398 protein-coding genes, 30 pseudogenes, 2 CRISPR repeat arrays, 4 riboswitches and 3 other annotated features are annotated in these 382,756 nt (G+C 33.9%); of the genes and pseudogenes, 327 read left to right on the top strand and 101 right to left on the bottom strand.

The features are described 5' to 3' along the window. A partial coding sequence (locus ACIQ7L_RS02740; protein ID WP_400566289.1) for an RNA-guided endonuclease InsQ/TnpB family protein occupies nt 1-286 on the top strand: 286 nt, incomplete at its 5' end. 197 nt (nt 287-483) lie between these two features. Beyond that, nucleotides 484-720: pseudogene (locus ACIQ7L_RS02735) on the top strand (DM13 domain-containing protein); the annotation flags it as partial. A 195-nt stretch (nt 721-915) separates the two neighbouring features. Here ACIQ7L_RS02735 and ACIQ7L_RS02730 read toward each other — a convergent pair. Next, the gene (locus ACIQ7L_RS02730; protein WP_400566343.1) at nt 916-1,143 is read right to left on the bottom strand and encodes a hypothetical protein; all 228 of its coding nucleotides are present in this window, start codon (nt 1,141-1,143) and stop codon (nt 916-918) included. Between the two features lie 204 nt (nt 1,144-1,347). Here ACIQ7L_RS02730 and ACIQ7L_RS02725 point away from each other — a divergent pair, with 204 nt between their 5' ends. The 17 genes and pseudogenes from ACIQ7L_RS02725 (at nt 1,348) to ACIQ7L_RS02645 (ending at nt 17,426) form a co-directional block, all read left to right on the top strand. After that, nucleotides 1,348-1,773, top strand: coding sequence for a Cif family virulence factor (locus tag ACIQ7L_RS02725; RefSeq protein WP_400566288.1), 426 nt, complete (start codon nt 1,348-1,350; stop codon nt 1,771-1,773). Nucleotides 1,774-2,166: 393 nt separating this feature from the next. Beyond that, entirely contained in the window at nt 2,167-3,516 is a 1,350-nt protein-coding gene (locus ACIQ7L_RS02720) for a DUF4026 domain-containing protein (RefSeq protein ID WP_400566286.1), read from the top strand. 454 nt (nt 3,517-3,970) lie between these two features. Beyond that, on the top strand, nt 3,971-4,786 hold the full coding sequence (locus ACIQ7L_RS02715) for a YwqG family protein (protein ID WP_400566283.1): 816 nt from the start codon (nt 3,971-3,973) through the stop codon (nt 4,784-4,786). Between the two features lie 499 nt (nt 4,787-5,285). Then, the gene (locus ACIQ7L_RS02710) at nt 5,286-5,654 is read left to right on the top strand and encodes an Imm3 family immunity protein (RefSeq protein ID WP_400566281.1); all 369 of its coding nucleotides are present in this window, start codon (nt 5,286-5,288) and stop codon (nt 5,652-5,654) included. Nucleotides 5,655-5,757: 103 nt separating this feature from the next. Beyond that, nucleotides 5,758-6,123 (top strand): hypothetical protein, encoded by a 366-nt coding sequence (locus ACIQ7L_RS02705; RefSeq protein ID WP_400566278.1) that lies wholly within the window; start codon nt 5,758-5,760, stop codon nt 6,121-6,123. Next, complete coding sequence (locus ACIQ7L_RS02700) at nt 6,086-6,712, top strand: SUKH-4 family immunity protein (RefSeq protein WP_400566276.1); 627 nt, start codon at nt 6,086-6,088, stop codon at nt 6,710-6,712. The genes ACIQ7L_RS02705 and ACIQ7L_RS02700 overlap by 38 nt, the downstream gene beginning before the upstream one ends. A 52-nt stretch (nt 6,713-6,764) precedes the next feature. Beyond that, nucleotides 6,765-7,316 (top strand): SUKH-4 family immunity protein, encoded by a 552-nt coding sequence (locus ACIQ7L_RS02695; protein ID WP_400566274.1) that lies wholly within the window; start codon nt 6,765-6,767, stop codon nt 7,314-7,316. A gap of 102 nt (nt 7,317-7,418) precedes the next feature. Continuing rightward, nucleotides 7,419-7,925, top strand: coding sequence for a cytoplasmic protein (locus tag ACIQ7L_RS02690; protein ID WP_400566273.1), 507 nt, complete (start codon nt 7,419-7,421; stop codon nt 7,923-7,925). A 75-nt stretch (nt 7,926-8,000) separates the two neighbouring features. Next, entirely contained in the window at nt 8,001-8,501 is a 501-nt protein-coding gene (locus ACIQ7L_RS02685; RefSeq protein ID WP_400566271.1) for an Imm6 family immunity protein, read from the top strand. Between the two features lie 35 nt (nt 8,502-8,536). Beyond that, entirely contained in the window at nt 8,537-8,944 is a 408-nt protein-coding gene (locus tag ACIQ7L_RS02680) for an immunity 22 family protein (RefSeq protein ID WP_400566341.1), read from the top strand. Between the two features lie 215 nt (nt 8,945-9,159). After that, nucleotides 9,160-10,002, top strand: coding sequence for an SDR family oxidoreductase (locus tag ACIQ7L_RS02675; RefSeq protein ID WP_400566269.1), 843 nt, complete (start codon nt 9,160-9,162; stop codon nt 10,000-10,002). Nucleotides 10,003-10,331: 329 nt separating this feature from the next. Beyond that, nucleotides 10,332-11,782 (top strand): annotated as a pseudogene (locus tag ACIQ7L_RS02670) (RNA-guided endonuclease InsQ/TnpB family protein). A gap of 348 nt (nt 11,783-12,130) precedes the next feature. Then, on the top strand, nt 12,131-12,931 hold the full coding sequence (locus ACIQ7L_RS02665; RefSeq protein ID WP_400566267.1) for an ABC transporter ATP-binding protein: 801 nt from the start codon (nt 12,131-12,133) through the stop codon (nt 12,929-12,931). Next, nucleotides 12,916-14,790, top strand: coding sequence for a hypothetical protein (locus ACIQ7L_RS02660; RefSeq protein ID WP_400566265.1), 1,875 nt, complete (start codon nt 12,916-12,918; stop codon nt 14,788-14,790). Before ACIQ7L_RS02665 ends, ACIQ7L_RS02660 begins: the two co-directional genes overlap by 16 nt. Nucleotides 14,791-15,170: 380 nt before the next feature. Next, nucleotides 15,171-15,689: a DUF6609 family protein gene (locus ACIQ7L_RS02655; protein WP_400566262.1), complete on the top strand. Its 519-nt coding sequence runs from the start codon at nt 15,171-15,173 to the stop codon at nt 15,687-15,689. Between the two features lie 365 nt (nt 15,690-16,054). Then, nucleotides 16,055-16,627 (top strand): histidine phosphatase family protein, encoded by a 573-nt coding sequence (locus ACIQ7L_RS02650; RefSeq protein WP_400566260.1) that lies wholly within the window; start codon nt 16,055-16,057, stop codon nt 16,625-16,627. A gap of 409 nt (nt 16,628-17,036) precedes the next feature. Continuing rightward, a complete protein-coding gene (locus ACIQ7L_RS02645) occupies nt 17,037-17,426 on the top strand; it encodes a hypothetical protein (protein WP_400566257.1) in 390 nt (129 codons plus the stop codon). Nucleotides 17,427-17,593: 167 nt separating this feature from the next. On the opposite strand, the gene ACIQ7L_RS02640 is transcribed toward ACIQ7L_RS02645, so the two are convergent. Continuing rightward, the gene (locus ACIQ7L_RS02640) at nt 17,594-18,901 is read right to left on the bottom strand and encodes a condensation domain-containing protein (protein ID WP_400566255.1); all 1,308 of its coding nucleotides are present in this window, start codon (nt 18,899-18,901) and stop codon (nt 17,594-17,596) included. Nucleotides 18,902-19,541: 640 nt separating this feature from the next. Between ACIQ7L_RS02640 and ACIQ7L_RS02635 the strand changes: the two genes are divergently transcribed. Beyond that, nucleotides 19,542-19,874: a zinc-ribbon domain-containing protein gene (locus ACIQ7L_RS02635; protein WP_400566253.1), complete on the top strand. Its 333-nt coding sequence runs from the start codon at nt 19,542-19,544 to the stop codon at nt 19,872-19,874. Between the two features lie 45 nt (nt 19,875-19,919). On the opposite strand, the gene ACIQ7L_RS02630 is transcribed toward ACIQ7L_RS02635, so the two are convergent. Both ACIQ7L_RS02630 and ACIQ7L_RS02625 read right to left on the bottom strand, forming a co-directional pair. After that, complete coding sequence (locus tag ACIQ7L_RS02630) at nt 19,920-20,030, bottom strand: YjcZ family sporulation protein (RefSeq protein WP_400566250.1); 111 nt, start codon at nt 20,028-20,030, stop codon at nt 19,920-19,922. 244 nt (nt 20,031-20,274) lie between these two features. Beyond that, on the bottom strand, nt 20,275-20,829 hold the full coding sequence (locus tag ACIQ7L_RS02625) for a PRK06770 family protein (RefSeq protein WP_400566339.1): 555 nt from the start codon (nt 20,827-20,829) through the stop codon (nt 20,275-20,277). A gap of 993 nt (nt 20,830-21,822) precedes the next feature. Between ACIQ7L_RS02625 and ACIQ7L_RS02620 the strand changes: the two genes are divergently transcribed. From ACIQ7L_RS02620 to ACIQ7L_RS02575, 10 genes are all read left to right on the top strand, one after another. Continuing rightward, complete coding sequence (locus ACIQ7L_RS02620) at nt 21,823-22,266, top strand: hypothetical protein (protein ID WP_400566247.1); 444 nt, start codon at nt 21,823-21,825, stop codon at nt 22,264-22,266. 34 nt (nt 22,267-22,300) lie between these two features. Then, a complete protein-coding gene (locus ACIQ7L_RS02615) occupies nt 22,301-22,819 on the top strand; it encodes a SecY-interacting protein Syd (RefSeq protein ID WP_400566245.1) in 519 nt (172 codons plus the stop codon). 27 nt (nt 22,820-22,846) lie between these two features. Beyond that, entirely contained in the window at nt 22,847-23,536 is a 690-nt protein-coding gene (locus ACIQ7L_RS02610; protein ID WP_400566242.1) for an SMI1/KNR4 family protein, read from the top strand. A gap of 66 nt (nt 23,537-23,602) precedes the next feature. Beyond that, the gene (locus tag ACIQ7L_RS02605) at nt 23,603-23,995 is read left to right on the top strand and encodes an immunity 22 family protein (protein ID WP_400566239.1); all 393 of its coding nucleotides are present in this window, start codon (nt 23,603-23,605) and stop codon (nt 23,993-23,995) included. Between the two features lie 33 nt (nt 23,996-24,028). Next, complete coding sequence (locus tag ACIQ7L_RS02600) at nt 24,029-24,739, top strand: endonuclease V (RefSeq protein WP_400566238.1); 711 nt, start codon at nt 24,029-24,031, stop codon at nt 24,737-24,739. A 421-nt stretch (nt 24,740-25,160) separates the two neighbouring features. Further along, nucleotides 25,161-25,352 (top strand): DUF378 domain-containing protein, encoded by a 192-nt coding sequence (locus tag ACIQ7L_RS02595; protein WP_097899810.1) that lies wholly within the window; start codon nt 25,161-25,163, stop codon nt 25,350-25,352. 205 nt (nt 25,353-25,557) lie between these two features. Then, nucleotides 25,558-26,640 carry a 3-phosphoserine/phosphohydroxythreonine transaminase gene (gene serC / locus ACIQ7L_RS02590; protein ID WP_400566235.1) on the top strand — a complete coding sequence of 361 codons (1,083 nt, stop codon included), beginning with the start codon at nt 25,558-25,560 and terminating at the stop codon, nt 26,638-26,640. Between the two features lie 12 nt (nt 26,641-26,652). Then, complete coding sequence (locus ACIQ7L_RS02585; RefSeq protein ID WP_400566232.1) at nt 26,653-27,825, top strand: 3-phosphoglycerate dehydrogenase family protein; 1,173 nt, start codon at nt 26,653-26,655, stop codon at nt 27,823-27,825. Nucleotides 27,826-27,838: 13 nt separating this feature from the next. After that, entirely contained in the window at nt 27,839-29,086 is a 1,248-nt protein-coding gene (locus ACIQ7L_RS02580; RefSeq protein WP_400566229.1) for a DUF1015 domain-containing protein, read from the top strand. 346 nt (nt 29,087-29,432) lie between these two features. Continuing rightward, the gene (locus ACIQ7L_RS02575; protein ID WP_400566226.1) at nt 29,433-30,206 is read left to right on the top strand and encodes a GNAT family N-acetyltransferase; all 774 of its coding nucleotides are present in this window, start codon (nt 29,433-29,435) and stop codon (nt 30,204-30,206) included. A gap of 232 nt (nt 30,207-30,438) precedes the next feature. Here the strand turns inward: ACIQ7L_RS02575 and ACIQ7L_RS02570 are convergent, their stop codons facing one another. Further along, the gene (locus tag ACIQ7L_RS02570) at nt 30,439-30,822 is read right to left on the bottom strand and encodes a DUF2568 domain-containing protein (RefSeq protein WP_400566223.1); all 384 of its coding nucleotides are present in this window, start codon (nt 30,820-30,822) and stop codon (nt 30,439-30,441) included. Between the two features lie 165 nt (nt 30,823-30,987). On the opposite strand from ACIQ7L_RS02570, the gene ACIQ7L_RS02565 reads away from it, so the two are divergent. From ACIQ7L_RS02565 to ACIQ7L_RS02510, 12 genes are all read left to right on the top strand, one after another. Beyond that, on the top strand, nt 30,988-31,659 hold the full coding sequence (locus ACIQ7L_RS02565) for a response regulator transcription factor (protein ID WP_400566220.1): 672 nt from the start codon (nt 30,988-30,990) through the stop codon (nt 31,657-31,659). A gap of 1 nt (nt 31,660) precedes the next feature. Continuing rightward, nucleotides 31,661-33,037, top strand: coding sequence for a sensor histidine kinase (locus ACIQ7L_RS02560; protein WP_400566217.1), 1,377 nt, complete (start codon nt 31,661-31,663; stop codon nt 33,035-33,037). A gap of 112 nt (nt 33,038-33,149) precedes the next feature. Further along, nucleotides 33,150-34,214: an ABC transporter permease gene (locus ACIQ7L_RS02555; protein WP_400566214.1), complete on the top strand. Its 1,065-nt coding sequence runs from the start codon at nt 33,150-33,152 to the stop codon at nt 34,212-34,214. Then, a complete protein-coding gene (locus ACIQ7L_RS02550; protein WP_400566211.1) occupies nt 34,214-34,885 on the top strand; it encodes an ABC transporter ATP-binding protein in 672 nt (223 codons plus the stop codon). Before ACIQ7L_RS02555 ends, ACIQ7L_RS02550 begins: the two co-directional genes overlap by 1 nt. A gap of 115 nt (nt 34,886-35,000) precedes the next feature. After that, nucleotides 35,001-37,310, top strand: a complete 2,310-nt coding sequence (locus ACIQ7L_RS02545; RefSeq protein ID WP_400566209.1) for an AAA domain-containing protein — start codon at nt 35,001-35,003, stop codon at nt 37,308-37,310. Between the two features lie 86 nt (nt 37,311-37,396). Next, nucleotides 37,397-37,501, top strand: a riboswitch (SAM riboswitch). 92 nt (nt 37,502-37,593) lie between these two features. Then, nucleotides 37,594-38,790: a M20 family metallopeptidase gene (locus ACIQ7L_RS02540; RefSeq protein ID WP_400566337.1), complete on the top strand. Its 1,197-nt coding sequence runs from the start codon at nt 37,594-37,596 to the stop codon at nt 38,788-38,790. A gap of 239 nt (nt 38,791-39,029) precedes the next feature. Further along, nucleotides 39,030-40,277, top strand: a complete 1,248-nt coding sequence (gene iscB / locus ACIQ7L_RS02535; RefSeq protein ID WP_400566206.1) for an RNA-guided endonuclease IscB — start codon at nt 39,030-39,032, stop codon at nt 40,275-40,277. Nucleotides 40,278-40,670: 393 nt separating this feature from the next. Next, nucleotides 40,671-41,249 (top strand): GNAT family N-acetyltransferase, encoded by a 579-nt coding sequence (locus ACIQ7L_RS02530; protein WP_400566204.1) that lies wholly within the window; start codon nt 40,671-40,673, stop codon nt 41,247-41,249. Between the two features lie 526 nt (nt 41,250-41,775). Then, complete coding sequence (locus ACIQ7L_RS02525) at nt 41,776-42,405, top strand: YdcF family protein (protein ID WP_400566201.1); 630 nt, start codon at nt 41,776-41,778, stop codon at nt 42,403-42,405. 470 nt (nt 42,406-42,875) lie between these two features. Continuing rightward, the gene (locus ACIQ7L_RS02520) at nt 42,876-43,076 is read left to right on the top strand and encodes a hypothetical protein (RefSeq protein WP_400566199.1); all 201 of its coding nucleotides are present in this window, start codon (nt 42,876-42,878) and stop codon (nt 43,074-43,076) included. 355 nt (nt 43,077-43,431) lie between these two features. Then, entirely contained in the window at nt 43,432-44,652 is a 1,221-nt protein-coding gene (iscB, locus tag ACIQ7L_RS02515) for an RNA-guided endonuclease IscB (RefSeq protein WP_400566196.1), read from the top strand. A 363-nt stretch (nt 44,653-45,015) separates the two neighbouring features. Next, complete coding sequence (locus tag ACIQ7L_RS02510; RefSeq protein ID WP_400566194.1) at nt 45,016-45,897, top strand: aminoglycoside 6-adenylyltransferase; 882 nt, start codon at nt 45,016-45,018, stop codon at nt 45,895-45,897. A gap of 226 nt (nt 45,898-46,123) precedes the next feature. Here ACIQ7L_RS02510 and pssA read toward each other — a convergent pair whose 3' ends face one another. Next, on the bottom strand, nt 46,124-46,615 hold the full coding sequence (pssA, locus tag ACIQ7L_RS02505) for a CDP-diacylglycerol--serine O-phosphatidyltransferase (protein ID WP_400566191.1): 492 nt from the start codon (nt 46,613-46,615) through the stop codon (nt 46,124-46,126). Nucleotides 46,616-46,936: 321 nt separating this feature from the next. Next, nucleotides 46,937-47,026: riboswitch (SAM riboswitch) on the top strand. 59 nt (nt 47,027-47,085) lie between these two features. Here pssA and ACIQ7L_RS02500 point away from each other — a divergent pair. From ACIQ7L_RS02500 to lepB (ACIQ7L_RS02425), 16 genes are all read left to right on the top strand, one after another. Further along, on the top strand, nt 47,086-47,904 hold the full coding sequence (locus tag ACIQ7L_RS02500) for a MetQ/NlpA family ABC transporter substrate-binding protein (protein ID WP_400566190.1): 819 nt from the start codon (nt 47,086-47,088) through the stop codon (nt 47,902-47,904). A gap of 14 nt (nt 47,905-47,918) precedes the next feature. Beyond that, nucleotides 47,919-49,079, top strand: a complete 1,161-nt coding sequence (locus ACIQ7L_RS02495; RefSeq protein ID WP_400566188.1) for an acyl-CoA dehydrogenase family protein — start codon at nt 47,919-47,921, stop codon at nt 49,077-49,079. Nucleotides 49,080-49,084: 5 nt separating this feature from the next. Next, on the top strand, nt 49,085-49,846 hold the full coding sequence (locus ACIQ7L_RS02490; RefSeq protein ID WP_400566185.1) for a methionine ABC transporter ATP-binding protein: 762 nt from the start codon (nt 49,085-49,087) through the stop codon (nt 49,844-49,846). After that, nucleotides 49,836-50,498 carry a methionine ABC transporter permease gene (locus ACIQ7L_RS02485; protein WP_400566183.1) on the top strand — a complete coding sequence of 221 codons (663 nt, stop codon included), beginning with the start codon at nt 49,836-49,838 and terminating at the stop codon, nt 50,496-50,498. The genes ACIQ7L_RS02490 and ACIQ7L_RS02485 overlap by 11 nt, the downstream gene beginning before the upstream one ends. 542 nt (nt 50,499-51,040) lie before the next feature. Then, nucleotides 51,041-51,718: a copper homeostasis protein CutC gene (locus tag ACIQ7L_RS02480; protein ID WP_400566182.1), complete on the top strand. Its 678-nt coding sequence runs from the start codon at nt 51,041-51,043 to the stop codon at nt 51,716-51,718. Nucleotides 51,719-51,745: 27 nt separating this feature from the next. Beyond that, a complete protein-coding gene (lepB, locus tag ACIQ7L_RS02475) occupies nt 51,746-52,300 on the top strand; it encodes a signal peptidase I (RefSeq protein ID WP_400566179.1) in 555 nt (184 codons plus the stop codon). 152 nt (nt 52,301-52,452) lie between these two features. Beyond that, nucleotides 52,453-53,223, top strand: a complete 771-nt coding sequence (locus ACIQ7L_RS02470) for an IclR family transcriptional regulator (protein ID WP_400566177.1) — start codon at nt 52,453-52,455, stop codon at nt 53,221-53,223. After that, nucleotides 53,220-53,927 carry a 5-oxoprolinase subunit PxpB gene (gene pxpB, locus ACIQ7L_RS02465; protein WP_400566175.1) on the top strand — a complete coding sequence of 236 codons (708 nt, stop codon included), beginning with the start codon at nt 53,220-53,222 and terminating at the stop codon, nt 53,925-53,927. Before ACIQ7L_RS02470 ends, pxpB begins: the two co-directional genes overlap by 4 nt. Beyond that, nucleotides 53,924-54,913 carry a 5-oxoprolinase subunit C family protein gene (locus tag ACIQ7L_RS02460; RefSeq protein ID WP_400566172.1) on the top strand — a complete coding sequence of 330 codons (990 nt, stop codon included), beginning with the start codon at nt 53,924-53,926 and terminating at the stop codon, nt 54,911-54,913. The genes pxpB and ACIQ7L_RS02460 overlap by 4 nt, the downstream gene beginning before the upstream one ends. A 20-nt stretch (nt 54,914-54,933) precedes the next feature. After that, nucleotides 54,934-55,692, top strand: a complete 759-nt coding sequence (pxpA, locus tag ACIQ7L_RS02455; RefSeq protein WP_400566169.1) for a 5-oxoprolinase subunit PxpA — start codon at nt 54,934-54,936, stop codon at nt 55,690-55,692. A 20-nt stretch (nt 55,693-55,712) separates the two neighbouring features. Beyond that, the gene (locus tag ACIQ7L_RS02450; RefSeq protein WP_400566167.1) at nt 55,713-56,408 is read left to right on the top strand and encodes a DUF969 domain-containing protein; all 696 of its coding nucleotides are present in this window, start codon (nt 55,713-55,715) and stop codon (nt 56,406-56,408) included. A 1-nt stretch (nt 56,409) separates the two neighbouring features. After that, on the top strand, nt 56,410-57,372 hold the full coding sequence (locus tag ACIQ7L_RS02445) for a DUF979 domain-containing protein (RefSeq protein ID WP_400566164.1): 963 nt from the start codon (nt 56,410-56,412) through the stop codon (nt 57,370-57,372). Between the two features lie 15 nt (nt 57,373-57,387). Next, entirely contained in the window at nt 57,388-58,035 is a 648-nt protein-coding gene (gene pcp, locus ACIQ7L_RS02440) for a pyroglutamyl-peptidase I (protein WP_400566161.1), read from the top strand. Between the two features lie 69 nt (nt 58,036-58,104). Then, complete coding sequence (locus ACIQ7L_RS02435; RefSeq protein WP_400566159.1) at nt 58,105-58,821, top strand: NAD-dependent protein deacylase; 717 nt, start codon at nt 58,105-58,107, stop codon at nt 58,819-58,821. A gap of 578 nt (nt 58,822-59,399) precedes the next feature. Continuing rightward, on the top strand, nt 59,400-61,535 hold the full coding sequence (locus tag ACIQ7L_RS02430) for a peptidoglycan D,D-transpeptidase FtsI family protein (protein WP_400566158.1): 2,136 nt from the start codon (nt 59,400-59,402) through the stop codon (nt 61,533-61,535). Between the two features lie 114 nt (nt 61,536-61,649). After that, on the top strand, nt 61,650-62,171 hold the full coding sequence (lepB, locus tag ACIQ7L_RS02425; protein ID WP_400566156.1) for a signal peptidase I: 522 nt from the start codon (nt 61,650-61,652) through the stop codon (nt 62,169-62,171). A 44-nt stretch (nt 62,172-62,215) separates the two neighbouring features. On the opposite strand, the gene ACIQ7L_RS02420 is transcribed toward lepB (ACIQ7L_RS02425), so the two are convergent. The 4 genes from ACIQ7L_RS02420 to ACIQ7L_RS02405 form a co-directional block, all read right to left on the bottom strand. Next, nucleotides 62,216-62,977, bottom strand: coding sequence for a class I SAM-dependent methyltransferase (locus tag ACIQ7L_RS02420; RefSeq protein ID WP_400566155.1), 762 nt, complete (start codon nt 62,975-62,977; stop codon nt 62,216-62,218). Nucleotides 62,978-63,615: 638 nt separating this feature from the next. Beyond that, on the bottom strand, nt 63,616-63,819 hold the full coding sequence (locus ACIQ7L_RS02415; protein ID WP_097898969.1) for a DUF1657 domain-containing protein: 204 nt from the start codon (nt 63,817-63,819) through the stop codon (nt 63,616-63,618). Nucleotides 63,820-64,212: 393 nt separating this feature from the next. Further along, the gene (locus ACIQ7L_RS02410; protein ID WP_400566153.1) at nt 64,213-64,752 is read right to left on the bottom strand and encodes a GNAT family N-acetyltransferase; all 540 of its coding nucleotides are present in this window, start codon (nt 64,750-64,752) and stop codon (nt 64,213-64,215) included. A 248-nt stretch (nt 64,753-65,000) separates the two neighbouring features. Continuing rightward, on the bottom strand, nt 65,001-66,464 hold the full coding sequence (locus ACIQ7L_RS02405; RefSeq protein ID WP_400566152.1) for an amino acid permease: 1,464 nt from the start codon (nt 66,462-66,464) through the stop codon (nt 65,001-65,003). Between the two features lie 112 nt (nt 66,465-66,576). Next, a riboswitch (Lysine riboswitch) is annotated at nt 66,577-66,768 on the bottom strand. Between the two features lie 723 nt (nt 66,769-67,491). On the opposite strand from ACIQ7L_RS02405, the gene ACIQ7L_RS02400 reads away from it, so the two are divergent. From ACIQ7L_RS02400 to ACIQ7L_RS02385, 4 genes are all read left to right on the top strand, one after another. Then, nucleotides 67,492-67,947 (top strand): GNAT family N-acetyltransferase, encoded by a 456-nt coding sequence (locus ACIQ7L_RS02400; RefSeq protein ID WP_400566151.1) that lies wholly within the window; start codon nt 67,492-67,494, stop codon nt 67,945-67,947. A gap of 264 nt (nt 67,948-68,211) precedes the next feature. Beyond that, the gene (locus ACIQ7L_RS02395) at nt 68,212-69,015 is read left to right on the top strand and encodes a VOC family protein (protein ID WP_400566150.1); all 804 of its coding nucleotides are present in this window, start codon (nt 68,212-68,214) and stop codon (nt 69,013-69,015) included. Nucleotides 69,016-69,139: 124 nt separating this feature from the next. Beyond that, nucleotides 69,140-69,814 carry a nucleoside/nucleotide kinase family protein gene (locus ACIQ7L_RS02390; RefSeq protein ID WP_400566148.1) on the top strand — a complete coding sequence of 225 codons (675 nt, stop codon included), beginning with the start codon at nt 69,140-69,142 and terminating at the stop codon, nt 69,812-69,814. A 391-nt stretch (nt 69,815-70,205) separates the two neighbouring features. Next, entirely contained in the window at nt 70,206-71,195 is a 990-nt protein-coding gene (locus tag ACIQ7L_RS02385; RefSeq protein WP_400566145.1) for a hypothetical protein, read from the top strand. Nucleotides 71,196-71,284: 89 nt separating this feature from the next. On the opposite strand, the pseudogene ACIQ7L_RS02380 reads toward ACIQ7L_RS02385, so the two are convergent. After that, a pseudogene (locus ACIQ7L_RS02380) lies at nt 71,285-71,554 on the bottom strand (transposase); the annotation flags it as partial. A gap of 171 nt (nt 71,555-71,725) precedes the next feature. After that, on the bottom strand, nt 71,726-73,168 hold the full coding sequence (pdxR, locus tag ACIQ7L_RS02375) for a MocR-like pyridoxine biosynthesis transcription factor PdxR (RefSeq protein ID WP_400566143.1): 1,443 nt from the start codon (nt 73,166-73,168) through the stop codon (nt 71,726-71,728). Between the two features lie 127 nt (nt 73,169-73,295). Between pdxR and ACIQ7L_RS02370 the strand changes: the two genes are divergently transcribed. Next, complete coding sequence (locus tag ACIQ7L_RS02370; protein ID WP_400566141.1) at nt 73,296-74,207, top strand: DMT family transporter; 912 nt, start codon at nt 73,296-73,298, stop codon at nt 74,205-74,207. A gap of 38 nt (nt 74,208-74,245) precedes the next feature. On the opposite strand, the gene ACIQ7L_RS02365 is transcribed toward ACIQ7L_RS02370, so the two are convergent. After that, entirely contained in the window at nt 74,246-74,692 is a 447-nt protein-coding gene (locus ACIQ7L_RS02365; RefSeq protein WP_400566139.1) for an NUDIX hydrolase, read from the bottom strand. Nucleotides 74,693-75,425: 733 nt separating this feature from the next. Here ACIQ7L_RS02365 and ACIQ7L_RS02360 point away from each other — a divergent pair. Continuing rightward, nucleotides 75,426-75,812 carry a spore coat protein gene (locus tag ACIQ7L_RS02360; protein WP_400566137.1) on the top strand — a complete coding sequence of 129 codons (387 nt, stop codon included), beginning with the start codon at nt 75,426-75,428 and terminating at the stop codon, nt 75,810-75,812. A 312-nt stretch (nt 75,813-76,124) separates the two neighbouring features. Here ACIQ7L_RS02360 and ACIQ7L_RS02355 read toward each other — a convergent pair whose 3' ends face one another. Together ACIQ7L_RS02355 and ACIQ7L_RS02350 are read right to left on the bottom strand one after the other, a co-directional pair. After that, nucleotides 76,125-76,352: a hypothetical protein gene (locus ACIQ7L_RS02355; RefSeq protein WP_400566136.1), complete on the bottom strand. Its 228-nt coding sequence runs from the start codon at nt 76,350-76,352 to the stop codon at nt 76,125-76,127. Further along, complete coding sequence (locus ACIQ7L_RS02350) at nt 76,349-77,458, bottom strand: response regulator aspartate phosphatase (protein ID WP_400566135.1); 1,110 nt, start codon at nt 77,456-77,458, stop codon at nt 76,349-76,351. Before ACIQ7L_RS02350 ends, ACIQ7L_RS02355 begins: the two co-directional genes overlap by 4 nt. A gap of 304 nt (nt 77,459-77,762) precedes the next feature. Between ACIQ7L_RS02350 and ACIQ7L_RS02345 the strand changes: the two genes are divergently transcribed. The 8 genes and pseudogenes from ACIQ7L_RS02345 to ACIQ7L_RS02310 all read left to right on the top strand — a co-directional run bounded on the left by ACIQ7L_RS02345 (nt 77,763) and on the right by ACIQ7L_RS02310 (nt 81,795). Further along, nucleotides 77,763-77,921: a hypothetical protein gene (locus ACIQ7L_RS02345; protein ID WP_400566132.1), complete on the top strand. Its 159-nt coding sequence runs from the start codon at nt 77,763-77,765 to the stop codon at nt 77,919-77,921. Then, nucleotides 77,911-78,150: pseudogene (locus ACIQ7L_RS02340) on the top strand (transposase); the annotation flags it as partial. The gene ACIQ7L_RS02345 and the pseudogene ACIQ7L_RS02340, both read left to right, overlap by 11 nt. A gap of 167 nt (nt 78,151-78,317) precedes the next feature. Beyond that, nucleotides 78,318-78,518: a hypothetical protein gene (locus tag ACIQ7L_RS02335; RefSeq protein ID WP_400566129.1), complete on the top strand. Its 201-nt coding sequence runs from the start codon at nt 78,318-78,320 to the stop codon at nt 78,516-78,518. A gap of 478 nt (nt 78,519-78,996) precedes the next feature. After that, nucleotides 78,997-79,608 carry a lecithin retinol acyltransferase family protein gene (locus ACIQ7L_RS02330; RefSeq protein WP_400566127.1) on the top strand — a complete coding sequence of 204 codons (612 nt, stop codon included), beginning with the start codon at nt 78,997-78,999 and terminating at the stop codon, nt 79,606-79,608. A gap of 206 nt (nt 79,609-79,814) precedes the next feature. After that, complete coding sequence (locus ACIQ7L_RS02325; RefSeq protein ID WP_400566124.1) at nt 79,815-80,177, top strand: hypothetical protein; 363 nt, start codon at nt 79,815-79,817, stop codon at nt 80,175-80,177. A 398-nt stretch (nt 80,178-80,575) separates the two neighbouring features. Further along, nucleotides 80,576-81,229 (top strand): response regulator aspartate phosphatase, encoded by a 654-nt coding sequence (locus ACIQ7L_RS02320; RefSeq protein ID WP_400566335.1) that lies wholly within the window; start codon nt 80,576-80,578, stop codon nt 81,227-81,229. Between the two features lie 60 nt (nt 81,230-81,289). Continuing rightward, nucleotides 81,290-81,640: a hypothetical protein gene (locus tag ACIQ7L_RS02315; RefSeq protein WP_400566123.1), complete on the top strand. Its 351-nt coding sequence runs from the start codon at nt 81,290-81,292 to the stop codon at nt 81,638-81,640. Then, a complete protein-coding gene (locus tag ACIQ7L_RS02310) occupies nt 81,637-81,795 on the top strand; it encodes a hypothetical protein (protein ID WP_400566121.1) in 159 nt (52 codons plus the stop codon). The genes ACIQ7L_RS02315 and ACIQ7L_RS02310 overlap by 4 nt, the downstream gene beginning before the upstream one ends. Before the next feature lie 432 nt (nt 81,796-82,227). Here the strand turns inward: ACIQ7L_RS02310 and ACIQ7L_RS02305 are convergent, their stop codons facing one another. Then, nucleotides 82,228-82,524 carry a hypothetical protein gene (locus ACIQ7L_RS02305; protein ID WP_400566119.1) on the bottom strand — a complete coding sequence of 99 codons (297 nt, stop codon included), beginning with the start codon at nt 82,522-82,524 and terminating at the stop codon, nt 82,228-82,230. 84 nt (nt 82,525-82,608) lie between these two features. Next, on the bottom strand, nt 82,609-82,812 hold the full coding sequence (locus ACIQ7L_RS02300; protein ID WP_400566118.1) for a helix-turn-helix domain-containing protein: 204 nt from the start codon (nt 82,810-82,812) through the stop codon (nt 82,609-82,611). 139 nt (nt 82,813-82,951) lie between these two features. On the opposite strand from ACIQ7L_RS02300, the gene ACIQ7L_RS02295 reads away from it, so the two are divergent. Beyond that, complete coding sequence (locus tag ACIQ7L_RS02295; RefSeq protein WP_400566116.1) at nt 82,952-83,077, top strand: hypothetical protein; 126 nt, start codon at nt 82,952-82,954, stop codon at nt 83,075-83,077. 1,142 nt (nt 83,078-84,219) lie between these two features. On the opposite strand, the gene ACIQ7L_RS02290 is transcribed toward ACIQ7L_RS02295, so the two are convergent. Beyond that, a complete protein-coding gene (locus tag ACIQ7L_RS02290; protein WP_400566114.1) occupies nt 84,220-85,197 on the bottom strand; it encodes an ornithine cyclodeaminase family protein in 978 nt (325 codons plus the stop codon). Between the two features lie 318 nt (nt 85,198-85,515). On the opposite strand from ACIQ7L_RS02290, the gene ACIQ7L_RS02285 reads away from it, so the two are divergent. The 7 genes and pseudogenes from ACIQ7L_RS02285 to ACIQ7L_RS02255 all read left to right on the top strand — a co-directional run bounded on the left by ACIQ7L_RS02285 (nt 85,516) and on the right by ACIQ7L_RS02255 (nt 91,865). Next, nucleotides 85,516-85,986 carry a GNAT family N-acetyltransferase gene (locus ACIQ7L_RS02285; RefSeq protein ID WP_400566112.1) on the top strand — a complete coding sequence of 157 codons (471 nt, stop codon included), beginning with the start codon at nt 85,516-85,518 and terminating at the stop codon, nt 85,984-85,986. A gap of 569 nt (nt 85,987-86,555) precedes the next feature. After that, nucleotides 86,556-87,302: pseudogene (locus ACIQ7L_RS02280) on the top strand (YveK family protein). Beyond that, entirely contained in the window at nt 87,292-87,996 is a 705-nt protein-coding gene (locus tag ACIQ7L_RS02275; protein ID WP_400566111.1) for a CpsD/CapB family tyrosine-protein kinase, read from the top strand. The pseudogene ACIQ7L_RS02280 and the gene ACIQ7L_RS02275 overlap by 11 nt, the downstream one beginning before the upstream one ends. Nucleotides 87,997-88,053: 57 nt before the next feature. Next, nucleotides 88,054-88,821 (top strand): tyrosine-protein phosphatase, encoded by a 768-nt coding sequence (locus ACIQ7L_RS02270; protein ID WP_400566109.1) that lies wholly within the window; start codon nt 88,054-88,056, stop codon nt 88,819-88,821. Nucleotides 88,822-89,263: 442 nt separating this feature from the next. Next, a complete protein-coding gene (locus ACIQ7L_RS02265; RefSeq protein ID WP_400566107.1) occupies nt 89,264-90,070 on the top strand; it encodes an SGNH/GDSL hydrolase family protein in 807 nt (268 codons plus the stop codon). A gap of 174 nt (nt 90,071-90,244) precedes the next feature. Then, the gene (locus ACIQ7L_RS02260; protein WP_400566105.1) at nt 90,245-90,712 is read left to right on the top strand and encodes an NUDIX hydrolase; all 468 of its coding nucleotides are present in this window, start codon (nt 90,245-90,247) and stop codon (nt 90,710-90,712) included. A 169-nt stretch (nt 90,713-90,881) separates the two neighbouring features. Then, nucleotides 90,882-91,865, top strand: coding sequence for a DUF4003 domain-containing protein (locus ACIQ7L_RS02255; protein WP_400566103.1), 984 nt, complete (start codon nt 90,882-90,884; stop codon nt 91,863-91,865). A gap of 213 nt (nt 91,866-92,078) precedes the next feature. Here ACIQ7L_RS02255 and tet read toward each other — a convergent pair whose 3' ends face one another. Next, nucleotides 92,079-94,064, bottom strand: a complete 1,986-nt coding sequence (gene tet / locus ACIQ7L_RS02250) for a tetracycline resistance ribosomal protection protein (RefSeq protein WP_400566101.1) — start codon at nt 94,062-94,064, stop codon at nt 92,079-92,081. Nucleotides 94,065-94,353: 289 nt separating this feature from the next. Between tet and ACIQ7L_RS02245 the strand changes: the two genes are divergently transcribed. The 3 genes from ACIQ7L_RS02245 (at nt 94,354) to ACIQ7L_RS02235 (ending at nt 95,815) form a co-directional block, all read left to right on the top strand. Then, a complete protein-coding gene (locus tag ACIQ7L_RS02245; protein ID WP_400566100.1) occupies nt 94,354-94,782 on the top strand; it encodes a MarR family winged helix-turn-helix transcriptional regulator in 429 nt (142 codons plus the stop codon). 27 nt (nt 94,783-94,809) lie between these two features. Next, on the top strand, nt 94,810-95,448 hold the full coding sequence (locus ACIQ7L_RS02240) for a nitroreductase family protein (RefSeq protein ID WP_400566097.1): 639 nt from the start codon (nt 94,810-94,812) through the stop codon (nt 95,446-95,448). Between the two features lie 67 nt (nt 95,449-95,515). Beyond that, nucleotides 95,516-95,815 (top strand): putative quinol monooxygenase, encoded by a 300-nt coding sequence (locus ACIQ7L_RS02235; RefSeq protein ID WP_400566094.1) that lies wholly within the window; start codon nt 95,516-95,518, stop codon nt 95,813-95,815. 61 nt (nt 95,816-95,876) lie between these two features. On the opposite strand, the pseudogene ACIQ7L_RS02230 reads toward ACIQ7L_RS02235, so the two are convergent. Then, a pseudogene (locus ACIQ7L_RS02230) lies at nt 95,877-96,086 on the bottom strand (DUF4018 domain-containing protein); the annotation flags it as partial. 88 nt (nt 96,087-96,174) lie between these two features. Further along, the gene (gene iscB / locus ACIQ7L_RS02225) at nt 96,175-97,422 is read right to left on the bottom strand and encodes an RNA-guided endonuclease IscB (RefSeq protein WP_400566092.1); all 1,248 of its coding nucleotides are present in this window, start codon (nt 97,420-97,422) and stop codon (nt 96,175-96,177) included. A gap of 665 nt (nt 97,423-98,087) precedes the next feature. On the opposite strand from iscB (ACIQ7L_RS02225), the gene ACIQ7L_RS02220 reads away from it, so the two are divergent. The 3 genes from ACIQ7L_RS02220 to ACIQ7L_RS02210 are packed head-to-tail and all read left to right on the top strand — an operon-like array spanning nt 98,088 to nt 99,702. Beyond that, the gene (locus ACIQ7L_RS02220; RefSeq protein ID WP_400566089.1) at nt 98,088-98,411 is read left to right on the top strand and encodes a PadR family transcriptional regulator; all 324 of its coding nucleotides are present in this window, start codon (nt 98,088-98,090) and stop codon (nt 98,409-98,411) included. A 1-nt stretch (nt 98,412) separates the two neighbouring features. Continuing rightward, nucleotides 98,413-98,949: a DUF2812 domain-containing protein gene (locus tag ACIQ7L_RS02215; RefSeq protein WP_400566086.1), complete on the top strand. Its 537-nt coding sequence runs from the start codon at nt 98,413-98,415 to the stop codon at nt 98,947-98,949. Between the two features lie 24 nt (nt 98,950-98,973). Next, nucleotides 98,974-99,702: a CPBP family intramembrane glutamic endopeptidase gene (locus tag ACIQ7L_RS02210; RefSeq protein WP_400566083.1), complete on the top strand. Its 729-nt coding sequence runs from the start codon at nt 98,974-98,976 to the stop codon at nt 99,700-99,702. 51 nt (nt 99,703-99,753) lie between these two features. Here ACIQ7L_RS02210 and ACIQ7L_RS02205 read toward each other — a convergent pair whose 3' ends face one another. Then, the gene (locus tag ACIQ7L_RS02205; protein ID WP_400566081.1) at nt 99,754-100,002 is read right to left on the bottom strand and encodes a DNA alkylation repair protein; all 249 of its coding nucleotides are present in this window, start codon (nt 100,000-100,002) and stop codon (nt 99,754-99,756) included. Between the two features lie 369 nt (nt 100,003-100,371). On the opposite strand from ACIQ7L_RS02205, the gene ACIQ7L_RS02200 reads away from it, so the two are divergent. From ACIQ7L_RS02200 to ACIQ7L_RS02105, 20 genes are all read left to right on the top strand, one after another. Further along, nucleotides 100,372-100,755, top strand: coding sequence for a VOC family protein (locus ACIQ7L_RS02200; protein WP_400566079.1), 384 nt, complete (start codon nt 100,372-100,374; stop codon nt 100,753-100,755). A 13-nt stretch (nt 100,756-100,768) separates the two neighbouring features. Beyond that, nucleotides 100,769-101,311 (top strand): GNAT family N-acetyltransferase, encoded by a 543-nt coding sequence (locus tag ACIQ7L_RS02195; RefSeq protein WP_400566077.1) that lies wholly within the window; start codon nt 100,769-100,771, stop codon nt 101,309-101,311. Further along, nucleotides 101,308-101,895, top strand: a complete 588-nt coding sequence (locus ACIQ7L_RS02190; RefSeq protein WP_400566075.1) for a kinase — start codon at nt 101,308-101,310, stop codon at nt 101,893-101,895. Before ACIQ7L_RS02195 ends, ACIQ7L_RS02190 begins: the two co-directional genes overlap by 4 nt. A gap of 152 nt (nt 101,896-102,047) precedes the next feature. Further along, the gene (locus tag ACIQ7L_RS02185) at nt 102,048-103,091 is read left to right on the top strand and encodes an ArsR/SmtB family transcription factor (RefSeq protein ID WP_400566073.1); all 1,044 of its coding nucleotides are present in this window, start codon (nt 102,048-102,050) and stop codon (nt 103,089-103,091) included. 94 nt (nt 103,092-103,185) lie between these two features. Continuing rightward, on the top strand, nt 103,186-104,400 hold the full coding sequence (locus ACIQ7L_RS02180; RefSeq protein ID WP_400566071.1) for an MFS transporter: 1,215 nt from the start codon (nt 103,186-103,188) through the stop codon (nt 104,398-104,400). Between the two features lie 424 nt (nt 104,401-104,824). After that, nucleotides 104,825-105,701: direct repeats of the CRISPR family, unit length 29 nt; unit sequence GGTTTATCTGAACGTAGTGGGATATAAAG. A 655-nt stretch (nt 105,702-106,356) separates the two neighbouring features. Further along, a complete protein-coding gene (locus ACIQ7L_RS02175) occupies nt 106,357-107,280 on the top strand; it encodes a helix-turn-helix transcriptional regulator (protein ID WP_400566068.1) in 924 nt (307 codons plus the stop codon). Nucleotides 107,281-107,377: 97 nt separating this feature from the next. Beyond that, nucleotides 107,378-108,079, top strand: a complete 702-nt coding sequence (gene cas6, locus ACIQ7L_RS02170; protein WP_400566067.1) for a CRISPR-associated endoribonuclease Cas6 — start codon at nt 107,378-107,380, stop codon at nt 108,077-108,079. Further along, nucleotides 108,079-109,830 carry a Cas8a1 family CRISPR/Cas system-associated protein gene (locus ACIQ7L_RS02165; RefSeq protein ID WP_400566064.1) on the top strand — a complete coding sequence of 584 codons (1,752 nt, stop codon included), beginning with the start codon at nt 108,079-108,081 and terminating at the stop codon, nt 109,828-109,830. The genes cas6 and ACIQ7L_RS02165 overlap by 1 nt, the downstream gene beginning before the upstream one ends. Further along, nucleotides 109,820-110,713 (top strand): type I-B CRISPR-associated protein Cas7/Cst2/DevR, encoded by an 894-nt coding sequence (cas7i, locus tag ACIQ7L_RS02160; protein ID WP_400566062.1) that lies wholly within the window; start codon nt 109,820-109,822, stop codon nt 110,711-110,713. Before ACIQ7L_RS02165 ends, cas7i begins: the two co-directional genes overlap by 11 nt. After that, complete coding sequence (gene cas5b / locus ACIQ7L_RS02155) at nt 110,710-111,408, top strand: type I-B CRISPR-associated protein Cas5b (protein WP_400566059.1); 699 nt, start codon at nt 110,710-110,712, stop codon at nt 111,406-111,408. Before cas7i ends, cas5b begins: the two co-directional genes overlap by 4 nt. A 53-nt stretch (nt 111,409-111,461) precedes the next feature. Further along, the gene (gene cas3 / locus ACIQ7L_RS02150) at nt 111,462-113,684 is read left to right on the top strand and encodes a CRISPR-associated helicase Cas3' (RefSeq protein WP_400566058.1); all 2,223 of its coding nucleotides are present in this window, start codon (nt 111,462-111,464) and stop codon (nt 113,682-113,684) included. A gap of 63 nt (nt 113,685-113,747) precedes the next feature. After that, on the top strand, nt 113,748-114,239 hold the full coding sequence (gene cas4, locus ACIQ7L_RS02145) for a CRISPR-associated protein Cas4 (protein WP_400566056.1): 492 nt from the start codon (nt 113,748-113,750) through the stop codon (nt 114,237-114,239). After that, on the top strand, nt 114,239-115,222 hold the full coding sequence (gene cas1b / locus ACIQ7L_RS02140) for a type I-B CRISPR-associated endonuclease Cas1b (RefSeq protein WP_400566055.1): 984 nt from the start codon (nt 114,239-114,241) through the stop codon (nt 115,220-115,222). Before cas4 ends, cas1b begins: the two co-directional genes overlap by 1 nt. 4 nt (nt 115,223-115,226) lie before the next feature. After that, nucleotides 115,227-115,490, top strand: coding sequence for a CRISPR-associated endonuclease Cas2 (gene cas2 / locus ACIQ7L_RS02135; protein ID WP_400566054.1), 264 nt, complete (start codon nt 115,227-115,229; stop codon nt 115,488-115,490). 228 nt (nt 115,491-115,718) lie between these two features. Continuing rightward, nucleotides 115,719-116,854: direct repeats of the CRISPR family, unit length 29 nt; unit sequence ATTTTATCTGAACGTAGTGGGATATAAAG. A 235-nt stretch (nt 116,855-117,089) separates the two neighbouring features. After that, the gene (locus ACIQ7L_RS02130) at nt 117,090-118,136 is read left to right on the top strand and encodes a DUF2332 domain-containing protein (protein WP_400566051.1); all 1,047 of its coding nucleotides are present in this window, start codon (nt 117,090-117,092) and stop codon (nt 118,134-118,136) included. A 297-nt stretch (nt 118,137-118,433) separates the two neighbouring features. Continuing rightward, on the top strand, nt 118,434-118,874 hold the full coding sequence (locus tag ACIQ7L_RS02125) for a LytTR family DNA-binding domain-containing protein (protein WP_003198186.1): 441 nt from the start codon (nt 118,434-118,436) through the stop codon (nt 118,872-118,874). Between the two features lie 12 nt (nt 118,875-118,886). Further along, entirely contained in the window at nt 118,887-119,357 is a 471-nt protein-coding gene (locus ACIQ7L_RS02120) for a DUF3021 domain-containing protein (protein ID WP_400566047.1), read from the top strand. Continuing rightward, nucleotides 119,358-120,080, top strand: coding sequence for an ABC transporter ATP-binding protein (locus tag ACIQ7L_RS02115; protein ID WP_400566045.1), 723 nt, complete (start codon nt 119,358-119,360; stop codon nt 120,078-120,080). Between the two features lie 2 nt (nt 120,081-120,082). Continuing rightward, complete coding sequence (locus ACIQ7L_RS02110; RefSeq protein ID WP_400566042.1) at nt 120,083-120,808, top strand: ABC transporter permease; 726 nt, start codon at nt 120,083-120,085, stop codon at nt 120,806-120,808. A 90-nt stretch (nt 120,809-120,898) separates the two neighbouring features. Continuing rightward, a complete protein-coding gene (locus ACIQ7L_RS02105) occupies nt 120,899-121,453 on the top strand; it encodes a hypothetical protein (protein ID WP_400566041.1) in 555 nt (184 codons plus the stop codon). A gap of 311 nt (nt 121,454-121,764) precedes the next feature. Here the strand turns inward: ACIQ7L_RS02105 and ACIQ7L_RS02100 are convergent, their stop codons facing one another. Beyond that, nucleotides 121,765-122,868, bottom strand: a complete 1,104-nt coding sequence (locus ACIQ7L_RS02100; protein ID WP_400566038.1) for a lactonase family protein — start codon at nt 122,866-122,868, stop codon at nt 121,765-121,767. A 460-nt stretch (nt 122,869-123,328) separates the two neighbouring features. Here ACIQ7L_RS02100 and ACIQ7L_RS02095 point away from each other — a divergent pair, with 460 nt between their 5' ends. The 4 genes from ACIQ7L_RS02095 to ACIQ7L_RS02080 all read left to right on the top strand — a co-directional run bounded on the left by ACIQ7L_RS02095 (nt 123,329) and on the right by ACIQ7L_RS02080 (nt 127,174). Continuing rightward, complete coding sequence (locus ACIQ7L_RS02095; RefSeq protein ID WP_400566035.1) at nt 123,329-123,904, top strand: sigma-70 family RNA polymerase sigma factor; 576 nt, start codon at nt 123,329-123,331, stop codon at nt 123,902-123,904. Beyond that, nucleotides 123,894-124,868 (top strand): hypothetical protein, encoded by a 975-nt coding sequence (locus tag ACIQ7L_RS02090; protein ID WP_400566032.1) that lies wholly within the window; start codon nt 123,894-123,896, stop codon nt 124,866-124,868. The genes ACIQ7L_RS02095 and ACIQ7L_RS02090 overlap by 11 nt, the downstream gene beginning before the upstream one ends. A gap of 151 nt (nt 124,869-125,019) precedes the next feature. Next, entirely contained in the window at nt 125,020-125,601 is a 582-nt protein-coding gene (locus tag ACIQ7L_RS02085) for a TetR/AcrR family transcriptional regulator (RefSeq protein WP_400566030.1), read from the top strand. A 19-nt stretch (nt 125,602-125,620) separates the two neighbouring features. After that, nucleotides 125,621-127,174, top strand: coding sequence for an MFS transporter (locus ACIQ7L_RS02080; RefSeq protein ID WP_400566029.1), 1,554 nt, complete (start codon nt 125,621-125,623; stop codon nt 127,172-127,174). A gap of 505 nt (nt 127,175-127,679) precedes the next feature. Here the strand turns inward: ACIQ7L_RS02080 and ACIQ7L_RS02075 are convergent. Beyond that, nucleotides 127,680-129,158: an Lsa family ABC-F type ribosomal protection protein gene (locus tag ACIQ7L_RS02075; protein WP_400566026.1), complete on the bottom strand. Its 1,479-nt coding sequence runs from the start codon at nt 129,156-129,158 to the stop codon at nt 127,680-127,682. A 1,173-nt stretch (nt 129,159-130,331) separates the two neighbouring features. Between ACIQ7L_RS02075 and ACIQ7L_RS02070 the strand changes: the two genes are divergently transcribed. Together ACIQ7L_RS02070 and ACIQ7L_RS02065 are read left to right on the top strand one after the other, a co-directional pair. Further along, the gene (locus tag ACIQ7L_RS02070; RefSeq protein WP_400566023.1) at nt 130,332-130,889 is read left to right on the top strand and encodes an isochorismatase family protein; all 558 of its coding nucleotides are present in this window, start codon (nt 130,332-130,334) and stop codon (nt 130,887-130,889) included. 133 nt (nt 130,890-131,022) lie between these two features. Next, nucleotides 131,023-131,559 (top strand): GNAT family N-acetyltransferase, encoded by a 537-nt coding sequence (locus ACIQ7L_RS02065; protein WP_400566022.1) that lies wholly within the window; start codon nt 131,023-131,025, stop codon nt 131,557-131,559. Nucleotides 131,560-131,663: 104 nt separating this feature from the next. Here the strand turns inward: ACIQ7L_RS02065 and ACIQ7L_RS02060 are convergent, their stop codons facing one another. Next, nucleotides 131,664-132,092 (bottom strand): YndM family protein, encoded by a 429-nt coding sequence (locus tag ACIQ7L_RS02060; RefSeq protein ID WP_373605232.1) that lies wholly within the window; start codon nt 132,090-132,092, stop codon nt 131,664-131,666. Nucleotides 132,093-132,254: 162 nt separating this feature from the next. Between ACIQ7L_RS02060 and ACIQ7L_RS02055 the strand changes: the two genes are divergently transcribed. The 6 genes from ACIQ7L_RS02055 (at nt 132,255) to aroA (ending at nt 142,637) form a co-directional block, all read left to right on the top strand. Further along, nucleotides 132,255-135,782 (top strand): DUF4020 domain-containing protein, encoded by a 3,528-nt coding sequence (locus ACIQ7L_RS02055; RefSeq protein WP_400566020.1) that lies wholly within the window; start codon nt 132,255-132,257, stop codon nt 135,780-135,782. Between the two features lie 110 nt (nt 135,783-135,892). Then, nucleotides 135,893-136,130, top strand: a binding site (T-box leader). Nucleotides 136,131-136,185: 55 nt separating this feature from the next. Then, nucleotides 136,186-136,420 (top strand) — a binding site (T-box leader). A gap of 139 nt (nt 136,421-136,559) precedes the next feature. Beyond that, complete coding sequence (locus ACIQ7L_RS02050; RefSeq protein WP_097894735.1) at nt 136,560-137,636, top strand: bifunctional 3-deoxy-7-phosphoheptulonate synthase/chorismate mutase; 1,077 nt, start codon at nt 136,560-136,562, stop codon at nt 137,634-137,636. Between the two features lie 9 nt (nt 137,637-137,645). Then, nucleotides 137,646-137,880: a binding site (T-box leader), on the top strand. A 52-nt stretch (nt 137,881-137,932) separates the two neighbouring features. After that, on the top strand, nt 137,933-139,105 hold the full coding sequence (gene aroC, locus ACIQ7L_RS02045; protein ID WP_400566017.1) for a chorismate synthase: 1,173 nt from the start codon (nt 137,933-137,935) through the stop codon (nt 139,103-139,105). Nucleotides 139,106-139,121: 16 nt separating this feature from the next. Continuing rightward, nucleotides 139,122-140,222 (top strand): histidinol-phosphate transaminase, encoded by a 1,101-nt coding sequence (gene hisC / locus ACIQ7L_RS02040; RefSeq protein ID WP_400566015.1) that lies wholly within the window; start codon nt 139,122-139,124, stop codon nt 140,220-140,222. Next, nucleotides 140,215-141,315 (top strand): prephenate dehydrogenase, encoded by a 1,101-nt coding sequence (tyrA, locus tag ACIQ7L_RS02035; protein WP_400566013.1) that lies wholly within the window; start codon nt 140,215-140,217, stop codon nt 141,313-141,315. Before hisC ends, tyrA begins: the two co-directional genes overlap by 8 nt. Before the next feature lie 17 nt (nt 141,316-141,332). Further along, nucleotides 141,333-142,637, top strand: a complete 1,305-nt coding sequence (gene aroA / locus ACIQ7L_RS02030) for a 3-phosphoshikimate 1-carboxyvinyltransferase (RefSeq protein ID WP_400566010.1) — start codon at nt 141,333-141,335, stop codon at nt 142,635-142,637. Nucleotides 142,638-142,687: 50 nt separating this feature from the next. Here the strand turns inward: aroA and ACIQ7L_RS02025 are convergent, their stop codons facing one another. Further along, nucleotides 142,688-143,224 (bottom strand): hypothetical protein, encoded by a 537-nt coding sequence (locus ACIQ7L_RS02025; protein ID WP_400566008.1) that lies wholly within the window; start codon nt 143,222-143,224, stop codon nt 142,688-142,690. A 387-nt stretch (nt 143,225-143,611) separates the two neighbouring features. Between ACIQ7L_RS02025 and ACIQ7L_RS02020 the strand changes: the two genes are divergently transcribed. From ACIQ7L_RS02020 to ACIQ7L_RS02005, 4 genes and pseudogenes are all read left to right on the top strand, one after another. Continuing rightward, a complete protein-coding gene (locus ACIQ7L_RS02020) occupies nt 143,612-145,237 on the top strand; it encodes an ABC-F family ATP-binding cassette domain-containing protein (RefSeq protein ID WP_400566005.1) in 1,626 nt (541 codons plus the stop codon). 867 nt (nt 145,238-146,104) lie between these two features. After that, entirely contained in the window at nt 146,105-148,069 is a 1,965-nt protein-coding gene (gene ltaS, locus ACIQ7L_RS02015) for a lipoteichoic acid synthase (RefSeq protein ID WP_400566003.1), read from the top strand. Between the two features lie 346 nt (nt 148,070-148,415). After that, nucleotides 148,416-150,071: pseudogene (locus ACIQ7L_RS02010) on the top strand (BglG family transcription antiterminator); the annotation flags it as partial. Between the two features lie 11 nt (nt 150,072-150,082). After that, a complete protein-coding gene (locus tag ACIQ7L_RS02005; protein ID WP_400566000.1) occupies nt 150,083-150,805 on the top strand; it encodes a PTS transporter subunit IIC in 723 nt (240 codons plus the stop codon). 54 nt (nt 150,806-150,859) lie between these two features. On the opposite strand, the gene ACIQ7L_RS02000 is transcribed toward ACIQ7L_RS02005, so the two are convergent. After that, complete coding sequence (locus tag ACIQ7L_RS02000; RefSeq protein ID WP_400565998.1) at nt 150,860-151,687, bottom strand: peptidoglycan-N-acetylglucosamine deacetylase; 828 nt, start codon at nt 151,685-151,687, stop codon at nt 150,860-150,862. 265 nt (nt 151,688-151,952) lie between these two features. On the opposite strand from ACIQ7L_RS02000, the gene ACIQ7L_RS01995 reads away from it, so the two are divergent. From ACIQ7L_RS01995 to ACIQ7L_RS01970, 6 genes and pseudogenes are all read left to right on the top strand, one after another. Next, the gene (locus tag ACIQ7L_RS01995; RefSeq protein WP_400565996.1) at nt 151,953-152,633 is read left to right on the top strand and encodes an aspartate/glutamate racemase family protein; all 681 of its coding nucleotides are present in this window, start codon (nt 151,953-151,955) and stop codon (nt 152,631-152,633) included. A gap of 356 nt (nt 152,634-152,989) precedes the next feature. Continuing rightward, nucleotides 152,990-153,673, top strand: a complete 684-nt coding sequence (locus ACIQ7L_RS01990) for a DNA alkylation repair protein (RefSeq protein WP_400565995.1) — start codon at nt 152,990-152,992, stop codon at nt 153,671-153,673. A 15-nt stretch (nt 153,674-153,688) separates the two neighbouring features. Further along, nucleotides 153,689-154,390, top strand: a complete 702-nt coding sequence (locus ACIQ7L_RS01985; protein ID WP_400565993.1) for a nucleotidyltransferase domain-containing protein — start codon at nt 153,689-153,691, stop codon at nt 154,388-154,390. A gap of 15 nt (nt 154,391-154,405) precedes the next feature. Then, nucleotides 154,406-154,977, top strand: a pseudogene (locus tag ACIQ7L_RS01980) (GNAT family N-acetyltransferase). A gap of 79 nt (nt 154,978-155,056) precedes the next feature. Continuing rightward, nucleotides 155,057-155,557 carry a GNAT family N-acetyltransferase gene (locus ACIQ7L_RS01975; RefSeq protein WP_400565991.1) on the top strand — a complete coding sequence of 167 codons (501 nt, stop codon included), beginning with the start codon at nt 155,057-155,059 and terminating at the stop codon, nt 155,555-155,557. Then, nucleotides 155,548-155,727, top strand: coding sequence for an N-acetylmuramoyl-L-alanine amidase C-terminal domain-containing protein (locus tag ACIQ7L_RS01970; RefSeq protein ID WP_400566334.1), 180 nt, complete (start codon nt 155,548-155,550; stop codon nt 155,725-155,727). Before ACIQ7L_RS01975 ends, ACIQ7L_RS01970 begins: the two co-directional genes overlap by 10 nt. Before the next feature lie 34 nt (nt 155,728-155,761). On the opposite strand, the gene ACIQ7L_RS01965 is transcribed toward ACIQ7L_RS01970, so the two are convergent. Further along, nucleotides 155,762-156,259, bottom strand: a complete 498-nt coding sequence (locus tag ACIQ7L_RS01965; RefSeq protein WP_400565989.1) for a sunset domain-containing protein — start codon at nt 156,257-156,259, stop codon at nt 155,762-155,764. Between the two features lie 170 nt (nt 156,260-156,429). Between ACIQ7L_RS01965 and ACIQ7L_RS01960 the strand changes: the two genes are divergently transcribed. After that, complete coding sequence (locus tag ACIQ7L_RS01960; RefSeq protein ID WP_400565986.1) at nt 156,430-157,368, top strand: DMT family transporter; 939 nt, start codon at nt 156,430-156,432, stop codon at nt 157,366-157,368. 139 nt (nt 157,369-157,507) lie between these two features. Continuing rightward, complete coding sequence (locus ACIQ7L_RS01955) at nt 157,508-157,915, top strand: GNAT family N-acetyltransferase (RefSeq protein ID WP_400566332.1); 408 nt, start codon at nt 157,508-157,510, stop codon at nt 157,913-157,915. A 131-nt stretch (nt 157,916-158,046) separates the two neighbouring features. Here the strand turns inward: ACIQ7L_RS01955 and ACIQ7L_RS01950 are convergent, their stop codons facing one another. Continuing rightward, nucleotides 158,047-158,502, bottom strand: coding sequence for a hypothetical protein (locus ACIQ7L_RS01950; protein ID WP_400565985.1), 456 nt, complete (start codon nt 158,500-158,502; stop codon nt 158,047-158,049). Nucleotides 158,503-158,574: 72 nt separating this feature from the next. Here ACIQ7L_RS01950 and ACIQ7L_RS01945 point away from each other — a divergent pair. Further along, nucleotides 158,575-158,937, top strand: a pseudogene (locus ACIQ7L_RS01945) (AAC(3) family N-acetyltransferase); the annotation flags it as partial. Between the two features lie 388 nt (nt 158,938-159,325). On the opposite strand, the gene ACIQ7L_RS01940 reads toward ACIQ7L_RS01945, so the two are convergent. Together ACIQ7L_RS01940 and ACIQ7L_RS01935 are read right to left on the bottom strand one after the other, a co-directional pair. Further along, nucleotides 159,326-160,402 carry an RNA-guided endonuclease InsQ/TnpB family protein gene (locus tag ACIQ7L_RS01940; protein WP_400566330.1) on the bottom strand — a complete coding sequence of 359 codons (1,077 nt, stop codon included), beginning with the start codon at nt 160,400-160,402 and terminating at the stop codon, nt 159,326-159,328. Nucleotides 160,403-160,523: 121 nt separating this feature from the next. Further along, nucleotides 160,524-161,252 (bottom strand): CPBP family intramembrane glutamic endopeptidase, encoded by a 729-nt coding sequence (locus ACIQ7L_RS01935; protein WP_400565983.1) that lies wholly within the window; start codon nt 161,250-161,252, stop codon nt 160,524-160,526. 297 nt (nt 161,253-161,549) lie between these two features. On the opposite strand from ACIQ7L_RS01935, the gene ACIQ7L_RS01930 reads away from it, so the two are divergent. From ACIQ7L_RS01930 to ACIQ7L_RS01910, 5 genes are all read left to right on the top strand, one after another. After that, entirely contained in the window at nt 161,550-162,392 is an 843-nt protein-coding gene (locus tag ACIQ7L_RS01930) for an AAC(3) family N-acetyltransferase (protein ID WP_400566328.1), read from the top strand. A 3-nt stretch (nt 162,393-162,395) separates the two neighbouring features. Then, the gene (locus ACIQ7L_RS01925) at nt 162,396-163,106 is read left to right on the top strand and encodes a phosphopantothenoylcysteine decarboxylase domain-containing protein (protein WP_400565981.1); all 711 of its coding nucleotides are present in this window, start codon (nt 162,396-162,398) and stop codon (nt 163,104-163,106) included. 238 nt (nt 163,107-163,344) lie between these two features. Further along, the gene (locus ACIQ7L_RS01920; RefSeq protein WP_400565980.1) at nt 163,345-163,818 is read left to right on the top strand and encodes a tetratricopeptide repeat protein; all 474 of its coding nucleotides are present in this window, start codon (nt 163,345-163,347) and stop codon (nt 163,816-163,818) included. A gap of 14 nt (nt 163,819-163,832) precedes the next feature. Beyond that, nucleotides 163,833-164,900, top strand: a complete 1,068-nt coding sequence (locus tag ACIQ7L_RS01915; RefSeq protein ID WP_400565977.1) for a hypothetical protein — start codon at nt 163,833-163,835, stop codon at nt 164,898-164,900. Between the two features lie 214 nt (nt 164,901-165,114). Continuing rightward, nucleotides 165,115-165,207 carry a putative holin-like toxin gene (locus ACIQ7L_RS01910; protein ID WP_001289319.1) on the top strand — a complete coding sequence of 31 codons (93 nt, stop codon included), beginning with the start codon at nt 165,115-165,117 and terminating at the stop codon, nt 165,205-165,207. A gap of 239 nt (nt 165,208-165,446) precedes the next feature. Here the strand turns inward: ACIQ7L_RS01910 and ACIQ7L_RS01905 are convergent, their stop codons facing one another. Next, on the bottom strand, nt 165,447-166,274 hold the full coding sequence (locus ACIQ7L_RS01905; RefSeq protein WP_400565976.1) for an HNH endonuclease: 828 nt from the start codon (nt 166,272-166,274) through the stop codon (nt 165,447-165,449). A 149-nt stretch (nt 166,275-166,423) separates the two neighbouring features. On the opposite strand from ACIQ7L_RS01905, the gene ACIQ7L_RS01900 reads away from it, so the two are divergent. Beyond that, nucleotides 166,424-167,509: an AI-2E family transporter gene (locus ACIQ7L_RS01900; protein WP_400565974.1), complete on the top strand. Its 1,086-nt coding sequence runs from the start codon at nt 166,424-166,426 to the stop codon at nt 167,507-167,509. Between the two features lie 173 nt (nt 167,510-167,682). Further along, on the top strand, nt 167,683-168,249 hold the full coding sequence (locus tag ACIQ7L_RS01895) for an AAA family ATPase (protein ID WP_400565973.1): 567 nt from the start codon (nt 167,683-167,685) through the stop codon (nt 168,247-168,249). 530 nt (nt 168,250-168,779) lie between these two features. On the opposite strand, the gene ACIQ7L_RS01890 is transcribed toward ACIQ7L_RS01895, so the two are convergent. The 5 genes from ACIQ7L_RS01890 to ACIQ7L_RS01870 are packed head-to-tail and all read right to left on the bottom strand — an operon-like array spanning nt 168,780 to nt 169,603. After that, entirely contained in the window at nt 168,780-168,920 is a 141-nt protein-coding gene (locus tag ACIQ7L_RS01890) for a YrzI family small protein (RefSeq protein WP_400565971.1), read from the bottom strand. Nucleotides 168,921-168,947: 27 nt separating this feature from the next. After that, nucleotides 168,948-169,088, bottom strand: a complete 141-nt coding sequence (locus tag ACIQ7L_RS01885) for a YrzI family small protein (RefSeq protein WP_400565969.1) — start codon at nt 169,086-169,088, stop codon at nt 168,948-168,950. 29 nt (nt 169,089-169,117) lie between these two features. Continuing rightward, a complete protein-coding gene (locus tag ACIQ7L_RS01880) occupies nt 169,118-169,261 on the bottom strand; it encodes a YrzI family small protein (RefSeq protein WP_400565966.1) in 144 nt (47 codons plus the stop codon). A 30-nt stretch (nt 169,262-169,291) separates the two neighbouring features. Then, a complete protein-coding gene (locus tag ACIQ7L_RS01875) occupies nt 169,292-169,435 on the bottom strand; it encodes a YrzI family small protein (protein WP_400565964.1) in 144 nt (47 codons plus the stop codon). A 27-nt stretch (nt 169,436-169,462) separates the two neighbouring features. Further along, nucleotides 169,463-169,603, bottom strand: coding sequence for a YrzI family small protein (locus ACIQ7L_RS01870; protein WP_400565961.1), 141 nt, complete (start codon nt 169,601-169,603; stop codon nt 169,463-169,465). 484 nt (nt 169,604-170,087) lie between these two features. Between ACIQ7L_RS01870 and ACIQ7L_RS01865 the strand changes: the two genes are divergently transcribed. From ACIQ7L_RS01865 to helD, 5 genes are all read left to right on the top strand, one after another. Continuing rightward, nucleotides 170,088-170,465: a GntR family transcriptional regulator gene (locus ACIQ7L_RS01865; RefSeq protein ID WP_335361052.1), complete on the top strand. Its 378-nt coding sequence runs from the start codon at nt 170,088-170,090 to the stop codon at nt 170,463-170,465. Continuing rightward, a complete protein-coding gene (locus ACIQ7L_RS01860) occupies nt 170,462-171,337 on the top strand; it encodes an ABC transporter ATP-binding protein (RefSeq protein WP_400565958.1) in 876 nt (291 codons plus the stop codon). Before ACIQ7L_RS01865 ends, ACIQ7L_RS01860 begins: the two co-directional genes overlap by 4 nt. After that, the gene (locus ACIQ7L_RS01855) at nt 171,334-172,002 is read left to right on the top strand and encodes a DUF4052 family protein (RefSeq protein ID WP_400565955.1); all 669 of its coding nucleotides are present in this window, start codon (nt 171,334-171,336) and stop codon (nt 172,000-172,002) included. Before ACIQ7L_RS01860 ends, ACIQ7L_RS01855 begins: the two co-directional genes overlap by 4 nt. 52 nt (nt 172,003-172,054) lie before the next feature. Continuing rightward, a complete protein-coding gene (locus tag ACIQ7L_RS01850) occupies nt 172,055-172,522 on the top strand; it encodes a CcdC family protein (RefSeq protein ID WP_400565953.1) in 468 nt (155 codons plus the stop codon). A gap of 268 nt (nt 172,523-172,790) precedes the next feature. Then, a complete protein-coding gene (helD, locus tag ACIQ7L_RS01845) occupies nt 172,791-175,148 on the top strand; it encodes an RNA polymerase recycling motor HelD (RefSeq protein WP_400565950.1) in 2,358 nt (785 codons plus the stop codon). Between the two features lie 255 nt (nt 175,149-175,403). On the opposite strand, the gene ACIQ7L_RS01840 is transcribed toward helD, so the two are convergent. The 4 genes from ACIQ7L_RS01840 to ACIQ7L_RS01825 form a co-directional block, all read right to left on the bottom strand. Continuing rightward, the gene (locus ACIQ7L_RS01840; protein WP_400565947.1) at nt 175,404-175,895 is read right to left on the bottom strand and encodes a hypothetical protein; all 492 of its coding nucleotides are present in this window, start codon (nt 175,893-175,895) and stop codon (nt 175,404-175,406) included. Nucleotides 175,896-176,177: 282 nt separating this feature from the next. Next, nucleotides 176,178-176,999 carry a type II pantothenate kinase gene (coaW, locus tag ACIQ7L_RS01835; RefSeq protein WP_400565945.1) on the bottom strand — a complete coding sequence of 274 codons (822 nt, stop codon included), beginning with the start codon at nt 176,997-176,999 and terminating at the stop codon, nt 176,178-176,180. A 55-nt stretch (nt 177,000-177,054) separates the two neighbouring features. Next, a complete protein-coding gene (locus ACIQ7L_RS01830) occupies nt 177,055-177,453 on the bottom strand; it encodes a 3-hydroxyacyl-ACP dehydratase FabZ family protein (protein ID WP_400565944.1) in 399 nt (132 codons plus the stop codon). Nucleotides 177,454-177,525: 72 nt separating this feature from the next. Beyond that, entirely contained in the window at nt 177,526-178,725 is a 1,200-nt protein-coding gene (locus ACIQ7L_RS01825) for an LL-diaminopimelate aminotransferase (RefSeq protein WP_400565942.1), read from the bottom strand. A gap of 278 nt (nt 178,726-179,003) precedes the next feature. Here ACIQ7L_RS01825 and ACIQ7L_RS01820 point away from each other — a divergent pair, with 278 nt between their 5' ends. After that, nucleotides 179,004-179,591 carry a hypothetical protein gene (locus ACIQ7L_RS01820; protein WP_400565940.1) on the top strand — a complete coding sequence of 196 codons (588 nt, stop codon included), beginning with the start codon at nt 179,004-179,006 and terminating at the stop codon, nt 179,589-179,591. A gap of 170 nt (nt 179,592-179,761) precedes the next feature. Here ACIQ7L_RS01820 and ACIQ7L_RS01815 read toward each other — a convergent pair whose 3' ends face one another. Continuing rightward, a complete protein-coding gene (locus ACIQ7L_RS01815) occupies nt 179,762-179,941 on the bottom strand; it encodes a flagellin (protein WP_400565938.1) in 180 nt (59 codons plus the stop codon). Between the two features lie 693 nt (nt 179,942-180,634). Between ACIQ7L_RS01815 and ACIQ7L_RS01810 the strand changes: the two genes are divergently transcribed. After that, entirely contained in the window at nt 180,635-180,823 is a 189-nt protein-coding gene (locus tag ACIQ7L_RS01810) for a hypothetical protein (protein WP_400565935.1), read from the top strand. Between the two features lie 57 nt (nt 180,824-180,880). Here ACIQ7L_RS01810 and ACIQ7L_RS01805 read toward each other — a convergent pair. The 4 genes and pseudogenes from ACIQ7L_RS01805 to ACIQ7L_RS01790 form a co-directional block, all read right to left on the bottom strand. Continuing rightward, nucleotides 180,881-181,271 (bottom strand): annotated as a pseudogene (locus ACIQ7L_RS01805) (IS3 family transposase); the annotation flags it as partial. A gap of 121 nt (nt 181,272-181,392) precedes the next feature. Beyond that, complete coding sequence (locus ACIQ7L_RS01800) at nt 181,393-181,755, bottom strand: DUF3914 domain-containing protein (protein ID WP_400565933.1); 363 nt, start codon at nt 181,753-181,755, stop codon at nt 181,393-181,395. A gap of 155 nt (nt 181,756-181,910) precedes the next feature. Then, nucleotides 181,911-182,098, bottom strand: a pseudogene (locus tag ACIQ7L_RS01795) (hypothetical protein). A 43-nt stretch (nt 182,099-182,141) separates the two neighbouring features. Continuing rightward, nucleotides 182,142-182,345 carry a hypothetical protein gene (locus ACIQ7L_RS01790; protein ID WP_400565932.1) on the bottom strand — a complete coding sequence of 68 codons (204 nt, stop codon included), beginning with the start codon at nt 182,343-182,345 and terminating at the stop codon, nt 182,142-182,144. Between the two features lie 136 nt (nt 182,346-182,481). On the opposite strand from ACIQ7L_RS01790, the pseudogene ACIQ7L_RS01785 reads away from it, so the two are divergent. The 13 genes and pseudogenes from ACIQ7L_RS01785 to ACIQ7L_RS01725 form a co-directional block, all read left to right on the top strand. Further along, a pseudogene (locus ACIQ7L_RS01785) lies at nt 182,482-182,733 on the top strand (phage terminase small subunit-related protein); the annotation flags it as partial. A 61-nt stretch (nt 182,734-182,794) separates the two neighbouring features. Next, the gene (locus ACIQ7L_RS01780) at nt 182,795-183,139 is read left to right on the top strand and encodes a cupin domain-containing protein (RefSeq protein ID WP_400565930.1); all 345 of its coding nucleotides are present in this window, start codon (nt 182,795-182,797) and stop codon (nt 183,137-183,139) included. Nucleotides 183,140-183,448: 309 nt separating this feature from the next. Then, a complete protein-coding gene (locus ACIQ7L_RS01775) occupies nt 183,449-183,724 on the top strand; it encodes an RRXRR domain-containing protein (protein ID WP_400565928.1) in 276 nt (91 codons plus the stop codon). A 214-nt stretch (nt 183,725-183,938) separates the two neighbouring features. After that, nucleotides 183,939-184,475 (top strand): restriction endonuclease, encoded by a 537-nt coding sequence (locus ACIQ7L_RS01770; RefSeq protein ID WP_400565925.1) that lies wholly within the window; start codon nt 183,939-183,941, stop codon nt 184,473-184,475. Between the two features lie 259 nt (nt 184,476-184,734). Continuing rightward, entirely contained in the window at nt 184,735-186,675 is a 1,941-nt protein-coding gene (locus ACIQ7L_RS01765; RefSeq protein ID WP_400565923.1) for an S-layer homology domain-containing protein, read from the top strand. 696 nt (nt 186,676-187,371) lie between these two features. Next, nucleotides 187,372-188,157 carry a class I SAM-dependent methyltransferase gene (locus ACIQ7L_RS01760; protein ID WP_400565920.1) on the top strand — a complete coding sequence of 262 codons (786 nt, stop codon included), beginning with the start codon at nt 187,372-187,374 and terminating at the stop codon, nt 188,155-188,157. 72 nt (nt 188,158-188,229) lie between these two features. Then, on the top strand, nt 188,230-188,418 hold the full coding sequence (locus tag ACIQ7L_RS01755; protein WP_400565917.1) for a YvzF family protein: 189 nt from the start codon (nt 188,230-188,232) through the stop codon (nt 188,416-188,418). Between the two features lie 64 nt (nt 188,419-188,482). Next, nucleotides 188,483-188,665, top strand: a pseudogene (locus ACIQ7L_RS01750) (nucleoside hydrolase); the annotation flags it as partial. 528 nt (nt 188,666-189,193) lie between these two features. Further along, entirely contained in the window at nt 189,194-189,442 is a 249-nt protein-coding gene (locus ACIQ7L_RS01745) for a GlsB/YeaQ/YmgE family stress response membrane protein (protein WP_400565914.1), read from the top strand. A gap of 94 nt (nt 189,443-189,536) precedes the next feature. Beyond that, complete coding sequence (locus tag ACIQ7L_RS01740) at nt 189,537-189,932, top strand: cytosolic protein (protein ID WP_400565912.1); 396 nt, start codon at nt 189,537-189,539, stop codon at nt 189,930-189,932. Between the two features lie 159 nt (nt 189,933-190,091). After that, nucleotides 190,092-190,943, top strand: coding sequence for an aminopeptidase (locus ACIQ7L_RS01735; RefSeq protein ID WP_400566326.1), 852 nt, complete (start codon nt 190,092-190,094; stop codon nt 190,941-190,943). A 126-nt stretch (nt 190,944-191,069) separates the two neighbouring features. Then, nucleotides 191,070-191,705 carry a class I SAM-dependent methyltransferase gene (locus ACIQ7L_RS01730; protein WP_400565909.1) on the top strand — a complete coding sequence of 212 codons (636 nt, stop codon included), beginning with the start codon at nt 191,070-191,072 and terminating at the stop codon, nt 191,703-191,705. Between the two features lie 180 nt (nt 191,706-191,885). Further along, the gene (locus tag ACIQ7L_RS01725) at nt 191,886-192,305 is read left to right on the top strand and encodes a GNAT family N-acetyltransferase (protein WP_400565907.1); all 420 of its coding nucleotides are present in this window, start codon (nt 191,886-191,888) and stop codon (nt 192,303-192,305) included. A 216-nt stretch (nt 192,306-192,521) separates the two neighbouring features. Here the strand turns inward: ACIQ7L_RS01725 and ACIQ7L_RS01720 are convergent, their stop codons facing one another. Further along, nucleotides 192,522-193,724, bottom strand: coding sequence for an MDR family MFS transporter (locus ACIQ7L_RS01720; RefSeq protein WP_400565906.1), 1,203 nt, complete (start codon nt 193,722-193,724; stop codon nt 192,522-192,524). A 48-nt stretch (nt 193,725-193,772) separates the two neighbouring features. Here ACIQ7L_RS01720 and ACIQ7L_RS01715 point away from each other — a divergent pair, with 48 nt between their 5' ends. The 4 genes from ACIQ7L_RS01715 to ACIQ7L_RS01700 all read left to right on the top strand — a co-directional run bounded on the left by ACIQ7L_RS01715 (nt 193,773) and on the right by ACIQ7L_RS01700 (nt 197,802). Then, on the top strand, nt 193,773-195,563 hold the full coding sequence (locus ACIQ7L_RS01715) for an SgrR family transcriptional regulator (protein ID WP_400565904.1): 1,791 nt from the start codon (nt 193,773-193,775) through the stop codon (nt 195,561-195,563). A gap of 159 nt (nt 195,564-195,722) precedes the next feature. Beyond that, complete coding sequence (locus ACIQ7L_RS01710; protein ID WP_400565902.1) at nt 195,723-196,346, top strand: YhbD family protein; 624 nt, start codon at nt 195,723-195,725, stop codon at nt 196,344-196,346. Between the two features lie 13 nt (nt 196,347-196,359). Then, on the top strand, nt 196,360-197,070 hold the full coding sequence (locus ACIQ7L_RS01705; RefSeq protein WP_400565900.1) for a polymer-forming cytoskeletal protein: 711 nt from the start codon (nt 196,360-196,362) through the stop codon (nt 197,068-197,070). Nucleotides 197,071-197,094: 24 nt separating this feature from the next. Continuing rightward, the gene (locus tag ACIQ7L_RS01700; protein ID WP_400566325.1) at nt 197,095-197,802 is read left to right on the top strand and encodes a cytoplasmic protein; all 708 of its coding nucleotides are present in this window, start codon (nt 197,095-197,097) and stop codon (nt 197,800-197,802) included. Nucleotides 197,803-197,973: 171 nt separating this feature from the next. On the opposite strand, the gene ACIQ7L_RS01695 is transcribed toward ACIQ7L_RS01700, so the two are convergent. Then, the gene (locus ACIQ7L_RS01695) at nt 197,974-198,294 is read right to left on the bottom strand and encodes a hypothetical protein (RefSeq protein ID WP_097898245.1); all 321 of its coding nucleotides are present in this window, start codon (nt 198,292-198,294) and stop codon (nt 197,974-197,976) included. A gap of 384 nt (nt 198,295-198,678) precedes the next feature. Then, a complete protein-coding gene (locus ACIQ7L_RS01690; RefSeq protein WP_400565898.1) occupies nt 198,679-199,110 on the bottom strand; it encodes a GNAT family N-acetyltransferase in 432 nt (143 codons plus the stop codon). A gap of 247 nt (nt 199,111-199,357) precedes the next feature. Here ACIQ7L_RS01690 and ACIQ7L_RS01685 point away from each other — a divergent pair, with 247 nt between their 5' ends. Both ACIQ7L_RS01685 and ACIQ7L_RS01680 read left to right on the top strand, forming a co-directional pair. Further along, nucleotides 199,358-200,218 carry a DegV family protein gene (locus ACIQ7L_RS01685; RefSeq protein ID WP_400565895.1) on the top strand — a complete coding sequence of 287 codons (861 nt, stop codon included), beginning with the start codon at nt 199,358-199,360 and terminating at the stop codon, nt 200,216-200,218. Nucleotides 200,219-200,268: 50 nt separating this feature from the next. Next, nucleotides 200,269-200,346 (top strand): annotated as a pseudogene (locus ACIQ7L_RS01680) (ribonuclease); the annotation flags it as partial. A 79-nt stretch (nt 200,347-200,425) separates the two neighbouring features. Here the strand turns inward: ACIQ7L_RS01680 and ACIQ7L_RS01675 are convergent. Next, complete coding sequence (locus ACIQ7L_RS01675) at nt 200,426-200,860, bottom strand: Lrp/AsnC family transcriptional regulator (protein WP_400565893.1); 435 nt, start codon at nt 200,858-200,860, stop codon at nt 200,426-200,428. Nucleotides 200,861-201,002: 142 nt separating this feature from the next. Between ACIQ7L_RS01675 and ACIQ7L_RS01670 the strand changes: the two genes are divergently transcribed. From ACIQ7L_RS01670 to ACIQ7L_RS01650, 5 genes are all read left to right on the top strand, one after another. Beyond that, nucleotides 201,003-202,277, top strand: coding sequence for an APC family permease (locus ACIQ7L_RS01670; RefSeq protein WP_400565890.1), 1,275 nt, complete (start codon nt 201,003-201,005; stop codon nt 202,275-202,277). Nucleotides 202,278-202,416: 139 nt separating this feature from the next. After that, on the top strand, nt 202,417-202,587 hold the full coding sequence (locus tag ACIQ7L_RS01665; protein ID WP_400565887.1) for a hypothetical protein: 171 nt from the start codon (nt 202,417-202,419) through the stop codon (nt 202,585-202,587). Nucleotides 202,588-202,812: 225 nt separating this feature from the next. Further along, a complete protein-coding gene (locus tag ACIQ7L_RS01660) occupies nt 202,813-203,565 on the top strand; it encodes a WecB/TagA/CpsF family glycosyltransferase (protein WP_400565885.1) in 753 nt (250 codons plus the stop codon). Between the two features lie 50 nt (nt 203,566-203,615). Further along, the gene (locus ACIQ7L_RS01655) at nt 203,616-204,611 is read left to right on the top strand and encodes a phosphotransferase (protein WP_400565884.1); all 996 of its coding nucleotides are present in this window, start codon (nt 203,616-203,618) and stop codon (nt 204,609-204,611) included. 22 nt (nt 204,612-204,633) lie between these two features. Beyond that, a complete protein-coding gene (locus ACIQ7L_RS01650) occupies nt 204,634-205,335 on the top strand; it encodes a 5'-methylthioadenosine/adenosylhomocysteine nucleosidase (RefSeq protein WP_400565883.1) in 702 nt (233 codons plus the stop codon). Nucleotides 205,336-205,484: 149 nt separating this feature from the next. On the opposite strand, the gene ACIQ7L_RS01645 is transcribed toward ACIQ7L_RS01650, so the two are convergent. Continuing rightward, nucleotides 205,485-206,129 (bottom strand): alpha/beta family hydrolase, encoded by a 645-nt coding sequence (locus ACIQ7L_RS01645; RefSeq protein ID WP_400565882.1) that lies wholly within the window; start codon nt 206,127-206,129, stop codon nt 205,485-205,487. A 221-nt stretch (nt 206,130-206,350) separates the two neighbouring features. Between ACIQ7L_RS01645 and ACIQ7L_RS01640 the strand changes: the two genes are divergently transcribed. Continuing rightward, the gene (locus ACIQ7L_RS01640) at nt 206,351-206,851 is read left to right on the top strand and encodes a DinB family protein (RefSeq protein WP_400565881.1); all 501 of its coding nucleotides are present in this window, start codon (nt 206,351-206,353) and stop codon (nt 206,849-206,851) included. Between the two features lie 61 nt (nt 206,852-206,912). Here the strand turns inward: ACIQ7L_RS01640 and ACIQ7L_RS01635 are convergent, their stop codons facing one another. Beyond that, nucleotides 206,913-207,326, bottom strand: coding sequence for a hypothetical protein (locus ACIQ7L_RS01635; protein WP_400565878.1), 414 nt, complete (start codon nt 207,324-207,326; stop codon nt 206,913-206,915). On the opposite strand from ACIQ7L_RS01635, the pseudogene ACIQ7L_RS01630 reads away from it, so the two are divergent. Then, a pseudogene (locus tag ACIQ7L_RS01630) lies at nt 207,325-207,576 on the top strand (invasion protein); the annotation flags it as partial. The gene ACIQ7L_RS01635 and the pseudogene ACIQ7L_RS01630 overlap by 2 nt on opposite strands. 201 nt (nt 207,577-207,777) lie before the next feature. Continuing rightward, on the top strand, nt 207,778-208,008 hold the full coding sequence (locus tag ACIQ7L_RS01625; protein WP_097898252.1) for a hypothetical protein: 231 nt from the start codon (nt 207,778-207,780) through the stop codon (nt 208,006-208,008). Between the two features lie 410 nt (nt 208,009-208,418). On the opposite strand, the gene ACIQ7L_RS01620 is transcribed toward ACIQ7L_RS01625, so the two are convergent. Continuing rightward, nucleotides 208,419-209,345 carry an aldo/keto reductase gene (locus tag ACIQ7L_RS01620; RefSeq protein WP_400565876.1) on the bottom strand — a complete coding sequence of 309 codons (927 nt, stop codon included), beginning with the start codon at nt 209,343-209,345 and terminating at the stop codon, nt 208,419-208,421. 299 nt (nt 209,346-209,644) lie between these two features. Here ACIQ7L_RS01620 and ACIQ7L_RS01615 point away from each other — a divergent pair, with 299 nt between their 5' ends. The 8 genes and pseudogenes from ACIQ7L_RS01615 to ACIQ7L_RS01580 all read left to right on the top strand — a co-directional run bounded on the left by ACIQ7L_RS01615 (nt 209,645) and on the right by ACIQ7L_RS01580 (nt 216,158). Continuing rightward, the gene (locus ACIQ7L_RS01615; RefSeq protein WP_400565875.1) at nt 209,645-210,001 is read left to right on the top strand and encodes an FtsB family cell division protein; all 357 of its coding nucleotides are present in this window, start codon (nt 209,645-209,647) and stop codon (nt 209,999-210,001) included. 554 nt (nt 210,002-210,555) lie between these two features. After that, nucleotides 210,556-210,882: a DUF3870 domain-containing protein gene (locus ACIQ7L_RS01610; protein WP_400565872.1), complete on the top strand. Its 327-nt coding sequence runs from the start codon at nt 210,556-210,558 to the stop codon at nt 210,880-210,882. A gap of 69 nt (nt 210,883-210,951) precedes the next feature. Then, on the top strand, nt 210,952-212,004 hold the full coding sequence (locus tag ACIQ7L_RS01605) for a dipeptide epimerase (protein ID WP_400565870.1): 1,053 nt from the start codon (nt 210,952-210,954) through the stop codon (nt 212,002-212,004). Between the two features lie 61 nt (nt 212,005-212,065). Then, on the top strand, nt 212,066-213,067 hold the full coding sequence (locus ACIQ7L_RS01600; RefSeq protein WP_400565868.1) for a C40 family peptidase: 1,002 nt from the start codon (nt 212,066-212,068) through the stop codon (nt 213,065-213,067). Nucleotides 213,068-213,090: 23 nt separating this feature from the next. Further along, a complete protein-coding gene (locus ACIQ7L_RS01595) occupies nt 213,091-214,713 on the top strand; it encodes a peptide ABC transporter substrate-binding protein (protein ID WP_400565866.1) in 1,623 nt (540 codons plus the stop codon). A 193-nt stretch (nt 214,714-214,906) separates the two neighbouring features. Further along, complete coding sequence (locus tag ACIQ7L_RS01590) at nt 214,907-215,365, top strand: DinB family protein (RefSeq protein ID WP_400565863.1); 459 nt, start codon at nt 214,907-214,909, stop codon at nt 215,363-215,365. A gap of 84 nt (nt 215,366-215,449) precedes the next feature. Continuing rightward, nucleotides 215,450-215,575: pseudogene (locus tag ACIQ7L_RS01585) on the top strand (helix-turn-helix domain-containing protein); the annotation flags it as partial. A 55-nt stretch (nt 215,576-215,630) separates the two neighbouring features. Then, nucleotides 215,631-216,158 carry a GNAT family N-acetyltransferase gene (locus tag ACIQ7L_RS01580; protein ID WP_400565862.1) on the top strand — a complete coding sequence of 176 codons (528 nt, stop codon included), beginning with the start codon at nt 215,631-215,633 and terminating at the stop codon, nt 216,156-216,158. An 81-nt stretch (nt 216,159-216,239) separates the two neighbouring features. On the opposite strand, the gene uptA is transcribed toward ACIQ7L_RS01580, so the two are convergent. From uptA to ACIQ7L_RS01560, 4 genes are all read right to left on the bottom strand, one after another. Beyond that, nucleotides 216,240-216,845: an undecaprenyl phosphate transporter UptA gene (gene uptA / locus ACIQ7L_RS01575; protein WP_335359180.1), complete on the bottom strand. Its 606-nt coding sequence runs from the start codon at nt 216,843-216,845 to the stop codon at nt 216,240-216,242. A 202-nt stretch (nt 216,846-217,047) separates the two neighbouring features. Further along, entirely contained in the window at nt 217,048-217,707 is a 660-nt protein-coding gene (locus ACIQ7L_RS01570) for a PspA/IM30 family protein (protein ID WP_400565859.1), read from the bottom strand. Nucleotides 217,708-217,709: 2 nt separating this feature from the next. Further along, entirely contained in the window at nt 217,710-218,288 is a 579-nt protein-coding gene (locus tag ACIQ7L_RS01565; RefSeq protein ID WP_400565858.1) for a hypothetical protein, read from the bottom strand. Nucleotides 218,289-218,894: 606 nt separating this feature from the next. Further along, a complete protein-coding gene (locus ACIQ7L_RS01560; protein WP_400565855.1) occupies nt 218,895-219,659 on the bottom strand; it encodes a DUF1836 domain-containing protein in 765 nt (254 codons plus the stop codon). Nucleotides 219,660-219,917: 258 nt separating this feature from the next. Here ACIQ7L_RS01560 and ACIQ7L_RS01555 point away from each other — a divergent pair, with 258 nt between their 5' ends. The 3 genes from ACIQ7L_RS01555 (at nt 219,918) to ACIQ7L_RS01545 (ending at nt 221,445) form a co-directional block, all read left to right on the top strand. Next, nucleotides 219,918-220,367 carry a hypothetical protein gene (locus ACIQ7L_RS01555; protein ID WP_400565852.1) on the top strand — a complete coding sequence of 150 codons (450 nt, stop codon included), beginning with the start codon at nt 219,918-219,920 and terminating at the stop codon, nt 220,365-220,367. Next, the gene (locus ACIQ7L_RS01550) at nt 220,355-220,663 is read left to right on the top strand and encodes a YxcD family protein (RefSeq protein WP_400565849.1); all 309 of its coding nucleotides are present in this window, start codon (nt 220,355-220,357) and stop codon (nt 220,661-220,663) included. Before ACIQ7L_RS01555 ends, ACIQ7L_RS01550 begins: the two co-directional genes overlap by 13 nt. Nucleotides 220,664-220,857: 194 nt before the next feature. Continuing rightward, complete coding sequence (locus ACIQ7L_RS01545) at nt 220,858-221,445, top strand: DUF6609 family protein (protein ID WP_400565847.1); 588 nt, start codon at nt 220,858-220,860, stop codon at nt 221,443-221,445. A gap of 82 nt (nt 221,446-221,527) precedes the next feature. On the opposite strand, the gene ACIQ7L_RS01540 is transcribed toward ACIQ7L_RS01545, so the two are convergent. The 4 genes from ACIQ7L_RS01540 to ACIQ7L_RS01525 all read right to left on the bottom strand — a co-directional run bounded on the left by ACIQ7L_RS01540 (nt 221,528) and on the right by ACIQ7L_RS01525 (nt 225,072). After that, nucleotides 221,528-222,757: an NAD(P)/FAD-dependent oxidoreductase gene (locus ACIQ7L_RS01540; RefSeq protein WP_400565844.1), complete on the bottom strand. Its 1,230-nt coding sequence runs from the start codon at nt 222,755-222,757 to the stop codon at nt 221,528-221,530. Then, the gene (locus ACIQ7L_RS01535) at nt 222,754-223,086 is read right to left on the bottom strand and encodes a (2Fe-2S)-binding protein (protein ID WP_400565842.1); all 333 of its coding nucleotides are present in this window, start codon (nt 223,084-223,086) and stop codon (nt 222,754-222,756) included. Before ACIQ7L_RS01535 ends, ACIQ7L_RS01540 begins: the two co-directional genes overlap by 4 nt. Then, a complete protein-coding gene (locus tag ACIQ7L_RS01530) occupies nt 223,083-223,355 on the bottom strand; it encodes a (2Fe-2S)-binding protein (RefSeq protein WP_400565839.1) in 273 nt (90 codons plus the stop codon). Before ACIQ7L_RS01530 ends, ACIQ7L_RS01535 begins: the two co-directional genes overlap by 4 nt. 73 nt (nt 223,356-223,428) lie before the next feature. After that, on the bottom strand, nt 223,429-225,072 hold the full coding sequence (locus tag ACIQ7L_RS01525) for a sigma-54 interaction domain-containing protein (protein ID WP_400565836.1): 1,644 nt from the start codon (nt 225,070-225,072) through the stop codon (nt 223,429-223,431). A 235-nt stretch (nt 225,073-225,307) separates the two neighbouring features. Here ACIQ7L_RS01525 and ACIQ7L_RS01520 point away from each other — a divergent pair, with 235 nt between their 5' ends. The 6 genes from ACIQ7L_RS01520 to ACIQ7L_RS01495 all read left to right on the top strand — a co-directional run bounded on the left by ACIQ7L_RS01520 (nt 225,308) and on the right by ACIQ7L_RS01495 (nt 232,779). After that, on the top strand, nt 225,308-226,483 hold the full coding sequence (locus tag ACIQ7L_RS01520; RefSeq protein WP_400565834.1) for an NAD(P)/FAD-dependent oxidoreductase: 1,176 nt from the start codon (nt 225,308-225,310) through the stop codon (nt 226,481-226,483). Continuing rightward, on the top strand, nt 226,480-227,517 hold the full coding sequence (locus ACIQ7L_RS01515) for a proline racemase family protein (RefSeq protein ID WP_400565832.1): 1,038 nt from the start codon (nt 226,480-226,482) through the stop codon (nt 227,515-227,517). Before ACIQ7L_RS01520 ends, ACIQ7L_RS01515 begins: the two co-directional genes overlap by 4 nt. Further along, nucleotides 227,514-228,467: a proline racemase family protein gene (locus ACIQ7L_RS01510; RefSeq protein WP_400565829.1), complete on the top strand. Its 954-nt coding sequence runs from the start codon at nt 227,514-227,516 to the stop codon at nt 228,465-228,467. The genes ACIQ7L_RS01515 and ACIQ7L_RS01510 overlap by 4 nt, the downstream gene beginning before the upstream one ends. 229 nt (nt 228,468-228,696) lie before the next feature. After that, the gene (gene dapA, locus ACIQ7L_RS01505; protein ID WP_400565826.1) at nt 228,697-229,596 is read left to right on the top strand and encodes a 4-hydroxy-tetrahydrodipicolinate synthase; all 900 of its coding nucleotides are present in this window, start codon (nt 228,697-228,699) and stop codon (nt 229,594-229,596) included. Between the two features lie 95 nt (nt 229,597-229,691). Continuing rightward, the gene (locus tag ACIQ7L_RS01500) at nt 229,692-231,176 is read left to right on the top strand and encodes an aldehyde dehydrogenase family protein (protein ID WP_400565823.1); all 1,485 of its coding nucleotides are present in this window, start codon (nt 229,692-229,694) and stop codon (nt 231,174-231,176) included. Between the two features lie 112 nt (nt 231,177-231,288). Then, a complete protein-coding gene (locus ACIQ7L_RS01495; RefSeq protein ID WP_400565820.1) occupies nt 231,289-232,779 on the top strand; it encodes an alanine/glycine:cation symporter family protein in 1,491 nt (496 codons plus the stop codon). Between the two features lie 161 nt (nt 232,780-232,940). Here the strand turns inward: ACIQ7L_RS01495 and ACIQ7L_RS01490 are convergent, their stop codons facing one another. Continuing rightward, nucleotides 232,941-233,747, bottom strand: a complete 807-nt coding sequence (locus tag ACIQ7L_RS01490) for an alpha/beta fold hydrolase (RefSeq protein WP_400565819.1) — start codon at nt 233,745-233,747, stop codon at nt 232,941-232,943. A gap of 196 nt (nt 233,748-233,943) precedes the next feature. Here ACIQ7L_RS01490 and ppaC point away from each other — a divergent pair, with 196 nt between their 5' ends. After that, a complete protein-coding gene (gene ppaC / locus ACIQ7L_RS01485; protein ID WP_400565816.1) occupies nt 233,944-234,876 on the top strand; it encodes a manganese-dependent inorganic pyrophosphatase in 933 nt (310 codons plus the stop codon). Nucleotides 234,877-235,108: 232 nt separating this feature from the next. Here the strand turns inward: ppaC and ACIQ7L_RS01480 are convergent, their stop codons facing one another. Further along, nucleotides 235,109-235,444 (bottom strand): YrdB family protein, encoded by a 336-nt coding sequence (locus tag ACIQ7L_RS01480; RefSeq protein ID WP_400565813.1) that lies wholly within the window; start codon nt 235,442-235,444, stop codon nt 235,109-235,111. Nucleotides 235,445-235,710: 266 nt separating this feature from the next. Between ACIQ7L_RS01480 and ACIQ7L_RS01475 the strand changes: the two genes are divergently transcribed. The 3 genes from ACIQ7L_RS01475 (at nt 235,711) to ACIQ7L_RS01465 (ending at nt 239,369) form a co-directional block, all read left to right on the top strand. Continuing rightward, entirely contained in the window at nt 235,711-237,408 is a 1,698-nt protein-coding gene (locus ACIQ7L_RS01475) for a M3 family oligoendopeptidase (RefSeq protein WP_400565811.1), read from the top strand. Nucleotides 237,409-237,593: 185 nt separating this feature from the next. Then, complete coding sequence (locus ACIQ7L_RS01470; protein ID WP_400565809.1) at nt 237,594-238,805, top strand: peptide ABC transporter permease; 1,212 nt, start codon at nt 237,594-237,596, stop codon at nt 238,803-238,805. A 114-nt stretch (nt 238,806-238,919) separates the two neighbouring features. Further along, nucleotides 238,920-239,369, top strand: coding sequence for a DUF6884 domain-containing protein (locus ACIQ7L_RS01465; RefSeq protein ID WP_400565806.1), 450 nt, complete (start codon nt 238,920-238,922; stop codon nt 239,367-239,369). A 407-nt stretch (nt 239,370-239,776) separates the two neighbouring features. Here the strand turns inward: ACIQ7L_RS01465 and ACIQ7L_RS01460 are convergent, their stop codons facing one another. Then, nucleotides 239,777-239,941 carry a hypothetical protein gene (locus ACIQ7L_RS01460; RefSeq protein WP_170958117.1) on the bottom strand — a complete coding sequence of 55 codons (165 nt, stop codon included), beginning with the start codon at nt 239,939-239,941 and terminating at the stop codon, nt 239,777-239,779. 85 nt (nt 239,942-240,026) lie between these two features. Between ACIQ7L_RS01460 and ACIQ7L_RS01455 the strand changes: the two genes are divergently transcribed. Then, nucleotides 240,027-240,407: a hypothetical protein gene (locus ACIQ7L_RS01455; protein ID WP_400565803.1), complete on the top strand. Its 381-nt coding sequence runs from the start codon at nt 240,027-240,029 to the stop codon at nt 240,405-240,407. 80 nt (nt 240,408-240,487) lie between these two features. Here ACIQ7L_RS01455 and ACIQ7L_RS01450 read toward each other — a convergent pair whose 3' ends face one another. The 3 genes and pseudogenes from ACIQ7L_RS01450 to ACIQ7L_RS01440 all read right to left on the bottom strand — a co-directional run. Next, nucleotides 240,488-240,847, bottom strand: coding sequence for a cytoplasmic protein (locus tag ACIQ7L_RS01450; protein WP_400565802.1), 360 nt, complete (start codon nt 240,845-240,847; stop codon nt 240,488-240,490). Nucleotides 240,848-241,534: 687 nt separating this feature from the next. Continuing rightward, nucleotides 241,535-241,684, bottom strand: a complete 150-nt coding sequence (locus ACIQ7L_RS01445) for a hypothetical protein (RefSeq protein WP_400565799.1) — start codon at nt 241,682-241,684, stop codon at nt 241,535-241,537. Between the two features lie 86 nt (nt 241,685-241,770). Then, nucleotides 241,771-242,043 (bottom strand): annotated as a pseudogene (locus ACIQ7L_RS01440) (APC family permease); the annotation flags it as partial. 206 nt (nt 242,044-242,249) lie between these two features. On the opposite strand from ACIQ7L_RS01440, the gene recQ reads away from it, so the two are divergent. The 9 genes from recQ (at nt 242,250) to ACIQ7L_RS01395 (ending at nt 250,511) form a co-directional block, all read left to right on the top strand. Next, the gene (gene recQ / locus ACIQ7L_RS01435; protein ID WP_400565797.1) at nt 242,250-244,367 is read left to right on the top strand and encodes a DNA helicase RecQ; all 2,118 of its coding nucleotides are present in this window, start codon (nt 242,250-242,252) and stop codon (nt 244,365-244,367) included. Nucleotides 244,368-244,391: 24 nt separating this feature from the next. Next, on the top strand, nt 244,392-244,778 hold the full coding sequence (locus ACIQ7L_RS01430) for a gamma-glutamylcyclotransferase family protein (RefSeq protein ID WP_400565794.1): 387 nt from the start codon (nt 244,392-244,394) through the stop codon (nt 244,776-244,778). Nucleotides 244,779-245,002: 224 nt separating this feature from the next. Next, the gene (locus ACIQ7L_RS01425) at nt 245,003-245,749 is read left to right on the top strand and encodes a class I SAM-dependent methyltransferase (RefSeq protein ID WP_400565791.1); all 747 of its coding nucleotides are present in this window, start codon (nt 245,003-245,005) and stop codon (nt 245,747-245,749) included. 136 nt (nt 245,750-245,885) lie between these two features. Then, a complete protein-coding gene (locus ACIQ7L_RS01420; RefSeq protein WP_400565788.1) occupies nt 245,886-247,982 on the top strand; it encodes a HelD family protein in 2,097 nt (698 codons plus the stop codon). Between the two features lie 88 nt (nt 247,983-248,070). Continuing rightward, nucleotides 248,071-248,403 carry a DUF952 domain-containing protein gene (locus ACIQ7L_RS01415; protein ID WP_400566323.1) on the top strand — a complete coding sequence of 111 codons (333 nt, stop codon included), beginning with the start codon at nt 248,071-248,073 and terminating at the stop codon, nt 248,401-248,403. An 82-nt stretch (nt 248,404-248,485) separates the two neighbouring features. Then, a complete protein-coding gene (locus ACIQ7L_RS01410) occupies nt 248,486-248,896 on the top strand; it encodes a GNAT family N-acetyltransferase (RefSeq protein WP_400566321.1) in 411 nt (136 codons plus the stop codon). Between the two features lie 49 nt (nt 248,897-248,945). After that, a complete protein-coding gene (locus ACIQ7L_RS01405; RefSeq protein ID WP_400565787.1) occupies nt 248,946-249,347 on the top strand; it encodes a GNAT family N-acetyltransferase in 402 nt (133 codons plus the stop codon). Between the two features lie 25 nt (nt 249,348-249,372). Then, entirely contained in the window at nt 249,373-249,726 is a 354-nt protein-coding gene (locus ACIQ7L_RS01400; protein ID WP_400565784.1) for an MmcQ/YjbR family DNA-binding protein, read from the top strand. Nucleotides 249,727-249,893: 167 nt separating this feature from the next. After that, nucleotides 249,894-250,511, top strand: coding sequence for a DUF4241 domain-containing protein (locus ACIQ7L_RS01395; RefSeq protein ID WP_400565782.1), 618 nt, complete (start codon nt 249,894-249,896; stop codon nt 250,509-250,511). A gap of 268 nt (nt 250,512-250,779) precedes the next feature. On the opposite strand, the gene ACIQ7L_RS01390 is transcribed toward ACIQ7L_RS01395, so the two are convergent. Continuing rightward, a complete protein-coding gene (locus tag ACIQ7L_RS01390; protein WP_400565780.1) occupies nt 250,780-252,426 on the bottom strand; it encodes an ABC transporter substrate-binding protein in 1,647 nt (548 codons plus the stop codon). 97 nt (nt 252,427-252,523) lie between these two features. On the opposite strand from ACIQ7L_RS01390, the gene ACIQ7L_RS01385 reads away from it, so the two are divergent. From ACIQ7L_RS01385 to ACIQ7L_RS01370, 4 genes and pseudogenes are all read left to right on the top strand, one after another. Continuing rightward, a complete protein-coding gene (locus ACIQ7L_RS01385; RefSeq protein WP_400565777.1) occupies nt 252,524-253,777 on the top strand; it encodes an MDR family MFS transporter in 1,254 nt (417 codons plus the stop codon). Nucleotides 253,778-253,886: 109 nt separating this feature from the next. Then, nucleotides 253,887-254,021 (top strand): annotated as a pseudogene (locus ACIQ7L_RS01380) (histidine phosphatase family protein); the annotation flags it as partial. Between the two features lie 173 nt (nt 254,022-254,194). Next, nucleotides 254,195-254,836, top strand: coding sequence for an HAD-IA family hydrolase (locus ACIQ7L_RS01375; RefSeq protein WP_400565775.1), 642 nt, complete (start codon nt 254,195-254,197; stop codon nt 254,834-254,836). A gap of 84 nt (nt 254,837-254,920) precedes the next feature. Beyond that, nucleotides 254,921-255,820: a phosphotransferase enzyme family protein gene (locus tag ACIQ7L_RS01370; protein ID WP_400565772.1), complete on the top strand. Its 900-nt coding sequence runs from the start codon at nt 254,921-254,923 to the stop codon at nt 255,818-255,820. A gap of 323 nt (nt 255,821-256,143) precedes the next feature. Here ACIQ7L_RS01370 and ACIQ7L_RS01365 read toward each other — a convergent pair whose 3' ends face one another. Further along, entirely contained in the window at nt 256,144-256,512 is a 369-nt protein-coding gene (locus ACIQ7L_RS01365) for a GRAM domain-containing protein (protein ID WP_400565770.1), read from the bottom strand. Between the two features lie 359 nt (nt 256,513-256,871). On the opposite strand from ACIQ7L_RS01365, the gene ACIQ7L_RS01360 reads away from it, so the two are divergent. From ACIQ7L_RS01360 to ACIQ7L_RS01345, 4 genes are read left to right on the top strand one after another with little or no spacing between them, the layout of a single operon-like run. Then, on the top strand, nt 256,872-257,774 hold the full coding sequence (locus tag ACIQ7L_RS01360; protein WP_400565767.1) for a hypothetical protein: 903 nt from the start codon (nt 256,872-256,874) through the stop codon (nt 257,772-257,774). A gap of 25 nt (nt 257,775-257,799) precedes the next feature. Then, nucleotides 257,800-258,192: a ribosomal maturation YjgA family protein gene (locus ACIQ7L_RS01355; RefSeq protein ID WP_400565765.1), complete on the top strand. Its 393-nt coding sequence runs from the start codon at nt 257,800-257,802 to the stop codon at nt 258,190-258,192. 35 nt (nt 258,193-258,227) lie between these two features. Then, nucleotides 258,228-259,157 carry a phosphotransferase enzyme family protein gene (locus tag ACIQ7L_RS01350; RefSeq protein ID WP_400565763.1) on the top strand — a complete coding sequence of 310 codons (930 nt, stop codon included), beginning with the start codon at nt 258,228-258,230 and terminating at the stop codon, nt 259,155-259,157. Between the two features lie 53 nt (nt 259,158-259,210). Continuing rightward, nucleotides 259,211-259,375, top strand: coding sequence for a hypothetical protein (locus ACIQ7L_RS01345; RefSeq protein WP_400565761.1), 165 nt, complete (start codon nt 259,211-259,213; stop codon nt 259,373-259,375). A gap of 127 nt (nt 259,376-259,502) precedes the next feature. Here ACIQ7L_RS01345 and ACIQ7L_RS01340 read toward each other — a convergent pair whose 3' ends face one another. Beyond that, nucleotides 259,503-259,823: a 2Fe-2S iron-sulfur cluster-binding protein gene (locus ACIQ7L_RS01340; RefSeq protein WP_400565759.1), complete on the bottom strand. Its 321-nt coding sequence runs from the start codon at nt 259,821-259,823 to the stop codon at nt 259,503-259,505. 147 nt (nt 259,824-259,970) lie between these two features. Here ACIQ7L_RS01340 and ACIQ7L_RS01335 point away from each other — a divergent pair, with 147 nt between their 5' ends. Then, nucleotides 259,971-260,669: an RNA polymerase subunit sigma-70 gene (locus tag ACIQ7L_RS01335; RefSeq protein ID WP_400565756.1), complete on the top strand. Its 699-nt coding sequence runs from the start codon at nt 259,971-259,973 to the stop codon at nt 260,667-260,669. A 21-nt stretch (nt 260,670-260,690) separates the two neighbouring features. After that, nucleotides 260,691-261,272, top strand: a complete 582-nt coding sequence (gene clpP, locus ACIQ7L_RS01330; RefSeq protein ID WP_400565753.1) for an ATP-dependent Clp endopeptidase proteolytic subunit ClpP — start codon at nt 260,691-260,693, stop codon at nt 261,270-261,272. 53 nt (nt 261,273-261,325) lie between these two features. On the opposite strand, the gene ACIQ7L_RS01325 is transcribed toward clpP, so the two are convergent. Further along, the gene (locus tag ACIQ7L_RS01325; RefSeq protein WP_400565751.1) at nt 261,326-262,183 is read right to left on the bottom strand and encodes a glycine betaine ABC transporter substrate-binding protein; all 858 of its coding nucleotides are present in this window, start codon (nt 262,181-262,183) and stop codon (nt 261,326-261,328) included. A gap of 208 nt (nt 262,184-262,391) precedes the next feature. On the opposite strand from ACIQ7L_RS01325, the gene ACIQ7L_RS01320 reads away from it, so the two are divergent. From ACIQ7L_RS01320 to ACIQ7L_RS01270, 11 genes and pseudogenes are all read left to right on the top strand, one after another. Next, complete coding sequence (locus ACIQ7L_RS01320) at nt 262,392-263,597, top strand: quaternary amine ABC transporter ATP-binding protein (RefSeq protein ID WP_400565748.1); 1,206 nt, start codon at nt 262,392-262,394, stop codon at nt 263,595-263,597. Then, nucleotides 263,590-264,429, top strand: a complete 840-nt coding sequence (locus ACIQ7L_RS01315) for an ABC transporter permease (protein ID WP_400565746.1) — start codon at nt 263,590-263,592, stop codon at nt 264,427-264,429. The genes ACIQ7L_RS01320 and ACIQ7L_RS01315 overlap by 8 nt, the downstream gene beginning before the upstream one ends. Nucleotides 264,430-264,893: 464 nt before the next feature. Next, nucleotides 264,894-265,190 carry an ArsR/SmtB family transcription factor gene (locus ACIQ7L_RS01310; RefSeq protein ID WP_400565744.1) on the top strand — a complete coding sequence of 99 codons (297 nt, stop codon included), beginning with the start codon at nt 264,894-264,896 and terminating at the stop codon, nt 265,188-265,190. A gap of 210 nt (nt 265,191-265,400) precedes the next feature. Continuing rightward, nucleotides 265,401-265,880 (top strand): HIT family protein, encoded by a 480-nt coding sequence (locus tag ACIQ7L_RS01305; protein WP_400565741.1) that lies wholly within the window; start codon nt 265,401-265,403, stop codon nt 265,878-265,880. Continuing rightward, nucleotides 265,858-266,706, top strand: a complete 849-nt coding sequence (locus ACIQ7L_RS01300; protein WP_400565738.1) for a PP2C family serine/threonine-protein phosphatase — start codon at nt 265,858-265,860, stop codon at nt 266,704-266,706. The genes ACIQ7L_RS01305 and ACIQ7L_RS01300 overlap by 23 nt, the downstream gene beginning before the upstream one ends. Nucleotides 266,707-266,849: 143 nt before the next feature. Then, nucleotides 266,850-267,212, top strand: coding sequence for a DUF4181 domain-containing protein (locus ACIQ7L_RS01295; RefSeq protein ID WP_400565737.1), 363 nt, complete (start codon nt 266,850-266,852; stop codon nt 267,210-267,212). 349 nt (nt 267,213-267,561) lie between these two features. Then, on the top strand, nt 267,562-268,572 hold the full coding sequence (locus ACIQ7L_RS01290; protein WP_400565735.1) for a DUF4885 family protein: 1,011 nt from the start codon (nt 267,562-267,564) through the stop codon (nt 268,570-268,572). A gap of 363 nt (nt 268,573-268,935) precedes the next feature. Next, complete coding sequence (locus tag ACIQ7L_RS01285; RefSeq protein ID WP_400565732.1) at nt 268,936-269,484, top strand: GNAT family N-acetyltransferase; 549 nt, start codon at nt 268,936-268,938, stop codon at nt 269,482-269,484. Nucleotides 269,485-269,778: 294 nt separating this feature from the next. Further along, nucleotides 269,779-270,000, top strand: a pseudogene (locus tag ACIQ7L_RS01280) (phosphotransferase enzyme family protein); the annotation flags it as partial. 240 nt (nt 270,001-270,240) lie between these two features. Beyond that, nucleotides 270,241-270,393, top strand: a pseudogene (locus ACIQ7L_RS01275) (DUF2809 domain-containing protein); the annotation flags it as partial. 552 nt (nt 270,394-270,945) lie between these two features. Next, nucleotides 270,946-272,010, top strand: coding sequence for an alpha/beta hydrolase (locus tag ACIQ7L_RS01270; RefSeq protein ID WP_400565730.1), 1,065 nt, complete (start codon nt 270,946-270,948; stop codon nt 272,008-272,010). A 185-nt stretch (nt 272,011-272,195) separates the two neighbouring features. On the opposite strand, the gene ACIQ7L_RS01265 is transcribed toward ACIQ7L_RS01270, so the two are convergent. Continuing rightward, entirely contained in the window at nt 272,196-273,041 is an 846-nt protein-coding gene (locus tag ACIQ7L_RS01265) for an oxidoreductase (RefSeq protein ID WP_400565728.1), read from the bottom strand. A 176-nt stretch (nt 273,042-273,217) separates the two neighbouring features. On the opposite strand from ACIQ7L_RS01265, the gene ACIQ7L_RS01260 reads away from it, so the two are divergent. Both ACIQ7L_RS01260 and ACIQ7L_RS01255 read left to right on the top strand, forming a co-directional pair. Continuing rightward, complete coding sequence (locus ACIQ7L_RS01260) at nt 273,218-273,955, top strand: helix-turn-helix domain-containing protein (protein ID WP_400565727.1); 738 nt, start codon at nt 273,218-273,220, stop codon at nt 273,953-273,955. After that, on the top strand, nt 273,945-274,547 hold the full coding sequence (locus ACIQ7L_RS01255) for a GNAT family N-acetyltransferase (protein WP_400565725.1): 603 nt from the start codon (nt 273,945-273,947) through the stop codon (nt 274,545-274,547). Before ACIQ7L_RS01260 ends, ACIQ7L_RS01255 begins: the two co-directional genes overlap by 11 nt. Before the next feature lie 62 nt (nt 274,548-274,609). Here the strand turns inward: ACIQ7L_RS01255 and ACIQ7L_RS01250 are convergent. Next, nucleotides 274,610-275,104: pseudogene (locus tag ACIQ7L_RS01250) on the bottom strand (Mur ligase family protein); the annotation flags it as partial. A gap of 242 nt (nt 275,105-275,346) precedes the next feature. On the opposite strand from ACIQ7L_RS01250, the gene ACIQ7L_RS01245 reads away from it, so the two are divergent. The 7 genes from ACIQ7L_RS01245 (at nt 275,347) to ACIQ7L_RS01215 (ending at nt 281,220) form a co-directional block, all read left to right on the top strand. Then, a complete protein-coding gene (locus ACIQ7L_RS01245) occupies nt 275,347-276,123 on the top strand; it encodes a DeoR/GlpR family DNA-binding transcription regulator (protein ID WP_400565723.1) in 777 nt (258 codons plus the stop codon). A gap of 453 nt (nt 276,124-276,576) precedes the next feature. Next, nucleotides 276,577-277,320, top strand: coding sequence for an RNA-guided endonuclease IscB (gene iscB, locus ACIQ7L_RS01240; protein WP_400565721.1), 744 nt, complete (start codon nt 276,577-276,579; stop codon nt 277,318-277,320). Nucleotides 277,321-277,338: 18 nt separating this feature from the next. Beyond that, on the top strand, nt 277,339-277,824 hold the full coding sequence (locus tag ACIQ7L_RS01235) for a hypothetical protein (protein WP_400565719.1): 486 nt from the start codon (nt 277,339-277,341) through the stop codon (nt 277,822-277,824). 438 nt (nt 277,825-278,262) lie between these two features. Beyond that, nucleotides 278,263-278,472, top strand: coding sequence for a DUF6366 family protein (locus ACIQ7L_RS01230; RefSeq protein WP_400565716.1), 210 nt, complete (start codon nt 278,263-278,265; stop codon nt 278,470-278,472). 110 nt (nt 278,473-278,582) lie between these two features. Beyond that, complete coding sequence (locus ACIQ7L_RS01225; RefSeq protein WP_400565713.1) at nt 278,583-279,128, top strand: GNAT family N-acetyltransferase; 546 nt, start codon at nt 278,583-278,585, stop codon at nt 279,126-279,128. 354 nt (nt 279,129-279,482) lie between these two features. Then, a complete protein-coding gene (locus ACIQ7L_RS01220; RefSeq protein ID WP_400565710.1) occupies nt 279,483-279,725 on the top strand; it encodes a DUF3977 family protein in 243 nt (80 codons plus the stop codon). Nucleotides 279,726-280,047: 322 nt separating this feature from the next. Then, nucleotides 280,048-281,220 (top strand): NAD(P)/FAD-dependent oxidoreductase, encoded by a 1,173-nt coding sequence (locus tag ACIQ7L_RS01215; RefSeq protein WP_400565708.1) that lies wholly within the window; start codon nt 280,048-280,050, stop codon nt 281,218-281,220. 440 nt (nt 281,221-281,660) lie between these two features. Here ACIQ7L_RS01215 and ACIQ7L_RS01210 read toward each other — a convergent pair whose 3' ends face one another. Next, the gene (locus ACIQ7L_RS01210; RefSeq protein WP_400565706.1) at nt 281,661-282,278 is read right to left on the bottom strand and encodes a TetR/AcrR family transcriptional regulator; all 618 of its coding nucleotides are present in this window, start codon (nt 282,276-282,278) and stop codon (nt 281,661-281,663) included. Between the two features lie 161 nt (nt 282,279-282,439). Here ACIQ7L_RS01210 and kynU point away from each other — a divergent pair, with 161 nt between their 5' ends. The 8 genes from kynU to ACIQ7L_RS01170 all read left to right on the top strand — a co-directional run bounded on the left by kynU (nt 282,440) and on the right by ACIQ7L_RS01170 (nt 291,146). Continuing rightward, complete coding sequence (kynU, locus tag ACIQ7L_RS01205; protein ID WP_400565705.1) at nt 282,440-283,726, top strand: kynureninase; 1,287 nt, start codon at nt 282,440-282,442, stop codon at nt 283,724-283,726. Nucleotides 283,727-283,729: 3 nt separating this feature from the next. Continuing rightward, nucleotides 283,730-284,359 carry an arylformamidase gene (gene kynB, locus ACIQ7L_RS01200; RefSeq protein WP_400565702.1) on the top strand — a complete coding sequence of 210 codons (630 nt, stop codon included), beginning with the start codon at nt 283,730-283,732 and terminating at the stop codon, nt 284,357-284,359. 38 nt (nt 284,360-284,397) lie between these two features. Continuing rightward, the gene (gene kynA, locus ACIQ7L_RS01195; protein ID WP_097899734.1) at nt 284,398-285,237 is read left to right on the top strand and encodes a tryptophan 2,3-dioxygenase; all 840 of its coding nucleotides are present in this window, start codon (nt 284,398-284,400) and stop codon (nt 285,235-285,237) included. Between the two features lie 145 nt (nt 285,238-285,382). Beyond that, nucleotides 285,383-285,610, top strand: coding sequence for a hypothetical protein (locus ACIQ7L_RS01190; RefSeq protein WP_400565699.1), 228 nt, complete (start codon nt 285,383-285,385; stop codon nt 285,608-285,610). 517 nt (nt 285,611-286,127) lie between these two features. Further along, nucleotides 286,128-286,769: a TetR/AcrR family transcriptional regulator gene (locus tag ACIQ7L_RS01185; protein WP_400565697.1), complete on the top strand. Its 642-nt coding sequence runs from the start codon at nt 286,128-286,130 to the stop codon at nt 286,767-286,769. 1 nt (nt 286,770) lies between these two features. Then, complete coding sequence (locus ACIQ7L_RS01180) at nt 286,771-288,081, top strand: MFS transporter (protein ID WP_400565694.1); 1,311 nt, start codon at nt 286,771-286,773, stop codon at nt 288,079-288,081. Beyond that, nucleotides 288,066-290,384, top strand: a complete 2,319-nt coding sequence (locus ACIQ7L_RS01175) for an ABC transporter permease (RefSeq protein WP_400565692.1) — start codon at nt 288,066-288,068, stop codon at nt 290,382-290,384. Before ACIQ7L_RS01180 ends, ACIQ7L_RS01175 begins: the two co-directional genes overlap by 16 nt. A 3-nt stretch (nt 290,385-290,387) precedes the next feature. Beyond that, a complete protein-coding gene (locus tag ACIQ7L_RS01170) occupies nt 290,388-291,146 on the top strand; it encodes an ABC transporter ATP-binding protein (RefSeq protein WP_400565690.1) in 759 nt (252 codons plus the stop codon). 221 nt (nt 291,147-291,367) lie between these two features. Here ACIQ7L_RS01170 and ACIQ7L_RS01165 read toward each other — a convergent pair whose 3' ends face one another. Next, nucleotides 291,368-291,820, bottom strand: coding sequence for a YrvL family regulatory protein (locus ACIQ7L_RS01165; protein ID WP_400565688.1), 453 nt, complete (start codon nt 291,818-291,820; stop codon nt 291,368-291,370). A gap of 362 nt (nt 291,821-292,182) precedes the next feature. Here ACIQ7L_RS01165 and ACIQ7L_RS01160 point away from each other — a divergent pair, with 362 nt between their 5' ends. The 3 genes and pseudogenes from ACIQ7L_RS01160 to ACIQ7L_RS01155 all read left to right on the top strand — a co-directional run bounded on the left by ACIQ7L_RS01160 (nt 292,183) and on the right by ACIQ7L_RS01155 (nt 294,059). Next, nucleotides 292,183-293,100: a serine hydrolase domain-containing protein gene (locus tag ACIQ7L_RS01160; RefSeq protein ID WP_400565686.1), complete on the top strand. Its 918-nt coding sequence runs from the start codon at nt 292,183-292,185 to the stop codon at nt 293,098-293,100. Beyond that, a pseudogene (locus tag ACIQ7L_RS28150) lies at nt 293,072-293,197 on the top strand (Pr6Pr family membrane protein); the annotation flags it as partial. The gene ACIQ7L_RS01160 and the pseudogene ACIQ7L_RS28150, both read left to right, overlap by 29 nt. A 145-nt stretch (nt 293,198-293,342) precedes the next feature. Beyond that, nucleotides 293,343-294,059, top strand: a complete 717-nt coding sequence (locus ACIQ7L_RS01155) for a hypothetical protein (protein WP_400565684.1) — start codon at nt 293,343-293,345, stop codon at nt 294,057-294,059. Between the two features lie 300 nt (nt 294,060-294,359). Here the strand turns inward: ACIQ7L_RS01155 and ACIQ7L_RS01150 are convergent, their stop codons facing one another. Together ACIQ7L_RS01150 and ACIQ7L_RS01145 are read right to left on the bottom strand one after the other, a co-directional pair. Beyond that, nucleotides 294,360-294,599: a hypothetical protein gene (locus ACIQ7L_RS01150; protein WP_400565682.1), complete on the bottom strand. Its 240-nt coding sequence runs from the start codon at nt 294,597-294,599 to the stop codon at nt 294,360-294,362. 314 nt (nt 294,600-294,913) lie between these two features. Beyond that, nucleotides 294,914-295,246 carry a DUF3889 domain-containing protein gene (locus tag ACIQ7L_RS01145; protein WP_097899724.1) on the bottom strand — a complete coding sequence of 111 codons (333 nt, stop codon included), beginning with the start codon at nt 295,244-295,246 and terminating at the stop codon, nt 294,914-294,916. Nucleotides 295,247-295,391: 145 nt separating this feature from the next. On the opposite strand from ACIQ7L_RS01145, the gene sleB reads away from it, so the two are divergent. The 10 genes and pseudogenes from sleB to ACIQ7L_RS01095 form a co-directional block, all read left to right on the top strand. Continuing rightward, on the top strand, nt 295,392-296,156 hold the full coding sequence (sleB, locus tag ACIQ7L_RS01140) for a spore cortex-lytic enzyme (protein WP_400565679.1): 765 nt from the start codon (nt 295,392-295,394) through the stop codon (nt 296,154-296,156). Between the two features lie 15 nt (nt 296,157-296,171). Next, on the top strand, nt 296,172-297,512 hold the full coding sequence (gene ypeB, locus ACIQ7L_RS01135; RefSeq protein WP_400565677.1) for a germination protein YpeB: 1,341 nt from the start codon (nt 296,172-296,174) through the stop codon (nt 297,510-297,512). A gap of 26 nt (nt 297,513-297,538) precedes the next feature. Then, nucleotides 297,539-298,135 carry a YhcN/YlaJ family sporulation lipoprotein gene (locus ACIQ7L_RS01130; protein ID WP_400565675.1) on the top strand — a complete coding sequence of 199 codons (597 nt, stop codon included), beginning with the start codon at nt 297,539-297,541 and terminating at the stop codon, nt 298,133-298,135. A gap of 118 nt (nt 298,136-298,253) precedes the next feature. Further along, nucleotides 298,254-298,607, top strand: coding sequence for a hypothetical protein (locus tag ACIQ7L_RS01125; RefSeq protein WP_400565673.1), 354 nt, complete (start codon nt 298,254-298,256; stop codon nt 298,605-298,607). Between the two features lie 25 nt (nt 298,608-298,632). After that, nucleotides 298,633-299,127 (top strand): GNAT family N-acetyltransferase, encoded by a 495-nt coding sequence (locus ACIQ7L_RS01120; protein ID WP_400565671.1) that lies wholly within the window; start codon nt 298,633-298,635, stop codon nt 299,125-299,127. Between the two features lie 126 nt (nt 299,128-299,253). Then, nucleotides 299,254-300,315, top strand: a complete 1,062-nt coding sequence (locus ACIQ7L_RS01115) for an aromatic acid exporter family protein (protein WP_400565668.1) — start codon at nt 299,254-299,256, stop codon at nt 300,313-300,315. Between the two features lie 110 nt (nt 300,316-300,425). Further along, nucleotides 300,426-300,968 (top strand): DUF1697 domain-containing protein, encoded by a 543-nt coding sequence (locus tag ACIQ7L_RS01110; RefSeq protein WP_400565667.1) that lies wholly within the window; start codon nt 300,426-300,428, stop codon nt 300,966-300,968. 466 nt (nt 300,969-301,434) lie between these two features. After that, entirely contained in the window at nt 301,435-302,586 is a 1,152-nt protein-coding gene (locus ACIQ7L_RS01105) for a ParM/StbA family protein (protein WP_400565666.1), read from the top strand. Between the two features lie 22 nt (nt 302,587-302,608). Continuing rightward, the gene (locus ACIQ7L_RS01100; protein ID WP_400565665.1) at nt 302,609-302,953 is read left to right on the top strand and encodes a hypothetical protein; all 345 of its coding nucleotides are present in this window, start codon (nt 302,609-302,611) and stop codon (nt 302,951-302,953) included. 281 nt (nt 302,954-303,234) lie between these two features. Continuing rightward, nucleotides 303,235-303,459, top strand: a pseudogene (locus ACIQ7L_RS01095) (DUF1697 domain-containing protein); the annotation flags it as partial. Between the two features lie 90 nt (nt 303,460-303,549). Here ACIQ7L_RS01095 and ACIQ7L_RS01090 read toward each other — a convergent pair. The 3 genes from ACIQ7L_RS01090 to ACIQ7L_RS01080 form a co-directional block, all read right to left on the bottom strand. Then, on the bottom strand, nt 303,550-303,954 hold the full coding sequence (locus tag ACIQ7L_RS01090) for a hypothetical protein (RefSeq protein ID WP_400565663.1): 405 nt from the start codon (nt 303,952-303,954) through the stop codon (nt 303,550-303,552). Between the two features lie 112 nt (nt 303,955-304,066). Further along, nucleotides 304,067-304,771, bottom strand: coding sequence for a class I SAM-dependent methyltransferase (locus ACIQ7L_RS01085; RefSeq protein ID WP_400565661.1), 705 nt, complete (start codon nt 304,769-304,771; stop codon nt 304,067-304,069). Nucleotides 304,772-305,273: 502 nt separating this feature from the next. Then, on the bottom strand, nt 305,274-305,702 hold the full coding sequence (locus tag ACIQ7L_RS01080; RefSeq protein WP_097897570.1) for a cell wall hydrolase: 429 nt from the start codon (nt 305,700-305,702) through the stop codon (nt 305,274-305,276). A gap of 263 nt (nt 305,703-305,965) precedes the next feature. On the opposite strand from ACIQ7L_RS01080, the gene ACIQ7L_RS01075 reads away from it, so the two are divergent. The 18 genes from ACIQ7L_RS01075 to ACIQ7L_RS00990 all read left to right on the top strand — a co-directional run bounded on the left by ACIQ7L_RS01075 (nt 305,966) and on the right by ACIQ7L_RS00990 (nt 324,444). Then, nucleotides 305,966-306,991, top strand: a complete 1,026-nt coding sequence (locus tag ACIQ7L_RS01075; RefSeq protein WP_400565658.1) for a homoserine dehydrogenase — start codon at nt 305,966-305,968, stop codon at nt 306,989-306,991. Between the two features lie 169 nt (nt 306,992-307,160). Then, nucleotides 307,161-307,883: an MBL fold metallo-hydrolase gene (locus ACIQ7L_RS01070; RefSeq protein WP_400565657.1), complete on the top strand. Its 723-nt coding sequence runs from the start codon at nt 307,161-307,163 to the stop codon at nt 307,881-307,883. Nucleotides 307,884-307,974: 91 nt separating this feature from the next. Then, nucleotides 307,975-308,080: riboswitch (TPP riboswitch) on the top strand. 181 nt (nt 308,081-308,261) lie between these two features. After that, nucleotides 308,262-308,951, top strand: coding sequence for a thiaminase II (gene tenA / locus ACIQ7L_RS01065; protein WP_400565655.1), 690 nt, complete (start codon nt 308,262-308,264; stop codon nt 308,949-308,951). A gap of 314 nt (nt 308,952-309,265) precedes the next feature. Further along, entirely contained in the window at nt 309,266-310,033 is a 768-nt protein-coding gene (locus ACIQ7L_RS01060) for a DUF3959 family protein (protein WP_400565653.1), read from the top strand. Between the two features lie 143 nt (nt 310,034-310,176). After that, nucleotides 310,177-310,803, top strand: a complete 627-nt coding sequence (locus tag ACIQ7L_RS01055) for a BREX system Lon protease-like protein BrxL (protein WP_400566319.1) — start codon at nt 310,177-310,179, stop codon at nt 310,801-310,803. A 137-nt stretch (nt 310,804-310,940) separates the two neighbouring features. Then, the gene (locus ACIQ7L_RS01050) at nt 310,941-311,180 is read left to right on the top strand and encodes a hypothetical protein (RefSeq protein ID WP_400565652.1); all 240 of its coding nucleotides are present in this window, start codon (nt 310,941-310,943) and stop codon (nt 311,178-311,180) included. Between the two features lie 132 nt (nt 311,181-311,312). Continuing rightward, the gene (locus ACIQ7L_RS01045) at nt 311,313-311,840 is read left to right on the top strand and encodes a DUF6933 domain-containing protein (protein ID WP_400565651.1); all 528 of its coding nucleotides are present in this window, start codon (nt 311,313-311,315) and stop codon (nt 311,838-311,840) included. 56 nt (nt 311,841-311,896) lie between these two features. Then, a complete protein-coding gene (locus ACIQ7L_RS01040; protein WP_400565648.1) occupies nt 311,897-312,313 on the top strand; it encodes a DUF3995 domain-containing protein in 417 nt (138 codons plus the stop codon). Nucleotides 312,314-312,383: 70 nt separating this feature from the next. Beyond that, nucleotides 312,384-313,388 (top strand): DUF1835 domain-containing protein, encoded by a 1,005-nt coding sequence (locus tag ACIQ7L_RS01035; protein ID WP_400565646.1) that lies wholly within the window; start codon nt 312,384-312,386, stop codon nt 313,386-313,388. A 200-nt stretch (nt 313,389-313,588) separates the two neighbouring features. Continuing rightward, entirely contained in the window at nt 313,589-314,005 is a 417-nt protein-coding gene (locus ACIQ7L_RS01030) for a hypothetical protein (RefSeq protein ID WP_400565644.1), read from the top strand. A 158-nt stretch (nt 314,006-314,163) separates the two neighbouring features. Beyond that, nucleotides 314,164-315,399, top strand: a complete 1,236-nt coding sequence (locus ACIQ7L_RS01025) for a cytochrome P450 family protein (RefSeq protein WP_400565642.1) — start codon at nt 314,164-314,166, stop codon at nt 315,397-315,399. Nucleotides 315,400-315,671: 272 nt separating this feature from the next. After that, entirely contained in the window at nt 315,672-316,955 is a 1,284-nt protein-coding gene (locus ACIQ7L_RS01020; RefSeq protein WP_400565639.1) for an MFS transporter, read from the top strand. Nucleotides 316,956-317,043: 88 nt separating this feature from the next. Further along, complete coding sequence (locus tag ACIQ7L_RS01015) at nt 317,044-317,199, top strand: DUF1540 domain-containing protein (RefSeq protein WP_400565636.1); 156 nt, start codon at nt 317,044-317,046, stop codon at nt 317,197-317,199. A 252-nt stretch (nt 317,200-317,451) separates the two neighbouring features. Then, nucleotides 317,452-318,306 carry an HAD family hydrolase gene (locus ACIQ7L_RS01010; protein ID WP_400565633.1) on the top strand — a complete coding sequence of 285 codons (855 nt, stop codon included), beginning with the start codon at nt 317,452-317,454 and terminating at the stop codon, nt 318,304-318,306. Between the two features lie 323 nt (nt 318,307-318,629). Further along, nucleotides 318,630-320,417, top strand: a complete 1,788-nt coding sequence (locus tag ACIQ7L_RS01005; protein WP_400565630.1) for an ATP-binding protein — start codon at nt 318,630-318,632, stop codon at nt 320,415-320,417. A 326-nt stretch (nt 320,418-320,743) separates the two neighbouring features. Next, the gene (locus ACIQ7L_RS01000) at nt 320,744-321,901 is read left to right on the top strand and encodes an agmatine deiminase family protein (protein ID WP_400565627.1); all 1,158 of its coding nucleotides are present in this window, start codon (nt 320,744-320,746) and stop codon (nt 321,899-321,901) included. Between the two features lie 619 nt (nt 321,902-322,520). Then, nucleotides 322,521-323,498, top strand: a complete 978-nt coding sequence (locus tag ACIQ7L_RS00995) for an agmatine deiminase family protein (RefSeq protein WP_400565625.1) — start codon at nt 322,521-322,523, stop codon at nt 323,496-323,498. 127 nt (nt 323,499-323,625) lie between these two features. Beyond that, the gene (locus tag ACIQ7L_RS00990) at nt 323,626-324,444 is read left to right on the top strand and encodes a MerR family transcriptional regulator (RefSeq protein ID WP_400565622.1); all 819 of its coding nucleotides are present in this window, start codon (nt 323,626-323,628) and stop codon (nt 324,442-324,444) included. A gap of 54 nt (nt 324,445-324,498) precedes the next feature. On the opposite strand, the gene ACIQ7L_RS00985 is transcribed toward ACIQ7L_RS00990, so the two are convergent. After that, nucleotides 324,499-324,663, bottom strand: coding sequence for a gamma-type small acid-soluble spore protein (locus ACIQ7L_RS00985; protein ID WP_400566316.1), 165 nt, complete (start codon nt 324,661-324,663; stop codon nt 324,499-324,501). A 252-nt stretch (nt 324,664-324,915) separates the two neighbouring features. Between ACIQ7L_RS00985 and tyrP the strand changes: the two genes are divergently transcribed. The 5 genes from tyrP (at nt 324,916) to ACIQ7L_RS00960 (ending at nt 330,657) form a co-directional block, all read left to right on the top strand. Next, the gene (gene tyrP, locus ACIQ7L_RS00980) at nt 324,916-326,355 is read left to right on the top strand and encodes a tyrosine-tyramine antiporter (protein ID WP_400565620.1); all 1,440 of its coding nucleotides are present in this window, start codon (nt 324,916-324,918) and stop codon (nt 326,353-326,355) included. 74 nt (nt 326,356-326,429) lie between these two features. Continuing rightward, complete coding sequence (gene tdc / locus ACIQ7L_RS00975; RefSeq protein WP_400565618.1) at nt 326,430-328,292, top strand: tyrosine decarboxylase; 1,863 nt, start codon at nt 326,430-326,432, stop codon at nt 328,290-328,292. A gap of 271 nt (nt 328,293-328,563) precedes the next feature. Continuing rightward, on the top strand, nt 328,564-328,671 hold the full coding sequence (locus tag ACIQ7L_RS00970; protein WP_097897552.1) for a YjcZ family sporulation protein: 108 nt from the start codon (nt 328,564-328,566) through the stop codon (nt 328,669-328,671). A gap of 300 nt (nt 328,672-328,971) precedes the next feature. Continuing rightward, the gene (locus ACIQ7L_RS00965; protein WP_400565615.1) at nt 328,972-329,406 is read left to right on the top strand and encodes a MarR family winged helix-turn-helix transcriptional regulator; all 435 of its coding nucleotides are present in this window, start codon (nt 328,972-328,974) and stop codon (nt 329,404-329,406) included. 54 nt (nt 329,407-329,460) lie between these two features. Then, on the top strand, nt 329,461-330,657 hold the full coding sequence (locus ACIQ7L_RS00960) for a serine hydrolase domain-containing protein (RefSeq protein WP_400565611.1): 1,197 nt from the start codon (nt 329,461-329,463) through the stop codon (nt 330,655-330,657). A 136-nt stretch (nt 330,658-330,793) separates the two neighbouring features. Here ACIQ7L_RS00960 and ACIQ7L_RS00955 read toward each other — a convergent pair whose 3' ends face one another. Then, the gene (locus ACIQ7L_RS00955) at nt 330,794-331,675 is read right to left on the bottom strand and encodes a protein kinase domain-containing protein (protein ID WP_400565609.1); all 882 of its coding nucleotides are present in this window, start codon (nt 331,673-331,675) and stop codon (nt 330,794-330,796) included. A gap of 138 nt (nt 331,676-331,813) precedes the next feature. Here ACIQ7L_RS00955 and ACIQ7L_RS00950 point away from each other — a divergent pair, with 138 nt between their 5' ends. The 7 genes from ACIQ7L_RS00950 to ACIQ7L_RS00920 all read left to right on the top strand — a co-directional run bounded on the left by ACIQ7L_RS00950 (nt 331,814) and on the right by ACIQ7L_RS00920 (nt 337,326). Further along, entirely contained in the window at nt 331,814-332,341 is a 528-nt protein-coding gene (locus ACIQ7L_RS00950; protein WP_400565607.1) for a GrpB family protein, read from the top strand. Nucleotides 332,342-332,468: 127 nt separating this feature from the next. Further along, complete coding sequence (locus tag ACIQ7L_RS00945) at nt 332,469-332,999, top strand: hypothetical protein (RefSeq protein WP_400565605.1); 531 nt, start codon at nt 332,469-332,471, stop codon at nt 332,997-332,999. Nucleotides 333,000-333,011: 12 nt separating this feature from the next. Beyond that, complete coding sequence (locus ACIQ7L_RS00940; protein ID WP_097897547.1) at nt 333,012-333,686, top strand: response regulator transcription factor; 675 nt, start codon at nt 333,012-333,014, stop codon at nt 333,684-333,686. Beyond that, nucleotides 333,683-335,098, top strand: coding sequence for a HAMP domain-containing sensor histidine kinase (locus tag ACIQ7L_RS00935; protein ID WP_400565602.1), 1,416 nt, complete (start codon nt 333,683-333,685; stop codon nt 335,096-335,098). Before ACIQ7L_RS00940 ends, ACIQ7L_RS00935 begins: the two co-directional genes overlap by 4 nt. Nucleotides 335,099-335,524: 426 nt before the next feature. Then, nucleotides 335,525-336,124: an undecaprenyl-diphosphatase gene (locus ACIQ7L_RS00930; RefSeq protein ID WP_400565600.1), complete on the top strand. Its 600-nt coding sequence runs from the start codon at nt 335,525-335,527 to the stop codon at nt 336,122-336,124. A 195-nt stretch (nt 336,125-336,319) separates the two neighbouring features. After that, on the top strand, nt 336,320-336,751 hold the full coding sequence (locus tag ACIQ7L_RS00925; protein ID WP_400565598.1) for a hypothetical protein: 432 nt from the start codon (nt 336,320-336,322) through the stop codon (nt 336,749-336,751). A 122-nt stretch (nt 336,752-336,873) separates the two neighbouring features. Then, on the top strand, nt 336,874-337,326 hold the full coding sequence (locus tag ACIQ7L_RS00920) for a YrhA family protein (RefSeq protein WP_400565596.1): 453 nt from the start codon (nt 336,874-336,876) through the stop codon (nt 337,324-337,326). Between the two features lie 129 nt (nt 337,327-337,455). Here the strand turns inward: ACIQ7L_RS00920 and ACIQ7L_RS00915 are convergent. Both ACIQ7L_RS00915 and ACIQ7L_RS00910 read right to left on the bottom strand, forming a co-directional pair. Further along, nucleotides 337,456-337,782, bottom strand: a pseudogene (locus tag ACIQ7L_RS00915) (IS4 family transposase); the annotation flags it as partial. Between the two features lie 73 nt (nt 337,783-337,855). Next, nucleotides 337,856-338,242, bottom strand: coding sequence for a carboxymuconolactone decarboxylase family protein (locus ACIQ7L_RS00910; protein WP_400565594.1), 387 nt, complete (start codon nt 338,240-338,242; stop codon nt 337,856-337,858). A 159-nt stretch (nt 338,243-338,401) separates the two neighbouring features. Here ACIQ7L_RS00910 and ACIQ7L_RS00905 point away from each other — a divergent pair, with 159 nt between their 5' ends. The 3 genes from ACIQ7L_RS00905 to ACIQ7L_RS00895 all read left to right on the top strand — a co-directional run bounded on the left by ACIQ7L_RS00905 (nt 338,402) and on the right by ACIQ7L_RS00895 (nt 340,442). Further along, nucleotides 338,402-338,776 carry a MerR family transcriptional regulator gene (locus tag ACIQ7L_RS00905; RefSeq protein ID WP_400566314.1) on the top strand — a complete coding sequence of 125 codons (375 nt, stop codon included), beginning with the start codon at nt 338,402-338,404 and terminating at the stop codon, nt 338,774-338,776. Between the two features lie 719 nt (nt 338,777-339,495). Continuing rightward, nucleotides 339,496-339,687: a hypothetical protein gene (locus tag ACIQ7L_RS00900; RefSeq protein WP_400565591.1), complete on the top strand. Its 192-nt coding sequence runs from the start codon at nt 339,496-339,498 to the stop codon at nt 339,685-339,687. Then, a complete protein-coding gene (locus ACIQ7L_RS00895) occupies nt 339,687-340,442 on the top strand; it encodes a hypothetical protein (RefSeq protein WP_400565589.1) in 756 nt (251 codons plus the stop codon). The genes ACIQ7L_RS00900 and ACIQ7L_RS00895 overlap by 1 nt, the downstream gene beginning before the upstream one ends. A 387-nt stretch (nt 340,443-340,829) precedes the next feature. On the opposite strand, the gene ACIQ7L_RS00890 is transcribed toward ACIQ7L_RS00895, so the two are convergent. Continuing rightward, a complete protein-coding gene (locus tag ACIQ7L_RS00890) occupies nt 340,830-341,594 on the bottom strand; it encodes a DUF975 family protein (RefSeq protein ID WP_400565587.1) in 765 nt (254 codons plus the stop codon). A 534-nt stretch (nt 341,595-342,128) separates the two neighbouring features. Here ACIQ7L_RS00890 and ACIQ7L_RS00885 point away from each other — a divergent pair. Next, nucleotides 342,129-342,206: pseudogene (locus ACIQ7L_RS00885) on the top strand (IS6 family transposase); the annotation flags it as partial. 111 nt (nt 342,207-342,317) lie between these two features. Next, a complete protein-coding gene (locus tag ACIQ7L_RS00880) occupies nt 342,318-343,541 on the top strand; it encodes an MFS transporter (RefSeq protein ID WP_400565584.1) in 1,224 nt (407 codons plus the stop codon). A gap of 552 nt (nt 343,542-344,093) precedes the next feature. Here ACIQ7L_RS00880 and ACIQ7L_RS00875 read toward each other — a convergent pair. Continuing rightward, the gene (locus ACIQ7L_RS00875; RefSeq protein ID WP_400565581.1) at nt 344,094-345,260 is read right to left on the bottom strand and encodes an oxalate decarboxylase family bicupin; all 1,167 of its coding nucleotides are present in this window, start codon (nt 345,258-345,260) and stop codon (nt 344,094-344,096) included. 310 nt (nt 345,261-345,570) lie between these two features. Here ACIQ7L_RS00875 and ACIQ7L_RS00870 point away from each other — a divergent pair, with 310 nt between their 5' ends. Both ACIQ7L_RS00870 and ACIQ7L_RS00865 read left to right on the top strand, forming a co-directional pair. Next, nucleotides 345,571-346,371, top strand: coding sequence for a VOC family protein (locus tag ACIQ7L_RS00870; protein WP_400565580.1), 801 nt, complete (start codon nt 345,571-345,573; stop codon nt 346,369-346,371). A gap of 142 nt (nt 346,372-346,513) precedes the next feature. Further along, the gene (locus ACIQ7L_RS00865; RefSeq protein ID WP_400565578.1) at nt 346,514-347,233 is read left to right on the top strand and encodes a DUF4386 domain-containing protein; all 720 of its coding nucleotides are present in this window, start codon (nt 346,514-346,516) and stop codon (nt 347,231-347,233) included. 7 nt (nt 347,234-347,240) lie between these two features. Here ACIQ7L_RS00865 and ACIQ7L_RS00860 read toward each other — a convergent pair whose 3' ends face one another. After that, nucleotides 347,241-347,825 carry a Crp/Fnr family transcriptional regulator gene (locus ACIQ7L_RS00860; protein ID WP_400565575.1) on the bottom strand — a complete coding sequence of 195 codons (585 nt, stop codon included), beginning with the start codon at nt 347,823-347,825 and terminating at the stop codon, nt 347,241-347,243. A gap of 638 nt (nt 347,826-348,463) precedes the next feature. On the opposite strand from ACIQ7L_RS00860, the gene ACIQ7L_RS00855 reads away from it, so the two are divergent. The 8 genes from ACIQ7L_RS00855 (at nt 348,464) to ACIQ7L_RS00820 (ending at nt 353,532) form a co-directional block, all read left to right on the top strand. Next, nucleotides 348,464-348,784, top strand: coding sequence for an ArsR/SmtB family transcription factor (locus ACIQ7L_RS00855; protein ID WP_335361102.1), 321 nt, complete (start codon nt 348,464-348,466; stop codon nt 348,782-348,784). A gap of 78 nt (nt 348,785-348,862) precedes the next feature. Beyond that, the gene (locus ACIQ7L_RS00850; RefSeq protein WP_400565572.1) at nt 348,863-349,795 is read left to right on the top strand and encodes a DMT family transporter; all 933 of its coding nucleotides are present in this window, start codon (nt 348,863-348,865) and stop codon (nt 349,793-349,795) included. Between the two features lie 563 nt (nt 349,796-350,358). Continuing rightward, on the top strand, nt 350,359-350,733 hold the full coding sequence (locus ACIQ7L_RS00845; RefSeq protein WP_400565570.1) for an isochorismatase family protein: 375 nt from the start codon (nt 350,359-350,361) through the stop codon (nt 350,731-350,733). Continuing rightward, nucleotides 350,699-350,896 (top strand): cysteine hydrolase family protein, encoded by a 198-nt coding sequence (locus ACIQ7L_RS00840; RefSeq protein WP_400565568.1) that lies wholly within the window; start codon nt 350,699-350,701, stop codon nt 350,894-350,896. Before ACIQ7L_RS00845 ends, ACIQ7L_RS00840 begins: the two co-directional genes overlap by 35 nt. Nucleotides 350,897-351,185: 289 nt before the next feature. Beyond that, the gene (locus ACIQ7L_RS00835) at nt 351,186-351,773 is read left to right on the top strand and encodes a GNAT family N-acetyltransferase (RefSeq protein WP_400565566.1); all 588 of its coding nucleotides are present in this window, start codon (nt 351,186-351,188) and stop codon (nt 351,771-351,773) included. 229 nt (nt 351,774-352,002) lie between these two features. Further along, complete coding sequence (locus tag ACIQ7L_RS00830; RefSeq protein WP_400565563.1) at nt 352,003-352,458, top strand: CcdC protein domain-containing protein; 456 nt, start codon at nt 352,003-352,005, stop codon at nt 352,456-352,458. A gap of 80 nt (nt 352,459-352,538) precedes the next feature. Continuing rightward, on the top strand, nt 352,539-353,042 hold the full coding sequence (locus ACIQ7L_RS00825) for a DUF3189 family protein (RefSeq protein ID WP_400565561.1): 504 nt from the start codon (nt 352,539-352,541) through the stop codon (nt 353,040-353,042). Nucleotides 353,043-353,319: 277 nt separating this feature from the next. Further along, on the top strand, nt 353,320-353,532 hold the full coding sequence (locus ACIQ7L_RS00820) for a hypothetical protein (protein WP_400565560.1): 213 nt from the start codon (nt 353,320-353,322) through the stop codon (nt 353,530-353,532). A 135-nt stretch (nt 353,533-353,667) separates the two neighbouring features. On the opposite strand, the gene ACIQ7L_RS00815 is transcribed toward ACIQ7L_RS00820, so the two are convergent. Continuing rightward, a complete protein-coding gene (locus tag ACIQ7L_RS00815; RefSeq protein WP_400565558.1) occupies nt 353,668-354,384 on the bottom strand; it encodes a hypothetical protein in 717 nt (238 codons plus the stop codon). A gap of 611 nt (nt 354,385-354,995) precedes the next feature. Between ACIQ7L_RS00815 and ACIQ7L_RS00810 the strand changes: the two genes are divergently transcribed. From ACIQ7L_RS00810 to ACIQ7L_RS00790, 5 genes are all read left to right on the top strand, one after another. Then, nucleotides 354,996-355,349 (top strand): VOC family protein, encoded by a 354-nt coding sequence (locus ACIQ7L_RS00810; protein WP_400565555.1) that lies wholly within the window; start codon nt 354,996-354,998, stop codon nt 355,347-355,349. A gap of 86 nt (nt 355,350-355,435) precedes the next feature. Continuing rightward, nucleotides 355,436-355,891, top strand: a complete 456-nt coding sequence (locus ACIQ7L_RS00805) for an NUDIX hydrolase (RefSeq protein ID WP_400565552.1) — start codon at nt 355,436-355,438, stop codon at nt 355,889-355,891. Between the two features lie 169 nt (nt 355,892-356,060). Next, nucleotides 356,061-356,528, top strand: a complete 468-nt coding sequence (locus ACIQ7L_RS00800; RefSeq protein WP_400565550.1) for a GNAT family N-acetyltransferase — start codon at nt 356,061-356,063, stop codon at nt 356,526-356,528. Nucleotides 356,529-356,660: 132 nt separating this feature from the next. Continuing rightward, the gene (locus tag ACIQ7L_RS00795; protein WP_400565548.1) at nt 356,661-357,089 is read left to right on the top strand and encodes an HXXEE domain-containing protein; all 429 of its coding nucleotides are present in this window, start codon (nt 356,661-356,663) and stop codon (nt 357,087-357,089) included. A gap of 221 nt (nt 357,090-357,310) precedes the next feature. Then, nucleotides 357,311-357,853: a GrpB family protein gene (locus ACIQ7L_RS00790; protein WP_400565546.1), complete on the top strand. Its 543-nt coding sequence runs from the start codon at nt 357,311-357,313 to the stop codon at nt 357,851-357,853. Between the two features lie 105 nt (nt 357,854-357,958). Here the strand turns inward: ACIQ7L_RS00790 and ACIQ7L_RS00785 are convergent, their stop codons facing one another. Continuing rightward, a complete protein-coding gene (locus ACIQ7L_RS00785) occupies nt 357,959-359,404 on the bottom strand; it encodes an aminotransferase-like domain-containing protein (RefSeq protein ID WP_400566311.1) in 1,446 nt (481 codons plus the stop codon). Nucleotides 359,405-359,562: 158 nt separating this feature from the next. On the opposite strand from ACIQ7L_RS00785, the gene ACIQ7L_RS00780 reads away from it, so the two are divergent. From ACIQ7L_RS00780 to ACIQ7L_RS00735, 10 genes and pseudogenes are all read left to right on the top strand, one after another. After that, a complete protein-coding gene (locus ACIQ7L_RS00780) occupies nt 359,563-360,468 on the top strand; it encodes a DMT family transporter (RefSeq protein WP_400565544.1) in 906 nt (301 codons plus the stop codon). Nucleotides 360,469-360,652: 184 nt separating this feature from the next. Continuing rightward, nucleotides 360,653-361,117 carry a GNAT family N-acetyltransferase gene (locus ACIQ7L_RS00775; RefSeq protein WP_400565542.1) on the top strand — a complete coding sequence of 155 codons (465 nt, stop codon included), beginning with the start codon at nt 360,653-360,655 and terminating at the stop codon, nt 361,115-361,117. Between the two features lie 67 nt (nt 361,118-361,184). Then, a complete protein-coding gene (locus ACIQ7L_RS00770) occupies nt 361,185-361,628 on the top strand; it encodes an NUDIX domain-containing protein (RefSeq protein ID WP_400565541.1) in 444 nt (147 codons plus the stop codon). 414 nt (nt 361,629-362,042) lie between these two features. Beyond that, nucleotides 362,043-362,363, top strand: coding sequence for a heterocycloanthracin/sonorensin family bacteriocin (locus ACIQ7L_RS00765; RefSeq protein ID WP_400565539.1), 321 nt, complete (start codon nt 362,043-362,045; stop codon nt 362,361-362,363). An 83-nt stretch (nt 362,364-362,446) separates the two neighbouring features. Beyond that, nucleotides 362,447-362,566, top strand: a pseudogene (locus ACIQ7L_RS00760) (GNAT family N-acetyltransferase); the annotation flags it as partial. A gap of 37 nt (nt 362,567-362,603) precedes the next feature. After that, nucleotides 362,604-363,050, top strand: coding sequence for an NUDIX domain-containing protein (locus tag ACIQ7L_RS00755; RefSeq protein WP_400565537.1), 447 nt, complete (start codon nt 362,604-362,606; stop codon nt 363,048-363,050). A gap of 464 nt (nt 363,051-363,514) precedes the next feature. Continuing rightward, nucleotides 363,515-363,766 carry a heterocycloanthracin/sonorensin family bacteriocin gene (locus tag ACIQ7L_RS00750; RefSeq protein ID WP_400565535.1) on the top strand — a complete coding sequence of 84 codons (252 nt, stop codon included), beginning with the start codon at nt 363,515-363,517 and terminating at the stop codon, nt 363,764-363,766. Nucleotides 363,767-363,933: 167 nt separating this feature from the next. Then, nucleotides 363,934-364,962 (top strand): serine hydrolase domain-containing protein, encoded by a 1,029-nt coding sequence (locus ACIQ7L_RS00745; protein WP_400565532.1) that lies wholly within the window; start codon nt 363,934-363,936, stop codon nt 364,960-364,962. 31 nt (nt 364,963-364,993) lie between these two features. Then, a complete protein-coding gene (locus tag ACIQ7L_RS00740; RefSeq protein WP_400565530.1) occupies nt 364,994-365,137 on the top strand; it encodes a hypothetical protein in 144 nt (47 codons plus the stop codon). Nucleotides 365,138-365,439: 302 nt separating this feature from the next. After that, nucleotides 365,440-366,648: an L-lactate MFS transporter gene (locus tag ACIQ7L_RS00735; protein WP_400565528.1), complete on the top strand. Its 1,209-nt coding sequence runs from the start codon at nt 365,440-365,442 to the stop codon at nt 366,646-366,648. 49 nt (nt 366,649-366,697) lie between these two features. Here the strand turns inward: ACIQ7L_RS00735 and ACIQ7L_RS00730 are convergent, their stop codons facing one another. Beyond that, on the bottom strand, nt 366,698-367,033 hold the full coding sequence (locus ACIQ7L_RS00730) for a permease (RefSeq protein ID WP_400565526.1): 336 nt from the start codon (nt 367,031-367,033) through the stop codon (nt 366,698-366,700). A gap of 255 nt (nt 367,034-367,288) precedes the next feature. Here ACIQ7L_RS00730 and ACIQ7L_RS00725 point away from each other — a divergent pair, with 255 nt between their 5' ends. From ACIQ7L_RS00725 to ACIQ7L_RS00710, 4 genes and pseudogenes are all read left to right on the top strand, one after another. Beyond that, nucleotides 367,289-367,729: an NUDIX hydrolase gene (locus ACIQ7L_RS00725; protein ID WP_400566309.1), complete on the top strand. Its 441-nt coding sequence runs from the start codon at nt 367,289-367,291 to the stop codon at nt 367,727-367,729. Nucleotides 367,730-367,749: 20 nt separating this feature from the next. Further along, a pseudogene (locus ACIQ7L_RS00720) lies at nt 367,750-368,013 on the top strand (DNA polymerase III subunit beta); the annotation flags it as partial. A 45-nt stretch (nt 368,014-368,058) separates the two neighbouring features. Continuing rightward, nucleotides 368,059-368,307, top strand: a pseudogene (locus ACIQ7L_RS00715) (alpha/beta fold hydrolase); the annotation flags it as partial. Between the two features lie 59 nt (nt 368,308-368,366). Then, complete coding sequence (locus ACIQ7L_RS00710; RefSeq protein ID WP_400565523.1) at nt 368,367-368,699, top strand: hypothetical protein; 333 nt, start codon at nt 368,367-368,369, stop codon at nt 368,697-368,699. A gap of 214 nt (nt 368,700-368,913) precedes the next feature. Here the strand turns inward: ACIQ7L_RS00710 and ACIQ7L_RS00705 are convergent, their stop codons facing one another. Further along, on the bottom strand, nt 368,914-369,702 hold the full coding sequence (locus ACIQ7L_RS00705) for a LysR family transcriptional regulator (protein ID WP_400565521.1): 789 nt from the start codon (nt 369,700-369,702) through the stop codon (nt 368,914-368,916). A gap of 120 nt (nt 369,703-369,822) precedes the next feature. On the opposite strand from ACIQ7L_RS00705, the gene ACIQ7L_RS00700 reads away from it, so the two are divergent. The 8 genes from ACIQ7L_RS00700 to ACIQ7L_RS00665 all read left to right on the top strand — a co-directional run bounded on the left by ACIQ7L_RS00700 (nt 369,823) and on the right by ACIQ7L_RS00665 (nt 375,523). Continuing rightward, entirely contained in the window at nt 369,823-370,371 is a 549-nt protein-coding gene (locus ACIQ7L_RS00700; RefSeq protein WP_400565518.1) for a DUF4865 family protein, read from the top strand. Between the two features lie 44 nt (nt 370,372-370,415). Next, nucleotides 370,416-370,829, top strand: coding sequence for a tautomerase family protein (locus ACIQ7L_RS00695; protein ID WP_400565516.1), 414 nt, complete (start codon nt 370,416-370,418; stop codon nt 370,827-370,829). Further along, nucleotides 370,829-371,137 (top strand): carboxymuconolactone decarboxylase family protein, encoded by a 309-nt coding sequence (locus tag ACIQ7L_RS00690; protein ID WP_400565514.1) that lies wholly within the window; start codon nt 370,829-370,831, stop codon nt 371,135-371,137. The genes ACIQ7L_RS00695 and ACIQ7L_RS00690 overlap by 1 nt, the downstream gene beginning before the upstream one ends. A gap of 585 nt (nt 371,138-371,722) precedes the next feature. Then, nucleotides 371,723-372,181 (top strand): hypothetical protein, encoded by a 459-nt coding sequence (locus tag ACIQ7L_RS00685; protein ID WP_400565513.1) that lies wholly within the window; start codon nt 371,723-371,725, stop codon nt 372,179-372,181. A 67-nt stretch (nt 372,182-372,248) separates the two neighbouring features. Further along, a complete protein-coding gene (locus ACIQ7L_RS00680; RefSeq protein WP_400565510.1) occupies nt 372,249-372,596 on the top strand; it encodes a DUF6843 domain-containing protein in 348 nt (115 codons plus the stop codon). Further along, the gene (locus tag ACIQ7L_RS00675; RefSeq protein ID WP_400566307.1) at nt 372,503-372,949 is read left to right on the top strand and encodes a nucleotidyltransferase domain-containing protein; all 447 of its coding nucleotides are present in this window, start codon (nt 372,503-372,505) and stop codon (nt 372,947-372,949) included. Before ACIQ7L_RS00680 ends, ACIQ7L_RS00675 begins: the two co-directional genes overlap by 94 nt. A 452-nt stretch (nt 372,950-373,401) precedes the next feature. Further along, the gene (locus tag ACIQ7L_RS00670) at nt 373,402-374,430 is read left to right on the top strand and encodes a hypothetical protein (protein ID WP_400565508.1); all 1,029 of its coding nucleotides are present in this window, start codon (nt 373,402-373,404) and stop codon (nt 374,428-374,430) included. A gap of 115 nt (nt 374,431-374,545) precedes the next feature. Beyond that, complete coding sequence (locus tag ACIQ7L_RS00665; RefSeq protein WP_400565506.1) at nt 374,546-375,523, top strand: helix-turn-helix domain-containing protein; 978 nt, start codon at nt 374,546-374,548, stop codon at nt 375,521-375,523. Between the two features lie 488 nt (nt 375,524-376,011). Here ACIQ7L_RS00665 and ACIQ7L_RS00660 read toward each other — a convergent pair whose 3' ends face one another. The 7 genes and pseudogenes from ACIQ7L_RS00660 to ACIQ7L_RS00630 all read right to left on the bottom strand — a co-directional run bounded on the left by ACIQ7L_RS00660 (nt 376,012) and on the right by ACIQ7L_RS00630 (nt 380,196). Beyond that, nucleotides 376,012-376,734, bottom strand: a complete 723-nt coding sequence (locus ACIQ7L_RS00660) for a hypothetical protein (RefSeq protein WP_400565503.1) — start codon at nt 376,732-376,734, stop codon at nt 376,012-376,014. Beyond that, complete coding sequence (locus tag ACIQ7L_RS00655; protein ID WP_400565501.1) at nt 376,731-377,513, bottom strand: ImmA/IrrE family metallo-endopeptidase; 783 nt, start codon at nt 377,511-377,513, stop codon at nt 376,731-376,733. Before ACIQ7L_RS00655 ends, ACIQ7L_RS00660 begins: the two co-directional genes overlap by 4 nt. After that, a complete protein-coding gene (locus ACIQ7L_RS00650; RefSeq protein ID WP_400565498.1) occupies nt 377,506-377,862 on the bottom strand; it encodes an XRE family transcriptional regulator in 357 nt (118 codons plus the stop codon). The genes ACIQ7L_RS00655 and ACIQ7L_RS00650 overlap by 8 nt, the downstream gene beginning before the upstream one ends. Nucleotides 377,863-378,056: 194 nt before the next feature. Next, nucleotides 378,057-378,206 (bottom strand): annotated as a pseudogene (locus ACIQ7L_RS00645) (DUF1963 domain-containing protein); the annotation flags it as partial. Between the two features lie 6 nt (nt 378,207-378,212). Continuing rightward, a pseudogene (locus ACIQ7L_RS00640) lies at nt 378,213-378,777 on the bottom strand (DnaJ family domain-containing protein); the annotation flags it as partial. Between the two features lie 176 nt (nt 378,778-378,953). Then, complete coding sequence (locus ACIQ7L_RS00635; protein ID WP_400565495.1) at nt 378,954-379,325, bottom strand: YxiJ-like family protein; 372 nt, start codon at nt 379,323-379,325, stop codon at nt 378,954-378,956. A gap of 19 nt (nt 379,326-379,344) precedes the next feature. Beyond that, on the bottom strand, nt 379,345-380,196 hold the full coding sequence (locus ACIQ7L_RS00630; protein ID WP_400565493.1) for a patatin-like phospholipase family protein: 852 nt from the start codon (nt 380,194-380,196) through the stop codon (nt 379,345-379,347). A gap of 190 nt (nt 380,197-380,386) precedes the next feature. On the opposite strand from ACIQ7L_RS00630, the gene ACIQ7L_RS00625 reads away from it, so the two are divergent. Continuing rightward, a complete protein-coding gene (locus ACIQ7L_RS00625) occupies nt 380,387-380,764 on the top strand; it encodes a PH domain-containing protein (RefSeq protein WP_400565491.1) in 378 nt (125 codons plus the stop codon). 165 nt (nt 380,765-380,929) lie between these two features. Here the strand turns inward: ACIQ7L_RS00625 and ACIQ7L_RS00620 are convergent, their stop codons facing one another. From ACIQ7L_RS00620 to ACIQ7L_RS00610, 3 genes are read right to left on the bottom strand one after another with little or no spacing between them, the layout of a single operon-like run. Continuing rightward, nucleotides 380,930-381,400: a GNAT family N-acetyltransferase gene (locus tag ACIQ7L_RS00620; protein WP_400565488.1), complete on the bottom strand. Its 471-nt coding sequence runs from the start codon at nt 381,398-381,400 to the stop codon at nt 380,930-380,932. A 7-nt stretch (nt 381,401-381,407) separates the two neighbouring features. Beyond that, nucleotides 381,408-381,929, bottom strand: a complete 522-nt coding sequence (locus ACIQ7L_RS00615) for a YfiT family bacillithiol transferase (protein WP_400565486.1) — start codon at nt 381,927-381,929, stop codon at nt 381,408-381,410. Nucleotides 381,930-381,961: 32 nt separating this feature from the next. Continuing rightward, a complete protein-coding gene (locus ACIQ7L_RS00610) occupies nt 381,962-382,483 on the bottom strand; it encodes a GNAT family N-acetyltransferase (RefSeq protein WP_400565484.1) in 522 nt (173 codons plus the stop codon). Nucleotides 382,484-382,756: the final 273 nt, after the last annotated feature.

The following is a 382,756-nucleotide window of genomic DNA, read 5'->3' as shown; positions in this document are numbered from 1 at the left end:
GAAAGGAATGTCGCAAGCACTTAATTTTGGAAAGAGTATCGCTGATAATGGTTGGGGTATGCTCACTTCTTTCTTAGCTTATAAACTAAACGAACAAGGAAAACAACTTGTGAAAATAGACAAATGGTTTCCTTCCACAAAAACATGTAGCAGTTGTGGAAATGTAAAAAATATGTCATTGTCTGAACGAGTATATTCTTGTATATGCGGTGTAAATCTCGATAGAGATTATAACTCAGCTATCAATATCAAAAATGAAGCAATACGCCTATTAGCATTAGCATAAATAGCAATAAAATAACCTTTGGAACAAGGGGGTTAGCTCGGCTGTCTTAGGACTAATTCGTTAGCTATCAAAAGTAACGACTAACCGAGAAGCCCCCACTTCAAACAGTCCGTTAGGACGTTAAGTGGCGGGTGGTTCACCAGAGCCTTTGTATTAAAAACAACATCTTGAATAAAGCATTATATACAAAAGAAATCAATTTTGAAACTTCTAATGGTCCAGATGTTCGAGTGGTATTGCTTCCTGTGAAAAGTTTAAAAAATAATGAAGATGTTAAAAACTATCAGTATATTGAATTAGGTAAGTTAAAGGGAAACAAGGGATCTCAAAACTATGAAATTCCTGAAGACGTAGATATCGATGCATATGGTTTAGTTTCTATATGGTGTAAGAGATTTAATGAAAATTTTGGTATGGCTCATTTTGAGAAATAAAAAGAGATATAGGAAAATATTGATATGCATATAGGCTACAAGGTCATTCAAAAAAGAATGTTAATGATATTGTAAATTTTATAACTATACAGGTGTCAATATATAAAAAACAAATATAATTACTAAAGCACCTTCTCTGAAATCAAGGTGCTTTTTCTTTTTCAAACAAATTCATCTCATTTATTAGAAAACATTTTACCTTTTAGGTTGTTTAAAAAAATTAGATGCAATACAAAAGATTATTCCTAAGATAAGAACACTAAAAGATAATATCTTATTTGTATGTTCAAACAGATTAATTCCATTAATTACATTAAGCATCACAAGTCCCCAAAACACTAGGATTAATCCGAAAACAAAGAATATTTTTCCTATTCGAGAATATTTTTCATAATATCCTCCTTGTTTACCTGTATATACCAATCGTATCGTAAAAAACAAATAGTATATAATCAATTAATATAATCTAATTGATTAGTAGTCGATGTATCTAGCACCTAGGAAATCTCCTTTAAAAATCTAAAAAGACTTTTCACTTACATAATCTGTCTTATCGGTAATATTCGAAACATTCAGTTTTTTGTGTTAATATATTTGGTGAACTGTATTTCATGAGGAGGTTTTTAAATGTCTTCTACAACAACTTTAATTGAAGATTTCCAGAAATTTTTTATTCGTTATCAAAAAGTATGGAATGGTTGTAACGCAAGGGATATGAATGCCTTTATGTCAACGGATATAGCAGTACGGTGGGTAGGACCTGGGCCTAGTATTTCGGATTGGGGGTACGAGGAAACTAGTAATGGTTGGGTACAAGCATATAAACATTATGAAGGTCATGATCCGAAATGGCACTTTAAAGAATTGCATATTACACCTGCATCTGAAAATGAAGTAATTGCAACGTTTTGGGTAACCTTTGAAATGGACGGAGAATTTATAGATGTAGTAAAATTATTCGTTCAGAGATTCAGGAAAGAACAAAATGATGAATGGAAATTAATAAGAGAGTATTGTGAACACCTAAGTTCTGAATTTTTTACCTCAAACTAATTTTCATTCTTTATGGAAAAGAAGCATGAATGAAGAAGTTGAAGAGGAAAAGTTTGATGACTTTCATAAGTACCTCTATTATAGATTAGATGAAATGTTAGATTAGTATAGATATGAACGATACATGATAAAAATAAGTGAGGTATGAGCGATTGATCTAAAGATTAATCGTTCTATTTATATTAACTTTCTACTGAATATACTTCAGTGAAAATCCTGTAAGAAGGATAAAATTTTGTGTTACTGATAAAAAAATAATCATGAAAGTAAATTCAAAAGTGGAAATTTAATTTATATGGGAAGTTGTATACGAGGAATAATTTGTGATTGGTAGTTATAATTAATTAAATTTTTAAGGTATAATCAATCAAATTTGGATGGGAGAGAGTGTGAATGGAAGTGCAAACGGAAGAATATCGTGCAGCAATGAAAGGAACGTTAGAACGTCATTTTTCGGATATGATTGCTGTTATACCAGAAAAACTTACGCTGGATCAGTTGAAACGACGATTAGAAAGTGTTGCTACAACAGTAGACGAGTTGAAAATTGTTTATAGTGATGAGACGAGCCTTTTTGCGGAATTGCATATGGATGAGGAAGTTATACCGTATGAAATACATATTGATGTAACGAGAGATGCAGAAGAATACAAACTATACAACAGACAAGATTCCACGATAATAGATGATATTTTTGAAAGTGCTTCTCTAGGAACTGAAATCTTTACACGTACGCTTTTTGCAGGTGATGTGCTCAGTTGTTTTTACCACCAATTGCAATTTTTATGGCAGCTTGCACCTGACTTATTATTTGTCATTGACTCGAGTGCAGCAATGAAAGTACTATCTAGAAGATACATTGAATATCACGTTAAAAATGAATTATTACCCGACATCCCTGACTTATATGTCATTCATTCAGTTTATGAAGATGGTAAAGATGGCGAACCTACGCAATATTGGTTTCATACACATGGGCTTTTAAGAGCGGGAGTAACGGAAGTGGAATTAATCATCCCAAACCGTATTTCTTCTTACTACGGTATTCCCGACCTCTTTCAAACATTTGCTAATAACGCAATTGAAAATGGACATGTCCCGATTAACGAGCCTGTAATTATAGCACAAAGTCAGCAAGGTACGATACATACCGTAGCCGTTCCGTGGGAAAAAGGCCTATCTTATATTGGGCATAAAACGAGTATTACGCAATTAACCTCGATTGAAGAGGAAGAAGCATCCATTCAACCAACGGATGCAAATAAATTATTTCTTGGAGGTATGGACGCTCGGGACGAATACCATCAGCTTCCATCTGTTGTATTGTTTTATTTTAATGCGGAAGAAGGATATATTGAAAGCTTTTTCAACGAACAAAAAGAGAATACAGGATTGATGTTCTACAAAACAAATGCTGAAACAGATCGAATGGCTTACAATGCGAAAAGCAGCTTTGGGTATTTCGCCAACATTTTTAACATTGAACAAAACAATGAGAATTTTCATTTCCTTTCCAAATTTGGTATTCATTATGAAGAAGACAAAAGTGAACACATGTGGTTTGAAATGAAGAACATTACAGAAGACAACATCAACGGAGTCCTCATTAACCATCCATATTTTATTGAACATATGACTGAAGGAACTTCATACAATCTAGATTTCGAAAACTTAACGGAATGGGTCATGTATGCAGGGGATGAAGTTATAAAACCTAGCAACTTATATTTGTTTTTTGAATAAACAGCCTTCTAAAGCACGGATGCTTTGGAGCCTTCAATGATTAGAAAATTTTTTGCTCAAGCTATGTCTTTTGTTACTCCATTGCAGGGTCTAAATAAGCTTTAGAACTTCGTAACGACAAGGAGTTGGAAGCATCGACTAGGCACCATTATATCCGTATAAGGGGAAGTTGAAGCCGGTTCATCCCGTATTAACGGGCGGTAATACTCCCATCTCAAAATTCTAAGATCGTTCCATTTGAAAATAGTGGCCACGGTTTATTTATAGAAGAAAGAGTGAAGATGAATAGGGAGCTTTTGCAATTTGTTATGTCATGAGAAAGGGAAAGCACAATTTCTATTTGAGAAATTGTGTTTTTCCTTGCAATTAATTTAGTGAATATTATACAATTTATATAAGGAACGTACGTTCTTTTTATCGTGTGAGAAAACATATTGAAAGGGGATGGATTTATTTGAAAACTCATTTTGAATTTCCGTTGATTTTACAGCCATATAAAGATGAATTAGAAAACACAATACGATCGTATATACAGGTTACTGCGCATAAAGGGAATACCTCTTTGTCTCAAAGTAAATTTGGAGGTTATCCGTATCTGCCATTAACAGCAGAACATCCAAAAGATGAGAATGGGAAAGTCATGATGCTATTAGCACAGCTGAATTTTACAGATATTCCAAAACTAGAAAATATGCCTGAAAAGGGAATTTTACAGTTTTTCATTTCATATGAAGATGATGTTTATGGCATTGACTTTGATGAACAAACGAATCAGAAAAATTTCCGAACAGTATACTATGAAAACGTTATTACAGATGAGTCCTTGCTTGTGACGGATTTTGCTTATATGGATGAGATTGATAAAGATATGCTTCCATTTACAGAAGAGTACAAGCTGTCCTTTCAATTAAAATACGAAGCAATGAGTATGACTGATTATCGTTTCGAAGAGTTAATTGAGGGAGTCATAGACTTAGATGAAGAAGTGGAAGTCGATGGAGAAATTTTTGATATGTGGGATGTGTGTGGTGAGTATTTAAGTGGAGCTGGGCATAAAATAGGAGGATATCCGTGCTTCACACAAACTGATCCGAGAGAACGAGAAACAAATTATTCTGGTTACGATATTCTTCTTTTACAAATTGATACAGATGATGGAGAAAATGATATTATGTGGGGAGACTCAGGTGTTGCAAATTTCTTTATTAAAGAAGAAGATTTGCGAAACTTAAACTTCTCTAATGTTTTGTATAACTGGGATTGTTGTTAAAACGATTATTTATCAAATACAACCCCGACCATGATAACAGGTCGGGGTTACGATATTATTTTCAATTTCTCCTAAGATATCTTCTTTTTTTCTTTTTTAATACCACTAGTAATTGTTTCGTCTAAATTCTCAAATCACTTTAAATCCTTACTTGCGTGCGAAGAACATCCAGTGATAATACACAAAAACATTGCAAAGATTCTTTTTTTATATCAAAACTCTTTATCAAATATCTTTCCATAAAAAATATATTCTTTCATATTCTAGTGGCTAGTGAGTATCCATAAATTTTTAAATAAACAGTAGTAAAAAAACTTGATTGGACAATGCCTTTCAAGTTTTTTGATTTGAAAATTGCTAGGATTGTAAAATGTAGTGGTAGACAATCAAGATGATAGGCGAACAAAGCATGGTGATTTTAAATTAGATTTAGCTTTTCATGTCTAAACAATTACTTCAAATTTAACATGATAATTAACACTTAATGGAGGAATCTAAAATGGAAAACTGGGAATACAACGAATTGTTTGAAGCCATCAATGAAACCTATAATGATTTTTTTACTATGAATAGAGGACAGAGAGATGCAATTGCGAGAACTTGTTATGAGTATATAAATCTCGGAGAAATAGAAGACGTAATTGTTGATACAGCTGTAGGTGAAATATTGTTATCTCATGACAAAGTTTTCGTTGGGTATATAAAAGGTATAACAAAGAGATTAAGCAAGTTTAATCCACTAGATGCAGTGGGGGAATTAACACAAGAAGAAATAAGAGATTTATCTAATAGAATACATAAAGTATTGGAAGGTCTTGAAGAAGTAGAGATTGATTATAATCCTTCAGCACTAAAAAGAATAACATGATTTATTCTTTTTGATACTGAAGAGGAAGTATTTGAAGATAAACGAGTAGTAGAAAAGCTTTATCTTTGTTTTACTGAAAATAAACTCGAAAGCGGGAATTTGAGTGGGGAGCTATTTTATTAAGATAGATGAGTTTGAATATCCAGAAGCATATAGAAAAGCAATTGAATTACATTTAGTGGATTTTGATTTATGGTATATGATGGAATCGGCGCAGGCAACAAGACGCTTTCTTGATTTGAAAGAAAGGTATCCAAATAGAAAATTAGTTCCTTTTGCTAGAAGAGATGATAATGATGACATTGCCTGCTTTGAATTTGGAAAAGGACAAAAGGTGCAAGTGGTTCATGACTTCGCTACAGAAGGATTTGAACAGAGAAAGGAATTCGGTGATTTTTGGGAATGGCTTGAGTTCGCGATTAGGGAAATGATTGATTTCAATAGAATGGAAGAGGAGTATTATTGCTAGACGAAAAGCTATATTTGCATGGAAGGAAGAGTTTAAATTGATGAATCCCAATGAATTTCGAAAAAGATGGAACCAAAAAGTATATCCATTCGTTCATTATGAAGAAGATAAACTCAAAAATTTAGATATACCTGTAGCATGTAAACATTTTTTATTAAAGGCTGGATTACCTGAATCTGCAGCGCCGTTTTTGAATTTTGAATCAACAAAAAATGGAAGCTTATTAACCTTAAAGGAAAAATATAATGTAGATGTAAGTTATGAGAGGAATATATATTTAGGGTTTACAGGTGAAGGAAATATTTTATCCATTAAAGAACCTTCAGGAATAGTCGTATATGTAGATCATGAAACAATGGAAGAAGTATATGTAAATCAATCCATACCCCAATTAGCTGAATGTATTTTGGAATATAGTGAGTTCATAAAGAGAATAAAAGAAGCTAATGGTAGACATGCATATTTGAATAGAGAATGTAAGAAGGAAGATTTAGAAGTTATGATAGAAAAATTCATTGAAATTGATGGGGATTGCCTGAATCATAATAGCTTTTGGAATGAAGAGATAAATCTTTTTCATAAAGATTAGGACTTATAAAGAGGAGAAGGAACCTGCATGAAAAAAGGAAAGGGGTATTTAGATGATTTCACCTAAAGAGTTTTGTGATAGATGGAATGAAAAAAGAGACGGGCCATTAAACAAATTGGATGGAGATATGTTGCGGCATACAAATTTCTCTAATGATACGAGAAGGTTTTTAAGTGCAGCTGGTCTTCCGGCATCGGCTACTCCATTTATAGAGTTTGATAGCGTAACTGAACCAATGCAGAATGTAAATCAAAAATTTGGCATGCCAAAAGATTTTGAGTTTTATTGGTTGATAGGAACAACTGGTTCTGGAGATCCTCTTTGTATTGATGAAAGAACAAATAAGGTAGTCTATTTACATCACGACAACAACTATGAAGAAATTTTCATTAATTCTTCCATTCATCAATTTGCAGAAAGCCTTCTATTGTTTTCGAAGTTAATTGATGAAGCGATCCAATTAAATGGTGAATTTGCTTTTTTAGATAATGAAATTCCTGAATCAGTGTGTAGCTGGTTTGAAAATGAATTAAAGCGTATCGATCAAAAGGCTGTAGAAAAGAATACATTTTGGTATGAGGAACTTGAAAATCTCGCTGAATAAAGGCGTGAATTTTATGAATAGTTAAGAAAAGGATTTGTAATAATACGAGTCAGTGAATGAGGAGTATTATGTTTAGATGTTAAAGGAAAGAGGCGGAAATAAATGAAGTATGGGGAACACACAAAATTAGTAGAAGAAGTAATCGAGTTTATACAAAAACAGAATTTATTCGATATAAGAAATACTGAGATATATTCTTTGTTAAATGATATAGAAGTTATTCATGATTTTAATATTGCACAAGAATTAGCTTGGTCTCAAGATTTAGATATGGTTCAGATAGTCTGGGATGATATCAAATCTGAAGAAAGTGCAAATGTATTAGAAGGGACTTATAATCCAAGCATGGAAACTCAAAAAGATATGTTATATGAAGTTTTTTCTAATGTACAGAACTATTCTCAGGATTTCATTTCTATAAGTTATATAGATATTTTTGAAGAAGTAGAAAGAGACTTTGAGATGTGTGCACTAAATCGTTTAGTAAATGGAAAAACGGATAATTTTTATGAGAGGATTTTTAATGTCTATAAACTTGGTGGCTGGCCTTGTGGGTGGAAAGGTGAGTATCCAAAAGGAAAAATGATAGTTTATATACCTGAAACATAATGAATATGAAATAATCTATTTTGACGAACGGTGAGTAATTAGATTTAGAAGTAAAGCTTTAAAGGAGCGATCTCATTGTTAAATCGTTTTAAAAATTTAAATGCTGATAAACAAGCAGGTTTTCTACTAGGGTTAAGTGAAATAGTGATTGATGTATTGTCACACTCTTCTGGATATGAAGAAGCTAAAGAAACAATGATTATTTGTTGGGAGTGGCGTGAATACAAACAAAAATCAGGAGATAAAATCTATTACTTGCTAGACGATGGAACAGAATTTTCTGGATTATTTATACGAATGGAAATGGATAAAGGGAATTTGCAAGAGGCTGTTTGGAATTGTATTGTTGATGCGGTAGCTTATACTGATTGGCAAGCATATTTACATCAAAAAGAAAAGTACTTACCTTCTCCAATCGAGAATGTAGATGAAGATTTAGTACAACATTTTTTAGATAATTTTCATGAAATCAAAAGTATAAACAAAGAGTTAGTAGAGAAGTTCATTTTATATTGTGAAAAGATTGAACGAGTAGACAAAGAAAGTACTATGAAATATCTAAAAAGCTTTTTATGAAATGTGAAATTTGAAAAGTTTGAGGAGGGATTAATATCGAAAATCCAGGTGTAATGTCTCTATGGCTAGGGAATTTCAAGAGTAAAGAAATGTTGCAAAAATATGTGGAAATAAAATTTGATGAACAGGGAGATAGAATCCAATCACAATTTATGAGAGATTTTCAAATTGATTTTATAGATTACAATGAAGACCTATTGGAAATCGCATTTATTGATATTTCAACCACCTCTTTGCAGTTGTTGTTAGAAGGTGCGTCTTATAATGAAAGAATTGTATCTCAATTCATAGATTATTATGGTAAACATATGTCAGAGAGTTATAACGCAGTAATTAAAGTTTATGATTTTGAACATAACGAAGATATTGAAGAAGTGAACGTTGTTGAAAATGGACAACTTGTTTTTGCTGGTGCGGCTGTTTATGAAGAGTGGGGAGAATAATATTGTCGAATGTATTTTTATTATCAAAGTATACTGCGCTTATAATGTAATGAAACGTCTATAGACTAATAATAAGAGTATAATAGTGTGTTTTGTTGAAAAAATCCTCACCTCGAAAACAACACCTTCACTTCCTCTATTTAATTTTTTGAAAAGGATATATTTTCCCGAATATCATAATACATTATAGAAAAATGCCGAGAGGGGTGTATGTGATGGGTTTCCCGCCTCAACAACAAAGTAAACCTGGCATTGAATCATTAATGATACCCAGACCTATATTTGATAACCCCAATTACAAACCAGCAGGTAAGCTTATAAATAAGGTAGCGCTTATAACTGGTGGGGATAGTGGAATTGGGAGAGCTGTCGCTGTAGCCTTCGCGAAAGAGGGGGCAGACATAGCAATCTCATACCTAAATGAACACAGCGATGCAAAAGAAACGGAGTTCTATGTCAAAAAGTACGGACGTAGTTGCATTACTATTCCAGGTGATATTGGGTATGAGCAGCATTGCCAACAAGCAGTAATGCAAACAATTTGCCAATTTGGCCGTATTGACATTTTGGTGAATAATGCCGGTGTACTATACATAAGGAACAGTCTACTTGATGTAGATTCGAACCAACGAGCAAGTACCTTTCACACAAATGTTTTTTCTCAGTTTATTCTTACGAAAGCAGCTTTGCCATATATGAATTCAGGAAGCTCCATAATAAATACAACATCCCTTAGTGCCTATGATGGAGATCAAGATGCAATTGACTACGCAGCATCTAAAGGGGCTATTGTTTCATTTACACGTTCGCTGTCATTGTCACTAGCATCGCAAGGGATTCGAGTTAATGGTGTGGCCCCAGGACCAATTTGGACTCCATTAATTCCATCTTCCTTACCTCCAGAATGGCTTGCCACATTTGGAGACCATGTTCCTATGCAGCGAGCCGGTCAACCGTTTGAAGTGGCACCTGCTTATGTATTCTTGGCTTCCGATGATGCCTCTTACATATCAGGACAAATTCTGCACGTGAATGGTGGGGAAATTTTAAATGGATAAATACTTATAAAATTGATATTAATTGTTATTATTCAAAATAATTCATAGTTTTTTAGATGTTTAATGATATATTTGTAGATTTGAAAGAAAGTCGAGATATTTATAAAAAGATGCGAAGTGTCACCCCTTTTGGATATAGTTTGTCTAAAGGGGGCTTTTTGTCGGAAAATTGGCAAGAAAACTCCATCTTCAAAACGTGCAGGGCATAGCCCAGTTTAAGGTGGAGATGAATTGCCATCGAATTTGTAAAAATATTTTTGTAGCACGGCGAATATATGTTCTTTTTGGCTATTTTGTAGTATCATGAAGAAAAGAAGGTGGTGAACAGGATGACAAAAGGAAAAGAATATGCAACCTATCAAATTTGGATCAAGAAAGGTCATAAATTGTACGCCTACTTCATGGAAATGTGTCAAAATGCAAAAAAACTCTACAATACAACAAACTTCTACATTCGCCAAGTGTATACGGCTTTACGTACAGAGAAAACTCTACAGCCCCTTCAACAAGGAGTTCTCCATACATTACAAGCATATATGAAATCATAAATAAAAATCAACTTCATGCGTATCAAAAACGTGTGCAAAAGCAGAAAGAAAAGCTGGTAGAAGAACGGAAAGAAATCAAATGTAATCTGTTTACGTTACCGACAAAAGAGAAATCATTCCTATCCTATAATTTCCTAGATTGTTTGTTTAAAACAATGAAGCAACAAGACTATATAAATCTACCATCGCAAGTGAATCAAGCGGTTATGAAGAAGTTATATCAAAATTGGAAATCATTCTTCGCTTCCATGAAAGCATATCAGAAACATCATTCCACTTTTACGGGCAGACCTCGCATTCCCAAATATATCAAATCATCTATGAGAGAAGTTGTCTTCACGAATCAAGTATGTAAACTCCAAGATAAGTACATTCGTTTTCCAAAAACAAGCATAAAATTAAATATAGGTAAATTGTTTGGACGGATTGATAATCTCAAAGAGGTACGTGTTTCTTCTGCTTATGGGAAGTTTAAAATTGAAATTGTGACAGAACAATCTGAGCCAGCACTTAAGCATGTGGACAATAATCGCTATATGAGTATTGATTTAGGGATTCATAACATTGCAACTATCACAACGAATACAGGAATCATACCTGTGTTAGTAAAGGGCAATGTGATCAAAAGCATCAATCAATACTACAACAAATAAAAGGCGCGTTTACTGAGTATTCTTCGACATGGAAAAGAACCCAAAGAAGGACCACATACATCAAGGCGTTTAGAGAGGCTTCATGAAAAACGGTTTGTCAAAATAAAAGATCTCTTTCACAAAATGAGTTGCCATATTGTTCATTTCGCAGTTCAACATGAGATCTCTATGATTGTCATTGGGAAAAATACATCATGGAAACAAAGCAGTGATATGGGAAAAGGACAGAATCAATCCTTCTGCCATATCCCGCATAATCTATTCATTGAAATGATCAACTACAAGGCGAAGCGACAGGGCATAATGGTACAAGTCGTAGAAGAATCGTATACAAGCAAGGCATCCTTTCTAGACAATGATGAGATTCCTACTTACGGTGAGAAAGACATTCCTGCATTCAGTGGAAAACGTATCAAACGTGGCTTGTATCGTACGAAAGAGAACAAACTACTGAACGCAGATGTGAATGGTTCCTATAATATCTAAAAAAAAGCAGTTCCAAAGGCATTTGCCGATGGAATAGAGGGGTTGTGCCATCAGGCAGCTGTGTCAACTCCACTCGTGTTAAGCATCTCTTGAAGGTGATACACGAGAAACCTCCACTTCAAGATCCGGAGGAGATAAGTGGCGGGAGTTTTCATATAATCTTATAGAAAAGCCCAGTTTGACAGATCATTCTACATTCAGTATAGATGCAAATAGTCCTCATTTTATATTACAGCATACGGAGTGTAGACATTTTTCAGAAGATGAATTGTTTTATAATCAGTATGGAATTTGGGCGTTGGTAAAAAAAGAGTAGTATAAAATGATTACGTGTATTGTAGATAAATGAGTACAGGAGAGTAGAATGGATATAGAACTTGTAAAAGCGCTGGATTGTTATCCATCGAAAAGAAATAAAATCCTGAAGGAGGAACTAAGGTTATGAAAATCTTTGAATCAAAATCATTGGAAACCACATTTGATGAATCTTCTCCAGCGCTACAGCTTCTCAATCTGTATAAACGATTCGGCGAGTCTATTGCAGTTAATCATATTGACTTGATGGTACCAAGTGGTTCATTCTACGGAGTGGTTGGACCAAACGGAGCAGGTAAGACTACTTCATTGTCAATGGCTGTAGGATTACTAAGACCGGATGGTGGGGATGCTAAAATTTTTGGGGTCGATGTCTGGAGAAATCCAACACATGCTAAAATGTTGGTTGGAGTACTGCCAGACGGGCTATCTATGCCAGAAAGGCTTACTGGACGCGAACTATTAACATATATAGGGCTATTGAGAGGGCTGGATGCTAAGAAAGTCGCTCATCGTACAGAGGAACTACTTACAGTACTAGAATTGAACAATGCTGAGCAAACGCTAGTTATCAATTACTCTACTGGAATGCGTAAAAAAATCGGGCTAGCTCTTGCACTTCTTCATGCTCCAAAGTTGCTTGTTCTCGACGAGCCGTTTGAGGCCGTAGACCCTATTTCTGCAGCTACTATTAAAAAGATTTTACAGAGATTTGTTGCTTCAGGTGGTTCTGTAGTATTTTCTAGTCACGTTATGGCGTTGGTTGAACAACTGTGTGACCACGTCGCTGTTATCACCAAAGGGCGCGTGGCTGCGTCAGGAACAATGGATTATGTTTGTGGTGAACAAAGTCTTGAAGAAGCGTTCGTTCGGTTAGTAGGCAGTCGTACCGCTCAGGGAGGGGAATTGCCTTGGTTAGTGTATTAGTCCGAATGAAGTTAGCAATACTTAGGCATTCGATGAATGGAGGTAGAGCCGTCCTCTTGATTATGGGTGGATTATTTGGCCTATTACTAGCGATTGGAACTGTCCTGCTTTTTGGCTTTTATCCTACCGTATCGAAGGATATTCTTTACATTGTCTTTGCAGTATGGACTATCGGTTGGATAATGGGACCGATGCTCACCGGTGGAGATGGGCTATTACGTCCGGAATATTTCATGCTGCTCCCACTCAACTCATATAAACTGACTAGGGCATTACTTGTTGTAGCTTTTATAGGATTGGGACCACTGATTAGTCTAGTAGCCTTTATGGGTCTCTTGTTGTACGCAGCACGGCTTAATCTAGGGGCAATTATAGTTGCTGTTCCGGCAATTATTTTACAATTAGTCTTTGTAGTGCTGCTATCAAAAGTAGTGATTAGTATCATGGGCGAGACGATGAAATCTCGAATCGGTATGGAGATTGGAGCGATGCTCATTGGTTTTATTATAGCGTTTTTAAACGTAGGTTGGTATGCACTTTCTGCCATCAACTGGATAACAACAAAAAATTCTACTGTACTGTACATCTTCCCGTCGAGCTGGGCGATACTTGCTGTAGATCAGGCTAGTCAATCAAATTGGGTATTCGCTTCTGTTTCTTTAATTGTTCTGACAATACTTTGCGGACTTCTGTTATATATATGGGCGAAATTATTGACAAGAAGTACGGCGACAAATTTTACAAAAATCAAAGGTTGGAATACTGCAAAAAATCATAGGAACGTTCTCCGAATCCTTCCAGAAACTAAAATAGGAGCAATAATGACTAAGGAACTACAATGTTGGATAAGAGATCCACAGCGTGGTCGTTTTCTCCGGATGGGTCTATGGACAGGGCTGTTCTATGGCTTCCTAGTTACGATTGCTGGTATACCTGGCTTAATGCCGTGGGCAGGAGTAATTATGATTGTTTTCACAAGTATGTTTGCCTGTAATTTATATGGTTTTGATGGGAGTGCATTGTGGCTGACATTGGTGACTCCTGGTGCAGAACGGATCGATGTACGCGGTCGACAAGGAGCTTGGTTACTGGTTGTCGGTCCAGTTGCCATTGTAGCGACAGTTATTTTCACCACTTCTAGCGGACTTACTTGGGTTTACCCATGGGTGTTCGCATTAATTCCTGCATTACTTGGTGGAGCTGCAGGTCTTATTGTATTGTTTTCGGTATTTAACTTAATCCCTATAACAGATCCTCATCGCCGAGGGCATGGTACTATTGTATCCGGTGACGATATGAATGCTGGGAAAATGTTTATAACAACTTGGCTTATGATGGTGGTGGTACTAGCAACTGCTATACCTGCTTTGGTAGTTGTATGGATTGGGACATTGCTTCATTTAAATTTCTTACAATGGATAGGTGTACCTACTGGCATTTGTACTGGAGCGTTTTTTGCCTGGTGGTTTGGCCGCATTGCTTATGTAAAGCTTGAATCAAGTGGTCCTGAATTACTAGGTAAAATGAAGAATGGCATGAAAACTCGGCGAGAAGATAGTGAAAAGAAAGTACAAAATAAAGCGACTGAATTACCTAAGAAAAAACTTGCTGTTGTTGTACTTCTTGTATTTATCGGTATCTTTTCTTTAATTCATCAAAGTATAGTACCACTCGTTTTTGAAATACTTAGTATAGACGAAAAAGTACGTCTTTTCTTTCTTCCACGTTATCTTCCACATATGGTTCGAATTCCTGTAATCATTGTATTTGCTGTATTAGGTATAGCTTCCTTGTATAAAGCTATATTAATCAAGAAAAAACATGTAAACGAACATCAGAAAGTAAACGATGGCATATAAATAGAAATTGTGATTTTTATAAATTTATTCAAGTTAATGTAATCACAAGCGAATCCAGACAAAATTAAAAGGCATAAGCCAGTATAATACCGAGCTCATCCTCAACAAGCTGCCTAACGCAATACCTGTCTAACTTTATGGGGGCACTTCATTGAGGGTGTCTTTTTTTTTTTTTTTTTGCGACAAAAGTTGACTTTTATTTTTCTATTCGACGAATTGTGACAAAAAAGTTACAACTCTATTTGTTATGATGTTCCAGAAATCTTATATTTTATTATTCGAAGCGAGGTAGAAGAATGATGGTATGAATTTAGCTAAATTAGCTCATAGAGGTTCATTTAATACAAAGACTTGAAAGGTTCGAAGAAGGAGAATAAGACATGGAAACACAAACACAAACCTATAAATATCCTAGACAAAAGATTAATGGAATTTGGTTAATAATTTCTGGAATAGCCACGTTTTTACTTTTAATAAAACATAACGGCTATCCAGATATTCGGCCTTTTATTATTGTTTATGCATTAGGTATGATTTGGCAACTAAACCCTAGAACCAGGAAGAAATTAGCAGTTGGTTCTGGAACACAGGGGCAAAAAAAATGGTCTAATTTTTCAATGATTCTATTGACTATTTTAGTTGTTCCCATTTTTAATTTTTTTTCGGATGATTATAGAATTTGCTGGTTATTAATTCTTTTAGCTGTAGGCATTCATTTTTTAACTTTCATTCCAGTACATGGGAAATTAATGTTTTTTCTAGCAATCAGTTTAACAATCAATGCAATCATAGGATTATACATTACTAACGTAAGTCTAGATGTCTTTTTTGTAATAGATGGCCTAATAAAAATTTTATTTGGTGGTATTTTTATTAGGCTAAGTCCTATTAATTTTTAAAAAAATGAGGATCACTACAAAGCAGAATCCTCATTTTTTGTCTAGTAGAGGTAGTGACAGGGGTGTTGTCATAGAACGCAAAGTATAATTAAGAACCCTGTCACTACCCAAAATACTCGGAAGAAATGAACCATTCCACTCGAACAAACTTGAAAATTACAAAAAGAGGAGTTTAATAAAAATAAGTTTACATAAATTATCAATTAACGTTTTAAATGTAGAGAAGGAATTGTAAAGAAACGTATTTAAGATATCGCAGGCAGAAGGATTTATAGTGAGTATTAGTTATGGTCATTGGGAAAGTTCTTTTTAATTAATATAAGATATATATGGAATAAAGAAACCTAAAAAAATTGGAGGTAATTATGAAAACTTTCATATATATGGTGAGACATGGAGATTCACCAAAATCTGGAAAAGAAAGAACAAGAGGATTAACTGAAAAAGGAAAATTAGAAGTTCAACGAATAACAGATGTATTACAAGGTGAGGGAATTGACGTTGTTATCTCAAGTCCATACAATCGTTCAATTCTAACTGTTCAGCAGTTAGCGAAGCAAATAGGACAAGAAGTTTTAGTATTTGAAGACTTAAAAGAGAGAATTTTTATTGCTGAAGAGGAACGAATGTCGGATAAAGAATTATTCCCTTTGATAAAAAAGTCATTCTTAGACCCCGACTTTTCTTTAACGGGAGGAGAGTCTAATGTCGACTGTCAGAAACGTGCTATAAAAGTATTAAAAGAATTATTAAACACCTATCGAGGACAGAAAGTAGTACTAGGCACTCATGGAGCTGTTATGACTTTGGTGATGGGGTATTATGACAGTAAGTATGATTTGAATTTTTTACTACAGACGTCAAAACCAGATATATACAGAATGGAATTCAATGGACAGGAATTGGTGGAGGTTAAAAGATTGTGGGAAATTTCATAGATTGACTTTCTTCATCCATAGCTTCTCCCAATGACGTGTATTATAAACAATAGGGTTACTGCGGTAACTCTTTTTCTTATGGCACTGACGGGGGATTAAGTTCAACAATCTAAAAAATTCGGTTCCTTAGCGTATACTATCCGCGTTTTGGCGTCAAGACCCCTATATGTAGTTGCGTTAAGTTCGTAGGGTTTAGCCACCACACGACTAGCCAGCACTCACACCCAAAAACAAGGGTGAAAATCTTTTTAAAGTATATATACTTTGTTTGTTATTACATATCATAGTAAAATTTCAATAAGTTGACAGATAATCGTCTATGTTCCACTCTAACGGGTTGGGAATGACAATTTATTCCCCTGCTAACGACTGACGAAGTCGAAAAGTTTTTTGGGGTTGGGGTGATTTTATGAAAAAGATAATTGGATTAAGTTTTATTCTATTTTCTGGCATCACATTATCTGGATGTTCAGCTATAACAGAAAATTCCTTAGAGAAAACTGGAAACGGGAGTGTTAAATTATTAACACCAACGATTACAACAAAAGATAATCAATTAGAATTTATGGCTGAGGGAATTGATGAAAATAAAGTGACCTTTATTTTTGTTGCCAATAAAAAAGTATTTGAACAAAAAATAAAAAATGATGAGCCCTACAAACTTAACATTAAGGATATCAAAGATGCTCATAGGACGGACTACAAGCCAAAAGTTCAACTTTTGCAAACTAAAGATGATACTGAAAATGGAGACATGGTAAACTTTAAACAAGTTAGATATACAGTTGAAAAAGATTAGTTTTATAGTTATTTAATTTCAATTTGATGAACAAAAATACCAATCCATTTGTGAATTGGTATTTTTTTTAGGGGGTATTTTATTTTATTAGCTTGATAGCGATGGGGGCGAGCCCCTAAAATACAATTCCGCTAGAAATTTTTGCGCTATATTCTCTTTTATTTTATTTATGATAGTTGATTAACAACGCTTTCTAAAAATTTGTCTACCTTTTCTTTTGATGTATCCGGCGTATGATAACCAATCGTAAATGTAAGTCTTCCATTATAAAAGCTTGCACCCATTGAAAAGAATGGCGCATACATAATGGGTGATGTCATATACCCGTCCTCAGCTTGAACTTCACCAAACTGAATAGGTTCATCAGCGATCACCCCGAAATTTGTCAGCAATGGCAAAGCCATCCCCATCTGTAAAGCCTGTTCATATTGCTGATTATACATTTCCTTCACCACAGATAGCTTCATACCTGCCAATAGCTCCATTCCTGCTGCTGAAGAAAGACCTGGATTTTGAGACTTTATTTTATCCATTGATTGTTTAATTCGAACGAGAGTCTGCTTAAATGATTCATCATCTTCCATTTTAATCACTGGCATTTCCATGCCGGATAAGTTGCAAATAGCACCAGTTGTATAATTAGGCAGATATCGACGTAAATCAATTGTTAAACCGATCATTTTTTCTGCGGTGCGAGGTTCTGCATACACAGTGAAATGTGATAAAGATCGGAAGTATGCAGTCATGATTACATCATTCAAGGTAGCCTGTTGTGCTTTTGTCCATTGGGTTAGACGTAGAGTTTGCTCATGGCTTAACCGCCGTACGGACATTTGGGGGGATTTATTTTTGTTGGGTTGAGATGGAAAAGACCATAACGATGCCTGTTGTTCTTTGTTAGGACGATACGCACTTTTTACGTCCGATATTCCAGCAAATTTGAATACATGTGATTGATCTCGAAAACTCTCATTTCCCTCACCAAATTCTTTTATAATTTGATCCTTAGATCGTTCCAAGGAAAGTTGAGTATAAATTGCTCCCAGCAAATTAATATATTCCTTGACTCCTGCACCATCTGAACATAGATGAGATAATTTCACAATTAACATATCTGTTGTAGTGCCTCGTAATAATTTTGTTTGAACCATAGGCCCCTGAATACGATCACCAGGTTCCTTAATAAAATCTATTGCCATTATTTCAATTTCTTGATTATTTCCTTCTGCAAAAAAGCAAATAGGTGAGTTAGTGCCAGATGAATGTTCCTCCCAGTAAGGAATATCATTTTCTACAAACCGGCTGTTCAAAACCGGCTGCAATTGTAACGTTATCCTTACTGATTGCTCAAGTATTTTCTTTGATATACCTACAGGAAAATAAAGAACTGCATTAATTTGTTGATCTGCAGAATAAAGACCTAATAAATAATTCATTCGATCTTGAGGTGTTACTGAATACTTTCTTTGTTCCATAATTTTGTCCCCCTTTTAGGACTTTTTTGGTATAACCTTATTCTCCATTTAGTTGTAACTTTTCTAGTCATTTTTCTTCAAGAGCTAATAATTCTTATTTTCGAATTTTTTCACGAAAGCATCTTTTCCGTACTGGTTCCATTCTTTTTGCAGCTCTTTGTAGGTGATATACCCATTATTTTATTGTTATTAATACTTCCTATCTCTTTCGAGAAAATCAAACGAAAATCAATTTAGTTTACATATATACAAACATATTACAATGATGTTTGGTAATTATCAATAAAATAAATAAATTATTTTTATGTCTGTTAATAAAAATCAATAAAATAATATGTTTAGGGGTTACTTCATAATATTAGGTTGATGGGCATGGGATAGTACCACATCGCTATCAAGCTAAGAAATGCAAATGCCCCCAAAACGAGAGAATTGACATCTTCATGTGAAAATGTACGATTTTTTTGTTTTGGGGTGTTATAAAATTCTTAAGTTGATGGGTATGGGGTAGTATTAACAAAACGTTGTTATCATTAAATTTTATATACTGTTCATAAACTAATAAAAATAAGAAGTAGATTAATTGGAATATGATGGTGTGATATGTATGTTTTCGGATATTAATTTCAGGGGGGATTTTATGAAATATTGTACTCAATGTGGGAATGAAAATGATGACGGCAATAAGTTTTGCGGACATTGTGGGGAGGATTTTGGTCATAAAACATTTAGGGGAGATGTTATGACTAATTCAAACTCAAATAATAGTATCGAAGTTTTTTCTTTAGTTGGTTTTATAACTGGATTAATAGCTTGGTTTATTAACTTGTGGGGGCTTGTTGGAATTACAGCTATTGTATTTTCAGTGTTGGGCTTAAATAAAAAAGTGATAGGTACTAGTAAAGTATTTGCTATTATCGGAATAGTTTCTGGAATAATCAATGTTTTGTATGCTTTTATGATACTTGCTTAAAATTAAAGAAAAGACACTCTTATGAGTGTCTTTTCCGATAGTTTTTTAGCAGAAGCAAGCAGCCCCAACTATGATTAATAATATAAAGAGGACAACGAGTAAAGCGAACCCTCCAGCAAAGCCACCACAACCGCCACAACTACCACCAAAGCCCATAATAGTTCCTCCTTTAGATAAGAGGACAAAACAAGGGGTCACACATGTATTTTAACGGATTCATTTTACTTTATGTTTTTACGTATTAATTGAGCAGGTCCTTTTGAAAATAAAGAAAAGACACCCACAGGTGCCTTCCTTCGACTTGAGATCACATCTATGTATTGAAGAAATTTAGAAAAGATAAATACAAAAAGGAAAGCTTCTAACTATAATTTATAGATGTTTATTATTCTCCAACGTACTAAAGATCTCCTGATTTATGTAAAGCGGCTGTTACTTCATCACCGAAATTATTTAAAGAGAATGTTTGCTCTTCTATTGGATCCATTTCTGTAGCTTCACCTATCTTGCTGTCTTGAAGTTCACAGAAATAGTTATGTTCTTCTACGATTTTACTAAAATCTCTATTTACCCATCTTTCAGTGATTACTAATAGTTCTTCTTTGATCTTGAAATCATTTTGGTTTAGAATGCTTCTTACTTTTTCTGCATTCTTTTTAGACATAGGAGTTGCTCCCCGTCCGTCATTCACTTTTACTTTTTGATGAGTCATGCTATGCATTGCTGAAATAACTTCTTCTTCAGTAGAACTTTTAGTGATGTGAAGTTGTGCATTTGAACCTTCAATTTCTGCTTCATTCGATGGTGGTGCTTCTTTATAATCAGACTCTGCAAAAGCATGCTTCTCACTATCCATTGGTACTTCAGCAAACTGTAACATTCCATAAGTCATACCAGATGCAAGTACTATTACCCCTATAATAGATCCTAGCCAATACGTTAGCTTCTTGTCCATATTCATAATATAGTTCCTTTCTTTTTTTATAGCTGAATAGAATATCTTCTTGTATGTTAACAAGTTATTGGATAAAAAAGGATGATTTCTAACTCTCTTTAACAAAAAAATATAATAATATTATTATATAAAATTTTCAAGATTTTAGGTAGAAAAAAAGACACCCTCACGAGTGCCTTCCTCTGACTTGAAAACCATCTTAATTTTAAATAATACATTTGGTATGTTTTTTATTTATAGTGGTCACCCAGACCAAAGGTTCACTCCTTTACCTGCACGCTGTGTGTGGGGACTTTTTCATAAAGGGGTAGCGTCCTGAAAATGCGGATTTACAACGTTAAGTTGTTTATATCATTAACAACAATAAGGATTTTGAGATAAGTCATATGAGACACTCGCAAGCTTTAATTGAAGCAAAATCAGTTAAGTGTTAATAGAGTAAGCTGTTGCGATACCGGCAAGAGATATTCTTGTCTTTTGTGATTGTAACGCTAGTAATGGAATTGAAAAAATGAAAAATATAATAGAAAAGGTTTGGGAAGACGGCGATCATTTACTCGTTGATAAAATTTTAGTGAGAAGTGAGGGGAAATGGAAATATTTATAAGCGATTCCAAACGCTTATAAATATAAGAGCTTTTCTTGATAAAAGAGAAGATGGATATCATAGTATTGTACATGATTATACAAAGAATCCATTTAAGAAGTGATTGGCATCATGGTCAAATAGAAGACTAGGTAAATGGAAGTTATCATGTTACTGGGCTTAGTACAGAAGGAATAGACAGAAAAGGATTAACTTTAACACCTAAATAATGTGTATAAGACTCTTGCTCTTGTAGGAGTTTTTTATTTTTATACAAAACTTAATAAAAATGCTTTTCTTATAAAACGACAGTATACCATAATCAAATTATGGAATGTTATAATTTAGGGAAATATAGTTTCATGGTCTTACTATATGAATGAGAATTCAAATAGAGAGGTGAGTACATGACGAATTGCTATTTTGAGTTTCTAATACACAAAGAAGCTTACTTTCATAAATTAAGAGAATTTTTTTACAAACTTAAGGAAGAGAAAGAAAAGGAGATGATAGATTCCAGTGATTCTATTTGGTTAGAGTATTTTGGGGATGACGTTTTAAAACAGTTTTGGTGGCCGACTGAAGAAGAATTACATAACCACTGGATTTTATGGGAACAAACCCCTGTTGAAGAACGTTTAAGGGAACCTAAGCTTGAAACACCATGGGATTTTGAATCTATGATTAATGCGTTTGCTTGTGGGGAATATGAATTGATATCTTGTGAAAAGGCATCAAACAATATTGGAAGAATTGAATTTTATCCCTATGCATGGCCATATGGAGGCAGCGATGTGTTTAGAGCGTTGATTGAGTATAGTGGATTTGAAATTATCGATGAGAGTGTATAAGTAGAGAATAAATAATGGTTTGGGAGAAGTAAAAATGAAAGAAGAAATGAAGCAGTATTTTCATAAATTACTTAAGGAATGGAAAGACTATAATCATTCATTACCAAAATCTGTGTGGATAGAAGAAGCAGAGTCCTTTATATATGAAGGGGAACCAGATACAGAGGGATATATCTTTTGGAAGCCTGTAGAAAAAGATGTAATTCATGATTTTTCTGATACAGAAAAGAAATTAGCAGTACAATTACATCATTCGATTAAAGAATACTATAATTCTTACTGGTTTTTTGATTTAGCTGGTAGTTATTTAGAGTATGGAATTGAGCTAAATCCTGTTATACCAGGAATTGAGGTTCGAGACTTTTATACCTCTTTACAAGGGTATAAAGAAGCACATCATAATGAGTTAAAGAATATTCCTATAGGTATAGAGCCTAATGGGCTTTTGGTAGTTGTAGATAATGAAAATGGACAAGTGAAGATAGAAGATTATGAAAGAGGAAGTTTTGAAGTTATTAGTAATAGTCTAGCAGAACTCATTTCAATGCTTTAAATGTAGAAATGAAAGGGGGATGGTTATATGGAACAAAAACTTGCATTTCTAAGAAAATATAAAAGAAATGTAAAGCTTCAATCAATAGATAAAATACATCATAAAGCCATACCTAGTATTTGGTATGGAATTTTTAAAGAACACGATAGAAACAAGAGAATAAAAATGGTTTTAGAGATTTGGAGAACATACGTAGGGAAAGAATTAAGAAACACAATCTCATATTTGGAAGAGCACCTTTTCAATGTGGAGTTACTAGAAAATAACGGTATGTATTCGATGTTATATACACTGGAGACGCCGGATGGTGAGATAGCATATTATGAAGCAGGAAATCCTATGGATAGATTTCATAATAAAGTGCTAGAAGTTTCATGGGGGAGAATTCCCATTTCAGTTCGAGAATTTTATGAAAAAGTTCATAATGGATTTTATTATTATGCGAGCGGTGCTATGGGATTAGTGTCTTTGGAATGTGTTACTTATTTTGATGATGATGAGTGGGGAATTATTGAAGAATTAGAGGAGCCCTTACAAATTGATTTGAAAACAACTTTTGGATTTTTTAAAAGTGGAATGGGCGGTTATGTAGCCATTGACTATAACAATTGCAAATATGATAAAGCTACATTATGGTTTACAAACGATCAGCCAGAATATAATGTTAATTTCTGGGATGTAGTAGATGAATGGATCGTGATTGGTTTTGAAGTATAGTATGTAAAAGGTTTAAGAATAATTTTTGTGTGCTGAAAAAATTATAGATGAATGGAGTTTGTATGCATGGAAAAAGAAGGTGTGGTCTCATTATGGCTAGGAAATATGGAGTCTCAAGATTTTTTAGAGGATTATTTCAGTATAAAATATACAGATGATGGTGATTCCATACCATCACCATTTATAAAAGACTTTTATATTTGTATGTATGATATTGATGAGGACTTTATTGAAAAAGAGTTTTATTTAGAACGAAGTGATAATCTAGAAGCCTTACTAGCAGGGTGCTCTTATGAAGAAGTTGTGATACCACAGATGAAAAAATGTGCTTCAAATATATTAGAAATGAAATACAACACAATTATTATGATATATAACTATGAATATAGTGGTGAAATAACAAATAAAAACGAAGATTTTTATACAATGAAATACATAGGGGCAGTTACATATCAATAATGCAACAAAAATAGAAAAAAAGAGGATGAGAACATGGAAGTTAGAGAAGTACATCCATTTCATTTAAAAACAGAAGAGGAATTTTCTAAAGTTCAAGATAGCTTAGTGAGTCAAATTGAATTGAAAAATAACTTTCACTTAGAAGATGTGAGATTAATAGCTGGGGTAGATTTAGCTTATTGGGAAAAAGAAGATAAGCACTATGGGGCTTGTTGTATCGTGGTTATTCATTATCATACGAAGGAAGTAGTGGAGAAAGTTTATAGTTATGGTGAAGTAATGGTGCCGTATATATCAGGTTTTTTAGCGTTTCGTGAGTTACCGTTAGTAATAGAGGCAACCAAAAAGCTTACTTCTGATCCAGATATATTTATGTTCGATGGAAATGGTTATTTACACTATAAACATATGGGGATTGCGACACATGCTGCTTTTTTCTTACATAAGCCTACAATCGGTGTAGCGAAAAGTTATCTTAAGATTAAAGGTGTTGATTTTATTATGCCAGAGAATAAGGTGTTTGCTTTTAGCGATATTATTATCGATGAAGAGATATATGGAAGAACTCTAAGAACGAAAGAGAATGTAAAACCGATTTTTGTCTCTTGCGGAAACAATATAGATTTAGATACGAGTATTCAAATTGTATCGAATCTAATTGGAAAGGAAAGTAGATTACCAATTCCAGTTAGATTAGCAGATTTAGAAACACATAAGGTAAGAAGAGACAAGAGTGAAAAATGAAATATTATATTCATCAGTATACATACAAATTGAAAAAAACATTTCTGTTTAGATGGCCAAGAGCATCTGGCCATGAAGAGCGGCAGTCAGGGTCTTTTCTTGCCACATGCAAGGGTGAAAATAAAGGAAGAAAGCGAGCACAGGTCATGTTTTCTTTTGTATAGCAGCTACTTATATGTTGAAAGATTAAAGTGGATTTGTATATCGATATAAAAAAGGATAGGGGAACTATCCTTTTTTTGTTTTTAATAGTACGAATTATAACCTACGCATGCGTATCCATTTTACAGCAAGGAAGCTGAGGTAGTGATTAAGGACTGATATAAAAAAATTTAATTAAAAAATAAGCAAGTTTTGGAATTCGTTACATATATTTTAGTGAAAGGCCTTTCACCATTTTATCACCTAGGGGGCAATCATAATGAAATTTTTGTCTTACCTTACAATAATTTTGGTGATTCTTGGCGGTTTGAATTGGTTGTTTGTGGCGTTTGATTATAATGTGGTCGAAAAGCTGTTTGGTTCTACACCAGCTCTTGTTGATACTGTTTATTGGCTTTTTGGTCTTTCTGCTCTTTATCAAATTTATGATCGGTTCTTTGCGAACAGTTAATTCCTATATATATGATTAGGGTGTTAAGCGAGATACAATGCTTAACACTCTTTTTGTATGTTTATGAATAAAACTGTATTTGCAAACGGTTCCATTGCGTCTTGCACCGTAATAAAGCGAAACAAATTGACCGTATATTTTATATGGTGTATAATTCAGAAAGTTTAAAAATTAATAAATATAGAAATAGGGGGGCATGCGGGTAATGGAAAGAGTTTATAATTTTTCGGCAGGACCATCTATACTCCCTTTGCCAGTTTTAGAAAAAGTGCAAAAGGAGCTTTTGAATTATAATGGGACAGGCATGTCCATAATGGAGATGAGTCACCGATCTTCGCATTTTCAAAATATTATAGAAGAAGCAAGTAGTTTGCTTCGTGAATTGATGCACATTCCTGATAACTATGATGTTTTATTTTTACAAGGAGGAGCATCCTTACAGTTTTCAATGGTGCCACTGAATGTAATGAATGAACATAAAAGGGCTGGATATGTACTTACGGGATCATGGTCTAAGAAGGCGTTGCAAGAGGCAGAGAAAGTAGGAGAAATCAAAGTCATTGCTTCTTCTGAGCAAGAAAAATTTACAACCATTCCCCGTATAGATGCTTCAATGATTCATCCGGAGCTAGATTATATACATATTACAACGAATAATACAATTGAAGGAACAAAATATGTGGAACTGCCGCAATTAGAAACAATTCCACTTGTTGCTGACATGTCGTCGAATATTTTATCGGAAGAATATGATGTTGAGAAGTTTGGTTTAATCTATGCGGGAGCGCAAAAGAATTTAGGACCAGCAGGATTAACAATTGCGATTATCAAAAAGGATTTAATAGGTAAAGCGAATGCTTCTTGTCCGGTTATGCTAAACTATGAAACTTATAGTAAAAACAATTCCTTATATAATACACCGCCATCTTTTAGTATTTATGTGACGAAGCTTGTATTAGAGTGGCTGAAAGAGCAAGGCGGAGTATCTGCAATTGAAGAACAAAATAGAAAGAAAGCATCACTTCTTTATCGCTTCTTGGATGAATCGAAATTATTTACTTCACCGGTGGATCCTAAGTATCGTTCCCTTATGAATATTCCATTTACAACACCATCAGAAGAACTAAATGAACAATTTTTACAAAAGGCTAAGGCGCTTGGACTTGTCACATTAAAAGGGCATCGTTCGGTCGGCGGTATGCGCGCTAGTATTTATAATGCTATGCCGATAGAAGGCGTTCAAAAATTAGTAGATTATATGAAGGACTTTGAGCTAGAGAATAGATAGGGAGATGGAGCTATGTTTCGCGTTCAAACGTTAAATCAGATTGCTGAAAAAGGTTTACAAATTTTTGGAGCAGATCAATATAAAGTAGGCGAAGGAGTAGAGCATCCAGACGGAATTTTACTGCGTAGCTATTCTTTGCATCAAGAAGAGTTTTCAAAGGATTTAAAGGCAATTGCAAGAGCTGGAGCGGGTGTGAATAATATTCCTGTAGAGCGCTGTACGGAAAAAGGAATTGTTGTATTTAATACACCAGGCGCAAATGCAAATGCGGTAAAGGAATTGATCATTGCGAGTCTGATTATGTCTTCTCGTAATATTATAAATGGAGTTGGTTGGACAAAGGGATTAGAAGGTGAAGAAGTCCCGCAACTTGTTGAAGCAGGGAAAAAACAATTCGTTGGATCAGAGATTGCTGGAAAGCGCTTAGGGATTATTGGACTTGGTGCAATTGGCGCACTTGTCGCAAATGATGCGTTATCTCTTGGAATGGATGTTGTAGGTTATGACCCATACGTATCAGTTGAAACAGCATGGCGTCTATCTACACAGGTACAACGTGCGTTTAGCTTAGATGAAATCTTTGCAACATGCGATTATATTACGCTACATATTCCGCTCACAGATCAAACAAGAGGAATTATTGGAGAGTATGCGATCAAAACGATGAAAAAAGGTGTGCGCCTATTTAACTTTTCAAGGGGAGAACTTGTGGACGAAGTGGTTTTAGAAAAAGCATTAAAGGAAGAAATCATTAGTCATTATGTAACAGACTTTCCGAATGAAAATGTAATAAAAATGAAGAATGTAACGGCAACACCACATCTTGGGGCTTCTACATATGAGTCTGAAGAAAATTGCGCTGTAATGGCAGCACGCCAATTGCGAGACTATTTAGAAACAGGAAACATCCGTAATTCAGTAAACTATCCGAATGTAGAACTCCCTTATGTCGGAAAGAAACGCATTACCATTATGCATCAAAATGTTCCTAACATGGTAGGACAAATTTCAGGGTGCCTAGCGGAGCATCACATCAATATTGCGGACATGATTAACCGCAGTAAAAACTCTTGGGCCTATACGATGATTGATATTGATAATGGGATTGATGATATAATAAAAGAAAATGTTGTTGAAAATATAAGACAAATCACAGGCGTTGTAGCCGTTCGAATGATTGTGTAAAGGAGAGAGAAACTTGGCAACAATTCGACCATTTCGAGCCATTCGTCCAGTAGCAGACAAAGCTGCGCAAGTTGCAGCGTTACCATACGATGTATTAAATAGTGAAGAAGCAAGAGAAGTAGCAAAAGGGAATCTATATTCGTTTTTACATGTTGATAAAGCAGAAATTGACTTAGATCCGGCTGTTTCCCCATATGATAATCGTGTATATGAAAAGGCAAATGAAAACTTACAACGCTTAATAAGCGAAGAAGTACTGATTCAAGATGAAGAGCCGTGTTTTTATATTTATCAACTGACGATGCAAGGGAGAACTCAGTCTGGAATTGTTGTTTGTACATCAATTGATGAGTATACCGATAATACAATTAAAAAGCATGAGCGAACTCGTCATGAAAAAGAACAAGATCGCATTCGTCATGTAGATGTATGTAATGCCAATACTGGGCCCATTTTTTTAACATACCGTACGAAAGAAACCGTAACAAAGTTAATTGCAAATTGGCAAGAGAATCACGCACCAATTTATCAATTTACTGCGGATGACGGTGTGGAGCATGTAATCTGGAAGATTGCAGAAAGCGATGCAGTTTCTGCATTGGTAGAATCATTTGAAGAGATTCCTTCCTTATATATCGCGGATGGACACCATCGTTCAGCATCTGCTGTAAAAGTAGGGCTTATGCGCAGGGAACAATATCCGAACTATACAGGGGAAGAAGAATTTAACTTCTTTTTATCTGTTTTATTCCCTCATGATGAATTATCGATTTGGGATTACAATCGTGTCGTGAAAGATTTAAACGGTCTATCTGAAGAACAATTTTTACAGCACATTTCACGATATTTTTATGTGGAAAAGGTAGGAGTATCTCCATATAAACCAACTGAACCAAAATCATTTAGTATGTATTTGGATCATCTATGGTACAAACTAACTGTGAAAGAAGAAACATTTGATATTCATGATGTTGTAAAACGGTTAGATGTATCTATTTTACAAGATCATCTGTTAAGTCAAGTGCTACAAATTCACGATCCACGTGCAGATGCACGGATTGATTTCGTTGGTGGAATTCGAGGTTTAGAGGAACTAGAGCGTCTTGTAAATCGTGGTGACTATAAGGTGGCATTCGCATTATATCCAACATCAATGGAGGATTTATTAATGATTGCGGATGCGGGAGAAGTTATGCCACCGAAGTCAACTTGGTTTGAACCGAAGCTTCGTAGCGGACTGATTATACATTCTTTAGAATAGATAAAAAGACAGCATACTTTGTAAAGACAAGTGAATGGACTTTCTTATTATAAGAATAGTAAAGTGTCTTTCATGTTACACATTATATTAATTTAAGTACATCACTTATAAATCGTGGTGTACTTTTTTGTTTTTAAAACCTCTTAATGACCTCATTTACTACAAAAACCAAACAACAATACAAAATGGACGACTAATCATTTTGTATTGTTTAAGAAAGGAAAAGTTTGGATTTCCCCTATCTCTTATTAATAACGAGCAGTTTAGTTTTATAAAGTTTATATATCTAAAATATGATAAAATAGCATTGATGTAAAATTATAAATTTTTAGAAAGAAGGAATTAAATGATTTATGAAGCAGATAACAATGTAAGGAAAAAGTTAGTACCTATGTTTGAAAATATTGATAGTACTATTGTTCTTTCGTATCTCCAAGGACATATGGGAAATGCTTGGGTAGACAACCTTGAAAATCCAACTGTCGCTCAAATAACTGTCGGGATTTTTGTATTTTATGCTGGAAATCCCAACACAGAGGAAGCTGAAGAATTACTTCATAATCTTCCTGATTTTACTCTTGCAATTGTTGATTCGGATGAATGGAAAAATCGGATAGAGACTGTTCACAAAGGATCAATTGAGAAATTTCAGCGATTTAGATTTAAAAAGAACCTTGAGGATTTAGATAGCGTACACATACAGAAACTACTGTCTGCATTACCTGAAGAATACGAAATGAAAAGAATTGATAAAAACATAGCAAAAGCCTCGTCATTCCATGAACTTTCAGAGGACTTCATAAGTCAGTTTGATTCTATTGATGATTTTATTGATAGAGGAGTAGGTTATGCTATTTTAAATAAAGGGCAAGTTGTTTCTGCAGCAACATCATTTAGCATATATGATGATGGAATCGAGATTGAAGTTGCTAGTCACCCTAACCATAGAAGAAAAGGTTTAGCAACCATTGTAGCCTCTGCACTGATATTGGATTGTCTAGATAGAGGGAAATACCCTAGTTGGGATGGAGCTAATTCTGAATCTGTTGAACTAGCGAAAAAGCTGGGATACACTTTTAAGGAATCATATGATACTTATTTTATTGATCATAAAAAGTGAACAAAATGAACTGTAAATAATTGTACCTAAACTAAAGGGTGCGTTCGTATTATAAGATACTAAAATGTTGTTGTAGTAAATGAGGTCATTTGTAGTACAAAAGAAGGATAGAAATAGCAGATAATACTTCTGTTTTCCTATCCTTCTTTTTTTACTATATAATGTGTGACATTAATATAATAACATTTAAATATAAAGGGATTTAATCATTTACTTGACTTTTAATAAAATATTACGTGCTGTCTTTTTGTTTGAATGACTGTTTTACTAGCCATCTAATACGTTGAATGGAAGCGGTATAATGTATAATGATGAAAAAGAGGAAAATGTAACTATACATTTTTGAATAGCTGAAAAATAATGCTAAAAAACCTGCAAAAAATATTACGCATTCAATGATTAATCTTGAAATGCCATTTACAGCTACTGGTGCCTTGCCATTTCTGCTAGGATCGTTAGGGACAGCAAAAGTCCCCCAAGTTACCATTATTACAATAGGTAGTGAAAAGGACAGGAAGATTTTTGCAAATCCATGAAAATGCGTCCAAAAGAAGAAACTGATTGCAAATAATGCTATCAATCCAAAAAAGTGTAATAGTAAATTAAGAGGATTCATTGTATAAGATTCCTTTCGTTAAGTTTTTAAATTCTTATAATTCAGTTTAATTGCACGGTGTTTTAGTGCGAAAAGTATGATAAAAATCTTCTTTTTCTTGCAAAAAATACAATTGTTTCTTAATGTAATGGTATAGAAGGATAACTAAGGAAGGATTTAACGAATATGATACATATTTTATTAGCAGATGATGATCAACATATTAGGGAATTACTACATTACCACATAGAAAAGGAAGGATTTAAAGTTTTTGAAGCTGAGGATGGAAAGGTAGCGCAATCCGTATTAGAAAAAGAACATATTCACCTTGCCGTTGTTGATATCATGATGCCATTTGTTGACGGATATACTTTATGCGAAGAAATTAGAAAATATCATGATATACCAGTTATTTTATTAACTGCCAAAGATCAATTGGTAGATAAAGAAAAAGGGTTTATTTCAGGAACAGATGATTATATTGTGAAGCCATTCGAACCAGCAGAAGTGATCTTCCGTATGAAAGCTTTGCTTCGTCGTTATCAAATGCTGAGTGCGGACGTTATCACGCTGCACGGGACAACGATTGATAGAAAAAGCTTTGAGGTAAAGTGTAATGATCAAACAATTTTACTGCCGTTAAAGGAATTTGAACTATTATCACAACTTGCAGGTTATCCTGGAAGAACGTTCTCAAGGGAAGAGTTGATTGAACTTGTTTGGGGAATGGATTTTGAAGGGGATGAACGTACAGTCGATGTTCATATTAAACGTCTTCGAGATCGTTTTTCAAAACGAACAGATGATTTTCAAATTAAAACGGTGCGCGGACTTGGCTATAAGTTGGAGTTGAAATAAGATGAAGTCACTGTATTCTAGATTTGTATTGATTTCAATAGGAATTATGCTGGTTAGTAGTATAATTGGCTTTTTATTTACAAATGTCTATTATCAGGTGAAATTAAAACCGTATAATAGTGAAAAAATTTTACGTTATGCGGATGAAGTCAAAACTTTATATGAAAAACAGGATGAGGAAAATCGGGATGCTTATTTACATTCTATTGCGAATTTAGGTTATGAGATTTATGTAGTAGATGATCAAAAACATGGAAAACGTTTTGGAAATGCCTTTCGTACGATAAAGATTAGTGATGCTACAATTGACGAAGTATTGCAAGGAAAAACATACAATGGTGTTTCTACCTATCCAACTCGCTTATTTATAACTGGCTTTTTTGATAATGAATTAATTAATAGTGTTGGGGTTCCGCTGAAAAATGGTGATAAGCAATATGCCTTATTTATTCGTCCTGATATACAGCAGCAATTCGGTGAAATGAGAATTTTCTTAGCTGTATTGCTTGTGTTTATTGTTATATTAAGTATCATTTTTATTGCAATTGCAGCGCGTTATATCGTTCGTCCGATTCGCATATTTACAAAAGCAACTCAAAAGATTGCGAATGGTGAATACGATATTGAATTAGAAGAAGGGCGAAAAGATGAGATTGGAACATTGGCAATGAGTTTTAAAAAAATGACAAAAAGTATAAAAGAATTAGATCAAATGAGACAAGAGTTTGTTTCCAACGTATCGCATGAATTTCAATCTCCACTTTCCTCGATTCAAGGTTTTTCTAAAACGCTACAGTCAGAAAAGATGACAGAAGATGAAAGAAAACGTTATTTACAAATTATTGAAGGTGAAAGTAAGCGAATGTCTAGTTTATGTAAACAGTTACTTACGCTTGCCTCTTTAGATAAAGAGGAGAAGGTCATTCAAATAAAAGAGTTTGATTTGCAAAAACAAATTAAAGATGTCATTTTTATGTTGGAATGGAAATGGCGTGAAAAAGACATAGCAGTTGAATTTGATGTTCCTAACATAAATATAACAGGCGATGAGAATTTACTTCATCAAGTGTGGACAAATATATTTACAAATAGTATTAAGTTTACAGATAGTGGCGGAACTATCGCATTTGCTGCCCGCGAATTAGAAATGAGTGTAGAGATTTCAATCTCAGATAGCGGGATTGGTATGGGGCAAGAAGAGATGGATCGGATTTTTGATAGATTTTATAAGGTGGATGCAGCAAGGGATCGTAATGTTGAAGGAAGTGGCTTAGGCTTATCCATTGTGAAGAAAATTGTTGAATTACATCAAGGGGAAATTTCAGTAGAGAGCACAAAAGGGCAAGGTACGACGTTTCGAATTGAATTACCTAAATAATGAAGAGGCTGCTACAAAAGCAGTCTCTTTCTTTGTAATCTTTTGTTCACATTCCGTTCATATTTCTTTTTTAAGATTCATACATAGAAAGAAATAGGAAGGAGCGAGTGAAATGTTTTTAGCTCTACGTGAATTAAAACAATCAAAGTTAAGATACGGGTTAATCGGGCTCATCATGATTTTATTATCATTTTTAGTCCTTGTGATTTCTGGGTTAGCAAACGGCTTATCGTACGCTAATGCATCATCGATTCAAAATATGGATGCAACAAAATTTGTATTAGCAAAAGATGCGGAAGATAAATTACTTCGTTCACAAATTAAAAAAGAAGATGTGGATGATGTAATGGGGCAAGTAGATGCAAAAGATGCGGTACCATTTCATGTGAAAGTTTCCACCTATGAGAAAAAGGATAGTTCCAAAAAGGTTGACATTGCAATTTTTGCGAGCGAACGTGATACATTTTTAGAACCAAAGATTGTGCAAGGAAAAGCGCTAGGTACAGCGCAAGATGAAATGGTTGCTGATGAATCAATTAAAGAAAAAGGGGTAGATATTGGAGATACAATCATTGATCCCGTTTCTAAAAAAGAATTTAAAATAGTTGGATTTACGAAAGACCAAATGTTTAGTCATACACCTGTTGTCTATGTAAACCAAGACGTATGGGGAAAAATTGCGCAGCCAAATCAAAAAGATTATAGTGCAATTGCACTTCGTACTGATAAAGAAGTGAAAAATGCACATGTGCTAGAGAAAAAAGAAGTTCTCCAAAGTATTCCAGGATATAAAGAAGAACAAGGAACATTAACAATGATTATTGCGTTCTTGCTGGTGATTGCAGCTTTATTAATCGGTGTGTTCTTCTATGTAATTACATTACAAAAAACACAGCAATTAGGTGTACTAAAAGCAATTGGAACGAAAAATTCGTATTTAGCAAATACGTTAGTTGCGCAAGCATTATTCTTATCTGTTGTCGCGATGGTGATAAGCATTGTATTTGTAGAAGGTTTGCAAAGAATTTTGCCAGAAAGTATGCCGTTCTTATTAACAACAACAATGATTGGCCAATATGCAGGAATCTTTATTGTAATTAGTATACTAGGAACACTGATTTCCTTATATCATGTATTAAAGGTGGATGCACTAGAAGCAATTGGAGGTGGCATGTAATGACATCGCTATTGAAACTAGATGGAGTTAGTAAAGTATATGGAGAAGGGAACACAGAGGTAACCGCCCTTCATCCCATTTCACTTAATGTGAAGACTGGAGAATTTATCGGTATTGTGGGGCCTTCTGGTTCAGGGAAAAGTACATTATTATCGATTGCTGGAGCATTATTATCACCATCAAAAGGTAATATTTATATTGGTGAGCAAAATATTACCCATTTATCAGAAAAGCAAATGACAGATATTCGTTTAAGAAAAATCGGGTTCATTTTTCAATTTGCTAATCTTGTTCCCTATTTAAATGTAAAAGAACAATTACAATACATTGCAAAATTAAAGAAAGAAGACCGAAAAGAATCTGAAACGCGTGCGAATCACTTGCTAACAGTATTTGGACTATCTCAGAGAAAAAATCACTATCCACATCAGTTATCTGGTGGAGAAAGACAAAGGGTTGCGATTGCTCGTGCTTTTATGAATAATCCAGATTTAATATTAGCAGATGAACCAACGGCAAGCCTTGATTCAAAACGTGGGCGAGACGTTGTTGAAATGATGAAACGAGAAGTGAAAGAAAGTCAAAAAGCAGCGATTATGATTACGCATGATGAGAAAATTCTTGATGTATGTGATCGGGTATTAACGCTTAGGGACGGAAAATTAGTATAGAAAGTATGAGAAACAGCACAGGAGGATTCCTGTGCTGTTTTGGATTAAAAAAAGAAAGATTGTACGGATAAAAATCTTGCGAATTTTATAGCGTTCTATGATATAGTGAGAAAGTATGTTTGGAGAGAAGGAAGGAGAAAACAGTATGAACACAACTTTGCAAACTCCTTCATTAACGGAAACAATGAAAGAGTGGCATCAAGCGTTAGCATATGAGATTAAACATTGGAAAACGATAGGCGGCAGTAAGCTATCTATTATAAATGGACGTTTTTTATATACAGATTATGAAAGCACAGTGTATGTATTTCAGCTTATTTCTGAAGTGAGCTTACCGGATGGTACACCAATCCGAATCGAATTTGATGGTGAGGAAGCAACAGGAGAAGTGCTATCTGTACATGGATTAGAAATCGAATTGAAATTGAATGATTATATACAAGGCGAAATAAGAGAAGCTACTTTATATAGTGAACCATGGCAATTGTTAGAACAATTGCAAGAGCGTTTAAAAGAAGTGCGAAAAGATAAACAAAAGCGTCAGCGGGTAAAACGTCTCTTGGATGGAAAGAGTACGCCAAAGCATATGGAAAAGATGAAGAATCCGAAGAATGAACTTGCATATCGTTCATTTTATAATGGGGTAACATATGTTTGGGGACCACCAGGAACAGGAAAATCGTACAACTTATCACGCATTATTTCGGCGCATTATCAAAAAGGAAAATCAGTACTTGTGCTTGCTCATAGTAATGCAGCAGTTGATGTATTAATGAGTGAAGTAACAAAGCAAATTGAAAAGAAAGAAAAGTGGACACCAGGAGAAATTGTCCGTTATGGATTTAGTCAACATGAACATATACGTAATCATGAAACATTGTTAGCTTCTAGATTAGTGGAAACAACGAATGGTTCATGGGGAGAAGAAAAACTTTATTTAGAAGAAATGCGACAAGATTTACGTCAAAAAATCTTGTCTTATAAAGCAACTGCTTCTGATAAAAAACGCATGCAAGAAATTGAAGGCGATCTAAGGAAACAAAGGGCAAAAATTAAAGAAGTAGAAAGAGAATATATTGAAAATGCAAAGGTAATAGGTGCGACACTATCCAAATGCGCAATTGATTCTCTTATTTATGAACGGACATTTGATTTAATTGTTGTGGATGAAGTAAGTATGGCGTATGTGCCTCAAATTGCTTTAGCGGCTTCTCTTGGAAAAAGAATTGTTATTTGCGGTGATTTTTTACAGTTACCGCCAATTGCGATGGCAAATCACGAGCTTGTTAGAAAGTGGCTAGGGGAAGATATGTTTTATCATGCCGGCATTGTCCAATCTGTAAATAGTTATGAAACGCATCCAAATTTATTTATGCTGCAAGAACAAAGGCGTATGCATGCGGATATATCTAAATTTACAAACTCATTTATTTATAAAAATAGAGTGTTCGACCATCCTTCTGTTTCGGTGCGCCAAGAATTAGCAAAATTGCAGCCGTTTGCGGACGAAGCGACCGCTTTATTTGATACAAGTTTGATGGGAGCATATTCTATAAAAGATGCTGCCTCTGGCTCCCGTTTTAATATCATGTCAGGGCTAATTGCGGTGCAAATGATTTTAATTGGATTATTAGATGGGATTCAATCGATTGGAGTTGTAACGCCATATCGCGCACAGTCCCGTTTCTTATCAACATGTATAAGAGAAATATTACAAAAGACAAAATATCGAAATACACCTGTTCTAGCAGCAACGGTTCATAAATTTCAAGGGTCTGAACGAGACATGATGATATTTGATACAGTGGATAGTTATCCGCAGGAACGTCCAGGTGTATTATTCTTCGATCATAAGAATCACCGTCTTGTAAACGTTGCAGTAACAAGGGCAAGAGGGAAGTTCATTCAGTTATCGGACTGCCAGTATATGCGGAAAAATCTTTCTAGAAAACAAGCGTTATCTCACTTAACTTCTCACATAGAAAGACACGGAAATGTATATGATCGTACAACATCACGCCCATTGTTAGAACGAAAGATTACAAAACGTCTGAGATGGTTTATGCAAATGAATTTGGAAGAACCGAAAGGATTGTTAAAAGATATCCTATCAGCAAAACAAAAAATTATTATTTCGCTTCCAAGTACAAGGCAGGTAGATAAAAGAGTATGGCAGGCGTTAATGCGTACAGCGGCGCAGGTGACGATATATAGCGATGGACCAATTCCATTAAAAAATGTAAGAGTACAAAGGCAAAATAAATCGTTACCATTTTTATTAATTGATGATGAAATCTTTTGGGTAGGTGCTCCGTTAACATCTCAAATGATGTTTGAAGGAAGTCCAGAATTCCCTTATATATGTGCGAGATTACAGGCGCCTGAAACAATTGGTGTTTTAAAAGGATTTTTGGATATTCGTTAAAATCGGATATGAATTCCTTGACATTTAGTTGGAATAAAACTAGAATAAAAATAATTTAATATAATTTTATGAAAATAAAAACAATTTTCTTATCACGAGAGGTGGAGGGACTGGCCCTATGAAGCCTCGGCAGCGGATTCAATATGAATACTGTGCCAATTCCAGCAAGTGAAAAACTTGAAAGATAAGAAAGAAGGCCATTTTTAAATTTGTATTTCAAGCCTCTTTCTATCTTTTAGAAAGAGGCTTTTTTATGTGTACATTTAAAGGAGGAATGGGAGAAATGGGGACAAAACAAGTAACGTCACACCGTAATGCAATTATTGAAAGTATAGAAAGAAATAAAGAAAAGTATGTAAAAACAAGTCATGATATTCATGCGAACCCTGAAATCGGTAACAAGGAATTCTTTGCATCTAGAACATTAAGTTTACTGTTAGGAAGTGCAGGTTTTCAGCTGCAGCATAATATAGCTGGGCATGAAACAGGGTTTATCGCACGGAAAAGCTCAGGAAAACAAGGACCTGCAATTGCTTTTTTAGCGGAGTATGATGCTTTGCCTGGACTAGGTCATGCATGCGGTCACAATTTGATTGGGACAATTAGCGTTGCAGCAGCGATTGCATTATCGGAGACGCTTGAAGAAATTGGCGGCGAAATTATTGTATTTGGAACGCCGGCAGAAGAAGGCGGGCCAAATGGAAGTGCAAAAGCTAGTTATGTGAAAGCGGGTTTATTTAACAATATTGACGCAGCGCTTATGATCCATCCTAGTGGGAAAACAGCAACGACAAGTCCGTCACTAGCAGTTGATCCACTTGATTTTCATTTTTATGGAAAGTCTGCTCATGCAGCAGCGTCACCAGAAGAAGGAATTAATGCATTAGATGCGATTATTCAACTTTACAATGGCATTAATGCACTGCGTCAACAGCTTCCATCGGATGTGAAAATTCATGGTGTCATTACAGAAGGAGGAAAAGCACCTAATATTATTCCGGATTACGCAGCAGCGCGTTTCTTCATTCGCGCAGCAACACGGAAAAGATGTGCTGAAGTAACAGAAAAAGTAAGAAACATTGCGAAGGGAGCCGCACTCGCAACAGGGACAACAGTAAAAATTAATCAGTTCCAAAACGAAATTGATGAGCTGCTAGTAACGAAGACATTTAATGAAGTGGTTGCTGAGGAATTAGAACAATTCGGTGAAGAAGTAAACCGAAAAGAGCGATGGGGCATCGGCTCAACAGACGCAGGGAATGTAAGCCAAGTTGTACCAACAATTCATCCGTATATCAAAATTGGTCCAGATGATTTAATTGCACATACGAATGAATTTAGAGAAGCAGCGCGTTCCAAACTTGGAGACAAAGCGTTAATTACATCAGCAAAAGCATTAGCTTGCACGGCATATCGTTTAATTACAGAAGAAGGAACGCTTGATCAAATTAAGAAGGAGTGTCAACTACCCGCCACTTAAACGCTAACACGTTTTGAAGTGGGGGCTTGAAAAAAGCCCTAGTTGTCTAGCCTCAGTCTTTCGTGGACTCCGTTCGTAGGTTGCATACCCAAGAATGATTCCCTAGTTCTTGGCTCTATGGTGGCTCTGTAACAGTTCTGATGGGGAAGAAACGGTCAACCACAAGCCTTCTTGCATGAGAAGTTGCCAACACCTACAAACATTGGCGAAGGGAAACAAACTCTTAGGAGGGACAAAACATGCGTGTATTTGTCAAGAATTTACGAGGAGAACCACTTATGCCTTGTAGTCCTCGTAAGGCTCGGCTTCTTCTCAAACAAGGAAAAGCAAAGATTATTAGATATACTCCGTTTACAATTCAATTACAATATGCCACAGGTGAAGCAGTGCAACCTGTCACAATTGGTGTTGATAGTGGAGCAAAGCATATCGGTATTGCGATTACTACTGCAGATAAAGTGTTAGCAAAAGGAACCATCCAGCTGCGTCAAGACGTCAAAGAAAATCTTATACTAAGAGCTACATTACGCAGAAGCAGAAGACAACGAAAAACAAGATATCGAGAAGCACGTTTTCTCAACCGAAAAAAGAAAGAAGGATGGTTACCGCCATCGATTCAAAGCAGAGTGGATAACCAAATTCATTGGATTGAAACATTTCGCTCGTTATTACCATCTCCAAAAGTCATTGTCGAAGTAGGGAAATTTGATGCGCAAAAACTAAAAAAACCTGACATACAAGGAATCGAATATCAACAAGGAAATGCCTTTGGCTTTTGGAATACAAGATATTACGTATTTGTGAGAGATAACTATACGTGTCAAATTTGTAAGAAAAAAGGTGGTATTTTGCATACGCATCATATCATCGAACGATGCAACGGCGGTTCTGATATGGCAGATAACCTTGTAACAGTACATGAAGAATGTCATGAAAAGTTCCATCAAGGGAAGATCAAACATCGTTTCCAAAAGCCGAAACAATATAAAGAAACGGCCTTTATGAATATATTGCGGTTGCAAATTATGAATCGTTTAGATTGTGAGATTACGTATGGCAGTTACACGACACCGAAGCGAAAAGAATTAGGTTTATCCAAAACACATGTAAATGATGCGATTGCGATTACCAACCCAACACAAATACAAGAATATGATCAAAGCGGTGAATTTCGAATTAAGCAATTTAGGAAGAAAAAGCGTTCCCTGCATGAATCGACTGCAAGGAAAGGAAGAAAAACCAAGAATACAAATGCAAAACGGAACCCAAAAAACACACCGTATGTAGATGGAGTTTATTTAGGGGATAAAGTGAAAGTATTTGGACAAGTAGGATTTGTGACAGGATTTACAGGGAAAATGGTATACGTACAAGATATACATGGACAATATATACAAAATCCAGCTAAATCTTATAAGCAAGTGAAGATGTTAGATATGGAACGGATCCACCATACGAACAATTGGCAGTTCTTACAAATCAGTTAGGCTAAGCCTAACCGAAATTCATCCCCACCTTACTGCTGGGCTTTTGCCCGTTACGCGCTTGAAGATGGGGGCTTCTTTCGGGAATACGTTAAAGAGGCGCAGCGAAATCAATAATGTATCTGATAGTCTAAAAGTAGTCTTCTAATTGATTACTTTGTATGTTGAAAGAACGCTCTTAACATTAGTAATTATTATACCAATTGCATATATCTTGTTTGAAAGGTCGAAAAGGACTCGCTTCTGTTATAAAAGCGAGTCCTCTTTATATTGTTATTGAATTTTGAATGAAAGAAAAAATATTTTTGGGGAAAATAAAATAAATTTTAAAGATTTTGAAAGTATTCTCATTTTTTATTATGATATAGCTAGATACATAGAAAAGGAGAATAGTTTATGGAAATAGTAAATGACAGAGCAATGTTACGATTAATGCATGTAAATGATGTCGAAAGTTTATTTAGCATTGTGGAAGGAAATAAAGAAATATGGACGTATTTAATAGCTAAAATGGATAGCTATCAAGATATGGAGCGGTATGTTCAAGCGGCCATAAAAGGTTTTGAAGGAGGAACCGATCTACCATTTGTTGTAGTAGATCAAAAAACGAATAGAATCGTAGGAAGTACACGCTTATATAGTATATCAAAAGAAAATAAAACCGTTGAACTTGGGCAAACATGGTATCATCCAAGTGTACAACGAACAAGTATAAATACTGAGTGTAAGTATATGCTATTGCAATACGCTTTTGAAGAATTACATATGCTACGAGTGCAAATAAAAACTGATTTACGAAATGAAAAAGCACAGCGCGCAATTGAAAGACTTGGTGCTGTAAAAGAAGGTATATTACGAAATGAGAGACAATTGCCAAACGGTTATGTAAGAGATGCAGTTGTATATAGTATGATTGCAAGCGAGTGGCCGGTTATAAAAGAACAACTATTACAAAAACTAGCGGTATATAAATAAGAGATTATGGTTAAATATATAAAACTGTTTTAATTTTCCGACATCTAAATCCCTGCGATGCAGAATAAAAAGTAGTTCACGCTCGTTTGCTCTTTCTGTTTTTACTTCGCATGTGGCGGAAAAATGCCCTGACCGCTTCTATGCATGGCCAGATGCTCTGGGTATGTCGGTTTTTTAATTGATGTATATATAGTAAATTATAAGACGATTCAAAAAGGTATATTTTCATAAAAACGGAAAATATATCTTTTTTTCTTACAAAATGATTACTTCTTTTATATACTTTGGTTTCATCATTCCTTTCTGTGAAAAAATTCGTTACAATGGTGTTGCATGATAATTAAATTCGTAAAAGATGCAAATGAAAAATGATCCGCAAATAAGAATGAATTGACAATCCTCTATTTGAATGAAAACCCTTTAATACACATAGGATTAAAAATTATCTTCTTTCAAATAAACTCAAATAAAATGATTTATATATTGTTTTTTTAGAAGTATGGATGATGCACGGAGGCTAGTATAAATGAAACAAAATAAGAAAAGTAAAAAAAGAAGAGTCTTGCAAGTATTCTTGCTTATAATTAGCTCTATGATTCTATTTGTATGTTACGCGGCATACGATATTTGGAGCTATCGATTTAAAACGGATAAGGTAAATACAGACGCTGCCGTTGTACTCGGCGCAGCTTCTTGGAACGGAAAACCATCCCCTGTATTTCGTGAAAGAATTAATCATGCTATCTCCTTGTATAAGAACGGAAATATAAAAAAAATTATTTTTACTGGTGGTACAAAGTTTGAATCGGAGCTTGAGGAAGCACGTACGGCGAAAGCGTATGCATTAAAGCATGACGTAAAGGAAGAAGATATTTTAATTGAAACAGAATCACGTTTTACAGAAGATAACTTAAAAAATGCGAAGCAGGTCGGTATGGATAATGGGCTACATACATACACGATTGTGAGTGATCCTCTTCATATGAAACGAGCGATGCGAATTGCAAAGCATATTGGGATGGATGCATATGCATCACCAACCCCAACATCAGCATATAAAACATTAGATACAGAAATTCCTTTCTTTTTTAAAGAATTATGTTCGTATATTGGATATGTTACTTCGTTGCCAATACGTGCATTGAAGGGTGAGTAAAGAATTTGTAGTTATAGAAACAGTAATGTGTTTTACAATAGAGATTTCTATTGAGAAATGTGTAAAAAAAGATTCCTAATATAGAAGGATAGGCAAGGTGATTTGTTTTTTTTACCTTATCTATCCTTTTTGTCGTGTCATTCAAAATCTAATCAGGAAATCCATAGAGCATTTCTATTGTGTACTATAATAAAGTCATTTCTGTAGTGCTTAAAGAAAAGAATTCATTTTGAATAATCTTTTTTTAAAATGGATTTCTTTTTGTTTATTGTTAAACAAAGGTTTTAGCCCATCATTTTAATCAAACTTTATCATAAAGTTACATTTAGTGAAGTGGTCTATATAAATGAATTTATGGTAAAATTAGGTTATTAGATTACGACTTACAATACGAAATCTAATATAACGCTGCTCCCACAAATGCTAGAAACGGAAAATAGGAGAAGTGAATAGTTTTGGAGGTTCCATATATGAGTAAGAATAAGAGAAATATGATGATTTCATTTGTAATATCCGTTATGTTCATTATTTTAAGTATTATACCGATAAGCGGTAATCGATACGTATATGCTATTTTAAAAATTGGAGCGATTGCAGGAGCGATTAATATGATTGTAATGAGTACTTTCTTATATTTTCAACGCAAAAAAATGAAGCATTTGCTTCACTAATTTGGAGCTGTAGCTTTATAAAAAAGCTAGCTCTAAATAGGGAAGGAAGGTTAGATCAATGACCCACGCCTGAAGTCGCGGGCTTGCAAAAGCTTGTGATTTTCGGTCATCATTGAACAGCTTAAGTTAAGTTTTACATTGGCTTGTTAAGAAGGTGCATCCTTTTGTGTGCTTCTCCAGCACGATTCGGATGGGGCTTATACGAACCAGAGAGGTGTGGGTATTCCAATCAGCGTATGAGTTTGTTTCCAACTCTTTTTAACATAGGCGAGGAGAGATTTCCGTAAGGGAGCGTGACCACCTCAGGGTGAGGTAACATCATTGTTCTAGCTTATGCTAGAGAAAGGAGAACTCCATGTGGGTTTGTGTATTGAACAAGGATAAAACACCAATCAATCCATGCCATCCGGCAAGGGCAAGAAAATTGTTACGTCAAAAACGGGCAGTGATTCATTGCAAGTATCCATTCGTGATTCGATTAAAAGAACAAATTAATGTTTCAGAAAATAACTATGAGTATGAATGTCGCCTTGATCCAGGTAGTAAAGCAACCGGTGTCGCAATTGTAAAAAATAAAAAAGAAGTCATTGTTTTAGGTGAAATTCACCATAAACAAGGTATATCCGAAGCATTACAATCAAGAAGTGCGATTCGACGAAATAGAAGAAATCGAAAAACAGGGTATCGTCGTTGTAAATGGGCGGAAGCAATTCGTTTATTACAACGATACAAAGCATTAAAAAAATTAAAAAAACCATGTAAAAAACCATCATTCGGTAAAGAGAGTAAAAAAGGATGGATTGCACCAAGTTTACAAGCACGCGTGCTACAAACAGAAAATTGGTTCAAAAAAATCAAACGATATATGCCGATCACTTCAATTGGTATGGAACTTGTAAAATTTGATATGCAAAAAATGCAAGATCCAGATGTAAATGGTGTTTTGTATCAACAAGGTACTTTAATGGGATACGAAGTACGTGAATATTTATTAGAAAAATGGGAGCGAAAATGTTCGTATTGTGAGAAAACAGATGTGCCACTTGAAATTGAACATATCATGCCAAGAAGTCGCGGCGGTAGTGATCGAATTAGTAATTTGTGTTTAGCGTGTAGAGAATGTAACGAAGAGAAAGATAATCTCTTGTTAGACGAATGGTTGCAAAACATCAAAAAGAAAAAGAACAAACGTCATCTTACCATTGTCAAAAACATCCCAATTGTAAAAAAACAATGTAAAACAGGATTGCGGGACGCTGCAGCTGTTAACACAACGAGATGGAAGTTATACGAAACACTACAATCTTTCGGATTACCTGTCACCGTGCAATCGGGTGCGAAAACAAAAATGCAACGTATTCAAAACGATTTACCAAAAGAACATTATTACGATGCATTATGCGTCGGAACAATACCAAACAAATTCAAATGGAGGATGACTTACGTAATCGAATTTCATGCGATGGGGCGGGGCAATCGTCAAATGGCTCGCGTTGATAGATATGGATTTCCTCTTCATCATCAAGATGAGGAAAAATACGATAAAAACGGCAAACGTAAAGGTCATAGGTCATAGGTCATAGGGAACGTAAAAAACTTTGTCACGGATTCCAAACGGGTGATATTATCAAAGCAAATGTAACAAAAGGAAAGAAAAAAGGCACATACGAAGGTCGTGTGTCTATTAGACACAATGGATATTTTAACATCAAAACAAAAACAGATACAGTACAAGGGATTTCGTACGAATACTGTGTACAAATTCATCGAAACGATGGATGGCATTATACAAAAAAAGAAAAAGCATAAACCCTGTCGGATACTCACGTATCCGACGCCATTTCCTCCCACGACTAAAGTCACGGGTATCCATGGCGATTTTATGAAAAAAAACTTAAATAAATTATAATTATTAGACTATATATCGGAGGGGAATTCAATGAGAAATGAACAAGAAATGATGGATCTTATAATAAACATCGCCAAAGAAGATGAACGTATTCGAGCAGTCTATATGAATGGTTCAAGAACAAACCCTAATGTACCAAAAGATATTTTTCAGGACTATGATGTTGTTTATGTTGTAACAGAAACAGCATCTTTTATAAAAGATAAGACATGGATTAATGCTTTTGGAGATTTAATCATGATGCAAGAACCGGACAAAAGTGATTTTGGTAGGGAAATTGATTCCGACTTCACTAGATCTTATGGTTTTTTAATGCTCTTTACAGATGGAAATCGCATAGACCTTCGTATCCAAACAAAAGAAGTCGTGTTGGAAGAGTATGAAAAAGATAAGCTCACTCTTCTCTTAATGGACAAAGACAATTTTCTGCCAGCAATCCCTTATCCTACCGATATAGATTACTATGTCAAAAAGCCATCCAAAGGTGAATACGATAGCTATACAAATGAATTTTGGTGGTGTTTACAAAACGTTGCAAAAGGAATTTGGCGTGATGAACTCCCATATGCAAAACTCATGTTTGAATATACGACGAGAGATTCTTTGGATAAGATGGTTACTTGGTGGATTGGGATACAAGAAGATTTTCAAGTTTCACCAGGAAAGTTAGGGAAATATTTTAAGGAGTATCTTCCAGAATCATATTGGAAAATGTACAAAGAAACCTATTCTAATTCTGATTATGCGAATATATGGGAATCGATATTTGTTACTTGTGAATTATTTAGAATCTTATCTAAAGATGTCGCTGAACATTTTAATTTCACATATCCAATTGATGATGATAGAAATATGACTAAATACCTTACACATGTCAGAAATTTACCTTCTGATGCAAAGGAAATATTTTAAGAAAATGGATGCACCCTGCAAAGTTAGTAGGGTGCTTATTCCATTAACGGGTGTTATCGATTATTTAATCAAAATTTATTTTAAACAGCACATCTTTTTTATAAACGGTGCGACTTTGTTTCAAATCCACAATTCCTCAATCATACTTACTCTTTAATACTTCTATAGCCTTACTCAAATAAACGATATTCCATAAAGTTTTGATGGTGATGGGGCGGGATCCAAATTAAAGTTTTTTAAATCTAATTGGACTTACCATTAAGAGAGCGAGGATTAAGGTAATCCATGCATTGCTATATGAAAACAACCCCATACCAGCCAGTGGTAATCCAGCAGCTGGAATAGGTAATCCCATAAAATATCCAATAGTTGGTTTAACACTAAATTTAGCTAATCTTAAAGCACCCATCGTTGGGAAAAGGATAAATGCCAAAGAAGTTAAAAAAGATGGTGTTGCTATCGAATGAAATAGAAGTGCAGGAGCAACTCCGAAACTAACAATATCAGCTAAGGAATCCAATTCTACGCCAAACTCACTGTTCACTTTTAATTTTCTCGCAATTCTTCCATCAAGAAGGTCTAAAACAGCCGAAAAGAAAATAAAAATGGAGGATACTTCTAAAAAGCCACTTATATTCAAGGTAATTGAAAAAACACCGCACAATAAATTTCCGATCGTAAATAAATTGGGTACAGCTTTTACTATATGATTGAACAAGGTTGTCCCCCCTTAGTTGATCAAACTTCCTATTTATGTAGCATTTTCTATATATTCCCCCGTTATTCTTAAAAATACATGATCACCGTACGCTAAGTAAATTTCGACAAGAAAAAAACGATTTCCTATACGCTAAGGAAAAGCGACTTTTCACTATTCTAATTGTGCAGCGATAATAAAGTTGTTTAATTTAAAATAAAGTCGTTTAAATAGCGGGGCGAAATTGAGGTTTTCTTTCTTTTGCATATTATAGAAAAAAACGTAAAAAAACCTTGTATTTTCATCGGAATAGTGACACAATAGGAACAACAATCCAATATAATCTTATCGAGAGAAGTGGAGGGAACGGCCCAATGAAACTTCAGCAACCTGAAAAAGAATGACAAGGTGCTAATTCCGAGTAGATAAGAGGGGAAAAAATGACAACCTTCTTATATGTAAGGTTGTTTTTTATTAGGAGGGGAAAAGGGATGAAGCGTTTATTTTTTGCACTTGTAAGTATTGTATGTAGTTTGTTTGTTATTACTGGTTGCACACAAACATCAGCGGGAGACCGAAAAGAAATTCGCTTAGGGTTTACACCTGGTCCGTATAGTGATCAAGTGAAAAAAGCAGTACAGCCGTACTTAGAGAAAAAGGGGTATAAAGTTAAAATTGTTGAGTTTAATTCACCAAACGAAACAAATCCAGCGTTAACAAATAAAGATATTGATGCAAATATATTTCAAAGCACCGCTTTTATGGAATCTTACGCAAAAGAAAATAATGCGAAAATTACAGGGGTAATACAAGTTCCTTCAGCACCCCAAGGTGTATATTCTGAAAAACATAAATCACTAGATGATTTGGAAGATGGTATGAAAATAGGGGTGCCAAATGATCCAGTTAATTTAGAGCGTGCATTACGCATTCTAGAAGGAATTGGTTGGGTGAAGTTAAAGGACCATATAAATATTTTAACGATTTCTGAAAAAGACGTGACGTATAAAAAGAAAAATTTCAAACTTGTTCCACTTGAATCGCCGCAAATTCCACGAGCTATGAAGGATCTAGATTACGGTATTATTAACGGAAATCTTGTTATTTCATCTGGACATAAATTAAAAGAAGCACTTGAATTAGAAAAAACACCATCTCAACACCGAATCATTGTTACAGTTCGCGATGAAGATAAAGAGAAACCATTTGTTAAAGATTTAATTGAGGCATATCATTCACCAGAATTTAAAAAAATGATTCAATCTGAAGAACAGTTTAAAGGTTTTGTGTTACCTGATTATTTAAAGTAAAAGGAGGCCTCAATATGGCAATCTCATTTGTAGAAACAGAAGAACAACTTCTTGTGTTAGAGAAGCTAAAGGAATTAATTCCACAGTTTGCAGGAAGAGAGTATCAGCTAAGTGAGCTTGGTTCTTTTCCTTTTGAAAATATTAAAGATTTACAGAATATTGGCTATACAAAACTAACACTCCCAAAAGATGTTGGAGGCGAGGCTATTTCTTTATATGATTTTGTTTTATTTCAAGAAAAAATTGCAGAAGGAGATGGCGCGACAGCTTTATCAATTGGATGGCATCTTGGAATTGTGAAGGAACTTGCTGAAAATCGATCGTGGAAACCTGACATGTTTTCTTGGTTTTGTGAAGAGGTAAAAAAAGGTGCGCTTTTTAACCGAGCTGCAACAGAACGAAATACAGGAAGTCCTACGCGTGGAGGAAAACCAGAAACGTTAGCGGTACAAAAAGGTGATAAGTGGATAATAAACGGAAGAAAGACTTTTACAACGATGGCTCCTGTACTTGATTATTTCATCATATCAGCCAGCATAGAAGGACGAGAAGAAATTGGAGAATTTGTAATTCCAAGACATGAAAAAGGTGTCTTTATTGAAGAAACATGGGATAGTGTTGCAATGCGCGGAACGGCTAGTCATGATCTTGTATTACAGAATGTAGAGATTGCTAATAAGTACTTTACTGATATAAAGGGTTCAAAGACGAAACCAAAAGGAATTGGATGGTTACTTCATATACCAGCATGCTATTTAGGAATTGCACAGTCCGCAAGAAATTATGCAATTGATTTTGCAAAATCGTATCAACCGAATAGTTTAAGCCATCCAATTAGCTTACTCCCTAATGTTAGAAGATTAGTAGGAGAGTTAGAGCTAGAACTCTTGCAAGCTCGTACGTTTTTATATCAAGTCGCAAAAAAATATGATGAGATAGAAGATAAGCAATCATTACAAGCGGAATTAGCAGCAGCAAAATATATTGCGACAAACGCAGCAATATCGGTTGTTGATAAAGCAATGCGAATTGTAGGGGCGAAAAGCTTATCTGAAACAAATCCATTACACCGCTATTATTTGAATGTTCGAGCTGGTTTGCACAACCCTCCGATGGATGATGTAACGCTCTCATTAATAGCGGACGATGCTTTTAAATCAAATGAAAAGGAGTGAGTGAAATGATCACGTTACGTGATATAAATAAAACCTTTCAAACGAAAGAAGGTTTATTTCACGGTGTAAAATCAGTCTCTTTGCAAATTGAAGAATATGATATATATGGGATTGCTGGATTAAGTGGTGCTGGAAAGTCTACATTATTACGTACAATGAATTTGTTGGAAAAGCCAGATTCAGGTGCAGTCATTGTGAACGGCGAAGATTTAACAAAGTTATCTAAGAAAAATTTACGAACGGCAAGACAATCAATCGGTATGATTTTTCAGCATTTTCATCTTCTTCATAATAAAAATGTATTAGATAATGTCGCTTTACCATTAGAGTTAAAATCAGTTTCGAAAGAAGAAAGAGAAAATCGTGTAAGAGAATGCTTAGAGATTGTCGGTTTAAGTGATAAAGCGCATCATTTCCCCGCGCAACTAAGTGGCGGACAAAAGCAACGGGTAGCAATTGCTCGTGCATTGGCAAATAATCCAAAAGTATTACTTTGTGATGAACCAACATCGGCGCTTGATCCGAAAACGACACGTTCTATCTTGCAATTTTTACAAAAGATCAATAGAGAATTAGGCGTTACAATCGTAATCGTAACGCATGAAATGAATGTCATTAAACAAATTTGTAATAAAGTCGCAATAATGGAAGAGGGAGAAGTTGTTGAATCATTTGATTTATATGATCAACAATTAAAACCAACATCAGAAATTGCGAAACTCTTATTAGGTGTAGAGCAAGAAGGAGGCATTGCACATGTTCAATAACATTATTCCATTGCTTCCAGAGATTGGGACATCACTTTTGCAAACATTGTTAATGGTTGGACTCTCTGTTGGAGCAGCAATTATTTTAGGCGTTCCTTTAGGTGTTATTTTATATTTTACAAGTAAAGGACAGATTCTGGAACAGAACATGGTTCATCGCGTTTTAAACGGGATTGTAAATATTATTCGCTCGTTCCCATTTATTATATTACTAGTGGCTCTTGTGCCTCTTACACGGGCGATATTAGGAACGACAATTGGTCCGATTGCTGCAACGATTCCTTTATCAGTAGCAGCAATTCCTTATTTTGCAAGACTTGTAGAACAGGCATTACGTGAAGTGCCAAAAGGAGTAATTGAAGCTGCGGAAGCAATGGGAGCGACGCCGCTTCAAATTGTACGGAAAGTGTTACTCGTTGAAGCGCGTTCGGGTCTTGTATTAAGTTTAACTGTTTTAACAGTAAGTTTTATTTCCTATTCTGCTATGGCAGGTGTTGTCGGAGGCGGAGGTATTGGTGATTTAGCAATTCGTTTTGGATATTATCGTTTCCAAACCGACGTTATGGTTGTTACAGTCCTTATGCTTGTTATTCTTGTCCAGTCTGTCCAATTTATTGGAAATCGAATTGCTGCAAAAATTGATAAAAGATAAGTGTGTAAAAACGGTATACATGAAAATCCATAATTTGTTGTAGCAAATGGCAAAAAACTTATTAGGTTAATGAAGGTTGCTGAAAAAGCGTCTACGTTGAGTGAATAATAGAATTTTTATCAATATACAGAAATTTAAAAGAAGATACCTCATATATAGTGGGAAGTGATCTTCTTTTTCTTTTTTAAGAGAATTTTTCAGTACCCACGGTTAATGCAAGAATGCCTATACTATATACATTTCAACATATAAGTCGCTGTTATGATCCGCACTTGTATTCTCCCTTTGTTTTCCTATATTACCGCCCGTAAAAGCCCGATTGTTGAGGGTTAATAGTGGGGATTTTCTTCATCCCCACCGATTAAAGTTTTACTTTATCTTTGAAATTTGTTTATAATGATAAAAAGATTTTTGTTTTTGAGGTTTTACAGGGATTTTAAAATCTTTCTTTTCTATCTTCTTTTTTATGTTTTATATGAGAAAGCTAGGCTTCTGGTTTGGGCTACTGTATAATGAGGGAAAGTACGAAAAGAGGTAGTTTCATGCTAGAAGTAATTGCAACATGCTTAGAAGATGTGCGGCGAATTGAAAAAGCTGGTGGGAATCGAATTGAGCTTATTTCAGCATATACAGAAGGTGGATTAACGCCAAGTTATGCTTTTATAAAAGAAGCAGTGAAGGCAGTAAACATACCGATCCATGTTATGATTCGTCCACACGCTAAGTCGTTTATATACACAAAAGAAGAAATTGAAATGATGAAAGAAGATATACAAATTGCACAGGAACTTGGCGCAGCGGGCGTTGTGTTAGGTGTTTTAAATGAACAGAATCAAATTGATGAAGGGAAATTAGCAGATCTATTATCTGTTGTAAATGGAGTCAATGTGACATTTCACCGCGCTATAGATGAGGTAGATGATTTAGTAGGAGCGGTAAAGATACTTCGAAATTTTGATAAGGTAACTCATATTTTAACTTCAGGTGGTCACGGAGATATAGTAGAGAATATTTCTGTGTTGTCTGAAATGAAAAGAGAAAGTCAAGGGAATATTGAGTTAATTGTCGGCAGTGGTGTGACAAAAGAGAATATACAACAATTGCTGAATGAAACAGGGATTACACAAGCGCACGTTGGTACTGCTGTTCGAGAAGAAAAATCTTGTTTTACTGAAATTGATCAAAAATCTGTACAAGTTCTAGTGAAATTAACAAAATAATCATAGTGCTAGGGAAGAGGGAAAAAGATGGAGAAAAACAAGAAAAAAGAAATCATTTCATGGATTAAGACACTAGGTATTACATTAGGACTCGCTTTTGTAGTGCGTGGTATTTTATTTACTCCTTCACTCGTACAAGGTGAATCCATGATGCCTACTTTAGAAAATGATGAGCGCGTTATTGTCAATAAAATTGGTTACAATATACAAGGATTGAATCGTTTTGATATTATCGTCTTTCATGGAAAAGAAGGATATGACTTAGTAAAACGAGTAATTGGTTTGCCGGGCGATACAATTGAGTATAAAAATGATGTTTTATATGTAAATGGAAAAGCTGTTGATGAGCCATATTTAGCAGATTATAAAGCGAAAATATCATCAGGGAATTTAACTCCTGATTTTACATTAGAACAAAAAACGGGGAAAACAAAAGTACCTGAAGGTCAAGTGTTTGTATTAGGAGATAATCGCCAAGTTTCAAAAGATAGCCGCATGTTTGGTTTTATTTCTGAGGATCAAATTGTCGGAAAAGGTGAAGCTGTATTTTGGCCACTACAACATGTAAGAACGTTGCAGTAACTGAAGAGTGAAAAGCATTGATATTTTTTCAATGCTTTTTTTTATTGAAAAAATATTGTTTAAATAAAAAGAATATTTTATAATTTTAAATTATACATATGTTTCAAAAAACGGAATTCATGTTCCATATTTCGGAATTTAGGGGAGTTAAGATGAGTATAAATAAAACAGCAGTAAAAACGATGGATATTTTAGAACTGTTTTATGAACATGAAGAGTTGACGTTAACAGAGATGGTTCAGCTTACAGGAATGCCAAAGACATCTGTGTATCGCTTAATTGGTTCGCTTGAAGAAATGGGCTTTTTACAAAAAACAATAAGAGGAAGTTATCAACTCGGTTTCGTATTTTTACGGTTTGGCCAACTGGTGTCGCAACGATTATCAGTACGAAACATTGCAAAGCCTTATATGAAACAGCTTAGAGATACTCTTGGTCAAGCTGTGAATTTAATTATTCAAGACGGTAATGATGCTATTTATATTGAAAAAATGGATGGGGATCAACCGGTTCGAGTATATACAGAGATTGGAAAGAGAGCTCCTTTATATGCTGGAGCATGCCCTCGAATTTTACTTTCCCATTTTTCAGAAGAAGATCAAAGGAAGTATATTGAGGAAACGAAATTAGAAAGATTTGCAGATGGAACAATATTGAATAAAGAACAATTATTGAAGCTGTTACAAACGGCGAAAAAACAAGGCTATACAATTAGTTATTCTGAACTTGAAAATCATACTGCTGCAATTGCAGCGCCTGTTTTTGCAAGTGATGGAAGAGTAATAGCTGGGATTAGTATTTCAGGATTAGCGATAGAGTATAACGAAGCAACTATTCCAAAGTTTATTACAGAAATAAAGGAAACAGCGTACCAAATTTCAAAAGAACTTGGCTGGAGGGAAGAGAAAGAAGGGGAACGATGAAATTTTCAGCTTTAGGAGATCAAGCAGTAGTCGTTACATTTGGGGAAAGTATTCATATGGATATATATGAGAAAGTACAAGAATTATTTCAATCATTAAAACAGAGTCCGTTTGTAGGAGTGATTGAATGTGTGCCATCTTTTGCTTCTTTAACAGTTTATTATGATTTGTACGCATTATGGAAGCAAAATGAAAGAAACATAGCACCTTATGATTATGTATGTGAATACATTAGTGGTTTATTTTATCATAGCAAAAACAATGAGAAAACGAAGCGCAATCACATTTCTATTCCGGTTTGTTACGGAGGGCAGTATGGACCCGATTTAGAAGAAGTTGCAGCATATCACGAACTGCAGGTAGAAGACGTAATTCGTATTCATAGTGAAGCGACTTATTTTGTTTACATGTTAGGATTTACGCCTGGTTTTCCCTATTTAGGCGGTATGCCGAAAGAGTTAGAAACCCCGAGAAAACAAACACCGCGTTTACAAATAGTGTCTGGTTCAGTAGGAATTGGTGGAAGTCAAACAGGAATATATCCACTGGAAACACCAGGTGGCTGGAACATTATCGGCCGAACGCCAGTTTCTTTATTCAGGCCAGGTGAAGATCCTCCTACATATGTACAAAGCGGCATGTATTTGCGTTTTATCCCAATAACAGAGGAAGAATATTTAATCTTAGAGGGGGATAAGAAATGAATGCTGAGGTTTTACATGCTGGAATGTTTACAACAGTTCAAGATTTAGGGAGATACCAGTATCAACAATATGGTGTACCTGTTGGCGGAGCTATGGACCCAACAGCACTAAGGGTCATAAATATGTTAGTTGGAAATGAAGAGGGTGAAGCTGGATTAGAGATTACGGTTATGGGGCCGAAAATTCTAATCAAAAAAACAACATTGTTAGCAATTGGTGGTGCGAATATGGAACCTTTGTTAAATGGAGAGGCAATTCCATTATGGCGGCCAATTGTAGCAAAAGAAGGTAGTATGCTTTGCTTCGGAAAAGCGCAGCTTGGATGCAGAACATACGTAGCATTTGCAGGTGGAATCGATGTTGCAAGTAGTATGGGTAGTAAAAGTACATATGTGCGTGCTGCTATAGGTGGTATAGAAGGAAGAGCGCTTAAAAAGGGCGACCGTTTTCAAATTGGTATACCATCCCAATTTGCTACTTGTATGATAAAGAAATTGCTAGATGAAGAAAGGATAAAAACGAGGTGGGGAATATGTGGTCACGTTTTACCAAAGTATAGTCTTCATCCAGTTATCCGAGTCATCACAGATTTTGAATGGAACCAATTTAAGAAGGAAAGTTTAGAATCATTTTTTACAAAAGAGTATAAAGTATCTAATTATGCTGATCGAATGGGGTATAGGCTAGAAGGTGAGAATCTGAAGAGAATAGAAGAATCTGAAGTTTTATCCAGTGCAGTTACATTCGGAACAATTCAAGTACCATCTGGTGGTCATCCTATTATTTTAATGGCTGATCGACAAACAACAGGTGGATATCCGCGAATGGGCAATGTGATATCGGTGGATTTACCAATTCTTGCACAATTAAAGCCTGGGGACTATGTCTCGTTTGCAAAAATTTCTATAGCAGAAGCAGAGAAGCTTTATATAGAGCAAGAACAAGATTTAAGTCTATTAAAGAGATTCATTGCCTTACAAGGATAGAGTAGGAGGAGAAATGAAACATGGTTACCGTTGATTTGAATTGTGATTTAGGAGAAGGATTTGGTGCATATAAAATAGGAAATGATGATGCAATTCTTCCGTTTGTTTCATCTGTAAATATTGCATGCGGTTTTCACGCTGGTGATCCAACTGTTATGCGTCAAACCGTTGAAAAAGCACTGAGAAATAATGTGGCAATAGGTGCACATCCTGGCTTTCCAGATTTAGTTGGATTTGGGAGAAGAACGATGCATGTTTCACCAGATGAAGTATATGATTATGTTTTATATCAAATAGGAGCATTAGATGGATTTGTAAGGGCGGCAGGAGGAAGAATGCACCATGTAAAACCGCATGGTGCACTATATAATATGGCAGCCAAGGATCAAAAGATTGCGGATGCAATTGCAAAAGCAATTCATCGTATGAATCCAGAGCTGTTTTTGTATGGATTAGCAAATAGTGCATTTATACAAGCTGCTGAAAAATATGAACTAAATCTCGTGCAGGAAGCATTTGCTGATCGTACATATCAATCGGATGGAACATTAACGAGTCGTACAGAAGAAAATGCGCTTATCAAAAATGAAGATCGGGCAATTGAGCAGGTGCTGCAAATGGTGCAAGAAGGACATGTACAAGCAGTTGATGGCACCATTGTAGCTTTACATGCAAAAACAATTTGTTTGCACGGTGATGGGGAGAAAGCAGTTCAATTTGCAGAGAGAATATACAGAACATTTCGATTAAAAGGTGTTTCCATTTGTGCACCAAAATAGAATAAGGGGGTCATACATAGATGTTGAAATTAATTGGGATATTGCTTGTAGCTGTTGGTTTTTTATTTCGTCTGAATACACTGTTAGTTGTTATGGTGGCAGGAGTTGTTACTGGTATGGTTTCGGGGATGAGTTTTTATGATGTCATTAGCATGTTTGGAAAATTTTTCGTAGAAAATCGATATATGTCTATGCCAATTTTATTGACTCTTCCTGTAATAGGAATATTAGAACGATATGGATTGAAGGAAAGAGCAGAAGCTTTAATAACAAAATCTAAAGGTGCTACAACTGGAAAAGTACTGATGTCATATTTTACAATTCGTGAGGCTTCAGCGGCAATAGGACTTAATGTTGGTGGACATGCACAAACAGTAAGACCTCTTGTTGCACCAATGGCAGAAGGAGCCGCGCAAGGCCGTTATGGAAAACTTCCTGAAAAATTGAAAGAAAAGATTAAAGCGAATGCTGCGGCAGCCGAAAATACAGCATGGTTTTTTGGAGAAGATATTTTCATTGCAACAGGAGCAATTTTATTAATGAAAGGATTCTTTGATTCTGTAGGAATGCATGTTGGTGTATGGGATATGGCGCTTTGGGGAATCCCGACAGCACTCTCAGCTTGTATTGTAAGTTGGATTCGATTTAGACAGCTTGATAAACATATTGCAGCGGTTATGAAAAAGGAAGAGCGTCAAGATAAGGAGGCGATATAGGATGAAGCTTATTACACTGGATACAATTTATTATATACTAGGTATCATTGTTGCTTTTGTTGCAATTCGTGTTGCTTTTGATCGTCAGCATCCAAATCGACTTGGTTCCAGTTTATTTTGGGCATTATTCTCTATTACATTTTTATTTGGAAAGATCATTCCATCATTTTATATCGGCTGTATAGTGTTAGCGATGGTTGTTTTAGCGTCTTTAAATAAGGTGACAAAATCTAATGAGAAAGAAGCACCTGCCGAGGAACGTGTGAAACATGCAGAAAAACTAGGAAATAAAATTTTTATGCCAGCTATTTTAATACCTATTTTTACAATTATCGGTACGTTAACATTAGGGAAAATCAAGTTTGGAAATGTATCTCTTGTTGATCCTGAGAAAGTTACATTAATTGCTTTAGCACTTGGAGCATTGCTCGCGTTTGTAGCAGCAATGGGGATTACAAAGGCGAAGATAACAGCACCTGTACAAGAAGGTAGTAGATTGTTGCAAGCTGTTGGCTGGGCAGTTATTTTACCACAAATGTTAGCCGTGCTTGGCGGGATTTTTGCAAAGTCTGGTGTTGGTCAAGTTGTCTCTGATTTAGTAGGACAAGTATTGCCGACAGAATATCCATTTGTTGCTGTTATGGCATATTGCTTGGGCATGATGTTGTTTACAATTGTAATGGGGAATGCGTTTGCTGCCTTTGCGGTTATTACAGGCGGGATTGGTTTACCTCTTATCGTTCAAATGCATGGGGGAAATCCAGCGATTATGGCAGCGCTTGGTATGTTCGCAGGGTACTGCGGAACATTGCTGACACCGATGGCAGCAAACTTTAATATTGTGCCGGCGATGTTATTAGAATTAAAAGATAAAAATGCAGTAATTAAAGCACAAGCACCGATTGCCATCACAATCTTTGTAATTAATATGTTTATTATGTATGGGCTTGTATATCGATTCTAGCAGGGAGTGGTGAAAATGAAAACGGTACTATTAACTGGTTTTGAGCCTTTTGGCGGAGAGGATATTAATCCAGCTTGGGAAGTTGCAAAGCAGCTTAACGAGAAAGAATTTGGAGAGTATAAGATTGTTAGTAAACAAGTTCCAACTGTATTTCATAAGTCCATACAAATATTACAGTCATATATAGATGAACTTAAGCCAGCGATTATTATTTGTATTGGACAAGCTGGAGGGCGAGCCGATATTACAGTGGAGCGTATAGCGATTAATATTGATGATGCAAGAATTGCTGATAATGAAGGAAATCAACCCGTTGATATACCTGTTGTAGAAGAAGGACCAGTTGCTTATTGGTCTACTCTTCCACTGAAAGCTATTGTAAAGAAACTTCGTGCAGAAGGGATTCCAGCATCTGTTTCGCAAACTGCGGGTACTTTTGTTTGTAATCATCTTTTTTATGGGCTTATGCATATATTAGCGAAAAGTGAAAATGAGGCACGCGGTGGTTTTGTACATATTCCGTTTTTACCAGAACAAGCAAGTAATCATTCCGGACACCCAAGCATGTCACTTTCTACCATTACAAAGGGCATTGCATTATTAATTGAGGTTGCGCTAGAGGTAGAAAAAGATATTGTAGAATGCGGCGGGGCAACACATTAAACAAATATAGAACACCTTCTATGGACAACTGGTATAATGAAGGAAGAAATATACATAGAGGTGAGAGTTATGCAGCAATACGAAGAAGTTCGTTCTGTTATAGAAAAGGCAAATAAAATTACAGTGTTAACGGGTGCTGGTGCTAGTACCGAAAGCGGAATTCCTGATTTTCGCTCAGCAAATGGCTTATATGCAGATGCAAACGTAGAGATGTATTTATCAAGAGGATACTATAACCGTAACCCAAAAGAATTTTGGAAGCATTATAAAGAAATATTTCAAATTAACACATTTCATCAATATAAACCGAATCGCGGGCATAAATTTTTAGCGAGATTAGAAGAACAGGGAAAAGATATTACAGTGCTCACACAAAATATTGATGGTCTTCATCAATTAGGTGGTAGTAAGCATGTTATTGATTTACATGGCACACTTCAAACAGCACATTGTCCAAAATGCCAGGCAAAATATGATTTACAATATATGATAGATCATGAAGTACCACGATGTGAAAAGTGTAATTTCATTTTGAATCCAGATGTGGTTTTATATGGTGACACATTGCCGCAATATCAAAATGCAATTAAACGTATATATGAAACAGATGTATTACTTGTTATGGGAACTTCGTTGAAAGTACAGCCGGTTGCATCGTTCCCGCAAATTTCCAAAAGAGAAGTAGGAGCGACAACAATTTTAGTGAATGAAGAGTTAACTGGACAAGAATATAACTTTGACTATGTTTTTCAATTGAAGATTGGGGATTTCATTAAGAAGATGTAGAGAAGTTAAGCAAAAGATGAGATGAATCATATTCATCTCATCTTTTTTGTTACAGAGTTATCCTGAAGTTTATAGGGAATCACTTAATGAATAGATGGAAGGTTTTTTGGGGGAATTAATTTTTCTTTACCATTTCTTTACTATTTCTTATTATCTTTTTAAGAAGTTTATAATATTATATTCATATGTTTAAATGTAATATGTAAATGAGTAAGGTTCACACATTAAAGAATACAAATTTTAAAAGTTTTTCAATTTATTATCTTGAATCGAGTTATCGATATGTAGTGATTAAAAACTGAAAATTTCACCTTTTCATTCTTTTTGGAATAATATAGAATTCTATATATATCATATAAATAAATATAATGACTGTGTATTCATTTATCCCGCATGAATTAGTAGGATCACTCTCACCTCAAAATTTAACAAAGGCAAGGAAGTTAGGTGAGGGTGAATAATCAGTGGGAAGAAAATCTCTACTGATTAAAGTTTTATTTTATAAGCTTCAGTTATGTCCAGTGAACTTGTTTTTAAGATTGTAAAGAAAATGAATAGAATAAAGAGAGGGAAGCTGCATGAAAAAGAAGAAGCAGAAAAAGAAGAAAAGCCATATTCCGTTTCGTCTAAATGTACTATTCTTTTGCGTATTTCTTATGTTTTCAGCCATTATTGTTCAGTTAGGAAAAGTTCAAATTGTAGATGGTGAAACATATAAAAATGTAGTAGAAAAACAGGAAGATTTAACAGTGAGTGCGCCAGTTCCTAGGGGGAAAATTTTTGATCGAGAAGGAAAGGCGATTGTGGATAATAAACCGCTTCGGACAGTTACATATACAAAAATGAAAGGTGTAGACGCTAAGGAAATTTTGAAAACGGCAAGGGAATTAGCAAAGTTGATTGAAATGCCACAGGAATCAATGGACAAGCTAACCGATACAGATAAAAAAGATTTTTGGATGCAATTAAATAAGAAGCGTGCAGATGCAAAAGTAACAAAAGAGGATGAAAATAAATTAAGAGAAAAGAAAATAGAGGGAAAAGAATTAGATAAAAAGGTGGAAGAGCTTAGACGCGAAAGAATTACAGCGGAAGAGTTAAAAGAGCTAACACCAGAGGATATAGAGGTATTAGCAATTAAAAGTAAAATGAATGCTGGATACAAAATGACGCCTCAAATTATAAAAAAGGATGTGAGTCCTAATGAATATGCAATAATTAGTGAGAGTTTAGCGCTTCTTCCTGGGGTGGATACTACAGTGGATTGGGAACGCGAGTATCCTAATGATAAAATACTTCGTTCTGTACTTGGGAGTGTTTCTAGTGCCGATGAGGGATTACCAAAGGAGCAATTAGATTATTATTTGGTCCGTGATTATACCCGTAATGAGCGAGTTGGTAAAAGTTATATTGAAAAACAATATGAAGATGCATTGCATGGTACGAAGGGGCAGTTTAAACATATTACTGATAAAGAAGGGAATCTTCTTCGGATGGAAGAGATTACGAAAGGGAAAAGCGGAAATAATTTAATGTTAACAATTGATATGGATTTGCAGAAGAAGGTAGAAGAAAGTCTTGAAAAAAACTTAAGGGCATTTAAACCGGTGGAACCAATGTTGGATCGTGCTTTTGTTGTAATGATGAATCCGAGAAATGGACAAATTTTATCAATAGCAGGAAAGAAACTTGTAAATAAAGATGGAGAAATACAAGTAGAAGATTATGCACTTGGTACAATGACAAGTTCTTATGAGCTTGGTTCAACTGTTAAAGGTGCTACATTACTAACTGGATATCAAACGGGTGCGATCAAACCATTTACTCATTTTGTTGATGCACCAATGAGTTTTAAAGGAACAAAAGATAAAAAATCTTGGAAAGAGTTCGGTGATATTGATGATTTAAGAGCTTTACAAGTATCATCTAACGTATACATGTTTAACACTGCTTTAAAGATTGCAGAGGTTGATTATGTACCTAATAGTACACTGAACATTAAGCAGGAAGCGTTTAATAAAATGCGATATCATTTTACGCAATTTGGTTTAGGGGTTCCAACTGGTATTGATTTACCGAATGAATCGGCAGGACAAAAGGGGAAAACAGATCAAATCCCGGGTTTTTTACTTGACTATTCGATTGGCCAATACGATACATATACACCACTTCAACTTGTGCAATACATGTCGACAATTGCAAATGGTGGTTATCGAATGAAGCCGCAAATTGTACAAGAAATTAGAGAACAACCAACTAAACCAGAAGACATTGGAAAAGTAGTACAAGTAATGGAACCGGTTGTCTCAAACCGTATAGATATGGACAAAAATTATATCGATCAAGTGAAGGAAGGATTCAGAAGGGTATTTCAAGAAGGAGACGGAACGGGTGTAGCAACGTTTAAAAATCTTCCTTATAAACCAGCTGGGAAAACAGGAACGGCAGAAACTGTTTATGGTGGCGATAACGACATTGGAAGAGATGAAAATGGAACCCGAAAAAAATGCTATAATTTAACTTTAGCTGGCTATGCGCCATATGATGCTGATCCAGAAGTGGCATTTTCAGTTGTTGTGCCGTGGGTAAATGATGATAAATCTGGAGTGAATTCTAAAATTGGTAAAGATATTTTAGATGCATATTTTGATTTGAAAGTTAAGAGAGTGAATGGAAATCCAGTTCCTGTAGAGCAGTCTAATAAAGCACAATAAAAAAATTCTATAAATATAGCTGGAATAATCGCACTTCACTGTACCGAATATGAAATATATTGTACAGTGAAGTGTTTTTTAGATTAGGAGTGTTGGTGGGATGGAGGGATACATATGGAGCGACAGATTAAGAATCGATGGGGGAAATTTGTTCTATTCATATTTGTTATGTTAGTCATCATAAATTCTTTTACTTTGTGTAAAGTAGAAGGGAAATCCATGCAACCAACTTTACAAGACGAAGATTATGTCTTTGTAAATACAGCCGTTACACGTTTCAATTCTCTACATCATGGAGAAATCGTTGTGATTAAAGATAGGGATAACTCTAAATATTATGTGAAGCGAGTTATTGGACTTCCAGGTGAAATAATACAGATTGTAAACGGCAGCCTTTATTTAAATGATAAGGAACAAACAGAACAATACATTAACAGAGAGTTGCCAAATGAACTACAAATATTTTCAGATTATAAAAGGACAAAAATTCCACCAAATAAATTATTTGTAATGGGAGATAATCGCTCTCAAAGTAAAGATAGCCGAAATGGTCTGGGATATATTGAGGAAGCTAGTATTATTGGTAAAGTAGAATTTGTCTATTATCCTTTTTCAAAAGCGAGATTAATAGATTGAACGAGATAAAAACAGCCGTGTTTCATATAGAAACACGGCTGTTTTTATTGATATGTGGCTTGTATTAAGAATCGGTGCTGTTTTACATCAAAATACCCTTTTTGTAAAATTAATTGATGTATATTATATAACTCGTTGTAATATTTTTCAGTAGTAAACTTAGGGATTTGCCAAGGTATTGCTTTTAGATAGTAGATTAAAGCGCCGATGTCATAAAATCTTTGAAGTGGGAACTCTTCTTTTGATTTTAAAATGGTAAAACCATTTTGCTGTAACGCGTTACAGGCTGTTTCTAAAGTCCAATCTGCATATTCTTGATTAAGTGGTACGCTCAAGTGTTCATTGATTTCAGCACAGTCAAGCCCGCCTACTTGTTGGGTAAGAAATATGCCGTTTCGAGATAGAATTCTTTTTACCTCTGAAGCGGCGTATGATTCATGTTGATTTAAAATTAAATCGAATTGTTTATCAGCAAATGGTAAAGCATTATCATTTATTACTTCTACAACTTTTACACCTAAAGATTCTAATTTGTTTTTTGCTATCGGGATATTTGGGGCATAGCCTTCAGTCGCATAAACAGAAGGGGGAAAGGGTTTTAACATTGATAAAAACTCTCCGCCACCTGTTCCCATATCAAGCATAGCATTTGCATTTTGTATAAGCTGAAAGGCCATACTACCATATGACCAAGATAATAACTGACTCTTCATGCGACCAGTTTCTGTAATAAAGGAAAAATCCCACCCACTAAAGCTTGTATTCGCATTTTCTAAAAGTGCTAAAAATAATTTATCATGCTTCATGTTACACCCTCCTGCTCGTTATGTTAAAAATAGAGTAAACGAACATAAATGGAGGACCTCTAATTAAAATATATCGTTGTTATGTTTCGTGTTCTAGTATTTTCATAAGGATTCACTCCTGGTAAAGGTATATTATTTTCTTTTCTAGATTTACAAGTATAATACCTGCTGAAATTGGATTTAATAGAAAATACCCTTGCTTCAAACAAGGGTAGGGTATTTGTTTATTTTTTTATTGATAACCCATATACAAGTGTTTCACTAGGGCTCGTAATACTAAATCCAGTCGTTTTATAATCGAGAACAGGACAATCGAAATGACTTGTCCTATTAGCAGTAATATAATTCATGAGGATTTTTGAATTTTTCAAATGATTTATATTGGTAAACTGACTCATTGATAGTATGTGGAAAAAGTCGGTATTCTGGATGTTAATAATAGTTAACAAAAAGAAATTCGGTTTGCTTACTGTTATATAAAATACGGGAAACTTGTTATTTGTTGAGTTATTACCTGCAGAAAAAGAGCAAAATTAAATCATCTCTTTTCAGTTAGCTTAAAAAAGTATAAATACTTTCTAGATATATACATCTAACCATGAAACGGTCTCTACAAAAAATCTGAAGATTACTGCGTTTTATTGATTATACTGAGGCTCATCTTGCTGAATTTCCTGAACACGTGGTTCTAAAGAATCAATAATTGTCTGCGTTTGCTGAGCTGCATTTTGATACAGTTGTTTTGCTTGCTGATTGTCAGTATCAAGAACAAATCCTTCTAAACATGCTTGAGCACTTTTTAATCCAGAAATAGTTTGTTTAAGCTTAGTAATTACTGTCATAATTAAATTCCTCCTTATAATTATGAATTCACTATTTAGAATAGCTATTTTCTACCAAAAATATGATTTCTAAATTTTGGTTATCTTTATAGAATGAATACATTGACTAAGATTAGAAAAATACTAAACGAATCGTACAGAAAAAGCCATGTTAGATGGATATTAAATACGAAGAGAAGTTGCGCAGTTAAAAATGATTAAACAGTTTGTTTTTATCCATACCGAGATACATTAAATAGGGAAGAAGCTTTTTCTTTGCCAGTAAAAAAGTAGATGCTTCGAGAATAAAGTGGAACTTCCAACAATAGGATTCGCCCCTGTTGGTATTCAGCACAAATAGGAGCAGTTATGCCCCCACCTCTCTTATTTGATTCCTCTATATTTGCTCTTTTATTAATTATCTTTTAATAGCCGGTCATGTAATGTTGAAAGGGTAAGTAACGCTGGCACTGTAAAGGTTTGTGTTAAGCATAAATCATCTTCATCCATTTTCTCAATTTCTTGATATTCAATCTCGTTTTTTTGATAGAATTTTTTCCAAAAAGCCACGGCTCTCGAATTGCTTTTTAATTGGGCCACGTAATATGTTCCCATATGTTGTTTGAAAATCTCTAAAATGGCTTGATCTGCTATTTGTTTTCCTCTATACGGCTTTAATAAGAAAAAATCGTTAATACAAAAGTCTGTTTTAGGGGCTGTAAATGGTACTTTAGCGAATAGGATAAAGCCAATATATTTTTCCTCATATTGAATGAAATACGGGATAAGCTCCTCACGAGTACAAATAAGTTCAAAAGCATCAAATTCAAAAAATCCATTTTCATTTGGATGAAGAGTAGGGGAGAATTCGGATAAATCATGTAAGTATAGAGCATAGAAATTCTTTAGTATTTCTAGTTGTTTTGTGGATACAGCTTCTAATGTGACGTTCATTTTAATCCCATCCTTTTTAAAAATAATTTTTTTGTAATTCATATAAGTCTGGTGCATCAATAATTTGGTAAGGGCGTATATGTAATCTTTCTGTTTCGATTTTGGCATTTACAAACATGTCACACCTTCTTTATGTAAAAATTACACATGTAATCCAATATTCGACATACATGAAATATGTCCTTTGTAGAAAATTTCATTGTAATAAAAAAGCCAGCAAATATGAGATATTTGCTGGCTGTAATCATTTATAGTTCACATTTATCAAGAGGAACTACTTTTGTTTTCTTTGTAAATTTATAACCTAACCAAAGCACAAGGAAGAGTGGTAAACCAATATAGGAAACGAGTACACCATTCCAATCGATCGACTCACCCATAAATGCTCCGTAGTTTTGTCCCAAGATGACAATTGTACAAAGTGTAAATGCGAAGATTGGACCAAATGGGAACCATTTTGCTTTATACGGTAGGTCATTCAAATCTTTTCCTTGTGCAATGTATGCTTTTCGGAAACGATAATGACTAATGGCAATCCCGACCCATGCGATAAATCCGGACATTCCAGATGCATTTAATAACCACACATATACAACACCGTCGCCAAATAAGGAAGCTAAGAATGCGGCACAGCCAACTACTGAAGTTGCGATTAACGCGTTAACAGGTACGCCGCGGCTATTTAATTTACCTAAAAATTTCGGTGCTTTTCCTTGTCTTGCTAAATCCCAAAGCATACGAGTTGATGCGTACATGCCTGAGTTACCAGCAGATAGAACAGCAGTTAAAATAACAGCATTCATAACAGACGCAGCAAATGCAATCCCCGCTTTTTCAAATACAAGTGTAAATGGACTTACTGTTACATCGCTCGCTGCAAGACTATCAGTCGTATAAGGAATCAATAGACCGATAACAAGAATTGCAAAGATGTAGAATAATAGAATACGCCAAAAGATTGAACGAATGGCTTTTGGAATACTGCGTTCTGGATCGGCAGTTTCACCAGCAGCTACACCTAATAATTCAGTTCCTTGGAATGAAAAACCAGCAGCCATAAATACACCGATAATTGCCATGATGCCGCCGTTAAATGGTGCGTCTGCAATAGTAAAGTTTTTGAATCCTACAGGTTCACCACCCATAATACCAAAGATCATCATAAATCCAACGATTAAAAAGATAATAACAGTAACTACTTTAATAAGTGCAAACCAATATTCGGCTTCACCAAATCCTTTAACTGATAAGTAATTTAAAAGAAACATAATGACTAAACAAAGACCGCTCCAGATAAGGGAAGGGGTATTTGGGAACCAAAATTTCATAATTAATGTTACTGCTGACAGTTCAGCGGCAATTGTAATGGCCCAGTTGTACCAATAGTTCCACCCAAGTGCGAATCCAAGCGATGGATCAACAAATCTTGTTGCGTATGTGCTAAAGGATCCAGCGACAGGCATGTATGCTGCTAATTCAGCTAAGCTTGTCATTAAAAAATAAACCATAATTCCAATTGCGGCGTATGCTACAAGAGCTCCGCCAGGACCAGCTGTGTGAATGACACCACCGCTGGCAAGAAATAGTCCGGTACCAATTGTACCACCGAGAGAAATCATTGTAAGATGGCGAGATTTCAATCCGCGCCTTAGTTCACCTTGTCCTTGTGCAGATTGAGTTTTAGAGGTAGCTTGATTTGTTGTGCTATTCATGTTCAACACTCCTTTTCTTGTAAGATAGGAAGGAGCGGGGGAGAAAAATACAAAAAACCGCCAAAGGAATTTGGCGGAACGTTTCACAAATAACCACCCCATCATACCCTTCCGTTAAGATAGCACCCCACGTTTACACGGTATTTTGTAAACGTGACAGTTCTGTTCCTTTCGGAGACAGCCCCAGCTCATATTTCCAGAGAAGAAATATAAACTTCGGCAACTTTTCCTTTCAAACGGAGTCATTGACATTCTCTGTGTCTAATCCGCCTTACTTATAAAAGTCGCAACCTCTACCTCATCGGATTGATGAGGATTTATTTATTGCTATGATTTTTAATATATGGCAATTGTAATTAGTTTCTGAAAATATTGCAAGGAATTTTTGTAGGAAATTATCAACAATAATCGGTTATTGTATAGGAAACGCTTTCAAAACTCCGCCCGAACCTATTGAATATGTAAACAGAACAATGAAAAAATTGTTATACAAATGTTTCGCAAAAAGTAATAGAAAACCCTTTAAATTAAGAGAAAATTCAGGAAATAATTTTCGACAGCGTTGCTTAGAATCATTTTCTGTAGCAAAAATACTGCTATATAAATCCATTTTAATTTTTCGACATCTAAATCCCTACTATGCAGAATAAAAAGTAACCTACACTCGTTTGCTCTTTCCGTTTTTACTTCGCATGTGGCGGAAAAAGGAACTGACCGCTTCTATGTATGGCCAGATGATCTCTCCCACCTAAAAATAGGGGGGGTATGTTGGTTTTTTAATTGATGTATATATAATTGACATAAAAAATAGAGAAGAAAAGTTATCCTCAGTGATTGAAGTTTTGCCTTTGGATTAGGGGGAGTTGCTAAATGAAAGTAAGTGTATTTATGAATAGTTTTAAATTGTTGAATATTCTTTATTTTAAGTGTATGATTAAGGAATCTTAGTTACGAAAGGGGATCGTTCTATGTTTTGTACATCCATTTTTGCCGAGGTGATTACAGTTAACTAAAAGGAGAAATAATAATGAAATTAGAAACGAAAAGACTACATATTATACCATGTACGGAAGAAACGGTTAAAATTGCTATTCAGCAAGGGTACGATAATGGACCGCATATCGCAAATAATGTGCAGAAATTAAAAGAAGATTCATCGTTATTGTATTGGGGCGTTTGGCTCGTTGTTCGAAAAAAGGATGGTATGGTCCTTGGTGATATAGGTTTTAAGGGGAAACCAAATGGGAATAAAGAGGTAGAAGTGGGGTATGGGTTCCTTGAGAAATATTGGAATAAAGGTTATGCAACAGAAGCTGTAGGGGCGTTAATTCAGTGGGCTTTTCTTACATCAAAAGTTGATAGGATAGTAGCTGAAACACTTCATGATAACCATGGTTCTATTCGTGTGTTAGAAAAATTAAACATGAAAAAAATAAGTGTAACAGACACAAGGATTCATTGGAGAATAGAGAAAATGTCATGATTTAGTTGTGAATGATTTCGACAGACAAGAAAATGAAATTTATAATGATAAGAACTACGGCAATGTAGGAAAGCGTAATAATAAATGAAAAAGGGCTCTTTTCCCGCGTGAGAAAAGAGTCTTTGTTTTTTCCAATTAGCATGATATTAAATTTTTATAATGCGCATTAATATCATGAATAAACTGTGTTTTGGGATTTTTTGAAATTGAATGAAATAATAGAGGGGTTATATAATAAAGTACGTAAAGAAGGGGAGAAGGAATATGTTAGCATTTGATCACCTTGTTCATGCTGTTGGGTGTACACCAAAGGAAGCGGAAAAGAGAATGAAGGAGCTTGGATTTCATACGGTACAAGGCGGAGAACATATAAACTGGGGAACATGGAATAGCTTATGTTATTTTGATTTATCATACATTGAATTTTTAGCAGTACAAGATGAAAAGAAAGCTAAGCAAGCGGACAATCCACTAGTTCAGGAAACAGTTGTTAAATTACAAGATGGAGAAGGTATGTTACAAATTGCGATTCGTACAGATCGGATTGAAGAACTGGCAGTTAAGTTTGTAGAAAAAGGATTGAAAATGATTGGCCCATTTGAAGGGAAACGAATGAGAAATGATGGCCGTCTTTTAGAATGGAAAATGTTATTTATTGAGCAGCAAGAAAACGGACCGAAATTTCCTTTCTTTATACAGTGGGAAGAATCTGATGACAGTAGAAGGTTAGATTTACAAAAGGTGGGTGTGATTGCTTCTCATAGCAATGAAACAAAAGAAATTGAGACGATATTTTACGCGGTGAAGAATGTTCGTGAAACAATAGAAAAATGGAAAGAAATGATGGAAGTACAGGTGGATTCTTCTGAAGTTCATCAAGAATGGAATGCAATGTGCCAAAGTGTGTTATTTGAAAATGTAAATGTTCAATTTTGCGAACCGATCGGTGAAGGATTTGTACAAGAACAGTTATTAAAATATGGTGAAGTTCCTTTTGTAATTGAATTTCAAGGATTAAATAAGCAGAAGAGAAAACAACAAATTTTAGGTAGTTTATACATATATTAATTGGGATGATCTATGTGGAAGAGTGCTAAGTATCGCAGATTAAAAGAGAATCAGAAAAAACATATTTCATCAATCAACAATGTATATATGTGTAAATACATAAAAAAGTAAGGGGTACAATAAATTGAAACGTCAAAAACTTATTCATGAAATAGTCGACCATATTTTAACATTAAAACTAGATCATCCGTTAAGAATCGGCATTAGTGGTATTACAGCTTCTGGAAAAACAACATTTGCAAATGAATTAGCGGAAGAAATGACAAAGTACGGAAAAAAGATAATACGAACTAGCATAGATGAATTTCATCACCCAAGAGCGATTCGTTATCTACAAGGAAAAGAGTCAGCAAAAGGATATTATGAGGATGCCCATGATTACAAGGCTATTCGGGAAAGATTACTAGTCCCTTTAGGGCCTGGAGGAAGTTTACATTATGAAATAACATCCCATCATTTAAAAACGGATATTCCTGTACATAATCCGCCTATACTAGCTTCGAATGATATGGTGTTAGTAGTGGACGGGACTTTTTTATTTAAAAAAGAGATAGGGCATCTATTTGATTATAAAATTTTTGTAGATACAGATTTTGATATTGCTAGAAAACGTGGTTCGAAACGAGAAGCAGAGGCCTTTGGAAGCTACGAAAAAGCAGAGGAAATGTTTTTGGCACGATATCACGCTGCTTGTCAAATGTACATAAATGAGCATAATCCGAAAGAATGTGCGGATATAGTTATTATTAATAATGATATAGAAGCGCCTGTAGTTGTCTTTAAAAATATGAAAAAATAAATAACTCAAACTTCGCAGAGTGAAATCGACAAATAAGCCTTGATGTAGTTGGGAAGTCCTGCGATCCACTGCTGAAGTTGACTTTTCATTAGTTTTTGAAATCTCTTCTGTTTGGTAGTGTATTCTCGGCAAATCCACTATACAAAAAAATGAGGTGTTTTTGTATTTATAAAGCTTTTTGTCATCATGATGGGTTATGGGCATTGCCGGGAAGACCTCGCGAAAAGCGATAAATTATTTGGCGTTTTAAAAACCGGCGATATAGGATATTTTGAGAGTGACGATTTTTTTTATTACCGGCCGTAAAAACCGTCTTCTGAAGATTCTAGGAAAACGAATGGGTTTTAGTTAGATCAAAAATCATCGTTCCAGTGAGGTGGAGTTGAAGACCATGAATGCAAATCAAAATCAGCGAATTCTCTATGCGGTTTTCGAGAATGAAATTCAATTACCGATCCTGGATATTACTCATCCCCTTTTCAACGCAAGTATTGATGAACAGGCGTATCATTTGAGCTGTCTCAAGTCAGCCCGGAGCATTGGATCCTTAAAGAAGATGCCTGGCTTTATCCGGAACATCTTTGTGAAAATGTCGAATGTTGACAATTCCTATCTTAGCGGCATGCGTACTTTGCTGTACAAACTTGGCCCCGACTTAAGCCGGGAGATAAAATTAGGTTTCCGGGACAAGTGGGCGGTGAAGCAAACCTCTTTCATGGGACTTCGGATCAGGCTGAGGGATCTTTGCCGGCGCCAGTCGAAAATTTTGCTGCCCCAGCTCAAGCAATTCCCTGAACGGAACCTTTGTTTCTTCAATATCGCTGGGGGGGCCGCTACCGACAGTATCAACACCCTGATTCTAATTCAGGAATCGGACCCGGAATTACTCAAGGGACGGAAGATTGAGATCAACATTTTAGATATCGATACCTACGGCCCAAATTTTGCAAACCGGTGCATCGATGTTTTGAAGCAGCCGGGGGAACGCTTCCATGACCTGGGCATTACCCTCAATATGATTCATTATGACTGGAGCCAACCCGAGGCATTACTAAAGATGAGTTTGGAACGTCCCGGCTGGATTCAGCTCTGTTCATCGGAGGGCGGTCTTTTTGAATACGGTTCGGATTCAGATATCATTGAAAATTTAAACCATTTCTTTACCAACTCCCCGGCGGACGCCCGGGTCACGGGTTCATTAATTTTCGGCCGGGCGCATGTAAATCCGGGATACCTGGGATTTACAGAGTTTATTGGCGTGCAAATCCGATATCTTGGGCTGGAGGGGTTGCAGCGAATTTTAACCCAAACCTCATGGGTTTTGGAAGAATCCCATGAAATTGATACGATCTATATTCTGTTTTCATTGAAGAAAGCGTGACTTAAGTCAAAGATATCTGAATCAATTTCATAATGCACATTGTTAGAAATGTAGACCAGCAGAATTCAAGTAATTTTAATTTTAAAAATTCACGCTGCTTGCTCTTGCAACTGACGGTTTAGACGATCACATGCTAATTTCGTACAATTGTAAACCAAGGTAACCAAGTTAAAATGAGCTTTGGCTTTCTGTCCCGTTCGATGTCTGATGTTGTTCAATTGGAAGAATTCTTTTAGGTACGCATTGACTCTTTCAACTGCAGATCGTTCTTTCGCAATCTCTTTCCAGAGCTTTGAGCCGCGTGCCGGGGCGGTATATTTCCTAAGATCTATAAAGCTTTTTGTCAAGGAACATAATGAAATCTAGATAAAATTAACATGACTCAACCACTGAACCTAATTATTTAGGTGCGAAGTTTGAGTAAATAACAATTAATATCTATTCACAAGAATTACGTAAATGAAAAAGATTCCTTCAAATCTTCTGAAGGAATCTTTTCTATATCTATGGAACACCGATGCAAAATATATTTACTTTTCACAAACTTTGATAGTGGCATGTAACCGAGAGATTCCGTCTTCTATTTGATTGATATCCACTTTTCCATACGATAAACGAATATACCCATCTTTTGCTCCAAAAATACTGCCAGGCATAAAGGCTATTTGTTGTTTTAAACTTTGCATAATCAGTTGTTTTTCATTAATCGGCTGCTTTAATTTCCCCCATATATAAATACCGCCAGCAGGATTTGAAAAAGAGATTTTATCTTGAAGGTAACAATTTAGGGCATCGACAATGACATCTCTTTTTTGAGCTAACTGCCTTCGTAATTGTGTGATATGCGTATCAAATGAAACAGTTTCAAAAAATTGCTGCATAAGCCACTGAGGAAATATACTCATTCCCAATTCCATTTGATGCCGTGCATCTGATAATCGTTCTACTACTGATTGCGGGGCAACAAGCCAACCAATCCGAAGACCGGGTGCAATCATTTTTGATAAAGAATGAACATAAATAACGGTTCCATTCTCATCAATGGACTTTAAAGTAGGGCAAGGCTGTTTATTTTCTAATGTTAGTAAGCTAGACGGATCATCCTCAACAATTGGAATTCGTAAGTCTGCACAGAGTGATAAAAGTTTCTTTCTACGGTTCGGATGAAGCATCGTACCCGTTGGATTTTGGAAATTTGGATTTAAAAAAATCATTTTAATTCGGTGTTTTCGATATAACTCATGAACATCTTCTGGATCAATCCCATGCTCATCAACGGGTAATGGGAAAATACGAATACCTGCAGATTGGAATAAGGGCAACGAATAACAATGTGATGGACTTTCAAAAGCAACGGCATCACCTGGATTTAATAAACATTGAACAATAAGATGAAGAGCTTGCTGAGCACCGGAAGTAATCATAATAGATTGCTCTGTTGCATCAATTTTCAGATGATCCCTCATATATTTTGCTACGGCGTGTCTTAACGGAAGGTAGCCTTGTGGATGATCGTAGCTAAGGGATTGCGTTAAAGGTTGTTCTCGTAAAATAGTTTGTAACTGCTCATGAGGAAATAGATTACAACCAAGCTCTCCATTTGCGAAATCAATTATATTTTCATTTTGCTGCACTTGCTCTCGAATATGGCGAAGTAACGGTAAATTAGGTAAAAAAGTACCGCCTTCTACGAATCCTCTCCAATTTGGTGTTAATGTTGGAGAAACGCCCCACATATGTGTACTCACACGTGTACCTCTTCCAGTTGAGCTTTCCACAATTCCCATAGCACGTAGTTCATTATAAGCAGTTGTAACCGTACTGCGGTTTACATTAAGTTGTAGAGCTAATTTTCGTTCTGAAGGGAGGAAGCTACCAGGTGGAAGCTCTCCGTACATAATACGTCTTTCAATAAAATCAACAACTTGTTGATAAATCGGAATCTTGCTGTCAGTATCTAACTTCCATTCCATTTATAACGTCTCCTTAGTTCTTATCTATTCTCATTATAGCAAATTGGCTGGGTGAAAAAACAGCCAATTGGACGGTGTGATATCCAGCCAATTTTACTATGCTAGGATAGTGGAAGGGGAGATTAGAGTGAAACGATGGCAAATGGAATGGCTCCTAATATCAGTTGCGTTAGTATGGGGAGCGAATTATACAATAGGGAAATATGGAGTGGCGTATATGTCATCCATTCAATTCAATAGTTTACGATTTTTAGTTGCATCTCCGGTATTATTATTGATTACATTTTTTATGGAACGATCGTTACGTATTGAAAGAAAAGACTGGCTAAGATTATTAGTTGTTGGAATCGTTGGAACAACATTGTATCAAACGTTATTTATGCTATCTGTAAAATATACTTCAGCAACAAATGCTTCGTTATTAATTGCGATGTCACCTATATTTACAGGTATTTTAGCAGTATTACACAAACAAGAGCGCTTTTCGATGAAAATTCAAATCGGTTCTCTATTATCTTTTAGCGGTGCAGCACTTGTTTTATTAACAGGACATACGAATCAATCTGAATATGAGTATGCATGGCTTGGAAATTTAATTGGATTAGTAGCTTCTATTGCGTGGGGCTGGTATCCAATTCTTGCGCAGCCGCTTATTACAAAATACTCAGCAATGCGTGTAACTTCTTGGTCTACATTAATTGGCATTGTGCCGCTTGTAATCTATTGTTTATTTAATGTTAGTACATTATCATGGCCAACCGATACACTAAGCTGGGGGTCATTAGGTTATTCAATCATCTTTGCAACAGTTTTTGGACTTGCGATGTGGTATGTTGGTATTAGTAAAATTGGTTCAACAAAAGTAATGGTGTATATGTATCTTGTTCCATTGTTTGCGGTAATTTTTGCGGCATTAACGATTGGAGAAAGAATGAATATGATGCAATTAATTGGTGGACTTGTCATATTTATCGGTTTATATGTTGTGAAAAAAGGAGCGGCAAAAAAGCCAGCTTTCAATTTGAAAAAAGTGAGTTAATGATAAAAATGACCTCTTTCTGTGGAAAGGGGTCATTTTTATGTTAGGAATGATAAGGCCTGTTTCACCGCCCATTGTTGATGTTCATGTATAAGTAGTTTTTGTGCTTGAGAAGGGGAGAGCCATTTTAAAATATGGTCTTCTTCAATTCTATTAGTTTGTTCATTGACCTTGTTACAAATATAGAAATAACCATCGTTTAAATAATGTATATCTTCTTTTTCAGCATAAAAATATCGTTCAGCATTGCCGATATATTGTTGAACTTCTATCTTCCATCCTAATTCCTCTAACAGTTCACGATGTAAGCATAATTCCCGTGTTTCGGTATTTTCCATACCGCCTCCTGGCAAGAAATATTTTGTACCTTTTTGGATAACAGCTACTTTTAAGCAGGACTCATCAAAGATAATCGCATAGCAACTAGGGCGTAAAACATATTGTTTATTCGATTTTTTATAGCCAAAAGATGGTTTTGTATTCATTATTGCAGCTCCTTTTTAATTTAATGTATCAAATATAGGAGTGAATTTAAAAGAGAGAATATTAAGAGGAATACCTAGAAATTGAAAAGTATAGAAGAAGTGAAATAAAAGTTATTGGGATCTTGCATAAATAATGAAATGTTTTATTGGAAGTTGTTTTATATAAATACAAATTGAAAAATCGATATAAAACCTTTCTTTTTAGGTGGGAGAGAGAATCCGGCCATGCATAGCAGCGGTCAGATCCTTTTCCTGCCCCATGCCAAGTGAAAACAAAGAGAGCAAACGAGTGCAGGTCACTTTTTCTTCTTCATAGCCGCGACTTATATGCTGGAAAATCAAAATGGATATATATAGATTGATATAAAAAAATAGAAAGAGGATTCCATCATAAACATTTCATTTCTTTTAGAGAATTCATTTTGAATGGGGGAGAAAGCGTATCATATGAACCAATTGTCTTTCTTTGAAGACATTGACACAAGAGGTGTATAAGCTTGGATGAAAAAGCTGAGGAATCGTAAAGCTCTATGTGTATGGATGGAAAATCAAGAAGAACAAATACAAGTAGGATGTTATCTATTTTGCATAAGCTTAGCTTGATAATGATGCGGTGAAACCCCTAACTTCGTAATTTACGTAGGTACGTGCCGTAACCAAATCTATTCATCTAACATATTATGTGAAAGCAACTTTAAATCTATGAAAAAGTTGCTAAGGAGGTGAATATAGAATGGCATCATTTGAAATTGGAGCAAGATGTCTTTTCAATTTTCGAAACGAACGCTTTTTCCTATTAGTTGAAGATGAAATTAAAGTTCCAGATAAAGGTGTAGAGATTGATCCAGTTAATATCTATGAAATTGATGAACAAACTTTTGATTTTATCAGAGATGAAGGAGATACACCCGTGTGTGAAGCAGTTACTACACTTCCAGCTGTACCACCTGGATTTAAATTAGAACGAAAATGTATTTTTACAGTCGATAATTCATACTTTGCAATCTATGATTTAGAAGACGGAACCGATAACAATGTTATATTAAGCATCAGTGCAGCTTTATTTAACTCATTGAAAAATTCTGGTGTTCGTGAATGTGTACCTCAAAATTTTATTTGAGAAAATAAATTGATGAGACCTCAAATGGAATACTCTTCGAAAAAATTGACCCCTCGTAGTTTTCTACGGAGGATTAAATTGTTATGTAAAAAGTTTTTTTAATTATTAGTGGTTTTTAGTTGTTCACCCTTGTTTTTGGGTGTGAATGCTGGCTAGTCGTGTGGAGGCTAACCCCTACGAACTTAACGTAACCGAATATAGAAGAAAGCCATCGTTTTGATCAATATTTATTCAAAACGATGGCTTTTTATATGCAATGGAACCAAGATTTGAGAGTGATTTTTAATCAAACTTTTATTCAAATCAACAATATTAGCTGTTTTGAAGAGTACCTCCACCGTTACCTTCAGTAGCAACTCCAGTGTGGCCATGACTTTCTAACTTACTAATACCGCCAGTAAGTCCTTCTGAATATAGAAAACTAGATGTTGCTGGACCGGGTAGTCTTCCGTGATCAGCTAGTGGTGAATAGGAAGTTGTAGAAATCCCAACGATTAACACTGCGATAAAACTAATAGACCCAATTAATAATTTTTTCATTTTAATGCACTCCTTTTTGTAAGTGTTTGTTTAGCATCGTACGCGATATTGAAATATACACTTGCTTTTTGGGGATTATCTTCAGTATAAAAATGTTTCGCAAGATATCCTGCATATTCTTCAATAAAGCCATACATTTGTTGTGCTTTAAAATATTCAATGCCTGCCGTAATAACTGATTCTAGGCTAGTCTTATAAATTTCGTCATATAGAGCCTGTATTATGTTGAAATGATGTGTGTATTCAATATCAGCTATTTTAATACCTTCTTTTAAATAGTGATTGGCCTTTTCAACTTGATCTAATTTGAAATATTCTCGTGCTAAGAGAAATAATGTTTTATGATATGGCTTTTCTTTTTCGAGCTCGTAGACTTCTGTTAAATAACGTATCGCAGTTTCTGATAGATTTTGCTGTGCATATAGGAAGCCTAAGTCATATGTAATTAACATAACTAAATAATTTTGGCTATATTTTTTGGCTAAGTCTAAGCATCTAATGAAATATTCTTCAGCTAACTCAAATTGATTTAAAGTGATACTTGCTGCACCTAATGCCATATCACATTCAATTTGATTAATCGCATAATTTGTGTGCTTCTTATATATTTCTTTGGCTTTAGTAGCGTGTTTGATTGTTAGTAATGGTTGCTGCATATGATAGTACAAGACACCTAATTTATAATTAAATTCTGCTTTTTCAATCTCGCTTGGAACGTATTTTAAAAGTTGTTCTGCTTTCTCAAAATAGTCTTTTGCCTCTATATAATTAGCTAAAATTGTATTATGAATGGCTTTGAAAAAGTGAAAATAGTAAGAGAGAAGATTATCTACCGGTGTATCGTAATTTTCAATTGTATCAAAACTGTTTTTTGTAATCTCTGATTGATCAGTTAAAAGCTTGTATTTAAAATCAAGTAGTGCATAGTAAAGCAATAAGTTTTGATTTTGATATTGTTCTACATTTCCATTTTTAAGGTTCGTTATATGTGTATCAATTTCGGCCTTTAAATCTGTTGCTTTTAGTACCTGTCGAGCTGAAATTGCTTGATAACAATCATTTAATAGCTGTGTAACCTGTTCATTTTCTTGTACTGGAACACTCATAATATCCTCCTCATCCCAATGGTATATTTTGTTATTTATTAATAGAATAGCAGAATATAGATGTGATTAAGGTGATATACGGAATTTTTCAATATTATTCTTAAATTTCTGAATATATATCGAAAAATGAAAACATAGGGATCATATCCATCCAGTTAAGGTTATGTTGTAGCTTTATACAAGGTCTGATTATTAATAATAAGGTTTGATTAAAATCCTGTATAAATTTAAAACAGGATTTTTCTTTTTGAATTAAAGAAGTAGGGTAGTGGCGGAATACTTAATAATAGAAAGGGGTCAACTGATGGAAGATTCATTTCTACTTAAAGTTGATGGGAAGGGTATGTCGTTAGAAGATATTGAGGCTTTGTATTTAGGGTTAATTGAATCTGATTATGATATAACAATTGGAGAAATGGAACATTATGTAAATTTCAGCTATGCTTATGTACAAAAAATATAGCGCCCCGGTTCGTGGAACAGAAGCATGGAAAAAGCTTTACAATCAAAGAAGTGCTGTCGAACGAGTAAACGCATACTTAAAAGAATTCTTTCAGTTAAAAAATGTCCGATATCGATCTGGAAAACGAGCAAAAGTACATTTCGATCTTGTGACGCTTGTTTATAATGCCTCAAAGTTGGCTGTAGATCGAATCAATCAAAAAATGAAAGAAGTGAATCAAGCCGCTTAGTATTTTCAAAAAAACATACTTCTAAAATTTTGCCAATCCAACTGACGAAAAGAAACAATTATGAAATTGATTCAAATAAATCCAATTTGGTGTTTTTTGAAAAATGTATAAAATTATTAGTAAAAGGAAGTGTATAATAAAAGTATGGGGAAAGGTGGCGAATAGAATTGAAAAAAGTTATTACTAGTAACATATCGTCTTTTGCTTGTATAGGATTTTTATTACTTTTAATTGATTACAATAATTTAACAACCCTGGAATATGTTTTTATTACAACGAGTGCGCTTGCATTTGTAGCATTTTTAATTAATTTAACAGTGACCTATTTTTGTGAGAAAGAGAAAAAGAAAATACATACACTAGAGTGAAAGCCCAACATTATGGGCTTTTTTTGCAGGATTTTATAAAACAATATGGAAGAATGTGCAATAAGAGGTGTTGCAGCACTATGGAGAATGTAATTATTTATTTTGCTAATGATGTATACAAAAGGCTGGGAAGAAGTAATAGCACGTTAAGAAAATATATAATAAAGAAATCTTAAGAGAGGGTGAAAATCTTCTCTTTTTATACAGGAAATAAATGGTAAATAATTGAAGTGGATCTCTTTATACCATATACTTTAAATATACTTAAGAGTTAGGAGAATAATTAATAACCAGAAGAGCTATCGGCATGAAAGGAAATAAAGGTTTTAACATAATGATTCCTGCAGGAATATATTCAAACGGAGAAGTAATTGATTTGTGCATAGCTGATTTAATAGAGAGAAAGATTTGAGTTTGAAGAAATGGTTAAAGATTATAGACCGATAGATAATAGAATTTATTAATAGGAGAAGTCATGATGAAATCTCAAGATAAAAATCATATTAAACACAAAGTAGGTATGAAATCAAAAATAGCATATAAAGCAAAAGAGTATGTGAAACATAAAACTTTGACAACAACATTAACAGGTGGGATTGTAAACATACCATCTATCGTTAATCCTTTGATTAACAAGATTAAATACCGCAAAACATATACTGAACCAGGATTAGGTGCACCAATCTATTGTGACTTAGGGTTTGGTATGGTGGAACACTCAGGTATTTATATTGGTAACTTTGAAGCTGTACATTTAAATGGAAAAGGATTAATCGAGATAGTAAATTTATTTGAGTTCACCGATCATATAACAACTGTATCAAGAGATATATTTTTCCCAATGGACAAAAATAATGGCACTCCAATCTCGTTTGAGTCTGCTTATCATAGAGCGCTGCGTAATATTGGTCGGTTAAGAAAATATAATATAATCCTGAATAATTGTCATCAGTTTACTAGTGGATGCTTAACAGGTGAATTTGAACAACATGATAAATTTTTAGATTTTATGAAGTGTACAGCAGAAAATATATATGGAGATCAAGTAATATGGAATAGATGGAATTGGATATCTCAGATAGGGGAGTAAAACCTTCCTGTATTTTTTAACTCAATAAGTTTGCACGAAATACCAATGTAATAAATTCTAGAATCTGAGTAAGTAATCAATTTATCTTTTTAGAGTAATATTAAGATTATTTTTTACTTAATGTGTAATCTTTACTTCCGCTTTACAGCATTTTAATAATCATTTGTTAAAATTTTACACGGAAACTAATGAAGAAGATGAGTGTAGTGGAATTGACAATACTATCCGAACAAGAGGTAACGGTCACTATAGTAGAAATATCTCAATGTGAAAAGAAATATTATTTCCGTTTGTATAAAAACAACGAGTTTTTTCAAGTGAAATTTGTTGATGATAAAGACAAGCTTCTAAGCATGTTACCAGTTACAGCAATTGAACGTGGAGTAAATAAGTATAGATTAATAAAAGAAGATAAAAAATATATGGTACGATATGGTGGTTCAACAGGATGGATATTAGTAGAAGCAAAAGGGGATAAAGAATTGGCTTATGTAAGACCGATGACAATAGAGGAAACTCTAGCGCTTCGATATTTAGAAGACAACTATATTGTACATTTAAATCATTAAGCCCTCTCATGTGAGAAGGGCTTTTATAGTATGATTCTATCCTATTGTTACCATGCGTTGGGGTTATGCTGTTCTTAGCTTTTATCATGTAAATAATCTTATTATACACGATTGAATTAGAAATATTAGAAGATGAAATAGTCTTTACTTCAGAAAAGTTAATCATGTTCATACTTATCGGCATGCCCTGATCATGTATGACAGGGCAGCTTATTTAATGATTTTAGGAGACTAAATCCCATGATTTCAGGTGGCTCTTTGTTTGTCTTCTGGAGTTTTCTGATAATTATAGAGAAATATTTTCTTAATGTGCTAAACGATGCCACAATATGGATTTTACTGTTGTGATATAAAACATATAGATACGAACATGCAAAGGGGGAAATCATGTGATTGTAATGAAGGCGAATGAGAAAATTACAAAATTAATGAACGATTGGTACAAAGCTATGCGATCTCAAAAGTTATTGCAAGCAAAAAACTTAAGAACAGAAGTTAAGATACTTCTAGACGAGATGGAGCAAGACCAAACACTTCTTATTTATTACTCTTTACTAGAGTTTAGGTATAACCTTTTAGTAAATAATACAGCGAATCTAGTTAAGCCAGGAGATCATATAGAAGAGTCCACCATTGATATGCTTAATTATTACTACTACCTATTCAATGCTATACATTCAATGAAGATTGGACAGTATAGTGATGCTAGATCCTACTATCACAAGGCAGAAACACTTCTATCACTTATTCCAGATGAATTAGAGCAGGCAGAATTTAATTATCAGTACGCATTATTTAACTACTACTTGTTCCAACCGTTAAACACTATAACATATGGTAATAAGGCAAAAGAAATCTACTCTAAAGAAGTTGAGTATGATATAAATATAGCTTCTTGTAATAACATTTTAGGGCTTGCAAGTACTTCTTTACGGCAGTATGAGTTAGCAGAAGAATACTTTCTTTCGGCACTAGATACAGCGAGCAAACAAGATCAAAAACAACTTGCCTTTATGATCCGCCACAATCTAGGGTTATTGTATTCAGATTAAAACATGCCGCAACTGGCGATTAACTATCTATCTAAATCATTAGAAGGCAGCTGTAAAACAATGTTCTTATTAGCTAAGGAACATTTAAACCTGGGTAATACGAGAGAAGCTGCTGATTATATAGAAAAGGGGCTGCAAGTCAGTAGCGAACAAAATAATATAGAATATTATCATCATCTATCAATTCTAAAAGCAAAACTGCATCATAAACCTATAGAAGAATACGAGAAGGTTGTTGTTGATGGAATTCATTATTTCCAAAAAGAAGAGTTATGGCATTTTGTCCAAAACTATGCTGATGAATTGGCGAACAAGTATTATGATGAAGGTAATCACCGGAAAGTAAGTGAATATTTCCGGGTGGGATACAAAGCTAAGATTGAAATAGAAAAAAGGGGGACTTTAAAATGATGAAAAAGCTACTTATCAGCACCGCAGGACTTTTATTTGCGGGATTTATGCTAGTGGCACCAGTTACTTTAAGTAATACCCATGGTGAAGCAATGACCGCGGTACAAACGTATGAGGTGATTCAATATACTAATACCCATGGCGAAGGAATGTAATATACGTATGGCATATTAAAATAAACAAAAGCCCTTCTCACATGAGGAAGGCTTTTGTTTATTTTTCGTTAAATTGCATTGTTATCACACTTTCATAATATATTTTCCTGTTATCATACGATAACGATATATGGTAAGAAAAGAAAAAAGACTGAAGAACATGCTCTTAGAGCAGAAAGTTCGCCAGTCTTTACAACTCAGAACCACTTCAGACGTTACAACAGGAACACTCGAAGCAAACAACTCAAACTCAAATATAAACAACTAATTAAGTAACTGCATTTCTGGGAGTAGATCGTTGGGGCGGTCTCTCCTGGATGTTACTTAGTTACAGTATAACAACACTTGTGAGGAGATAGTGTAAGTATAGAGGAAATGAATGTAAATTAAAACCGCCATGGTGGTAGGCGGTCTTTTTATCTATCTTTATTGTTATTTTAATGCTTTGTGTCTCTTTATTTTTTCCCTGATGTACTTTGTATTTTGTATAGTGTCACGAGTCATGACGATAATAAAAACGACCATTATAGTGCAATAAAATATTGACCAAGCTGTGCCGAGGTTCGTATCTTTTAACTCATTATCAGCAATCCAGTGATCAAATAACATTCCACCAAAGAAAATTGACAGGAATAGTATACTTTTCTCTTTAAAACCACTTGAAAGGAAAAGAATAAAAAATAAAATAGCAAGGGCTATTATCAAATTTGTATCATTAAAAAGTATCATGTAAATCACCTTCTTTCTAAATTTACCTATATGTCAATTATATCAAATCTAAGGTAAATTTCTCCATAACAAAAGGCGCCTTCATTAGCCTTCCACAATAGTAATTAACTCATTTATATCAGTAATATTTAAAGCCGTTATTATTTTATCGATATGCTCTCTATTTAAAGACTTTCGTTGATTATTATATATCTCACTAATTGCAGCAGGTCTAATACCTGTTATTTCCGCAAGCTCTTTTTGAGTTTTACCTGTCTTTTTTAAAACGCTATCTAAAGTAACATGCACTTTCGGAATATTTATCCTCCTCATTCAAGTTCAAACAAGTGTTTAAACCAAAGTCTCTATTTAAGGTATAAGTTTTGGCAAAAAATTACGCAATAACGTAATTCTGGTTTAGACCATTACTTAACGAGGAGACGAGACTATGTTTGCAAGAATAAACGATTATTTTGGCTTAAATACATTATCAGACTGTACTTGGTATTATGGTGTATTTATTATTGGAACGTTACTGTACCTCATTATCATTTTTATCACTTATATTCTATAACTCTACGAAGAGATTAACCCAATTAACGTAATATCCACAACTAAATAACGGAAATTAGCGGATCAGCCTTCTGTAATCATTCTTTTTAAAAAACGGGATTCACGAGGCTTAGTTTCTTATTGTCTTTTTTAGGGGAGACAGGAGTAATTTCCGAACGTGGGAATGACCTAACACCACGCTAAAAATTTGAACAGATGAGCCTAGCCAATGTCGGAAAGTAAGGCGCTGTGCATTCCAACGCATAACCCTTCCATGTGTGTGTACAAGGCCTAGGCGGTTACGGCCATTAACGGTAAGGAGTGAACTCATGTTGTTCTTATGGGAACAGGGGGCATCGTCAGATATCGCCGAAGTCGGAAGGGGCGTACGCGGAAATCTCAGCCAACGACTGACGCTAGTATGTGCTTTACCCCTTATTCGTATTGATAGTTTTTGTCTTTGCGAGTAGGGGTGAAGCCTGTCCATCGTTTCCTAGACTTTTCTCCTTCCGCTAGCAAAAAGCGTAAAGGCGGTCAAGCTCCGTGCAAGCATGAGTTCGAAAGTAATGGCGTTTAATTTAGGTGGGTGGATATTTTAACGTGTCTTAATTATATAAGACAATAAAAAGGTGAACGGAATAAGAGAGGTTGTCACTGCATGAAAAAAGACGAAAACGTATTTGAAGGTTTTTTCGAGGGGATAAATAATGTTATAAAAATAGTGGGAGAACTAGGGAAATTCGCTGAGGATACACTTAAGAAATTTTATGTTTAACGAATTGTTAATAACGTTGAATAGTGTTCGGGAGAAAAAGAACTAAAGACAACTAATGCATGAGGATTAAGAATTTATAACGAAGAAAAGCAAGAATCAATTTAAATTGAAAATAACAAGACAATGAGTTGATAAATCAGGGGAAAGGAATTATGTTTAGGAGTTAGGGAGGACGAAAGAAGTGAATTTTGGTGACAGCGAAAAAAGAGCGTAGTAACATACGCTCTTATACATTGATTTATTCATTGTAAACGTTAAAATATCGTACTTGTGACGGATAATTATACAAATCGTATTAATATAACGAGTCACTTTAGCGGTCACTTTTTGAGTGATTTACCTCGGTTGCGACGTATATATATATATTTATTTAAACCTATTTTCCCGAGTTACTTTACGGAGGCTTTTTCTATATATTTTCGATAAATCGAACTAGCCACTACTGTATCTAAAAAGGCAACCCCAACAGATTTAAATAAAGTAATTTCATCAGAGTTTGTCCGTCCTTGTTTATGCCCCATAATAATGTCGCCAAGTTCACTGTATATATTTGAAAAATCCCATCCATTTTTTTCGTTTGCGATCAGAAAGTCTCCAGCTTCGTGCCGAACACCTTCTAATGTATCTACAATGATTTTGTTGGAGCGCTGCAATGTTGTGAAATCGAGCTCTTGCATATGAGGTTGATAAGAGCCGATTCCATTAATATGGGTACCGTTTCTTAATTTTTTTCCATCAAATACAGGAGTAGTTGACGTTGTACTACAAATTACAATATCGGCCATTGCAACAGCATCGTCAGCTGATTCTATAATCTCAATTGTTCCGTTCCAATTTGGATACAAGGAGAGTAAATGATTTTTAAATTCAAAAGCTTTTTGTATGGTACGATTAACGAGAAGAATACGAGTGAGAGAACGAACTTCCATAACAGCTTGTATTTGTCCAAGTGCTTGAGCACCACAGCCGATGACAGCACAAATTTTAGATTCTTGACGAGCGAAATGGTTTGTCGCAATACCACTCATTGCTCCTGTGCGAAGTGTCGTTAAATAGGAAGCTTCAATTGTTGCGACATGCTCACCAGTATTTGTTTCTGTTAAGACAATTAAGCTCTGCAGTGCTTTTTTTCCTTTTTGCGTATTTTTAGGGAAGATACTAACGATTTTTGTAGATGCAAATTCGATTGGAGCTACATAAGAGGGCATATAAAGAGAGTTTGCATCTTCTTGCGAGTGCTGTATATTCAGTCTTACAGGTGTTGCAATTTCATTGTTCATATAATATTGAAATGCTCTTTCTACATCTTGTAAGCAATCTTTCATTTTATAAGTGTCTTTTACCATTTCTTCTGTAATATGAATCATTTAGGTAATCCTCCTTTTTAATAGAAAATAGAACTGCCAATTAAACTAGCTATTAAAGCTTTCTTTTGAATCGAACTTTGTTGATTCATCATATTACCTCTTTTCACTTTAAATATTCTAATTATTGAAATATTTTATAAAAAATGTTTTTATATGTCAAAATTTAAAATTTGGAGGAAGTAATATAATTAGTAGCAAATATTATAAAGTGATGTTTTTTCATTAGAATAGAATGATTTTATGTAATAGGGGTTATTTGCATTTATTTAATGGTTAGAGGTATGAATTAGGAAATAATAGAGTGAGAGGAAGAGAGAAATGAAAGTAAGGAACATTCAAGAGGAAGATTACGTAACGATTCATTCCGTTCTTAACGATTGGTGGGGCGGGAGAAATATGGCGGATATGCTGCCGAAACTTTTTTTCGTTCATTTTCAAGAGACAAGTTTTATTATTGAAGAGGATGGGGAAACACTAGGCTTTTTATGCGGATTTTTCTCACAAACATATACAGATGAAGCATATGTTCATTTTATTGGTGTAAATCCAAAGTATCGAAGAAAAGGAATTGCTTCTACATTATATTCTCATTTTTTCGATGCAGCTCGTGCAAATAATCGTCATATTGTGAAAGCGATAACTTCGCCAGTAAATAAAAAATCGATTCAATTTCATCAAGATATTGGATTTGAAATTGAAACAGGTGATGGAGAAATTGATGGGGTATCCGTACATACAAATTATGATGGGAATGGAGGGAGTAGGGTATTGTTTGTGAAGGGGATTTAGCTAAAAGTGATGTTAGATTTATTTTTTTTGACTTTATTCCTCAGACGAGCAGTTCTTTTCCGCTTGTTTGAGGAAGTTGTGGGCCATGGCGGACAGCCCTTTTTTACTAGTAGATCTTTTTATCTAGTTCGATAAATACAGATTATTCGGAATTTTATTGATAAATAATGGTAGCTTATATATAATGACGTTATGAATACTTTAAAACCAAAGAAGTATATAGATAAATAATAAAGCTATGAAAAAAAAGGAATCTTTATCATATTACTGCGACACTTATTGAGGGCAAAGGTTATTGTGAGTGATTATGATAAAAGGGATATGATAGGGAAGATGAAATATTGTAATAAAGAGAAAAAGGAAAAGTATTAAAGGAAAAGCAAATATTAGATAAAGCATCCGGAAAATTACTTGGTGTAGTTCACATGGTAGAAAGCAAGATCAAGTACAGTAGGGGCATTATTACAAGAAAGAGACTGATAAATGATAACTATTTACCAGTCTCTTTCTTGTAATATCTTATATAGATTATATAATTTGATGGGGATTTTAGAAAGTCGGAGGAACTTATGGAGGAAACAATTAGTTTAAAAGAGTTATTTCATATTTTAAGAAAAAGCTTAGCAATGATCCTCGTAATCGCATTTGGTACAGCTATTGTAAGTGCTATCATTAGCTTTTTCTTTATGATACCAATCTATCAATCTTCAACGCAAATTCTTGTGAATCAGAAGAAGTAAGACGGAACAGCAATCCAATTGGGTGAAATTCAATCAAATATTCAATTGACGAATACATATAAAGTTATTATTAGAAGTCCTGTAATTTTAGATAAAGTGAAAGAAAAACTGGGCTTAAATATAACAACTCAAGATTTAAATGAGAAAATTGAAGTTGTGAATGAAAAAGATTCACAAGTTGTAACTGTAACAGCACAAGATAAAGATCCGAAACTAGCTCGTGATATTGCAAATACAGTAGCTGGGGTTTTTAAAACTGAAGTTGTGAAAATTATGAGCGTTGATAATGTCACTATATTATCTGAAGCAGAAGTTGCTAAAAACCAATCTCCAATTAAGCCACGTCCAATGTTAAATGTTGCGATCGCTTTCGTTGTTGGTTTAATGGCTTCAGTTGGTCTTGTATTCTTACTGGAATACTTAGACAACACGGTGAAAAAAGAAGAAGATGTAGAGAATTTACTTGGTTTACCAGTTCTAGGTAATGTTACGCATATGGATGAAGAGATACAAACAGGCAGATTATCATATGCTCCATCATTAAGAAAAGTGAGGGGACAAACAATTGGTTCTTAAAAGTTTATTTAAAAAGAAAAAAAATCATCGTCAACGGCGTCAACTGATTGCTCATCAGCAACCAAAGTCACCAATTTCTGAACAATATCGTAACATTCGTACAAATATTGAATTTGCAGCTGTCGATACAAACTTTCAATCATTAATCGTAACATCTGCAAACTCAGGTGAAGGGAAAACAATAACAGCGGCCAACATGGCAGTTGTTTTTGCTCAACAAGGAAAGAAAGTATTACTCATTGATGCCGATATGCGAAAACCAGCGCTGCATCAAATGTTTCAAGTCGATAACATCTTCGGATTAACGAACGTGTTAACACAGAGCAAACATTTCGAAATGTGTATACAAAAAACATCCGTTGATAACTTACACTTTTTATCATGTGGTCCAATCCCGCCAAACCCGGCAGAATTGCTAGGTTCGAAGTCGATGCAAGAATTACTTACACAAGCCTATAGTATGTACGATTTAGTGATCATTGATATGCCACCAATTTTAGCTGTAACAGATGCACAAATTATGGCAAATCAATGTGATGCATCTGTTCTTGTCGTTCGTAGTGGATCGACAGAAAAAGGAGCGACTGTAAAAGCGAAAGGATTGCTAGAGTCTGCAAAAGGTAAACTATTAGGTGTTGTTCTAAACGATTGTGAACGTGAGCAAAGCTTATATTATTACCATGGTACTAACTAATAAAAAAGACGAGATATGTTAGAAGCATATCTCCCTTCTGAAAGGAGGATGGAAATAGTGATCGATTTACATTGTCATATTTTGCCTAGTATTGATGATGGGGCTCAAACAGTGACGGACAGTTTAGCGATGGCACAAGTAGCGGTAGCGGAAGGAATCCATACAATTGTCGCAACGCCACACCATCAAAATGGAAAATATATAAATGAACGTACTACGATTATTCACCAAGTAAAACAATTAAATCATGAACTGCAACAACATGATATTCCCCTAAAAATCTTACCAGGACAAGAAGTTAGATTATACGGGAATTTATTAGAAGATTATGAAACTGGTAAAATCGTTACTTTAAATGAAACGAATAAAAACATATTAATTGAGTTTCCATCTAATCACGTACCAAGATATGCAGAACAATTATTATATGAATTACGTGTAAAGGGAATAATTCCAATTATCGTTCATCCAGAGCGTAATGCGGAGTTAATCGAGCGACCAGATAAGTTATATAATCTTGTGAATAAAGGTGCATTAACACAAGTAACGGCAGGAAGTCTTATTGGTAACTTTGGGAAAAAAATCAAAAAATTCTCCCTACAACTTGTTGAACATAATTTAACACATATGATTGCATCAGATGCTCATAACACAACATCAAGAGGATTTCACCTGGGAGCAGGATATGACATGATTGAAAGAGAATTTGGGACAAACATCATGAATGATTTAAAAGAAAATCTTTATTTATTGATAAGTGGCAAAGCGATTTATAAAGAAGAACCAGAACAAATTCGTCGTAAGAAATTATTTGGTATTTTTTAAACGAAAATCTGGTGATGTCTCCTAACCGTTATCAATGGAGGCACTCGGTCGTGCTGTGGGTAGAAACCTACCTTAGACGCTCGTCGTTAGGAGTATGATGTGAGGGTGGGTTAGATGCCCATAATTTATTTGCGATAGAACCTCTATCCATAGAGTTATAACTATGACTCTATCGATAGGTTTTTTATTATTATATCAAAATAAATAAATGGAAGGGGCTGAAATTGAAAAAAGTAAGAAAAGCAATTATTCCAGCAGCTGACGGTATTTGGTACGATTATGTTCCAGATCAAGCAAAATAAGATTTAACAAATAAATTAAGAGCACATCTTGAATTGACGAAATAACGTTTATAAACCCAACTCATTTTTGGAAGGAATTGGGTTTATTTTTGCGTGGGTGTATATGAATATTATATGAGATTAATAGATGAGGTGGATCGATGAATAAGAAAGCAGTGCTTGTCCTAGTTATTTTTGTACTGTTTGTCGCTTCTATTGTGAGTGGGAAATTGTACTGGAATAAGAAGGTTGCAAATGCGACAAGGCAAACAAGTGAAGTGAAAGATAGTAAGGAAAAGAAAGAAGAAAAAGTAGAGAAGAAACAGGATGCAAAAACAGCTTTTAATGAAGAATATGCAAAAAAATTACCAGGTGCAGTGAAAGAGAAGTTAAAGAAGGCTGCGGCGGATAAGAAGGTTGTAAATCTTGTTATTGTCGGTGATCAAGCTTCTTCATCTGAAAAAGATACTTGGGCGGCTAAGTTAACAGCTAATTTAGATGCTTCTTATGGTAAAGGTTTATGGAATGTAACGGTGAAGGAATATAAAGATGAAAGTACAGAGGAATTAATTACGAATAAACGTGATAAAGATATTGCAAAAGCAAATCCAGATGTCATTTTGTTTGAGCCTCCATTCATTACTGATAACAGTAAAAGTGGTAATGGAAACTCTGTAGCAAATACACAGAAGTTTATTCAAGCGCTTTCTACTAGTGCAGAAGGTGCTACGATTATGATTCAACCACCAAATCCAGTGTATAATGCGGAAAATTATCCAAAGGCTATTGAAGCGTTAAAACAATTTGCAGCGCAAAATGGTTATACCTATGTGAATCATTGGGAAGTATGGCCGGATCCAACAACAAAAGAGATTCTGCCATACTTACAAGAAGAATTTGGTTTTCCAAGCGCTAAAGGACATGAGCTTTGGGCACAATATGTAACAAATTATTTTGTAGCGAAATAAGTTTATCAGTTTGACCGAGAAGCCCCCTTCCTCTAAACGAAGTGAGGGTGGGGGTAGTTCAATTGTTTGTCAATACGATTACCTAGTTTTTATTATCATCACTTGTAAACAACAACTTGCAAATAAAATAGTTTAGTAGTTCAATCTCAAATTAGATGAAGGTGGCACATAATAATGGATCTTACATTCAAATTAGCAAAAACTTGTTTCAACTACCGAGTCGGTGCAATATGCAAACACAAAAATAAAATTCTTATTCTTCAAAATGAAGGGGAAGATTTCTGGTATGTACCGGGCGGCCGAGTACAAATGCTAGAAAACAGTGCAGTGGCAGTGAAAAGAGAACTTAAGGAAGAACTAGGAGTAAATATTGATGTGAAAAGGCTCTTATGGACGGTTGAAAATTTCTTTACATATGATTCGCAGCAGTTCCATGAAATTAGTTTTTATTATGAAGTGAATTTGCTGGAGTTGCCTGCAAAAGGGGAGGATACTTTTATTCTTGAAGAAGATGGCAGAAGGTATGTATTTCAATGGGTTCCATTAGAACGAATAAGTGAATATAACTTGAAACCGGATTTTCTAAAGGATAAAGTGAAGGATTTACCTATTCATATGGAACATATTGTTAGGAGTGAATAAAAAGAGATAGGAAGACGGGAAGGGAACTTGACTTATAATTAATAGGGGGATTATGGGGAAAATACCAAAAGAAGTATAAGCTTACCAAATCTGCATTAAAAACAATATTCCTAAATATGGAATTATAGTATGATAGAAGAGAAGTACAAGAAAATGAGGGGGGACAGCTATGATTACATTGGAACAGAAGCTGGAGCAGTATACATACATATATGCACAGTTGAAGGGAGAACTAAGGTGGAAAACTAGTGATTCTCGGACAGGGATGATGATTGCCGCTATGTATGCTGGCAGCGATAAGTCGTTTGATCTTGGGCGGTTTTTAGAAATTAGTAGTTATATTAAGGATCAGGTAGGAATGTTTTCATATTTAAAGTCCTATCATCGCTTTGTGGTTGCAGCAACATTAGATATTCACTTTACACATTACAAAGAAGCGTTTCAGCAGTTTCTAGATTTATATGAAAGATTGGTTGCTGGTGGCTTTAGCCGGAGTATATTCACTTATCTGGCAGCAGCTGTGCTTTTACCAGAAGACAAGGGACAGCATGATACACGCATTCAGCGGTCGCTGCAAGTATATAAACGCATGAAAGAGGATCACTTCTTTCTTACAAGTGCAGATGATTACCCGCTCGCTGTTTTACTAGCAGGACAATCAGAGAAAGTAGAGAAGCTTATGGATCGAGTGGAACGTCTCTATCAGAAGCTGGCGGCAGCTGGTATGTACAAAGGGAATAATCTTCAATTTTTAAGTCATATTCTTTCTCTAAAGAAGGATGTCAGTGAAGATATTTTAGTAGCACGATATAAAAACATATGGAACATGATGCGACAAGAAAAGATAAAAGTGAAACAGATGCATTATCCAGCTATCGGGTTACTAGCGTTGCTTGAGGATGGAGAGAAAGAGGTCGCTTCTGTTCAGGCATTCATTGAAAAATTGCAGGGGGACAAGCAATTCCGTTGGCATACGGATGCAAATATTCTTATTGCTATTCAATTATTCGTAAGTCAGAAAGGTACGGAAAGTCACACTGCCAACACAGGCTTACAAACAATGATAGAGGTCCTTATACAGGCGCAGCAGGCAGCTATGATAGCAGCAATTACCGCTTCCTCTGCAGCAACTTCTGCTAGCAGTAGTTCATAACGTGCAATTTGCTGTATAAATGCAAGCGTACCACCGCTATATTTAAGATTTTTCAAAAAGGGTTACATACATCATACTTAAATTAAAAGTCGATTGTCTGCCTGACAATCGACTTTTTCAGTCTATAACTATCTTTTAACAGTTTAATGCTTTTTTTGTATAGTCTAAAACGTTTTTTAATACAATTACTGTCCGCCGGTTTTATATTCTAAATTAATAAGCACGAAGCATATGCAGTAAATAATCTTTTCGATTGAGTGGATTATAATCTACTCGTTTTCGCGTTGGGAAATTTGATTCGATTTTACTATATCCGCAAGGTCTAGAGATAAAGACACCTTCACCTTCCGTAAAAGAGTGCAGACCGCGTTTAAAATTCTCTGTTTTGGCCATCGGTAATGTTCCTGTTAAACAAAAGGAATCATGATGCAATACAGGTTCTGTAAAAGCAGCATGTATTGCCGATAATTTATACAGTGCGTTGCTAATTGAATTTGTAGGAACTGTTAATTCAAACTCATTTACTGGTTCATATACGGTCGTTCCAGCTTGCTTCAAAGCATCCATTAAGACAAGAGGTGTTAGTTTTCTAAAATCACCAGCGATCGTTACCGGACTTGCATAGCCAGTATGCGTTAAAGTTACAACGATGTCGGTAACTTCCCATCCATATAAACCTTGTTTTAACGTTTGGAATACTGTGTCTTCAATCGCTTTATGAAATGCTAAAGGCAATGAGCCAAGCTCGACCTCTAACTTATAAGTAATGCCAGATCCAAAGATACCAGGTTCAACTTGAAAACCAATTGTTGCATAGAAAGGGTTATTTTTTTCGCCCATTATTTCTAGTGCATTTCCGGTTCCAATTGGCTTTTCTATACATACAATTTTTGTATCTGAAAAGGAAACATCTAAATTATATTTTTCCTTTAAAGTTGTTTCTATGACTTCTTTTTGAACTTCGCCAAAAAGTCGAATGTAGATTTCATGGTGAATATCATCTTTCAGTACTTTGATTAGTGGATCTTCTTCAGATAGTTCCATCAGTGCTTGATATAGGTCATGATTCTTTTCTTTTTGTCTTGCTTCAATTGTCGCTTCCATTTGAGGCTCGGCAAAGTGAATTTCTTTTATTCTATGTGACCGTGTACCAATTACATCACCTATTTTAATGGCGCTTAGCCCCCATACTTTACAAAACTCTCCTGCGCTAACAGTAGAGGATTGAACAGCCTTTCCGTTATGAAATATATGAAGATTTTTTATCTTTTCTTTGTGTGAGATAACTTCAGTACGATTCTTTTTTCGATTTATCTCGACGTATTTCCTTACATGTAAGCATCCAGAAAATACTCGTACATAAGCAATTTTTTCTCCAGAAGGTTCTCTTTCAATTTTAAAAACAACTCCCGATAAAATGTTGTCTGAATGATCAATCGAAATGTTTTGTGAAATCATGTTTGAGACACCTTCAAGTAATTCAGGGACTCCCATACCAGTCATAGCTGAACCGAAAAAGATTGGATATACATTTGCATGTTGAATTTGATTCAATAATTCTTCTTTTAGAGTTGTTTCGGTTAATGTTGCACTGTTTACATATGATTCGAGTAAAGATTCATTATAGGGTGCTAAAAGTTCTATGCATTCATCATATATTGTCTCATTGGCATCAGCACGTAATTCGTTTTGAATCATACATGCATGTTTTGTTCCTTCATCCTTCACTTTATATAAAGGGAGTACTTGATTGGTGAGAGCTTCTCTTATTTGTTGGATAACTTTAGTAGTTTGAGCACCGCTACGATCAATTTTATTTACAAATAATATTGTCGGAATACGCATTTTCTGTAGAGTTCTCATTAAAATTTTGGTCTGTGCTTGAATGCCTTCAACTGCTGATATAACCAAAATGGCTCCGTCTAAAACACGAAAAGATCGCTCTACTTCAGCAATGAAATCTGCATGGCCAGGTGTGTCAATTACATTTACTTTGAGATCATTTATAAAAAATGAAACGACAGATGCTTTAATGGTAATCCCGCGTTGTTTTTCTAACTCCATCGAATCTGTCTGCGTACTGCCCTTATCTACTTGGCCAATTTCCTGAATTACATTGGTTTCATAAAGAATACGTTCAGTCAAACTCGTCTTTCCAGCGTCTACATGCGCCACAATCCCTATATTTATTGTTTTCATGTATGATAATCCTCATTTCGTTTTTCATATTGAATTCCTCATTTCTTTTATTAAATTGCCGCATTACAATCACTCTCCAGTCGTTTATAATATCTTCATTATAGGATAATTACCATTATTTGTAACGTGATTAAGTGCGGAATTTTGAAAATTTAGTAAGGGGGATGCGAAACATGAAATAGGGAAAAACAAAATGATTGCATTTTAAATGTTTATCCGTTATATTAATTGACATATCAATTATTGATATGTCAATTAAATGTGCGAATTGTAGTAAAGGAGGGGTAAATTGACAAATTCATGCTCGAAGGAAGCAATTATTTTATATAAATTACACTTTCTTAATAAAGAAGTAAGTTCAAAATTTGAAGGGTGTACAGGGATTAGTCAATCAAGGCTTGAGCTGTTACATCAATTATATGAAGTAGAAGAAATCAGTCAAAAAGCGCTTCAAAAAGAAGTGAATATTGATAATGCTGCGATTACAAGGCACTTAAAGCAGCTTGAAGTAAAAGGAATGATTACAAGACGTAAAAATCCTGATGATAACAGAATTACTCTTGTGAGTTTAACAAAAGATGGCCGAAATAAAATTCATGCCTTTCAAGAAGAGAAAGAGCGTTTTGCAACTTCAGCGCTAAAAGGTTTAAGTGAAGAAGAGCGAGATAACCTTTTAAATATGTTAAATCACATTCAAGAAAATATTAAAGAAGTCTAAATATGAGATAAAAAGGAGATTACATCTATGAGTAACGTAACAAAAACAAATGATTTTACAGAAATTCTTACAGGACGTCGTTCAATTCGCAAATATGATCCATCTGTAAAAATTAGTAAAGAAGAAATGACAGAAATTTTGACAGAGGCAACACTTGCACCGTCTTCAGTTAATATGCAACCATGGCGTTTTCTTGTTATTGACAGTGAGGAAGGAAAAGCAACACTTGCTCCGCTTGCTAAGTTTAATCAGCTGCAAGTAGAGACATCATCAGCAATGATTGCTGTATTTGGTGATTTAAAAAACTTTGATAATGCGGAAGAAATTTATAGTACAGCAGTTGAACGTGGCTATATGCCAGCTGAAGTGAAAGAAGATCAAATGAAAAAACTTTCCGCTTATTTCTCTACAGTTGCACCAGAAGTGATGAAAGATACAGTTTTAATTGATGGTGGTCTTGTATCTATGCAACTGATGTTAGCAGCTCGTGCTCATGGGTATGATACATGTCCAATAGGTGGTTTTGAAAAAGATAAAATCGCAGAAACTTTCGGGTTAGATAAAGAGCGTTATGTACCAGTTATGCTAATCTCAATCGGAAAAGCAGCTGGCAGTGGATATAAATCAGTTCGTCTCCCAATTGACAAAATTGCCCAGTGGAAGTAATGTTATATAGTCACAGGAAAATGATGTGATTTTATAAAGACAAGTGTAATATGAGAGGGGAAACACCATGATTATTATTCACGCAGTATTTCAAGTAGATCCAGCAAAACAACAAGCATTTTTAGAAGAAATTCAACCGCTAATTCATGGTTCAAGAGAAGAAAGTGGAAATGTATCATATGATTTATATAAAGATACTGAAAAAGAAAGTGTTTATACAATGGTAGAGATTTGGCAAGATGCAGAAGCAGTTGCTAGCCATAATGTAAGTGAACATTTTACTTCTTTCGTTAGTAAAGCAAATCAATTTGTAACGGCTCCATTAGATATTCAAGTTTTTGATGGACAACCAGTGCAAAGTAAATAAGAAATTCAACACAATAAGTGACTCCTCGCTAACTCTCTTTTAGAGTAGGCGAGGAGTCACTTTATTTTTTCTTCTTTTTCAATGTTTTTTGATAAGCATACAGTTTATTTACCTCCACTTTAAACTGCTGTAGGAGTGTGGATTCTTCATGATCAGCGTACCTTACTGCATTATATGTTTCTGTAATTACATCGCACTGGATAGAGGCTCCTTCGTTTTTTTGAATTCGCTCCATCCAAGCGTCAACTGTTTCTCCACGTTTCCGATTTAACGTATTTCCGAAAAAAGTCCCCATCTTCAAGCGCGTGACGGGCAAGAGCTCAGTGGTAAGGTGGGGATGAATTTCGGTTAGGCATAGCCTAACTGATGTGTAAGAACTGCCAATTATTCGTATGGTGTATACGTTCCATATCTGACATCTTCACTTGCTTATAAGATTTAGAAGGATTTTGTATATATTGTCCATGTATATCTTGTACGTATACCATTTTTCCTGTAAATCCTGTCACAAATCCTACTTGTCCAAATACTTTCACTTTATCCCCTAAATAAACTCCATCTACATACGGTGTATTTTTCTTGTTCCGTTTTGCACGTGTATTCTTTGTTTTTCTTCCTTTTCTTGCGGTTGCTTCATGCAGGGAGCGTTTTTTCTTTCTAAATTGCTTGATGCAAAATTCACCGCTTTGATCGTATTCTTGTAGTTGTATGGGATTGGTAATCGCAATGGCATCATTTGTATGCGTTTTGGCTAATCCAAGTGCTTTTCTCTTTGGTGTGGTGTAGCTACCATACGTAATGTCACAATCTAAACGATTCATGATTTGCAGCCGTAATATATTCATAAAAGCAGTTTCTTTATATTGTTTGACTTTCTTGAAACTGTGTTCGATCTTGCCTTGATGAAATTTTTGATGACATTCATCATGCACTGTTACAAGGTTATCTGCCATATCAGAGCCGCCATTGCATCTTTCAATAATATGATGCGTATGCAAAATACCACCTTTTTTCTTACAAATTTGACAGGTGTAATTGTCTCTCGCCAATACGTAATATCTTGTATTCCAAAAGCCAAAAGTATCTCCTTGTTGATATTCTGTTCCTTGTATATCGGGATTTTTTAGCTTTTGTGCATCAAATTTTCCTACTTCAACAATCACTTTTGGAGATGGTAATAACGAGCGAAATGTCTCAATCCAATGGATTTGGTTATCCACTCTGCTTTGAATCGATGGCGGTAACCATCCTTCTTTCTTTTTCTGGTTGAGAAAACGTGCTTCTCGATATCTTGTTTTTCGTTGTCTTCTACCTCTGCGTAATGTAGCTCTTAGTATAAGATTTTCTTTGACGTCTTGGCGCAGCTGGGTGGTTCCTTTTGCTAGCACTTTATTTGCAGTAGTAATCGCAATACCGATATGCTTTGCTCCGCTATCAATGCCAATTGTAACGGGCTGCACCGTTTCACCAGTGGCATATAGGAGTTGAATCGTAAATGGTGTGTACTTCACAATTTTTGCTTTTCCCTGTTTGAGAAGAAGCCGTGCCTTACGATTACTGCAAGGCATGAGTGGTTCTCCTCTTACATTCTTGACAAATACACGCATGTTTTGTCCCTCCTAAGAGTTTGTTTCCCTTCGCCAATGTTTGTAGGTGTTGGCAACTTCTCTTATACAAGAAGGCTTGTGGTTGACCGTCCCTTCCCAATCAGAACTGTTACAGAGCCACCATAGAGCCAAGAACTAGGGAATCATTCTTGGGTATGCAACCTACGAACGGAGTCTACGAAAGACTGAGGCTAGACAACCAGGGCTTTTTACAAGCCCCCACTTCAAAACGTGTTAGCGTTTAAGTGGTGGGTAGTTGACTTTATTTATCATATATGTCATCCTCTCAATGATAGAAACTGATATTTCTATATTTTAACAAATTATTCAGAGAATTAACACAAGACTCATTCAAAGAAAGCGATATTGAGATGTCTTTGTTCATAATTTCGGGTCTATTTCTTTTCGAGTTTTTTTAGTTTAACTTATAAAGTTAAACTGAAAAAAACATTTTATCTTCAATATTCTGTTAGTTAGGGATTTATGTTCATAGCATAAACGGCAGGATAAGGCTTGTATATACATATTATTTTTGAAAAACCTTTATTCTTTGTGAATGAAGGCTTTATTTTTGCTTGCATTTTTTGGAATGAAATTATAAAATATCGATACACGATGTATCGATGGTCGATATATCGTGTATCGATGTATCGGAGGTGGTTATAGTGAATAAAAAAGCGCAGAAATATATCCCATTAACAGAGGCGACATATTACATTTTGCTGTCATTGGTAAAACCTATGCATGGTTATGGGATTATGCAAATGGTAGAAGAAATGACGAATGGGGAAGTAAAGCTCGGCCCTGGTACGTTATATGGGAATACAACAAAGTTATTGAAAGAAAAATTGATTGTTGAAGTAGCATCCACAGATAGAAAGAAATGTTACGTATTAAGCCCGTTTGGTAGAGAAGTGTTAGAGCTTGAATTTAAACGGTTGCAACGTTCTGTTCAAAATGGAAAAAGTATTTTAGGAGAGGAAATGTAATATGCAAATTAAGAAGACATTTAAACTTTTTACAGCTTGGAATTTAGAAAAAGAAGAAGAATACTTACGAAAAATGCATCGAGAGGGCTGGGCATTACAAAACTATAACTTGATGTATACATTTAAGAAAACAGAGCCTAAGGATGTTGTGTATAAGGCAGATTTTAAACTTGATTATCGAAATTCAAAAGCAAATCAAAAAGAATACCTTGAAATATATAAGATGTCTGGATGGAAGTATGTAACAAGCTTTACGAAATGGCATTATTTTTGTAAAGAGGTAACTGATGATAACGAACTACCTGATATTTATTCTGAGAAAGAAACGAAAATTGAAAGATTTAAGGATTTATTTAAGTTTTTTGCACTTGTCTTTTTAATTATGATGCCAGGAATATATTCGAGTTTCTTAGGGCCTTCAGCAGCTAAAATTCCCATTTTGATAAAGGGTTTGACAGGTTTTGGGGGTTGTATGTATGTGTATATATTTGTAAGACTATTTTGGAAAATAAGGAAGTTGAGAAAAGGGATTCTTTAAAAATGTAATAAGGAGATTACTGGAATGATCATTTTAACTATATTATTTATATATTTGGCCTTAGGTGACGGGATTGTTGGTAAGTGTTTGTATACTAAGTTGCAAGAAGATATACAAATAAATCGAAATGCACGAGTTTTATTTTATATAAAGACAATGATTTTATTGTGGGGATTAACGATCATTATGCTAATAACATCATACTTGATCGATATTCCATTTGAGGAATATGGGCTGAAATTACCTGATATAAATTTTGTAAGTATCAATTCTTTTGAAGAAAGAGTAATTCCAATATTCATAGGAGTATGTATTGGAACGATCATTTCACTCATTGTTAGGAAGAAAAGTAAAAAGTTTCAAAGCCATACAGAAAAACAAATGAGCACTTTTTCAGAGATGCTTCCGACGAATTATAAAGAATCCATACTCTGGATTTTAATTTGTATTACAGCAGGTATTACAGAAGAGTTATTATTCCGTTCTTTCATGATGAATTACTTGTCGAAATTGTTTCCTGAACTACCGATAATGAGTGTATTAATAATCTCTTCAATTATTTTTGGTTTGGCACATGTTTATCAAGGCTGGAAAGGTGTAATCGGAACAATGATTATAGGTTTCTTATTGGGAGGATTATATGTGATAACAGTATCAATTTATCCATCTATAATGTTTCATATAGTAATCGATTTATTTGCATTCGTTCAATTATTTGTATTGAAGGGAAAAAGAATATTACAGAGAGCTTAGGAATATATGAAGGATAAAACGAAAAAAGTTGCTTGAAAACAAGCAACTTTTTTATGAGAAAGATTGGTTTTGTGCAGGTTTAATAAACTGTTCTGGATTTTCAACTAGTCCACATACAGCACATTGCACACGGTATGTAGGTCCTTGATAGGCCATATGAAAAGCATTCAATGTTTCGTTTGTGTATTCTTCTTCAATTTGACCAGTTTGTGGATTGAGCTTTACTGGTTTTACTTGTTGCTCAAGAATATTAAAGCGAGAGCGGTTTGTTTTACAATTTGGACAAAGCATTGGTTCCATATGTATACACCTCCATTTGTAGCATTTCTTAAATAGCAGGAATTTATTCAAAAAATAAGGTGTCATAGGAGTTTCGTTTGGCTTATGCAGTTGTTGTTAAAAACTTTCTCAATATGAATAAGGATAGTATTGTACCTGAAGATGTTTAAAATTCAGAAAAAATAAAATATAATTAGTGTATGAACTGGTTATGACCAAACCAATCTCCTGTTTTATGCCAACTTGCTTGAGACCGAGAAATCGGTCTTATTTTTTTGTGTAAAGCTAGAAATTTATTGTTTTAAGATTTTGAATGTTACTTTGATTACAAGGTTTTTTCGTGCTATTTGTCGAAATTTTAGAGATATAGATTTGAGAGGAGAGATAATTATGAAACTGAATATGAGATATATCATTTTATATGTAGAGAATTATGAAGAATGTCTACAATTTTACAAAGATATTTTGCAGTTACCAATAAAAGGTGAACATGGTACATACATTGAATTTGATACCGGTGCCACTATTTTAGCGATGAATAGTAGAGAGGACGTAAGGGAGCTAACAGGATTATCAATTCCAAATGGTACATCAGAATCCTCTAACTTTGAAATTGGATTTGTTGTGGAAGATGTTAACGAAACGATTTCGAGATTTAGAGAACAAGGTGTAAAGGTATTAGTGGAACCAATAACGAAACCGTGGGGACAAACGATTGCTTATGTTTCTGACCCAGATGGTAACTATATTGAAATTTGTAGTTCATTAGAGTAGAAGGAGAAAGAAAATGAAGTTTCCAAATATAGAAACAGAGCGTTTAGTATTAAGAGAACTAACATTATTGGATGCAGAAGCAATGTTTCGTTATTTTGAAAAGGAATCTGTTATACGTTATTTCGGAATGGACTCTTTTCAAAATATGGAACAGGTGAAAAATATGATTCAGACTTTTAGAAAAAGGTATGAAGAGGGGAATGTTTTACGCTGGGCGATCGAGTTAAAAGGAACAAATCAATTAATCGGCACATGTGGATTTCATTTAATGAATCAAAATCATAAGCGAGCTGAGATTGGTTATGAACTAGATGATACATATTGGGGAAAAGGATATGCATCTGAGGCTTTACAAGCAATTCTTACATATGGATTTGAAACACTAAAATTAATAAGAATCGCAGCGGTTGTTTATACAGAAAATGAAGCTTCGCATAAATTACTGAAAAAGGCTGGATTTAAAGAAGAAGGATTACTTCGAAAATATATGATTCAAAATGGTGTTGCTCATGATACTGTAATCTATTCATTACTGGAAGAAGAGTGGAAGAGATGATAGATGTAAATGCAGTAGTAAAAGTCATTGCTGAAAATACAAGTAACCGGTTTGTTGTAGGTGTAGATGGTTTAAGTCGTTCGGGGAAAACAACACTAGTGAAAAAACTGGAAGGTGACCTAAAAAAAGAAGGCATTCCGTTTCATATTTTTCATATCGATGATTACATTGTAGAACGTAATAAACGTTATAATACTGCACATGAAGAATGGTATGAGTACTATAAATTACAGTGGGATGTTGAGTGGCTACAGCAAAATTTTTTTAACAAACTAAGGTTGGAAAATCAGTTCAGTCTTCCGTTCTATGATCATAAAACGGACTCATGTAACATGCGAGAAATAATCCTTCCTCGCTTTTGCATTATCGTAATTGAAGGAGTTTTTCTTCAGCGTAAAGAATGGAGAGAATTCTTTGATTATATGGTGTATTTAGACTGTCCAAGAGAACAAAGGTTTCTTCGTGAAAGTGAGGAGACACAAAAAAATATTTCAAAATTCGAAAATAGATATTGGAAAGCAGAGGATTTTTATTTGAAAATGGAATGTCCAAAACAAAGAGCTGATTTGGTTATGAGAGGATAGTGCTTGATACCATATGATCAATGCAGAAAAGACGCATGGATAGTTTTTATCTATGCGTCTTTTTTTATGAAATATTAAAAATTCCAAAATTATAGAAGGTTGAATTCGATATTTGTAGAATTTAAGTAATAACAAAATAAGGAGGGGGAAAAATGGAAGTATTGAATTTGACAAGTAGAAAAAGAGAGACATATGACGTTCAAATAAAGTACTCATTACTTTTTGAATGTGCACTTGGAATCGCGGCGATTACGCATAAAAAACTTATTGATACGTTAGAGAAATCTCAAAGTGAGTGGGAAGAGATTAGAGAAACATTATCAGTTGAGATGTTAGAGCATTTACATTTTGTAGAGAAACATAATACGTGGAAAGCGTTGTTACAACTACTGTATCAAAAAGATTTTACCGATTTATCGCAGTTTATTGAGTATATAAATGCGTTATCAGAAGTGGAGTTAAAGTATATATGTCTTCCATTTGTAGGAGATCAATATCAAGAAGCAAGAAGGGAGGCAGCAAACGGAGAAGGGCAAGCAGTGCAGGAATTAAAAGAGATAACCCGCAATCATCAATTTTTCCTGACTTATATTGAGTTTATATGTAACGCGGACATACAGTTACTCAAAGAACATCTCATTGCTGTTATGACAGGATGGTATGAAGCTGTTATTGAACCTGAAGCAGAAAAACTGTCACTCATACTAAAACAAGACTATGAAATGAAACGCAAAATGAATGAAAAGATGCAGGCAGAAGAGTTTGTTGAATGGGCAACAGGCGGTGTTACATATTCTCCTGAGCCAAGCGTACATCATGTTCTGCTTATCCCTCAGTTAACCTACAGACCTTGGAATATTGAAGCGGATATTGAAGATACAAAAGTATTTCATTACCCAATCGCAAATGAAAGCATAAATCCAGAAGATCCATATCAGCCAAGTTATTTTTTAGTTCATAAACATAAAGCGTTAGGTGATGAAGCGAGATTGCGTATTGTAAAATTATTGTTTGAAAAAGACCGTACATTGCAAGAAATAACGGAACGATTAAATATTGGGAAATCGACAATTCATCATCATTTGAAAATTTTAAGATCAGCGAAGTTAGTTGATATTCAAGATGCAAAGTATGTTTTGAAAAAGAAAGCATTAGAGGCTATTTCGAAAGAATTAGAACTTTATTTGAGTAGGTAATAATGAATGTTCAAGAATTCATTTAATGAGAAGAAACTATCCTTAGAGCATACACAAATAGAAGGAAAGATAAATAGAAAAGTTGGTGTGGCTAGTGGGAAATATATTAAGAAATCGATCATTCTTTTTTATGTGGATCGGTAGTGCAATTTCAGAATTAGGTGGTTCTTTTGGAACTTTCTGTAACTCTATTCTTGTGTATCAATTAACAGGTTCTAAAACGGCATTAGGAAGTATGTGGTTACTGTATCTAATCCCGTCACTCCTTTTACAACTTATAATTGGACCTTTTATCGATAAGTGGAGTAGAAAGTGGATTATGATTTTATCGCAGTGGGCTCGTGGATTTGCCTTTTTACTACCTCTTATAATGCTGAGCGTTAACAAAATAGAAGTTTGGCACGTTTATGTTGTACAAATGATAGTTGGACTAATTACACCTCTTTATGTGCCAGCAAGTCAAGCGATTACACCAACAATTGTGAATAAGGAGCAGTTACAGACGGCTAATGCGTATATTGATGGGATGACTCGACTTATGATGTTTTTAGCTCCTGTATTAGGAGGCGCCATCATTAAGATTGTAGGAGTACCGTTTACTTTATTTTTTGTTTGTGTATCTCTATTTATAAGTGGCGTGTTGTTACTTTTTATGCGGGAAAAAAGAGTACAGCAAGTGATTCGAAAAGCATGGTTAGAGCAATTTCTTGAAGGGTTTACATACTTTTTTAAACAACCAATTATTGTTTGGCTTGGAGTATTTCTTACTTTTGTTCAGTTTGGAGTTGGGGTAACAATGGTTATAAACCTTCCATATATAACGGATGAGTTAGCGGCAAGTTATGCTGAATACGGCTACTTTATGGCTGGATTTCCACTAGGATATGTAATTGGCTCTATGCTAGTTGGGAAAATTAAGTACCAAAGCCGGCGTATATTGATGCTTAGCTCTTTATTAATAGGGGGATTCACATATATTTTACTTAGTTTTAATCACAGTATCTTCTTGGCAATCTGCATTGAAGCTATAGCTGGTATATGTATGGCATTTTTCAATGTTCATAACACAACGATATGTCAACAAATTGTGCCAAATGAAATGATAGGGAAAGTGTTTTCTGTACGATTATTCTTAATCAGAGGTGCAATGCCAGTTGGCGTACTTGTTGGGGGAATATTAAGTGAAATATGGGGTGTTAGAGTACTATATTTACTTATCGGTTCTATTATATGTATCACTTCTTTAGCTGGTATACTCCTCCCATATTTCAAATTTCTTGATAGATGCATTCGAGAAAAATCAGCTTAATTTTGTAAAATAAATATGTAAAAATGTTTTAATTGAAAATAATTATTATATTTAACTTCATTGATGGAAGTGTTAACTTACAAGAAATGGAATGAGTATAATGCTATTTTTCTAAAAAGGTGTAATTTCATTGAGAATAGTTTTTCATATAAGTAAAAAAGTATTATATAGAAATTATTAGGACTTATTTCTTTCAGGATAAATTTGTAATATATTTAGAGTTAGAGGTATATTTATAGTGAAGATTATTTTGCAGTGTATCGATTATTGGGGGATAATGGTTAAAACTCTTGTGTTTCAAGGGATAAATCTTATTCTTGAAAATATGTATGAAACAAGACCGAGGGTATACTGCAAAATTGAGCATTCATAATATAGTAGATGCATTGATTCTAAAGGGAATGATAGAGATTTTTATATAGGGGGTTTATCTGAACGTAGTGGGATATAAAGTATGAATTAATAGCATCATAGTAATACTTCATTTGTGGTTTATCTGAACGTAGTGGGATATAAAGCAAATTCAGATTGATTTTCTTGTTCTTTCACTAAATGGTTTATCTGAACGTAGTGGGATATAAAGTAGCGAATGGAAAGGCGGTAGCGTATATTCGTTTCAAAGGTTTATCTGAACGTAGTGGGATATAAAGAATACACTAGCAATCTTTGCAGACACTTTTGCTGCTAGGTTTATCTGAACGTAGTGGGATATAAAGATGGTCTTTTATCTTCTGTCATATCTAGGAAAGTATGGTTTATCTGAACGTAGTGGGATATAAAGTAGGGTACTTCCAGAGCATGTTCAAAGAGCTGGTGGGTTTATCTGAACGTAGTGGGATATAAAGACAATCCGCTGGCTCTGGTGCTTTTGGTAGCTTGCCGGTTTATCTGAACATAGTGGGATATAAAGTCTGCAAGGCAGTAATCATCGGGATAACCATACTTTGGTTTATCTGAACGTAGTGGGATATAAAGATGAAGGAAGCTTTCGCTGCCGTAATGATACCATTGGGTTTATCTGAACGAAGTGGGATATAAAGCTGGACAAATGAAGAATTAGATGAAAAGGTATGGCAGGTTTATCTGAACGTAGTGGGATATAAAGTTTGGAGGGATGTTCGGGTGAAAGAATTTACAGAGTGGTTTATCTGAACAAAGTGGGATATAAAATGGTTACCAAAGCGATAGGAGAAATCCTCTTCATTTAAGTTTATCTGAACATAGTGGGATATAAAGACATGACAAACCCCATTTGGATACATTTTGTTGTAAGGTTTATCTGAACGAAGTGGGATATAAAGTTGATTAATTGCTGTTTTAATGCTTCTGCATCTTTTGTTTTATCTGAACATAGAGGGATATAATGTTAATTCTGATTTTCTGGATATTAGCATTCTTTTATAAAATAATTTAATAGGTGTAGGTTACGTATTAATTTAAAGAGATACTTGATTAATGGAAATACAAGCCCAAACAAGTCGTTAAAATGCTTCAAAACTAAAAATCAACTGCAAAAATTGAGGGGGTTATTTATGTCCTTTCTACATGTAGTAGATTGAAAGTATGTTTATGTTGTTGGACATGATATAATACATAAATCTATTTTGAAATTTTTCACATGACTAAATTTATTTTCTTATACATCATGCTATTTTTTAATTAGTACTTATATATTTGAAATATATAAGTTAAGTTTGAAACAGCGTGATAGAAATAACGATTTGGGAATAATCGAAATGATTTTTTTACTGTAGTAGGATGTAAAATATTTAATTATTGTATGATGAAAAATTTATCTGAACGTAGTGGTAAGATGTAAAATTAAAAGAAGCTCCTTAAGACAATGATAGTTTTCTTAAGGAGCTTTTTTAATTTAAAAATTTATCAAGATGAAAATACTTACAAGGAATTTATTGGATTTTATACTATAATTAAATATGGAAGGAAGGTGATTGCATGTCTAAAGTTTCTAACTCTCTTCGTATTTTGTTGCTACTTTCAAAGAATGGAAAGATGTCAGGAGAACAATTAGCAAATATGTTAGAGCTAAGTGGAAGGAGTATTCGGAAACATATCGATGACTTATTAATGGCGGGATTTATGATACATACGGTCAGAGGTAGAAATGGTGGATATATTTTAGAAACAAACCCACTTTGGAATAGCTTTTTAGAACAAAAAGAATTAGATAAGTTATCTGAAATAGTTCGTAAACAGTTAACGATTAATCCAAATGATACTGTCGTACAACAATTAGAAGAAAAATTAATTCAATTATCCAATCAGGATGATACTATCGTGACGTCAAGCTATAGTGTTAACATGAATTCTGCGTATGTTTCATTTATTAAGAAACAGCTAAAGCATTGCTTAGATAATCAATTAAAAGCAGTAATTGACTACTATTCTGCTTCTTCAGGACTTACAGCAAGAACAATTCACATTTATCATTTCGTACAACATAATGAATATGAATATTGTATTGCTTACTGCGAGAAGAAAAAATGCTTCTTAACATTTAAATTAAATCGTATTGAGAAAATATTTATATCTGACCAAAGCTTTAGTATAGATCCTTCTTTTTCATTTGAAACATTTCTTGGTACAAATAGTCTATTTAATGATTCTTATGATATTGAGTTGCTTATAAAAAAAGATATATATCTATGGTTTCGTGATACAAAATGGGCAGCTAATCAGCTCATAGAAGAATATAATGGAGACTATTTGTTTAAAGGCACTATGTATGGATTACCTGAAATAAAACAATTCATTTTACGTTTTGGTTCGAGTGTGACAGTTTTAAAGCCACAAGAGGTGCGGAATGAAATTCAAAAAGAAATTAAAAAAATGGAAAATAATTTATTTGTGAAGTATTAGTTCCTAATTTACATGTTAGGATAAAAATGATTTATGGTATTAATAAACTGTTCTGTACAGTTGTGACTAACAATATAGGAAATAAGGGGGATAGTATATGAGGTTAAATATTAAATTACAAACTGATCGTTTTCCACTTTCATATAGGATGATGATGGTCAGTTTTATTAAAGAAGCCCTGAAATTATCTGATGTTGCATATTTTCAACAGATTTATCATTCTAGTAAAGCGAATCGACCATTCTCTTTTGGAATATATGTACATGATTATGAACTGAATGAAACGGAATTTCATATCAAAGGTTATGTTGGATTAACAGTAACATCTCCAGATACCCAATTCATGCTACATTTTTACAATGGTTTGATGCAAATGAACGATTTTAAATATAAAAAATTTAATTTAAAACGATTGAAAGTACAAATGATCAACAGTACCAATATAGATCGAAACCATGTTTATTTTAAGACTTTAGCACCGTTACTTATTCGTGATAAAAAAGCTAAACCAATTTTAATCCATGAAGAAGGATTTGAGAAAGAGCTAAATTATATTTCAAATGCTGTTTTAAAAGATTTTCGTGGATATGGATTGATTCAACCACTCATTTTTACAAGTAAAAATATGAAAAAAGTAGTAGTTAAAGAAAAGATTCATAGTGATGATGAAACTTTATTTTTTACTGGATATCAAGGGATTTTTGCCTTACAAGGTGATATGGAAGATTTGAAAGTACTTTCGGAAATTGGATTAGGGTTTAGGTCTAGTCAAGGATTTGGTGCTGTGGAGGTGGTGTAATGATACTTGTAACGAAAGAAATTCCTTTGGTTGCAGGGGAGTGGACAATATCTCAAGGGTTAGTCGGATATTATCGTATTCTTAAGCATGCAGGTATAAAAGCAAAAATTACTGATGAGGGAATTTTGTTTGATCCTGAGCATTTAAAAAATTTTGAACAGCACTATTTTAACTATTTTTTAGATCGATTCAGTGTGGCAAAGCGTGATGAAAGAAATATCAGAAGAATTTTCTTGAAATTTAAAAAAGAAAGTGAATTACAAGGTAGTAAAGAAGCAAAAAATAGGATACAAGGGTCTAAAAAAATTCTTGATGAAATAATAAAAAAAACAGCCATTGATAAAGTAGAAAAGAAATTTGAGGAATCATCACACAAAAAGAGATTAGTAAAGTATGCCACTGTAATCCGTAATCAAAAGATGTATATTCCAGAGATGAATGAATGGATCGAACAGTATATACAAGCTTTATCAGAACCAAATATTAATCATAAATTGACGTTAAATTATTTTAAAGCAACAGTTTTAGGCACATATTTTGGACAAGTGAGTTTCTTAAATGTACTGCACACTGCAAAAAATATTGAAGAGCAAAAAGCGATTTTTAGAAAGGATTATATTGAAAGTTTACTTGTCGATTTAGAGCTACAACAAGTTATTTTACAAACAGAGTCTTCAGATGAAATTATGACATACATTGAATCGAGTACACATGAAATGGCCAAGCAATTAAAAACTAAGTTTAAAAAGCTGACAATTCAACAAATAAAAGATTATGTATCTAATGAAATAAACGGCTGTAGTTTTTTTGACTCGCAGTGGGCATTTGAACAGTATTCTGAGTCGCATTTTTCTCCTTTATCTATGAGTGCTTCGAAAGCGCTTAACTTTTATTGGAATGCGAATGGTGCATTAACCATCCCAATGAGCAAATTAGCAAAACTGATTTTATTTTGTGCACCTGCTGGAGCCTCAATTGCTGGAGGGAAATCTTTATTTGTCCAACTAGAAGGACGATTTGAACAAATTATTAAAGCAAATGACACATACGAAATAGGGCGTAGTAAAGACAAAGCATTTGATGAAATTATTTTTGACTTAATCGCTGAACAGCAAACCAAAGCAAAACAAACAGGAGATAGCTATTTAATTTTAGAGTATTCTTCAGAATATAATGCGAAAAAAACAGATTTACAATACTTACATTTAACACCAGGCCTATGTTCACTATTTAAAGAAGAAAGTTGTTCCAAATGGTTTAGGAAATTAAATTACGCATTTAGGAGTCAAATAGTCCATTCGTTTTTACGTTATCAAGATCCAAAACTTATTATTCATAATGGTTTACGAGGGAAGTTACAAGAAGAGCGATTAGCAAATGAAATTGTTTATGCTTGTCTATTAAGGCATTACTATTTATTTTTTGTGAAAGGGGAGGGAAATATGAATACTAATTTAGAAACTAGCAAAAAAAGAATTTGGAGTGCTTTTTATGCAGGGTTAGCAATTAAGAAAACGATGGAAGATGGTAAGACACGCTCTATTGCGTATCGTTTGTTAAATGCGGTTCGAGCTAATGACAAGAAGATGTTTTTAGATACAGCAATGCGTTTGTACATGTCAGCAGAAAAGCCACTTCCAGCAGTATTTATGAATATATTAGACGAATCACACATTGATTTTGCGTCTATTGGAGATTCATTCATTGCAGGTTTAATTTCAAAAGAGGAGGAAAAAGCAAATGAACAATAAAGCTTTGACATTAACAGTGATTTTTAAAGCAAGTTCTTTAAACTATGGTGAAGGTACAGCGAATATTTCTGAGTTAAAAAAGTTTCATCGTGGTAACGGAGAAGTATATTCTTTCGCTTCTCGTCAAGCAATTCGTTACGATATCGTACGTTTAGGAAATCAACTATTTAACTGGAATTTAAATGTTGTTGATAAAAGTAAAGGGGTTGTACAGTTTAAAGATGATTGTACAATTGTTGATTCTGTTGAGATGGATTTATTCGGTTATATGAAAACGAAAGCTAAAGAAGGAGCGGATAAGCGTTCAGCTGTGGCGAGATTAAGTCACGCTATTTCATTAGAGCCATATCGTAGCGATTTAGAGTTTTTGAATAATATGGGATTAGCTTCGCGTATTCATGAAAATCCTAACTTGGCTACGTTAGAACAACATGAAAGTTTGTATACTTACACATTAACAGTTGATTTATCCAAGGTTGGAGTAGATGGGGAAATTGAATTACCAGCAGGCGAAAAAGTAAATCGGGTTAAACAATTAATTGAGCTTACAAAATATCTAAATCGTGAAATTCGTGGTCGCCAAGAAAATCTGGCTCCATTATTTGTAATCGGTGGTGTTTATCCAATAGCAAACCCATTTTTCTTGGGACGAGTTTCTTTACAGAACTTTGATTCACGCTTGTTGAATGTAAAGTCATTGGCATCAGTGCTCGAACAAACTGTGTTAGGTCATGATGTACGTGCATGTACCAAAGTTGGCTTAGTTGATGGAGTATTTGCAAATGAAGAGGAGATCTCTCAGCTTACAGACACAGTATCTGTGGAAAAGTTTTATCAACATTTAATAGATGAAGTTGAACAGTATTACAAGGTGTTAGTATGAACGTAATTCGACTAAAACTTTTTCAAGAAACAGCTTGCTATACAAAACCGTTTGCGAACAAGGTAGCGGAAACCTATCCGCTACCTCCGTATTCAACAGTCAAGGGAATGATACATCAACTATTACAAGCGAATGAATTGTTACCTTTACGTTTTTCGATACAAGGAAACTATGAAACAAAACTGATTGATTATCGGAAAAGCTATATGGTGAAAAAGAAATCAGTTTCTATGCCCATTATTTTTGATGGTTTAGCAATAGATGTACCTAAACAAAAGAATATGACTTCTATGCCCTTATACAACCACATGCTTTTTAATGTAGAACTTGTTATTCATATTGCTGGGGAAGAAGCGTTGCTACAACGTATTTATCATCATTTTACGCAACTAGATAAGCATTTATCTCTTGGGCGCCATGAGGATTTAGTACGAGTAGATGAAGTAGCATTTGTGACATTGAAAGAATGTGATGAATACAATTCAAAATATGCGATTTATGCTCCAAAACATTATTATGAAACAGATTTTCCACAAGGTATTCCATATCGTTTAAATTGGACATATAACATCGTTAATGGTATACGAGAGTGGAATAAAATCCCTGTTCTTTATGTAGACGGAAAGTATCCTCATGTAGAAGATGGTAAAATGTTTCATACAGATGGGGAATATCTTGTACTTTGGAATGAATAAAAAAGGTTCGTATTCTTTTTGAAGAATACGAACTTATTTTTGAGGTGATTGTCATGTTTTTAGCAAAATCTAACCCGAAAGAAACATTACGTGAACATACAGATGAATTACGCTCACGCTATAAACTTTTAAAAGAATCTTATGGGCACTATTTTGATGAGCGTATTTGGGATTTACTTCTTTATGCAGTAGATTATCATGATGCTGGTAAAGCTCATGAGCCGTTTCAACTAAAGATAAGGCGTGCACTTGGAGAAGAAGTAGAGTTAAAAAAGACATTGGAAGTACCGCACAACTATTTATCTCCTTTTCTATTACCAGAAGCTGTTTTTTCTTTACCGAAAAAAGACTATCAAGCCCTTATTCAAGCAATTGCATATCATCATGAACGAAATGTCGATCCTAATGATGAATTAATTGAAAAAGCTCTTTGTGATGATCTTTGGCCAAAAATGAATGAGATCAATGAACATTTAAATATTAACGGAGCAAATTTAGAGAAGAAATTTAATCGTATTTTATCCCAACTATATAGACGAATTAAGTATAGTGATAATAAAGCAAATTATGTAGATTATGTTATTTTAAAAGGATTACTTCACCGACTAGATCATGCAGCTTCTGCTCATGCGGATATTGAAATTGATGCAAAGCAAGATTTTAAAGAGCTTGTTGATGCGGGTTTTCAAAAGATTGCTGAAGAAAAGAGAGTACCTGTTGAAGATGTATATCGAGATTTGCAAAAACATGCACATAAACATCGCAAAGAAAATTTAATAATTGTAGCTCAAACTGGCATGGGTAAAACTGAAGCGGCTCTTCTTTGGGCTAGTGATAGTAAAACTTTTTTTACATTACCATTAAGGGTTAGCATTAATGCATTATTTAATAGAGTGTATGAAAAAATGAACTATAAGAACGTTGGCTTACTGCACTCATCATCGATGGACTATCTAACAGAAAACATTGAAGAAGATTGGGAAGTTATTTCAGAGCAATCTCAACATTTTTCAAGTAAGCTGCTGTTTACAACTATTGATCAAATATTAAAATTTCCATTTCTTTATCGAGGCTACGAGAAAGAACTTGCAACAATGGCCTATTCCTCAGTTGTAATCGATGAAATTCAAGCTTATGATCCGAAAATTGCTGCTGTATTAATTCGGGCATTAGAAATGATTTATTTAGTAGGTGGCCGTTTCTTACTTATGACCGCAACACTTCCTAGTATTTATTTAGAAGTGTTGAAAGAGAGTGAAATCATTCCAATAGATGGATTTCAAGTAGATACATTTGTAGATGATAACGTCATTCGACATTGCATTGATGTTATTGAAAAGCCGATAATTGATGATTTTGAACAGATCGTGGAACTAGGAAATCATAAAAAAGTATTAGTTATTGCAAATACAGTGAAACAAGCAATGGAGTTGTATAACAGGATAATAGAACATAGTGAAAATGTTCGTGTTTTCCATTCTATGTATATTCAAAAACATCGAGCCTTGATTGAAAAAGAGTTGCTTCTTTTTGATGAAAATAAAGAAGTAACAGGAATTTGGATAACAACACAGCTTGTAGAGGCATCTATTGATATTGACTTTGATGTTTTATTTACAGAAGCTGCAACGCTAGATAGCTTATGTCAACGGTTTGGACGATGCTATCGAAGAAGACAATACACACATCAACAACCTAATGTATTCATATATACAGCTGATGTGAGTGGTGTGAAATATGTGTATGATGAAGAAATTTTAACAAAATCATTAGATTTATTACGACCTTTCAATCAGAAAATTTTGCTTGAATCTCAAAAAATTGAACTAGTTTCTCAATTGTATAATAGGGAGAATTTAAAAGGAACTGAATTTCTCAAAACGTTTGACGGTGCTTTAGAGCAATTGAAAACATTCGATGATTATACATTATCTTCAAAGGATGCTCAAAAGCTGCTTCGTGATATTCAAGCTGAACTTGTGATTCCTAGAAATATTTACGATGAAAATGTTCATTTATTTGAACAACTTGAAATAGTTGATAAAGATGAACGTATAAAAATACGTCGTGAAATTACAAAACTTACTGTTAGTTTGCGAAAAAATATAATCAGAGGAAAAACATCAAGATTACCTCATAAAGGTACAAAAAAGAATGGTGAAAAATATGATTTGTTACCATGGATTCAAATTTTAGATTTGCAGTATGATTTTGATGAGGCTAGCAAAACAGGTGCAGGTGTATTGTTAGATAAGGAAATAGAGAATTACATTTAATTTTTATAAGTTTATTTAACCGGAGTGGGATGTTATATAACAAATTCTAAATGAGGTGGTAAGGTGAAAGGAACTTACATTCATTACTATTTTGTTTGTCATCGTAAACTCTGGTTATTTGTGCATCAAATTCAATTAGAAAAAGAGAGTGAGAGGGTGATAGAGGGTAAAATCCTTCATGATTCTACATATCAGCGTATGGAACACCGTGAACTCGATATTGATGGAGTCGGGAAGATTGATGGGATTGAAGATGAATATGTTCGTGAAATTAAGTTAACAAGCAAAATGAAAGACGCCGATCGTTGGCAATTGCTTTATTATTTAGCAGAATTGAAAAAACGAGGTGTTATAAAGAAAGGTTTATTAAGTTATACGAAAGAAAAAAGAACGGAGGAAATTCTTTTAACAGAAGCTAATCAAGATGAATTGGAAAATATTAAAAAACGCATTCAAGCAATTATATTAAGTGATAGGCCTCCAAAACTTGAAAAGAAAACCTATTGTTCGTCATGTGCATATTATGATTTTTGCTTTTCTGGGGAGGTAGAATGATGCTTAGAGATTTCTATATTTTTTCAAATGGAAGAATGAAGCGGAAAGATAATACGTTTTATTTTATTAATGAGGAGGAAAAAAAGAAATCATTACCAATAGAACAAATTGATAATTTATATGTATTTGGGCAAGTTGACTTGAATACGACATTATTAAATTTTTTAAATCAGCATCAAATTCATGTTCATTTTTTTAATTATTATGGTTTTTATAGTGGTAGTTTTACACCACGTGAAAGTAATTTATCAGGTTTTACATTAGTCCATCAAAGCGCTCATTATTTAGATATAGACAAACGATTGATACTTGCTAAAGCATTTGTGTCTTCAGCGGTATTCCATATGTTACGGACTTTAAGGGGATATAAACAGATAACTACTGAAATGTTAGAAGATATAATACAATTAATCCCACAAATATCGCAAGCTAGTACAATCCAGCAACTTATGGGCATTGAGGGGCTTATTCGACAACACTATTATTCTATGTTTAATTATATTTTACCGCCTGAATTTTCGTTTCACAAGCGTTCTAAACAACCACCTCAGGATGAGATTAATGCGCTGATTTCATTTGGTAATAGTCTATGTTATACAACGGTCTTATCTGAGATTTATAAAACGCAATTAAATCCAACAATTAGTTATTTGCATGAACCATCATCAAAACGTTATTCATTAAGTCTCGATATAGCAGAAATTTTCAAACCGCTCATTGTAGATCCATTAATATTTACACTTGTTAATAAGAAAATGATTAGCCTAAAACATTTTGAGCAAATTGATGAAATGGTCTTATTAAATGAACAAGGCCGCAAAAAGTTTTTACAAGCGTGGGAAGAAAAATTAGGACAGACAGTAATGCATCGTCGATTGAAACGAAAAGCATCATATAAATATTTCATACGTTTAGAGTGCTATAAGCTTATTAAACATATGATCGGTGACGAATCGTATAAACCTTTAAAAGCGTGGTGGTAAAGAAATGTTTGTAATTATTACTTATGATGTTGGAGAAAAAAGAGTAGGAAAAGTATGTAAGAAATTAAAACAATATTTAACATGGACACAGAATTCTGTATTTGAAGGAGAAGTATCTAAAACACAACTTCTTAAATGTCTAGCAGAATTAGACAATATTATAATATCAACGGAGGATTCTGTTTATTTATATGAAGTGAGTAACCCACGTAACATAAAGAAAAAAGTATTTGGTCTTGAAAAAAGCTATGAAGAGCTATTTCTTTAAAAATAATTTTGTAATATATTAGATAATAGGAAAGATTTTTTTATTAGTAATGATTTTGCAGCGAATCGTTTTATGAGAAGTAAATTGTAAACTCCTTGTTTTTCAAGGGCTCAACATCATTTTTGAAAATGCTTTTGAAACAAGACTATCGATTCGCTGCAAAACTTAAAATCTATAATACAGTAGAATCCTTGATTTAAAAGGGATTTTTAGTCCTTTTTATATAGGATTTTATCTGAACGTAGTGGGATATAAAGCTGTTGGAACTATTGAAGAAGAATTTGAGTTCGAAATTTTATCTGAACGTAGTGGGATATAAAGTATTCAATAAAGACATCTAATGTTTCATTCAAATCTATTTTATCTGAACGTAGTGGGATATAAAGTTATTGATTCCATTGCGAAGAACAGTGTCGCGGGCAATTTTATCTGAACGTAGTGGGATATAAAGTCGCCATACCCTTGCTATGACTGTCCGGTTTCCCTTATTTTATCTGAACGTAGTGGGATATAAAGGTGTATGCCGATGGGTCTTTTCAACTTGTTGGAAGCATTTTATCTGAACGTAGTGGGATATAAAGGGCTTTCGGTGATGCCCAACAAGCCCTTGCTACTGCATTTTATCTGAACGTAGTGGGATATAAAGATCGCAAAAGCTTTCTTTTGATTTACACGTATTCTTTATTTTATCTGAACGTAGTGGGATATAAAGTGATGGATCACGCGAGACTCCTGCAAACGGAGCGATATTTTATCTGAACGTAGTGGGATATAAAGAGACTATTAAACTCAAACGTGCATCGGGGAATGGATATTTTATCTGAACGTAGTGGGATATAAAGTGAGTCACAATATACACGACGATTAACCAAGTTAGGATTTTATCTGAACGTAGTGGGATATAAAGTCCACCCTGCCGCGCGACATGTGTCGATAAAAGCTTGATTTTATCTGAACGTAGTGGGATATAAAGGTGACTCAAACAATGACATTGCGGAAGTGCTTGATGATTTTATCTGAACGTAGTGGGATATAAAGGCATTTAGCATTCTATTGCTTTGTTCGTCTAATTGCATTTTATCTGAACGTAGTGGGATATAAAGTCGTAATACAGCCATAGTTTGTTACTTCCATCCATGCATTTTATCTGAACGTAGTGGGATATAAAGCAGTAATGCAAGCGCAAGCGTTAAAAAGGTTAACCCATTTTATCTGAACGTAGTGGGATATAAAGTCGAAATTATCACAACAAGCAGCAAAGCAAGCAGGGATTTTATTTGAACGAAGTGGGATATAAAGTTTCCTTTAAGCTTTTCATCAGCACAAAAAGACTCGATTTTATCTGAACAAAGTGGGATAAAGATTGATCGTGTATATAGAAAAGAGAAGAGCATAATAACGTAAAAACATATTGTTATGTTTAGCTTGGTATTTAATATAGTAAACTTTTGGTAGGAAAGATTGAGGATATATCAATTTTGTGTGATGAAAAACATCAAGAAAATCCCGTTAATAATCACAATCTTGCTGTATTCCTGATAATTATATTTATGTTAAGATTATTCTGGATATTAAGTTGTATAATGGGAGGGAATCGACTTGCTTACACCAGAACAAATCTCAAACTTATTCAGAAATTTTTCCGTAAAAGAATGTAAAGGATCAAGCGATTTATACGAGCATTTATCATTAAAAATTTCAGAAGATGATGAACTAATTGCATTAGCTTCACACACACAGCCTGGTCAGCCAGTTCCTAATTTGTTACTAGGTGCGGTTCATTATTTATTATTACAAGGGAACGATCATGTTTTAAAAAAATATTATGGAAGTCTTGTTGCAAACCCCGAAAAGAATTTGGAGAAAGCTTTCCAGCAGTTTAAAGACTTTTGCCAGCTTCATAGAGAAGAAATTATCTCTATCTTAAAAACCAAATTAGTACAAACAAATGAAGTAAGACGATGTACGTATTTATATCCGAGTTTTTGTTATATCTTTAATAAAGTTCAGAAACCTTTAGCTTTAATTGAGATTGGGACAAGTGCTGGTCTACAATTGTTCTGGGATCAATATAGCTATTCGTATGGAACAGGAGAGGTATATGGAAATATACATTCAAACGTTCATTTGAAATCAGAAATAAAAGGAGATAATCAGCCATTTTTCTTACAACAGAGTCCGCCTGTCGTAGAAAGGATTGGACTGGATTTACATATCAATGATTTAAATAATGAGGAAGACTATGTATGGTTACGTTCGCTCATTTGGCCTGAGCATAAAGAAAGACTTGAAATGTTTGACAATGCAGCAGCGTGTTTAAAAGAACAATTTGTGAAGTTAATAGAAGGGGATGGGGTGTCTCTTCTTTCAGAAATTGCAGAGCAACTTCCAGAGGATGCGGTAATTTGTGTTTTCCATACACATGTAGCGAATCAAATACCAGAGAATATAAAGCATAAACTAGTGGATCAGATTAAAGAAATTGGTGCAAGACAAGATATATTTCATCTGTACAACAATATGTGGGATAGGGATCTTCATCTTGATTATTTTATTCATGGGAAAGAATATTGTGAAACTGTTGGTGAAACAGATGGACACGCACGGTGGTTTAGCTGGAGATTGGAAGATAAATCGCTTTGTTAGAGTTCACTTGTATATGATGATAATAAAATTTCTGCAGTACTAAAAAAGAATGTACTATATAGAAAAATAAATAAAAATCATTTTTATTTATAATTACATATGTTGAATTAGCACACAGAAGACTTGTCTTCGTGTGCCTTTTTATTGTAAAGATAAAATGCGTTCATGGAGCATCTAAAAAATTATTATATTCGTCTTTTGACCAGTTATTGTGTGAAAACGACCGATTATCGAAATTTTATTTACAGTAACTTAAATAGCTTTTATATTTAGAGCGAGTGAAAGGGATGTGGTGAAGTGAAATTTGAAGTGTCGATTGATCCATCTTATAAAGAACCGAAAATTATTATTCTAACGGATAAAATGACAGATGAGATATCAGATATTATGAAGCGACTTTCGGAAACACATATGGATTCATTAGCTGTATTTTCAGAAAGAGGTGTTGAAATTGTTGAATGTAAAGATATCGTCAGGATTTATACAGAGAAACAGAAGGTATTTCTCCAAACTGCTGCTGGTATCTATACCGTTCGCTCCAGGTTATATGAACTGGAAGAGAAACTAAATAGTCAATTTTTCGTTCGTATTTCCAATTCAGAGATTGTTAACATCAAAATGATTACGAATATGGATATTAGTATGACAGGAACAATTGGCGTGTCATTAACAGGGAATATCAAAACATATGCTTCTCGACGCTATGTTTCAAAAATTAAGAAACTGTTTGGAATATGAGGTGAAAGCAACGTGAAAAATTTATTTAGTCGAGTTGTTGGTGGTTTTGTCATCGGCGTGATTATTGGACAAATTGTACAAATCCTTATTTCGCTTAAATTAGGCCAAGGAGAATATATGCCAGTTGTAGATCATTTTCGCTCTTTCTTTGTTAGTGAGATGACTGCTGTCATCGTACAAATAATGTTAACAGGGATTATTGGCGTTACATTTGCTACAAGTGCCCTTATTTTTGACATAGTGAAGTGGAGTCTAATGAAACAGTACATCGTTCATTTTTGCGTAACAGCACTAGTATGGGGACCAATTGTGATGATACTTTGGATGCCAAAAACGTTCGTAAGCACATTGATTTTTTTTATTAGTTTCTTAGGTACGTATGTTGTCACATGGGCTATTCAATACATGATTTCAAAGAATGATATTAAACAAATTAATGCTGCGATTCAATCAAAAAAATTAGAAGGAAGAGGTGATGAATAAATGAACATTGCTATAAAAAGTCTAACGAAAAAATTTAAAGAGCACACAGTTGTCGACAATCTTTCAATGACAATTGAAAGAGGCGAATTTTTTGCACTTCTAGGGCAAAATGCTGCCGGGAAAACAACAACGATCAAAATGCTTAGTTGTTTGCTTACACCTACAAGTGGCGATGCAATAATGTTAGGAGATAGTATTGTCAAAAAAACTACGGCAGTAAAACAAAAAATAAACATTTCACCACAAGAAACTGCGGTAGCCCCGAATCTTTCTGTACAAGAAAATTTAGAACTCATTGCGAGTATCTATGGCAGCAATAAACAAGAGGCTAAACAAAAAGCAACGGAAATGATGACAAGGTTTGGACTTTCGGAGAGAGCAAAAAATAAAGCAAAAACATTATCAGGCGGGTTGCAGCGTCGACTAAGTATTGCAATGGCACTCATTTCAAATCCAAAAATCATTTTTTTAGATGAGCCAACACTAGGACTTGATGTTCGTGCTAGACGTGATCTATGGAAGGTTTTACTTGAATTAAAGGGTAAAATCACGATTATTTTAACGACGCATTATCTAGAAGAAGTAGAAGCACTTGCTGATCGCGTCGGCATTATGCACGGGGGTAAATTGCATGCACTTGGAACAATTGATGAGTTAAAAGAAAAGACGGGACAATCTTCTTTAGAAGATATTTTCCTTATACTAACTGAAGAGGAGGTCTGACTATGAGATATTTAGCATTTGCTTCACGTAATCGTAAGGAGATTTTACGTGATCCTCTGACGCTTCTTTTTGGGGTTGTGCTTCCGATTATTATCATGTGTCTTTTTTCAATCATGCAGAAAAATATGCCTTTTGACCTTTATAGTATAGAAAGCTTAACGCCAGGCGTGATCGTTTTCAGTTTTTCTTTCATTACGTTATTTTCAGGAATGCTGATTGGTAAGGATAAAAGCAGCTCGTTTTTAATGCGGATTTTTGCTTCACCTATGTCTGCGTCTGATTATATGATTGGATATGCTCTGCCACTATTACCGGTTGCAATTCTTCAAATTGTCATTTGCTTTATTTCAGCATTTTTCTTAGGTTTATCTCTTAATGCGAATGTACTAGGTGCCGTAATCCTGCTCATTATTATTGCGATGCTTTATATTGGATTTGGTCTACTGCTTGGCACGTACTTTACAGACAAGCAAGTTGGTGGACTTTTTGCAATGTTTGTCAATCTCACAACATGGTTAAGTGGTACTTGGTTTAAGTTAGATATGATTGGTGGTGCGTTTAAAACAATCGCTTATGCATTGCCATTTGCTCATGCGGTTGATGCTACACGATTTGCTTTATCTGGTGAATACGGAGATCTTGTTGTACCTGTATTATGGGTAGTGGGCTATACGATCATTATCTTCGTAATTGCTGTTTCGGGCTTTAAGAGGAAAATGAAAAGCTAACTAAATTGTATTCTTGTTTGTTACTTTCCAACCTGACCACTGTAACTATGGACAAATGACCAATATATAATATGTCAGGAGGGATTTTAAATGAATTATGAATTAAACGGTTATCATCGTCAACATTCTGGTGTTCATCCAATTTTAGATCAAGTTTTGGAGAGGTGGACTGGGGAACCAAAAAATACTGTTTACTTGTTAGTCAAGAAATATGGTTTACCTAATGAAGCGAGTTCTAGAAGAATCATTTGGTATAACAATGGTCCTTGGAAGCGTACGATTGTTCATCTTGATACGGTACCTCATAATTTTCCGACTCCCCATCTTGATTATTTGGCACAAACCGTTGATTATAAAGTGCCTGTTCCATTTTTTGATGAATTGGCACAGTTTGATGGCAGTTTATATATAGATCGAACTGCTGGTGAAGCTACGGCTAAATGTGATCAAGAAGCAGCGAATTTTATGGCTTTAAACTTGATGCATGACATTGTTACCAGCAGGCGAAATGTAGAAGATGCAAGACATTTTGCAATTGAAATTGAAAAACGTCTTCGATTACAAGGTCAATCATCACCGTATTTCGAAAGATTCCTATTCCAAAAACAAAGCGGTACTGCTGATCCTGATGTCAGCTATTTTTAAGTCAAACCTAAACGGCAGTGTTAGTTCCGTTATTACATATGTACTATCTTTCTATAAATATTTTACTTTAACTAACCTGCCTTATTAGTACAAAAAGAAAAAGCTGTCAATTGATAGCTTTGTTTTATAACTATGCACTAATTGTTTATTTTGTTTGAGTTTTAATGCTGCAAAATGCACCAGTAACTGGATGATGTAGCCCCCTCTTTTCCATATCTCGTATTTTCTGACCCCTTCGTCTATTTGATAACTATCGTCCCCAAAATCATCTTATATTTTCTATTTTACCAAATATAGTGAACCAAATAGAATTAAAGAACAGCTAAACCTTGCGATCCAAAATAAGGAAAGTTAGTCCAAGCAGCAACCTGCAATCTAATAAGACTACCATCATCTTGGATATGAAATACTGAGACTGTACCCTGATTCCCGTTCAGTGTGTAAAAATAGCGGCCATCTTTACTCACACCAGCATCTATCGGCAGACCTGTAGATGTACCTGCTGGTGTACTGGTAATATGCCCGACAACCGATAGTGCTCCACTTGAATCTATACGATATGTGGTGATTGTGCCACTTAAGGTGTTGGTGGTATAAGCAAATCTTTCATTCCTCGTTGTTACAACCCAGCAAGTGGTCTTCTGGCCGTTCAGTATAGAGCCACTGATAACATTAAGAGTCCCGTTGTCGCTCATTGAATATGATGACAGCGCACTAGAAAAGGATTCCGTAACTAAAAGTAGTCCTGAGGATAGAAAACAAGAGCCGAACGGTCCCTTACCACTTGAATCGTTAATAATTGGACCCGTAACTGTACCATCTTTATTCACATGGAATACACTGATATGGTTTGAAGTAAGCTCGGATACAACGATTTTACTGCCATCTGGAGTGAAGAGAACCTGCGCCGGCTGAGCATTGAAAGTACTGAGAGAATGGGTTGATCCGGGAATAGGAGTAAGGCGTCCGTTATCATCTATACGAAACCCAGTGATATTGGATGCAAAATTGTTAGCGGCATTACCTACATTAGAAACGTAGAGAAAATTACCAAACACATCTACGCTATTGGGCTGAGCACCTCCTGATGGCTTCATATCCACGAGAACAGGTACCCCGCTGTCGATTATCATGAAACTACTGATACTATTGCTGCCTGCGTTAACTGCAAGTAGGAAACGGCCATCACGGGACAAAGTTAAGGAACCTTGTGACGCAAGGGGATCGATGCCATCGTTTGCAGTTGCAGTTGAGACTTCCCTTGTACCAGTACCTCTGCCATAAGTTGGGTAGGAACCTACAAAGGTGAGCATTCCATTCATGTCCCTGTAAAAGGCAATGATTTGATTCGTTACTTCATTATTGGTCATCATATAAACCGTACTCGCACGAGAATATTCGTTCATTGTTTGCATTTTATGACTCTCCTCCTTTCATAATTTTATATGGTTCTTTTTCCATTTCAATTCCAAAAAATGATGCGCATTGGTTTAAAAGATAGATGGATTTTCATCCACTTATCCCACGAACCTGCTCCGTTAGTTCAATAACATAGGCTCTTGTTTTTCTTCTAATTTATATACTTTATCTCACTCTATTCCACAAACTGTAGCGTGTAATATTAGCACACAGAAGGCTTGTCTTCGTATGCCTTTTTATTGTAAAGATAAATAATGCGCTCATGGAGCATCTAAAAAAATTAATATATTCGTCTTTTGACCAGTTATTGTGTGAAAACGACCAATTAGTTGAGACGATACAAAAAATGATTTTGTATTATTGTAATAAATAAATTTTAGTGTAAAATGAACCTTTTGTGAGAAACGAGCGAATATAGTGTGAAAGATTGTTTAGAACATGAGAGGGGAACGTAAATTGGATGAAATAGAATTAAAGGAATGGCTCCAGAGAATGGCCTCTGGGGATCAACAAGCCTTTCAAATTATTTATGAATTTACATGTAAAGATGTTTATAGGACGATTGTTTTTTTAGTAGGAGATAAGCATGATGTAGAGGATATTGTGAATGAGGTATATATCCAAATGTGGAAATCGGTAGCCAACTATGATGTGAATCGGTCTTTTCGTTTTTGGCTACATGGTTTAATTGTTAGACAAGTACAAGATTGGCGACGTAAATCATGGCGACGTTTTCGCATTTTTGAAAAAAAGAAAATGTACGAACAAGATCAGTCTTACATAGTGGATGAAGATATTTTACATAAAGAAACACGTAGTGAATTAGTAGAAGTTGTACAAAAGTTATCGTATAAGCATCGTGAAGTCGTTATTATGCGCTATTTCCATGAATACAGCTTGGATGAAATCGCAGCACTTCTTCATATACCTATTGGTACAGTAAAGTCTCGATTACATACAGCATTGAAGCGTTTACGGTCAGAAATGGAGAATGTTCCAGCTATACAAGGGGGCGAAGCGAATGGATTTTGAAAAGCGGTTAAAAGATGAATTGCAAATGAAAGCGGAAGCGATGGAACCATCTAGTAATCTTCAAAAAATGGTGAAAACCTCTTTTAATACATACCACCAAGAAAAGAAAAAGCGGGGACGATCGATGAAGAAAAAGCTGTTAGTCGGATTAATAGCCGCTGCAATTCTTATACCGACAGGGACTTTTGCAGGACCTACTTTAGTTAGTAAAGTTATTGGCACTCCAGAAGAGGCAAAAGAACAATTTGGTGCAGTTGAAGAAGAATACAAAGAATTCAACGAAATATTTGAAATAGCAAATCAACTGTTCGCAAAAGAAGAGTTCGAAAAATTTTCTAAGCTGTGGAAAGAATCACAAGCATTAAATAAAAAGGCAATTGTAGTTGATGGAGAAAGAAAAAGTCGAAGTACAGCTCGGCTTAGTAAAGAAGAATTGAAAAGATATGATGAAGTAAATGAAGAGCTACGACCTTACGAAGAAAAAATATATGGAAAATTCAAATATACGATAAAAGAAGCACAGGAGCTAGTTAATTTTCCTATAAAATATCCAGACTACTTACCTAAAAATTATAGATTATATGAAGAAGAGGCAAGAGCGGAAATTACGACTGGGAAACCACAGCCACTCATTACGCTGACTTATGTGAAAGGCGAATTGAGTTCAAAAAGTGGTAGTTTTGAAGATGTATTGCAAATCAAACAGTCTGAAATCTTTGAAATGAAAAAGGTACCGTATGAACAGAATTTAGATGATTTTGACGAACGACCTTTTAATCGATTATCAAACTATACGATCGATGGGTGTAGGGTAACATTAGGAGAAAATAAACTTGGAGATATAATTGGTATGAGAATAGTTGTGCCAGCAAAAGATGGTAGAAATGAGTATCAAATCTTTGTCACTGATAGCAAGTTACCAAAAAAAGAGTTAGAAAAAGTATTATTTTCAATGGTGAAATAAATAGCGTAAAGTAGCTATTCAAAAGTTCAATATTTATTATACAATATAGCAGGATATATCATAGAAAAATGAAAGTAATTAGTTACTTTCATTTTTGTTTATGATAATATGTTAGTAATCACTTACTTACATATTGGATGGGGGAATTAGAATGGGAAAGCCAACAGCGAGAGAAAAAGTTATGGAAGCAGCGACTTTATTATTTGGTGAAAAGGGGTATACGGCAACGACAATTCGTGAAGTTGCAGAAAAAGCGGGGGTAAGCGAGTTAACTATTTTCCGCAATTTTAAAAATAAGGAAAATTTATTTCGAGAAAGTATTATTTTGCGAACGACACCAGTTGCGTTGTTAGAGGAAATAGAAGAGCAGTTTACAGGCGATTTAAATAAGGACCTTACAAAGATTGCAGAAACATATATCCAGGTAAACTTACCGAAGTTAAATTATATTTGGGCAGCATTATTAGAATCTAGACAAAATAGTGAAATGAAACGATTACTTCATGAATTAAATTCACATTTAGTTGACCATTTAGAAACATATTTGCAGCAACTTGGGGAGAAGGGGCACATTATTCCATGTAACTATCGCTTAATAGCGAATATGTTTTATGGACAATTATTCTTATATATTATGAATGTCAGTATAACGGAAGAGGATATTCAATTAGAAGAGTATATAGAAGCGTGCGTAAATCTATTTATGAATGGGATTTCATTTAACAAAAATTAATAGAGAGGAAATGGAAAATATGGGGAAACTATTTGCGTTAATTGCACTAGTTACAGGGTTTTTCATGGCAATTTTAGACTCGAATATTGTAAATATTGCATTACCAGAAATGACAAAGACATTTCATACTTCAATTGATACGATTTCTTGGATTGCAAATGGATATAATGTTGCTTTTGTGACCTGTTTATTAATAGCAGCTCGTCTTGCGGATCAATTTGGCCGCAAGAGGCTGTATGTTATTGGTTTATTAGGATTTTCTATTAGCTCATTCATGTGCGGAATAGCATCATCTTTTTATATGTTAGTAACCTTTCGTGTGTTACAAGGAATTTCAGCAGCCATAATTGTACCTGTTGCGATGCCGCTTGGACTTGAACTTGTACCGAAAGAAAAACAAGGTATGATAGGTGGAGTTATGGGGGCTTTTGGCGGGTTAGCTGCAGCGATTGGTCCATCACTTGGAGGGGTTTTAACAGATAAATTAACTTGGAACTGGGTATTTTTCATCAATGTTCCAGTCGGTATTCTTTCCTTAATCTTCGTTTTTCTTTTTATTAAAGAATCTTATGATCATACCGCAAGTTCTAAAATAGATTGGGCAGGTATGGTTACTTCATCATGTGCATTATTTTTACTTGTATACGCTTTGATACAAGTAAATAAAGCGACTTTAAGTCCGCTAAGCATAAGTCTTCTCTTTAGTGTTTCTATTATAAGTTTTATATTGTTTATCTTTATCGAAAAGAAAAGTGAAAATCCGATGTTACCTCTATATTTATTTTCATATAAGGAGTTTTCGTTTTCAAACCTTGCGTTATTTTTTGTAGGCATGGGGTTGATGAACTTTTTATTTATTTTTGCATTTTATTTAGTTCAAGTAGAAGGAATGAGTGAACTTAAGGCGGGAATGATTATTAGTACACTAGCGATTGTATCAATGATAGTTACGGCAATTATGACACCAATCGCTGCAAAACGTGGAAGTAGTGTCATTGGCAGTGTAGGTATTATTGCATTTTTAATTGCTTCGTATTTATTCGGCCATATGGAGTTAAACTTTTCGACTTGGGATTATATTTGGAGGCTTATGATTGTAGGCCTCGGTGCAGGATGTACGCTTGCTCCTTTTACAACAACTGCAGTATTAAGTGTGCCAATTGAAAAATCAGGTATTGCATCAAGCATATCCAATATTTCAAGAACAGTAGGCAGCATTGTAGGCGTAGCGATATTGGTCGTTATTTTAAATCATCAATTATCGGATGAAAAAGAAAAAGTAAATCAACAAGTCATAACAATGGTTCAAAAAAGTAATCAGACAGATTTAGAAAAAGAGAAACTATTGCAAGCAATCCAAACAATTGATAAGCACGAACGGGTAATAATAGAATCAAAAGAGGGAAATGCATTTTATGAACAAATGAAGTGGAAATATAAACATGCGGTTATCCGTAGTTTCAATCAAACATTTTTAATAGGGTCATTTATTTTTCTTTTGGCACTTATTTGTAATGTAGTAGAAATATATATGAATAGAAAGAGGGAGAATAAAGTAAGATCCTTATGTTAAGTAGTTGTTGTTTTAGAATAAAGTTTGTTCAAATTAATGCAAATGACCTTGATAAAAGAACAAAAAGAAAGAGCGTGTTTTGAAAAGGATTGATTAAAACTTGCTCTTAAAATATTCTAACGAATTATTTTTTTATAAATAAGTTTAATCATGTATTGTATTGCTTGTTCAACTACAATACATGTAATTATTAGGGATTAATTGATTAACCTCTAGATAAACCAAGTAGTGACTTTATTTTATATTCACAATTGGTAATATTACACAACTAATCCTGTATCATTCAAACCTAAACATCTTCTTTAATAGTAGGAAAACCTTATGGTCTTATATCATATTCCCATTTATGAGTGCATTCTGTTAATATGTATCCTACTTTTTCTATTAAAAAGCCTAATTTCTCAATTTATTGTGGAGAAATTAGGCTTTTTTCATCACTCCATTAAAGCGCCCTATAGTTTAATGACTTGATTTACTGATTATATCTTCAATCATTCACTTTGAACTATATAGATATAGTTTTTGTTACAACTGTTTGTTGAAATGCCTTATCATGCTCAACAATAATCATTGTTGGATTAAATTGTTGAATAAGCTCTTCAATCTGCATACGCGAATAAATATCAATAAAATTTAATGGTTCATCCCATATATATAAATGAGCTTTTTCACATAAACTTTTAGCGATAAGCAGCTTTTTCTTTTGTCCACCAGAATAATGAGATATATCTTTCTCAAATTGAATTCGGTCAAAATCCATCTTACGTAGGATGGATTTAAATAACGTCTCATCAATTTCGTGCTCTTCAATAAAGTCCGATAACGATCCCTTCAAATGAGAAGTATCTTGTTGGACATAGGAAATGATGAGTCCTGAACCTAAATTAACTGAGCCTGTATGCTGTATTGGATGTCCTAGGATTAGTTTTAGGATACTACTTTTCCCGCTTCCATTCTTTCCATCAAGTACAATTCGGTCCCCTTGTTCAACTATGAAACTAATTGGTTCATTTACTATTTGGTCATCATACTTAACAGACACATCAGCCAAAACAACCAATTCATTTGACTGAAATTTCAATTGTTCTAATTTTAACGACTCAGTTTTCTCCACATTTTTTAGTAATTTTGACTTTTCTTCAATAGCTTTTTGTTGCCTTGATTCAAGGTTCTTCGCTTTCTTCATCATCTTGGCCGCTTTATGTCCTACAAAACCCTTATCTAACTTAGATCCTGAATTCCTTGTTCCATTTTTGGAAGCTTCCACTTGATGAGACCAACTTGCTGAACGCTTTGAAGACTGTTTTAATCTCCCTATGTCTTTTTGTAGACGTTCATTTGTAGCCTCTTCGTGTTCCTGCTGTCTATCAAAATTTAACTTCCAAGAAGAATAGTTACCACTTTGAACTTCAATATTTGCTCTATTTATAGATAATATATGGTCAACGCATCCATCTAAAAAGATTCTGTCATGTGAAATCAAAATAAACCCTTTTTTCTTTCTTAGATAATCAGAGACCATCTTTCGTGCATCAGTGTCTAGATGATTTGTTGGCTCATCAATTAATAGAAATTGACCCTCATTCAAAAACAGTGCAGCAAGCAACACCTTTGTTTGTTCTCCATTTGATAATGTTTTAAATGGCCGATACATGGCCTCGGCATCAACATTTAAATAGGATATTTCACGCAGAAATTCCCAATCTTCTGCTTCGGGACAAATTTCTTCAAGGATTTCATGAGTGAACTTGTTCTTATCCGAAACTGGGTAAGGGAAATAATTAAATTCCACCGAAGAAGTGATTTTCCCACTATACTCATAATTACCTAATAATAAATTAAAGAATGTCGTTTTACCTCGTCCGTTTCTACCAATAAATCCTAGTTTCCAATCCGTATCTATTTGAAAGTTTACACCTTCAAAAATATTATCAAAGCTACCTGGGTATGAAAAAGATAAGTCTTGAACTTTTATCATTGACATAATAATTCCTCCTTTATATAATCAACACTTTTCATATAAAGTCGGAATATCCATCAATTTTTTAATTTCTCCATATAAGTTTGATGGATATTAACGACTTATATAGAGCATTACATGTGTAACAATAGTGTCTGAATTACTCATTTTTCTCTCTCCTTTATTTGTTAAGTTACAGTTACGGATTAATAAATATCAACTTACCTATAAGAGAATAAAAAAATCCTCCCAATTTATAATCGGAAGGATTAGTATTTCACTTATACTTAATAAGTTCTTATTAATCATTGGAATCATGACAAATAAAGTATGAACTGATTTGTAAAAATGGATAGACTAACCCTATATTTTGTAGTTTGAAGTTATTAATTTCAAATTAAAATATATATTAGTTAATCATTATTCATCCATCAGTCCTTTCATAATTCTATTTTTAGAGTAACATTCTTTTTTATGGAATGCAATATCACAATCATCTTCACCTCAAATTACTGCTAACTACTTCTTTAGAATCAACAATGTATATTTCTTTCAAAAAGAACATTAATCAAAATGGATTCTTTTCTTTTTGAATGGACAATTCATGTAATAAAAAATTCAATCCCAATTCATTTAAAAATCTTCGATTAAAGAGATAAAGCAGCGCATCATTTTTATAAACATCGCAACTTTGTTCAAAGATTCGCGTCTTTCTTACAACATCGTGACTTTATTTCAAAACCACAGTAGTGAATAGGAAACAATCAATAAATTTTGTTTACATAATATTATTATGAGTGTAATTCTTAAGGCGGCTATCATTACATGTTTGAACCTACATAAATAGGGGATTATAGAAGTAGAATTGTTGCATTCAAAATGAAAGTGTGCAATAATCAGCGTATTTTCAGTTGGTTCCGCCATTGGGAGCGAATGGATGCTTGTAGCTGGAGCGATTGTATGAACGTATGATTAACAAAGATACAGCTAATATTTAAGGAAACCGAGCTATTAAGTTTAACTCCTGGAGGGATGGAGCAGCTGAGAGGTATCGTCTGATTTATACGGGTTTATCCATTGTATCAAGGCATTAAATCTTTCGAACCTTCCGCAGTGTCACCTTTGTTAAAATTATGAACGGAAAGAAAGTAGAACAGCAAAAGCAGTAATGAACTGATAATAAAAGGAGGAAATGTGATGAACGCACTTAACATTGATTTTCGTAAGACGGCTTTAGTTCTTATTGATTTACAAAAAGGGATTGTGAACATGGCAAATGGGCAAGTTGTTGTAGATAAGGCTGCTCAGTTAGTTAAATATTTTCGTCAAAAGGAAGGATTTATTGCTTTTGTTAATGTAGATTTTCTTGATGGAAAAGACCAATTAAAGCCATCAATAGATCAAGTAACTAATGTTTCGGCTAAACCGCCTGTTGATTGGGCTGAATTCGTACCTGAGCTTGAAGTAGGTTCTCGTGATTATGTTGTTACAAAGCGTCAGTGGGGAGCTTTTTTCGGTACCGATTTAGATCTTCAGCTTAGACGTAGAGGGATTGATACGATTGTGCTAGGTGGTATTTCTACTAACATAGGAGTAGAAAGTACGGCAAGGGAAGCTTTTCAACTTGGCTACCATCAAATATTTATTACGGATGCGATGAAGGCGTTGACTAAAGAGGAGCATGATGCCTCCTGTAATTACATTTTCCCTCGAATAGGGAAGTTAAGAACTACTGAACAGTTTTTAGCGGATTGATTATTCATACTTGTATCATCAATCATCCATTTTTAAAGGTATAATGTATGTTCTCTAAATTGTATTTGCGATCTAATCAGAGGAGTTAACTCAATGAATCTAGAATATTATAATGCGATGAGGGAGGCAGAATATGTTATTTCAAAAAGGGGAATTATCTATTAGATATGTACTAGAAGATGATGCAAATATCATTTCAAAATGGTTAACCAATTCAGAGGTTTTACAGTATTACGAAGGGCGAGATAAACCACAATCTCCAGAAAAAGTTCGTACTCATTTTACTTATAACTCAAAGAGTGACGAGAAAAGATGTTTAGTAGAATACGCTGGAGAACCGATTGGTTATATTCAAATGTACCCGATAGATTCAGAATGGAAAGAGTTATATGGGTATAGGGAAAACCAAAATGTATGGGGGATGGACCAGTTTATTGGAGAACCAATATATTGGAATGGGGGAATTGGAACAGAACTTGTACAAGCTATGGTTACATATATCATCGATGAATTAGGTGCTGAAGCAATAGCGATGGACCCAAGAGTAGCTAATGAACGTGCCATTCGCTGTTATGAAAAGTGCGGATTTAAAAAGGTGAAAAAATTAAAGGAACATGAGCTGCATGAAGGGAAATTAGAAGATTGCTGGATGATGGAATATAACATATAAAGGACAGGTGAAACGAATGAAAGCGTTGCTTGTGTTAGATATGCAAAAGGGAGCCATGTGTGATGAAAAAGGACGTCATTATAGATACAATGACGTCTTTTTTCTTATTTTTTCTTATCCTTATCTAATATGTTCTGCTCTTCAGCGAATTCAGTTCCATATGCGAATCGGCCATTCATATTAATTCTTTCGTTTTTATATCGCTCATGCGGATGAGAAAAACGATGAACAAATACTTCAGATACTGTAAAGACAATAGCGGAAAGAATACTTCCCCACGCAATTTGGATGTAATTGTCCAATAAAATATTGCCAAAAATCCACACGCTTAAATAGGTTAACAAGAAATCACTCATAATGGCAGCTGAGTTGCCAATGCGCTCTAAAATAATTTTATCAACAAACATGTAAGATACAATCGTTACAAATAGACTAAAGGAAATGATTTGAAGAAGTGTGGCAGGAAAAAATAAAGCAAGTCCAAAAGCAAAAGCAATGATACACGATATAAATTTGATAAGCACTACAGCCATATTACTCAACGTGTACACCTCCCGTCTCTACATAGTTTTCCTATAAAATGAGAAGTTCATACACTTCATATTGTTTTGTTGGCTTAAAAAGTTTTTCATGTTGGATCATTTGCTGGAATATTAAAAATATAAACAAAAAATGTTATAGTAAAATGAGAGTATATGACATTTTTAGGTAAGGAGGGAATCCAGATGTGGATTACTTCAGAAGTAGAAATTCCAGAAGAACTATTTGATAATCTTGAGCAAGGAAAACTTGTATTATTTGTTGGAGCAGGAGTTTCTATGAAAGGGAAATCAAACTTACCAAACTTCGATGATTTAGTTGATGAAATTGCTGAGGCTTTATATGTCGAAAAGCGTGAAATAACAGAACCGCATGATTATTATCTTGGGAAAATTGCAAGGACGAAAGATGTACATCAAGCTGCAAAAGATCTTGTAAATGTGAAAGAATCGAAGCCCAATCCATTACATTATGCAATTTTGCGACTTTTTTCAGAGGATACTGATGTTCGTATTGTAACAACAAATTTTGATCAGCATTTTACAACTGTAATTCAAGAAATGAAACGGAGTTTTAATATTTATTATGCACCTGCTTTGCCGACAGGAAGATCGTTTAAAGGTTTAGCGTATATACATGGAAATATTGAACAGGAAAAAGAGAATTTAATATTAACTGATGGTGACTTTGGAAGAGCTTACTTGACAGAGGGGTGGGCAAGAAGATTTTTAGTTGATTTATTTTCAAATTATACAGTTTTGTTCATTGGATACAGCCATAATGATCCAGTAATGAAGTATTTGGCAACAGGTTTGCCGCCGAGTACAAGGCGCTATGCTTTTGTCGCACAAGGTGACAATACCTATCATTGGGAACATTTAGGGGTAAGTCCGATTGTTTACCCGAATAAAGCAAATAATCATCAGGCGCTTGTTAAAGCGGTGAAACGCTGGGCTGAATTAATGGGGGATAATTATATTACAAAAAGAATGCGGATTCGTGATATTGTGACAGTCCCGCCATCGCTTGAACAAGAACAACTATCGTATATAAAGCAATCGACCAAAAAGATTGAAACGCTTAGGTATTTTTTAGAATTTGCTCGAGATTATGAGTGGGTTGAATGGCTTGAGGCAGAGGGGAAACTTCAAAATTTATTTTTGATCAGCTCTCGTTATGATGAAGCAGATGAATTGCTTGCTGAGTGGCTTGTTGAGCATTTTCTTTTCAGTCATCAAAAAGAACTATTCCAGCTTATTTTTAAAAATCATTCCAAAATATCTCCGTTGTTATGGCAAACGATATGTACATATTTAAAAGAAATGAATAGGCCAATGGAACCTTTATTATTTACAAAATGGACGTTGCTTTTATTAGAAACAGCTGAAAATAATAGTCATTCCATAGAGAAAATTTCCTATTTGTTATATAAATGTTCTTTTCCAGAGCATAAAGAAATCAGCATATTATTATTGACATTTATTTTGGACGGGAAAATTAAACTTAAACGTGTGAGAAGATGGGAAAATGACATGCAAGATTCAATTGAATTAGAAGAATCAAGTCGTTTGTCGGTTCCTGTATTTTCACATGTGCAGCGAATTTGGGATGAAAAAATGAAACCACATATTTCGTATTTTGCAGGCCCTATTATGGTCATGGGATTAGAAAAAATTCAGATGCTATCGTTAAAACAAGCGGCATTACAAAAAAGAGACGGTGTTCTTTATAATACGATGGCATTTTCAGAGCATGATTTACAGCCAAAGGACTTCACATTGTTAATTCGGATTGTAAAAGAGTGTCTTACCTATTTATGTGAAAATAACAAGGAAAAGGCTTCGTATTATATCGCTCAAATGATCGGGGCAGATAGTATAGTACAAAAGCGAATTGCGATTGAAGCAATGAGTAAGAATAGATTTGTAACTGCTGATGAAAAATTAAAATGGTTACTAAATCAACGATTACTTTTAGACTTTACATATAAACATGAAGCGTTTCAATTTTTAAAGAAACATTATCCAGTTGCTCTAGAAGAAACAAAGCAAGAAGTACTCCAAAAGGTGATGAAGCAGCTTATAAAAGAAAGAGCATTCGATGCTTGTCTTGTATTAGACTTACTGTATACATGTGATTCAAATAGTAATTGTACAGTAGAAGCGTATAACATCATGAAACAAAAGCATCCTCATTTTTCTTTAGATCGATACAGTGAGAAAAAAGAAGAAGTGTTTGCGCAAAGTATTATATGTAACGTAACAGCGGATGGGTTATTACGGTTGAAAGAGCATGAGATAAAGAAGCAAGTTATGTTATTTTCAAATGACGGTATTTTTGAACAGCGTCATTTTTTAGAAATGTTATCAAAAGCGTGTAAATCGAATACGGATTGGAGTATTTCGCTTGCATATCAACTAGTAGGAGAGCCACAGGTAAGTAATGAGGTTTGGTTCGTTTGTATTCGGGAATGGAGAAATAGTCGGAAGCTGACAAATCAGCAAATACAAAAAATAATTCCACTGTTGCAACAGTTTGTTCGCAACACAGCTTTTCAGTGGTTAATTAGTAGTTTTCTATATGAAATTAGTAATCGGTTAGAAGAATTTGAGGAGAATAGTATACGAGCTGTGAAACGTTTTGCTTTTTCTTTATTTCCTCAAGTCATGAAGAGGGCTGCCAATTTCAAGGTAGGAGAACAGGATTTTTATAATGCGTCTATTCAGCACCCAGTAGGGAAAATGACGTCGGTATTATTAAAGTTGCTCGCGTATGATCACTTATATGACCGAAATATATATGAGTACTTATTTTTATTTGAAGAGCAGGTGCAAAGAGCATCTGAGTGTACCAATTTTATGTTTGCGCGATTAACTGCTGATGTAACATTTTTGTATCATATTGAGAAACAGTGGTGTAGAAAATACCTTTTACCTTATCTCGATTTGAAAAAAGAAAATGAAGCCATAAAGTATGCGTGGGCAGGACTATGTTATACACAAATTAATTTGCCGTTATTTACAGAGATAAAGAGATACATTACATATGCAGTTGCGCATTTAAATTTACTACATCCGCATACAAAACAAGTATTTTTAAAGTGGTTAAGTTTTGTATTTATTAAATGTGTATTATATTGGGGACAGAGAACAGATTGGGTATACCCAATCTTTATACAAGAAAAAGAAAATGACAAAATCAAGTTTATAGAGCATTTATGTTATTATGTAAAAACATTAAGTGTACGAGAACAACAAAAATTTTGGGACTCTTGGTTATCTAGGTTTTTAAGGGAACGTCCAAAGATGAGCATAATAACGGGTAGAGAATATGTCATGTTTTTACGCTTTGTTTTATGTATGAATGAAGTCGCGGAAAAAGGATTACATATCATTTTTAACAGTTTTCCACTCCCGTTAGAACACTACAAACAAGAGGAAACAAAGGAGTTATTTACGATTATTCTTGAAAAGAAAGAAAGCGTGGAATATCATGTACAAACGTATGCAAAATTGTTTTTTGTATTACTACAAACCCTTCAAGAAGCGTATTCTTTTGAAAGTGAAATCATTCAGATAAAAGAAATATTAGTAGCTTCTCAGGTGGAGCATGACTTATTCATATCTATTCAAAATGAAATGATTCGTATTGGCATTGTAATGGCAAATTTACAAGAAGAATGATAGGGGAAGAGCGGAATTTTAAAAAATCAATAAAAAGCTGTTGACAATATTTAAAAGGGCGTTCTATAATACGAATCATACTTATTCAATTTCAAAAACATTTGAATAAACAAAATGTAATGAAGGGATCACAGTAGTGCTTATCTTACTGTAACAGAGAGCTGATGGTTGGTGTGAATCAGTACAGGGATAAACGTGAATTACAGTCCTGGAGCATCTTTTTCGGATTAAAGATGATTTGTATATTCTTTAAAACGGAAAGGCGGTCAATTGATCGTTAACAGTGAAGAGAGGTAGACGAAATAAGTCTACAACTAGGGTGGTACCGCGATAACTATCGTCCCTACTGATTGAATCAGTAGGGACTTTTTGCACTTTTGTGGTCCAACTTGAAAATGAAATATGAAATGCAGTGAAAGGAAAAGGAGTAGTAGTTGTTTCCCTGTAACAGAGAGCTGGTGGTTGGTGTGAACCAGTACAAAGACAAGTGCGAATTACAGTCCTGGAGCATCTTTTTCGTAGTAAAGATAAGAGTCTTTATGAAGGGAAAGACGGTCTAATAGATCGTTAACAGTGAAGAGAGGTAGACGAAATGAGTCTACAACTAGGGTGGTACCGCGATAACTATCGTCCCTACTGAATAGATCAGTAGGGATTTTTTGTACACATAAAAGGCGGTATCGATCTCATAATAAATTTGTATAGCTTATCGATTCAGAAAATAGAGAATTTTTATTCTCTTATTATACTTTTAAAATAATAGAGGAGGATTATAAAATGGCAAATCATGAGTTAGAACAATTACGTAAACAGGTGGATGAAATCAATTTACAATTATTACAGCTTTTAAATAAACGAGGTAAAATTGTTCAAAAAATTGGAGAACAAAAGCAAGTACAAGGTACGAAGCGTTTTGATCCAGTACGTGAGCGTGAAGTACTGGATATGATTGCAGAACATAATGAAGGACCATTCGAAACTTCGACAATTCAGCACATTTTCAAAACAATTTTCAAAGCGAGCTTAGAGTTGCAAGAAGATGACAATCGTAAAGCATTGCTTGTTTCACGTAAAAAGAAAAAAGAAAATACAATTGTTAATGTCAAAGGTGAATTACTAGGAAATGGAACACAAACATTCATCATGGGACCTTGTGCTGTAGAAAGCTTAGATCAAGTTCGCCAAGTAGGGAAAGCGATGAAAGAACAAGGGCTAAAATTAATGCGCGGCGGTGCTTTCAAACCAAGAACGTCACCTTACGATTTCCAAGGGCTTGGGGTTGAAGGATTACAAATTTTACGCCAAGTGGCTGATGAATTCGATTTAGCGATTATTAGTGAAATTTTAAATCCAAACGATGTAGAAATGGCTCTTAATTACGTCGATGTAATTCAAGTTGGAGCGCGAAACATGCAAAACTTCGATCTATTAAGAGCTGTAGGTAAAGTCAATAAACCTGTATTATTAAAACGCGGTTTAGCAGCAACAATCGATGAGTTCATCAATGCAGCGGAATACATCATTGCACAAGGAAATGATCAAATTATATTATGTGAACGTGGTATTCGCACATACGAAAGAGCAACGCGTAATACGTTAGATATCTCAGCAGTGCCGATTTTAAAGAAAGAAACACATTTACCAGTCGTTGTGGATGTAACACATTCAACAGGACGCAGAGATTTATTATTACCTACTGCAAAAGCGGCGTTAGCAATTGGAGCAGATGCAGTCATGGCAGAAGTGCATCCAGACCCAGCAGTTGCGTTATCTGATTCAGCGCAGCAAATGGATATTCCAGAGTTCCATAAATTCATGGAAGAGTTAAAAGGATTCAAAAATAAATTATCGTAATTCCATATTGAATATGCGAAGAAAGGGAAACAGTAGTGCTTATCTCCCTGTTTATAGAGAGCTGATGGATGCTGAGAATCAGTACAAAGATAAGCATGAATTACAGCCCTAGAGCATCTTTTTCGTAGTAAAGATAAGAGTCTTTATGAAGGGAAAGACGGTCTAATAGATCGTTAACAATGATAAGAGGTAGACAAATGTAGTCTACAATTAGGGTGGTACCGCGATAATAATCGTCCCTACTGAGAGCTCAGTAGGGACTTTTTTGTACAAAAAATAATAAAGGGGTAAGAGAAATGAGATATATTACAGCCGGAGAATCACATGGTCCGCAGTTAACTGTTATTTTAGAAGGTGTACCTGCAGGATTATCGTTACAAGCAGAACATATTAATAAGGAATTATTAAGAAGACAAAAAGGGCATGGTCGCGGGAGACGCATGCAAATTGAAATAGATACAGTGGAGATCGTCAGCGGTGTGCGTCACGGAATCACGCTTGGTTCACCGATTACATTAATTGTAAAAAATGATGATTTCAAACATTGGACGAAAGTAATGGGAGCTGAACCGATTTCAGAGCAAGAAAGTAAAGAAATGAAACGCACAATCACAAAACCACGTCCAGGACATGCGGATTTAAACGGTGCAATTAAATATGGTCACCGTGATATACGAAATGTTTTAGAGCGTTCTTCTGCAAGGGAGACAACAGTGAGGGTGGCTGCTGGTGCGGTGGCAAAACAACTTTTAAAAGAATTAGGTGTACAAATTGCAGGGCATGTCCTTGAAATTGGTGGGGTCAAAGCAAGCAATGTAGGCCAATTATCAATAGAGGAAATCCAAACAATTACAGAAAATTCATCTGTTCGTTGCCTTGATAAAGAAGTAGAGCAAACAATGATGGATGCGATTGATAGTGCGAAAGCAAACGGCGATTCAATTGGCGGAGTTGTAGAAGTCATTGCAGAAGGAATGCCAATTGGCGTTGGAAGTTACGTACATTATGATCGTAAACTAGATGCAAAGTTAGCAGGAGCCATTATGAGTATTAATGCTTTTAAAGGCGCTGAAATTGGAATTGGGTTTGAAGCAGCAAGGCAGCCGGGAAGCTCGGTGCATGATGAAATTATTTGGGATGAAGAAAAAGGATACACAAGAAAAACAAATAACGCCGGTGGATTAGAAGGTGGTATGACAACAGGAATGCCGATTGTTGTACGAGGTGTTATGAAGCCGATTCCTACATTATATAAACCACTTGCAAGTGTAGATATTGATACGAAAGAAGCGTTCCAAGCTAGCATTGAACGATCTGATAGCTGTGCAGTTCCAGCTGCAAGTGTTGTCGCAGAAGCTGTTGTTGCATGGGAACTTGCAGACGCATTAGTTGAACAATTCGGAAAAGATCGCATGGAATTAATTACGAAAAATATGATGCAGCATAACAAATATGCAAAAGAATTTTAAAAAGGAGGGATGACGTATGAAGGTAAAAGAGCAATTATCATCATTACAACCATACAAACCAGGTAAATCACCAGAGCAGATGAAAGCAGTGTATGGAGATCATTCTTTTGTAAAATTAGCATCAAATGAAAATCCATTTGGCTGTTCACCGCGTGTTATGGAAGAATTACAAAAATCGTGGCATGAACATGCTTTATATCCTGATGGAGGAGCGCTGGAACTTCGCCAAACGATTGCAGCAAAACTACAAGTTCAAAAGGAAGAAATTATATGTGGAAGTGGACTCGATGAAGTCATTCAAATTATAAGCCGAACGGTGCTCCGCGCGGGCGACAATATTGTAACAGCAGGAGAAACTTTCCCCCAATATTACCATCATGCAGTGATTGAAGGATGCGAAGTAAAAGAAGTTCCTTTAAAAGATGGGATATATGACGTAGAGGAAATGGCCCTAGCTGCCGATGAAGAGACAAAGATGATTTGGATTTGTAATCCGAATAATCCGACGGGCACATACGTTAATGACAGAAAATTAAATGAATTTATAAATAGAGTACATGACGATACGCTAATTGTAATTGATGAAGCGTACTATGAATACGTCGCAGCGAAAGACTTTCCAGAAACAATACCGCTATTGAAAAAACATAAGAACCTTCTTATATTACGAACATTTTCTAAAGCATATGGTTTAGCATCATTTCGCATTGGGTATGCCATTGGACAGGAAGAATTGATTGAGAAATTAAATGTTGTTCGCCTGCCTTTCAATGTTTCTTCCCTGGCGCAAAAGGCAGCAACAATTTCTTGTACTGATGCAGAATTCATTCAGGAAGTTGTTCGTATAAATCGTGAAGGAATAGAGCAATATGAACGTTTTTGTAACGAGAATGAGATTCCATTTTATTCATCTCAAACAAACTTTATCTTTTTGCCAGTAGATGATGCTGGGGAAATATATGAACGATGTGCACATGCAGGTTTTATTATTCGCCCGTTTCCAAACGGTGTTCGTATTACAATTGGGACGAGGGAACAGAATGAGGGAGTGATTTCAGTGTTAAAAGAGCACTTTATCAATAGAAAAAACAAGTTTCGAGATGAGGCAAATGTGTAAAAAAGTTTTATTAATTGGTACAGGATTAATTGGTGGTTCGCTCGCATTAGCGATTAAAAGAGAACATGAAGTAATGATTACGGGCTATGACATTCATAGTGAACAAGTGGAGCGAGCAAAAGAACTTTATGTAATTGATGAAATAGCAAAAGATTTACAAACTGCTTGTGAGGAGGCGGAATTAATTGTTTTTGCCTCCCCAGTTGAAGAAACAACAAAGTTATTACGTCAGCTCGCATTATATGATTTACGTGAAGATGTAATTGTTACAGATGTAGGAAGTACAAAAGGAAAAATCATGAATGAAGCGTCAGCTTTATTACCAGAAGGCATTTCTTTTATTGGGGGACATCCGATGGCGGGGTCTCACAAAACAGGAGTTGAAAGTGCAAAGGCACATTTGTTTGAAAATGCATTTTATATTTTAACACCAATGAGTCATGTAGAAAATCATCGAGTAGAAGAACTGAAAGGATGGTTAAAAGGAACAGGGGCTCATTTTCTCGTATTGAATACGGAAGAACATGATTATGTAACGGGCATTGTAAGTCATTTTCCTCATTTAATTGCGGCGGGCTTAGTGAAACAAGTTGAAAAGCATGCCGGAGATAATCCGCTCATTCATCAACTTGCTGCTGGTGGATTTAAAGATATTACACGTATTGCATCAAGTAGTCCGAAAATGTGGAGTGATATTGTCAGACAAAATCAGGGGCATTTACTGCAGCTACTAGAAGAATGGATTTCAGAAATGGAAGAGTTATATAGAACAGTTTCTAAAGGCGATGCAAATGAATTACAAAACTACTTTGCGAATGCTAAAGAATACCGTGACTCTTTACCAGTTCGAAAAAGTGGTGCAATTCCAGCTTATCATGATTTATATGTAGATGTTTTAGATAAAGTTGGGGCATTAGCCCATATTACAAGTATTCTTGCACAGAAAGAAATTAGTATTACGAGCTTGCAAATATTAGAAGCCCGAGAAGGATTACTTGGTGTGCTTCGCATTAGTTTCCAAAGAGAAGAAGATCGCCTAAAGGCGACGATCGCATTACAAAAAGAAGAATACCAAACATACGAAACAATGTAATAAGGAGAGAATGGCCTATGAAGGAACAAACCGTGCAAAATGTGAAAAACGGATTAAAGGGAACCATTACAATTCCTGGAGATAAGTCTATCTCACACCGTGCTGTCATGTTTGGAGCGATTGCACAAGGAAAAACAATAATTAAAGGTTTTTTACCTGGTGCAGATTGTTTAAGTACTATTGCTTGTTTTAAAGAAATGGGAGTAGAAATCTCAAAAAATGGTGATGAAGTAGTTGTAATTGGAAAAGGATTAGAAGGGTTACAAGAACCTAACAGTGTGTTAGATGTAGGTAATTCTGGTACAACGATACGGTTAATATCTGGGATCCTTGCAAATACGTCTTTTCATTCCTGTATACAAGGTGATTCATCAATTGGGAAAAGACCAATGAAACGTGTAACGAATCCACTTAGACTTATGGGAGCAAAAATTGATGGTAGAGAAGAAGGGACGTTTACTCCGCTTACAATACGGGGCGGTGGTTTAAAAGCAATTGAATATGTTTCGCCTGTAGCAAGCGCGCAAGTGAAGTCGGCCATTCTACTCGCAGGACTGACTGCTGAAGGTGTAACAAGTGTTACAGAGCCGCACATTTCACGAGACCATACGGAAAGAATGCTTGAAGCATTTGGTGTGACAGTAACTCGTGAGGGCAAAACTGTAAAAATTGCTGGTGGACAACAATTAATCGGGACAGATATCCAAGTTCCTGGTGATGTATCATCAGCGGCATTTTTCTTAGTTGCAGGAGCGGTGATTCCAAATAGTAAACTGGTTTTACAAAACGTTGGTATGAATCCGACTCGTACGGGAATTATAGATGTTCTTAAGAGAATGGGTGCTCAGTTAGAAATTCATTCCATTCATAAGGATGCATCAGAACCCGCTGCAAATATTACAATTGAAACGTCATCACTTCAAGGAATTGAAATTAGTGGAGAGATCATTCCAAGGCTTATTGATGAAATTCCAATCATTGCGCTTGCGGCAACACAAGCAGAAGGGATTACAGTTATCAAAGATGCACATGAATTGAAAGTAAAAGAAACAAATCGTATCGATACGGTTGTGGCTGAATTAACAAAATTAGGAGCACGAATTGAAGCGACGGATGATGGGATGATTATTTACGGTAAGTCCGCGCTAAAGGGCGGTACAGTAAGTAGTCATGGGGATCATCGAATTGGAATGATGCTGGCGATTGCAGGTTGTATAGCAGATCATAAAACAGTACTTGAAGATGCGGAGGCCGTTGGAGTTTCGTATCCTACGTTCTTTAAGGAATTGAGTAAACTACAAACTGAATTAGAAAAGGCATAAAATAAAACGTCTATAACAACTATTTTTACTATTGTTATAGACGTTTTCATTTAAATTGACGGGGAAGGGAATCTAGCTCCTTCAAAACGTGTAATACTATCAAGTAAATTGATTGTACCAGCTACGCTAGATATAAAAAATACTTCAACGATGTCCTCACGTTTTAATTGAGTAATGGTAGAAACGGATATGATATTTTTAATCTTGATATTTGCTCCAAAGAAATCATTATCAGCAGCTACCTCATGACCATTTGCTTGAATACTTATTCTTCCTCTGTAGCCCTCATTGAAATTATTCGGTGAGAAAAGAACACTTGCAGTCAATGAGTATACACCTCTTGTTTCAGGAATGAACGTGGATGCAGCTGAGTTGAATTCATTTGCTAAATCAAATTGTATATGAGGATATAAAACTTTAACAGTAGTATTGGCGGGTATTTGTTGAAGGGTAGCCATGTTGATAGCTCTGAATGCAGAGAGTCTTGTGAATTCAGAAGTTTCTTCCCCTGGATCCCTATTCCTTCTTGAGGGAAGTGGATCCCGAGTTGCATTTAATTTATCTATTTTATTAAAGTAAGAATTCATAATGGTTTATTCTTCCCTTCTTTGCTTTCGAGTATATAAATGGAAATAAAAGTGATTTACTTGGCCAAATTATATACCTGAGATTAAAAATTCATTGATAAGTAACTTGTAAGAAAATAAGAAGTTAGGAATTTTCAGTAAGTGTATCGAGGTCTATAATTCATATAATATACAGTGGACAGGATAAAAGTGATGGGTGCGTTTATGATAAATCTGCAATTAGAAAATAAATGAACAAGGGAAGATGGATAAAGCATTTTCTCTTTTTTCATAATAGAAATGTTCGTTCGCTGAAATAGAAAGCCGATTAGATATACCTTTAGATAGCTAAATATGTTATAGTAAATGAAGTATATATATAAAAGTAGCAAAAATTGGAGGAACCACATGATTACAGTAAGTAACGTTAGTTTGCGTTTCGCAGATCGCAAATTGTTTGAGGATGTTAACATAAAATTCACACCAGGTAACTGTTATGGTTTAATTGGAGCAAACGGTGCTGGTAAATCAACATTTCTAAAGATTTTATCTGGGGAAATCGAGCCATCTACAGGTGACATTCATATTACACCAGGTGAGCGTTTAGCGGTATTAAAACAGAACCACTTCGAATATGAAGAGTTCCCTGTACTAGAAACAGTAATTATGGGTCACACACGTCTTTACAAAGTAATGCAAGAGAAAAATGCGATTTACATGAAAGAAGACTTTAGTGATGAAGATGGCATGCGTGCTGCAGAGCTTGAAGGTGAGTTCGCTGAGCTAAACGGTTGGGAAGCTGAGTCTGAAGCTGCCATTCTTTTAAAAGGATTAGGCATTGGAGAAGACATTCATGATAAAAAAATGTCTGAATTAACAGGGGCAGAAAAAGTAAAAGTATTACTTGCTCAAGCACTATTTGGTCAACCTGACATTTTATTACTAGATGAGCCTACCAACCACTTAGACTTAAAAGCAATTCAATGGTTAGAGAACTTCTTAATGAACTTTGAAAATACAGTTATCGTTGTATCCCATGACCGTCACTTCTTAAATAAAGTATGTACGCACATGGCGGATCTTGATTTCGGTAAAATTCAATTATATGTTGGTAACTATGACTTCTGGTATGAATCAAGCCAATTAGCATTAAAACTAACACAAGATGCAAATAAGAAAAAAGAAGAGAAAGTAAAAGAGTTACAAAACTTTATCGCGCGCTTTAGTTCAAACGCATCTAAGGCGAAACAAGCAACTTCTCGTAAAAAATTATTAGATAAAATTACATTAGATGATATTAAACCATCATCACGCCGTTATCCGTTCGTTGGTTTCACACCAGAGCGTGAAGTAGGAAATGACTTATTAACTGTAGAAGGTATTTCAAAAACAATTGATGGAGAAAAAGTATTAGATAATGTGTATTTCACTTTAAATAAGGGTGATAAAGTTGCATTTATCGGACGTAATGATATCGCAATGACAACATTATTTAAAATTCTTATGGGGGAAATGGAAGCAGATAGTGGTTCATTCAAGTGGGGTGTAACAACATCTCAAGCTCACTTCCCAAGAGATAACTCTCAGTACTTCGAGAATAGCGAATATAACTTAGTTGAATGGTTACGTCAGTTCTCTCCACAAGATGAGTCAGAAAGTTTCTTACGTGGATTCTTAGGCCGCATGCTCTTCTCTGGTGAAGAAGTAAAGAAAAATGTTTCTGTATTATCTGGAGGAGAAAAAGTTCGTTGTATGCTGTCTAAAATGATGTTAAGCGGTGCAAACGTATTAACGCTTGATGATCCAACGAACCATTTAGACCTTGAATCTATTACGGCATTAAACAACGGTTTAATCGCATTTAAAGGAACATTACTGTTCACATCTCATGACCATCAGTTCGTACAAACGATTGCAAACCGTATTATCGAAGTAACACCAAACGGCGTAATCGATAAGGAAGCGACATACGATGAGTTCTTAGAGAATGAAGAACTTCAAAAACAAGTGGATGCAATGTATCAAGGAAAATAATCTAAAAAACAAACCCCTCGCACTTAGAATAGAGCGAGGGGTTTGTTTTTTTTATATGTACATCAATTAAAAAACCGACATTTAGGTGTAAGAGAGCATCTGGCCATGCATAGAAGCAATCAGGGCTTTTTCCTGCCACATGCGAAGTAAACGAGAGTAAGTTACTTTTTATTCTTTATAGCAGGGGTTTAGATGTCGAAAAATGAAAATGAATTTATATAAATGAATAGTTGTTTAATGGATAAGGGGCATTATTCAGTAATAGGTGATAAAAAATAGACCATCTTGTCAGCGCAAGATGGTCAGGGAAGGGGACAATTTATGTCAATTTTAATTAGGGATGGAAAGCTGTTCGAGACACTGGGGAATGTCTTATTATTAGGGAGGAACAGCTTCGATAGATATAATATAAAAGATAGATGTGACTTCAATGTGAACTTGAAGTGAAAGGGAAGGGAAATTTAATAGGATTGTTTCATACTTTTTGACTAATAGAAGAAAAAAAGGACGCAGTAAGAAGAAATTTTCTCAGAATGAATAAATTAGCAACAACCAATTCAATTGGTAATTCTGGAAATAAGAATGTTTGCGAAGTGAAGAATAAAAGTTTATAGTGGGGAGTGTCCTAGTAACCGGACGGATTTTTAGAAAGTTAGATAGAAATAAAAAATGTTACAAATGCATTTTATTAAATATATATCAAGGTCAAAAATGTTTGGTAAGAAATAGTTGAATAAATAAAGACTTCAACTTATAATTACTAATATTCTTCATATGGTTAAAAAAAAGAACGAGCTGTATGAAGAAATAAACATAGAGATGGACTTATCAAAAAATAAGCCTTGGATGATTAAAAGAGGTGGAGAGATGAAACAATTATTATTAAAGAGTAAGCGTGTGTTAAGTAATCATTTTGGGTTCTTTATTTTTGCAGTTGTTTTATTCTGGTTAAAAACATATGCAGCATATGTTACAGAATTCGACTTAGGAATATCGAACACAATCCAAAAATTCTTGCTATTTTTTAACCCGCTAAGCTCAGCTGTCCTATTTTTAGGACTTGCATTATTTGCAAAAGGGAAACGATCTTATATTTGGTTAATTATTATTAATTTGTTACTGTCAATTCTTTTATACTCAAACGTGGTATATTACCGCTTTTTCAGCGATTTTATTACGTTCCCGACATTAACGCAAACAAATAACTTTGGAGATTTAGGTGGTAGTATTTTAGCGTTATTACACTTATATGATCCATTGTATTTCTTAGATACAATTATCCTATTTGTGTTAGTAAAAACAAAGTTTGCAGATCCAAAACCAATTCGTGTTGCAAAACATAAATTGTCACTTGTATTTATTACAGGAATTTTGATTTTTAGCATCAACTTAGGTTTAGCAGAAATGGATCGTCCTGAATTACTAACAAGAACGTTTGACCGCAACTACATTGTGAAATACTTAGGTGCGTACAACTATACAATTTATGATGGTATCCAAAGTATGAAAGCATCGACAGAACGTGCTTTAGCAGATGGAGATAGCATGACAGGTGTAAGAAACTATATTACATCGAACTATGCAAGCCCTAACCCAGAGTATTTTGGTAAGGGAAAAGGTATGAACGTTATCTATATTCATTTAGAGTCGTTCCAAAACTTTTTAATTAATTACAAGTTGAACGGACAAGAAGTTACACCATTCTTAAATTCATTTACACATGATGCAAATACACTGTATTTTGATAACTTCTTCCATCAAACAGGACAAGGTAAAACGTCTGATGCGGAGTTTATGTTAGAGAACTCACTATTCGGTTTACCACAAGGGTCTGTATTTACAAACAAAGCTCATAATACGTATCAAGCAGCACCAGCTATTTTAGGACAGCAGGGCTATACATCTGCAGTGTTCCATGGTAACTATAAAACATTCTGGAACCGTGATGATATTTATAAATCATTTGGATTTAATAAATTCTTTGATGCATCATATTATGATATGAATGAAAAAGATGTTGTAAACTATGGTCTGAAAGATAAACCATTCTTTAATGAGTCTATTCCAATGTTACAAACATTAAAACAACCGTTCTATGCGAAGTTTATTACGTTATCAAATCACTTCCCTTATCCGATTAATAAGGATGAAGCGACAATTGAACCAGCAAAAACGGGTGATTCATCTGTAGATACGTATTTCCAAACAGCACGTTATTTAGATGAAGCTGTAAAAAGCTTTATGGATTACTTGAAGCAATCTGGTTTATATGACAATTCGATCATTGTGATGTATGGAGACCATTATGGTATTTCAGATAATCATAATGCAGCGATGTCACAAATCATGGGTAAAGAAATTAATTCATTTGAAAATGCACAATTACAACGTGTACCTTTAATCATTCATGTTCCAGGAATGAAGGGAGGAGTTCAACACCAATATGGTGGGGAAATTGATGTTCTTCCAACGCTGTTACATTTACTAGGTACCGATACAAAGAATTATATCCAATTTGGTACAGATTTATTATCACCAGGGCATCAACAAGTTGTTCCTTTCCGTAATGGTAGCTATGTAAGTCCAACAGTTACTGCGCTTAATGGGAAATATTATGACACAACCACTGGAAAACCAGTAGGGGCAACGGATGAAATCAAACAAAATGAAAAAATGGTTCAACAGAAACTTAAATTTTCTGATGAAGTTGTAAATGGAGATTTATTACGATTCTACACACCAGAAGGATTTACACCAGTAGATAGCTCTAAGTACAACTATAACCATCCTGATAAAAATAAGAAGAAAGTAAAAACTACGCAAGAAGGTTAAAGTAAATAACATATTGTGATAAAATCCTGCTCGTATGGAATACTATCCATACGAGCAGGATTTTTTGTTTTACTAGTTAAAGAGAATTTCTAAAGAATACAAGCAAAACTGTCTTCAATTAAGTATGTATGTTGTAATTTCATATACCGTATTGATACTATATAATGGGCGTATAAAAAAGGTACAATCATTGCACAATGCATAAACGATAATTTGGACTTAATTTTATATGAAATACGAGATACTATATTAGTAGAAAGTGATTTCAATAATCTAATTTTGCAAAGTTAGTATCTATACTTGCAAGACTACTAAAAAACAAGTATAGAAAGGATGTACATCATATATGATATTAGATCATCGCAGTACTGCAATTTTACAGCAAATTATTCAAGCAGATGGTTATACTTCTGTAGATCAACTCATGGAACTACTACAAGTTTCGAAAAGAACAATTTATTACGATATGAAAAAGATAGATGATTGGTTAGTTGCAGAGCATTTAGAACCAATCAAATATATTCGATCATTAGGATACTGTTTAGATGATGAAACAAAACAAACAGTGATTCAAAAATTACATGGATTTACGATGGCTCAATACGATTATTCTCCACACGAGCGAAAAGCTTGGATAGCTCTGTATTTATTAGCGAAAGAAAAAAGAATCTTACTGGAAGATTTAATAGACCTTGTACAAGTAAGTCGTAATACTACACTTGCTGATTTAAAAAAATTGAAAGTAGGGCTAGTGAAGTTTAAGCTTTCCTTACAATTTGATCGTAAACGAGGTTATTATATCGAAGGAACTGAGCAAGGAAAGCGAAGTTTGTTAACCTTTTATCTTTCACAGTTGATTGCAAAGCATGGATGGGAATATTTAATATCACACGTAAAATACATTGTAAACCGTGGAGAAAATGAAAAGGATAGAAAAGAACAAGAGGAACTTCTCCTTATAAAAAACATTCTATCGAATTGCGAAGGATTTTTAGGCGTTCAATATACGGATGAAGTACTTGAAAATTTAAGCGTTTACATGTATTTGTTTCGTAATCGAATTGTTCAAGGGCAATGTGTTGAAATGGAAGATGCTGAAAAAGATGTTCTTCGAGAAACAAAACACTTTGAAGCAGCTAAGTATATCGGAAAGCAGTTTGAGAACGTTTTACATGTGGAATTTCCAAAAGATGAAATTTATTATATTACCACTCATCTGTTGGGAGCGAAAGTAAATGCTCAGCAAAAAGAGTATGAAAAAAATGATGTTCAAGGCATCCGTTATATTGTAGATCGTATGATAAAGGATTTTCAGCATTATGCTTGTGTTATATTTCAAGATTTTACAGGACTGGCTTCAGACTTATATTTACATATAAAACCAGCGTTCTATCGTGTGAAATATGGGATTGAAATAGAAAATCCCTTACTGCATACGATTCAAAAAAATTATGAAGAAGTATATATTCTTACAAGAAAAGTTGTTCACCATTTTGAAGAATACGTTGGAAAACAAATTTCAGAAGATGAAATGGCGTATATTACGATGCATTTTGGTGCTTGGATGAGAAAAGAAGGAATCGTTCCCAATCCAAGAAAAACAGCATTACTCGTTTGTCCAAATGGTATTGGTACATCGCGTATGCTGCAATATCAATTGGAACAATTATTTTCGAGTATCGATATTTTAAAGGCAATCTCAAAGCGAGAATATGAATCGAATGCATTTGAAGTGGATTGTATTATTACGACAACTGAATTGGAGAAGGGGACAGTACCTATTTTTATGGTAAATCCTATTTTGACAGATTCTGAAAAAGCATCATTACTCCGAAAAGTAAATGCAGCCTTATTTGGTGAAGATCAAAATGATTCAGTTGATATTATGATGCAGATCATTCAAAAATATGCGGATGTTATAGATGAACAGTCTTTAAAAAAAGAGCTGAGAGAATTTATAAGTGGTCCAGTGCATTTGAATAGGGAGGAGAAATACAAACCTAATTAGTTGGATTGTTTGCAATGTGTGGGTTACTCTTTCAGAAGAAAAACTTTGCAGATACAGTTTCTGGAACATTAAAAACGATTATGGGCTTCGTCGTATTAGGAGGCGGGGCCACAATATTAATTGGAGCTTTAGATGTTTTTGGTAAAATGTTTGATAAGGCATTCCATATTAAAGGAATCATTCTGAACAATGAAGCAGTCGTTGCGATTGCACAGCAAACATTGGGGAAAGAAACAGCATTTATTATGGTATTTGGGATGCTTGTTAATTTACTTATCGCCCGATTTACAAAATTTAAATATGTATTTTTAACGGGGCATCATACGCTCTTTATGGCATGTTTAATTTCAGCTGTATTTTCTACAACAGGGATGAAAGGATTTTCTCTTGTTATTATAGGATCCATAGTCTTAGGATCACTCATGGTAATTTTCCCGGCATTACTACAGCCATATGTAAGAAAAATTACGGGAATGGATGACATTGCGATTGGATATTTTGGTTCTGTTGGATATTTAGCAGCTGTGTTTGGGAATGCAACAGGGGGAAGACGAGGAGCTATATTAGGATCATTTGTAAATGGATTATTGATTTCGTTCCTTCCAGCGCTATTATTACCGGTATTGGGCGGATTAGGATTCGAAAATACAACATTTGGTGATTCTGATTTTGCAGTCGTTGGGATTTTGATTAGTGAAATTGCAAAATTATTAGGTTCAATTTTCTAAACAATAAAGAAAAAAGACTTGAGTTTCTCTTTGAGAAAATCAAGTCTTTTTCAATTACATACGATTATCGTGCCAGAAGTTTAATGGGAAGTGGTCATCTTCATGATAGCTTTCTAACTCATAACCTTTTTCTTTTAGCCCTTTAATAATAGCTGGTACTGCTTTTACTGATTGTGGGTGAATATCGTGCATAAGAATAACTTCTGTTGGTTTTGTTGCACCAGCAAGAACATTTTGAACAATTTGTGCAGATGCTGCATCGATTGGCATCTTATTATATTTCCAGTCTAAAGAGTCAATCGTCCAGTCCCAAACTTTCAAGCCGCCTTCTACAACTTTGTTACGTAAAGCCTCATTTAATCCTGGCATTGAGCCGTAAGGCGGACGAGTTAATACAGGTGATTTTCCAATAATCCCAGCAATTAAGCTTTGGTCTTCTTTCATCTCATCTACATAATGTCCTTCTGTATAAAGCTTTTTGTAGTTATGTGTCATACTGTGCATACCAACGTAATGCCCTTCAGCTAATTCACGTTTTACAAGATCCGGAAATGATTTAACGTTTGCTCCAATTAGGAAAAATGTAGCTTTCGCATCTTCTTTTTTCAACATTTCTAAAAGTTCAGCAGTATATTTCCCTGGACCATCGTCAAATGTTAAGTAAGCAACTTTTCTAACTTGCCCGTTATATTGCTTAGGTGCTTCCTTTGGAGTAAGAGCTGTTTGAACCTCACTTACAAGTTGAACAGATTTTGTGTCATCTTCCGTACTTGCTCGAGCAATACTTGTTGATCCGTAAATTGCTTCATATAAAAATAATACCCCGACGCAAATCAACAGAGCCCTTTTTACTAGAGTTGTCATTCGAATTCCATTGCGCATAATTTTCCTTCTCTCTATAAAAGTTCTACTCTATTATATTAGCAACTTTAGGTAGGGAAATGCAAAAAAAGATTGTTACAAATGCAAAAAAGTTTGTAAAAAGTATGCAAGATTTTGTCGGTCTTATGGTTATTATTCTTTTTATATAGCAGGTTTTTAAAACGCGAATAAAGAAGTTGATAAAAAACAGCAATTCATTGATTGTACGAATCTAAACTTCATGGTTTTACATCTTATCAATTGAATTAAAAAAGGTGTGATGAAAATGAAAAAATTAGCTTGTTTACATGCTCATCATTCAAATATTGCATACATTGAGAAAGCATTTGCATCATTTGAAGTAGAGCTGCTCCATTTTGTGGATCCAATATTGCCAATGAGAATGCAGGAGGGTGAGCTGGAGACAAATTATATTCAAAGTAAAATGAGAAATCAATTGCAATGGATAGCAGAAAGTAAAGTTGATGCGATTCTTATAACATGTACATACTTTATAACATTTTTACAAGATATGCATGTTCCAATAGAAATACCAATATTAAAAATCGATGAACCATTCTTTAAAGTAATTTGTAATGTACAAGAACCACAAACGATATTATTTACAAATCCTGGTACTGTCCCAGGAACAGTAGAGCGTTTGAAACAATATGCGCAGCAAAGACAGAAATCGATTGATATTCAAATCATAATTGTAGAAGATACTTTTGCGCTCATCATGCAAGGACGGAAGGAAGAGTATGATGATAGAGTGAGTCAATGTATATATCGAATGCTGAAAGATGGGAATCAGGTTATTTCAGTTGCACAATTATCAATGGTAGATGCCGCTAGGAAAGTAGAGAATAGAGTAAATAGAGTAATTGTGAATCCACTGGATGCTTTGGTTGAATACAGTGTAGATCAATTAAATTTAAGGAAAAGAAATGAAGGAAGCAATGAATAAGCAAAATGACAGTTATTTTAAAAAGTAAATGAGATTAACTCTTATTATTCTTTTTAATTGATTATAAGAAAATAAAACCTCGTCCTGAATATACATGAATTCAAGACCTGAAAGCAATGGAGTAGCCTCCTTTCCTTAATGTCTATATAACACTGTGTAACAGGGAAGCGCAATTTCTTTTTTGTTAGGCAAGGTGTTTCGTTGAATCATTTCATAAAAAATGATTCTTGCTTTTTAAGTATATATAATTTCACATACCGTAATGAAAATAAAAATAGGAAAACAGGAAATAGTGTCGAATATATCGTAAGGGTATGTGTAAAGTAAAGGGAAATATGAAAAAAAGAGGTGACTACATGTTGTTAGAAGAGGTCATGCATCAACTTGAAGGATGTGGAACGGAACAAAACCGTAAAATATATATAAACCATGGAGCAAAAGAGCCATTATTCGGTGTTAGTTTTGCAAATTTAAAACTATTAAAGAAGAAAATTAAAAAGAATCATGCGTTAGCCATTTCATTATGGGAAACAAAAAATATGGACGCAATGACATTAGCTACAATGATAGTTGATCCGAAAAAATTCACGTCAGGGCAGTTGGATGAGTGGGTGCAAGAGGTTGATTATTATTGCTTAATGGATGTACTTATGTCAGCTGTGTGTTCGTCTCCAATTGCAATAGACAAAATGGAGGAGTGGACAAAAGCTCAAGATGAATGGATTGGTCGAGCTGGTTGGTCATTACTAGCTAATATTGCTATAAAGGATAAATCGTTAGAAAATGCATTTTTTCTACCATTTTTAAAAGAAATTCAGACTCATATACATACTGAGAAAAATCGAAAAAAAGAGGCAATGAATAGTGCTCTTATTGCGATTGGAATTCGAAATGATGAGCTTGAGCAAAAAGCAACCGCAGTTGCACGCGAGATTGGAAAAGTTGAGGTTGATCATGGTATCACTTCATGTAAGACACCTGAAGCAGAGACATATATTAAAAAGGGGCGAGATAGAGAAAGAAATAAAACAAGAAAATGAAAGAAGGAGAACAGCATGAAGGCAATTGACGCTGTGCAAAAAATTATCGAATCTCAATTTCCAGATTGTGATGTTGCTTTACTAGGCGGCAGTGTTGCAAGGGGAGAAGAAACAAAAACATCGGATCTTGATATCGTTATATTAGATCAAAACCTTTTATCTTGCTATCGAGAATCATTTTTCAGTAATGGCTGGCCAGTGGAAGTGTTTGTACATAACTTTGAAACATATAAAACTTTTTTTGAAAGTGATTGTAAGCGAGGAAGACCTTCTTTACCACAACTAGTTTCGGAGGGAATTATCTTAAAAGGAACTATGCAAATTGTAACAAGTTTAAAGCAGGAGGCAGAGCAATTATTAAATAAAGGTCCCGAAAAATGGACAGAAGAACTTATGAGACAAAAACGTTACTTTATTACAGATGCACTAGATGATTTTATTGGTGCGACAAAGAGAGAAGAAGAATTATTTATTGCGAATCATTTGGCTGATTTAGTGCATGAATATGTCCTTAGAGTAAACGGACAATGGGTTGGTAACTCTAAATGGTTTATTAGGGTACTAAGGAAGTATGATTCATTATTTGCTGAACAATTTGTTGAAGCTTTTGATCATTTTTATAGAACTGGGGAAAAGGTAGGACTTATTGATTTTGTCGAGAAAACATTAGAAAACTATGGAGGCAGGTTGTTTGAAGGTTTTTCTGTAGGAAAATAAGAAAGGAGTGAAAATATGAATGTACCAATTGTCCAATTAAGAGAACTTTCATTAGAAGATGTAGAAGATCGATATCAATGGTCATTAGATAAAGAAGTAACAAAGCATTTAATTGTACCTAATCAATATCCACCCTTTACACGTGATGAGACAAAAAGATGGATTGAGATGTGTATGACCCAGGAAAATGGATATGAGCAACGAGCTATCCTTAATGAAAATGGTTTACATATTGGCTGGGTAGATTTAAAGAATTTTGATAAAATGAATAAAAATGCTGAGTTAGGCATTGCAATTGGTAACAAAGAATATTGGGGACGCGGATATGGTGTTGCGGCATTATACAACATGTTACAAATTGGATTTTATGAATTTGGTCTAGAAAAAGTGTGGCTACGTGTTGATACGGATAACGTAAAAGCGATAAGAAGTTATGAAAAAGCTGGGTTTGTTTGTGAAGGAATTATGAGAAATGATAGATTACGAGAAATGATAGATTACGAGAAGGAACATTTATTAATCGATATCGCTATAGTATGTTGAAAGAAGAATATGAAATTATTAATAAAAAGGAAACAATTACATAATATTATTATGTAAACAAAAATGCAACATGGTATGAATTAACGAATTTATAAAAATTTAATGATGAGAGGATGCATAGAAATGATTCGAGTTTTGTCAAGCTTAGATGCAGTACAATATTGGGATTTACGTTTACAAGCATTACGAGTAAATCCAGACGCATTTGTGACAACTTATGAAGAATCGATGCAAAAAGAAAATCCTGTGGAGGAAGTTGCTCAAAATTTAAATTCAAAAACTAGTTACACATTTGGGGCTTTCAATGACGAAAATCGACTGTTGGGTGTAGTAACGTTACTTACAGAGCAAAAAGCAGCCTATAAACATAAAGGACATCTTGTTGCTATGTATGTGGATGCTCAAAGTAGAGGGGAAGGGATTGCAAAAGCTTTAATAGGAGCATTGGTTGAAAAATCAAGAGAACTAAAAATAGAGCAAATTAATTTAGGAGTTGTTTCAGATAATGAAGCAGCAAAAAAATTATATCGATCAATGAATTTTACAACGTATGGGATAGAAAAAAGGGCGTTAAAAATGAACCATATATATCGCGATGACGAACATATGGTTTTATTTCTCTAAGAGAATGTTTAGAAGGAATATATTTATGCAGCAGAGGTATTAAGAGTTCAATTATTTTCGAGGGAGCAGGAACGACACCTTACCTCTTAACTGAAAAAATGAAGAATCCAGAAATGGACAACTTCACAGCATGGTTAGATGAAAAAGGTTGGTATTACGAGTATATGTAATGTGAAAAACCGACCTTTGCAAGTCGGTTTTTCACTATTTTTTTGATGCTCTATATCCTGCAGCTTTTGCTTCAGCTTCTGAGCAAAACATTTCTTCGGCATTCGTTTTATCATAGAATTGTTGACCAGGCAGATGATAAATTTTTTCACCTTTGCTATTTTTATTACCTTTAATATTACAAGTACCACTTTGCTCAGATGATTGATTTGTTTTCGAATGAGAAGTTGAGGCTGTATCTTTTTTGTTAGTTTGAGATTGTTGTTCTTGTTGTTTCTTCAATTCTTCTTGTTCTTGTTCTTGTTGTTTTTGTTGTTCTTCTTGTTGCTTCTTCAATTCTTCTTGTTTTCGTTCGTCTTCTTGTTTAGTTGTAACTGTTTCTTTTGCTTTTGCGTCCTCTTTTTTTGTAGTGCCCTTGTCACCATTAAAACATGAAGCAAGTAGAATGATTAATAGAATAATAATACCTAAACACCCTAGACATCCACACCCACGGCGTTTTTGCTCTTCTTTCTTATTTGCTACTTTTGACATTTCTCTCCCCCTATGTATTATAATTTCAATATTAAGTATAACAAATATTAAGTAATAATTTTACAAAAAATATGTCACCAAAAAATATGGATTTTCTATTAAGTTATAGCCTATAATAACTTAATAGAAAGAATTATCAGTAAAATAAAAACTGTATAAGGAGTTTTAGGATGAAAGCAATTGCAGCGGGGATATTAGCATCTTTTTTCTTTGCCTTTACATTTATTTTAAACCGGGCTATGGATTTACAAGGGGGAAGCTGGATTTGGAGTGCTTCGTTACGATACTATTTTATGGTTCCGTTACTTTTAATCATTGTTATTTATAGGGGAAATTTAAAGCACCTCTTTCAATATATGAAAAGTAATCCGAAAGAGTGGTTGTTATGGAGTACTGTTGGTTTCGGTCTTTTTTACGCACCGCTTAGCTTTGCGGGTGCATTTGGACCGGGGTGGCTTGTTGCTTCTACATGGCAAATTACGATTATAGCAGGAATTTTATTAACACCATTATTTGCGACAAACTCATTACATAAAAAAATTCCAATGAAAGAATTGATGATGTCTGCTGTTATATTATTAGGTGTTCTTCTTATGCAAGTAGAGCATGCTTCCTCTTTAGGGATTCGTGAAACCATTTTATGTGTGGCTCCGGTAATAGTTGCAGCATTTGCTTACCCACTTGGAAATCGAAAAATGATGCAAGTATGTAAAGGTGAGTTAGATGTTTTTCAACGAGTGCTTGGAATGACACTAGCAAGCTTGCCATTTTGGTTTTTATTGTCAGGATATGAAGTTTCAACAAACGGATTACCATCAAGTGATCAAGTCTTTCAATGTTTTATCGTAGCAATTAGTTCCGGTTTAATTGCTACAGTATTATTCTTCTTTGCAACAGATCTTGTAAAGGATGATCCACAGAAATTGGCTACTGTAGAAGCAACGCAATCTGGTGAGGTTTTATTCGCATTACTAGGGGAACTAATATGGCTAGCGGCCCCAATCCCATCATCTTTATCTTGGATTGGAATGAGCTTAGTGGTTGTTGGAATGATTTTACATAGTTACGTTGCGGTAGTTATGAAGAAAGAAGAAAAAATAACAGTGTGAGTAAATATTAGCTCTTTGAAAATAAAGAACTAATATTTTGATAAGTAGAAAATTTGATTAAGAAAAAGACTTAGGATAGATAACAACAAAATATATCTGAGTTGTCTCTCTTTTTGTATGAAGTGACAAGGTGGCGTACATAATGTTAGAACGTATGCAAAACATAGAGGAAGATTCTGTTGTAAATGTATTAACATATGCAGTTGGGCCTCAGGAATCAAGTTTGCAAAAAGCTATAAGTTTTTACGCGAAAAATAAAAATGCATCATTATACAAATATCAAGAACATGGTTGTGTAGGTATTGAACTTATTGGTAAAAATAAAGCAAGAGTGTGTCATATAGCCGTCTCACCAGATAGTCGTAATAAAGGAGTAGCTTCCGACATGATAAAGAAAATGATTCATGTGCACGGGTTAACGTATATAGAAGCAGAAACAGACTGTGAAGCAGTAGAATTTTATAGAAAGTTCGGATTTATGATTACAAGTTTAGGAGAAAAGTATCAAGGTGTAGAAAGGTTTCATTGCTATTGGGGACAAGAATAGGTATTACTATGTGGGAGTAAGATCTTTTATGGCACGCTATATGCTTGATTTCATTTATATATCAACAATAATTGATATTTTCAAAAAAATGATAAAAGAGATGCATTCCAAATGCACCTCTTTTATCATCTTTACTTTTTGTCTTGTTGTGATGTTATTTCTTCATTTTTTAGCTCAAAAATCTTTTTCCCGTCTTCATTTACAATATCTACAGAGTCTCTTAGTTTATTTACTCCAATATACATAACAGGATTTTTATCTGTACCTTTATTTTTTTCTACGCGTAATACAACAACTGACTTATCGTTTTCATCTTTCACTTCTTTTACTGTAATTTTATCATTTTGATATTTTACTCCAAATGCTAAAAATATCATCATTTTTCCTTCACTGATTCGTTCTATTGAGTGATGAACCAAGTTCGGATCTTCTTGTGCTTTTTCGTATAGATTTGTTGGACCAAAGTTTCCTTCACCATACCTAGATTTTTCTAAAACCCAATAATTTTCGTAATCGCTTGTAAACAATGCACAGCCACCCAATCCGATAATACTCAATAACCAAAAGCTTAATATGAGTTTTTTCATGTAATCCACCTTTTATTATTATTTTTAAAATTTCAACATAGTTATTACTTTTAATATATGAGTTTTTTATATGAGACGATTACAAGAGAGCATTCATTTTCGATTAGTTTTGGTGAGCACTCACCATTAAAGAAAATATATGATTTAGATGGGTATGTATTATTGGTAGGTGTCGGTTACGATTCTAATACATCCATCCATTTATCTGAAATACGTACAGGCGCACGTGAATTGGTAAAAGCAGGGGCGCCTATTATTGAAAACGGCATGAGAGTATGGAAAGAGTTTGATGAAATGGACTATGATTCCGACTCGTTTGTTGAGATTGGAAAAGAGTTTGAACATGCAGGTGCTGTGACAATTGGTAAAGCTGGAAATGCAATGTGTAATTTAATGAAACAACGAGAAATTGTTGGATTTGGTGTACAATGGTTTTGTTCGAATTATTTTCTCTATCGTAATTCGCGCTTGCCTCCATCGGCTTTTAATTTATATGTAAAGAATTACCTATATCCCAGGCTCATAAAAGAATAGTTTACAATGTTACATATTTACAGCATTCGTTTCAGCATTCCCTAGCTTTTTACGATACCACAGTTCACAAGGATACAATAATAGGTGAAAAAGCATGTCAACAACCCGCCACTTAACACCCTTACGGGTCGTTTGAAGTGGGGGCTTGCGTCTGTCAGAGTTCGACAGTGCTTCTATCCTCATAGAGAGCAACTACGCTTATTCCTACCCAGTAGTGCGAACAAGCAACGCTCTCCTACCTTAGTGTGGTGGAACATAAGGACGGTTGACTTCGCCCTTACTACAAGAGCTATACTCCTGTAGTAACTACACCAATACGGTCATCGTTTGACTTGTATTGGCAGTTTTTACAACAGAATGTGTGTAATTTCTTATTACGATTTGCTTTCTCGATATGCCCACATTTAGGGCAGGTTTGAGAAGTATATTTTGGGTCTACGACAATTACCTTCTGTCCGTTCATTTCTGCTTTATATTCCAGCATCTGACGGAATTGGTAGAAAGTCCAAGAGACAGAAACATAGCGGTCTTTCACTCGTACTTTTTCAGTTGCGGAACGAACACCTGTTAAGTCCTCTAAAACAAACATAGTACCTCTAGGGTATTTATCAACGAGTGCCTTTGTAATTTGATGGTTTACATCAGTTACATAACGGTTTTCTCTTGAACCAATTTGTTTTAGTTTTTTACGTGCAGACGGTGTTTGTCTCATTTGCAACTGTTTACGAGTAGCTTTAAACTTACCACGCTTATGCTTAACAACATTTCCGTTGTAGAAAGTAGTTTTACCCTGGCTGTCATAAGTGGTAGCAAGAAAGTTGATTCCTAAATCAATACCGACAATATTTTTTACATCTACATAATCTAATTCAGTAAATTCTTTTGTCATTGGAATGTGTAAGAACCATTTTTTATGTTTGTGCACAAGTTTAGCAGTACCAAACTTCCAAGTATTGTTAAAGTATTTTTTCATAGCTTTGCGTTCATAACTCAACCTAAGACGACCATCAAGTGTATTTACACTAAATCGGCTTTGAGTTAGTGAGTAGTCACGATTCCAAACAAGGTCATATTCTGGAAGTTTAAATTCAATTAAAGACCATTCATGTCCATTTGATTTAGCTGACTTGTATCGAGCAATCACTGTTTTCATAACAGATTGAGCCATTTGACTTTTTAGTCCAAACTGATTTCGCAAATTAGAATAATACAAGTTATTCAATTTTACTTGATTTAGATTTTTTGTTTCAAAGATATGTTTTGATAACCAATTACAAGCCTTACGATAAGCGTTAGTTGTTATCTTTAGGCTTTCAGCTTGATTGCCAGAAACGTAGATTTGTATTTTCGCAGTAATTGTAGACATTACCCTCACTACCTTTCACTAAATATATTATAACAAAATTTTAGTGAAAATAAATAATCTGAATAGGAGGAGGAGAGGTGGAAGTTTCAGATACTTAATATGGTACAAAATCTTACTATTTTTAACGTACCATATTAAGTATCTGACGGCAATTCCTTGGGCTACGCCCTGCACACGATTGAAGTAGGGGTATCCTTGCCGATTTTAGATGAACAATGATAGCGGAAATTAAACCATTCGACCAGAATTGCCAGCCACAAAAAATACCTACCCACAAATTTCCTAATACAGCATAAGAATATAGCCATCTTGATTTTTTCATTCCTTTTACACCTAGAAAGTGAGTGATTGCAAATAGAATACTAGATAGGATAATCCCAAGAATTACAATAATCTGAGTGACATCATGAAAAAGGCTCATCAACGTGATGAAAAGTGGCATAAGACCCCATCGGAAGATGATTTCTTCAACAACTCCACCATATAGGACTCTAGCTCCTAATCCTACACCATGGCGCTGATGTTCAATTTGTAGAAACGTTTCTTTATCAATAACTTTTCTAAAGAATCCATAATACATAATAACATGTCCGAGAGAGCAAATGACTCCAATTAAAACTGCTTCACCAATGTTGCTCGGTAAAATAATATTTTCATCTTGGATCTTTGATAAGAAAAATGCACCCATTCCGGAAAAAAGTAAAACGAGTAAAGTATGGATAAAAAGACTTAGGTAGATAGATGGTGTTTCTGGAGTATTTTCTAACTTTTTGTTTATTTTTTGCTCCGCTAAGCTCATTGTAACAATTCCTGGTATAGCAATGCTGAATACAAAGATCCAGTTGAACATATGCTTTCATCTCCCTTGAAAATAGACTAAGAAAGACCTTTTATGTATGTTGACGCTATGCAAGGTTGTGATAGTCCTTCATAATTTTTCTTTTTTATAGACCGACTAGTCGGTTTCATTGTATAATAGTTACCATAATAATACAAGTGTATATGGAGCAGTGCTATGGAGCAGTTGTCTAGGACGCATAAGCCAGTATGAACGGAATTTTTTAGGAGGTCTCTTTGGCGTTTGGATTAAAAATTAAGAAAAGTATGATAATATATTGATGAGATTTAAAATTCAATTTGATAGTTTATAAGCGTAGAGAAAACCTTATGGGGGGGAGTAATCGTGAAAATAAATGATATAGTAGCGGAAACACAATTACCGAATACAATCGAAACGATAACAAATGATTTACAAACGTTAGGGTTAAAGAAAGGAATGACAGTGATTGTTCATTCTTCTTTGAGTTCAATTGGCTGGGTATCTGGTGGAGCAGTTGCGGTTGTTGAAGCTTTGATGAATGTAATTACCGAAGAAGGTACCATTATTATGCCAACACAAACTTCGGATTTATCAGATCCGAAAAATTGGGAAAGACCACCTGTTCCAGAAAATTGGTGGCCAATTATTCGAGATCATGTTCCAGCATTTAATCCAGATATAACCCCTACACGAGCAATGGGGAAAGTTGTAGAATGTTTCCGTACCTATCCAAATGTAAAACGTAGTAATCATCCATTAAATAGTTTTGCCGCATGGGGGAAACATGCAGAGACGATTACAAGAGAGCATTCGCTTTTGATTAGTTTTGGTGAGCGCTCACCATTAAAGAAAATATATGATTTAGATGGGTATGTATTATTGGTAGGTGTCGGTTATGATTCTAATACATCCATCCATTTATCTGAAATACGTACAGGCGCACGTGAATTGGTGAAAGCAGGAGCGCCTATTATTGAAAACGGCATGAGAGTATGGAAAGAGTTTGATGAAATGGACTATGATTCCGACTCGTTTGTTGAGATTGGAAAAGAGTTTGAACATGCAGGCGCTGTGACAATTGGTAAAGTTGGAAATGCAATGTGTAAATTAATGAAACAACAAGAAATTGTTGATTTTGGTGTACAATGGTTTCGTTCGAAAACTAAATAAGGGATGGTTATGATGAAGGGGAAAAAGATTTTAATTACGAGTGGTGGATGTTTAGAAAAATGGGATCAAGTACGTGGCCATACAAATTTAGCAAAAGGTACGATTGGAAGAATTCTTGCTGAAGAAGCGATGGCAAAAGGTGCATATGTTATATATTTGCATGGCTATTTTGCCGAAAAGCCCAACGGTACAAATGCTCAATTAGAATTACATCCATTTGAGGGGATTATTGATTTACAAAATAAAATGAAAAGCATCATTACACATGAGAAAATCGATGCAGTTATTATGGCGGCTGCTGGATCGGATTGGATTGTGGAAAAAATCTGTGATCAAGATGGAAATACACTGGATATGAACGGGAAAATTTCAAGTGATATAGCACCAATCATCCACTTTCAAAAAGCACCTAAAGTATTAAAGCAAATTAAGCAATGGGATCCAGAAACAGTTCTAGTTGGTTTCAAACTTGAAAGCGGTATCAATGACGTCGAGCTAATTCAACGAGCAAGTGAAAGAATGGAGCAGGCAAAAGCCAATCTTATGATAGCAAACTCGCCACATTCGTTATATTCACGTGCAGCCATTCATCATGTAATTGGAGAAGATGGTCATGTTCAATTATGCAAAGGAAAAGATGAAACTGCGAAAGAGATTATAAATAGGTTAGAACATTTATGTAATCGTGTAGAAGAGGGGAACTTGAGTAGTTAATGCGGAGGAGGAGTCATGTCCTTTGAAAATATAAAGGTAATTTGCACAGTATTACATAATGAAAAGAATATATCAGGGAGAAATATAAATGCAATTATGAATTGCTATAGATAAGGCATACATATCATTTTTACTACAGCAAGAGCTCCTCGTTCGGTGAAACAGTTTCTTTCAAAGTATTACAGAGAATTGAAATGATGGTGCAGCGTATATTTTAGAATAGATAAGGGGGAAGTTTATGGAGCAGTTACTAAAGCAAGCCATTCAGTTACGTAGTGAAAAGAAATATGAGGAGTCAAAGGATATTTTAGTGCACTTGGCAAATTTCACCGATAATCCGGAAGTATTGTATCAGTGCGCTTGTATACATGATGTAATGGGACTTGAAACAGAGGCTGCCCCATATTATGAAAAAGCAATTGCGAATGGACTTACTGGAGAGTCACTCTGCGGGGCATATATTGGACTTGGGAGTACATATCGCTGCATTGGTGAATACGAAAAAGCGATTTCTACATTAGAAGCTGGTTTACAGCGGTTTCCAGAAAATAATGTTATGAAAGTGTTTTTATCAATAGCGAAATATAATATAAAGGCATATGAAGAAGCGATGAAATTATTAATAGAGACTGTTTTGAAATTAGAAGATGTGAAAGAATACGAGAGAGCAATTTTATTTTATAAAGATCACTTGAACAAGATTTTTAAATAAGGGGGTAGGACTACATGAATACATCCATTTCGCGAAAGAAAAGGAACATTTGGATTGGACTTACAGCATTAATTGTATTATCGAATTATTTAGCGTACGCACTTCCTATTGTGCCTGTTATACCGAAAGAAATGGTACTCGGTTCATTATTAGATTTTCTCATTATAATTCCTGTTATCACGTATTTTTTTATTATACGTAAACGCTACTCATTAACTTATATATTCCCCGTTGTAATCGCAGGTTATATTGCTGCAAGGTTTGTCATTCCAAATGATTATTTACAGGCCTTTTCATTTGTGTCTTATATTTTAGTTGCGGGTGAACTCGCGTTTTTAGCTGTAGAGTTATTTATTCTATATAAGATTGCTAGAACGTTGCCGAAAATTATAAAGTTTTATAAACAATATAAGAAAGAATATCCATCATTCTCTTTGGCAATTGATAAGGCATTCGATGCGGCATTAAAAAGAAATAGTGCAGTAAATGTTATCGCTTCAGAATGTAAACTATTGTACTATGCTTTATTGTCTTGGCGTACAAAGGCTCCAGAAAGTCAGTATGTTTTTTCATATCATAAAAAAACTGGGGCGATTCCATTTAATATTGCACTTATTCATGCAATATTAATTGAATCAATTGGGTTTCATTATTTACTTCATCAGTGGAATGAAGTAGTTGCTTGGATATTGCTCGTTGTAAATATATATGGGATTTTATATTTTTTAGCTGAGATACAAGCAATTCGTATAAACCCATATATTATGACGGAAAAAGAAATTGTAATCCAAGTCGGATTTGGAAAGAAAATCGTTGTACCATTTTCTCAAATAGAAGGCATTACCTTTTATAAAGGTGAAGCACTAACTAAGGAAGAAGAAAAAGAAGTATTTGAAGCAACTATAATGGAATTTATAAAGGAACCAGCTACTTTTGAAATAAAATTAAAAGAGCCGTTAACAGCAGAGCTATTGTATGGATTTTCTAAAACAGTAAACCGTGTGCATGTCAATGTAGATGAGGATCGGAAGTTTTATGAAGCAATTGTTGCGAAATTAGAGCAAGGTAGACAGTACGAGTAGAGTTACAAAGTATCATCGTGCTTTTGGTACGTATGGAGTCTGTAAGATCATTATATGTAGTAGAAAAATAGTGAGAAACAAAATAAACCAGCAAGCTAGAGGCTTGCTGGTTTTCATCGTAAACAATTAAAAAATATGGTAAAATTAAGAGGTAACTTATGGTGCGGTTGGTTGTTCAATTATCACTTCTCCGAATAGAAGGGAGGTGATAATCGTGAGTGAAATTGCGTTGTTACTGCAAGGTGGATTATTTCTCGTTGCATTGCTAACGTTTATTGTCGTTTTAATCGACAAGCTCAAAAAATAACAACCCACCTATGCCAATAGAATGTGGGTTGTTTTGTTCGTAAGAAACAAATAGGATAGATGAACAATCCAATCTGTAAAGTTACGTGAACTAGTGTGTAGCCGCACACTAGTCTTTTTTATTTATATACAATATATCATTGTTTTATGTGATTGTATTGTTCTTTTCATGCTTATTATAACATAGTGTCTTTTCATCAAGAAAGGAGACCGTATGTTCTTATTTTGAAATATCTGTATTTAAATGCGAACTTTTGTACTTCTTTCTTTAAATAAATTATCCATATACTGTTTTAAACTCTCAATATAGAATTCTTGATTTTTAACATGGTTCACGCCAACGATTGGAGACGGAAGTTCGTATGTTTTTTGAGATAAATGGACAACAACATCAAAAATATCAAATAGACGGATGAAGCAGAATAAACCATCTTTATCACTCAGTAATATAAAATAGTGATTATCACTCTTTGTATTTAGTGTATTCCATAATGAACTTTTACTTAAATCACGAACAATGTTTTTTTCCTTTAATTCAATAAAATCGGAATTAGTTATAATAGAAGAAATATCAATTGCATCTGGATCATTAAAATAACCATCAATTGTATGAACAGCGAACGTATAAGCCATTTTTAATATGCTCATTTTATATTTTCGATTGTCTAAAAGTAACTCACGTTGAATAGAACTAGCTACCTTTGTTACACGTTCTTCTTTCCAAATTTCATTATGTAGCGAAATATCATGCTTTTTACATAGTTTCATAATCAATGAGTTAGAATAATGCATTTCGGCGTTTGTTTCCACGACGTCTGTTTCAGTTGCTGCTAATTCTTGACCGTGTTCATTTGTATATAGTGGGGAATCAATTTGCTGCTTCATTTGTTCGATTTTATATTGAATGAGTTTATGTCTAATTAATGGGCGATCGACATTTGTTGTAAGATGTTCATGGCAAGAATCGCAAATTGAGTTTGTGAAATAATATCCACATAAAATCTCTGGGATGACGTATTGTTCACTAAGTTCTTTTGTTTCTTTTCTGCAAATGATGCATTGCGTCATATTTATCACCTTTACCTGCAAATTTGTATGTAATCCCATTGTAGTGTATTTAATGATATTTTGGAATATTGTAGATTAAAATATCATGTAAAATTTATGATTATTTTGGTACAATGAAGAGAAGTGCTAGTTTAAAGGAGGACGTTTTTTTGAAATCGAAAGTGCACTTTTGGACATTGGAAGTGCTAATGGTTGTAGGAATCGTATTTATTTGCACAAAAATATCATTTTTATTTCAACCAATTGGCATATTCGTTTCAACATTATTTTTCCCAATTTTAATCGCATTGTTTCTATACTTCATATTTAATCCTGTGTTGGTATTTTTAGAAAAGCAAAAAGTTCCTAGAAATTTAGCGATTTTATTGTTGTATGTTTTTATCATTACATTAACTGCAGTCGCTATTGGTGTAGTTGTTCCAACAATTTCACAGCAGCTAACGGATTTGGTGAAAAACATGCCAACTTATATTAAAGAGGGAAGAGTATACATACAAGAACTATCTCATCATAGGCTATTTGAATGGGTGACTACACAAAATTATGTGTCGATTGAAACGATTGAAAAAAATGCAATTCAATATTTGAAAGAGATACCAAACACGATTACGTCGAGTGCAACGGCTTTATTTGGTATAATCACAAATGTTGCATTAGTGGTGTTTACCGTGCCATTTATCCTGTTTTACATGTTTAAAGATGGACATGCATTTCCAGGAAAGGCTGTCAGTATATTACCAGAATCATACCAGCAAGAAGGACTTCGAATCATAAAAGAAACGAATGAAACCTTATCTGCGTATATTCAAGGGCAAGCGCTTGTTTGTTTATTTATTGGTGCATTTACATTTGTCGGATACTTAATCATTGGTTTACCATATGCCTTCATTTTAGGTATCATAGCGGCATTTACAAATATCATCCCGAACTTAGGACCTTTTATTGGGGCGGCGCCAGCTGTTATTGTCGGATTATTTGTATCTCCAATGCAAGCGGTTTGGGTAATCGTTATTGTTACGATTGTCCAACAATTTGAAAGTAATATTATTTCACCACGTATTATGAGCTCAAAGTTAAATATCCACCCTTTGACAATTATCATATTAATTTTAGGGGTAGGGAACTTTGCTGGAATTATTGGGATGATTTTAGCGGTACCTGCTTATGCGGTAACAAAAACGATTGTCTCAAACTTGGTGAGATTATTTAAGACAAAAAGAAACAATCGAAAATAGAGGATACTCATATGAATCAAGAAAGATGCATCGCTTTTTAAGCGGTGTATTTTTTATTCTAGGAATAATGGGTTTTTATGGTAGCATTTATATTGAGGATACAATATTGCTTCTTCAATTAACGGAGCAGTTTAACGGAATAATTTATGCTGTAACAAATGGAGGTTGAAGTTATGAAACGGTTAGTCATTATTACAGTTGGTAAAACCCATAGTGGAAAAACTACATTTGCAAGGGCTCTAGAAAAAGAGTTAAATAACTCTTTTGTTATGGACCAAGATAACCATGCTGAATTTATAAACACGTATTATAAAAACTTACAACCAAAACGAGGACCTAATACTCTTAAGCATGCTCTCTCAAAGCTAATTGTCGATTATGCCAAAGAACATACTGATTTAAATTTTATTATTTGCAACTCAAATCGAAGTCGAAATGGACGATTGTATTTGCTTGAAGAGTTGTTTAATAAAGATGAATTTATCCGTATCTTGGTTCATTTTGATATTCCAGATGATGTTCTTCATGAACGAGTTACTCAAAGTGGGCGAAGTACCAATATATTTAGGGGTCCTTATTCTAATTTTGAGGAAGTGCTTGTCCGGCAACATGCTGAATCCCTAACAGAAGATGTAACAGACCCAGTAGAAGGTGAAGCAGATCATCTATTTGTAATTAAAGACAACGAGGAAGTTGATTCTGTTATTAAAGAAATTGTTCATATTGCTGAATGTTTATGATTATACCCAAGAACTGGTAGCAATCTTCGGTAGGTCTACTCGAAAGTAATGCATCATGTGAGGGGGAATAAAATTGTTGTCATATGAGGTAATTTGCTGTTGTTGTAGAAAAAAATTTAGAGTTTATGAAGGAACTAGGCAATATAAACAGTTCAAGGAAAATAAGAATAGTGTATTTTGTTGTGAAGATTGTAATCATAATATACGCCTGGATGCCATTAAACACTTTTTTAGATATAGCGGATGAATGGCTAATTGTGTGATATCTAGAAGTAATATGAATGTTCCTTCAACAATTGGCACGATTGTTGAACAAGAAGTAAAAGGGTGATAACTATATCACCCTTTTCTATGGATTTTTACGAATTAAGTGTTTTTATTGTGTAATTTCTATATAATTTTTTGAAGTAAACAGCATTTTAAAAGATCATAGAGACTAGGTGGAATCCCTCTCAATAATCCAAATCATTTCTTTGCAGCGCGTTATTAACATCTCAATCCTCTCCTCTCGTTATATTTAAATTTTGTAATTATAGATGAGTATAGTAGGTGCTTCTACGATCTCGGATATCATCCATAATCTGTTTATATTGCTGTTCTTGCAAAATTTCAGCTTCAGATAAATGTTTTTTCTGAATCGTAATCGTTAAAAAGAAAATATGAAACTTCATAAATAAATTCCTCCTTTCGTAAAGGAATTATAGGTGACTACAATAAGGGATTTGACGTTCTTTTACTTCATCCATAGCCTTTTGAATTTGTTGTTCATGTAATACTTCTTGTTTGGAAAATTTGCTTTTTTGGATTGTAATGGTTAAAAAGAATACTCGGAATTTCATAAGAAGATTGCTCCTTTTACATATAATTTTTAGTACATATGGTTGTAATAAGAAACTTGATGCTCTTTCACTTCATCCATGATTTTCTGGATTTGTTGTTCTTGTAAAATTTCAGCTTCAGTAAGTTTACTCTTTTGAATTGTAATCGTTAAAAAGAATACTCGAAACTTCATAAGAAGATTCCTCCTTTTGTTAATTGTTTTTTAACACATTTGATTGTAATAAGAACTTCTGTGATTTGCTATTTCATCCATAGCTTGTTTTAATTGTTGTTCATGAAAAATTTCAGCCTCAGATAAAGTCTTTTTCTGAAGAGTAATCGTAAAAAAGAAAATGTGAAAAGTCATAAATGAATTCCTCCTTTCGTAAAGGAATTATAGGTGACTACAATAAGGGATTTGACGCTCCTTTACTTCATCCATAGCCTTTTGGATTTGTTGCTGGTGCTGAATCTCACTTTCAGAAAATAGATTTCTTTGAATGGTAATACTTAAAAACAATACGCGAAAAGTCACTGAATGTTGCTCCTTTCTTTAATAAATAATGTAAGAGACTAAAAAATCGCACAAAAAAGCCACAGGAAGATATAGTTTTCCTGTGACAGGGCATGAAAAAGCCACAGGAAAGTATACGACCTCCTGTGGCGAATTTGTTAGTTAAAGAAAATACTAAGCGATTTTCAATTCTCCATTAGGTTGGTCGAACTTATATTCAATTGTAAAACAGATGCAGCGTTTAATTGTAATTTCATCATTTCATTCGACCTCCTTTTAGAATATTTTTCTTATGTTAGTAAGTATATACAATTAATGGATAATTGTAAACATAAAAAGTGAAAATTTTTAATTTTGATGAAAATGTGTATGTTTTGAATGTGAGTTTAACGTATGATACTTCTCTTTTTGAAAGAATTTATGGGAAAATATTGAATGGAAATAGATTCTTGTGGTATGGTTAATTACATAAGTAATGAACCTATGAACCTAAGGTGGTGAAAGGATGAAATCGACACTTGAACAAAATAAGTTAATATACATACAAATTGCAGAAACCATCGAGGCGGATATTTTAAAGGGGATACTGCTTGAAGAAGAACAGGTTCCATCAACAAATCAATTTGCAAAGATGCTGCAAATCAATCCGGCGACAGCAGCGAAAGGGGTAAATCTACTGGTCGATGAAGGTATTTTATATAAAAAGCGAGGGATCGGAATGTTTGTTGCAAAGGGAGCAAAGGAAGTTGTATTAAAGAAGCGGCAAAGTGCTTTTATGACTGAATTCCTACCTAAAGTTTGGGAGGAGGCAAAGGTACTTGAAATTTCTAAAGAAGAGCTAATGAACATGATTCAAATGATTACTAAGGAGGGGAAAGAATGAGAATTGCGGTTGAAACAGAGGGGGTAACGAAAAAATATAAGAAAAAGATGGCTGTAAATGGATTAACCTTTTCATTGGAAGAGCATAAAATATATGGTCTGCTTGGTAGAAATGGGGCAGGAAAAACCACACTACTTCACCTCCTTGCTGGACAAATCGTTTCAAGCAAAGGGAGCGTATCTATACTTGGTGAAAATGTACATGAAAATAGTCACGCATTACAAAATATTTGTTTTGTGAAAGTAAAAGATAAAGTTCATTCGAATTATAAAGTGAAAGAAATTTTTAAGTTATGTAACACGTTTTATAAAAATTGGGATCAAGAATTTGCGGAGAACCTTGCAGCAAAGTTTCAAATTGATGTGAAACAAAAGTACGATAAACTATCACATGGTATGCAAACTGTTGTCGGAATCATTAAGGGATTAGCAAGTAGGGCGCCTATTACTATTTTTGATGAGCCGACTACCGGTTTAGATGCAGCACACCGAGAATTATTTTACAGTATGTTATTAGAGGATTATGGGAATCATCCAAGGACAATTATTTTATCAACTCATTTAGTAGAAGAGGTAGCTCATGTTGTGGAAGATGTACTGATTTTGAAGGAAGGGGAAGTAATTGTTCAATCGACAGTTGAAGATTTATTACAACAAAGCCATTACATATCAGGGCGAAAAGATAAAGTGGATGAATTTATTATAAATAAAAATGTTGTACATCAAGAAGTGTTTGGAAATAAAGAAATTGTCGTTATTTGGGGAGAACTTTCTGAAGAAGATTATCACTTCGTTGTAAGTGAAGGGTTAGAACTTGATGGGGCTTCGCTTCAGAAATTATTTATTTATATAACGGGGGATGGAGTAAGGTGACAATGTTAATGAAGCAACTAAGGTTACATATTAACCATCATTATAAGGCTATTTTAATATTTTGGATTATAGCGTTGGTGGTAAAGGGTACAACAAGTTTAAAAGATTTAGAAGGTATACAAGCAGTGTTTTTACGAGATATGTTTGATAATACCTCCATTGCCATTACAATTTTTATTGTAATCAGTACTTTTTTCATGCAGTTTGACGTATTTCGTATAGCTATTTCTTTTGGTACGACAAGATTACAATTTTTTATAGGGGCAGTTTGCTATATTATTTTGCAATCGGCATTTTTCGCGTTGCTTCAAATACTTTTTTTGCAAGATGTATTCTATGTTATGAAAAATAATGGTTTGTTTCCGAGCATGATTGAACAATTTTGTGTTCAATTCTTACTTTATGTGACGATATCTAGTCTTTTCCAAGTAATAATTATTTTTCAGCAAAGATTTAGTTGGATTGGATTTGGAATTGGTGCAACGCTTTTTTTAAACTTAATAAGCGGATTTTATGGAAGAGGAATAAAGGAATTAATATTTACAAAAAGTGGAGTTTTGATGAATATGTCGTCTTTTATAACAATTTCAATTGGGCTAACAGTGTTTTATTTTATAGTTAGCGGTATATTCATTCGGAAAATTTCTCTGGAACAAACAGTATAAAAAACGATATAGATAGTGATAGATAAATATTTTAGGAAAGAAGGAAAAACGTATGGGAGATACATCTTCGTTAATAACTATGTTTTTATGTATTGCATTATTAATTTTATGGAGGCGCTATCGATCTATGCATAAACCGATAAGAGGAAACGGAAAACGAATTCTATTACCGCTCCTTTTCTTATCACCAGGAATTTTAATGTTTTTTGGTCCTACACATCCGGAGATGCTATACATTAGTTTTGCCATATTATTTGGATTTCTTTTTGCGATTCCGCTTATCATACTTACAAACTATGAGAGAAGAGAAGATGGGAATATTTATACGAAGAAAAGTGTTGCTTTTCTCATTACTTTTATTGGAATTGTAATTCTAAGGTATGGTTCCAGACAATACATTATCGATTTAGATCAACAAACAATAGGGTTATTGTTTTATGTTGTTGCAATTTCTTATATTGTACCGTGGAGAATTGCTTGTTACGTGAAGTTTAGAAAAGTAGTTCGTACAGCTTCATAGAATTAATGTTTTTGGTTTCGTGGAAGGGAGAATAGAGAATGCGTACTATTATAAAAAAGGAGATACAAATTTGTATCTCCTTTTTATTGATTTTTCATATATATGTGTTAAAATAAAAAAACGCTCATTGTTTATTTTTCTAAAAAACTAAATAATTATCCAATTTAATTATAACAAATGAATTGCTTGTTTGTCAAACTTTTAGTTGAATTTTTTTATCACATCAAATAGTGAGCGCCAGAATGATTAGTTGATAAGGAGTGGCGGTATGGAGAAAATAGGGCAAGAGTGGAAGCAGGAACAACATCGTGTGAAAGAAGTTGTCGGCAAGATTGAAAAACATATGGATACGTTAGAGCAATATGCAAGTGTAGCAATGAAAGATGTTGTCCAGATTCGAAAACATTTTTGGGACGATGTAACAGTAAATGTTGATAATGCGAAAGAGGCTGTAGAAACGGCAGCGAGTATCAAGCAACAGGCAGAGTTATTATCTGAACGAGAACAAAGTCATCGCCATGCATATAATCAACTAAAAGGATTAAAAAGATTACAGCAGTCGCCATACTTTGGAAGAATAGATTTTATAGAAGATGGTGAAAGCAGCGGGGAATCTATATATCTTGGAATTCATTCATTTTATGATGAAAGTACAGAGCAATTTCTCGTATATGACTGGCGAGCGCCAATATCAAGCTTGTATTATGACTATTCTCTAGGAAGAGCAAAGTACGTAGCACCTAATGAGACGATTTCAGGAGAAATGACTTTAAAGCGCCAATATGTGATTCGGAATGGCCAAATTATTAGTATGTTTGATACAGGCGTAACAATTGGTGATAAATTGCTACAAGAAGTATTAGGAAATAATGCGAATACACAAATGAAAAGTATTGTATCAACTATACAAAAGGAACAAAATCAAATCATTCGGAATGAAACAAGTCGTTTGCTTGTCGTACAAGGGGCAGCGGGAAGTGGGAAAACATCAGCGGCGCTTCAGCGCGTTGCATATTTATTATATCGTTACCGGGATACATTACATGCCGAGCAAATCGTGCTCTTTTCTCCAAACTCGATGTTCAATAGCTATGTTTCCACTGTACTACCAGAACTTGGAGAAGACAATATGAAGCAAACGACATTCCAAGAATACTTAGAGAATCATATTGAGAAAAATTTTGAATTAGAAGACCCGTTTACACAAATGGAATATGTATTGACAGGAACGAAAGAAAGAAATTATGAAACGCGATTAGATGGAATTAAATATAAAGCAAGTTCTGATTTTATTGAGGTAGTAGATCGCTATGTAGCCTATTTAAAACAAGAAGGTATGTTATTTAAAGATATAAAATTTAGAGGAGAAATCGTAATCTCTAAAGAACAAATAAAAGAACGTTTTTATGAATTTGATGCATCAATAAGAATTCCAAACCGAATAAAATTAATTTCTGAATGGTTATTAAAAGAGTTAAAGCAACAAGAAAAAATAGAGAGAAAAGCATTGTGGGTGGAAGAAGAAATACAGCTGTTAGATAAAGAAACATATGCAAAAGTTTATCGTAAGTTACAGCAAAAACAAGAATATTCCAATGGTACATTTGATGACTTTGAGCGGGAACAAAATATGCTGGCGGCTATTGTTGTAAAAGAACATTTCAAGCCACTCCGAAGACGTGTGAAAAAGTTACAATTTATTCATACACCGGCATTGTATATCCAGTTATTTAAAGATCCGCAGTTTGCTAAGCAACTTGTAGAAGAAAATAAATTACCGCAGAACTGGAATGAAATTTGTAAAGAAACAATAGAAAAAATACAACGTTTTTATATGTCATATGAAGATGCCACGCCTTATTTATATATGAAAGATCAACTGGAAGAATTGCAAAGGAATACATCTGTGCAACATATATTTATTGATGAAGCGCAGGATTATTCTGCATTTCAATATGCGTTTTTAAAGCGAATATTTCCTCATACAAAAATGACAATACTAGGTGATTTTAATCAGACGATTTATGAGCATGCGTCAGAAAATGAATTTTCACAATTAAGTGCGCTGTACGGGGAAGAACTGAGTGAAAAAATTATCCTTACACGGAGCTACCGATCTACAAAGCAAATTATTGAATTTACAAAGCAATTAATTACAGATGGTGAAGAAATTGAACCGTTTCAACGTGAAGGTAAACAGCCAACTATACAGGAAGTGGAAGAAGAAGCGCATCATAAAAAGATTGTGGAGCAAATCGAAAAGTTGCAGCAAAATGGGCATAAAACAATCGCGGTGATTTGTAAAACAGCAGAAGAAAGCGAAGTGGCTTATCATGTTCTACAGAAATCATTACAAGTTCGTCTTATTAAAAAAGAAACAAGTTCGTTTGATACAGGTATTCTGATTATCCCGTCGTATTTATCGAAAGGGGTAGAGTTTGATGCGGTTATTATTTATGATGCATCAAAGAAAAAGTACAGCCGAGAAAGTGAACGTAAATTATTTTATACCGCGTGTACACGTGCGATGCATGAGTTATATATTTATTCTGTAGGGGAGATGAATGCATTCTTACAGTCAGTTTCCACAGATACGTATATGTTAGAGAATGAAAAGATTCAATAAAAAAACTGGCTACTCTATAAAATGAAATTAGTTATTGCAGAGTAATCTCCTACAGGGAATAGGAAAACATATAATGCTCTATGTATTATATTCCTACTGACACATCACTCGACAATGAGGGGTGTGTTTTTTTATGCTTAGACCTCTGTATGACCACATATTTCGTATGAAGTTTCTAGACCCTAGCACAAAAAACTCGCCAAAACGGACGAGTTTTTTGTGTTGGAGCAATACAGACATTTTCTATAATAACTTTTAACACCAAACTATGATTCTATAGGGTGTGGTTTGGGCAGGGATACTTTTTGTGGCAGCTCCATAGATAACAATTAGATTTCGGTTCGTAGGATTTCCTGAGTAGGGTTGCCCATTTGTTAATACTATTTGGGTATATGGAGATATATTTAATTGTAATCGTCCATCACTACTTTTCAGTTGACTATCAAAATAATCTACTTTTACATTCTGATAAGGGCTATCTTTTACCATTATAAGTGCTCGGTATTGTGGCGGATATATAAGAGGAACAGGTGCATTCCTATCATAGTATCCAGTCACTTTATCTCCTACTGCCACCACTGCATGGTCTACAAAGTAAGTTGTGGGTGAAACGACAAAATTTACTATAGTCCCCAATTCGTTTTCTACAGACATTAATTTATAGCAGCCTTCTCCTTCAGCATTTTGCCCTACAATAAAATCACTAATCATGGTAACGGTCCCATGGAAAGAATTAAAACTTATCATTTTCATACCTCCATTGATTTAAGGCAGGCGGCGTCAATATTCCCTAAAAAACAGTAAGTAATTACTTTGTGTACAATATGTAGGTCAAAACCTATATGACTGTGTGGATGCCCATAAAGGTTAGGAAAATGTGATATATAGTGAGAGTAAGGGCTCCATTGTTCTATAAAACCAGGTAAGAGCTAACAATTTTGTAAGCTCTACAGGGGGATTACTAAGAAATAACTATTTTATAAGAAAAGAGAAAGGAAGCTTAGCTCCCCTTCTCTTTTAATAATAAATTTACTTTGTTGTACGCAATAAAGCTCCAATAGCCCCGCTAAAACCGTGATCTTGCAAGAAGATAGGTTTTTTCTTTTGGTGCACGGTATAACTCCCTATAATTTCTTGCAGATGTGAATTGTTTGATAGGGTAGATCCAATATAAACGATATGATCAATACCTTTTGCTTCTGCAAATTGAAGGCTTAACGCAGTGACTACTTCGCCAACAAGACCTTGAAGAGTGGCGAGTAAATCGGATTTGTTATAATGAGATTCACCAATAGCAGCTTTTCCAAAATTACTAGCTGTTAAGTTGCTATCAATAGGGGATAGAATACCGTTATAAATATCTCCAACTGTTATATCGAGATTCTGCCTAGAACCTAGTTTCGTATGTTGCATTACCTCTTCAAAACAGTCTATATTCGTTAATAATTTCGATAATCCCATTATTGTGCCTCCGCCAATACCTGTGCCACCAGCACGAATGTAATTTTGGTTATGGACATAATGAATGGAAGTCCCTGTACCGATATTTGTTAAAACAAAGTCATTTATGGAATGCTTTTCTTTTTCAATGAGATAATGAACGCCTACAAGTGTAGCCTCGAATTCGGCAAGGGATTCTGTTTTATATTTTTCATAAAGTAATGTTTGTAACTGCTCGGCTTTACCGCCAGTTATACACAATCTGTTTATAAAATTATTTTGACTTAACCACTCTTTGATTTTGTTTTGTTCATAGGAGTAAAATTTTTCGAAATGTAATTCATTACTTTCGTTAAAGTAAGCAATTTTTGTTAGTGTTCCTCCCGCATCAATACCGACAGCACTCTCCATCTTTGTACTCCTTATCATTGTATAGTTATCACAATGAACCGCTATCGTTCAATCTTTATTTCGTAATATAAACTAATAGCTTTTCAACTGTAACAATTGCTTTACCGTTTACAGAAGCAATTCCTTTGCCGAGAATAAATCCTCGTTTATTCCGTAGAACTTCATAATGTAAATCCAGCTTATCACCCGGTGCAGCAGTTCCATTAAATTCTACACCGTCTAATGAAGAGAGAAATCCTAATCCATTAGACTCGTTTGTCCCGACGAATGCTCCAAGCTGTGCAAGTGCTTCTACAATTAGTATGTGAGGCATACTGCTTTGATTCTCAGTTATAAACCATTCATTACTTGTTATTAATTTGTATCCTTTCACAGATTTTCCATCCTCAATTTCTGTAATGTTATCAATCATTAAAAAAGGATAGCGATGTGGCAGTGTATCGTTAATATTCATATAAACCTCCAGTTGTAATCTCTAAATGAAAAAATAATAACCCCCTGCTACAAGTAAGCAGGGGATTGATAATTAATTTTTGACTAAATCATTAGCGTTTTCAAGAGAGAAAATGCCGCTATGTTTAATGTTTTCAACAGCTTGTTGTAACATCTTCTTATCTTGGACAAGTGCGATACGGACAAATCCTTCGCCATGTGGTCCGAATGCATGACCAGGAGTTACAACAACATTTGCACGATCCATTAGTGCATAGGCAAATTCTAATGAAGTCCACTCTTTTGGTATTTCAGCCCAGATGAACATACTACCAGCAGGTTTTTCAACATGCCAACCGAAAGAGGCAAAGCCGTCAACTAAAGTATCCCTGCGTTCTTGATAGATGCTGCGGTTTTTCTCGCAATATTCAGCACCTTGGCGCAAGGCAACTGATGCTGCTTTTTGAATTGGCAAGAACACACCGTAATCTGTGTTCGATTTAAATTGTGCAAGTGCACCTACAATTTCTTCGTTTCCAATCAGATAACCAATGCGGCTGCCAGCTAAGCTATAACTCTTGGATAGGGAGTTAATCTCCACGCCAACTTCTTTCGCACCAGGTACAGATAAAAAGCTAATTGGTTTTTTGCCATCATAATAAAATTCAGCATATGCGAAATCATGTACAACAATGATATGATGTTGTTTTGCAAAAGCGATAACTTCTTTGAAGAAATCTTCATGTGCCATTGCTGGAACTGGATTTCCAGGGAAGTTTAATATCATCATTTTTGCTTGTTTCGCAACCTCTTCAGGAATGTCTTGTAAATTAGGTAGAAAGTTATTTTCTTTCTTTAAAGGCATGAGGTAAGATTTTGCACCGGCCATTTGAATACCTGTTTCGTAGGCTGTATATCCAGGGTCAGGAACTAAAATAAGATCTCCTGGATTTGCAAAAACCATAGGTAAATGAACAAGTCCGTCTTGCGAACCCATTAATAGTAATATTTCACGGTTTGGATCTAGTATCACATTGTGACTATTATAATAATATTCAGTTACTGCTTCGTGAAAATCTTGAATACCTGTTAGTGTATAACCGTAATTTTCTTTTCCACTTGCTGTATGTACCATAGTTTCTCTTACAAAATCAGCAGGAGGCATATCTGGATTACCGATACTTAAATCAATCATTTGGTGACCTGCTGCAATTTTTTCTTTTTTATAGGCTGCTAATTCACTAAATATAGAAGATTGAAATGCTTTCATTCTAGTTGCTAACGTGTAAGTCATTAAAACCCCTCCTAAAAGCTGTGTTTTCATCTTTATAGTTTTTATTCTTTTATTATTCTGAAAACACATAAATACATTTTATCACTTTTTTAGGAAAATTGAAATGATTGACATATATTAAACGTTTTAGGGGCAAAGTCTATATTTCGTGTTTAATAATAAAAATTCAATCTTTTGGATTTAGGTAAAACCTTATGTTTATAAGGCTGAAAAATAATGTTTACAGATTAGAAAATAAATTGAAATAAATTTACAATGTGCATGGGAGGTGTTGGCTTATGATACAACAGTTTTTTAAAAAAATATTTGAGCAGTTTTTACAAGAGAAGGAAGAGGAAATAATAGAAAAACTTTGTTTTTGGGTCGTGTATTATTACATAGCAGTTCCTAAATTTATCGTGAATTCTAGTGGTTTTTTGGTACATATCAATCAGGCACACAAGGATTATACGTATAATACAATTGAAGATTTTTTACGGGAGTATAGTGGAGAGAGAAGGGGAGGATTCTATTTAGAAGTGAGAGTTCACTATATTAAATTTGAAGAAATGATTAGGGAGAAGTGCTGTGAAATGATTTATGCGCATTACTTCCCGCGATTTGTTTCTTGCCGGTCATTACTATGTAAAGAGTTATTAAGAGAAATGGGAATAAGTAAAATAGAAATGGAATTAGGAAGTTATGAAACATTAATTTTTAATCATTGTGCAGAAACAAAGAATTGGATCCATGTTTATAAAGAAAACGTGTTAAAGAAATTATTTGTATTGTCACTTCCGTTAATTGTACAAGCTTATTGTGAAAATGTATGTGAATATATGAAGCAGGAAGAAGATCAGAAGTATATTCAGTTTTTAGGATATTGAATAAAGAACTCATAACATAAAAAAGAAACTTATTGAAACTTTTATCATTGTTTCCATTATAACGAGGAATGAGTATAAAAATACACAAAAACCCCGAATCATGGACTTTTTTAAGTGTCCACAATTCGGTGTACAGTTCAATTTGCGACTGAACTTTTTTATAAAAATCTTTATTTGTCTTCAAGAGGTTTCAGAACGCTAGATGAAGGCTGATTAGTTGGAGCTAATACAGATTCTTCACTTGCCGGTTGAAGCGATTGTAGTTTTAGAATCACACCTGCCTCTGTAGCAATTTCGTCCTCTTTTGTTCGACGGCTTGATTTAGATACATTTTCATTCGCTTTCTCCATTTTACATTCCTCCTTATTACATGTAGGTATACAAGCAAAATAATTATTAAAATTTACGGAAGCGTTTTTAGTATTGCACTGATTATGCATAAAATGTATTGAAAAATCTTTTAGTAATAAATGCTGTTGTAACAATAGTATGGGGGAGCTTTGAAATATTATGCGGGATAGAAAATGAAATGAAAATTAAACAAAATAAAAACGCGCTATTTTAGTAACAAACAAATTAAATAGGACCTGCTATTTGGGGACAGGTCCTTTTAAAAAGACGACAGAGAACTATACAAGAAGTTACGTATTTTGGAAGGTTAAGTAGAACAAAAATTTTATTTTATTCTACTTTTTAGTTCACGAAAAAAGGTCCTGCTGTCTCCAGCAGAACTTTTCCTAAAATGGCAAAGAATAAGTCTTACTTTATTCTTCTATAATAGAATACACAAGAGTTATGAGGGATGTCTAGGTCAAATATTTACAATATCATTATTCGAATATAGTATTTTCTGGAGGGGAACTACTTGCCCCAAAGGAGTTGGAGAAGGTTGAGAGTATTCTTGACCTTGAAAGAGATTCTTTACTATTTGTTTTCTCTTTTTCCCCAATCCCCTCTAGAGCTGTCACCTTTCAGTGATGGGTTTTATTTTGAAGGATTTTCCTTTTTTCTGTCGAATCGATAATGTGAAGGGTGGGGATTGTATGGGAGAATCAAAAGCATTTACTGCGGAAGATAAAGAGGTAATTTTTAATAACAATTTTGAAGATGCAATGTCAAAATTGGAAACATTAAGGGAGATAGCTGTAGAGAATGTTAAGTATCAAGAATCCGCTGAAGAACTTTATAAAGAAATTCATCGTCATCTACGATCACTTAAAATGTATAAATAACACATCAAAAGTGTACTGCACCCCAAAAAGTTAGACAGGTTATTTCATTAGGCAAAACTAAAGGGCATGGGCCCGGTATTGTACCGGACTTATGCCCTTTAGTTTTGCCTTAATTCTTTTATGATTATGGTATTCTATATATTTTGCTAGTTCTTGTTTAAAATGTTTTATGCTTTCAAGTTCTTTTCGATACAGAAATTCTGATTTCATGATGCCAAAGAAATTTTCAATTACTGCGTTACGTAACAGTTGCCTTTACGGGACATACTTTGTGTAATGCCACGTTTATTGGGGGAATGACGGTATTGTGTCATTTGATAGTGCCAACCTTGATCAGAATGAATCAGGAGTGTATCTTCGTCAGTTAAACGTTCAAAGGCTTGGGTGAATAAGTTGGTCTTGAGCCAAGTGTATACGTGATAATTTCACCATTAAATAAATCCAAAATTCAATGATAGGTTTCAAATTATAAAGTAACGAATTCGCTGCTTTTTTATTTTGTACGAGAAAAGGAACCCCTAAAGGATTCCTTTTCTCGTACCTTGATATTAAGAATTATAATAACTTAGTTACATCACTTCATTTAATCTAGTTTCATTTACAGGTTCAAATGTATTAGAAGTGTTGCTTGTAGCATTAGCAGTATTAGCTTCTTTGTCTTTTTCTGCACGGAATTTCTTTAGAATCTCTAAAATAATCCATAATGGTACACCTTTGTCTTTTAACATCTTCCATAAATCTACTTCAGTAAACTTATGGCTAGGTTGTTTTGTTTCTTTTTCAGATGATTGAATATCAAATTTAATAGAATCATCTGGTTTGTTGTCTTTAACTTTAGTGGTAGAGAAATTATTTTTATCATTTCCAACAACGTTTGAAGGATTTAATTTTTCAGGTTGATACATTGTATTTACAGACAATCCAATTCTCATTTTTACACCTCCTTTTTAATGATTATTATATATATAAATAAAATGATTTTTTAGTCCTTTGAATAAATTGTAAATAAAAATTAAAAATACCATTTGTATTAGCAATTACAGTAGCTTAACAGCTGCTTTTTATTTTGTATAGAAAAAGGAACCTGTTAAGGATTCCTTTTACACCATGCTGTTCTATAATCTTTGTTTTTAAGTTTCTTTCTAATATCCATAAATGCCAGGATCATTATTATTGTGCATATTAACTTGGGCCAGTGAAACTCTTGGTGGAGCATTAGCCCAGAGAGGAATTCATAAGTGTATAAAAAACAATGATTGGGAACAAGCAAAGCATGAATTTTAAATCTTTTAAATGAAATTTATAATTGCTAATGCTCCTATTGTGTTGAAGTTCTATAGTTTTTCTTGATGATATCTCGCATGTCTCTGATAAAGAATAGCAGGAATAACACACCTATAATACCGCTAATCCAAAAATATGCATTTCCTGTTGTGAATTTGTCATAGAAGGTATAAGCATTCCAAATTATCAGGATTACTGAACATACAGTAGAGGTCACTAATGAACCTAAGCTTCTCATAATCGTCACCTCAATTCGAAATATTAGGATTTTTAATATAATTATACATTTAAGAAACGTAATTTTCAAATGTTGATAAAAGAGAAGGGATTATTGTAATTAAAAATTATAACGGAATTACCGTGAGGTGGTTAATATGGCTAGACAAAGAAGCTCAAATCGTGACAAAGCATTTGAAATTTACAAAGTAAGCAAAGGTGAGAAGCCACTTGTTGAGATTGCGGAAGGGTTAAATCTTAAACCTTCGCAAATTAGAAAGTGAAAATCACAAGATAAATGGGATGAACAAATGAATGGTATCGTTACTAATGTTAAAAATCCTAAAACGAAAGCAAAACTGAAAGAGACGTTAGATGATGAAGAGCTGACCGAAAAGGAAATTATATTCAATATTGCTGACATAATGTAAAATTAAGTAATAAAAGAGTCGGAATGTGGAGGTAAAGTTGATGGAATTATATATTTTTAATAAAGAAGATAGTAATGAAATTGGAAATTATAATTCAATTTCTGCTTTTTATTCAAAAATATTAAAAACAGAAGAAGCAACTAATATAGGCTTTATTCATATTGATCCTGATGGCATTGTTGGTTATCATGAAGCACCTGTTCCACAATTATTCATAGTAGTACAAGGGGAAGGATGGGTAGCAGGAGAAGACGAAAAGAGAATTAATCTCAAAAGTGGAGAAGGAGTACTGTGGAATAAGGGTGAAGGACATTCATCAGGAAGCAAGATGGGAATGACAGCCTTAGTTATTCAATCAAAAAACTTACCAATCCCATCCAAATAATAGGGTGACCGTTCATTAAATTTTTCGTTTTAAGATTGTGGAAAAATGTACGTCAACTACCCCCACTTAAACGCTAACATGTTTTGAAGTGGGGGCTTGTAAAAAGTCCGGGTTGTCTAGCCTCAGTTTTTTGTGGACTCCGTTCGTAGGTTGCATACCCAAGAATGAGTCCCTAGTTCTTGGCTCTATGGTGGCTCTGTAACAGTTCTGATTGGGAAGGAACGGTCAACCACAAGCCTTCTTGCATGAGAAGTTGCCAACATCTACAAACATTGGCGAAGGGAAACAAACTCTTAGGAGGGACAAAACATGCGTGTATTTGTCAAGAATGTAAGAGGAGAACCGCTCATGCCTTGCAGGAATCGCAAGGCACGGCTTCTTCTCAAACAAGGAAAAGCAAAAATTGTGAAGTACACACCAATTACGATTCAACTTCTATATGCCACTGGTGAAACGGTGCAACCCGCTACAATTGGCATTGATAGCGGAGCAAAGCATATCGGTATTGCGATTACCACTGCAGATAAAGTGCTAGCAAAAGGAACCACCCAGCTGCGTCCTTTTTATGTTTTTTATGAGAGATGATATGAGTGAATCTAAAAAACTATGTATAATGCTTTATAGGAGGAGCATCATGAATTTATATTTTATTAATTATTTAGCGTAAGAAACTTCTGTTTGTTTAGAATCAAATTATGAAGATTTTCTTTTAATGTAAGAGTAGAATAGGGATTTATAACTAAATACATTGTTTCATTTTTATATAGGGGTGTTTATTGTGAGGAGAAAAAATAACAAAATGATGACTAAAGATTGGTTAATAGTTATCGTACCGTTTATTGGTTTATTAGTTATAGTTCAATATCCAATTATTTTTTGGCTATTAATAATAGGAGTAGGGCTTTATTTTTACTTTAAGTTTAAAGCCAAAAAAGACCTTGAAAAGAAAATTCTTGAATCTGGAATTAAAGAGATTGATGTTATGCAAGGAGAAGAATTCGAACAATATTTAGCTGTTTTATTCCGAGACATGGGTTATAAGGTAGAAACAACCCCTAGGTCTGGAGACTATGGCGCAGATCTTATACTTGAGAAAGCTAGGGAAGTAATTGCTGTACAGGTCAAAAGATATAACAGAACAGTTGGTTTGGATGCAGTTCAGCAAGTAAGTTCCGCTATTCCTTTTTACAATGCTCATAAAGGTTGGGTTATAACAAATAATAGATTTTCTGAATCGGCGTATACTCTTGCTAGGAAGAACAATATCCAATTAATTAATAGAGAACAGTTAATAGAATTAATTTCGCATAGAAATAGAATTAAAAAGATCCAATGATAAGTTGTTTACATGTTGTATCCATTTTATTCCTAAATAGGAGATGTTAGATGGGCTCCCCTATTATAAATTAACTATCTGGGAAGAAGATTGACTTAAAGGTTTTCAAAGTAACTTAACATTTAATGATTGATTATTTTAGAAACAAAGAGTAGAGGTGAGTTTTTATGGTAAATCAAGTTTGTATTACATAAATTTTAAAGACTGTTAAGTATGTAAGTTACAAAATATAAATTAAACATAAAGGGAATATAAAATCATGAAAAATACTAAACTAGCTATGGCAGGAATCATCGCATTAACTTCATTAGCACTACCTACTAGTTCATTTGCTGAACTCGAAAACCAAACTCAAGAAAAAATTGCACAAAACGAAACTAAATATACTCCTAATTTTAACGATGTTCCAGAATGGGCAAAGGAGTCTGTTAACTATCTAGTAAATAAAAATGTACTTACGGGAATGCCGGATGGAACATTTTCACCAAATTTAGAAATAGATAGAGGTTCAGCTGTAACTATGATGGCTAAAATACTAAATCTAAATATTGAGCCATCAGCAAAACCTTCTTTTACAGACTCTCAAAATCATTGGGCGACTCCATACATTGCAGCCGCAGAAAAAGCCGGAGTTATTAAGGGAGACGGGAGCGGAAAGTTTAACCCTTCTGGAAAACTAACTAGAGCATCTATGGCATCAATGCTTGTACATGCGTATAAGTTAGAAGATAAAATACATGGGAATGTACCTACTGTATTTAGTGATTTAAAAGGACACTGGGGAGAAAAACAAGTAAATATCTTGGTAGGCTTAGGTATATCAAAAGGTTATGGTGATAATAGCTGGAAACCTGACCAAACTGTAACTCGTGTAGAATCGGCAAGCTTAATTGCTCGAACAGATATGTCTAAAGACAAAGAAGTACAGTTAAAACAAATAGAAATGCCTGAAAATTTCTTTACATATAATGAACCATCATTATCATCGGGTATTGCGTATGAGTACGAACCGCAACCAGTGACAGTATTTGAAGAAAGAGAAGACGGCTGGATTAAAATCCAAACAGGATTAGGCTTTAAATGGGTTTGCTTAAATGAAAAGAAAATTGATATAGATAAAAAGTTTTTCACATATAATGCACCATCGTTATCATCAGGAATTGCGTATGAGTATGAACCACAACCTGTAACTGTGTATGAAGAAAGAGAAGGTGGTTGGATTCGAATTAGTACAGGTTTGGGACTTAAATGGGTTTGTTTAAATGAAAAGAAAATAGACATAGATAGAAGTTTTATCACATATAACGAACCATCATTATCATCGGGTATTGCGTATGAGTACGAACCGCAACCAGTGACAGTAATTGAAGAAAGAGAAGGTGGTTGGATTAGAATCCCTACAGGATTAGGATATAAATGGGTATTGTTAAACGAGAAAAGAGTAGACATAGATAGAGATTTTACAACGTATGATGATGCATCATTTTCAGCTAATGTATTAGGAGGATATTCTCCTCAAACTGTAACGGTTATAGAGGAAAGAGGGACTTGGCTACGTATTCGTACACAAGGAGGATTTCAATGGATGAATACACAAGAGCCTAGAACTATAGTTGATACTTTTAAAACTATTCAAAATAACCAACAAGTGATTCTTGTGACAACAAATGGATACGGTACTAATAATGCTCAAATTAGAACATTCGACAAAAATAATAGTAAATGGAAAGAGATTAAAAACATCAATGGTAAAATTGGTAGAGACGGTTTTGCTAATCAAATGAGCGAAACGGTAACACAATCACCACGTGGAAAATATGGTATTGGTATGGCATTTGGTCGTCAAGGAAACCCTGGAACGAAATTACCTTGGCATGATATTCAGTCTAATGACGTTTGGGTAGACGATTCAAACTCTGAACTCTATAATACATTACAGAAAAAACCAGCTTATGGTCGTTGGAATTCTGCTGAAAATATGAACGTATCTGCATATGATTATGGATTTGTAATTAACTATAATACTGATGAACGCACACCGGGGGCGGGAAGTGCAATCTTCTTCCATGTATCGAATACTTGGACTGCCGGATGCACTGGCGCATCTAAACAAGATGTTATCGACATTTTACGTTGGATTGACCCAGACAAAAACCCTGTTATTATCCAAGCACCTGAAAGCGAATTAAGTAATTATTGATTTAATATTTGTAACTACTGGGGCATAAAGGTTACACACTTCACCAAGTGAAGCATCTAGGTCTACCTCATCTCAAACTTAAAAAGGTGAGGTAGTACTTCGTAGCGATTATCTCTATTTGTCTTGTGCTTTTAACTATGGGTTGAGTAATTAAAAGTATCAATTCCAATCAAACATACACTCTATACAAATATCGTTAGCAACAACGCCTCCGCTCCACTCTGGTGATTCGAATGTAATTCGCTCTTGAGAAAACGCTGGATTACATGATTTGTAATAGTCATAGTAAAATCCCCTTAAATTTTTCGATTAACATAAAAACAGCGACTCAGTTGAGTCGCTATTTTTATTAGTTACAAAAATTCCATTAGGATATTGTTTTACTTTGCCATGATAATCGACTACGTAAATGTTCCATGTAGTATAGTTAGAAATCCATTCACACCATGCTAGGAAGAAGTTTTTAGCGTTTGCGTTCTTTGATGACGCTAATAATTCAGGTTTTATCAAGACAATATTTTGATATGAAAATCGATACAAGGATGAGACGTTCCCTTCTATATCATTTTAAATCCTAAACTAAGAAAAATAACAAATGAGTATTTATTGTTTTGTCAGTGTTTGATAAAATTTAACAAAGGATATCTACATGAAAAATATAATATGTAAATATATGTAGAAAGAAGATGATTTAGGATGAGTAACGAAGAACTTGTAAAAACACAATTTGGTAGTAATGCTGAAAAATATGTAAAAAGTAACATTCATGCAAAAGGACCAGATTTACAATATTTAGTTCAGCAAGTAGAAGCTCGCAAAAATATTCGTCTTCTTGACATCGCTACAGGTGGTGGGCATGTTGCTAATGTGTTAGCTCCATTTTTTAAAGAGATCGTCGCACTTGATTTAACAGAAAAAATGTTAGAAAATGCGAAAAAGTTTATTAAGACAAATGGACATGAAAATGTATCATTTGTCGTCGGAAATGCAGAGAATTTACCATTTCCTAACGCATCATTTGATACAATTACTTGTCGCATCGCGGCGCATCATTTTTCAAATCCTTCCCAATTTATTTTTGAGGTACACCGCACACTAGAAGAAAAAGGACTCTTTATTTTAATTGATAATGTCTCCCCAGAACATACAGAATATGATACATTTTATAATTTTATTGAGAAGAAACGAGATCCGAGCCATCAACGGGCACTAAAAAAAACAGAATGGATTTCGTTATTAGAAACGCATGGTTTACAAATGCATTCATGTCTTACATTTGAGAAGCAATTTAATTTTGACTGGTGGTGTGACATGATGGACGTACCGCCGCAAAAACGTATAAAGCTAACAGATTGTATGATGAAAACTTCAAATGAAATGAAGGAGTTTTTCAAAATTCATTTTGAAAATAATAAAGTAGAATCGTTTTATACAGAGATGGCACTCTTTGTGTGTCAAAAGAGTGCAACATTAAAAAGATAATTATCTTGCAGTCTTTCCTAAGTACGCTATACTTAATATAGAGAAAACAAGGATTGAGGAGCAGTAATAATAATGATTCGTGTACGTATTGAGGGAACTGAAAAAGAGATTGTTGAATTTTTGGAGAAGATGCCTGAAATTCCTGGCTTTGAAAAAACATATGTTAGGGAGCCGAGAAAAGGAAACAATCCGAAATATAATACAAGTAAGAATGTATTAGCATATCTTTCTTATAAAAAGATGGAAGTCGCCAACAAATAGGCGGCTTTTTTACTTTACACTGTTTCACCGTCTTGTCTTTTCAGCATACTAATAGTAGTAGAATATGCTGAAGAGGGGGAATGAAGATTATAAGAAAATAATCTTTTTTAGAGATTTTGGTATTGAGGATGCTGTTTCCTTAATTTATGCAGACAAACCATGTCGTCTTAGTAGTATTGGAATTGTTGCGAATTACGGTAACGTTTCAAGAGAAATTGCAACTGAAAATGTTACTCATCTTGAACAGATGTAAATGGTCTTGTTTCAAAAGGATATGATGGATTTTGTACACTTTCTAGTATTTGTAGATAACCGTATTCAGCTGCAAGAACGTGTCTTATCATCTCTTTACAATTTAATGCTTCAGCATCTGGTTTTCAATCTAATGTATCCTCAGGAATAGCCATCCAAACTTTGATACTCCCCCTTTTAACTTCGGATAGATTTAATAATAATAAATCTACATTATTTAATGTACATTCCCCCTTTAGAGTAGACGTATTGTTAATTTCACTGAATGTTAAGAAATGAGACAAAGCACTCGTTCTTTTTGGGTATATATTTGGAGTCTCGTTTTCTTATTATACATCCACTATCAAACCAATAAATAGTTAGGCCAGAGGATAAAAGATGTGAAGTATTAAGAGTGGTTTGTTTAAGTGTTGTTAGCATACGCGGGTTAACAGTATAACTTATCAAGAAAAGTAACATAACTAATGGTAAGTAATGATTTAGGGTTATTATTTTTGCTTTATAAAATGAAGGAGGTAATAATATGGCATTTATATGGTCTTTAATTGTTGGCGGTATTCTAGGCTGGTTTGCAAGTTTGCTTACTGGAAAAGATGTACCTGGTGGAGTTATCGGTAACATTATTGCTGGGATTATTGGTTCTTGGCTTGGGACATTATTATTGGGTACGTTTGGACCGGTTATCGGAGGGTATGCAATTATTCCAGCATTAATTGGTGCCATTGTTTTAATTTTTATTGTCAGCTTATTGTTACGTGCAATTCGAAAATGAAATTAGATGGATCGCCGACAATTGTCAGCGATCCATTTTGTATTATTTGTCCTAATCTGTTATGCTACTGTTATACAATCAGGAGGTGTCAGCATTGAAATCATTTACAGTAAACTTTCATCAAGAAGACAATGCAAAAGCAACAACAGTACATAAGTTAAGTGAAGAGGACTTTAATAAAGCAACAGAAAACGGTACTCGTCATCTATTTGATTTAGACACAAATGTTGGTTTCTTTGTATTCTTTGATGCAGAAGACGTAGAAGGAAATGAACAATACTTAATGTTGCAATATGAAGGAGATCATGAAGAACCAAGTGCTTGCTACGGATTTGATTTGAAATTATTCTATCAATTTTTAGCATTGTATTTAAATGATCTTGAATTCCAAGGTGAAACGGATGAAGAAGAGGAAGAGTATGGCCCTATTCATCATTTAGCTCACTTACTTTTCCATATCGTTGAAGATGGGAAAAATATTGAAGTATAGAAATACATATTTGAAGCTGCTCTTTCATAGAGCAGCTTTTTTAATTTTGGGTTTAGATCTATTTTTAAATGATGTTATAAGAAGGAGTCATATCGTTTGAAAGAGAAGGTGTATAGATGGAAATTTTTTCAGAAGGATGTAGGGAGAAGATATACGATGATAATAAATAATACGATTCCAAGTTTTTTAAGTTTGTGTAGGAATGGTGAAGTATCAATTGATGACTTACAAAAGTACTACGATACATATCCAGAAGCTTTCAAAGAATATTTCATGTATCATTGTCCGAAAACAACAGAACGGCTTTCTGAAGCGATTCAAAAATATCCAGATAAATTACAAGACATTTTAGTTATTTCTGAAACGTTACCGGGTATTATCCAAGATGTTATGAATGATTATATCGCTCGTTTTGATTTGGAGTTAGATTTACAATTTCATTTATTTGTCGGTGGTTTTGGCTCGAATGCATTCGTTGAAAGAGAAATCATTGGTCAAATATTTTTCGCAGCAGAAAAGCTATCTCCTAATATAGAGCATCTTCGCGTCATTGCAGCACATGAGATTGGACATATATATCATAATGCTTTATTAGATAGAAGCGGAATGAATTGGAGACGTGCTGATTGGACAGATGCGACGGTCAGTTTATATCGAGAAGGAGTGGCAACATATCTGTCTAAAAAAGTAGTAAACGGGTTACATGACGCGGTGTACTATTCATACAATAATGAAGGCGAAGCATGGCTACAGTGCTACATGAACAAAAATTCTCAAATTAAGAAGGAATTTTTAGAGGATTACAACGCGGGATGGAATTTTGAAAAAGAAAGAGAATGGTTCCGATTATCGGGAGGGCGTTATTTTGGATATAATCGACTTGGCTATTTCTTAGGCACATCATATGTTGAATACTTAGTAGCAGAGTTTGGGGAAGAACAAGCACTTATTTTTTGGTGTTCACATGACTTGAAAAGTAGTGTAATGGATTGGATGCAAGAAGGAAAATGATGAGGATTGGCTAGTATTCTAGTTTGTCCTAGTAAGTTCATTGATCTGGAAAAGAAGTTCTACATGGATTTTGAATGGAAAGGCAGAAGCGTCTATATTACATAGTAATGAAGGAGGATGCAGGAGATGAATCACCAAAAAGAATACTGGAATGAAGTAGCGAATGAAAAACAATTTACTACACCTTTTCAGTTTGATTGGTTTTCAAAGTATGTGAATAAAGAAGCCGCTATATTAGATTATGGATGTGGATATGGAAGAACGTTACTTGAGCTAAAACAAAATCAATTTATGAATTTATACGGTGTAGATTTTTCAGAGGAAATGATTAAGCGAGCGAAGTTACTTAATAAAGACATCCATTTTGAGGTTATTGAGAGTGGAAAGATTCCTTTTCCGGATCATTCTTTCGATGCGGTATTGTTATTTGCGGTATTAACTTGTGTCTATAGCAATCAAGAACAGGAAGCCATTTTACAAGAGGTGAAAAGAGTATTAAAGCCTGGGGGCATTGTTTATATTAACGATTTCTTACTGAATGATGATGAAAGAAATATAAATCGGTATAACCAATACTATGAAAAGTATCATACATACGGTGTATTTGAATTGGCTGATGGAGCTGTGTTACGTCATCATAATGAGGAACGAGTAAAAGAATGGACAAGCGATTTTCAGCAGTTAGAATATGAAAAAGTAGAATATGTGACGATGAATGGAAATCGCTCTAATGGATTAGTATATATGGGAAGTTTGAATTAATAGATTTTTTGAATCTTGTGTAGTAAAGAGATGAATCTAGTGAATACAATAAAAGTTTATCATTATGGTGCTCTTAGCGATAAACCAAATTGGTGGATACATCGAGAAAATTTGGTTTTAAAGGAACTGAAAAAAATCATAAGTTGAATAAATTATGTAAAAGAAAGTGAGAGTGAAAATTTGAATATTAGAGTTGCAAATGAATTAGATTACCCTGTTTTAAGGATGATATATTTAGAATCACGACGTAAAAGTTTCCATTGGGCGGATATGGAAGAAATGACTCTAGAAGATTTTGATAAACATACTGTAGGAGAATATATTATTTTAGCAGAAGAAAATAATCGTATCCTTGGATTTGCTTCTTTATATTTACCAGAAAACTTTATACATAATTTATTTGTCCATCCCGATTTTTCCGGTAAGGGTGTTGGTGGAGAGTTGCTTCATGCCTCCATAGAAAAAATGAATAAACCTTTAAGATTGAAGTGCGTATCTGAGAACGAAAAAGCAATGAAATTTTATGAAAACAATGGGTGGAAGAAAGTTGTTGAAGAAGGAGAAATTGGAGAAAGATATTGGGTTATGGTATATGAATGAAATATATAATGAAGAACTATTTTGAGAAATAAATTTCTATTCATATAATGTAAAAGCTAATAGGATTCTGTCGTATATATATCAACTCAAGTAATTAAATTTAAGGCTGAATAATTCATAATACAAAAAAGGATAGACGAAGTAGAATCTTCTATTTCGTCTATCCTTTTTTTCTCCTTCTTCGATAAATAACTTGCATTTTCAATCAATTCGATATTATAAGGACAACTCTTTTTTCTTGTTTCGTTCTAAAGAATGAATAAAGAATGTTTGAACGATTCCTCCTATTATTAATAAACAAGCGCAAATGTAGAATAGAGTACTACCATTCAAATGGCTCAATATAATGGCCCCTATAGCAGGTCCGCAAGTGCGAGAAATATCCCAGTGTATGCCGTAAATAGAAAAGTACAATCCACGTCTGTGGTTGGGCGCTATTTCTGAAACGAATCGCAGTAAGTGGTTTAAAGCAATACTTTCCCCGATTGTCCAGAAAAGTAATGTGAAGAATAATGACCATAATGTTGTAGAATAACCATAACCAATGGCTGCAAAGGTATAGCAAACATATGAAATGACAATGATTTTAGGCATCGAAAATTGTTCAGACCATTTAACAAGACCGACCTGTAGTATGATTTCCATTATAGCTTTACAAGTCGAGATAAATGCGAGTACGAATAGGAAATTCGGGAAGATACTCTCTGCAAATACACGATAGTTGGTTTCGGTTTGAGCATAGAAAAAGCTAATTGGAAGAGTGGATAGCATCAGGCCAAATACAGCATAATGCTTAAAAATAAACTGCTTCCGTGTAGTTGTTTTTAATGACCTTTCATTTTGAATCATCGGAGCTGTTTCTGGTAGCTGTGTCCATACGAGAATGGCATACAAGATGAGGGCTACACCCTGAATTATAAATAAGTATTCAGGGTGACTAGTATAAAAAAAGGCACCGATTAATGGACCAATTACAGAACCAATAGCTCCTACTGTTTGAAGAACAGCGAATATTTCGGCTTGTTTTTCTTGTTTTGTTAAATCAGCAATTTGGGCACGCTGAGCAGGAATATATAAAGAACGACCAATACCGTTCAGAACATATAGCAAAGCAAAGAATATGACTGATTCAGCAAAAACAAATCCGCTTATTGCAATTACTTGAAAGAACAATCCGAGTAACATAATTTTCTTTCTGCCGTAGCGATCTGTTACCCCTCCAGCAAATAACGTAAATACAATATCAGAAAGTGGCTGTAATCCAAAAAGAAGCATGGTAAGAAACACATTACCTTTTAGAACGTGATTAACATGTACAATAAAAATAATTGCTAACATGGCTTCAGTTGTCCGAATTAATAATTCTCCTAATAATCGAATCCAGATTGGTTTACTATAACGTTTTATAAGATGATTCATTCTTCATTTCCTCCTTTCTATATGGAAATCATAAGATGGAAGCAAGAAATGAAAAAGGGTAGAATGAAAGAGCGGGATTTTTCATCTTTTAGGGGGATTCGTATGATTATTTTGGAGCAATACATACAGCTGTGGCTCCAGTATGGAAAAGGGAGAACAGAGGGAGAGAAATTAGAAATATCATTACAACATATATCAGAAACATTGTTTTGCACGGATCGTAATAGTAAATTTATTATAAAAAAATTAGAAGAACTGAATTGGATTTGTTGGTTCCCTGGCCGCGGGAGAGGGAATCGATCAAAGTTATCGTTTCGAAAACATCCTATTTCTTTAATTTTAGAAAAGGGGAAAGAAATAACGAAACAAGGGGATGTAAAAGGCGGAAAAGCATTTGTTGAGCAGTATAGCCCCTATTTCTCTTCATTGAAACAGCAATTTCAAAATTGGATCGATTCCATATTTGGTTATCAAATTGAAATGACTTCTCAAGGCAGAAAAGATGTACTTCGTTTACAAGTTGAAATGAAGCTCAGTATTTCTTTGGATCCTGTATACGCTACTATGCGTTCGGAGTGTCATATGGTGAAACATGTTTATGACACACTTATATATGTTAACGAAGACACAAATACAGTAGAACCGAGACTCGCATTTCACTGGGAATATAATGGTAATCAAAAAGTATGGACTTTCTATTTACGTAAAGGTGTTCCATTTCATAACGGGAGACGATTTACTGCTCATGATGTTGTTCATACATTTAATAGGTTTATACATAAGGAGAATAATCCGCATTTGTGGATGTTACAACATATTGAAAGAATGCATATTGTAGATGAATATATTGTGGAAATTCACTTGCATACAGAAAATAAGTTATTTTTATATGGTTTAAGTGCAGAACAGTGTTCTATTGTAATGGAAGATGAAGAATGCAACTTAATTGGAACGGGACCGTTTAAACTGTGTGCAAATAATGATGCTATTTTTGTATTAGAAGCCCATGATCTGTATTTTCGTGAACGGCCCTTTCTGGATCGGATTGAATTATGGAATGTGCCACAAAGTATAGATACATATGATGTTTTAGTAAAAGCGCAACATAATGACATAGAAAAGCATTATAAAGAACTTTCTAAACTGGAATCTAATGTAACATACATAACGTTAAATATTGACAAACAAGGCCCTATGCAAGATGTTACATTTCGAAAAGCATTATATAAAATTATTCATAGTCATGAAATAGTTGAAGAGTTAGAGGGAGAGCGTGGTGAAGTGGCGAAGAATTTAGTATTAACGAATGGCTCTATACCAAAATTAGAAGAGGATATTCATATTCTTATTAAAAATAGTGATTATAGTAATGAAGTATTATATTTATATACATTTAAAGAACGGGATCACGTCGAAGATGCACATTGGATTCAAAAAGAATGTGCCCAATATGGGATTAACATTGGCATAAAATTTCTTGATGCACAAGAATTATTACAGGTTAAAACGATACAGCAGGCAGATATTATTCATGACAGTGCTACAATTAGCGAACAGACAGAAGGTAGTTTGCTGTATATGTTTCTTTCCAAAAACAGCTTTATTCATCAACATAGTTTTCTTGATTTCAATGAACAATTACGGCCGTATTTTATGGAATCTAGTTTGGAGAAACGAATCACACTGTTACGCGATATCGAGGACACATTGTTACGTAACATTCATATTATTCCTTTATATCGCAATAAACAACACATAAGTACACATGAAAAAGTGCAAAATATAATGATTAATTCACAGGGCTGGATTGATTTTTATAATATATGGTTTAAACCTTAATAAATAAGGGTTCTTTCGATTTTTAATAAAATTTGAAAGGGCCTTTTTTGTATGGAATCAAAGTTCGATTTTGAAGAGTGTTACGCACATTTTTATAAATACCTATTTACTGCGTAACAGTGTTATGTTACATTATTATTAGGAAGGAGTGTTATACAGTTGAGTACGGATTTAATTTCAAAAAAGGATTTATTGGAACTGACTGGTATTTCATATGGACAGTTATATAGGTGGAAAAGAAAAAATTTAATACCGGAAGATTGGTTTGTAAGGAAATCGACTTTTACGGGCCAAGAAACATTTTTTCCGAAAGAAAAGATATTAGATCGTATTGATAAAATTCAAACGATGAAAGAGGATTTGTCTCTTGATGAATTAGCAAATATGTTTTCGCCAAGCGTCACAGAAATTTACTTAACAAAAGAAGATGTAATACGTAAAGGGATTGCTTCAGAACCGGTTATACAATTCTATATAGAACAAACGAATAAATCAGCAGAGTTTCAATTTGTTGATATTCTTTATGTATACATTTTAGAAGAACTGCTTCAATCCGGAGAAATTAGTTTAGAAGAGGGTAAGATGATTTTACAAGTGCTGCGTGAGCATTATGAAATCATCAAACAAAAGAATGGTGAATTAGTTGTAGTTCGTAAGTTAGGTATTTCTACATGTTTCTTAGTTTCAAATGTAGATGATTTATTTTTTGAAAAAGGAACGAAGATAGTCGTACGTACAACAATCATGAATTATACAGAAGCATTAAAAACAAAACTGATGTAGTGGAGGATAAATAATGCGTACAGAAAATTTAATTATAAATGGTTACGGTTCTTCAAATGGTGGAGAGTTCCATAAAGTGCAGTTAAACGGAAAAGGAACTGTTAATGGACATATTGACTGTGATGATTTTGAATGTAACGGGTCAGGCAATGTAAACGGCGATATAAAAAGTGAGCGTACAAGAATTAGTGGCTCTGGTAAAGTTGATGGTAAAGTAAAAACTGAAAATATGCGAATCGATGGAAAAGCAACCATAACAAAAGATGTAAGTGCTAGTACTATGAAGATTTCTGGTAAAGGGACAATTGGTGGTACTTTGACTGGAGAAGAATTGAAGATTCGCGGGCAAGCGACTATAGATGGTAATTGCGAAGTGGATGTTTTTTCATCACAAGGACAATTTACAATCGGCGGTTTACTGAGTGCGGATGAAATTGATATTGATATTCATGGTACATGTAGAGCGAAAGAGATAGGTGGACAAACGATTAAAGTAAGGCAGAGATTGTCTGCATTTAGTAGACTTTTTAAAACAATGTTTGGATCGCAGTTAGAAGCTGAATTATTAGAAGGCGACAATATAGATATTGACCACGTACAAATCAATACAGTAAGAGGAAACAATGTTACGGTGGGGCCAAATTGTGAGATTGGACTTATTGAATATACAGGGATACTTCATGTCGATAAAAATGCAAAAGTAAAAGAAATTCAGCAAGTTTAATTTTTGCGGGAGAGAGGAATGAATATGGAAAATCAGCATAGTCTCACTTTAAATGGCTCGGGCAGTTCATCAGGCGGGGCTTATAATAAAGTGAAGATTCGAGGAGAAGGAACAATTTCTAATCACGTTAGTTGTAATGAGTTTAAAGCATACGGAGCAAGTCATGTCCATGGTGATATGAAGGCAAAGGCCTATGTTGTGTATGGAGATAGCGAAGTGCAAGGAAGTTTACACGCTGAATATGTGAAAGTGTACGGTAATACAAAAGTACAGAATGATTGTCACATTGACAAAGCAAAAGTTCGAGGAATGTTTGAAGCGAATGGTAAGCTGTCTGGAAATTTTGTGGATATTAACGGTGGATTGACTGTAAAAGGAGACATTGAGGTCGAAGAATTTTTATTAACAGGTGGCCTTGAAAGTGAAGGGCTTTTAAATGCTGAAAATATTCAGATTGCACTGCGTTATGAAGGAAGTAAAGTGAGAGAAATAGGAGGGAAAAAGATTACTGTACGAAAAAAGGCTAGATTTATTCCTTTTGCAAATCGCATTGGTAACCTTCAAACATCAATTGTTGAAGGGGACGACATCTACTTAGAACATACAATAGCTGAAATAGTAAGAGGAAACAATGTTACTATTGGCCCTGGGTGTGAAATAAGTGTTGTTGAATATCATACTAGTTTTAATCAAAAAGGGAAATCGATTGTAAAAGAATATAAACGAGTATAGGTGCAAGGTCACAAATTCCGTCACAAAATAAAAACCCCTCTTTTTAGGTGAGAGAGAGCATCTGGTCATGCATAGAAGCGGTCAGGGCTTTTTTTTGCCACATGCGAAGTAAAAACAGAAAGAGCTCTTTTCAAATTTAGAAAGGAGCTTTTTCATATGTACCGATACGAATTAACCTTCGATAATTTCGTATTCTTCGTCTGCTAATAATAAAATTTGTGTTTTTTTGCCTTTATTTTGAACTTCAATTACATCGTATGTACCTAGGTCTCTTAATTTATTTTGAGAAGCGTTAACCATTACTTCGATAGAATCAATTAAGATATCTTCTTCTATGTATGATTCAGGCAAAGCCATATCCTCAGTATCTAATACACATGCATATAGATTTTGTAAATTATCAGCAGTTGGGTTTTGTTCTTCAACATCAATGATGTTTTTTACTGCTTCCATACTTTCTTCTTTTGCTTGATACACTTTAATTTTAGCCATTATTTCAATCTCCTTTATAACGTAATCGTAGAGGCTACAATTTATTATAACGTTTTTTAATGGAAAGATGAAATTGTTATGTGGATTTTTGGAGAATTTGATATATTTTTTATGTTTTTCTCTCGAAATATGTTGAATGGAAGCGTTACGAATACATAGTAACGGAATATGATGAAAAGGGAAATACAGCGACTATTAAGTTCACTGCTAAAAAACTTGAAATTCAATACATTTTTACGTGTGTATGTATTTGATGAAACAGATAGTGAGGGATATAAAGGAATCTCATTTTATAGATTGAAAGGCAGCATGTACAATTTGTGCATGCTGCCTTTGTTTGTGGAAAAGCAATTTGTATAGAATGAAGTAAGACTTTGAAAGTAATTACAATTTAAATAATAAAACATTCTTATCGTATTCCTGTAAACACCAATTGTATTTATGTAAAATATTTGGGTGAACAGTTTCATGCGCAGCATGAACTTCTTTAAAGCCATATTTTTTATAGAAAGCTTCAAGTTCTTCAAAAGGGATACAATAAACATGTGGTACCTGTAATTGCTTTGCAGTTTGGACTAAAAAAGAAACTAGTTCTCCCGCTAATTTATAACCTCTATATTTTGGAAGTATGTAAATACCACCCATTTCAATTGTTTGTTCATCAATATAAACTAAACGTCCTAATCCAGCTTGTTCGCCGTTGTATGTAATAATTGCGACTTTATCTTGTTTTAAATCGCTCGGAACAAATCCTACAGACGTATATTGATCATTAATCCACTCTAAATCTTCTAATGTAGCAAATTGAATTCCCATAACATTATCCCCCTTGTAAAACTCTGATATTCTATATTATATATAGAAGCATGTGAATTGTAATGGAACTTAAGGGTGTTTATTTGCGGGAGATTTACAAAAGTAATTATTGAGTTGAAATGAATTTCTGAACATTTCGAGCATAGAATATAGAATACTTTCTCTTTCTTCATTCTTGTTTTACGTATATAATTTAAAGGTAAATGTTCTTATTTTAGTATACTTATAACAGAATAGAGGTTTAAAAATGAGCGTTAAAATCATTACGGATAGTGCGGCTGACTTACCGAAAGAATTGCTGCAAGCTTATGATATAGATTTAATTCCACTTCGTGTATATGACGAGGCAGAAACAGAGTATTTAGATGGAGTGACATTAGAATCAGTTCAATTGTTGCAAAAAATGAGAGAAGGCGAAGTATATAAAACATCATTACCATCATTAGAAACATTCCAAGAAAAATTCATTACATATGCAAAGCAAGGTACACCTTGTATATATTTAGCTTTCTCATCTGAGCTTTCTGGTACATATCAATCTTCAGTTGTTATTAAAGAAGAAGTACAAGAAACATATGCAGATTTCGATTTAGAAATTATTAATACGAAATGTGCTTCACTTGGTCAAGGTTGGGTTGTACTAGAAGCAGCAAAAATGGCTAAAGATGGTGCATCAAAAGAAGAAATCTTGAACCGTATTGCTTTTCTAACAAAACATATGGAGCATATCTTTACTGTAGCTGACTTGCAGTATTTAGTAAGAGGCGGACGTTTAAGTAAGGTAGCTGGGTTTATTGGAGGTTTATTAAATATTAAGCCGATTTTAAATGTTGATGAAGGCCAGCTTGTACCACTCGAAAAAATAAGAGGTAGAAAGAAAGTTCTAGGCCGAATTGTCGATATAATGGAAGAGCGAGGAAAAGAACTTAAAGGTCAAACAATTGGCATTACACACGGTGATGATTTAGAAACTGCGAATGCATTAAAAGCATTAATCACTGAAAGATTTGGATGTGAAGTGTTTATTATAAATACAATTGGATCAGCAATTGGTGCACATACAGGACCGGGCGTTTTAGCATTGTTCTTCTTAAATGAAGTAGAGTAAAGGATTGATCTTTTGGATCAATCCTTTTTTAGTGCCATGTAGCTACTAGTGATGAAATCATTTTTACAAAATATCAACATAACCGTAATCCAGTTATTGATCATCCTGAATGGGTAAATGAAATTTGAAAATAAACAAGTAAAGTCATAGTTTGATAAAAACTTAAAGTAGAAAGGGGTGGTCATAAGGACCACTCCTTTCTTATGTCTATTCTACAATAATTGGTCTGTAAGGGATTGGTGAGGAGAGTATCATAGAGGTTTTTACTGTACCAAAGGGGATTACAATATCGATTAATGATTCTAATTCTTTCATTGATTGCACAGCTACTCTTAAGTAATAGCTACTTTCTCCTGTTACTCGGTGACATTCAAGTATTCTATGTTCGTTATATACTTTTTCTTCGAATTTTTTACATGGAATGTTTAAGTTCTCTATTCTTAAAAACGCTTGAATTCCTTTATCAACTGCATCTAGGGAAATACGTGCTGTATATTTTTCGATTATTCCCGCATCATGTAATCGTTTTATTCTTTCGGTAACACTCGGACGACTAAGATGTAAATGTTCAGTCATTTCTTTAATTGTCATTCTGGCATCTTCTTGTAAAAGTAAAATTATCTTTTTATCGATTGCATCCATAACGTATACTCCTTTATGAAACTGAAAATAAATAACTAAAATAACTTCATAATATAAAGTTCCGAAGAAATTTATGTTCATTTTTGAATACAAAATAGATTGATAACTTTCTATAATTTAAATATAAATGGAGGTGCTTAGAATGTCTAATGATTTTAAAGAAACGATTTCTATTGGAAAGGGTACCGCTTTATATGTGGGAGCTGTTTTAGGATCAGGAATTCTTATTTTGCCAGGTATGACAGCGAGTATAGCAGGGGGAAATGCTATTATTTCTTGGTTCTTAATGATTTTTCTCAGTATTCCGCTTGCGTTTACTTTTGCATTTTTGTCTATTGAGTATCCTAGTGCAGGTGGAATTGCAACATTTTCTGAAAAAGCTTTTGGAAAAAATGTTGGGGCTATAATAGGATGGTGTTTTTTTATTGCTGGAAGTGTTGGGCAAATTATCGTGTCTCTAACAGGCGGGGTGTATATTGCTAAGGTCTTCAATTTGCCTGTTTATTTTGCATATGTGCTAGCCATTCTTATATTAAGTATAGCTATTTGCTCAAATTTCTTCGGGTTCAGAATGGGTGGAGTCTTCCAAGTATGTATAGGTGTCTTAACTTTTCTTCTCTTACTCGTAACAATTGTTTGCTCCATACCTGCTATTGAAATGAAGAATATGAACGTGAACGTTTCAGTAAATGAATTACAACCTATTTTACATGCTTCATTATTAATATTTTGGTCTTTCTTTGGGTGGGAGGCCATTTCAAGTTTAGCACCTGAATTTAAATCTCCAAGAAAAAGAAATATTATTTTTTCTACAGGGATTGCTATTGTCATTATTGGTGTTTTATATTTTGGAATTGCCATTTCAGTAATCGGGACAGGATCATATTCTATAGAGTCTGATAATAGTACTGCCCTTGTAATCGTTATAAAAAACGCGTTAGGTGACCAATCTTCATGGTTAGTTGGATTCGTGGCTTTTATGATTTGTTTAGGTACAACGAATGCATTCGTTGCAAGTATGAGTCGGCTTGGTTATTCTCTAGGAAAAGAAGGGTTTGCACCTAATTATCTTGGTTATTTGAATAAAAAAAGTAATACACCGACGCATGCTTTAATGACAGTAGGATTCATCGCAGTAACAGGGATTTTCATAAGTTTTATTTTTCACATTGGCTTAGATAAAATAGTACTAATCCCTAATTCATTAGGAATTGTTACATATATAGTGGGTACTGCAGCGGGAATAAAGCTGATAAAGAATAGAATAGGAAAAATTTTTTCTGTAACAGCATTTACATGCTGTGTTGTGGTATACCCTTTTATTGGGGGATTAATTGCTATTCCAATAGCAGTAGGATTAACATGCTTAATCTATCTATACATTAAAAGTAAAAAGAAACACATTCATAATCTATAATGAGTGCTAGGTTTGTATAACTTCTAGCTAAGTTTTGTAGAAGTTAGAATATTTAAAGATATGAAAATTATTTCGATTCATATATAATTAGCTAATGAATGCATTATTGTAACTATCTGTAAAAACAGGAGGATATAAAATGAACCAAATCATCGATCATCCAACTCGGTGGGAATTGGAAAGACTATATCCTAAAGCAAACGATCCTATGCTTTCTACAGAAATAGAAATTATTAAGCAATTAATAGAAACATATAAAGAAGTTCGAGACTCAGAAACTCTTTCAAAAATTATACAAATTCTTGTCTGAGACTGGAAATCATTCAGTTGAAGAGTTGGTGAAACAATACTTTCACATCGAACTTGCTGATAATGAGTTTTGGAAGAACGCATTGTTTCAAATAAATAAGGATGTTGATGAGTATTTACAATTTGTGAAAGAGGAAGTTTAAGTCATTTATCCCGTAAAAGCCCGATTGGTGATGGAAGTTTCACTTTATTATAAAAGAACACATAGAGGAAGTGTATGTAAGAAATGGAGCAACAGTACATAAAGGGTATACCATTTTGCAGCTTAGAATATATCAAAGTAATAAGTCTATTAAAAGGCTGGTTAACTGAAAAGAGAAATAAACCAAAGTTTATCGTTACGGCGAATCCTGAAATTGTAATGAGCGCTAACCAGACTTCAGCTGAATCTGTACGTTTCAAGAAAATTTTACTATCCGCTGATTTAATAACGGCTGATGGAATAGGTGTTATACTTGGTTCTGAAATTTTGAACGGAAGATTGAAAGAACGTGTTACAGGTGCCGACTTAGCTCATGATTTAATAGAGTATTGTAATCAAGAGGGATACCGTGTGTTTCTTTTTGGTGCTGCACCAGAAAGTAATGAGAAAGCGTTAGAAAATTTAAAGACACGTTTCCCGCATGCTATTTTTAAAGGACAGCATGGCTTTATAAATAATGAGGAGATAGAAGAGGTTAAAGATCAAATTCAACAATTTCAACCACACTTATTATTAGTGGGATTAGGATCACCTAAACAGGAAATGTTTATTTATGAAAATCTTCAAAAGTTAAACGTACCTTTATCCATTGGCATAGGGGGAATGATTGATATTTTCTCTGGTACAGTAAAAAGAGCGCCGAAGATTATGAGGGATACTGGGACAGAATGGTTATATAGATTAATAACACAGCCTAAAAGAATAAGAAGGCAACTTGTACTTCCAAAATTTTTAATATCAGTTATGGCAGAGAGGGTTAGAAAGATAGCAAGTTAATTTTCAAATGAAAATTGATGAAATCAAGGTATAAAGGGGTATGAAATACTATGGAGGCAATCTCCTCTGAAAAGGCTGCAGTTATTTTTGAAGATTTAAAGGAAGAGTGTGAGTATTTATTTAGATTTAAAGTTCAAAAATCAACACCTATTATTCGTGGGTGGTTAAATTTAAAGTGGAAAATTGAAACTGATGATGGAGTCTATTTATTAAAACAATACAATAAAGATAGATACAAGCTATACAATCCAAATCTCTTATTACAAGCATTACAGCAGCAACAACGATTACATAAGAGCGGTGTACGATGTCCGAGACTGTTAACTTATGAGAATGATATTTTACATACTTCAAAATCTAATGAGAGATTTATAGTGATGGAATATAAGAAAGGGCAAACGCTTCAACCGGGAAAAGTAAATATAAAGCAAATGAATGATCTTGGTCAAATGATAGGTAAAATGCATAGACTACTAAACGATGGTTCTTTCATGAGTGAACAAACTACTCATTTTATTTTACCAACTCAAGAGGAACAATTACTTCACTGGAAAAGTATGATTAAAGAAGCAGAAAAGCTGGGAAAAGAAGAGACCATCCCTTTTATTAAGTTACAACAAGAAGTGACTAAAATTATAGTTATAGAAGTATTTCATACAAGCATACAAGGTTGGGTTCATCGGGACTTGTGGGTTGATAACTTACTATTTGATAATGATAATTTATCGGCCATACTTGATTTTGATCGAATGGGCTATGATTATTTAGATTTAGATGTTGCTCGTGCTGTTATATCGTGTGCGTTAGATGATAAGAAACTCAATATTGAACTTGTTTCGTCCTTTTTAAATGGATATCGCACGGAATTAAGCTTTCCAACGGGGGGGATTGTTCGAGCGATTCAAATGCTATGGTATATGGAAAGTAAGTGGTGGATTCATGCAAATATGGATAAGCATAGTGTACCGCCTACGCGTTTTGCAGAGGAAATGATATGGATAGCTGAAAATTATCAAGAACTACATAATATGCTTGCTCATATATAACAGGGAGAGGGGAATTAGTTATATGAATAGAATTGGTATTATCGGCGCTATGCAAATTGAAATAGACCTGCTTTTAGAAAAACTACATATTCATGAGGAATACACAATTGCAAAAATGCCTTTTTATAAAGGGATTTTTAAAGACAAAGAGATTATTATCACTCGCTGTGGGATTGGGAAAGTCAATGCAGCTTCGTGTGCACAAATTTTAATAGATAAATTTGAAGTGGATTGTATAATTAACACAGGCGTTGCGGGAGGTTTACATCCTGACGTTAAAGTCGGTGACCTGGTCATTTCTACGAATGTTACACATCATGATGTGGCTAAAAATCAAATGAAGAACTTGTTTCCATTCCAAGAAACATTTATTGCAAATGAGGAATTAAAAGAACTTGCACGAAAAGCATGTCATGCTAGTGACTTAGAAATAAGTGTTCATGAGGGAAGAATCGTAAGTGGAGAATGCTTTGTTGAAGATACAAAACAAAAAGAGAGGTTACTTAATGAATATGCGCCTCACTGTACTGAAATGGAAGGGTCCGCAATTGGACATGTTGCCTTTATGAATGATATACCATTTCTTGTAATTAGATGCATTTCTGATAGTGCGGATGATGAAGCTACTATTTCATATGAAAATTTCGCTAAAATTGCAGCGAATCACTCTTCAGAAGTTATCATGCAAATGATTAAGAATATGACAGGTGAAATAATAGTTTGATGTGCTTTAAAAGAAGGGCTTCTTTTATGAAAACGGGTTAGGTAAAAATATCCATTTAAAAAGAGGTGCAATTAGCACCTCTTTTGCATTTATTTTAGCAATTAAATTAGCACCTAAATTGGTGAACTTTTGATAATATCAGTTTATCACTAATTTGTCCTAACGGTTTCTTGGAGTTTTTCCATTACCCTTGATAAAGCTAAAATTGAATTTGTTGTTTCAAATTCTTCAACATCTAAGGAATGGTTTGCATTTTGGACAACATCAATCTTTAAATTTGATTTACTTAATTGGTCAATTTGATTTGAATTGTAATGAGGGTCTTTATCCCCGATAACTAAAAGCCCTTGATGATGGCTATTCAAGATTGAGTCAAAAATCGAATCAGACTTTATGAGAGGGGTCAGTAAAATCATTTTTGACTTTAAGAACTCATCTCTCTTCATTAAGTCATTCGCAATTGGAATTGTTCCGAGTGATTTTCCTAAAAAAATCGAATTGTTGTATTGCCCATTTTTTAAAACATCTAAAATCACAGGATTAATATCATCCATCATTATTTTGGTTAGTTCTTCAATAGTTTTTTTCATTGTTTGCTCATCGTAGGAGTAATGGATATGGACAATATCGATTTTGTTTTGGAGCATTACCATCGTCGAATAATAAAACAAGGGTTTATCGTAATTGTAACCTGAACCTGAAAACATAAAGCAAATCGTTTTGGAACCCTTTTCTATATGTGTATAACGAATCGCTTTGTCGTTTGTTTGTATCTCTTTTTTATTTCCTTTCATCATTTTCCCCTCCGAAACTTTTGTAATATTATAGCATAAATTACCAATTATTTTATAAATAAATTACATCCTTAATAAAAGGTTCAAATCGTATGTGATTTGAATCTAAAATTGATAATCTAATTTTGTTTTTGTACTCTTAAACCGAACTCTTGTTCTTATTCCATCTGGATTTATGGTATAATTATCTAAATCTATTATTGAAATGAGGCATTGAATTAATGGGGGAAAATAAAATTATTAATAATTTCAAAGAATATTCATCTTGGTTAATTACATTGAAAGATATGGAAGAAGAATTTTGGACTACGCCAATATCTGAAGGGAAGTGGACTGTTGGGGAGATAATATCTCATATTATGAACTGGGATGAATATCTGTTATCTAAAATACTTCCATTGGTGAGGGAGGGAAAGGGTATGGAGTTTCCTGATTTTGATACTTATAATAAAATAGCATCTGATTATGCGAAATCAGGTATATCCCCAATAAAACTTCTTGAAGAAGCAAAAGATAAAAGGGAACTACTTGTAAAAGAGCTTAGTGTGATGCCATTTGACAAATTAAATGAACATTTAACTGCCAATGGAGTATCTCATTGTCCCCATACAGGAATACCTTATTCTCTTTTATACATTATTAAAGAATTTATAGACCATGATAATCATCACAAAAGGCAGATTATACAATTTTTAAATGAAAATAATATTAAAAAATCCTGATTTACAGTTGATTAGAAAAAGATCCTATAGATGATACTCTATGGGATCTTTCTTTGTGTAATTACATAACTTTCAAATGTTTTAATAAATGTTCAGGATGACCTTGTACATAATAAAAATGTGGATTGTTTTCATCATCATAAATCATAATATAGGGTTTTTCGTTAAGGGGAAGGAGTACAAGAACTTCATCTATAGTTGTATGTATCCATTGATTTGTAATGCTCACAGGTTTAGACAAAGGGATTTTTACCATATGTCCAGTTTTAGGGACAACGTTTATATTTTTAAATGCTCCAGTAATTGATTTTGCATATTGTATCGCTTCTTTTTGAATTTCTGCATTTGGAGATTGCTTTTGGATAACTATTTCCTTTTGACAATCAAACACTTCAATTTGTTTATTTGTTTCTGCGAACACATTTGTTGACAATAAGAATGAGAGCAGAAAAACAAATCCTATTTTTTTTAACATGGGACAACACCTCGTATTTACTATACCCTCAAATCCTAATGGTATACCAAACTGGATTCCACTCACAATTGCTGATCATGAAACAAAATGTAATCGAAAAGCAGTGGGGGATAAAGGAACATTTTTTGGGCTATTTCAATTACATCGAGATGGATTAGCATATGCACAATTATGAGAAGACACTTTAAAGGATTTAAAAATGACTATAACAATAGCGATTTCAAGTATAGTACAGGTATATAAACGTGGGACTATAGAAGCCATATTAATATAAGAAAGATGAAAAAGTAGAAAAGCATTTTCAATTAGAGAAATGCTCTTCTGTATGTTATAGTATAATAGCATCTAAGGTTAATATTATTTCTGTATATTTTTAATCTTATTGTATAGTATTTTTATATTAAATAATCAATTGAAACTATTTTTTTATATAAGGAGTAATAATTAGTATATGAAAAATGTGGATTTTATACTAGAAAGTGATGAAACGTTAAAGCCATCGGAACGATTGGTACTATTATTATTAGAAAAACATAGGATGTTATATACAAATGATTTACTAGCACTATCGAATTTATCTTACAAAACATTAACGGATTCATTGACAGCACTTGTAATAAAATCATATGTATTAAAAGATACAGGAAAAGGAAGAAAACAAAATTGTTATAGATTAATGTAATAGGAAGATCAGCTATAAATGAGTGCAATTCAAATGCTTTTTACATATGTAAGGAGAAAGGTGTTTTATCTTTATGTATGTAAAAAGCATATCTAGAAGTAGTGTTTTTAGTATTAAAAAAATGAGCTATCACATTTAGGAATGATGGTTCACTAAGGTCGTATGGTATAGTTAGTAGCGTTTTAGAAAAAAATATTTTTGTTTAAATCAGAAAAATGAAAAAATAAATAATTATAAAAATGAATTCCTAAAACGATTAACTTATTAAAAGTGAACCGTTTTTGTATTAGGAAAATGAATTATCGATAGCGGATGAATGTTATTAAAATAATATTATTATGTAAACTTCTTTATTTGAAAAAGAATCGAACAAAACCAGCAGTGAAGCTTTTACAACTGCTGGTTTTGTTTTAAAGTTTTGTTATATATGTTAATTCTTTATCCGATAGGAGCGGGCGAATGGAAGCAGTTGCATTTTCTTTCGCTTGTATTTCGGTTTTTGCACCAGGAATTGCAACAGATACTGCTGGATGTGAGAGCACATAGCGAAGTGCGAGTTGCCCTAGACTGCGGTTTTCGCTAGAAAGTAATCTTAGTTTCTCTACCTTTTGCAAATCTTCCTGAAACCATATTTCTCTTGGCCATTCTTGACGTAAATCACCATCAGGGAATGTTGTTTGCTTTGTGAACTTCCCTGTTAATATTCCCATTTTTAATGGACCACGTATGACAGCTCCTAAATTTTTTTCTTGTAAATAAGGTAATATATCTTCTTCTGGCTTTCGATTTAGTATATTATAGTCGAGCTGTACAACATCAATTTCATCGTTTCTATTAAAGTTTTTTATATATTGTAAATCATGTGTAGAAACACCGACAGCTCTTACTTTCCCATCTCGTTTTAATATTTCAAATGCGCGAAGGAACGCTTCTGTTTCTTCTTTTTTGTCCCACCAAATATGACAAAAGTAAACATCAATATAATCTGTTTGCAGGCGAAGTAAGCTAGTTTCAAAGACGGCGATTACTTTTTCGGCTGTATTATAAACAGGTTCTCCGTCAGGATCATAGTGATGACCAATTAATCCGCCCTTTGTAGAAAGGATAATATCATTTCGATGCTCTTTTATTGCTTGTGCGACTAATTTTTCACTATGCCCTAAACCATATACATCAGCGGTATCAATAAAGTTTATTCCGCATTCTAATGCCTTTTTCATTGCGGTAATAGAATGTTCATCATTTACAGGTCCCCATTCGTCACCGCCAATTGCCCAGGCGCCAAATCCAATTTCAGAAACGGTTATACCTGTTTTTCCTAATGTGCGATAATGCATATATTTCCCTTCCTTATAAGCAATTTATACTAAACTATTCAATTGGAGGAGTAATGTGTGGAGAAGATTGTACTAGGCGTGATTTGACATTTGGAGGAGGGAACAGCATAAAGTATGATTTTACAGCACAAAAAATAAAATTTTAATCTGAAATATAGAGATGTCGTCGAAAGCTATCTCTAATTGGTTAATTTATGAGATTTTTTTATAGAGGAGCTTATTTTAGAAAAGGAGAATTTAAGTTAGTAAGAGCTCATAGGAGAGGCAGTGAGATAAAATGGGTTAGGGGGATTTAAAACATGGGGAAACTCAAGAAAGTAAATGTTCCTAATATACCGCAACATCAATCGCAGCCTAATGAATATCGAGTTATAAATAAGAAGAAAATAAGGCGGTTTATTTTAGCTTTTATTTTTATTTTTTCTGCAACTTTTTATGTTCACTATATCCTTACTAAACAAGAAGAAATAATTCAAACAAAGCGAGATACGATTAAAAATCAGCAAAAGCAATTGTTATCATTAAAAAAAGATTCACGGTATTTAAAGGGTGAAGTCGAAAATTTAACGGACAATGAAGAAGAAATTTTAAAGCTTGCGAGGAAAGAGTATCAATTTTCTAAGCCGAATGAAACTATATTTGTACTACCTAAATAGATATGAAATGTTGAAATGAAAGCAGTTAGCGAATAGCTAACTGCTTTTTTGGACCAAATGCTTTTTGAAAAAAGGTATACCATAACTGAACGTTTGTAGGTAGGATAATTTTTTAAAAGGAGCTATATGAAAAAAGCAGATTTTATATAAGAGATAGAAAAACGAATGAAAAGTATAAACAGGAATATAAGTGTCATGATACAAGGAGCAATTACATATCGTTACAATGAGCAATTTGTGCATCGATCAGTTAGTCTTGTTAAGTTAGCAATTCTTTTATTTTTACACATGATGCGGCAAGGTTAAAAAATCAATAATGAAATTGTGTATATAGCTGCATGAAGTTCAAGTGCAGGGTATGTAAGTCATGCGGAGTATATATTTTTAGAGATTGGTTATTTAGTGATGGAATATATATCAAAATAAATATTGTTAAAATTCTGTCAATTATATATACTTACAGTAAGCGGATACATTTTTTAATGAACGATGAGTCCTCAGCTCATACGACTGTTAAGAAAACCGTTATCCTCGTATAAGAAAGGAAGATATATGTGTACGCTTCTAATACGATTTATATCGTAGGGGATGCGAAAGCACCTCAAAATAATCCAATTACAGAAAAATTTAAAAGTTATTTTGTAGCATTTGTTATTGAGAAGGATACAGGGAAAATTATGGATGCGGATTGTTCAGCAACCATTTCATTAACAGCTCAATTCGTAAAGCATTTATTTCTACATAAAAATATAAATGATCCGCAATTAGTAACAGAAATTAAAAATCGTTATTTTGGATCATCTCAAAAAGCATTGCTTGTAGCGTTAAAAGATGCGCAAAAAAAATATAATCAAATCGCTGCTTTGTCTACACATTCATAGACAAAATCCAGCCGTAAGATTCATTCTTATGGCTGGATTTTTTTATTGGACAGAGAAAGGATGAATGAAATGAAAATTACCGATTTAATAGTGAAGCGTCGTTATATTAAACTCCATACACCGTTTAAAACGGCGTTGCGCACTGTAACTGATATTGAAAGTATTGATGTTTTTATCCATACAGATGAAGGTATTGTAGGGAAAGGAGCTGCGACTGCGACTCCAGTTATTACAGGCGACTTTGCTGGTGGGATTGAAGAAGCAATTTTGGGACCAATTCGTTCTGCATTAATTGGGAAAGACATACTGCAACTTCAGACATTGTTGTTACACATTCAAACGAGTTGTGTAGGGAATACGAGTGCCAAGGCAGCGGTAGATATGGCCTTATATGATGTGTATTGTCAGTTTTATCACATACCATTGTATGCGTTATTAGGCGGAAAGAAAGAAATTCAAACAGATATTACAGTAAGTGTTGACGAGCCTTTATTAATGGCAAAAGAAGCAAAAAATCACGTAGAAAAAGGGTTTCGCATGTTGAAAATAAAAGTTGGTAAATCTGCAAATTTAGATTTAGAACGGATTGAGGCAATTAGAAATATTGTTCCAAAGGATACTACGTTACGATTAGATGCCAATCAAGGATGGGGACCAAAAGAAGCTGTTGCGATTATTCGAGAAATGGAGAATAGAAATTTAAATATTGAATTTGTAGAGCAACCCGTTCATGCGAAAGATTGGGAGGGATTAAAGTATGTAAAAGATCATGTACAGACACCAATTATGGCAGATGAAAGTGTTTTTTCATCGCAGGATGCATTAAAGCTCGTTCAAGGTCAGTATGCTGATTTGTTAAATATTAAATTAATGAAATGCGGTGGCATACGAGAAGCGTGGAAAATTGCTGATATTGCTGAAGCTGCTGGTGTGAAATGTATGGTTGGCAGCATGATGGAGTCCTCGCTTTCCGTTACAGCTATCGCGCATTTAGCTACTGCTCATCCGAACATTCACTATTTTGATCTTGATGCTCCATTATGGTTAATGGAAGAACCAAGTGGAGTTACTTATAGCGGACCAAAGGTAACCCTGCATCATGCAATGAATATAAAATCTTAGAAGGCTTACTATTTTCAATGAATGTATTCATTTAGCAAACTATCTTTTAAGGGGGATGCTTATGAAAAAAATGGGGGCTGTATTTTTAACGACACTATTCATTTTTTCATCTCTATCGGTAGTAAATGCCGAAGAGAAAAAAGAGAATATAGCATTTATAGACGTTGCGGCTGCAACGCTGTGGACTGGACCAAATTTACTTCGACCAATTGATGCACCAAGTGCAACAAACCCTGTTGATCTATGGAAATGGACCAAATCAATGACGCTTGATGAAAAACTTTGGTTAACAAATACAAATAAACTAGAAACGCAAGCTTTACTAGGTCAGGAAGTAACGGTTGTTGAGGAACAAGGTGAATGGGTGAAAGTAGTGGTGCATGGGCAACCGACGCCGAGAAATGATGAGGGGTATCCTGGGTGGATGCCTGCAAAACAATTAACGTACACACAAGAATTTGCCAATAAAAAGAATCAACCATTCGTGTTGATTACAAAACCAACAGCTATTTTATATATAAACCCTTCTGATCAAAATAAGTCTTTAGAAGTGAGCTATAATACACGCTTACCACTACTAAGTGAAGATGCGATTTCGTATCGTGTATTACTACCAAATGGCCAAAAGGCATGGTTGCGGAAAAAAGATGGTACTGTTTATGCTTCGCAAAATGAAATACCTGTTCCAACAGGTGATGACTTAGTGAACGCTGGAAAGCAATTTTTAGGATTAGCATATATATGGGCTGGCACAAGTGGCTTTGGATTCGATTGTTCTGGATTTACACATACAATTTATAAATCGCATGGTATTACAATCCCTCGTGATTCAGGTCCACAATCAAAAGCTGGTATTGCGGTTGATAAAGAAAACTTACAAAAAGGTGATTTAATTTTCTTTGCTCATAATCAGGGGAAAGGAAGTGTTCATCACGTAGGTATGTATATTGGGGATGGGAAAATGATTCACTCTCCAAAAGCAGAAAGGGCAGTTGAAATCATTCCAATAGACACGCCGGGATATATAGAAGAATATGCAGGCGCTCGTCGCTATTTGCCTTAATTGAAAAGATAGGGGGTTTTTAAATGAAAAAGGTCATTCGCTTTTCATTGGTTAGTACTCTACTTGTTTCTTCCTTTTTAGTTGGTTGTGGAAAAGAAAAAACGACTACAAAACCGAAAGAAGAGAAGAAAGTATTACAGTTAACAGAAACTGGTGAAATTCCGTCATTAAACTCAGTAAAAGTAACAGACGCTGTTTCGTTTAACGTATTAAATAATGTGATGGAGGGGCTGTTCAGATTATCAAAAAATGATGAAGTGATTGCTGGAGCTGCACAAAAGCATGAGGTTAGTACAGATGGGAAAACATATACATTTCATTTGCGTGACGCAAAATGGTCTAATGGAGATCCAGTGACAGCTCATGATTTTGTATATGCTTGGAAGCAACTTATTAATCCAGATACAGCTTCCCAATATGCTTATATTATGTATGATGTGAAAAATGCAGAGAAGATTAATAAGAAGCAAATGGGACTAGAAGAATTAGGAGTGAAAGCACAAGATGATAAAACATTTGTTGTGGAATTAGAACATCCCGTACCTTACTTCACTAAATTACTTTGTTTACCATCTTTTTACCCAATTAATGAAAAATATGCAAAAGAACAAGGGGATAAATATGGTTTAGAAGCAAATAAAACGGTGTACAATGGACCATTTACATTATCAGAATGGAAGCATGAAGCGAGTTTTACAATGAAGAAAAACGATCAATATTGGGATAAAAAAGAAGTGAGATTAGATGAAGTAAATTATCAAATTGTAAAAGAAATTTCCACTGTTGTAAATTTATATCAAACAGATAAGATTGATCGCGCTGTAATTTCAACAGAGTTTGTTGATAAATACAAGAACGATAAAGAATTAAAACAATATACCGATCCTGTCATGTATTTCTTCCGCTTTAACGAAAATGTACCGATTCTTAAAAATAAAAATGCCCGCCTTGCGCTTAGTATGGCGTTTGATAAAAAGGGACTTGCAACTTCATTTTTAAATGATGGATCAGTACCTGCTAATTACTATGTGCCAAATGGATTTTTAAAAGGGCCAGACAAGAAAGACTTTAGAGAAACTGGAGCGGAGTTTAATAAAACGAATGTAAAACAAGCGAAAGAATATTGGGAAAAAGCAAAGCAAGAGACAGGAGTAAATGAAGTTACATTAGAACTGTTAAACTATGATTTAGAAAACTTTAAAAAAGTAGGAGAGTATATTAAAGAACAATTAGAGAAGAGCCTGCCAGGATTAACGATAAAAATAAAATTGCAGCCTCATTCGCAAAAACTAGCATTAGAGAAAAAGAAAGAATATGAAATGTCGTTATCTCGTTGGTTACCGGATTATCCAGATCCAATGACATACTTAGAAGTTTTCGTTTCAGAAAGTGGTGTGAATAATACAGGTTATGCAAATCCGGAATACGATACTTTAATTAAAAAGATAAAAACGGAACTAGGAAACGATGAACAGGCACGCTGGAAGGCAATGCATGAGGCGGAAAAAATGCTGCTTGATGATGCGGTGATTGCACCGGTGTTCCAACATGGATTATCATATTTACAAAAGCCGTATGTGAAAGATCTATATGTGCACCAATTTGGTCCAGCGACAAGTTTGAAATGGGCAGATATACAAAAATAAAATACGGTACGCAAAAAACAGACTTCGTTTGTACGATAGTCTGTTTTTTGCGTATTCCAATTAAAGAATTCTAAGTAATTTTAGATTTTTTTCTTAAGGTATAAACGGGACAGGTTAGTACGAGAAGGAATTTAGATCATTAACTTTGAATGGTAATAAATAATTGAATAATAAATTAATGGAGTTGATGTAGTTGTATGAAAAAAAGAAGGAAATAATAAGTCACTATGAGGAATCTATTGACTGGGTAAGAAGTTTAATACACTTATCTGAGGAAAAATGGAGAGCACAAATAGATAAAGATAAGTGGACTATTGCTGAGGTAATTGGACATCTGATACCTTGGGATGAATTTGTTTTGAATCAGCGTATTCCCTATTTACTTAAAGGTACTCAATTACCAAAGAGTCCAAATGTCGATTTAATAAACCATCAAGCATCAATTGATAGTAAGATTAGAACAAAGGGTGAAATAATTAATCGATTTATAGTAGTTAGGAAAAGGTTAATTAAAACAATAAATGATTTAACTGATGAGTTATGGACACAGGACTTTATTCTAGGAAAGGACAAAATATCATTCCATAGTTATTTTCTAGGGTTAGTAGAGCATGATCTTCATCATTATAGGCAAATTCAAAAATTATTATGATTAATTTATATAGTAGTACTACTCATTCAACTAACAGGGAGCTTTAGTTGAATAAGAACCTATGGGGAATAATCAAACTTTTTTATGAAATCACTACACCGACTAGCAAGTAAAGAATCTATTTTAACCAATAAAACAATTGGTTGTTCACGCTTTGTATATAACTATTTTCTTGCTAAATGGAATGATGCATACAAAGAAAAAGGATTATATAGTATAATTTACCAGGATATAAGATGAAATTTTGACTAAAGGGGAAAATGATATGTCTATAGATGTGAAAGGAAATATAATTCATACGAAAAGATTTTTTATGAGAAAACCGAGCATAGAAGATATTGATGAATTCTATGAAATAGTGAAAAACAATGAAGTTGGTAAATGGCTTGCAGTATCTAGAGGTATGTCACGGAAAGAAGCTGAACAATATGTTGGACAGTTTATATCACATTGGGAAAAGAATGGTTTTGGAGTATGGTTCCTATTTAATCGTATAACGGGAGAAATGATAGGGCATTGTGGTTTAAGGTATATGGATGGAACAGAAGACGTGGAAATTATGTATCTTCTTGATCCGAAGTGTTGGGGAAATGGATATGCTACAGAAGCTGCCCATGCATCGATTCAATATGCTTTTCAGGATTTAAAAGTCAAAAAAGTATCAGCAAGAATTAAACTTGTGAATGAGAAATCGAAGAATGTGTTAGAAAAGGTTGGATTTAAGTACATAAAAGATGTGGATTATGACGGACGTCAATTATCATATTATGAATATACGAATTCATCTCAATAGCAATGTAAAATAAAAACGCTACAAGTTCTGAATTGAATATGAGCTTGTAGCGAAAGTATTTGAGGTATATATTTTTTAAATTTAAGCACGTTTTTTTCGCTTCTTTAACCATATTTTTAAAGCGAAGTATAAAGTAATAAGGATAATTCCGCCAATGGCAAATGATTTGACATATGGTCCAGCAACATCATTGATATTACCCCAATTTTCTCCTAGTTTTTCACCTAAATAGATAAAAATGATGGACCATGGGATAATCGCAAGTCCTGTAAGGCTAACAAATCGTATAAATGACATCTTTGTAATTCCGGCAGGGATTGAAATGGCATGACGAACAACTGGAATGAAACGTGCTGTGAAAATAACGCCAGTTCCATAACGATTAAACCATGCTTCTGCAGCATCGATTTGTTTTTTATGAATGAAAATGTATTTACCATAACGCTCTAATACAGGGCGTCCACCGTATCGACCAATCCAATAAATAAAGATTTGGGCAATAACACCACCAATTGTACCAAATACAACAGCTCCTATAAATGAGATGCTTCCTGTGGATACTAAATATCCTGCATAAGCAAGAACAATTTCACTTGGGATAATCTCGATCATGAGCCCGAACATAATGCCCCAGTAGCCTAGTCCTTCTAAAAATTGTAATACGGAATGAATAAAACTTTCTAACATGTTGCACCTTCTATATATGAGATTTTTTAGGAGTAAGAGAAAAAAATATTCCTTACATGTTAAGTATACGAGAATTTATAAAAGAATGGGGGTGGATTTTTGAAAAAACACTTATTCTTTATAGATTGCTTGTTTATTTATTTTATGAATGGTTGTAAAAAAATTTTCGCTCGTCTCAAAAAATGAAACGAGCGAATAGTTTTTACTTCTGTACTTTTAATTTTTCTAGTTCTTTTTGTACTGCTTCTTTTAGCTCAATTTCCGTATCGTGTGTATAAGAAATAGGCTTTATTTGATTAAAGTAGTTACTTGCAGAGGCCTCAGCTTCTACTTTTTGAATAAAACTTTCTACTCTTGCGAAACCCTTCACGGCATTTTCTGTATGAAAAGATGCAATGGCTGTATTGTTTTCTTTCATTGTACGTGCTACATGTAATCTAGAAACAAGCACGAGTTCTTTATATTGTAATTCTTGGTATTCTTTTTGTAGTGTATCAATTTGCTCATATAAGATTGAAGTTTGTTGTTTTACTACATTGTACTGTTCTTGATACATTTCTAGCTTTTTCTCATGCGTAATTTTTTCTTGAAGTGCCAATTGTGCCATATCATCTTCATTGCGAGATACCGCAAGCTCAGCCTGACGAGATCTTTTTGCAATAACAGCCTCTGTTTCTGTAATAAGCGATTCATATTTTTTTTCTAAGAATAGCTGCTGAGATAAAGCTTGTTGTGATTTTGCCACTTGTTGCTCCGTTTCTCGTATGTATTGTTTTAACATACTTACCGGATTTTCTAGTTTATTTAAAGTTTCATGCACATCCGCGATTACAATGTTTTTAATTCTTTTAAAAATACCCATTTTTATTTCTCCTCCTTACGAATTTGTCTTTCCCATTGATCAAGAATATCCGCTTTATTATTTGATAGGACTAAATAGCTGTCCATTGTATAGTCAGTTGTAGATTGTAGCGAGTTTTGTTTTCTTTTTTTATACAGCCAAATTGGAAATACCACGACAGCGAAAAGGGGAAGAAGTGGTAATACACCAATGATAATAAGAAGGATACCAATCCATTTTCTTATCATTTGGCCTTCTGCTTTTTTGAGAATAAACCATCCTAAAAGAATGGAGCTTAACTCAATTGTTAAAAGGATAAGGAAAATCCCATCAAATTTTTCTTCATGATGCTTTCCATGATGTTTTTCATAATGTTGAACAGGCTTCTCGTTTTCGAAATTCTCTTGTTTGATATGATGTCTTTCGCCTTTAGAGTAAGAAGTTTGTCCACTATGTTCCACGGCAAAGGCCTCACGTTTTTCATGATGCCATCTTTCCATGTGCAATCCGAGAGTTCCCAGGAATATTGCCAAGGAGATAGAAATAATACTTACCCATATAAGCCAGCGGAATTTTGTACGCTTCTTTTTTTGTTTCTTCATATTCTCACCTCCTGCCATATATTTGTGTTTCTTTCATAACTGGAAAAAATGAGATTCGCATAACGCTCATAACGTACAAATTTGAAAGTTTATTTTAGCTTCATCATCTCCCTTGTGTTTGTATTACTTATAGTAAAGCGTAGAAATTAAAGTGGTCTGAAAGCTTAATGAAGATAGAATGAAAAGTATATTAGAATTTTCTCATCTTGTAAGTGAGCTGTTTTTCAGAAGATAAAAGAAGAAAAAATTTCAGTTTATAGCCTTGGTATTACAAAGCTTCTTTTAAAAGAGATAAGAAGAATGAACAGTGGGCGATTTTTTTTGCTTAATTGATGAAGTGATATTAGATGATATTTTACTACTTTGAAAATGGTTGAAATGGCAGAATTTTCTCCCTTTCAAAGTTTAAAGAGGGAAGAAAAGATAAAAGGAGATTTTAGGAACCTATAAAGAGAGGCACGTATTTGCATAAATAGAAACCGTTATTTTTGATACTATAGACTGCAAAGTATGTGCAAGAAGGAGTTCATTTACCGCGGAGAGAATATATGTATGATTTATAATACAAAAGTTCAAAAAAAGAGAAGCGCATTGCGCTCCTCTTTTTTATGGCTTCACATCTAAATTTTGTAAAAATAGTGTTGCGGAGACATAACGCTTTGCTAACATTTGTACATATGCGGTATGTACAGAAAGTGTTGCGATAATAATGGCGTTACGAATAGCTTCGCGTTGCTCGTTATTGACTTGATCAAACTGACTTGCAATTTTATCTGCTTTTTCTTTTACAATATTTTCAATCGTATGAATGGTATGAGTCGCGTTTAGTTGTAAGCAATCTCCTTGATTCAACTCTTCAAATAAAGAAGAATAAGCGACGTATAGATGGACGGGATTAATTAAATCGTCACTGCGATCTGCCGGGTCATTTACAATGAGTCTTAACAATTTACGAATAGATTCAAAATCAAGTGCTGTTTTTAAATCTTCAACGATGAATAGTAAAGCTGCTTGTTCAATCGAATATTTCTTTCCTTTTTGCGGAGAACCAATCATTTCTTTTATATCTCGTTTTACCCAGTTTTGCATAGCAGTTACAGAGAAACTGGTATTTTCAATTTGATTACCAAGCGCAACAATTTCATTTAAAGAAAAGCCAATATCTGTGTCTTCAATTTTTATCAGTTTTTCAAAGATAGGTGAGAGTGCGGTTGTTATAAAAGCTGTAACACTTTGTCCGCTTTCAATATCTTTTTTATGAGACTTTGCCCAAGCTTCTTGTAAAATACTAAGAGGCTTTTTTGTATTCCATCCTCTTAGAGAAAGAAGGAGCGTTGCCATTTCGTTTCGTGTGAGATGAAATGTTTCCATCTTTTCACCTCCAAAAATTATAAAAAGTTCTTATGACCATATAATATGTTTTGTTTTGTGTAAAGTCAATTCCATTTTGTTTAATTTTTCCTTTGTTATGAAATTGTCACGAACAAATAACACTTGCTTATTTCTGAAAAAGTTCATATAATAGGTTCATAAGAACTTTTTATTTATCTTTAAAATGAATCTATCATTCTTGCTTTAAAGAAAGATAGATTTCACATATATCTATAGCAAAAGGAGAATTGGTACACTATGTTAAAAAAACTGGTTACAGTAATGACTGCATTTATGGTTGTTTTTGGGGCTAGCAGCTTTGTTTTCGTAGATCATGCAGCAGCGAAAAGTTACAAATCTGGTCAAAAATCATATTCACCAAGTTCAGGACAAAAGTCAAAAGTGGATTTAAACAAAAAAGATTCTAATGTAAATGCACAAAAAACAACTCCAGACACAAAAACAAAAGCAACGAATACAGCACCAAAAAGTAATAAAGGAAGCTTTATGAAAGGTTTATTACTAGGTGGTCTTGGTGGTCTATTGATGGGAAGCTTATTCTCAAATATGGGAGCACTTGGTTCTATATTAGCGTTTATGGTAAATATGTTAGTAATGGCTGGTATCGTAATGTTAGCGGTTCGAGCATTTAAATATTTCAAAAATCAACGTAAGAAACAGGCGGAAGAAGCAGCATGGAGACGATAAAAATTTCCGAGCAAGAGCTTATAAACGCACTGTGTGTATATATTGCTGAAAAGAGACAAGTTGGTCCAGAAGCAGTTTTAGTTGAGCTGATGTATGATGATGACTATGGTTTTTCTGCTGAAGTAGAAGTAAATGGTCGCAGGCAAATTTTAATTCAAACAAACTTAATTGAAGCACTCCGCTTATGGCTTGATACAGCATACAATGTCAATCCATTTGCTGCAAGATTGCAGCTTGAATTAGATGATGAAGAAGGTATTATCGCGCTAGCGAATTTTAATAATTCGGATGAGTAGTGAAAAAGAGCTGTTGAGAGTAATCTCAGCAGCTCTTTTTATTATGTGCATGTTGTAATGGAGTTAAGTTGGGAGTTTAAGGGATGACTTGTGGTTTGTATAATTTTGTTAAATTAAACTAGTAGGGACACTGTTATAACTGTATAATTAGAGTGATCTGAATTATACAACAATTTATAAGGGGAATGATGAAAGTGTTACAAAAGCTAGCAAAGAAATTAGGGTATGAGGAGGGAGAGGCATTACAGTTTTTAAATAAACGCATTTGTGGTATATGGTTAATATGGGTAGGAATTACTATCATTGCATCAGCTGTTGTAGGCGGAAAATATTTTATTCATCCTATAGTTTTTTTGGTCGGCTACTTTGTCGGTTTTAAATTTATTTTAGGTAGCAAATCTGTAAGGAAAAAATATTCCTTTGGTCCTATGTCTACATTTCAATCTAAAGTGTCGAACTTATCTATTGTTCTTTTATTTGTACTTATGGGTTTAATTTCAGGGAGATACTTTGAAACATACGACTATCGTATGATTTGGCTAGGAGCTTTACTTGCGACAGGTATTCATTTCATTCCATTTGCACTCGTACATGGGAAGAGCATGATATATCTTTCAAGTCCATTAGTAATCATTGCATTGTTTGGTTTTATTCAAGCAGAAACACCATTTATATATATTGCAGTAGCTGATGGTGTTGTAAAAGTTTTATTTGGTATAGGCTTATTTTTATCTAAAAATCCAGATATGAATAATACAAGTCATTACTCAAAAAATGTATAACGAGTAAGAAGAAGCATGAAGTACATACTGTTCTTTTCATTAAGGTGCCCAGCTAAGCTAGGCACTCTTTATTTTTAATAAACTATATAATTTGTTTAACATCATGTGAAGAATAATTACGCCAAAGTTCATTCATTTTCTGTCTGCCAGCTGCAATGTTTGGATTAAACTGAATGACAGCTTGCTGGCGGATAACGTGAACATTTTGAATTGCTTGTTGTAATTGTTGGTCGATTGAATTTGATTTTGCACAAGCATGTTTAGTAATTGAAAGCCCAGCCACAGTTCCTTGTGCCATAGCAATTTTTCCGCTTTCAATTCCTGTAATATTTCCAGATACAAATAATCCGGAAAGAGGGGTTTCCATTGCCTCTGAATGGAGAGGCACATGTCCGCCAAGTTCAGGGATGTACTGGAAAGGGCAGCCGGCAACAGCTGCGAGCTCCGCCAGGGGATATAAGCCGCCCGCTATACAAACAAAATCTGCTTCATATACTTCTTCTGATCCTACAATAATGTCACCTTTCGCATCAATACTGGTCACACGAACACCTTCTACCTTATCTGCTCCGATAATGTCAAGCGCCGCTTTACGAAGATGGAGAGGCGTGCCGTTTACTTTTATGCCGTTATTTGGATAAAAGTTCAAACCGATTTTTCTAAACCAATCCTTTTTCATGAAGCGGCTTCCAATGCGAAGTAGGGCTGACGGAGCGAGGTGAGCTGCGTTCAATAGTGATTTTAAAACTTCCTCAGGTTCACCAGCTTTTTGACTAAGATCACTTTTTTCAGGGAGTACAATATGATCAACAGTAATGCCTGCTAATTGCAGTTCGTTTAAAATCGCAAATGATAAAATATTAGCGCCGATAATAATCCCTTTTTTGCCAACTTGAACTCTGTGAACATTCGTCATAACTTGAGCCGCGCCAATTGACATGACACCGGGCAAAGTCCATCCAGGAAGTGGGATAGGGTATTCAGCTGCCCCGGTAGCTAGTAATATAAAAGGAGCTTCTATCGTACCTATGTTTGTATGTACATACCAAAGGTCTTCAGCTTTTTCTAAATTATATACGGATACACCACACCGAATATCAACAGAAAGTGCTTTTGCTTCTTGATGAAGGCGTTCTGATTCTTTTATTCCGTTCCACCATTCGCCAGTAGGCTCTTGATGGAGTTGCCCTAATAATCGGCCACCAGGCTTTATAAATTCATCAACAACAATTACTTTGAGGCTAGAATTAGCACAAGCGATTGCTCCTGCTAATCCTGCTGGTCCCGCACCAATTACAATTACATCAATCATCGCTTTTCAACCATCTTTCTTATAATATTCGGATGTTGTTTGCCACTTTCAACAATCATATCTTTTTCTACTACCGTTAAACATGCTCTTACATTTGTTTGATGATTAACTGTTACGCGGCATTCTGAACAATGTCCGATGTTACAATAAATCCCTCTAGGTGTGCCACTATCTTCGTGAATACGCAAAGTTCTTATTTCATTTGCCAAAAGTGCAGCAGCGATGGTTTCATTTTCATACGCTTCATATTTCTGTCCATCAAATTGGAAAGAAATACGTTTTTGGTTGTCTAAATCACCTAGAATAGGATGATGTAAAATTCTAGTCATTGATTTTCACCTACTGTTCCAAAAGTTACCGCCCGTATTGGTGGTTGATATTTTAATGGAATCTCATGAGGTGATGTTCCAGGATTGGTACTTTCTATCATTCGGTCTATTACGACTCTACATGTACGTCCTCCGCAAAAACCCATTCCTGCTCTCGTTCTTAGCTTTAATTCCCGTGCCGAGCAATTATATTCAGTAATTGTAGATTGAAGTTGACCGTATGTAACTTCTTCGCAACGACAAACAATGAAGTTCTCTTTGTTAGACATTTGTATTCCTCCTCTAGTTCGGTTTACAAAAATATAATGCAAAAAGTATGCCAATATAGAGAAGGGAGAGAACTTAATGTAAGCCGAGTCGTTTTAAGCGATTATATAAGGTAGCCCTTGTAACACCAAGTTGCTTCGCACATTCTAGTTTATTCCCATTCAAAATTCTCAAAGCTTTTTCGAGTATTTTTTTCTCATGTTGTTCCATTTCTTCTTGTAAGGTCAAAATAGTGTTGTTACTGCCTAATGACGAATGAGATGTTAGTTCTTGAGAAGCACTGTTTGTATGAAAGGGTAAATATTCTTGCTTTATTACACCATCTGTTGCGAATACAACAAGCCTTTCTATGACATTGCGTAACTCGCGAATATTCCCTGGCCAATTGTGGTGAAGGAGTTCATGCATAACTTCTGGAGGTAGTTCATAAATTGGCCGTTTATAATTGATTGAAAAATCGTTTAAAAAAGAATATGTTAATTCGATAATATCCTCTCGTCTTTCCCTTAATGGTGGAATGTTCAGACTAACTACATTTAACCGATAATATAAATCCTCACGAAATTTTCCTTGTGCCATTAATTCTTGTAAATTACGATTTGTAGCTGCAATAATACGAAAATCAATGTTAATTTCTTTTTCCCCACCGACGCGATAATACTTTCGCTCTTGTAATACACGAAGAAGTTTTACTTGCATATCGAGCGGCATTTCACCGATTTCATCAAGAAATAAAGTACCGCCTTTAGCAAGTTCTATTTTTCCTTTTTTTCCTTTACTGCTTGCGCCTGAAAAAGCGCCTCGTTCATACCCGAATAATTCACTTTCAAATAAAGCTTCTGGTATTGCACCGCAGTTAATGGAAATGAACGGAGCATTTTCTTTTTCACTTGCTTCGTGAATTGCTTTCGCGAATATTTCTTTCCCAACACCACTTTCACCTAATATTAAAACCGTTGATTTTACAGAACAAACTTTTCTAGCCAAATGAATCGTTCTTTGTATAACAGAGCTTTTTCCTTTCATGGATTGAAAGGGATCGGATGCGTCTTTATATTTTGCTACTTCTTGTTCTAAACGGTGTACTTCACTAGACATATTAAATAACTTTTCATTCAACACAACTTGGTTTGTGACATCTGTTTCAGAAACGACTGCACCAATAATTTGATCATCACAATAAACAGGATTTGAATTAATTAAAACAAATAAATCCGAACGAGGTTGATGGTATTTGGCTACAATACTTTTTCCTTCATGTAGTGATTGCAAGATTTCTAGATTTTTATAATCGAAAAAATGAGTAATAGGTTGTCCAATTATATCTTGATGCTTAACTGAAAAGATTTTTTCAGCGCCTTCTGTCCATGTGCGGACACGTTCACGATCATCGATGACAGTGACTGAAGAATCCGTTGTTTGAATGACAGTTTCATAAAACGCTTGTAATTGTTTATAGGCATTTTGGAGAAAGTGAATCATCTGTGCAGCGGTTATGCAGCATACAGGACTATGATTTGTATCGAGAATAACAACTGCCGCATGATTAGAAAATGCTTCAATTAAGGCAGAGAATGAATCTTGTTCATGTACGACTTGGCAAGGAAGTCCATGGTAATAAAACTCGTTATTTTTTTCTTCTATGTGATTCGTATCAAACGTTGTATCCGTGAGAAAATGTTGTACCGCTTCTTTTATTGAAGGCAATGAAAATGTCATAACGTCCTCCTAGAATGTAAAAATTTATTAACACTGCTAAAAATATAATACACCTATTTATTTATTATTCAAATTTTTTTTACACTTACTCAGAAAACAAATCGTAATACACGTTTTTTTATTGTAACGTCAGTGAGAATATACAGTATTTCTTACGATGAAAAAGTTTATTTTAGTTGGCATATCAATTGCATAAATAAAAAATGAGCGATTTTAAAGAAAGGAGGTATACGTTATGAGGCATTGTGATGTTTTAATAATTGGCGGTGGAATTATCGGCTGTTCGATTGCTTATTACGCTTCAAAATACGGAAGAGATGTAACAATCATTGAAAAGGGAGAGTTTGTAAGCGGTACATCTTCACGATGTGACGGCAATATTTTAGCCATTGATAAAGACCCAGGCTTTGATAGTCAAATGTCGTTGTTTAGTCAAAATTTAGTAACGGAACTGAGTAAAGAATTAGAGCATCCTTTTGAATATCGAGCACCAGGAAGCATTCTTGTCTGCGAGTCAGAGGAGGAGATGGAAGCTGCGCAAAAATGGGTGAATCGTCAAAAAGAAGCAGGATTACCATTTCGGATGCTTGATCGGCAAGATATAAGAGAAGAGTCACCATTTTTTGCTGATGACTTGTTAGGCGGACTAGAATGCGCAACTGATTCCACTGTAAATCCATATCTTCTTGCTTTTTCACTTCTTGAAGAGGCGAAAAAGTTCGGAACGAAGGCTTTCAAACAGACAGAAGTAAAAGGAATGAAGAAAGAAACAAATGGTTCATTTCTTATAGAAACAACAAATGGAATGTTTACGGCAGATCACGTTGTCAATGCTGCTGGAGTATGGGCACCTAAAATTGGAGAGATGTTGGACCTTTCTATACCAATTAAGCCGAGAAAGGGGCATATTATTGTTGCTTCAAGGCAGCAACATGTAGGGGCTCGAAAAGTGATGGAATTCGGCTATTTAATTTCTAAATTTGGAGGGAAACGTAGGGTCGACTCATTGACTGAAAAGTACGGAGTAGCTCTTGTTTTTGAGCCAACTGAAAGCCAAAATTTTTTAATTGGAAGCAGTAGAGAGTTTGTTGGATTCCATACAAAAATAAATAATGAAGTCATCAAATGTATCGCGAATCGTGCCATTCGCTTTTACCCGAAAATGGCAGATATGATGGTGATTCGTTCCTATGCAGGACTACGCCCGTGGACAGAAGACCATTTACCAATTATTTCACGAGTGGATCACCTTCCGAATTATTATATTGCAGCAGGTCATGAGGGCGATGGAATTAGTCTCGCAGCAGTTACAGGGAAAATTGTCGAAGAATTCATAAATGAAAAGGAAACATCAATCCCTATTGAACCGCTTCGTTTTAATCGTTTTACAGAAAGGGTGCTAAACGGATGAGGTCACAAAGAGTTTTTACAACAATTGATACGCATACAGGAGGGAATCCAACAAGAACGTTAATCAGCGGTCTGCCAAAGCTGGTAGGAACAACAATGGCGGAAAAAATGCTTCATATGAAAACGGAGTATGACTGGATACGTCAATTTTTAATGAACGAACCGCGTGGACATGATGTGATGTCTGGGGCGTTGTTAACAGATCCATGCCATCCAGAAGCGGATATAGGTGTTATATACATAGAGACAGGCGGATATTTGCCAATGTGCGGGCATGATACGATCGGGGTATGTACTGCTTTAGTTGAATCTGGTTTAATCCCTGTCTATGAGCCAGTAACGTCATTAAAATTAGATACACCAGCTGGATTTGTTGAGGTGGATATTTCTGTTGAAAATGGAAAGGCAAAAGAAGTATCTTTTTGTAACATTCCAGCGTTCTTGTTAAAGCGTGTTTGTGTGAATGCTGAGGGAATTGGATATATAGATGCTGATATTGCATATGGCGGGAACTTTTACGCCATTATAGATGCAAAATTAGTTGGATTAGATTTAGTACCAGAAAATGCTTCTCAAATAATCGAAACAGCAATTCATATAAGAAATACGATTAATGAAAAATTTGAGGTTATTCACCCGCAATATCCATTTATAAAAGGATTAACTCATATTGAGTTTTATACGGATTCTACTCATGAAAAAGCAAATGTGAAAAATACAGTTGTTGTTCCCCCTGGAGGAATCGATCGTTCTCCATGTGGTACTGGTACATCGGCAAAATTAGCTGTGTTATATGCAAACAAAAAAATTTCGATTCAGGAAGAATTTATTCATGAAAGTATTGTTGGATCATTATTTAAAGGATGTGTATTAGAGACAACATATGTAGAGAACATAGAGGCTGTAGTCACAAAAATTACAGGTTCAGCTTGGCTCATGGGGATGCATAGATTCATTTATCACGAAGAAGATCCACTGAAAGAAGGCTTTCTGCTTATTCCGCCGATGGAACATGAAACGGAGGACGCAAAATGAATATTCAACAGATGTATTCAGCAATAGATGTACACGTAGCCGGTGAAGCGTTCCGTGTCATTAAAGATGTCCCATTTATGTATTATCAGAGTTTGGACCACTTACATGAACAAATTTCTTGTGGATGGATAGATGAGATTCAGCTTTTATTAAATGAGCCACGTGGATTTGCAGGTCTAAAAGGATGCGTTGTCGTTCCATCAATCCATAAAGAAGTGGATGCGGCTGTATTATTTTTCAATCATGAGGGAAGCATTCCTTTTCATTATGGCGGTATCGTTGCTGTGGTAACAACTTTACTAGAAAGTGGTCAGCTAAAACAAAGAGAGTCCAATCAATATAAAATTGAAACGCTTTGCGGTATATTTTCAGTTACTGCGAGTATGGAAAAGAGTGAAGTAGTTTCTGTCTCACTAGAAAGTAAGCCATGTTATGTAGTTGAAGAAAACCTGCAATTGAGTACTGCATTCGAAAATATACCGTACTCTCTTATACAAGCTGATCAATTATATGTTGTGTTTGAAAAGGACGAATTTTTCAAAGAGATTCGTATAGAAAACATTTCTGAATTAAGGAGATGGGGAAAAGCGGTGCTTGAAGCTCTTCCATCCAATCTTTCGATAAAAAGAGTAGTTTTAGTAGACGCTGCCCAAATAAAAGAGAATCGTATAAAAACAATTACCTTTCAGGATAACGAATATATCGTTCGTTCACCTGGGTTTGAATCAACAATGGTTTCCTATTTGAGTTATCGTTCTAAAAAAGATGTATGCAGGGAAAGACCATTTATAAATGAGAGTATTTTTAATAGTTTTTTAACACTGCAAGAAACGAATAAGGTAGAGAATGGGTACACATTTACGTTCACAAGCCGAGGATTTATTACAGGCATGCAAACATTTGTATTAGATCCTACCGATCCTTTTCCAGTAGGGTTTCTATTGAAATAGTCATTATACATTGAACTATATATACATCAATTAAAAAACTGACATAAAATCCCTCTTTTTAGGCGGGAGAGAGCATCTAGTCATGCATAGAAACGGTCAGGGCCTTTTCTACCACATGCGAAGTAAAAACAGAAAGAGCAAACGAGTGGAGGTTACTTTTTATTCTGCATATGAAGAATAAGGTTGCTAGTAGGAAAAAACAATACTGTAATTTTAAAAGGGAGAGATAATGATGCAAAGTATAAAAGGGGCATTTCCAGTATTAATTACACCGATGAATGAGTTACAAGAAGTTGATTGGAACGGAGTAAAGCAAAACGTTAACTACTTTATTAAGCAAAAGGTTGCTGGCATTATAATCAATGGAAGTACAGGAGAGTTTGTGAGTTTATCTAAAGAAGAAAGATGTAAGATGGTTGAAACTGTATTAAAAGAGGTAGATGGACGCATCCCTGTGATTGTAGGGACTGCTGCTGAAACAACGAAAGAAACAATTGAATATACAAAACATGCAGAGGTGAACGGTGCAGATTGTGCACTAATTATTAACTCTTATTATTGTAAACCGAAAGAAGAAGAGATTTATTTTCATTTCAAAGAAATTTCAAATGCTGTAAATATACCAATTATGCTCTATAATAATCCGTTTACATCTGGTGTCGATATGAGTACAGAACTCATGCTTCGTATTGGGAAAGAATGTGAGAGGGTGACTCATATTAAAGAATCGAGCGGAGATATCCGTAAAGCGAGAGATTTGGTGAGAAAGGGAAAAGGATCCTTTGAAGTTTTTTGTGGGTCCGAGGATTTAGTTATGGAATCCTATTTAGTAGGAGCTACAGGCTGGGTTTCTGTGGCAGGAAATATAGTTCCAGGACTTGTTACACAAATGTATGAGTACTTTCAAAATGGTGAGTTAGAAAAAGCTTGGGAAATGAATGATAGAATTTTGCCTCTTTGCGCATTCCTTGAAGGGTCAGGAAAATATGTGCAAATTGTTAAGCGGGCGATGGAATTAAATGGGCAAGCTGGAGGACCATCTCGTTATCCGCGCTTAGGATTGACACCTGAAGAAGATCAAAAGCTGCAAGATATTTTATCACAAATTACTGCAAATTCAGCTGTATAAAATGAATTCATTTATCCCACTATTTGCGGGCAGTGGGGGATGAAGCCCCCACTGATTAAAGTTTCACTTTATATAATGAAAGGGGAGTATAAAACGTGTTAACAACAAAAATCGAATTGAAACCAAGGGTAAAAGATTTTTTAAATAAGGAAATCAAATTGTTTATTAATGGTGACTTTGTATCTTCTATTAGCGAGAAAACATTTGAAACGTATAATCCAGCTACGGAAGAAGTTCTTGCTGTTGTAAGTGAGGCGCAAGCTGAAGATGTTGATAGAGCGGTGAAAGCTGCAAGACAGGCTTTTGAAGCGGGACACTGGGCTGAGATGACTACTGCTGAAAGAGCACATCTTATATACAAACTAGCTGATTTAATCGAAGAACATAAAGAAGAACTAGCACAGCTAGAAGCGCTGGATAATGGTAAACCATATCAAGTTGCACTTGAAGATGATATTCCAGCGACAGTGGAAAATTATCGTTATTATGCTGGCTGGGCTACAAAAATTTTAGGGCAAACAATACCTATTTCAAAAGATTATTTAAATTATACACGTCATGAGCCGATTGGTGTTGTTGGTCAAATTATTCCTTGGAATTATCCATTAGTCATGTCTGCTTGGAAAATGGGAGCGGCTCTTGCGACAGGGTGTACGATTGTGTTAAAACCGGCGGAGCAAACACCGCTATCTCTATTATATGTAGCAGAGCTTTTTAAAGAAGCGGGTTTTCCAAAGGGCGTCGTAAACTTTGTTCCAGGTTTTGGGCAAGAAGCCGGGGCAGCAATTGTAAATCATCATGATATTGATAAAGTAGCTTTTACAGGTTCGACAGTTACAGGGAAATATATTATGCGTCAATCTGCTGAAACGATCAAACATGTAACGTTAGAACTTGGTGGGAAGTCTCCTAATATTATTTTAGAAGATGCTGATTTATCAGAAGCTATCCCTGGAGCATTCCAAGGTATTATGTATAACCATGGTCAAAACTGCAGCGCAGGTTCCCGTGTATTTGTTCATCGGAAACATTATGAGAGAGTAGTAGAAGAACTTGTGAAAATGGCGAATAACGTAAAGCTTGGTGCAGGTATGGAAAAAGACACAGAAATGGGACCGCTTGTCTCTAAAAAACAGCAAGAGCGTGTACTACATTATATTGAACAAGGAAAAGCTGAAGGTGCAACAGTTGCAGCAGGCGGAGAAAAGGCATTTGAAAAAGGCTACTTTGTTCAGCCGACGGTTTTTACAAATGTTACTGATGATATGACAATTGCAAAGGAAGAAATATTTGGCCCAGTCGTTGTAGTCATGCCATTTGATTCGACTGAGGAGGTAATTAAAAGGGCAAATCATTCTACCTACGGGCTAGCTGCTGGCGTATGGACCCAAAATATTAAAACTGGACATCAAGTAGCAAATAGACTAAAGGCAGGAACAGTCTGGATTAATGATTACAATTTAGAAAACGCAGCAGCACCATTTGGCGGTTATAAGCAATCCGGAATTGGGCGCGAACTAGGGTCGTATGCGCTGGATAACTACACGGAAGTAAAGAGTGTTTGGGTGAATATAAAGTAATGATCAAATAGGAAAGCTAACGGACAACTTGAATGAACGATGAAGTTGTCCGTTTTGTTTTTAAGCATGCAATATATAAATCTTTTTCAACACAATTATGAGGGGGATTGGGATGGAAAAGTTAATAGAGTGGTTAGTAGGACAAGTGTGGAGTATAGGATTAGTTGTTTTTGCGCTAGGTGCAGGTGTGTATTTCACAATTGCTACTCGCTTTTTACAAATTCGGTATTTTAAAGAGATGATCAAATTATTATTTGAAGGAAAGAGTTCAGAGACTGGTATATCTTCATTTCAAGCATTTTGTTTAGCTTTATCAGGGCGTGTTGGAATTGGAAATATTGCCGGTGTAGCGACAGCGATTGCCTTTGGAGGTCCAGGGGCTGTTTTCTGGATGTGGGTTATGGCATTACTAGGGGCAGCTAGCGCATTCATTGAATCAACACTTGCCCAATTATACAAAAATAAAGTAGGAAATGAATACCGCGGGGGTACACCATACTTTATTGAAAAAGGCTTGAAGGCAAAATGGTTCGCAGTAGTTGTGGCCATTGTCGTTACGATTTCATATGGCGTTTTATTACCAGGAATTCAATCAAGTAGCATTGCGGTTGGATTTGAAAATTCATCAGGTGTAAGTAAGTATATAACAGGTATCCTTTTAGTTGTTTTGCTAGCGGCGATTATATTTGGAGGAGTAAAGAGAATTGCAATTGTTTCTCAAACTCTGGTTCCTTTTATGGCAATCGGGTATGTCGTAGTGACATGTATCGTTCTAATTGCAAATGTGACAGAAATTCCCAATATGTTCGCTCTCATTTTCTCGAGTGCATTTGGAATCAATGAAATGTTTGGAGGAATTGTTGGAGCGGCAATTGCTTGGGGAGTAAAAAGGGCTGTATTTTCAAATGTTGCTGGTGTTGGAGAAGCAACATATAGTTCAGCAGCAGCTGAAGTATCACACCCTGCTAAACAAGGGCTAGTCCAAGCTTTTTCTGTGTATATAGATACAATTGTTGTATGTACAGCGACAGCTCTTATGATTCTGATAACCGGTATGTATAATGTTATACCTGAGGGAAAAGGTGCAATTGTGAAAACGATGGGGAATATTGAGCCAGGCCCAATATATACCCAACAGGCTGTTGAAACTGTAGTTACAGGTTTCGGTCCATTATTTGTTTCTATCGCCATTTTTTTCTTCGCATTCACTACTTTACTAGCTTATTACTATATTGCAGAAACTACACTTACTTACTTGGATCATAAATTTAAATTAAAATGGCTAAAAACCGTTTTGAAAATTGGATTTTTAACTATGGTTTACATTGGTAGTGTGGAATCAGCTTCTCTTTTGTGGAATCTAGGTGATTTAGGAATAGGCAGTATGGCATGGCTTAACCTTTTGGCGATTTTACTGCTGAGTAAGACAGCTTTAAAAGTATTTAGGGATTATGAAACTCAGAAAAAAGAAGGGAAAGACCCTGTCTTTAATCCTAAAAAAGTAGGAATTGAAGGTGTTGAATTTTGGGAAGAGAGATGTAAAGAGGTGGAAGCTAAGACTTCTAAAAAAAGTGTACCAATTGATGAGAGTATAAAATTTTAGTTTATAGTATCAAGCACATTTTTAAGTATTTTATTCTGAAAATTCAATTATTTTTAAGCGAAGTATTAATAAAGGCCATTCATTATTTTGAATGGCCTTTTTGTGTTGGCTAGAAAATAAGTTTTTTAAGTTTCAACACATTAGACTGTTTGGAAAATACATTATGAAAGTGATTCAATAAAAGCATGTAACACATGATTAAAATGGTCGGTTTCTTCTAAAAATGGGCAATGACAGCTGTTTTCAAAAATAACGAGTTGGGAATTATGAATATGTTTGTGTAAATGTTCTCCTGCAGCAACTGGGATTAATTTTTCTTCTCTCCCAAAACAAAGCAAGGTTGGTTTTGTAATTGTCTTTAATTCTTCACGGTAATCAACAACGGTTTGATCAAATAAAATAGCGCTCGCAATGGATGCTGGAACTTTTGTGACTTCTTCAAGTATCCAGGTTAAATCTTCTGGAGAAAGGGGTTCTTTAAACATAAGAGGAATAAAGCCTTTTAGAAACTCAGTTTGATTTGTTTGAATCTCTCTCATTAAATGAATAAGCGTTGGAAAATCAAAGGCACCGATAGGAAAATCAGGCCATTTAAAATCTGATGCCAGTTCATCTACGATTACCGAACCCTGTATATTTTGTTCTCCAAATTGTTTTATATATTCCCATACAACAAATGCTCCCATTGACCAGCCTACTAATGTAACATCTTTTAACGCTAAAGCCTCTATAAAGGTATGCAAATCACGAGCATAGCTTGTGATTGTGTGGCCAGTTTCAATGTGCGAAGAACGTCCGTGCCCTCGTAAATCAATAGAAATAGCACGGTATTTATCGCTGAAATAAGGGGTTTGTTTATGGAAAAAGCGACTACTCATCCAAACACCATGAATAAAAAGAATCGGCTTACCTTTTCCTTGATCTTCATAGTATAACTCCACACTATTTTCAAGTTTTATTCTAGGCATATTAGAAAGCCTCCTTTTAATAAATAGCTTTTTTATAAGTTTATTATGCTTTTGATATTTTTTTCCTCTTATGTAGGCGAAGTGTAGTATTTTTGTGTAAAAATGAAAGAAACTTGATTTTATTTATAAAAAATGTGTTTAAAATATTGTCATATTTGCTTCTTTAAGATATCCTTTTCATGAAGAGGTGGAAAACATGGAAAAAGTATTAGTTTTCGGGCATAAAAACCCAGATACAGATGCAATTTGTTCTGCGATTGCTTATGCAGAGTTGAAAAAAGAATTAGGAATGAATGCTGATCCTGTACGTTTAGGTGAAATCAGCGGTGAAACTCAATTTGCGTTAGATCATTTTAAAGTAGAAGGACCGCGTTTTGTTGAAACAGTTGCAAACGAAGTGGACAATGTTATTTTAGTTGACCATAACGAACGTCAACAAAGTGCTAACGATATCGAATCTGTTCGTGTGTTGGAAGTTATTGACCATCACCGTATTGCTAACTTTGAGACAAGCGATCCTATATACTATCGTTGTGAGCCAGTTGGTTGTACAGCTACAATCTTAAACAAAATGTACAAAGAAAACGGCGTTACAATTCGTAAAGAGATTGCAGGTTTAATGTTATCCGCAATTATCTCAGATTCTTTACTATTTAAATCTCCAACTTGTACAGAACAAGACGTAGCTGCAGCTCGTGAATTAGCGGAAATCGTTGGTGTTGACGCAGAAAGCTACGGCTTAGAAATGTTAAAAGCTGGTGCAGATTTAAGCGGTAAAACAATGGAACAATTAATCTCCCTGGATGCAAAAGAATTCCAAATGGGCAATGCAAAAGTTGAAATCGCACAAGTAAACGCTGTTGATACAAACGATGTTCTTGTACACCAAGCGGAATTAGAAAAAGTAATCTCTGCAGTAGTAGAAGAAAAAGGTCTAGACTTATTCTTATTCGTTGTAACTGATATCTTAACTAACGATTCTGTTGGTCTTGCTATCGGTAAAGCAGCAAACGCTGTTGAGAAAGCATACAACGTAACATTAGAGAACAACACTGCTACTTTAAAAGGTGTTGTTTCTCGTAAAAAACAAATCGTTCCTGTATTAACAGAAACATTCCAAGCTCTATAATATATAGTAAGTTTGGATAATAGAAAAAGGGCAAGCGGTCGAAAAGTCTGCTTGCCTTTTTGTTATGGAAAGTTAGAAAAGCTTTCATATTGTATCTCGATGGACCTGTCAATTTTGACAGTTTTTTTATTTTTGGCTCTGTTAAACTTAACTGTTGATTTTCCTATTAAAAAAACGAGAAGGAATGTGTGATGCAACCTATTACTTGTGCTAAGTTAGTTAATATTTCTAATTATTGTTTCCAAGTAATAATTAAAAGGCGGTTAATTATAAATACCATTCCAAGAATAATGGCTAAGATTGTTTTATCAACAACATACAGAGCGGATGAGGCAACTCCGAAGATAATGAATTCCAGAATAAATCTGTACGGTTCTGGCAATTTCAACGATGCTTTAGGTGCAATAAAAGTCCCCCATAATATTGCAAAAAGTAGTGGTGAGCCAATACCAAAAATAAATTTTGTATACACACTTTCTCCAACTTGAAAGCCCCAATAACTTAATGATGCAAGGGCACATAACTCTAGAAGAAATCGGATAGCTAAATTTACAGATTTTATGAACAATCAAAGAACACTCCTTTGAAAAACATGTCTTTTTGATATATCCCAGTTTTTCGTCAACAACGTTTTCTTTTCATTATAAATCAACAATAAACGATAACAGATCCTTATTTTTAGAGGGGTTTTATGTTTCATGTCGAATGTTTTTATTCGCGTAGAAGTATATAACAACATGGTGAACAGCGAGCGGTTAAAACACTATAAGTAAATTTAGACTTGTCTGTGACACATGAGTCTAAATACTTAAAGCAAAGTTAAGGAGGAATGTTATGGCTAATATTTCAGGATTGGAAAAGTATAATGAAGAAAACGATTATTATGATGCAAAAAAATTGAAAGATAGACTACAAGCACTTCTTGATCAAGACATTTGTTCCATTTCTGAATTAAAGAAGTGGCTAGTTGAGGAACGACGTTTAAGCGCTGAAGTGGAAGAAGTAATAACGAGTCGTCTAATCGATTTTTATAGAGATACGAAAAACATACATAAACGCGACTTATATTTATATTATCAAACTAATATTCAGCCACTTCTTACAAAATATACTGCTGAGTTTGACAAAAAATTTAGTAATTGTCCGTTCGCCAAATTATTGGAAGATGAAAAATATGGTTATATGCGCAAAGTAAGGTTAGAAAAAAATAAGATGTTTCATGAAGACAATGTTTTGCTTACTGTGAAGGAGCAGGAGTTAATAACGAAATATAAAGAAATTATGGCTAGTATAACGATTGATTGGGATGGGGAAACAAAATCTTATCCGTACATAAAAGCAAAGTTAGATAGTCCAGATAGGGAGATTCGTGAACGCGCATGGCGTGCTTTATCTGAGTCGCATACGCATGTAAAGCACGCTGTAGATAGTATTATGAATGAACTAGTACAATTACGTCATCAAATGGCATTGAATGCGGGATTTAGTAATTACCGTGATTATATATTTAAACTAAAAAATAGAGAATACAACATTCAAGATTGTTATACATTTCATGAGTCTGTTGAAAAACATGTTATCCCGGTATGGAAACATGTAGCGAAACTCTTTAAAACAGAACTTGATATAGAAAAGTATTGTCCGTGGGATATCAGCCCCTGTACATTACAAACATCTCCATTCAACAATTTTGTTGATTTGCTGGATGGAGTCGAAAACATGTTAGGTAAGACCGATTCATATTTTGAGGAGAGATTTCAACATATTCGTGGGCAAGAGTTGATAGATGTAGAGGAGCGAAAGAATAAGGCCCCAGGAGGTGCTTGTTTTACTTTACCGAAAACAAAGAATGTATTCATTTATGCCAACTTTAGCCCATCGTTTCATGCGATTAATGCTCTTATACATGAAGTTGGTCATGCCATCCATTTCTACAAACAGTTTGCGAATGAGAGTGGTATGCAAGAACGATATCTTCGTGAAGAAGTAGCTGAGCTGTATTCCCATAGTCTAGAACTCTTTTTAATGGATAAGCTTAATATATTTTATCCTGAAGATAATGAATGTAAGAAAGCACAAAGGGAACAAATGCATCGTGCATTCTCTTTGTTAATTTCTCCGCTTTCAGGTGACCTATTTCAACATTGGCTCTATACGAACCCAAACCATTCACCCGAAGAACGGGATGCAAAATATCTTGAAATCAGCAAAAGATTTCGGTATTCATCAGTTGATATTACAGGTTTTGAAGCAGAAATTGGAGCAAGTTGGATTGAGTCTTTTCATTATTTTCAGTATCCTTTTTATAAAATAGAGTATGCAATATCACAGCTAGGAGCGTTACAACTGTTTCAAATCTATCGTGAGGATCCAGCGAAAGCAATCGCCTTATTTAAACAAGGGGCAAGTATGGATTGGAATGCATCGATTGCGGATATCTACCAGAGTACAGGTGTTCATTTTGATTTCTCTGAACAAACTATAAAAAATATCTCTGAATTCGTCATACATGTAATGGAAGAATTAAGTTAAAAGCTAGAGGGACTGTTCAAAATCTATCAAAAACATAATCTCTAATTTTTGTTAGAAGAAGGGATTATGTTTCTGATAGAAGTCTATTGATCTTCAAAGTATCGCTTGTTTTTTTATATGAGCAAAGCGTTTATCAATTTACTGGAGAAAGGTGAAGTATTCATTATATTGGGGGGATATGTGTAATGAAAGGTTTGTTAGAACGAATAAATCGTGATATAAGTGCAGAGAGATTAAATGAAATATGGCCTGATTTTAAACAAGTTGCATTTGCACTTTACAATAAACAACATGTGTATGTATTTCATCATCCTATGTTTTCGACAGCAGAGAAGAATGAATTTATAAAATTAGATTGGAATGAACAGTTTGTAGGGGATACTTTCATATTATATGAAGACTATCCAACCGCGATCGTAAATTTAGAAAGATATAGTGATTATGAAAGTATATATTCTCTTTTGGCACATGAACTTTTTCACGGATATCAGTTTTTATTGGGTGAAGGCAGGTTTCCTAATGAATTTATGGGATTTCAATATCCGATGGTAGAGGAAAATATTGAATTAAGAACTAGGGAGAGACGTTGCCTATATAACGCTATTCATAGTGATAATGATCTTGATAAGAGACGAAATATACATCAATTCATTCATTTTCGAGAAAAAAGAAACGGTATGATGAATTGTGAATTCATGCAGTATGAATATATGGTTGAAAGTGTAGAAGGGCCAGCTTGGTATGTTGAAATGAAAGCCTATTCCAAGGTAGGTACAAGCTCCTATCAAAATACTTTGCAAAAATATAGTAGCTTAATTCTTGATACGTATGATGTTGCTTCCAATATAAGAAGAAGTTGTTATAGTTCAGGAATGATTCAATGTTTATTGTTAGATGAAGTAGCTCCAGATTGGAAAACACGTTTTTTAAAAACAAAGCAATCGTTATATGATTTTTTTAAACAGAGTATAGAAATTGAGATAGATCAAATACAAATAGATGAAATAAAAATAGAGGCAGAAACGAAAGAGATTATAAAATTGGTCAAAAAGCAGAGAGAAATAGAATTTAGAGCGTTTCATCATCAAGAAGGTTATCACCTTTTCATAAGGGGAAATATGCAAGTCGATATGTTAAATCCGATGAATCTTATTTTGGATGGAAATAAATTATTACATAGAGATTTTTTAGGTCTACGCATTCATAATAAGCAATACATGATTCAACAGCCGATCATATCTTACTTTAAAGAAAGGATTCAAGATATTGAACAGGTGCACTTCGTAATAAGTGAAAAACCGATTAAAAGTGAAGAAGGATGGAGCGTTTTAGGAGTAGGAAACATAAAAGGTGAATATGAAGAAAAGGGGAATTCCATATTTTTAAACATCAAATAAAGATGCTATGATCTTATTATTCAAGGATATACAAGGATTTTTAGTGTATGAGAATACAAATTACAGATGAATAGAACTTTTGTGATCACGTTTGAAGTGAGGTAGAAGGTAACAATGAAAAGATTATGTATTATTCCATGTGGGAAAAAGAAGATTTGGGATAAGTACCCTGATAAGGGGCCAACAGAAGCAAAGGATGTATACATCAGTCCGTTTGGAAAAGCATGCCAAGCATATGCTTCTCAATTTTTCACACATTGGGTTATTTTATCGGCGAAACATGGATTTTTACTTCCAACTGATATTGTGAAAGAAAACTATGATCTTGCTTTTAATTCGAAAAGTAATGAGATTATTAGTATAGAACAACTAAAAAAACAAATGGTTGATAAAGGATTACTAGAGTTTGATGAAATTGTCCTACTTGCAGGAAAGAAACATAAAAAAGTGGTGACAAAACTATATTCAGAAGAAATCATTTCTTATCCATTAGAAGGATGTAAAGGCATCGGGTATATGTTACAGAAGCTGAAATATGCTGTTGAAATGCAGGAGGAGATTTAGCATTACAAGTAATTAAGGATATGTCGGCAGTGCAATTCCTTTCCGAGTTCTTTTCGGCAACTATACGGAAACCTTAACCCGCTAGACAATGAGAAGTGACTAAGTAGCAGAACGTCTACTGTACGTCGCGTTTACATTTTTATTTGCTATGTAGGGTAGACATTCTATGCCTTAGTCATTGTCCGTACCGCTTATCCCATAATGAATGACAGAACTCCCAAGTCAAAGGGGAACGATAAAATAAGTACTAAATATATAGTGGAGGGATGGCAGTCAAATTATAATGATCTGAACGATCCCTTCGGTCAATGTTCATACAACAGAACGCTAATGTAAAGCTGCTATCAGAACGGCTGATATACAAAAGCCGCTCAATACGTATTATCGACTATGGAAAGGAAATGGACTTATTGCGATGGTGGCGTGTTTAACAAACGGAAATATGTTTTATAAGCCGCAACTGCTGAAATAATACCACCAATTAAAAACAGAGCTGAACCTCCAAGTAGGAATAATCGGCCAACATATGTTTCGCGAGCTTCTTCGATTTGTTCTTGTGGTCCCGTATTCATGTGTCTTCCCCCCAGATAAAAGGTATTTTTTATAGTATATACAAATGCCTAAAAATTGTTAAAAATAAAGAAGGAGAATAATTGGATGCGCTATAAGGATGAGATTAATAAAGTATTATGTATGCTTGAACGATTAGAAACGAATGAAGTGGAAATTTTAGATATTACGGAAGAAATGCTGCCGATCTATATATTCTCCAGAGATGAGTTTGAAGAAGGGCAATTAGGATATAGTATAGGGCCTAATAATGAATCTTTCGTTGGGAACGAAGAAGGAGATTGGAAAGAAAGTTGGTTTGTTATTGGATATGAAGAGTTAATGGGAGATCCATTCTTTGTTGATGTAAAGGATGCCAATTTTCCAGTATATACAGCTGAGCATGGTATGGGAGAGTGGGAACCACTTTTACACAGTGATTCGTTAGAAGAATTTTTAGCTGAATTAACATGTCGAGATAAAGGCTAATAATTAGTCTATGAAAAACAGGGGACTGGTGGAATCCCCCTTGATTGTAAAGAGAACCTTCAATCAGAACATGAGAAATGTTATTTGTAATTTATTACTTGCTCCATAAGTCTTCTTATCTCTTTAACCGGTGGTTTTTTATCGTATATATCAATATATGAAAAATTATAATTTAAATTTCTAACAAGACCTTTTCCTACTTTTGAACTTAGGAAAGGGAATACTTGCCCAGTGTAGTCTTCGAGAGATTTACAGTAGTATTTTTCATCCAAATAAATACTATACTTACATGTTAGCTCTACTAGTGGGTTACCTTCAGAATCATATACATCTTTAGATTCAATAATGTCTATTAATGTAAATCTATCATTAAGATAAACTTTTTTCTTCTTTTCGAGTTTATTAGACAGAATAAAAGCAAGACCTATTGCGTTAATCAATATTTTTCCTCCCAAAAATAATAAACAAAGATATTAATAAAATATATTGTTATATGTTAAATGTAAAGTAGGAGACAGGATTTTAAGAAGAATAAAAAGGAAGAGGATTAATTGGGGAAAAATTATGCTGCCAAAAGCATCAGTTACATAATATCCAGTTGATAGGTAAAACAATCTATTAGATAAATTGAAATGCCAGTATAGTAAATGAATCCCCGCAAGGGAAGAAGCGGGGATTCATAAAGAATAGTCGAGTGTATTGGACTTAACCAAGTAATCTTAACATGAATTTGTTAGGAAGAACCTTGGTAAATACGCCCAAATAAAAAGGTAAGGTTGCAAGAATGATTTAAAAAAAGTCGAAGAGACCTACTTTCCGCGGGTAGGTCTCTTTAACTAGATAATGTTGATGGGCAGTAACTCATCTGGAGTATTTTTATCGTAACAAATGAAATGGATTTTGTGTATTGAGAAAAAATTAGCTATTATGAATTCGTTTTATATATGTGCTGAGTTTTTATTTGTTATGAAATGTGTGATAGGGAAATTTGAAAAAAGACCTGCAAGTAACTTGCAGGTCGTAAGAAGGGGTTCTAATCCAACAGATTAATTAAATGTTAACAATTGTCAGGAATGAAGTCTATAGGTATGATATTGAGAAAGTTTGTATCCAATACTATAACCGTTTTATATTTTAAAAAAGATACGAAAAAGCTTTTTGTATGAAAATAGCGGTCGATATTTATAAATAGATTCATATTTCCAAGCATCATAATGAGAAACTTTGAATTGTTTATTTGAAGTACGAAAAGCAATTACACTATTGTCCCGTTTCATGCTAAACCTCCTTTAATTTGATGCTTATCATTTACGGAAATGAATGGCTCACTTTGCGATGTATTGTTGAAATGATGCGTTTTTAATTATCTGATTGAAACTTCCTTTTCATAAGTGTTTGGTTTATTTTTTAAGTACTGTAATCCATAGATACTTATTAGAATCAAAATGGAAGAGAAAGAGAGAATGATAAGGAAACAAATAATTAAACTTAAAGAAAGAACTTTATTAAATAGACCTGGTAATAATTTATATGCTGCAAAAATTCCGAAAATCGCATTGCAAATAAAAAAAGCATTAGCAACGGCTATGATGTGTTCTAGTGTAATAAAATGATTATAAAGACAGAGAAAGACAAGAAACTACAGGCTGTTATTTTAATGAGGCAAAGTTTGCGACACAACTTGCGTATCATAAAAATAAATGGATTTCTCCAGCTTTATATGAATCTTTAACAGTTATACGTACGCATGCAGAGAAGTGGAGAGAAGTACAAGTACAATGATTTTCAAGTGATGATATAATATTAATAGATGAAAGACTAAGAAAAGCAGGTGAATCTTTTTTGTTTACAAAAGCACAAGAACTTTTAGCTTCCTATTTTGGCTACTCGTCATTTCGCAGAGGGCAAGATGAAACAATTAAAAATGTACTGAATGGAAAAGATACAGTTTGTATTATGCCAACAGGTGGTGGTAAATCAATTTGTTATCAAATTCCAGCATTAGTATTTGAGGGGACGACATTAGTTATCTCACCTTTGATTTCACTTATGAAGGATCAAGTAGATACACTAGTACAAAACGGGATTTCAGCTACATATATTAATAGTTCTATTTCTATTACAGAAGCAAATCAACGAATTCAATTAGCGAAACAAGGGCATTATAAGCTACTTTATGTTGCACCAGAACGCCTTGATTCAATGGAATTTGTCGATCAACTTATCGACATGAAAATCCCGATGATCGCCATTGATGAAGCGCACTGTATTTCACAGTGGGGACATGATTTTCGTCCAAGCTATTTACACATACATCGTATTTTAGATTATCTTCCAGAAAAACCACTTGTGCTTGCGTTAACTGCAACAGCAACGCCGCAAGTACGGGAAGATATTTGTCGTACATTAGAAATTGATCCGGCGAACACAATTATGACAACCTTTGAACGGGAAAATTTATCATTCTCAGTAATTAAAGGGCAGGACCGGAATGCATATTTAGCAGACTATATTCGTCAAAATAAAAAAGAATCTGGAATTATTTATGCAGCGACAAGAAAAGTTGTCGATCAGTTATATGAAGATTTAAATAAAGCGGGAGTTTCGGTTGCACGTTATCATGCTGGTATGAACGATCATGACCGAAATGAGCAGCAAGAGCGTTTTTTACGTGATGAAGTGAGCGTGATGGTAGCGACATCTGCATTTGGTATGGGGATTGATAAATCCAATATACGGTACGTAATTCATTATCAACTTCCAAAGAACATGGAAAGTTATTATCAAGAAGCAGGACGTGCTGGTCGTGACGGATTAGATAGTGAATGTATTTTGCTATATTCTTCCCAAGATGTACAAGTGCAGCGCTTTTTAATCGATCAATCTACTGGAGAATCACGTTTCTCAAATGAACTAGAAAAGCTGCAGCACATGACAGATTACTGTCATACGGAACAATGTTTACAGTCTTTTATTTTGCAATACTTTGGAGAAGAACCGAAAGAAGATTGTGGGCGCTGTGGGAATTGTACAGATGAACGTGAAAGTATTGATGTTACAAGGGAATCACAAATGGTTTTATCGTGTATGATTCGAACAAACCAGCGATTTGGAAAGCAAATGATTGCGCAAGTGTTGACGGGATCGAAAAATAAAAAGGTAATTGAATTTAACTTTCATACGTTACCAACATACGGTCTTTTATCGAAGCGCAGTGTCAAAGAGGTAAGTGAGTTTATTGAGTTTTTAATCTCAGAAGAATTAATCGCTGTAGAACATGGTACGTATCCAACGTTAAAAGTAACAGCAAAAGGAAAAGAAGTATTACTTGGAAATGAAAAGGTATTACGTAAAGAAAGAGTGGAAACAAGACAAATTGTCCAAGATCATCCTCTGTTTGAAGTACTGCGTGAAGTACGGAAAGAAATCGCACAAGGAGAAGGCGTACCGCCGTTTGTTATTTTCTCTGATCAAACTTTAAAAGATATGTGTGCAAAAATGCCGCAAAGTGATGCAGAACTCTTGCAAGTAAAAGGGATTGGAGAACATAAGCTTGCGAAGTACGGTTCTCACTTTTTACAAGCAGTCATTGATTTTATTGAAGAAAATCCAGATTACGCTGAAACGATTAAAACAGAAGTTGTTACTGAGCGTAAAAAATCTGGGAAGGCATCAACAGATTCTCACTTAGATACGTATGAACTGTATAAACAAGGCATGGAACTAAGTATGATTGCAAAAGAAAGAGGCCTATCACGTCAAACTGTGGAAAACCATTTAATTCGCTGTTATGAAGAAGATATGGAAGTAGATTGGCCAAGCTTTGTTCCAGCAAAATATGAATCTCTTATTGAATCTGCAGTGCAACATGCAGAAGGTGGATTAAAGTCTATTAAGGAACAACTTCCAGATGAAGTGAGTTACTTTATGATTCGTGCTTATTTACAAATAAGAAAATAGAGAAGTATGAAGGGGATAGGGAACATGCACTATGTTTTTGTTTATGGCACATTAAGAAAACAACAAGCAAATGCTCATTACTTATATGGAGCAACTTGTATTGCTGACGAAGCATGGACTCATGGGAAACTCTTTGATACAAATGAAGGTTATCCGGCAATGATTTGTACAAAGGAAGAAAAGGTATATGGAGAAATTTATGAAGTAAGCGATAGCGTTTTACAAAAGTTAGATGATTTAGAAGAATATACAGGTAATGCGGAGACAGATTTATATGACCGGATTACACAAACCGTTTATTTTGCTAATAGAGAAATAAATGCATATGTGTATGTTGCTCAGGATAAAGAGATGTTACAGAGACCTATCATTTCTGGTAATTGGGCGGAGTACCGAATAGAGACAAAATAAGAGATGTATTAAGAACATATGTAATGTACAATCCAGATAGTGGATCCTAAAAAATCCTTCTATCTGGGATTTTTTATTAAAAATTTCTGTTTGGTAATTTAAAAATTCCGATTATTGTGATAGTATGTAAATTATAGGTTATTAATAAGGGGGATTTTTAGTGTGGATTAGGAACTTAGTTTCTTACCTGTAGTAGAAAAAACTATTACAGGGGGAAAGTTATAATGAAAGAATTATGGGTGAAGGAATTTTACAAAAAACAATTCAAATTATTAAATTACGATATAAATACGGAAAACTGGCTTCATCATGTTGCTAAAGATGTTCAAGAACAAGTTGGTTATCCAATGCAGACGATGCTGGAACTTGGTGCAGGGAATGGTGGATTTGCAAGAGCTATGTCTAAGTTAAATGTGAAGATGACAACAGTAGAGCTTGTACCAGAATTAGTTGCATTTGCAAGGGAGCACTCTAGTAAAGATATTACGATTCATTGTGGTGATTTCTATCAAATTGATATTCCAGAAAAGTTTGATGTTGTAAGCTACTTAGATGGTTTTGGCGTAGGAACAGATGAAGAGCAATTGTATTTATTAAAGCGTATTCAAAGCTGGATGAAAGACGATGCGTGTGCACTTATTGATATTTATCAGCCACTTTATTGGAAAAAAGTAAGTGGGAAAGAAATGCGATTAGGTTCAGCTATGCGAAAGTATGAATACGATAATTCAAATGAAAGAATGTTAGATCATTGGTGGGATCCTGCTTATCCAAATGATATTGTCACGCAGTCGTTACGTTGTTATACGGTAGAAGAAATTAGTAATCTATGTGATGAAGCAAATTTAAGCATTGTAGGAATTTTCCCAGGTGGCGCATTTGATTTTGAGAAGTGGCAATTTAAAGAGAGAGCATTTTTAAATGAATGCTTGTCTTATCGTATAAAAGTAAAAAAATTAAATAATAAATAGAGTAAAAAGGTGGGTTATTTCCCACCTTTTTTATATTTTAGAAAATTCTTACTTAAACTATTGACTTTATAAACGTATTTTTTATACAATTGTATTTCGACTGAAATTTTCGAACGGACAGGAGGGAATCATCACAATGAGTAATATATTTGAAGAAGAATTACAGCGGATGAAAGATACTTTATCTACAATGGATGAGCAATTAGAGAAACTGGAAAAAATCCCTGTTTATTATGGAGAGGATTTTAAAGAACAAATCCTTGAAAGTATGAGGGAATCAAGTCGGCAAAACTTACGTATTGGTGTGCAAGAACCATACTTTGGACGATTAGATTTTCAGGAAGATGGACAGTTAGAACCAAATCCAATTTATATTGGTAAAGTAGGTGTTTCGGATGAAGATACGATGAAACCGATTGTTATTGATTGGCGTGCACCTGTCGCTAGTATGTTTTATTCATTTACTGGTGGTGAAGAACCGACTTTTTATCATTCGCCAGATGGATTAGTAGAAGGTGATGTTTATTTAAAACGTAACATTTCAATTCGCAAAAGAGAACTAGAACGTGTTGTTGATACATATGTAAAAGGAAGCGAAGATGTATCGCTTGCAGATGATTTTCTCCTATATCGACTAGGCGAAAATAAAGATAACAAGTTAAAAGATATCGTTTCGACGATACAATCTGAACAAAATGACATTATTCGTGCAGAAAAAAACTTACCATTATTGATCCAAGGGGTTGCAGGAAGCGGAAAAACAACGATCGCTTTACATCGCCTTGCTTTTTTAATTTATGAATATCGTGAACAGTTAGAAGCGGAGAGAATGATTGTATTTGCTCCAAATAGTTTGTTTTTAGATTATATTTCTAGTGTACTTCCTGAACTTGGGGTAGGGAATATTAGGCAAACAACATTTCAAGATTGGGCGCTGCGCACATTAGATGATGCAGTGAAATTGAAACATACAGAAGAAAAGTTGAAGGAAGCTTTTTCAATCTATCGTGATGATTACAAGGTTATGCTTGGTAAATTAAAAGGGACGATGAAGTTTAAGTCATTTATTGAAGAGAGTATGATTCAATTTGAAAAGGATTTAGTACCAACAAAAGATTTTGAGGCATGGGATAGAGCTATTATTCCAGTGGAAGAAATTAAAAAATGGATGCAAGTTGAATATAAGCATTATCCATTAAAGAAGCGAAGAGAACGATTAGTGGGCCGTATAAAACGCTGGATTGAGATTGAACTCAAAAAGGTCGGAGAAACGAATGAGAAAAAGGCATTGAAAAAAGAAGCGACAAAGAGATTGAACACTTATATGAAATTTTGGCCTAAAATGAGTCCATTGTCACTTTACGGTTCGATGATGAAGCAAAAAGAAATATTGGACGTATTACCTGAAGAACTTGTTCAAGAAACAGAAAAGAACTGCCGTAAAAAAGAAGTGTATGTAGAAGATTTACCGCCTCTTATTTATATTTATCATAAAATAACAGGAATTGAAATTGGACAGAAATTTCATCATGTTGTGATTGATGAAGCGCAAGATTTTTCACCATTCCAAGTTTATATATTAAAAGAAATTACACTAGGTAACTCTTTTACCATATTAGGTGATTTATCTCAAGCGATATATGATTATCAAGGAATTGAAGACTGGAATGACTTTAAAGAAGTATTTCAAGAAACGGGTTATTATGAACTGACGAGAAGTTATCGTTCTACAAAAGAAATTATTGAGTTTGCAAATGAAGTCATTAAAAATGCTGACATTCCAGTAGGACTTGCAACTCCTGTTTTTCGTAGCGGTGAGAAAGTAAAGGTTATTTCTACAGAGGATCAGTTTGCGGCAATTGTTAAGACGCTACAAACGATGCAGAATGAAAATGTGAAGACGATTGCTGTAATAGGAAGAACAGAGGATGAGTGCCGTGACATATATGAGAAGTTAACAGCTGCAGAAATCACTGTTAATGTCATCGAAGCAAACCAAAGTAAATATGAGGGCGGTATTTCAGTTGTACCTGTCTATTTAGCGAAAGGCTTAGAATTTGATGCGGTACTTCTTATCGATGTGGATGAAATACACTATAAGGATACAAAGCATGATGCGAAATTATTATACGTTGGATGTACGAGATCTCTCCATGATTTATGGATTTTTTATTCTGGAGAAGCATCACCTTTAATTCAACGAATACAAAACGAATTTTATGTGAGTAAATAACAAATGATTGAAGAGGATTTTCAAGTGATACACAGGAAAGTCCTCTTGTTTTTCTGTAAAAAAAGAAAAGGGGAGAAAGAAAATGACTATGATTACAAAGGTAATGAAAAAAAGCGAATGGGACGTAGGAAAAGTAAAAGGAGAAATTATTGAATCATCACTAATGCAAGAAGGTTTTATTCATTGTTCTTTTTTGGAACAATCTCTGAAAGTTGCAGAAACACATTTTAGCAATGAACAGGACCTAGTTTTACTTATCATCAATCCGGCATTAGTTGAAGCAGAAATAAAATATGAGCTCGCTTCTAATGGGCAAGAATACCCACACATATACGGAGCGTTACATACTGCCGCTGTAGTGAATGTTGTTCCATTTTATAAAGAGAACGGAAATTTTATGTTACCCAAAGTAGTTTTGTAGGACTAAAAAAGGAATTAATGAGTTTATTGTCGAATTTCGGAAAATGATAAGACAAAACTGAAAAGAGGAATGTATGTTGAAAATGATACAACAAACTAACTCAAAAGATAGCGAATACATTAGGAATAAAGTAATCCAGTACAATATGTCTGTTCTACCAAAGGAAGTAAAACAACCACTAGAACATGTAAATTTTATATTAAAAGATGATGCTGGAAAAATATTAGGCGGCATAACAGGGACGATATATTTTTATCATCTTCACATTGATTTTTTATGGGTGGACGAGTCAGTACGTCATGAGGGATATGGTAGTCAACTACTAAATAAAATCGAAGAATTTGCAAAAGAAAAACAATGCAGACTCATATTGCTTGATTCATTTAGTTTTCAAGCGCCTGAATTTTATAAAAAGCATGGATACAGGGAGTTTGGAGTAGTTGAAGATCATCCTAAAGGATATAGTCAACACTTTTTAGAGAAACGTTTATAAGTATAATATAATTATGTTATGTAAATTAAGTACTGGGAGATAAATAAAAATGTACGATTATAAATTTCATCATGAGCAATCCGTCCCTGTAAACCAAGTGAAGCTACTTTACAATTCTGTTGGTTGGTGGCCGGAACGAAAAGAAGAAGATATTTCTAACATGTTAGAGAATAGTATAGCAATTGGCGTATGGAAAGAGGATCAGTTAATAGGGTTTGCTAGAGCAGTTACTGATGGCGTTTTTCGAGCGTATATTGAAGATGTTGTCGTACATGATCGTGTAAGAAATAAGGGCATTGGTGAGAAAATGATGACAATGTTACTTGATGAGCTTGCAGGCATAGATATTATAAGCTTATTTTGTGAAGAGAAATTAATAGAATTCTATGGAAAACAACAATTCAAAGCAACGAAGCAATTAGTGATGCATCGTCATCAGCTTACAAGATAAGAGAATACGAGAGGTGAAAGAATCTATGGAAGCGACACGTACATACTGTCTATCAAAAAGAAAAGCAACGGAAGATTCTCCAGATGGATGGAATGCAACATGTATGAGAGTTCATAATAAAATATTTGCAATTGTAAATCATGAACAAGGAGAGGAAGCAGCGATTACATTGAAATGTGATCCAGATGTTGCGCTAAGAGTAAGGGAAGACTATCCAGGAACAATTATCCCGGGTTATCATATGAATAAAAAACATTGGAATACAGTTTATATACATAGGGAATTAGGGCAAGAAGAAATCAATAAAATGATAGATTGGTCTTATGATTTAGTTCTGCAATCTTTTTCGAAAAAGAAGCAGAAAGAGATTTTGGGGTAGAGATAATTACTGAGTTTTTCTGCCGTTTTTATGTAGTAATATCCTATCTCAAAATTCAAGTGGGCAACGAAGTTAAGTGGGAGAGATGGAGGAAATCTTTACTAATTAACATTTCTCTTTATGAACAATCTTTTTAATGATAAGAAAATGAAAGGGAGAGAAATATTATGTCAAAGCTATTACGTGAATTATCTAAACTAGATAGTGAGGCTCTACGTTCTGAAGCATTAGACCAGTTGAAAGTTACATCAGGTAAAATGATTGCGTGTGATCCCCTCATTTTTAATAAAAATCCTTTCGAACAAACCATTCAGCCAGGTACATATCCAATCGTTGCTTGGTGGCATAAGAAAGATGGAATAATTGCTGGTGCTGAATTGAAATTATCGGAATCAAAAGTAGTAGAATGGAAGATGGCGACAAAACCAGGACAAAATGTTAGTGAACTGGAAGAAGGATATATTTTTGGTTACCCAGTCGATACAGGATTAGGGTGTTTTGCGGATGCTGAAGCGATTGATAAGCTTGAGGAAATAGAAGGTAGATTACAACGAGAGCTAGGGGAAGAATTTATTAGTTTGTATGATGATCTTATAGATGACGTACTAACAGAAAATGATGATGATTGGGGAAATTGTGTGGTGTGTGAGGAGACAGGAAGTAATGTCATTATGTTCCGTTCAGGTTATGGAGATGGATTTTATCCTTCCTATTGGGGAATCGATGAAGAAGGAAACATTGTTTCACTTGTTACTGATTTTCAAGTGTTGCATGAGGAAGATTGAGGACAAAATTTATAATGATATAGAAAGAGTTAATACTTTTTTCTTTTACATGGTGTGAAATAAAAACAGCCTCCGAAATGAATATGTTTTGGAGGCTGTTTCTATATTGAACACTCTTTACTATATCTTTAGCGTTTGTATCTTTTTATTTATTTTCATGAATAATAAAGTCATTTCTGTAGTGCTTTAAAAAATGACTGGAACATTTGAATTAAGTTTATAATTTAGAGTTGGGGTCTCGCAGCATTGCCATCAAACTAAGAAATTTTTAAATTAAAGGTTTTACCCAAAGTTGAGAAAAATCCACATATCCAAAATATTTCATCTTAATATTCGTTAAATCTGATGAAAAAGGGATTTGACGTGTATCATAGTATAAGGGAATCATAATAGAGGATTCTATTAGTTCTTTTTCAAGATTTTTATTTAATGAAGCCCATTCCTCAAAAGGTGTATGCTTGTATTTAGCAAGGTGTTTTTTTAATGTTTTATTTGTTTTTACAATCTTAGCCAACGGTGAATATCTAGCTGTTAGAAAATAATAAAATGATATATCTTGATTCATCTCGAATACTTCACCATGAATAAAGAGATCAACTTGTTCATTAAGTTGTTCATCTCTAAGATAGTTTTCGAAAGGAACCCATTTAACTAGAAAAGGTATATTTTCTTTTTCTAAGACATTCATTAACCATTTTGTTGTTTTTTCTGTATACTGAGTAGCTTTTATAATAAGTGGTTCTTTAAATTTTGGACGTTTTCTTTTTGGGATATCGATTTGATGATCTATGTCTTTCAAGCAACCTTTAGTATTTGGTTTTTTTTGAGAATCATATTCGCAAATATAATTCATATTGTTAGCAATAATATAATGTAAGTAATTCCGAACATCTCTTCGTTGAATTGATGAATTACGCCAAGCATTCATAATTATAACACCGAAACCCGAATTCCTTTCTACTTGAAACGTAGAATTGCTTTCATGGTGCTTGGAAGATTGATAAATAGTATCAAATTCTAGAGGAACCGGAATGAATTCTACTGTATCTAGCAAAGGTCTTTCCTGAAAATGATCATTAAATGCTATCAATGATGTCTTTTCCTGGTTATTCTCTCCTATATAAAAACCACCAGTTCCTACAATTAGATCGTTATTTTCTTTATAAATACTTGTATTTATCATACATAACATTTGTAAACAATAGCTACAACCATCCGGATAATGTATGTCAATAACGAATGGTGATACAATATCTATTTTTTCTATGGGTGCCCATAAGTCTTTATAATATTTATGACTACGTAGTTTTGAGAGACATAGTTTCACGTCAGCCGCTGTTAAGATGGATCCATCATGAAATTTTATGGATTTTTTTAAATATAGTCTAAGCTTAGATTGATTTAGATCCCAGCTATGAGCTATTTCAGGAAATATGTTTCCCTTTTCATCCATATAAACAAGTCGATTGAAAACGTTTGCAACAATATGTGCACTATGTACATCGGCGGCCTCAAGTGGATGTGTTGTTAAAAAAGGCTTTCTTCTAGGAATAATTAATTTATCATCCGAATTATGTATATAGCCAAATTTTGAGTGGAATTTAGTCATCAAGCGTAGCTTACTGTTTTGGGACCAATTATATAGTAAATATTTACTGCTTTTTTCAACAGGTTGTTGATCCATAATTTCCATTACTTGTGACTCATAGATTTGTTCTATATTTTTAATCCATTGAAGAGAGGAGGTATTTCCTCTGCCCTTTCCAGAAGTGAAAATCAACCAACCTTCATCCATCCACTTATGTAAGTAACGTACTGTTTGCTTTGTACTTAAATTTAAAAAATCTGCTAGGTCCTTTATTTTTATATTTCCTGAAGAAAATGATTGCCATAGATCCAATAAATTTTTATCCATTTTCCTATCTCCTTCTATAAGTGGACATGTTTTTCTCAATATGTCCATTTTTAGTTTGATAAGTCTAGTTTAATATAAGACAAAAGGAGGGGATACTATGAATTGGAGAGACTTTGAGCAAAATATAAAAGTACGCTTAATTACATCATTTTTTAATCGTGCTGTTACATCAGCAGTAATGCCTTTCATGGCATTGTTTTTTGCTCAAGAAATAAATAAAGTATGGGCTGGATTATTTTTAATATTAACGGTTATTTTAAGTTTTTTTTCAAGTTTAATAGGAGGTTATATTTCAGATCGCTTTCAACGGAAGAAAATCTTATTATTAACTTCTTTTTCTAGTACTTTAATGTTTTTATTAATGACCTTAAGCTTATATCCTACAGATAAGATAATTTGGTTATTTGCAATCGCGTATGTAGGTTTTATAATATCTAGCAGCCTTGGTCGCCCATCCATGCACGCTATCATCATAGACTCAACTACACCAGAGAATCGAAAGGCTGTTTATACAATTGACTATTGGCTTATGAATCTTTCTATGGCAATTGGTGCAGCATTAGGCGGATTTTTATACATGAATCACCAAAAAGAGTTGTTTATATTACTAACTTTTGTTTCTGCTACATTATCGATTGTTTATAAAATTTGGCTAGTTCCAGAAGTTAAAGAGCTCATAGAAAAAAAACATGAAAATATAGTATTTGATTTAATTCAAAACTATAAAGTTGCTATTCAAGATGGAGCATTTTTAAGAGTTGTAATAGGGTCTACTTGCATATTTGCGGCAGAGTTCTCTTTAAATAGTTATATTGGTATACGACTTTCTGAAACATTCGATCCAATAAAGATTGGGAACTTTGAAATAGTAGGAGTAAGGATGCTAAGTATTCTTAACATACAAAATATGCTTTTAGTAGTATGTTTAACGTTTATTGTAAATAAATTTACAGATCGTTTAAGTGGAAAAAAAGCATTACTTTTAGGCCTGATGCTCTATGGTGTAGGCTATGTGACAGTAACATCTGCAAACACTTGGTACGTACTGATTATTTTTAATTTTATTGCCACTGTTGGTGAACTTGTCTACTCTCCGGTCAGAAATGCAGAACAAGCTAATATGATCCCGGCTGATAAAAGAGGATCGTATTCAGCTTTTGCAGGTCTATCAGATATTGGTGCGGATCTGATTGCAAGAATGACTATTATTGTTGGTGCGTTCTTGATTCCTACGATGATGTCCGTTTACATTGGTATCATTGTAATAATTGGTACATTCCTATTACACACTGGACTGTTCGTCAGAAAGAATATTCAGTCTAAAGAAATATTGAATAAAAAATTCTCATAATATACTACTTTAATAGTTGTAAGAGAAAGAGTTTAATATGGGTAAAGAGAACAAAAGATGAAGAAAAATCACTTAATATTTAAATATTTATAAAAATTCTTGTTCAAGATTAACTATTTTTAAGGGGTATTATGACAGTCAGTATGATTTAGATTTTTTACTACATACATCCAAATCAGATATATACCGAATGGAATTCAATGGTCAGGAATTGGTGGAGGTTAAACGATTGTGGGAAAATTAACAGAGGTATTTATTTTCCTTGCTATCTAAAATTATGGTTTGAAAACCTGTTGTAAATAGTACATATATATTCGTAGAATATATGGAGCAGCTGAAAGAAATGAAAAAATTAGAATAAAGGAGACTATCTGGAAGATAAAAAAGCACACTTCTTAAGGTAAAGGAGGGGATTTAATGCAGCAAGCAGTTATTTTTGATATGGATGGAACTTTATTTCAGACGAATTTAATTTTAGAACCAGCACTTGTGGAGACGTTTGATGTATTAAGAGCTGAGGGGCTATGGAACGAAGAAACTCCAATTGAAAAATATCGAGAAATTATGGGTGTACCATTACAAGTTGTGTGGGAGACTCTTTGCCCAAATCACTCACTTCAGGTTCGTGAAAAGAGTAATGATACTTTTCACGAAAAATTAATAGAGTTGATTAAATTGAATAGGGGTGCTCTATATCCTTATACGGTAGAAGTACTTGAACGACTTAGTCAAAATTACAATTTATACATAGCAAGTAATGGACAAGTTGAGTACTTACAAGCAATTGTGGATACATATGAGCTGAATAGATTTATCAAGAAGGTTTATAGTATTCAATCAATTTCATCAGGTCATAAATCTGACTTAGTAAAAAATGTTGTAGAAGAAAATAACATTGTAAAAGGCACTGTTGTCGGAGATCGTTTATCGGATATTAATGCAGCGAAAGATAATGGGTTAAAGGCTATTGGCGTCAATTTTGATTTCGCACAAGTAATGGAATTGGAGAAAGCAGATAAAGTTATTGATAACTTAAAAGAATTAACCGCGTTATTGTAAAGTTTGTATATGGCAGGTGTAGTTACTATGCTACTGTTTAAATAAAAGTATTCTTGTAAATTGAGAGTTAAAGGGGAAAACAAGATGCAAGAAAATCGTGTTAGGTTGAATGGAGGATTTAATAACGACGTTTTTTATATCAAAGAGAAAGAAAGGGTAGTTAGAATTTCTGAAAAGAGTAAAACAAAGGAGATGGTTTTACAAGAAATAGAGTGGATGAATTTTTTATATGAAAAAGGTGTACTTGTACCTAAGCCAGTAATTCCTTTAGAGTGTGAGGAAGAACGGGTTAAAACATATTTTGAATTTATTAAGGGCGATCAAATTGATGTTACAAATAAATCCCACTGGAATGAAAAAACTTTTAAAAAACTTGGTGAAAATTTAGGAAGAATGCATGCACTATCCAAAGAATTCAAATTACAAACAATACAACGTCCTGAATGGAAAGTTGAAAATCCTGATGTCTTTAATATTAGAAAAAAGTTAGACCATTGGATTAGGGAGAAATATGAAAAGTTGATGCACAGTCTAACTTCATACAGTATTACTCCTGATACTTTCGGACTTATTCATAATGACTATCATCAAGGGAACTTAATTATTAATGAGGAAGGTCATATAACTACAATTGACTTTGATGACTGCTCATTTAATTGGTATGCTCAAGATATTGCAGTAGTTTTCTATCATGCTTATTGGCAACATAGCTCCTTCAATAGAAATACACATTCTTTTTGTGATATATTTATGAGAAATTTTTTTGCAGGATATAAAACAGAAAATACGCTCTATAAGGATATAATTATACAAATTCCTATTTTCTTAAAAATAAGAGAGATTTATTTGCATCACTTATTCATACAAAAATGGGATATGAATCATTTAGAAGAATGGCAAGAACATACCTTACATAGTTTAGAAGAAAAAATCAGGAATCAAGTACCATATGCAGGTATTCATGACTTTTCTATTTTTTTGTAGGATGTCTCGACATGTACATTATATGTTGTTAATGCACTAACGGGTGCTTTTCTTAAATAAGTGAAGAATAGTATTCATTCCTCTAAGTTTATTAAAAATCAAATAATCTCAACTTTTTATCTAGAAAGTTGGGATTATTTTCGTAAAAGGATGTGTCTTTTTTTCTCGAAGCACTACACTCTTCTATAAAAATCGATAAGTTTATATCAAAAACGCTATTCTTACTGTATATGTCTACAAAAGAATAGCGTTTTTTTGTTTTATAGATACAATTTCCCTTTAGCTTAATGGTGATGGGATGATACCTCTTTTACAAAAGTTAATTAATTGGACATAGCTTTTACTTTTTCAAAAAAATCTTTTAAGTGTACAAATTCCTCTTCATTTCCGCGTGTTGAAAAAATATCTTGATCTTGATGGGAAATAACAATAGAAGGAATCGTTTTAAAAAAAGCAAAAGATTGTTTTTTCTCTTTTATTTTATGAATTTTATGGTAAGGTATCTGTAATGAAATAGGAAGCTTGCCAAATATTTCGCTATAAAATAAAAGCTGTCGTTCCGTGTAAGCTAGAATACCTCTCATAGGTGTAGAACTCCCATGGCCAGAGATACCGCTTTGCGTTTCATAATAAACTGAAATCATACCTTGTATATTCTCATTTGAAGACATTTTCTCTTGAAATTCTTGCATTGCATGTTCTCTTAAACTCATATAAATACCTCCTTAGATTAAAATTCATTTTGAATTTTTCACAAAAAACGAGAGACAAAATATTAACAAGAAAGCTAACATTGCTAAAAACGGGATTGTCATAAATTAAAAAATAAAATCAATGGCTGAGTAATTTTCATACAAATGACAAAAAGCATTTTTTGAAATATCAATTAACATTGCTTCTATTGCTGAAATCATTAAACCTGTGTTAGGTCTATGTGTGAATTGATTGAAAAATCAATCTCCTGTTGCTATGATTACTAGGAATATCCATTTTTGGGAGGGTGATGAAGAAGTATATCAGGTTGAAAAATAGGTTTTGGAGAGGAATATACATGTATATAGTCAAAAATAATAGGATTACAAATGATACATTGCAGCAGTGGGATGAAAAATTTATTCCAAATACCGATTGTTTCTATTTTAGAGAAATTCCTCCGTACTTATCGGTTCAAGAAAGAGGGGAAATTCCACTGACGTTAGATTCATTAACTTCCTTTTTGAGCTGGAATGTAGTGCCGGAAGCAAAATATATTGCAGTTGTTTCAAATGAAGAATTCAAAAATTTAGATTGTAAAGTAAGGAAGCAAATATTGCTGGAGCAAGTACAAGTAAACAGGGGTTTCATTTTTACATTAACTGAATTAGAGCAATTATATGGTGAGAGCTTACGACATTTACTTGAACCATACATACTTAATGAGAAAGAGAATATTATCCTTCAAGGGTTTATATGGCATAAGCTTCCCAGACGACTTCGAGATAAGCTATTAACTCATATTGCAGAATGGTTTACGGATCATGAATCATTATCTAAAGAATATGAATCCTTTTATAAAGATTATCCGTACATTTCTCAATATTTTAATACTTTTGTAGGGACGAATGGTCCGAATTGTTTGGGAGCTGCAGCAGCTAGTATTCAGCAAACGGCATTAGATGCAGAATATTATTTGAATAAGTGGGTACTCCCGGAAGAATTTTATCAAGTACTAAAGAAACATAAATATAAAAGAAGAGGTACTGCTGATATATATAAAGGAAATATTCTAGTGTGGGAATTGAACAATCAAGCTGTTCATGCATGCTATATGTTAAGTGATGAGATAGCGTTTAATAAAAATGGGCAAACGATGTTTAATCCCTATCAATGTCAAAAGCGAGATGATGTACTAGAAACGTGGAATCATGTTTTAACTGGTGGAGGGGATCTTCATGTTTATGAAAAATGTGTGTAATAAGAGGGAATGGTAGGATTTCATAATGAGTTATAAACGAAATAGATTACTGTATGCAATCTTAACAATAATAGTAGTTATTTTAGGATTGGCATCAAGAAAATTCGCGTTTGCTTTACCAGCTTTAGTAAATGCATATTTAGGGGATGCGTTATGGGCCCTCATGATTTTCATTGGATTTGGATTCCTGTTTCATAAAATGGAGATCAAAAAGGTAGCATTACTCAGTTTACTATTTTGCTATGCAATCGAAATGAGTCAATTATATCATGCAGAATGGATTGATAGTATTCGAGCAACAACTTTAGGCGGACTTGTATTAGGATATGGATTTTTGTGGAGTGATTTATTAGCTTATACGATTGGGATTGGAATCGGTGTGCTCTGTGAATTCATTTTCCAGAAACATAAAAGTTAAAAGACGTTACGTTCAATAAAAGGGGTATATGTACAATGGAAGGAATATTAGAAATTGCAAAGTTTTGGTTTCAAGATGCAGAATTAACAAGTACAGAAATTCATCCGAAAGTAATAAAGATTATGGATGGAAAACAAAGCTATATTTTAAAAGAGAAAGGAAGCATGCCGCAAGTTTTGGCTGAGGTGAATGTATTAAATGTACTTTTTGACAAAGGTGTTAAGGTACAAAGGCCATTGAAGACGATAGATGATGAAAACTATATTTTACATCATGATAAATATTATTGTATGTATGAGTATTTAGATGGAAGTGCTGTAGAAGTAAAGAATGTTGAAAGGCTCAATAGATTAGCCGGTGATATCGGAAAAGAAGTTGCTAAATTACATCAAGTTTTTAGTACTTTACATAATGAAGGACAATTTGCAGAACGCAATTTATATAGTGTGCTTTATCAATGGGCCATGCCTATTTTAAAAAATAATGAACAAGTTCATCCAAAAGTGATTCAAACGATGATGCATTTACAAAATGATTTTGAAGAGTGTTTAGAGTTGTTGCCAAAACAACTCATTCATAGAGATATACATTTGTCTAATTTAGTTTTTAAGGAAGATATATTTCAAGGATTTATAGATTTTGAACTGGCAGAAATAAATGTTAGAGTGTTAGACCTTTGTTATTGTTTCACTAGTATTTTAAGTGAAATCTTTACTAATGAAAAATTAAGAAGTAACTGGTTACATATCGTTAGGAAAATTTTTGAAGGATATCATAAACAGAACGCTTTAACAGAAGAAGAAATTCAAGCAATTTGGTATGTAATGCTAGGCATCCAAGTTATCTTTATCACTTATTTTGTTCAATCACCAGAATTATTAAAGTTAAATGAAGAAATGTTCTTTTGGATTTTAGCAAATAGAAAGGCTATTGAAGAAGGGATAAGAAAAGTAGAGATAGTGTAAGCAGAGGTGAAGGGAATTATAGATATCACTGGTTATTAGTAGATAGTTTATCAATGTATTTTAGTTTAAAAGGCATTTGGTATTTAGGACCAAAGCAATCTTTAAAGTGGTTATATGAAAACGAACGCGAAGTGTATGTGCTTTTTGATCGTGTATTAGGGCCTAATGCTGAAATGGAAAATATAAATCAGTTAGTGGAGCATATCATGAACATATAATATAATTGGCCCCCCCTTTGCATGAAGACTGAAGGGGGGATTTATGATTGGATAACTTCTTTAAAAGAGAAGACCAGCAGCACATTCACCAGCTAAACATTTTAAATTCATTGTAATACGCCTAAAGTTATTCTGCGGGACGGGGTCCAGCGTCTAAACCTGAATTTTCGACTGTTAATACTGGACGAACGGTTAAATCTGTATGTACTCGCATCTGGCAAGACAATCGTAAATGATCTTCAATGCCTTTTTCCGTAATTACATTTTTCTCGTCGCGGGTAGGTTCACAAAAATCGCCTGCTATAATTTCAACTCTACAAGTCGTGCACCGGGATTTCCCGCCGCAACGATGAAGGATTTGAACGCCATTATCTTCAAGTGCCAACACTAATTTTGTTCCTTCTTTCACATCAAATGTACCATTGCCTATAACGGTTAATTTTGGCATGCTTTTGCCTCCTCGTGTAAAATTCTACATAACATATTTATGACCGCACATTCACAAACATAAACATTAAAAATTTTTTCATTAGACCCGTAACTTTTTGATCTGTTCAATCGTTAATTAAGTAAGCGCTGAAAAGGAGTGGTTATTTTGTGCACAAAAGCAACGCAATTCTTCAAAAATCATATTGATATGAATCATTCAAATATAAGCTTTTTAATTGAAAATTATGCAGAGTTAAAAAGGTACTGTACGTTTTTAACAAAAAACAAATGGGACGGTGAAGACCTGGCTCAAGAAACTGTTTGTAAAGTGCTTCAAAAATATATAGGTGCAGAGCATAAAGATGTTTGTATTACGCTTCTATATAAAATTGCTCGAAATCAATGGCTGGATCAGATGAAGACAAAATCAGTTCAAGAGAAATTAAATCAGCAAATTACATGTGAAGAACCGCATGAAAACATTGCTGATTTGCATGCGATGGTAGGAAGAGTATTATCTTCACTTACTGTACAACAATCCATCATTTTTTTATTAAAGGATGTTTTTCAGTACAGCTTATCTGATATTGCAAAAGTATGCTCAATATCAGAAGGTGCAGTTAAGGCCTCGTTGTTTCGTAGTAGAAATAGATTGAAAACGGTAAGTGAAGAAGAGGAGATTGAATTAGTTGGGCAGGAGGATGATATTGAGGTAGTTGTAACAGCGATTAGTGAACAAAGACCAGAATTGTTAACAAAACTTCTTCCAACTATTCGTTTTACACATCTCTCATCAAAGCAACCCGTGCTATTATTCAATACGAAAAAAACCTCTTCTTACGATTACATGCTATGTGCAGCTTAAAAAGTAGATGGAGGGATTTTCATGAATACAATTCCTTATGTTGTAGAACAAACAAAGCTAGGAGAACGCTCCTATGATATATATTCAAGGTTGTTAAAAGACCGTATCATAATGATTGGATCAGAAATTAATGATCAAGTAGCAAGCAGTGTGGTGGCACAATTATTATTTTTAGAAGCAGAAGATGCAGAAAAAGATATCTTTCTCTATATCAATAGCCCAGGCGGTTCAACTACAGCGGGATTTGCGATATTAGATACAATGAATTTGATTAAGCCAGATGTTCAAACGCTTTGTATGGGGTTCGCAGCGTCATTTGGAGCACTCTTGTTGCTCGGCGGGGCAAAAGGAAAAAGATTTGCGCTACCGAATAGTGAAATCATGATTCATCAGCCGCTTGGCGGAGTAAAAGGGCAAGCGACGGAGATTGAAATAACAGCGAAACGAATATTGAAGTTAAAACAAGATATTAACAAAATCATATCGGATCGAACAGGGCAACCGATTAAAAAGGTAGCACAGGATACAGAAAGAGATTATTTTATGACAGCGGAAGAAGCGAAAAAATACGGTATCGTGGATGCTGTAATTGACAAAAAATAATGTGAAATAGGGCAGAGAGTATTATACTCTCTGCCCTATTTTTGAGTAGTAAATTAATCCTTTATCCACCCATCCACTAATGCCTGGTTCTTTTTAATCCATTTTCGAGCAGCCTCTTCGGGATCCTTTGTTTTATTTAACATAACCATTAATGTACCAAGCTGTTCATCATTCATTTTCCATCTATCAAAATATTTCACAATATCCGGGTAAGCTTTTTCAAAACCTTTTCGTACAGAGTAATAAATGTTGTCTTTTTCACCATATACTTTCTTAGGGTCTTTTAAATATTTTAGATCAAATTCTGAAAAGCCCCAGTGTGGATTCCAAAGCGTTACAACGATTGGTTTCTTTTGCGTATATGCTTTTTTTAGCTCACTCATCATTGCTGCTTCTGAAGATTGGACAAGTTTCAGCTTTATATCATATTCTTTCATTGCTTTATCAGTTAAATTCATAAGACTGCTACCAGGTTCAATACCGACAATTTTATTATTTAATTCATCTGTATGGGCATTTAAATCCTCGATACTGTTAATGTCCTTCATATAAGAAGGGACGACTAAACCTAGCCCAGTTCCTTCATACCATTTTGATTTTAAAACAATGTCATTTTTATACCGATCATTTAATGGTTTATCAGTAACAGGGAGCCATACTTCTAAGTTTGCATCTACATCGCCGCGAGCAACACCGGTCCAAATGGCAGCTTTTTCTAAATACATGAGTTCAACTTTGTAGCCTTTTTGTTCTAATAAAACTTTCCACATATTTGCAGCCGCAATATTTTCCTTCCAACTTGTTACACCAAGTTTAATTTTTCCTTTTATATTTGCATTTGTTGCATTACAAGAGGTAATAATCATACCGATGAATAACAAAATGCATATAAGCCATATTTTTCGTTTCATTGAAAGCCTCCCGTTTCATAAATAGAAAATTTCTTTTTATGGGAATGTGTGTATTTAATTTATAGCATTGCTAAATCTATATGCGAACCTTCTTATTATGAACGGAAACGAAGATTTTTAAAAAATCTTATAGGAGTAATTTCTATGTAATATTTCTGTTTAAAATCGCTACACTATGTGAATAGATGGACAGAAAAGGAGTCGTTGTATGGAAAATACAAAAGTTCGTGTTGAAAACGTAACAAAAGTATTTGGAAAAAACCCTCAAAGAGCAGTTGCGTTATTAAAAGAAGGAAAAAGTAAATCAGAAATATTGAAAGAAACAGGGATGAACGTTGGGGTGAAAAAGGCAACGTTTGAAGTATATACAGGAGAAATATTTGTCATTATGGGATTGTCAGGAAGTGGGAAGTCGACTCTAGTTCGGATGTTAAACCAATTAATAAAACCAACAGCAGGTCATATATACATAGATGGAGAAGACATCGCAACGATGGGGAAAGAGGCGCTTAGGAAAGTTAGAAGAACGAAAATGAGTATGGTTTTTCAGAAATTTGCGTTATTCCCACATCGTACTGTCTTGCAAAATGTTGCCTATGGATTAGAAATACAGGGAGTTCCGGTAGAAGAAAGAGAAGCGAAGGCTCTAGAATCACTTAAATTAGTAGGCTTAGATCATCATAAAAATAGTTATCCAGGGCAACTAAGCGGCGGTATGCAGCAACGCGTCGGTATTGCAAGAGCTCTTACAAACGACCCAGATGTCCTACTTATGGACGAGTCATTTAGCGCATTAGATCCACTCATTCGAAAAGAAATGCAGGATGAATTGTTAGAGCTGCAAGATAAGATGGAAAAAACAATTATTTTTATTACGCATGATTTAGATGAGGCGCTTCGAATTGGTGATCGTATTGCATTAATGAAAGATGGAGAAATCGTACAGATTGGAACTCCTGAAGAAATTATGATGAGCCCTGCGAATGAATTCGTGGAAAAATTCGTTGCGGATGTGAATTTAGGAAAAGTTATTACTGCTGAATCTATTTTGAAAAGACCAGAAACATTATTAATTGATCGTGGACCACGTGTGGCACTGCAAATTATGAGAAATGCAGGCGTGTCTACTGTATATGTTGTAAATAAAAAACATGAATTCTTAGGGATATTAACAGCTGATGACGCAAGTAAAGCAGTTCAAAGACAGTGGCCGATCGCTGATTTACTGTTGAAAGATATTCCGCACGTGTATTTAGATACATTACTTGAAGAGACATATGCGAAAATGGCAGAGATGAAGCTCCCATTACCGGTTATTGATGAGCAGAAAAGGTTAAGAGGCATAATCAAACGAGAAAGTGTCATTCAAGCCCTTGCAGGAAATATTGAGGAAGAGGTGAATGACGATGAATAGTATTCCGCGTATTCCTTTAGGTGAATGGGTCGATACGTTTGTAGCTAGTCTATATACGCATTTTGAAGGGGTATTTAGAGGTTTTTCATACGTCATAGGTGGTTTCGTTGATTTACTTACAAACTTCTTAACATTGATTCCAGCATTTTTAATGATCATCATTGTATGTTTTCTCATTTGGTATACAACGCGGAAAATATCTTTAGTGGTTTTTGCGTTAATCGGTTTATTATTCATTTTAAACATTCACTACTGGGGACAAACGATGCAAACATTAGCGCTTGTTCTTACGTCGGTTATCATTTCCATTATTGTCGGGATTCCAATTGGTATTTTAGCATCACAAAATGAACGGTTTTCAAAAATTTTAAAACCAACATTAGACTTTATGCAAACAATGCCAGCGTTTGTGTACTTAATTCCGGCGATTACATTCTTTGGAGTAGGTGTTGTACCAGGAATTATTGCATCTGTAATTTTTGCGATGCCACCAACAATTCGCTTTACAGACTTAGGAATTAGACAAGTACCAGAAGACTTAATTGAAGCAGCAAATGCATTTGGTTCTACTGCATCGCAAAAACTATTTAAAGTCCAATTACCACTTGCAACGGGAACAATAATGGCTGGTGTAAACCAAAGCATTATGCTATCTTTATCAATGGTTGTTACAGCTTCACTTGTAGGTGCTCCAGGACTTGGGGTCGATGTGTATCGTTCAGTTACGCAAGTAAATATTGGAATGGGATTTGAAGCTGGACTAGCTATCGTAGTGATTGCGATTGTATTAGATCGAATTACACAAGGTTTTCATCGAAAAAGAAGAGGATAAAAAAGCATTCATTATATGAAGATAGTTACCGAAATGAAATTTTGAATTGAATATAATATGTCAAAACATATTTATGATGGAATTTTATCCCGCTATTTGTGGGTAGTAAGACTTCCACCTCAAAATTCAGTGAAAGCAAAGAAGTTAAGTGCGGGATTAACTGTCCGTAAAAGTACAATTGGTGAGGGCTGATAATCAGTGGGGAGGCAGAAAACCCCACTGATTAAAGTTTCATTTTACTTCAATGCTCTCTTTTTCACAAAAAATTTCATTATAACTTTAAATGAACTTCATATGAAATACAAATTGAAAGTGTATGATAAGGGTAGCGAATACGAGATGGATTTTATATTTGAATATTTTTATATAAAATAACGAAGAATTTGTGGGATGGCATTATCTTTATAGAAATGCTTTTTATAGACAAAACAAAAATAAATAAGATATAAAAAGGAGAGATTCTCATGGCAATGGCAAGTGAAATGAACAAAACTTTAATAACTGAAGAAGATGTAGATATTTTAAAAGTGATGGCGCATCCAGTACGTTTACAAATTGTTAATGAATTAAAAAGTAGAAAAACATGTAATGTATCACAGTTAACTGAGATTTTAGATATTCCACAATCAACTGTTTCTCAACATTTATCAAAAATGAAAGGGAAAGTATTAAGGTCTGAACGAAAAGGATTAGAAATGTATTACTCTATTAATAATACAAAGGCAAGTGAGATCGTTGGAATTTTAGGGTGTGTAAATTAATAAAATAATATATCAAAATTCATGCAGAATTTATAAAAAACGAGAAGATTAGAATAAAAAACATCTCTACATCATAATGAACATTTATGATGTAGAGATGTTTTTTTGTATGAACAGTAAAGTAATATTTGTTGATTTCTGAAAACTCTTACTAATCATTTATTTTTTATGTTATTATAAATTGTAAATTTAAGGAATGAGGGGATGGAAATGGCTACACAAAGTCAATCTGAAGAAAGCTGTTTTATATGTCAGAAACATAAAGGGGATTTTAAAGTACCAGGTGGAGTGATTTTTGAAGATGATCTCGTATATGTGGGACATGTTTACTGGGAAGAAGAAGAAACGTATCTTGGATATGTAATGATTGATATAAAAAGACATACGCCTGGGCTGGCCGAATTAACAGAAGAAGAGGCGAAAGCTTTTGGCTTAATTACGAGTAGAGTAAGTAGGGCACTTAAAGAATGTGAGGGCGCAGAGCATATATATGCCTTTGTTTCTGGCAATGGAGCCCCTCATATGCACATGCATATTATTCCGCGTTATCCAAATACACCGAGGGAATTTTGGTCACCAACTAAGGTTGCGAACTGGGAAAGTGCCCCTCATGGACAAGCAGAACAAATACAAAAATTATGTGAAAGAATTCAAACGTATATGGTGAATGAATATGCCTATAACAAATAGTACGGAATATCCATGGGTTGGTAGTGACGAAATGTGTTTAGGTAAAATTTCAGTTAAGCAGTATGGTAATGTAGTGCTTGGTAGATATGGTGGAAATACAAGTGCAGGCGCAAAGAAGAATGAAGATGGAGCTGTTGTGTGGTCTCATAATGATTGGGAGTTTATGATGATATTAGATGGACACAATAGTGCAGAAAGTACAGCATTGTTAGTGAATACAATACAAAATGAATCTGAAAATATAAAGGTTTTACTAGAAGAACCTATTGAAACAGCATTTCGTTCTATCGAAAATCACATACTTACAATTTTTCAATCGGATTCCTTTAAACAGGCGTGTCAGCAAGTAAAAGGTGAAACAGCTTGCTTAATATGTGTAAGAAAAGAAAATTATATTTGGTGGTTTTCTATAGGGGATTGTCTTGTTTATGTATTTCATGAAGAGTTACATAAACTAGGGCAGTATATGTTGAATCAACGTCATTTTTATGAATGGATTGGACATGTAAATACATTTTCTTTACCAGTTCCTTGTTATTCATCTGGTATTCAAGAACTGCGTACAGGAAAAAATAGAATTGTAATGATAACAGACGGTGTACTAGAATGCGGCGAACGTCGTTATGAAAATCCATTCCATTTGTATCAAGATATGTATGAAAACAAGCCAAAATTAATAGCATGTGTTCAAAATGTACTAGAGCACATTCATCATCAATACGGAAGAGATAGTGCGACAATAATTAGCTGGGATTATGAAAATCGTGCTTATGCTACTTACCCGAGTGATCAACCAGAGAAAATGCGATCTTCAAATAAGAGGTAGGAAATGAAGCGACCTTTATTACGGGCGGAGGCTATTATCATAAACGAGGATCTCGTTCAGTGTGACGATTATTGTTTTGCATTTTTTGTTTTAATACACTTGTATAGTGTTGGATTTTATAAAGAAGAGGGGGCTATTTTATATTGTGGAAATTTATAATTTTAATTGTAATTATTATCGTTTCGTTTTTTCTTTTGGAGAAATTGCTAAGAAAAAAATTACATATACCTAAGAAAAATAGATTTATATATAAACCTGTAAATGCTATTCATAAGTGGGGAGAAATTGTTATTACAATTATTTATTTAATTGCTAGTTTCGTTTTGATTGCTACTATGAATTATGTGAATTTGGGTTATTTCATGTTTGTGTTTTTTATTGTTTTACATATGTTTCGGACATTTATGGAATGGAAATTTGATAAAGAATCAAAGGAATATGTAATATCCTTTATAGGGGTTATATGTTTAACGATTACATGCAGTGTAGTAATGTATTTATTTTAGCCTTTCATCCTATTTGCAGGTAGTAAAATCCACGATTTAAGTTTCGGTGAAGTAATGATACGGTAAAATATCGTTGTAATTCTTTAGCAAATGGTTGTAGTTCATCTTGAATTGAGAGATTCATAAAAAACGTTATCTTTTCTAATCTAGCTTGTTTAGAAAGGATAACGTTTTTTGTATTTGAGAGTATTAAAATCTCTTAAAGTGATGAGCATATATGTAAGGTTTTTTGGTAAATTGCGGTTAATAAACTGTCTTATTATGACATTTTTTCATAATTTTTAAATAAAATATTATGTTTTTACGATATAATAACAGGAGTATCATATAAAGAAAGGGGATGTTTTTAATGAAAATTACAAATCATACACCATCATATGTAAATTATAATACTAAATTTGATGAACCTGAGAGAGAGGATCAATCTACTGTAGAAATTAAACATAATAATGAATATGAGAGTGAAACAGACCGTAGGATGAAGTTAATGGAAGAGAAGTATAGTAAGATTCATCATGAGGAAAACATGCGATACGCTGATCCTGAAAAACATATTTATGATAAATATCGTAGTCAATATTCAAAAGAATTCCGCCATGATTTAAGTAAAGAGGAGAGAGAGTCTGCATTGCAAGCAGAAATGAATATGCTTCATTATGGAAGAGTTGGATATTATAATACTTATGATTCTTTGTTTAGAGGTTCAGATCCTATTAATGGCGATGTAGCAAATCATCAAGAGAAAGCTTTTCAACGAGATCAAGTAAATCATCAGATTCAAGATTTATTTGCTAGAAATAACATCACTATCCCAAATGATGAGAACTTAACTTTCAGTATTAATCCGAATGATTTTCAAGTTGCTGTGACAGGTAGTAAGAATATACAACTAATGCAACAAATTGAACAAGTTTTGAATGATAAAACCAATGGTAAAGAATTGTTTTTGCATGTTTTCCAAAGTAGTGATTTGAATTCAGAACAAATGACGCTGGAGGCAAGACGTAAATATGGTTTGATTTCCACACTTCGATCAGGAACAGGGTATAATTTACGTGATTTAGAGAGTAAAGATGGCAAGTTTTTAACCCCTGATGGGCAAGATGTGTTTGATCTTTATTTGAATCGTATGCGTCTAAACCCGTACGAGCGTAATTATGTAGGTATTACGGCATCAGTATATGGTCCAAGGTATCATGAATTAGCGGAAAATGGTTTTGATGCGATGCCAGACTTAATATTATCTATTAATTATAGTAACAATAAGCTACAAGACATTGGTCAAAAAGAAAATTATAGTGATCTTCATTGGCTTGCTGATTTAGAGAAAAGTGTAAAAGCCGAAAATGAAAAAGAGTAGGGTTAGTTATACTTGGGGGCCTGCCACATGCCTATCAACCTAAGATTTTGAAGCACACTCAAAATGAAAAATTTTTCTCTTTACATATATTTATGAGAATTCAGTTCATTGTAGTTATTGAGACGTATGGTTTTGTGAGATGTTTTTAATGAAACTCCATTTCCAAGTTATAATAACTGTTTCAGAATAATAAAGTTGTTTGAAAAATAAAATGGTTATTTTAAAAGCGCGGTATAAAATACCAATTTTATGCCGCGTTTTATTTATTTTTTATATAATAAAAATAAGAATATTTCGATATTCACACAGTTAAGAAAAGGGCAGGGAAGGATTTAAATATTATAGATAAAGGGAGACGATTGTATGCGATATGAACATGAAAAATTAATGATCACAACAGAAAGGCTTATTCTTAGATTATTTCACCCATCCGATGCGGCAGCGGTTGCGACGCTTTGTAATAACTATAATATTTATAAAAGTACATTGTACTTGCCTTATCCGTATAGTTTACATGATGCATTATCGTGGATAGAAAACCATTACGATAATTTTATGGCGGATAAATCATATGAATTCGCGGTAACAGACAAGGAAACGGGAGACGTATTTGGAGCCATTGCATTATCGAACAATCAACGTTTTAACCATGGTGAAATAGCATATTGGATCGGCGAGCCATATTGGGGAAATGGTTATGCGACAGAGGCAGCACAGGCGATTTTACAATTTGCTTTTGAAGAAAAGAAACTACATAAAGTGTTTGCACGATATTTTGCGTCTAACATAGCTTCAGGAAAAGTTCTAGAGAAAATGGGTATGAAAAAAGAAGGTATTTTAAAGGCGCATGTCATCAAAGACAGTAAGTATGAGGATTTAGTATATTACGGAATTATTAATGAAAATGATTAATAATTAATATGCGAAATGAAGAAAAGGGGCTATAATTGACGATTCGCCTTCCGAAATGAAACAACTTTAATAACCTTCTATCAGTTAATGTGATAGAAGGTTATTGCATTTCTAGAAACAAAGTTAAACAAAGATCTACTTTGAAGGGTATTTTTTGTGAAAGGACTATAAAAGTATATATTTAATGATTCTGGTGCAAGAAATCTATAAAACTTGGACATACTTTAGAACCTTTTTGGAATTGAGTACAAAGAAAATTTATATGATCTTAGAGAGGAATTTACACAATATTTTTCTACTTTTAATGACAATACACATTCTTTTTGTGATATATTTATGAGTAATTTTTTTGCAGGATATAAAATAGAAAATACGCTTCATAAGGATATAATTATACAAAAATGGGATACGAATCATTTAGAAGAATGGCAAGAGTACACCTTACATAGCTTAGAAGATAAAATCAGGAATCAAGTACCATATGCAGGTATGAATGACTTTTCTATTTTTTTGTAGGATGTCTCGATATGTGCATTACATGTTGTTAATGCACTAACGGGGCCTTTCTTGAATAAGCGAAGAATATTGTTCATTCTTCTAAGTCTCTTAAAAATCAAATAATCCCAACTTTTTATCTAGAAAGTAATGAAGTGCCACGTACAAAGTTAGTTAATCAATTTAAGAAGCAGGGTTTCAAAGTAATTGCTGTGAAATTTGATTTACCTATTCAAATAATTAAAAATCGAATATTAAGTAATGATAGAAATACAACTATTTTACGTGCATTTACCAGATTTAGTAAACGATTATTTGAGGGATGCGTTATGGGCTTTCATGATTTTCAGTGGATTTGGGTTCCTTTTTCATAAACTGAAGAGCAAAAAGGTAGCATTGTTGAGTTTACTATTTGAATCAAATTTAATTTTCAAAGAAAAGTGAACTGTATCCCGAATCATGGACATTTAAAAAAGTCCATGATTCGGGGTTTTTGTGTATTTTTATAAGGAATCCTCGTTTTAATGGAGATAACGATATAAGCGTGGTACGGGAAATGAGTAAAGTTATTTTTATTAAACTGTTCATTTTATAGAGTATAGCTCAAAGGATTGAAAATTTTAAATTTTTTTACAAACAGCACACAAAAATGACATACTTCTATCTTACTTTTATATATAGGCGTCCAGTCCTGAAAATGCAAATTTACAACGTTAAGGGGGGTATATTGTTAAACATAAATGATTTAGCAACGATAAGACTTTTGAGACAAGTTGTATGAAACACTAAAAATCTTGATTTTGTGAAAAGTGGATTCAGTATCAATGGAGTAACCCTATTGATACTGGGGTTTCTGTATTAATATTGTAAATCCGCATCATCCGGGCGCTACCTCATATAGAAATTATTTCGTAAGTCATATGACTTGGAAATAATCACTACTATAAAATGAAAGGAATATTTAAAATGAAAATAAAATGGACCTATATTAGTTTAGTAGGAATTTTTTTGACAATATTTATATCTGGTTGTGCTAATTCCAAAGAAACTTCTCAAAGTACTCAAGCTGCTAAAGTGATAAAACAAGAATATGAGATTCAGCAAGGAGAGGAAAAATTATTTTTGCTTCATAAAAGCTTAAATAATAAAAAACAGTATTCATCTGATGAAATTGTATTATTTTTAGAACCATTTAGTGTACCTACAGCGCAAGCATTTGATGTACCAAAATATTCGTGGATGGATGAGTATGCCAAAAAAGGGTATGATACTTGGGCCATGGATTTCCGAGGATTTGGTCATTCTTCTCGTCCTAAAGAAATGTCAGAACCTCCTTCCCAAAACCGTCCGGTTATTCATTTGAATGATGCAACTAAGGATCTAGAAACAGTTGTAAATTGGATCAAAAAGAAAAGAGACGTAAAAAAAATTCATATTGTTGGATGGTCATACGGAGGCGTTGTCGCTGGAAATTATGCGATATCCCATCCTCAAGATATTAATAAACTTATTTTATACGGATATATGCATGGATTCACACTTCCTATGATGACAAAACCTCTTGAAAATCCATTACAACCTAATCAATTTAATCCTGAAGCATCAGCCTATCAAATGGTGGACTTTGATAAAGGAATGCATCATTGGCATATGATGATGGGAGAGAAAAAAATTGTTACAAATGAAGCAATGGATTCCGTAAAACAAGTGTTTATCAGTTCGGATCCTATGAGTAAGAAAAATAATCAAGCGATTCGTCGCCCAGTTGGTCCACTAGAGGATTTGTTTTACATTTGGAAAAATCAGCCTTTATATGATGTATCTAAAATTACCGCTCCAGTACTTGTCATTTATGGAGAAGATGACATGTTTGCAGACCGAAATATGATGTCAAAATTAACAGGTACAAAACAAAGAAAAGAAGTTGTAATCCCTGATGCAACGCACTGGGCTATTTATGAAAAGAATTGTAATACGTTATTCGAACAAACGTTAAACTTTATAGAAATGAAAGAAGGCAAAAAGGAATGAATACTTAAGTTAAATATAACATAATGAATCAAATTTAAATTTAAAAGAAAAGAACCCATTTTGATGAATTTATTTTCAAAAGAGGTTCTTTTTAGTTAGTGAGAAGTATGGCTTTGTGAGATATTTTAATGAAGTTTCATTTTCAAGCTATAATAACAGCTCTATTTGATTAAGAAGATGTAATTCTACATCTTCTTAAAACTTCTAAGAACAAGAAACTCCCATAATCTCCACGGAAGAATCTTTTTCGCAACAATCATCCATTTTACACCTTTTCCAATTGGGTATCGAAGTGTTGTATTTTTTGCTTCAGCAATCGCTACAATCTTTTTTGCAACATCAATTGGATCACCAAATGTATCGCTGCCGCTATTAATATGATTCTGTATTTTATCCATATACTCTTTATAGGGAGAGGTAGCTTCTGAATAATTTTCTACAAGCTCTTTTCCGACTTCCCAAATATTTGTATTATAAGAACCTGGTTCGATTAACGAAACGTCGATTCCAAATGGCTTTACTTCTAGACGAAGGGATTCGCTCCAACCTTCTAATGCATATTTTGAAGAAACATAAGGGGATAAACCTGGAAATCCAACTTGTCCACTAATACTACTTAAATTAATGATTTTTCCACTTTTTTGTTTTCGCATATAAGGCAAGACAGTTTGAGTTATCGATATAGCTCCAAATACATTCGTTTCAAATTGTTTGCGATATTCTTCTACTGGAATTTCCTCTACAAATCCACCACTTGCAAATCCAGCGTTATTGACGAGAAGGTCAATTCGGTTTAATTCTTCCAAAAATAACTGGAATGCATGTATAGAGTCTGGGTCTGTTACATCTAGCTGATGACTCTTAATATTTTGTTGCAAGTGTAATGCAGTGGCTTGAGACAATAATTCGGCTTGTTTATCGAGATTCCGCATTGTAGCGATGACCAAATAATCTCTTTTGGCAAGTTCAAGGGTAGTTAGAAGTCCAAATCCACTGGATGCACCTGTAATAACCGCGATTTTTTTATTCATTTTCCGCTCACTTTCTTTTTCTTACATCATAACGATTTCCACTTAGAAAATCTATTATTCTCGTCAATCAGAGATGTTGTTTCTTTACATATATTTGTGTAAACAGAAAAGGTTTTTTTTATTTTGACATTAGGTGAACCCTATAGTTTATATTTGGAATAGAAAAGGGGGATAGCATGAAAGGAACAATTACAATAAATCAATTGGCCAGAATTTTTGACATTAGTCATCATCAAATAAGATATTACGAAGAAAAGGGGCTATTGTTTCCGTCCTATGTTGATAAAAATAAGTACAGAAAATATGCTCTTAAAGAAATTTACCAACTTGCCCAAATACTAATGTTACGAAATTTAAATCTTTCAGTAGCTCAAATTAAAGATATATTTACAACTTACCAAAAAAGTGAATACCTGAATCTATTAAAGGAAAAATCGAATGAAATTATTGATGAAATCAAAAGGTTAACTGAAATTCAAAAATCTATAGAATACCATATGTATAACTTGACAAAAGAAAAGATAGATTCTACAAAGCATGTGGAAAATATCCATTTGAAAAAAATTATTACATTAAGAACAGATGAGAATTTAACTGCAAAAGATGTTTTTGAGATGAAGTTACCAATTCTATTGTTTGATAATGATATCTTTTATGTTTTTGAAGAAGATACGTATCACTTATGTATAAAAGCAGATGGTAACGCAGATTTTGTTATTAAAGAGGGGATGTATAAATCATTATATATACATGGGGGAACGGATGAGGAATTTGAGGAACAGTTACTTGCTATTATTGCTAAAGAGAACTTCCTAATATATGCCATAGAATATTCAAATGGAATTTTTATTAGTGGTGACATTCTTGAACTAGAAATTCTAATACCGGTAAAGGAGGATGAAGGTGATAATTAAAGAAATCGATAAATATGATAAAAACGAAGAAGTTATGCTTTTGAGAGAGTCTTTCATCTCCAAATGGACAAAAATTTTAGGAACAAATGATAATCAAAAAATTGATATGTATTTAGAATCATACGATCAAATTACAGAAAAACGTTTTTCAGTGATTGATGGTAATAATGGAATTGTAGGTATTTTTGGAGTAAATGCTTCAAATTTTCTCGAAAAGAACTTTAATAGCGGGAATAAGGATAGGTATTTCCCTTTTTTTAGGAAACTCAGATGGAGATTAGGGATGAGGCTACTTTATACTAAGCCTCAAAAAGATGAACTATATTTAAGCTTTTTTGCAATTAATAAGAGATGCCGTGGTAAAGGATATGGGAGAAAGGTTTTAGACGAAGTAATGAAAATAGCAAAATTCGAAAATAAAAGTACAGTAAAGCTTTATGTGTCTCAAACGAATGAAATTGCCATACACCTGTACCAGCGCTATGGTTTTAAAATACACAACACAGAAAGGTATTTATTAACAAAATGGTTCTTAGGGGAAGAAAATTGGTTAGTAATGAAAAAGAAAGTGGAGGAAAGCGATTGTAGATAAAATTTCATTGGTCTTCGTAGTATTTGTTCAATTATAATTTGAAAACTTGAGGGTTCGGATTCCCTCAAGTTTTTTTGTAAAATTGGTGGTTCCTGTGTATTAATGTCCGTAGGATACATGTTTTCCTAAATTTTTATCCCGTTGTTTCCCATTAGGCCTGTACGGTATCCATAATCTGCCAGGATTTTTTCGGTTAAATAAGAAGTTGTTGTCTTGCCGTTCGTTCCAGTAATGCCGATTATATTCATTTCATGAGAAGGATAATGATAAAAATGGGATGCTATAACGCCCATAGCGCGCCTAGCATCTTTCACGAATATCTTTGGAACATTGACATTTACATCTTTTTCAACCAGTAATGCTACAGCGCCATTTTGAACTGCCTCTTCAGCAAATAGATGCCTATCTGCAAGAAAACCTTCTATACCTGGAACACAAATAAACAAATTTCCCTTTTCGATTTTTCGAGAATCCATTTGTAGGCCAGTAATTTCTATATCCATATTCCCGGTAGTCTTTTTGTTAAAAAAAAGATCTGCAATTTCTTTTAATTTCAAGACAAACACCTCATATATTCAAAGTCTATTTCATTATAACTCTATTTTATTGTAAATTATTTAAATTCTGAAAATAATCCATGTGTATACTTAATATTCATGAAAAAAGTTAGATGGACCAGAGATATTCTTGATAAAAGATGAAAAAACATGAAGTTAAAATATTGCAAAACAGAATAAACATGAATATAATGGTAATTGAAAGAGCGAATTTTCTGACTTTGTTCTAAAGGGGGATTAGTATGTTCACAGAAGAAAGAAGGAGAAAAATTTTAGAGTTACTTAAGAAAGAAAGAAGAGTGATTGCGAAAGATCTCGCTGAAATGTTTGAGATGTCTATTGATTCCATTAGAAGGGATCTTTCCATTATGGAAGAGAAGGGGTTGCTGAAAAGAACACATGGAGGGGCAATTGAGTCTTCAAAAGTTAGAACATTGCCTGGAACACCATCTAAACGTTATGGAGAAGGATCAAAATATGATAATGCAATTGCAAAGGCAGCTGCTTCCTTCATTCAAAAGGGAGATTCGGTATTTATCAGCGGGGCTTCGATCCATTACACCATGTTAAAATATTTACCTAACACATATTTCACAGTCGTTACAAACTCCATGAAAATAGCTGATGCGTTAAGAGAACAAGAGTATATTGAAACATATCTAGTAGGAGGGAAAGTAAAGTCTTCTGGAAATATAACAGATTCGTTAGCATATGAATTCATACAACAATTCTCAATTGATCTTTATTTTTCAACAGGTGGAGGAGTTTCAACAAATGGTATAAGTACAGCAACACCGGAAGTAGCTAGTTTTGGTAAGGCTGTAAGCGAGATTTCGCGAAGAAATATTTGTTTAGCCCCTCATTATAAGCTTGGTGTAGAGTACTTTGTAAAAGGAGAATCGCTTCGAGAAATTGATCTTTTGATAACAGATGAAGAAGCAAATGAAGAAACCATTCAACAAATTGAAAATAAAGGTATGAAAGTGCTAGTGGCAAAATCTAGTGAGGAAAAAGAATGAGAAAGGTAGCGTTGTATTGTAAAAAAAAAAGAAAATAGACCGAATCCTTTGCACCAGGCGGTCTATTTCCTCTAAGTCATAGGGAGTCGTTGGTAGCGACTCCTTTATTTATTATATGCTTATTAAAGGATTTTTAAAAGGGACAGAGAACTACTGAATAGTAGAATAGTAGAATAGTAGGTATGTATAGTTGTCAACTACCCACCACTTAAACGCTAACACGTTTTGAAGTGGGGGCTTGTAAAAAGCCCTGGTTGTCTAGCCTTAGTCTTTCGTGGACTCCGTTCGTAGGTTGCATACCCAAGAATGATTCCCTAGTTCTTGGCTCTATGGTGGCTCTGTAACAGTTCTGATTGGGAAGGAACGATCAACCACAAGCCTTCTTGTATAAGAGAAGTTGCCAACACCTACAAACATTGGCGAAGGGAAACAAACTCTTAGGAGGGACAAAACATGCGTGTATTTGTCAAGAATGTAAGAGGAGAACCGCTTATGCCTTGCAGGAATCGCAAGGCACGGCTTCTTCTCAAACAAGGAAAAGCAAAAATTGTGAAGTACACACCATTTACGATTCAACTCCTATACGCCACTGGTGAAACGGTGCAATCCGTTGCAATTGGCGTTGATAGCGGAGCGAAGTATATTGGTATTGCGATTACTACTGCAGATAAAGTGCTAGCAAAAGGAACCATCCAGCTGCGTCAAGATGTCAAAGAAAATCTTATACTAAGAGCTACATTACGCAGAGGGAGAAGACAACGAAAAACAAGATATCGAAAAGCACGTTTTCTCAACCGAAAAAAGAAAGAAGGATGGTTACCACCATCGATTCAAAGCAGAGTGGATAACCAAATTCATTGGATTGAAACATTTCGCTCGTTAGTACCATCTCCAAAAGTGATTGTTGAAGTAGGAAAATTTGATGCACAAAAGCTGAAAAACCCCGATATACAAGGGATCGAATATCAACAAGGAGATGCCTTTGGCTTTTGGAATACAAGATATTACGTATTTGCGAGAGATAACTATACATGTCAAATTTGCAAGAAAAAAGGTGGCATTTTGCATACGCATCATATCATTGAACGATGCAATGGTGGCTCTGATATGGCAGAAAATCTTGTAACTGTACATGAAGAATGTCATGAAAAGTTACATCAAGGGAAGATAAAACATCGTTTTCCAAAGCCGAAATAATATAAAGAAAGTGCTTTTATGAATATATTGCGGCTACAAATCATGAATCGTTTAGATTGTGACATTACGTATGGTAGCTACACCACACCAAAGAGAAAAGAACTTGGATTAGCTAAAACGCATGCAAATGATGCCATTACGATTACCAATCTCATACAACTACAAGAATACGATCAAAGTGGTGAATTTTGCATCAAGCAATTTAGAAAGAAAAAACGCTCTCTGCATGAAGCAACCGCAAGAAAAGGAAGAAAAACAAAGAATACACGTGCAAAACGGAACAAGAAAAACACATCACATATAGATGGAATCTATTTAGGTGATAAAGTAAAGGTATTTGGACAAGTAGGATTTGTGACAGGATTTACAGGAAAAATGGTATACGTACAAAATATACATGGACAATATATAAAAAATCCTTCTAAATCTTATAAGCAAGTGAAGATGTCAGATATGGAACGTATACACCATACGAACAATTGGCAGTTCTTACACATCAGTTAGGCTAGGCCTAACCGAAATTCATCCCCATCTTACCGCTGGGTTCTTGCCCGTCAAGCGCTTGAAGATGGGGGCTTTTTTCGGAAATACGTTAAAATAAAGTTACGATGTTTCTATAAGCTTTTAATAATAAATTAGTTTAAAATAAAAGACTATATACTATACGCGAAAGAATATAAACAGGGGAATTATATGCAAGGATTTGATTGGTTTTAGAGGAAGACGAAGCCCATAGCGGGAGGCGTATCCGCAGATGCGAAGTATCGAGGACCTTAGAGAATAAGAATAATTAACTAAACAAGCGATTATAAATAAAATAAAAACAATCAGCTATCTAGACAAATGTAGCTTTGTAAAAAAGTTTGACTATTAAGGAGATATGAAATAAACTCTAAATTCTTATAATTAAGTAAATGGTGAGTTGGTGTTGGAGGTGATTACATGGGTTCAAAAGAAACAGCAGAAGAAAAAAGAGAACGCTTAAGACCAAACGAATTAAAAAATAACCCTACAGGTTCTCTGAATGATGGATTAAAGAGATCCGAAAATGGTAATCTAGTTGATTTAGTAGGCGGTATGGGGTGGAAAGGTACAGGTATATTAATTTTAGTGTTAATTTTAGGCTATATTATATACAATTATTTGCTCTAAAATGAAAGTTTACTAAGGTAAGGATTTTTGATCAAACTTTATTACAAAGTAACAGTATGTGTAATTTTTTAGGTAATGTGAAATCAATCTATAGGTGAAAGGAATATATTATGAGAATTAACAAACAAGAATTTTATGTGAATGGGATAAATTATATGATTAGATCGGCACTTGATAAAGATGCAAAAGAGTTGTCTGAATTAAGATTACAGATTGACGGAGAAACTGAAAATTTGGATAGAGAAAAAGGGGAGGGATTCATTGATACAGCGGGATTTAAAGAGATTATAAAAACGGACACTGAAAGTCCAAGAAACTTGTTTTTAGTCGCTGTAGTGAACGACCGGATTGTCGGTTTTTCAAGATGCGAGGGAGTTTATTTAAAGCGATTCTCTCATAAAGTAGAATTTGGAGTATGCGTATTAAAAGATTTTTGGGGATATGGCATTGGTAAAAACTTTTTAAAAGAATCTATATCTTGGGCTGACGCCAATGGTATTAAAAAAATCACTCTAAATGTTTTAGAGACAAACGATAAAGCGATTAAACTGTATGAGAGACTTGGTTTTGAAATTGAAGGTATATTAAAAAATGACAAAATCCTTTCCGATGGTAAATACTATAACACCATTATTATGGGAAGATTGAATGGGTAATATCTTAATAAAACTACATATATATACATCAATTAAAAAATTGACATAAAACCCCTCTTTTTAGGTGGGCGAGAGGATCTGGCCATGCATAGAAGCGGTTAGGGCCTTTTTCTGCCACATGCGAAGTAAAAACAGAAAGAACAAACGAGTGTAGGGTATTTTTTATTCCGTATAGCAGGGATTTAGATATCGAAAAATTAAAATGGATTTATATAGCAACGATTTCAATTGTAAAGAAGTAGAGTGCTAGAAGTCTACTTCTTTTATATGTAAGCGTATGTTTTGTCGGAATCTGCGCTTACCGGGGAAATAAAAGAGTGTTTAGAAAAAGAATTTCCTAAAGGAGAGTTATAAGTGAAATACATAGAAATTGGAATCGGAAACAGGTGGTTCATTCGAACAGAAACGGAATGTCAAGACGGAACGGAATTTGAGCAAAAAGGGATTGTGAAACCTATTTGTTTTGAATCATGTTATTTACGGGTTTGGTTTAGAAAGACTTGTTTGATCTTTGATTCAAAAGAAGGATTTAAGAAAGTAAAAAAGAAACAAGATGAGTATAAGTTTATTTTTGGGATTGTGAGTAGGCTACAATAAAAAAGAGGTGTCTATTTGTTTATCAGAGTTGTGATCCTCGTAGTAGAAAATAGATTTTACATTTTTTAATAAATAAAAAGATATTCAAAGGTCATGAATAATCTATAAAAGCCTGCCGGAAAAGATTCGGCAGGCTTTTATAGGATAGTAACGTAAAGAGGTCAACAATTTCATCTCCTATTCCTATGCTTGTTGTATGTATAAAAAAGTCATGAAAAAAGATTCGTTTGGAAGCAGAGTGAAATCAAATTTTTACGTTTATGTCACAAACTGAACTTATGATTCGTTATATGTGTAAACAAGCAAGGAGGAGTGGATTTGTATGAAAGAACGAACATGTATCATAATTGGAGGCGGATACGCAGGACTTAATGCTGTAAACGCTATTAAGAAAAAAATGTCTGAGATACCAGTGCGTATTATTCTTATTGATAAGCAGCCCCATCATCTTAGAAAGGTGCTGCTTTTTAAACGGGCTTCTGAAGGGGCAAATATTAGCATCCCATGGTCAGAAATCTTTTCTGAAGATATTTCTTTTCTTCAAGGCAAGGTTACGGGAATTGCCAGCCAGGAAAAGCAACTACAATATGAAGATCCACAAGGAAATTCACATGATATAAATTACGATATTTTAGTCGTTGCAGTAGGGAGTGTGATACGAAAGCCCTCTCCAGAGCAGGGCGGAATCGCTTTAACAGATTTGAATGCTGCAGCTAATATTCGGCAGGAATGGCAGACAAATTTGTTGAAGGCTGCTGAGGAGACAAACACGTTTGAACGTGAAAGACTGTTGACCGTCGCAGTTGCAGGAGCAGGTATTAGTGGCATTGAAACCGCAGCTGAGTTAGCCTACACTATGAAAAAGGAAGCTGTGACCCTAGGGATTGATCCTGCAGACATTCGAATTTTCCTCGTGAATGCACAGGATAGACTTTTTCCAGAGGGTTCTGCTAAAGTGGGAAGAAAACTGGAACATGTTCTTAAAGAGAATGGAGTAAGTGTTATCCATAAATGTAAAGTAGTACAAGAGAAGGATGGTTTGTTAAAAATGTCTGATCGTAAATCCATACCCGTCGGCCTATGTGTCTGGACACTTGGCTTGTTGCCGAGCCCTGCACTTCGCAGCTTTGGATTGCCCCTCACGGTTGATGGTCAAGTCATGGTGGATACTAGTTATCGTGTCAAGGGGGCTCCAGGTGTCTATAGTATCGGGGATTGTGCACATATTGTAGATCCGGTAAGTGGACGAACAGACAGAATGACATGTAAAGAAGCCATTCCTCAAGCAATACGGTTGGCAAAAGTCATTATGGCGGATATAAACAATCGTCCTGCACCCTCCCACCGAGCGTATATGGATCTTTTCTGCATCGGTTTGGGGCCAGAACGAGGAATGGTATGGATTCGAAAATGGGGACTGGATTTCTTAATTACAGGAAAACTCGGTTGGAAAATCAGGGAATTTACTTGGGATTCTGCAAGTTTAATAAAATAGAGTGAAAAACTTATTCAGACATATATATACATCAATTAAAAAACCAACATAAAACCCCTCTTTTTAGGTGAGAGAGAGCATCTATTCATGCATAGAAGCGGTCAGGGCCTTTTTTGCCACATGCGAAGTAAAAACAGAAAGAGTAACCGAGTATAGGTTACTTGTTATTCTGCATAGTAGGGATTTAAATGTCGAAAAATTAAAATAGATTTATATATATTATTAAATCCCCTATTTTGATATAGGAAATTTAAGTGCAAATAATTTATAGAATCCTTGTAAATTAAGGATTCTTTTTTTGAATGTGAAGTTGTTGAAGGAAAGTTAGAATCAATAGATAGGGAATCTTTCAAACTTCAATACTTTAAAATAAGCGAAATACCATAGTTAGCTTTGTCATATCTTGAAAAATATTTTATGATTATAATTAAATTTGAAAATTAAGATTTTTTATATAGTCCTGAGGTGTACATCTCTGTTAGCGTAAATACAACTTCCTCTAAATCTACTTTCTTCTCATTACGAACGATTTCCCATAGAAACATTTCGTTCGTATAAAACCAACCACGTGCCGCAATTGCTTTATTTAACTCACTTCGTGCCAATCTATTATTTTGTGAATAAGTGATATCCTGCATAATTCGACTAATAAAACGTTCACGGATTTCGTTCCATTTATGACAAACTGTATTTGATGCTCCAATAGCCTCTTCAACGATTTGTAATATATTTCTTTCTTCTTCAGCTAATTGTAAGAATGCTCGAACTTGATTTTGAATCATAGTATGTGCTTCTATTTTTGTTTTAGGAAAAAAGGAACGTTCAGCAATTGTGTAAAAACGATTCATCACATCTTCCATGAGGACAATTAGAATATCATCTTTATTTTTAAAATATACGTATGCAGTACCATAGCCAGTTTCAGCATCTTTAATAATTTGAGAGATTGTTGTTTTTTGAAACCCTTGTTCTAAAAAAACTCTATGACCTGATTTTAATAGTTTCTTTTTTGTTTCTATTGATCGTTGTTGCCTTGTTGAAAGAAGATTCTTTTCCAAAAAATATCACCTCTTTATACTGAAAAGTCTGAAAATATAATTCTATTCTAGTTGAATCGAATGTACAAAGTCAACTGACATAATATCATTGACGTCATGTCAATTATAATGTTATATTTCAATTAGTTAGAATAAAAAGAAAATTAAGAGAAGGTGAAAAAATGTATCAAGAACCATTTGAACCATCTTACGAGTATGCAATTGAATGTGATAAGCACGATGAACTTGCTGAATTTCAAAAAGAATTTTATAAGAAAGCAGATACAATATATTTAGACGGAAATTCATTAGGATTGCTTTCTAAAAGAGCGGAGAAATCTTTACTTACGATGTTACATTCATGGAAAGAGTATGGAATTGATGGGTGGACAGAAGGGGAATATCCTTGGTTCTTTTTGTCAGAACAATTAGGTGAATTAACTGCACCGCTTATAGGTGCTTTACCTGAAGAAGTAATTGTAACCGGTTCCACGACAACGAATATTCATCAAGTAATTGCGACGTTTTATGAACCAAAGGGAATGCGTACAAAGATTCTTGCGGATGAGTTAACATTTCCATCAGATATTTATGCCTTGCAAAGTCAAATTCGTTTAAAAGGGTTAGATCCAGATGAACATCTTGTACAAGTAAAGAGTCAAGATGGTAGAACGCTTCAAGAAGAAGATATTATTGATGCAATGACTGATGATATTGCGTTAATTTTATTGCCTGCTGTGTTATATCGGAGCGGACAAATTTTAGATATGAAGCGATTAACTGCTGAAGCACACAAACGCGGTATTCATATTGGCTTTGATTTATGTCATTCTATTGGTTCAATCCCGCATGATTTTAAGAGTTGGGATGTTGATTTCGCAGTATGGTGTAATTATAAATATTTAAATGCAGGACCTGGTGGTGTTGCTGGATTATATGTGAACCAAAAACATTGCGATCGTCTTCCTGGACTTTCTGGTTGGTTTAGTTCTCGAAAAGATAAACAATTTGACATGGAACATACATTAACAGCAGCTGAACATGCTGGGGCATATCAAATTGGGACGCCTCATGTGTTAAGTATGGCGCCATTAATTGGTTCATTAGAGATTTTTAAAGAAGCAGGTATTAACAAACTACGTGAAAAGTCATTACATATTACCCGCTATATGTTAGATTTAATCAACCATGAATTGAAGGGTATGGGATTTACAATTGGAAATCCATTAGAAGATGAAAAGCGCGGAGGACATATTTATTTGGAGCATCCGGAAGCAGCACGTATATGTAAAGCATTAAAAGCAAATGGAGTTATTCCTGATTTTCGTGCACCAAATGGGGTACGCCTTGCACCAGTTGCTTTATATAACACGTATGAAGAAGTGTGGAGGTCCGTACAAATTTTGAAAAAGATAATGAAAGATGAAGAATATAAACAGTTTGAAAATAAGCGAGAGGTTGTGGCATAAACGATGAAAGAATCGGACTGGATTGATATTTCACAGCCATTAAATAATGAGATAGCGACATGGCCAGGAGATACGCCATTTTCGTACGAAGTATCATGGTCAAAAGAGCAAAGCGGCTCTGTTAATGTTGGAAAATTGACGATGAGCATTCATACAGGGACGCACATTGATGCGCCATTTCATTTTGATAATGAAGGGAAAAAAGTACTGGATTTAGATGTGAATGTGTATGTTGGCCCAGCACGTATCATTGATGTTTCAAGCATGGATAGTATTGGGGTGGCAGAATTAGAACAATTTGATTTAGAAGGTGTAGAGCGTTTGTTACTGCGTACTTCTTCACATGGAAATGTACAGGAGTTTCCGGTGACAATACCATATTTACGTGCTGATATTGCACCGTTTCTTTCAGAAAAGGGTATTCGATTAATTGGGGTAGATGTACCTTCTGTGGACCCGTTAGATGATAAAGAACTAGCAGCGCATCATCAATTATTTCAACATGGTATTCATATTTTAGAGAATGTAGTATTAGATCATGTACAAGACGGAGATTATGAACTGATTGCCTTGCCGCTCGCATTGATGGATGCGGATGGGAGTCCAGTTCGTGCTGTAATAAGACCGCTATAAGAATAGGCACATGATGCATAGAAGGAGTGTTCATTTGTATGAAAGAAAATGAAAAAGTAATCATGGAAAAGGGAATTCATACGGATTTCAGAGAGAATATGACATATGGAGAATATTTACAATTAGATAGTTTACTAGGAAGTCAAAAAAGGCTTTCCGATCATCATGATGAAATGTTGTTTATTGTAATTCATCAAGCGAGTGAACTTTGGATGAAATTGATTTTACATGAGCTTAGCGCAGCGATTGAATCTATTCAAAATGACAAATTAGCACCCGCTTTTAAAATGTTGGCGCGCGTTTCAAAAATTCAATCGCAAATTATTCAGTCTTGGGATATTCTTGCAACGCTAACGCCATCTGAATATATCGAATTTCGTGATTCGCTTGGCCAAGCATCAGGATTTCAATCGTATCAATATCGGATGATTGAATATGCGCTTGGTTATAAAACACCTCATGCATTAAAAATTTATGAAAAAGATCCAGAATTACACGCTCGCTTACATAAAGCGCTTCATTCACCAAGCCTTTACGATGTTGCAATTCAGGCGCTTGTAAAAGAAGGATTCCCAATTCATAAAGATGTATTAAATCGTGATATTACACAGCCGTATGAAGAAGATGCGACAGTCGAAGCAGCGTGGTTAGAAGTGTATGCTGATGTAAAAAAATATTGGGACTTATATCAGCTGGCGGAGAAGTTAATTGATATAGAAGATTGGTTACAACAGTGGCGATTCCGTCATATGAAAACAGTAGAACGCATTATTGGTCATAAAATGGGAACAGGTGGATCATCAGGTGTTTCTTATTTAAAACGCGTGTTGGATCAACGTTTTTTCCCAGAACTTTGGAATGTTCGGACGAAGTTATAAAGAAGTACTTTTATAACTACTATGCACACCACTTAATGAAAAGTGATGTGCTTTTTTCTTTGTAGTTATGTATAAATAAATGTAATATTAAGGGAAGATAAAGAGTATAGTCCAAAAATTGGATGAAAAAGATAGGAGGAGTTTTGTGACTCGTTGTACGAATTGTAAGACGAGATGGAAAGCAAAGGATGTAAGGTCTCTTTATTTCCAAAACGATGGTAAAGATTGTCCGTATTGTTATGAAAGGCAATACTTATCATCAGAAACCTTTCGTTTTTCAAGTGATATTTTAGCTCTTCTCTTTCTATTCCTTGTTCCCTTCTTCGTTGAATTAAGCGATAAGAACCCTTTACTAGACTTTAGAAAGAAATAAAAATTGTTGATTGTTCAAAAAAATAACTAATAAATCATTTGCTTTTTGCCAAAACGGATTAAGTGAAAAGAACTTAAAGTCAATTATTGAACATGATCTTTAATATTCGAACTGGATACTTTACTTTAAGAAAATGTGGCTTTGAAATAAAGTTTGATAAAAAATAATCTCTTCAGGTATTATATCTACAAGAGATTGTTTTTTTATTTTTCGGAAAAATACAGAGCTACGAACATTATCTAAATATAATCCAATTTTATTTGAATCAATAGTTTACTTTACTAATATTTTAGGGTTTTCTAATTTAATTAAACAATTACCTAATAAATTAGTGTTTATGATTTAACGTTAGATTAAAGTCTTCTTGAAGGAGTAAACTTTGACGCGCTATAAATTACTGAATATTTTAATTTTTTTCGCTATAATTTAACGTGCTCTCTTGACCACCAAAAAATACCATGCTAATATAACAGCATAAAATAGACAGACAGTCGGTCTGTTGGGAGGGGTTGTAAAAATGAGAGTAATAAAAAAAGCCGAGGAGCGCAGGAGCGAAATACTTGACGCGGCTGATGAGCTATTCGGTCGGAAGGGCTTTGATGGCACAAGTACAAACGATATTCTCGAAAAGGTCGGGATTGCGCGGGGAACGCTGTATCATCACTTCAAGTCGAAGGAGGATATTATGGACGCACTGATTGAGCGGTATACTGTCCGAATTTTAGGAGCTGCGAAGGAAATTGCCGCAGACAAGAGCATTACCGTTAATGAGCGTATTATCCGTGTTGTAATGGCACTTAACATTAGTGACGGAAACGGCAAGGAAATTATTGAGCACATTCACAAGCCACAGAATGCGCTGATGCATCAGAAAATACAAAAGGTTATCATAAATGGCGTTCCACAGATACTGACGGGAATAATCCGCGAGGGTATTGAGCAAGGATTGTTCAATACACCATATCCGTATGAATGCATGGAAATGGTTGTGGTCTATACAAATACTGTTTTTGATGGTGATATGGTGAATTTGACGAACGAAGAGCTTGCTTCACGTATACAGGCGTTTGTTTTCAATGTAGAAAGGCTACTCGGTGTCGAAAGCGGAAGTCTTATGTACATGATGAAGATGTTCGACAGTGGAAATGGAGGTAGATGAAATGGAAACGGCGATGAATAATCCAGGTGGGTCATTCGGGAAATTCCTACTTTTGTGGTCGGGACAGTTTATTTCAGCGGTAGGAAGTGGACTTACTTCGTTCGGGCTTACAATTTATGTTTTTGAGCAAACAGGAAGAGCATCGTTAATGGCACTGGTAACCTTACTTGCGTTTATGCCGTCACTTCTTTTAAGTCCTGTGGCAGGAGTACTTGCGGATCGTTATGACCGTAGGCTTCTCATGATACTGGGTGACAGTCTGTCTATGATAGGACTTATATTCATTTTGATTTGTATGCTTGGCGGTGAAGCACAGATATGGCAGATTTGTGTGGGAGTTACAATAAGTTCGATTTTTTCATCGATGCTTGATCCGGCATACAAGGCTACGGTTACGGATTTGCTAACCGAAGAGGAATATACAAAGGCAAGTGGTTTTGTTCAGGTTGCGGGTTCAGCGAAATATCTAATTTCTCCTATAATTGCAGGCTTTTTGCTCACCGTTGTGGATATAAAGTTGCTACTTGTAATTGATATTTGTACATTTTTTGTAACGGTTGCTTCAACTCTTGCTGTACGTAAAGGTCTTATTTCAAAGAAAAATGAACAAGAAAATTCGTTTACCAGGGAACTTAAAGAAGGTTGGGATGCCATTTCTAAAAAAAGGGGTGTTCTTGTTCTTGTGATGATGTCTTCGGTGTTGACTTTCTTTCTCGGTTTCATAGAAACGCTTTCCGTGCCGATGATACTTGCTTTTGCAGACAGTGCCGTAGTAGGAACGGTGGAAACAATTGTGGCAACTGGAATACTTGTTTCAAGTGTGCTTATAGGATTTATTCCGATAAAAAAGGGTTTTATCAAGGTGCTTTCTATTTCACTGTTTTGTGAAGGGATATTTATGGCGGTATTCGGACTTCGCGAAAATATTGTACTCCTCTGTATATCGGGATTTCTTTTTTTTGCAATGATGCCATTTGCAAACACAACCTTGGATTTTCTTGTTCGTACTAACATTGATAATTCCGTTCAGGGTAGGGCATGGTCAGTTATAGGATTAATCTCACAGCTTGGATTTATTGCTGCTTATACTCTTTCGGGTGTTCTTGCGGATTATGTGTTCACTCCTTTGTTAGTTGACGGTGGACTGTTTGCTAGTAGTATGGGGAAAATCATTGGCACGGGCAGTGGCAGAGGAATGGGATTACTCATTATTATCGCGGGGATTTTGTTATGTGTTACTTCGGTATTTCTGTATAACTTGAAATCAGTTAAAAAGCTTGAAAACAGAGGTGACGTATGTATTACAGAATAATCCGTAATGACATTTCAAAAAGCAAACTGATAACATTAACAACAATGATATTTGTCGCTGCCGCGGCTATGCTTGTTTCTCTTTCGGCGATACTTGTCGTAAATCTTTCGGGTGCGATAGATGGACTCATGAAGCAGGCGAAAACTCCGCATTTTATGCAGATGCATTCGGGTGATATTGACACTGTACGGCTTGCGAATTTCGCGAAGCAAAGCAGCAATGTCGAGGGATTTCAGGTGCTTGAATTTCTCAATGTTGACGGTTCGCAGATTGTAATTGACGGAAACTCGCTTGCGGACAATGTTCAGGACAACGGCTTCAGCACACAGAGCGAAAAATTTGATTATCTCCTTGATCTTGATGGAAACGTAATAAATGTATCCGATGGGGAGATTTATGTCCCGGTAGGTTATATGAAGGATGGCACTGCAAAAGTCGGTGACAAGGTTGTGATAGACGGAAAGAAATTTACCGTTGCAGGATTTCTCCGCGATTCACAGATGAATTCGCTGCTTGCCTCGTCAAAGAGGTTTCTTGTGAGCGAAAATGATTATGCGGAAATAAAGGATTTCGGAAGCACGGAATATCTGATTGAGTTCAGATTAAAGGACTTGTCTGAAATTGGCGCATTCGAAACTGCTTACACCTCCGCAGGACTTGAAGCAAACGGACCGACAATTACATATTCGCTTTTCAAAATGCTTAATGCCATTTCCGATGGGTTGATGATTGCGGTCATACTTCTTGTAAGTGCGCTTGTCGTTGCAATCGCATTTATGTGCATACGCTTTACTCTCCTTGCGAAAATCGAAGACGATTACCGCGAAATAGGTGTTATGAAAGCAATAGGGCTACGTGTTTCCGACATAAAAAAGATTTATCTTGCGAAATACGCGGTGATTGCGGCAGCTGGTTGTACTCTCGGATTTGCACTTTCATTTGTGTTCAGAGGCATGCTTCTTGAAAATATACGGCTTTATATGGGGGAAAGCGAAAATTCTTCTTTCGCTTTATTTTTCGGAATAATCGGTATATTAATTGTGTTCCTTGCAATTATTGCCTATGTAAGCAAAGTGCTGAAACGCTTTCGAAAAATATCAGCAGCGGAAGCAATACGCTTTGGCACTTCACAGGAAAAATCCGCAGGCGCAAAACATTTTTGCCTGAGCAGAAACAGGTTGCTTAACACGAATCTTTTTCTGGGCGTAAAAGATGTTCTTGCCAGAAAAAGTCTTTACGCCACAATGCTTGCGGTGCTTGTGATTTCGACATTTATCACTATCGTTCCACAGAACTTGTACAACACGATTTCCTCAAAAAGTTTCATCACATATATGGGGATAGGAAGTAGTGATATGCGCATTGACATTCAGCAGACTGACAATATTTCTAAAAAAGCAGCGGAAATTGTAAAGATGCTGGAGCGCGACAAATCTATATCTAAATATGCTGTGCTTACGACCAAAACATTTAAATCAAAGACGGAGTATGGTTCGGAGGAAGGAATAAAAATTGAGCTTGGCGACCATTCGATATTCCCAGTAGAATATTCCAAAGGCAGAGCACCCGCCGAAGAAGACGAAATTGCGCTTTCAGTTATTAACGCTGATGAGCTGGGCAAAAAGGTCGGCGATGTCATTACGCTGGTGATTGAGGGGAAGGAGAAAAATCTCACAGTATGCGGAATTTATTCCGACATTACTAACGGCGGCAAAACCGCAAAAGCTGTTTTCTCCGACAATTCGGCGGATATTATGTGGTGCGTTATTTACACGGAGCTTTCGGATAAATCTCTTGTCGGAGGAAAGACTTCGGAATATGCGGATAGGTTCAATTTTGCAAAAATTTCGGGCATTGATGAATATATTACACAGACATTCGGCTCGACAATAAGCTCCATCGAAAAGGCCTCCTATGCTGCAACTGTCGTTGCGCTGATTATAACGGTATTGGTTACACTTTTGTTTATGAAAATGCTTGTCGCAAAGGACAGATACTCAATTGCCGTAATGAAATCGTTAGGTTTTATAAACTCGGATATTACAATACAGTATGTTTCGCGTTCGGTATTTGTTCTGATTGTAGGAATTGTTCTTGGGACGCTTCTAGCAAACACTCTCGGAGAGGTACTTGCGAGCGCGTTTATTTCATCGTTTGGAGCGTCGTCGTTTAAGTTTGTTGTTAATCCACTTTCTGCGTATCTATTATGTCCATTGCTGATGATATGCTCAGTACTTATCGCAACAATTATCGCCACATCGAGCGCGGGACAAATAAAAATATCTGAAAATATGAAGGAGTAGATTATGAAGAAGATTATTATCGGTGAAAATATAGTAAAGTCTTTCAGAGTAGGCAATGAAAAGCATAATATTCTCGATGGCGTGTCCGTTGAAATAAACGAGGGAGAGTTCGTTTCGGTTATGGGGCCTTCGGGCTCAGGAAAATCGACACTGATGTATGCACTGAGTGGAATGGACGGCATTGACGGCGGAAAGGTTTCTTTTGACGGCAAGGATCTATCAGCACTTAGTGAAAAGGAGCTTGCCGACATACGCAGAACAAAAATGGGTTTTGTTTTTCAACAACCGACTTTCCTTAAAAACCTGAATATTCTTGATAACATCATTCTTCCTTCAATGCGGGATAACAGAAAAAGCGTTGCGAAGATTATCGAAAAAGCAAGATCGCTTATGAAAAAGGTTGGTATTGCGGAACTGGAAAATCGTGATATTACACAGGTTTCGGGAGGGCAACTTCAGCGTGCGGGAATATGCCGCGCACTTATTAGCAATCCTGAAATTATCTTCGGTGACGAGCCGACTGGCGCGCTTAACTCAAAATCCGCACAGGAAATTATGGATATAATTTCTGAAATTAACACAGAAGGTACTACGGTTATGCTTGTAACTCACGACGCAAAGATTGCAGCTAGGACTGAGCGTATTATGTTTATGTGCGACGGAAAAATCGTGAGCGAAATGCGGTTTAAGAAATTCAGTGGCACAGATATTGATGACAGGATGAAAAAAGTCACGGCAAAAATGCGGGAAATAGGAATATAATATATTGTAAACGTTAACTTAATCAAACTTTATTTTAAAGCTACAGAAAAAGGTTCTCTAAGTTTATTAAAATGTCAAAAATACCTGTCTTTTGGTCAGGAAACAGGCATTTTCTATATTTAAAGATTACTATTGAATGTACAAAACACTACACTACGATGAATAATAATAAACAATAAAGTTATTCAATTACCGAATCTACAACTCCCGTCCAAAAAGTTCTAATTATTGGACTTTATTTTTTTATCTAATTCTTGAAATTCTTTGCTATCAATCATAGGAGGATCAGTATCATTTTTCTTTAATTTCATACCAATAAGCCCACTTATCAGAGCAAATATTAATGTTCCTTGCCAAGAAACCGTGATGGTTACCATAAAATAATCAATCGTTGTAGTTAATATATAAGCTTTTCCCATATCTAATATAAATGATACCCAACCTCTACTCGAGTTAATCATTCCAACAGTTTTTAAAGCTTTTGGTATATTATCCGTAATAAGCGAGAAAGGCACATCAAGGAGTAAATAAATCACAAAGAAAGTAGTTAAATCACCAAACGATTGATATTGTAATCCCAATAATCGTAACAACACGAATTCAAACAAAGCAATCCCGAGCAAAATGATAGCTACTATAAAAGCACATATTACTATTGTTTTAAATTTTTTCACATTTCGCCCCCAAAAATAATATACTTTCCCTTGGTTAACTATTCGAATGATGAATATTCCTTACGTTTATTATAAACTATATGGAAAAAACTAACACCAGAACTTAGTATTTGTTTCATTTTTAAAGAACTTTACTGTAAATTAATATATATAAGAAGAGAGTTATCCTAAAATTTACAATTTGGATAACTCTTTTTTATTGTTTTTTAGTAACATACTAAAGGGAGGATATATGAGTGAACGCGTATCTTATGTAAAATTGGATGCTTTTTTAGAAAGTATATTAGGAATAGAAATATGTATTTGATTTGAGTAGAATAGTAAAAATAGAAAAGAACAGTATACATTTGGAGGAATGTAAATTGGATTTTGACAAGCTGGAAAATACATTTATAAAAAAGAAAGTGAATGCATTCCTTGTATATCAGCGAGGTGAATTAACGACAAAGTATTATAAAATAGCAGAATGGGCAAACAATTTATATAAAATTAATTCCATCACTAAAAGTATCGTATCGATGTTAATCGGTATTGCTATAGACAACGGTTATATAAATGATATACATACACCTATAGAAAAATGGATTCCCAATGTACCTAAAGAAAAGAAAGAACTGACTCTTTATCATTTGTTAACAATGACAACTGGTGAAGATTGGAAAGAGTTCGGAAATGGAGTTGTATTTCCGAATGATTTTGTAGAATCAGATGATTGGGTAAAGTACATCTTACAGAGGCCATTAATAGAAAAGATGGGCACAAAAATGAATTATAATTCAGGTTCCTCGCATCTTTTAAGTTATATTTTGCAAGTAGCAACAGGAATGACGACTGAGCAATTTGCAAAGAAGTATTTATTTGATCCATTACAAATTACTGAGTATGAATGGCAACAAGATCCGCAAGGAATTTATGTTGGTGGATTTGGTATGAAAATGAAGAGCGAGGATTTATTAAAATTAGGGATATTATGTTTGCAAAATGGATTTTGGGATAGAGATAAGATTGTATCGCCAAGATGGATTGAAGAGTCAAGTGTAGCTCGATTCAAAACATATGAGCATGTTGGGGCATATGGATATCAATGGTGGGTATTAGATCATGAAAGATTTCACATACCGTATTGTATGTATTTTGCTATGGGATATGGAGGGCAGTACATTATTGTCATTCCTAGGCTAGAACTTGTAGCTGTAATAAGCAGTAAAATGCCGAAGCGTGGGTTGGTGCCATTAAAATTATTTATAGAGCATTTACAAGAGAATTTTAATCATGTATAAAAATTGGTATCCATACCTCTTCCTAGACCCGAGAATAAGTGGTTATGGGAGAGTCTTTGTAAAAATGTTAGGAAATAGGAGTGCTGATAGAAAATAACTTATATTTTAGATAAAAGGTATGTAAATATATACAATTTGAGTCTTACATAATGAGAATGTTTTGATCCATTCATGTAAGACTCTTTATTTTTTATTGCTATAGTATTCGTGTATTATGAAATAGAATTCAAAGGAGATGAAATATGAAAAAAATAAAAATGACATGTGGCATGATGTGTAGTGTATTACTATTAACATCATGTGATATATCGAATGAAGAAATTGAAAAAAAAGCGCAAGATTATACAAAATCGGAGTATGGTATTTCTGTTAAACTTAATCAGGTTGAAACAAATGGAGACGAAAAGAATTTATTTGGTCCAGAAGTGCGAACAGCTTATGTGCAGCAAGTAGATGAACCATATTTGCAATTTCAACTATATTTTGATGGCCAAATCTTTCCAAAAGTAAATAATGATAATTATAAAATAAAAAAAGAAGCAAATGATTTACAAGAAAAATTTAATACATACTATGAGAAAACAGGGAATAATCCTATATTTGTGTTTGATCAAATGCAGACGGGAGATGTTGTTTTCGATAAGAAGACTGAGAAAGAGATTGAAAAGAAAAATTCGAAGCATTATGTTACGGCCGTTTTTAGAAGTAATGTCTTTTTAGATGTAAACAATCCTATGCATATGGAAAAATTAGCGGAGGTTGCAAGCAGTATTAAAGAATTTAATAAAACAATTGAAAATAATAGGAGTAGTGTAGAAGATATAACGATTCTGCTGCCAAATGCTGATAAAGGGTTGTTACAAAATATTATAGTTGATTATGTACTAACGGCTGAGGGAGCAAAAAAGACTCTTGAGAAGAAAAATGATTATATGAAAGCTTTACAGCGTACAATGTAAAAAGGAAATCACCTCGATTTCCTTTTTTATTTTGTTGATTACTAAAAGTCAGGTGTGAATGAAATGCATTGGTTGGACTGTATTTTAATATTCTTAAAAGTAATCTAGCTAAGTAATAGCAAGCAATGTATTGCAAGTGAAGAACACTAATTATATGTTTATCACCTTATTCGCTTTTTCGAAAAAAGAGGCCTGTTTTGTCGGTTGGGAAGTATATGTAAAATCAAATAGGCTGCTTGTATCATTTATTGTACATGCAAGTATGAACCTATTTGTAGTTATAATGCTCCATATTTAACGTCAAACAATTAATCTATATATTCCGAATCCTATCATAATCACTCCACATAATATAGGGACAATATGTTTCTTTTTTGATTTCTCATAAACAATTATCCCTCCATTAATAAAATTCATTCCTATTACTAGAAAGAAAATATTAAAATATAACTCACTGAGACCTGATGGAATAATCAATAATGCTATTATCACCAAGGTTACATAATGAATCCAATTGGAAATTTTGCTTTTGCTCTTCATCTTAATTAAGACCTCCTTTAGTCTTATTGCCTGGATTAGAACAAGATTAAATGGAAATTACATATGTGCTTTAACACCTGGTAGTTAAACCGATTCTAAAGAGAATATATTATTTGCTTATGATATAGAAAATAATATGAAAGAATATAAAATGATACTACCAAGTAAAGAAGCATATGCACTGGATTTTATAGTTAGAAATTAATGTGTTCAACTAAAGAATACCAGCTTATATAGATGGACTATTTAAAGAATGGGTAGGAATTAACGTTTAAACCCGCTGTTTTAAAATAAAACAGCGGGTTTTCTATATTTTATCTACTTGTTTTTTGGAATATAATCTTCAAAAACTTCTCTGTCTTCGTCTCAAATTCTACATCCACAAAAACCCCGTATTCTTTTTCATTTTCACGTAACCACAGTTTAAACTTCTCGACAGTAATATTGACTGTTTTGGGCTTTCTACCAATATGAAGGTAATCGATAATTTGAGCTTTTGGATATTTTTCTTTCGTCTTTTCTACTGCAAGTTTCCCCCATTTGGCATATGGTGGCTGTGCATGAACAATTGATGAATCAATATATGTATTACAGTATGTCGTCAAAAACACCACACTTAATACAAAACATGTGAAAAAACGCTTCATGATAAACTCCTTTTCCTGTTTTTCCTTATTATTTGTATATGGATTAAAACATATAAGTTTGGATTTTTTTGTCTTCTTTACATAAAAGCGCTCTATTTACAAAACATAACCATGAATTCATTACTGTCATTAAGGAGGGAAACAAATGCGTCAAATAGGTATTCTAAAAATACTCATTTTACTTGTGTTCATTGGTGTATCAGTCATAGTGAGTAGTGGACAAACCAAAAATGTACAAGCGTTTTCTAATCAAGTCATTCAACGAGGCGCATCTGGAGAAGATGTCATTGAATTGCAGTCCCGTTTGAAATACAACGGGTTTTATACGGGTAAAGTAGATGGGGTTTTTGGATGGGGTACATATTGGGCACTGCGAAACTTTCAACAAAAATTCGGATTACCTGTTGATGGTTTAGCTGGAGCTAAAACAAAGCAGATGCTTGTAAAAGCAACGAAATACGAGAAGTCGACTGCGAATAAAGGAAATACAAGCAATAAGGGAGATAGTGGTAATAAGCCACCACAAAACACAGCAACGAATGTTCCAAATGGTTATTCTCAAAATGATATCCAGTTGATGGCGAATGCTGTTTATGGTGAATCCCGTGGTGAACCATATATAGGACAAGTTGCAGTTGCGGCGGTTATCTTGAATCGTGTCACAAGTGCGTCGTTCCCTAATACTGTTTCAGGTGTAATTTTTGAACCGCGCGCTTTCACTGCGGTAGCGGATGGACAAATATATTTAACACCAAATGAAACGGCGAAAAAAGCTGTATTAGATGCGATAAATGGCTGGGATCCGACAGGAAATGCAATTTATTATTTCAATCCTGATACTGCAACGAGTAAATGGATTTGGAGTCGTCCACAAATCAAAAAAATTGGTAAACATATTTTCTGTAAATAGAGCGGAGGTGGAAACATGTTACGAGGTCTTGTAATTGTATTGTTAACAGTCGGTGTAGTTGGAACGGGATATTGGGGGTATAAAGAGCATCAAGAGAAAAATGCAGTCCTTATTCGGGCAGAAAACAGCTATCAGCGTGCATTTCATGACTTAGCATATGGGGTTGATTTATTACACGATAAAATCGGAACCACACTTGCGATGAATTCACGGACATCCTTATCACCTGCACTAGCAGATGTATGGCGTTTAACATCAGAAGCTCGGTCTAATGTAGGGCAATTACCTTTAACATTAATGCCATTTAATAAAACGGAAGAATTTCTGGCGAATATTGGAGATTTTAGTTATCGCACCGCAATTCGTGATTTAGAGAAGGAACCATTAAACGATCAAGAATATAAAACACTACAAACTTTATATTCAAATGCGGAAAATATTCAAGACGAACTTCGAAAAGTACAGCATCTTGCCTTGAAAAATAATTTGCGCTGGATGGATGTAGAACTAGCTCTTGCATCAGATAAGACTCCAGCAGATAACACAATTATTGATGGACTTAAAACGGTTGAAAAGAACGTAACATCATACGCTTCAAAAGATTTTGGGCCGACATTTACGAGTGCGCAAAAAAGTACAAAAGGCGGATTTGAGGCAGAAGGTAAGGCCATTTCAAAAGATGAAGCAGCGGAAATCGCAAAATCATTTTTGAATTTAAAAGGAAATGAAAAAATAGAGGTTGAGAAAAGTGGAAAAGGTGCGAAAGAAGCCTTTTATAGTGTAAAGATTCAAGATCCAGCCACAAAAAGCGAATCCTATATGGATATTACGGGAAAAGGCGGATATCCAATTTGGGTGATGAATAATCGTGAGATTAAGGAACAAAAAATTAGTCTAAATGATGCTGGAAGTAAAGGGTTAGCTTTCTTAAAAGACCATAAGTTTAAGAATATGGAGCTATACGATAGTTCCCAATATGACAACATTGGTGTATTTACGTACGTTGTAAATGAAAATAATGTGCGTATTTATCCAGAAGCAATTCAAATGAAGATTGCTTTAGATGACGGTTCAATTGTTGGCTTTTCCGCAAAAGAGTATTTAGCATCACATCAAAAACGAACCATTCCAACTGCAAAATTAACCGCAGCTGATGCAAGGAAGAAAATCAATCCAGATGTGAAAGTAATGGAAGAACGTAAAGCGGTTGTTGTAAATGATAATCATAAAGAAGTATTATGCTATGAATTTATTGGAACATTGGGAAAAGATACTTACCAAATCTTTATTAATGCAAATGATGGTACGGAAGAAAAAGTCAAAAAGATGCAGTCCGTCGAAAAGATTTATGATTAAACATCAATGAAAAAGTGGTGAAAATGATGAAAATCCTTATATATATGCTGATGATTTGTTTTGCTATTACGGGGTGTAGTATAAGTAAAAAAGAGAATGCTCACGAAAAGCCAGAACAAAAAAATGTATCTATGAAAAATGTTAGTTATACACAAGGTACAACAAAACCGAATGAAAAAGTGGCAGATCATTTAGCTTCATTAGCGTCTAGTATACCAGGTGTAAACAACGCAACGGCAGTAGTTATTGGAAAATATGCAGTGGTAGGTATTGATGTAAAAGCGAAATTAGATCGCTCTCGCGTAGAGTCAATCAAATATTCTGTTGCTGAAAGTTTAAAACATGATCCAAACGGTGCAAATGCGGTTGTGGTTGCAGACGTTGACACGTATGAACGATTAAAACAAATGGGCAATCAAATTAAACATGGCAAAGCAGGCGAGGGAATTCTTGATGAACTTGCGGCAATCGTTGGCCGTGTTATGCCGCAAGTACCGAATGATATAATAGAAAACAAAGAACCAAATCCGATTAAACAAAGTGATAAACAGTTACCAAAAAATGAGGAAAATGAGTTAAGAAAAGAACAAGAAGATCAATCAAACAATAACCTGAAAAGATAATTCAAATCCCGTACTATAAAAGTGCGGGATTTTTTATGTGTTTGGTAAATAATTAATATTCAGTTTATTGATTAGGGAATATATGGTTTAATAATAATGGGGAGGGACAACTTAAATTATGAAAAATAAAAGCGCATTCATATTATGTAGTCTTTGTTTATTTTTAAGTATGACAGCGTGCGATCAGAAGAAACAAGAAAAGAAACATACTGTAACTTCTTCAACTGTGACAGAAAAAAGGAAAAATGAAACAATTGATGGAAGTCTTTTCTCACAAATAAATGAAGGAATGACCTATAACGAAGTAACAGAATTAATAGGAGTTGAAGGAGATTTACTCATAGACGAAGTAGATAGAGACTCAGTAAATCATAAACAAACCTTCACCTGGAAAGGAAGTGCTCCTAAATCATTTGCTGAGATTACTTTTTTGGATGGAAAGGTTCGTTCTAAATCACAGCAGGGTTTTTAGTATTCGGAAGAATGGGGAAATAGAAATGAGTTTACATACAGGAGAAATTAAACTTGTTCCTTATAAGGAACAATATAAAGAAATAATAGAAACATTTACTTTACCTAGTGAACAAGTTCAGTTCACGTCGAAACCAAGTGAGTTGCTTGAAAAAGCAAAGAAAGATCCAACTAGAAATGTAGTTGTTATTTTAGATAATGAAGTACCTGTTGGTATTTTTGCACTTCAAACTGGTGAAAGAATCGGAGAGTATACGAATAATCATGATGCATTACTCTTAGTTTCTTTTTCAATCAACTACGAAAAGCAAGGAAAAGGTTATGCAAAAAAGGCATTAGAATTATTAAAGGCTTTTGTATCGTACTATTTTCCGACGAAAAACGAAATTGTACTTGCTGTAAATGAACGGAATATTCCAGCACAAAAATTATATTTAAAAGTAGGATTTGAGGATAGAGGTCAAAGAAGAATGGGACCAATTGGAAGACAACTCGTTTTATATTTACCGGTGCAAAAGTAAATAATGTAATAAAAAGCTTACTCCTGAAAAAATTTCATGCGGTAAGCTTTTTCATTTGTTACGATATAGAGTGGAATATTACTTTTTATAGATAGAAAAACGAGACAGAAATGAAGGAATTAATGAATGAATCAAGTAAGAAAATGGAACTTTATTGGGGGCCGGGTGATAAAAACTGGGATTGCAGTTTTTCTTACAGTGCTAGTTTGTGACTTTTTTAAAATCCCAACAATTTTTGCTGTTATTACAGCAATTGTAACAATTGAGCCGACCGCAACAGACTCGATTGAAAAAGGATTAATTCGTTTCCCAGCTTCAACAATTGGATCAGCTTATGCGATGACTTTTACATTTTTATTTGGTCATCAAGCACTTTCTTATGCATTAGCAGCTATGTTTACGATTGTAACGTGTCAGAAGCTGAAATTATATGCAGGTACATTAGTTGCCACTTTGACAGCTGTAGCTATGATTCCAATTACAGTTAATCACTATTTTGCAGCTTTTTTAGTTCGATTAGCAACGACTTCAACAGGAATTATCGTTTCTACCTTAGTAAATTTCTTTATTTTACCTCCCCATTACGGGAAAACAATTATAGGTTGTAAAAATGAATTGTTTTTGAAAACAGCAAATATTATGGAAGAATGGTTAAACCAAGTTATGCAAGGAGAACAGATAAAAAAGGAAATAGCTCATAGCATTTCAAAATTAACTTTACTTTTACATAAGGCCGTTCAATTTGTTCAATATGAACAGAAGGATTGGAAATATCATCGCCATACGAAAAATGAAATGCGTAGTTTTCTATCTGTTCAAAAACAACTCCATATACTTCAGCAAATTATTTATCATCTTGATAATTTAACACATGTACCTATAGTGGAATGTAAATGGTCACAAAAAGAAAAAGAAACATTGCATAGCGCCATTGTGTCAATGATTAGTATATTGCGTAATCATTGTTCTGAAATCGATTATAGGCATTATCAACTTATAGATGAATTAGATCAGCAATTTTGGGGTCATAAGAGTGATTTAGCAGAGCATAAACCACATAACTATCATCATCATTTTTCTAGCGAATCGATTATTTTGTTTGAGGTGCTATCTATTCATGATATGTTGGAAGAATTAGAACGAGTACGTGAGAAATATGAAAAAGAAACAACGAATATAACGATGTAATTCGTATAATGCTCTGGTATTTTAAAGGGAAAAGAGTCTATGTTGAAGAAGAATAGATATGTATATAATCGGTTTGGTAATTAGATTTAATAAAAATGAGGGATAACATAATGACTATTTATATTGCATTGTTAAGGGGAATAAATGTAGGTGGACATAAATTAATTAAAATGGCGGAACTGAAAAAGGTTTTTGAAAAGTTAGACTTACATAAGGTTCGAACATATATTCAAAGTGGGAATGTAGTTTTTGAATCTGAAGAAGGAGTAGACTTTTTGCGTCAACGAATTGAACATGAAATTGAAGAAGTTTTTGGTTTTGCGGTTCCTGTTATGTTAAGAACGAGTCAAGATATGAAGCAAGTTATCAAAAACTGTCCATATGAGACGAATGCATTGTTAGAAGGTGAAGGTCTACACGTCGCCTTTTTGGCTGAAGAGCTTTCTGCCGAAGAAGTTAAGCAACTACTTCGTTTTAAAAATGAAGTAGAGGATTGTCACATTGAAGGTAAAGAAGTATATTTGTTTTTCAAGAAGAGTATTCGAAATTCTAAACTAACAAACCAGTTTCAAAAAATTAGTACCTCAGCAACGTTGCGTAACTGGAGAACCGTAAATAAACTAAGCGCAATGGCAGAAGAAATCCTATCGTAAACAAAAGGGTTATTAAACTCCTTACAAGTGAAGCCTTGTTTTTCTCTAAACTAAAGAGAGAAACAAGGCTTTTTGTATACATAGTATTCTTATTGATATCTTTTAGAAACAATGAATTCTACAAATAGAATGACAAGAAATGAAGAGCAAAACGCAATAAATAAAGGGAAGTTATGAATGTTATGAAGGGAATAGAAAACAGAAAATCCTTCTGTAAAAATTAATAAAATAAACATAATACCAATTAGAATAAAATAACCTATTTTGAAACTAATTTGGTTTAGAAAATAATCGAGGATGAAAGAGACCACAAAGATGGTTCCCCTAGAATTATTCCTTCGGTTATAAGGATATTGCTCACTGTAAAATGAAGCACATTAATAAAAAAGATTTTATCTGGATTGAATGTAAAAGTTTTAGTCTGCATATATTGGGTAGGGATGTCAGATTAAATTAGGGGGTATCTATGTCTATACTTCTAAAAGCGGGTGCAGATGCTGGAAATAATGGTATGAAATTAATGGTGAAAGGACAAAAGCCAATTTATATTCCAAGTATTTATTCGCTATACGTTGGAGAATCAACAGGTTTATTGGATGAAGTAGATATACCAATATCCGAATTAGAAAATCATATTGATGTAACCATTAGTTCTCCATCTTTAATGCTAAACAACGTACGTTACATTGTTGGGCAAAAAGTTATTCAAGATCAATTAAAAGGGACAGAAATGGAAAAAAAATCTAATAAGTCAACAGATGAATTGATGATTCTTACAATTTTATCAGGTTTAGCAATTAGTGCTATGCGTCATAATCCGAATTCGAATCGTATCAATATTCGTTATGATTTATCAGTTGCTCTTCCAATGCAGATTATTACACAAGAAATAGCAGCAGAAAATGCGCAACGTTATATGGGAACTCATAAGATTGTTTTTCATTATCCAAATGGAAGAGATGTCACAATAAACGTCTCGGTTGAATTTTGTAAGTGCCTACCTGAAGGAGCATCTGGTACTTGGGGGATTGTGTATGATGAGGAAGGAAATGTTTTAAAGCACAAAGTTGAAAAAGAAAACGATATAATTTCTGAGATAGATTTCGTTGACAAAACATTATTATCTTTTGATATAGGTGCGGGTACAACTGAGGAGGTTGTTTCATATGGAGTGAATTTCAGGCCACAATTGAGTAAAGGGTTGGCCTATGGAGTCAAAGAAACTTTATTGCAAATCATTACAAGATGGAACAGAAAGTATCCGACAAAAACGATAGATAGTATTACAGAGTTTAATCAAATTTATTTAAATGAGAATCATCCTAGAAATCCTTTATTAGTAGAAGAGTCACAACAGGCACTTCTAAGTTTAGCGGCACGGGTTGCGACAGATATCATCAATAAGATTGACGATATGAAAGATGATCCATACGTATTTATTTATGGTGGGGGAGCAGTCATCATCAAAAATAGCTTGCAATCGATTTTAAAACAAAAAGGAAGGTTGAAAAATGTAACTTTTGTAGAAAACCCACTGTTCACAAATGCACGTGGATTATTAGTATACACCTGTTCTCCAAGGTATAGGGAACATAAACAAAAAGAATTACGAATTTAACATTAAGTTAGTTGGTGTAAGCATGCGGCGTAAACGATATAAACGATATAAACGTGGTGATAGAGTAAAAATATATATAAATCACTCAGTACCTCCAGAAATGATTGCTTGGTTGAATAAACAATCGAATGTAACAAGCTTCTTTTTTTACGGTGTACAGCAATTGTTTAAACAGGTCGGAGATGTTGATGTATCAAAAACTTTACCGAACAGCCATGTTTTTTCTTTATATGTTGAACATGCATCTACGTTAAAATTTGAAGTCAGTCCTTGTAAAAAAGTAATGATGGAAAAACAAGAACCTGCGATATGTATGGAAAAGGAGCCTTGGGAATATATTGATCAAATAGACTGTCCTTTTTTTTAAGTATGTAAAAATATACTTAAAAACGCCACCGCTATACATATAAAGCTAGCGGTGGTATTTTAAGTATGGTTGTTCAATCTATTTGTATAGAATGAAATTCACCTCATTAGCACAGAAGATTAAATTGTGGTTACAGCCAAGTAGAAAACAACTGTAGGAATTGAGTTGTTTTCTACTTGGCTGATAAAATAAAACCAATCGTTAGTCATATTGTTCAGTGTAATGAACAAAAAAGTAGAGAAGCGCACAAATTAAGTGAGAGTCAGCATATATAAGGAAAGTTAGAAGGTGAAAGTCTACACGTCGCTTTTTTGGCTGAAGATCTTTCTGACGAAGAAGTTGAGGACTGTCATATTGAAGGTAAAGAAGTATATTTGTTTTTCAAGAGGAGTATTCGAAATTCTAAACTAACAAATCAGTTTCAAAAATTTCGTACCCCAGCAACATTGCGTAACTGGAGAACCGTAAACAAACTGAGCGCAATGGCAGAAGAAATCCTATCGTAAACAAAAGGACTATTAAACTCCTTACAAATGAAGCCTTGTTTTTCTCTAAACTAAAGAGAGAAACAAGGCTTTTTTGCATGAATAGTATTCTTATTGGTATCTTCTAGAAACAATGAATTCTACAAATGGAATAACAAGAAATGAAGAGCAAAACGCAATAAATAAAGGGAAATTATGAATGTTATGAAGTGAATGAAGCATAGAAAACCCTTCTGTCCAAATTAGTAAAATAAACATAATACTGATTAAAACAAAATAGCCAACCTTGAAACTTTTATATGTGATTTGCTTTCCCATTTCATCTTGACTTTCTTCGGATATGCCGTTTGGATCTCCCCATGTAATATGGTTTAGGAAGTAACTGAGGAGTAAAGACACTCCAAAAATTGTCCCACCAAAGATTTCTCCTTCGGTTATGTATTTATAGGTTCCGTGCATAAGCAGCCCGATTAACGGTAGTAAGGTAATTATGAGAACAATTTTCTTTCGATTCATTTTTTCACCCCTCCTTAAGTGTAAAAAAGTCTTTACATGCAATAGTATAAACATGGAAATATAGGGTGTCAAATGTATTTTACATAAATAAAAGCGGTAATTATTTTACAGGTTAAACTCTTTGAACAACAAAAGTAATCGCATTTGTTTTTAATTGAATGGATTTTTCATTTCGGATGATGTTATATGATAAATTTTTCACTTCTATGTGTATTTCTTGCCAACCTTTATAAATATCTTTAAGTGTATTCATCATTATTTCAGTAGGAAGATTTACTTCTATTAATGCATCTAGTTCTTCGTTTGTTTCTATATCTATTTCTTGAATATTAGAATTCACAATCAGACAATTGATGCCGTTATGTTTAGTTCCATTTTTTATGGATAAGAGTACTTTTTCAAAGGCCTCTTTTGAGTGAACATGTTCTAAGCTAGATACTGCAATAATGTAATCATAGCCTTCAGGTTGAATATCATAATTTTCAATTTCTGCTTTGATTGTTTCGATTGCATCAAAGACATGATATTCCTTGCTGTTTGTTTTTAATTTTGTTAATGCGGAATCCAGTAAATCGACACATGTAACTTTACCACCACCATCGATTATCTTTTGAGCGATTGGAATACTATTTCTTCCTACGCCAGAACCAAGATCAAGTACTTTTATTTGATCTTGGCCTTCAAAATAATTCATCATATCCATTACTGTTTTTACAGGTTGATGAAGCCAAGAGCCAGCTTCGAATAATTTGTATTGGTCATAACAAAGATCGTGATACTTTTTCTCTTCTTGTCTAATGTACTCAATTCGATTCATTTTGTTCACCTACAGTTTCCTATGATTAAACTAATAAAATAGACTTATATACAATTCGATAAAAATTGTAATAAACCTTTTGATTCAGAAAAGTTAGGTATCAACGGTGGAATCAAAAAGTACCCCTTAGTATTATATAAATCCATTTTAATGTTTCGACATCTAAATCCCTGCTATGCAGAATGAAAAGTAACCTCCAATCGTTTGTTCTTTCTGTTTTTACTTCGCATGTGGCAGAAAAAGGCCCTGACCGCTTCTATGCATGGCCAGATCCTCTCTCCCATCTAAAAAGAGGGGGTGTATGTCGGCTTTTTAATTGATGTATATATAGATTTACTATTAATCAATCGGACGGTCCTCATTTGCTTATTTATATAAAAAGTAGCACTTTAAATACAAGTTAAACAAATTTGTTAATAACATAACTAAAAACACAAGGACTTGCGAATGCAAATCCTTGTGTTTTTAAGATTGTAACTGATAGATTATAGATCGTAAATTTTCATCTCGTATACATTTTCGGACATTCATCACCAGTTGGTTCATAAAAACAATGCCTTTTAAATTGTCCTGCAAATGGCTGATTATACCATTCTGGTGGACAACTGCCTGTCGGACGGAAATACCAAAGGGACCATCTTGCCGGCCAGCGCCATTCACCTTGTAAGACGCGTCTTGCTATGTCTTTTTCTGACTCACGAGCACGTTGATAAAAATATCCATACTGCACTGCTTCAAATCCACCTGGGCTTTGATACACTGCATCATGTACAGTACGTATTTGTTTGAAATCTAAGCAATCACAGTATACACGGTTTACTACAACACAACCGACAAGTTGTTCGCCTTGTGGTCCTTCACCTTCAGCCTCCGCACGAATTAAACGTGCTAATAAATCAACATCACTTTCAGTGTAGGGAATAAGAGGCATACGTGTACCACCTTTCTGGAAGTATTATAGTAAAGTTTATGTAAGGAAAATAAACTTAGTGCTTTTACAAGTTTATTTTTAAAGAAAAGGAGAACAATAAATAAAAAGTATTAGCATTTCTATTTTCATTAGATCTATTTCATTCGATTGTTTTATAAAACTATTTATTTTAAAAAATAGCTAATGCAATACCACAAATAGAATACTATGATGGAGATATGGGAAATTAATAGGTTCACATCAAGGGAATTGAGGGGAATAACATGAAAATAAAAGTCGTTTTAACAGGGTATGGAGCGGTGAGTAAAGAACTTGTACGTTTAGTGTATGAGAAATCATTTACTTTAAAAGAAAAGTATCATATCGAATTTTTAATAGTAGGGATTGTTGGGCGGGATGTATCTATTTATGATGGTAACGGTTTACATCTAGAACAACTTCTTACTTTTGGAATAGGCTCGAATGCGTTAGGAAATTATGTAGCATATGATCCGAAGGCAAAAGCGGAAATGATATGGAATGGTAATGTACTAATTGAGGCAACGCCTACTAACTTACAAAATGGCGAACCTGCAAAGTATTACATCCAAAAAGCAATCCAACATGAAATGGATGTTGTATGCATTTCGAAGGGTGCACTTGTTACAAATTGGAAAGAAGTAAAAGAAAAAGCAAAGTCGAAAAATGTGCGTATTCGTTATAGCGGTGCGACTGCCGCAGCATTACCTACATTAGATATTGGACAATTTAGCCTAGCGGGATGCCAAATTGAAAAGATAGAAGGCATACTGAATGGGACGACGAACTATATCCTTACAAAAATGGATGAAGAAGATATAACTTTTCAACAAGCATTGCAAGAAGCACAGGATCAAGGAATTGCTGAAACGAATCCTGTATTAGACATACATGGTATGGATAGCGCTTGTAAACTATTATTATTGGCAAATAGCTTGTTACAAACAGAATATTCACTGGATGACATATCTGTAAAAGGAATAGAGCATATTATAAAGCAAGATATCCAAAAAGCAAAAGAAAAGAACAAATCTCTAAAATTAATAGCTACAGCATATAAAGATAGTTCTGGAATTGTTAAATTAAAAGTAGGTCCATGCGAATTGAATCAAGATCATCCGCTTGCTAATGTCAATGGAACAGAAAAAGGGGTTACTTTCCATACAGATACGATGGGTAAAGTTACTTCCATAGGAGGTGCATCAAATCCAAGAGGAGCAGCTGCTGCGGCGTTGAAAGATTTGATTAATTTGTATCGAAAAGATATATGATAAAAAAGAAGATCAGTTTTAATAAAATGAGAATCATAATAAAAAATGTTGACAAATAATTATTTTTGTGTTAAAATTAAATATTTATCGATTGACGTATTTTCCTCTAGCGTGATACATTTTAGTAAGAGCAATAACTCCACTATATGTATCGAGGAGGAAATGTAACATGAAAATAGAAAATGGACTGGCAGTTTTAGAATTGAAAATCCAAGGATTTGAATTAAATCCAACATTACTTTGGGATGAAAAAGAAGCTATATTAGTTGATACTGGTATGCCAGGACAATTAAAGCAAATTCATGATGCGATGAATGATGTTGGTGTTCCCTTTGAACAATTAAAAGCAATTATTTTAACTCATCAAGATATAGACCATATTGGAAGTCTTCCTGAAATACAACAGAAGGAAGATCTATCAATTGAAGTGTACGCACATGAACTAGATAAGCCATATATTGAAGGGCAATTGCATTTAATGAAAACAGATCCAAGTAAAATGAGTAAAGATCAGTGGGAAGCACTTCCAGAAGTTATGCAATTTCTATATAAAAATCCTCCTAAAGCAAAAGTAAATCAAACATTAAAAGATGGACAAAGATTGCCATTTTTCGGAGGTATTGAAGTCATTCATACACCAGGGCATACGCCGGGACATATTAGTTTATATAGTGAAAAACATAAAGCACTAATCACAGGTGACGCTATGGTATGTGTTGGTGGAAATTTAAACGGACCTGTTCCGCGAACAACACCAGATATGAAAACAGCTACAGAATCGCTTAGAAGATTTTTAGAATTTGATATTGAGAGAGTGATTTGTTATCACGGCGGTGTTTGTGATTTGAATGTGAAGGAACAGATTGAAAAATTAGTAGGACTAAATAACTGATACTTCTATACTCATGAAGTACGAACGTTCAAATGTATTTGACTGTTTTCTGAATTGTGCTATGATGAATATCAAAACTACATAGTTATTATCTATCCGCTAGGGGTGCCTATATAGGCTGAGATCAAAGAATACTTTTGAGACCCTTGGGACCTGATCTGGCTCATACCAGCGTAGGGAAGTGGAAGTGACAGAAAATGATATTTATAATGTCCAAACCACTTTTTTTACTTGTCTAAAGAAAGTGGTTTTTATTTTGGTCATTTCTATACTGAGTACCTATATTAGGAGAAATTTAATTTAGATTTGGACTAAGTAGTTAAATAGTTAGTAATTGACTAATGAGAAATTTTATACATATTCATCGGAGGGATTAAAATGTCATTTTCACAGCTATTACGTAAAGAAGTTCATCCAATTTGGGAAGCAAGTTTCCAGCATCCGTTTGTAAAAAAATTAGGGGAAGGAACATTAGATTTAGCTAGTTTCCGCTATTATGTATTACAGGATTCATATTATTTAAGTCATTTTGCTAGAGTACAAACGTTAGGAGCAGCAAAAGCCATTGAATTGGAAACAACAGCTCGTATGGCGCATCATGCACAAAATACATATCAAGCTGAATTATCGCTGCATGAGAATTTCGCAAAAAAATTAGGAATCACTGAAGAAGAAAAGGCTTCTTTTATTCCAGCGCCAACTGCTTATGCATACACATCACATATGTATCGTGCTGCATATGAAGGGCATTTAGGAGACATTATTGCAGCGATTTTACCATGTTATTGGCTTTATTATGAAATTGGTGAACGCTTGAAAGAATGTCAGCCTGAAGAACCGATTTATCAAGAATGGATTGCAGCATATGGATCTGATTGGTTCCGTACTTTAGTAGAAGAACAAATCGCACGATTAGATGCGATTGCTGAGACAGTAACAGAAGCCGATCGTAAGCGTATGAAACAACACTTTGTCATTAGTAGTCAATATGAATACTCGTTTTGGGAAATGGCTTATACATTAGAAAAGTGGCCAGTGAACGAAAAAGCAGAAGATGTAACTCTATAAGTCGGAATAGTTATAATCAGATATGAATAAAAAGAGGTATCATTCTTTAAGATAATTTGAAAATCCCGCTAATCCATAAATAGCGGGATTTGTCATTTCTGTATACAAATGTAGTTATCGATTGTCAATTATAGCTTTATTTTTTTATTTACTTTTGATGTAAGCAGGATTAAGATGTCTTTTAGGAAAAGTAGTATTCAGCTATGAAACATGCCTTTGTATTGTGATTATTTAGAAGTGAGGAATGCTAGAAAAATAACAACATTTGCTTTACGATATAGAAACCAGAAAAAAGTTGAAAGGGATGAGAAATTGTGAAGAAACTTGATGTACTGTTAATGCTGCTCAGCTGCTTGTTTCCGATTGCAGGCTTTATGAAGCAAATCCCTTTAGAATTGTCATTGTTTATCGGGGGATTATTATTTTTCACTAGTTTCGGAAGTTACTATGCAAAACGAATGCATTCACGAATATGTAGTTGGTTAGCTTATGCGGCATTTATCACACTCCTTATGGCAATTTGGAATCAATACGTAACAACTAGCTCGTTACTAGCAAATGCAAAAATTGCAGCATGTATTGCTTTGATTCCATTTATATTCCGATTCCGTACATATGCAATTACTTTAGGTTTACTTGCATTATGGGGAGCCTTACTATGGGATATAAAACAAATCCAATCATTAGCGGTTCTTGGGCGTATCATGAACTTACTGACTGCAGAACGATTGTATCTACTTATGCTAGTAGTAGGCTTTATACTTGGTGGATTGCTTGCAAACGCACTAAATCGTAACAATAGTAATGAGAAACAAGGAACAACAAATCTATTCAAACAAAAAAAGAAACGAATCAAACCTACATTTAAGATTCGTATTCCGAGTTTGCCAAGATTGAAAGTTAAGATGTTAAAATTCGGCGGGAAATCTGCTAAATCAAAAGAAATACGTACGTATGAACCAAATCGTGAAGAAAGAGCTCCAACGTATCATACAATGCCTACAGAGCACTCACATCAGAAAACAGAAACAACACAAGGCCAAACAAGAATGGAACGCAGAAGAAATCGTTATAACGCATAGGGACAATCCCTATACAAACATCTTAACCCGCAATGCACCTCATACAATGGATGGGGTATTGCGGGTTTTTTACTGTATAATAATTAATATATGAATATTTTAATTTGTGAGAGATTTTATAAGGAAATAATTGAGAAGAATGAATTGATGTATTAATTCGTTCTACAGGTACGGAGCCAACACAGTTAGAGGATACAGTAAAGTGGCATTTACTTGAACGTATGGTACCGCTTGTAGAAAATAATTATAACTTGTGTGAACTTGGGCCAAGAGGAACGGGGAAATCTCATATTTATACGGTTGCTCGCGGTAAAACAGGAATGATTGGTACTTATAAACTAGAAACAGAAGTTGTAAGTGGGAATGGTAAATTTGAAAAAACAGGATTAAATTCGGACCGCGATGCAAAAGAAAGTATTGATACAGCTTTTAGATTCTTTAAAGCAAACAATAAGAATATTAGTGGAACAATCAGTACAACGACAAAAGACTATTTAATACACATTCAAGATATTCATGGTGTCGGCTTGACTAGTGAGTTGTCACTTGTAGCATTTATTGCATTATGTTCTGGTGCTTTAAATAAACCTGTGCAAAGTCAAATGGTTGTGTTAGGATCTATTAGTATAAGTGGTACGATGAATAAGATAGAAGAATTAGCAAATGTACTACAAGTTTGTTTTGATTCAGGCGCTAAGAAAATTCTTCTTCCAATGACAGTCGCTGTTGATATTCCAACCGTTCCACTGGAATTATTTGCTAAGTTTTAAATTGCATTTTATCAGAGTGCTGAGGATGCTGTGTTTAAGGCTTTAGGCGTGGAATAAGTAAATATAATCATAACAAGCAGTCATCGAGATATAAAAAAGATGACTGCTTGTTGTACATTAGTAGGAGAGCGAATACCATGAAAAAATCAAAAGCAGAGCGAAAGAGAGATTTGGAAATTGTGAATCTATATCATAAAAAATTAACAGAAGATGAACTTGAAAAACTTTCACTAAACTTCTTAGAATGGAAAGAAGGAAAGTTACCGTATTATGAACTAACAGAACTTATTCATGATTTTCATAAGAAGAATCAAAAAATATGGTCCATGTTTCAATTAATGACGAATTTCTTATTTTTCAAGCTAAAAAAGAATTAAATATGTTTACCGAACAAGACATGGAAAAAGAACATTATAGAAGATGGATGGATTTTTCTTAATGAATAATTTTTCGTGTAAGAAATACATATGACTGAAAATAGAATTGTTAACGTAGAAAGGGAAAATAATATGCAACTTATCCAATGTACAAAAAAATTAGCCGATGAAATGAAAATAAAAGTTCAAAAAGTAGATGCTGCTGATTTCAATCCACTATATTGTTGGCATGCAAATCTTTTTAAAATTGGACGAAAAAAATGTGTAATGATTATGAATAACGCTACAAGATATCACTTTGTTATTTATGGGGTATTAAAGAAAGACTTGCAAAACTTAGATCTTGTATTTAAGAAGAATTTAATAACAAATTTATTATTAGACGGCGTTGATCCTGAAATAATTGAACGATACTTAAATCATGATTCAATTGTACAATATGCAGCAACGAATAATCGTAGTATTATTTCACAAATAAATGAGTCCATTTTTACTGTAGATCATTACTTTTATTATGAATTAGTAGAAAAAGGGCATGAATTTATAGATTTAGCGGAGATGAATCAAAATCTTAATCAACTATATATGCTGAAGTTATCAAAACAACCAGTTGAAATGATGAGAGATGCTCTTAATCAACAATTTTTGCCAAATAAATAAATTTTTATTTGGAGAGTATTCTTAAGAATCATTATGAATTGACGGAGGTGTTAACAATGCTCATTATCATCAGCATCTCAGCATGTCTCTTATTTTGCATTAGCTTATTACACGTCTACTGGGCATTCGGAGGAAGATGGGGAACACATGCTGTGATCCCAACTGAATCTGGTAAAAAGGCTTTTACACCCAGTACTGGGGGAACGTTATTGGTTGCTCTTTTGTTAAGTATGGCGGCAGTACTTTTATTATTACAGGCTAATATCCTTGTTTTATCCATTCCGTATGTTTTCGTTCAAGTCGGTTCTTGGATTTGTATGTTTGTGTTTGCGATAAGGGTAATTGGTGAGTTTAACTATTTCGGTATTTTCAAGAGAAAAAAAGATACGTATTTCGCCAAAATGGATACGATGTTATTTATCCCGCTTTGTGCTTTTTTATCTGTTTCATTTCTTCTGGCAATTATTAAATAAAAGTTAATAAAAGTAATCTAAATCTATGCTACACTATACATTATATTATTTTGTGAATAGAGGGAAATACATGAAAGATAAGTTAAGTCAAGTCATTGATAGCATGCCGGAGGAAGAAGTGACATCTTTACTTCACCTCATTCTACTCCAACTTGAATTGATAGAAAAAGATAAAGATGAAGAAACGATCAAAATGTTGGCGGAAATACCAAAGCAATTAATTGAATCTAAAAAACCTAAATTAAACATTTTAGATAGTAAGCATATACATATTGCATTCGGTGATTCACCAGCAGGTTGTTTAAAACACATGCTGAAAGAAGAAGGTTTTAATCAAGACTATGTCATTTCATTCTCTGACGCATTTTCTGTCGGTCCCATTCATCAATTGGGTTTAAAGTCAGGTCAGGTTGCTCGCCAGCAATGGTTATCCAACAACTTAAATTCATATGATTTCTATTTTGAAGAAGAATACTTACCGAGTTTGATTCATTCATTAGAAGAAATACAGTCCATTTCAAACGATACACCAATTACAATTTGGAAAGCGGATAATGCTCATGAGCATGTAGGACTTTGTTTTGTGCTTGCCGAGTTGAAGAATAAGAAAAATATTAGAATCATCAATACTTCAGAGGCTCATAGAAAACTATTACAAACAGAGTACGGCATACGTGGAACGGGAGAACTATCATCAGAGAATTTAGCAATTATTCTTAAGAAATATGGAGAAAAGTCATTTTTAGCTGAAGAGACTCGAACAGCACTTGAAAAAGAATGGGAAGTTCTATCTACTAGTACAGAGTTATTACGAATCTGGAAAGATAGTGCAGTGCATGCTGTACAAGAAGATTATTTTGATGATTTTATTGTTGAGTGTGCGAAAAGAATAGGAGCAGATAAAGCTTTCCATAAAGCAGCGCTGGTAATTGGAGAAGCACTTGGACATATAGAGCAAGTAGTGGGAGATGTTTTTCTTGAATATCGCTTACAGGCTTTAATCAAGAAAGGGACATTTGAGGTGAAAGGATCATTAAAAGCAATGCGCTATTACAGTGTTATGTTAAATAGATAACAGTAGCGTTCTAAATAAAGTTCTTATTTTTGAAGGAGACTTTTCAAAAATAGAGCTTTATTTTTTATAGTTAGTAAAATGAACTTGCTATATAAATGGAATTCAGAAAGACAAATTTGGGCGATGCATAAGCTTCCTCTAGGTGAAGTATTACATATGAATGTTTTAAAGTGACAAATAAGAAGAAGGTGATTTTTCATATGTATAACCAACCGAATTATTCAGGTATAAGGTATGATCAAACGATGTATTATAATCCACAAAACCAAGGATATTATGAAGAAGCGATGGAACCGAGAGAGCCTGATCATGAAGAGTATAGACCTGATGATGCGGAAGATGCGCCGACATCACCACCTCCATCACAGGCACCATCATTACCGTCAGCATTCGCTGCACCTGCACAAATAGGGAATATGAAATCATTGATGTGTAATTGTTTAGGGAGATGGGGGTATTTGCGTCTACATCGACCAGGTCCTTTTGGAAGAGATTTATGGTTTTTTCCAACAGAAGTGAGAAGAAGCGGGGTATCAGGCTACACATGGCAAGCTGGCCGTCGCCGGAAAGTCAGTTATCGATACCAACAAATCAGTAATTTTATGTGCTTTGCTTAGAGAGAATCAAAGAGGAGAATATTCTTCTCTTTGATTTTTTTATATTTTTCAAGTTTCAAAGTAAGATTTTGACAAAAAAATCATAATATTCATGCTTTTTGTGAGTTATAATTCATATGTTGAAGTGATTTCCACAAAAATGAAAGTGAGGGAGTGCAATGTCTTTAAAAAACAAGGTGGGTCGAAACATTGAAGATGGTATTCATTTAGCCTCTGCGGAGTTTAAAGAAGATGCTTATGAGATTTATAAAGAATCACGGGAACTACAACCTATTTTGTTCGTATATAAGGGTGAGCTATGGACAGAGTGGCTCATTACAAGATATGAAGATGCATTGCCACTTTTAAAAGATTCTCGCTTGAAGAAAAATCCGGAAAATGTATTTTCTCAAGAAGGATTAAAGCCATTTCTTTCTCTTGAAAATGGTGATCATTTAACGAAACATATGCTTAATTCAGATCCGCCTGATCATAGTCGTTTGCGATCACTTATCCAAAAAGCGTTTACTCCTAAAATGATTTCACAATTAGGTGGACGTATTCAGCATATTGCGGATAATTTATTAGACCGTGTAGAACATAAGCATTCCCTGAATCTTGTTAATGACTATGCGTTTCCATTACCAATCAATGTAATTAGCGAAATGCTTGGTATTCCAAAAGAGGACCAAGAGAAATTTAGAATATGGTCTCATGCGGTAATTGCTTCACCTGAAACACCCGAAGAAATAAAAGAAAACGAAGAAAAGCTCTCTGAATTTATTACATACCTACAGTATTTAGTTGATGTGAAAAGAAAAGAACCAAAAGAAGACTTAGTTAGTGGATTAATTCAGGCTGAAAGTGAAGGAAGTAGATTAAGTGCACCAGAGCTTTATTCGATGATTATGTTACTCATTGTAGCTGGGCATGAAACCACTGTGAATCTAATTACTAATACAGTACTTGCATTATTAGAGAACCCGGATCAATTACAGTTATTAAAAGAAAAACCAGAACTCATTGACTCAGCGATTGAAGAAGGATTACGCTATTACTCTCCAGTTGAAATTACAACTGCACGCTGGACAGCTGAACCTTTTACAATCCAAGGTCAAGAGATTCGAAAAGGGGATATGGTAATCATTTCATTAGCTTCAGCAAACCGTGATGAAAAGGTCTTTATGAATCCAGAAGTATTTGATATTACTAGGGAAAATAATCGGCACATTGCCTTTGGACATGGAAGTCATTTTTGTTTGGGAGCTCCACTTGCTCGCTTAGAGGCAAGAATTGCAATTTCGACGTTATTAAAACGTATACCTGCATTACAAATAAAAGGAGAGAGAGATGAGATTAAATGGCAGGGCAATTATTTAATGCGTTCCTTAGAGGAATTGCCGTTAACTTTCTAGAATAGATATTTTGAGACATGCATACATTGTATTTCGTTCACATAGAGTATGTATGTGTCATTTAAAATTGAAACGGAAGGGTGAAAACATCCCAATGATCAACTAATTCTATTTTTCAAGAAATCTTCGTTAAAAAAACGAAATCTTCTTCTGAATAGGATTAGTATGTACATTTTTGTATAAAAGGGATGTGTTTCGCACTGCGAATATACAGTCTTTTTCATATGATTTGTGCTGCCTCTTGTTCAGAATGTAGAATAGGAGGTTTTTTTATGTCAACAAATGTAGAAATAAAACAAAAAAGCGGTATGTCACAAGTATTAAAAAATCGATTTGTGCAAGGTATTCTTGTTTCAGCATTATGTTTACAGGTAGGGATATGGGTTCGGAATTTTGCGGTATTGCTTTATGTAATGGAAATGACAAATGGGGATGCGTTTGCGATTTCGATGATTTCAGTTGCTGAGTTTGCACCAATATTTATTTTTTCTTTTATTGGCGGAACTTTTGCAGATAGGTGGAAACCAAAAAGGACGATGATCTGGTGCGAGGCTTTAAGTTCTTTATCTGTATTTGCAGTACTCTTTACGCTTATGTTTGGTACGTGGAAAGTTGTTTTCTTTGTTACGTTAATTTCAGCCATTCTTTCACAGTTCTCACAGCCTTCAGGGATGAAATTGTTTAAGCAACATTTATCAACAGAAAAAATTCAATTAGCAATGTCCTTATATCAAACCATTTTCGCGATATTTATGGTGTTAGGACCTATACTAGGTACGTTTGTATTTCAGAGATTTGGGATTTACATCTCAATTGTAGCGACAGGGATTGCGTTTTTACTTGCAGCCATTGTATTGCTATTTCTACCAAAAGATATTGAGGATCAGGGGGAGAAGAAACAAGTTAGTTTACTAAAAGAAATGGCAGATGGAATTAAGTATGTGAAAGCAAAGAAAGCATTAACATTACTTGGAATTTGTTTTATGGCAGCAGGATTAGGTATTGGTCTTATTCAGCCATTAGGAATTTTTATCGTAACAGAACAGCTCGGTTTACCGAAGGAAAGCTTACAATGGATAGTGATCGTAAATGGTGCCGGTATGATTGTTGGCGGGGCTTTAGCAATGATATTCGCGAAGAATGTCGCTCCGCAAAAAATGTTAATTCTAGGGATGTTTGGGCAGGCTGTTGGCATTGGGATTATTGGTTTTTCTACAAATTTATGGGTTACGCTTGCAGCGCAACTTTTTAGTGGTTTAGCTTTTCCATGTATTCAAATTGGAATTAATACGCTTATTATTCAAAATTCTGATACAGACTTTATTGGACGTGTTAACGGGATTTTAAGTCCATTATTTACAGGTTCAATGGTATTAACGATGAGTATAGCAGGTTCACTAAAAGAAATATTTTCACTTAGTACGATGTATGAAAGTACTGCATTACTATTTATAGTTGGTTTATTAGTCATTTTGCCAATATATAATTTGAAACCTGTAGCAACAACTGAAAATAAAATAAACACTGACGGTAGTGCGGTCCAGCATGAATCTTGATTCAAATGTGAAATGAAAAATAAATTATGAAATGGTATCATGCCTCCAGAAATGGTTAATGATAAAAGAATAAGGAGGTGTGATACTTATGGCACAAGATGTTTTATGTGAAGTAAACAACTGTAAGTTTTGGGGTAACGGAAATAAATGTAATGCAGATGCAATTTATGTAGTAAGTCATAAAGGAAAGCACGCATCTACAACAGAAGAAACAGATTGTAAAACTTTCGCACCAGAAGTTTAAATGAAAAAAGGGTAACTGAACGGCAGTTGCCCTTTTATTAATTATATTATTGATAATAGATATCATTTTCATACATTTTTTTTACTTTTCTTGTTAGTATTTATGTTTTTTATAGCATTTTCTTTTAAAATATTTCTTGACCTGAAACGCTTTTCATACATTATAACTAAGAAGTATTTAGCGAGTTAAATGTGAAAACGATACCAGTTCTTCGTATCATCTCGTTTATTTATAGAAAGTGGTGAAGAAAGAATGAAACTTATTGCAATTGATTTAGACGGAACGCTTCTTTCAGGAAATAAAATGATTAGTAAAGAAAATGCACAAGCCATTCGAAAATGTAAAGAAGAGGGACATGTTGTGGCGATTTGTACAGGACGTTCTATAGTTGATATTGAAAGATTTTTAGTAGAAGTAGATTTACAATGTCCAGTCATCGCAGAAAATGGTGCGATTATTTATAAAGATCAAAAAATGATGAAAAGATATCCTATTCAAAATGCCCAAGCATTTGAGATCGTTGAGTACCTTGAAGAAAATCGTATGTATTATCAACTATACACAGATAAAGGTGTATATGTTCCGCAGTATGGAGAAGAAAGTGTGCGTAGTGAAATCGAAACGATAAAGAAATTAGGTACAGATCTTGACCTACAAGAGATAGAAAGTATTGCTGCATTGTATCTTGAACATACGGCCTTTCATATTACAGAAAGTTGCAAACCAATTTTAGAAAACGATTTATATGTCCATAAACTTTTACCGTTTTCTTATGATATAGAGAAATTAAAAAGATTAAAAGAAAAATTTCAATCGAATACAGATTTAGCGATTACATCTTCTTATTGGCATAACCTAGAGATTAACCATCGTGATGCTCAAAAAGGAAATGGATTGTATACTTTAGCAAAACATCTTAATATTCCATTTGAAAACACAGTAGCAATTGGTGATGGACTAAATGATGTTTCAATGATGCAAAAAGCTCATCTATCTATTGCGATGGGGAATGCAGTAGATGAAATAAAGCAAATGTGCCACTATGAGACGTTAACGAATGAAGAACATGGTGTTGCACATGCCTTGTATCATCATGTAATGGTATAAAAAGTAAAAAAGAATCCAAAACGGATTCTTTTTTACTTTTTTATTAGGGGTTAAGGTATTCTATGAGATTCATAGGATCCTTATTACAATGATTATATAGAATATATTAGAATAAATGTGTATGTTTTTTCTTTTGATTATGAATATTTTGTGAATTTATCTTTGGGAGATTATGTATGATTTCGAATGAACTTTTATTGAAAAATAAAAATTTATTTGAATAATCACGTTTTCCACTATATACCTGTGAGGACATAATTCGTATAATGGAGAAGCATAAATTAAAAATTGGTATTAAATTTACATATAGAGGTGAAACAAGAATGAATGCTCGGCTAATGGAACTCATTGATGTGAACACAATAGAAACCATGGCAGAACAATTTTATAAGTTAACAAATATCTCACATCAACTTCTTGATGCTGAAAGAGAATGTATTTTTTCATTCGGTATGGATCAAGAAATAAATAGTAAACTTACAAAGATTGAAATTCCAATCTTCGCAAATGAACAACATCTAGGCTCATTTGTTGCTTGTTCCATAAAAGATGACATCTTCAATTGTCAAAAATACTTCGAAATGCTTTCAAATCTCATTGTGAATCGTGCAATGGATAAACTTCAAAATCAAAACAAAAATATGCATTTGTTCTCTCAAAAAAAAGAACAGTTATATACAATCTTGCAAAATATGCCTGTTATGGTAGATGCTCTTGATTACAATGGTGAATTTATTTTATGGAATCGTGAGTGTGAACTTGTAACAGGTTACACAGCGGAAGAAATTATTGGAAATCCCAGGGCGCTTGATTTATTATATCCAGATGTAAATTATCGCCGTCAAAAGGAGCAAGAATTTTCGGTTTGCGGAAGAAATTTTCGGGACTGGGAAATGAATTTAACATGCAAAAATGGTGAAACGAAAACGATTATGTGGTCAAACATATCAGAACAGTTTCCTGTATCTGGATTTAGTTATTGGGCTGTTGGAGTTGATATTACGCATTTAAAAGAGATAGAAGAACAACTAAAACAACAAACATCCGAATTAGAACTTATTTTTAAAGCGTTACCTGATCTATGTTTTTTAACAGAAGCTGATGGAACGATAATAGATTATAAAGCTGGATCTCCTGAAAAGTTTTATGTACCTGTAGAATCTTTTATGGGGAAAAAGTTTTATGAAGTACTGCCTTCACCTGTAGCGCAGCAGTTTCGTGAAGCTATTTATCAAGTACAACAAAAAGAATCAACTGTTATTGTTGAATATCACCTCACACTTAAAGGGAGTATTAGTTTCTTTGAAGCTAGATGTTTTCCATTATTGAAAGATAAAGTTATGATCATTGTTCGTGATATTACGGAACGAAAAAGGACAGAAGAATTACTAAATAAATCAGATACACTTGCTGCAATCGGGCAATTAGCTGCTGGGGTAGCACATGAAGTTAGAAATCCGTTAACGGTAATTAAGGGATTTATTCAATTGTTTCAAATTAATCAAGAAGACCAGGAGAAATATTTTGATCTTATGCTTTCAGAAATTGAAAGAATTGAATCCATTCTTCATGAATTTTTATCAATCGCTAAAACGGAGGTTATTCCTGCTGAAAAGAAAAATCTCTATTTGATATTTAAAAATGTCGTTTCATTAATTAATACGAAAGCAATTATGACAAATATCCAAATCGATTTAGTCGCAGATTCAAAAGAATTAATCATTGAATGTTGTGAAAACCAACTAAAACAAGTATTTATTAATATTTTGCAAAATTCAATTGAAGCGATGCCAAAGGGCGGTAATATTTTGATTCATATTAAAAAGATAGGGAATGATGAAGTCATAATCGATTTAATTGATGAAGGTGTTGGAATTCCAGAAGAAAGAATTAGAAGACTAGGAGAACCTTTCTATAGTACGAAAGAAAAAGGAACAGGAATTGGATTAATGCTAAGTTATAAAATTATCGAAAGACATCAAGGTAGAATTAGCATTATGAGTGAAGTTGGTGTGGGAACATCTGTTACAATTCATTTACCGATGTCTCAAAATGAACAAGTTCCTCCTAGAGCTGGAGAAGATCCGCCCATAACAAGCTGTTCCCAGTAAACCGAAAGTGAAAAGTTATTTGTGGTTCAGCCGAGATACGTGTAAAAATGGGTCATAAGCTGTATTTTACTTCCATTATTAGTCTTTTAGATAAAAATAACTACCTCATGCTACACAAAAAGACAATTTTCTGTACGCTAAGGAATCGACTTTTTTATGTTCTTGCTTTGCTATATAATTGTTTACAATATAACCATTTAAAAAGAGGTGCAATTAGCACCTCTTTTGCATTTATTTTAGCAATTAAATTAGCACCGAAAAAAAAGCTTGAGCTTCACACTATGTGAAGCTTTATATTATTGTAGGAAAGAACAGGAGGTTTAGAAATGAAAAAAATAGCAAATTTTTGTTTGATGGCTGTACTATCTACATCAATTATCAGTGGTTGTGGTCAAGGTAAAGATAATGAGAAAGTTCAGGGTAAAGGTATTGAGAAGGTAGATACACAAGAAAAAGTGGGAAAATATACAATGCCGGATGAAAAAAGCAAACATGAAGGGACATGGCTACAATGGCCACATGAATACACATATGGACCAGATTACCAGAGAGAAGTAGAGCTGATTTGGATCAAAATGGCAAATGCTTTAAGCGAAGGCGAAAAAGTTCACATTGTTGCGTATGATCAAGAAGAAAAGGACAGAATTAATAAGCTTTTAACTGATCAAGGGATGAACATGGAAAAAATAGATTTCTTTATCTCACCTACTGACGATGTATGGGCTAGAGATAGCGGACCGATTTTTGTTTATGACCATGATAAAAATCTAAAGATATTAGATCCAGGATTTAACGGATGGGGGAAGAAGACTCCTTTTGCGAAGGATGCTCTTCTTCGTGAAAACCTCAGTAAACAGTTAGGGGTTGAAAGAATTGATTGGCATAGGTTTGTACTTGAAGGCGGGGCAATTGAATTAGATGGTAATGGTACCTCTTTATTAACGAGAAGTGCTGTTACAAATAAAAACAGAAATCCTGATTTATCAGAATCTGAAATTGAAAAATATATTAGTGATCTTGGGGTAACAAATTTTATTTGGTTAGACGGAGTACCTAACTTAGAAATTACTGATTTTCATATTGATGGATTTGCAAAATTTCACGATAAATCTACCCTTATAACGCTGGCAGAAGATGACTTGGCTGAATGGGGGTTATCAGACAAAGATATTAACACATTAATGCATGCAAAAAATGCTTCAGGTAAGACTTATAAGTATGTCTATTTACCGTTAAGTAAAAATAAGGTTACTTTAGAAAATGGGAAGAAACTTGGTTATAAAGGCTCATATGTGAATTATTATATAGGGAATAAAGTCGTGTTGGTGCCTAACTATAATGATCCTAATGACAAAATAGCAAATGATATCATTCAAGAACTATACCCTGATCGTAAGGTGGTAGGTATTGATGTAAGGGAGCTTTATAAAAATGGCGGTATGATACATTGTGTTACCCAGCAGCAACCAATTAATTTGAAGTAATAAATTGATATTTTATTTTGTGAATTTGTCTATTTTTTATGAGAACTTGTTTATCCACAGGATAGGTCAAGATAACATGTTATCTTGACCTATCCTGTTATATTTTTTGTAAGTTAAGTATTTATTTCCTATAACAAGAAGTATATAATCTTTATTTTTTGATAGAAAAAACATAGAAAACATTATATATCGAAAAGGAGGAAAATATTTTTGTTAAAGAATGTAAATATACGGATGACGGCTTGGTTTTTAAATCTTGTCAAGAGCGAATTTTTCGCTTAACCACGGCTTTATATTTTTTATATAAATATATAATATTTCTCCGTGCTATAATCCATTCATGAAATGTGCACGTTTCTAAAATATATAATCATAAGAGAATTGAATTGAGGAATAGTTGTATGTATCCAGCTATTTGCGCGCAGTAAGAACCCCATCTCAAAATTCGGCAAAAGCAAAGAAATTAGGTGGGGATCGAGCGGTTCGTAAAAGTCCGATTGGTGAGGGCTAATAATTAGTGAGGGATGAAGCCCCTCACTGATTAAAGTTTCACTTTATCTTGATAATGATTTGTTTCAATCAGTTACTCAATAACCCTTAAAATAGTGAGGTAAACAATATGAATCAAATACAAAATGGAATTATTTTTACTGCAATACCAAATAAATCGAATCAATATTATCGACCATTTTATGAAGATCTTATTTATTTTAATGAGAACCTAAATGAAAATAAAGCATTTACCGATCAACTTATATCTTTAACTGTGGAAGAACAAAACTTTGATACAAACTTTTTTGAGTATGATGACATTTGGTTGAGAGACGTTGCACCAGTTGTAACAAATCACCTCGTTAAATTTAAATACCAACCAGATTACTTACCTGAAAGTCAAAGTCGATATTTAAATCAACAATTCAATAAATGGCTGAAGAAAAATGACTTTGAATATATTACTTCCCCATTGATATTAGATGGCGGTAATCTCATTTGGAATAAAAAAGATACAATTATACTAACGGATCGCATATTTGACGATAATTATGATTGGACAGAAAAAGAAATTATAGAGCAACTGGAATGGGATTTAGATGTCAGTCGAGTTATTATCATTCCTTCTGAACCAGGAGATGTGCTTGCACATGCAGACGGTATGGTTAAGTTTATTGATGAACATACAATGTTTATCAGTGACTTTCTAGGAGATTATGAATTTAGGCATAGCATTCAAGAAATTATTCAAGAACAGATGCCAGAAGCTGAATTTGTAGTTGTTCCTTCTTCCTATACAGAGAAAGGACAATATGATCACGAGATAGCATCAGCCAAAGGTTTATATATAAACATGTTAGAAACAAGAGATACTCTCTATGTTCCTAGGTTTGGATTATCTAAAGATCAGGAAGTCTTACAATACATCCAAAAACATACTGATAAACATGCGATTCCAGTTCATGTAGGAGATATATCGACGATGGGAGGCGCAATTAATTGCTTAACCTGGTATTGTCCCATTCATTTGTTACCTCAAAAATTTAAAAGAATGAAAAATCGGGAGGATGAATTTTCTATTTTGAATTTTTTTAATTGGAAGTGATGTCTGTTTGCAAACTCCCTGTAAAATAATATTATACCTTTCACGTTCATGCTTATTATGAGGGTGAAAGGTTAGTATATGAGATTATAAAAGACGTAGTAAGTAAAGTTATTCAAGGAGTATTTAAATGTATACAATTACTGAATTTTCTCGAATTTGTAAAATGAGTACTCGGATGTTGAGACATTACGATCAAGAGGAAATACTGAAACCAGCATATGTTAATCCTATAAATGGATATAGATATTATGAACAGGGTCAACTAGAAGTGGCATTACAAATCAAGAAACTAAGAGAGTATAGATTTCCTCTCTCGAAAATCAAAATAATTCTTCAGTCATCAGACCCCAATTCACTTATCAAACATATGAAATCGCAAATTATGGAGTTGTCTCATGAAGTAAGACAACATTTACAGGTTATTTCCGAAATGAGTGAAATGATAAATAGGAACATAGATTTCATTTCAATCCAACGTAGACACTATGATATATTAATTGGAATGAGAAGTGAAATAACTGTCATAACGGAAAGATTACAAATCAATATTAATGATATAGATGAACATTTTGATGCCTTATATGAAAAAGTACAAGTGAATAATTTTCAAATAGTAGGTTCTCCATCCGCCATCTTCTATGATGAAGAGTATATTCCGAACCACAGTGATATTGAATTAAGAATTCCAATTATTTATGAGAACACTGGAAATGTATCACGGGATTGGGAGATAAAAAAGCTAGCTCAGCATCAAATTGTTACTACCTTGCATCATGGGAGTTATGACGATATAGGTTACGGTTATATGGCATTAGAAGAATGGATTAAGAATAATGGATATCTGATAGTTGCTCCACCATGTGAAGTCTATTTAAAGGGTCCTGAATGCGATTGCCCAGTAGAGGATTATGTGACGCAAATTTGTTATTCGGTTATTAAAAAGTAACAACGTAGTTGATAATAAGAAAACACTTCTCGTTTTAAGAGAAGTGTTTTTTTATTATTGATTTGTGCCAAAAGGATTTAGTTTTTCAGCTGCAGATTTAGCATGTTGCGTTCTCACAGTATGTACGTCTGTATCAGTTGCGAATTCTATACCATAGCTAGCATTTGTGTTGTGAATGTTTGAGCTAGAAGCCTCCTTATTGTAGTGTTTATAGGATATTTTGAAACTTTTGGTTTAATGAATTCAGAATAATTTTTTTGCAATAGAATCATCTCTTAAGAATGTAAAGAAAATCAAAACTTACCCAATATTTACTTAACATAAATTTTAAGTGGCATGGCAACTTAAAAAAAGCATGTTCTATACCTTTTATAGAGTTTTTAATAGGTGTTAAAAACTTTGCTTATTCATTGTATTTATTTTTAATAATATATTCAATTCAAATTGAATATGAGAAAGAAGGCTATATTTATGACCAAGACGAAACAATTAACACTTTTTGGATTGATTGGTATTACGATGGCTTTTTTTGGGACGGTGCGTAGTGTGCCGACTCTTGCCATTACTGGTTGGACCCAAATTTTCTATATGTTGATAGCTGCGTTCGCATTTGCCTTACCAATTGCATTAATGTCAGCCGAACTTTCAACAGGATTCCCTGAAGAAGGCGGGCCACAGGTCTGGGTGAAAAACGCTTTAGGTGAAAGATGGGGATTTGTTACTTCCTGGTTATTATGGGTTCAAATGTTTTTTGGGATGGTTATGGTTTCATCAACTGTCGGTGTTCTTTTAGGGTATGTTATTAATAAACCTGAACTATCTTCAAATAATTATTTTATTTTTGTTCTTATTCTCATCTCATACTGGAGTGTTACATTATTAAATCTTAAATTTGATATGGTTAAAATTGCAGGGAATTGGGGAGCGGTTATTGGAGTATATATTCCGTTTGTTATCCTTGTAGTTTTAGGTGTTATGTATATGATTAAGAACGGGATTCAAACTAATAGTTATTTAGGTGGCTTTAAACCAAGAGATATCATTCCTAATTTTAAAGATTTAGGAAGTTTAACTTATTTATCAGGAATCATCTTTATTTTCGCTGGAGTAGAAATTTCATCAGTACATGCGAATAATATTGAAAACCCAAAACGTAACTATCCGCTTGCTGTTATTACTTCTGTCATTTTATTAGCAATTTTTAATATCGTTGCTGGTTTAACGGTTTCAAATGCAGTGCCAAAGGGAAAAATGGAGCTTGCTAATATTACGCAACCGTATTTGATTTTTTGTAAAGATCTAGGTATTCCATTGATTGTTGTTAATCTCATTTCGTTAATGATTTTAATTGGGGTTTTAGTACAGTTAAGTGCTTGGGTACTTGGACCAAGTAAATCAATGATTAAAGTTGCAGAAGAAGGTAACCTCCCTAAATTCTTCCAAAAAAGAACGAGCAAAGATATTCCTATTACATTTGTCTTGATTCAAGCAATTGTCATTTCTTTAGTAGCAATCTTATATGTAGTAGTGCCAGATGTTAGCAGTGCATTCTTAATTATGACAATTACAACAACTATTTTATATTGTGTAGTATATGCATTAATTGCTATCTCAGCAATTCGGTTACGTTATAAAATGCCAGAAGTTGAAAGACCATTCAGATTGGGCAGCAAAGGGAATGGATTAATGTGGACAATGTCTATTTTGTCGATAACGTGTATTGTATTTACAATTGTTGTAAGTATTATTCCGCCATCCATTTTAAAGCCGAGCCAATATACGGGATATATTATATATCAAGTAGGAGCCACAATAGTAATGATTGGTATTGCTCTTATTATTAACAAATATAAAAAACCAGAATGGAAAAAAGAAGATAACAAATTAGATGATTTGAAGCGAGCAAACTAAAACGTTACGAATAGTTAGTACTTATTTCTTAAATATGGTTATTGAATATTTGAGTGATTTGGAGGAAATGAAAGATGAAATATGAAATGCCAGATATAAATTTAAAAGCATTATTCTTAGGTGATAAGGGTGAAAATGCTGACTTATTTAAGGAGTTATTAATCAAAATGGTAGATGAACATGTTGGTTGGCGTCAAAATTACCAACCACAAGATTTACCAGTTATTACTCCTCAAGATAAAAGTTCAAAAAGTTTTCAGGAAACAGCAGACCATATCCGAAGTGTCATGAATGTATTGTCTTCAAAACTTCGGACAAATTCATTACCGTGGCATTCGGCCGGAAGGTTTTGGGGGCATATGAATTCTGAAACACTTATGCCAGCTATTATTGCATATACAGCTGCAATGTTATGGAATGGGAACAATGTGGCATATGAATCTTCCCCAGGCACTTCTCAAATGGAAGAGGAGGTCGGCCATGAATTTGCTGCACTTATGGGTTATAAAAAAGAAAAAAGCTGGGGACATATTTGTGCAGATGGTTCCATTGCCAATCTAGAGGGTCTTTGGTATGCAAGAAACATGAAGTCTCTTCCTTTAGCTGTTAAAGAAGTCGCTCCTAAATTTGTTGAAGGGAAAACGGAATGGGAATTATTAAATATGTCTACAGAAGAAATTTTAGATATGTTAAATCAAATTCCTGAAAAAATTGATGAAATCAAAGCGCACTCCGCACGTAGTGGCCATCATTTACAAAAATTAGGTAGATGGTTAATTCCGCAAACAAAGCACTATTCTTGGCTAAAAGCAGCAGATATTATTGGCATCGGTCTTGATTGTGTAGAAGCAATTGAAGTTGATCATCATTATCGCATGAACATTGATAAACTCGAAGAAAAAATTCGGGAATTGACTGCAGAAAAAATACCAATTCTTGGTGTGGTAGGTGTTATTGGTACAACAGAAGAAGGGCAAGTAGATCGTATTGATAAAATTGTTACATTACGAGAAAAATTAATAAAAGAAGGCATTTACTTCTATATTCATATAGATGCTGCTTATGGTGGATATGCTCGTTCTATTTTTTTAGATGAAAACAATACATTTATTGAGTATGACAAAATCGATAAAATATATAAGAAATATAACATTTTTACTGAAAACAATGAATGGTTATCAAAAGATATTTATAATTCATTTAAAGCAATGAATCAAGTTGAAACAATAACAATTGATCCACACAAAATGGGGTATATCCCTTATTCTGCTGGTGGTATTGTTGTAAAAGATATTAGAATGCGGGACGTAATTTCATACTTTGCAACATATGTGTTTGAAAAAGGAGCAGATATTCCTGCATTACTTGGAGCATATATTCTCGAAGGATCTAAAGCAGGAGCAACTGCAGCTGCAGTTTGGACGGCCCATAAGGTTTTACCATTAAATGTAACTGGATATGGCAAATTACTTGGAGCAAGTATTGAAGGTGCATATCTTTTTTATCATTTTTTAAAAGATAAAAAATTTAAAGTTGGAGATAAGACCATTTATGTTTATCCATTAACTAAACCAGATTTTAATATGGTTGACTACGTATTTAATGAAGAGGGTAATACGGATTTAGGAAAAATGAACAAACTAAACCATGATTTTTTTGGTCAAGCTTCTTATGTCCAAGGACATTTATATAACAATGAATTTCTGACATCTCATACAGATTTTGCCTTCCTAGACTATGGTAATAGTCCGTTGCCATTTGTGAAAAGTCTTGGATTTAGTGAAAGCGAATGGAATAAGGAAGGGAAAATTACAGTGCTACGTGCTTGTGCATTGTCCCCATATGCTCATTATAAAGATGTATTTCAAGAATATGCCAATAAAATTGAAAAAGCAATTCAAGCTAAGCTTGAAAAAATTTATGGTGTAGAGAACTAAATTTGAGAAGTAATATCTATAATTGTAGTAAAGTTCTCATAACAAAATTATAGGGCTAGGTGTGTTTCAGTCAATGAGGGATTACTATATGACGAATTCAATTGTAAAGTTTTTTAAGTTATATTATGTACAGTTCGCATAGGCACTCAAATGAGTGTCTTTTTTAATTTCATGTAGACACGCTCAAAAAAGACATATAAACATACTGTATAATACGAACACGTTAAAATGATTAACCCTATTCATTTTTAAACTAAAAGGAGGAGAAAATATGGGTTTCGGTGGTTCTTGTGGTTTTGGTGGAGGCTTTGCTTTATTAGTTGTATTATTTATTCTACTGATTATCGTTGGATGTAGCTGCTGGGGCGGAGGGTATTAATTCTTAATTAACCTTCACAAAATGTGTAAAAGAAAAACCATGCAAGGTACTTTTTAGTACGAATATGAGTGAACAAAAAGGAGCTATCACGCTCCTTTTTTGTTGGGGATTATACATATATAACCTTCTTTCAAAATGATTTATGTCTGATTTTATAAAATTTGCCATATTTCCAACGAAAAGAGCTAGATTGTAGAGCAGCATAGAAAGAGAATAATCCAACTTTTTTAAAGTAAAGATTGACGTTTTATAAATCACCCGCTAACATGTTAGATATCTAATATGTTAGCGGGTGATTTTTTGTCTTTATATGAACAAGTTAAGCGTATTAATGAAGCTGAATATACAATAAACCGTCTGATCTTTAAACATTATAAGCAATATTTAAATAGTGGCATTACAACACAACAAGCGGTTGTATTAGATATTGTGTACTTAGCAAAACGCATTACGGTTGGTGAAATTGCGATTGAAATGAATATTAGCTCTAGTGCAGTTAGCCAATTGATTGCGAAATTAGAAAAGAATCAATATATCAAGCGAGAAATGAATCCACAAAATCGACGCGAAGTATTTATAACGTTAGATGAAAAAGGAATGGAGTATTTTTCGAAGCAAGATTATGTAGAACAGCAAATCGCAGATAAAATTTACAGCAAACTTTCATCAAAAGAGGTAGACGAATTAGAACGCATTGTTGAAAAATTAAGGGAGATTGTGATGAAGGAATTATAAAAATTTCTTCATGTTCAATATGTTAGATGTCTAATTTATTTAAGGGGTTAACAAATGAAAGATCTACTTAAAAATATTGCATTTAATGGTGCTGTGTATCATGAAAAAAATGGACAAATCAAGCAGTATTATCATGGTTATCAAGAAATCAAAAAGCAGCATCTTATTACGGAAAATACACAATTTAATCTAGCATCATTAAGTAAAATGTATACAGCGGCAATGACGTTCCAGCTAATCGAAAAAGGACAGCTACAGTTAGAAGATAAAATTACAAATTGGTTTAACGTACCGCATTTTACAGGGGTGACAGTTGCACAATTACTTACACACACATCTGGTATTCCAGAGTATATCGCAGAAGATGTAACAATAGGTGTTGAAACATTTATCGAAATGGTGCTACCACAATATGCGCCGAATGAGCATTGGTCTTATAGTAATACGAATTATGTTTTGCTTGCGAAAATTATTGAGGAAGTGAGCGGATTATCGTATGAAACATATTTACAACAATATATTGCAGAACCATTAAATCTTATCCATACGACAACACAACCTACAAAGCAATGCGAGGCGCAAGGTCAAACGTATGATTATGAGGAGCAACAATATAAAAAGGCTATTGATGACCCATATTTACAAGCAATTGAAAAACATAATGATGAATATGGTGATGGTGGTATTTATGCAACAGTGACAGAGGTAGCGAAGTTTTTAAAAGCACTTTGGCAAGGTCAGTACATTAGCAAAGAGATTGTGCAATTGATGTTAACACCAACAGAAGTCGCTGAGCATTATAGTTATGGTTTTATCATTCAAGATGAGTGGGTTGGTCATACAGGTGGCTGGATTGGTTGCTCAGCACAAGCCTTTATTAATATATCAACGGAAGAAGTGATTGTGTTAACGATGAATCAAGAAGTATTTCCGCAATATGAGCAAGAAATTATGGATTGCTTCATGGGAATACAGTATGCTGTAGAAGCACCAAAACATGTAGTAATTTTACCGCTCACTAATACAGATGATATTATGGGTCAATATGAATTAGCAGATGGACTTGGCACAAGATTTACGATTGAAAAGGATATACAATTTATGATTTCATTTGATCATCAGTTGTCTGTACCACTTTTTAAAATAGATGAGTCGTATTATTGGGTACGCAATACGATGAGTTATGTAGATGTTGTGAATCAATTATTTATCGATGAAGGTGTTGAAGTACCTTATCAAAAAGTTGATTGATATAGTCAGGGAATTTTTTGATAAAAATGGCTATATCAATTAATAGGTAAAGAACCATTTTGATCAATCTTTTTTCAAAATGGCTTCTTTTTATTTACCGTAAAATACAGGTTCATGCGATATTTTTGATTAAACTTTATTTTATACCAACACTGCGTGCTGCTTCCCATGCTAGATAAAATTCTTCAACGGATGCATAGCGCTTATTTCTATCATTTTCTATAGCATGGCACGCTACATCATATAAAGGCTTTCCAGCATTCCATTTTGAGAATGAGCGATCAAGTTCTCCTCCTAGAAGTGAGAAAGTCATTGCGCCCATATTAAATACATTTGTTTTTTCATCTATTACTGCGCCTAATTTAAACTCTTCAGGGGACATAAATCGCGAGGAGCCCCAAAGCCTGCCCATTTTGTTAACATATGGCTTTTTAGCATAGAGGTCGATGTCACAAATTTTCGTTTTATTTGTTTCAAAATCATATAAAATGCTTCCATCATAAAAATCAATGGCTACATAATTTTTTTGTTCCACATGAACATGAAAAGAAAAGATACAATCTAGTGAGGTGAGGCGCTCTTCAATTGATAAATGTTTATGCCTGTAAAACGGAGAGAAGGGATCGTTATATTTTACTGGTGGTGGAAATTCCAAGTAGGGATGAAGGGATTCTCCATTAAACCAATTAAAGATGGCAACATATCCATATTTTACTTCGAAATGTTCATTCAATTGAATAAGGTGATCATGTTTTAATTCTTCGTAGAGAACAACCGCTTGCTTTAGCCTGGCAATGGCATCATCTGGATTTCCAGTATATCCTGTTGTTTTTGCGCCTGCATATTTAACAAATTTTTTCTGTCCATCTTTTTCAATACCAAAGGATATATTACCTGAATCTTGTTGATCAAATACAGTAAATACTTTTCCTAAACGAACAAGCCAATCAAAATCTTGATATTCTTTCAGTTGAAAAGTGACGTTATCTAAATGAATTGTGACCGGAATTTCATTCATTTTACACCTCTTATTTACTATAATTAGATTGAACGTGACTATATTCGATATATGCATTGAAATTCCTGTCTGAGTAAATAAAAAGAACGATTCCATTATGATAAAACAGTTACATATTATGAATAGAGGAGGAAAAAGATGGATAAAGAAATCATAATTAAACCATACGATTCAAATTGGCATAAGGAATTTGTTAAAGAGAAAGAGAAATTTATCTCATTACTAAGAAAAGACATCTTAGCGATTGAACATATCGGAAGTACGTCAGTAGAAGGATTAGATGCAAAGCCTCTTATAGATATGATGATAGGTGTAGAAGATTTAAAGATCGTTACTCATTGGATAGAACCCATGCGAACCTTAGGGTACGAATATGTATTTCATGAAAAATTTCCCGAGCGGCGTTTTTTTAGAAAAGGAAGATGGAGAGCGGGTACGCATCATTTACATGTTTATCTGTATAACAGTGAGGCATGGAATGATAATTTATTATTTCGTGATTTTTTGAGGAAGAACGAATGGGCACGTGAGGAATATAAAAAATTAAAGCAAGAACTAGCTGTAAAGTATCCGTTTGATCGGGTTTCCTACACAAATGCAAAAGCTCCATTTATTCGAAGTACTATTTTATTAGCGCAAAAAATTACACATAAGGAAAAAGGATAATACTTTTTTATTTATTTTTTCATGTATGATTTCTCATTTCATTTTAATCTTTCTTTCATTTTATTTTCTCTTCCATTTGTTACAATTTTAAATACATAACTCTTAATAGAGGAGAGGAGAAAACGAAATGGAGAAGATACTTAAGAATCAATTTTTTTATTTATTAATAAAGATTACAGGCATTTGTGTGATTGCCTTCAGTATTTCCATGTTAATTATAAATTTTACGTACGGAGATCAAATGCATGTAAAAGGTTTAAACAAACAACTTGGATCGCTTGGCGAGTATGGTGCAATCGTAGCAGCATCACTATGGTTTTTACGGCATATATGGCTATTTTTATACAGAAATAAATTGTATGGGTTTAAAGTGATGAAAGAATTTTATATTTTAGTCAAAAAATTTCATACTTTGATTGGATATGCTATATTATCTGTTGCAACTACCCATGGAGTTTACTTTTTTATAAAAGGAAGTCATCATATAATTCAAATATATAGTGGTATATTTGCTTTTATATGCTTAACATTGCTTGGATTTGTTGGTATTCTATTGCGTAAGTCCAAGAACAAAATGAAATTAATCGTTTATCGAAAAACACATCAAATAGCCGCGGTTCTATTTGGTATAGGATTACTTATTCATTTAATGGTATAGGAGGAATTATTGTTGCATTATGTATTAATAATCGAAGATGAAGAAAGTCTAGCTGATTTTTTAGAATTAGAACTAAAGTATGAAGGATATAAAGTAGATGTACAGTTTGATGGAAGAAAAGGATTGGAAGCAGCTCTTGAAAAGGACTATGACATTATCTTACTCGATTTAATGTTACCAGGATTGAATGGAATCGAAGTGTGCCGTAGACTACGGACAAGTAAAAACACGCCTATCATTATGTTAACAGCCCGCGATAGTGTTATGGATCGGGTTACAGGATTAGATAGTGGAGCTGATGATTATATTCCAAAGCCATTTGCGATTGAAGAACTTTTAGCACGCATGCGAGTTATTTTCAGACGTGAACAAAAAGAAGAACAACAACAGTCCTCATTTCTGACATTTAAAGATTTACAGTTACATGTTGAGTCTAGAACGTTAAGAAAAGACAACGAGAGCATTGAACTTACAAATAAAGAGTTTGAGCTACTTCTTACGTTTATGAAAAATATCAATCGAGTACTTACTCGTGATATTTTACTGGAGCAAGTATGGGGTTACGATGCCATTGTCGAAACAAATATTGTTGATGTATATGTTCGTTATTTACGAAATAAATTACACAGTGTAGATAAGGAGGAGTATATCCAGACTATTAGAGGTGCTGGATATATAATGAGATGATTAAAAATATAATGCATCGCATCCGTAATCTTCCAATAAAGTGGAAGTTAACACTTTGGTCAACTACATTATTATTCGTTTTATTTGTTTTATATAGTCTTTTGCAGTTTGTTGTAATTAATCAATGGACTGTAGATTACGAACAAAAACAAATGAACAGACAAATAAAAGAAATAGCAGTATATTTTCAAGATAAAAATGAAACACTTTCACAGAAAACCTTTGAAGATAGTAAGGATTTTCTCAATAATATGATCGATAAGCATCAAATGATTCGAATTATAGACAAAGATGGAAAATCAATTCTTTCAGTTTCTCATGACTTTAATCCGAAGTGGGTGTCACCGAAATATAGTAAGAAATCCGAATCTTATATAAAGAGATATTTAGAAGACAGGATATTAATTGAGCGTGTACCAATTCAGACAAAGGGATTTACAGGAACTATCGAGATTGCAACAAGCTTAGAATCATTTGATCATTTGCTAAAAGGGATTTTCGTTGTGATGGTTGTAGCAGGTATCGGTGGGCTCATACTTAGTTTTTTAGGTGGAACGATTATAGCTAAAAAACTTCTATCTAGTGTCCAGAATATAACAGATACGATGAATCGTATTAAAAAAAATGGGCTAAATGAAAGGGTTCCTGTACGAGAAAATAGTGATGAACTGGCGAAATTAGCTATTCTTTTTAATGAATTGATGGATGATGTGGAAACATCTTTTATACAGCAAAAACAGTTTGTGGAAGACGCATCACATGAACTTAGAACGCCATTAACGATTATTCAAGGACATTTATCAATGCTAAATCGTTGGGGGAAGAATGATCCAGAAGTGCTCAATAAATCACTTCAATCCAGCTTGAAAGAAGTAGATAGATTAAACAAATTGGTCTCAGAATTATTAGAGCTATCTAGAGCGGACTCTGAACAAATACATCCATTGGCTACCGAACCAGTTCATGTGAATACCATATTAAAACAAGTGATCCAAAACTTTAAAGTTATTCAAACTGATTTTCAGTTTCATATAGAGATGCAAGCGGAAGAAGCATATGTATCCATACCATCATCTTACTTAGAGCAAATTATGATTATCGTTATGGATAATGCAGTTAAATATACAAAAGAAAATAATAAATATATTTGTATTCAAACGAATATGCAGAATAAAAACATTATCATCCGTATTATAGATCATGGCGTTGGAATACCTGAGTCAGATTTACCGTATGTACTCAATCGTTTTTATAGAGTAGATAAAGCAAGAAGCCGTAAACAGGGTGGAAATGGACTTGGTCTTTCAATTGCAAAGCGTCTTGTGGAAAAGTACGGGGGAAACATCAATTTAACGAGCAAGGAAAGTGAAGGTACAGTTGTCACAATAACATTCCCTTGTACACGTTTATGAAATGAAAGCATGAGATACACATTGTATTTCATGCTTTTTTGATTGTGGTGTACTTGAATATCATTTTATTTGTTTCGATATTTTTAGTACATAAAAATATTAAGGTGCACAATTTGGAAATATAGTCCTTTGCGCGGAATAAAATCTTATTTCTTAATAATTTTTTTCGTATTCTTTTGTTAGAAATATTTGTACATGATGAAGACCAAAAATATCAATTTTATAGCGCCATTCAAAGGCTCTGAGGTATTATACATATTTTTTCATAAAAAATACTTAAGGTTTTGTCATATATTTTCTTGTTAAAATGAGAAACAAATGAGAAAAGTTTAAGACCATTTTCATATTGATGTTGTATACTGTGTAAAGCAATAGAACTTGTACTTTTATTTTAAGTGCAATGAATGGAAATAGGGAGAGAATAATATGAATTACACAGTATTCCAATGGATTAATGATGTCGCCGGATCATCAGCACTTTTAGATAAGTTGATGATTACAATTACAAATAGTGCACCTTATGTGGCTATTCTTTTCATGCTTATTTTATGGTTCAGTAATGGAAAAAAAGAGATAGCACTAGGAAAACAATATACAGTTTTATATAGTGTCCTTTCAATGGGTATCGCATTACTAATAAATGTTTTGATTCATGCGGTATATTATCATCCACGCCCATTTATAACACATGATGTGCATCAATTGATACCACACGCAGCAGATTCATCATTTGTAAGTGATCATTCTGTACTTGTATTTTCAATTGCATTTACATTCCTTTTAAGAGGAGAAAAACTTAAATATATCGCTTTAGTATGGGCTATATTAGTAGGTGTATCACGTATTTATGTAGGTGTTCATTATCCAGCAGATGTAATCGGAGGAGCATTCCTTACATTTATCACAAGTGCTTTAATCATACAAAGTACACGTAAATTAGAACCGTTAGCAAAAATTATTTTTCAAATATATGCAGCGGTAGCAAAACGAATTCCGTTTTTATCAAAATACAATCATATAGCTTAATTAGAGAGGAGAACCTATAAAAAGTAGGTTCTTTTTTTTTGAAAGAGCCCCTTAATTTCACGCACCGTATTTTATTATAAAAAATATAAAAAACGTTTCAAGTTCATAGGGAGTTAAAGTTACTGTTCAATATAGATTGCTTTATAATGAATATCAGATTCTAATGAGAACTGTTTAAATCAAGGAGGATGAGCAGTGAAAACAATACATGAAATATTACAAGATTTTGCAGAAATAAATGCATTTAGACAGGTGAGCAATTATTATGAATTAGTTCTATTATCATCAAATAAACAGGACGACATCTATAAACTTACAAAAGATTTCATTAAAGAAGACAACGTTGAACTAATACAGCTAAAAGACTGGAAAGAAAAATTTCTCTTTTGCGAATATCCTGACGGTATAGAATATTGGTTTAGGAATGTCCCAAAAGGTTATGAGTTGAATGGATTAACACCAAAACAATACATAATAGAACTATTATTGACTGAATTTGAACAAGAATTATACGAAGTGTATTGGGTACGAGTAGATGCAGAGGGTTATTATGCATGCAGTTCTGAAGAATATATATTTAAGACAAAGAAGGGTATATATTTCTTAAGTTTGCAGGTACATGATTAAATAAAGGGGGGAGTAAAAAGAATTTCAATCATTTAAGACCATTACGAGACAAGAATTCAATAAAAGCAGTAAAATATAAAATCTATCCCCAAGCATAATAAATGTAGAATGAAGGTTTTTATATGTGGAAAAATTTGATTTTAGAGATCGGAAAAATAGAGAACAGCTTTAATGATAAACTGAATACACCTGCAACAGATACTGAAGTTCAGAAATTAAGAGAACGTGTGAAAAAGAGTTTTAATGTTGACTTACCGAGTGAATATGAAGAGTTTCTTAAAACTGTAAATGGTTTAGATTTTAACGGGCTAGTGATTTATGGAGTTGATCCTTCTTTATTAGAGACAGAAAGAGATGAACAAATTTGTGGACTTATAGACACGAATGAGATTTGGTATGAAAATGAGTGGCAAAAGATCTATCTATTTCTTGGTGATTCAGATATAGCATGGTTTTGTAAAAACTTATCTGACGGTACTTATCTAAAACTTGATAAACCATCTGGTACAGTGATGGAAACATATAATGATTTCAATACAATGCTTGAGGAAGCATTAAAAACAACTCTTCTTTAGTACGGTGTATTATAAAATGAACAACATCAAATTGATTGGATTAAAAGGGGGCTCGCCACATCGCCATCAAGCCAAAGATAAGAAAAAATCTATTCAACTAAATTTTTCTGTTTTCTAAAGAAAACACTGAGATGGATATAGCTTTTGAATAAGCAAGGAAGCGAATATATGTTGAAGGAACTTGAAAGCTGAAGAATTAAATCGTTGATTGAGTCCTTCAGGGGTCATCAAAACCCCTGTCGAAGACTCTAAACTACTACATAATTGTGTTAATGAAGTACTCGTGATTTTTTGACTTAGCTATACACAAAGAGCTACTAATTCTTGAGCACAATATTTACTAGTTCATTTAACAAACCTAACCTCTTTTGCTAGTTCTTGAAGAGTTAGAGGAGATAAACATTGTTGTAGTTCTTTGGAAAAGAGGTTTAATTCATCTGAAATTGAAAGAGTCATTCAAAAACGTCATTCTTTCCTATCATAAAAAATAAGGTGATTGATTCGAGTGTACTTATTCATCAATGATATTTTATCCTAAGTTTAGCTTACGTTCTTCAAAAATTCGTTTTGCCACAAAGATTGCATTAAGGACTCGTGGAAATCCCGTGTAAGGGATGCAGTGCATGATTGCTTCTACTATCTCATCTGGTGAGAGACCAACATTAAGTGCCGCGTTAATGTGGACATTAAGTTGTGGTTCACAGCCACCCTGTGTAGTTAGTGATGCGATTGTAACCAATTGACGTTGTTTGAGGTCTAATCCTTCTCGATGATAGATATCACCAAAAGCGAATTCAATAACATATTTGCCGAGATCAGGAGCAATATCTTTTAGCGAATCTATAACACGTTGTCCACCTTCTCCATCTACTTCCATAAGTTTTTGCCAGCCACGCTGATAACGTTCATTACTCATTGCATTTGCCTCCTAAGAATTTATCAATTTAAATTTTTCAATCATTTAGTACGTCTATGTTGCGTAGTATCAATTGATTAAAAAGTAACTCTTGATTAAACGTTACACCTTAGAGTGCACTCTAAAGCAACCCCTTTTCTTTGTGTTATAATGAAATGTATGGAGAAAATATTTACTATTAAACAAATTTCAAAAATAACAGGACTTACTGTGCACACTTTGCGTTACTACGAAAAAATTGGGTTACTTAATGAGGTGAGCCGAGATATCAATGGTTATCGTCAATATTCGGAAGCTGATATTTCTTGGATCAATTTCTTAATCCGTTTAAGAGTAACAGGAATGTCAGTCACTGACATGAAACTTTTTTCTGATTTACGAAGTCAAGGTGAACCTACAATAAGCGCTAGACGAGAATTGTTAGAAATACATCAAAACAAAGTCCTTAACGAAATGAAAGAGTTGAAGGATAACTTGGTGAAAATTGAAGAAAAGATTGATTACTATAAGAGGATGGAGGAACATAGGAAATAACCATTTTATATTATCATTTATGCCAAAAGTTTAAAGAAGTATCCACTGAAAAAAACGCCATCCATAGGTCACCCACACGGTCCAACTCGGCTGTCCACTAAATACAGAGGGTGACATGGTGTCAGTTTTTTGTCTCATAGTTGACACTCCTAATTAGTTTGGGGCTGTATCCAATCCAGTGATTACTACCGTATGGGGTTTGCTTAAACTTAATTATAGAGATGTATTTATTGTCCATATTTACACTCCTTTCCCTATGATTCTAACAATATATTCCAATTTCATTGCAGCTCGCAAAAGTTTGCAATTACGTGTTATAAAAATTAAAAGGAGTAGCCTTCTCTCTGACGTATAAAGACTAGAATTCAAGAACGGTAGGAGAGTATACTAGTAATAAGAGAGGTGAATAATATTAATAACAATGGTTATGTTTTAATTAATCCTGTGATGCCAGATATAGTTAAAGTGGAAATGACCCACTAGGGAACCAGAGGATAGAGTAGAAGAATTATTACCTGCAACAGGTGTACCAACAAGTTTTATTCTTGTCTACAAATAATTCACTGAATATTATTTACTTTCAGGTGAAAATGATACATGAATTTCTAGAATAACAAGGATTTAGAGTAGAAAAATGGGTTATATAAAAAATCTTAGTATGCCGAAATTTACCTCCAAGGACATCATATACGGTGAGAATAAAAGGAGTGGTTCATCATATGAATATTAGGTCACTAATAGGTGAAAATACAAGAGAATTATTTGTTTATTCAAAAGAGATAGAGGGATTTCTTAACATTTTTTTAGGTACGAAGCCTAGAATGTGCTTAGAAGAACTTGAGGAAAACCAAAAAATTATTAACAACGTGTGTAAATTGGCACTATTAGTAAATGATTGGGGTGTTAAATAATGCACTCAGAGAAGCAAGTTGTATTAACATGTATTACCCATGACCCATCAGGTAGCTTGCTGCCAATTATACGAGAGTTAAAGGATGAATTAATAAAGCTGAACTACAATCAAAAATATATAACAATCAGTGATTTAACTCCAGAGGAAGTTGTTAGTGAATTAAAACAATGTAATTTTAATATAAGCATTATTGAAAAATCAGGAGCAGCAAATGCTCGACGAGAATCATTAAAATTTGTTAATAATTATAGTCATGATTATTATCATTACTGTGACTTTGATCGTCTATTGACGTGGATTATTGAGTTTCCAGATGAATTGGATACCTTGATAAAAAACATAGCTGATGTAGATTACTTAATAATTGGGCGGACACAGAATGCTTTTCATACACACCCTGAAGAATGGAAAGTTACGGAGTCAATATCAAATAAAATTATGTCGTTACAATTAGGAAGAGATGTTGATATTACAGCTGGTTCGTGTGTATTGTCAAAACGCTCGATGGACTACATAATAAAATATTCTAGTTGGAAAATGACAGATGCAGAATGGCCGATGATTATTAATAGATTGACAGACTTTGATATTGATTATATTGAAGTAGAAGGTTTAAAGTATATAAATAAACTCAATAAAGACAATATAATTGATCCTGTACAATCATGGTCGGCTAGGCTAGAGCTTTCGTATATTATAAGTCAATCAATCTCGGATTTTGAAAACAAAATTCTAAAATCTAAGATTGATTGACTGAATATTAAAAAATCAGTTTAATTCGTTGTTGCTGAAAGGACAAACTCTAAGTATCTAATTGTTAAGAAACCTTAAACTGTGTGATGGATCTTCGATGTAATAACGAAAAGTTTGATATATATGGGGGCCCACCCGCCACATGTCCATCAACCTAAGAATAGCTTTTATGCCCACTGGGGGATAAAAGCTATCGTAATTCCTGAGCGAAGAGTTGCAACTGTTCTGTTAGTGAAATATTCATAAAAACGCCATCCTTTTCAATGATTCTATTAAAAGGATAGCGTTTTTTCATTAATATAGATACAAATTCACCTTAATTCGATGGTAGCAAGATCTCTTTTAGTTATTCTTCTGTTTTTTATAATAACGATTTGATAAGATTATCTAACCCTTCTTTGTAAATGTTGTTTCTTCCGCAATATTTTCTCTGTTAGCTAAAGTTAAATAAAAATGAGATACAGTTGTATTGTAGTATGGGGAAATCCATAAGTACGGGATGCTCAAAGTGAAAAGTCCTATAAAAGACCCTAAAATAAACCAACCAATAAAACTTAACCAAAGTATGAATAAATCTAACTTATGACCTTTCATCATTTCTTTGCTCTTTTTAATTGCTTCACTTGCCGTATATTCAGGATTCTCTAACAAAATAAAATAAGCCATAGAATAGGAGAAAAATTTTATAATACCCGGAATAATGAATAATAAACTCCATAAAATGATAAATATGGTTTGCAAGATACCAAGCTTCATAGATCTAAATAAATTGTTTTTCTTAAATCCTTCAAATAAATTACCAATTGTAGTAGATTCATTTTTTGCTAAACACAATGTAAAGTTATAATATCCGTAACTCATAACACTTTGTGCAGCAATATAAATGATACATAAAATAGCTAAAAAAATATACAGAGAAGAATCAACAAAAAAAGCGGATATTGTACCTGTTTGAAGTTCTCCTGTAATCGAATAGTCTACCGAAGACTCACGTATCATGTCAAAAGATAAACCAAACAACAGAGTTAGTAATATTCCAATAAAATACATACCTACTGCAGGAATGACATAATGAAGAAATGTTGTTCCCACTCCTAATCCCCAACGGCCTTTCAACGAAGATAAGGCTGCCCTTTTTAAATCACTAATCACTTTAGTTCCACCCTTCAAATTCTTTATCCTCTAATATATGAATTGCATATAACATAGAGAATAATAACATTTTTAAGAAAAAATAACATTATGTATTAAATCAATCTTAAAACATTGAGACTAAAAGGGAAACGGGTGCATTGATAGATGTTTATAAACCATTTTACTATCTTACAAATATTTATATTTCATTTATCGCATATGAACTCTTAAAATAAACGGCTCAATTAAATTTATTTTCGCTGGATTATCAAATGTTGGAGTAATTTTAAAATCAAATTTATTAGGTGTATTTTAGGTATCACCATATACCTATCAAGCTAAGATTTCGAAAAATCCCAAAACAAAAATTTTATATCCCTATAGTTATTTATGAGAATTTAGCTCGTTTTTTCGTTTTAGGAAAGAATATATTTCTTAACTTGACGGCGATGTGGTGATACCTCTAACTGTAAATTAAGAAAATTATTTTGAGTTTCCCTATGGTTGATTTCATCAACGAAAGTCAACTTTAAATCCATGGTTTATGTAGAAAAGTGCCTTTTTAGGAAAGCTTTGCGGTCTTTTCATGTTTCAAAGCCTCTTGTTATCACAGTAGACAAGAATCTAGCCTAAAGTAACTATTTTTATAATTTTTTAAAAATTTGTTATATAATCTAAAAAGAGCAATTGTTTTAGTTATACTGTAATCAATTAAAATTCAGAAAGAAAAGGAGTGACAAATTGAATTCTTGGAAAAATCCTATTCTTTTATTATCAGGAATAGGCATCTCATACTTAGGAAATTGGATTTACTTAATTGCACTTAATATAGCAATTTTGAATTTAACAGGTTCTGCTACAGCCGTTGCAGGTCTTTATATCATTAGGCCAATTGCAATATTAATCACGAATACATGGTCTGGGAGTGTAATTGATCGAGTTAACAAAAGAAGGTTAATGATATGTATTGATATTGTTAGAGGAATTTTGATTATGTTAATTCCTTTTATAGGCTCATTATGGTTTATATATTTATTACTCTTGCTAGTTAATATCGTAGGGGCATTTTTTGGACCAAGTTCAACTGTTTATATTACTAAATTAGTTCCGTCAGAAAAACGTAAAAGATTCAATTCAATTATGAGTATGACCAATTCAGGTGCCTTTCTAATCGGTCCAGCAATTTCTGGAATTCTTATTATGTACTTTGGTACAGATTTATGTATTATTATTAATGCCATTACTTTTTTAATTTGTGCGTTGTTTATATATCTACTTCCTAATGTAGATAAAGATATAGGGGAAATACGAGAACCTATTCATTTAAAAACTCTAATTGAAGATTGGAAAACAGTGAAGAAATTCATCCAAAATGCAAAATATTTCATTGTGGTGTATTTATTATTTCAAGGTGCAATGTTAATTGGATTTGCATTAGATTCACAAGAAGTTACATATATTAAACAAAACTTAAAATTAACTGATAGAGATTACGGAATAATAGTAAGTATAACGGGAATTGGTGCATTAGCTGGAGCATTTGTTGCAGCAGTTTTGGTTAACAAAATTCATCTAAAGTTATATATAGGTGCCGGAATGTTACTAACATCTATAGGATATGTATTTTTTTATTCATCCTTTAATTTTATCGCTGCAACTTTTTCGTTTGCTTTTCTAGGTTTCTTTATGGCTTTTGCAAACACAGGGTATGCAACCTTTTTTCAAAGTAATGTACCAGTAAAAATTATGGGTAGGTTTGGAAGCCTAACTGATATGATTCAAGGTTTTATTCAAATAGTCTTCACACTTCTTCTAGGTTTTTTAGCAGAGTGGTTCTCATTACAGTTAATTTGTCTTGTCTTTGCTATTGTCGGTACATTATTTGCTACCATTCTTTTTGTAACAATCTTAAGACCTTCAAAAGCATATTATTTCAAAGAAGGTACAGATGTTACTACTAGATAAAAGTATAGTCTTCTTAATATATTTTAAGGGTATTTGGTTGTTACTACCTTTATTAATGTAGTGTCTATACATGTCTTAAGCTATTTACATCCTAATATAGTTCCATTTGTGGATTGGAAATAAAGTTTAACTGTTTATAAAAAAGTTACACCGTTGTACCTTTTGGACTTAGTATTTAAATGGGTGTTATTTATTTTTGATGGATTGTATAAGGATTACACCTATTTTTCAAGACCGAAAAATACTTTCTGTTTTGTAGATTAATTGCAATTATACTACGCCCTCTGCTCTGCTTCGGTTGTGACATAATAAGAGGGCGTTAATTATGAATAACAAAAGATAATTATAAGTTTTTGAAATGGATAATCTTCTATTCTAGAGAAATATTATATTTAGATCGTTTTAATATGAGTTATAACTGTGTTATCTATCACCTTGTCCTTGCCAATAACCCCATCAAGCAGCATCACTAGATAGGTAAGGAGTTCCATCTTAACGTTAAATCCGAATGTAATGAGAATAGATAAGAGTAAATAACATTGATATAATCATCTATTTGACGACAGGCCATTTTTCCTTGCGTAGCGCGTTCATCAATTCTGGACCTACATGTAAGTGTTCCTCTACTAGCTCTTTTGGAGTCAGCGCCATCCATTGGTTCAATGACACGTCAGCAAAGCGATTACTCTTGAACATCTCCAGAAACCATAAGCTTTGATGACCTGTGTTTTGGATGTAATGTCCCATGGCGAACGGTACATATCCTACATCGCCAGCCCGGTAATTAAAAGTCCGAGCTGTGCCATTCGCTGCAAATACCGTCATGCGCCCAGTTCCTGAGAGGTAATATTGCCACTCATCGTTATTCGGATGCCAATGCATTTCTCTCATTCCGCCTGGCTTGATTTCCACCAACGCCGCCGCAATTGTAGTTGAGATGGGGAAGTTGGTGGAATCAACTATACGTACCGTCCCGCCCGGAGTCACAATCGGATCTTGTGCAAGCAGCCGATGTGTGAAGCTTTTTGGCACAGTACCATAAGGATCCGAAATCTTCTGACCTTCCAGTGAGCCGGGCACCTTTGCTTGAAAAATGTATCGTTGTTTTGTAGGGATGTGAGCAAAGGCGCTTTCCGGTACACCGAAATTCGCAGCCAGCACGCCCCTTGGTGTGTGAGCGAACCAATCAGTAATAGAGAAGGTATCGAAATCGGAGAAGTTGCCATCGTCGAACACGAGCAGAAATTCGCAACCTTCCTCGAGTCCTTGGATCGAGTGTGGAATTCCGGCTGGAAAGTACCACAAATCCCCTGCGCCGACATCGGCTATAAAATTCCGTCCGTCCTGGTCGACCGAAGTGATTCGTGCCCGCCCTAAAATCATGTAGGCCCATTCAGCTTGCTTATGCCAATGTAACTCACGCACACTGCCCGGCGTTAGACGCATGTTCACCCCCGCAAGCGTGGTTGCAATCGGTAGTTCTCTAATCGTTACTTGTCGTGACCAACCGCCGTGATTTAACTGCATATTGGTGTCAGAAAAAGAAAACTTTAAATTAGGGATCGTTCCGGCGTCGGTGATCGGCGGAACTAACATGTCAGGGTTTTCAATATCTCGCATGATGTCCCGGGGACCAAAATCGGTCGCGCCAGCGCCATCATCTCTTATAGGGTGGGGGATATTTCCGTACACAGTTTTATTTGAAGGTCGTGATTCCACAAAACATGCTCCTTTCTTATTACAATATATTACAATGTCTGTATTATCGCTTTATGCGTCATATAGATAGGATATGTATGGTTACTTGTACCAATATATGATATAAACATGTTTGGTATGCAGGTATACAGAATAAAGGGAAAGGCGAGGAAATGACGATGTATATCTTATTTTATTCAAAGCTACACTCAGTCCTTTTACTACAAAAGTGGTAGTTTTTTAATTGTAATTTCACTCTTCAGATTGATTTTTTCTGTTAGTTATTCAAATAAAATATTAATAGACATAATGAATTGGGAGGTTGATTACAATGATTACACATATTTCAGATATAAAGTTACAAACACTTTCTATAGAAGGAGTAAAGCAAGTTTACCGAGATATATTATCTTTGCCAATAAAAAAAGAAACTGCATCATTTGTTCAATTTCAAATAACACCTTATACAACAATTAGTTTTCATGAAATATATGAGCCCATCGTGCCAGCTCACTTTGCCTTTCAAGTCCCATTTTCAAAATTTTTCGAAACAGCAAAGTGGATTGAAGAATCAGGCCTACTTATTGCTAAATGGAAGGATGGTCACACAATTGATGAAGAAAATGGTTGCTTGAATCTATACTTTCGTGATGGAGATGGAAATCTTCTTGAAATTATTGCTCATAACTATGTGGAAGAAGATGTTTTAATTCCACATTCACCTCTCAACGTTTTATACGTAAGAGAAATAGGTCTTCCAGTTAAAAGTGTACCTGCATTTACAAAGTGGCTAAAATCAAATTTACGCATGAATACAATTAAGGACGGAGAGATTTTCAATTTTGTAATTAGCGGAACAGCATATATTGTTGCGAATTGGTGGAATAGACCTTGGCTCCCAATCGCAATGAAAGCTTTGCCGCCGAAAATACACGTTTCTTTTGGAACATCGGATCTTTCATTCTTACAAGAGATTCAAGAGAATTTTCGGCAAAACAATGTTCCATTTGATTTTTATAATAATGAGGTGTCGTTTATTCAAGAAGGATATTCATTTTCTGTACAGCATACTACAGAGTTTCATTCCGATATCCCGAGTAAATTAAAACTACCACTTTCTATTAAAAAGTAGAAAGTGGTAGTTTTAATTTGTTTCAAAGTAATATGTATAATTGTAAAATCCCAAAATGATTTGGATTCTTGATTTAAGTCAATGACCAGTCATAATCTTCCTATTAAAATAAAACCAACATTGTAATATAGGAGGGTATATTATGGATACATCAGTAAAAAAACAATCATATCAACGAAAATCCGCTCTCATTGCGGGCATATCACTTATCATCATGACACTTGCTGCATTTTTTTCCTATGGTTTTGTCCATGGAAACCTTGTGGTGCAAGGAGATGCCAGCGCCACTTTTAATAACATTAAGTCATCAAATATGCTTTTCAAAGCTGAAATCTTTGGGTGGGTCATCATCCTGATCACTGACATTGTGGTCGCCTGGGCTTTTTATATCTTTCTGAAGCCAATTAACCAAAGCCTCTCATTGCTCGGTGCCTGGCTCCGTCTTACTTACGCGACTATATTGGGCATTGCCATACTGAATTTAATCTTTGTATTGCTTCTTTCGAAAAGCACAGACTATTTATCATTATTTAAAATTGATCAACTTCAGGCACATATGATGTTGTTTCTTGAAGCATTTGAATTTATTTGGTCTATAGGATTGATCATTTTTGGCGGGCATCTCATGATTGTAGCGTATTTGGCCCTCAAATCAGATAGAATACCTAAAGTCATTAGCATATTATTGTTGCTTGCTGCAATAGGCTATATTGTCATTAATTTATTTAGCACGATTCTTTCACAATATGATACGGTAATTTCAATTCTTAGAATTGGATTTAGTGTACCAATGATTGTAGGAGAATTGGGCTTTGGTATATGGCTGCTATTCAAAGGAGGAAAAGTCCCGAAAGATGTATGACAACTTTCTAAAACGTATCTTTTTTGATTCGCTTCTTGATTCTACTTAATGATTCTGGGGTAATACCAAGATAACTCGCCAATTGATGTTGGGGGACACGATTGACTAAATGAGGTCGTTTCCGTAATAGTGCTTTGTAGCGTTCTTCTGGTGTAGATGCAATAAACGAAGCCAATTCATCTTGTACCTCACCAAAGTTATGCTCGATCATTTGGCGTGTCATTGTTTCCAATTGTGAGTGTTTGTTATACATGTCCTTTTCGGTGTTAAGGTCGCCAACGACCAATATACAGTCTTCTAGGCAAGTTAAAGAGTACACGGATGCTTTATCCTGTTTATGATGATTAAAATTCGAAATGGCTTGTTCTTCTGTGTAAAAATTGGATGTGACCTCTTTTCCCGTTTTATCTATAGAATACTGCCTTACACATCCCTTCAATACAAAATAACATTTGGTCGGAACATCTCCTTGTCTAAGGAGTATTGTTCCTTTTTTATATTCTTCAATTTGTACATCTTCAACGATTGCCTGTTGTTCTTCTTCGTTTAGTGTTGTAAATCTAGTCATATACTTCATCAATATTTTTTTCATTTTGTTCTCTATTCAACTCCTTTGATTAAGTTATTATGATTAACATCATTTTTGTATTACAAAACTTCTTAGCAAGCTACTCAATAAATATCATTAAACTTTCTTTTTTTCATTATAAATCTATTTTAATATATTGGCTGAGAAAACTAATGGTTCTATGCTACGACTGATTATGAATTATTTAAAACAAATTCAAGATGAGTTAATCCAAGAACAAAAGTACATCCAATTAAAGGATTCTATTTTTAGGGCATCTAATGAAATATGAAAAATAATATAAATTCTCAAAAAATACATTTACAATTTATGAATTTTGGAATAAACTTCTAATTACGGGGTTGTTAATTACAAATAAATGGAAAGTTCGTGCGTTATATCTAATGTAACAGGGGCTAAGTTTAGTTATGAAAAAGTACAGAATGTAATAATTAAAGTTGCCAAAGAAGAAGTAGATATCGATTCATTGTTGTTCGCAGAGATTTTAATAGTATTACAGGATTAGCTTGAAGTAGAAGAGCATTTAAGCACAAAAGAAAGTACACTAACTGTTAATGATTTGATTAAAGCAGTACGTACACACCCCATAGGTTTAAATGTTTAAACGTGTTTAAAATATTATAACGATAAGGATGTAGATTATGGAAAATTATGAATGCAAAAACCGAGAGAATATCTTAGAACAATTTAGATTAACAACACCGATTTTCCAAGCGTTAGGTGATATTAATAGACAACAAATAATCATGGTTTTACTTAAAAATGATAGCCTTAATGTAAATCAAATAACTGAAAACATGAATATTTCTAGACCTGCTGTATCTCACCATTTGAAAATTTTAAAGCAAGCAGGCTTGATTACTCCAAACAAAAATGGGAAAGAAATTTATTATTCTTTAAGTACGAATGAATTTTTGAAGCATATTAAAGAGTTGGTATCCGCAATTGAAGCAGGATATTAATTTTTTTAATAATCACGTTTATAAGTTTGAACATATAAACGTAATTACAATGAACTTTGAAAATAGGGGGAGCAAAAAATGAAAAGTCACAACACTTCAAACAAAATATACTTTTTAATGCTATTAGTGCCTTTATTTTGGGGTGGTTCATTTTCAACGGCAGAACATGTAGTAACGGAAATTCCACCTCTTGTAGCTGCAACACTTCGCTTTGGGATAGCTGGCATCATACTCATGATTTATTTAACGATTAAATCAGAATGGCACATAGCTACTTTAAAGAAAAGATGGAAAGGTTTATTACTAGTTTCATTGACTGGAATTTTTGGATATAACGCACTTTTCTTTTTGGGTGTAAATTATACTTCTGCAATCAATGGTTCTTTAATCATTGCGACAATGCCTATCTTTGTCACGTTAGGTGCGATAATTTTTTTAAATGAAAGATGGAATAACAAAGTAGGAATAAGCTTAGCTTTATCATTAATTGGTGTTGTTATAGTTATTACAAAGGGATCTCTGGATATGTTACTTTCATTAGCTTTTAATATAGGTGATGTATTGTTTATTGCAGCATTAACATGTGGTGTAATTTATGGTCTAGTTGGCAAATCCGTAATGAAAGACGTATCGCCTTTGTTCGCTACTACAATTATGACTGTAATAGGAGCCGTTTTCCTTGCAATTACTTCAATATTTGAAGGGGGATGGGGAAGTATTCCAAGTATGTCAGTTCAAGGATGGCTAGAGATGTTTTATATGGTCATATGTGGAACTCTTGTTGGATATATTATATTCAACAAAGGCGTGGAACAGATTGGAGCAAGTAAAGCAAGCATATATTTAAACCTTACTCCAATTGTAACTACATTAATTTCCGTTTTATTCTATGGTTCCGCAATGACTTGGAAACAAGTTATTGGAATGATACTAGTTTTAATAGGTGTCTATATCGCTACAGTAAAAACTACAAAGCAAAGTAAGAGTGTTTCTTTAAAGGAACCAATATAGGCTCCTTATCTTGATTCCGAAGTTATATAGTTTTTCTTGATGATATCTCGCATGTTGCCAATAAAGAATATAAGGAATAAAACAGCTAGGGTGCCACTAACCCACAAATATGTACTTGCTGTTGTGTACTTAAGATAGAAATTATAGCTATTCCAAATTAAAAAGAATGCCGAAAATACAGTAGAGACTATTAATGAACCTAAACTTCTCATGATTGTCACCTCTATTCTAAATGATAGAATTTTCTATTTAATTATACATAGAAATAAAGTAATTTACAAAGAGCATTACATTAAAGGGGAGTTAACACGAATTGATTCCTATTAGTCATATTTAATATGTTCTTCCTTTTTGAGTTGATTTATGATCAAAATAATTTAATCGTAGTAAGTGAAAATGCAAGGGATCTCATTCTTACTTCAGAATTCAAAACATACATTTTGAAAAATACTAGTGTGCTCCTATCCAAAGCTTCTTACAATCTTAAAATACAGGGATTCTCTCAATATAATAAATTTAGATATTTTATTATATAGTATAGCGAAATAGGGGGATGCAGTGAGATGAATAAGAAAGTTGCTTTATTACTTATAGATGTCCAAAACATTATGTTTTCTTATGAAGGCGGGTCTTTAGGGAACGAGCAAGAAGTACTCCATAACATTTCTTCGCTTCTTACAAAAGCACGTCAATCAAATATATCAGTTATTTATATACAGCATACTGATCCTGGTTTTGATAGTGTGCTGAGTGAAGGGAAGTTAACATGGGAAATCCATCGTGATGTCCAGCCATTAGCAAAAGACACTGTTATTCGAAAGTCTTCTTTGGATGCTTTCTACCAAACAACATTACACGAAAAACTACAAGAACTAGGAATCGAAAAAATTAATCATTGCAGGCATGCAAACACAATTTTGCGTGGACACTACTTGTAGAAGAGCATATAGCATAGGGTATAAAGAGAATATATTGGTAAAAGATGCTCATAGCACATTTGATACTGCAGTACTTTCAGCTTCTCAAATTGTAGAACACCACAACAATACGTTAGGTGGCAGGTTTGTCACATTAAAAGAAACAAGCGAAATCATGTTTTAAACGAATTAACTGCCCATAACTAGAATGATATTGGTAACAGCCTTTAAAAAGGCTGTTTTTATTTTTTTAGCTTGTATTTTGTAGTGCTAGGGGTATCTCATCTAGTAAATGTTAATTGGAGTTTGTATGGCATTAAGTTATCTGCTGAATAGAAAAAGTTGTCTAGTTGTAAGTGTGTTTGGTGCATATTCTTTTTATATCCTTGCAATATAAAAAGGTCTTCTTATATTGATATCGAAATATATTTAGAGGAATAAGAATATTAAAATGCTATTTTATGGGGGCTTTTATGGAAATTCGACAATATAAACAAGAAGATGAAACAGGATGGGTACGCTGCCGAACATTATCATTTTTAGATACCGCTTACTATGACAATGTTCTTAGAGAAAAAGAAAAATATGAGAATCCTGCTATCGAATTAGTAGCTGTACATGATGGAGAAATAGTTGGATTAATTGATATTGAATACGAATTAGAAGAAGGCACCGTTTGTTCAAAAGGAGTAGGTCTCGGTGGTATGGTTTGGCATATTGCTATCCATCCAGATTTTCGTAGACAAGGAATAGGGAATCGACTTTTATATGAGGCAGAGAAATTAGCAATCAAACATCAGTTAAATCGATTAGAAGCTTGGACAAGGGATGATATGTGGGTACATCAATGGTACGAAAAAAATGAATTTTTAAATACTGATTCCTATTTACACGTATATATGGATGAGGAAAAAGAGGTAAATGGAGTACTCAAAAGCAATACACCCAACTTATTTCCAATTCAAGCATTTGCACACTATGTTGGAAAAGATAGGGGAGATATACAGAAACAGTTTAAGCGAGTACATGAATGTTTTTGCTTTGTAAAAACACTCAATTGAACCAACTTTTAATAGGTGGAATAACAAATATTTTCTTCAAGAAACAAGAAAAAGGCGCTCAACATGAGCGTCTTTTTTTTATATTAAAGCTCCATAAATCAGCCTACAGTCTGATGATTGCTTTTTTTTATTTTTTATAATCAAAAGGTATTACCCTGTTTTCGAAAGTATGGAATGGTTAGAGCTGAATATAATTTTTAATATTACAGTATGGAATTGGGGGAGAAGCATGGATATCATTCTTGTTATTCTTATCATTGTTTTATTGCAAGGAAGAGAGCGTAAAGTAAAAGTCAATCGTCTTTGGCTTGTTCCAGCTTTGCTTCTATACGTAACCGTTCAATCCATTTTTCATATGGGAGCTTTAACCTTATGGGAAAGCATTATATTTCTTACAACCTTCTTAATCGGTTTAGGACTCGGTGTGGTAAGAGGGAGATTGTTAACATTCCGATTGGATAGTGAAACGGGCCATGTATTACGGAAAGGAAATTGGGTAAGTAGCATTTTTCTTCTTGTTATTTTAGGGGCAAAAATTTTTATTAAACAAAGCATGTTTTTTGGTAACACACATTATGCATTAACAATTGTGACAAATGCCTTTTTATGTATGACGCTTGGTACTATCATTAGTAGAAGATATTATATTTGGAGAAAATATCAAGAATTAACGAGTAAGGGATAGAAATAGTTTCTCCTTTGATTAGTAAATGTAAAAACGGTGATACTAATAGACAATGAACGTTTACGACAAGGGATGATACAATGATTTTTATTTATACCGACTTTGGCGGAACACATACAACTTCACTTGCAGCAGCATATCATTTGAACAAACTTCCAACTGATCGAAAATTAACAAAAGAAGAAATTTTAAATGTAGATTATTTCAATAAACTTAAAACTTCTGATATGGGAAAAATTATTTTTCACGGACGAGATGAGGAAGGAAACCCAGTTTATACAATAGGGCACGGAACATCAAAGTTAGTTGTTCCAGCTATGAAGAATTTAGGAGAAATTCTTCAACAGCAATATCACAACAATGAAAAAATCATTTTTTCAAATACATCACCAACGGTGCCACTTCCTATGACGTTTGGAGGCTTGTTTTCAAGAAGGTTCCATATTGATTTTATTGGTGTTCCATTACTCGTATGGGGAGCAAAGCTTTGTTGTGATAATATACAACGACTTGTTAGTTATACAAAAGAGGCTGGAAGAATGACTAATGATTCTGTTGTTATTTTAGAAAATGAAACTTTTTAAGCTAAACGACCTTTGTTATAAGGTTATTAAACCTTCATTCTTGTGTTTATAAGCATCATCACTCTTTTTAATGCTTTTAATTTAAAACATAAAAAAGGACCGTTTTTTAAACTGTCCTTTTTTTACTATCTACAAAGGTAGATAAGCGAGAAGTAATGTGTGGAAATCATGAAACTCAATAGTTGTTCGGGGCTATCGGAAAGGTACGTATGCGGTATGTATAAAAAATAAATACACAAAAATAATCAAATTATTTATTTGAGAAGGTGGGAGAGAGATGGGGCAATTTTCAGTATATTTTCATTTTACAAATGGAACATACAAAAAGTGTGATATAGAAAGTGAAAGTCACGCAGAATTGATTCATAAAATTGAAGAAAGTAAATGGTTTGAAGACGGAGAATGTATCATTAATTTAGAAAACGTTACATATATAAAAATCAAAGAAAAGAATACAGCAGTGCGAAATATAACTCCAAGAGTACTATGAGATCGTGTCTTCTAGTTTTGTTTTTAATTAAGCCACTGCTCTCGGGCATTGACTGACATGGATGCTCTCTTTTTATTTTGAATAAAATGGACATTTAAATAGAAGCACAGGACTGTAATGTGTCCTGTGCTTTTTCTATAACAATTCGACTTTTTTTCGAATGACAATCTTATCAATATCGTCTTCTTCATCTCCAATAAATAAACCGCGCTCTTTCAAATATGTTTCAAAATATAAATCTGCTTCCGCACGCTCATCATAAGGTTTTACAGATAAAACAAATCCTAGTTTATTTTGTTCTTCCAAATGAGAAGTGGAGATATAAGCTGGAATATTATGACGTAAAAAGAGTTCCTTAACAGGAATAATCATATCCTTCATCAATTTTGATAACATGCTCATTTCAAAATCGAAGTTAAAGCGATCAATGCTAGATAAATCCGCGAATACAACTCCAATAAATCCAGTATTAAATACTTCTTGATATTCTGCTTCTTGATCATTGTCACCATAAAAATTCTTTTCAATTAAATAATTTTTAAAATAAGCAATGCCATCTGCTTGTTCAAACGGTTTTGTTGAAAGAACAAAACCAATCTTCTTTTGTTTATGTAAATACACACAAGACATATGTGCAGAAATAGTATGCTCTTTAAATAAAGAACTTGTTGCTCCTGCAAGACCATCTAATACATGATGGACAATTTGAAGCTTTTTTCGAGCAAAATAATAGGATTTTTTTTGTAATTCCAATGTATCAATAAAGACAGAGCCGATAAATCCTGTATTTGAGATAGTAGGTGTCTGCTTTTTTCTTCCTCTGCGCTTATTTTGAGCCATTGTAAAAATCATCCCTTCAAGTACGATTAAAATCAAAAGAACGTTTGTTCGTATATTTATATTTTACTATTTAATCACTATAAAGTAAAGGATTTTTCACTAAAATAGAAATAAAAAAGACACCTATAATAAGGTGTCTTAACGCAGTAGAGAAGAGGGCTCAACCCACTTTATTTGCAATTTATATTATGAAACAGAGACAAGTTCTTCTGAATCTTCTACATCTAAGTGACAATCCATTGTACGTACATCTTGATCTTCGTGACTTCCGAAATAAATAGTAATCTTCATATGTATCGCTCCTTTATTCTAGGAATACCTAAAATAATTACTAGTAATGTTACTGCCTATTATATACCACTTTTTCCATTTCGACAATCTTATCCAGATTACAGGTTTATTTTGTTAATATTAAGAATAATAACTTAAAGAGTAGTCCATTTCTTATTAAAAGGCCTTTTTACATTATTAATATTTTGGATCTTACTATATAAATTATTGTTTTGTTTAAACAGCGTCATTAGCGAGAAATAAAGAGTGATAGAATTGAGAAAATTGACAATTATATAACAGGGAAATTATTATGGTTATAATTGGATATTATGTTTGAAAGGATGGGTAATATGAATATATTAACAGTTGTACCACGTATATATGTTTCAAACCTACAACCTCATCTAGATTTTTACAAAACTTTATTAAAACAAGAAACACCTCATGAATTTCAAATAAACCAAACATGTGTCGCTAGATTTTCAAACTTATTATTAATAGCAGATGAAAGTAACGTAATTCCAAATCAAGTTGCTGCTACAATCACTACGGATGCAGTGCAGAAGGTAAAACAATTTATTTTACAGCAGGATGGTCATATTTTAGTAGAACCGATTGTAGTTCCTACGGGATTAAAAATGATTGTACGTCATCCAGATGGAAATATCATTGAATATATTGAGCCAAAGACTTCTGGAAAATAAAATGTGACTAAGGGACTTATACCTGAAAGACAAGAAAGTGAGAAGAATATTTAACAACAGGTTAGATTTTCAAAGGAGACATATATATGGGATATATGATGGACTTGCGTAATTTAATCGGAAGTAGACCTTTAATTATGGTCGGGGCGTGTGTACTTGTTATAGATAACCAGCAACGAGTTTTATTACAACTTCGAAAAGATAATGCGTGCTGGGGACTGATTGGTGGTTCTATGGAGTTAGGAGAAACACTCGAACAAGTAGCTCGTAGAGAATTACTTGAGGAAACAGGACTAACAGCTGAGAATCTTACATTAATTCATACATATTCAGGGGAAGCTTTTTATTACCAATATCCTCATGGTGATGAAGTTTATAATGTTGTAACAGCTTTTGAATGTAAAGAATATCACGGTTATTTCAGACCTGACAAGGATGAGGCAACTGAACTTCAATTTTTCTCTTTAGATGATTTGCCTAAAAATATAAGTCCACCAGATAGACCTGTACTTGAAGATTATAAGTTTAAATACACTTTATAAGAATTGGTGATTTAAAGGAACCGGTATTTCTGATGCTTTTAAAATACAGCTTAAAATAAAACAACACCTTAGCTAATTGCTAAGGTGTTTCAACAGAAGAAATAACCCATCCATTGTAGAGAATTTATTAAATTATATTCAAAAAAACTAATAGAAGGAGAAAATAGGAATGAACATACGTATCAAACAACTTAACAGTAATGTAGTTAACCAAGAATTCATAAAAGAAATTATAGAATTGTGGAATAAAAACGCTATAGAAACTGCAGAATGTGAACTAGATGAGAGTGATAGGAAGGCTATCCAAGAACAAATAGAACAATATATTCAATCAAAATATGGTGTAGTTTTTGTAGCAATTAATGAAAACCACCAGATTATTGGCTATGGTATTGCTTCTATGAAACAAGATTTAGTTAGCGATATGTTATATGGTCAAGTAGATGAAGTTTATGTAGCATCAGAGTATCGAAGACAAAAAGTTGCTAAAAACTTAGTAGATGATTTAATGAATTGGTTTAACCAACAGGATATTTCTTTGATCCATGTTTATGTCGATTTAGAAAATGAGTTAGCTTTAGAGTTTTGGGAGAAGATGGGGTTGGATAAGGAGTTTTTTATTCTATCAAATAATTAATTTATAATAAAAATCTATTTTGGTATCACTAAAGAAGAATTCAACACTTTATATTTTCCTAAATAAAAACTGGGAGTTATAGAGAGTCTTCCCTATTTATTTCAAAAATGATAAGACTGGAGGTAAGGTAGAGTGATTCAAATAGAAAATGCTATTTGGGTGTTTGTAATTGTTTTCATGCTTCATGATTTTGAGGAGATTATCAGTGTTGAGAACTGGGCGAAGAGAACAGAGAATATGCTACAAGATGAGAAAAACTGGATCAAGAGAAATATTTGGAAGTTTTGGAATGTTAACTCGTATTCATTTGCAAAAAGAGACGTATTTATATTTTTAACAATGTCAATTATTACATTTCTTAAAGTCCAATATTTAGAGAGTACTTGGAGTTCTATGTTATTTTTGTTTTTCCTCCTATTTGTATTACTACATAATATAGTTCATGTTTTACAAACCGTTATACTAAAGACATATACTCCAGGACTGTATACATCTATTATTTTAGTAACTCCATATACGATTTATTTAATACATAGGTTAAGATTGGAAAATTTAATATAAATATTGCCACCTTATAAAAATTAACCATGAAATAAGAAAACGCTGGGATTTCTAAATTTGTCCAAGCGTTTTTGTATGTTATTTATATTAATTGTTTTGCTATTCCTAATGAAATTGTTAATTTTATTGTTTTGGGGAAGCATTCTTTTTTAGCTTGATAGCGATGTGCTGAGATTCCTATTAGGAAAAGAAATGAAATTATGATGAGGAGGACGACAACGATGGCTGAAAAAACAAGAATAATAGAGATTATGCCATATAACCCTGAGTGGAAAACAGAATTTAAGAAAATCAAAAAGGTGATTGAAAGCTATATCGGGGATTTAATATTAAGAATTGAGCATGTAGGAAGTACTTCTGTTGAAGGATTAGCAGCAAAACCAATTATTGATATTGACGTAATTATAGAGAGTTACGATTTGTTACCTGACATTATAGAGCGATTAGAAAAAGAAGGCTATCAACATCAAGGTAATCTAGGAGTGGAGGGACGTGAAGCTTTTCAAAGAAATAATGAAGATAATTTCATGAAGTATCATCTCTATGTTTGCCCAAAGGATGGAAAAGGGCATTTAGAACATGTCGCTTTACGGGATTATTTATCAGCTAATGAGGCTGCGCGGAAAGAATATGAAGAACTAAAATATCGATTAGCTGAGAACTATCGATATGACATTGATCGTTATTGTGAAGCTAAAACGGATTTTGTAAACAAGATTTTAAACAATATGCTTTACAAAAATGAGAGAGGAAACAAAGGATGAGAATTGCTGCTTGTAATAGAAAAGAATGTTCATAAAGGTAAGTTGTCAACATCTTAACATAGGAATCCTTTTGAAAGTCCTCTTCCTTACATGAAGAGGACTTTTCTATGATTTCATTAATTCACGAACAATTTGGCTTACTTGATAGATTCCTTTCGTAAGGTCTTCGATAGGTGCATAGCCATATGATAAACGAATATGCTGATCCGATTCCTCTCCATAAATACGCCCTGGGTTAAGAAGAATGCCTTTGGATAATGCTTTTGAAAATAGTCTTTTCATTGGAATTTTCGGTTGTATCTTTAGCCATATAAAAAATCCTCCGCTAGGGACATCCCACGTTGCGATGTCATTACAATACATGTTCAGGGTTTGAATCATTACTTCTCTTCGTTTTGCCAGCTGCAATCTGACGGATGCTACATGTTTCTGATATAAGCCACTAGATAACCATTCCGCAGCAACTCTTTGTGATAATGAGCTAGATCCATAATCCGTTTGCATTTTTATGTCTGATAATCTCTCAATCACAGGTTCTGGACCAATAATCCATCCAATTCTTAATCCAGGACTCAGAGTTTTTGATAAACTACCGATATACAATACATGTCCATGTTGATCTAGTGCCTTTAACGGAAGTGGAGGTGGTTCATCAATCCATAATTCTCGATAAATATCATCTTCAATGACAGGAAGTTGTTCTTTTTCACAAATCTTCATAAGTTCTTTTCGGCGATTTTCCGACATTAAAACACCTGTTGGGTTATGAAAACAAGGGATAGAATATAAAATGTTTTTCTTTTGACTATATTTACTTCGTTTGGATAAATCGCTTGGTATGACACCATGTTCATCCAGCGATATTCCCGAAAGATGTATACTTGCTGATTGGAATACATGAAGTGAGTATAAATAAGAAGGCTTTTTAAGTAAAACTGTGGATTCGCTATGCAAAAGACCAACTGATATTAGCTGTAGCGCTTGTAATGCTCCAGAAACAATTAGTATAGAAGACGGAGATACATCAATACCAAATGATTTTACGTAATTACTTATTGCCTGACGTAAAGGGAAAAAACCTTTTGGTTCTTCGTATCCGAAAGTATCTAGTTTGTTAGACACACTCTGCATAACTAATTTCATTGTTTCTAATGGGAAAATATCAGAAGCAAGTTCTCCCTTACTAAGCTGAATGAATTTCTTATTTGCTTCCACTTCATTAATTTCTTGAACGATTAATTTACTTGGTTTATGTACTCCTGTTTTTACATACTCATTCCAATTAGGTGGAGGATTCGTTGCTAATAATGACCATGTATTATTCATTACAATTGTCCCCATACCCATTTGTCCTCTAATTAAACCGTCTGCTGTTAGTTCTTCTAACGCTGTAATTACTGTACTTCGATTTACATGGAACAGTTTTGCTAATTTTCGTTGGCTTGGAATTTTACTCCCGATTGGCCATTCTCCATTCGCAATCTTTTCTTTCATATAGTCTATAATCTGTTGGTATTTTGGAAGTTGTTTATCTGTTTTGTCATTGTACATATTCATAAAAAAACTCCCTTTATCCACTATAAAAATGCGAAGTGGTTGTTTTTTTCAATACATAACTGGTTGAAGACATTGTATCAATTATTAAATATGATGAAAAGAAATAATTGGTAAAAGAAAAATGGTTTCCTTTTATAAAGGGGAGGAAAGCGATGAAGAACCAAAAATGGGATTTTCGTATTTTATCCGCACATGCTCTTACTATTATTCTTTGGGGAACCGCATTTCCAGGGATTCGTATGGGACTTGAAGCGTATACACCTGAACACCTTACATTACTGCGTTTGCTAATCGCTTCATTTATGTTACTTATCTTTGCATGTATAAACAAAATGCAGTTACCAGAGTTAAAAGATATACCGGTAATTTTCATACTAGGATGTTTAGGTTTTACTGTTTATCATCTCGCATTAAATTACGGAGAGAAAAGCGTCAGTGCTGAACCAGCGAGTTTTATTGTATCAGTGACGCCTATATTTACTGCAGTTCTTGCTCTTATATTTTCTAGTGAAAAGCTAAAGCTAAATGGATGGATTGGCGGTGTAATTAGCTTAATTGGAGTAGCCATTTTATCATTAGGTGATGGAGATTTGCTCCACTTAAATAGTGGGGTACTATTTATACTACTAGCAGCATTTTCAGAGAGTCTATTTTTTGTTTTCCAAAAGTCTTATTTAAAAAAATATGGTTTTCTTGCATTTACAACTTATACAATATGGGCTGGAACCATAGGTATGCTCATTTTTTTACCAGGAATCGATCAAGAAATAATAAAAGCTCCTATAGAAGTGACTCTTAGCGCGTTATATTTAGGGATTTTTCCGACGGTACTACCCTATGTAGCCTTAGCTTATATTACATCTCATGTAGGTGCTTCCGAAGCAACAAGTTCTCTTTATTTAACACCAGTAATCGCATGCTTTGTAGCGTGGATTTGGTTAGGAGAAATACCTAATTTCATTTCTATAGTTGGAGGGGGCATTACAATAATCGGGGTTTTAATTGCTCATGTAACGAGCGAAAGGAATTGTTATAAACAAAACGAAAACACGTTGTAATTACACGTAATTCAACGTGTTTTCTCATGACCACCATCCTAATAAATAAACGAATCTCCTACATATACATAACTATTGTAAGTGCCTACTCTTGTAGAGAGGGAATGATGACGGCTCGTTGAATATATAATACAGGAATTCTATGTTATGAAAGAAAGATATTTTCCAAAAGGAGTTTCAAACGATGAATATTCAATTAAAAATGATAACAAGAGATAACTGGGAGGAAGCACTGAAATTACAAGTATCAGAGAAACAAGTTACATTTGTACCGGCAGTAGCAGTATCAGTATCACTTGCTAAAGTATACATTAAGCCAGATGGTGAAAATATCGAATATATTCCATTCGCCATCTATGATGGCGATCGTATGGTTGGATTCATTATGCATGCATTCGAACCAAATACATCGGACATGTATTGGATTAATGGATTTATGATTGATGAACAACATCAAGGAAAAGGATATGGTAAAGCAGCTTTAGCTAAAATGATTAAATGGATTACGACTGAATTTATGGAATGCAAGGAGATTAGGTTAACTGTACATAAAGAGAATATTATTGCAAAGAAGTTATATGAGGACTACGGGTTTAAAAAACTTAATCATGTTTATGACGGAGAGCAAGTATATCGTTTACATGTGTAACTTTCATTTAAGATTTAACTAAGATAGATGCTATTAAACAACTTTTAAACATGGAGGGGAACTTTAATTGACAACAAAATTCCATCATATTGTAAGAGGAATCATTATAAAAGATGAAAAGCTTTTAATCGCAAATTACATCGGCCATCACTATTTTTTACCAGGCGGTCATGTTGAATTAGGCGAATCTGCAGAAAAGGCATTGATTCGTGAATTGAAAGAAGAACTAGGAATTGATTGTATAGTGAAACGTTTTTTAGGAGTTATTGAAAACCAATGGGGGGATGAAACACTTCATTATGAAATCAACCATGTTTTTGAGTTTGATAGTAGCGATTTAAGTAGTTACTTATCACCTACTTCTAAAGAATCACATTTGACATTTCGTTGGATTACACCTAATGAAGAAAATTTAACTACCTATAAAATAATGCCCGATCCTTCAGTCCGAAGATTAATAGAAAAGGTGCAAAAAGAGGAACTATCAAGTTGTTGGCTTAGCAATCTATAAAATAACATGCAAGGGTACTACGTTGTAAAAAAACATGATATAAGTACCCTTTCTCGAAAAACTAATATACTCTTAGTTCATCTTTTTAAAAATTTAATATCTGTGTTTTTTTTGACTAAAAGATATCACGCAAAAAACTACCACGCTTAAGCTATAGAACTAGAAAATGATGACATAAAGCTAAATGTTATTGTTTAAATTCATATTTTATTATTTCCATTTATACAAATGAATCCATAGTAAATACCCATCTAAAAATAGGCATTCGAACAAGGTACAGCACCTAGTGATAGTTCATATTTTGTTGTTGTACGTATTGAACTTAGTTTATAGCGCTATTTCTACTTAGACTTAACGACCAGAAATATAGGAAGGCATCGATGGGGTTTTAATTTATAAACGGAGGTCATGAAAATGAATGAGTTTCAACAAGAACTACAAGCATTAAGCCTTAATGATTATCAGTCTGGAAATGTTGTGTATTGGGACCAGCAAAACCAATATCCATATTACTATATTGAAGATGATGCTCGTCGCTGTGGCCGTTGTGGCGGTTGTGGTCGTTGCGGTGGCCGTTGCGGTGGATTTCGTTGTGGTGGATTCCGTTGTTTTGGTTGCTTCGGTTGCTTTAGCTGTTTTGGTTGTGGCGGTTGTGGCGGTTGTGGCGGTTGTGGCGGTTGTGGTGGCTCTAATTGTTTTGACGGTTTTAATGGTGTTACTTGGTGGGTCATTTAAATTCGTGACATAAATAAAGATATTTTTGAAAGAAAAGTGTATATACAAGTATGAACTGTAGAGACACTTTTCTTTCATTATAAGAGATTCGTTTAACTGCACACAAAGAGAACACTCGGGCAAAAAGGTTATATGAAAGCTATCGTTTTGTAAATCTTGGTCATGTTTATGATGGAGAAGGAGTATATCGTTTACTTGTTTAACTTTAATTAAGAAAATGGATAAAGAGGAGAAACCTAATTGAAAACAAAATTTCATCATATTGTAAGAGGAATCATTATAAAAGATAACAAACTTTTACTAGCAAATTATAAAGGGCATCATTCTTTTCTACCAGGTGGTCATGTGGAATTAGGAGAACCTGCAGAATGCGCATTAATTCGTGAACTTAAAGAAGAACTAGATATAGATTGTGAAGTTAAGCACTTTTTAGGAGTGATTGAAAACGAGTGGCAAGATAGTGAGACTCTTCATTATGAAATAAATCATGTTTTCGAAGTCTATAGTAAAGACTTGCATAGTGATATAACACCGATTTCGAAAGAGTCTCACTTAAATTCCCATTGGATCATCCCTAACAATGAAAATCTAATTACATATAAAATAATGCCAGAACCCTCTGTACAAAGGTTAATAGAAAAATTTAAAAAAGAAGATTTATCAAATTGTTGGAATAGCAATTTATAAAGTATTGCTGAAGGGTATTGGGTACTTAAGTGTTAATAATACTGCATAGTACCCAACTAATTCTTAATAACTATTAAAGAAAGTCATCATCCCCATCAAATGAAATAATTGTTTCACCTTTATTGTACAAAAGAAGTAAACCTCAAACTGTGCTCCTACAAAGAATATAAGATTCTCTCCTATATTTACAAATGAGAAATTTATATAATTTCATATTTGTAAAATTTCTTTTATCATCTCGTTTATAAAAACGAATCCAACATACAAGCTATCTAAAAATAGGCAATCGAACAAGGTACATCACCCAGTAAAAACTCATATTTTGTTGTTGTACGTATTGAATTGGTTTCTAGTTTCTATATTTATCGCTGTTAACTATGCAGATTAAACGAGCAAAAAATATAGAAAAGCAACGATGAATTATGCTGGATAGAAGTTTTAATTTATATATGGAGGTCGTTAAAATGAATGAATTTCAACAAGAACTACAATCATTGAACCTAAATGATTATCAGCCTGGAAATGTTGTGTACTGGGATAATCAAAATCAGTATCCATATTATTATTACGCACAAGAAGATGCTCGTCGCTGCGGCGGCTGCGGACGTTGCGGTGGTTGCGGTGGACGTTGCGGTGGCTTTGGACGTTGTTTCGGATGCGGCGGCTGTGGGGGATGCTTTAGCTGCTTTAGTTGCTGGAGCTGGTGGTTCATTTAACTTTGTAACATAAATGAAGTTATTGTATGAAAGAAAGGTGTATGTACATGTTCAAAGTGTAGAGACACTTTTCTTTCATTTTGTGAATTAAACAAATAAAAGGGCATCTTCTATTTTCGTCGAAATTAATATTTGATATAGCATTTCATATAGAGGTGACTGGTACATTGGATACATATCAAAAATTAGTTTCATGGGTAGAAGATATAAAAGAACGGAATGATAGTTCTGCAGCAGCACTTTTTATTATGAAAGATAATGAAGTGGTACTTGAACATTATAGTGGAAAACATTCTAATACTGAAGACAGTGCATCTATAACAGCCTCTTCACAATTTAATGTTGCTTCCGCTAGAAAGAGTTATTTAGGCATAGCAATCGCTTATGCACTGTATGAAGGGAAGATAAAACATCTCGACGAATATGCAGCTGATTATTTTAAAGACTATGATAAAAATTTGCTTGGTAAGACAACATTAAGGCATTTAGTAACCCATTCGCATGGTTTAAATGAAAAAGAAGACGGGACCATTTATCGAGAATTTGAACCTGGAAAAGAATGGGCGTATAGAGATATTAACGTACGTATGATAACTCGCCTTATTTATCAACTATACGATAAACATTTTTCTGAGTTATTAAAAGAACGTATCTTTACACCTGCAGGCTTTACAGAAACAGGATGGAGAAAAAAGCACCATAAGAATTTGGTCAAAGTAATAGTAGATCCCCATGAAGAAGCAATATGTAGTACAGGCGTTGCAGATGATGGAACAGAAAAAAATCTTTTTGTTTCTGCTAGAGAATTCGCTTACTGGGGGAATTTGCATTTAAATAAAGGATATATAAATGGAAAACAAATTGTACCACAAGAAGTTATTGAGCTTGCTACAAGTATTCAAAGTCCAAAATATCCAAACAAAGAGTTACCCCAAAACGGATTTTTTTGGTATGTGCAACATACACCCACGTTACAAAGCGAAATTGGCGAAAGAGTCCCAAGAGGTTCCTATCAAATATTAGGAATTACAGGACCGACAGTTTTAGTTATCCCTGAGTATAATGTTGTCGTTGCAAAAATGTATAATAAAAGATATAACTACGGGGGAGACAACTACCTGTATTATTTACGTGAATTTAGTAATTTAGTCGCTGATACATTTTGTACCAGTAAAAATAATTCAATTTGGGTATAACTATTTTTATAAAGAAAAGGAGTGAGCCCTTATGAAAAAAGAACCTAATAAAAATAAAAAACAAAATGTAAAAGATATGAGTACTGAACAAAATGCAATTTACAGTGATCCGAAAGATGCAGCGAATATGCAAACTGTTCCGCAGCCAAAAGATTACGAGGAAATCGAATATTAATTTCCTTTTGTTTTCCATCAGACTTTTTTATGAAAGAAAAATACATCTTAAGCCCTATAACAATAACAACATTGTTTGATACCATATATACATAAACATTTGAAAATGTCTTATCTTAACACAGCTTTTCTTTAATAAATCTGTATATAATCTACAAAAAGACACTTCTTAACGGAGTGTCTTTTTGTATGCTAAAAACAATACGTTATCTTAATTTCCATTTTAATATTCGTATTTCATGTAGGATGATGGATATACTAATTTTTGAAAAAACATGTCACTAAAAGAAAGGGACATTTAGCATGAAACAAGCATCTGTACATCCATGGCTTATTGTCCTAGGCACAATTATTATACAAATTGGTCTTGGAACAATTTACACATGGAGTTTGTTTAATCAACCTTTAGTGAGTAAATTTGGCTGGGAACTTCAGGCTGTAGCGATTACTTTCTCCATTACCAGCTTTTCTTTATCGTTTTCCACTTTGTTTGCAGGAAAATTACAGCAAAAAATAGGTCTTCGTAAACTAGTTGCAATCGCAGGAATTGTATTAGGATTAGGCTTAATACTTAGCTCACGAGTTTCCTCATTACCTTTATTATATATATTAGCTGGTGTGGTAGTAGGTTATGCAGATGGGACAGCTTATATCACATCATTATCCAATTTAATCAAATGGTTTCCAAATCGTAAAGGTCTCATTTCGGGTATATCTGTTTCAGCTTACGGAATGGGGAGTTTAATTTTTAAATACGTAAATGGTATGCTAATTGATACAGTTGGGGTATCAAAAGCTTTTTCATATTGGGGTATTATTGTTTTGATTTTAGTGCTAGTAGGTTCATGCTTTTTACGTGAAGCCGCTACAAATGAGGCAGTATCTCAAGCATCGAGTAATGATTATACAACTCAAGAAATGTTACGCACAAAACAAGTATACCTTTTATTCTTTATGTTATTTACGTCATGTATGAGCGGCTTATATTTAATTGGTATGGTAAAAGATATAGGCGTTCAGCTGGTAGGACTTAGTGCTGCAACTGCCGCTAACGCTGTTGCAATGGTTGCAGTCTTTAATACTATTGGTCGAATTATTCTTGGAACGTTATCAGATAAAATAGGACGATTGAAGATTGTTTCAGCAACGTTTGTTATTATCGGATTGTCTGTTTTTACATTAAGCTTTATGGAGTTAAACTACGCAATTTATTTCGCCTGCGTAGCAAGTGTTGCTTTTTGTTTCGGAGGAAATATTACAATATTCCCAGCCATTGTAGGTGATTTCTTCGGTTTGAAAAATCATAGTACAAATTACGGGATCGTTTATCAAGGATTTGGATTTGGCGCGCTTGCAGGTTCGTTTATTGGTGTACTATTAGGTGGATTCCAATCAACTTTTATTACAATTGGTGTGCTATGTATTGTGTCCTTTATTATTGCGATCTCCATTCGCCCTCCAAGCCCAGAAAAGAAAGAAGAAATACAAAAATCATATCAAAAAGTAGTTTAATCCATATAGAATTCTTCGTAAAAAAGAGCCCTTCATATTAGGGCTCTTTTTAAAGAGATTTAAATTTTTTATTTCCAGTTATTTTATAAATCATATAGTTCACACCCAAATACGTGACACCAAATAATAAGAAAAATGCTATAAATAAAATAAGAGCTATTAAACAACCTCCAATATCTCCATTAAAATTTGCAACTGCATTTGAAAAATCCCAATCTTTAACTTTACTAATCATATATCCCAGAATATAAGAAGATACAAAGCAAATAACAAAAGCCCCAGTAAGATATACTGTAAATTCCCGATTCGATATTGCATTCACTATGTAATAACCAAATCCTAAAAATGTACCTAAAACTACTAAAAATAATAATGCTTTAAACAATTTCTTGATAGTCATCCAACACCGAAACAGGAATTGCCTAAACGTCTGCCGTTTACGTCGTTTTATTTTATGTTTCTTCATTCCAATCATCCATCCACAATCAACAGTCTTCCACAATTATACAATTTTAATATAAAGAATTCTATTGAAATTGTATGTAAACCTCTTAAACCAAATGCGTTTGCATGTATTTTCCAAACATTAATGATAGAATAAATTAAATGCAGAAAATTCTATTATTAGAGGGTGGTTCCTATAAAAAGAGTAAATGTAACATATGCGCTACTTTACGATGAATTTCACGAAAAGATATTGATGGTCAAAAATAAAGGAAGACATTCTTCTTATTTTACTTTACCAGGTGGTGCAGTTAAATTAGGTGAAACGTTAGAAGAGGCCGCCATTCGGGAAGTAAAAGAAGAAACAGGTTTAGATATAACAGTAGGAGGGATTTTCTCAATAAGTGAGGCTTTTTTTGAAGAAAAAGATCATCATGTCATTTTCTTCAACTTTTTAGGAAAAGTAATTGGGGGAGAGATACATATATCACGTCCAAAAGAAATTGAAGAAATCACTTGGATGGACTTACAAACAGCAGCACCTTATTTGCGCCTTCCTGAACATGTAAAAGATTTATTACAAAGAAGAGAAACTGTACCTTATATTTTTAACGGGACAATTCTTCACAAGTCATAAAGCAAATATTTTTCAGGTGGGAAAACATCGATGAATCTACAATAAGAATTTCCTCTAACACTTCCCAAATAGGTAAAATATCCGAGACACAGCAAATAGATACACTTAGCGGACAAAAGCAGTTAACTATTTCATTTGATGGCCGCTTTATGGTGGAGGCTTTGAAAACAATAAAAGGAGAAACGATTAAATTAAGTTTTGGAGGTTCAATGAGACCAATTTTAATCGAATCGGTAGACTACTCGTCGCTACTACATCTTATTTCACCGGTTCGATCCTATTAGACACATATCAATATAATAGGCTGGATTAGAAACTAGAAAAAATAAGGAGCGTGTTTAAACTACTTTATTCAAATTGAGTGTACAACGTATGATGTACGAGAAAAGTTAAAAGATGTAAAGATACCTAGTTTTATTTATTGTGGTAAATATGATGCGCAATGTCCATATGAGTTTTCAAAAGAAATTGCAGATTTGATTCCTTTTTCTACAATGACTACATTTGAAGAAAGTAACCATAATCCGTTTGTTGAGGAAATGAAAAAGTTTGAAATGTTTGTGAAAAGTACTTTGTGAAGAAATGAAGAATAGTAACTGCTTAAAAGAGCTAATAGAAAAATAACGGAGGAGCAAATATGTATACATATACGTCTGTTGCAGCATGGTTTTTGGTGTGCTATTACGCTTTTTTTGCACTGACGATTGGATCAATTGTGTGGGCGTTAGTTAAGGGGTGGATGGGAGCACTTTCCATGATCACGCTTATTATTACGTTAACTTTGCCAATTGTAAATTTGCTAAGTAGCATCGGTAGAGATGAGGGGTTAACAGAAATTGATTGGTTATGGAAAGAGTTGCTACGAGGGGAAATGTGGGCTCTTTATGTAATGGGAGGATTTGTGTACTTAGTGGTATGGTGGTGCATGTTAATCTTCAAAAGCAATCCTTTAAAAGATGTAAATTTGTAAAGCTATTATTTATTTGAAGAAAACTTTTATTCCTTGAACTTTTGAAATAAAGTCGCGACGTTTTAAAAAATCCTCCCTTTAGACAATCGTATCTAAAGAGGGGATTTTTTTGTCTCCGAAAGAAAAAGAACACCTAATGTTTGAAAAGTAGATTAAAGAAGGTCGTATAAATTGCACTCTTCTTAAGTGTTATTTTGCAAGGCGAATTCATCTATCAATCAAATAGCTCGCTTGGGATTACTTTTTCTGATTCTCGAATCGTAAAAAAATTAATAGGTATTTTTTGTATTGGTACTTCCTCAATTTTTTCTAATTTATCATTGTTAATAGGTAAAAAAGCTAAACCCTTTCCCTGAGCAATGAATTCTTGAATAAGTGAATAAGAATCTAGCTGCTGAAGTTGCTTTTTAGAGAGATTATTCTCCTCCATAAATTCAATTGTATGATTTCTAAAGGGACATTGTTTATCGTGGCTAACAAAAAAGAACTCCTTTGAATAGTCAATATTAGATTTTTCTTTTGCTTTTAGTAACCCCATAGAAACTGTTGTACTGAAGACTTTTTGAAACACTGGATCGGAATAATCCCCATAAGTTATGACCATATCAACTCTTTGTTTCTTTAATAGTTGTTGCAGGTGATTACTATTTTCCATATATATTTGATAATTCCTGAAATTTTCTTTGATACGGATACTTAAATAATTTAACAAAATAGATTGTGACGTCGCTATTCGATAAGAATCACCACTCATTTTTATTTCATTTTTTGCTTCTTCTACTAGATTTAGTATTTTATTCGTATAATCTAACAAAATATCGCCTGATGGTAATAGTGAAATACCTTTGTTATATCTATGTAGTAACGGTGTTTCTAACTCTTGTTCTAATCTTTTAATTCTTTCCGTTACATTTGGTTGAACATAACCTAGTTCTTTTGCAGCTTTACTGATTGAACCTTCATTCACTACAGTTTTAAATATGATAAGATCATTTATTTCCATTCATTTCAACCCCTTATTGAATATCATTATAAATGATACCATGCATAATTTATACCTATTTTACACTGCTTTAATCTCGAATTATCATAATTTATATAATCTTGAAAGTGAGTGATAAACATGATTGGAATGCAATATAAGGTTGTTTTGCCAAAAAATTATGATATGGAGATTATTAGAAAAAGGGTGCAAGACAATGGACATAAAACGGATGGTTTTCTAGGGCTTAATTTTAAAGCGTACTTAATCACCGAGGCAGAGAAAAACAAAAATTTATATAATTCCTATGCACCGTTATATATTTGGAATAACTATCAAGGAATGAACAAATTTATCTTTGAGGGTTTTTATGACAATATTTTAGAATCCTTTGGATGGCAACACATTAATATTGGTGTTCCTTTATCTATTAACTTAGACAAAGATTTTAATAAAAGTAGATATGTTGTTGAATATGCAGGGAATATTCCTAAAAGCAAATCATTAGCCAAAACATCATTTAATACTATTAATCAATATGTGAAAAATGCAGAAAAAAGTTTGGGGAATTTATTAGTTTATAATCCAGATAAATGGGGCTATAGTCAATTCAGTTTTTATCAAGAAAAACCAAAAATTAACTCATCAGACCATCTTACAGTATATGAAGTTTTGTATATTTCACAATAGAAATTAATATCAAAAACATACAACAAGAAAGGAAATGAAAATATATGCCTTTTGTTAACGTTTATTACCCTGAAGGTCTATCAAATAAAGAAGAATTAGAAAAGGTGAGCAATAGTATTCATCGTTCGTTAATTGAACATTTCGGAGTTCCTGAAAATGATTACTTTCAAATGTTTTTTCCCTACCCATCTAATCATTTTTTTTACGATCCGTATTACCTGTTAGAAGGAGGCAAAAAGAGAACAGAAAAAATAATGCATGTTTCTATTACATGTGGGCCAGGAAGAACAATAGATCAGAAAAAGAAATTGTATCAATCCATATCAAAAGCTATTTCTAATCATTTAAACATCTCTACAGCTGATATTTTTATTACATTAAACGAAACATCTGCTGAGAACTGGTCATTTGGTCAAGGAGTAGCACAAATGGTTAATATGACGGAGGGAAAAGAATAGTGAATGATCGTATCGAATCCAACATACCAAAGAAAATGAGAAAAATGGCTCCCGATTTTGTCGATTATAGTGAAAATATATTATTCGAAAAAATATGGAGAGATCCTACTTTAACATCCAGAGAAAGAAGTTTATGTACACTATCTGCTCTAATTAGTATCGGTAATACTGAGCAACTACCATTTCATCTACAATTAGCTAAAAAGAATGGACTTAACGAAAAGGAAATCATTGCTTTGATAACACATATGGCCTTTTACGTTGGATGGCCTAAAGCTGCTTCTGCGTTAAATATAATAATAAATTAAATATCATTACGTTAACTCTGCCAATTGTAAATTTGCCAAGCAGCATCTCGGTAGGGAAGAGGGATTAACAAAAATTGATTGGTTATGGAAAGAGTTGCTACGAGGGGGAAATGTGTGCTCTTTATGTATCGGTATTATTTAAACTGGATTATCCTTACAAACTTGTAATGTTTATGTCACCTTCTCCAATAGCACTTAAAAAACCTTTCCTTATATACTTGAATTATACTTACTAAAAGGGGAGTGAAAAAGCATGGATGAAGGAATCGGGGAAGTTGTAGTTGGCTTATGTGAATTCGTTCTTGAAATTTTGACTTGTGGAAATACGAATGGAGAGAAAAAGGAGTAATTCCAATTGTCTTTCATTAGATATGCTGCTTTACATTAGACACCTTTTTATATAGGTGTCTTTTTAGTTTGTATCGGAAAACACTATAAAGGGTAATGAGTATTCTGTTAGCAATTATTTAATGTTTAATATCTATTTTAAACATTATTACCGAAATATGTTAATGTATATGTAAAAGTTATCCAAAAGGACTCTGTTATAAAATCATAGTACAGAAATCTTAGGGAGGAAAATGTATGCAAGTACACGATGTAATATTTCCGAACAAACAACTCGAAGAACTTATACTGGATGAAAGTTGTGAAATACTGGAGAGTTTGAATAACAAAGAACAATTTATCAGTAGTTTCATTGAGTACTTTACGGAAGAATACAACAATGCAGAATGTGACTACGTAGAACTATTTGATATTGACGGCCCAGACTATATGAATATGGAATTAATAGATAATAAAGTGATCGTTACTGCTTTTTTGTTTGCAGGATTGTCTATATGGTTGAATAAAAGAGCTTTAGGAAAAGTAACGGCTACTATAGAAGGTGTTTATTCATTCACTTTTATTGATAAAGATAAAAACATAATTATTTTAGATGAAAAGTTACCTCTACATGATACTTCTTTTTTTATTACAAATTTCAAAGTAGAAAAACTACAAAGTATTGATCAATATTTTGATGATTATACAGTTTTATAAGTACTGTCTTTGGTATATGGGATATATATGCAGATGAAAGAATTTGGTATATCGCGAGGGGATTAGCGTGAAAAAAACAATAATATATATCGGATTTATTACTACCTTATGTTTAGATGGCTGTAGTTCACTTACACAAAGGACAACAGATGTCGTTTATCTCATCCCAGATGGATATGAAGGGGATTTGATAGTACTTTATAATGTACCTGGTGCGAAGCCATTACAAACAGAGGATGGATTTCGCGTTGTATCCTTCTCACCAGACGGGACAGCTATTACGTCAACAAAAGATATGAAATACGGCATCGTAAATGATAAATACTACATTATATTAATTTATGGCTCAGAGGAGGATGGGCAATTGATTTCCTTCTTGGTCAAATTACCCGTATTCATGAAGATATTGACTTAGTGACATGGGTAGAACATAAAAAAACTTTAGAAAATGCACTAAAGGAAGCAGGATATGATTTTCAACAGATCAGCAGCGGTCAAACTGATTTTCGTAAATCGGATGTAGATGTCCAATTTGGTTTTTTAACCAAAACAAGTGATGGAACTATTCATTTTCATGGTAAACCTGAATGGATTTGGAGAAATAACTGCTTACCTCCTCAACTTTATTACTTGGAGGATATAGCTCTATGTGTTTTAAATCCTTATCAACTTATCCAAGAAAAATATGATTATCAAGAGATAGGTCGCATACCTCGCGATAAAGATAAAAAAGCCTGGAACTGCTTCAACATATTGTTAACTCTATGAAAAAATAATGTTGATACTTTACAAAAGTCAATTATGGCGGACCATACATAAACAGATTTGATTTTTATTGGAATTTAAAAGAGGTAATCTGGCAAGTATAAAGTGGTTTATAAATCATTTGATTTCTTATATTTTATTAGATAGCTTTTTAATACACTTAAAAGACTCCTTAGTTTCTTTGCAACAAGGAGAGATGAGACATAATGACAATTACCCTAAGGTGTATCAAACTGCACCATTTTTCGTGGCATTAATTCCTAAATCACTTGATAGTAGACTTATATTTTATGGTCAAAAATAATGCTGCAAAGAAATAAAACAGCAAGTTGCATTCATTGAAGAAGAAAAACTTTGTATGATATTGAAAAATAAATCAAGAAGGGTGAAAAAATAAAATACCATCTTATATTCATTTTCAAGAGGAGATAACACATACAGATTATGAAATTAAAATGATTTCATCTGGAGACAACTTTCCAAGCGTAGATATAGCTGGATCACGACTCCATTATTTACTTGTAATGCTTCACTTAGGTATAGACTTACAAGACATCACAAAAGAACTAAACTGGACCAATAAAGACCTAAATCAACATATCAATATACTATTGAAAGAAGGCTTATTAAAAGAAATAGAAGGTAGTTATTTTCCGACATGTATGGTCATAACGGCTCATGAAGGAAAGAAATTATATAACTTATGTGAATCTTTACTTACACCTACACTTCAAATCATTAAGAAACACTCTAAACAAATAACTACCATTTCCGAAAGAATTGATACTTTTAAACAATTACCTATAGAAATATATAGCCTCTTACTTTATAGCGGCGTTTTATTAGATTTTGGACAAATCAACAACATCGAGAAAGATTATCTAAAAAGTGAACGACCTCTTAGAAATAATAAAAGATATTACTATTCCATCCAAGAAAAAGAAAAAACAAACGAAGAAGCTTTTGGAGTATACGGAAATGACTATTTAGACTTAGGTGAAATTCAAATTTGCATCTATGGAAATAAAAGATATACAACAACAAATCTAATAACTGCTAATAAAGAAATGTTAGAAGAGTGTTTTCAAGAGTCTGTACTCGATGTTAACCAATTCAAAAAACAAATTGTAAAAACATTTATTTCTTCAAACACACAACCAGATTTACTGTTGAAGTTATTTTATGAAAGAACAGGTTTGTACAGAAATTCACAATCTATTACTCCTGTTTTTAAATCGACAGACCTAACTATACTAGAGGCAATTGCAAACACAATTAGTGAAGATCTAATTATATTATTACAGAAACATGAGCAGCAGCTGAAAGAATATTATTTAGTAAGTACATACGCTAAAGAAATAACATACGAGGAATTTTTTATATGGTGGTATCACTTTTTCTATACAAAAGTAACAGAAGAATTAATTAAAAATAGCATAATAAAAAACAACACTCAAGAAAATCAAACATATATAATTTACTAAAGTGTTCATCATAAAAAAATTAACCTGGAATTAACATACAGATCATACGTTCTCTTGCTATGATATAAAAGAAAGTACATGTTTCATTTATATCTATCGAGAGGAGATAATTGAAATGATTGAAAGGAGTAAAAAAAGAGCAAAATGCCTGCTGGAAAAAGCAGAAATGATTAAGCTTTATTTGGAGGGGGAGAGCACGTCAAATATCGCGAAATTAGCTAATGTTTCTCCTAGATACGTACGTATGGTTCTAACAGATAACAATGTCAAAAAAAGAGCAAGAGGAAGCTGGAAACGAAAGTATCATTTAAATGAGAATTACTTCAAAAACTGGTCTAATAACATGGCGTATATTTTAGGGTTCTTCATTGCAGATGGTGTTATTACGAAGAATAACCAAACTGTAAGCATTTCTCAAAAAGAATCTAGCATTTTAGAAGATATAAAAATAGAACTACATTCAAACCAGCCACTGTACCAAAACAAAAAAACTGGCGTGTACATGTTGAACTTAAATAGCAAAATAATGAAAAATGACCTCATGAACTTGCATGGAATCACACCGCACAAATCATACGATGTACAATTTCCATATGTCCCAAAAGAGCATCTACATCATTTTATTAGAGGATATTTTGATGGGGATGGCTATGTAAATTATACATCGTATACAGTAAGTTTTGTTGGAGGATCACATAGCTTTATGCGTTCTTTAATCCAAATCTTACAAGAACAAAACCTCACACCACACTTCATAAATAAAGAACCACATTATCGTGTAATTCTCAGTGGCCGAAAAATGATTAAAATTTTTTCTAATTGGATCTATAAAGATAAAGAATTATTTTTGCGAAGAAAATATGATATATTCCAAATGGAAACCTTAGATTTAGAACAATTACAAGATAGAAAATTAAAAAGAACAAAATCAGCAGTCATTCAAAGAAAAAATGATTTTCTCGTTCAATATCAACAACACAATTGTATAAATAAGTCTTGCGAAAATCTTAACATTAGCAAAGCCGCATTTAAAAGTTGGCTAAAAAATGATTTAGAATTTAAAAAACGATTTGAACAAATTCATTCAAATTAAAACTCATCTCAAAGATTAGTGTAAATGCTGTATATTAACACTAATCTTTTTTTCGTTAAATCATAAGAAAAGGGGGTACCAAAATAATAAGCAAGTTAATCCTATTTTACAGTTAACATAATATAAATTATAGGAAGTTATATAAAAGTAGTGTTCCTGTGTCTCTAAATACAAGTAAACTCTACAAAATGAGATGAGAGAGAAATATTTAGTTGAATTTGCTTTATATGTTATTTGTCTAATCTTAAACATTTTCATGCTCATTTTATAATTAAGCGCGCGTCAGGATTTTTCGTAGTAATTTTTGAATCAAAAATCTCAAAGATTAAATTTAGAACAGCCATAAATTTTGAATCGATTCATTTCATGAATTATATTTTGTTTTGATAAATTCTTTTAAATTTACGCATGCAGTTTTTCATTCGTTTATATGTATGTGATCTCTCATTACATTTTATTTATTGAATATGGTTCAATTTGGAATTCACTTAATTTTGTAGTTTTTTGCTATCTTGATGCTGTGTATGATCTATTTGCAGCAATGTTTCATTACTCATAATATATATGTTATAATCCTTATTTTTCCCTAATAAACAACATTGCTCTACATATGAAAACAAATCGTTATCAACACCTATAAATGTAATGGTTAATTTACCACATAATTGATTGATTACACATGATGCCCATAATAAAGACATCTCCCCATGGTTTTTATCATTATTACTTATGAAAAAGCTAATATAATTATCTAAAATGATATTTTCGGCATTTAAAAATGATTCTCTAGCGTTTCTTACGGTTTCTCGCAGTGGCTGTATACAACTAAATGCTTTGTCACTCGCTATTAAAAGGCGTTGTTTCGCTTGTTTTGAAGCAAATTCAACTTTGAGCAGTTCATATAATTGTTGTTCTTCCACGTACAAAACCGTTTGAAATCGCGATAAATATTTTATATAACGCTGATCTACATCTTCAAGTAAGCGCATTTCCTTTGCGATTACATCAGTAATTAAAATCGGTGCATCTTTAATATAATTCAAAAATAACGTTTCATTATGCTGAAAGTACGCTTTTTCGTGAATTGAAATAGCGGATGTATCATAGAAATAAATATTTTGTCTTTCAAGAATAATATCTATTATCTCTTCTAATTCTGTAACAAAATGTGTATGTAGTTGAATAAAGTTTGTTAATTCTGGAGATGTCAATTAACTCCATCTCCCTTCATCTTATAGAAATAGCGCGTTATTTCTTCCAACACTTGTTTATTTGCTTGCTGTGCTGCTTCTGGTAATGTATGTTGCTGCATCATTTTTTCTATTTTACCTAAATTAATAACATTGCTTCGCTCAATCATATACGAATCAATGCCTAGCGCTTCAAATTCTTTATGATAATCAAATTTCTGATCAAAATGTTTCTCAATTGTCGAGTAATCAATTAGCTGTAATTCATACAGACGAATTAATATCGCTTTAAAAGGTGCTTTAAAACGACTCATACATAGAAATATTTTATGTAATGTTGTTTCATCATTTTTTTCAAAACCATTATAAAAAGTAATTAATTCATGTTGGTCAATTAATAGTAACGAAGCAAAATAATCTGCTTTTCTTTCAGTGTGACTTTTATCAAGGCCTGCATGTACAATATGTAGTTTCCTATCTAACTCTTGAAGTGAAATTAAATGATATAATTCATGAAACAGGCTAAAATTTTGATAAATTCTAGGTTGATACGTATTTACATAACAAATGTATTTCTCTGTATCTGTTGCACGAATAAAACCACCCAAAGACTGATCTTGAATTGGTGTTTCAATAAAAAAATGCTGCGTTGCGATATATTTTTTAGCACCTTCAATCATTGTCCAGCCTTTTGGGTGGTAATATTGTAAATATTTTCTCATTAAGTTTTCTACTTCTAACTTAATCTTTTTATTTTCCTCTATAATTTGCGGAAGGTCTACAAAATTAAGTTCAGGCATGTGATTCACCCCTATTATAAATCTCAATAAGATCACAAAGTTTCGTTAATTGACGTAGTCCCTCTTCCCCACTTTCTGATAACATTTCACCTGCTGAAAATAAAAAGGAATGCTCCTCTTGACCGTTAACCGTATTATGAAAATCCTCTTTCATAAAAAATGTATGCTCATGTCCTAAACAATCTGCTAAATTTGCAGCAAAATCATAAATCCCATTCATTCTTTTTCCATTTAGATAATCTGAAAAGTTCGACTCAGACATCCCTAGTCTTTTTGCTAAACGCTTTCTTTTCAAACCTTCAGCCTCAATATATTGATTCATATTCTGTACGACAAATTGTAAATGCATTTCTTTCACTTCCTTTTTTATGTGTATGTACTATTATACACTCGCGATACATTTAAAATCCATTCAGAGCGAATTATTTTTATTGATATCGAAAAAATTAACTTATAACTATATTCATTCTGAAATAAATTCTCTTAAAGCGAAGAATAAAGCCACTCTCTAAATATCCATATAGAAAGCGGCTTTACATCCTCTCAAAAACAATCCCAATTATAAAGTACATTTGTAAAATCTAAATTTATCAAGTCTTCTTTTCTTATAAAGAAATTTGCAACGCCGCAATCTCCCCACATAATTCCTAAAGAATCATCTGTATCTATTTGCAGCAGTAAAAATTTGTATTGGTGAAGTTAGCGATCACATTTCACTCTCATTTTTTGTGCTGACGGCGGACAAATCAAGTTATATTCTAAAATCTTTTTATTAATCGTACGAACTAATTTAGCTGCTTCTTTTGAATCTATATTCCCTTCTAGTTTTTCTTTTAATTGATCGATTTCTTTCGAGAGCTCAATCCATCTAGGTAAAACATGATTATCTTTTAATGTTTTATAAAGTTGTTTTTCGGGATTATACGAAAGGCTTTTATCAATATTAAGTGGTTTGCCCTTACCAGGCAGGTCATCAAAAACTCCTGACTTTTCTGCTCGTTTAACGATAGAACTAATGTGATCTTCATATGTGAAATCCCAAACCTTCTCATCTTTTACTAAAATCTCTTGCTTCTTTAGTTCTTTATCTAAGTCCTTTTGGCTCATATTCTCTCTCCTCATTTCTTTTTTAGATAACGTTTTTGAATTATTCAGTGCTAACAAACCATCAGAAAGATTTTTACGCTACCAAATCTCGTCATGACCGCCTCAAAACTCATTGTAGGCAATTTAGGTATTCTTTTTCTTTAAGTGTCTTATATAGACTTATACTAGCTTTTATTCTCAAGGATGCTAGCTGCCATATGCATACGAAATCGTAACGTATTTTTATAGATACTTCTTTTTTTACAAATAAATTCCTATATAAACAAGGTCATAATATTGTATATTTTATGAACAAAAAAACACACAAACAATATAGTCTGTGTGTTTGTATTCTTACTCAGAAAGATAGTAAAGTAATAATTTACGTGCCTTTTCATAATACATATAGTCTCTATGGAACAATGAGTAGTTTTCAATCTTTTTCTCTAGAAAGCGAAATTGTTTAAATTGCTCAAAAAATGATGTGCGCAGCAAATTGATTTGATGAAACGGAATTTTTTCTGCCTTTCCATTTAGGACATAACTTAAAGTTCCCGCAATATTCATCCAGTAGATGTTAAGGTCAGCACTTAAACAATCATCTTCAGAAAATGCGTCTTTAAAATCTTTACGCATGTTGCGTACATCACGATATGGAAATGGCTGATATAAAGAATTTTGTAGTCTCTGTAACTCTTCAAAAATTACTTTTTTCCCTAGTATCAATTGTTCACCCCTATCGTTATCATTTCTGTATCCATTTTAATAACTGTCCATATTGATTCTTTGCATCCTGATACCCAAGATTATATAAATTAACAAGCTTGTCTTTATTTCGTTCAATCCCACTTATAGGGAGCTGGACACTTGGTTGAATGACAAAAAAGTTATCTTTTTGTTCATTAGAACTCATATACGAAATTGTTTCATTATACAATCGATAATGTTCTACTAAGAGCTCTGATATTTTCGGATACCGTCTATATAATAATTTGGCCATTGATGAAAATCTATTCCGATGTTTTATATATCCTTTTGGCTTTGTCATAATCACAACATTTTTGCGAAAACCATCTTCTTGCGCCTTTCGAACAGGAACAGGGTCAATTATCCCGCCATCTAATAATTTTTTACCATCATAATCTACAGCAGGTGCAATAAACGGTACAGAACTGGATGCACGAATAATTTTTAATATATCATTTCCATGCTCGTGTTTATTATAATAAACAGCTCTTCCTGATTCGCAATCTGTTGTCCCAATTACAAACTGCTCACTTGTATCAAGAAAGGTTTGGAAATCAAATGGTACAATTTGATTTGGTACTTCATCAAAAAGAAAATCCATACCAAATAATTCTCGTTTCCGTATGAAGTTTCGATACGAAATGTAGCGATGATCCGACACTAGCTCTGTATTTACTTTTTTATTTCTTCCTTTTTGACGCGATAAGTACGTTGCACCCATGCATGCTCCGGCAGAAACGCCAACTACATAAGGGAAAAATACTTCATTCTCCATAAAGTATTCGAGTACTCCTGCAGTATATAAGCCTTTCATTCCTCCGCCTTCTAATACTAAACCGATATTTTTCATGTATACGCCCTCTGCACTTGTTTCCTGATTTTATTAACAATTCTATTTTAGCACAAGATATTATGATGAAGTATTAATAAATTCATTGCATTTTTTTTAAAAAGCTCTTGCTGTATTGTAAGAATCTATTACTCTATAACGTGATACAATAAAAGTAACTCATTCCATAGATCTAAAGGAGGAATTTCATATGGGTTTATTTAGTGGTATTTTAGGAAATGCGTCTGATGCGAATACAGATAGTGTAGAACGTGATTTACAAAAAATTATGCTTGATGATGAACAAGTTGAACATGCCTATAAACTAATTCGTGATTTAATTGTATTTACAAACCGCCGAATGATTTTAGTAGATAAACAAGGAGTAACTGGTAAGAAAACAGAATATCATTCTATTCCTTATAAAAGTATTACACAATTTAGTATTGAAACAGCAGGTCATTTTGATTTAGATGCAGAACTTAAAATTTGGATATCTAGTATGGAGCAACCAATTACAAAAGAATTTAAAGGTGACGACAGTATTTTAAGCGTTCAAAAAGCATTAACAAAATATACAACAAAATAACATTTTGTATTTTTATGCAAAAATAAAAGTATTAACCCCGTGATTTTTGGAACAACATGCATTAATTTATTTTAAAAATACAAAAAGACGATTTTCTTATGTTATATAAAGAGGGATAGAAAATACAGATTTACTCTGTTTTATCTATCCCTCTAAAATCTATTTTTATACTACCTTGATATAATAAACAAGTGTTGTATGATCATTCAATTTCTTTCTTACACCAGTCTTAGTGTAACCCATTTTTTCATATAAATAACAATTACGTTCTTCCTCTAAAATGGTGGCTAGTTCCCAACTAGTTGCTTGAGGGAACATTTCCTCTATTAAAAGCACCACCTTCTGAGCTACTCCTTTTCCTTGATAAGTAGGTAAAATAAACAGAGGACTTATCCAAAATTGCGTCTGCTCTTTCCAATAAACAGATATAGCTCCCGCAAGGATATCACCAGCTAATATTTTATAAACTCTACCATACGGATTATTTATTCTTGTAATTACTTTATCGACGGTTTCATTTGCAGGATTTGTCTCGTAATCCTTATATTTTTCAAGTAACGGCATAAATGCCTGTACTTGAATATTAAAAATAGATTCTGCATCCAACTCTATCGCTCTTTCTAATGCTATTTTCATAACACCCTTACCATCCTAAACGTTTTCGTAAAGAAGTAATATGTGTAGTATGATGACGACCGTGCCATGCGTATAATCCAATTGCAACCGCAAGCTTTGTCTCTCCTGATTCCGGATGATTAAACGTTTTTTCTAGATCAGTAGCTTCTAAAGAATATAATAGATTCACCCATCGTTTATGTAATGCTTCTAACAATACAAGTGAAACATCTACTGGTAATCTTGAATCTGGGAGCTCTGCCCATTTTTCTTCTCTATACGGTTTAATCGTTGGATTATTTTCTGTAAGTGCTAACTTAAATCGAATATAACTATTCATATGACTATCAACGACATGATGAACAACTTGACGAACTGTCCATCCACCAATTCGGTACGGTGTATCTAACTGTTTGTTATCTAAATCTTTAATTGCCTTTGTTAATTCATGAGGAAGATCCTCAATTTCTTGAATCCACTTGTCTATCATTTCTTCTGTAATATTTTCTTCATAAGTAAATTGCCCAATTGGATAACGTAAATCCTTCATTGTATTGTACCCCTTTTGTTTAAAAGTTCGATTTATACTATGTTAGTATATTTCCAAATGTAATGAATGAAATCCATTTTTTGACCGTTTAAGTTTATAGATCCTTTATCGATTGACATGCGTGAAAAGCCGTTTTTTTCTAACACTTTTTGCGAGGCGATATTATTATTTGTTGTTTTGGCATGGATTTCAGTAACTTGATAGCTGGCTGCTTGATCTAGAAGTAACTTTACCGCCGTGGCTGCGATGCCTCTTCTAAGAAACTTTTCTCCCACACGATAACCTAAATACCCTAATTGTTTCTCTTTCTCTATATCTACTAAATTTATGCGACCAACAATTCTATTCTCCATATTACGGACGAGGTAAAAGTAAGAATTTCCTTCTTCTTGTTCTTTTAATAGCTCATCAAGTTGCTGCTTAAATACCTCGTAAATATAATAATCCGTACCACGACTTGGCACCATTTTTTCGAAAAACTCTCTGTTATAGCATTCAAAAGCAAATAATTCTTCAGCATCTTGCTGCTGTAGTTTTTCTATGTACACTTCCATTCATCACTCATCCCTTTTTCAAATCAGCTAACTATTTATATGTTCTTCTCTTAAGAATAAATATCCTGCTACTAAATTTTCATTATTTTCTTTTTATCCAGCAGTATGATTTCCATTTCCGCTTTTATTCATCCTTTCCCTTCATTACAAGTACTATATGAGACAATAGCCCGCATGCAATGCCTATAAAGATACCAATGTTAGGCATATCTACTAAAGTCGTGATTGATACTAACAGCTTGAATTACGCTCTCCTTTCTTCCTGAAATAGAA

It is taken from the genome of Bacillus sp. NPDC094106 (assembly GCF_044764345.1).
In the GTDB taxonomy this organism is placed as follows: Bacteria; Bacillota; Bacilli; order Bacillales; family Bacillaceae_G; genus Bacillus_A.
Note: the sequence above shows the minus strand (reverse complement) of the source record. Positions and strands in the feature narration are given on the sequence as shown.

Excerpts from the sequence above, each read along its gene's own strand:
- ACIQ7L_RS02725 (WP_400566288.1), top strand. The coding sequence starts at position 1,348 with ATGTCTTCTACAACAACTTTAATTGAAGATTTCCAGAAATTTTTTATT.
- ACIQ7L_RS02720 (WP_400566286.1), top strand. The coding sequence starts at position 2,167 with ATGGAAGTGCAAACGGAAGAATATCGTGCAGCAATGAAAGGAACGTTA.
- ACIQ7L_RS02710 (WP_400566281.1), top strand. The coding sequence starts at position 5,286 with ATGGAAAACTGGGAATACAACGAATTGTTTGAAGCCATCAATGAAACC.
- ACIQ7L_RS02695 (WP_400566274.1), top strand. The coding sequence starts at position 6,765 with ATGATTTCACCTAAAGAGTTTTGTGATAGATGGAATGAAAAAAGAGAC.
- ACIQ7L_RS02690 (WP_400566273.1), top strand. The coding sequence starts at position 7,419 with ATGAAGTATGGGGAACACACAAAATTAGTAGAAGAAGTAATCGAGTTT.
- ACIQ7L_RS02675 (WP_400566269.1), top strand. The coding sequence starts at position 9,160 with ATGGGTTTCCCGCCTCAACAACAAAGTAAACCTGGCATTGAATCATTA.
- ACIQ7L_RS02665 (WP_400566267.1), top strand. The coding sequence starts at position 12,131 with ATGAAAATCTTTGAATCAAAATCATTGGAAACCACATTTGATGAATCT.
- ACIQ7L_RS02655 (WP_400566262.1), top strand. The coding sequence starts at position 15,171 with ATGGAAACACAAACACAAACCTATAAATATCCTAGACAAAAGATTAAT.
- ACIQ7L_RS02650 (WP_400566260.1), top strand. The coding sequence starts at position 16,055 with ATGAAAACTTTCATATATATGGTGAGACATGGAGATTCACCAAAATCT.
- ACIQ7L_RS02645 (WP_400566257.1), top strand. The coding sequence starts at position 17,037 with ATGAAAAAGATAATTGGATTAAGTTTTATTCTATTTTCTGGCATCACA.
- ACIQ7L_RS02640 (WP_400566255.1), bottom strand. The coding sequence starts at position 18,901 with ATGGAACAAAGAAAGTATTCAGTAACACCTCAAGATCGAATGAATTAT.
- ACIQ7L_RS02635 (WP_400566253.1), top strand. The coding sequence starts at position 19,542 with ATGAAATATTGTACTCAATGTGGGAATGAAAATGATGACGGCAATAAG.
- ACIQ7L_RS02630 (WP_400566250.1), bottom strand. The coding sequence starts at position 20,030 with ATGGGCTTTGGTGGTAGTTGTGGCGGTTGTGGTGGCTTTGCTGGAGGG.
- ACIQ7L_RS02625 (WP_400566339.1), bottom strand. The coding sequence starts at position 20,829 with ATGGACAAGAAGCTAACGTATTGGCTAGGATCTATTATAGGGGTAATA.
- ACIQ7L_RS02620 (WP_400566247.1), top strand. The coding sequence starts at position 21,823 with ATGACGAATTGCTATTTTGAGTTTCTAATACACAAAGAAGCTTACTTT.
- ACIQ7L_RS02615 (WP_400566245.1), top strand. The coding sequence starts at position 22,301 with ATGAAAGAAGAAATGAAGCAGTATTTTCATAAATTACTTAAGGAATGG.
- ACIQ7L_RS02610 (WP_400566242.1), top strand. The coding sequence starts at position 22,847 with ATGGAACAAAAACTTGCATTTCTAAGAAAATATAAAAGAAATGTAAAG.
- ACIQ7L_RS02605 (WP_400566239.1), top strand. The coding sequence starts at position 23,603 with ATGGAAAAAGAAGGTGTGGTCTCATTATGGCTAGGAAATATGGAGTCT.
- ACIQ7L_RS02600 (WP_400566238.1), top strand. The coding sequence starts at position 24,029 with ATGGAAGTTAGAGAAGTACATCCATTTCATTTAAAAACAGAAGAGGAA.
- ACIQ7L_RS02595 (WP_097899810.1), top strand. The coding sequence starts at position 25,161 with ATGAAATTTTTGTCTTACCTTACAATAATTTTGGTGATTCTTGGCGGT.
- serC (WP_400566235.1), top strand. The coding sequence starts at position 25,558 with ATGGAAAGAGTTTATAATTTTTCGGCAGGACCATCTATACTCCCTTTG.
- ACIQ7L_RS02585 (WP_400566232.1), top strand. The coding sequence starts at position 26,653 with ATGTTTCGCGTTCAAACGTTAAATCAGATTGCTGAAAAAGGTTTACAA.
- ACIQ7L_RS02575 (WP_400566226.1), top strand. The coding sequence starts at position 29,433 with ATGATTTATGAAGCAGATAACAATGTAAGGAAAAAGTTAGTACCTATG.
- ACIQ7L_RS02570 (WP_400566223.1), bottom strand. The coding sequence starts at position 30,822 with ATGAATCCTCTTAATTTACTATTACACTTTTTTGGATTGATAGCATTA.
- ACIQ7L_RS02565 (WP_400566220.1), top strand. The coding sequence starts at position 30,988 with ATGATACATATTTTATTAGCAGATGATGATCAACATATTAGGGAATTA.
- ACIQ7L_RS02560 (WP_400566217.1), top strand. The coding sequence starts at position 31,661 with ATGAAGTCACTGTATTCTAGATTTGTATTGATTTCAATAGGAATTATG.
- ACIQ7L_RS02555 (WP_400566214.1), top strand. The coding sequence starts at position 33,150 with ATGTTTTTAGCTCTACGTGAATTAAAACAATCAAAGTTAAGATACGGG.
- ACIQ7L_RS02550 (WP_400566211.1), top strand. The coding sequence starts at position 34,214 with ATGACATCGCTATTGAAACTAGATGGAGTTAGTAAAGTATATGGAGAA.
- ACIQ7L_RS02545 (WP_400566209.1), top strand. The coding sequence starts at position 35,001 with ATGTTTGGAGAGAAGGAAGGAGAAAACAGTATGAACACAACTTTGCAA.
- ACIQ7L_RS02540 (WP_400566337.1), top strand. The coding sequence starts at position 37,594 with ATGGGGACAAAACAAGTAACGTCACACCGTAATGCAATTATTGAAAGT.
- iscB (WP_400566206.1), top strand. The coding sequence starts at position 39,030 with ATGCGTGTATTTGTCAAGAATTTACGAGGAGAACCACTTATGCCTTGT.
- ACIQ7L_RS02530 (WP_400566204.1), top strand. The coding sequence starts at position 40,671 with ATGGAAATAGTAAATGACAGAGCAATGTTACGATTAATGCATGTAAAT.
- ACIQ7L_RS02525 (WP_400566201.1), top strand. The coding sequence starts at position 41,776 with ATGAAACAAAATAAGAAAAGTAAAAAAAGAAGAGTCTTGCAAGTATTC.
- ACIQ7L_RS02520 (WP_400566199.1), top strand. The coding sequence starts at position 42,876 with ATGAGTAAGAATAAGAGAAATATGATGATTTCATTTGTAATATCCGTT.
- iscB (WP_400566196.1), top strand. The coding sequence starts at position 43,432 with ATGTGGGTTTGTGTATTGAACAAGGATAAAACACCAATCAATCCATGC.
- ACIQ7L_RS02510 (WP_400566194.1), top strand. The coding sequence starts at position 45,016 with ATGAGAAATGAACAAGAAATGATGGATCTTATAATAAACATCGCCAAA.
- ACIQ7L_RS02500 (WP_400566190.1), top strand. The coding sequence starts at position 47,086 with ATGAAGCGTTTATTTTTTGCACTTGTAAGTATTGTATGTAGTTTGTTT.
- ACIQ7L_RS02495 (WP_400566188.1), top strand. The coding sequence starts at position 47,919 with ATGGCAATCTCATTTGTAGAAACAGAAGAACAACTTCTTGTGTTAGAG.
- ACIQ7L_RS02490 (WP_400566185.1), top strand. The coding sequence starts at position 49,085 with ATGATCACGTTACGTGATATAAATAAAACCTTTCAAACGAAAGAAGGT.
- ACIQ7L_RS02485 (WP_400566183.1), top strand. The coding sequence starts at position 49,836 with ATGTTCAATAACATTATTCCATTGCTTCCAGAGATTGGGACATCACTT.
- ACIQ7L_RS02480 (WP_400566182.1), top strand. The coding sequence starts at position 51,041 with ATGCTAGAAGTAATTGCAACATGCTTAGAAGATGTGCGGCGAATTGAA.
- lepB (WP_400566179.1), top strand. The coding sequence starts at position 51,746 with ATGGAGAAAAACAAGAAAAAAGAAATCATTTCATGGATTAAGACACTA.
- ACIQ7L_RS02470 (WP_400566177.1), top strand. The coding sequence starts at position 52,453 with ATGAGTATAAATAAAACAGCAGTAAAAACGATGGATATTTTAGAACTG.
- pxpB (WP_400566175.1), top strand. The coding sequence starts at position 53,220 with ATGAAATTTTCAGCTTTAGGAGATCAAGCAGTAGTCGTTACATTTGGG.
- ACIQ7L_RS02460 (WP_400566172.1), top strand. The coding sequence starts at position 53,924 with ATGAATGCTGAGGTTTTACATGCTGGAATGTTTACAACAGTTCAAGAT.
- pxpA (WP_400566169.1), top strand. The coding sequence starts at position 54,934 with ATGGTTACCGTTGATTTGAATTGTGATTTAGGAGAAGGATTTGGTGCA.
- ACIQ7L_RS02450 (WP_400566167.1), top strand. The coding sequence starts at position 55,713 with ATGTTGAAATTAATTGGGATATTGCTTGTAGCTGTTGGTTTTTTATTT.
- ACIQ7L_RS02445 (WP_400566164.1), top strand. The coding sequence starts at position 56,410 with ATGAAGCTTATTACACTGGATACAATTTATTATATACTAGGTATCATT.
- pcp (WP_400566161.1), top strand. The coding sequence starts at position 57,388 with ATGAAAACGGTACTATTAACTGGTTTTGAGCCTTTTGGCGGAGAGGAT.
- ACIQ7L_RS02435 (WP_400566159.1), top strand. The coding sequence starts at position 58,105 with ATGCAGCAATACGAAGAAGTTCGTTCTGTTATAGAAAAGGCAAATAAA.
- ACIQ7L_RS02430 (WP_400566158.1), top strand. The coding sequence starts at position 59,400 with ATGAAAAAGAAGAAGCAGAAAAAGAAGAAAAGCCATATTCCGTTTCGT.
- lepB (WP_400566156.1), top strand. The coding sequence starts at position 61,650 with ATGGAGCGACAGATTAAGAATCGATGGGGGAAATTTGTTCTATTCATA.
- ACIQ7L_RS02420 (WP_400566155.1), bottom strand. The coding sequence starts at position 62,977 with ATGAAGCATGATAAATTATTTTTAGCACTTTTAGAAAATGCGAATACA.
- ACIQ7L_RS02415 (WP_097898969.1), bottom strand. The coding sequence starts at position 63,819 with ATGACAGTAATTACTAAGCTTAAACAAACTATTTCTGGATTAAAAAGT.
- ACIQ7L_RS02410 (WP_400566153.1), bottom strand. The coding sequence starts at position 64,752 with ATGAACGTCACATTAGAAGCTGTATCCACAAAACAACTAGAAATACTA.
- ACIQ7L_RS02405 (WP_400566152.1), bottom strand. The coding sequence starts at position 66,464 with ATGAATAGCACAACAAATCAAGCTACCTCTAAAACTCAATCTGCACAA.
- ACIQ7L_RS02400 (WP_400566151.1), top strand. The coding sequence starts at position 67,492 with ATGAAATTAGAAACGAAAAGACTACATATTATACCATGTACGGAAGAA.
- ACIQ7L_RS02395 (WP_400566150.1), top strand. The coding sequence starts at position 68,212 with ATGTTAGCATTTGATCACCTTGTTCATGCTGTTGGGTGTACACCAAAG.
- ACIQ7L_RS02385 (WP_400566145.1), top strand. The coding sequence starts at position 70,206 with ATGAATGCAAATCAAAATCAGCGAATTCTCTATGCGGTTTTCGAGAAT.
- pdxR (WP_400566143.1), bottom strand. The coding sequence starts at position 73,168 with ATGGAATGGAAGTTAGATACTGACAGCAAGATTCCGATTTATCAACAA.
- ACIQ7L_RS02365 (WP_400566139.1), bottom strand. The coding sequence starts at position 74,692 with ATGAATACAAAACCATCTTTTGGCTATAAAAAATCGAATAAACAATAT.
- ACIQ7L_RS02360 (WP_400566137.1), top strand. The coding sequence starts at position 75,426 with ATGGCATCATTTGAAATTGGAGCAAGATGTCTTTTCAATTTTCGAAAC.
- ACIQ7L_RS02355 (WP_400566136.1), bottom strand. The coding sequence starts at position 76,352 with ATGAAAAAATTATTAATTGGGTCTATTAGTTTTATCGCAGTGTTAATC.
- ACIQ7L_RS02350 (WP_400566135.1), bottom strand. The coding sequence starts at position 77,458 with ATGAGTGTTCCAGTACAAGAAAATGAACAGGTTACACAGCTATTAAAT.
- ACIQ7L_RS02345 (WP_400566132.1), top strand. The coding sequence starts at position 77,763 with ATGGAAGATTCATTTCTACTTAAAGTTGATGGGAAGGGTATGTCGTTA.
- ACIQ7L_RS02330 (WP_400566127.1), top strand. The coding sequence starts at position 78,997 with ATGAAATCTCAAGATAAAAATCATATTAAACACAAAGTAGGTATGAAA.
- ACIQ7L_RS02320 (WP_400566335.1), top strand. The coding sequence starts at position 80,576 with ATGAAGGCGAATGAGAAAATTACAAAATTAATGAACGATTGGTACAAA.
- ACIQ7L_RS02315 (WP_400566123.1), top strand. The coding sequence starts at position 81,290 with ATGTTCTTATTAGCTAAGGAACATTTAAACCTGGGTAATACGAGAGAA.
- ACIQ7L_RS02310 (WP_400566121.1), top strand. The coding sequence starts at position 81,637 with ATGATGAAAAAGCTACTTATCAGCACCGCAGGACTTTTATTTGCGGGA.
- ACIQ7L_RS02305 (WP_400566119.1), bottom strand. The coding sequence starts at position 82,524 with ATGATACTTTTTAATGATACAAATTTGATAATAGCCCTTGCTATTTTA.
- ACIQ7L_RS02295 (WP_400566116.1), top strand. The coding sequence starts at position 82,952 with ATGTTTGCAAGAATAAACGATTATTTTGGCTTAAATACATTATCAGAC.
- ACIQ7L_RS02290 (WP_400566114.1), bottom strand. The coding sequence starts at position 85,197 with ATGATTCATATTACAGAAGAAATGGTAAAAGACACTTATAAAATGAAA.
- ACIQ7L_RS02285 (WP_400566112.1), top strand. The coding sequence starts at position 85,516 with ATGAAAGTAAGGAACATTCAAGAGGAAGATTACGTAACGATTCATTCC.
- ACIQ7L_RS02265 (WP_400566107.1), top strand. The coding sequence starts at position 89,264 with ATGAATAAGAAAGCAGTGCTTGTCCTAGTTATTTTTGTACTGTTTGTC.
- ACIQ7L_RS02260 (WP_400566105.1), top strand. The coding sequence starts at position 90,245 with ATGGATCTTACATTCAAATTAGCAAAAACTTGTTTCAACTACCGAGTC.
- ACIQ7L_RS02255 (WP_400566103.1), top strand. The coding sequence starts at position 90,882 with ATGATTACATTGGAACAGAAGCTGGAGCAGTATACATACATATATGCA.
- tet (WP_400566101.1), bottom strand. The coding sequence starts at position 94,064 with ATGAAAACAATAAATATAGGGATTGTGGCGCATGTAGACGCTGGAAAG.
- ACIQ7L_RS02240 (WP_400566097.1), top strand. The coding sequence starts at position 94,810 with ATGAGTAACGTAACAAAAACAAATGATTTTACAGAAATTCTTACAGGA.
- ACIQ7L_RS02235 (WP_400566094.1), top strand. The coding sequence starts at position 95,516 with ATGATTATTATTCACGCAGTATTTCAAGTAGATCCAGCAAAACAACAA.
- iscB (WP_400566092.1), bottom strand. The coding sequence starts at position 97,422 with ATGCGTGTATTTGTCAAGAATGTAAGAGGAGAACCACTCATGCCTTGC.
- ACIQ7L_RS02215 (WP_400566086.1), top strand. The coding sequence starts at position 98,413 with ATGCAAATTAAGAAGACATTTAAACTTTTTACAGCTTGGAATTTAGAA.
- ACIQ7L_RS02210 (WP_400566083.1), top strand. The coding sequence starts at position 98,974 with ATGATCATTTTAACTATATTATTTATATATTTGGCCTTAGGTGACGGG.
- ACIQ7L_RS02205 (WP_400566081.1), bottom strand. The coding sequence starts at position 100,002 with ATGGAACCAATGCTTTGTCCAAATTGTAAAACAAACCGCTCTCGCTTT.
- ACIQ7L_RS02200 (WP_400566079.1), top strand. The coding sequence starts at position 100,372 with ATGAAACTGAATATGAGATATATCATTTTATATGTAGAGAATTATGAA.
- ACIQ7L_RS02195 (WP_400566077.1), top strand. The coding sequence starts at position 100,769 with ATGAAGTTTCCAAATATAGAAACAGAGCGTTTAGTATTAAGAGAACTA.
- ACIQ7L_RS02190 (WP_400566075.1), top strand. The coding sequence starts at position 101,308 with ATGATAGATGTAAATGCAGTAGTAAAAGTCATTGCTGAAAATACAAGT.
- ACIQ7L_RS02185 (WP_400566073.1), top strand. The coding sequence starts at position 102,048 with ATGGAAGTATTGAATTTGACAAGTAGAAAAAGAGAGACATATGACGTT.
- ACIQ7L_RS02175 (WP_400566068.1), top strand. The coding sequence starts at position 106,357 with ATGTCTAAAGTTTCTAACTCTCTTCGTATTTTGTTGCTACTTTCAAAG.
- cas6 (WP_400566067.1), top strand. The coding sequence starts at position 107,378 with ATGAGGTTAAATATTAAATTACAAACTGATCGTTTTCCACTTTCATAT.
- ACIQ7L_RS02165 (WP_400566064.1), top strand. The coding sequence starts at position 108,079 with ATGATACTTGTAACGAAAGAAATTCCTTTGGTTGCAGGGGAGTGGACA.
- cas7i (WP_400566062.1), top strand. The coding sequence starts at position 109,820 with ATGAACAATAAAGCTTTGACATTAACAGTGATTTTTAAAGCAAGTTCT.
- cas5b (WP_400566059.1), top strand. The coding sequence starts at position 110,710 with ATGAACGTAATTCGACTAAAACTTTTTCAAGAAACAGCTTGCTATACA.
- cas3 (WP_400566058.1), top strand. The coding sequence starts at position 111,462 with ATGTTTTTAGCAAAATCTAACCCGAAAGAAACATTACGTGAACATACA.
- cas1b (WP_400566055.1), top strand. The coding sequence starts at position 114,239 with ATGCTTAGAGATTTCTATATTTTTTCAAATGGAAGAATGAAGCGGAAA.
- cas2 (WP_400566054.1), top strand. The coding sequence starts at position 115,227 with ATGTTTGTAATTATTACTTATGATGTTGGAGAAAAAAGAGTAGGAAAA.
- ACIQ7L_RS02115 (WP_400566045.1), top strand. The coding sequence starts at position 119,358 with ATGAACATTGCTATAAAAAGTCTAACGAAAAAATTTAAAGAGCACACA.
- ACIQ7L_RS02110 (WP_400566042.1), top strand. The coding sequence starts at position 120,083 with ATGAGATATTTAGCATTTGCTTCACGTAATCGTAAGGAGATTTTACGT.
- ACIQ7L_RS02105 (WP_400566041.1), top strand. The coding sequence starts at position 120,899 with ATGAATTATGAATTAAACGGTTATCATCGTCAACATTCTGGTGTTCAT.
- ACIQ7L_RS02100 (WP_400566038.1), bottom strand. The coding sequence starts at position 122,868 with ATGCAAACAATGAACGAATATTCTCGTGCGAGTACGGTTTATATGATG.
- ACIQ7L_RS02090 (WP_400566032.1), top strand. The coding sequence starts at position 123,894 with ATGGATTTTGAAAAGCGGTTAAAAGATGAATTGCAAATGAAAGCGGAA.
- ACIQ7L_RS02085 (WP_400566030.1), top strand. The coding sequence starts at position 125,020 with ATGGGAAAGCCAACAGCGAGAGAAAAAGTTATGGAAGCAGCGACTTTA.
- ACIQ7L_RS02080 (WP_400566029.1), top strand. The coding sequence starts at position 125,621 with ATGGGGAAACTATTTGCGTTAATTGCACTAGTTACAGGGTTTTTCATG.
- ACIQ7L_RS02075 (WP_400566026.1), bottom strand. The coding sequence starts at position 129,158 with ATGTCAATGATAAAAGTTCAAGACTTATCTTTTTCATACCCAGGTAGC.
- ACIQ7L_RS02070 (WP_400566023.1), top strand. The coding sequence starts at position 130,332 with ATGAACGCACTTAACATTGATTTTCGTAAGACGGCTTTAGTTCTTATT.
- ACIQ7L_RS02065 (WP_400566022.1), top strand. The coding sequence starts at position 131,023 with ATGTTATTTCAAAAAGGGGAATTATCTATTAGATATGTACTAGAAGAT.
- ACIQ7L_RS02060 (WP_373605232.1), bottom strand. The coding sequence starts at position 132,092 with ATGGCTGTAGTGCTTATCAAATTTATATCGTGTATCATTGCTTTTGCT.
- ACIQ7L_RS02055 (WP_400566020.1), top strand. The coding sequence starts at position 132,255 with ATGACATTTTTAGGTAAGGAGGGAATCCAGATGTGGATTACTTCAGAA.
- ACIQ7L_RS02050 (WP_097894735.1), top strand. The coding sequence starts at position 136,560 with ATGGCAAATCATGAGTTAGAACAATTACGTAAACAGGTGGATGAAATC.
- aroC (WP_400566017.1), top strand. The coding sequence starts at position 137,933 with ATGAGATATATTACAGCCGGAGAATCACATGGTCCGCAGTTAACTGTT.
- hisC (WP_400566015.1), top strand. The coding sequence starts at position 139,122 with ATGAAGGTAAAAGAGCAATTATCATCATTACAACCATACAAACCAGGT.
- tyrA (WP_400566013.1), top strand. The coding sequence starts at position 140,215 with ATGTGTAAAAAAGTTTTATTAATTGGTACAGGATTAATTGGTGGTTCG.
- aroA (WP_400566010.1), top strand. The coding sequence starts at position 141,333 with ATGAAGGAACAAACCGTGCAAAATGTGAAAAACGGATTAAAGGGAACC.
- ACIQ7L_RS02025 (WP_400566008.1), bottom strand. The coding sequence starts at position 143,224 with ATGAATTCTTACTTTAATAAAATAGATAAATTAAATGCAACTCGGGAT.
- ACIQ7L_RS02020 (WP_400566005.1), top strand. The coding sequence starts at position 143,612 with ATGATTACAGTAAGTAACGTTAGTTTGCGTTTCGCAGATCGCAAATTG.
- ltaS (WP_400566003.1), top strand. The coding sequence starts at position 146,105 with ATGAAACAATTATTATTAAAGAGTAAGCGTGTGTTAAGTAATCATTTT.
- ACIQ7L_RS02000 (WP_400565998.1), bottom strand. The coding sequence starts at position 151,687 with ATGCGCAATGGAATTCGAATGACAACTCTAGTAAAAAGGGCTCTGTTG.
- ACIQ7L_RS01995 (WP_400565996.1), top strand. The coding sequence starts at position 151,953 with ATGAAAAAATTAGCTTGTTTACATGCTCATCATTCAAATATTGCATAC.
- ACIQ7L_RS01990 (WP_400565995.1), top strand. The coding sequence starts at position 152,990 with ATGTTGTTAGAAGAGGTCATGCATCAACTTGAAGGATGTGGAACGGAA.
- ACIQ7L_RS01985 (WP_400565993.1), top strand. The coding sequence starts at position 153,689 with ATGAAGGCAATTGACGCTGTGCAAAAAATTATCGAATCTCAATTTCCA.
- ACIQ7L_RS01975 (WP_400565991.1), top strand. The coding sequence starts at position 155,057 with ATGATTCGAGTTTTGTCAAGCTTAGATGCAGTACAATATTGGGATTTA.
- ACIQ7L_RS01965 (WP_400565989.1), bottom strand. The coding sequence starts at position 156,259 with ATGTCAAAAGTAGCAAATAAGAAAGAAGAGCAAAAACGCCGTGGGTGT.
- ACIQ7L_RS01960 (WP_400565986.1), top strand. The coding sequence starts at position 156,430 with ATGAAAGCAATTGCAGCGGGGATATTAGCATCTTTTTTCTTTGCCTTT.
- ACIQ7L_RS01950 (WP_400565985.1), bottom strand. The coding sequence starts at position 158,502 with ATGAAAAAACTCATATTAAGCTTTTGGTTATTGAGTATTATCGGATTG.
- ACIQ7L_RS01940 (WP_400566330.1), bottom strand. The coding sequence starts at position 160,402 with ATGTCTACAATTACTGCGAAAATACAAATCTACGTTTCTGGCAATCAA.
- ACIQ7L_RS01935 (WP_400565983.1), bottom strand. The coding sequence starts at position 161,252 with ATGTTCAACTGGATCTTTGTATTCAGCATTGCTATACCAGGAATTGTT.
- ACIQ7L_RS01925 (WP_400565981.1), top strand. The coding sequence starts at position 162,396 with ATGGTTATGATGAAGGGGAAAAAGATTTTAATTACGAGTGGTGGATGT.
- ACIQ7L_RS01920 (WP_400565980.1), top strand. The coding sequence starts at position 163,345 with ATGGAGCAGTTACTAAAGCAAGCCATTCAGTTACGTAGTGAAAAGAAA.
- ACIQ7L_RS01915 (WP_400565977.1), top strand. The coding sequence starts at position 163,833 with ATGAATACATCCATTTCGCGAAAGAAAAGGAACATTTGGATTGGACTT.
- ACIQ7L_RS01905 (WP_400565976.1), bottom strand. The coding sequence starts at position 166,274 with ATGACGCAATGCATCATTTGCAGAAAAGAAACAAAAGAACTTAGTGAA.
- ACIQ7L_RS01895 (WP_400565973.1), top strand. The coding sequence starts at position 167,683 with ATGAAACGGTTAGTCATTATTACAGTTGGTAAAACCCATAGTGGAAAA.
- ACIQ7L_RS01890 (WP_400565971.1), bottom strand. The coding sequence starts at position 168,920 with ATGAAGTTTCATATTTTCTTTTTAACGATTACGATTCAGAAAAAACAT.
- ACIQ7L_RS01885 (WP_400565969.1), bottom strand. The coding sequence starts at position 169,088 with ATGAAATTCCGAGTATTCTTTTTAACCATTACAATCCAAAAAAGCAAA.
- ACIQ7L_RS01880 (WP_400565966.1), bottom strand. The coding sequence starts at position 169,261 with ATGAAGTTTCGAGTATTCTTTTTAACGATTACAATTCAAAAGAGTAAA.
- ACIQ7L_RS01875 (WP_400565964.1), bottom strand. The coding sequence starts at position 169,435 with ATGACTTTTCACATTTTCTTTTTTACGATTACTCTTCAGAAAAAGACT.
- ACIQ7L_RS01865 (WP_335361052.1), top strand. The coding sequence starts at position 170,088 with ATGAAATCGACACTTGAACAAAATAAGTTAATATACATACAAATTGCA.
- ACIQ7L_RS01860 (WP_400565958.1), top strand. The coding sequence starts at position 170,462 with ATGAGAATTGCGGTTGAAACAGAGGGGGTAACGAAAAAATATAAGAAA.
- ACIQ7L_RS01850 (WP_400565953.1), top strand. The coding sequence starts at position 172,055 with ATGGGAGATACATCTTCGTTAATAACTATGTTTTTATGTATTGCATTA.
- helD (WP_400565950.1), top strand. The coding sequence starts at position 172,791 with ATGGAGAAAATAGGGCAAGAGTGGAAGCAGGAACAACATCGTGTGAAA.
- ACIQ7L_RS01840 (WP_400565947.1), bottom strand. The coding sequence starts at position 175,895 with ATGATAAGTTTTAATTCTTTCCATGGGACCGTTACCATGATTAGTGAT.
- coaW (WP_400565945.1), bottom strand. The coding sequence starts at position 176,999 with ATGGAGAGTGCTGTCGGTATTGATGCGGGAGGAACACTAACAAAAATT.
- ACIQ7L_RS01830 (WP_400565944.1), bottom strand. The coding sequence starts at position 177,453 with ATGAATATTAACGATACACTGCCACATCGCTATCCTTTTTTAATGATT.
- ACIQ7L_RS01825 (WP_400565942.1), bottom strand. The coding sequence starts at position 178,725 with ATGACTTACACGTTAGCAACTAGAATGAAAGCATTTCAATCTTCTATA.
- ACIQ7L_RS01820 (WP_400565940.1), top strand. The coding sequence starts at position 179,004 with ATGATACAACAGTTTTTTAAAAAAATATTTGAGCAGTTTTTACAAGAG.
- ACIQ7L_RS01815 (WP_400565938.1), bottom strand. The coding sequence starts at position 179,941 with ATGGAGAAAGCGAATGAAAATGTATCTAAATCAAGCCGTCGAACAAAA.
- ACIQ7L_RS01810 (WP_400565935.1), top strand. The coding sequence starts at position 180,635 with ATGGGAGAATCAAAAGCATTTACTGCGGAAGATAAAGAGGTAATTTTT.
- ACIQ7L_RS01800 (WP_400565933.1), bottom strand. The coding sequence starts at position 181,755 with ATGAGAATTGGATTGTCTGTAAATACAATGTATCAACCTGAAAAATTA.
- ACIQ7L_RS01790 (WP_400565932.1), bottom strand. The coding sequence starts at position 182,345 with ATGAGAAGCTTAGGTTCATTAGTGACCTCTACTGTATGTTCAGTAATC.
- ACIQ7L_RS01780 (WP_400565930.1), top strand. The coding sequence starts at position 182,795 with ATGGAATTATATATTTTTAATAAAGAAGATAGTAATGAAATTGGAAAT.
- ACIQ7L_RS01775 (WP_400565928.1), top strand. The coding sequence starts at position 183,449 with ATGCGTGTATTTGTCAAGAATGTAAGAGGAGAACCGCTCATGCCTTGC.
- ACIQ7L_RS01770 (WP_400565925.1), top strand. The coding sequence starts at position 183,939 with ATGATGACTAAAGATTGGTTAATAGTTATCGTACCGTTTATTGGTTTA.
- ACIQ7L_RS01765 (WP_400565923.1), top strand. The coding sequence starts at position 184,735 with ATGAAAAATACTAAACTAGCTATGGCAGGAATCATCGCATTAACTTCA.
- ACIQ7L_RS01760 (WP_400565920.1), top strand. The coding sequence starts at position 187,372 with ATGAGTAACGAAGAACTTGTAAAAACACAATTTGGTAGTAATGCTGAA.
- ACIQ7L_RS01755 (WP_400565917.1), top strand. The coding sequence starts at position 188,230 with ATGATTCGTGTACGTATTGAGGGAACTGAAAAAGAGATTGTTGAATTT.
- ACIQ7L_RS01745 (WP_400565914.1), top strand. The coding sequence starts at position 189,194 with ATGGCATTTATATGGTCTTTAATTGTTGGCGGTATTCTAGGCTGGTTT.
- ACIQ7L_RS01730 (WP_400565909.1), top strand. The coding sequence starts at position 191,070 with ATGAATCACCAAAAAGAATACTGGAATGAAGTAGCGAATGAAAAACAA.
- ACIQ7L_RS01720 (WP_400565906.1), bottom strand. The coding sequence starts at position 193,724 with ATGAATCATCTTATAAAACGTTATAGTAAACCAATCTGGATTCGATTA.
- ACIQ7L_RS01715 (WP_400565904.1), top strand. The coding sequence starts at position 193,773 with ATGAAAAAGGGTAGAATGAAAGAGCGGGATTTTTCATCTTTTAGGGGG.
- ACIQ7L_RS01705 (WP_400565900.1), top strand. The coding sequence starts at position 196,360 with ATGCGTACAGAAAATTTAATTATAAATGGTTACGGTTCTTCAAATGGT.
- ACIQ7L_RS01700 (WP_400566325.1), top strand. The coding sequence starts at position 197,095 with ATGGAAAATCAGCATAGTCTCACTTTAAATGGCTCGGGCAGTTCATCA.
- ACIQ7L_RS01695 (WP_097898245.1), bottom strand. The coding sequence starts at position 198,294 with ATGGCTAAAATTAAAGTGTATCAAGCAAAAGAAGAAAGTATGGAAGCA.
- ACIQ7L_RS01690 (WP_400565898.1), bottom strand. The coding sequence starts at position 199,110 with ATGGGAATTCAATTTGCTACATTAGAAGATTTAGAGTGGATTAATGAT.
- ACIQ7L_RS01685 (WP_400565895.1), top strand. The coding sequence starts at position 199,358 with ATGAGCGTTAAAATCATTACGGATAGTGCGGCTGACTTACCGAAAGAA.
- ACIQ7L_RS01675 (WP_400565893.1), bottom strand. The coding sequence starts at position 200,860 with ATGGATGCAATCGATAAAAAGATAATTTTACTTTTACAAGAAGATGCC.
- ACIQ7L_RS01670 (WP_400565890.1), top strand. The coding sequence starts at position 201,003 with ATGTCTAATGATTTTAAAGAAACGATTTCTATTGGAAAGGGTACCGCT.
- ACIQ7L_RS01665 (WP_400565887.1), top strand. The coding sequence starts at position 202,417 with ATGAACCAAATCATCGATCATCCAACTCGGTGGGAATTGGAAAGACTA.
- ACIQ7L_RS01660 (WP_400565885.1), top strand. The coding sequence starts at position 202,813 with ATGGAGCAACAGTACATAAAGGGTATACCATTTTGCAGCTTAGAATAT.
- ACIQ7L_RS01655 (WP_400565884.1), top strand. The coding sequence starts at position 203,616 with ATGGAGGCAATCTCCTCTGAAAAGGCTGCAGTTATTTTTGAAGATTTA.
- ACIQ7L_RS01650 (WP_400565883.1), top strand. The coding sequence starts at position 204,634 with ATGAATAGAATTGGTATTATCGGCGCTATGCAAATTGAAATAGACCTG.
- ACIQ7L_RS01645 (WP_400565882.1), bottom strand. The coding sequence starts at position 206,129 with ATGAAAGGAAATAAAAAAGAGATACAAACAAACGACAAAGCGATTCGT.
- ACIQ7L_RS01640 (WP_400565881.1), top strand. The coding sequence starts at position 206,351 with ATGGGGGAAAATAAAATTATTAATAATTTCAAAGAATATTCATCTTGG.
- ACIQ7L_RS01635 (WP_400565878.1), bottom strand. The coding sequence starts at position 207,326 with ATGTTAAAAAAAATAGGATTTGTTTTTCTGCTCTCATTCTTATTGTCA.
- ACIQ7L_RS01625 (WP_097898252.1), top strand. The coding sequence starts at position 207,778 with ATGAAAAATGTGGATTTTATACTAGAAAGTGATGAAACGTTAAAGCCA.
- ACIQ7L_RS01620 (WP_400565876.1), bottom strand. The coding sequence starts at position 209,345 with ATGCATTATCGCACATTAGGAAAAACAGGTATAACCGTTTCTGAAATT.
- ACIQ7L_RS01615 (WP_400565875.1), top strand. The coding sequence starts at position 209,645 with ATGGGGAAACTCAAGAAAGTAAATGTTCCTAATATACCGCAACATCAA.
- ACIQ7L_RS01605 (WP_400565870.1), top strand. The coding sequence starts at position 210,952 with ATGAAAATTACCGATTTAATAGTGAAGCGTCGTTATATTAAACTCCAT.
- ACIQ7L_RS01600 (WP_400565868.1), top strand. The coding sequence starts at position 212,066 with ATGAAAAAAATGGGGGCTGTATTTTTAACGACACTATTCATTTTTTCA.
- ACIQ7L_RS01595 (WP_400565866.1), top strand. The coding sequence starts at position 213,091 with ATGAAAAAGGTCATTCGCTTTTCATTGGTTAGTACTCTACTTGTTTCT.
- ACIQ7L_RS01580 (WP_400565862.1), top strand. The coding sequence starts at position 215,631 with ATGTCTATAGATGTGAAAGGAAATATAATTCATACGAAAAGATTTTTT.
- uptA (WP_335359180.1), bottom strand. The coding sequence starts at position 216,845 with ATGTTAGAAAGTTTTATTCATTCCGTATTACAATTTTTAGAAGGACTA.
- ACIQ7L_RS01570 (WP_400565859.1), bottom strand. The coding sequence starts at position 217,707 with ATGGGTATTTTTAAAAGAATTAAAAACATTGTAATCGCGGATGTGCAT.
- ACIQ7L_RS01565 (WP_400565858.1), bottom strand. The coding sequence starts at position 218,288 with ATGAAGAAACAAAAAAAGAAGCGTACAAAATTCCGCTGGCTTATATGG.
- ACIQ7L_RS01560 (WP_400565855.1), bottom strand. The coding sequence starts at position 219,659 with ATGGAAACATTTCATCTCACACGAAACGAAATGGCAACGCTCCTTCTT.
- ACIQ7L_RS01555 (WP_400565852.1), top strand. The coding sequence starts at position 219,918 with ATGTTAAAAAAACTGGTTACAGTAATGACTGCATTTATGGTTGTTTTT.
- ACIQ7L_RS01550 (WP_400565849.1), top strand. The coding sequence starts at position 220,355 with ATGGAGACGATAAAAATTTCCGAGCAAGAGCTTATAAACGCACTGTGT.
- ACIQ7L_RS01540 (WP_400565844.1), bottom strand. The coding sequence starts at position 222,757 with ATGATTGATGTAATTGTAATTGGTGCGGGACCAGCAGGATTAGCAGGA.
- ACIQ7L_RS01535 (WP_400565842.1), bottom strand. The coding sequence starts at position 223,086 with ATGACTAGAATTTTACATCATCCTATTCTAGGTGATTTAGACAACCAA.
- ACIQ7L_RS01530 (WP_400565839.1), bottom strand. The coding sequence starts at position 223,355 with ATGTCTAACAAAGAGAACTTCATTGTTTGTCGTTGCGAAGAAGTTACA.
- ACIQ7L_RS01525 (WP_400565836.1), bottom strand. The coding sequence starts at position 225,072 with ATGACATTTTCATTGCCTTCAATAAAAGAAGCGGTACAACATTTTCTC.
- ACIQ7L_RS01520 (WP_400565834.1), top strand. The coding sequence starts at position 225,308 with ATGAGGCATTGTGATGTTTTAATAATTGGCGGTGGAATTATCGGCTGT.
- ACIQ7L_RS01515 (WP_400565832.1), top strand. The coding sequence starts at position 226,480 with ATGAGGTCACAAAGAGTTTTTACAACAATTGATACGCATACAGGAGGG.
- ACIQ7L_RS01510 (WP_400565829.1), top strand. The coding sequence starts at position 227,514 with ATGAATATTCAACAGATGTATTCAGCAATAGATGTACACGTAGCCGGT.
- dapA (WP_400565826.1), top strand. The coding sequence starts at position 228,697 with ATGATGCAAAGTATAAAAGGGGCATTTCCAGTATTAATTACACCGATG.
- ACIQ7L_RS01495 (WP_400565820.1), top strand. The coding sequence starts at position 231,289 with ATGGAAAAGTTAATAGAGTGGTTAGTAGGACAAGTGTGGAGTATAGGA.
- ACIQ7L_RS01490 (WP_400565819.1), bottom strand. The coding sequence starts at position 233,747 with ATGCCTAGAATAAAACTTGAAAATAGTGTGGAGTTATACTATGAAGAT.
- ppaC (WP_400565816.1), top strand. The coding sequence starts at position 233,944 with ATGGAAAAAGTATTAGTTTTCGGGCATAAAAACCCAGATACAGATGCA.
- ACIQ7L_RS01475 (WP_400565811.1), top strand. The coding sequence starts at position 235,711 with ATGGCTAATATTTCAGGATTGGAAAAGTATAATGAAGAAAACGATTAT.
- ACIQ7L_RS01470 (WP_400565809.1), top strand. The coding sequence starts at position 237,594 with ATGAAAGGTTTGTTAGAACGAATAAATCGTGATATAAGTGCAGAGAGA.
- ACIQ7L_RS01465 (WP_400565806.1), top strand. The coding sequence starts at position 238,920 with ATGAAAAGATTATGTATTATTCCATGTGGGAAAAAGAAGATTTGGGAT.
- ACIQ7L_RS01460 (WP_170958117.1), bottom strand. The coding sequence starts at position 239,941 with ATGAATACGGGACCACAAGAACAAATCGAAGAAGCTCGCGAAACATAT.
- ACIQ7L_RS01455 (WP_400565803.1), top strand. The coding sequence starts at position 240,027 with ATGCGCTATAAGGATGAGATTAATAAAGTATTATGTATGCTTGAACGA.
- ACIQ7L_RS01445 (WP_400565799.1), bottom strand. The coding sequence starts at position 241,684 with ATGAAACGGGACAATAGTGTAATTGCTTTTCGTACTTCAAATAAACAA.
- ACIQ7L_RS01430 (WP_400565794.1), top strand. The coding sequence starts at position 244,392 with ATGCACTATGTTTTTGTTTATGGCACATTAAGAAAACAACAAGCAAAT.
- ACIQ7L_RS01425 (WP_400565791.1), top strand. The coding sequence starts at position 245,003 with ATGAAAGAATTATGGGTGAAGGAATTTTACAAAAAACAATTCAAATTA.
- ACIQ7L_RS01420 (WP_400565788.1), top strand. The coding sequence starts at position 245,886 with ATGAGTAATATATTTGAAGAAGAATTACAGCGGATGAAAGATACTTTA.
- ACIQ7L_RS01415 (WP_400566323.1), top strand. The coding sequence starts at position 248,071 with ATGATTACAAAGGTAATGAAAAAAAGCGAATGGGACGTAGGAAAAGTA.
- ACIQ7L_RS01410 (WP_400566321.1), top strand. The coding sequence starts at position 248,486 with ATGATACAACAAACTAACTCAAAAGATAGCGAATACATTAGGAATAAA.
- ACIQ7L_RS01405 (WP_400565787.1), top strand. The coding sequence starts at position 248,946 with ATGTACGATTATAAATTTCATCATGAGCAATCCGTCCCTGTAAACCAA.
- ACIQ7L_RS01400 (WP_400565784.1), top strand. The coding sequence starts at position 249,373 with ATGGAAGCGACACGTACATACTGTCTATCAAAAAGAAAAGCAACGGAA.
- ACIQ7L_RS01395 (WP_400565782.1), top strand. The coding sequence starts at position 249,894 with ATGTCAAAGCTATTACGTGAATTATCTAAACTAGATAGTGAGGCTCTA.
- ACIQ7L_RS01390 (WP_400565780.1), bottom strand. The coding sequence starts at position 252,426 with ATGGATAAAAATTTATTGGATCTATGGCAATCATTTTCTTCAGGAAAT.
- ACIQ7L_RS01385 (WP_400565777.1), top strand. The coding sequence starts at position 252,524 with ATGAATTGGAGAGACTTTGAGCAAAATATAAAAGTACGCTTAATTACA.
- ACIQ7L_RS01375 (WP_400565775.1), top strand. The coding sequence starts at position 254,195 with ATGCAGCAAGCAGTTATTTTTGATATGGATGGAACTTTATTTCAGACG.
- ACIQ7L_RS01370 (WP_400565772.1), top strand. The coding sequence starts at position 254,921 with ATGCAAGAAAATCGTGTTAGGTTGAATGGAGGATTTAATAACGACGTT.
- ACIQ7L_RS01365 (WP_400565770.1), bottom strand. The coding sequence starts at position 256,512 with ATGCAAGAATTTCAAGAGAAAATGTCTTCAAATGAGAATATACAAGGT.
- ACIQ7L_RS01360 (WP_400565767.1), top strand. The coding sequence starts at position 256,872 with ATGTATATAGTCAAAAATAATAGGATTACAAATGATACATTGCAGCAG.
- ACIQ7L_RS01355 (WP_400565765.1), top strand. The coding sequence starts at position 257,800 with ATGAGTTATAAACGAAATAGATTACTGTATGCAATCTTAACAATAATA.
- ACIQ7L_RS01350 (WP_400565763.1), top strand. The coding sequence starts at position 258,228 with ATGGAAGGAATATTAGAAATTGCAAAGTTTTGGTTTCAAGATGCAGAA.
- ACIQ7L_RS01345 (WP_400565761.1), top strand. The coding sequence starts at position 259,211 with ATGTATTTTAGTTTAAAAGGCATTTGGTATTTAGGACCAAAGCAATCT.
- ACIQ7L_RS01340 (WP_400565759.1), bottom strand. The coding sequence starts at position 259,823 with ATGCCAAAATTAACCGTTATAGGCAATGGTACATTTGATGTGAAAGAA.
- clpP (WP_400565753.1), top strand. The coding sequence starts at position 260,691 with ATGAATACAATTCCTTATGTTGTAGAACAAACAAAGCTAGGAGAACGC.
- ACIQ7L_RS01325 (WP_400565751.1), bottom strand. The coding sequence starts at position 262,183 with ATGAAACGAAAAATATGGCTTATATGCATTTTGTTATTCATCGGTATG.
- ACIQ7L_RS01320 (WP_400565748.1), top strand. The coding sequence starts at position 262,392 with ATGGAAAATACAAAAGTTCGTGTTGAAAACGTAACAAAAGTATTTGGA.
- ACIQ7L_RS01315 (WP_400565746.1), top strand. The coding sequence starts at position 263,590 with ATGAATAGTATTCCGCGTATTCCTTTAGGTGAATGGGTCGATACGTTT.
- ACIQ7L_RS01310 (WP_400565744.1), top strand. The coding sequence starts at position 264,894 with ATGGCAATGGCAAGTGAAATGAACAAAACTTTAATAACTGAAGAAGAT.
- ACIQ7L_RS01305 (WP_400565741.1), top strand. The coding sequence starts at position 265,401 with ATGGCTACACAAAGTCAATCTGAAGAAAGCTGTTTTATATGTCAGAAA.
- ACIQ7L_RS01300 (WP_400565738.1), top strand. The coding sequence starts at position 265,858 with ATGAATATGCCTATAACAAATAGTACGGAATATCCATGGGTTGGTAGT.
- ACIQ7L_RS01290 (WP_400565735.1), top strand. The coding sequence starts at position 267,562 with ATGAAAATTACAAATCATACACCATCATATGTAAATTATAATACTAAA.
- ACIQ7L_RS01285 (WP_400565732.1), top strand. The coding sequence starts at position 268,936 with ATGCGATATGAACATGAAAAATTAATGATCACAACAGAAAGGCTTATT.
- ACIQ7L_RS01270 (WP_400565730.1), top strand. The coding sequence starts at position 270,946 with ATGAAAATAAAATGGACCTATATTAGTTTAGTAGGAATTTTTTTGACA.
- ACIQ7L_RS01265 (WP_400565728.1), bottom strand. The coding sequence starts at position 273,041 with ATGAATAAAAAAATCGCGGTTATTACAGGTGCATCCAGTGGATTTGGA.
- ACIQ7L_RS01260 (WP_400565727.1), top strand. The coding sequence starts at position 273,218 with ATGAAAGGAACAATTACAATAAATCAATTGGCCAGAATTTTTGACATT.
- ACIQ7L_RS01245 (WP_400565723.1), top strand. The coding sequence starts at position 275,347 with ATGTTCACAGAAGAAAGAAGGAGAAAAATTTTAGAGTTACTTAAGAAA.
- iscB (WP_400565721.1), top strand. The coding sequence starts at position 276,577 with ATGCGTGTATTTGTCAAGAATGTAAGAGGAGAACCGCTTATGCCTTGC.
- ACIQ7L_RS01235 (WP_400565719.1), top strand. The coding sequence starts at position 277,339 with ATGAATATATTGCGGCTACAAATCATGAATCGTTTAGATTGTGACATT.
- ACIQ7L_RS01230 (WP_400565716.1), top strand. The coding sequence starts at position 278,263 with ATGGGTTCAAAAGAAACAGCAGAAGAAAAAAGAGAACGCTTAAGACCA.
- ACIQ7L_RS01225 (WP_400565713.1), top strand. The coding sequence starts at position 278,583 with ATGAGAATTAACAAACAAGAATTTTATGTGAATGGGATAAATTATATG.
- ACIQ7L_RS01215 (WP_400565708.1), top strand. The coding sequence starts at position 280,048 with ATGAAAGAACGAACATGTATCATAATTGGAGGCGGATACGCAGGACTT.
- kynU (WP_400565705.1), top strand. The coding sequence starts at position 282,440 with ATGTATCAAGAACCATTTGAACCATCTTACGAGTATGCAATTGAATGT.
- kynB (WP_400565702.1), top strand. The coding sequence starts at position 283,730 with ATGAAAGAATCGGACTGGATTGATATTTCACAGCCATTAAATAATGAG.
- kynA (WP_097899734.1), top strand. The coding sequence starts at position 284,398 with ATGAAAGAAAATGAAAAAGTAATCATGGAAAAGGGAATTCATACGGAT.
- ACIQ7L_RS01185 (WP_400565697.1), top strand. The coding sequence starts at position 286,128 with ATGAGAGTAATAAAAAAAGCCGAGGAGCGCAGGAGCGAAATACTTGAC.
- ACIQ7L_RS01180 (WP_400565694.1), top strand. The coding sequence starts at position 286,771 with ATGGAAACGGCGATGAATAATCCAGGTGGGTCATTCGGGAAATTCCTA.
- ACIQ7L_RS01175 (WP_400565692.1), top strand. The coding sequence starts at position 288,066 with ATGTATTACAGAATAATCCGTAATGACATTTCAAAAAGCAAACTGATA.
- ACIQ7L_RS01170 (WP_400565690.1), top strand. The coding sequence starts at position 290,388 with ATGAAGAAGATTATTATCGGTGAAAATATAGTAAAGTCTTTCAGAGTA.
- ACIQ7L_RS01155 (WP_400565684.1), top strand. The coding sequence starts at position 293,343 with ATGAAAAAAATAAAAATGACATGTGGCATGATGTGTAGTGTATTACTA.
- ACIQ7L_RS01150 (WP_400565682.1), bottom strand. The coding sequence starts at position 294,599 with ATGAAGAGCAAAAGCAAAATTTCCAATTGGATTCATTATGTAACCTTG.
- ACIQ7L_RS01145 (WP_097899724.1), bottom strand. The coding sequence starts at position 295,246 with ATGAAGCGTTTTTTCACATGTTTTGTATTAAGTGTGGTGTTTTTGACG.
- sleB (WP_400565679.1), top strand. The coding sequence starts at position 295,392 with ATGCGTCAAATAGGTATTCTAAAAATACTCATTTTACTTGTGTTCATT.
- ypeB (WP_400565677.1), top strand. The coding sequence starts at position 296,172 with ATGTTACGAGGTCTTGTAATTGTATTGTTAACAGTCGGTGTAGTTGGA.
- ACIQ7L_RS01130 (WP_400565675.1), top strand. The coding sequence starts at position 297,539 with ATGAAAATCCTTATATATATGCTGATGATTTGTTTTGCTATTACGGGG.
- ACIQ7L_RS01125 (WP_400565673.1), top strand. The coding sequence starts at position 298,254 with ATGAAAAATAAAAGCGCATTCATATTATGTAGTCTTTGTTTATTTTTA.
- ACIQ7L_RS01120 (WP_400565671.1), top strand. The coding sequence starts at position 298,633 with ATGAGTTTACATACAGGAGAAATTAAACTTGTTCCTTATAAGGAACAA.
- ACIQ7L_RS01115 (WP_400565668.1), top strand. The coding sequence starts at position 299,254 with ATGAATCAAGTAAGAAAATGGAACTTTATTGGGGGCCGGGTGATAAAA.
- ACIQ7L_RS01110 (WP_400565667.1), top strand. The coding sequence starts at position 300,426 with ATGACTATTTATATTGCATTGTTAAGGGGAATAAATGTAGGTGGACAT.
- ACIQ7L_RS01105 (WP_400565666.1), top strand. The coding sequence starts at position 301,435 with ATGTCTATACTTCTAAAAGCGGGTGCAGATGCTGGAAATAATGGTATG.
- ACIQ7L_RS01100 (WP_400565665.1), top strand. The coding sequence starts at position 302,609 with ATGCGGCGTAAACGATATAAACGATATAAACGTGGTGATAGAGTAAAA.
- ACIQ7L_RS01090 (WP_400565663.1), bottom strand. The coding sequence starts at position 303,954 with ATGAATCGAAAGAAAATTGTTCTCATAATTACCTTACTACCGTTAATC.
- ACIQ7L_RS01085 (WP_400565661.1), bottom strand. The coding sequence starts at position 304,771 with ATGAATCGAATTGAGTACATTAGACAAGAAGAGAAAAAGTATCACGAT.
- ACIQ7L_RS01080 (WP_097897570.1), bottom strand. The coding sequence starts at position 305,702 with ATGCCTCTTATTCCCTACACTGAAAGTGATGTTGATTTATTAGCACGT.
- ACIQ7L_RS01075 (WP_400565658.1), top strand. The coding sequence starts at position 305,966 with ATGAAAATAAAAGTCGTTTTAACAGGGTATGGAGCGGTGAGTAAAGAA.
- ACIQ7L_RS01070 (WP_400565657.1), top strand. The coding sequence starts at position 307,161 with ATGAAAATAGAAAATGGACTGGCAGTTTTAGAATTGAAAATCCAAGGA.
- tenA (WP_400565655.1), top strand. The coding sequence starts at position 308,262 with ATGTCATTTTCACAGCTATTACGTAAAGAAGTTCATCCAATTTGGGAA.
- ACIQ7L_RS01050 (WP_400565652.1), top strand. The coding sequence starts at position 310,941 with ATGAAAAAATCAAAAGCAGAGCGAAAGAGAGATTTGGAAATTGTGAAT.
- ACIQ7L_RS01045 (WP_400565651.1), top strand. The coding sequence starts at position 311,313 with ATGCAACTTATCCAATGTACAAAAAAATTAGCCGATGAAATGAAAATA.
- ACIQ7L_RS01040 (WP_400565648.1), top strand. The coding sequence starts at position 311,897 with ATGCTCATTATCATCAGCATCTCAGCATGTCTCTTATTTTGCATTAGC.
- ACIQ7L_RS01035 (WP_400565646.1), top strand. The coding sequence starts at position 312,384 with ATGAAAGATAAGTTAAGTCAAGTCATTGATAGCATGCCGGAGGAAGAA.
- ACIQ7L_RS01030 (WP_400565644.1), top strand. The coding sequence starts at position 313,589 with ATGTATAACCAACCGAATTATTCAGGTATAAGGTATGATCAAACGATG.
- ACIQ7L_RS01025 (WP_400565642.1), top strand. The coding sequence starts at position 314,164 with ATGTCTTTAAAAAACAAGGTGGGTCGAAACATTGAAGATGGTATTCAT.
- ACIQ7L_RS01020 (WP_400565639.1), top strand. The coding sequence starts at position 315,672 with ATGTCAACAAATGTAGAAATAAAACAAAAAAGCGGTATGTCACAAGTA.
- ACIQ7L_RS01015 (WP_400565636.1), top strand. The coding sequence starts at position 317,044 with ATGGCACAAGATGTTTTATGTGAAGTAAACAACTGTAAGTTTTGGGGT.
- ACIQ7L_RS01010 (WP_400565633.1), top strand. The coding sequence starts at position 317,452 with ATGAAACTTATTGCAATTGATTTAGACGGAACGCTTCTTTCAGGAAAT.
- ACIQ7L_RS01005 (WP_400565630.1), top strand. The coding sequence starts at position 318,630 with ATGAATGCTCGGCTAATGGAACTCATTGATGTGAACACAATAGAAACC.
- ACIQ7L_RS01000 (WP_400565627.1), top strand. The coding sequence starts at position 320,744 with ATGAAAAAAATAGCAAATTTTTGTTTGATGGCTGTACTATCTACATCA.
- ACIQ7L_RS00995 (WP_400565625.1), top strand. The coding sequence starts at position 322,521 with ATGAATCAAATACAAAATGGAATTATTTTTACTGCAATACCAAATAAA.
- ACIQ7L_RS00990 (WP_400565622.1), top strand. The coding sequence starts at position 323,626 with ATGTATACAATTACTGAATTTTCTCGAATTTGTAAAATGAGTACTCGG.
- tyrP (WP_400565620.1), top strand. The coding sequence starts at position 324,916 with ATGACCAAGACGAAACAATTAACACTTTTTGGATTGATTGGTATTACG.
- tdc (WP_400565618.1), top strand. The coding sequence starts at position 326,430 with ATGAAATATGAAATGCCAGATATAAATTTAAAAGCATTATTCTTAGGT.
- ACIQ7L_RS00970 (WP_097897552.1), top strand. The coding sequence starts at position 328,564 with ATGGGTTTCGGTGGTTCTTGTGGTTTTGGTGGAGGCTTTGCTTTATTA.
- ACIQ7L_RS00960 (WP_400565611.1), top strand. The coding sequence starts at position 329,461 with ATGAAAGATCTACTTAAAAATATTGCATTTAATGGTGCTGTGTATCAT.
- ACIQ7L_RS00955 (WP_400565609.1), bottom strand. The coding sequence starts at position 331,675 with ATGAATGAAATTCCGGTCACAATTCATTTAGATAACGTCACTTTTCAA.
- ACIQ7L_RS00950 (WP_400565607.1), top strand. The coding sequence starts at position 331,814 with ATGGATAAAGAAATCATAATTAAACCATACGATTCAAATTGGCATAAG.
- ACIQ7L_RS00945 (WP_400565605.1), top strand. The coding sequence starts at position 332,469 with ATGGAGAAGATACTTAAGAATCAATTTTTTTATTTATTAATAAAGATT.
- ACIQ7L_RS00935 (WP_400565602.1), top strand. The coding sequence starts at position 333,683 with ATGATTAAAAATATAATGCATCGCATCCGTAATCTTCCAATAAAGTGG.
- ACIQ7L_RS00930 (WP_400565600.1), top strand. The coding sequence starts at position 335,525 with ATGAATTACACAGTATTCCAATGGATTAATGATGTCGCCGGATCATCA.
- ACIQ7L_RS00920 (WP_400565596.1), top strand. The coding sequence starts at position 336,874 with ATGTGGAAAAATTTGATTTTAGAGATCGGAAAAATAGAGAACAGCTTT.
- ACIQ7L_RS00910 (WP_400565594.1), bottom strand. The coding sequence starts at position 338,242 with ATGAGTAATGAACGTTATCAGCGTGGCTGGCAAAAACTTATGGAAGTA.
- ACIQ7L_RS00905 (WP_400566314.1), top strand. The coding sequence starts at position 338,402 with ATGGAGAAAATATTTACTATTAAACAAATTTCAAAAATAACAGGACTT.
- ACIQ7L_RS00900 (WP_400565591.1), top strand. The coding sequence starts at position 339,496 with ATGAATATTAGGTCACTAATAGGTGAAAATACAAGAGAATTATTTGTT.
- ACIQ7L_RS00895 (WP_400565589.1), top strand. The coding sequence starts at position 339,687 with ATGCACTCAGAGAAGCAAGTTGTATTAACATGTATTACCCATGACCCA.
- ACIQ7L_RS00870 (WP_400565580.1), top strand. The coding sequence starts at position 345,571 with ATGATTACACATATTTCAGATATAAAGTTACAAACACTTTCTATAGAA.
- ACIQ7L_RS00865 (WP_400565578.1), top strand. The coding sequence starts at position 346,514 with ATGGATACATCAGTAAAAAAACAATCATATCAACGAAAATCCGCTCTC.
- ACIQ7L_RS00860 (WP_400565575.1), bottom strand. The coding sequence starts at position 347,825 with ATGAAAAAAATATTGATGAAGTATATGACTAGATTTACAACACTAAAC.
- ACIQ7L_RS00855 (WP_335361102.1), top strand. The coding sequence starts at position 348,464 with ATGGAAAATTATGAATGCAAAAACCGAGAGAATATCTTAGAACAATTT.
- ACIQ7L_RS00850 (WP_400565572.1), top strand. The coding sequence starts at position 348,863 with ATGAAAAGTCACAACACTTCAAACAAAATATACTTTTTAATGCTATTA.
- ACIQ7L_RS00845 (WP_400565570.1), top strand. The coding sequence starts at position 350,359 with ATGAATAAGAAAGTTGCTTTATTACTTATAGATGTCCAAAACATTATG.
- ACIQ7L_RS00840 (WP_400565568.1), top strand. The coding sequence starts at position 350,699 with ATGCAAACACAATTTTGCGTGGACACTACTTGTAGAAGAGCATATAGC.
- ACIQ7L_RS00835 (WP_400565566.1), top strand. The coding sequence starts at position 351,186 with ATGGAAATTCGACAATATAAACAAGAAGATGAAACAGGATGGGTACGC.
- ACIQ7L_RS00830 (WP_400565563.1), top strand. The coding sequence starts at position 352,003 with ATGGATATCATTCTTGTTATTCTTATCATTGTTTTATTGCAAGGAAGA.
- ACIQ7L_RS00825 (WP_400565561.1), top strand. The coding sequence starts at position 352,539 with ATGATTTTTATTTATACCGACTTTGGCGGAACACATACAACTTCACTT.
- ACIQ7L_RS00820 (WP_400565560.1), top strand. The coding sequence starts at position 353,320 with ATGGGGCAATTTTCAGTATATTTTCATTTTACAAATGGAACATACAAA.
- ACIQ7L_RS00815 (WP_400565558.1), bottom strand. The coding sequence starts at position 354,384 with ATGATTTTTACAATGGCTCAAAATAAGCGCAGAGGAAGAAAAAAGCAG.
- ACIQ7L_RS00810 (WP_400565555.1), top strand. The coding sequence starts at position 354,996 with ATGAATATATTAACAGTTGTACCACGTATATATGTTTCAAACCTACAA.
- ACIQ7L_RS00805 (WP_400565552.1), top strand. The coding sequence starts at position 355,436 with ATGGGATATATGATGGACTTGCGTAATTTAATCGGAAGTAGACCTTTA.
- ACIQ7L_RS00800 (WP_400565550.1), top strand. The coding sequence starts at position 356,061 with ATGAACATACGTATCAAACAACTTAACAGTAATGTAGTTAACCAAGAA.
- ACIQ7L_RS00790 (WP_400565546.1), top strand. The coding sequence starts at position 357,311 with ATGGCTGAAAAAACAAGAATAATAGAGATTATGCCATATAACCCTGAG.
- ACIQ7L_RS00785 (WP_400566311.1), bottom strand. The coding sequence starts at position 359,404 with ATGTACAATGACAAAACAGATAAACAACTTCCAAAATACCAACAGATT.
- ACIQ7L_RS00780 (WP_400565544.1), top strand. The coding sequence starts at position 359,563 with ATGAAGAACCAAAAATGGGATTTTCGTATTTTATCCGCACATGCTCTT.
- ACIQ7L_RS00775 (WP_400565542.1), top strand. The coding sequence starts at position 360,653 with ATGAATATTCAATTAAAAATGATAACAAGAGATAACTGGGAGGAAGCA.
- ACIQ7L_RS00765 (WP_400565539.1), top strand. The coding sequence starts at position 362,043 with ATGAATGAGTTTCAACAAGAACTACAAGCATTAAGCCTTAATGATTAT.
- ACIQ7L_RS00750 (WP_400565535.1), top strand. The coding sequence starts at position 363,515 with ATGAATGAATTTCAACAAGAACTACAATCATTGAACCTAAATGATTAT.
- ACIQ7L_RS00740 (WP_400565530.1), top strand. The coding sequence starts at position 364,994 with ATGAAAAAAGAACCTAATAAAAATAAAAAACAAAATGTAAAAGATATG.
- ACIQ7L_RS00735 (WP_400565528.1), top strand. The coding sequence starts at position 365,440 with ATGAAACAAGCATCTGTACATCCATGGCTTATTGTCCTAGGCACAATT.
- ACIQ7L_RS00710 (WP_400565523.1), top strand. The coding sequence starts at position 368,367 with ATGTATACATATACGTCTGTTGCAGCATGGTTTTTGGTGTGCTATTAC.
- ACIQ7L_RS00705 (WP_400565521.1), bottom strand. The coding sequence starts at position 369,702 with ATGGAAATAAATGATCTTATCATATTTAAAACTGTAGTGAATGAAGGT.
- ACIQ7L_RS00700 (WP_400565518.1), top strand. The coding sequence starts at position 369,823 with ATGATTGGAATGCAATATAAGGTTGTTTTGCCAAAAAATTATGATATG.
- ACIQ7L_RS00695 (WP_400565516.1), top strand. The coding sequence starts at position 370,416 with ATGCCTTTTGTTAACGTTTATTACCCTGAAGGTCTATCAAATAAAGAA.
- ACIQ7L_RS00685 (WP_400565513.1), top strand. The coding sequence starts at position 371,723 with ATGCAAGTACACGATGTAATATTTCCGAACAAACAACTCGAAGAACTT.
- ACIQ7L_RS00670 (WP_400565508.1), top strand. The coding sequence starts at position 373,402 with ATGATTTCATCTGGAGACAACTTTCCAAGCGTAGATATAGCTGGATCA.
- ACIQ7L_RS00665 (WP_400565506.1), top strand. The coding sequence starts at position 374,546 with ATGATTGAAAGGAGTAAAAAAAGAGCAAAATGCCTGCTGGAAAAAGCA.
- ACIQ7L_RS00655 (WP_400565501.1), bottom strand. The coding sequence starts at position 377,513 with ATGCCTGAACTTAATTTTGTAGACCTTCCGCAAATTATAGAGGAAAAT.
- ACIQ7L_RS00650 (WP_400565498.1), bottom strand. The coding sequence starts at position 377,862 with ATGCATTTACAATTTGTCGTACAGAATATGAATCAATATATTGAGGCT.
- ACIQ7L_RS00630 (WP_400565493.1), bottom strand. The coding sequence starts at position 380,196 with ATGAAAAATATCGGTTTAGTATTAGAAGGCGGAGGAATGAAAGGCTTA.
- ACIQ7L_RS00625 (WP_400565491.1), top strand. The coding sequence starts at position 380,387 with ATGGGTTTATTTAGTGGTATTTTAGGAAATGCGTCTGATGCGAATACA.
- ACIQ7L_RS00620 (WP_400565488.1), bottom strand. The coding sequence starts at position 381,400 with ATGAAAATAGCATTAGAAAGAGCGATAGAGTTGGATGCAGAATCTATT.
- ACIQ7L_RS00615 (WP_400565486.1), bottom strand. The coding sequence starts at position 381,929 with ATGAAGGATTTACGTTATCCAATTGGGCAATTTACTTATGAAGAAAAT.
- ACIQ7L_RS00610 (WP_400565484.1), bottom strand. The coding sequence starts at position 382,483 with ATGGAAGTGTACATAGAAAAACTACAGCAGCAAGATGCTGAAGAATTA.